General features: G+C 38.5%; 364 protein-coding genes, 4 tRNA genes and 2 pseudogenes (1 of these 370 cut by a window edge). 176 read left to right on the top strand and 194 right to left on the bottom strand.

What is annotated here, in order from left to right:
* The 5 genes from H1R81_RS16665 to H1R81_RS16685 all read left to right on the top strand — a co-directional run.
* Nucleotides 1–244 carry the end of a phage portal protein gene (locus H1R81_RS16665; RefSeq protein ID WP_181841888.1) on the top strand. 1,160 nt of this gene lie to the left of the window's left edge, so the window shows 244 of its 1,404 coding nt (coding positions 1,161–1,404); its start codon lies beyond the left edge, outside the window; its stop codon occupies nt 242–244.
* A 58-nt stretch (nt 245–302) separates the two neighbouring features.
* On the top strand, nt 303–503 hold the full coding sequence (locus H1R81_RS16670; RefSeq protein WP_181841889.1) for a hypothetical protein: 201 nt from the start codon (nt 303–305) through the stop codon (nt 501–503).
* An 83-nt stretch (nt 504–586) separates the two neighbouring features.
* The gene (locus tag H1R81_RS16675; RefSeq protein WP_181841890.1) at nt 587–841 is read left to right on the top strand and encodes a hypothetical protein; all 255 of its coding nucleotides are present in this window, start codon (nt 587–589) and stop codon (nt 839–841) included.
* Between the two features lie 24 nt (nt 842–865).
* Nucleotides 866–1,324, top strand: a complete 459-nt coding sequence (locus H1R81_RS16680; RefSeq protein ID WP_181841891.1) for a hypothetical protein — start codon at nt 866–868, stop codon at nt 1,322–1,324.
* Nucleotides 1,325–1,329: 5 nt separating this feature from the next.
* Nucleotides 1,330–3,102, top strand: a complete 1,773-nt coding sequence (locus tag H1R81_RS16685) for a hypothetical protein (protein WP_181841892.1) — start codon at nt 1,330–1,332, stop codon at nt 3,100–3,102.
* Here the strand turns inward: H1R81_RS16685 and H1R81_RS16690 are convergent.
* The 9 genes from H1R81_RS16690 to H1R81_RS16730 all read right to left on the bottom strand — a co-directional run bounded on the left by H1R81_RS16690 (nt 3,084) and on the right by H1R81_RS16730 (nt 5,763).
* A complete protein-coding gene (locus H1R81_RS16690; RefSeq protein WP_181841893.1) occupies nt 3,084–3,278 on the bottom strand; it encodes a hypothetical protein in 195 nt (64 codons plus the stop codon). The genes H1R81_RS16685 and H1R81_RS16690 overlap by 19 nt on opposite strands.
* A gap of 4 nt (nt 3,279–3,282) precedes the next feature.
* Complete coding sequence (locus tag H1R81_RS16695; RefSeq protein ID WP_181841894.1) at nt 3,283–3,501, bottom strand: DUF6965 family protein; 219 nt, start codon at nt 3,499–3,501, stop codon at nt 3,283–3,285.
* 35 nt (nt 3,502–3,536) lie between these two features.
* Complete coding sequence (locus H1R81_RS16700) at nt 3,537–3,851, bottom strand: hypothetical protein (protein WP_181841895.1); 315 nt, start codon at nt 3,849–3,851, stop codon at nt 3,537–3,539.
* Nucleotides 3,848–4,090 carry a hypothetical protein gene (locus tag H1R81_RS16705; protein ID WP_181841896.1) on the bottom strand — a complete coding sequence of 81 codons (243 nt, stop codon included), beginning with the start codon at nt 4,088–4,090 and terminating at the stop codon, nt 3,848–3,850. The genes H1R81_RS16700 and H1R81_RS16705 overlap by 4 nt, the downstream gene beginning before the upstream one ends.
* 5 nt (nt 4,091–4,095) lie before the next feature.
* Nucleotides 4,096–4,365: a hypothetical protein gene (locus tag H1R81_RS16710; RefSeq protein ID WP_220275243.1), complete on the bottom strand. Its 270-nt coding sequence runs from the start codon at nt 4,363–4,365 to the stop codon at nt 4,096–4,098.
* A gap of 1 nt (nt 4,366) precedes the next feature.
* Nucleotides 4,367–4,837, bottom strand: coding sequence for a hypothetical protein (locus H1R81_RS16715; protein WP_181841897.1), 471 nt, complete (start codon nt 4,835–4,837; stop codon nt 4,367–4,369).
* A 33-nt stretch (nt 4,838–4,870) separates the two neighbouring features.
* Nucleotides 4,871–5,116: a hypothetical protein gene (locus H1R81_RS16720; RefSeq protein WP_181841898.1), complete on the bottom strand. Its 246-nt coding sequence runs from the start codon at nt 5,114–5,116 to the stop codon at nt 4,871–4,873.
* 211 nt (nt 5,117–5,327) lie between these two features.
* Entirely contained in the window at nt 5,328–5,549 is a 222-nt protein-coding gene (locus H1R81_RS16725) for a hypothetical protein (RefSeq protein ID WP_181841899.1), read from the bottom strand.
* A 4-nt stretch (nt 5,550–5,553) separates the two neighbouring features.
* Complete coding sequence (locus tag H1R81_RS16730; protein ID WP_181841900.1) at nt 5,554–5,763, bottom strand: hypothetical protein; 210 nt, start codon at nt 5,761–5,763, stop codon at nt 5,554–5,556.
* A 137-nt stretch (nt 5,764–5,900) separates the two neighbouring features.
* Between H1R81_RS16730 and H1R81_RS16735 the strand changes: the two genes are divergently transcribed.
* From H1R81_RS16735 to H1R81_RS16780, 10 genes are all read left to right on the top strand, one after another.
* Complete coding sequence (locus tag H1R81_RS16735; RefSeq protein ID WP_181841901.1) at nt 5,901–6,593, top strand: hypothetical protein; 693 nt, start codon at nt 5,901–5,903, stop codon at nt 6,591–6,593.
* A 21-nt stretch (nt 6,594–6,614) separates the two neighbouring features.
* Nucleotides 6,615–7,196 carry a hypothetical protein gene (locus H1R81_RS16740; RefSeq protein WP_181841902.1) on the top strand — a complete coding sequence of 194 codons (582 nt, stop codon included), beginning with the start codon at nt 6,615–6,617 and terminating at the stop codon, nt 7,194–7,196.
* Between the two features lie 55 nt (nt 7,197–7,251).
* Nucleotides 7,252–8,334: a major capsid protein gene (locus H1R81_RS16745; protein ID WP_181841903.1), complete on the top strand. Its 1,083-nt coding sequence runs from the start codon at nt 7,252–7,254 to the stop codon at nt 8,332–8,334.
* 1 nt (nt 8,335) lies between these two features.
* Nucleotides 8,336–8,665: a DUF6706 family protein gene (locus tag H1R81_RS16750; RefSeq protein WP_181841904.1), complete on the top strand. Its 330-nt coding sequence runs from the start codon at nt 8,336–8,338 to the stop codon at nt 8,663–8,665.
* Nucleotides 8,665–8,985: a hypothetical protein gene (locus H1R81_RS16755; protein WP_181841905.1), complete on the top strand. Its 321-nt coding sequence runs from the start codon at nt 8,665–8,667 to the stop codon at nt 8,983–8,985. Before H1R81_RS16750 ends, H1R81_RS16755 begins: the two co-directional genes overlap by 1 nt.
* On the top strand, nt 8,985–9,434 hold the full coding sequence (locus tag H1R81_RS16760; RefSeq protein WP_181841906.1) for an HK97 gp10 family phage protein: 450 nt from the start codon (nt 8,985–8,987) through the stop codon (nt 9,432–9,434). The genes H1R81_RS16755 and H1R81_RS16760 overlap by 1 nt, the downstream gene beginning before the upstream one ends.
* The gene (locus H1R81_RS16765) at nt 9,431–9,841 is read left to right on the top strand and encodes a hypothetical protein (RefSeq protein ID WP_181841907.1); all 411 of its coding nucleotides are present in this window, start codon (nt 9,431–9,433) and stop codon (nt 9,839–9,841) included. The genes H1R81_RS16760 and H1R81_RS16765 overlap by 4 nt, the downstream gene beginning before the upstream one ends.
* A gap of 11 nt (nt 9,842–9,852) precedes the next feature.
* Nucleotides 9,853–10,368 carry a hypothetical protein gene (locus H1R81_RS16770; protein WP_181841908.1) on the top strand — a complete coding sequence of 172 codons (516 nt, stop codon included), beginning with the start codon at nt 9,853–9,855 and terminating at the stop codon, nt 10,366–10,368.
* 66 nt (nt 10,369–10,434) lie between these two features.
* Nucleotides 10,435–10,926, top strand: a complete 492-nt coding sequence (locus H1R81_RS16775) for a hypothetical protein (RefSeq protein ID WP_181841909.1) — start codon at nt 10,435–10,437, stop codon at nt 10,924–10,926.
* Between the two features lie 95 nt (nt 10,927–11,021).
* Nucleotides 11,022–11,165, top strand: a complete 144-nt coding sequence (locus H1R81_RS16780; RefSeq protein ID WP_181841910.1) for a hypothetical protein — start codon at nt 11,022–11,024, stop codon at nt 11,163–11,165.
* A 23-nt stretch (nt 11,166–11,188) separates the two neighbouring features.
* Here the strand turns inward: H1R81_RS16780 and H1R81_RS16785 are convergent, their stop codons facing one another.
* The 4 genes from H1R81_RS16785 to H1R81_RS16800 all read right to left on the bottom strand — a co-directional run bounded on the left by H1R81_RS16785 (nt 11,189) and on the right by H1R81_RS16800 (nt 17,371).
* On the bottom strand, nt 11,189–11,575 hold the full coding sequence (locus tag H1R81_RS16785; RefSeq protein ID WP_181841911.1) for a hypothetical protein: 387 nt from the start codon (nt 11,573–11,575) through the stop codon (nt 11,189–11,191).
* 2 nt (nt 11,576–11,577) lie between these two features.
* A complete protein-coding gene (locus tag H1R81_RS16790; RefSeq protein ID WP_181841912.1) occupies nt 11,578–12,000 on the bottom strand; it encodes a hypothetical protein in 423 nt (140 codons plus the stop codon).
* Nucleotides 12,001–12,061: 61 nt separating this feature from the next.
* On the bottom strand, nt 12,062–12,376 hold the full coding sequence (locus H1R81_RS16795; protein WP_181841913.1) for a hypothetical protein: 315 nt from the start codon (nt 12,374–12,376) through the stop codon (nt 12,062–12,064).
* A gap of 303 nt (nt 12,377–12,679) precedes the next feature.
* A complete protein-coding gene (locus tag H1R81_RS16800) occupies nt 12,680–17,371 on the bottom strand; it encodes a tape measure protein (protein WP_181841914.1) in 4,692 nt (1,563 codons plus the stop codon).
* 114 nt (nt 17,372–17,485) lie between these two features.
* On the opposite strand from H1R81_RS16800, the gene H1R81_RS16805 reads away from it, so the two are divergent.
* From H1R81_RS16805 to H1R81_RS16855, 11 genes are all read left to right on the top strand, one after another.
* The gene (locus H1R81_RS16805) at nt 17,486–18,163 is read left to right on the top strand and encodes a hypothetical protein (RefSeq protein WP_181841915.1); all 678 of its coding nucleotides are present in this window, start codon (nt 17,486–17,488) and stop codon (nt 18,161–18,163) included.
* A complete protein-coding gene (locus H1R81_RS16810) occupies nt 18,148–20,142 on the top strand; it encodes a phage tail protein (protein WP_181841916.1) in 1,995 nt (664 codons plus the stop codon). The genes H1R81_RS16805 and H1R81_RS16810 overlap by 16 nt, the downstream gene beginning before the upstream one ends.
* An 11-nt stretch (nt 20,143–20,153) precedes the next feature.
* On the top strand, nt 20,154–21,365 hold the full coding sequence (locus H1R81_RS16815; protein ID WP_181842247.1) for a hypothetical protein: 1,212 nt from the start codon (nt 20,154–20,156) through the stop codon (nt 21,363–21,365).
* Nucleotides 21,365–25,174, top strand: coding sequence for a hypothetical protein (locus tag H1R81_RS16820; RefSeq protein WP_181841917.1), 3,810 nt, complete (start codon nt 21,365–21,367; stop codon nt 25,172–25,174). Before H1R81_RS16815 ends, H1R81_RS16820 begins: the two co-directional genes overlap by 1 nt.
* 30 nt (nt 25,175–25,204) lie before the next feature.
* Nucleotides 25,205–25,519, top strand: a complete 315-nt coding sequence (locus H1R81_RS16825; RefSeq protein WP_181841918.1) for a hypothetical protein — start codon at nt 25,205–25,207, stop codon at nt 25,517–25,519.
* 13 nt (nt 25,520–25,532) lie between these two features.
* Entirely contained in the window at nt 25,533–27,821 is a 2,289-nt protein-coding gene (locus tag H1R81_RS16830; RefSeq protein WP_181841919.1) for a hypothetical protein, read from the top strand.
* Between the two features lie 30 nt (nt 27,822–27,851).
* Complete coding sequence (locus H1R81_RS16835; protein ID WP_181841920.1) at nt 27,852–28,712, top strand: hypothetical protein; 861 nt, start codon at nt 27,852–27,854, stop codon at nt 28,710–28,712.
* A gap of 54 nt (nt 28,713–28,766) precedes the next feature.
* Nucleotides 28,767–28,946, top strand: coding sequence for a hypothetical protein (locus H1R81_RS16840; protein ID WP_181841921.1), 180 nt, complete (start codon nt 28,767–28,769; stop codon nt 28,944–28,946).
* Complete coding sequence (locus tag H1R81_RS16845) at nt 28,922–29,398, top strand: lysozyme (protein WP_181841922.1); 477 nt, start codon at nt 28,922–28,924, stop codon at nt 29,396–29,398. Before H1R81_RS16840 ends, H1R81_RS16845 begins: the two co-directional genes overlap by 25 nt.
* A 90-nt stretch (nt 29,399–29,488) precedes the next feature.
* Nucleotides 29,489–30,022: a phage holin family protein gene (locus tag H1R81_RS16850; RefSeq protein WP_181841923.1), complete on the top strand. Its 534-nt coding sequence runs from the start codon at nt 29,489–29,491 to the stop codon at nt 30,020–30,022.
* A complete protein-coding gene (locus H1R81_RS16855) occupies nt 30,015–30,434 on the top strand; it encodes a hypothetical protein (RefSeq protein ID WP_181841924.1) in 420 nt (139 codons plus the stop codon). The genes H1R81_RS16850 and H1R81_RS16855 overlap by 8 nt, the downstream gene beginning before the upstream one ends.
* A 58-nt stretch (nt 30,435–30,492) precedes the next feature.
* Here the strand turns inward: H1R81_RS16855 and H1R81_RS16860 are convergent, their stop codons facing one another.
* The 5 genes from H1R81_RS16860 to H1R81_RS16880 all read right to left on the bottom strand — a co-directional run bounded on the left by H1R81_RS16860 (nt 30,493) and on the right by H1R81_RS16880 (nt 36,439).
* The gene (locus tag H1R81_RS16860; protein WP_181841925.1) at nt 30,493–31,764 is read right to left on the bottom strand and encodes a Y-family DNA polymerase; all 1,272 of its coding nucleotides are present in this window, start codon (nt 31,762–31,764) and stop codon (nt 30,493–30,495) included.
* Nucleotides 31,765–31,766: 2 nt separating this feature from the next.
* Nucleotides 31,767–32,222, bottom strand: coding sequence for a LexA family transcriptional regulator (locus tag H1R81_RS16865; protein ID WP_181841926.1), 456 nt, complete (start codon nt 32,220–32,222; stop codon nt 31,767–31,769).
* Nucleotides 32,223–32,494: 272 nt separating this feature from the next.
* Nucleotides 32,495–32,568: transfer RNA gene (locus H1R81_RS16870), tRNA-Ala, on the bottom strand.
* Between the two features lie 93 nt (nt 32,569–32,661).
* Entirely contained in the window at nt 32,662–35,787 is a 3,126-nt protein-coding gene (locus tag H1R81_RS16875) for a PD40 domain-containing protein (protein WP_181841927.1), read from the bottom strand.
* A 73-nt stretch (nt 35,788–35,860) separates the two neighbouring features.
* Nucleotides 35,861–36,439, bottom strand: coding sequence for an NlpC/P60 family protein (locus H1R81_RS16880; protein ID WP_310588087.1), 579 nt, complete (start codon nt 36,437–36,439; stop codon nt 35,861–35,863).
* Nucleotides 36,440–36,605: 166 nt separating this feature from the next.
* Between H1R81_RS16880 and msrB the strand changes: the two genes are divergently transcribed.
* The 5 genes from msrB (at nt 36,606) to H1R81_RS16905 (ending at nt 40,599) form a co-directional block, all read left to right on the top strand.
* A complete protein-coding gene (gene msrB / locus H1R81_RS16885) occupies nt 36,606–37,109 on the top strand; it encodes a peptide-methionine (R)-S-oxide reductase MsrB (RefSeq protein ID WP_220275244.1) in 504 nt (167 codons plus the stop codon).
* Nucleotides 37,110–37,393: 284 nt separating this feature from the next.
* On the top strand, nt 37,394–39,052 hold the full coding sequence (recN, locus tag H1R81_RS16890; RefSeq protein WP_181841928.1) for a DNA repair protein RecN: 1,659 nt from the start codon (nt 37,394–37,396) through the stop codon (nt 39,050–39,052).
* Nucleotides 39,053–39,078: 26 nt separating this feature from the next.
* On the top strand, nt 39,079–39,471 hold the full coding sequence (locus tag H1R81_RS16895; protein ID WP_181841929.1) for a hypothetical protein: 393 nt from the start codon (nt 39,079–39,081) through the stop codon (nt 39,469–39,471).
* 69 nt (nt 39,472–39,540) lie between these two features.
* The gene (locus H1R81_RS16900; RefSeq protein WP_181841930.1) at nt 39,541–40,149 is read left to right on the top strand and encodes an SCO family protein; all 609 of its coding nucleotides are present in this window, start codon (nt 39,541–39,543) and stop codon (nt 40,147–40,149) included.
* A gap of 45 nt (nt 40,150–40,194) precedes the next feature.
* Nucleotides 40,195–40,599 (top strand): cytochrome c, encoded by a 405-nt coding sequence (locus H1R81_RS16905; RefSeq protein WP_181841931.1) that lies wholly within the window; start codon nt 40,195–40,197, stop codon nt 40,597–40,599.
* Nucleotides 40,600–40,712: 113 nt separating this feature from the next.
* On the opposite strand, the gene lptC is transcribed toward H1R81_RS16905, so the two are convergent.
* From lptC to H1R81_RS16925, 4 genes are read right to left on the bottom strand one after another with little or no spacing between them, the layout of a single operon-like run.
* Nucleotides 40,713–41,300, bottom strand: coding sequence for an LPS export ABC transporter periplasmic protein LptC (lptC, locus tag H1R81_RS16910; RefSeq protein WP_220275245.1), 588 nt, complete (start codon nt 41,298–41,300; stop codon nt 40,713–40,715).
* A 20-nt stretch (nt 41,301–41,320) separates the two neighbouring features.
* The gene (locus H1R81_RS16915; RefSeq protein WP_181841933.1) at nt 41,321–42,622 is read right to left on the bottom strand and encodes a hypothetical protein; all 1,302 of its coding nucleotides are present in this window, start codon (nt 42,620–42,622) and stop codon (nt 41,321–41,323) included.
* On the bottom strand, nt 42,597–43,424 hold the full coding sequence (locus tag H1R81_RS16920) for a type III pantothenate kinase (protein ID WP_181841934.1): 828 nt from the start codon (nt 43,422–43,424) through the stop codon (nt 42,597–42,599). The genes H1R81_RS16915 and H1R81_RS16920 overlap by 26 nt, the downstream gene beginning before the upstream one ends.
* A gap of 2 nt (nt 43,425–43,426) precedes the next feature.
* Nucleotides 43,427–44,218, bottom strand: a complete 792-nt coding sequence (locus H1R81_RS16925) for a ThiF family adenylyltransferase (protein ID WP_181841935.1) — start codon at nt 44,216–44,218, stop codon at nt 43,427–43,429.
* 236 nt (nt 44,219–44,454) lie between these two features.
* Between H1R81_RS16925 and H1R81_RS16930 the strand changes: the two genes are divergently transcribed.
* The gene (locus H1R81_RS16930; protein ID WP_181841936.1) at nt 44,455–44,664 is read left to right on the top strand and encodes a helix-turn-helix domain-containing protein; all 210 of its coding nucleotides are present in this window, start codon (nt 44,455–44,457) and stop codon (nt 44,662–44,664) included.
* Nucleotides 44,664–45,254 (top strand): MjaI family restriction endonuclease, encoded by a 591-nt coding sequence (locus H1R81_RS16935; protein WP_181841937.1) that lies wholly within the window; start codon nt 44,664–44,666, stop codon nt 45,252–45,254. The genes H1R81_RS16930 and H1R81_RS16935 overlap by 1 nt, the downstream gene beginning before the upstream one ends.
* A 28-nt stretch (nt 45,255–45,282) precedes the next feature.
* On the opposite strand, the gene H1R81_RS16940 is transcribed toward H1R81_RS16935, so the two are convergent.
* Entirely contained in the window at nt 45,283–46,407 is a 1,125-nt protein-coding gene (locus H1R81_RS16940) for a site-specific DNA-methyltransferase (protein WP_220275246.1), read from the bottom strand.
* 256 nt (nt 46,408–46,663) lie between these two features.
* On the opposite strand from H1R81_RS16940, the gene H1R81_RS16945 reads away from it, so the two are divergent.
* Together H1R81_RS16945 and H1R81_RS16950 are read left to right on the top strand one after the other, a co-directional pair.
* Nucleotides 46,664–48,037 carry a DNA/RNA non-specific endonuclease gene (locus H1R81_RS16945; protein WP_181841938.1) on the top strand — a complete coding sequence of 458 codons (1,374 nt, stop codon included), beginning with the start codon at nt 46,664–46,666 and terminating at the stop codon, nt 48,035–48,037.
* A gap of 25 nt (nt 48,038–48,062) precedes the next feature.
* Nucleotides 48,063–49,700, top strand: coding sequence for a CotH kinase family protein (locus H1R81_RS16950; RefSeq protein WP_181841939.1), 1,638 nt, complete (start codon nt 48,063–48,065; stop codon nt 49,698–49,700).
* A 2-nt stretch (nt 49,701–49,702) separates the two neighbouring features.
* Here the strand turns inward: H1R81_RS16950 and H1R81_RS16955 are convergent, their stop codons facing one another.
* Nucleotides 49,703–50,170: a GNAT family N-acetyltransferase gene (locus H1R81_RS16955; RefSeq protein WP_181841940.1), complete on the bottom strand. Its 468-nt coding sequence runs from the start codon at nt 50,168–50,170 to the stop codon at nt 49,703–49,705.
* A 39-nt stretch (nt 50,171–50,209) separates the two neighbouring features.
* Between H1R81_RS16955 and H1R81_RS16960 the strand changes: the two genes are divergently transcribed.
* The 10 genes from H1R81_RS16960 to H1R81_RS17005 all read left to right on the top strand — a co-directional run bounded on the left by H1R81_RS16960 (nt 50,210) and on the right by H1R81_RS17005 (nt 58,430).
* Nucleotides 50,210–50,881, top strand: a complete 672-nt coding sequence (locus H1R81_RS16960) for a TatD family hydrolase (RefSeq protein WP_181841941.1) — start codon at nt 50,210–50,212, stop codon at nt 50,879–50,881.
* A gap of 116 nt (nt 50,882–50,997) precedes the next feature.
* Nucleotides 50,998–51,795, top strand: coding sequence for a HipA family kinase (locus H1R81_RS16965; protein WP_181841942.1), 798 nt, complete (start codon nt 50,998–51,000; stop codon nt 51,793–51,795).
* Nucleotides 51,773–52,156 (top strand): DUF3037 domain-containing protein, encoded by a 384-nt coding sequence (locus H1R81_RS16970; RefSeq protein WP_181841943.1) that lies wholly within the window; start codon nt 51,773–51,775, stop codon nt 52,154–52,156. Before H1R81_RS16965 ends, H1R81_RS16970 begins: the two co-directional genes overlap by 23 nt.
* Before the next feature lie 160 nt (nt 52,157–52,316).
* Nucleotides 52,317–53,690 (top strand): Gfo/Idh/MocA family protein, encoded by a 1,374-nt coding sequence (locus H1R81_RS16975; RefSeq protein ID WP_181841944.1) that lies wholly within the window; start codon nt 52,317–52,319, stop codon nt 53,688–53,690.
* A gap of 96 nt (nt 53,691–53,786) precedes the next feature.
* Nucleotides 53,787–54,014 (top strand): DUF3820 family protein, encoded by a 228-nt coding sequence (locus tag H1R81_RS16980; protein ID WP_181841945.1) that lies wholly within the window; start codon nt 53,787–53,789, stop codon nt 54,012–54,014.
* Between the two features lie 63 nt (nt 54,015–54,077).
* Nucleotides 54,078–54,803, top strand: a complete 726-nt coding sequence (locus tag H1R81_RS16985) for an SDR family oxidoreductase (protein ID WP_181841946.1) — start codon at nt 54,078–54,080, stop codon at nt 54,801–54,803.
* Nucleotides 54,804–54,956: 153 nt separating this feature from the next.
* The gene (locus tag H1R81_RS16990; RefSeq protein WP_181841947.1) at nt 54,957–55,775 is read left to right on the top strand and encodes a hypothetical protein; all 819 of its coding nucleotides are present in this window, start codon (nt 54,957–54,959) and stop codon (nt 55,773–55,775) included.
* 86 nt (nt 55,776–55,861) lie between these two features.
* Nucleotides 55,862–57,004 (top strand): hypothetical protein, encoded by a 1,143-nt coding sequence (locus tag H1R81_RS16995; protein WP_181841948.1) that lies wholly within the window; start codon nt 55,862–55,864, stop codon nt 57,002–57,004.
* Between the two features lie 89 nt (nt 57,005–57,093).
* Nucleotides 57,094–58,233, top strand: a complete 1,140-nt coding sequence (locus H1R81_RS17000; RefSeq protein WP_181841949.1) for a hypothetical protein — start codon at nt 57,094–57,096, stop codon at nt 58,231–58,233.
* Between the two features lie 2 nt (nt 58,234–58,235).
* Complete coding sequence (locus H1R81_RS17005) at nt 58,236–58,430, top strand: hypothetical protein (RefSeq protein WP_181841950.1); 195 nt, start codon at nt 58,236–58,238, stop codon at nt 58,428–58,430.
* Between the two features lie 48 nt (nt 58,431–58,478).
* On the opposite strand, the gene H1R81_RS17010 is transcribed toward H1R81_RS17005, so the two are convergent.
* Together H1R81_RS17010 and H1R81_RS17015 are read right to left on the bottom strand one after the other, a co-directional pair.
* Nucleotides 58,479–58,865: a DUF1398 domain-containing protein gene (locus H1R81_RS17010; RefSeq protein ID WP_181841951.1), complete on the bottom strand. Its 387-nt coding sequence runs from the start codon at nt 58,863–58,865 to the stop codon at nt 58,479–58,481.
* A gap of 2 nt (nt 58,866–58,867) precedes the next feature.
* Nucleotides 58,868–59,863 carry an SMP-30/gluconolactonase/LRE family protein gene (locus H1R81_RS17015; protein WP_181841952.1) on the bottom strand — a complete coding sequence of 332 codons (996 nt, stop codon included), beginning with the start codon at nt 59,861–59,863 and terminating at the stop codon, nt 58,868–58,870.
* Nucleotides 59,864–60,110: 247 nt separating this feature from the next.
* Here H1R81_RS17015 and H1R81_RS17020 point away from each other — a divergent pair, with 247 nt between their 5' ends.
* A complete protein-coding gene (locus H1R81_RS17020) occupies nt 60,111–62,048 on the top strand; it encodes a M1 family metallopeptidase (RefSeq protein ID WP_181841953.1) in 1,938 nt (645 codons plus the stop codon).
* Between the two features lie 180 nt (nt 62,049–62,228).
* Here the strand turns inward: H1R81_RS17020 and H1R81_RS17025 are convergent, their stop codons facing one another.
* Both H1R81_RS17025 and H1R81_RS17030 read right to left on the bottom strand, forming a co-directional pair.
* Nucleotides 62,229–62,651, bottom strand: a complete 423-nt coding sequence (locus H1R81_RS17025; protein WP_181841954.1) for an rRNA adenine methyltransferase — start codon at nt 62,649–62,651, stop codon at nt 62,229–62,231.
* Nucleotides 62,652–62,724: 73 nt separating this feature from the next.
* Nucleotides 62,725–63,291, bottom strand: coding sequence for a Crp/Fnr family transcriptional regulator (locus H1R81_RS17030; RefSeq protein ID WP_181841955.1), 567 nt, complete (start codon nt 63,289–63,291; stop codon nt 62,725–62,727).
* Between the two features lie 193 nt (nt 63,292–63,484).
* Between H1R81_RS17030 and H1R81_RS17035 the strand changes: the two genes are divergently transcribed.
* Nucleotides 63,485–64,591: a hypothetical protein gene (locus H1R81_RS17035; RefSeq protein WP_181841956.1), complete on the top strand. Its 1,107-nt coding sequence runs from the start codon at nt 63,485–63,487 to the stop codon at nt 64,589–64,591.
* Here H1R81_RS17035 and H1R81_RS17040 read toward each other — a convergent pair.
* The 5 genes from H1R81_RS17040 to H1R81_RS17060 all read right to left on the bottom strand — a co-directional run bounded on the left by H1R81_RS17040 (nt 64,578) and on the right by H1R81_RS17060 (nt 74,072).
* Nucleotides 64,578–66,809: an ATP-binding protein gene (locus tag H1R81_RS17040; RefSeq protein ID WP_181841957.1), complete on the bottom strand. Its 2,232-nt coding sequence runs from the start codon at nt 66,807–66,809 to the stop codon at nt 64,578–64,580. The genes H1R81_RS17035 and H1R81_RS17040 overlap by 14 nt on opposite strands.
* 173 nt (nt 66,810–66,982) lie before the next feature.
* Nucleotides 66,983–68,263, bottom strand: a complete 1,281-nt coding sequence (locus H1R81_RS17045; RefSeq protein ID WP_181841958.1) for an amidohydrolase family protein — start codon at nt 68,261–68,263, stop codon at nt 66,983–66,985.
* Nucleotides 68,264–68,348: 85 nt separating this feature from the next.
* On the bottom strand, nt 68,349–68,804 hold the full coding sequence (locus tag H1R81_RS17050; protein ID WP_181841959.1) for a DUF4920 domain-containing protein: 456 nt from the start codon (nt 68,802–68,804) through the stop codon (nt 68,349–68,351).
* Between the two features lie 139 nt (nt 68,805–68,943).
* On the bottom strand, nt 68,944–72,495 hold the full coding sequence (locus tag H1R81_RS17055) for a gliding motility-associated C-terminal domain-containing protein (protein WP_181841960.1): 3,552 nt from the start codon (nt 72,493–72,495) through the stop codon (nt 68,944–68,946).
* Between the two features lie 200 nt (nt 72,496–72,695).
* Nucleotides 72,696–74,072 carry a HAMP domain-containing sensor histidine kinase gene (locus H1R81_RS17060; RefSeq protein WP_181841961.1) on the bottom strand — a complete coding sequence of 459 codons (1,377 nt, stop codon included), beginning with the start codon at nt 74,070–74,072 and terminating at the stop codon, nt 72,696–72,698.
* Nucleotides 74,073–74,151: 79 nt separating this feature from the next.
* Between H1R81_RS17060 and H1R81_RS17065 the strand changes: the two genes are divergently transcribed.
* Nucleotides 74,152–74,985 (top strand): MBL fold metallo-hydrolase, encoded by an 834-nt coding sequence (locus H1R81_RS17065; RefSeq protein ID WP_181841962.1) that lies wholly within the window; start codon nt 74,152–74,154, stop codon nt 74,983–74,985.
* A gap of 62 nt (nt 74,986–75,047) precedes the next feature.
* Nucleotides 75,048–75,812: a patatin-like phospholipase family protein gene (locus tag H1R81_RS17070; protein WP_181841963.1), complete on the top strand. Its 765-nt coding sequence runs from the start codon at nt 75,048–75,050 to the stop codon at nt 75,810–75,812.
* A gap of 27 nt (nt 75,813–75,839) precedes the next feature.
* Here the strand turns inward: H1R81_RS17070 and H1R81_RS17075 are convergent, their stop codons facing one another.
* Nucleotides 75,840–76,835, bottom strand: coding sequence for a helix-turn-helix transcriptional regulator (locus H1R81_RS17075; protein WP_181841964.1), 996 nt, complete (start codon nt 76,833–76,835; stop codon nt 75,840–75,842).
* 72 nt (nt 76,836–76,907) lie between these two features.
* Here H1R81_RS17075 and H1R81_RS17080 point away from each other — a divergent pair, with 72 nt between their 5' ends.
* From H1R81_RS17080 to H1R81_RS17100, 5 genes are all read left to right on the top strand, one after another.
* Entirely contained in the window at nt 76,908–77,567 is a 660-nt protein-coding gene (locus tag H1R81_RS17080; protein ID WP_181841965.1) for a hypothetical protein, read from the top strand.
* Nucleotides 77,568–77,807: 240 nt separating this feature from the next.
* A complete protein-coding gene (locus tag H1R81_RS17085) occupies nt 77,808–79,985 on the top strand; it encodes a tetratricopeptide repeat protein (RefSeq protein WP_181841966.1) in 2,178 nt (725 codons plus the stop codon).
* Nucleotides 79,986–80,254: 269 nt separating this feature from the next.
* On the top strand, nt 80,255–80,404 hold the full coding sequence (locus H1R81_RS17090; RefSeq protein WP_181841967.1) for a hypothetical protein: 150 nt from the start codon (nt 80,255–80,257) through the stop codon (nt 80,402–80,404).
* Nucleotides 80,401–82,122 (top strand): sodium:solute symporter, encoded by a 1,722-nt coding sequence (locus H1R81_RS17095; RefSeq protein WP_181841968.1) that lies wholly within the window; start codon nt 80,401–80,403, stop codon nt 82,120–82,122. Before H1R81_RS17090 ends, H1R81_RS17095 begins: the two co-directional genes overlap by 4 nt.
* Complete coding sequence (locus H1R81_RS17100) at nt 82,077–82,772, top strand: response regulator transcription factor (RefSeq protein ID WP_181841969.1); 696 nt, start codon at nt 82,077–82,079, stop codon at nt 82,770–82,772. The genes H1R81_RS17095 and H1R81_RS17100 overlap by 46 nt, the downstream gene beginning before the upstream one ends.
* Nucleotides 82,773–82,783: 11 nt before the next feature.
* Here the strand turns inward: H1R81_RS17100 and H1R81_RS17105 are convergent, their stop codons facing one another.
* Nucleotides 82,784–83,470 (bottom strand): response regulator transcription factor, encoded by a 687-nt coding sequence (locus H1R81_RS17105; protein ID WP_181841970.1) that lies wholly within the window; start codon nt 83,468–83,470, stop codon nt 82,784–82,786.
* Between the two features lie 170 nt (nt 83,471–83,640).
* A complete protein-coding gene (locus H1R81_RS17110) occupies nt 83,641–85,278 on the bottom strand; it encodes a cell wall metabolism sensor histidine kinase WalK (protein ID WP_181841971.1) in 1,638 nt (545 codons plus the stop codon).
* A 227-nt stretch (nt 85,279–85,505) separates the two neighbouring features.
* Between H1R81_RS17110 and H1R81_RS17115 the strand changes: the two genes are divergently transcribed.
* On the top strand, nt 85,506–86,246 hold the full coding sequence (locus H1R81_RS17115; protein WP_181841972.1) for a GLPGLI family protein: 741 nt from the start codon (nt 85,506–85,508) through the stop codon (nt 86,244–86,246).
* Between the two features lie 123 nt (nt 86,247–86,369).
* Here H1R81_RS17115 and nhaD read toward each other — a convergent pair whose 3' ends face one another.
* On the bottom strand, nt 86,370–87,644 hold the full coding sequence (nhaD, locus tag H1R81_RS17120) for a sodium:proton antiporter NhaD (RefSeq protein WP_181841973.1): 1,275 nt from the start codon (nt 87,642–87,644) through the stop codon (nt 86,370–86,372).
* Nucleotides 87,645–88,013: 369 nt separating this feature from the next.
* Between nhaD and H1R81_RS17125 the strand changes: the two genes are divergently transcribed.
* The 4 genes from H1R81_RS17125 (at nt 88,014) to H1R81_RS17140 (ending at nt 91,433) form a co-directional block, all read left to right on the top strand.
* Entirely contained in the window at nt 88,014–89,393 is a 1,380-nt protein-coding gene (locus tag H1R81_RS17125; RefSeq protein WP_181841974.1) for an HAD-IB family phosphatase, read from the top strand.
* A 221-nt stretch (nt 89,394–89,614) separates the two neighbouring features.
* Entirely contained in the window at nt 89,615–89,965 is a 351-nt protein-coding gene (locus H1R81_RS17130) for an RNA-binding protein (RefSeq protein WP_181841975.1), read from the top strand.
* On the top strand, nt 89,962–91,206 hold the full coding sequence (locus H1R81_RS17135) for a DEAD/DEAH box helicase (protein ID WP_181841976.1): 1,245 nt from the start codon (nt 89,962–89,964) through the stop codon (nt 91,204–91,206). The genes H1R81_RS17130 and H1R81_RS17135 overlap by 4 nt, the downstream gene beginning before the upstream one ends.
* On the top strand, nt 91,203–91,433 hold the full coding sequence (locus H1R81_RS17140; protein WP_181841977.1) for a VF530 family DNA-binding protein: 231 nt from the start codon (nt 91,203–91,205) through the stop codon (nt 91,431–91,433). The genes H1R81_RS17135 and H1R81_RS17140 overlap by 4 nt, the downstream gene beginning before the upstream one ends.
* Nucleotides 91,434–91,491: 58 nt before the next feature.
* Here the strand turns inward: H1R81_RS17140 and H1R81_RS17145 are convergent, their stop codons facing one another.
* From H1R81_RS17145 to tilS, 7 genes are all read right to left on the bottom strand, one after another.
* Nucleotides 91,492–92,340, bottom strand: coding sequence for an alpha/beta hydrolase (locus H1R81_RS17145; protein WP_181841978.1), 849 nt, complete (start codon nt 92,338–92,340; stop codon nt 91,492–91,494).
* A 32-nt stretch (nt 92,341–92,372) separates the two neighbouring features.
* The gene (locus tag H1R81_RS17150; protein WP_181841979.1) at nt 92,373–93,359 is read right to left on the bottom strand and encodes a hypothetical protein; all 987 of its coding nucleotides are present in this window, start codon (nt 93,357–93,359) and stop codon (nt 92,373–92,375) included.
* Between the two features lie 83 nt (nt 93,360–93,442).
* Nucleotides 93,443–94,591 (bottom strand): hypothetical protein, encoded by a 1,149-nt coding sequence (locus tag H1R81_RS17155; protein ID WP_181841980.1) that lies wholly within the window; start codon nt 94,589–94,591, stop codon nt 93,443–93,445.
* A gap of 22 nt (nt 94,592–94,613) precedes the next feature.
* Nucleotides 94,614–95,186 (bottom strand): hypothetical protein, encoded by a 573-nt coding sequence (locus H1R81_RS17160; protein WP_181841981.1) that lies wholly within the window; start codon nt 95,184–95,186, stop codon nt 94,614–94,616.
* Nucleotides 95,176–95,721, bottom strand: a complete 546-nt coding sequence (locus tag H1R81_RS17165) for an RNA polymerase sigma factor (protein ID WP_181841982.1) — start codon at nt 95,719–95,721, stop codon at nt 95,176–95,178. The genes H1R81_RS17160 and H1R81_RS17165 overlap by 11 nt, the downstream gene beginning before the upstream one ends.
* Before the next feature lie 246 nt (nt 95,722–95,967).
* Nucleotides 95,968–98,286 (bottom strand): carboxypeptidase regulatory-like domain-containing protein, encoded by a 2,319-nt coding sequence (locus H1R81_RS17170; protein ID WP_181841983.1) that lies wholly within the window; start codon nt 98,284–98,286, stop codon nt 95,968–95,970.
* A 280-nt stretch (nt 98,287–98,566) separates the two neighbouring features.
* A complete protein-coding gene (tilS, locus tag H1R81_RS17175) occupies nt 98,567–99,901 on the bottom strand; it encodes a tRNA lysidine(34) synthetase TilS (RefSeq protein WP_220275247.1) in 1,335 nt (444 codons plus the stop codon).
* A 55-nt stretch (nt 99,902–99,956) separates the two neighbouring features.
* Here tilS and H1R81_RS17180 point away from each other — a divergent pair, with 55 nt between their 5' ends.
* The 3 genes from H1R81_RS17180 (at nt 99,957) to H1R81_RS17190 (ending at nt 103,500) form a co-directional block, all read left to right on the top strand.
* Nucleotides 99,957–101,600 carry an OstA-like protein gene (locus H1R81_RS17180; RefSeq protein WP_181841985.1) on the top strand — a complete coding sequence of 548 codons (1,644 nt, stop codon included), beginning with the start codon at nt 99,957–99,959 and terminating at the stop codon, nt 101,598–101,600.
* 205 nt (nt 101,601–101,805) lie between these two features.
* Nucleotides 101,806–102,408, top strand: coding sequence for a T9SS type A sorting domain-containing protein (locus H1R81_RS17185; protein WP_181841986.1), 603 nt, complete (start codon nt 101,806–101,808; stop codon nt 102,406–102,408).
* Between the two features lie 114 nt (nt 102,409–102,522).
* Nucleotides 102,523–103,500, top strand: a complete 978-nt coding sequence (locus tag H1R81_RS17190; protein WP_181841987.1) for a glycosyltransferase family 2 protein — start codon at nt 102,523–102,525, stop codon at nt 103,498–103,500.
* A 148-nt stretch (nt 103,501–103,648) separates the two neighbouring features.
* Here the strand turns inward: H1R81_RS17190 and H1R81_RS17195 are convergent, their stop codons facing one another.
* From H1R81_RS17195 to H1R81_RS17220, 6 genes are all read right to left on the bottom strand, one after another.
* Nucleotides 103,649–104,989 carry an MFS transporter gene (locus H1R81_RS17195; protein WP_181841988.1) on the bottom strand — a complete coding sequence of 447 codons (1,341 nt, stop codon included), beginning with the start codon at nt 104,987–104,989 and terminating at the stop codon, nt 103,649–103,651.
* A 77-nt stretch (nt 104,990–105,066) separates the two neighbouring features.
* Nucleotides 105,067–105,663: a DUF4126 domain-containing protein gene (locus H1R81_RS17200; RefSeq protein ID WP_181841989.1), complete on the bottom strand. Its 597-nt coding sequence runs from the start codon at nt 105,661–105,663 to the stop codon at nt 105,067–105,069.
* A gap of 314 nt (nt 105,664–105,977) precedes the next feature.
* Nucleotides 105,978–107,225 (bottom strand): MFS transporter, encoded by a 1,248-nt coding sequence (locus H1R81_RS17205; protein WP_181841990.1) that lies wholly within the window; start codon nt 107,223–107,225, stop codon nt 105,978–105,980.
* A 7-nt stretch (nt 107,226–107,232) separates the two neighbouring features.
* Entirely contained in the window at nt 107,233–107,448 is a 216-nt protein-coding gene (locus tag H1R81_RS17210; protein WP_181841991.1) for a hypothetical protein, read from the bottom strand.
* 55 nt (nt 107,449–107,503) lie between these two features.
* Nucleotides 107,504–108,094 carry a TetR/AcrR family transcriptional regulator gene (locus H1R81_RS17215; protein WP_181841992.1) on the bottom strand — a complete coding sequence of 197 codons (591 nt, stop codon included), beginning with the start codon at nt 108,092–108,094 and terminating at the stop codon, nt 107,504–107,506.
* Between the two features lie 51 nt (nt 108,095–108,145).
* Complete coding sequence (locus H1R81_RS17220; protein WP_181841993.1) at nt 108,146–108,652, bottom strand: YdeI/OmpD-associated family protein; 507 nt, start codon at nt 108,650–108,652, stop codon at nt 108,146–108,148.
* A gap of 256 nt (nt 108,653–108,908) precedes the next feature.
* On the opposite strand from H1R81_RS17220, the gene H1R81_RS17225 reads away from it, so the two are divergent.
* Nucleotides 108,909–110,669, top strand: a complete 1,761-nt coding sequence (locus H1R81_RS17225; protein ID WP_181841994.1) for an ABC transporter ATP-binding protein — start codon at nt 108,909–108,911, stop codon at nt 110,667–110,669.
* Between the two features lie 170 nt (nt 110,670–110,839).
* Here H1R81_RS17225 and H1R81_RS17230 read toward each other — a convergent pair whose 3' ends face one another.
* Nucleotides 110,840–111,031 carry a cold-shock protein gene (locus tag H1R81_RS17230; protein ID WP_116982241.1) on the bottom strand — a complete coding sequence of 64 codons (192 nt, stop codon included), beginning with the start codon at nt 111,029–111,031 and terminating at the stop codon, nt 110,840–110,842.
* Nucleotides 111,032–111,260: 229 nt separating this feature from the next.
* On the opposite strand from H1R81_RS17230, the gene H1R81_RS17235 reads away from it, so the two are divergent.
* The gene (locus H1R81_RS17235) at nt 111,261–114,032 is read left to right on the top strand and encodes an outer membrane beta-barrel protein (RefSeq protein ID WP_181841995.1); all 2,772 of its coding nucleotides are present in this window, start codon (nt 111,261–111,263) and stop codon (nt 114,030–114,032) included.
* A gap of 162 nt (nt 114,033–114,194) precedes the next feature.
* A complete protein-coding gene (locus tag H1R81_RS17240) occupies nt 114,195–115,265 on the top strand; it encodes a M42 family metallopeptidase (RefSeq protein ID WP_181841996.1) in 1,071 nt (356 codons plus the stop codon).
* A 74-nt stretch (nt 115,266–115,339) separates the two neighbouring features.
* Here the strand turns inward: H1R81_RS17240 and H1R81_RS17245 are convergent, their stop codons facing one another.
* The 4 genes from H1R81_RS17245 to H1R81_RS17260 form a co-directional block, all read right to left on the bottom strand.
* Entirely contained in the window at nt 115,340–116,221 is an 882-nt protein-coding gene (locus tag H1R81_RS17245; RefSeq protein ID WP_181841997.1) for an AraC family transcriptional regulator, read from the bottom strand.
* Complete coding sequence (locus H1R81_RS17250) at nt 116,214–116,837, bottom strand: pyridoxamine 5'-phosphate oxidase family protein (protein ID WP_181841998.1); 624 nt, start codon at nt 116,835–116,837, stop codon at nt 116,214–116,216. The genes H1R81_RS17245 and H1R81_RS17250 overlap by 8 nt, the downstream gene beginning before the upstream one ends.
* 12 nt (nt 116,838–116,849) lie before the next feature.
* The gene (locus tag H1R81_RS17255; RefSeq protein ID WP_181841999.1) at nt 116,850–117,353 is read right to left on the bottom strand and encodes a nuclear transport factor 2 family protein; all 504 of its coding nucleotides are present in this window, start codon (nt 117,351–117,353) and stop codon (nt 116,850–116,852) included.
* A 62-nt stretch (nt 117,354–117,415) separates the two neighbouring features.
* Complete coding sequence (locus H1R81_RS17260) at nt 117,416–117,946, bottom strand: carboxymuconolactone decarboxylase family protein (RefSeq protein ID WP_181842000.1); 531 nt, start codon at nt 117,944–117,946, stop codon at nt 117,416–117,418.
* Nucleotides 117,947–118,172: 226 nt separating this feature from the next.
* Between H1R81_RS17260 and H1R81_RS17265 the strand changes: the two genes are divergently transcribed.
* Together H1R81_RS17265 and H1R81_RS17270 are read left to right on the top strand one after the other, a co-directional pair.
* Nucleotides 118,173–119,705 carry a glycosyltransferase family 39 protein gene (locus H1R81_RS17265; RefSeq protein ID WP_181842001.1) on the top strand — a complete coding sequence of 511 codons (1,533 nt, stop codon included), beginning with the start codon at nt 118,173–118,175 and terminating at the stop codon, nt 119,703–119,705.
* A gap of 267 nt (nt 119,706–119,972) precedes the next feature.
* A complete protein-coding gene (locus tag H1R81_RS17270) occupies nt 119,973–120,299 on the top strand; it encodes an iron-sulfur cluster assembly accessory protein (protein ID WP_116982220.1) in 327 nt (108 codons plus the stop codon).
* Nucleotides 120,300–120,385: 86 nt separating this feature from the next.
* On the opposite strand, the gene H1R81_RS17275 is transcribed toward H1R81_RS17270, so the two are convergent.
* From H1R81_RS17275 to H1R81_RS17285, 3 genes are all read right to left on the bottom strand, one after another.
* Nucleotides 120,386–121,621, bottom strand: coding sequence for a pitrilysin family protein (locus H1R81_RS17275; protein WP_181842002.1), 1,236 nt, complete (start codon nt 121,619–121,621; stop codon nt 120,386–120,388).
* A gap of 113 nt (nt 121,622–121,734) precedes the next feature.
* On the bottom strand, nt 121,735–124,515 hold the full coding sequence (locus H1R81_RS17280; RefSeq protein WP_181842003.1) for a CHAT domain-containing protein: 2,781 nt from the start codon (nt 124,513–124,515) through the stop codon (nt 121,735–121,737).
* 39 nt (nt 124,516–124,554) lie between these two features.
* The gene (locus tag H1R81_RS17285; RefSeq protein WP_181842004.1) at nt 124,555–125,700 is read right to left on the bottom strand and encodes a hypothetical protein; all 1,146 of its coding nucleotides are present in this window, start codon (nt 125,698–125,700) and stop codon (nt 124,555–124,557) included.
* Between the two features lie 617 nt (nt 125,701–126,317).
* Here H1R81_RS17285 and H1R81_RS17290 point away from each other — a divergent pair.
* The 3 genes from H1R81_RS17290 to ispF all read left to right on the top strand — a co-directional run bounded on the left by H1R81_RS17290 (nt 126,318) and on the right by ispF (nt 128,275).
* Nucleotides 126,318–126,923 carry an RNA polymerase sigma factor gene (locus tag H1R81_RS17290; RefSeq protein ID WP_181842005.1) on the top strand — a complete coding sequence of 202 codons (606 nt, stop codon included), beginning with the start codon at nt 126,318–126,320 and terminating at the stop codon, nt 126,921–126,923.
* A gap of 13 nt (nt 126,924–126,936) precedes the next feature.
* Nucleotides 126,937–127,566 carry a hypothetical protein gene (locus tag H1R81_RS17295; RefSeq protein WP_181842006.1) on the top strand — a complete coding sequence of 210 codons (630 nt, stop codon included), beginning with the start codon at nt 126,937–126,939 and terminating at the stop codon, nt 127,564–127,566.
* A 229-nt stretch (nt 127,567–127,795) separates the two neighbouring features.
* On the top strand, nt 127,796–128,275 hold the full coding sequence (ispF, locus tag H1R81_RS17300) for a 2-C-methyl-D-erythritol 2,4-cyclodiphosphate synthase (RefSeq protein WP_181842007.1): 480 nt from the start codon (nt 127,796–127,798) through the stop codon (nt 128,273–128,275).
* A gap of 4 nt (nt 128,276–128,279) precedes the next feature.
* Here the strand turns inward: ispF and H1R81_RS17305 are convergent, their stop codons facing one another.
* Nucleotides 128,280–128,921: a vancomycin high temperature exclusion protein gene (locus H1R81_RS17305; protein ID WP_181842008.1), complete on the bottom strand. Its 642-nt coding sequence runs from the start codon at nt 128,919–128,921 to the stop codon at nt 128,280–128,282.
* 928 nt (nt 128,922–129,849) lie between these two features.
* On the opposite strand from H1R81_RS17305, the gene H1R81_RS17310 reads away from it, so the two are divergent.
* Complete coding sequence (locus H1R81_RS17310) at nt 129,850–130,986, top strand: amidohydrolase family protein (protein WP_181842009.1); 1,137 nt, start codon at nt 129,850–129,852, stop codon at nt 130,984–130,986.
* 21 nt (nt 130,987–131,007) lie between these two features.
* Nucleotides 131,008–132,627, top strand: coding sequence for a peptidase dimerization domain-containing protein (locus H1R81_RS17315; protein WP_181842010.1), 1,620 nt, complete (start codon nt 131,008–131,010; stop codon nt 132,625–132,627).
* Nucleotides 132,628–132,678: 51 nt separating this feature from the next.
* Here H1R81_RS17315 and H1R81_RS17320 read toward each other — a convergent pair whose 3' ends face one another.
* The 4 genes from H1R81_RS17320 to H1R81_RS17335 form a co-directional block, all read right to left on the bottom strand.
* Entirely contained in the window at nt 132,679–133,257 is a 579-nt protein-coding gene (locus H1R81_RS17320; RefSeq protein WP_181842011.1) for a hypothetical protein, read from the bottom strand.
* A 204-nt stretch (nt 133,258–133,461) separates the two neighbouring features.
* Entirely contained in the window at nt 133,462–134,208 is a 747-nt protein-coding gene (locus tag H1R81_RS17325; RefSeq protein ID WP_181842012.1) for an NIPSNAP family protein, read from the bottom strand.
* A gap of 102 nt (nt 134,209–134,310) precedes the next feature.
* Nucleotides 134,311–134,580 carry a hypothetical protein gene (locus tag H1R81_RS17330; protein WP_229251155.1) on the bottom strand — a complete coding sequence of 90 codons (270 nt, stop codon included), beginning with the start codon at nt 134,578–134,580 and terminating at the stop codon, nt 134,311–134,313.
* Nucleotides 134,581–134,681: 101 nt separating this feature from the next.
* Nucleotides 134,682–135,272, bottom strand: coding sequence for a hypothetical protein (locus tag H1R81_RS17335; RefSeq protein ID WP_181842014.1), 591 nt, complete (start codon nt 135,270–135,272; stop codon nt 134,682–134,684).
* Nucleotides 135,273–135,538: 266 nt separating this feature from the next.
* Between H1R81_RS17335 and H1R81_RS17340 the strand changes: the two genes are divergently transcribed.
* From H1R81_RS17340 to H1R81_RS17360, 5 genes are all read left to right on the top strand, one after another.
* Nucleotides 135,539–136,723 (top strand): hypothetical protein, encoded by a 1,185-nt coding sequence (locus H1R81_RS17340; protein ID WP_181842015.1) that lies wholly within the window; start codon nt 135,539–135,541, stop codon nt 136,721–136,723.
* Nucleotides 136,724–137,002: 279 nt separating this feature from the next.
* A complete protein-coding gene (locus H1R81_RS17345; protein ID WP_181842016.1) occupies nt 137,003–137,920 on the top strand; it encodes a PfkB family carbohydrate kinase in 918 nt (305 codons plus the stop codon).
* 161 nt (nt 137,921–138,081) lie between these two features.
* Nucleotides 138,082–138,828, top strand: coding sequence for an SDR family oxidoreductase (locus tag H1R81_RS17350; RefSeq protein ID WP_181842017.1), 747 nt, complete (start codon nt 138,082–138,084; stop codon nt 138,826–138,828).
* Nucleotides 138,829–138,891: 63 nt separating this feature from the next.
* A complete protein-coding gene (locus tag H1R81_RS17355) occupies nt 138,892–139,467 on the top strand; it encodes a Crp/Fnr family transcriptional regulator (RefSeq protein WP_181842018.1) in 576 nt (191 codons plus the stop codon).
* 62 nt (nt 139,468–139,529) lie between these two features.
* Nucleotides 139,530–140,276: an SDR family oxidoreductase gene (locus H1R81_RS17360; protein ID WP_181842019.1), complete on the top strand. Its 747-nt coding sequence runs from the start codon at nt 139,530–139,532 to the stop codon at nt 140,274–140,276.
* Nucleotides 140,277–140,285: 9 nt separating this feature from the next.
* Here the strand turns inward: H1R81_RS17360 and H1R81_RS17365 are convergent, their stop codons facing one another.
* Nucleotides 140,286–140,921 carry a viroplasmin family protein gene (locus H1R81_RS17365; RefSeq protein WP_181842020.1) on the bottom strand — a complete coding sequence of 212 codons (636 nt, stop codon included), beginning with the start codon at nt 140,919–140,921 and terminating at the stop codon, nt 140,286–140,288.
* 123 nt (nt 140,922–141,044) lie between these two features.
* Entirely contained in the window at nt 141,045–142,157 is a 1,113-nt protein-coding gene (ald, locus tag H1R81_RS17370; RefSeq protein ID WP_181842021.1) for an alanine dehydrogenase, read from the bottom strand.
* 293 nt (nt 142,158–142,450) lie between these two features.
* On the opposite strand from ald, the gene H1R81_RS17375 reads away from it, so the two are divergent.
* The 6 genes from H1R81_RS17375 (at nt 142,451) to H1R81_RS17400 (ending at nt 148,954) form a co-directional block, all read left to right on the top strand.
* The gene (locus H1R81_RS17375) at nt 142,451–142,906 is read left to right on the top strand and encodes an Lrp/AsnC family transcriptional regulator (protein WP_181842022.1); all 456 of its coding nucleotides are present in this window, start codon (nt 142,451–142,453) and stop codon (nt 142,904–142,906) included.
* 66 nt (nt 142,907–142,972) lie between these two features.
* On the top strand, nt 142,973–143,296 hold the full coding sequence (locus tag H1R81_RS17380; RefSeq protein WP_181842023.1) for a hypothetical protein: 324 nt from the start codon (nt 142,973–142,975) through the stop codon (nt 143,294–143,296).
* Nucleotides 143,297–143,477: 181 nt separating this feature from the next.
* Nucleotides 143,478–144,770, top strand: a complete 1,293-nt coding sequence (gene hemL / locus H1R81_RS17385; protein ID WP_181842024.1) for a glutamate-1-semialdehyde 2,1-aminomutase — start codon at nt 143,478–143,480, stop codon at nt 144,768–144,770.
* Between the two features lie 73 nt (nt 144,771–144,843).
* Complete coding sequence (locus tag H1R81_RS17390; protein WP_181842025.1) at nt 144,844–145,743, top strand: outer membrane protein assembly factor BamD; 900 nt, start codon at nt 144,844–144,846, stop codon at nt 145,741–145,743.
* Nucleotides 145,744–145,835: 92 nt separating this feature from the next.
* The gene (locus H1R81_RS17395) at nt 145,836–146,141 is read left to right on the top strand and encodes a DNA-directed RNA polymerase subunit omega (protein ID WP_181842026.1); all 306 of its coding nucleotides are present in this window, start codon (nt 145,836–145,838) and stop codon (nt 146,139–146,141) included.
* A gap of 365 nt (nt 146,142–146,506) precedes the next feature.
* The gene (locus H1R81_RS17400; RefSeq protein WP_181842027.1) at nt 146,507–148,954 is read left to right on the top strand and encodes a beta-propeller fold lactonase family protein; all 2,448 of its coding nucleotides are present in this window, start codon (nt 146,507–146,509) and stop codon (nt 148,952–148,954) included.
* Nucleotides 148,955–149,055: 101 nt separating this feature from the next.
* Here H1R81_RS17400 and H1R81_RS17405 read toward each other — a convergent pair whose 3' ends face one another.
* On the bottom strand, nt 149,056–151,425 hold the full coding sequence (locus H1R81_RS17405) for a BamA/TamA family outer membrane protein (protein ID WP_181842028.1): 2,370 nt from the start codon (nt 151,423–151,425) through the stop codon (nt 149,056–149,058).
* The gene (locus tag H1R81_RS17410; protein WP_181842029.1) at nt 151,422–156,374 is read right to left on the bottom strand and encodes a translocation/assembly module TamB domain-containing protein; all 4,953 of its coding nucleotides are present in this window, start codon (nt 156,372–156,374) and stop codon (nt 151,422–151,424) included. The genes H1R81_RS17405 and H1R81_RS17410 overlap by 4 nt, the downstream gene beginning before the upstream one ends.
* 133 nt (nt 156,375–156,507) lie before the next feature.
* Between H1R81_RS17410 and coaBC the strand changes: the two genes are divergently transcribed.
* Both coaBC and H1R81_RS17420 read left to right on the top strand, forming a co-directional pair.
* A complete protein-coding gene (gene coaBC, locus H1R81_RS17415; protein ID WP_181842030.1) occupies nt 156,508–157,707 on the top strand; it encodes a bifunctional phosphopantothenoylcysteine decarboxylase/phosphopantothenate--cysteine ligase CoaBC in 1,200 nt (399 codons plus the stop codon).
* Between the two features lie 231 nt (nt 157,708–157,938).
* Nucleotides 157,939–158,844, top strand: a complete 906-nt coding sequence (locus tag H1R81_RS17420) for a DUF4835 family protein (protein ID WP_181842031.1) — start codon at nt 157,939–157,941, stop codon at nt 158,842–158,844.
* Between the two features lie 76 nt (nt 158,845–158,920).
* On the opposite strand, the gene H1R81_RS17425 is transcribed toward H1R81_RS17420, so the two are convergent.
* Both H1R81_RS17425 and H1R81_RS17430 read right to left on the bottom strand, forming a co-directional pair.
* A complete protein-coding gene (locus tag H1R81_RS17425) occupies nt 158,921–159,142 on the bottom strand; it encodes a hypothetical protein (protein WP_181842032.1) in 222 nt (73 codons plus the stop codon).
* Nucleotides 159,143–160,474: 1,332 nt separating this feature from the next.
* Entirely contained in the window at nt 160,475–161,503 is a 1,029-nt protein-coding gene (locus H1R81_RS17430) for an exo-alpha-sialidase (protein ID WP_181842033.1), read from the bottom strand.
* A gap of 236 nt (nt 161,504–161,739) precedes the next feature.
* Between H1R81_RS17430 and H1R81_RS17435 the strand changes: the two genes are divergently transcribed.
* Together H1R81_RS17435 and H1R81_RS17440 are read left to right on the top strand one after the other, a co-directional pair.
* Complete coding sequence (locus H1R81_RS17435) at nt 161,740–163,302, top strand: FMN-binding glutamate synthase family protein (protein ID WP_181842034.1); 1,563 nt, start codon at nt 161,740–161,742, stop codon at nt 163,300–163,302.
* A 139-nt stretch (nt 163,303–163,441) separates the two neighbouring features.
* Nucleotides 163,442–165,184: a DUF885 family protein gene (locus H1R81_RS17440; protein WP_181842035.1), complete on the top strand. Its 1,743-nt coding sequence runs from the start codon at nt 163,442–163,444 to the stop codon at nt 165,182–165,184.
* 82 nt (nt 165,185–165,266) lie between these two features.
* Here the strand turns inward: H1R81_RS17440 and H1R81_RS17445 are convergent, their stop codons facing one another.
* Nucleotides 165,267–166,664 (bottom strand): chloride channel protein, encoded by a 1,398-nt coding sequence (locus H1R81_RS17445; RefSeq protein ID WP_181842036.1) that lies wholly within the window; start codon nt 166,662–166,664, stop codon nt 165,267–165,269.
* Nucleotides 166,665–166,898: 234 nt separating this feature from the next.
* The gene (gene hemF / locus H1R81_RS17450; RefSeq protein ID WP_181842037.1) at nt 166,899–167,795 is read right to left on the bottom strand and encodes an oxygen-dependent coproporphyrinogen oxidase; all 897 of its coding nucleotides are present in this window, start codon (nt 167,793–167,795) and stop codon (nt 166,899–166,901) included.
* A gap of 157 nt (nt 167,796–167,952) precedes the next feature.
* Between hemF and H1R81_RS17455 the strand changes: the two genes are divergently transcribed.
* Nucleotides 167,953–168,720: a 3-hydroxyacyl-CoA dehydrogenase gene (locus H1R81_RS17455; RefSeq protein ID WP_181842038.1), complete on the top strand. Its 768-nt coding sequence runs from the start codon at nt 167,953–167,955 to the stop codon at nt 168,718–168,720.
* Between the two features lie 151 nt (nt 168,721–168,871).
* Entirely contained in the window at nt 168,872–169,918 is a 1,047-nt protein-coding gene (gene hisC / locus H1R81_RS17460; protein ID WP_181842039.1) for a histidinol-phosphate transaminase, read from the top strand.
* Between the two features lie 57 nt (nt 169,919–169,975).
* Here the strand turns inward: hisC and H1R81_RS17465 are convergent, their stop codons facing one another.
* The 3 genes from H1R81_RS17465 to H1R81_RS17475 form a co-directional block, all read right to left on the bottom strand.
* The gene (locus tag H1R81_RS17465; RefSeq protein WP_181842040.1) at nt 169,976–170,671 is read right to left on the bottom strand and encodes a hypothetical protein; all 696 of its coding nucleotides are present in this window, start codon (nt 170,669–170,671) and stop codon (nt 169,976–169,978) included.
* Nucleotides 170,672–170,859: 188 nt separating this feature from the next.
* Nucleotides 170,860–172,737: a peptidase M61 gene (locus H1R81_RS17470; RefSeq protein ID WP_181842041.1), complete on the bottom strand. Its 1,878-nt coding sequence runs from the start codon at nt 172,735–172,737 to the stop codon at nt 170,860–170,862.
* Between the two features lie 162 nt (nt 172,738–172,899).
* Nucleotides 172,900–174,015: a DUF2911 domain-containing protein gene (locus H1R81_RS17475; protein ID WP_181842042.1), complete on the bottom strand. Its 1,116-nt coding sequence runs from the start codon at nt 174,013–174,015 to the stop codon at nt 172,900–172,902.
* 268 nt (nt 174,016–174,283) lie between these two features.
* Here H1R81_RS17475 and H1R81_RS17480 point away from each other — a divergent pair, with 268 nt between their 5' ends.
* Both H1R81_RS17480 and mtgA read left to right on the top strand, forming a co-directional pair.
* The gene (locus H1R81_RS17480; protein ID WP_220275248.1) at nt 174,284–175,168 is read left to right on the top strand and encodes a PhzF family phenazine biosynthesis protein; all 885 of its coding nucleotides are present in this window, start codon (nt 174,284–174,286) and stop codon (nt 175,166–175,168) included.
* A 62-nt stretch (nt 175,169–175,230) separates the two neighbouring features.
* Complete coding sequence (gene mtgA / locus H1R81_RS17485) at nt 175,231–176,013, top strand: monofunctional biosynthetic peptidoglycan transglycosylase (protein ID WP_181842043.1); 783 nt, start codon at nt 175,231–175,233, stop codon at nt 176,011–176,013.
* 8 nt (nt 176,014–176,021) lie between these two features.
* Here mtgA and H1R81_RS17490 read toward each other — a convergent pair whose 3' ends face one another.
* The 3 genes from H1R81_RS17490 to H1R81_RS17500 form a co-directional block, all read right to left on the bottom strand.
* On the bottom strand, nt 176,022–177,221 hold the full coding sequence (locus H1R81_RS17490) for a thioredoxin family protein (protein ID WP_181842044.1): 1,200 nt from the start codon (nt 177,219–177,221) through the stop codon (nt 176,022–176,024).
* A 181-nt stretch (nt 177,222–177,402) separates the two neighbouring features.
* Complete coding sequence (locus tag H1R81_RS17495) at nt 177,403–182,958, bottom strand: ELWxxDGT repeat protein (RefSeq protein ID WP_181842045.1); 5,556 nt, start codon at nt 182,956–182,958, stop codon at nt 177,403–177,405.
* A gap of 377 nt (nt 182,959–183,335) precedes the next feature.
* Nucleotides 183,336–183,863 (bottom strand): DUF2911 domain-containing protein, encoded by a 528-nt coding sequence (locus tag H1R81_RS17500; RefSeq protein WP_229251156.1) that lies wholly within the window; start codon nt 183,861–183,863, stop codon nt 183,336–183,338.
* 143 nt (nt 183,864–184,006) lie between these two features.
* Here H1R81_RS17500 and H1R81_RS17505 point away from each other — a divergent pair, with 143 nt between their 5' ends.
* Nucleotides 184,007–185,320 carry a hypothetical protein gene (locus H1R81_RS17505; RefSeq protein WP_181842046.1) on the top strand — a complete coding sequence of 438 codons (1,314 nt, stop codon included), beginning with the start codon at nt 184,007–184,009 and terminating at the stop codon, nt 185,318–185,320.
* Between the two features lie 72 nt (nt 185,321–185,392).
* Nucleotides 185,393–186,514, top strand: coding sequence for a P1 family peptidase (locus H1R81_RS17510; RefSeq protein ID WP_181842047.1), 1,122 nt, complete (start codon nt 185,393–185,395; stop codon nt 186,512–186,514).
* Between the two features lie 24 nt (nt 186,515–186,538).
* On the opposite strand, the gene H1R81_RS17515 is transcribed toward H1R81_RS17510, so the two are convergent.
* Entirely contained in the window at nt 186,539–186,826 is a 288-nt protein-coding gene (locus H1R81_RS17515) for a hypothetical protein (RefSeq protein ID WP_181842048.1), read from the bottom strand.
* Nucleotides 186,827–187,088: 262 nt separating this feature from the next.
* On the opposite strand from H1R81_RS17515, the gene H1R81_RS17520 reads away from it, so the two are divergent.
* Together H1R81_RS17520 and H1R81_RS17525 are read left to right on the top strand one after the other, a co-directional pair.
* Nucleotides 187,089–188,810: a GMC oxidoreductase gene (locus H1R81_RS17520; protein WP_181842049.1), complete on the top strand. Its 1,722-nt coding sequence runs from the start codon at nt 187,089–187,091 to the stop codon at nt 188,808–188,810.
* A gap of 147 nt (nt 188,811–188,957) precedes the next feature.
* A complete protein-coding gene (locus tag H1R81_RS17525) occupies nt 188,958–189,662 on the top strand; it encodes a hypothetical protein (RefSeq protein WP_181842050.1) in 705 nt (234 codons plus the stop codon).
* 82 nt (nt 189,663–189,744) lie between these two features.
* Here H1R81_RS17525 and H1R81_RS17530 read toward each other — a convergent pair whose 3' ends face one another.
* The 8 genes from H1R81_RS17530 to H1R81_RS17565 form a co-directional block, all read right to left on the bottom strand.
* The gene (locus tag H1R81_RS17530) at nt 189,745–191,283 is read right to left on the bottom strand and encodes a carboxylesterase/lipase family protein (RefSeq protein WP_181842051.1); all 1,539 of its coding nucleotides are present in this window, start codon (nt 191,281–191,283) and stop codon (nt 189,745–189,747) included.
* A gap of 8 nt (nt 191,284–191,291) precedes the next feature.
* Nucleotides 191,292–192,824, bottom strand: a complete 1,533-nt coding sequence (locus H1R81_RS17535; protein ID WP_181842052.1) for a VCBS repeat-containing protein — start codon at nt 192,822–192,824, stop codon at nt 191,292–191,294.
* An 85-nt stretch (nt 192,825–192,909) separates the two neighbouring features.
* A complete protein-coding gene (locus tag H1R81_RS17540) occupies nt 192,910–194,628 on the bottom strand; it encodes a GMC oxidoreductase (protein ID WP_181842053.1) in 1,719 nt (572 codons plus the stop codon).
* A gap of 39 nt (nt 194,629–194,667) precedes the next feature.
* The gene (locus H1R81_RS17545; protein WP_181842054.1) at nt 194,668–195,198 is read right to left on the bottom strand and encodes a gluconate 2-dehydrogenase subunit 3 family protein; all 531 of its coding nucleotides are present in this window, start codon (nt 195,196–195,198) and stop codon (nt 194,668–194,670) included.
* 208 nt (nt 195,199–195,406) lie between these two features.
* Nucleotides 195,407–196,285 (bottom strand): esterase family protein, encoded by an 879-nt coding sequence (locus H1R81_RS17550; protein WP_181842055.1) that lies wholly within the window; start codon nt 196,283–196,285, stop codon nt 195,407–195,409.
* 17 nt (nt 196,286–196,302) lie between these two features.
* Complete coding sequence (locus H1R81_RS17555; RefSeq protein ID WP_181842056.1) at nt 196,303–197,178, bottom strand: esterase family protein; 876 nt, start codon at nt 197,176–197,178, stop codon at nt 196,303–196,305.
* A gap of 208 nt (nt 197,179–197,386) precedes the next feature.
* Entirely contained in the window at nt 197,387–198,265 is an 879-nt protein-coding gene (locus H1R81_RS17560; protein WP_181842057.1) for an alpha/beta hydrolase, read from the bottom strand.
* Between the two features lie 100 nt (nt 198,266–198,365).
* Entirely contained in the window at nt 198,366–200,024 is a 1,659-nt protein-coding gene (locus H1R81_RS17565; protein WP_181842058.1) for a carboxylesterase/lipase family protein, read from the bottom strand.
* A gap of 358 nt (nt 200,025–200,382) precedes the next feature.
* Here H1R81_RS17565 and H1R81_RS17570 point away from each other — a divergent pair, with 358 nt between their 5' ends.
* A complete protein-coding gene (locus H1R81_RS17570) occupies nt 200,383–201,123 on the top strand; it encodes an NrtR DNA-binding winged helix domain-containing protein (protein ID WP_181842059.1) in 741 nt (246 codons plus the stop codon).
* Nucleotides 201,124–201,148: 25 nt separating this feature from the next.
* Here the strand turns inward: H1R81_RS17570 and H1R81_RS17575 are convergent, their stop codons facing one another.
* The 9 genes from H1R81_RS17575 to H1R81_RS17615 form a co-directional block, all read right to left on the bottom strand.
* Nucleotides 201,149–204,754 carry a VCBS repeat-containing protein gene (locus H1R81_RS17575; RefSeq protein ID WP_181842060.1) on the bottom strand — a complete coding sequence of 1,202 codons (3,606 nt, stop codon included), beginning with the start codon at nt 204,752–204,754 and terminating at the stop codon, nt 201,149–201,151.
* Nucleotides 204,755–204,847: 93 nt separating this feature from the next.
* Nucleotides 204,848–206,644 carry a RagB/SusD family nutrient uptake outer membrane protein gene (locus tag H1R81_RS17580; RefSeq protein WP_181842061.1) on the bottom strand — a complete coding sequence of 599 codons (1,797 nt, stop codon included), beginning with the start codon at nt 206,642–206,644 and terminating at the stop codon, nt 204,848–204,850.
* A gap of 47 nt (nt 206,645–206,691) precedes the next feature.
* The gene (locus H1R81_RS17585) at nt 206,692–209,868 is read right to left on the bottom strand and encodes a TonB-dependent receptor (RefSeq protein WP_181842062.1); all 3,177 of its coding nucleotides are present in this window, start codon (nt 209,866–209,868) and stop codon (nt 206,692–206,694) included.
* Nucleotides 209,869–210,581: 713 nt separating this feature from the next.
* Entirely contained in the window at nt 210,582–214,154 is a 3,573-nt protein-coding gene (locus H1R81_RS17590; protein ID WP_181842063.1) for a VCBS repeat-containing protein, read from the bottom strand.
* A gap of 77 nt (nt 214,155–214,231) precedes the next feature.
* The gene (locus H1R81_RS17595) at nt 214,232–215,953 is read right to left on the bottom strand and encodes a RagB/SusD family nutrient uptake outer membrane protein (RefSeq protein WP_181842064.1); all 1,722 of its coding nucleotides are present in this window, start codon (nt 215,951–215,953) and stop codon (nt 214,232–214,234) included.
* 24 nt (nt 215,954–215,977) lie between these two features.
* Nucleotides 215,978–219,238, bottom strand: coding sequence for a TonB-dependent receptor (locus H1R81_RS17600; protein WP_181842065.1), 3,261 nt, complete (start codon nt 219,236–219,238; stop codon nt 215,978–215,980).
* Between the two features lie 791 nt (nt 219,239–220,029).
* Complete coding sequence (locus tag H1R81_RS17605) at nt 220,030–221,259, bottom strand: dipeptidase (RefSeq protein WP_181842066.1); 1,230 nt, start codon at nt 221,257–221,259, stop codon at nt 220,030–220,032.
* 22 nt (nt 221,260–221,281) lie between these two features.
* Nucleotides 221,282–222,388 (bottom strand): glycosyltransferase, encoded by a 1,107-nt coding sequence (locus H1R81_RS17610; RefSeq protein ID WP_181842067.1) that lies wholly within the window; start codon nt 222,386–222,388, stop codon nt 221,282–221,284.
* Nucleotides 222,389–222,460: 72 nt separating this feature from the next.
* The gene (locus H1R81_RS17615; protein ID WP_181842068.1) at nt 222,461–223,462 is read right to left on the bottom strand and encodes a lysylphosphatidylglycerol synthase domain-containing protein; all 1,002 of its coding nucleotides are present in this window, start codon (nt 223,460–223,462) and stop codon (nt 222,461–222,463) included.
* Nucleotides 223,463–223,464: 2 nt separating this feature from the next.
* Here H1R81_RS17615 and ruvC point away from each other — a divergent pair, with 2 nt between their 5' ends.
* A complete protein-coding gene (gene ruvC / locus H1R81_RS17620; RefSeq protein ID WP_181842069.1) occupies nt 223,465–224,025 on the top strand; it encodes a crossover junction endodeoxyribonuclease RuvC in 561 nt (186 codons plus the stop codon).
* 29 nt (nt 224,026–224,054) lie between these two features.
* Here the strand turns inward: ruvC and iolG are convergent, their stop codons facing one another.
* The 4 genes from iolG to H1R81_RS17640 all read right to left on the bottom strand — a co-directional run bounded on the left by iolG (nt 224,055) and on the right by H1R81_RS17640 (nt 228,824).
* Nucleotides 224,055–225,086, bottom strand: coding sequence for an inositol 2-dehydrogenase (gene iolG, locus H1R81_RS17625; RefSeq protein WP_220275249.1), 1,032 nt, complete (start codon nt 225,084–225,086; stop codon nt 224,055–224,057).
* 42 nt (nt 225,087–225,128) lie between these two features.
* Nucleotides 225,129–225,950, bottom strand: a complete 822-nt coding sequence (locus tag H1R81_RS17630; protein ID WP_181842070.1) for a polysaccharide deacetylase family protein — start codon at nt 225,948–225,950, stop codon at nt 225,129–225,131.
* Between the two features lie 47 nt (nt 225,951–225,997).
* The gene (gene hisB, locus H1R81_RS17635) at nt 225,998–227,113 is read right to left on the bottom strand and encodes a bifunctional histidinol-phosphatase/imidazoleglycerol-phosphate dehydratase HisB (RefSeq protein WP_181842071.1); all 1,116 of its coding nucleotides are present in this window, start codon (nt 227,111–227,113) and stop codon (nt 225,998–226,000) included.
* Between the two features lie 754 nt (nt 227,114–227,867).
* Nucleotides 227,868–228,824: an ABC transporter ATP-binding protein gene (locus H1R81_RS17640; protein WP_181842072.1), complete on the bottom strand. Its 957-nt coding sequence runs from the start codon at nt 228,822–228,824 to the stop codon at nt 227,868–227,870.
* 134 nt (nt 228,825–228,958) lie between these two features.
* Between H1R81_RS17640 and H1R81_RS17645 the strand changes: the two genes are divergently transcribed.
* Nucleotides 228,959–229,666, top strand: a complete 708-nt coding sequence (locus H1R81_RS17645; RefSeq protein WP_181842073.1) for an NrtR DNA-binding winged helix domain-containing protein — start codon at nt 228,959–228,961, stop codon at nt 229,664–229,666.
* A gap of 1 nt (nt 229,667) precedes the next feature.
* Here the strand turns inward: H1R81_RS17645 and H1R81_RS17650 are convergent, their stop codons facing one another.
* The 3 genes from H1R81_RS17650 to H1R81_RS17660 all read right to left on the bottom strand — a co-directional run bounded on the left by H1R81_RS17650 (nt 229,668) and on the right by H1R81_RS17660 (nt 233,821).
* Complete coding sequence (locus H1R81_RS17650; protein ID WP_181842074.1) at nt 229,668–231,650, bottom strand: hypothetical protein; 1,983 nt, start codon at nt 231,648–231,650, stop codon at nt 229,668–229,670.
* A 176-nt stretch (nt 231,651–231,826) separates the two neighbouring features.
* Nucleotides 231,827–232,309, bottom strand: a complete 483-nt coding sequence (locus tag H1R81_RS17655; protein WP_181842075.1) for a hypothetical protein — start codon at nt 232,307–232,309, stop codon at nt 231,827–231,829.
* Between the two features lie 108 nt (nt 232,310–232,417).
* Nucleotides 232,418–233,821, bottom strand: a complete 1,404-nt coding sequence (locus H1R81_RS17660) for an AAA family ATPase (RefSeq protein ID WP_181842076.1) — start codon at nt 233,819–233,821, stop codon at nt 232,418–232,420.
* Between the two features lie 140 nt (nt 233,822–233,961).
* Here H1R81_RS17660 and H1R81_RS17665 point away from each other — a divergent pair, with 140 nt between their 5' ends.
* Nucleotides 233,962–234,561 carry a CDP-alcohol phosphatidyltransferase family protein gene (locus H1R81_RS17665; protein WP_181842077.1) on the top strand — a complete coding sequence of 200 codons (600 nt, stop codon included), beginning with the start codon at nt 233,962–233,964 and terminating at the stop codon, nt 234,559–234,561.
* Nucleotides 234,562–234,629: 68 nt separating this feature from the next.
* Here H1R81_RS17665 and H1R81_RS17670 read toward each other — a convergent pair whose 3' ends face one another.
* A complete protein-coding gene (locus H1R81_RS17670; RefSeq protein WP_181842078.1) occupies nt 234,630–235,919 on the bottom strand; it encodes a Gfo/Idh/MocA family protein in 1,290 nt (429 codons plus the stop codon).
* 87 nt (nt 235,920–236,006) lie between these two features.
* Here H1R81_RS17670 and H1R81_RS17675 point away from each other — a divergent pair, with 87 nt between their 5' ends.
* The 6 genes from H1R81_RS17675 (at nt 236,007) to H1R81_RS17700 (ending at nt 240,885) form a co-directional block, all read left to right on the top strand.
* Complete coding sequence (locus H1R81_RS17675; RefSeq protein ID WP_181842079.1) at nt 236,007–237,314, top strand: NCS2 family permease; 1,308 nt, start codon at nt 236,007–236,009, stop codon at nt 237,312–237,314.
* 11 nt (nt 237,315–237,325) lie between these two features.
* Complete coding sequence (locus H1R81_RS17680; protein WP_229251157.1) at nt 237,326–238,330, top strand: 5'-methylthioadenosine/adenosylhomocysteine nucleosidase; 1,005 nt, start codon at nt 237,326–237,328, stop codon at nt 238,328–238,330.
* Between the two features lie 14 nt (nt 238,331–238,344).
* Nucleotides 238,345–239,490 (top strand): MalY/PatB family protein, encoded by a 1,146-nt coding sequence (locus tag H1R81_RS17685; protein WP_181842080.1) that lies wholly within the window; start codon nt 238,345–238,347, stop codon nt 239,488–239,490.
* Nucleotides 239,491–239,560: 70 nt separating this feature from the next.
* Nucleotides 239,561–240,082 (top strand): zeta toxin family protein, encoded by a 522-nt coding sequence (locus tag H1R81_RS17690; RefSeq protein ID WP_229251158.1) that lies wholly within the window; start codon nt 239,561–239,563, stop codon nt 240,080–240,082.
* Nucleotides 240,063–240,260 (top strand): hypothetical protein, encoded by a 198-nt coding sequence (locus tag H1R81_RS17695; protein ID WP_181842081.1) that lies wholly within the window; start codon nt 240,063–240,065, stop codon nt 240,258–240,260. The genes H1R81_RS17690 and H1R81_RS17695 overlap by 20 nt, the downstream gene beginning before the upstream one ends.
* 58 nt (nt 240,261–240,318) lie before the next feature.
* Nucleotides 240,319–240,885: a hypothetical protein gene (locus H1R81_RS17700; protein ID WP_181842082.1), complete on the top strand. Its 567-nt coding sequence runs from the start codon at nt 240,319–240,321 to the stop codon at nt 240,883–240,885.
* Nucleotides 240,886–240,978: 93 nt separating this feature from the next.
* Here H1R81_RS17700 and H1R81_RS17705 read toward each other — a convergent pair whose 3' ends face one another.
* The gene (locus H1R81_RS17705) at nt 240,979–241,674 is read right to left on the bottom strand and encodes a hypothetical protein (protein WP_181842083.1); all 696 of its coding nucleotides are present in this window, start codon (nt 241,672–241,674) and stop codon (nt 240,979–240,981) included.
* An 86-nt stretch (nt 241,675–241,760) separates the two neighbouring features.
* Complete coding sequence (locus H1R81_RS17710) at nt 241,761–242,678, bottom strand: alpha/beta hydrolase (RefSeq protein WP_181842084.1); 918 nt, start codon at nt 242,676–242,678, stop codon at nt 241,761–241,763.
* A gap of 132 nt (nt 242,679–242,810) precedes the next feature.
* On the opposite strand from H1R81_RS17710, the gene H1R81_RS17715 reads away from it, so the two are divergent.
* Nucleotides 242,811–243,389 (top strand): Crp/Fnr family transcriptional regulator, encoded by a 579-nt coding sequence (locus tag H1R81_RS17715; protein WP_181842085.1) that lies wholly within the window; start codon nt 242,811–242,813, stop codon nt 243,387–243,389.
* A gap of 99 nt (nt 243,390–243,488) precedes the next feature.
* Here H1R81_RS17715 and H1R81_RS17720 read toward each other — a convergent pair whose 3' ends face one another.
* Nucleotides 243,489–244,553, bottom strand: coding sequence for a M43 family zinc metalloprotease (locus tag H1R81_RS17720; protein WP_181842086.1), 1,065 nt, complete (start codon nt 244,551–244,553; stop codon nt 243,489–243,491).
* Nucleotides 244,554–244,588: 35 nt separating this feature from the next.
* Nucleotides 244,589–245,749 (bottom strand): hypothetical protein, encoded by a 1,161-nt coding sequence (locus tag H1R81_RS17725; protein WP_181842087.1) that lies wholly within the window; start codon nt 245,747–245,749, stop codon nt 244,589–244,591.
* Nucleotides 245,750–245,965: 216 nt separating this feature from the next.
* On the opposite strand from H1R81_RS17725, the gene H1R81_RS17730 reads away from it, so the two are divergent.
* The 9 genes from H1R81_RS17730 to H1R81_RS17770 all read left to right on the top strand — a co-directional run bounded on the left by H1R81_RS17730 (nt 245,966) and on the right by H1R81_RS17770 (nt 254,035).
* Complete coding sequence (locus tag H1R81_RS17730) at nt 245,966–247,147, top strand: parallel beta-helix domain-containing protein (protein ID WP_181842088.1); 1,182 nt, start codon at nt 245,966–245,968, stop codon at nt 247,145–247,147.
* Between the two features lie 67 nt (nt 247,148–247,214).
* Complete coding sequence (locus H1R81_RS17735) at nt 247,215–248,285, top strand: SO2930 family diheme c-type cytochrome (RefSeq protein ID WP_181842089.1); 1,071 nt, start codon at nt 247,215–247,217, stop codon at nt 248,283–248,285.
* Nucleotides 248,286–248,479: 194 nt separating this feature from the next.
* Nucleotides 248,480–249,973, top strand: a complete 1,494-nt coding sequence (locus H1R81_RS17740) for an SMP-30/gluconolactonase/LRE family protein (RefSeq protein ID WP_181842090.1) — start codon at nt 248,480–248,482, stop codon at nt 249,971–249,973.
* Nucleotides 249,974–249,999: 26 nt separating this feature from the next.
* Nucleotides 250,000–250,353 (top strand): hypothetical protein, encoded by a 354-nt coding sequence (locus H1R81_RS17745; RefSeq protein ID WP_181842091.1) that lies wholly within the window; start codon nt 250,000–250,002, stop codon nt 250,351–250,353.
* 1 nt (nt 250,354) lies between these two features.
* On the top strand, nt 250,355–250,849 hold the full coding sequence (locus H1R81_RS17750; RefSeq protein ID WP_181842092.1) for a hypothetical protein: 495 nt from the start codon (nt 250,355–250,357) through the stop codon (nt 250,847–250,849).
* A 6-nt stretch (nt 250,850–250,855) separates the two neighbouring features.
* The gene (locus tag H1R81_RS17755; RefSeq protein WP_181842093.1) at nt 250,856–251,365 is read left to right on the top strand and encodes a hypothetical protein; all 510 of its coding nucleotides are present in this window, start codon (nt 250,856–250,858) and stop codon (nt 251,363–251,365) included.
* Nucleotides 251,362–252,429, top strand: coding sequence for a sensor histidine kinase (locus H1R81_RS17760; protein WP_181842094.1), 1,068 nt, complete (start codon nt 251,362–251,364; stop codon nt 252,427–252,429). Before H1R81_RS17755 ends, H1R81_RS17760 begins: the two co-directional genes overlap by 4 nt.
* Nucleotides 252,426–253,181 carry a LytTR family DNA-binding domain-containing protein gene (locus tag H1R81_RS17765; RefSeq protein WP_181842095.1) on the top strand — a complete coding sequence of 252 codons (756 nt, stop codon included), beginning with the start codon at nt 252,426–252,428 and terminating at the stop codon, nt 253,179–253,181. The genes H1R81_RS17760 and H1R81_RS17765 overlap by 4 nt, the downstream gene beginning before the upstream one ends.
* A gap of 257 nt (nt 253,182–253,438) precedes the next feature.
* A complete protein-coding gene (locus tag H1R81_RS17770; protein WP_181842096.1) occupies nt 253,439–254,035 on the top strand; it encodes an intradiol ring-cleavage dioxygenase in 597 nt (198 codons plus the stop codon).
* A 41-nt stretch (nt 254,036–254,076) separates the two neighbouring features.
* Here the strand turns inward: H1R81_RS17770 and H1R81_RS17775 are convergent, their stop codons facing one another.
* The 5 genes from H1R81_RS17775 to H1R81_RS17795 all read right to left on the bottom strand — a co-directional run bounded on the left by H1R81_RS17775 (nt 254,077) and on the right by H1R81_RS17795 (nt 260,238).
* Nucleotides 254,077–254,355, bottom strand: a complete 279-nt coding sequence (locus tag H1R81_RS17775) for a SelT/SelW/SelH family protein (RefSeq protein ID WP_181842097.1) — start codon at nt 254,353–254,355, stop codon at nt 254,077–254,079.
* Between the two features lie 45 nt (nt 254,356–254,400).
* Nucleotides 254,401–257,409 (bottom strand): PVC-type heme-binding CxxCH protein, encoded by a 3,009-nt coding sequence (locus H1R81_RS17780; protein WP_181842098.1) that lies wholly within the window; start codon nt 257,407–257,409, stop codon nt 254,401–254,403.
* An 85-nt stretch (nt 257,410–257,494) separates the two neighbouring features.
* Nucleotides 257,495–258,676 carry a C40 family peptidase gene (locus tag H1R81_RS17785; protein ID WP_181842099.1) on the bottom strand — a complete coding sequence of 394 codons (1,182 nt, stop codon included), beginning with the start codon at nt 258,674–258,676 and terminating at the stop codon, nt 257,495–257,497.
* 11 nt (nt 258,677–258,687) lie between these two features.
* Entirely contained in the window at nt 258,688–259,710 is a 1,023-nt protein-coding gene (thiL, locus tag H1R81_RS17790; protein ID WP_181842100.1) for a thiamine-phosphate kinase, read from the bottom strand.
* 90 nt (nt 259,711–259,800) lie between these two features.
* Nucleotides 259,801–260,238, bottom strand: a complete 438-nt coding sequence (locus tag H1R81_RS17795; protein WP_181842101.1) for a hypothetical protein — start codon at nt 260,236–260,238, stop codon at nt 259,801–259,803.
* Between the two features lie 242 nt (nt 260,239–260,480).
* Between H1R81_RS17795 and H1R81_RS17800 the strand changes: the two genes are divergently transcribed.
* Together H1R81_RS17800 and H1R81_RS17805 are read left to right on the top strand one after the other, a co-directional pair.
* Nucleotides 260,481–260,708 (top strand): cytochrome b5 domain-containing protein, encoded by a 228-nt coding sequence (locus H1R81_RS17800; protein ID WP_181842102.1) that lies wholly within the window; start codon nt 260,481–260,483, stop codon nt 260,706–260,708.
* 146 nt (nt 260,709–260,854) lie between these two features.
* Entirely contained in the window at nt 260,855–261,097 is a 243-nt protein-coding gene (locus tag H1R81_RS17805) for a hypothetical protein (protein ID WP_181842103.1), read from the top strand.
* Here the strand turns inward: H1R81_RS17805 and H1R81_RS17810 are convergent.
* Both H1R81_RS17810 and H1R81_RS17815 read right to left on the bottom strand, forming a co-directional pair.
* A complete protein-coding gene (locus tag H1R81_RS17810; protein WP_181842104.1) occupies nt 261,084–261,908 on the bottom strand; it encodes a hypothetical protein in 825 nt (274 codons plus the stop codon). The genes H1R81_RS17805 and H1R81_RS17810 overlap by 14 nt on opposite strands.
* Nucleotides 261,909–262,066: 158 nt before the next feature.
* Entirely contained in the window at nt 262,067–262,873 is an 807-nt protein-coding gene (locus tag H1R81_RS17815; protein ID WP_181842105.1) for an MOSC domain-containing protein, read from the bottom strand.
* Between the two features lie 193 nt (nt 262,874–263,066).
* On the opposite strand from H1R81_RS17815, the gene H1R81_RS27675 reads away from it, so the two are divergent.
* Entirely contained in the window at nt 263,067–265,070 is a 2,004-nt protein-coding gene (locus H1R81_RS27675) for an OmpA family protein (RefSeq protein WP_181842106.1), read from the top strand.
* Nucleotides 265,071–265,227: 157 nt separating this feature from the next.
* On the opposite strand, the gene H1R81_RS17825 is transcribed toward H1R81_RS27675, so the two are convergent.
* A complete protein-coding gene (locus tag H1R81_RS17825) occupies nt 265,228–266,352 on the bottom strand; it encodes a TlpA disulfide reductase family protein (RefSeq protein ID WP_181842107.1) in 1,125 nt (374 codons plus the stop codon).
* A gap of 287 nt (nt 266,353–266,639) precedes the next feature.
* Here H1R81_RS17825 and H1R81_RS17830 point away from each other — a divergent pair, with 287 nt between their 5' ends.
* A complete protein-coding gene (locus H1R81_RS17830; protein ID WP_181842108.1) occupies nt 266,640–267,392 on the top strand; it encodes a DUF5602 domain-containing protein in 753 nt (250 codons plus the stop codon).
* 118 nt (nt 267,393–267,510) lie between these two features.
* Here the strand turns inward: H1R81_RS17830 and H1R81_RS17835 are convergent, their stop codons facing one another.
* The 4 genes from H1R81_RS17835 to H1R81_RS17850 all read right to left on the bottom strand — a co-directional run bounded on the left by H1R81_RS17835 (nt 267,511) and on the right by H1R81_RS17850 (nt 272,902).
* Nucleotides 267,511–268,566, bottom strand: coding sequence for a 3-oxoacyl-ACP synthase III family protein (locus tag H1R81_RS17835; protein ID WP_181842109.1), 1,056 nt, complete (start codon nt 268,564–268,566; stop codon nt 267,511–267,513).
* 214 nt (nt 268,567–268,780) lie between these two features.
* The gene (locus H1R81_RS17840; RefSeq protein WP_181842110.1) at nt 268,781–269,707 is read right to left on the bottom strand and encodes a DUF4349 domain-containing protein; all 927 of its coding nucleotides are present in this window, start codon (nt 269,705–269,707) and stop codon (nt 268,781–268,783) included.
* Nucleotides 269,708–269,809: 102 nt separating this feature from the next.
* Nucleotides 269,810–271,375, bottom strand: a complete 1,566-nt coding sequence (locus tag H1R81_RS17845; RefSeq protein ID WP_181842111.1) for a hypothetical protein — start codon at nt 271,373–271,375, stop codon at nt 269,810–269,812.
* A 66-nt stretch (nt 271,376–271,441) separates the two neighbouring features.
* Nucleotides 271,442–272,902 (bottom strand): TonB-dependent receptor, encoded by a 1,461-nt coding sequence (locus H1R81_RS17850; protein ID WP_181842112.1) that lies wholly within the window; start codon nt 272,900–272,902, stop codon nt 271,442–271,444.
* A gap of 340 nt (nt 272,903–273,242) precedes the next feature.
* Here H1R81_RS17850 and H1R81_RS17855 point away from each other — a divergent pair, with 340 nt between their 5' ends.
* From H1R81_RS17855 to H1R81_RS17885, 7 genes are all read left to right on the top strand, one after another.
* Nucleotides 273,243–273,596, top strand: coding sequence for a hypothetical protein (locus H1R81_RS17855; protein ID WP_181842113.1), 354 nt, complete (start codon nt 273,243–273,245; stop codon nt 273,594–273,596).
* A gap of 127 nt (nt 273,597–273,723) precedes the next feature.
* Nucleotides 273,724–275,016, top strand: a complete 1,293-nt coding sequence (locus H1R81_RS17860) for a TolC family protein (RefSeq protein ID WP_181842114.1) — start codon at nt 273,724–273,726, stop codon at nt 275,014–275,016.
* Nucleotides 275,017–275,050: 34 nt separating this feature from the next.
* Nucleotides 275,051–276,154 carry an efflux RND transporter periplasmic adaptor subunit gene (locus tag H1R81_RS17865; protein WP_181842115.1) on the top strand — a complete coding sequence of 368 codons (1,104 nt, stop codon included), beginning with the start codon at nt 275,051–275,053 and terminating at the stop codon, nt 276,152–276,154.
* Nucleotides 276,155–276,183: 29 nt separating this feature from the next.
* Nucleotides 276,184–277,467, top strand: coding sequence for a carbohydrate porin (locus H1R81_RS17870; protein WP_181842116.1), 1,284 nt, complete (start codon nt 276,184–276,186; stop codon nt 277,465–277,467).
* Nucleotides 277,468–277,614: 147 nt separating this feature from the next.
* Nucleotides 277,615–280,725, top strand: a complete 3,111-nt coding sequence (locus H1R81_RS17875) for an efflux RND transporter permease subunit (RefSeq protein ID WP_181842117.1) — start codon at nt 277,615–277,617, stop codon at nt 280,723–280,725.
* A gap of 199 nt (nt 280,726–280,924) precedes the next feature.
* Nucleotides 280,925–281,830, top strand: a complete 906-nt coding sequence (locus H1R81_RS17880; protein WP_181842118.1) for a M23 family metallopeptidase — start codon at nt 280,925–280,927, stop codon at nt 281,828–281,830.
* A 27-nt stretch (nt 281,831–281,857) separates the two neighbouring features.
* Nucleotides 281,858–282,172, top strand: coding sequence for a hypothetical protein (locus H1R81_RS17885; RefSeq protein ID WP_181842119.1), 315 nt, complete (start codon nt 281,858–281,860; stop codon nt 282,170–282,172).
* Nucleotides 282,173–282,486: 314 nt separating this feature from the next.
* Here H1R81_RS17885 and H1R81_RS17890 read toward each other — a convergent pair whose 3' ends face one another.
* From H1R81_RS17890 to H1R81_RS17900, 3 genes are all read right to left on the bottom strand, one after another.
* Nucleotides 282,487–282,921, bottom strand: coding sequence for an Rrf2 family transcriptional regulator (locus H1R81_RS17890; protein ID WP_181842120.1), 435 nt, complete (start codon nt 282,919–282,921; stop codon nt 282,487–282,489).
* A gap of 165 nt (nt 282,922–283,086) precedes the next feature.
* Complete coding sequence (locus tag H1R81_RS17895) at nt 283,087–285,534, bottom strand: TonB-dependent receptor (protein ID WP_181842121.1); 2,448 nt, start codon at nt 285,532–285,534, stop codon at nt 283,087–283,089.
* 51 nt (nt 285,535–285,585) lie between these two features.
* Nucleotides 285,586–287,112 (bottom strand): M20/M25/M40 family metallo-hydrolase, encoded by a 1,527-nt coding sequence (locus H1R81_RS17900; protein WP_181842122.1) that lies wholly within the window; start codon nt 287,110–287,112, stop codon nt 285,586–285,588.
* A gap of 458 nt (nt 287,113–287,570) precedes the next feature.
* Here H1R81_RS17900 and H1R81_RS17905 point away from each other — a divergent pair, with 458 nt between their 5' ends.
* Entirely contained in the window at nt 287,571–287,930 is a 360-nt protein-coding gene (locus H1R81_RS17905) for an HPF/RaiA family ribosome-associated protein (RefSeq protein ID WP_181842123.1), read from the top strand.
* A 128-nt stretch (nt 287,931–288,058) separates the two neighbouring features.
* On the opposite strand, the gene H1R81_RS17910 is transcribed toward H1R81_RS17905, so the two are convergent.
* Complete coding sequence (locus tag H1R81_RS17910) at nt 288,059–289,540, bottom strand: PQQ-binding-like beta-propeller repeat protein (RefSeq protein ID WP_181842124.1); 1,482 nt, start codon at nt 289,538–289,540, stop codon at nt 288,059–288,061.
* A gap of 366 nt (nt 289,541–289,906) precedes the next feature.
* Between H1R81_RS17910 and H1R81_RS17915 the strand changes: the two genes are divergently transcribed.
* The 3 genes from H1R81_RS17915 to H1R81_RS17925 are packed head-to-tail and all read left to right on the top strand — an operon-like array spanning nt 289,907 to nt 292,798.
* Nucleotides 289,907–291,070: a glycosyltransferase family 87 protein gene (locus H1R81_RS17915; RefSeq protein ID WP_181842125.1), complete on the top strand. Its 1,164-nt coding sequence runs from the start codon at nt 289,907–289,909 to the stop codon at nt 291,068–291,070.
* A complete protein-coding gene (locus H1R81_RS17920) occupies nt 291,052–292,011 on the top strand; it encodes a glycosyltransferase family 2 protein (protein ID WP_181842126.1) in 960 nt (319 codons plus the stop codon). Before H1R81_RS17915 ends, H1R81_RS17920 begins: the two co-directional genes overlap by 19 nt.
* Nucleotides 291,986–292,798 (top strand): polysaccharide deacetylase family protein, encoded by an 813-nt coding sequence (locus H1R81_RS17925; RefSeq protein WP_181842127.1) that lies wholly within the window; start codon nt 291,986–291,988, stop codon nt 292,796–292,798. Before H1R81_RS17920 ends, H1R81_RS17925 begins: the two co-directional genes overlap by 26 nt.
* 7 nt (nt 292,799–292,805) lie before the next feature.
* On the opposite strand, the gene H1R81_RS17930 is transcribed toward H1R81_RS17925, so the two are convergent.
* Nucleotides 292,806–293,327 carry an acyl-CoA thioesterase gene (locus H1R81_RS17930; RefSeq protein WP_181842128.1) on the bottom strand — a complete coding sequence of 174 codons (522 nt, stop codon included), beginning with the start codon at nt 293,325–293,327 and terminating at the stop codon, nt 292,806–292,808.
* Nucleotides 293,328–293,372: 45 nt separating this feature from the next.
* On the bottom strand, nt 293,373–293,969 hold the full coding sequence (locus tag H1R81_RS17935; protein WP_181842129.1) for a methyltransferase: 597 nt from the start codon (nt 293,967–293,969) through the stop codon (nt 293,373–293,375).
* Nucleotides 293,970–294,072: 103 nt separating this feature from the next.
* Between H1R81_RS17935 and H1R81_RS17940 the strand changes: the two genes are divergently transcribed.
* Entirely contained in the window at nt 294,073–294,555 is a 483-nt protein-coding gene (locus H1R81_RS17940; protein WP_181842130.1) for a DinB family protein, read from the top strand.
* Between the two features lie 13 nt (nt 294,556–294,568).
* On the top strand, nt 294,569–295,057 hold the full coding sequence (locus H1R81_RS17945; protein ID WP_181842131.1) for a hypothetical protein: 489 nt from the start codon (nt 294,569–294,571) through the stop codon (nt 295,055–295,057).
* Between the two features lie 50 nt (nt 295,058–295,107).
* Here the strand turns inward: H1R81_RS17945 and H1R81_RS17950 are convergent, their stop codons facing one another.
* A complete protein-coding gene (locus H1R81_RS17950; protein ID WP_181842132.1) occupies nt 295,108–295,998 on the bottom strand; it encodes a nuclear transport factor 2 family protein in 891 nt (296 codons plus the stop codon).
* Nucleotides 295,999–296,021: 23 nt separating this feature from the next.
* The gene (locus H1R81_RS17955) at nt 296,022–296,363 is read right to left on the bottom strand and encodes a DUF6249 domain-containing protein (RefSeq protein ID WP_181842133.1); all 342 of its coding nucleotides are present in this window, start codon (nt 296,361–296,363) and stop codon (nt 296,022–296,024) included.
* Nucleotides 296,364–296,532: 169 nt separating this feature from the next.
* On the opposite strand from H1R81_RS17955, the gene H1R81_RS17960 reads away from it, so the two are divergent.
* From H1R81_RS17960 to H1R81_RS17970, 3 genes are all read left to right on the top strand, one after another.
* Entirely contained in the window at nt 296,533–297,081 is a 549-nt protein-coding gene (locus H1R81_RS17960) for an RNA polymerase sigma factor (protein WP_181842134.1), read from the top strand.
* 12 nt (nt 297,082–297,093) lie between these two features.
* Nucleotides 297,094–297,588, top strand: coding sequence for a hypothetical protein (locus H1R81_RS17965; RefSeq protein ID WP_181842135.1), 495 nt, complete (start codon nt 297,094–297,096; stop codon nt 297,586–297,588).
* A gap of 155 nt (nt 297,589–297,743) precedes the next feature.
* A complete protein-coding gene (locus H1R81_RS17970) occupies nt 297,744–298,547 on the top strand; it encodes an SDR family oxidoreductase (RefSeq protein ID WP_181842136.1) in 804 nt (267 codons plus the stop codon).
* Between the two features lie 55 nt (nt 298,548–298,602).
* Here the strand turns inward: H1R81_RS17970 and H1R81_RS17975 are convergent, their stop codons facing one another.
* The 7 genes from H1R81_RS17975 to H1R81_RS18005 form a co-directional block, all read right to left on the bottom strand.
* Complete coding sequence (locus H1R81_RS17975; RefSeq protein ID WP_181842137.1) at nt 298,603–299,457, bottom strand: pirin family protein; 855 nt, start codon at nt 299,455–299,457, stop codon at nt 298,603–298,605.
* A 31-nt stretch (nt 299,458–299,488) separates the two neighbouring features.
* Complete coding sequence (locus H1R81_RS17980; RefSeq protein ID WP_181842138.1) at nt 299,489–300,061, bottom strand: NADPH-dependent FMN reductase; 573 nt, start codon at nt 300,059–300,061, stop codon at nt 299,489–299,491.
* Nucleotides 300,062–300,081: 20 nt separating this feature from the next.
* Nucleotides 300,082–300,798: a pirin family protein gene (locus tag H1R81_RS17985; protein WP_181842139.1), complete on the bottom strand. Its 717-nt coding sequence runs from the start codon at nt 300,796–300,798 to the stop codon at nt 300,082–300,084.
* Nucleotides 300,799–301,027: 229 nt separating this feature from the next.
* Entirely contained in the window at nt 301,028–301,699 is a 672-nt protein-coding gene (locus tag H1R81_RS17990; protein ID WP_181842140.1) for a DUF2461 domain-containing protein, read from the bottom strand.
* Nucleotides 301,700–301,755: 56 nt separating this feature from the next.
* A complete protein-coding gene (locus tag H1R81_RS17995) occupies nt 301,756–302,739 on the bottom strand; it encodes a 2-hydroxyacid dehydrogenase (RefSeq protein WP_181842141.1) in 984 nt (327 codons plus the stop codon).
* Nucleotides 302,736–303,626 carry a hypothetical protein gene (locus H1R81_RS18000; RefSeq protein WP_181842142.1) on the bottom strand — a complete coding sequence of 297 codons (891 nt, stop codon included), beginning with the start codon at nt 303,624–303,626 and terminating at the stop codon, nt 302,736–302,738. The genes H1R81_RS17995 and H1R81_RS18000 overlap by 4 nt, the downstream gene beginning before the upstream one ends.
* Nucleotides 303,627–303,827: 201 nt before the next feature.
* Entirely contained in the window at nt 303,828–305,096 is a 1,269-nt protein-coding gene (locus H1R81_RS18005; RefSeq protein ID WP_181842143.1) for a hypothetical protein, read from the bottom strand.
* Between the two features lie 157 nt (nt 305,097–305,253).
* On the opposite strand from H1R81_RS18005, the gene H1R81_RS18010 reads away from it, so the two are divergent.
* Nucleotides 305,254–305,832, top strand: coding sequence for a thymidine kinase (locus tag H1R81_RS18010; protein ID WP_181842144.1), 579 nt, complete (start codon nt 305,254–305,256; stop codon nt 305,830–305,832).
* A 55-nt stretch (nt 305,833–305,887) separates the two neighbouring features.
* A tRNA-Arg gene (locus tag H1R81_RS18015) sits at nt 305,888–305,962 on the top strand.
* 111 nt (nt 305,963–306,073) lie between these two features.
* On the opposite strand, the gene H1R81_RS18020 is transcribed toward H1R81_RS18015, so the two are convergent.
* Nucleotides 306,074–306,745 carry a hypothetical protein gene (locus H1R81_RS18020; RefSeq protein WP_181842145.1) on the bottom strand — a complete coding sequence of 224 codons (672 nt, stop codon included), beginning with the start codon at nt 306,743–306,745 and terminating at the stop codon, nt 306,074–306,076.
* Between the two features lie 231 nt (nt 306,746–306,976).
* Here H1R81_RS18020 and H1R81_RS18025 point away from each other — a divergent pair, with 231 nt between their 5' ends.
* The 5 genes from H1R81_RS18025 to H1R81_RS18045 all read left to right on the top strand — a co-directional run bounded on the left by H1R81_RS18025 (nt 306,977) and on the right by H1R81_RS18045 (nt 311,225).
* Entirely contained in the window at nt 306,977–308,395 is a 1,419-nt protein-coding gene (locus tag H1R81_RS18025) for a CotH kinase family protein (RefSeq protein WP_181842146.1), read from the top strand.
* Nucleotides 308,396–308,443: 48 nt separating this feature from the next.
* Nucleotides 308,444–309,181, top strand: a complete 738-nt coding sequence (locus tag H1R81_RS18030; RefSeq protein ID WP_181842147.1) for a polyphosphate polymerase domain-containing protein — start codon at nt 308,444–308,446, stop codon at nt 309,179–309,181.
* Nucleotides 309,182–309,354: 173 nt separating this feature from the next.
* Entirely contained in the window at nt 309,355–310,023 is a 669-nt protein-coding gene (locus H1R81_RS18035) for a DUF4956 domain-containing protein (RefSeq protein ID WP_181842148.1), read from the top strand.
* Entirely contained in the window at nt 309,977–310,723 is a 747-nt protein-coding gene (locus tag H1R81_RS18040; protein WP_181842149.1) for a DUF2490 domain-containing protein, read from the top strand. Before H1R81_RS18035 ends, H1R81_RS18040 begins: the two co-directional genes overlap by 47 nt.
* Complete coding sequence (locus H1R81_RS18045) at nt 310,716–311,225, top strand: DinB family protein (RefSeq protein ID WP_181842150.1); 510 nt, start codon at nt 310,716–310,718, stop codon at nt 311,223–311,225. Before H1R81_RS18040 ends, H1R81_RS18045 begins: the two co-directional genes overlap by 8 nt.
* 30 nt (nt 311,226–311,255) lie before the next feature.
* Here H1R81_RS18045 and H1R81_RS18050 read toward each other — a convergent pair whose 3' ends face one another.
* Together H1R81_RS18050 and H1R81_RS18055 are read right to left on the bottom strand one after the other, a co-directional pair.
* Entirely contained in the window at nt 311,256–311,606 is a 351-nt protein-coding gene (locus tag H1R81_RS18050; protein WP_181842240.1) for a DUF779 domain-containing protein, read from the bottom strand.
* Between the two features lie 137 nt (nt 311,607–311,743).
* Nucleotides 311,744–313,267, bottom strand: coding sequence for an aldehyde dehydrogenase family protein (locus H1R81_RS18055; RefSeq protein ID WP_181842151.1), 1,524 nt, complete (start codon nt 313,265–313,267; stop codon nt 311,744–311,746).
* Between the two features lie 180 nt (nt 313,268–313,447).
* On the opposite strand from H1R81_RS18055, the gene H1R81_RS18060 reads away from it, so the two are divergent.
* A complete protein-coding gene (locus H1R81_RS18060; protein ID WP_181842152.1) occupies nt 313,448–314,359 on the top strand; it encodes an AraC family transcriptional regulator in 912 nt (303 codons plus the stop codon).
* Between the two features lie 54 nt (nt 314,360–314,413).
* On the opposite strand, the gene H1R81_RS18065 is transcribed toward H1R81_RS18060, so the two are convergent.
* The 4 genes from H1R81_RS18065 to H1R81_RS18080 form a co-directional block, all read right to left on the bottom strand.
* A complete protein-coding gene (locus H1R81_RS18065) occupies nt 314,414–315,799 on the bottom strand; it encodes a SulP family inorganic anion transporter (RefSeq protein WP_181842153.1) in 1,386 nt (461 codons plus the stop codon).
* 5 nt (nt 315,800–315,804) lie between these two features.
* The gene (locus H1R81_RS18070; RefSeq protein ID WP_181842154.1) at nt 315,805–316,287 is read right to left on the bottom strand and encodes a universal stress protein; all 483 of its coding nucleotides are present in this window, start codon (nt 316,285–316,287) and stop codon (nt 315,805–315,807) included.
* A gap of 105 nt (nt 316,288–316,392) precedes the next feature.
* On the bottom strand, nt 316,393–317,769 hold the full coding sequence (locus H1R81_RS18075; RefSeq protein ID WP_181842155.1) for an ATP-binding protein: 1,377 nt from the start codon (nt 317,767–317,769) through the stop codon (nt 316,393–316,395).
* Nucleotides 317,766–318,461, bottom strand: a complete 696-nt coding sequence (locus H1R81_RS18080) for a response regulator transcription factor (protein ID WP_181842156.1) — start codon at nt 318,459–318,461, stop codon at nt 317,766–317,768. The genes H1R81_RS18075 and H1R81_RS18080 overlap by 4 nt, the downstream gene beginning before the upstream one ends.
* A gap of 249 nt (nt 318,462–318,710) precedes the next feature.
* On the opposite strand from H1R81_RS18080, the gene H1R81_RS18085 reads away from it, so the two are divergent.
* Nucleotides 318,711–319,490 carry a DUF1566 domain-containing protein gene (locus tag H1R81_RS18085; RefSeq protein ID WP_181842157.1) on the top strand — a complete coding sequence of 260 codons (780 nt, stop codon included), beginning with the start codon at nt 318,711–318,713 and terminating at the stop codon, nt 319,488–319,490.
* 27 nt (nt 319,491–319,517) lie between these two features.
* Nucleotides 319,518–320,366 carry a hypothetical protein gene (locus tag H1R81_RS18090; protein ID WP_181842158.1) on the top strand — a complete coding sequence of 283 codons (849 nt, stop codon included), beginning with the start codon at nt 319,518–319,520 and terminating at the stop codon, nt 320,364–320,366.
* A gap of 72 nt (nt 320,367–320,438) precedes the next feature.
* On the opposite strand, the gene H1R81_RS18095 is transcribed toward H1R81_RS18090, so the two are convergent.
* Entirely contained in the window at nt 320,439–320,831 is a 393-nt protein-coding gene (locus tag H1R81_RS18095) for a hypothetical protein (RefSeq protein WP_181842159.1), read from the bottom strand.
* Nucleotides 320,832–321,045: 214 nt separating this feature from the next.
* Between H1R81_RS18095 and H1R81_RS18100 the strand changes: the two genes are divergently transcribed.
* The 4 genes from H1R81_RS18100 (at nt 321,046) to H1R81_RS18115 (ending at nt 324,051) form a co-directional block, all read left to right on the top strand.
* A complete protein-coding gene (locus tag H1R81_RS18100; RefSeq protein ID WP_181842160.1) occupies nt 321,046–321,237 on the top strand; it encodes a hypothetical protein in 192 nt (63 codons plus the stop codon).
* Between the two features lie 150 nt (nt 321,238–321,387).
* Complete coding sequence (locus H1R81_RS18105) at nt 321,388–322,233, top strand: UDP-2,3-diacylglucosamine diphosphatase (RefSeq protein WP_181842161.1); 846 nt, start codon at nt 321,388–321,390, stop codon at nt 322,231–322,233.
* Nucleotides 322,230–323,420, top strand: coding sequence for a glycosyltransferase family protein (locus tag H1R81_RS18110; protein WP_181842162.1), 1,191 nt, complete (start codon nt 322,230–322,232; stop codon nt 323,418–323,420). Before H1R81_RS18105 ends, H1R81_RS18110 begins: the two co-directional genes overlap by 4 nt.
* Nucleotides 323,421–323,697: 277 nt before the next feature.
* Entirely contained in the window at nt 323,698–324,051 is a 354-nt protein-coding gene (locus tag H1R81_RS18115; RefSeq protein ID WP_181842163.1) for a VOC family protein, read from the top strand.
* 127 nt (nt 324,052–324,178) lie between these two features.
* On the opposite strand, the gene H1R81_RS18120 is transcribed toward H1R81_RS18115, so the two are convergent.
* The 4 genes from H1R81_RS18120 to H1R81_RS18135 form a co-directional block, all read right to left on the bottom strand.
* The gene (locus tag H1R81_RS18120) at nt 324,179–325,246 is read right to left on the bottom strand and encodes an alkaline phosphatase family protein (protein ID WP_181842164.1); all 1,068 of its coding nucleotides are present in this window, start codon (nt 325,244–325,246) and stop codon (nt 324,179–324,181) included.
* A gap of 77 nt (nt 325,247–325,323) precedes the next feature.
* The gene (locus H1R81_RS18125) at nt 325,324–325,890 is read right to left on the bottom strand and encodes a phosphonate degradation HD-domain oxygenase (protein WP_181842165.1); all 567 of its coding nucleotides are present in this window, start codon (nt 325,888–325,890) and stop codon (nt 325,324–325,326) included.
* A gap of 86 nt (nt 325,891–325,976) precedes the next feature.
* On the bottom strand, nt 325,977–327,569 hold the full coding sequence (locus H1R81_RS18130) for a SusD/RagB family nutrient-binding outer membrane lipoprotein (protein ID WP_181842166.1): 1,593 nt from the start codon (nt 327,567–327,569) through the stop codon (nt 325,977–325,979).
* 56 nt (nt 327,570–327,625) lie between these two features.
* Nucleotides 327,626–330,829: a SusC/RagA family TonB-linked outer membrane protein gene (locus H1R81_RS18135; RefSeq protein WP_181842167.1), complete on the bottom strand. Its 3,204-nt coding sequence runs from the start codon at nt 330,827–330,829 to the stop codon at nt 327,626–327,628.
* Nucleotides 330,830–331,584: 755 nt separating this feature from the next.
* Between H1R81_RS18135 and H1R81_RS18140 the strand changes: the two genes are divergently transcribed.
* Nucleotides 331,585–332,409 carry a protein-glutamine glutaminase family protein gene (locus tag H1R81_RS18140; protein ID WP_220275250.1) on the top strand — a complete coding sequence of 275 codons (825 nt, stop codon included), beginning with the start codon at nt 331,585–331,587 and terminating at the stop codon, nt 332,407–332,409.
* 68 nt (nt 332,410–332,477) lie between these two features.
* Here the strand turns inward: H1R81_RS18140 and H1R81_RS18145 are convergent, their stop codons facing one another.
* Nucleotides 332,478–332,993: a YMGG-like glycine zipper-containing protein gene (locus H1R81_RS18145; protein ID WP_181842169.1), complete on the bottom strand. Its 516-nt coding sequence runs from the start codon at nt 332,991–332,993 to the stop codon at nt 332,478–332,480.
* Between the two features lie 472 nt (nt 332,994–333,465).
* Here H1R81_RS18145 and H1R81_RS18150 point away from each other — a divergent pair, with 472 nt between their 5' ends.
* A complete protein-coding gene (locus H1R81_RS18150) occupies nt 333,466–334,206 on the top strand; it encodes an HAD family hydrolase (RefSeq protein ID WP_181842170.1) in 741 nt (246 codons plus the stop codon).
* Complete coding sequence (locus H1R81_RS18155) at nt 334,207–335,349, top strand: TIGR03364 family FAD-dependent oxidoreductase (RefSeq protein ID WP_181842171.1); 1,143 nt, start codon at nt 334,207–334,209, stop codon at nt 335,347–335,349.
* 3 nt (nt 335,350–335,352) lie between these two features.
* On the opposite strand, the gene H1R81_RS18160 is transcribed toward H1R81_RS18155, so the two are convergent.
* Entirely contained in the window at nt 335,353–336,090 is a 738-nt protein-coding gene (locus H1R81_RS18160) for a DUF5020 family protein (protein WP_181842172.1), read from the bottom strand.
* Nucleotides 336,091–336,216: 126 nt separating this feature from the next.
* Here H1R81_RS18160 and H1R81_RS18165 point away from each other — a divergent pair, with 126 nt between their 5' ends.
* Together H1R81_RS18165 and H1R81_RS18170 are read left to right on the top strand one after the other, a co-directional pair.
* Entirely contained in the window at nt 336,217–337,389 is a 1,173-nt protein-coding gene (locus tag H1R81_RS18165) for a hypothetical protein (RefSeq protein ID WP_220275251.1), read from the top strand.
* 181 nt (nt 337,390–337,570) lie between these two features.
* Nucleotides 337,571–338,053: a DUF4494 domain-containing protein gene (locus H1R81_RS18170; protein ID WP_181842174.1), complete on the top strand. Its 483-nt coding sequence runs from the start codon at nt 337,571–337,573 to the stop codon at nt 338,051–338,053.
* Between the two features lie 140 nt (nt 338,054–338,193).
* Here H1R81_RS18170 and H1R81_RS18175 read toward each other — a convergent pair whose 3' ends face one another.
* Complete coding sequence (locus H1R81_RS18175; RefSeq protein WP_181842175.1) at nt 338,194–339,492, bottom strand: DUF5690 family protein; 1,299 nt, start codon at nt 339,490–339,492, stop codon at nt 338,194–338,196.
* Between the two features lie 232 nt (nt 339,493–339,724).
* On the opposite strand from H1R81_RS18175, the gene H1R81_RS18180 reads away from it, so the two are divergent.
* Entirely contained in the window at nt 339,725–340,846 is a 1,122-nt protein-coding gene (locus tag H1R81_RS18180; RefSeq protein ID WP_181842176.1) for an AI-2E family transporter, read from the top strand.
* Between the two features lie 156 nt (nt 340,847–341,002).
* On the opposite strand, the gene H1R81_RS18185 is transcribed toward H1R81_RS18180, so the two are convergent.
* The 3 genes from H1R81_RS18185 to H1R81_RS18195 all read right to left on the bottom strand — a co-directional run bounded on the left by H1R81_RS18185 (nt 341,003) and on the right by H1R81_RS18195 (nt 346,339).
* Nucleotides 341,003–341,557 (bottom strand): hypothetical protein, encoded by a 555-nt coding sequence (locus tag H1R81_RS18185; RefSeq protein ID WP_229251159.1) that lies wholly within the window; start codon nt 341,555–341,557, stop codon nt 341,003–341,005.
* Nucleotides 341,558–341,688: 131 nt separating this feature from the next.
* Nucleotides 341,689–343,449, bottom strand: coding sequence for an Ig-like domain repeat protein (locus H1R81_RS18190; RefSeq protein ID WP_229251160.1), 1,761 nt, complete (start codon nt 343,447–343,449; stop codon nt 341,689–341,691).
* Nucleotides 343,450–343,528: 79 nt separating this feature from the next.
* On the bottom strand, nt 343,529–346,339 hold the full coding sequence (locus tag H1R81_RS18195; protein ID WP_181842177.1) for a TonB-dependent receptor: 2,811 nt from the start codon (nt 346,337–346,339) through the stop codon (nt 343,529–343,531).
* Nucleotides 346,340–346,573: 234 nt separating this feature from the next.
* On the opposite strand from H1R81_RS18195, the gene H1R81_RS18200 reads away from it, so the two are divergent.
* Entirely contained in the window at nt 346,574–347,281 is a 708-nt protein-coding gene (locus tag H1R81_RS18200; RefSeq protein WP_181842178.1) for a thioredoxin domain-containing protein, read from the top strand.
* A 27-nt stretch (nt 347,282–347,308) separates the two neighbouring features.
* On the opposite strand, the gene H1R81_RS18205 is transcribed toward H1R81_RS18200, so the two are convergent.
* The 9 genes and pseudogenes from H1R81_RS18205 to H1R81_RS18250 all read right to left on the bottom strand — a co-directional run bounded on the left by H1R81_RS18205 (nt 347,309) and on the right by H1R81_RS18250 (nt 363,436).
* Nucleotides 347,309–348,304 carry a sterol desaturase family protein gene (locus H1R81_RS18205; protein ID WP_181842179.1) on the bottom strand — a complete coding sequence of 332 codons (996 nt, stop codon included), beginning with the start codon at nt 348,302–348,304 and terminating at the stop codon, nt 347,309–347,311.
* 224 nt (nt 348,305–348,528) lie between these two features.
* Entirely contained in the window at nt 348,529–350,922 is a 2,394-nt protein-coding gene (locus tag H1R81_RS18210; RefSeq protein WP_181842180.1) for a PA14 domain-containing protein, read from the bottom strand.
* Between the two features lie 13 nt (nt 350,923–350,935).
* Nucleotides 350,936–352,453 (bottom strand): DUF1501 domain-containing protein, encoded by a 1,518-nt coding sequence (locus H1R81_RS18215; protein ID WP_181842181.1) that lies wholly within the window; start codon nt 352,451–352,453, stop codon nt 350,936–350,938.
* Between the two features lie 7 nt (nt 352,454–352,460).
* Nucleotides 352,461–354,389, bottom strand: a complete 1,929-nt coding sequence (locus tag H1R81_RS18220; RefSeq protein ID WP_181842182.1) for a DUF1800 family protein — start codon at nt 354,387–354,389, stop codon at nt 352,461–352,463.
* 673 nt (nt 354,390–355,062) lie between these two features.
* The gene (locus H1R81_RS18225) at nt 355,063–357,444 is read right to left on the bottom strand and encodes a PA14 domain-containing protein (protein ID WP_181842183.1); all 2,382 of its coding nucleotides are present in this window, start codon (nt 357,442–357,444) and stop codon (nt 355,063–355,065) included.
* 13 nt (nt 357,445–357,457) lie between these two features.
* Nucleotides 357,458–358,978 carry a DUF1501 domain-containing protein gene (locus H1R81_RS18230; RefSeq protein ID WP_181842184.1) on the bottom strand — a complete coding sequence of 507 codons (1,521 nt, stop codon included), beginning with the start codon at nt 358,976–358,978 and terminating at the stop codon, nt 357,458–357,460.
* A 9-nt stretch (nt 358,979–358,987) separates the two neighbouring features.
* Nucleotides 358,988–360,910, bottom strand: a pseudogene (locus H1R81_RS18235) (DUF1800 family protein).
* A gap of 408 nt (nt 360,911–361,318) precedes the next feature.
* Entirely contained in the window at nt 361,319–362,407 is a 1,089-nt protein-coding gene (locus tag H1R81_RS18245; RefSeq protein WP_181842187.1) for a M48 family metallopeptidase, read from the bottom strand.
* Nucleotides 362,408–362,461: 54 nt separating this feature from the next.
* Nucleotides 362,462–363,436, bottom strand: a complete 975-nt coding sequence (locus H1R81_RS18250) for an SIS domain-containing protein (RefSeq protein ID WP_181842188.1) — start codon at nt 363,434–363,436, stop codon at nt 362,462–362,464.
* Between the two features lie 485 nt (nt 363,437–363,921).
* On the opposite strand from H1R81_RS18250, the pseudogene H1R81_RS27790 reads away from it, so the two are divergent.
* From H1R81_RS27790 to H1R81_RS18260, 3 genes and pseudogenes are all read left to right on the top strand, one after another.
* Nucleotides 363,922–365,241: pseudogene (locus H1R81_RS27790) on the top strand (RecQ family ATP-dependent DNA helicase); the annotation flags it as partial.
* Nucleotides 365,242–365,355: 114 nt separating this feature from the next.
* Complete coding sequence (locus tag H1R81_RS27795) at nt 365,356–366,300, top strand: HRDC domain-containing protein (RefSeq protein ID WP_409013560.1); 945 nt, start codon at nt 365,356–365,358, stop codon at nt 366,298–366,300.
* 291 nt (nt 366,301–366,591) lie between these two features.
* Complete coding sequence (locus H1R81_RS18260) at nt 366,592–366,957, top strand: RNA-binding protein (RefSeq protein WP_181842190.1); 366 nt, start codon at nt 366,592–366,594, stop codon at nt 366,955–366,957.
* 155 nt (nt 366,958–367,112) lie between these two features.
* Here H1R81_RS18260 and H1R81_RS18265 read toward each other — a convergent pair whose 3' ends face one another.
* The 7 genes from H1R81_RS18265 to H1R81_RS18295 form a co-directional block, all read right to left on the bottom strand.
* Nucleotides 367,113–367,745 (bottom strand): DUF1080 domain-containing protein, encoded by a 633-nt coding sequence (locus H1R81_RS18265; protein WP_181842191.1) that lies wholly within the window; start codon nt 367,743–367,745, stop codon nt 367,113–367,115.
* 439 nt (nt 367,746–368,184) lie between these two features.
* A complete protein-coding gene (locus H1R81_RS18270; protein ID WP_181842192.1) occupies nt 368,185–369,564 on the bottom strand; it encodes an L-serine ammonia-lyase in 1,380 nt (459 codons plus the stop codon).
* Between the two features lie 73 nt (nt 369,565–369,637).
* Entirely contained in the window at nt 369,638–370,030 is a 393-nt protein-coding gene (locus H1R81_RS18275; RefSeq protein WP_181842193.1) for a DUF3052 domain-containing protein, read from the bottom strand.
* A 4-nt stretch (nt 370,031–370,034) separates the two neighbouring features.
* The gene (locus H1R81_RS18280) at nt 370,035–370,445 is read right to left on the bottom strand and encodes a VOC family protein (RefSeq protein WP_181842194.1); all 411 of its coding nucleotides are present in this window, start codon (nt 370,443–370,445) and stop codon (nt 370,035–370,037) included.
* Between the two features lie 46 nt (nt 370,446–370,491).
* On the bottom strand, nt 370,492–370,941 hold the full coding sequence (locus tag H1R81_RS18285) for an AraC family transcriptional regulator (RefSeq protein ID WP_181842195.1): 450 nt from the start codon (nt 370,939–370,941) through the stop codon (nt 370,492–370,494).
* An 18-nt stretch (nt 370,942–370,959) separates the two neighbouring features.
* A complete protein-coding gene (locus H1R81_RS18290; protein ID WP_181842196.1) occupies nt 370,960–371,385 on the bottom strand; it encodes a DsrE family protein in 426 nt (141 codons plus the stop codon).
* A 29-nt stretch (nt 371,386–371,414) separates the two neighbouring features.
* Nucleotides 371,415–372,476 (bottom strand): c-type cytochrome, encoded by a 1,062-nt coding sequence (locus H1R81_RS18295; protein ID WP_181842197.1) that lies wholly within the window; start codon nt 372,474–372,476, stop codon nt 371,415–371,417.
* Between the two features lie 66 nt (nt 372,477–372,542).
* On the opposite strand from H1R81_RS18295, the gene H1R81_RS18300 reads away from it, so the two are divergent.
* Entirely contained in the window at nt 372,543–375,008 is a 2,466-nt protein-coding gene (locus tag H1R81_RS18300) for a glycoside hydrolase family 9 protein (RefSeq protein ID WP_181842198.1), read from the top strand.
* A 77-nt stretch (nt 375,009–375,085) separates the two neighbouring features.
* Nucleotides 375,086–375,553 (top strand): redoxin domain-containing protein, encoded by a 468-nt coding sequence (locus tag H1R81_RS18305; RefSeq protein ID WP_181842199.1) that lies wholly within the window; start codon nt 375,086–375,088, stop codon nt 375,551–375,553.
* 53 nt (nt 375,554–375,606) lie between these two features.
* Here H1R81_RS18305 and H1R81_RS18310 read toward each other — a convergent pair whose 3' ends face one another.
* On the bottom strand, nt 375,607–375,969 hold the full coding sequence (locus H1R81_RS18310) for a phage holin family protein (protein WP_310588092.1): 363 nt from the start codon (nt 375,967–375,969) through the stop codon (nt 375,607–375,609).
* 49 nt (nt 375,970–376,018) lie between these two features.
* Nucleotides 376,019–376,639, bottom strand: coding sequence for a bifunctional phosphoribosyl-AMP cyclohydrolase/phosphoribosyl-ATP diphosphatase HisIE (gene hisIE / locus H1R81_RS18315; protein ID WP_181842200.1), 621 nt, complete (start codon nt 376,637–376,639; stop codon nt 376,019–376,021).
* Between the two features lie 267 nt (nt 376,640–376,906).
* Here hisIE and H1R81_RS18320 point away from each other — a divergent pair.
* Nucleotides 376,907–376,979 (top strand) — tRNA-Gly (locus H1R81_RS18320).
* Between the two features lie 56 nt (nt 376,980–377,035).
* Nucleotides 377,036–377,124: transfer RNA gene (locus H1R81_RS18325), tRNA-Leu, on the top strand.
* 297 nt (nt 377,125–377,421) lie between these two features.
* On the opposite strand, the gene H1R81_RS18330 is transcribed toward H1R81_RS18325, so the two are convergent.
* From H1R81_RS18330 to H1R81_RS18345, 4 genes are all read right to left on the bottom strand, one after another.
* The gene (locus H1R81_RS18330; protein ID WP_181842201.1) at nt 377,422–382,245 is read right to left on the bottom strand and encodes a leucine-rich repeat domain-containing protein; all 4,824 of its coding nucleotides are present in this window, start codon (nt 382,243–382,245) and stop codon (nt 377,422–377,424) included.
* Nucleotides 382,242–383,240: a MoxR family ATPase gene (locus tag H1R81_RS18335; protein ID WP_181842202.1), complete on the bottom strand. Its 999-nt coding sequence runs from the start codon at nt 383,238–383,240 to the stop codon at nt 382,242–382,244. The genes H1R81_RS18330 and H1R81_RS18335 overlap by 4 nt, the downstream gene beginning before the upstream one ends.
* Nucleotides 383,241–383,247: 7 nt before the next feature.
* Nucleotides 383,248–385,161 (bottom strand): hypothetical protein, encoded by a 1,914-nt coding sequence (locus tag H1R81_RS18340; RefSeq protein WP_181842203.1) that lies wholly within the window; start codon nt 385,159–385,161, stop codon nt 383,248–383,250.
* A 320-nt stretch (nt 385,162–385,481) separates the two neighbouring features.
* Nucleotides 385,482–388,424 (bottom strand): caspase family protein, encoded by a 2,943-nt coding sequence (locus H1R81_RS18345; RefSeq protein ID WP_181842204.1) that lies wholly within the window; start codon nt 388,422–388,424, stop codon nt 385,482–385,484.
* A gap of 384 nt (nt 388,425–388,808) precedes the next feature.
* Here H1R81_RS18345 and H1R81_RS18350 point away from each other — a divergent pair, with 384 nt between their 5' ends.
* The 3 genes from H1R81_RS18350 to H1R81_RS18360 all read left to right on the top strand — a co-directional run bounded on the left by H1R81_RS18350 (nt 388,809) and on the right by H1R81_RS18360 (nt 395,328).
* Complete coding sequence (locus tag H1R81_RS18350) at nt 388,809–390,401, top strand: hypothetical protein (protein ID WP_181842205.1); 1,593 nt, start codon at nt 388,809–388,811, stop codon at nt 390,399–390,401.
* Between the two features lie 5 nt (nt 390,402–390,406).
* Complete coding sequence (locus H1R81_RS18355; protein WP_181842206.1) at nt 390,407–391,429, top strand: MoxR family ATPase; 1,023 nt, start codon at nt 390,407–390,409, stop codon at nt 391,427–391,429.
* A 62-nt stretch (nt 391,430–391,491) separates the two neighbouring features.
* Nucleotides 391,492–395,328: a WD40 repeat domain-containing protein gene (locus tag H1R81_RS18360; protein ID WP_181842207.1), complete on the top strand. Its 3,837-nt coding sequence runs from the start codon at nt 391,492–391,494 to the stop codon at nt 395,326–395,328.
* 78 nt (nt 395,329–395,406) lie between these two features.
* Here the strand turns inward: H1R81_RS18360 and H1R81_RS18365 are convergent, their stop codons facing one another.
* The 19 genes from H1R81_RS18365 to H1R81_RS18455 form a co-directional block, all read right to left on the bottom strand.
* Nucleotides 395,407–396,948: a class I SAM-dependent DNA methyltransferase gene (locus tag H1R81_RS18365; protein ID WP_181842208.1), complete on the bottom strand. Its 1,542-nt coding sequence runs from the start codon at nt 396,946–396,948 to the stop codon at nt 395,407–395,409.
* Nucleotides 396,949–396,952: 4 nt separating this feature from the next.
* Complete coding sequence (locus H1R81_RS18370; protein WP_181842209.1) at nt 396,953–398,758, bottom strand: DUF262 domain-containing protein; 1,806 nt, start codon at nt 398,756–398,758, stop codon at nt 396,953–396,955.
* 17 nt (nt 398,759–398,775) lie between these two features.
* The gene (locus tag H1R81_RS18375; RefSeq protein WP_181842210.1) at nt 398,776–399,177 is read right to left on the bottom strand and encodes a hypothetical protein; all 402 of its coding nucleotides are present in this window, start codon (nt 399,175–399,177) and stop codon (nt 398,776–398,778) included.
* 195 nt (nt 399,178–399,372) lie between these two features.
* A complete protein-coding gene (locus H1R81_RS18380) occupies nt 399,373–401,337 on the bottom strand; it encodes a restriction endonuclease subunit S (protein ID WP_181842211.1) in 1,965 nt (654 codons plus the stop codon).
* A complete protein-coding gene (locus H1R81_RS18385) occupies nt 401,337–404,114 on the bottom strand; it encodes a DEAD/DEAH box helicase family protein (RefSeq protein WP_181842212.1) in 2,778 nt (925 codons plus the stop codon). Before H1R81_RS18385 ends, H1R81_RS18380 begins: the two co-directional genes overlap by 1 nt.
* Before the next feature lie 279 nt (nt 404,115–404,393).
* Nucleotides 404,394–404,921 carry a hypothetical protein gene (locus H1R81_RS18390; RefSeq protein WP_181842213.1) on the bottom strand — a complete coding sequence of 176 codons (528 nt, stop codon included), beginning with the start codon at nt 404,919–404,921 and terminating at the stop codon, nt 404,394–404,396.
* 304 nt (nt 404,922–405,225) lie between these two features.
* A complete protein-coding gene (locus tag H1R81_RS18395; protein WP_181842214.1) occupies nt 405,226–405,942 on the bottom strand; it encodes a hypothetical protein in 717 nt (238 codons plus the stop codon).
* Complete coding sequence (locus tag H1R81_RS27315; protein ID WP_220275252.1) at nt 405,926–406,138, bottom strand: hypothetical protein; 213 nt, start codon at nt 406,136–406,138, stop codon at nt 405,926–405,928. Before H1R81_RS27315 ends, H1R81_RS18395 begins: the two co-directional genes overlap by 17 nt.
* Before the next feature lie 26 nt (nt 406,139–406,164).
* Nucleotides 406,165–406,590 carry a hypothetical protein gene (locus tag H1R81_RS18400; RefSeq protein ID WP_181842215.1) on the bottom strand — a complete coding sequence of 142 codons (426 nt, stop codon included), beginning with the start codon at nt 406,588–406,590 and terminating at the stop codon, nt 406,165–406,167.
* 11 nt (nt 406,591–406,601) lie between these two features.
* Nucleotides 406,602–407,516 carry a phage/plasmid replication protein gene (locus H1R81_RS18405; RefSeq protein WP_181842216.1) on the bottom strand — a complete coding sequence of 305 codons (915 nt, stop codon included), beginning with the start codon at nt 407,514–407,516 and terminating at the stop codon, nt 406,602–406,604.
* A gap of 112 nt (nt 407,517–407,628) precedes the next feature.
* On the bottom strand, nt 407,629–407,931 hold the full coding sequence (locus H1R81_RS18410; protein ID WP_181842217.1) for a helix-turn-helix domain-containing protein: 303 nt from the start codon (nt 407,929–407,931) through the stop codon (nt 407,629–407,631).
* 100 nt (nt 407,932–408,031) lie between these two features.
* Nucleotides 408,032–409,057 carry a hypothetical protein gene (locus H1R81_RS18415; RefSeq protein WP_181842218.1) on the bottom strand — a complete coding sequence of 342 codons (1,026 nt, stop codon included), beginning with the start codon at nt 409,055–409,057 and terminating at the stop codon, nt 408,032–408,034.
* 36 nt (nt 409,058–409,093) lie between these two features.
* The gene (locus H1R81_RS18420; RefSeq protein ID WP_181842219.1) at nt 409,094–410,185 is read right to left on the bottom strand and encodes a site-specific integrase; all 1,092 of its coding nucleotides are present in this window, start codon (nt 410,183–410,185) and stop codon (nt 409,094–409,096) included.
* 254 nt (nt 410,186–410,439) lie between these two features.
* Nucleotides 410,440–417,861 carry an S-layer family protein gene (locus tag H1R81_RS18425; RefSeq protein ID WP_181842220.1) on the bottom strand — a complete coding sequence of 2,474 codons (7,422 nt, stop codon included), beginning with the start codon at nt 417,859–417,861 and terminating at the stop codon, nt 410,440–410,442.
* A gap of 181 nt (nt 417,862–418,042) precedes the next feature.
* Nucleotides 418,043–418,384 carry a LytTR family DNA-binding domain-containing protein gene (locus tag H1R81_RS18430; protein ID WP_181842221.1) on the bottom strand — a complete coding sequence of 114 codons (342 nt, stop codon included), beginning with the start codon at nt 418,382–418,384 and terminating at the stop codon, nt 418,043–418,045.
* A gap of 209 nt (nt 418,385–418,593) precedes the next feature.
* Nucleotides 418,594–421,314, bottom strand: a complete 2,721-nt coding sequence (locus H1R81_RS18435) for an ATP-binding protein (RefSeq protein ID WP_181842222.1) — start codon at nt 421,312–421,314, stop codon at nt 418,594–418,596.
* A 319-nt stretch (nt 421,315–421,633) separates the two neighbouring features.
* Entirely contained in the window at nt 421,634–423,157 is a 1,524-nt protein-coding gene (locus H1R81_RS27720) for a short chain dehydrogenase (RefSeq protein WP_310588093.1), read from the bottom strand.
* Between the two features lie 78 nt (nt 423,158–423,235).
* A complete protein-coding gene (locus tag H1R81_RS18450) occupies nt 423,236–423,454 on the bottom strand; it encodes a hypothetical protein (protein ID WP_181842223.1) in 219 nt (72 codons plus the stop codon).
* A 91-nt stretch (nt 423,455–423,545) separates the two neighbouring features.
* Nucleotides 423,546–424,409 (bottom strand): AraC family transcriptional regulator, encoded by an 864-nt coding sequence (locus tag H1R81_RS18455; RefSeq protein ID WP_181842224.1) that lies wholly within the window; start codon nt 424,407–424,409, stop codon nt 423,546–423,548.
* A 217-nt stretch (nt 424,410–424,626) separates the two neighbouring features.
* On the opposite strand from H1R81_RS18455, the gene H1R81_RS18460 reads away from it, so the two are divergent.
* The 10 genes from H1R81_RS18460 (at nt 424,627) to H1R81_RS18500 (ending at nt 436,818) form a co-directional block, all read left to right on the top strand.
* Entirely contained in the window at nt 424,627–425,319 is a 693-nt protein-coding gene (locus H1R81_RS18460; protein WP_181842225.1) for a response regulator transcription factor, read from the top strand.
* 88 nt (nt 425,320–425,407) lie between these two features.
* The gene (locus H1R81_RS18465; protein WP_181842226.1) at nt 425,408–426,781 is read left to right on the top strand and encodes a HAMP domain-containing sensor histidine kinase; all 1,374 of its coding nucleotides are present in this window, start codon (nt 425,408–425,410) and stop codon (nt 426,779–426,781) included.
* 111 nt (nt 426,782–426,892) lie between these two features.
* Nucleotides 426,893–428,290 carry a TolC family protein gene (locus H1R81_RS18470; protein ID WP_181842227.1) on the top strand — a complete coding sequence of 466 codons (1,398 nt, stop codon included), beginning with the start codon at nt 426,893–426,895 and terminating at the stop codon, nt 428,288–428,290.
* Between the two features lie 65 nt (nt 428,291–428,355).
* Nucleotides 428,356–431,571: an efflux RND transporter permease subunit gene (locus H1R81_RS18475; protein WP_220275253.1), complete on the top strand. Its 3,216-nt coding sequence runs from the start codon at nt 428,356–428,358 to the stop codon at nt 431,569–431,571.
* Nucleotides 431,555–432,655, top strand: a complete 1,101-nt coding sequence (locus H1R81_RS27320; RefSeq protein ID WP_220275254.1) for an efflux RND transporter periplasmic adaptor subunit — start codon at nt 431,555–431,557, stop codon at nt 432,653–432,655. Before H1R81_RS18475 ends, H1R81_RS27320 begins: the two co-directional genes overlap by 17 nt.
* Before the next feature lie 36 nt (nt 432,656–432,691).
* Entirely contained in the window at nt 432,692–433,132 is a 441-nt protein-coding gene (locus H1R81_RS18480; RefSeq protein WP_181842228.1) for a hypothetical protein, read from the top strand.
* Nucleotides 433,133–433,479: 347 nt separating this feature from the next.
* On the top strand, nt 433,480–434,562 hold the full coding sequence (locus tag H1R81_RS18485) for a sensor histidine kinase (RefSeq protein WP_229251161.1): 1,083 nt from the start codon (nt 433,480–433,482) through the stop codon (nt 434,560–434,562).
* The gene (locus H1R81_RS18490; RefSeq protein ID WP_181842229.1) at nt 434,555–435,250 is read left to right on the top strand and encodes a LytTR family DNA-binding domain-containing protein; all 696 of its coding nucleotides are present in this window, start codon (nt 434,555–434,557) and stop codon (nt 435,248–435,250) included. The genes H1R81_RS18485 and H1R81_RS18490 overlap by 8 nt, the downstream gene beginning before the upstream one ends.
* A 139-nt stretch (nt 435,251–435,389) precedes the next feature.
* On the top strand, nt 435,390–436,061 hold the full coding sequence (locus H1R81_RS18495; RefSeq protein WP_229251162.1) for a porin family protein: 672 nt from the start codon (nt 435,390–435,392) through the stop codon (nt 436,059–436,061).
* Between the two features lie 49 nt (nt 436,062–436,110).
* Complete coding sequence (locus H1R81_RS18500) at nt 436,111–436,818, top strand: DUF4386 domain-containing protein (RefSeq protein ID WP_181842230.1); 708 nt, start codon at nt 436,111–436,113, stop codon at nt 436,816–436,818.
* 293 nt (nt 436,819–437,111) lie between these two features.
* Here H1R81_RS18500 and H1R81_RS27800 read toward each other — a convergent pair.
* The coding region (locus H1R81_RS27800; protein ID WP_409013561.1) for a 3-coathanger stack domain-containing protein at nt 437,112–437,265 on the bottom strand (154 nt) is incomplete at its 5' end.

A 437,265-nucleotide genomic window follows, 5' to 3' on the forward strand; every position in this document is an offset into this window, starting at 1 on the left:
TCCGGGTTCTAAGGCTTTATTGGATAAGCTTGATATTCGTTCAGAGATTACTCCTTTCATGATCAATGATATGGGTTCTGTTATTAAAAACCTGATTGAGGCCAATGGTGGTAAGCCGATTCTATCACAAAGAACTTCTGTTGCCAAGTCTGGTTTGGTGGATGATGTGGATGGAGAGCTTGAGTTGATTCAGCAGGAAGAAGAGGCGGCCAGGTTGATTGAGGATTCAAATCCAACTATTTAGAAATACAATAATCGCGTATTATTATATACAAAATTCTTATGAAATTATATATCTCCAGATGACAATCACTACCAAATACGATTTTCAAGAGTTAGTTTTTCTTAAACATGACCCAGCGCAAGAAATGTGGATGATTACCGCTTTTGAGGCTCGAGCTGATGGCGGTTTAGTGTATAAGCTTTTGCAAGGGGCAAAAGAATCATGGCATTTGGAATGTGAGATTTCGAGGGAGAAAGATGAATTGAAGGCAGTACTTTAAAATATTCACTCAATAGCAATTGTCAATTTAAGGAAGGTGCTGCCTACCGATAAATTTTCAAATGCGTAATTAAACCCAAAAATATGGATAAGTTTAGAACCATTCCAGCAACACTTGAAGCTGTTCAATTTTTAGGCATATACACTTACGATGAAATGATAGAACTATGGGGAGATTCATTTCAAGAAAATTGCAAATTCAATTCCCGGGCAAATGTGATTATCATTAATGATAATAAATTCGCCAGCGTTGGCGATTGGGTAACAAAACATGAAGATGGGAATTATGGTGTGTGCAACACCGATTATTTAAAAAAATGTTGTGAGTTAATTTCTTAATAATTTCAATCAAACCCAAAATTCATGAAACCAATCCACTTTCTAGGGCAAAACACAGTCTACGCCAAAAACCAACCAGAATATCAACCTCTACCGGGATTCAAAGCCGATTCACCACAAGGCGAATTTATCTCGTGTTGGAAGTTGTCGTTTAAAGAACGCTTGATGATTCTGTTTACTGGTAAGTTGTGGGTATCGCTTATGACTTTCAATAAACCTTTAACACCCAGCTTTTTTAGTGTTAAAAAGTCAGATGTTTTGTTAGTAATAAAACTGCCTATCCAATTGAAAATCAAATTCTTCTTTGAATGGTATGGTAGAAAGTACTTTGGAGGTTTTAAAACATATCTGGAGGATCGCGTAGGTGCCTATGTGCTTCAAACTACACCTATCGAAGAAATATGGGTAGGCTATAAAGAAGAAATTCTTTTGAAAGCTATGAATGGTAATGGAATAAAAGTTGAGAGTCCAGAACTATATTAAAACTTATGTCAAAGGACCCGAAAGACGAAATTGCACACAGAAACAGAATCAATAGATTTGAACTAAAAGTACGTCAGCTCTACGAATCTGCCTTGCAAGAGTTTTCGGGTCTTTCTGCTAATTTATCCATCGATCCTAAAAAGATATTCTCTTTCTCAGATTACCCGGCTACTCAAAAACGCCTCAAAGAAATCCTGAAAAGCTATGCAGGAGGCTTGCAATCAACTATCAATAAAGGTACCTCAGAAGCCTGGTATGCTGCATTAGACAAGAAAGATACTAAACTATACCTAAACACACCTAACAGCCTTAGAAGCAAAGAAGCTTTACAGGCTTTTCAGCAACGTGTATCAGGAGGTTTAAAGTTATCAGACAGAGTTTGGCGGATAACTGAACAGTTTCAACAGGAATTTGAATTAGTTATGTCAACGGGGCTGATAGAGGGTAAGTCAGCCGCTGAAATGGCGAGAGCTACCAAGCATCTATTAAAAGAGCCTGATAAAGTTTTTAGAAGGGTTAGGGATAAACATGGCATTCTACAATTATCCAAAAAAGCCAAAGCCTATAATCCGGGGCAGGGTGTGTATCGTTCCTCATACAAAAACGCTGTTCGTCTCAATGCCAATGAAATCAATATCGCTTATCGCACAGCTGATCACCTGCGCTGGAAATCTGACCCTACTGTAGTAGGATTTGAGGTTAAATTATCTAATCGGCATAAAGTGAGGGATATGTGTGATGATTTGAAAGGCAAATATCCTAAAGACTTCAAGTTTGTTGGCTGGCATACTTCATGCTTGTGTTTTAAAGTACCTATTCTGGTGAATGACGATGATTTTGACTTAATTCAACAAGCGACGCTCAACGGGGAAGAATTGCCAAAAGGTTTTAAACCGGCTAATCAGGTGAATGATTTACCAGATGGCTTCAAGGATTGGGTTAAAAACAATACTGAACGTTCCAAGAACTGGAAATCACAGCCTTATTTTATACAGGATAATTTTAAGGGTGGGAAACTGGACGGAGGATTTAAAATAGCTTTACCAAATATAGCTAAAGAAAAACCCGTTTTATTTGAACTTACACAGGATATTATTGACGAGCTAAAAGACAGTAGAAATATTAGATTCTGGGGTAATGGTACTATTGATGAGTACAATAAAATTCTATCTGGTTTTAATTTGAGGGATTTTGATAAAGAGGTAACTGAATTGTTTGGCGGGTATGGAATTGAAATAAAAGATAAATCAATAGAAATGAGAGCAGGTAAGGTCACTATTACTTATGAATCTCCTGCACAAAAAGGACAAGAAAGAGGTTTTGCGCTTCAAAGAACATTTTATTTTGGTAAAGGGCTAAAAACAGTAGACCATAACTATTTTGAACTTCCAGATCATGTGCAAGGAGGTGGTATATCAAAGAAACTTTTCAATATTCTTTATAGAGAATATAATAATACAAATGTTGAAATACTAAAAGTTCATGCAAATATTGACATTGGAGGTTATACTTGGGGAAAATATGGATTTGCTGCAACTGACAAATGGAACCTTAGAGATGTGGTCAATAAAGCAAAAACCTCTTTGTCAGATGCAGACTTAAAAGACTTCGAAAAATGGTATGAGAATTGTGAGCAAAATAATTTTTTTCCTATGAATGAAATTGCTAATCGGTCTTATGGAAAGAATCTATTGCTAGGTACTGACTGGTATGGTTCTATTGATTTGAGGGATAAAACAAGAAGAAGTATATTTGAATCTTATTTGTTTTCTAAATAGCTGTTCTGATGTTTTTCAATTTGCTCCATTGACAGGCCATAAACCCCAATTAGTTCTTTAGGCAACATATTTCTTCTATCGCATTCAGATAATAAGGTCCATACGCGGTTTCTTTCATCAATTTCTTTCGAAACAGTGAATTCAGAGTGTATTTTAGTTGTAAGTTCTTCTTTCATATTTTTATTGATTCTCTAAAATCTCCTTCAACATCAGTAATCTATTCAAATAAGGTTGTTTTATTTTCATATCCTTGTTATTGAGTATCTGGAATTGCGTATTGACAAAGATTTTTGTATTGATTATTTTCTCACCATTATTCAGTTGTATGTTGTTTGGTAATTCTCGGTCTTTGAAAAAGGCTTCTAATTCGGCAATTGTCATAATATTAGTTTTAATCATTTGCAAGTTACCTGATTAGAAGCATTTTTTCTTAATTAATTAATCGTCGGTTTAATCCCTCCACCTTTCAAAGGTACGCCAATAAAGTTCTTTTGGCTTATAAGGCCTTTCAAATAATCGAATGTCAGCGAGGCAATGGCCCGGGCTTGAATTGTTTTCAGCTCTGATATATCGCTTTCTTTCTTTTTGCCGTCTAAAATATCAAGCACAAACTCAAAACCAAATTTCACTGATTCGTTCTCTTTTCTATCGATTAAAGGATGATCCAGCTTTTCGACGATTAGGTCGTAGGTTTCGTCAATTTCTTCCTGTGCCGGTGGGATTGGTTGTTTTCTTTGTTCTTCGCTCATAGTTCATTTTGTAAATTAACTGCCCTTTGAAGTAAATATGCTTTGATAGGATAAAGATTATTTTGTAGAGAATACATAAAATCTGCTCCATTGTGGCAAATTTTGCCTTCTGTATTTACACATACTATTGGAAATCTATTACCATAAGGCTTAAATTTATTTGAGGCATTATTTATCCAATCAAAATAACTTTTAAACTCAAAAACAACCTCTGCATTTAAAGTTAATGTCTCGTTCATGTTTGTCAAGTATCCTTTATAGACTTACGAACTTTGTCAATTTTATCAAAGTGAGGTGGCAATTCTTTTTTGATAGTATTAAAAAGACTCCTTAAACCGTCCTCATGTGGTTTCAAATAGTGTTTACCAAGATTACTGTAAAACCACTTCACAAACGGATCAGCACCGTAAACTGTCATGTTATACAATGCCCTTGCTTCTTCTTCTGTAAGTTTGAATATTACATTCATTTCTACAGAGGAGAAAGAAGCTGCTGTTTTCTTTTCTTCTGCCATATTACAACAATTCAATCATTGCTTTTTGTTCATCTGTTAAAATCCTCCAACCTTGCGCGCCTTTGATTTTGAAAGGCTTAATTGGGCGAACGTTTTCGTAGATGTGACACCAAAGGCCTTCGCGGTATTGAACGTAGGTGTTTGACTCATCTTCATATTGCATTGGTCGGCAGTCTACCAGGTCTCCTATGGCGATGGCATGGCCATTTAAACTACCATCAGGATTTACAGCATCAAACAAACTTGGAACAAGTAATCCACTTATTTCATCTACTTGTTTAACTGAATAAGGCTTTGCCGAGGCACAAATTAAAACCTTACCTCTCACGTTTGTACACCACGTTCGTGTTTCTACTTTTCCGATGAGCATGGCATTAGCATAAGGTTGTTTCCACCAAAGAGCCCGAACCACTTCTTTTGATAAAACGAGTTTATCTTTTTTGTTTGCTATCTCATCTGATTCTGATTGCATCTTTTTGGGTTTTAGTTGGTTCATATTAATAAACTATGTAAAATAAACTGTTAAAAATAAAGCACGAAGTAGATTTGCTTCAGTCAGCTCAAAGTATTTTATATTCCCCATTTTTATACAAATACTGTTTTCTATTTTGAAAAATCCCAAGACAACTACTTTAGTTGATTCTCTACAAGTAATTTTGTAGCGTTCCACTCCATTCAATATAGATAAGAATTCAAGATTGAATTCAGCACCCAAAGCTTTCAATAATACATCATTGATTTCTTTTTTCATTATTTGAAAAAATTTGTAAAACAGCCCAATGAATGGCTATCAGGCTGTTTAGTGTTATTCTCTTCTCTATTCATCTTGCCACTCAGTTGCTCGGCATCAGGATGTGTAGGTTATCCTGTTTTCAGTATGCCTTTCCTTATATAGCCGTTTTAAATGTCTTTACCGACGTAGCTGCAATCAAAAACCTAGCAAAAACGGATAGCTATTTATGTTATTCATCTAAAAAATACTGCATGCTATTTGCCAAAAAAGCAACCTGTTTCCTCGTTAAATACAAAAATATTTCTCCTTTGCCATCGTTGATAGGAATTACAAATGAGTATTTCGATTTTTCATCTACTTCACTCTCCTCAACTTTGAAATCTAATCTATCTACACTCAATTCTTTAGAATTGAGGTTTCCTGAACTGTCAGGATAAATTGTAACTTCCATGCTTTCACTTTTTAAGTTCAATTAAACGGATCCTTACTTTCTTATTCTGATAAGGATTTGACGGGCTGATGTGGCAATCATACAAATGCCCTAAACAGCAACCTATATCCATGCGCGTATGATGGTTGTAGATGCTTTTGAGTTTGTTGTAATACTCTGGATTATCTCCATTTAAAAACTCCACTAAATAGATATTTGTAGGACTGTAACGCATTAGATAAACCCGTGTTAAAAGACTGTTCAACAAAGCTAAATAATTATTTTTATATTCACACAATACATATAATTTAAAATTTTTTATATTTATCTGATAAATACATTTTCATTTAATTTTTCATCTAAAATTACACCATGTCGTTAAAGGCGAAGATTATTCAAGCATTAAAAGCCAAACACAAAAACAAAGGGTTTGGAGAAAAGGCATTCGATGCTGTTGCTACCTTTCTTGATGCAACCGTAACCGAAGAAACTGAAATTGATACCGCCATTGAAGGGGTAGAAGGTCTTTTAACAGGTTTTCAAGGCGATGCAGATGCACGCATCAATACTGCAATTGCAAAAGCCAAAACCGAAAAAGACAAAGAGGAAAAAGGTAAAGGTGGGGATGATACTGAGAAGGTAAAAACACCGCCAAATGAAGATGTACCAGAATGGGCGAAGGGGATGATTGAACTAAATAAAACTTTACTTTCAAAGGTAGAGGCTTTAGAAAAGGGCAAAACCACTGACACCCGAAAAACAGAACTTGAGGCTATTTTGAAAGACACGCCTGAATCATTCAGAAATATGAAACTGAAGGATTTTGGCAGAATGGTTTTTAAAGATGACACTGAATTTGATGCCTACAAAACTGAACTACAAGAAGGGTTGGAAGGTATGAAAGACATGTTTGGAGGTTCTCAAAGTTCGGAAAGTAAAACTCCTAAACCGGTGATGGCTCAAAAGGACAAATCAGGTGTATCAAGTGATACTCAAGCCTATATTGAAGCTCAAAAAGCCGCCAATGAAGGCAAAACACCAGCAATAGGAAAGCAAATTTTTTAACTTAAAATTTAAAACAAGCAAATGCAAAATTTCCGAGAAACGGATGCAGCCGCAGAAAAGGTTGTATTCGCTACCAAAATTGAGGATTTAATCGGAGGTGGTACAGTTGCAGTAGCTGATTTTGTAGACGGTTTTATAGTTCCGGCAGGTTCGGTCGTAGGTAAGGACAATAATGGTCTTTTCCATGTATTGAAAGTTGCAAAACTTACTACAGCAGCCGGAAATACTGATACTACTTATCAGGTAGCAAAAGAACATGGTTTCAAAGTTGGTGATTTTATTGCGGCCTTAACAGGTGCAAAATCCTACGCTATAACTGCAATTGATACAACTAATGCCGACTACGATATTTTAACTGTAGGGACAACTTTAGGGGTAGTAATTAACCAATATGATGGAATATTCCAGGCATCAGCACAAGCTACATCTAACACCTCTGCGTTCAAGTATACTCCTTTTGGGGTTACTGGTTCCAGAATTCAGTTGAATGCAGGTGATAACAACGTAGTAGATATTTGGATAAGAGCATCATTGTTTGCAGTAAATGCTCCTGTTGCTACAACACAGATAAAAGCCGCATTGCCTCAAGTCCTTTGGCTGTAAACCCATTGATTTCATTCATTTATTAAAATGTTCGACTTAAAATTATAACTGTAAAATGATAAAGTCATTAATTGATAAATTAAGTGAAAAGGATATAGAGGCAATCGTAAATGTTTATACATTATCAGAGTTCTATTTCCCTACACTTTTTCCTCTCAAATTCACTCCTACACTTAAATGGGAGTCGTTGGAGGCTGATTTTGGCGCACCTGTTGCGGGTGACGTTGTTTCGTGGGATTCTCGTGCGCCACGTAAAAGAAGAGAAATTGTTTCAAAATTGAACGGAGATATTCCAAAAATCAGTATTGCTCGTGAAAAAACCGAATCTCAGATGAATTATTACAATAATTTAAAGAGATATACGGATAGTGCAGCAAAAACAGAAATCCTTAACTGGATTTGGGAAGATCAGAAGTTCTGTTTTGATGGCGTTAATGCTCGTTTGGAATGGTTGGCTTTAAGAGCTGCATCAACTGGTAAAGTTGTATTGACAAATGCAAACAATGATGGCATCGTTACAGAGTCAAATGTTGATTTCTTAATACCAACTGCCAACAAAAAAGGTGCTACAGTCGCTATTACAATGGATAACGCTGCTACTTCAAAGCCAATCAAAGACATTCGCGCAGTTGTGAAATTAGCAAAAGACGCAGGTAAAAAGCTAAATTACATCTTCACTGACCAAGAGACTATCGATGCTATTCTCGCATCAGCTGAAACTGTATCATTCGTAGCGCCTTACATTGTACAGGCATTGAACCTGAATGCTACATTGAGCCTTGCTCAATTGAATACTGCATTAAAGGCGCAAGGTCTTCCTGTAATCGGTTTGGTTGAAAGCTTTATTCAAATTGAAATCAAAGGAGTGCGTACTCCAGTAAATCCTTGGGAGTCAGGTGTAATGTTGTTCTCTGAAATGCCCGTTTTAGGTAATACAGCTTACTCAAGATTGGCAGATGAGGATGTAGAAAGTTCAGTTGCTTTGAAGTACAAACGCGATCATGTTCTTATCAAACGATATGCTGTTGAGGAACCTTTGACTGAGGTGTGTTTGGCTATGGCTAATGCCTTCCCTGTACTGAACGGAGCCAAATCGAAATGGTTGTTAGACGCGACTCATACAACCTGGACACGTTAAAATGCTCATAGCTGACTACATAAAAAGCAAACTATCCAAGTTTAATATCACCTTAGATGATAATGAACTGGAAGGTTTGCTTTTGAAAAATAGCATCGCGCCTGATGAAGTCTACGAAGCTTCTAATACCCAAAAAGCTGACATAGCCTTGCATAGCTACATTCCTGAACTATTAGCCTTGCCGGATATATCCGAAGGTGGTTTCTCAATCAAATTCGATAGACAGGGAATTTTGGCCTATTACAAGATACTATGCAGCGATTTAGGATTAGAAGATAAAACGATAAGCAAGCAACCGAAAATCCGAAACATGTCAAGAAGACTCTGGTGATGTCAGTTCAATATCCATATACCCTGCAAAAATTAGTTGTTCCTGCCTCTACACAAGATGCACAGGGAAATTTTATTGCTGGAGTATCGGAATGGGTTGATGTAAGCCCTTGCCGGAATGAAGATGGTTCACAAAAAAAGTATCCTAAAGACGATGGTTCATACTTGTCTGCTACGCATCTGATTCAATGCCCGATGGGTGTTTTGGCATTAGCTGCAGGTGAACAAATAAGAGTAATTGAAACAGGTGGATTAGTTCGGTTGAAAGGTGAGGTAGTGTATTGTGACAAAGGCAAGTTTCACACAAGAATATGGGTATAGTGCCAAATTTCTCTCTCGCTGACATCAGAAAGCATCTGGAAAAAGCGCAAAATCGGATTGATAAAGCGGTTATCCAGGTTCTCAGACGATTAGGTGAGCTTTGTGTGGCAGAAGCGCGTGAAAACGGTGGATACACAGACCAGACAGGCAATCTTCGCAGCTCTATCGGGTATGTTATTGTAGTGAATGGAAGAATCGTTGAAAACGTTTTTTCAGAGGCTAACAAAGACGAGGGAGCTAAAGGGGAAAGTACTGGAAGATCTTACGCTGAAACGCTGGCAAAGAACTATTCAGGCGGGTATGTGCTCATTGTAGTGGCGGGTATGAGTTACGCGGCATCAGTAGAATCAAAAAGCAAGAATGTTTTGACCTCGGCAGAGAAGTATGCTGGAAAGAAATTGCCTAAGATGCTTGAGCAATTGAAAAAGAATATCGATAAAATGAAATGAAAACAACGGCTCATCAGGATAACATCTTATATAACTTAATCAATACATCTGCCCTGAAAACACTGGTTTTAGGTGGGTTGTACAAAGGTGAAAGGCCTTTGGATTCAAGAGAAGAAGATATAGTTATTACGAGCATGATGATTGGTGAGGGTACCTTACAAGAAGGCGTTGCGAATGTCAATATCTATATTCCGAAAAGTGTTGCAAATATTGGTGGCAAGAGTCAGACAATCAAAAATACTGCTCGTTGTGAGCAGGTTTTGATTGTCGCGATGGAAGTGCTGAAAGAGTCGTATGGTTCATATTATTCTTTATGGGCCTCAAGGCAACAGGATTTCGATGAGCCGGAAATCAACCAAACCCGGCTTAGTTTTAGAATAGAATTCAGAATTGATAGTTCAACTTAAAAATTAATCAAATGGGAAATTTAATAACCATTGGCCTATCCAAGATTGAAATTGGCGACAAAGCAGTTGATGAAGGTATGGGTACGACTTTAGCCACTGTTGGATACACGGCCGAAGGAAGCTGTACAATTGAAACAACTGATCCTGAAATTCAGGAGTTTTTCGCTGAAGAGGTGGATACAGCAATCCATACCTCTGCAAAGGGAGGAACTACAACCGTTACTTTTCAGTTAGCATCACCAGACCTTGACCAATGTGCGGCTGTGTTTGGAGGGACTGTAACAGGAACAGGAACTGCCAAAACATGGGAATACCCTGATGCAGTTACAGGCTTAGAGAAGTCAATTAAAATAACACCTAAAGAAGGGATTGTATTCAAAATCCCAAGAGGAAAAATGGTCCCTAAATTTACTGGCCAGTTTGGACGTGCAGATACCTTGAAAATTGAAGTATCTATTTCTGTCTTACAGCCTTTAAAATCTGGTGTTAAACCAATGCTGCTATCCTTGGTAGCTGGTGAATCATAAGCCAAACTCTCTTACTATCTAAAATGCCGTAGAAATGCGGCATTTTTTGATTAAACCCAAAATGCTATGAACGAAATTTTTGATGCACTACAAGCCGAAAAGAATGAAGGGGATTTGCTAATTGATAGAGGCTTTTTCTTTGAAGTGCCTAAAAAAAGTGTTTTAAAATGGTTTTCAAAGAAAAAAACACGTCGGTTTGTGATTCAACAGCCCTATGGCGGTGCGCTCGACATGATGAGCCGTATATTCCTGGATATTGAATTTGATGAAAATGCAATCAAAGATAACCCACTCACCGAAACTAAAAGACTTTCAATGCATGGCAAGAAATTAGCTCAGGCAATTGCTATTGCAGTGCTGGAGGATAAATGGAAAATAAAGCTATTCTCTGGCCTATTGACTTCCTATTTTTTCTGGCGAATCAAGCCAAATAATTTATTGACCATCATTATCGGATTAACCCAAATCAGTAATTTATCGGATTTTATCGCCTGTATTCGATTAGCGTCGAGGATAAGGACAACGAGCCCTCGAGTACAGGAAGAACAAGCGGCTTAAATAGCCCTTATGGCTCACGTGGTTCTATATGCGCACATTTTGGCTGGACTTATGAATACCTACTATGGGGTATTAAATGGGGAGTTGTACAGCGTATGATGGCTGATGCCCCGCAATATCATTATGAAAGTGAAGATAAAAGTGGAAAACCTAAAAACTTAAAACAGGCTATTAAATTGACTAATGAAAATGCGGCTGAGATGATGGAGTATTTGAATAAGTTGAATGCAACGCAATAAAATAAAGCCGGTATAATCCGGCTTTAATCTTCGATATTTCTTGTAGAAACTTTAGCGTAATAAAGAATTGCTCTTGTAATTACGTTGCTATAAGTATCTTTTTGTGCTTTCAGTATTTCAATGCATTCTTTGGGTAAGGTTATGGTAATAGGCTCAAAGTCCCTTTTCCGCTGCACGCGTTCTTTTTCTTTGAAGTTCCCTGCCCCTTGTCGGGCACCGCCTAAACCTTTCCCTTTTTCACCCAAAACTCTCAAACAAGCCTTTTGAAAGTTGTTATTATAGACTATCTTAAAGTGTTCGGCAATTTGTTTTGCTGTAAAGTCTCTATCTAAATAAAGGCTTTTAGCGTCTTTCTCATTTGCGATCAGGAAATCGCAAATCTGGGAGTAAGTCAGGGTTTTGAGTAGCATAATCAGACTGTTTCAAGGGATTTGTAAGGGTTTTTATCTTCTGTATAGAGATTGTCTAAGTCAGCTAAACTGGTGGCAGTATGTCTATACTCTTCTAAGTCGTACGATATTTTGTAAATTTGATCAGCCCCGTTTCCTCTAAAAACGTGCTCGGTTTTCCCGCCATCTCTCCATTTTTTCCAGAGCTTTAGGTTTCCTGATTCAGTTACTTTGCATGAATAACCCTTAATTGTCAATCCGTATGAAGATAAGGCGAGTATGATATTCCAAAGGTGTTTTTCAGAAATATCACGCTGTCCTGTCATAGCCTTGGATAGTGTCGTAAAAGGCAAATCAAGTGCCCTTTCAATCGCATTGACTGAAATAAAAGGGTGTGATTTTAAGAAAGTAATTATTTCTTTTGAATATTTTTTGTTAGCTTGCATATTCTTAAAAGTTTTAATCCCCTCGGAGATGTAGCAGCATCAAAGAGGGGATTTTTTGTTTTTATCTTAATAGTTGCGCCAATTCGTCATTTATTTCAGAATAAGCCTCACCCGCAGTTTCAAAAATGCTTTTATCAATCGAGTAATCCAAAATATCAGAACTTTCAATAAAATAGGTTTCTTCCCAGTTCTCATCTTCTACAGCCTGTGCAATTTGTGATGATTGAGCATCAGACGGAGCATCATCTTTATGAAAGAAATACACCGTTTCATTTGGATCTGAACCATCTAAGGTTAAAAGATTCCAGGTACAATCGTTTGAACCTGCTGTAGTTTTTACTACGAATACTTGTGGAGATAATGATAATTTTAACATTTTCTTAAAAGTTTACGTTACCTGCTTCGTTGCTGATAACACTATAAAGGTAAGAAGAATATTCGAATTGCCATAATATTATGGCAATTATTTTTATCAAAACAGAAAGATTCTTTATAAAATCCTATAATTATTGGAAAAGTACAACAAAAAAAGCCTCCTGATGGAGGCTAATATCCTTAATGGTGCGATTGATTGGGGAGGTAAAAAGCTCAAAAGGCTCTTTCTATTTCAATTCCCTATGGTGCGATTGAGGCAATATTACAAAACAAAAGTATTAAAAACAATATTATTTTATATTTCCTATAACCCCCCCGCTCTCAAATCACTTCCACTGTCAATTTTTTTCAATCGGTTATCTATGCTTTCCAGATACTTCAGATAATCAGAATTAACAGCGATTTTTGAAATACCTAATAGAATATTCCTTGAAACATCTAAATTGACTTTTGAAACTTCAAGATGTTGTGCGCCTGTAATACGAAGGGCATTGAACTGTCCTTCCAATACGCCGGCTGTTTCTTCTGACATGCCTTTAATTGCACCAGAGAGACTACTGCCGGAGCCATCTGATTTTTTGAAGATTTCTAAACCAGTGGCTTTTTGTATCTGTTCTTGTACTTTCTGAAATTCTTCAAATCCTGCTTGAAGTTTTGGCAGGCCGTATTTGTTCAGGCGTTCCAAATCATCCAGAATTGACATATCCCCCGTATTTGAATAAGAAGCCTGCACTTCCTGTGCAAACTGATCAATCACTGGTTTAATGAATTGAACTTTGATAGAGTCTGTTACAATGTTTTCAATCACATCTGCAACAGTGTTTCCAAGTGCGTATGCAGCAGTTTCACCGGATTTGAAAGCATTGACTAAAGCATCTGTTAGATTATTACCTATTTCCCCTGTGAGGTCTATGATTGAGTTTTTTAGTTGTTCATTGGCCTCAATCATTTTCTCTTGCCAATCAATTGCATTTTGCAGGAGTTTAGTAGTTTCATCGTCTAAGGCATTCGTAGCAACAAGGCTTTTGGCTAATTCCAGATTTAATTGTTTGGTGCCATCAGGTAATACTTTAATTAGATCTCCATATTTTTCAAGTAAAGGGCTAAGTTTATCTCTTGTTTCTACTCCTTTCAATGCGCCAAACACGCCTGTAAGAGCTCCTTTCAGACCTTCCAAAACATTAATTCCGTAGGTTGTGCCATCTTTCGCTTTACCTCCAGATAAGGTATTTAATGCCTCATCGAGTTTAATTGCTGCGTCAGCCTCTGCGCTTAAAGAATCAGCAATTACAGAACCAATAGGGCCTTTATAAAGCGAGTTCTTTTGTGATTTCAAGCGTATTTCATCGTTCAGAAGTATATTATACGCTGCCTGTTGAGCAATCACCAAATTGTAGTAATCTCTGTTTCTCTGCTTGTTTTGCTGAATTACATTTCCTAAATCATTCAAAAACTCAACCCCTTGTTGAATAACGAGGGAATAGATATTTGCACTGATTTCTTTTTGTGTAGATTTCAGTGCCTTTGTAGCTTTTTCAATTTCTGCTACAGATGATTTTGGATTATTAATTATATTAGATAAGGCTGATTGTTGCTTAGTGAGCTTGCTTAATTTGGAAAGATTTTCCATTTGCTGGGCTGCTACTGCAATTATTTCGCCAAGCTTACCTATTCCTCCAATAATTCCTCTGGTTTCTATTTTGATGCCTGCAAGAATTCTGGAGATATTAGAAAAATAACTTAGGTTATTATCTAATAATTGGTTCTGATAATCCAATAATTGCTGTTGAAAATCTTTATATGTCTCTGTTTGTTCGAGCCCAGATTTTCCAGTTTTCTTGTATTCGTCCTGTAATTCTTGCAAGGCCTTTTTAGTACTCTCTATCCGGCTTTTCAAAACTGTATTATCTCCACCAAGGATAATATTTTGCAATTCCTGATAGCCTTTAGAGTTTTTCAGAATAGCTTGAGCATCTGATTCAGCAAGTTCAGCAAAAGCCTTTTTTTCATCTTGATTGATTTTATCAAGTGCTTCTTTATTGTTTTTGATTCTACCAGCCGAAGTCTCAACCTCTAACTGATCCCTGAGATCTTTATAGTATTTCTCAATAGCAAACCTTTTTGTCTCAAACAAATTTGAATCATTGAAGTACTCCACTAATACCCTTTTTCTTTGCTTCTCTGCCTCCAACCTTTGAGAAACCAAAAACAAAATCTTGTCTGTATCAAAAGGACTGATTTTAGTCTGTTCAGTATTAAAAAATGCGATTTGCTCAGTTAGGGAACCAAGAGATTCAGAAGCGTCAAGAATCTTTTGCTTATACTTTTCAAAACCTCCGTTGATGTTTTCTAATTCCTGTTCAAAACGAACTAACTCCTGATAGTCTGTATCTTCAACAGCTACTCCTACATTGATTTTATTGCGTAAGCCTTCAATCTGATTTTGCAGGTATTCCTGAATAGTGCTACCTGATTTTATGAGTTCGACAAATTGTTTATCAGCGGTTTCTTTGTTTATCTTGACAACCCAAAGGCTGTATAATTCATACTGCTTTTTCTTTTCCTCTAATCCTTGCTCAAAAACCCTGGTATCTTCATTCTTTAACTGAATAAGATTAGCTCGGTCTTTGTCGCTTGCCTTGCCACTGCCTATTTTAGCTTCTAAAGTGCTGATTTGGCTTTTCAGATACGCACTATAACTTTCACCTGATTTCAATAAATCAGCAAGATCCTGATTAGCAACTTGTTGACCTTTTAATTTTACCCATTCAGTATATTGATCATAGAGTTTCCGTTTTTCTTCTAAGGTTTCATCGAAAGTTTTTATTGATATTCTCTTATTGATTTCTTCAATTTTTTTATCAGCTTCCAGTTTTTGAGCTTGCAACTTCGCTAACTGAGGTTCTTTACTTTTGTCGAAAGGATTGATTTTCTCAATCAATTCTTTGGCCTTTTTCTGAATTCTTTCCCAATAAGATAAACTACCAAATGGAGTGATTTCTTCTCTTTTAGGTTTGGTAGTTAGTTTATTGTACAAGGCATCTAAAGCTTTATAATCAGATGATTGTATTTTCAGATCAGATTTTATCTGTTTAATTGCTTTTGCTAAGTCATCGATTTGATTTTCGGTTATGGCAAGACTCTGTAACCCTATCAATCCTTTAACATCTCGGTTTTCAACTGCTTTTGATAGCCCAATAGCAAAATCAAATTTATCTTTTCCTAATTTCCCCCGCAATTCAGCCAGATTATTATCTACCTTGTTGATGTCGGCAATAAGATTTTGAAGGCTCATTTTTCGAAGAATATCTTCTATGAAACCCGCCTCTTTTTTAACCGAAACAAATGGCGGCAAAGTAGATTCTATCCGATTCTTGGTTTCATCTAAATTATTCTTGATGGCTTGATAATGCTTTATTTGATCTTCCAGAGGAGTATTAGCCTTATAAAATAATTCTTTTTGCTCTTTTACTTTTATATTCAGAGTCTCAACTTCAATATTTGCTGCTTGTAGATCTGTGATTGCTTGAGCTAAATCAATAATATTACTATCGTCTGCTGTTTTCTTTAATTCTTCGACTTTAGCTGTTAAATCTTGAACCTTGACTATAGCTTTTCTATATTGGTCTTCAGCTTCTGATACATTTATCTCATCAAGAACTTTATTGAGTTCTTTTTGGGCTTCAATAGCATCTTTCTTTTTATAAGTATCAATATCCATTTCTTTGTATAAAGTTGGATACATCTCTTTTAACTTCTCAAAAGACTCTAATTGTTGAAAGCGCGTAGCTGTTTCACTTCGAATAGCATTTACGAGGTCGTTTGTTGTCTTTGCTAGCTCCTCTTTTTGTTTCTTTGATTGATTTTCTGCTTCTGTGAGATTTCTTTGGGCAACCTCTGCTGCTGATAGATTTTCAGTATAGGTAAACACTGCCACAGCTAAGGCAGTAATAGCAGCAGCTACAATCGCATAAGGATTGGCTTTAGAAACCAGATTAAACCATAATTGAGCATCAGCGGCTGTTCGAATGCTTTTAGCCAGGCTTAACCATGCCGAGATTGTACCAGCAGCAGCAGAGGCCCCTTGAATGACAGAAGTCGCAATAACAGCAGCTTTGTATATGCCATAGGTTGCAATCAAAACCTTCAATATTTTTACCACTTCCTCATAATTGTCAACTACAGACGTAGCTCCTTTAATGATTTCGGCCAAAGTTCCTTCCTGGCTTTTGCCTAAATCATTAAACATCCTATCCAGCGCATCTTTGAAGTTCGATATTAAACCTGTGAGGCTTTTAGACTGCTTTTCTGTCAACCCCTCAAAAATACCGCCTGCGCCTGTCATATTAGCAAATGCTTGCTCAACCTCTTTAAATCCTACTTTACCTGCTTCTACGAAGTTATTTACTTCAGCTGTATTGATTTTCAAGACTTTGGCGAGTTCCTCGTAAATCGGTATGCCTCTACCTGCAAACTGCCTGATGTCTACTGCATAGGCGCGGCCTTGCGTTCTGAGTGTACCGTATAAATAGATTAAATCACCTAAAGGCGCACTTACGCCGGCGGCTATATCTCCTAACCGTTTGATTTCACCTATCACTTTTTCAGCAGATGAACCATAGGCTAATAGCTGCTTGGCTCCTGTGGCAACCTCTGATAAATTGAAAGGGGTTTTACCTGCGAAATCTACTATTTGTCCCATCAAAGCATCGGCTTTCGATTTCGACTTCAGCATGGTAGTAAAGGCTATTTCTAACTGCTGAAATTCGCCTCTGACCGTTACGATTTTAGAAGCGAAAGCTTTGAGCTCATTGGCTGCTAAATAGCCACCAATGACACCGCCAAGCTTTTTATAGATTTTTTCAATTTCATTAGCTTCCTTTTTTGCATGGGTTGTAGTATTTCTTATTGCATTAATTATCCTTTGAGTTCCTGCCTCAAAATCAGTCGTTTTCAGGTAAGCATTAAAATCTAAGGGCCCGCTTCCGTTTGGCATGGCTTTATATGTTTAAGTGAACAATTTTGTTATTACTATATAAATATAAAATTACTATTTTTATATGTATGAGATAAATATATATTATATATTTGTTGAGCAATGAAATGAAAAATGCCCGAAGAGATTTTTACAGAAATATCAGGTACTGAAACCTCAGGTGTGACCTATAAAATTGACAATGTCAGTTTTGCTTCATTGGGTGTTTATGTCATGAAAAGTGTTGGTATGCAGGATATGCCTACAATGAAAGAACCTTTGATAATAGACTGGCCGGACGGGCATGGATTGCAGGTTGACTTAGTTGTGCCTCGGTATAATGCAAGAGAGATAGAATTAGACTGTTTTATCAGGGCGGCTGGCAAATTAGATTTCTTCAATAAGGTTCGTACTTTCCTGCAATCCCTTCAAAAGCCTGAATTATGCAAGTTAGAGTTCTGGATGTCTGATAAGCCAGTGATCTATATGGTATATCTGGCTGATGGTGTGAATATTGAAAAGCAATGGCGGGCAAATGATATGTTTGGCACTTTCACACTTAAGTTGATAGAGCCTTCACCTGTCAAGAGACTGTTGAAACGTACAGGCAGTGTATCTGTTCTGAGTTTCTCCTCTGAAAATCCGATTGATATATACTGGGGCGATGGAACGAAAGACCTTGGCAAGTTTGGAGAGGTGAGTATTACACATAGTTATAGCAGTTCAGGTACTTATTATATTTTAATATGTGGCGTGATTGAGGAGATTGAGGATTTTGAAACTGATGCGAGTTTTGTATGGAGCAAATTCTGATATACAAACCCAATGGAGATTCAGAAGCTATTAATTCTAATAGCCCAATTGGTGGTATCAAAGAAGCCACGCATAGAAAAGTGCTTTTAGGGGAGGATGTCATAACCATGACGGTAGAATCTGCAATAGCCCGGAACTTTGGAATAGGCGATTATATCAAAATATTAGATCTGCCTACCTACAAAATCAATCAGATACCAGTTGTAAGAAAAAATGCAGCAAGGAATTTGGTATATGACCTTGTTTTTGAAGGTTTACAATATGATCTGGGGAGAGTATCCTATAGAAATACTGATATAAGCAGTTTTAATAACTCGTCAGATTTTAGTTTGATCGGGGATATTGAGATGTTTTTGAATGTATTGATTAATAATGCCAATCGGGTATTTGGTGCTGATAAATGGGCATTAGCTACTTTTCCGGAAAATACGGAAACCAAAAATTTACTATTCAATAACGAAAACTGTTTATCTGTCCTTCAAAGGCTTTGTGATGAATATAAATACCAGTTTACCATTACTGAAACCCCTTTACAAAAGCTCTTACACGTCAGAGAAGTAGGTGAAGCACTGGAATATAATTTCATGTATGGACAAGGAAAAGGCCTTTATTCGCTGTCGAGAGAAAACGTAGACAGCAAAAACATTGTAAATACCCTTTGGGCGTATGGTAGCACCAAAAACCTGCCTGCCACCTATAAAGACAATTCTCCAAGGCTAAGATTAGGGTTAGATGAGGATTTGCCAATCCTCGAAGTTACTTCAAGAACGGCATACGGCATTTTTGAAGGGAGTGTCACTTTTGAAGAGGTGTATCCACACCGAACAGGGGTAGTTTCAGCAATCAATACAGAAAACAGATTTGAGTTTGTTGATAGTGCGATGGATTTTGATTTGAATGCTTCCAGTGGAGGAAATACACTTTATCTGATACCCGGAAACGTAGCGAAAATCATTTTTCAGACAGGGAATCTGGCCGGCTATGAATTTGAGATTGAAAAATACGTGCATAGCACAAAAAAGTTCACGCTCAAACAAAACAAAGACCCGAAAGGCATTGATATGCCCTCAGCGACGGAATCGGCCTTCCAGATTGCCACAGGTGATACTTATGTGATAGTGGATATTGTTATGCCTCAGTCATATATCAATGCGGCTGAATCAGAACTGGAGGCAAAGGCACTGGAATATCTGGAAAATAATTCGGTACCAACCGTCAAATACAGCCTTGAGCTTGATGAATTTTTTATCAAAAGTACAGCTGAAACGCTCAATGTATTTGAAGTTGGGGATACTGTCAATATAGAAGATGTTGCACTGAATATCAATTCACGAATCAGGATCATTGAATATACAAGAGATGTGCTCAGGCCATACAAGTACAGTCTTGTTATCAAGGATACACCGCAAAATAATGCTGCCAGACGGTTTATAGTTCAGAATAACTATATCAGAGATTTTATGAAGTTACAGGGTCTTGATGACCCTACCAAGGCCCTGACAAACTGGAGAAGTGATACGCAGATATTATCTGAGATACCGAGGCATTTGAACGAAACAAAGCAACTCCCTATCGGGAGTAAGTCGGAGAAGATAACGTTAGGTAATGGTGATTCAATTACAAGTTTTTTGGGCGGTGTGGAGATGACTAATGTCATTGGTGGCAGGGCAAAAATCGGGACAGATCTATTGCAAAGCAATACAGATTATACTTTCAAATTCCCGGACGCGAATCCAGATGGCATAACCGTGTTAAATGACTGGAATTATATCGTATCAAAGCCAACTTTTTTTTTTCAGCAGGATACACCAGCAAGCACATGGACGATTATTCACGGGATAGGAAAAAAAGTGATCTGCCAGGCATTTAATATTTCAGGAGAACAGGTATTTGGCAAGATTCAACACATCAGCGATAACGAGTTACATATAACATTCAATACTCCAGAAACAGGCTACGCACTGTTGATGGGTATCTAACAAATAAGGCAATGGCAGATATAGATTATCTAAGTAATATCAATCTCAATCAGAATCAGATTATTAATGTGGTTCTTGATACAAGGTCCTCAGCTCCTTCAACTCCTGTAACAGGTCAGGTTTATTACAATACCGTTGATAATGCCTATTATAACTGGAATGGCACTACCTGGATAAATATCGGGGGTGATATTACTGCAGTGACTGCCGGGAACGGGCTTACCGGAGGTGGTACTTCCGGCGCAGTAACGCTTGCTGTTAATGTGGATACTATTACCCTTGAAATCAGTTCTAATGCCGTACGTATCAAAGACGGAGGGGTAACAGCGGCAAAGTTAGCTTCTGATGCGGTTACAACCATCAAAATAACTGACAAGAATGTAACATTTGCGAAGATACAGGATATACCTACCATGACTGTGATCGGTCGTACAGCAGGTGGCTCCGGAGTGCCATCAGCTATATCTATTTTGAACGAGAATGACATGGTTAGTAATAGCTCAACAGGCCTTCCCACGCAGTCGAGTGTAAAAACTTATGTTGATGGTAGAATAGCAAGCATAGGTACTCTTCAAGGGGGTTTCGATGCCAGTGTAGCTACCAATCTTCCTGGTACAGGGTCTACCAAAAAAGGTGATTACTGGTATGTGACGGTGGCAGGAACTGTGCAATCACAGGTTTTCAATGTAGGTGATGTAATTGTGGCTAATCAGGATGCTCCAACAGTTACCACACCCGGCCATTATATATTTCTTGAATCGAACAGAGGCCAGGCAAGTACTTCTGTGTTGGGCTTGACTACCTACGCAACCAATGCCGAAACACAAACAGGCACAGAAACACTAAAAGCGGTCACGCCTGCCGGGTTAGCTTCTCTTACTGCTTCTGAAACACGGGCAGGTTTAGCAGAAATAGCTACGCAGACTGAAACTAATACAGGCACAGATGATGTAAGGTACATCACGCCATTGAAATTCAAAACGTTCTTCGACGCAAAAGCCGGGGCTTATGTTGCGAATATTGGCAATGGTTCTGCTACAGCAATAGCGGTAACTCATAGCCTTGGGACTGTAGATGTGGCGGTAGAAGTTTTCAGGGTTTCTACAGGTGCAACAGTTTTTGTAGATGTTGTTCGTACCTCTACATCAGTCGTAACACTTAATTACAATACAGCACCCTCAACAGGACAGTTCAGGGTTCTTATCAGAAAAGTCGTAGCATAATGGATTTCAGAAGCGACCTAAATATTGATGGAAAACTAACTGTTGCTTCCGTAGCTACGGAGGCGACTTCGTGGGATGCTTTGTTTCGTAGCTCTTCCGGTGATGTTACCAAGCGTGTATTAGATACGATGGCCTTGCAAAGCACAGGAAGCTACTACGACAAAACAGCTTCTGATGCGCGATATTGGACAATGGGCGGCAATGCCCTCAGCAATACAACAAAATTAGGCTCGACGAACAATTACAATATCCAGCTCGTACACAATGATGTTCTGGCTGCTACTATCCGCTCAGAGGGTATTGCTGATATAAAAAAAATAGTTGTTGGGCGTGGGCCTGGTGCTTTTGATACTTTTGAGGCTATTGCCGCCTTCGGCGGTAACGTGATCATTGGCGGTTGGAACTCAACTGCCCAGAACAGCTATGACCTGAACATGATTGCGCATACGACTCAGGATAACCCCAACAATGCTTCAAGAAAAAACCGGATTAAGTTCGGATACTACAGCGGTGCTGATTTTGCGAACCGATACAAGCGTAGTATAGAATACTGGCGTTCGGATGATAGTTTGGTCATTGGCTCTTATAGCACTTTAATTGGAGACCTCGCAACTACAGCGCCTACCGAGCTTAACTCAATATATATTAGTTCCGAAGGGAATATAGGTATTGGCACAGCATCTAATGCGGTTAATTCATTAAGCCTGAGTACCTATATGACTGGGGCGTCGTCTGTTGCCGCATTTCTTAATAATGGTCAGATAAGAACAGGGGTTACCGGAACAGCGACATACTTTCAGACATTAGCTAACACACAGGCGACAAGTTTCAGCCTAAATGCACTTGTTCATTACAGTGTCGGACAAGGCACTTTCGGTGCAGGGAGCACCGTCGTAAATCAATACGGGTTTTTAGTAGACAGTTCTTTAACAGGAGCTACTAATAATTTCGGGTTTCGTGGGAACATTCCTGCCGCCACGGGGCGATGGAATTTGTACATGGTTGGCACTGCTGACAATTACCTTGCCGGGAATCTTGCCATCGGAACTTCTAATACGTTGACAGGATATATCTTGCGCATAACAAAAGGTTTATCAGGTGCCGCAACCTCTTACGGGGTATCTGCGGAGTTGAATGTTCAGACAGGTGTAACAAGCGCCAACATTTTTCTGAGTAGTATAACAACGGCCGGAGATGCTAATGTAACTACGCTCAGACATTTTGCAGCTGCACAAGGTACATTTTCCGGCTCTGTTACGACACAGATTGGCTTTCATGCTTTAGCGTCTCTGACAGGTGCAACCAATAACTACGCATTTTATGGGGATATTTTCTCAGGTTCGGGAAGATGGAATCTTTTCATGAATGGAACGGCTAATAACTATATGGCTGGGGGCTTAGGAATTGGAACAACGGCAATAGGTGGTTATCATCTCAGAATAGGACGGGCGTTTACTGATTCGTTTTCTTATGGCATACGCATAGACGGACAAATTCAATCACCTGTAACAAGTGGTGTCAATTTTTTCAGGAGTGACTTGTCTACACAAGCTGCCGCTTTCAACGTTAACACAGCTATTCATTACTATGCCGTTCAGGGTGCAATCGGTGAAGGTAGCTCAGTGACTAATCAGTTTGGTTTCCGGGTTGATGGTGGTATGGTAGGTGCCACGAATAATTATGCTTTTTATTCCACAATACCCGAATCGGGCAATAGCAATTGGAATTTGTTTTTACCTGGAACCGCTCCTAATTATACAGCTGGCGCTTTTGGCATTGGTGGGACGGGATTTACAGGGGTGAATTTCCGTGTTTCAAGACCTATTAGCGGCTCGAGTACAAGTATTTCAAGCTGGGTGAACGGACAAGTGCAAAATACAGGTGGAACTACAAATGCCTACTACCATAGAACGGATTCCTCTATTGCCGGTGATGTTTCCCTGACAACGCTTTTCCATTATGCAGCACTTCAAGGAACTTTCACGGGGTCAGCAACAAACCAGATGGGTTTTTCTGTCGGGTCTTCACTAACAGGAGCCACTAATAATTACGGTTTTCATTCAAATTTAGCCTCTTCATCCGGAAGATGGAATTTTTATGCTGCGGGGACTGCTGATAACTATTTTGCAGGCAATACAGGTTTTGGGGTTACAAATCCTACCTATAAACTGGATGTTGCCGGAACAGGGCATTTCACGCAGAATGTAACATTTGATGCAAATGCCATTTGTGCCACTGCCCCTACAAGTGCTAATCACCTGACAAATAAGGCGTATGTAGATAGTCTTTCTTTTGTCAAAAGGGGAGATACTGTCAAAACTATTTCGCTGGCAAATATCACCCTTTCAGGAACACAAACAATTAACGGCGTGTCAGTTATAGCAGGGGATCTGGTATTGGTAGCCGGACAATCAACAGCCAGTCAGAATGGAGTATATGTCGTAGCGGCCGGGGGTTGGTCCCGTTCGACTGCCAACGATTCTGATAGCGAGATTAGAGGAGCCTATCACCTGGTTACCCACGGCACCTATGCCAATCAAAGGTATATTAACACTAATCCGACTACCATTACAGTGGGTACAACTGCCATTACCTATGCGCTTGATTTTGGTTCGGAAACTGACCCTATCTGGAATGCTTTCAAGACAGACCAGGATATTACGCCGACGCGAATCGGACAATGGAATACGGCATATACATTTGCCTCTACCTTAACCTCTACGAGTGCACTTACTGAGGGCTCTAACCTGTATTTTACAACCGCGCGTGTTTTAACTACCGCCTTGACAGGTTATTCAGTCGGTTCAAATACTGCGTTAGCTGCTGGCGATACAGTCTTGCAGGCATTTCAGAAAGTACAGGGACAAATAAATAGCCGATTGGTGATAGGCGGAAATACCGCAGGATCAGCAATCACGGTAGGCACAAACGATGCTTTTGACTTTTCTCTTGAAAGAAACAATGTTACTCAGGTCACTTTGAAAAGCACCGGAACAGAGTTTGCAAGTGATGTGAATTTTCTTGGAAAACTTAAAATAGCAGGCAGTACAGGTGTTGACCACCAGTTTCTCAAATATAACGGTAGTTCCAATGAATGGGCTTACCTGAATACAGGAGAATTGCAGGACAAGAACGACATTGTAATGCTTGACACCTATAACGGTGAACGAGGATTTCAGCTATATTCTGATAATACAAAAGCATACGCAAATGCCCTTGTTTTCTCTAATCAGGATGCAGGTATTGCACTTGGATTGCATGGTTATTCTGTAGGAGATTCAGATGTAGTTAAGGAATTTGGAATACAGTTAGATGTTGATGGGTATCTCTACCACAGGAAATTAGATGGCACACGTTCACGTATTGCGACTATTGATATGGTTTCAGGGGGAAATAATGGCTATATTGTTGATGGAGGAACATCATATAATGGACTTACTATGACAATGACAAGTAGTAATACTCAGTACCCAAAACTCTTTTTTAATGACAATAGACCCGGGATATATGGATTTACGAGTGAAGTATATGGAGGATTGCCATACATGGGACCAGGCAGTTCTGGAAATATACACTATGGGTTGAATTTGAACGCTTATGGAGGAGGGCATATCACAATAGGCACTTATGGAGTGGATAATATTGGAGTTCCCGGACAAATAAACCTGTTTGGGAAATTTAAACTAAATGATGCTTATTTCAATTTTCCATCCGGGTCAGGATTAGGGGCATTATCTGGTGCAAGATGTGTACTTAGATTAACCCCTAATGGAAGCGGCCAATACACAATAACACTTGAACAAGAGTAAACAATAACCAAAAAATAAACAAAACATCTTATGGAATTACAGAATTTAGACAAAGAAATGGTCAATTTTCTCACAGAGAAGCCTTTTCCTACTGAAATAGAAGGCACTAATCTAACCTATCGTAGGGCAATTGTTTTAGCTGCGTTAGCTCCGGTTTCTGAAAAAGAAACTGATGAAAAAAAGTTCAATAAATATATGTTGGCCACAAAAATTCAAAAAGAGGAGAAGCCTGACCTATCAACGGTAGAGGTTGCAGAAATTAGAGCAGGTTCTACCGTTCAGTGGCCAGCGGTAGTCCATGGCGCGTTGGTTGAATACTTAGAATCACAAGCCTCTAAAAAATAAAAAATATATTTATATGGCAACTTCCAAGCCCGAATTTCAGAATATCGTACTAAAGGATAGTGGTAATAACTTTTGCGGACTATACAAAAGTAGAATAGTACCCGTAACCGGTAGTGCCGTTACACAATACTACTGGCTACCTACTAATAGTAGTGGTGATATTGCTGATTTTCGGGTAAATATTATGAATGGCACATTTGGCTCTGATTCATCAGCCATTGCAAGCAAGCCGTCAGGATTCAATACCTATACAGATGCCTGGCCAGTTACCAAATACCTGTCTTACATGAACCTATACCCATTCCAGGATATAGGTCAGTTTCAGACAGGGGTAGGGCAGTTTATTTCTGAGGGGGCAAACAATATACTTATTCCAGTACTTTGGTCTGACGTATTTGAATCTTATAGTACGCCCTCAACAAAGAGACAAGACCAGAACCTTAACTCGTCGTATGATAAGCAAAATCAGGCTGTTGATTTCGTAAAGAACAATTACCCTAATGCAAAAATCAGTTTATTAATATGGTTAAAAATGAATGCCGGAAGAATACCCGGTTTCTGGGGAACAGCAAACAATGAAAAAGATTGTTTTGGTAATGATTTGGGGATTGAAGGATATGGAGATGCACATGCTCCCTTATCTGACAAAACAAATGGTTCCGGTCGTAGCATGATGTTAGACTTTTTCACAAAGGCCACCAATTACTATGCGAACAGGTTAGGAGCACAGTTTAATTATGTTATCCCTGCCATCACCCAACAAGCCGAATATGGATTCAATTACGAAAATGGAACAGGATCCAAGTTTAAGGCAATTATTGGTTATTCAAATGTTACCAAAGCTGCTTTCAGGACCTGGTTATTTGATGGGGTCAATAATCCGAATGCTTATGGAAGCCTTGGAGCACTAAATTCTGCCTGGGGTATATCGCATGGTAGCACAGGAGATATTCAGCCGCCAAATACCGGATTAGCACAAGGAACGCAGGATGTGCAGGGATTGAATGCGGTCTTTGCTTCACGCCGAGGTGTAGACTGGTATTTGTTCAGAGAAAGCATGTTATACGATTTTTGCAATGATTGCAAAAGTGCGGTTACATCGGCAAATTCAACCTATAGCACCAATATCAAACTGGTATTGTCTTTCGGTGGTGTTTCGCCCAATGATGAGTTGGTTCCTATGAGGGCCAGTTATGATGTAATCAAGTGGGGGCAGATAAGTAACGGACTAAAAACCGCCTTTGCTTCGGATAATCGTTTCAACGATGTTTCATTGACGCTTGATTTTGTTCAGAATTACCCTAACAAGCTCATGACTGAGTTACATCATATAGATTATGGGTCACTCAATGGATTGAATGTTCCTGTTGTTGAACCTAATATGCTTCAGTCAGGAGAAGATGCAATAGCAAACGGAGTGAAAGACCTGTTATTTATTTCGGCTCCTTTTCAGGGGCAATGGCATGATATGACCTTACGGCTGCTTAAGGCTCTGAAACCTGTTTTTCTGAGAGACAACAGCAATTCAAGAACGGGCATTGTCAACGGATTAGCTAATATCAGCCTAAGCGAATTATTGTACACTGGAAACATCGCAGGAGGTATCAATAAATGGTCTGTTGGTGGGGGACGAAGAGGAAACCGCATTAATATTAATTTTGACAATAGTACTGCCTTTGCCGGAAATGCGGATTATCCTCTTACTTTTCAGTATATGCCTAATCAGATGTACTACCTCAGACAGGAGGATATTAAAAATTCTTACTACGGATTCAGGTCTTCACAAGATGAAAGTAACGGCAAGCCCTATACCGCAAGGCAACAGGATTATAATCTCAATAGAGTGCCTATACTTCTCACAGCGTTCGGCATCACCTATAAAGCCGGCACCAAAACGTATAGTACGATTGAAATAGTAGACCAGTCAGGCGTGAAATGGGTAAAAGTGGTACAGACTTTTGGGGTATATACCTCTGAAAACGGGGTAAACTATTCTAATAACCACCCTGAATACAGGTTCTTGGATAACCCTAATTTGCCTGAGGATTGTCGTTTCTGGTTGCCCAAACCCTCTTCAGGTAATTATTATGACATAACTATAAACGTCTATGGTGCTGCCTGTATGTTTGAGGTATATCACGCAGATGATACCGCACCCGGTGGCATTGCATACAGTTCGACAAGGGTAAATTCAGATGCCGCAGGTAGTTCACGGACTATCAGGGTGTACGGTAGTCAATTAACACAAACAAACGTTAATCAACGGGTATTGAAAATTAACAATAACCGCTGGGACGTATAAAAAACAAACGTTCAACTTAAATAAATAAAAATGAAAAAACTCCTGTTTATAGGGCTATTTGCCCTTACAAGCCTGTTGAGTACTGCTCAGAATCTTGTGCCTAAAACCTTTGCCAAGGCCTATGTGATTTTTCCTGCAAACAATTCTTTTTATACCTGGTATGAAGTTGAAAATGGGACTGTGCTTGTCAATGAAGCGACTATTGCAGAATCTATTACTATCAATGCCAGTTCGCTTAAATTAGTAGGTTTTACAACGCCTCAATTTATTAATCCGAATATCTGGGATTTTGTCAGCAAACCGTCATTGCCTCAAGCCCCTGTAATAGTCAATCCTCAACCTGACAATCAGATAGGCAATGTAAAGCTCAATATACCCGGATATGCTGAGGTATCAGACATTTTCCTATCAGAAGAAATCCTGAAACACAAAGACCCTAACAGGTTGAATATTCAATTAGCTACGCATAGCATCAGCCTTGGTGAAAATATCGGTGAAAAGCGATCAATAGTTAACTACAAAATCACCGACCAGACAGGAAAGGTTTGGGTAGAGGTATTTCAGAAACAACCGACAGTAGAGGGGCGGTTGGGCGGGCTGTTTGGAAATAATCATCCTGATAAACAATACCTACCTCAACTATCAGAGGATTGTAATGTATTTCTGCCTTTAGGCAATATTTATACGATTCAGGTAGAAAACAGAGGCGATTTAGTGGTAGACTTCTGGGTGCATTTCCCCTGGAGTTCGGACGGCACCGAACGAAGGTTGCACCGGGAAGATTTAGGGTCTGGAACTGCCTATTATAGTATTGATACTAATCTGCTTGGATTGCGTGATATGCCAGATTATCAAAGGACCATCAAAATCAACGTCAATGGAAAATTATAAAGAAATAGCTATTTTGGCGTAGTGGTTTTATTTGCTGCTTGCATTGTGCTTTTTGTGTTACTCTACAGATCCATGCAGGATAATGCTACGCTACAGTATCAGAATGCCTGTTTTACGGCTGAATCGGCTCAGGAAAAGACATTTACTGAGATTTATCATGAATTGGAGAAGGTACTTGAGGCTGTCAAAAATCAAAAAATCTGTCAATCATGCAATTATCAGAAAAAGGGTTAGCAGAAATAAAATCATCTGAAGCATTCAAAGCAAGGCCTTATCAGGATAGTGTAGGCATCTGGACAATTGGTTATGGTAGTACCTTTTATCTGGACGGGAAAAGGGTATCAAAATCAGACCCTCCTATCACTGAAAAGCAAGCTGAACTTTTATTGCTTGAGGTATTCAAAAAGAATTATGCAGGGCATATACCCGATGGATTGAATCAGCATCAGTATGATGCTATCGCTTCTCTGATCTATAATATTGGTTCAAGAAATTTCAATCTTTCGACGCTTAAAAAGAAAATACTTCTCAACCCAAATGACCTATCAATAAAAGCCGAATTCCTCAAATGGAATAAAGGTACCAAAAGTGGCAAATTGGTAGTAATAGATGGATTGACTAACCGTAGAAAGAGGGAGGCTGATTTATATTTTATGCCTATAAAAGAAGAAGGGCTATCAAACTGATAGCCCTTACCTTACGTCGATATTGTTAAAAAAAATTTTATATAGGCTTGGCCTATGTTTCAAATGTAAACAAAATAAATAAAAACAACCATGTTAAACTATCAAAATATCAAGTTTGCTTTGATTCAACTTAAACAGCAAATATTCTCTCATCCTGACATGGTTGCTTTTCTTGCTTTGTTATCGAGCATTATCAGCTTTATCATAAAAACCTGGCAATTCAATATCATTCTATTTCTAGGCCTGTTTTTCTTGATAGTAATAGATACATTCACAGGAGTCAGGAGGGCAAAAAAAGCAGGCGCGTATGATTATAGGATAATGAAAGAAAAGACGGTCAACAAGGTATTAGGCTATATTATATTTTTGTTGGCATTAGGTGCATTTACAATAATGCTCTTTGTATTGAATCTGAATAATACAATTATCAATATACCTGATTCTTTACTGAATATACCTCTCATGACTTCCATCCTGTTTTTTGCAGGGGTGGAAATGCTTAGTATTAATGATAATCTGAAAAATGCCTATGGCATTAAAACGCCATCATCTGTGATGGGTAGAGTTGAGAAATTTGTAGATGATCAAGATATTTCAAAATTAACTAATAAAGACAATGTTTAAAAGTATAAAATTCTGGCTATCGCTTTCAGGTATTGCAAGTATAGCTTTTTTTGTGTGGTTTATTGTAGCAACTTTCAAAAAAGCAGCAGAACGTGATGTTTTTGAAGTGCAGTATAAATTATTGAAAATTGACAAACAGAAGCAAAAAGACTCTTTACAATATCATATAAATGCTTTTAGTGATTCGGTTGAAATCTATAAAACACGCCTGACAAAAGCCTTTATTGAAGCAAAAAACAAAAGCGAATTATATAGCTTAAATAATAGCTTAATTCCTTCTGTGCAATCAATAATTAAAGTGATGAGGGATAGTGTGATCGTGATTAATAAGCAACGAGCGAAATTAGAGGCTCAGGTACTTGAATTAGAAAAAGACCTTGAGAGAGCAAAGAAAAAACGAAAGTTTTTATAGTATTTTTTACTTTTTGGGTTACTTGAAATTGGCCGCTCATTGAACGGCCTTTTTTTGTTTAATCATTGTTAATTGTCAGTATTTCACCTAAAACAGTAGTATAGCGAGGAGACTTATATTCTTGTCGTAACTTCCATTCACGGCCAAAACCCATGGCCGCCATTCGGATAGTATCCCGTCCAACTTTTTTATTGTATTCATCCATACGCCTCATGATTTCCCGGTTTTTCTTTCCAACTTCCAAATCAATTTCAAAGAAAAGATTAGTTTGTACAAAGTCTTCTGGCACAATGCCGCTAACCATTACCCCGCATTTTTTGTAATTGAATCCGGGCTTATAGATAATATCTAACACTCGTAAAGCGGCACCAATCAAATCACCTGTATCATTCGTAGCATTTTCTATTTCAATGGTTCGTGAGATATTGTATTGTGGTTCATTACGAAAACGATTTGTATATAAGAAAACATTTAAAAGATTTGCACTGCTTTTTTGCTTTCTGAGCTTTTCTGCACAACGAGCAGCAAAAGTGGATACTGCCTCACTTATAATTACCTTATCTTTCTGTGACTTCCCAAAACTCCGGCTGTTGAGGATAGCTTTTTTAGGTTCTGGTTGTAATTCAAGAGTTAAGCAAGGAAATTCATTCAGCTCCCGAAGTGTACGAAGGCCCTGTATAGTCATTTTCTTTTTCACCCAATTTGGATTCAACAGGGAAAATTGCAGGGCATTAAAAATACTCAATTCAGTAAGTATTTTCGAGTACTGATAACCCACTCCCCAAATATCTTCGACTTTAGTTGCCTGAAGTGCAATTTGAATGTCAACAGGATTATCTAATACACAGACACCTTTTTCTCTTAAATGTTTCTTTACAAAACGATTAGCGATTTTAGCTAATGTTTTTGTTCTGGCTACGCCAATACTTACAGGAATACCTACATATTGCAGAATTGTTTGCCTGATACTATGCACAAACCCTTCCAAATCATGATAAGGCATATCTGACAAATCAACAAAAGCCTCATCAATAGAATATACTTCTATAGCCGGCGCAAGACTTTTGATTACTTCCATTACCCGGTTAGAAATATCTCCGTACAATGCATAGTTGCTTGAAAATACTTTTACACTATATTTTTGGATTGTATCTTCAATTTCATGTGCAACTGCTCCCATCTTAATACCTAATGCCTTGGCTTCCTCTGACCGGGCAATAACACAACCGTCATTATTTGATAGCACAACAACCGGCTCTTTGGCAAGCTTCGGTACAAATAACCTCTCGCAACTGGCGTAGAAATTATTACAATCAATTATGCCGAACATAATCAAGCTTCATTGATTATATATTTAACTACGCCCCAGACAATGAACTGCATTTCAGGCTCTACCTTGATAGGTTTGAAAGCTTCATTTGCAGGCATTAAATACGTTTCACCGTTGATCTTTTGAATGGTTTTAACAGTGAATTCACCATTCACAACAGCGAGGACTATTTTCCCATCCTTGGGTTTTTCGCTTCGGTCTATCACGAGCAAAGCATTGTCCATGATTCCTGCATTAATCATTGACAATCCTTTGACACGAACATAAAATGTTGAAGAAGGTCTATCAACCAAAAACTTATTTAAGTCGATTGCTACTTCAATGTAATCTTCTGCGGGAGAAGGAAACCCTGCTTGTACTGTATGCAGGTACATGGGGATTTTTTGTAAAGGTGTGTGAGGGTCGAAGCGATAAAACTCAAAAGAGTTTTCACTCCTCCTGAAAATAAGGGGATTCATTGGAGTTATAAGTTTAAATGTACAATTGGGATTCTAAAAAATCAGCAAAGTAATATCAAGTAAGTAAGGAAAGGCAAGAATAATGCAAAAGTAAAAGAGTTTAATAATTACTGATATACACAATTTGTTTAGAAGATAGAAATTTAATTTTCGATGAAATTTCACTGAAAATGAATCGTTTATTGCAACTTTTATTGCAAGTACTAGTAGAGAAGAAAGTAAAGTGCATAAAAAAAGCCTAACAACCCATTGACTGTCAGGCTTTTAAGGGGTGGAGAAGATGGGACTCGAACCCACGACCTCTTGACTGCCAGTCAAGCGCTCTAGCCAACTGAGCTACATCCCCGACTGGGTGTCCCCGACTGGGTGTCCCCGAAAAAATGAACCTGAGTTTTCTTAGGGAACGCAAAAATGCAAATTTTTCTCAATACTCCAAACATTACCAGCCCGGAATCATAAAATTAATTCCCGTTACGCCTCTCTGTACTTTACCGTTGTATATCGGAAACGCCAGATAAGGCTCTAATATCAGGTAACCAAGAGCATTGATACGCAAACTCAGACCTGTACTGATAATCGGTTTTAAGGCTAATCTTTGTTTCTCACCATCGCTGAAAATATATTCGTAGGTTTTCCCGGGCGAGCGTGTGTCATCCCAGGCCATACCCATATCAAAAAAGAAATTCAGGTCGGTAGGCACGTAAGCAAAATCAATCAGTGCCAATTTCCTGGGGCCTGTAAAAGGTAGCCTCAATTCAATATTGGTAAGCCCCATTTGTGAGCCTTTTAGCTGCTCTTCGCTTAAAGCAAGGGTAGAGGTCTGATTCCCCAATGACTTACCCCAGAAACCGTGCATATACCACGGATACCCCAGAAACATCGGGTATAATCTGTTATAATCATCTATGTTTTTTGCATTCAGGCGGCCATAATAATACAACCTTGCCGCCACTGTAAACGGCTTCATATATTTATATCTTCTGTAATCGGCAGTAATGGCATTATGGGCAATATCGCCAAAGTATCTTGAAAGCTCAAAGCGATACCGATAGCCGTTCAGCGGGGCGGTAGTACCAAAGGTAGTATTATCACCCACATAGGCCACATATAATTGTTGTAGATTAAAAGGCTTGAATCCTTTTTCGAGCAACTCTGCCTGCGGAATCCTTCGCGGAGTTTCGCTGCCCCGGTAGTAGCTGCCTGCTGCATCGCTTACACCATAATAATCACTATAAATACGACCGCTGTAACTATACCAGTTGGCACTGCCCCCAACCTCTATGCGATTGCTTCTGCTGAGTGGGTAAAAAGCAAAAAGACCCACTTCATTGATAAACAAACGATACAGGTTATAGCTCGACTGTATCAATGAATCAGTAGCCGGAATACCCAGACTTGCTTTTACTTTAGGGTCGGTAATATATTTGTTAGTCAGCTGATAGTCAGAAAAACGATAGGGAATCCGTGATATACTGGCCCCCCATTGCAATGGTTTTTTCTGATTCAGATAGGCAAACTGTCCGCCAAAATCCTGTAACTCTCCATTCAAAGCCAATACACCCGATACCTGATTATTATTGAGCATATCGCTGGCCAGACCTACTATACCTCCACCAAGACCCGTTCCCCAGCGGCTGGTAGACATCCCAACGCCCGAGCTCCCCAGATAATCTAATTTGAATTTCGGATTATACCTGAGCGTTTTCAGTTTATCGGTTTGTATTCTGCCTAAAATATGCTGTTTATTCAGATTAGTCTGCACAATGTTCCGGCCCTCTTTCCACTCTACCGGAGCCAGGGTGGCTGCGGTTTTATCAACTTTATTATCAACCAGCCTGCCTGTCAGTTCACCCTCTTTTACTACATACAGGTTGTATTTACCTCCCTGAAAATAGGAGTACACCAATTGTCCTGTTTTTGAGGCAATACTCACCGCAGGAGAATACATGGTAATACCGCTGATACCTGTAAAATAGTTGGTTAGTTTTTCAATACTGCTTTCTGCAAGCGAATAACGGTACAGGTTTCTGAAACCATCGGCATCTGACACGAAATACACAAAATTTCCGGTAGGGTCTACTAAAGGATTGAGGTTATCTGCCCCCTGAAAGAAGGCAAAGGTTTCAACTTTCGAAGAGCTTAACTCTAATCTTGAAATTGAAAAATCGGCTTTTTCCAAGCGGGCAAAATTATGCGAGCGGTCTGATACAAAGTAAATCCATTTGCCATCAGGCGACCACGCCGGTTGCAGGTCTGAGTTATCATCGTTAGTCAGATTTCTGACAGTCTCATCTTTAAGGTTAAAGGCATATAAATCACTTGTGCCATTCATTAGTCCCGAAACCACAATGGTAGTACCATCAGGCGACCACGCCGGATTAGTAAAAGAATCAACCCCTTTCAGCTCAAAAGTGCGCTTACCACCTGTACCCACATCGATAATAGATAATTTATTACGGCCTTTGCTTTGTATGACTAAAGCTAAACTCCGGCTATCCGGCGACCACGCTCCGGCAGTTTCCAGAAAACTGTAAGAATCAACGTGAGAACCAAAAGAAGTACTTTCAATCTTTCGGACAATTTTACCCGTATGAGCTTCTGCAATAAAAATATCTAATGAAATAACATTTTTTGAAGAAATATAGGCAACAAAATTACCATCCGGACTAATGGCAGGAGATAGATTCATTTCACCAGCATTTTTCACCGAAGCCACTTCTTTCCCGGTCGGAATGGTAGAAGTACCTTGTCGCAAGGGAGTGTACGTATCAACCAAAGCCTTTTTCCATCGGTTAGAAAAACGTTCTATATCCATTTTCAGGTTGCGTTTAAAGGCTGCGTCAATACCATATTTAGCGGTTTCTCTGAATAGTGGGCGAATCATGTCGTCGCCATAAGTGCCGGCTATATAAGCCCAGAAAGCTTGCCCCCAACGATACGGAAAGTATTTGTATTCTTTGGTTACGAGGTCTTTAATGGTCGGTATATCGTCACTCAACACAGCATCACGCATCCACATAGCCGTGTGAGCATCTACTCTCCCCAACGACATATATTCGGCCAGGCCCTCAACCATAAAAAGTGGTAGATTCTGAATATTGGCTAAGGTTGTGGAGTCTCCGGCGGTCATTAACTGATACTGAAACGCGTGTACCAGTTCGTGCCCCAAAACATGATCTGTCTGGCGTTTAGAATACATCACGGGCATCACCACCCTGTTGCGCAACCCTTCTGTTACACCGCCAGTGCCTTCACCTATTTGTCCGCTGATAGCAGTTGTTTCCTGAAAATCGGGGTGATTCTGATAAATAATAAGGGGATTGGGTTTAATAAAAGCGAGCTTGAAAACTTCCTGATGGATTTTATACCAGTGTTCGCTGTTAATAACAATGTCGTTCGGTACGGTATTATCTTTAAAATAGTGGTATAATTCAAAGTGAGGGCTTTGTAAAACTTTAAAACCAAATGATTTGTAACGAGGTTTGTTTTGTCCGAAATATTGCGATTGTGAAAATGATAAGTTACTGATAATCAGACTTATAATTACCAACAAGGTTTTTCTCATACCTGCGACGTAGTGTTATTTTCTTCTTATAACGAAATTTAAGAGAAAATAGCTTAAAAACTACCCCGAAAATTTATTTAGCGAAATCAGGACGACAGGCACTGGCAAATCTGGCCTTCCAGTAGTTGGTCATCATATTATCTTCAATCACCCCCTTACTTGTTGAAGCATGAATAAAAATGACTTCATCTTCACTTCTTACTTCTGTCACAATCCCGGCATGGTTGACCACTTTTCCGTTAACTGAAAAGAAAACCAGATCGCCTGTACGGATATTAGGTATGTCAATCGCAGGAAAAAACTCAGATTGTTGCCACGAAACTCGGGGAAGCTGAATGCCAAATTCTCTGAAAGTATTACATAAAAGACCAGAGCAGTCGATACCTCGCTCGTCATTACCCCCAATACGGTAAGGTACACCTGTGTATGAGCGTGCTACTTTAATCAGATTCCTGACACTCGCTGAAACATACACCTCCGGTTTTCTGGCTTTGGTTTTTACTACCGGGCGTTTTTCGTAGGCAGGTTTAGGCTTGTTTTTAGCCGCTAATTCTTCTGCTTTGCTTTTGGAGCGCAAAACCTCGCAGGCCGAAACGCTCAACAATATACTGAGCAGGTATAAGGTTCTGATTAGTTTTCTTGAGTCAGGCACGTTTGGAAAGCATTTTTTTAATCTAACGTTAAAATTATGCCAAAGTATAAAAATTCAAAACTTTTTATTTAATTTTTCCGTAATTAAAGGTGTGGTCGTTCTACAAATCCATTAACTGTCACACATAGAAAACATATAAATTCAATAAAATCTATTTATAAAAACAATGAAAAATAAAACATTCTGGAAGAGCATCGCTGTAATAGTGTGTGTGCTAATGACCATCCAGACCTATGCACAGAATAAAACCAAAGCAAACGCTAAACCCGATTGCAAGATTGAAACAGTACAAAAATCGGAGGCTGAATGGAAAAAACAACTGAGCCCTGTACAGTTTGCCGTTGCCCGCAAAGCAGGTACCGAAAGAGCTTTTACAGGCGAATACTGGGACAACCACGAAAAAGGAATCTATAAATGTGTATGCTGCGATTTAGACCTTTTCAGTTCAGATACCAAGTTTGAATCCGGTACTGGTTGGCCGAGTTTCTATAAGCCTCTCAATGACTGTAGTGTGGAGAACAAAGTAGATGCCAGCCACGGCATGGTACGCACAGAGGTAGTGTGCAACCGTTGTAAAGCCCATTTAGGACACGTTTTCGACGACGGCCCCAAACCTACAGGCTTACGCTACTGTATGAACTCGGTTTCGTTGAAGTTTGTGAAGAAGTAAAGACCCTTCATTATAAAGTCTGTATTAATAAAAGAAGGTATCAATGTTTTACAAAAAATTTATGTAAAACATTGATACCTTCTTCTTTTTACTCCTAAATTTGCCCAATCAACCTAATGAATTTTTTATAACATTCCGGCGTTGAATTAGTTTGGGATAATACTTTTATAGCCAATAATTCTGGACATATTTTTGTATATAAACAGGTATTTCAATCGTTTTTATAAGCTATTTTAAACGCTTAAATTATTCAATAGCTTAATCACTCAAACAAAGCTTTTTGCATGCTTTCACATCTTCTGATTAAGAATTATGCCCTGATTGAGCACCTCGAACTTTCTCCAGATGCCCAACTGAATATTGTTACAGGCGAAACCGGAGCAGGAAAATCTATCATGCTGGGTGCAATAGGTTTACTGCTGGGGAATCGTGCTGACGTAAAAACACTCTACAATGAAGCCGAGAAATGTATCATTGAAGGCACTTTCTCTATGGAGGGCTTCTATGTAAAAAATATATTTGACGAAGAGGAACTTGACTTCGAAAACCCCTGTATCATCCGTCGCGAAATTGCGCCAAGTGGTAAATCCCGTGCGTTTATTAATGATACTCCTGTTACGCTTGAAACGCTTCGCAAAATCACTTCGCAATTGATGGATATTCACTCGCAACACGACTCTATCCAGTTGGGCTCGAATGAATATCAGTTGACAATTGTAGATACCTATGCGCAATCCTACGACAAACTGGTAGAGTATCAGGATAAATATCGTACCTATAAAAAACTACAGGATGCCTACGAGCAGCTACAGGCCGAATCAGACCAGAACAAGAAAGAATTTGAATACAATAGTTTCCAGTTAGATGAGCTCGTAAAAGCCAAATTAGAAGCCAACGAACAAGAACTATTAGAGCAGGAACTGAATATTCTTGAACACGCCGAAGAAGTAAAGCAACGACTGCGTACGGCTTATACCTACCTGACTGACACCGAGCAATCGGTGCTGTCGGTATTACAAAGTACAGTAGGCAATCTGAATCCTATATCTGGCTATTCTCCTGAATATCAACAATATAAAGACCGTATCCAGTCTTGCCTGCTCGAACTGAAAGATGTAGCCCGTGATATTGAATCGGAAGAAGAGAGTATTGAATTAGATAGCAATCAGATAGAAACGATTCAGACCCGCTTAGATTTACTGTACAAATTGCAACAAAAACATGCCGTAAAATCGAACGGTGAATTGTTGGAGATACAGGCGATTTTAGAAGAGAAAGTAAGCAAGGTACTGAATCTGAGTGAGAATCTGTCCGCAGCCAAAGAGCGTGTAGACAAAGCCTTTGAAACGGCTACCAAATCGGCAGAGGTATTATCAAAAGCCCGTCAGAAAGTTTTACCGGAACTTGAAAGACGTGTAGTTGGTCTTTTGATAGAATTAGGTATGCCAAACGCCACGCTGAAAATCAACCACGATACCGGCAAACTCACCAACGATGGTATTGACCAGATTAACTTCCTTTTCAGTGCCAATAAGGGTATTACACCACGCCAGTTGAAAGACGTAGCTTCGGGTGGAGAGTTCTCTCGTTTAATGTTAGCCATCAAGTATGTTTTAGGCGACAAACGCTCGTTACCTACCATCATTTTCGATGAAATTGATACAGGTATTTCGGGTGAGGTGGCTATAAAAGTAGGTAAAATGATGCGTGAAATGGCACAGAGTTTACAGGTAATAGCCATCACGCATTTACACCAGATAGCAGGCCGTGGCACAAGCCATTTCTTTGTGTATAAAGATAATAGTTCAACCAGAACCGTCAGTAGAATGCGTGAGCTGAAAGCCGATGAACGCATTGTAGAAATAGCCAAAATGATAGGTGGCGAAAACCCTTCAGAAAGCGCTATCCACAGTGCCATAGAGATTTTAGGAGTAAATGTATAAGATTATAAACCAACACACCAATTACAATGAAAGTACTATTGTATGTATCAGTCATCATTTTTGCTATTTCCTGTTCCAATAAGTTTGCTGATGAGGCAATCAGGTTAAAAGAAGAAACATTTAAACTTCATGACGAGATAATGCCAGTAAGTATGGAACTGGAGGATTATCGTGAGAAAGTAATGGCAAAAGCCGAAACAATGGATACAACAGCTAAACAACAGGCCTTAGCCATTTCTAAAGCGCTTGACCAGGCCTATAATGATATGGAAATCTGGATGCCTAAACTGGGCGATGCCGCTGATATGAAAGACAGCCAGGAAAAAGTAGATGCGCTGGTTGAACTGAAAGCAGACGGCGACAAGATTAAGCAAAAAACCCTTGATGCCAAGAACAAAGCAGAAGACTTTTTAAAGTAGAGAAACCAGGGTTTTAACGAAAAACTATCTCCATTCGGGGCAGGATTATCCCGAATGGTTTTTTACTATATGAAGCACTTATTGATTATATTAACTGGTCTGGCAATCATTACTGGTGCCTGCCAGCCTAAAAAACTGCCCATATTGGGCGAGCGTGAATTTATAAACGGCGACTCGGTGTATCATACCATTCCTGATTTTCAATTGGTTGATCAGGACAGCAATCTGGTTACTAATAAAACCTACGAAAACAAAATCTATGTAGCTGATTTTTTCTTTACAACCTGCCCGACAATTTGCCCGATTATGAAGACCCAGATGCTTCGCATCTATGATAAATTCAAGGATAATCCTGAGGTAGGTATTCTCTCGCATACAATTGACCCTCGTCATGATACGGTGGCTGTTCTGAAAGCCTATGCCAGACGCCTGGGTGTTTCAGGTAATTTCTGGCACTTTGTTACAGGAGATAAAAAAACCATCTATGAATTAGGTCAAAAAGAATACATGGTAACCGCAAATGAAGATTCTGCTGCCGCAGGCGGTTATATACATAGCGGTGCCTTCTTATTAGTCGATAAAAAGCGCAGAATACGTGGGCAGTACGATGGCACTAAAGAAGACCAGGTAAGCCGTTTGATGAAAGATATGGAGGTTTTGCTGAAGGAAAAGGAATAGATTTATTAAAAAGATAGAATTTAATTCGGAGAATTGTACAGATTCATGATAAAAAAAATAAAATATATTCCCCTCCTCATCCTCCTCAACTCCTGCCAATCACCAGAAAAGGTAAAACTGGAACAATACTATATAGGCGGAAAAGAAATCTTTGAGCAAAACTGTGCCAACTGCCACCAGAAAGATGGTAAAGGACTACAAAACCTCTATCCGCCCATTGTCGGAAGTGATTATCTAAAAGATAAATCAGCGGTAATTTTAGCCATTAAAAACGGGTTGGCAGGAGAAATAAAAGTAAACGGCAAAACCTATAACCAACCCATGCCAGCCAACAGCCACCTGCAAAGTCTGGACATTGCCGAAGTTGTTACCTATATTTACAGCGAATGGAGCAATGAGCGAAAGATTACAACGGTAGAGGAAGTAGAAAAGATACTGAATAAAAAATAATGAATTACCAAAAGTGGCGTAATGAGCAGTCAATTGTAAAACAACAAGAACTCCCGTTTACCTTATCGAAATAAATATAAAGCCATAGTACCCTATTATTCACAAATTCTCCATTAATTACTCGTAGTATCCACCTCCGCAGCTCCACCTGTTTCTAAGGAATCTATGGCAAAGACACCTTTGGTTTTGCGCATGGTATAATGGGTAAAATCCTGATCTGCTTCCATTCCTATTCCATGAATCTCATCGAATCTGGTCTTGATAATAAAAGGATAATCGGTATAGATTATTTTTCTGGTAGAGCTCCAGTTGAGAAGGTCGGTTGAAAGGCTTTGTTGTTGCAGACGATTAAAGAAGAAGACATTTCCCATTACCTTATACAATCCCTCATTTCTGAAATAACGCCCTGAATCACCCCTGAGGGAAGAGTACTCAACGCCATTTTTATCAAAAAAAGTGACATATACTGTTTTCGGATAAATCTCGTCTTCGTTCTGTAGTTTTATTTGTTTGGCTGTAGTAACCTTGATTGTTGTCTTCCCCGAATCGCTCAGCATAATTGACAGGTTATCGGTTACCATCATCGGGCCATTGTACTTCTGAGGCGCACCTGTTTTCTTTTTGTCCTCGCAGGAGACAAGCAACAGATTGCCAGACACAAACAGGCAGAGAATCAGATTTCTGATACTGATGGTAGCCATACTTTTCATAGCAAAAGCTATTAATCAATTTTAGGTTTAATAAACCAGCGGGTATCAACCAGCGAGAAGCCCAAAGAAACCTTGAAATAGTTTTCTTTCACTAATCCATTACCGGTAACACCTCTTGACCCGACAGATAAACCTAAATCAATATAGCTCAAGTTCCTGAATCCGAGCGGTGTAGAGAGCCCAAAGGAGAAACTCCTGTCCATTACCTGTGTAGAATTTACTAAATAAGGTGTTTTGGTTTGCTGAAAACCCACACGATAGAATACCTGGTCGAAATAAGCCGTTGAGGTAACTTTAGGCAAAAACTCTACCCCCACCGAAATACGGTCGCCGGCTGTCAGATTGCTCTCGGCTCTGCCCAGAAAATTACGGTAGGCAGCCCAATCCTGTTTGCTGTATTCTACTGCAAAAATCCATTTCAACGGACTTTCTATACTGATTCCCAAAGCATATTGCGAGGGCAGCTTCAGGTTACCTGTGGCAATACCTAATGTATCAGGTTTTTTAAGAACCTGCGGGCCGTTTTGTCCTTCTATTAGTGTCGATAAACTGCGCAATTGGCTACCTTTCAGTTTACTTTGTAACTCATAAGTACCTCCCACATTCAGAAACCATTTGCTGCTGAGTTTCTGTTGCCACATAAATCCGGTTTTCAATCCTAAGCCATTGGCATTAATGCGGTCAGTATAGCGCAGGTAATAATCTTCACCATCATTCAGCAATAATCTTGAAGTAGTGTCACGGCTTACACTCCCGAAATAATAATATCCCTCAGCACCAACGTACAAAGATTTGCCAATCAGATGGCCTGTTCCTAATGAAGCTTTTGAAAAACCACCCTGACCCTTATAAATATATTGTACCGAATTTTCTGTACCCTGAATCGGTGAAGTATATCTTGCTTCATATTCTACACTTGAATGTGGTCTTAATCCTACCGACATTGTCCATTTAGGTTTTATCGGAAACGCCATCAGCACATGGCTCAGGTTTACACCAAAATCAGTTTGTGAGTTAGTACCGTCCGAAATAGTTCTGTATTGTCCACGCATTCCTGTACTGAATGCCACAAAACGGGTTTTCACCAACATGGCAGGATTCAGCGTATTAACATAGATACCATTACCGAAAGTTAAGCCCGTTCCGCCCATCGCGTCACTCGGAATTGCACCCGAAGAAGGAATATCGCCAATACCTAAGGCCGAATAAGGCGAATTACCTGTGAGTCTGGATTCTTTTCTTTGAGCGTAAGTATCAGTAAGTACAAGTGTGCAAACGAGAAAAAAATTAAGGAGTAGTAAGTTTTTCAACATTGTATATTAAAATTCGGTTTAGCCCTATCAGGACTAAATTTGGTATCAGTTCAATTTTTGTATCATCAATCGGCGGGTTTTCTGTCAGGCCAATTTCAAATGAGCGCGCAAAGTTCGGCTTTTTTATTTGACTTTCAAAGAAAGAAGCGTCTCCGCCGCATAAGATTACCTGACATTTGCCTAATTTGCTGTAATTTTCTATCATCCCGTTTACTTCGGCAATGATTCCGTTCACAACACCGCTTTGAATGCACGTTATAGTATTCTTCCCGATCAGGTGTGGTATGCCGTCTGCACTCACTAAGGGTAATCTTTTTGTAAACGTATGGAGCGACTCAAATCGTATCCTCATACCAGGGGAAATTATGCCCCCGCAGAACACTCCTTTCCGCTTTTCTCCATCTGTAGGCACATACTTGTTCTCTATCGACACATAGTCATATTTAATGGCTGTACCCATGTCAATAATCAGGCAATTGCACTCAGGATACAGAAAATTTGCCCCTACAGCCGCTGCCACTCGGTCAGACCCCAACGTTTCCGGTGTTTCATAATCTTTCTCAATCGGCAAGGTCGTTGATGGGGTCAGTATCAGTTTATCAAACGTAACCTGCTCAAATATAGCTTCTAATTCCTGCTGATTTTTCGTTACAGACGAAATCAGGGCTTTTTTAACTTTTTTTAACGAAAGAAAATCGTCCAGTGCTTCAATTTCCAGGCCAGTGCTTACTTCTACCAGTTCATCTCCTTCAAAAAGACCTATTTTGGCAAATGTATTTCCGATGTCAACAACTCCGAACATGGCTATTCTTCAGTTTTTTTGATGCCTCCTTTCTTCGACTTCTTCCTGATTTTCTTCGGGCGTTTCACCATCTCAATCGGGTATCCCAACAATTCTCTTATCACGACAGACGCACAAATACCACCAAAGGCTGCAGGTATATACGAAATAGTGCCATAAGCCGAACGCTTGAAATTGCTACCATCTGTCAGTATCAGTGAATCCCGCTTAACGGCCTCAGTAGAGAAAACGGCTTTAATTCCATAATCAACACCCAGTTTCTTGATACGCTTACGTACATACTGCGCAAACAGACACTCGTAGGTATCATACAAATCTGCTACTACAAGCTTGGTCGGGTCTACCTTCCCTCCTGCTCCCATCGAACTCACAATTTTCTGTTTCTGCTCATAGGCCGTCGATAGCAAAGTCAGCTTTGGTGTAATACTATCAATACAATCCATTACATAGTCATACCTCACCGTCAGAATCTCGCGGCATTTTTCTGGTGTCAGAAACTCCTTCACTATATGCAGTTTCAATTCCGGGTTGATCGCCATCAGGCGCTCGGCCATAATATCAGCTTTCGATACTCCATGATTAGTAGCCAGGGCAGGTAATTGTCTGTTCCGGTTGCTTGGGTCAACTACGTCGCCGTCGACGATGGTCATTTCGCCCACACCTGCACGGCAGATAAACTCGGCCGCAAACGAGCCTACACCACCCAATCCAACAATCAAAACGTGGGCATTTTGTAAAGTATCAATTCCTTCTTTTCCGACCAACAATTCGGACCGAGACAACCAGGCAGGCATATTCTTTAAAGTGTAGTAAGTTTAATAAACTTCAAAGGTAAGGAGAAATAGGTGAATAATATATTACGATTTTTCAAATCGGCCTTGATTAAATTGGCCTATTATAGCTCTAATCTCTTTTATATGATTTAGTAAATTGACAAATTTAATAAATCCTGCCTTTGCTAAACGCAAAATAACAGTAAGTGTTACTTATAGTCTTTGACTTATAATCTACATTATTTCACTTTTGTATTATGAATATTAAAGAAAAAGTCGGTAAGCGAATAAAGGAATACAGAGACATAGCGAATATGTCTCAAAAGGATTTGGCCTATACCGCCGATTTGGACCGTAGCTATATTGCAAGCGTTGAAAATGGCCAGAGAAATATCTCAATCGTAAACTTAGAAAAAATAGCTACCTCATTAAACATTTCGCTTAGTGATTTATTTAAAGATTTATAATGAAACTAAAAATACCTAATACAGAAATACAGGAACTCTTGTCGGGAAAGAAATATGAATTTCCAAGATATACTACTCAGTTAATGAATCTGGCTAACCAGAATGCGCAAGGAACAAGAGCCAGGATTGTGGGGCAGATGAGTGATCTGATACAGGAATTTCAAGGAGCGGCATTGTCAGACTGGGAACTATGGTATTTAGAGAAACATCCGGAAGCAATTGATGCGGCAGCAGAAAAAGTTTATACTATGATCACCCTTTTTAAAACTGCCATTGAACAGATTGACCAGGCTTTGGTCAGAGACTGGATAGAAGAACTTGTGATTGTAAAAACATTTTCTGGTTTAAAATATCAGGAAGCTATCCTGAAAAAAATAGCCCTGCAATGTAATACAGTTTATCGTTTAGCGAAACCCGAAGAAGAAAGTAGAGGCATTGATGGCTATATAGGAGAAAAACCTGTGAGCATAAAGCCTATCACTTATAAAACAAAAATGAGTCTGAACGAGGTCATTGATGTACCCATTGTTTTTTATGATAAAAAGAAAAGTGAGATAGTTGTTGAGTTTGACGAAAATGAGTTTTTATAATAAAAAGTCCTAATAAAATTTAAACTAATCAAAACTCTATAGCCGTCTGCGCAGCTTTTTTAGTTGATTTTTTGAAGGATATTTCTTTTTCGGGCCTGATAGGTGAATAACTCACTTCTATCTGATCAGAAGATATATTATTCAGTTGTTCAACAAATAGGAGTTTAATATCTGTTTCCTGCGATGTCATAACTGGCAGGTTCAGATTCGTATTAAAGTGCTTAATCTCTTCCTTTTTAGGGTCAGCATTTCTTTCAGTAATAAATACTTTATGCTGTTCTATTCTGTTCTGAATAAGGTTATTAAAAGCCTGAACAGGGGTTGCTTCTATATTTTCCCGGATGATATTGAGGAATAATGGGTCAATTTCATATCCTATACTATTTCGGTTTGTGGCAATAGCCGCTAAAGTAGTAGTACCCGTTCCTAAAAATGGGTCTAAGACTGTGTCTCCCTTTAATGAATACATATTAATAAGCCTGTAAGGTAATTCAAAAGGATACGCCGCGCTTCTTGTACGAGTTTCGGAGCCATTAATGTTTTGCTTAGTACCTTTTAAATCCCATAAATCTGAAAACCAGATATTCCTTTCTTCCCAGAAAAAAGAGCTTTCCTTTCGTCTTTGTTTATCTGATTCTGTTTTAAATACTCTTTTCCCTCCCTTTCTGAAAATAAGAATCCATTCATGCTCTAATGTTACATACGCACCTGAAGGCAACATACCAGAACCCATAAATTTATTTGGAGCATTGGTTTGTTTCCTCCAAAGGATATTCGGCAGATTAGGCACGCCTAATTGCTGAAATGCAGTGATAATTCTTGAATGATTAGGATAGAGTGCAAACTCTCCATTAATGGTGCGTGTAGCATCGCCGATATTAATACAGGCAAAACCTCCGGGTATTAACACGCGCTCCACTTCTGCCCAGATTTTATCCAACTCCTGATGCATCAGCTCAAATGCCTTTGTTCCATTGCCATTCCTGAGCTCTCCTTCAATAAGAGGATTTTGCTTAGACATAATTTCATCCCACATTTCAATCATAGGATACGGCGGAGATGTAACAACAAGCTCAATAGAGCTATCATTGATTTGTTGCATCTGCTGGGAAGCACCTATAAATATCTGGTGGGTTGTATTCGCTGTATTCATTCTGCAAAGATAAATGAATCTATACTATGGCGCCATTTGAAACCACATATAAATTTGGCAATACTTATTTCTCAATATTCCTCGTTAAACTAATAAAATAAAATTAACTCAAATTCATTTCAGAATTTTACTTAAACAATAATATCACACTCCTTAGTTAATAGAAATTGTGCTCGACTGACACAACATCTTCTTAACATTCCCACAAACCCTACCAATTTTTTCGCTATTTTTGAGAAAAAATGTAAATTTCCTTATGTCTGCGTTTCCCGGAAGATCCATACTACTCCTGTTTATTACTGCTTTTGTCGGTTCATGCCTGCCTGTTAAAACTTCTACTAACACTACTAATACTAACAAAGTAAGCTTTGCCAAAGGCTTTCCGGAAGGTCTGGAAGACATATCAAAAGGTAATTATTCAGCAGCGAATGTAGAGTTATCTGGCGGTGACTGGTATTTTGAAGACGCGCTGATAGGTAGCGGGGCCAATGATACCCGTAACGGCGAAAAAGCCATCAGAATCAGAGAAAAGGGTTTTGTGCGAATGAACTACGATATACAGGGAGTAAGAGAGATAAAAATGGCTTATGCCGCCTATAAAGGTGACGGAGACAGTGAATGGGAACTATATATGTCAAGAAACAGTGGCGCTAACTGGACAAGGCTGGAGAATCGTTTCCAGACAGATGGCAGCAAAATCAGCTTTATGCAGGTAACCATCAACGAGCCCAATAAGGCCCGCTTTGAAATCAGAAAAGTATCAGGAGGGAGCAGTCGATTGAATATTGATGATATTTCGATTATTATCTCCGCCTCTATCCCCACTCCTACTAACAATTCAACCAAACCTACACGTGACGATAATCTGACTTTGGGCAATCCGAGTAATGCTATACCCAAAGACGAGAATAATTATCTGATGATAAAACCCCAATACACGTTGTCTTATAGCAAAGCCCGCAGCTCGGCTAATTGGGTAAGCTGGCATTTAAGCACCGCCTGGAAAGGGGATATACAAAGAACGGATAATTTCAGGCCTGACGATACCCTGCCTTCAGGTTGGTATAAGGTGCAGAATAGCGATTATGTCGGCTCAGGCTTCGATAGAGGACATCTGTGCCCGTCAGACGATAGAGACAGAACCCTTGCCGATAATGAATCCACCTTTATCTTAACCAATATCATCCCGCAAGCCCCCAACAATAATCGTGGTGCATGGGCAGACCTTGAGACCTATTGCCGGAAAATAGCCGAAGCCGGAAATGAATTATATATAATAGCAGGAGTTTATGGAAAGGCAGGAATAGGCTCGAACGGTGGAAAAAGTTTTACGTTGGACAACGGCAAAATGGTAGTACCCGAATACGTGTGGAAAGTGATTGTTATTCTGCCGATTGGCACAGATGATATAAACAGAATCAACGAGCAGACACGTATTATTGCGGTCTATATTCCGAATAAACAAACGATAAAGGAGACCCAATGGGGTGAATACCGATTAAGTGTTGATGATCTGGAAAAAATAACAGGCTATGATTTTTTGTCGAACGTACCAACGGCTATTCAGAAAACGTTAGAAAGTAGAATGGACGATGGCCCCACCATAAAGGTATCTGCCACCCGACAATAATAACACCAGGAAAAATAAACCATCTATGAGAAAATTCTACTTTAACCTGCTTTTACTTTGCTCACATTCAGCTTTTGTATTGGCACAGAATTTCGATTCTTCCAATCTGCCCATTATATTTATTACTACACAAGGCCAGATCTATGACGACCCCAAAGTGAAAGCTAAAATGGAAATCATCTACAACGGCCCTGGTAAAACTAATAACCTGACAGACAAACCCAATCATTATAGTGGCTCTATCGGTATCGAAACCCGTGGTTCGTCGTCACAGATGTTTCCTAAAAAAAGCTATGGATTTGAACTGTGGGACGATAAAAACAATGCCATTGATGCCAGTTTGTTTGGTATGCCCGAAGAATCTGATTGGATACTCTATGCGTCTTATAACGAAAAAAGCCTGATGCACAATGTACTTACCATGAAGCTGGCACGCGAGATGGGCATGTATGCCAGCCGTACCCAATATGTAGAACTATTTATAAACAACCAGTATATGGGGGTATATGTATTTATGGAGAAAATCAAACGGGCAAAAGGTAGAGTAGATATAGCCAAACTAAAAGAAGACGACCTGACAGGCGATGATATTACAGGCGGATATATTTTTAAAGTAGATAAAACTACAGGTACAGGTTTAGGTGGCTGGACCTCGCAATACCAGAATAACCCTCCCGTTACCAATCGTACCTATTACCAGTACGAAGCCCCCAAAAGCATTACACCAGAACAAAAAAAATATATCAGCACCTATGTATCCAATGCCGAGTCTGCGCTAAAGAGCAGTAGTTTCAGAGATAAGGAAAACGGCTACCGGAAGTATTTTGATACACATTCGTTTATTGGTTTGTTTCTGACTAATGAGATTTCAAAAAACGTAGACGGGTATCGGATCAGTACTTTTTTCTATAAAGATAAAGACAGCAAAGGGGGGAAAATAAAGGCCGGTCCACCCTGGGACTACGACATTGCCTATGGCAACGGAAATTATTGCGAAGGCCAATACTATCAGGGGTTTTCTTATAAATTCAATAATGTTTGTCCGAACGATGGTTTTCAGGTGCCATTCTGGTGGGAACGTATGATGGAAGATTCTGCCTTTGTACGTGAATTGGGAGAAGAATACGCCTTTCAACGCAAACGGGGAGCATTTCAGTTAGACAAAATCTATAAGTATATCGATAGCCTGACTACCCAGTTACAGGCTCCGGCTTTCCGTAATTTTCAAAGATGGCCGATTTTAGGAGTTTACGTCTGGCCACAACCAAATCCTATTTCGAGTACGTGGTTTGGTGAGGTTGACGAACTAAAACAATTTGTTGCCAACAGATTGATATGGCTCGATGCGAACATCAAACAGCCAGCCGATTTGAGGATTACTGGAAATGAAGAAAACGGCCCGAATATACTGTCCATGAACGCCTACCCGAATCCGTTTCTGGACAGGATTTACGTAAACATTCATTCGCCCAAATCCGAAAAAGCAAATCTGATTTTGTATGACGCCAATGGCAGGATACTCACCCGGATTCAGGAGACCTTGCAGATAGGCGAAAATCAGGTAATGATTCAGGTACCATCAACTTTGCACCTCAGCAGTATTAACCTGCTGCAATTAGAAGCAAGCGGACATAAAATTGTAAAGAAGATGATACAACAGTAAAGTTAGTTTACCGGATAAATCATATAAGTATGCGGAATACCGTCTTCGATATAATCATTGCCAGTCAGTTCAAAACCTAACGACTGGTAAAATTTTTCGAGATACTTTTGCGCTCCGATTTTTATAGGTGCTTGTCCGAACAGGTCAAGCACTTTTTCTATGGAGTGTTTCATCAGTATCCTTCCCAAACCACCACCTCTGGCTTTCGGTGAAGTTACCACCCTACCGATTGAGGCATAACCTTCATAATACACGTTTTTATCAAAAAGCCTTGTATAAGCCACCAGGTTCTCGTCTTCATCAAATATCATCAAATGTAGTGCAACATTATCTTTGCCATCAGCATCGAGGAAGGGGCAGTTTTGTTCTACAACAAATACCTCCTGTCTTAAGGCAAGAATAGCGTATAATTCTTCAAGACTGAGTTCAGAGAAAGGTACACATTTGATAGTAATTGATAAATCGGGCATATATATTTGTGGCTAATATTAATAATCCGGAAGAAAAAAATGCTGCTCAATTTACATACACATCTTTTGAAAAAACAAGCCAACGAACAGATTATTTTCAACGAGATAATCCCTGACGCAGAAGAAGCCTTAGAGGATTTCGAGCTACAAAACACTGAAAACTGGCTATCAGCAGGCATTCATCCCTGGTATATCAACGAAAAGCTATCCAATTCCCAGCTAAAAAAACTGGCTGCTATTGCTAAAGAACCCACCATAAAATTCATAGGAGAATGCGGCCTTGACAGACTCAAAGGTTCTCCACTATCTGTACAGGAAGAAATTTTCATCAAGCAAATCCGAATAGCAGAAGATGTCAGAAAGCCAGTTATCATCCATTGCGTTCGGTGTTATAACGAGCTGATTTCCATCAAAAAAATAGTGAGACCCCGTGTGCCATCCGTGGTGCATGGCTTCAATACAAAAATTGAAATAGCCCGGCAATTACTCGACAAAGGTTTCTATTTATCTTTAGGCGGAGCATTACTACAAGAAGAATCAAACGCCCTGAAAGTTTTACAGGAAATTCCTCTGGAAAGACTTTTTCTTGAAACTGACGATAAAGACATTTCAATTATGGATATTTATCAAAAAGCGGCGACGGTGAAAGGTTTATCAGTGGAGGAATTGGAAAAAGTGATTTTTGATAATTATTTGGGGTTAAATCTATGACGATTTTTCAAATCGTCCTGTCGACGAATTAGAAAATCGTCAGGTTTGTCAAGAGACGATTTAAAAAATCGTGATACATTTTTCACTACTTTTGCCCATGAGTTAAAAGAAACACAATGAACACAGTCGAAGCGCAATTAAGAACCGTCAATATCACCCGCTATGTTACCCCCCTGCGAGAGGGTGGCTCGTTGCCGGCTATTGCCGAAGCTGACGACGATTTTCTCTATGTAATCAAATTCCGTGGTGCAGGCCAGGGAGTAAAAGCCCTGATTGCTGAACTCATAGGCGGAGAACTCGCCCGTGCCTTAGGCTTACGTATGCCCGAAATGGTCTTTGCCAACCTCGACGAAGCCTTTGGCAGAACCGAACCCGACGAAGAAATACAGGATTTGCTGCAAGCAAGCGTAGGTCTCAATCTGGGTGTGCACTACCTATCAGGTGCAATTACTTTTGACCCCGTGCTTAATGTAGTCGACCCAAAATTAGCTTCACAGATTGTCTGGTTAGACTGTCTGTTAACCAATGTTGACCGTACCGCCCGCAATACCAATATGCTCATGTGGCACAAGGAACTCTGGCTGATAGACCACGGCGCCTCGCTCTATTTCCACCACTCATGGGACAACTGGAAAGAGCAATCGCTCCGCCCGTTTGTGCAGGTAAAAGATCATGTACTACTCCCTTTTGCCACTGAAATAGCAGAGGTAAACGAAGAATACTGCCAGCTAGTCACCTCACAGCTTATACAAAATATTGTAGCCTTAGTACCCGATGAATGGTTAATAGACCCATCATCTGAGGAATCAGCAGAAGAACGACGAGCCGTATATGCGCAATTTTTAGAATCACGGGTATCACACTCCCAGAACTTTGTTAACGAAGCACAGAATGCAAGAAAATTACTTATATGAGTATGCCGTAGTCCGTATTGTACCACTGGTCGAAAGAGAAGAATTCCTCAATGTAGGGGTGATTCTCTATTGCCCTAAAAAAGGCTTTCTGAAAGTCAGGTATCATCTGGACGAAGCACGATTAAAGGCTTTTTCGTGCAGTCTGGAAGTTTCAGAACTGGCTGCATACCTGCACACCTTAGAGCGTATCTGTATGGGTGGTAAAAACGGCGGCCCAATTGGTATGCTACCCATTGCCTCCCGTTTCCGGTGGTTGACGGCTACCCGTAGTACTATTATTCAGACCTCAAAAATCCATCCGGGTTTTTGTATTGAACCGGAAGAAACATTAGACAGATTGTATGAGCAGTTGGTGTTATAATTCTCATTTTTATAGCAAACGTAGAGACAGGGCATTACCCTGTCTCTACCAATTATTATGCATTGTGGGAATAACCAAAACAACAACAGATTTATTTGCATTAAATCCAATCTACCCCTAAATTTATACCCTCACGTATTTAACCCAGCAATCATCCATTATGACACCTTCACGCAGGAAGTTTATCAAAGGGATTGGCGCAGCCTCAGTCCTGATGGCTACTGAATCCTTTGCCAAACCATTCAATATTATTAAAAGCCTCAGAATAAGTCCAAACGACAAAATCCGTATTGCTACCATCGGTCTGGGTATTCAGGGAAATTCTGATACCAAAGCAGCACTACGCAACCCCGAAGCAGAACTGGTAGCTGCGGCCGATTTGTACGATGGCCGTTTGGTAAGAGGCAAAGAAGTATATAACAAAGACCTTTTCACGACACGTGATTTCAGAGAAATATTAAACCGTAAAGACATTGACGCGGTGATTATTGCTACGCCTGACCACTGGCATGACCATATTTCTATTGCGGCTCTGAATGCAGGGAAAGCCGTGTATTGCGAAAAACCAATGGTACAACACATTGATGAAGGCAGAAAAGTAATAGAAACCTGGCAAAAAACAGGTAAAACAATGCAGATTGGGAGCCAGCCTATTAGTGGAGCGGCTTATGCCGAAGCACAAAGACTATTACAGGCAGGCGAAATCGGTGAGTTGAACTTTATTGAAGCAACCTACGACCGTTTCAGTGCTTTAGGTGCCTGGACCTACTCTATTCCACCGGATGCCTCGGCTCAAACCATCGATTGGGACAGATTCTTAGGCGATGCCCCCAAACGTCCGTTTGATGCTACGCGTTTCTTCCGCTGGAGAAATTACCGGGATTATGGCACGGGTGTAGCCGGAGACTTATTTGTGCATCTCATTACAGGTATGCACTATGCAACGGGTGCCATCGGGCCTCACAGAATATTCTCATCGGGCGAACTAAGCTACTGGAAAGACGGCCGCGATGTACCTGATGTAATGGTAACCGTATTAGATTATCCTGAAACAGAAAAACACAAGAAATTTCAGGCGGTATTACGAGTAAACTTCGCCAATGCAGGCGCTATCAAAAACGTAACACGGGTTGTAGGTACCGAAGGAGAAATTCAATGGAGTGCGCAGGGGCTGACACTTACTAAACGTAAATTGCCTAAAGCACCGGGCTATGGTAATGGCGAAAGCTACCCAACGTTTGCAGAAGCTACACAAAAAGAGTTTTTGAAAGAATACGATGCCAAATATTCGGAAGCCGACAGAAAAGCAGAGCCTGTAAAAGAAGTGAAGTTTGACACCCCACAAGGTGACGATGCACATGCCAAACACTTCAAGAATTTCTTTGATAATATGCGTGTCAACAGCCAGAAAACCATCGAAGACCCAATCTTTGGTTTCCGTGCTGCAGCTCCGGCATTGGCTTGTAATCTAAGCTATTTTGATAATAAAATAGTGTATTGGGATCCGATTGAAATGAAAATGAAGAAGAAGTAAACCGCGCAACGTCCGCCCCAACAATGGGGAGAGGGGTTTTCGCTCCCTTCCCCACTGTTGGGGAAGGGCTGGGGATGGGATCTAATTCAAACAAAAATGAACGAAGCAAACTCTGCCATCATCAAAGAACTTGTTACTTTCCGAATGCCTTTCGGCAAATACAAAGACAGGCTCATCTGCGATTTGCCAGAACATTATCTATTATGGTTTCAAAAAGAGGGTTTCCCGGAAGGGAAACTTGGAACTTTGCTGGCTACTATGTACGAAATCAAACTCAATGGGCTTGAATATCTGCTCAAGCCATTGAAAGAAAGAAAAATCTGAAAGCTCTTCCAAACTATCTGCTACTGGCTACTGTTATAGGCTAATAAAACTTATTATACTTGTATGTCTGACAACACAACAATTATCCGGACAGCCCTTGTTACCGGAGGTTCAAAAGGTATTGGCTATGGCGTAGCCGAAGTACTAATCAAAGAAGGAATCAGGGTAGCCATCACGAGCCGTTCGCAGGAAGCTGTCGAGGAAGCAGCCGCTGCACTAAATAAAATCAAAGAAGGATATGCACTGCCAATGGTTTCAGATGTAAGAGATTTTACCTCTCAACAAAAAACAGTTGCTGCCATTATTGAAAAATGGGGAAGACTCGATTACGTAATCGCCAATGCAGGCGTAGGTCATCTGGTGCCTTTTCAGGATATTACATTAGAACAATGGCATAATACCATTGATATTAACCTGACAGGTGTATTCTATACTGCCAAAACAACTTTAGAAGCCCTCAAAGCATCGAAAGGATATTTCATTACCATTGCCAGTCTGGCAGGAGCAAATTTCTTCGATAAAGGAACAGCCTATAATGCCAGCAAATTCGGTCTGGTAGGTTTCACCCAAGCCCTCATGCTGGACCTGCGAAACGAAGGCATAAAAGTTTCTACCATTATGCCTGGTTCTGTGGCTACCTATTTCAACAACCATACACCAACTGAAAAAGACGCCTGGAAAATCCAACCGGAAGACATCGGGCAGATTGTTTCTGATTTAATTAAAATGCCTGCCCGTACTTTGCCAAGTAAGGTAGAGGTAAGGCCATCAATGCCGCCGGGTAAATAATATTTTTTAAGTATGGGTGTAACCAATGCGCCTATACTTAAATCTGTCACTTAAATCTCATTTTGAACGGCTTTTGATACACTTTGGTTGTCTTTTGACTACCGCTATGGCTGCATCTGCTACTATCTTTATCGGAAAAATAATCAAATAACGATGAAGACACCCGCCCGTATTGGTCAATGGTTTTATGGAATTGCAATAGTAGTTTATGGTCTGCAACAATTATGGTATGCCGATTTCCGTACCGTGCAGTTGCCTGCATGGCAATCGTATCTGCCGTTACTGCCTGTCTGGGCATATCTTTTCGGAATCTGTCTGATTGTGGCAGGCGGTGCTATTATATGGGGCAAAAAAGCCAGAGAAGCCTCGTTACTTACAGGCAGTGTTTTTTTGTTTCTGTTTTTGTTTGTGCAGATTCCTTATGAGCTTTTTGGTGACCCCAATAGTAGCCTGCATCTTGGTGTGTGGACAAATGCTTTAAAAGGACTTGCTCTGGCAGGAGGTGCATTTGTGATGGCGGGTTCTTTTGATAAAAGAGATTCAAACCATTCAGCTTTCGCTAAATTTTCAGAAAAGTTTATTCCATTCGGGCCGTTATTCTTTTCAGTCACTATGATTAGCTTTGGCATCGCTCATTTTCTCTATACAGACGGAGTATCTACGCTTGTTCCGCCTTATTTTCCTGACCCTGTTTTCTGGACACGCCTGAGTGGCGTCATATTAATAGCCTCTGGCATGGCAATTACTTTAAAAATTAGACGTGGTGCCATTGCAATGTTATTCAGTATTGCTTTATTTCTATGGGTATTCTTATTGCATCTTCCACGAGCCATTCAAGACCCCCATGCTTCAAGAGCCAACGAGGTATCAAGCTGTTTTGATGCGCTGGCCTTTTGCGGCATTGCCTTTATTATATCGCTCAGAACACTAAAATCTGACTTGTCTGAAATCTTTGAAACTACCACTAACTAATAAATCTATCGTCTTTGCCTGCAATATCACGGCAAACCGTGATTGCTTCCGGTTACATTTCATGAGAAATTTGTAAAAAAATGTCCATGAAAAATTTTAGCTATTTCTGCATCATCTTTGTGCCTTTACTGAGTTCTGCACAATCAACGATGATGCTCCCAAACAGGATTGAATTACCCAAAGTAGCTACTTTAGTTACCTGCACCAGCAATGAAATGGGAAGAATGGTTTATCGCACCAGCGATAACAAAGCCTATTATTGTAATGGCACCGACTGGCAGGAAATGACTGGCGGAGGGTTTACGCTCCCCTATTCGGGCACAGGTGATACCAATTCAAACCTCTTCAGAATTATTAATGAAGGCAATGGCAGAGCTATCTATGCCGAAACCCAGGGCAATGCACTCTCCATAGGGATTCAGGCAGTAGCCTCTCATACAGCACCGGATATTGACAATTTTGCCGTTTTTGCTCAGAATAAAAGTACCAATGCCTTAGGTGCTGGGGTTTTTGGGCGCCACGAAGGCACAGGCATTGGCGTTTATGGGGTTACTCCTAATGCTGGAATCGGTGTAAAAGGTCTGGCCTTTCCGGCAGAAATGGGTGGCACTGGCACTGGTATTGGTGTCTGGGCAGAAAGCACAGCCGGTTATGGGCTTTATGCCAAAAGTAAAAGCTGGTCGGCAGTTAAAGCCGAAAGTGAAACAAGCTTCGGGTTGCATGGATTGAGTAAAGATGATGCCGGTGTTCGTGGACAATCGGTAGATGGCATTGGGGTATATGGGACAAGTTATACAAAGTATGCAGTATATGGCTATAGCTACGGCACCGAAGGATATGGTATTTATGGTTCAGGACTTTATGGAAACGCCGGATATTTTGATGGAAATGTAAAAGTAAAACGGGATGTATTTGTCGGGGAAGACAAAGGTATTATCCAGAATACCAACGGCACACAACTGAAATATTACACAGGCACAGTCGGTTTTGAATATACCCTTACGGCCTTTAGTACATTTATCTCTGACGAAATACCTATTGCTACTTTTTCTTCAAAGCCTGTGGTATATATTGCCGATGTTACAAATCAGTCTGGGTCATATTACAAAGTTATTGTAACGGTCGTAGCGGTAACTAACAACTCTGCCAGGCTCAGGTTTTACAATGCAAGCGATGCCCAGATTACCTTTAGCGGTACCTGGAATTTAGTAGCTATTGGTCCAAAATAGCCTGAAAATTTCGTATTAAAGCAAAATATCACGGCAAACCGTGATTGATTCCGGTTTCTTTTCATGAGAGATTTGTATAAAAAATGTCCATGAAAAAACTATTCACCTTACTTTTCTACATTGTTTGTAGTTTGCCATTAATAGGGCAAAGTATCACTATTTCGCCCACTTCAAATACTGCCATTCTTCATTCAAGCAGTACCATAAATGGTTTTATTTTACCAGCTATGTCAAAATCCCAGCGAGAAGCAATCAGTAACCCGCTGAATGGTCTGCTGGTGTTTCAGAATACTGTCAATGCCAATAGTGATAAGGGATTTTACTGGTATAATACGGCCTACTGGTATCGGTTGGCTGATGAATCGGATCTGGGCTGGAAAATATTCAACGATAATCAGTACAGCAAGGTTTCAGGCAATGTAGGAATCGGAACAACTTTGCCAGATGATAAACTTCATGTACGAACCTCTACAGCCTCGGCAGGAATTACTTTCGATGGTGTGAACCCTACTTTTCAGTTCAGACAAAAAGAGGCTTCAGGTGCTACCTATACCGACAAGGGGTTTATTCAGTTAGCCAGTGATAACCTCAGAATCGGCGTAAACAGTAGCAATTCAGGAGGTAGGTTCATTATCAGAACCCATGGCGCTGACCAGATAGAAGTAGATGGGAGTGGCGGAGGTGGCAGGATGTATTTTAATTATGGTGGTGCTAATGTCGGGTATATTTCGCCGGCTTCTTCGGGCAATTTATACATTGCAACTTCGGGTAATTCTGCCGATTTTGTTGGTCTGAATGGTATTCTGTTTGCTACAAATGGCGGCCGTGTGGGTATTAATACCACTACACCGCAAGAGAAATTAGATGTGCAGGGCAATGTAAGGATATTGGGCAGTATTGCAATGGCCGGAGAAATTACCAAGACCAATGTGGCAGAAGGGAGTTTTCTGCCGCTTTGCTACGGGAAAGTAAGCTTTGGTGGCGACCGTGCCTCAGGTTCAAGTAATTTTACCTCTGAAAATACATCGACGGGGCATTATACTATTTATAATGCGAGTATTCTCTATACCTCTACTATTATCGTAACCCTTAATAGCTCCAATGCCCAGATAGTGGCCTCAGCAGGTTGTTCAGACGGCGAGTGTCATGTGTATCTGAAAGACGGTTTCAGTAATAATAACAGTTTCGCCTTTATAGACCAGCCCTTCTATTTTGTAATTTATAGATAACCATGAAAAAACTAATCCTGCTACTCAGCTTTGCTACTCCATTAGGAAGTTATGCTCAATCCACAACTATTTTGCCCGATGCACTTAGTGTACCCAGAGTTACCTCTCTGGCCACATGTAATTCAATAGAAAAAGGGAAACAGGTACTTAACACTACCGGCAACAAAATGTACCATTGTTATCAGAAAACTATATAAAGTACAGACACCCGGAGTTTTCTGATTGTAGGGCCTGAATAAAACAGCTCAGTCTATTTCATCTGCCAGCAATTCATTGCCTGCTTTGTCATAGTAGGCAATGGTTAGCTGGCTGGTATTGAATGTCCATTTTTCTACTCCACTATCAGCTAACCCCTGTATCATCTGAAAATAATCGGTCTTGCCCTGCGCGTGCAATTCCAAATGTATTTTCAGGGCTTCAAGGTTACTCGTTTCAGCAATAGCAAGTTTTTCATGTATGGCAGAAGAAACCAACAGCTGATTTTCGGCTCCATAATATTCCGAATGCCCGTCAGTAATGAATGAATCATATTTCATGACACCTATCTCATTTAAAGCATGGAGGTACTGAGGCAAGGTAGATTTTTTGCCGAAGTTATTATGGATTTCGTTGATTTGGTCAAGTGTGAACATAGCTAATCTTCAATTTTATACTTTAATAAAACGAGCGATTCTAACTTTCTGGTATCAATTACCTCGTTGGTATGGTCATTAAAATTAGCTAATTGCACATTTTTTATGAAATAGACGGTATCACCCACAATATCAAAAGTGGTCGGTGATTGAAAAGTTGCATCAAAATGAATTAATTCTTTAATGCCCACAATCTTGGTTCCGTCTTCGTTCAGGAAATACCTCATTAATCCTTTTTCTACCATTCCTATCAGGCTATTCCGGTAAAATTTCATACCATCAATACCTGCTGATGCTTTATCTGGCTGATTGAGGATTTTCTTTGTCTGCACATCTACCACTCTGATTCCGTTGACCGATGCCAGATATAGTCTGGTATTATCGTCAGAAATAGCAATGCCGTTAGAATGTCCTACGGCCACTGTGTCTAAATACACTTCTATATTTTTATCGGGTCGTTTGATAAGATAGATTTTATTACTCTCAGAGTCCGTAACAAAAATCTGGTTAGACGCACTCACTGCCAGGTCGTTCAGATACCCGTATGGCGCAATATCTGTTTTATACCGGGCAATTAATTGCCTGGTTTTTGTATTTAATAGCAGCAAAACGGAAGTGTTATTCTGTTTTTGTAAACTATTGCTCAAAGCATATAAAGTATCACCTTTGATGGTCATTCCGAAACCGGATTGGTAATCGTATTGGTTACTTTCAATAAAATCAGTTGCATTGCGGCCGTCTATCTCCGATGTTACAATCTTGTTTTTTCTGAGGCTGCTTAAAAACAACTTACCTGATCGGGCATCAACTGCAATTCCTTCAGGTATGAGGTCTTTTTCAAAAGTCAGATTCACGGTTTGAGAGTCTGATTGTGTGCGGCAACTGATAATTGTCAGGAAAAGGAGTAAAAATAGAAGCAGGTTTTGCATTGGTTGGGATAATTTTGGCTGAAACAGGAAGTAAAGCTCTTTTTCAAAAGTACTTAATAAAATGTGCATGCGCAAATCTGCCTGCTTTAACCATGTACTCCCTATTCCCGTTCATAAATGAGTCTGAAATAGTTATTCAATCATACAAAATTTCTATTTTAAATACGCTCCTTCCTTGCGCAAGCCTATTCAATTTACTAACCTTACAACACCTTCGTTAGATAGGATAGGTATAACACCGCAGGCGAATCACTTTTAACTTGCCACTTTCCTATTATTTTGCTTATTTAGGGTCTCTTAAAACCTCAACAAACTTATGCGAGCCCTATCAGGAGTTCTACTACTTATCTCTTCGGCTGTTTTTGCCCAACAAACTGTTCAGCAACGAACGGCAATCGAAACTACCAGACGTACAATCCGACAAGATGTACCCATGACCAACTCAATCCGTAAGGCTTTTGCGGCAGGTACACGTGATTTTTCCGGTAAACCAGGGCCAAACTACTGGCAGTTGGAAACTGATTATACCATTCAGGCAAGCCTTGACCCATCTACCCAGACTATTACAGGCACTGAAAAAATATTGGTGCATAACAACAGCAATGAAGATTTAAGGAATCTCGTTTTGCGCCTCGATCACAACATTTTCCGCCCGGAAGTACCCCGTGGTTTTTCAACTCCTGCAGAAGCCACCGAGGGTATGGTAGTAACAGGTATCAAAATAGCCGGAGCAGAGATTGACCAAAAAGCCATAAGAGGGCTGAACCGAACTATTGCCACCGTTACCTTGAAAGAACCTATCAAGGCCAGAACAAACGCAGAGGTAGAAATAGCCTGGCATACCAAATTACCGGGTGGGCCAAATGGTGTAGGACACCGTATGACCCAACGTTTTGATGACAGACTTTTTCAGCCTACGCAATGGTTTCCTCGCCTGGCCAAATACGATGACCTGAGAGGTTGGGAAACCAGCCAGTATATGGGGCCCGCAGAGTTCTATAACAATTTCGGCAAATTTGATGTAAGCATCACCGTACCTGGTGGCTGGATAGTAAGTGGTACTGGTGTGCTGCAAAATCCTGAACAGGTTTTAAATGAAACAACCAGAAAACGTTTAACAACTGTTCTGAATAGCAACGATGAAATAACAATCGTAAGCGAAGAAGAAGCAGGCAAAGCGACCGCCCCCGGTGATAAACTTACCTGGCATTTTGTGGCCGATAAAGTAAACGATTTTGCATGGGCTACAGCCGGGAAATTCGTCTGGAAAGCCACACGTGCCACCATTCCGGGCAAGGGGCCGATCCCTGTTTATATGTATTATCTGCCCGAAAGAGCCAGAATGTTTGCAAAGGCAGGAGAAATTACCCGCCATGCGTTAGAGTTTTATTCTGCCCTCTGGACACCCTACCCTTTCCCACAAATGACTTTGCAGGATGGCCCGAGTGCAGGAATGGAGTATCCGATGGTGATAAACTCTAATCAGGGAGCCGCCGACCATGAAACGGGGCATCAATGGTGGCCGATGGTAGTAGGTAATAATGAAACCCGCTATGGCTGGATGGACGAAGGCTTCAACCAGTATATGAATATCCTGTCAGGCGCTGATAGCAAAGGTGTACCTTATAAACTGGATGGCCTCGGCCAAAGCTATGGCAGACAAAGCGGCGATGAGGACGAAGCTCCAATGATGTGGAGTGCCAATGATGCAGGTAGCGGGTATCGGTTCCAGACCTACGGCAAAACTCCTCTGATGCTTTCTATGTTAGGAGGTATTGTAGGTGATGAAGCCGTAATGAAAGCCATGAAAGAATATGCCAGCGTATGGAGCTTCAAACACCCATCCCCCTGGGATTATATGTATTTCATGAATAATGCACTTGGCCAGAATCTTGACTGGTTCTGGTATTACTGGTTATTTACTACTGAATCGGTAAATGGCTCTGTTCAGGAGGTAAAGACTAACAAAGATAAAACCATTGTAACAGTACATCAGGCCGGAGAAATGCCTTCGCCTGTGGTATTGAAAGTTGAGTTCGAGCCGGAAGGTCCGGCTATTAAAACACCGGCCAATGCTAAAATGCTTGATGCCAATACCGCTCTCGTAACCTGGCCTGTTTCGGTCTGGTTTGATGGTAATCGTACCTTTGAAGCTGAAATGAATTTCGGCAAACGAAAAATCAGACAAATCACTTTAGACCCGAATGGCCGATTCCCTGATAAGGACATTAAAGACAACATTTGGCCAAGATAAGATAAACAGCTATATCCACCGTGGCACGGCTACTACTCGTCCGAGATTGGCTGTGCCACGGTTAATGCACTCAGAAATCTCTCTGACTCTACAGGAAAATCCTAAAGTAAAAATATAGGAGCTAAGCCTACCGGCGCATTCTTGGATGAGTATATGCGTGACACCGTAGGCCGTGGTGAGCTATTTGACCCGCTCAATACCATTTAAAATTCCTCCTTTAATCATCTTCCCATAACCATCATCAGGCAATAAATCGGCAAATGAAAGAGCCAGTTGATAATTTTTTCTGGCCTTAGCAAAGTCATTCAGGTCTTCATAGCATTTTCCAATATTTAAATACAAAGATGGATACGTAGCCCTTATCGAATCATCATTGATGTTCAAGGCATGCTGCAAGGCTGTTTCGTCCCATTTCAATTTATCAGCTATGGTTTTCTGATGCCGCGCTACATAATGTGCTGAGGTGAATTTCTCAAAATCATTGGCTGCTTCATCCCATGCTTGCTGAAAAAGTTGTAGCGCCTCTTCTTTTTTTCCTTCTCCCTCCAACATCATGCCTTGTCCGCACATTTGTACGATTTTGTTGTTTTTGTCGAACTGCATTATAATTATTAATTAATGAGCTACAATAGTAATAGGTCTTATACCCCCGAAGCATTGATATACATCAAAAAAACTATTTAGATTTCAATCGGCTCAAGGTTTCCTGCGTTATATCCAGAAATGAAGCCAGAATCCTATTCGAAAGCCTTTGAATATAAATTGGCGTTTCAGCCATTAGCTTATCAAAGCGTTGTTTCGCCGAAAGCGTTACCAGATTTTCTATTTTCTTATTCTGATAGAGATAAGCCATTTCCAGCAGCATTCTATAAAACTCCGCCCAGGCTGGCAATTCGGCTATTAATCCATGAAAATCTTTATGGCTGATGACATATACTACTGAATCTTCTAAGGCATCAACCAGCTCAAGCGAGGGTTGTTGTGAGATAAAACTGGCAATGGAAGTCGCAATAGAACCCTCAAAGGCCACATATCTTGTTTTCTCATGCCCTTGTGTTGTAAGGTAATACGTACGGATGCAGCCGCTATGAACAAAATATAATTCCTTACAAATCTCTCCTTCAGAAAGCAAAAAAGTATTCTTTTTTATAGTTTTTGGCTTAAAATAAGAGGCTATTGAATCGATTTGCTCATCGTTAAGCTTTGTATTGATTCGAAGGTAATTTCTGAGTTTTTCTTTCACGCAATCAGGTATTATGAAATTCTTGCCTTTAAAATTACTATTAATCAAAGTCAGATTTCAGAAACTGTTTGAGTTAATATTGTTTTAATAGATATTCTGGAAATCTGATATAAATCCGATTAAGATAAATATCACGGCAAACCGTGATTGACATTGAAAAAGCAGGATAAGATATTTGCTGAAAAAACCACCCATGAAAACATCTACAAAACTTTACTTATGCTTTGCATTTATCTTGTCAGGAAACATCATATTTGCTCAGACAGCAAAAGTAGTTGATACACCCGATGGAACAGTCATCAGCACGATCGGAGGTAATGAAATTCCACATTCTACTGCCATTCTGGATATCAGAAGTACTAATAAAGGCATTTTATTGCCTCGTATGACAACTGCTAACCGTGATGTTATCAGTGTTCCGACAGCAGGTTTACTAATCTATAATACTTCCACCAATCAGTTCAACTACCACAATGGTTCGTCCTGGCAGGTAGCTTCTTTAGGTAATCAGTGGGGGGTTAATGGGAGTGTGCTGCATCATAGCGGACAAGTGGGTGTGGGTACTTCAACAATGACTAATGCCAATACTTTTCTGACGGTAAGAGGAAATCTGGGAGGTACTAATCTGGAAGGTATGTATATAGATGCCAGCAGCACCACCGGAAAGGCCTTTTATGGTTATTCGGTCAACGACAGTTCAAGAGCTTATCATTATTATGATGGCAGTACCTCAAAATGGAATCTGGCTATGGGAGGTTTAGATAGAATAACAGTTACAAGTAGCGGTTTCGTAGGCATCGGAACAACCTCCCCTACATACAGATTAAGTGTGGGAGGCAGTACTTACATATCTGGCGGTGCTTACATTGCCAGCACCTCATTCATTGGTGATTATTTAGAGGTAGATGGCTCAATTTATGGGTATAACAATCTATCTGTGAGTGGAGTAGCAACAATAAAAGGCGGTAAAGGAGTAGCCTACAATGCCAGTAGTTCTCAAAATCTCAGAATATTCAGATTTACCACAGACTACATTCATGTAGCATTAGCAGCACATGCATCAACTTCTACTACAGTGACATTTGCAGGAGGTTTTACTTCAACACCTTATGTTATGGTTGGAGATATTGATTTGTCAGGCGGAACGGCAGGTGAATTACACCGGGTAATACTGGTATTAAGTGGCTGTTCCTTAAATACTACAAACGGAGATACTACTTGCAATGCAAAATTGATAAACACAGATAATAGCAGTTTAGATTATAGTATCAGATGGAACTGCGTGGCTATCGGCTATTAACCAGCAATTCATTCTGACCCAAAGGCACTAAAATCGTAAACTTAGTGCCTTTGCCCGATTCTGAACCAATAAACAGCTCTCCTCCTATAGCCTCAACGCGACCCTGAATATTTTTCAGTCCAATGCCTTTCTGCTGGTTTTCCTGTATGCCACGTCCGTTATCTATTACTTCCAATAGCAAATCCTTACCTTTCTGAGCCAGATAAATCGTAGCGCCAGTAGCTTTTGAATGCTTGATGATATTCTGCATCAGTTCAAGACAAATGACGTAAATATTCAGATCAATATTTTTATTACGATACGTTAATTCATCAATTACCAAGTCGAAATAAATGCGCTGATTATGATTGATTTTCTGAATCATGCGTTTAAGTGCATTCGCCAGACCTTCTTTTTCCAGTTCTTCGGGCATCAGATTATGTGAGAGAATCCTGACTTCCGAATAAGCATTCTCAGTCATAGATAATATATTGGCATAAATCTGCTGCTCTCTTTCAGACAGGTGTTCGGGGCTGATATTATCTAACGATATATTGATAGCCGTCAGTAAACTACCTAAATTATCGTGCAGGTCTGCGGCCATACGTTTACGCTCAATGGTTTGCCCACGCTGCATGGCTTCCTTGATTTCATCATAAGACTTCTGCAATTCTGCTGTTCTTTCCCTTACCTTTTGCTCCAGTTGTTCGTTCAGCAATTCTGCTTCTTTTTTCCGTTTCTGTATATTCCTGAAGTTCCAGGCCAGAGATAGCAGTAGCAGCCCAAGCAAACCAACACCAACCCACAAGAATTGCTGAGTCTGCTGTTTTCTTTCGGCTTCGGCTGACAAGTTTTCGATACGATTCTGCTGTAAAAGTCTTGTCTTTTCCGATGAGGTTTTCAGTTGTTCTATCTGAAACTTTCTTGCCAGTTCGTCTCTCTCATTCTTTTCATAAAGTGCCAACCTTTCAGCTTCCGCATTACGGCTTTTAAGTAGTAAAATTTCATTTGCCCGCAGCGATGAATCGATAATCGCCTTCTGTAATAATTCCTGTCGCTCAAACTCTGCTTTGGCTCTTTCTGTCTCCAGTTTCTTCTGCAACCCCAACACCTGTGTCAGTTTCCGACGATTACTTATTGAATCGTTCATGATATTGTATCTTTCGTAGGCTGTCAGGGCTAAATCATATTTTTGCAGTTTTTTAGCAGACAGATACTGCACTTCATAATTATCAGCTTCGTGTTTGATAGCCATTGCCGCCTGCGCCAATGACTCTGATCTGGTAGTATATTGCAGAGCTAAAGAATAATCTCCTGATAAATATGCCGCCTTTGCCAGATAAGTATAACAAGCAAAAAGATAAAATCGGCTATTTGTTTCTTCAAAATACCTGACAGCTTTTTTGACATTAGCTATTCCTTCTTCAATTCTATCCAGATGTATAAGGCAACGGCCTATTTCCATCAATGTAACCATTTCAATAGAAGTAGACAGCTTACCCTCATGGATATAATCCAATGCCTTCCGGTAATTTTTCAGTGCTTCGGCAAATTGCTTTTGTTCGGCATAAATCACACCTATATCATCATATTTATACGCATAGCTCAAAGCCCATTTACCGATTTTTTCTTTGGCAATACCCATTTTATAATCATTGGCCTGACAGATACTTATAATATCTAAGGCTTTTTTATGATAAATAAGGGCGTTTTCGTAATCACGCAAGAGCTGATAACTACTGGCAATGCGGGTTAATGAATAAGTAGCCAGTATTAAATCTGCCCCTTTCAGATTCTCGGCTTTTTTATTGGCTTCCAGACTAATATCCAGTGCTTTCTGGTAATCTGTTTTAATGGTGTAAGCAATGCCTATATAATCATAGGCCTTGAAAATCTGGGCATTATACTGAATATGGGTGGCATATTTCAATAATCTTTCCGCATAACGCATCATCGAATCAGGGTTTTTCTGTGCTATCCGGTTATTATAATACATATAGGCCAGTCGCTCTGTGGCCAACACTATTAGGGTATCTTCTGTCCTGTTTCTGGTTTTGTGTTCAAGTGTGTAAAACAACCTTTTAGTAGCCACAAAAATACTATCGGCATTCACGGGTTTACGGGCAAGGTCAGCCGCCTTAAAAGTATCATTCAGATCAGGCAAGCGAACCGATTGGGCAAAGCTATTGGAATAGAGGAGGGTCAGAACTATTGAAAAATAGAAGCTAATATTTTTCATGGCATGCCGTTGTTTGGATGAAAATTCCAATCGAATAGTAAATTTACGTTTTAAAGGGTCGAATTATTCATTCTGCATCAAGTTTTTTGCAAAAAGTTATTAAGCGTTTTCTCTTAAAAAAACAAAACCCCCGGCTTATGACCAGGGGTAAAATAAAATATTTTTCACCTCTGCTACTTCTCCTTATAAATCTTCCCCTCTTTCATTACCAATGCTACATTCATCATCACTTTGGCATCTTTCAACGGGTCACCTTCAACGGCTACAATATCAGCAAGTTTTCCTTTTTCAACAGAGCCTAATTCTGATTTCATACCCAGAATTTCCGCATTCACAATCGTAGCAGATTTAATAGCTTCCATCATCGGCATACCGCCTTCTACCATATATTGAAACTCTTTGGCATTATATCCATGCGGAAACACCCCGGCGTCTGTCCCGAATGCCACTTTCACCCCTGCCTTATAGGCTTTAGCAAAAGTTTCAGCAATTTGTTTGGCTGTTTCAATGGCTTTGGGCACAACTAATGGATGATAATACCCCGGCACTTTTACCGAATCTCCTACCGTTTTTCCGGCAATGATGGTCGGCACATAATACGCTCCATGCTTTTTGAACAGTTCAATAGCTTCATCGTCCATAAAAGTACCATGTTCAATCGTAGTTACTCCGGCTCTGATGGCGCGTTTCATTCCTTCCGCACCATGTGCATGGGCAGCTACATGAAAACCATAATCTTTAGCTGTTGAGACAATCGCCGAGATTTCGTCTTCTGTAAATTGCGGGCCTTTTCCGTTTTTGGCAATACTCAAAACACCCCCGGTTGCGGTTATCTTGATACAATCAGACCCATCTTTATACCGTTGGCGTACTGCCTGACGACCTCCTTCGGGGCTATCAACCACGCCATTTGTCACATAATCAGGTACAGAATAGGTATTGCTGATACCATTGGTAGGGTCACCGTGCCCACCGGTCGTAGCAATCGTGCGACCAGCCGTAAAAATTCTCGGGCCAATTACCAGACCTTTATTAATAGCATTGCGTATTGAAATATTTACGCCGCTACCGCCTAAATCTCTTACAGTTGTAAAGCCCGCCATGAGTGTAGTAGCTGCATATTTCTGCGATTCAAAGGCAACGTCAGCCATATTGCTACTCATACGTTTCAGGTACTGGTCTTTGCTGGTTTCGCTTTCTATATGCACGTGCATATCAATCCAGCCCGGCATTACGGTACGGGTTTTCATATCAACCACTTTATCGGTGGCCTGAGCAGCTGTATAGCCATTCTGTATATCGGCAATACGATTTTTTTCTACCACAATCGTCACCTGCGATTTAGGTGTATTGCTGATACCATCTATCAGTGTACCGCAATGAATAAGAGTGCGTTGTGCAAATGTGGTGGAAGATACCCCCAGTAAGAGGGCTAACAGGTAGCTTTTCTTCATTGATGAGTTTAGTTTAGGTATGGTGTAAATATAAATAAAAAAGCCTCTCTGTTGTGCAGAGAGGCTTAAAATTTTATCAAATCCCTTAGTTCTTCGATACCAGTACTCCATTAGCAACAAAGGTAAGTTCTGTTTTTGGTTCTGTAATTCTGGCAACCTCTTCTTTGCTTTTACCTCCGTCTTCGGCATAGTGGCGAAGCTCATCAACCGAGGTAGTTTTGGTTTTGGCATTGCCTTCAAATACTACTGTTTTTCCGGCTATATCTTTTGGCACAAAGAAACCATAATCCTTAAAAGTAACCCGCATGGTTTCGCCGTTATCTAATTTTACTTTCATCCAGCAGCCTTTTACCTGACATACTGATTCAACCACGCCCGACACCTTGCTTTCAAAAGCGGGCATTTCTTTAGCTTTTTTGCTTAATTCTGTTGCTGGCAATGCTCCGTTAGCTTCTATTTTTTCACCAAAGCTGTCGAATTTCTGACCAAACGAAATGTTTACAGTAATTAAGATAACAAGAATTGAAATAAGTTTTTTCATTGTTGATAGAATTAATTTTGATGATAAAACTGATTACACTTTTTTAGAATAAACAACTGTCAATCACAAGATTTTATCATATGATATTTTTAAAAACAGCAATTTTAGATATTTAGTACAAAGTTAAGTAAAAAATTGATTAATCAATTACTGTTACCCAACCTTTGCAGGTAGAGCCCGACGGCGTACTGAATATATAATAATAAGTACCCGATGGCATACCTTTACCCCAGTCGTTCTGATAATCTTTCGATTCATAAATCAGTTTGCCATAGCGGTTATAAATATCTATGGTCACGTCCTTGAATCCGGTTACAAAGTTATCATTTTTTCCGTCATTATTTGGAGTTATCACATTCGGCACTTTGCCATCATTTTCAGGTACATCAATACTTTTGGTCACTGATAACTCACACCCTATCTTGTTATAAGCCTTAAGTGTAACCTGAAAAGTGCCGCTTTTAGTATAGCGGTAACTCTGGGGTATCAGGCCATTCAGCGTATCGGCATTACCCATACCCCACTTAAACTCAGTTGCATTCTGTGTTTTATTAGTAAAAGTGAGTTCATAAGGTTTTGTACAATCCTGCGTGATGGAGTAATCAAAATCCGGTTGAAATGTATCATCAATTTTCACAGTTACACTTCGGGTTGGTTTACAACCATCGGGGTATTCGCACGTGACAGTATAAGTACTGGTTTTAGTAGGCGTAACTGTAATAGTTGTACCCGGCAAGTCTTGTACCTCTGGCCCAGACCACGTAAATTTGATTCCATACCCGGTAGCTTTCAATTCAACAGTCTGCCCTGCACATATTTCTTTGCCTCCATTAGCCAGAAAATCCGGTTTATTATCTTCTACTTTAATTGTTACTTCTTTATTTACTACACAACCATCTTTTTCAATCGTTACCGTGTATTTAGTGGTACTCTGGGGTTTGGCAATAGGGTTGGCTATTGAAGAATTATCTAAATTAGCCGATGGCGACCACGTGTATTTCTCGCCCCCCTGTGCAGTTAGCTGTACAGGAGAATTAGGACAAACCAGCGTATCGCCGCTGGCTTTGGCGATAAAACCTTTTACCAGGAGTGTCTTGATGGTAGAATCTGTAGTACGACAAGTGATTTTATTAAAAATACGCAGTTTGATAGTATAAGTGCCGGGTTCTGTAAAATTATACCCTATCATATCTTTGGTTCGTGTAATCACGTTTTCATTGATTACCCATTCATAGGTTTTTGCACCTTTACTGAGGTCATAGAAATTAATTTTTGCCGGGGCGCATATTTCTGTTACAGGGCGGTTTGCTTCATTTTTTATTTCAAAATTGGCTCTCAACGCATCAATTTCAAACTTAAAAGCTGCCATATTACAGTTGGTACTCATGTGTTGTGGCTGATACGCATTTTTAATTGGGAAAGTTGCAATATGATCTTCACCACGCGACAGACAAGCGCAGGCGCTATGATAAATATACCCGTGTTTATCGAACCGACAGGTGCCGCCATCTACGTGGTCGCCTACTTCTCCTGTTGGGTCTTTTGGTGCAGCCGAGCCAAAAAAAGTAGCATAAAGCAATGACTTTGCGTTTTTCTCTAAAATCATCAGGTAAAAATTACTACCTGTGGTAGTAGCCTGATAGGCATCGGCAGTGACAGGTAGCCCTGTGGTAGTACTAAAGCGATTCAGGTTTTTAGAGGCCGATGAGTTTACTTTCCCGCCCCAGCCTGCCAGATAAATATTCCCGCAGTCGTTTACCAGAAAGGCCGTTGGTACAATATCAATACGCCCCCTGCCTCTACCTGCACCTACCACTGTAGAAAAGATGGTTTTAGACAGGTTTTTATCCAGACAATGCACAAATTGCCCGCTATTGGCATTGCGATAAACATTATCAGACACCGGGTAGCTGCCTTGTGTAAGCCCGAATATATAGACATTATCGTCGTTATCGATTTCGAGAAAGAAATTGGCATCTGCTTCGTCTGTACCCATATAGGTCATTTGCTCAATGGCACCTGAAGCACTGAATTTGGCAATAAATCCATCTCCACTACCTCCATAAGCCTGCCCGTGTACTCCTGGTGTAGTTGGCAGGTTAGCACTGAATGTCTGCCCGCATACATATACCTTTCCGGCATCATCAACTTTTATTCCATAAGCTCCGTCAAAATTATTGCCCCCCAGGTAAGTGCTCCACAAGAGCTGTGAGCAGGTCGGGTTGAGTTTACAAACCACCGCATCGTAACCTGCGCCTTTGGTAGTCTGGCTTGCATTTACCAGTGGAAAATCGGTCGAGGCCGAAATAGAAGCAAAGTAAATATTATCGTCTTTATCAACTACCACCTCACCCCGAAACTCATCACCATAGTTTTTGATAATCAACGCACGGGTATCGTTAAATCCATCATTGGCTTTACCACCCATATAAGTACTACCTACCAGTCTTCTTCCATCGGCACTCAGTACTGCCACAAAAATATCACTGCCCCGTTCAAACCCTATCCCTGTAAAATTAGGATCTTCGTCGGCCGTCGATATAGACCCATACACACCAAACAGGCTACCACCAGCGTGCTTTTTCTGATAAGAAGCACCCGTAGTCGGAAAATTTCCAGAGGCTGTAGTACCAAAAATCACTAACTCTCCTTTAGAGTTGGCAATCAGGCTATGTGGCACGTCAGAGGCATCTCCACCCAAAAAAGTAGCATATAAGAGTTGAGAACCATCAGTACTGAACTTCATAATTACCACGTCTGTGATGCCATAACCCTTAGGGTTATTCATCCCGTTCGACATACTGCCGGAATCCCCATTAACCTGAAAAGCGCCATTCGTTACCGGAAAATCAGTACCAAAAACCGAACCTCCAGAAAACAGATTGCCGTCTGCATCATAAGTGGCCGTCTGAGCCCAGTTATCTGATTTTGAGCCGGAGTAGGTCGAAAAAACTAATTCGGGGTCGATGGTGAGAGATTGCGATGCATCATATTTCTCAGGAAACTCAAATTGCACTTCATTGTTTCGTAACCTGAATCCCGATTTAACCTCAGCGGTCTTTCCGCCAATTACCTGAAAAGAATAAGGTTCAAACTCTGTTACAGTATTTACAGAGGTTTGGTAGCTGAGTTTTTTATTCTGAATACTCAGTTCATCAAGCCCTGTATATTTCATTCTGATTTTCGACACATCAGCCTTGGGTCGGGCTATATATTCATATTTGAGCGATTGATCGAAACTATATAATCTGAAGTCAATACCGGGGTAAATATCTTTCAGATAAATCTCGTCATAGGCCGAGACTCCCCCCCGCCATTTGCCTGGGTCATTGCCAATAAAATAATTATAAATTGTAGTATTTTTACCTGCGGTTTCTATTACAGGAGTAAGATTAGCATCCTGAAAGGTCATTTCAAACGCATGCCCTTTAATGGGCCCGGGTGCCACTCTTGCGCCTTTATCGTTTGTTATCCCTCCGGCATGCAAAGCGGCCAGAGCTTTGGTATCAAAAAAAACATATTGTATTCCTGTACGCTTGACTAACAGATACCCTCCCGGAAGGTCTGCCTTGAAAAGTACAGAGGTCTCCCACTGCCCCTCATTATGGATAAACTTCACTGATTTGTTCGGGGCGGCTTTTGATTCAGCAATAGCAATAATGAAGAAACAAAAAAAGTAAAAATATCTCATTCCAATCTGTGTTGATAGCGTAGGTTAAAAAGTAGGTCAAAATTTATTTAAGGTAGAAGTACGCTTTTAAAACGCAGCAGATTTTTTTCAGCTAAATTAAATTATATTTTCCATATAACAGCAATAATCCACATTAAAAAATATAATCTTCATTCTACTACCTCCACTCCTTTTCTGTTGAAGTAGAGTAAAGCAAAAAACTACAAATGCGGCAATGTAACCTCAAACACGCTTCCTTTACCCACCTCGCTTTGTACTTCAATCTTTCCCTGATGTATATCAATGATTCTCCGGCACACCGACAAGCCAATTCCATGTCCACGATACCCCGAGGCATTATGAGTGCGGTAAAAAGGCTCAAAAATTTTGCTCAGTTCACTTTCAGGAATCCCGATTCCATTATCTTTTACCGCAACAATACATTGTTTTTCATCAAAACGTATCTTTACTTCTGCCTCGTGTTGCATCGAGTACTTACAGGCATTATCCAATAAATTGGTAAAAACAGTCAACAGCAGGGCTTCATTCCCGTTAACCGTCACCCATTTGTCATCGTCAGGTATATCATCAAAATCTACCGCTATTCTATAATCAGCGTTAAGCCCTAAAATCTCTTCCTGCGCCTTAAACAGTATCTCATCAATACGGGTAGGTTTCAGGGCCATATTGTTCTCCTGATTTTCTGACTTTGCCAGTTGTAGTAGTCCATTGGTCAGTTGTATCAGGCGTTGTGTATCAGTCAGTAGCGACTTAAGTATATTTTTATATTCGTCACCCGTCCGCTCATTTTCCAGAGCAATCTGAATCTCCGATTTAAGGGCAGCTAAAGGGGTTCTTAATTCATGAGAGGCGTTTGATACAAAACTTTTCTGTAGTTCAAAAGAAGTTTCCAGCCGCTCAAGCATTTTATTAAAATTATTGGCGAGCTGTGCTATTTCGTCTTTATTATTGCCTACATTTACTTTTTGTTTCAGGTTGTAGGCGGTAATATTGGTAATCTCCTCATTGATTCCGGCAATGGGTTTAAGCGACTGCCCGGCAAAAATAATTCCTAAAATAATTGTGAGTGTTATACCAATCACAAAGCTCGTAATGAGTGTATCTCGTATATTCTGTAGCTTTTCTCTACCATAAATATCAGTAGCTTCGGCTATTACTACATACGATTTGCCGTTTTCGTCGATATACAGTGAGCCTGTTACCTGATTATCCCAATCGCTTGTTTCAATATATTTCTTTTGCCTGACATCTTTCAGAAAACCCGGATTATATAAAATAGAATCTGCCTCATAGCTGGCATACACCAACTCGTCTTTATCATTAAACATCAACACTTTTTCTACATTCAGTTTTCCTAAAATAGACTTATTGGCATCGCGCAGTTTTTTCTTATCTTTTTCGGTTATTTTTAATTCCTTGAGCAGCTGAGCGGTCAGAATCCCCCTATCATGCAGGCGATTATAGAACTCCTGTTTTCTGAAATTTTCAGAAGTATAATAGACAGCCAACGAGAATATAATCAGAATACAAGCGATTATTATCGTAAATTGTATTGCTATCTTAGTACGTATTTGCATATTTGGGTATGTATTCGGGCATTTAACAGATTCCTGACATTCTTAAAACGAAGTTTTCATCTCAAATTTAATAAAGAATATGCAAATTCATGTAATTGATGCAGGACATTTCAAATTAGATGGTGGAGCCATGTTTGGTGTAGTACCCAAGACCATCTGGCATAAGCAAATACCTGCCGATGAAAATAATTTGTGTAGCTGGAAAATGCGCTGCCTTTTAGTGAATACAGGCCAACAACTGATATTGATTGATAGTGGTATGGGCGATAAACAAGATGCCAGATGGATGGGTTTTTATTACAGGCATGGAGACGGAGACCTGATTGAATCCATTAAAAAAGCAGGATATTCACCAAACGAAATCACCGATGTGCTTTGTACCCATCTGCATTTCGATCATTGCGGCGGAAGTGTGAAATGGAATACAACAAAAGACCGACTGGAACTGACCTTCCCTAATGCCAGATACTGGACACACTCGGCACATTGGGAATCTGCCATAAACCCTAACCCGCGAGAGAAAGCCACTTTTCTGAAAGAGAATATCTTGCCTATGCAGGAAACAGGAGCTTTGCATTTTACAGATAAAGCAGAAAAAACTTTTGGCGACTCAATTGAGTTATTGTATGCTAATGGGCATACCGAAAACATGATTATGCCTAAAATAAAACAAGGAGAAAAAACGTATTTATTTATTGCCGACACTATTCCGTCTCATGCCCATGTACCGATTCCTTATGTGATGGGGTATGACATACGCCCCTTGCAGACCATGAGCGAAAAAGAATACCTGCTTAAACAGGTGGCTGACAATAACTGGACAATTATTTTCGACCATGACCCAGTGCATGATGCCGCACATATCCATCTGACAGAAAAAGGGTATAGAGTAGCCGATATGTTTAATTTGTAGGTATTTTACTGAGCAGAAAAAGTGTAAGCATATTTTATCTTTAATAAAAAAATCATAACTGCATGAAAATAGGATTAGCACTTTCAGGAGGGGGTAGCAGAGGGTTTGCCCATTTGGGAGTTATTAAAGCACTTGATGAAATGGGTCTGAAACCAAGTATGATTACCGGCACAAGTGCCGGCTCTATTGTAGGTGCCATGATTGCCGCCGGCTATTCTCCTGATTATGTTTTTGAAGCCATTGCTTCAGCAGGTATCTTCAGTCACTTAAAATTTGCATTTAATCGGTTCGGCTTGTTCAAGCTCGAAAAGGCCGTAGAATTATTTCTAAAATACATACCTCACAATTCATTTGAGCAACTCAAACTCCCGCTCACAATCTGCGCTACTGACCTTGAAGCTGGAGAAGCAGTATATTTTAATAAAGGTGAACTGGCCATGCCAATTTTAGCCTCATGCTGCCTGCCGGGGATATTTGAACCTATCCGTTTTCAGAATAAAACTTTAATTGATGGCGGAGTAACTGATAACCTGCCTATTGGCCCCTTGGAACAACACTGTGACTTTATCATTGGTGTAAACGTAATGCCAGTCAATAACAATGCGGCCATTAATTCGGTAAAAGATGTATTAATGAAGAGTCTTTTTATAGCCATCCGAAATAATTCGGGAGATAAACTGAAACGCTGTGATATTGGAATTGAACCCCATGAGATTTACCGCTACAATGGACTGAATATGTCTAAGGCAAAAGAAATGTTTCAATTAGGCTATGAAAGCGCTTTGAGGGAATGTGAGGGAAAATTGAATCAATTAGTGAATGAGTGATTTAGTAACTAAATATGTTTAGGATTATCAGATATGAAAATCCCTCAGCAACAAAGTAAGCTGTGCTCTTGATTTCACTTCTGTTTTCTGATAAATTCTATGTGTGTGGTCTTTAATGGTCTGTACCGTAACAAATAATTTGTCTGCAATCTCCTGGTTTGTTTTTCCCTGATAAATATATTGCACGATTTCGGCTTCACGAGCAGTGATACTATACTTTTCTATAAATGCATTGAATGAAAAAACTGAAGGTGTTTTTTCTGCCTCAACTGTCAGTTTTATGGCATAAGTAAAATAAACGGCAAGAGCCGTATGGGTTAGAAAGAATAAAAAGATAAAAATCAGCTCTACAACAGGTGGATTGTGACTCGCAAGAAACAAAAGGATATAGACAAGGCCGGAAAAGAATACTAAAAAAATAAAAGTCTGCTTCTGTTTTTTAGTTAAATAAGTTATTTCTGAAAATATCAGGATACTCACCATTAATAAACTGATACTAATGCCAAAAACCCCATAGATTTGAGGAATATTTGCTAAAACAGCAAAACGGATATAGCTTATATAAAGCATTACTATCAGAAAAACAATTATTAAAGCCGATGCCTGGAGCAGAATCTCCGGTTTTTTCTTTAAAAGGCTCATACTCCACCATACAAGCATTAATTTCCCTGTTATTAGGAATGGCGTACCAAGCACTGTCAGAAAGTTAGTTACTATTCTGTTTTCTTCTGGAGTAGTATTCTGGCTAAAGAAAATCAGAAAGAATACTTTGCTCCACAGGGCATAGAACCCAAAAGTGTAAATAAGCACCAGATAATACTGCAAATACCGGAATGAGGGAATTTTCCCTGATTTGGTATCTCTGAACAATACAAGAATCCCCCCTGTAGTTAAACCTAAACAGAAGATAAAACTCGCCCACACAAAAATCATTCTTAAGTCCATAATCCAATCACTGATATTTCGGATAAAAGTATTCACTATCCTTCTTAGCTTATCAATACTAAAGTAGTGTTTTTTCAAATTCCTACTTAGGTAGCTGTTATAGATTTCATTCCCTGGCTACATTTGAGCATTGATTTAAACAAAACAATTATGGAAAACAATCCTTTGATTCTGCCCGGTGCAGGCACATGCCTGTCGTATGGTTGGGCTAAAATGAAACAATATTTTCTGCCTTTATTGCTGGTTGTGATAGTGGCATCAATTTTTGATCCACCCCTAAAGATTCTGAAAACAGAGGCAGACACGCCAACCACCGAGCGTTTAGTATTAGAAGTATTAGGGCTGGCTTATTTTTTTCTTTTTGTACCTGTCATCAAGTATGGTGCTAATTACCTCTTTGTTCAGGCAGTTTATGACAGAAAAATTGAACTAAAAGATATTTTCACAGGATTCAATAACTACCTCAATATCATATTAGCCAATTTACTGGTGGTTTCTTTAATCGGAATCGGCATAGTCGCCCTGATTATTCCGGGAATTATTATTGCTTGCAGGCTTGCTCTGGTTTCTTATCTGGTTATGGACAAAAACTTGGATCCCATTGCCGCTATTGAAACAAGCTGGAGAAAAACCAACGGTTACTCCTGGGAAATATTCCTGCTGGCTGTTACCTCTGTTTTCATTTTTTTCTTAGGAATCTTAGCGCTGATTGTGGGGATATTCCCCGCCATTATCTGGATAAAAGCCTCGTTTGCCTCTTTGTACAAAGCAATTATGCAGCAAGAAGCAAACACTAATAATAACGAATAATATTGTTTGCCGGCTGCCTGCCTCTGGTTTAATTATATGAGACACTGTACACACTATTCTAAAACATTGTGTGTACAGTATCTGATAATTTCCTCACGAAATCATCAAATAAACACCATCACATCAAATCATTTACTATTTTTGGCATTAAATTGGATAATTTTTTAAGCGGACTATCGTTTAAAAAAGGGATATTGACTTCGGTTGATTCAGACGTATTACCCAAAAATATATTCAGAAGTGCAGAGACTATCCATCATTATAGGGTTTTTAATCGTTACGGCCGGGTGTTCGCAATTCACCAACTCGCCTACCAGTAAGGCCTGGCACAATACGAATGCCTATTTTAACTCCTTGATTATTGCCCGCGAAAACATGAAAGAGGCAGACAAGCAGTTGTTTACTACCCGCGAAGAAAACTACAGTGCATTGATGCCCATTTTATTGCCGATGGACTCCACCAAAGCACAGGAAGTAGCTACAAATCTGAAAGAAGTAATAGAAAAAACCTCTCTTATTGCCGAAAGACACTCCAATTCAAAATACTTAGCAGAAGCCTATATTCTCTTGGGCAAAGCCCGCATGATGAAAGGCGATTTTATCAATGCCATTGAGGTATTCAAATATGTAAATACAACTACTAAAGATGAAACAGGCCGTCATACGGCTTTAATCTGGCTGATGCGCGCCTATACCGAACAAAGAGATTATGAGATGGCGCTGAAAGTATCAGAAGTTATCAGAACGCTCGATCTGAACAAAACCAATACACGTGATTTCTACCTGACTAAAGCCTATCTGCACCAACGAACAGGAGAATTTGCTACTTCGGCCGCTATTGCAGAAGAAGCGCTCAAACTGATGTCGAAAAATGAACAGACAGCCCGCGTACATTATGCAGTAGGACAGATGTACGACATCATCAATCAATCGGCAAAGGCATTGCCCCATTATCTGGCTGTTCCTAAGAATCGCCCTAATTACGACATGGAGTTTTATGCACACCTGAATGCCCTGCTCGATGAAGCCGTGGTGCGAAGAGGCAGCACCGCAGGCGTTCAGGAGAATTTTAAGAAGATGCTGACCGACCGCAAAAATACCGATCTGAAAGACAAGATTTTCTATACAATGGGGAATTTAGAAGCCAGAAAAGAGAATTACCCCAAAGCCATTGAGTATTACAATGCCTCTTTAAGAAATTCAACCGGTAATAGTGCACAGAATGCCTATACCTACCTTGAACTGGCCGAGATACATTACAATAAATTATTGAAATATGACCTGGCAAGTCTCTATTATGACAGCACCATTACAGCACTGCCTAAAAACTCGCCGGATTATGAGCGTATTTCAAGAAGAGCCTCATCTTTGAGCGACTTCGTTACTTACCAGCGTGTACTGACCTTGGAAGATAGTTTGCAGCACCTCGCGGCTATGAATCCGGCAGCTTTGGAGAAAACTTTGGAGACAGTAATCCAACAAAAAGAGGAAGAAGCACAAAAAGCAAAAGAGGCAGCCGAACTGGCGGCAAAGAAAAACAACAATGTAGCCGTCGACAGGCTTTCAGACAAAGATGAAACCTTTAAAAGATGGGCACTCTACGATCCCGTTGTGATAGCCAAAAACAAAAGCGATTTCCAGCAGATATGGGGCACAAGACCTTTAGATGATAACTGGCGCAGAAAAGACAAGGAGGCGGGCTCAATTAGCTTTAAAGTTGAGCGTGGCGTAGTAGGCAGCGAACCTGCCCAGGCCAATGCACCTACCCGTCAGGAGGCCGAACAGCAAAAAGCTGACGCCGCCGCCAAAGAAATGGAAGCTAAGAAAAAAGAACTCTATACCCGGATTCCGACAACCCCTGAAAAACTGGTAGCCTCGCAACGTAAGCAGGAGGAAGCGTATTACCAGTTAGGTAAAATATACAAATTCCAGTTTAACGAACCTCAGAACGCCATTGCTACATTCAGGACTCTCCTCGCAAAGTTTCCTCAAACAGTCCATGAAGCAGAAGCTTTGTATTTGTTGGCACTCATGTCTGAAAATCAGGAAACAAATCCTTACCGTGCCACATTACTCAGTAAGCATCCGGCATCGACCTACGCAAGGCAACTATTAAGAGGGAATGCAAGCATCACGAGCGACACCGAATCAAAAGCACACGTAGTTTATACACAGGCATTTAATTTGTATAGTAACGATAGTTATCAGTCGGCTTTAAAAATGGCAGAAGACGGGCTGATAACCTATACTGGCACCAGTATCGAAGATAAATTTGCTATGTTGCGTATAATATTATTAGCTAAAACCGGACAAAGAGACGTTTACCAACAGGCACTCAATGAATTTATCCAGGGCTACCCCTCAAGTAACCTTATGCCCAAAGCCAAAGAATTAATGGCTGTTTTGGATAAGAAATAAAGGTTTATAAAATAATTTGTTGCTGAATGCTCGACATACCTGGTCTCTCAAAGAGTCTACTAATATTGAAGATTCGTCGATTGACATTAAAAAATATCTATTGAAATAGTGAATATTGGCAGAAATATATCCCTCGGAACTGCCAGATAATAATCTCAGAGAATTCCTTGTGTAAACCAGATGGCAAGTATTTAAGTAGTAAATTCTTAATATTCAACCATTAATTATTTACTCATTCACTAAATAAACAACATCTATAACCTATAATTATGACAAAGCCTAAAAAAACTACTCCTATTGAAGAGGATAGTGAGCAATCTCCTATTCTTGGCACCTGGCGAAACGTTTATATACTGGTTGCCGGAGCTCTGCTTGTTACAATTATCCTTTTCTACCTTTTTACCCTCTATTTTGCATGAGCAACCTCGACTGGACTCTTCTTACAGTTACACTCCTGATCATCATTGTATATGGTGTCTATAAAAGCCATCGGGATAAAGACATTGACGGCTATCTCTTAGGCAACCAATCGTTGCCCTGGTATCACGTGGGGCTGTCGGTAATGGCCACACAGGCCAGTGCCATAACCTTTTTATCAACTACCGGGCAGGGCTTTGATGATGGAATGCGCTTTGTGCAGTTCTACTTCGGGCTACCATTAGCCATGATAGTGCTCTGTATTACCTTTATCCCGATATTTCATCGACTCAAAGTATATACCGCTTACGAATACCTCGAACACCGTTTCGATGGCAAAGTGCGTATCTTTACAGCTTTCCTGTTTTTATTACAGCGCAGCCTCTCAACAGGTATTTCTATTTATGCGCCCTCTATCATACTCTCAACCATTTTCGGCTGGGACATTTTCTGGACAAACATCATTATGGGGGGCCTTGTACTGACTTATACAGTAATAGGCGGCACAAAGGCTATCTCTTATACCCATGTGCAACAAATGGTAGTAATTACAGTGGCCATGTTCCTGGCAGGGGTAATTGTACTACAGATGCTCCCCGAAAACATTGGTCTGGTAAAAGCCCTGAAGATTGCAGGTAAAGCCGGTCATATGAATCTGGTAAATTTTGAATTTAATCCTAAAGACCGTTATAATATATGGTCGGGGCTTATTGGTGGTTTCTTTTTACAGCTCTCCTATTTTGGTACTGACCAGTCGCAGGTCGGGCGTTATCTCACCGGAGAATCTACCAATCAAAGCCGGTTAGGTTTGGTCATGAATGGTCTGCTTAAAGTACCCATGCAGTTTTCTATCCTGTTGGTAGGGGTTTTGGTATTTGTGTTTTATCAATACAATACCTCTCCGGTTTTCTTTAATAAAGTAGAGGTCGATAAACTGCGTAGTAGCCAGTATGCCCCGCAGTTACAGGTATTAGAGAGAGAGCATGAAGCCATCTCCCAAAAAAAGCAACAATTATTAAGCAATATAGGCGATGCAGAGAATGGGCAATTGCAAGCCTATAAATCTTCTCTGAAAGAGTCCGACTCTCTCAGCAAAAATGTAAAATCGCAGGTTGTAGATTTAATCAAGAAAAATAACCCGGGAGCTACCACCAACGACAGAGATTTTGTCTTTCTGCGTTTTGTCCTGGATTATCTTCCTCATGGATTAATCGGCCTCTTGATAGCCGTCATTTTTGCTGCCTCTATGGGGTCAATTGCTTCAGCTTACAATTCTTTGGCTGCTACAACCGTTGTAGATGTGTACAGGAAGTACGCCAGAAAAACACCAACCGAAAAGTCAGAGTTGAATGCCTCAAAAGTTTCGACAGTTATCTGGGGTATTTTTTGTATATTTGTTGCACAATATGCAAGCGAACTGGGCAATATGATTGAGGTTGTCAATGTATTAGGCTCTTTGTTCTATGGCATCATTTTAGGCGTTTTTCTGGTAGCATTCTATTTCAAAAATATTGGCGGCACTGCTACTTTCTGGGCAGCAATTATCAGCCAGGGTATTATCTTAGGAATCGGGATTCCGCAGTTAATATTAAAAACAGAATGGATTGCCTACCTTTGGTTTAACCCCATTGGCTGTGCATTGGTCATTGGTATAGCGTTGATGATTCAAAACTTATGGAAAAAAAGCGGATACTCATCGTCGAAGACGACCAACGTTTAGCTGAAAACATCAGCAAAGGTCTGGCTGAGAAAGATTTCGATACCTCTGTTGCTTTTGACGGACAGATAGGGCTCCGACTGGCGCTGGGGGGCAAGTTCGACCTCGTAATTTTAGATGTCAACCTCCCTGTCATGAATGGCTATGAAGTTTGCGCCAGAATCCGTGAGAAAGACAGCCAGATACCTGTTATCATGCTGACTGCCCTCGGCGAAACCGACGACAAAATATTAGGCTTTGAAAAAGGTGCTGACGACTATATCGTCAAACCCTTTGAGTACCGTGAGCTACTGGCACGTGTGAATGTGTTTCTGAAAAGAGCTTATGCCGAAAATGAGCCGAATGCCTCAAGTCTGCTGCGAATTGCCGATCTGGAAATAAATCTTGAAAGCAAAACGGCTTCCCGCCAGGGTACTAAAATTGAATTGACTCCCAAAGAATTTTCTCTGTTGGAATACCTCATCAGAAACAAGGGAAAAGTAGTTTCAAAAGCTGAAATAGCCGAGAAAATATGGGAGGGCAACAATGCCGAAAACAGCCTGAATGTAATTGAGGTTTATATTAATTTTCTGCGTAAGAAGATAGACAAAGACTTTGAACCCAAGCTGATTCATACCAAAACAGGTATGGGTTATGTACTGAAAGACGATTAATCAGTTAGTAACTAAGCCATTGGTGTAGTAAAATGATACCCCACCCCTTTAATTGTCATCAACTCAAGGGTTTCATCTTCCTTCAGATAATCACGCAGCTTGGTGATGTACACATCCAGATTCCGCGAATTAAAGAACGAATCATCTCCCCATATTTTCATTAGTATTTCTTTGCGATTTACTGTATAGTTTCTGTTCTCTGTAAAAATCTTCAATAGTTCAGTTTCTCTGTGCGAGAGTTTCCGGCAATGCTCATTCAGTCTCAACTCATACTTCTGAGGCAAAAACTCATACTTTCCCAAAGCAATGCTTCCTGTGGGGGTTATACCCTTGCTGTTAGACAATAACAATAAATTATTGATTCTGACTATCAGTTCTTCCATACTGAACGGCTTACGGATATAGTCGTTTCCGCCAGACTGAAAACCTTTCAGCACGTCATCAGTCTGAGTTTTGGCAGTCAGAAAAATAATGGGCAAAGCAGGCTTTATCTGTCTGATTTCATTCCCTAAAGTATAGCCGTCTTTGTTGGGCAGCATTACATCAAACACACAAATGTCCGGCTTAAATTGTTCAAATGCTTTCAATACCAGATTACCGTCAGTTACCATATTTACCTCAAAATTCCGACTTTCGAGGCTTTCCTTGACTATTTTGCCCAAAAAAGGCTCATCTTCTACATATAATATTTTTGTCATTTTATTCAAATTTCCATTCGTCGAGACGTAATAGATTACGTATCCAGTGGTCTGTAAATAGGAGAAATCCATATACGATGAACAGAATTTTCTCTCAATTAAAATGTATCGGTCAGGACAGTCCCTCGAGACCTAACGCCTTAAGTCTCTGCCAGTTTCGTAAATTTCAATTAACTCAACAATGGCAACTTCATTATAAACGTACTCCCCTCACCTATTTTACTATTTACTTCTATAGTGCCATTGTGGCGTTCAATTACATTTTTCACATAACTCAGGCCTAAACCATAGCCTTTAATGTTATGTACATTTCCGGTAGGTACTCTGAAAAACTTATCAAATATCTTAGGCAGAAACTCTTCCGAAATCCCCATGCCGTTGTCTTCAATACTTAGTTGCAGGCTCTCCTCGTTTTCCTGCAATACCACATTTATCTGTGGGTCTTTGCTATATTTCAAAGCATTTTCTAAAAGGTTATACACAACATTTGTGAGGTGAATAGAGTCGCCGATAATAGTAAAGGTTTTACCCAGTAAATCAAAGTTTACATGAGCCTGGCATTTTTCAAATTGTAGCTTCATAGTAGCCAGTACACTTTCTACCAAACTTCTGAAATTCACATTATCGGTATTCAGCACCAATTCTTTCTGTTCAAAAACACTCATTTTCAGTACCTTATCTACCAGTATAGAAAGGCGGTTCAATTCATTTTTCGATATCTCAAGATACTCCTTCGTCTGAACCGGATTCTGTAAAACATTAAAATTACTCAGGGCTTCAATAGCCACACTTACAGTAGAGATAGGCGTTTTAAGCTCGTGAGTAATATTACTTACAAAATCATTTTTAAGGGCAGTCAGGCGCCTTTGTTGCAGAAGATTTCTGTAAATCAACAAGAATGACAGGCTGGTAATGGCTATCAGAAAAATAGAGAAGAGTATCTGCGGAACAATTTTTCTGACAAGAAACCAGTCGGCATCGGCAAAACTGGCCTGATACATAATGCCATCAAACGGCACTTGTGCCCGTAGCCTGGCCGATGTATCTACCCTCGAGGTCTTTGTTACGGCCACCTCAAACGGAACCGTAATTTGCTGTTTCAACAATTTTGCCTGATACTTCTGTTTAATTTCCCGGGGGTTCAGTGTGTCAGCAACCAGGTTTATGACAATATTCTGAGGTTCTTCCTTTTCTTTTTTTGAGCTTTTGAAATACAGATGATCGAATTCTTTTTTCTCTCCTTTAACCGCCGGATCGAAATTCATATCTGACACTAACATAATTTGTCTTGGGCGTTTAGGCAAGCCATCATCATGTATTGTGGTATCAGCTTTTAGCTGTATCCTGATATTACTGCGATTAGAGTCTATTCTTATCGATTGAATCATTTTTGCCAGCATATCTTTACCCGTTGTATCAACAAAGCTGAATTTATTGCTGGCATAAATAGTCGTGACTTTTCCTTTGAGCGAATCATGTGGCATCGGAACAGGCGGGAATCGCCTTGTAATAAACAACCCTCTCATTGTCGATACGCTTACAGAAGTATCTATTTTTTTTACAGGCTTTTTCGCTTTAACCGTTCCTGTTTTCTTACCAGCCTTAAACGAAGAATCCACTTTGCGTTTAATGATAGAATCCTGCATGGATGAAACAGTTTTCTCAAAATTATTGGTAATATCTTTCTGAAGATTTTTTTTCTGCTCTATAAAATTTTGCCTGAGCCAGAAAACATTAAATAGCGTCAGTACCAATAGACTCATGCCTATCAATACATAATGGGTCCGGTTTTTTAATCCTGTTGTCAAAGTTTTTAACCTGATAAATCTTTAAGTCAAGGGCTTGGGTGCCGTCTTACTATTCCGTCGTACACCCGCAAGTTGGTATCCAATAATGGCCGCTCACTCAAAATTAAACGACATTTTTGGTTTCCCTGCTATTTTTTAACCTTAATTAACATTATTTCCATAATGATTAACCTCCTCGCTACGGGCAGAACTCTACTTTTGCTGGAAACATTTCAAACCAGCATCCGATGAAAAAGTTATTTTTATTTATCGCTTTAGTTATCAGCCAGTTAGCAATAGCACAAGTTCAGGAAGGCATAATAGAATATGAGTTCAAAGTAAATATGCACAAAGGCCTGGGCAAAGACCAGGAAAACATGAAAAGCATGATTCCTGAGTTCAGAACGAGTAAAAACCGCTTGTATTTTACCCCTACCGAATCATTTTATACCAATATTGAAGAAGACCCCGAAGATGTGAATACTACTGCCGGTGGAGCCAATGTTCAGATGCGTTTCACACGTCCGCAATTAGATTTATATCGTAATTTTGAGACATCAAAGTTTGTTACTCTCACCGACTTTGCCGGCAAGAAATTCCGTATTGAAGATTCGCTGACAACCAACCCTTGGAAATTTGTTGACGAAACCAGAAAAATAGCAGGTTATGATTGCAAAAAGGCTACTTTTTATAATGAAGATGCCAAACAGGAAGTAGTTGCTTGGTACACCGAAGCCTTGATCAGCCCAGCCGGACCCCAGAATTTCTACGGCTTACCAGGTTTAATTCTTCAGGCAGACCTGAACGATGGCACAACCATGATTACAGCCTCTAAAATAGAATTGAAGAAACTCACCAATGAAATAAAGGTGCCTTCTGGCGGAAAAAAAGTATCTGCCAAAGAATTTAAGAAAATTCGCGACGACTACATGAAAGAAATGGGAATACAAGGTGGTTCAGGACCAAGAATTATGATTCGGACAAACTAACAAGAAAAGTTTTTTCTCATGGGCTAAATCTGCTCTAAGGGGCTGTCTCTAAAGTAAACCAAGTAAATTACTTTTGAGACAGCCTTTTTATAGTCCTGCTCCAGAAGAAGTGAGGTTTGATTCTCAGGTGTGCAACAACAATTGTTGCCCGATAAAAACAAATATACCTGCTATAAAGCCCATAAGAGCCAGCCAGCTGATGCGCTTCAGATACCACATAAAATCTATGTTTTCGATACCCATTACTGCTACCCCGGCCGCCGAGCCGATAATGATCGTGCTACCGCCTGTTCCCGTAGTAAGTGCCAGAAACTCCCAGAAACGATGATCCTGAGGAAAAGTATTGAAATCATACATACCCTGCGCTGCCGCTACTAAGGGTACGTTATCTACTATAGCCGACAACAAGCCTAACGTTGTACCTATCAGATAATCGTTTTTGAGATTATTATCTAAAAAAGCGGCAAAGGTTTTCAGCATTCCAAACGATTCTAAAGCCGCTACGGCCAACAAAATACCCAGAAAAAACAAAATACTGGGCGTATCTATTTTCTGTAAAGCTGTAGCCACACTCAGCTTCTTTTTCTCATGATACTGCTTATCGGCATGAATCCAGGTTGTAATAACCCAGATAACACTTAATGCTAACAGCATACCCATAAATGGCGGCATATGTGTAGTGGTTTTAAAAACAGGCACAAAAACCAATAAACCAACCCCTATCAGCAGAATAAAATTGCTTTCTTTAGAAGGCTTATCTCTTTTATCCGATGGTTTTTGGATTTTCTTCCCCTTAAATTTTTTGGTGAGTATCAGAAGCGGAACACCACATACAGCCAGACTCGCCAGAAATGTTTTTGCCATAATATTGAGTGCCGTAAGCTGCCCCCCGATCCAGAGCATGGTGGTGGTTACATCGCCCAGCGGCGACCACGCCCCCCCCGCATTCGCAGCAATTACAATCATGCCGGCAAACCAGAGCTTGTCTTCTTTATCATTAAGGATTCTGGCACAAAGAGAGGTCATGACAATAGAAGTAGTCAGGTTATCTAATAAGGCAGAAATAAAAAAAGTAAGAACAGAAACAATTACTAATAAAGTACCTTTATCTGTCGTTTTTATTTTTTGCGTGATAATCTCAAAACCATTATGTGAGTCTATCATTTCAACGATAGTCATTGCCCCCAGTAAAAAAAACAGAATAGAGGCTATATCGCCCAAATGGTGCATCAGTTGTTCGGTGGCTTCATCAGGAGTATGTGCCTCAAAGAAATAAATTAACCAGCATAATACCCCTGTCATCAGAGCTGACGCAGCTTTATTAACGCCCAGTGGATGTTCAAAAGCAATAGCAAGATACCCTAATACGAAAAAAAATACCAATAATATAGCAAGCATAAAAGTCTTTGGAAAATGTAGAACAATTTAAGGAATGTAGAGAGCCGAAACCTGAAAGGAGGTGGCATTAATTTGACGGCAAATTTACAGAAAATGCCAAAGATTTCTTTAATATCCTGTTGCTATTAAGGAAAAATTAATTTTTTTTATTTAACCCATAAAAATTCACCTCCTGAAAAAATGTACAATTCCTTTATTATCAATGTCATATCGTTAAACAACTCTGCCCGTAACTTAGTTCTAAGCAATACAGGAAACAGAGGTTCTGCGCAGATAGTAAGAACCACACCGGAACTAAGCAACACTTTTCAGACGTTGTTTTTTTAATCAGTAGTATAAAATTGTTCAATCTAAAACCCGCAAAAAGCTATGATTTCAGTTATTATACCTACCTTGAATGAAGAAGAAACCATTGCAAGCGTTGTTGATTTTGCCAGAAATCAGCCCCATGTAACAGAGGTACTTGTGGTTGACGATAAGTCGCAGGATAAAACCGTTTCAAATGCCCATAAGCATGGAGCCAATGTAATAACCAGCACTAAATTGGGCAAAGGAGCCTCCATGCGCGACGGGATACAAATTGCAAAGAATGACATTCTTGTTTTCTTAGACGGAGACATAAACCCTTATCCGCATCACACCATTAAATTACTGACAGAACCTATTCTGCAAGGCGAAGTAGACTTCACGAAATCATCATTTAACCGCAACGCGGGCCGGGTAACCGAATTGGTAGCCAAACCTTTATTAAGTATATTTTTTCCTGATCTGCTTTCTTTCAGCCAGCCACTGAGTGGTATGATAGCCGGACGTAAAGATTTATTAAACCAGATTGACTTCCGTGACGATTACGGGGTAGACATCGGCATTCTGATAGATATGCACCTGATGAATGCCCGTATGAAAGAAGTAGCTATCGGCTATCTTGAGAACAAAAGCAAACCCTGGCAGGCATTAGGAAAAATGAGTAAAGAAGTAGCCCAGACCATTATTTCTAAGGCGGCATCAAACAATAGTTCCAACTTTAATTTTGAAGAATTAGGTACGATTACCGAGATACGTTCACAAATGGAGGTTTCCTTGGAAAGCCAGTTCAAAAAACTCAAGAAAATGATTGTTTTTGATATGGACAATACCTTACTGCTGGGCAGATTTATTGACGTTTGTGCTGAAAGGTTTCATTTCAAAAAAGAATTGATGGAGATACGCTTGCTTGAGCACGACCCCGTTATTATTACCAAAAGAGTAGCCAATCTGCTTAAAGGAAGAAGTTACGGAGAGTTGATTCAGCTTCTGGATACAATCGAGATAGTACCTGAAACAAAAATGATTATTCAGGAATTAAAAGAGAGAGGCTACATCATAGGCATTATCTCTGATAGTTATGACTTCGTAACCAACCATATCAAAAATAAACTGGGCATGGATTTCTCGCTCGGCAACGAGTTGGAGTTCTCTAAAGGTGTAGCCACAGGAGAGGTAAAAATCCCTTCATACCTGTTCAATAATCCCAGGAGTGTCAATAGATTAGCTATTTGCAAAACCAATGCACTTACGGCCATTTTAGAAAGATACAATATACAGAAACAGAATTGTATTGCCATTGGCGACAGCATGAACGACCTCTGGATGATTAAAGAAGCAGGCTTAGGTATAGCCTTCTGCTCAAAAGACGACCTCGTAAATCACCACGCTGATATTATTATTTCAGAACCATCGTTTAAAAAACTGCTCGAGGTGGCGTTGTGAAATAATTGGTGGCGCGAACGTCAGGCTCGCGGTTGGTTTTTAAAAGAGAAATTTAATTTTCTTTTTAGAGATACTTCATGAACTGTAATAAAGCCTTTTTTCTTTATATAATTACTAAAATCGCCTCTACTAACCACCAACGGGACGTTTGCGCCATAAAAGCACCCCAACATTTCACATAAAATTCGTACTTTTGTGACTCAATCAGACCAAACAAGGCAATGGATATTTTTGTGGGGAGCATTCCTTTCAAATTAAAAGAAAAAGATTTAAGAGCCTTATTCGAGAAATACGGTGAGGTAACCTCCGTAAAAATAGTAAAAGATAAGGTAACACGGCAAAACAAAGGTTTTGGCTTTGTAGATATGCCCGACGAAGATGCCGTGCGTAACGCCATACTCGACCTGAACGGCACCGAACTGATGGGCCGTACGATAGAGGTGGGTATTTCAGAAAAGAAAGAAGACCCCAAACCTAAACTCAGCACAAATTTTAGAATTAATCATTTAGGAAAACCTTCGGGAAATTTCAGAGGCATTGGAAAAGGCTATGATAAACGCAAAAAGAAATGAAATTTGACGACTACCGGATTGCACCCGAAATCAAACAGAATTTAGAAAGATTAGGCTTTAAAAGGCCAACAGATATTCAGTATAAATCTATCACCCCTATTCTGCGTGGCGAAGATGTATTGGCTATTGCCCAGACAGGCACTGGTAAAACCGCCGCCTTTGCCATTCCGGTGCTACACCTGATTAATGATACTAAAAAGAGTTCAAGGGCAGATGCCATTCGCTGTGTGGTGATGGTCCCAACACGCGAACTCGCCATTCAGATAACAGAGGTTTTTCAGAAATTAGGACAAGGCACAAAAGTAAAGACCTTTTCACTCTTCGGAGGAGTAGAACAAGACCCTCAGATTCTGAAATTAGAACAAGGCATTGATGTGCTGGTATCTACTCCCGGCCGGATGTTCGATTTAGTCAGCCAGGGGCATCTGAAACTTAACCATGTAGAAATTCTGATATTAGACGAAGCCGACCATATGCTTGATCTGGGCTTTATTAAAGATATTCAGGATTTAATCAGGTTTCTTCCACGCAAACGCCAGACATTGTTTTTCTCGGCCACTATCAACGAAACTATCAAGAAATTAGCCTATTCTCTGGTACATAATGCTATCAGAATCCAGATTTCACCCAACGATAAAGTTGCCCGCAATATCCAGCACGCCGTGATATATGTAGAAATGGACGACAAACGCTTTTTTCTGGAAAGATTGGTAAACGAACACCCCGATAGCAAAATTCTGGTTTTTGTGCGTACCAAAGTACGCGCCGAGCGCGTAAAAGCAGCTATGGATCGTGTAGGTATAACCGCCGAAACCCTGCACGGCGACAAAGAACAACAAGACCGGCTACAGGTATTGAACCGGTTCAGAAAAGCGGAAGTCAAGCTATTAATTGCAACAGATGTAAGTGCCAGGGGCATTGATATTGCCAATGTAGACTACGTTGTCAACTACGATTTACCCGATGTGCCCGAAAACTACGTACACCGCGTTGGCCGCACTGGTAGGGGTACTCAAAAAGGCAATGCTATTTCGTTTTGCAGCACCGAAGAAAAACCGGTTTTAGCCGAGATAGAGGCATTCCTGACCAAGCCTGTTCAGGTAATGGAGCTTGATAAAATGGAGTATGCTGCCACTATCGACTTCTCTAAAGATACAACCAGCTCCGATTTAAAAGCTTTACTGAAAGAAGCCGAACAATTTGAAGAAATGAAACGAAAGAAAAGCAAAGGCAAAAAATGAGTCAGCAACAACCCAATAACCCGCTGCATGGCAAAACCCTCGAAATGATTCTCAATGAACTGGTGGCTTATCATGGCTGGGAACAGATGGAGTACCATGTCCGTATCAATTGTTTTGCGAATAATCCGAGCATTAAATCAAGCCTTACTTTTCTGCGCAGAACCCCCTGGGCCCGAAAAAAAGTTGAGGATCTGTACATCAGGATGCTCCATGACCTGAAAGATTGACTCCAGATATATAACGCAACTATAAATATAATTGTCACGCTTATCAGGCAAGTATTATCTAATCAGTTTTATAAAACGCATGCAAGGCTCTGCTAAAGGTTATCATCGCTACATCCATGTGCTCTAAATCATTATAAACCGTGTAGTGCATATTCAGCCCATCTACCCTTGAAAGCTCATCAGCCATTTTTTTTGCGGGATTAATATTCCACTTCGGGTCTTCCAAACCTCCCACAGTCATATATACGTTCAACGGATTTCCCGTTTTTCTGTTTTGAAGTTTTTCAGATAATTGACTCAGATAAAAATTATTGTACCATAACGAAGGGCTTGCAGAGGCGATATTCCTAAAAGTAGTCTGGTTGTTTTCGGCCTGATTCAATAAAGCATATAGACTGAAATAGCCCCCAAACGAATGTCCCATCAATGAACGGTTGCTTGTATCTGTACGGAAACCGGCATCAATATGTGGTATGAGCTGGCTGACAACGAAATTATTGAAGTTTTTACCACCACCTACGGCTTTCATTTCGTCAGACGGAATAGAAGCCGGATACAGGTAGTCACGTTCACGCAAAGAATCCATAGCAGTAAAAGATTTATAACCTATACCCACCAGAATTACTGGTGGTAATAAGCCTGCAATTGTGTATTGTTTTACCACCTCTGCCAGCATCGGAAAATAGAAATTAGCATCTACTATATAAACCGTCGGATACTTCCTCTCTGGTTTTTCATTATACTGGTCCGGCAACTGAACCTTGATATAAAAAGAGTCTTTGACTGCTTCTGAATAGAGTTTTATTTCTTTATCAAGCCTTTGAATGGGTTCAGTATTTTTTGTACTTACCGAAGCACAGGCAGCTGCAATCATGGCAATTAATACTATAAAAAATAATTTTTGCATAAGTCTGCTTATTAAAAGTTATGATCAGGTAATTATCTTTTATTGACAATAATTATTTTTCCGTTTACCCACGGCTTACCGTCCAGATAAAAGTTCATTCCTGTTTGAGACTGAATATCAACCAGACTATTTCTGATTTCAATTGAACGCAAGCCGATATTTTTTCTCAATTCATTAACCTTGGGTAATTCCTGTTCTGTAAGGGTATTCAGATAACCATAAGCAGCTTGCTGACGGTTAGATTTCACTACTACATACCAGTCTTCTATAATTGCATAATCATCAGGCGCCATTTCTCCTCTTTGTATCGCTGCCAATAACCGTGGTTTCAGAGTCGGATATAGCGTATCTCTTCTTGCATATTCACTTGAAATAGAGTTATGATGCACAAGAATTGTAGACATCCATAGCGTATTACCGATGAGTTTTTCACCAGGGTATCCGTACTCCTCTAAGATTTCATTCAGCCTTTTTATCTGCTTTTCATTATTAGGCTTAAACTTTTTTATGGCATAACGTTCTTTTGCCTTTTGCCCGATTCTTAGATAATACGGCAAGTCAAGCCACTGGTCTCTTTTAAGCATTTCATGAACCTCAGCTCTTAGTTTCAGGTTAATCCGGTTTTTATATCTGCTTCTGAGTGAGCCATATTCAGATTTTATCATTTCCCATCCTTTCATTTTTTGCAAGGGTCTAAGAAATTCATTTTTTCTGATATTTTTTAATGTCCAGCCAACTGAAATCCCTCTCCTCATTAAGTCAAATGCTTTGGTTTCATCTTGTATCAAAAAAGCCAGTTGTGCAGCCACTTTATAATCTCTTAAAAAAATATACTCATAAGAGTCAAAGACTTTCTCAAATGCCACAAGTGCCTCAGTATATTTTCCATTGATTATAAGCTTTTCAGCCTTTATAATATCCTGATGATACTTCAGGTAGTCTGGCTGCTTCTGGGCTGCTAACCCGAATCCAACACAAAAGTTAATTATTATAGTAACAATAAGTCTTATCCTGTTCATGATTGGTATTGTTTCAGCCGATGTCATCAATACAGTTTATATGCGTTTTTAATAGTTTGTTTAATTTGATTAAATAAGGCAAATTAAAAACCTACTGCAACACGCAAACCAACGGGCGATTGCTTGCTGAAAAGATTAATTTCGGGCTGAAGTTTAAGCCAGGGAGTAACCTGATACCAGGCAAAAAGCTTGAGCGATTTTTCGGCATACCCCGCAAATACACCTGCCTTTAGCTCTACTTCAGTGCTCTTTATTCCTTTTTTCTTAATAAATGTCATTCCGATATAGGGCATATATTTAGTACTGAATTTAAAAGTATTATCAATTTTGCGCTCATGCGGAAAATACGCCTGTACACCAAAGGCAAAACCTTTTTTCAGGTAATTATCAGACATTAAACTAACCGTAAGACTGGTAGAGGGCATAAGCTTGTCCTGATAAGTACCCATACCAATATCGGCGTTTATCATCAGGTAGTCTAAGAGCGGTCCACCAACCACCGAAGACTTAATTTTCTGATTCATCACATCATTTTCTACCTTCACCATTTTCCAGGCCGCCGCACTTTTCCGCTCGTTTCTTGCTCTTTCAACCGCCTCAATAATGGTCCGGTTAATGTTTACTTCTAAAATATCCTGAATATCTTCAAGACTATTCAGGACAAACGTAAACTGCTGATGCGGATAAGTTCTGAATACACGATTATGCGATTTTACTAATTCTGAAGTAGGCATATCCTGATAATTAACCAATACAAGGGTATCCTGTAACAATTGTACCGATTGCACCTCCCGGTCTTGCGCTATCCGAAGTACTTCTTTCTGTGAATAATAAACAATGTCAATGAGAGGGCTACCACTTACGTACCGGTTTTTACCAAAATAAGTAATTTTTTTATTGGCATCTTTTCTGAAACTGTCTTTTACTAAAGAGTAATCTGCCCAGAAATCTCTGAGCAGGGAGTCGGCATTAATTTTCAAATCGAAATCACTGCCATAAAAATCTATTAACAGCTGGTTTTTACTTCCGAAATCAATAGTTATTTTATTTGTGTTTTTTAGTACTTCCTCGCGATTAAATACATCGGCCCTTTTGCCGAAATTACTCAACAGAATCGGTGGACGAATACCCTCCAATACATTCATGGTATCGTATTTGGCTCTGGTCTGGCATATAGTTCCCCCGGCAATGCCCGTTAGGAGCATTGATAAAATAATGATGGTTCTTAACATAATAGTATGGTTTTAAATGCTGCTAATGCTGATTCCTTGCAGCGAATCTGATTTTAAATTTAGGTTGTGGCACTGGTGATTTTTCGGTATTTGAAATTTGGTTGACATGAATAGTCCTGAATTGCGGTTTCGTTTCGGCCATAACAGACTTAAACTGAATAGAATCCTGTTTTATAACAGGGACTTGCATCGGAATAATATTAACCTTGACAGCCAATTGCTCAACCTCAATTTTCAGTTCCTTTGTTGGCTGAACCTCCACCTTTCTCTTAGACTTATACATTTTCATTTTTGGTTTTTCAGCTATTACTACAGGCACAGGATTCACTTCTTTCTTATCGGGTGTAATCTCCTTTCTGTTAATCGTAACAGGAATTACTGGTTTTGCTCTAAAGGTCGAAATCCCCCACAATATCAATCCAACTATGCAAGCAGCAGCAGCCACCCATTGCCACCAGCTTTTCCGATGAGATTTATCAAGATTCTTTTGTAATGCACCCCAGAATAATTGCTCATCAAAAGTTGAATTTTCGGGCAGAGAATCTTCTATATTTTCTATCTTTCTGCGGAAGAAATCATCTGATTTATGTTCCATAATTATATCCTAATTTCGTCAGTTCTGCTTGTAAAATCAATCGGGCTTTAAACAACTGGGTCTTCGAGGTATTTTCGCTGATACGCAATTGAGCCGCTATTTCTTTATGACTGAAGCCCTCAATGGCATACAAATTAAACACAGTTCTGTAACCATCAGGCAACTTTAAAACCAGTTGATAAATCACTTCTTCATCAAATGTTTCATAGGCCGAAAAATCACTGATTGGCTCCTGGTCTGTTATTTCTTCCATCAGCACCCAGTCCATTTTTCTTTGCCTGATAAACATCAGGCATTCATTTACCATCAGTTTTTTCAGATAAGGCTCCAGTGTATTTTCACCCCGGTATTCAATTTTAGCAACCGAATTAAAAAATTTCAGAAACCCATTCATCAATAACTCCTGTGCATCGGCTTCAAATTTTACATAGCGTAGACACAGCCTGAACATTCGTTTCACAAAACGGTCGTAGACACGTTTCTGTACAAACGGATTCTGTTTCTGTAGCTCCTGAATGAGTTGAAGTTCTTGCATTCGTAACAATGATTATCGCTTTCAATAGTATATATGCAGAAATTTGATGGGAAGTTGTCTGAAGGGCAGGATTTTTTTGTAAGTAATATTCTAATGATGCGAATGACCGCGAATAAATTCACCAAATGTGAGTAATAGTCATACATACCAAATAAAAAAGCATTGCCTGAGACAGACAATGCTTTCTGATTCATAAACCCTAACCCTAAACTATGAAAAAAACTACTCTTTCATTTTCATTTCTGATTATCGGCTGCTGACTGCTACCGATAAGATTTTAAACTCTGTCCTGCGGTTAGCCTGATGCTGTGCCTCTGAACAGTTTACTCCATTCTCACAATTATTCAGCAATTCGCTCTCCCCATACCCTTTTGCTTCAATTCTTGCAATTTCTATGCCACGTGTAACAAGGTAATCTACTACGGCTCTCGCCCGGTTTTCAGAGAGTTTCATATTAAAAGTGTCGCTCGAACGGCTATCCGTATGTGACCTGATTTCAATACGCATTTCAGGATATTTTTTTAATAACGGCACCAGCTTCGCTTCTAATTCTTTGGCGGCATCCGGCCGGATAAAGAACTGCCCATAGTTATAATAAATATTCTCTAACCTGAAAATATCACCTTCACTGACCAGCCCTAAATTCTGTTCTACAGTTTTGGGGCCTTTTCTGGTAGGCTTTACTTTACCCAGGTTTTCGGTATTTACCGCATATTTATCTTTAATAGCAGTTACGCTGTAATCTCCCTCTTTTTTAGGCTGGAACTCGTATTTCCCATCAACACCCGTTACTACAGACTCTATTGAGCCGTCTTTTTCGTTTTCTAAAGTAACCGTAGCTCCTTCAATAGGTATCCTGGTTACTTCGGCCACAATAGTTCCCTTAATAATCGGAGGCGGAGTTTTAGCCTTTTGCAGATACATTGTAATAGATGTTCTGTTTTTCAGCGAAGTAGCAAACGTGCCATAGGTTATACTGTTGGGTTCATACCCTTCTTTCTTGGCTTTAAACTCAAAATCTGTTCCTGCTTCGAGGCAAATCGATACTTTCCCGTCAGGGCCAGTAACCAGTAACTCTTTATTTAATCCATCTTTCAATAAGCGTACGTCAACGCTTTCAATCGGCTTTTTGGTATCATTATCATAAACCAGTACATTCAACTGGCGGCAGCCATGCGCAAACGAGTACAGGTTATCATCGTTATAGCCTCGTTTCCGGTTCGAACTGAAATAGCCCCGACTCCGTCCTGCATCAGTAATAAGCCCGAAATCATCTTTTGATGAGTTGATGGGTGCACCTAAGTTTTTTACCTCACTCATTGCAATCCCCTCTCTCAGTTCAACATAAAAAATATCTAAGCCGCCTAAACCTTCGTGTCCGTCAGAGGCAAAATACATATCCCCATTTTCATCAATAAACGGAAACATCTCATTGCCTTCAGTATTGATTTCTCTACCTAAATTCACAGGCGAGCTCCATTGCCCGTCACGGTATTCACTTACATAAATATCTGTTCCGCCAAATCCACCGGGCATATCAGATACAAAATAGAGCTTGGTATCATCAGGCGATAATGCCGGATGCCCACATGAATATTCGTTACTATTAAAAGGTAAATCAACAATATTACCCCAACCTCTGTTGGTCTCTGAGGCCATATACAATTTCAGTTTGGTAATACCATCTGAGCCAACGCGGTTTTTGCCTTTACTGCGGTTATTACTCGTAAAAATGATTTTCTTATAATCTTTAAAAAACGTAGCCGGCCCTTCATGATATTTTGAATTGAGTGTCTTGCTGAATTGCTCAACTTTGGTCAGCGGCTTTTCTTCTTTCTCATCATCTTCTGCTTTGTCAAGTGTTCCTAATACATTGTTTGAAGTAGAAATTGCTCCCACTCCGGCTTTTTTCATAGCTATGTTGTCTTTTCTCAACTGTGTCGTATCAGGAAAAACAAATAGGTCAAGAAAAGGGGTCTGGTTTTGCATAAACACCCGTTTGATAATACCGCCCTCTTCACGGGCCGATACAAAAACCAAAGCATTTTTGTAAAACATCGGGCTGAAATCAGATTGACGTGAGTTGAGTGCGTAGAGGTAATCTATTTTGTAAGTAGAAGAATCCTCAAAAAAACGACTATTGTCCATATAAGCCACCGTAAACTTGCGCCCGCGCATATCGGCGGTTTGTTCCTGCCCATATTTACTATACATTTTCTGAGACTCTTTGTATTTACCATTATTGGCAAGTGCCTGGGCATAATACAGGTAGATTTCGCTTTCTACATCGTTGCCGTACGCTTCTAATAGTTCGGCATAGGTAAGTTCAGCATTGCGTGAATCCTGTACTTTTCGATAGCTATACGCTAATTTGGTTAAGGCTTCTTTTACTTCGGGGGTTCCTCTTTTGGCTGCTCTCAGATAATCTTCATAATTACGAATAGCCTCGATATAACTGATGTTATCGAAGCTGCGGTTCGCAATTTTTAGTTTATTACTTTGAGCAAAAGTATGTTGGACTATTAGGAAAGCAAATGCCAACAGCCCAATTCTGATTTTTATCATGGACTTGACTTTTATTAAACGGGTTAAATTTTATAACTTTTTGGGTTACAATTTTAACCTTGTCAAAAGCCGTGCCAAAAGGAAGTTAGAGGTAGGAGATTGTTTGTTGAGGATGGAGCAAATAATTAGTTGGAAGCGATTAAAAAATTATTCAGGCAAAATTACAGCCCTGTGTTTCGCCCAATGAATTGGTCAGACCACCGATGCGGTGGCTGGAATACTTTTGTTGTGATAGACGGCAAGGGTAGGCCGTTTTATTCACTGACACGAGAAGTGTTAGCTATAAAACCTGCACCCTCAACACCTCCTTCGTCTGCTCGCCAACCTTAAACCGATCATCAGTCCGCTGCCCGATAATCCAGACAATATCACCACCAGAACACAGCAAAAAGATACTTTTCTTCAGATGCAAAGGTACTTTTGTATCAACTAAAAAATTACTGATTTTCTTTTTGCCTTTCATACCCAAAGGAATAAACCAGTCGCCCTCATGCCAGGGACGGATACTTAGGGGATATTTGAGTCTGTCAGCATCTACCCACAGAATATTGGGGTTTCTTTCGGTAGTCAGATAGGCTTGCCAGTCTTCAATCGAACTTTGATTTATTTGCAGAAAAAGGTCATGATATTCAATATTCTGGATACCTTCTTCAATCAATACCTCTTCATAAGTCTTTTCTTCTTTAGGCGTAATAATCAGGTGTTCACGGTCTTTGATGAGCGTATGGGAAGCAGAATGAAAAGTTTTACCGGAGGTTTTATTCAGCGATTGATGAATTTCTTTAGACTGAAAATAGTTAAACCCAAATTCCTTAAGAGTTTCCTCCAAAAAATATGTTGCCGATTGCCATTGTTTTATGGCGTCAATATTCAGAAATAATACGCCGTTTTCTTCTCTACAAATAGCTTTTTTAAACTCACTCAGATTCCCCTTAAAACCGTTTTCAATGGCTTGTAGGCGTTCAATATTTCGGGCAAAAGTATGCTCTAAATTAGGATTAATTTTTTTGAGTAAAGGCACTACCTCATTGCGCAGTAAATTCCGCTGATAATCATTTGATGCATTACTGCTATCTTCCCGCCAATGCAATTGCTTCTCTGCCACATAATTTTCAATGTCGGTTCTTGAAGCAAAAAGCAGAGGTCTGACCAAATGGCCCTTCTTAGCCAGAATCCCTCTTAACCCTGAAATCCCCGTGCCTTTGGTGAGGTTCAGTAGAATAGTTTCAATGCTGTCGTTCAGGTGATGAGCCGTAGCAATATATTGGTAGTTTAACTCTTGCCTGACCTGCTCAAACCATTCATAGCGTAGCTGTCGGGCAGCCATTTCGATAGAGAGTTTATGAGTTCTGGCGTAGTCTTTCGTTCTGAAGGTAGCAGCACGGAACGGTATCCCGTGGCGCTCACATAGCCGCTGTACAAACACGGCATCGTTGTCTGAATCCTCACCTCTTAACTGAAAATTACAATGAACCACTGTAAAATTAAACTTCGCCTCCCTGAACAGGTCAAATAATACAACAGAGTCTTTGCCTCCGCTCACTGCCAATACGATTTTATCGTTGGGCGTAAACAGACATTGTTCGTTAATATATGTTAAGAAAGGCTGAAGCATAAACGCAATTACGTACTTTTGCAAACAAAATTAGAATATTGCTCACAAGATGTTGATGATTGACCTGAAAAATATAAAAATAGTAAGCTCACCCAGCTCCAGTAGACTTTTGTTAATGGTGCTGACAGGCTTGCTATGCTCGTTTATATCTTATGCACAGAAACCACTCAATCCTCCCGTACCCACCACTCCCAAAACCCGGATTAACCTCTTACATGCCGATAGCATCGTTGGAAATAATCAGCAACAGGCAGCATCGAGGCAGTTCATTGGTAATGTGGCTTTTCAGCATAAAGGGGCAGTACTCTACTGTAATACAGCAACCCAGTACGAACTAAGCAATACCATTGAAGCATTTGGCAATATCCGGATTGAACAAGGAGATACACTGACCGTAACAGGCGACACTCTCTATTATGATGGCAACACAAGATTTGCCCGTGTATTAGGGAAAAAAGTAACCTTAACTGATTCAAAGGTAACGCTTACCACACGGGTAATAGAATATGATATGGCACGCAACAGAGCTTACTATCCGGTTCGTGGAGTAATTGTGCAGGATTCGAGCACCCTGAAAAGTGAGAAAGGATACTATAACACACGTTCAAAGATTTTTAATTATAAAGAAAACGTCGAGATTATCAATCCTAAATATACCATCACAACTGATAGTTTACAATACAATGCCCGAACAAAAATGGCTTTGTTTAAGGCTCCGACACTTATTAAAAGTAAAGATGGAGATATAATAGCCAATAGCGGCAGTACCTATAATACCGAAACCCAGCTATCGAACTTTAAGGGTCGATCCAGAATAATCAATGAAAACTATACACTGACTGGAGATACGCTGACCTTCGACCAGAAGACCGAATCAGGCGTAGCAAAGGGGAATGTAGAGCTGATTTCAAAGAAAGACAAGGTAATTCTGACCGGAAACCGGGCTATCCGTAACGGGCAAACAGGTTTTACCAAAATAATGGGCAATGCCATTATGAGAAATGGCTCCGAAAAAGATACACTTTATATGCGGGCAGATACCCTGTATGCCTATGAAATGATGGACGATAGTACTATCACCAGAAGCAAAAAAGATACGGTAAAACGTGAGAAAAAGATGGAAAAACTGATCGCTCAAGGCAATGTACAGATTTACAGAATAGATTTGCAGAGCAAAAGTGATTCGTTGCTCTATGACCTGAAAGACTCTGTAATACATTTTTATACAAAACCTGTATTATGGAATCCTAAAAACCAATCTGAAGCCGATACAATTCACGTATATATGAAAAACGGTAAGGTAAACCGGATGTACCTCATCAATCAGGGATTTGTAATAGCCAAAGATACTTCATCAAACTATAATCAGGTAAAAGGGCGGAAAATCGAAGCACTGTTTAATGAAGAAACCCGCCTTGAGCAGGTGATTGTAGAAGGTAACGGCGAAAGTATTTATTATGCTTTAGACGACCGCAATAAACTAATTGGCGTAAATCATGTCGAATGTAGCAGAATGAATATCCGGTTCAAAGAAAACCAGGTAAAGCGTATAGCTTTTATTGGCAAGCCCGATTCCAGGCTTGTTCCACCTAAAGAACTGACTAACAGTGCAAACCGTTTAGATGGCTTTAGCTGGCGCGAAAAAGAAAAACCTACAAAAGAAGATGTTCTTGGTGTGAAATTTGCTGTAAAACAATAGACTGGCACACTTTTTTAGTGTTATACAGTATTAAAAGTGGATTAAAAATTAGTTCTAACGATAAAATTTATAACTTATTGCAACCATTTAATCATAATTAGCGTCCTTATATAAAAAATTAATTTGGTTTTTATTGCTTGTAATATATATTTGTACAATCCCTACAAATCACATAACGAATCTTATAAAAGTTTTGAGTTAAAATATGGTGAAAAATTTACGAAAATATATATTGGTGTTGATTGGAATGGCTCTACTATCAAACGTGGCCTTGGCGCAAGTCGAGAAAGGCAAGTCACGCCTTGATATTGGTAAAAAACCAGCAACCAAAGCCCCGGCTCAGAAATTGAGCTATGTGGGTAAACCAATGCCCAAAGAAGTAAAGTTAGACAAGCCCACTGTGGTAAATCAATACTTTAGAAACGCACTTCTGAATGGTTCTTCAAAACCAGCGGTTGTAAAAACAACTAACACAGAAACACTTACTGCCAGCACAGATAGAAATGTAGGTAACAGTAGCGAACCTGATAAACTATTTTCAAACGATAAAATTACCGTTTCAAATATTTATCCTAATCCTGCCAACGATTTCGCCACAATTGACTATTCTATTACAGGTAACATAAACGACGCAAGTATGTCTTTTTATAACCTCTTAGGTAATGAAGTAGGCAGTTTTGAATTAGATAAAAGTGACCGTAAGCTTAAAGTTCAGACAACCAACTGGGACTCCGGTGTGTATTTGTATCAGTTAGTTATAGACGGCAAAAAAGTAGTAACCAAAAAATTATTAGTAAGACATAACTAAGCATTTGAGAAAGATATACTATCAGGGAAGCGACGGCTCGCTTCCCCTTTTTTTTGGAAAAACGAACAGAATATGGCTTTTTTGCAGAAAGAATCACTTCCCTGATATTACCTTATGTTAAAATATTCAGTTATCACACCTGTCTATAACCGTCCTGATGAAGTAAGAGAGTTACTGGAAAGTCTCACAAAGCAGACTTACAAAAACTTTGAGGTAATTATTGTAGAAGATGGCTCTACACGCAGTTGTGAAGACGTTTGCAGAAGTTTCGAAAATCATCTGGATCTCAAATATTTCTACAAGCCCAACTCAGGGCAGGGGTTTTCCCGTAATTATGGTTTCGAAAGAGCATCAGGCGATTATTTTGTCCAATTAGACTCTGATGCTATTATTCCCGAAAGATATTTTGCAATTGTCGATCATGAGCTATCTACCCATTGGTTAGACGCCTACGGTGGCCCCGATGCCGCCCATGAGAGTTTTACTGATACTCAGAAAGCCATTAATTATGCTATGACATCAGTATTCACAACAGGCGGTATCAGAGGAAAGAAAAACAATGCCGGAGGACAGTTTCACCCACGTAGTTTCAATTTCGGTATCTCCAGAAAAGTATGGGAAGTAACCAAAGGCTATACCATGACCCGCATGGCAGAAGACATTGAATTTAGTATTCGTATTATTGATAAGGGTTTTAAAGTTGGTTTGATAGAGGAAGCCTTCATCTACCACAAAAGACGCACAGACTTCCGGCAGTTTTATAAACAATTACATTTCTTTGGTCGTGGGCGTATCAATCTTTCCAGAATGCTCCCGTCTGAACTGAAACTGGTGCACTTCTTCCCGATGCTGTTTACATTAGCTTGCCTTTCAGTTCCTGTGCAATATCTGCTGAGTTTTGTCAGCCCTTTTTTTCATGGCACTCTTATGCTCTCACTTATTATTACAGCCCTGTATATACTCCTGATATTCATAGATTCCACCATCAGGAACAAAAGCCTGAAAGTAGGTTTTCTAAGCATCATCGCCTGTTTCATTCAGCTATTCGCCTATGGCATAGGCTTTATGCAGGAGAAATTTAAAAGTGTTTAACTACAATACCATTTTGCCACAATGTACACTAATTGCACTATGTTACACAATTTTAATGATTTCTATTACAATATATAATGGTGCTACATTGTGTACATTTTGGCAATTTCATTAAAATAATAACTTTTACCACAATAATATTAACCCCTTATGAAAATCTCCCTTTAGGGGCGGCTGTTAGGTGTTTCTTCAGATAATCCACACTCCTCACAAATGGTTTCAACCCCACAAACAACAATGCAGCCGAAACCAAACAGCCTGTAAATTGCGTAATAAAGATCGAATACTGAATTTTAAGCGGGTCATGAAAAACAATATCATTTAACAACCCTACCGATAAAGGCCCTAAGCCAAGACCGATGATATTTACCACAAACAGGAAAAAAGCCGAAAAAATAGCCCGCATATTATTAGGAGCCACCTCCTGAATTGCGGCCGTTGCCGAACCATAAGGGAAAGCCGCAAAAAAGCAGAATAATGAAATAAAAATCAATCCGATATTCGGGTCAGACATTACCAGACCAATAGTGCAGAATACCGCTATTGCCATTCCGATAAAACCTGCTTTCATCTTGGCATTTACTACCCCTTTTTTAGAAAGATAGTCGGCATATCTACCCCCTGAAAGCACACCTAAAGTAGCAAAAACTGTAATGATTAAGCCAAAAACCACCCCGGCTTTTTGTGCTTCCCAGCCATGCACACGATTCAGGTAGGTAGGCACCCAATAGATACCTGCATAAGAAGCCAGCGACATAAACGAAATGCCAAAACTCAGACTTAAAAAAGTAGTTTTATTCGCTTTAAAATAAGAGATTATCTCAGCAACAGTAGCTTTTGCGGTTGATTCTATATCACTATCCAGTTCTTTGCGCTTAGGCTCTTTGATGGTTTGAAGCAGCAATACAATTAAGATACCCGGTAAGCCGATATAAAAGAAAATTACCTGCCATGAGAAAATTTCTCCAAAAAATGGTATCTGAATATTCTCTTTCCCAATCATTGAGCTGATAGCAGCTCCTATCAGAATAGAAAGCCCTGACCCCAGATAAACGCCCAGATTATAAATACTCATAGCTGTTGCCAGTTTCCGTTTCGGAAAATAGTCTGAGATAACCGAATAGGCAGCAGGAGAGAGCGCAGCTTCACCTATCCCCACACCTACACGTGCAAAAAACAATGCCCAGAAACTTCCGGCCAAACCACATAGAACTGTCATTAAACTCCAGATAGCAATGCCCCAGCCAATAATTTTCTTGCGGTTCATTCTATCAGCCATAAGACCGATAGGTATCCCTAAAAGGGTATAAAACAGTGCAAAACTCAACCCCATCAACAAGCCCATCTGGGTATCAGAAATACCAAATGATGCTTTGATAGGTTTCACAAGGAGTGCTAAAATTTGTCGGTCAATAAATGAGGAGATATAAGCCAGTAAGAGTATGCCTAATACATACCAGGCATAACGAAGCGAGGACTGTTCTTTCATAGAGTTATCACCCGACAACAATCGGGCTTGCTTAGGTATAGGGGTCTTTGATCGAGCAGTAAGTTAGTATTTTTTATTTAAAAATTGGTATTATTCTCATAAGTAATTTTACTTTTCTTTCTCTGAAAACGCTTAACGATTTTCCTGAGTAAAAACACAAATAACAATACGCACAGAATGGCAATAAAAACCGGAATCCAGAGTGTCAATGCAGAGAAAATAATGGAAATAAAGTTTTCGATAGTAGCTACTATAGAATTGCCAAACCCACCCGTAAACTTGGTAGAGGCTAATCGCAATAATCCGGTACCAGCCTGAATGGTTCCGGCCATGCCGCCCCCGGCTACTATACCAAGCGTCCATTTCAATTCAGGAGAATCAATTTTAAGAAAAGAGGTTGTCAGGATAGTACCCGCCACAACCGAAGCCGGCATCGCAATAGTATCCAACAAATTATCAACCACAGGAATATAATAGGCAAGGATTTCGGCTATGGTAGCCGCACCTAAGATATAAGTTGCAGCCGGACTACCCAGCCACTCAAAGCCTTGAGAAAAATCAAGTACCCCGAATCGTGTAGCTAAATTACCTATCAGCATCGGCACAAAAATACGAAAGCCCGAACAGGCACTTAAAGCAATACCCACACAAAGGCTGATAAGTAATTCTTGCATAAATTGAACGGATAATGATTGTTCAATTTATGCAAAAAAAAATGCACATTGGATTAATCCATTGAATAAATTCGTCAGACCTTCACTATAATGGCTAAAGGATCAAGAGATACCATTGCGTCGACACATAGAAGATTTTGGCTTAAGCCAAGTAAGATTAAGTCATAGTAATCCTCCAGCTAAAGCTGGGGGCAATTAAAAATCAATAGCCCCCATTTTTAAATGGGGGTAAACAAAACAAATGTCCTAATTGGCTTTAGCCAAAACTTGGGTCCAAATCATTCGATTCTACACTGTAATGAGAAAGTCATTTACTACGCCGTCTCAGATACCTGCTTTTTTGGCCCTAATTTATGCTTCACAATCACATTTACCCGATACACCAGCCATATACACAAAAGGATAATCACAATTGAAATAACACCCAATGTCGGATAATGCTCTAACGGACTATAACGGTCTTTTTGCACAATAATAAGCCCTGCCACAATAGAAGCAATACCTCCTGCAATTTGTTGTAAGGATGAATTAATACTCATAAAACCTCCTCTATCCTGCATTTCTGGTATGGCAGTCATCAAAGAAGTTGCTGGAATCATTCTTGACATGATACCTGCAAACAGCAATACGTTCAGGATCAATATAATCCAGATGGGCATAGGTGTCATATTAGTATAAACGGCCGTCATGATTACTGCCCATATTGAACCGAAGGCAAATACCTTAAATTTATCAAACTTATCGCTCAACCGACCTACTATTGGCATGATAACTATCGATGAAAGACCCGTAACCATAAATACCATCGGCAATTGCTCTTGCGTAATCTTGAGATTGTTGATAGCAAAAGCACTCCCAAAAGGCATCATCAGAAATCCCCCTACCGACAATAAGGCCGTTCCGGCAAAGGCTACCTGATAGTTTCTGGTGGCTAATACATGGCGGAAATGCTCAAAAACATTTCTTTCGGTTTTTAATTCTAAATGTTTAGTGACAGGTTTTAGTCCTTGCATAACCGCCAGAGCAATGATAATGCTCAGCCCTACAATCATAATAAAAGGTGCATGCCAACCCCAGATATTGGCCAGATACAACCCTATCGGAATACCTAATACCTGGCTGGCAGCAAAACCCATTTGTAAGGTACCCATTACCCGCCCTCTTTGTTGAATCGGGAAAATATCAGTAACAATTGCCATACCAATTGAACCGATTACGCCACCAAATAATCCTGTAATGACGCGTGCAGCTACCAGAAGCTCATAGGTCGGTGCTAACCCACAAAATAGCGTACCCATAATAAACCCGACATAAAAAAACAATAAAAGTTTTTTGCGGTCATATTTATCAGCAAAGCCTGCCGCCAGTAAGCCCGAAATACCCGCACTGAAAGCATAGCTCGATACAGCAACGCCAAATTGTTTGGGAGTAATATCCAATGATTTCATCAGAATATCTCCCAAAGGCGACATCACCATAAAGTCTAAAACCACTGTAAATTGAGTAACAGCAAGCAGCGCAATCACTAACTTCTGATACCCTGTAAAAGATGTTTTTTCCATTCTATATTTAATCGTTTAATTCTTCACATTCAAACCCCGATTTCTTCACCACCCCTATGAGTTCATCAATACAGATTCCTGCCACAGAGGCACGAAGCACCCCATCGCAATCCTGATAATCGACCGACCATGTGATGATTTGCGGAATCCCATCGAGCTGTAAGGCAAGCTCTTCCTTCATGGTAAGGCTACGCACGTTGGTTTTCAGAATAAATAACTCCATAAACAATAGCTTTTTCGTAAAAATCAGGTTCGTAAAACAATGTGTAGGTAGTTGTCTATATTTTCAGAGCTTTCATCACCACAGCAAATGTCTCCCACATAATTTCCTCTGAAAATCTGAAGGGCTCTCCTGCCAGGCTAATTCCTTCCGTATGAAACCGGATCAGATTATATAAAGGAGCATAAGCTACCGACCAGAAAACCTCACGAGTCATAGGTAGAATCTCTTTATTGGCTATGGCATTGTGTACAAACCTCCCTAATGAATCTATAAATCCTTTATCTAATGTATCAAAAACACGTGTCCGCAATGGCGAATGTTTTAATTGCTCCAGAAGTGCCGCTTTTACCGGGTTTTCTAACCAGTAGTCTGCCCTGTTGCGCCATTGCACCCTCATACCTTCCTCAAAACTCATAGCAGGGTCAAAGTCTTTCAGAAGCGTTGTTGTTAATCGTGTAGCCTCTTCTAACCCCAACTGAACTATTAAATCTTCTTTATCTTTGTAATAAATGTAAAGAGTGGCAGGCGAAACCCTTGCTTCTCTGGCTAATTTCTGCATACTAAAACCATCAAGACCCTCTCTTACAATCATCTCAATGGCCTTTTCTTTTACAAGCAGTTCTTTATGTTCGTCTCTGTATCTCATAAGCAGACACAAATATAAATGAATGTTCGTTCATTTATTGTTAAAAAATGATTAAATTTTATTTTTGAAGTGTCTGATCATCATTCCATAGTCCATATCATGAGCCAGACCCCAAACCGCCTGATGTATCCGCTTGGTCCTGGTTTCAATAGTTTTGGCATTTTCAATCCAGTTGGAGAAATATCTCTGATGGCCAAGCGACAACGAATTAAATTTCTCTAAAGCCTTAGGTTCATCTTCAAGGCATACGAGCAAGTCTTCTGATAATCTGAATTCATTGGTATCCAGTTCTAACGATACCTCAATCATTGCCCCTTCATTCTTTTTAATACCTTTCCGCATTCCGGCATTAACCGGAATGATAAAATCCCCCTCGCCCATCGGTAATAAAGCTACCTGTTCAATCAGATGCGAATCAAGTTTACCCCTTACCCTATAAGACGTCCGGGTATCAGGTTTAATCTGGTTGGCGATATTGGCAGGAACAACAATATACGTCCAGCCGGTTTTTTCGCCTTGTTTTTCAAATCTGTGTATGATAGTCTTAAAAGTAATCATTGTTCTGAACGATTATTTATCTTTATGAGTTTAAAATTAGGAGATTGGCGGAGAATATTTTAACAATAATAGGGGAATTAATTTAGTTTAATTTAAAAAAATCATTCTATCCATAGAGACGTATTGCAATACCTCTCCATTAGTATGTCTAATCTGATAAATGTTATTAGTGAAGGCTAAAACGATAGAAGATTTGTCTTATATTCATAGATCCTTGGTAACGTAGTGCAATACGTCTATAGCAAAACCAAATTGAATGAGCGAACAAAATCCTTCCGGTAAAATTTTCGATTGGGCAGTACTGAAAAGGTTGTTTCAGTTTATACGCCCATATCAGTTTCGTTTTTATACACTTGTATTTGTCATTTTAATCGGAGCAACCCTGGCACCTGCTATTCCGTTACTCATTAAGCAGACCATTGATGGCCCGGTTTCGTCAGGAGACTATTCAGGACTGGCCCGAATGATGTTAATCATGGTTGGTGTACTGGTATTACAGTCGCTTATCCAGTTTGTGAATACTTTTCTGGCTGGTTGGCTGGGGCAGAATATCATTCGTGATATCCGTATCCAACTGTATCAGAAAATTATTCATTTACGCCTGAAATTCTTTGACGATACCCCTATCGGCCGATTGGTGACCCGGACGATTTCGGATATTGAAACTTTAGCCGATGTATTCAGCGAGGGAATTGCCGCTATTGCCGGAGATATTCTGCAATTGGTACTGATTATTACGGTCATGTTTATTACTGACTGGAAACTCTCTTTGATAAGCCTGAGTACTGTACCCCTTATGCTCATCAGTACCTATATTTTCAAAGAAAAGGTTAAGAAATCTTTTAATATTGTTCGTAATGCGGTAGCTAACCTGAACTCCTTTGTACAGGAGCACATTACAGGTATGAGCCTTGTACAGATTTTTAACTCTGAAAAAATTGAGTACAAAAGATTTGTTGATATTAATAAGGAGCATCGGGATGCCAACATTAAGTCTATCATGTATTATTCAGTTTACTATCCGGTGGCAGAGGTCATTGCCGCTTTAGGTACGGGCCTGGTGGTATGGTTTGGTGCAAAACAGATGTTGAATAGTGAGGTGAGTTATGGTACGGTTACGGCCTTTATCATGTTTATCAATATCTTCTTTCGCCCAATCAGAATGCTGGCAGATAGAATGAATACCCTGCAAATGGGGATTGTGAGCACCGACCGTATCATTAAACTATTAGATAGCGACGAATACACCGCCAATGATGGCAGATACACCACCCACCTGAAAGGTGAAGTGGAATTTAAAGAGGTATGGTTTGCTTATAATCAGGAAAACTATGTGCTGAAAGATATTTCATTCAAAGTCAATCAGGGCGAAACCGTCGCTTTTGTAGGAGCAACCGGAGCCGGAAAATCATCTATCATTAATCTCTTATCAAGGTTTTACGAGATAAATAAGGGCGAAATTGACATAGATGGTATAGATATAAAACAATATGATTTAAAACACCTGCGTGAGCAGATTGGCGTTGTGCTGCAAGATGTATTCCTGTTTTCGGATACTATCGAAAACAATATTACTTTAGGAGATACCTCTATTTCAAGAGAAAATATCATTGAGGCAGCCAAATTGGTTGGTGTACATGATTTTATTATGCAGCTACCGAATGGTTATGACTATAATGTACAAGAGCGCGGCGCAACTCTTTCGGTTGGCCAGCGCCAGTTGATTTCGTTTGTGCGGGCTATGGTGCAAGACCCCAAGATTATTATCCTCGATGAAGCCACCTCATCTGTCGATACCGAAACAGAAGAACTCATTCAGAATGCCATCAGCCTATTAATGAAAGGCCGCACAGCCATTGTGATTGCCCACCGCCTGAGCACCATTCAGAAAGCCCACAAGATTATTGTCTTAGACAAAGGCCAGATTATGGAAGAAGGCAACCATGAAGAACTATTGGAAAAAGACGGCTTCTATGCCAATTTGTACCGGATGCAGTATAAGGAAGCGTTGGTGTAGGGAGTTGAGTGATTATATGATAAATTGTGAGTTAGCAGATAATTTTATTGTGGCAATTCCAGAAGATTTAAACAGCCAGGCATTACCAAACTCTTATAAATGGCACAAAAATCAAAAAAGCTCCCAATCGATTTGAGAGCTTTTTTTGATAATTATATATATCGATATAATTATGCCAATTTCACGTTCACGGCGTTCAGACCTCTTTTTCCTTCCTGGATTTCGAAAGTAACTTCGTCATCCTGACGGATTTGATCCTTTAATTCTGAAACATGGACGAAAACCTCTTGGTTTGTTCCATTAACTTTAACAAAACCATAACCTTTGGTTTCGTTGAAAAACTTAACAATTCCTGTAGACATTTGAAAAAATTTGTATTTTGTACTTAAAGTACAAAGGTGCGATTATTAATTGACAAAACCTAACGTATAACTAAATTATTCTTAAAAATAGATAATTCTACCTATTTTTTGTACAATATTTCTACTCAAAATTGAACTATTAACCTTAATTAACATTATTTCAATCTCTCTTAACCTATGTTGAGGAATGTGGTTTCTACTTTTGTTCCGACAAAAAATCAAACCACTTATGAGAAAGCTTTTCATTCTTCTTTTGTTTTCACTACCTGCTTTTGCACAAAAAATCACCATCAAAGGAATTGTTACTGACTCCGCGGCAACTCCCTTACAATATGCAACCGTACTGTTATTAAACCCTAAAGATTCATCATTAGTAAACTTCGGACGCACCAATGATAAAGGCACTTTTGAATTGAAAAACCTTAATCCGACCAACTATCTGTTCAAGATTACTTATGTAGGGCATCAGCCTTTTTATAAACTGATTGTACCCGACGGTGCTACCGGAATAGATTTAGGCACAATCAAGCTACAAGCCATCAGTAAAGAACTGGCCGAGGTAATTGTAAAAGGCGAAAAAGCTCCCGTGAGCATCAAAGGAGATACAGTAGAGTTTAATGCAGGGTCGTTCAGAGTAAAACCCAATGGCGTAGTAGAAGACCTGCTAAAGAAATTACCAGGCGTAGAAGTAGATAAAGACGGAACCGTGAAAGCGCAGGGAGAAACCGTAAGGCGCATTACGGTTGACGGCAAAGAGTTCTTTGGCAGAGACCCCAAAATGGCAACCAAAAACCTGCCCGCCGATGCTATTGATAAAGTGCAGGTCTACGACAAACGCTCTGACCAGGCCGACTTTACAGGCATTGACGACGGACAACGTGAAAAGAATATCAACCTCAAACTGAAAGAAGACCGCAAGAAAGGAGCTTTTGGAAATATTACCGCAGGCGCAGGGCTTGATGAACGCTATGCTGGCAGGTTGAATATTAACCGATTCAATAAAGATAAGCAATTCTCGGTGTTGGCCATGGGTAATAACGTGAATCAACAGGGTTTTTCGATTGATGATTATATGAATTTTTCGGGTGGTCTGATGCGCATGATGGGCGGCGGACAGGTTCGTCTGCAATTCAGCTCTGATAATGACGGAGGTCTGCCATTAAATTTTGGTAATCGCCAGAACGGTTTTGTCAGGAACTGGGCAGGAGGACTTAACTTTAATAATCCTATCAGCAAAAAGACCGAGATAAACGGTAGTTATATGTTTAATAATATCAATCAGGTAATTGACAAAAGTGTAAACCGCCTGAATTTCCTGCCAAACGGCGATAACTATACTGCCCTGCAGAAAACCTCACAGAATACCCTGAATGATAACCACAGGCTCAATTTCACCCTCGACCAGAAGATTGATTCGATGAACTCGCTGAAATGGTCATCTTATATCAATTATAACCATACTAAAGCCAATACACTCAGTAATAGCCAGTCGTTGAACAGCCGCAATATATTAGAAAATGAGGGGAATCGTAATTATGGCGGTAGTAGCGAAGGGCTAAGTGTCAATAGTAACCTACTGTTCCGTCATCGATTCCATAAAAAAGGCAGAACTCTTTCAACCAACCTTAGTTTTCAGATCAATAATACCGATAGCAATGGAGATTTAGCTGCACTGAATAACTATTATACAGACGGGAATCTGACCCGAACCGACAACATCAGGCAGAAAAGCACCCAGAAGTCTGACCGCATAAACTATGGCTTGAATGCCTCTTATACCGAACCATTGGGCAAACGCAAGTATCTGGAAATAAACTATGCCTTGCAGAAAAACGATTATTTGTCTGATGCTTTGGTAAATGATATTAAAGACGGCGTGCCGGTTTATAACAACCAGCTGAGTAATAAGTTTGAGAGTAGTTTTCTCTATAATCGCCTCGGAGCGAATTTCAGATTGGTGCAGAAGAAATACAATTTCTCAACAGGCGTGAGTTTCCAGCATGCCAATCTGAGAGGAAAATTATTGCTGCTGGACACTGATATTTCAAGGACATTCCAGAATGTATTGCCCAATATGCACTTCAACTATGATTTTCAGCAAAGCCAGCATTTGAGATTTGATTATGAAACCAATTTCCAGGAACCAAACATCACACAGTTAGCCCCTATTACTGATAACCGTGACCCGCTGAATATTTATGTGGGGAATCCGAACCTGAAACCGGAATATATTCATCGCCTTGGCTTGAACTATAACTCTTTTAACCAGTTAAACTTCACTAATTTCTTTGCAGCAGCAAATTTAATCTATACTACCAACAAGATTAACAATGCGCAGGAAATAAGCCCGACCTTTGTGCAGACCTCTCAGCCTATCAACGTAAAAGATGATTACCTGTTAAGTGGAAATCTGAACTATGGATTCAGAATCAGACCAATTAAACTGAGAGTCGATTTAGGTGAACGTTTATCGGCAAACAGGGGGATTAATTTTGTAAACAAGCAGGAAAACCGCACCAGGGGCCTGCAAGCCTCTACAAGCCTGAGATTGAGTTATCAGAAAGAAAACTTTGATGCCTCAGTTGAGGGACGTATCATCTATAATCAGACGCACTACTCGGTAAACAAACAGATGAACCAGGAATATTTCAATAATGTATTCTCTACTGATTTAAACTGGACCATCACCAGGAATCTGGTCTTTGCTACTGATTTCGACTATAATGTATATTCAGGCCTTTCCGGAGGTTACAACCAGAAGATACCATTATGGGCAATGTCTGTTTCAACATTCTTTCTGAAAAACAGACGAGGGGAGTTAAAACTATCTGTAAATGACCTGTTGAACCGTAATACAGGCATCACTCGCACAGCACAACTAAACTTTGTGCAAGACGAACGCATTACCACTTTGGGTAGATATTTTCTGTTAAGTTTCACTTATGCACTCAAAGGCATTAATCCGGCACAGAGAGGCGGCGTTAGAATTATTACAAGATAATCAGGTTAAATAAAGGTATTGATAAAACCGATTGTTACTATTTCATATGGTTATCCACAAAAATGACCCATACAATTCAGTCAGTTAAATCAATGTTCAGAAGAAATCATCGACTAATTTCCCTACCTTTGCACAAATTTTTCACCAAAGGGTAAGAGAATTATGGTAGAACCAAATATTGAATTTCTTTACAAGTATTTAAACAATGCTTCTCCTACTGGTTTTGAAGCATCAGGACAACAAATATGGCTCGATTACATAAAGCCATATATTGACACACAACTGGTTGATGTTTATGGTACAGCTGTTGGGGTTATTAATCCAGGTCAACCTTATAAAGTAGTAATTGAAGGGCACTCCGACGAGATTTCGTGGTTTGTGAACTATATTACAGAAGACGGTTACATCTATGTGCGTCGCAATGGTGGTTCCGACCATCAGATTGCCCCCTCTAAAAGAGTGAATATCCACACGCGCAAAGGTATCGTAAAAGGAATTTTTGGCTGGCCTGCCATTCATGTACGTGAATCTGCTACCGAAGAGAGACCAACCCTAAAAAATATCTTTATTGATGTGGGTGCAGCCAAAAAAGCAGAAGTAGAAGAAATGGGTATCCATGTAGGTTGTGTGATTACCTTTGAAGACAGCCTGATGGAACTGAACAATAAATTCTATGTAGGGCGTGCTTTAGACAACCGTATGGGTGGATATATTATTGCAGAAGTAGCCCGTAAACTGAAAGAAAATAATATACAGTTGCCATATACGCTTTATATTGTCAATTCGGTGCAGGAAGAAATCGGGTTGCGTGGAGCTGAAATGATTTCGAGAAGACTGAAACCCGATGTAGCTATCTGTTGTGATGTTACTCACGATACACAATCGCCGATGTATAATAAAAAACTGGATGGAGATATCGCTTGTGGCAGAGGCCCGGTATTGACTTATGGCCCGGCGGTGCAAAACAATCTGTTGAACTTTATGATTGATGTAGCAGCAGAAAAATCTATTCCTTTCCAGAGAGCCGCTGCGAGCCGCTCAACCGGTACAGATACAGATGCATTTGCCTACTCGGCAGAGGGTGTGGCTTCAGCGTTAATCTCATTACCGCAGAAATACATGCATACAACAGTAGAAATGTGCCACAAAGAAGACATTCAGGCTTGTATTGATTTATATTACGAAATTCTGCTCAAATTAGAAGCCGGACAGGATTTCAGCTATATCAAGTAAGAATTAAAATTAAACAACAAAGCCGCTATTTACCTAAATGGCGGCTTTGTTGTTTTTATAAAGATTAATAGATGCTACGCCGCGCCTCTCGCAAAGCCCACAGTTTCACGATACATTTGTGGCGATACATCCGCATTATTCTTAAAAAAACGGCTGAAATAGTATTCATCGTCATAGCCCAAATCGTGTGCAATTTCTTTCACAGACTTATTAGTCAAATACAGTTCCCGCTTTGCCTCAATCACAATTCTTTCAGAAATCAAATCGGTTATCGTTTTATTAAAATGTGTCTTTGTGATTTTCGCAAGGGCTTTTGGGGTAATACTCAGCATATCGGCATAGTCACTTGCCGAATGCTTTGTTTTAAAATGCTGTTCAATATAGTCTTTCAGATTCTGTAAAATAAAGGGTTCTTTTTTATCGGCAAAATCTTGTTGGGCTTTTGGTTGTTGAGCTACTTTCAGCCTTGAAGCCGTTATCAGAAAAATCTTCAGATAAGACACCAACTGCTCATATTGCGCCAGAGCAACCGTCTGCAACTCTGCCTTCATTTGTGTCAGAATCAATTCAAAAGTTTGTCTGGCCGTTTCATCCACTTTTACAAATGGCGGATTATAAATATTATTAAACAAAACGCCATTGCAGGCAACTTCTTGCTGGTGCCTGAAAATACAGAAGAAATCAGGATGGAAATTCAGAACTATCCCTTCTATTTCTTCTTTTTGTGTTATCATAAAAGGCTGATAAGGTGTAAAGCAAAAAACAGTATCTTTCTCAAATTCATATTCCGAAAAATCTACCTTTGCTGTACCATTTCCTTCTTTTACCCAGATAACCGAAAAATAGTTATGCCGTTCAATATGGTCGAAATAGCTGTTTCCGGTAAAAGAAAAGAGTTTAAAAGCAAGATTTCCGTTGATAGGGTCAACCAATGTAAAAGTGTCCTGATTAAGCATTATTTATATTTATCTGTGCTTTGAGTTGTTCAATTTCTGCTTCTAACTGAGCAATGTATTCAAGTTGTGGCTTTATTACTGCCTCTACTTCTCCGGCTGTGTATCTGGGTGTAATATGTTGCGGACAATTCCAATCGAAAGACACCACATGAAAAACAATCATCCGTTCTGCTCTGAACTTATAGTCTTTCAGGTCAAGGCTTTCATAGAGTTCTTCGTTCCCATCCAATTCTACCACTTCTGCCCTGGCAAAAATCTTCAATCTGATTTTGTGTGCATAATCCATCAAAAATAGTGAAACATTCTGATTAGTCTCAAAATTCCCAACCGACACATATTGTTTATTCCCTCCGAAATCAATAAACCCTAAACGCTTCTCATCTAATACTTTCAGAAAGCCCTTCGGCCCGCCTCTGTGCTGAATATAAGGAAAACCGCTTTCGGTGATACTGGCCATATAGAAACTATCTCTCTGCGCTATAAAAGACGCCTCATAGGTGTTTATACCCTCTTTTTTATTCTCACGTTCCTGCCTTGCATAAGCAGCTCTGCTCCCTGCTTCCTCCTGTAAGGCTTTGGCGGCTTCGCCAAAAGCGATTTTCCCGTAGTAACTCATAATTCAATCAGTTTATAGATTTTCCTGTGCCAGCACAGCCTCCCAAAGTGTATCTCCACATTCATCCGGTAAAACGATAGCATCTTCTTCTGCTTTTTCTCTGAACTTCCTCTCAGCCTCTTCAATTGGCAAATCATTTATACTGGCAAAACGTCTGGCCATTAGCCCGTTTTCGTCAAATTCCCACAATTCGTTGCCATAACTTCTATACCATTGTCCGTTGTGGTCGTGCCATTCATATTCAAACCTCACAGCCATGCGGTTTTCCCTGAATCCCCACAATTCTTTCTTCAACGTATAATCCAGTTCCCTCTCCCATTTCTTTTTCAGAAACGTCTTTACTTCTTCTCTCCCATTAATAAAATCTGTGCGGTTGCGCCATTCTGTATCAATCGTATAAGCCAACGACACTTTTTCAGGGTCTCTGGTATTCCAGGCATCTTCCGCCATCTGCACTTTCCGGGTAGCCGTTTCTAAAGTAAATGGTGGCAGCGGGTATCTTTTTTCTGTTTCCATTGTAGTATTTGTTTAATAGCAGGCCAATAAAGACTCGCCTCATCAGCCTGTCATATATCTTATCATAAAGCCGGAGCAACCGGAAAATCAACAGGTATCTGAGTCAGATTATGGGTATAATTCATTGCTGTTTTATCTGATATGAGCAAAATCAAATCTATCAGATTCTCATTGGTATAACCTTGTTCATAGAACCCACTTACCAGTTCTTCATTTGCCTTTCCTTTGCTTCTGGTAATATCGGCTGCCAGTTTCACAAGCGCATTCAGTTTTGGATTTTCGCTTTTTCCTCTTCTCAAATCTAAGATCTGTTCATCAGTAAAGCCATTCATTTTACCTATTGTGGTATGCGCGCTCAAACAGTAGATACATTCATTAACCTGACTTACTATCAGATTAACGGCCTCTTTTTCTCTGTTACTCAACGATGTTTTGGCATTCTGATAAGCAAGAAACTTGGCAAGTCCATTGGTTGAATACGCCATTGTTGCATATAGATTCGGAACAAAGCCTAATGATTTTTTAAGGTTATCAAAAATTTCCTGATTGGTTGTGGTTACTTCTTCTCTGGTTGGTACTGCGAAAGTTTTCATCTTTTTCTTTGATTTAAATTAATAGTTCGTTTTGATGATGCAAAGGTATAGCGGCCCTCATTGCTTTAAAATGGATGATTTCCGCAATGAGATGGACGATTTTCTCTGACAGAGCAAAAGCCTTACTTTCAATCACTAAAAGAACCATTCATCATAAACTTTCCTGTACATTTCCTTCTGACAGTATAATATTGTATTTTCACAGGTACGATTCAAAACCTCCACTATGCAAGTTAAGCACCTTAAATGGCTGATACTCTCATTGGCTCTGCTCAAAATAGCCTTTCATTTGTATTTTTATGATATGCTTGAACCCCACCGCGACGAGCTGCTCTATTTCTCTTTAGGCACGCACCCGGCCGGTGGCTATGCTTCTGTTCCGCCCATGATAGGCATACTGGCGTTTTTATTAATGAAAACCATCGGATTTTCAGCGTTTGCTATTAAAATTCTACCTGCCATAATTGGGGGTGTAATGGTCTGGCTTACAGCAAAAATAACCGAAGAATTGGGTGGCAAATGGTTTGCTCAATTGTTGGCAGCATCGGGCATTTTTATAGCACCTGTTTTTGTCCGTCCTTTTTATCTGTATCAACCGGTAGGTTTCGATATTTTCTTCTGGACACTACTATTCTTTTTTACAATCCGCTTTCTGAATACCCGAAACAACAATTATCTGCTCTATTTAGGCATTGCCGCAGGCTTTGCCATACTTAACAAGCATCTGGTGGTATTGCAATTAGGGTCGTTGGTGATTGCCTTCCTGTTAAGTTCCGAGCGTAAAGTGCTTGCGCAAAAATCTTTCTGGTTTGCCACTGGGCTTTGTATCATTATTGCCTCGCCTAATATAATCTGGCAATTAAGCCACGGGCTTTCGGGTGTCAGGCATTTTAATGCACTAAATAAATACCAGTTGGTCTATCTGAGCCGGATTAATTTTCTGAAAGAACAGCTACTCATGCCTGGTAGCTATATGCTAATCACCTGCGCCGGAGTGCTTGCCTTATTGTTCGCTCAGAAACTGAGCAAATACTCACTTTTAGGCATTACTATCCTACTCATAATCACGGTTTTATTTATAGTTAAAGGTAAAGGATATTACACAGCCGGGGTGTTTCCTCTATCTTTGGCAGCAGGGGCTGTCTGGTGGGAAGATCTTCTGAAACAATGGTATTTCAGAGTGGCATTAATGGGTGTTCTACTCACCTTATCTATCTTTTTACTTCCGATTGGTGTACCAGTATATAAGCCTGAAAAATTAGCCGCCCATTTCAAAAACTTCTCAGAAAAATATGGAATGGACGGGATGCTACGCCACGAAGACGGTAAAATTCATTCTCTACCTCAGGACTATGCCGATATGATAGGTTGGGAAGAATTAGCCAGAATCACGGCTACAGCTTATAATCAGGTGCCTGATAAAAGCCATGTTTTGATTTATGCCGAAAACTACGGGCAAGCCTCAGCTATCAATATTTTAGGCAAAAAATATGGTTTGCCCGAACCCGTCAGCTTTTCGGATAACTATTATTACTGGGCACCACGTAAAATCCCTGCCACAACCGATACTTTCATTTATATAAATGACGAACTGGGCGACGATATCCATAAGCTATTTGCTGATGTACAGTTAGCAGGTAAAATCAGCGACCCGTTAGCACGCGAATATGGCACACAGGTATATCTTTGTCGTAATCCCCGAACTAATTTCAGTGAGTTCTGGTACAAGCGTGTAGCAGGGTTAGAAAGTCCGTTTTAAGGGAATTGAGTGATTTAGTGCATGAGCAATTGAGCGATTATTTAATGTCAAATGCTATTAGACTGATTAAAACGATTTCTATAGAATCAAAGGAAATGAAAACAAATGATTGAGATAAGAAAATAAATTTAATCAATCGCTCAATCACTCATTCACTCAAAAAAACTGCAAAATTATACGACCCATTTACATAATTGACTTTTTAAGAAACTTTTCATAGCAGAAAGTCGTTTTTATATCAGCATACAAATAATATAATTAAAGGTCATGGTTACAGTAACAGAAATAGCAAAAAATAAAATCATTGAATTAAGAGAAAAAGATGGCTTAACAGGTGAGCATGGTGTACGCGTAGCTGTAGAAGGTGGTGGTTGCTCGGGCTTGATGTATGATTTGAAATTTGACTTTGAAACCCGGCCAAACGACCATATTTTTGAAGATAACGGAATCAAGGTATTTGTAGATAAGAAAAGCCTTCTGTACCTGATTGGTACTGAATTAGACTTTTCGGATGGCCTGAACGGAAAAGGATTTCAGTTCAAAAATCCGAATGCTACCCGTACCTGCGGTTGCGGAGAAAGTTTTGCAGTCTGATATTCTTAAAATAAATGTAAAGAGCCACGCTTCGTTAATAAAGCGTGGCTCTTTTATTTTCAGGTCTTGTGCGCTACAAAAGACCATCAATTAGCCCGATAATACATCGTTGAGCTATTCTCTTTTCTTAAGATATGTTTTGCCATTATCTGTAACGATTCGGGCGTTACGGCAGCAATCTTTTCTGCATCCTGATTACACCATTCGGCATTGCCGGCATTAGCGGCAAAGGCCAGGTTCATCGCTCTGTTCAGCAATTCAACTTCTGCAAAGGCCAAAGTAGATTCGCTCTGATTTTTCACCTTTTGCAGTTCTGTTTCTTCTACTTTGTCATTCACCAGTTCAGCAATAATCTCTTCAATAGCAGCATCAGCTTCTTCCAGAGCCACACCTTCATTCAGATTCCCCTGTACCATCAGCAAGCCCGGGTCAAGCGAGGCAGTAATATAGGCCGAAATATTATTAAACAACTGCTTCTCTTTTACCAGCCTCGTATAGAGCCTTGAAGATTTCCCTCTGCCCAGCAAATCGCTCAGTAAATCGGCATTATAAAATTCAGGGTCAAAACGCCCCGGCATATGATAAGCTTTGTAAATACCATTCAATGGCACTTTCGCTGAAGTCTCCATAAATTTAGCTTCAGTCTGTATAGTTTCCTGTGGCAGATTTCGCACATATTTTTCTCCTGCCGGAATCGGCTCAAACCATTTCTCGCACAAATATTTTACTTGTGCAACGGTTACATCGCCCGCCACTACCAGTATGGCATTATTAGGCAGATAATATTTAAAGAAAAACCCCTTTACATCATCCATCGTAGCTTCTTCAATATGGCTGATCTCCTTGCCGATAGTTGCCCACTGATACGGGTGTTTATCATAGACCAACGGACGGAGTTTCAACCATACATCGCCATAGGGCTGGTTCAGATAACGTTGTTTAAACTCCTCAATTACCACTTTTCGCTGTACTTCCAGCACTTTATCATCAAAAGAAAGGCTCATCATCCGGTCAGATTCAAGCCAGAATGCCGTTTCGATATTTTTGGCTGGAAGCGTAATATAATAATTGGTAATATCCGGCGAGGTAAAGGCATTGTTTTCGCCGCCTACTTTCTGGAGGGGTTCATCATAAGAAGGAATATTTTTTGAGCCCCCGAACATCAGGTGTTCAAAAAGATGAGCAAAGCCCGTTTTCTTTTCGTCTTCGTCTCTCGAACCTACATTGTATAATATATTCACTGCCGCCATGGGCGTTGTATGGTCTTCATGCACATAAACCTCCAGGCCATTTTGTAACGTAAAATGCTCGTAGCTAATCATCAGGTTGTGATTTGTTTTAGTCTATCCTTAACGCACGATTAAGCATATTCTGATATAACACCAATCACAAATGTAAGGTTTCGATGGGAAGTCCAAAAATGTAAGTGATAATTTTATCTCGAAAGATTAGAGAAAAAAGTGGCAATTTTGGCTCTGAACAGATACATACATACCATTAGCACCGAAAACAATCCCAACCAGAGATAAATGATATTGAAAGATGATATCGGAATGACCGAAGATTTACCAATCAGTACAAAGTTTGACCAATAGAAAGGATGGTCTGATTCGGTCTGAATCAAATCTATTTTCGATAAGCGGATGGCTTCGTCAGTAGGATAGCCTTTTTTCAGATAATAGTAAAATTTCTCCGATAATTTGGCAATGCTTTCGTCGTGTGCGTTCCAGAGTGTGGTAATAACAGACGGGCAGCCTGCGAACTGAAAGGCTCTCGCAAGGCTGATAATGCCTTCGCCTTTTCTTATTTGCCCTTTACCAGTTTCACAGGCACTCAATACTACCAACTGTGTATTCTCCAAAGACAAATTATATAACTCTGGCGTGTATAACTTAAAATCTTTTCCTTCGGGGTATAAAGCAATAAACGATTTCAAAGGTTCGGCATCATTTACCTGCGCGTGGGTAGCAAAATGAATAATGCCTTTGTTGCGGTAGGTTTCCTGAAAATTCAGTTTTGTCGCTTTACTATCCTGAAAAATCTGACCATTAATTTCCCCCATTTCATTGATAGACGCAGGTAAGGTTTTAAAGCCCTTATCTCTGAAAATACCTGACTGTTTGCCATTACTAAATGGCGCATAGGCAATTATATCACTTTGCGGCTTTGAAATATTATAATCGAAATGCAAGGAGGCAGAGTTTGCATAAGAAATCGTGTAATCAAACAAGAGATAATCAGATTCTCCTTTTTTCTCCAGAATCTCATATGGTAAGAAACCTAAAATATCATGGCGGGCAATAATCAGCTTTTCTGATTTCTTTAACATCCCTTCAATCGGTGCCAATAAAACATTATAGGTTCTTTTGGCCAGATCGTGGCCCTTATAAGCATCAATACTGGGTGGTGTATTTACTTTAGCATATAGCTCAAGTACAAGATTGTGTATATCCGAAGCCCTCTCTTTCTTGACAATATTATAAGACTCTTTATCGACAATCAGATAATACAAAACATTTTCGCCTAAGAAATAACTGATAAAAGCCGATTTTTTATCGATTTTCTGCTGCGTTTCTTTCAGAGAAATCAGATAATTATCATACTTGAGTTTATAATAATTTTTTGATTCCTGTTCAATCTTTTTAGTCAGGTGGCTCAGTTGTATCTTGGCATCTGATAAATCAGAAAGTGTCTTTTCATTGCCAGCTTCCAGCAGTCTGATTTGTAGCTTAACAATCCTTTGGCGCAAAGTAGCCTCCTGATCTAACAAGTTTTCGTCTAATACTTTGGGGCGTATCTTCTGCTCTTTTACTGCATCCCATAAAGTAGCCGATTTACTGGCCTCTAACGTATAAAAAAACTTCTCTGCCCAGGTTTGCGATTGCGTGGCTTTCCACTGCTCAAATATTTTAGATAACGCCTTTTCGTAGACAGGATACACCTTTTCGCTGTAAAACAGCTTTGATTCAGGCATATCAAAAGTTTTGCGTAGATGTGTAGCAAATTTAATAGCTGTAATATAAGTATCAGCCGATAAGCCCGGATCTGACCCTGACAATAAATCTGCTTTCTGATTCAAAGCAATAAATAACTCCTGCGGTGCATTTACAGCCTCAAAAGTAGGGTTAGAATGTACATTTAATTGTGTATAAGAGGTATCGGCCGCAATCATAGCTTTCTGGCTATGGATGAGAGCCTCTTTAAAATTACCTTTTTTCTCATAAATCTCACTTAACCCATTTTCAATTTTAGCCACCTGAATTCCTTGAAAATGATGGAAAGCACTCACAAAATCTTTCAATGCACTTTTGTAGGTGCTTTCAGCCTTTGCCAGGTTATTTAACTGCATGTATGATTCAGCCCTGTTTGTCTGAATATTTATCCAAAGCCGGGGTTGTTGCTCTTTTGGTTTCCGGTAGTACTTTTCTGCCTCTGCAAGTGCTTTTATTGCATCAGCAGGCTGTTTCATCTGATTATAACAACGGCCAATAGACAAATAAATAATGGCCGTTCTATCATCACTTTCAGCCAATGGCAATGCTTCTTTCAGTAAACCCAAAGCATTTTCATATTGCTTCTTTTCTCTGTAATACTTAGCCATATTGCTCAAAACCGCATACTGATTCAACGTAACTTTCTCTTGCTTGGCAATTTGTCTGGCTTGCTGGAAATAATAAAAGCTTTGTTCAGTATCGCCCAGGTCATCAATCAGGCGCCCATAATTACTCAAAAAAGTAATAATAAATGCAGGTAATTTTTTCTGAAGGCTTTTGTGCTGTAACAAAAAATCATAGCCTTTTTTGAAATGCTTTTCAGCTAAATTGAGCTTGCTAGGCATTCGTCGATAATACTCCGATACCTCTGCGTTCAGTTTAAAGAAATACAAATCCTTTAGCTCACCGTCAACATATTTTAGTGCTGCTAAACCCTCTTCGAGAACTTTTGCTGCATGATCATAATCTTCGTTTGGAACGTAGACATCTACTGCCGAGATCAGGAATAGTTTGAAGTAATTTTCGTAATCTTTCTGAATCAGAAGCTGTTTCTGAAGACTTTTATACCTCAATAAGGCTTGTTCAGGAGTAATCGTCTGGTTGTTCAGCTTCATATACACCTCATCAATTACCCGTTGAACCTGCGATGCTGTGCCTTTCGACTGCGCCCACACATTCAACACGCATACAGCAAAAACAGATATAAGAAGACTTTTTCTCATATTAAAACATTAGCTTTATGACTAAATACCCTTAAATCCTTAATAGAAGCCATCTTCAGTACCGGCAGTTGGTGGTGGTACTTCTTTTCTTGGTGGCGGATCCCCTGCTAACCTTAATTTAGGAGTCGTTGTTGAGAAATTCAACGCAGCAGGCATATCAGTATTCATGGTATCATAATAATAGTTATTCAGATAGTCGGAGCGGTTACGGATATTTCCGTTGGCATCAAAGTATCGTTCAATACTTGTTCTGCTCGGGCGATGTGTGAAAATTCTCATGCGAAAACTCGGAAGTGTATTAGACTTAGCTATGAAATAAATAATTCCATAATTACTCTGAGGCTTATTTTCACCTCTCGGAAAAGTCAGGACCCCATCGTTTATTGCAAACCAGGGCGAATTACTGATGATATTATACGCCTGTGGACTTATACCCATTTTTGTGTATAAATTAACAGAGGTATTAGCTGTAATTAACTTATCAAAAAAGGTTATAAAAGGAGAATATTTTTCAGTAAACACCTTATTCCTGAACTTATAGGCTCTCATACCAAAAATACTGCCTTCTCTTCGCTCAAAGCTACCTGCTTCTCTTACGGTATAAACAAGATTAGTAGTATCTGCATTGGTAACCACATCAACGGGCTGGCTATACGTATAAGGATTTACCCATTGACACCTGTTAATAATATTCAATAAATCGTATTGTGAAAGAATCTGCAATTGCCACGGAAGCGTGCTTTCAAACACAATCACATCCTGATTATCCATCAAAAACCCATTAGGCTGGGTACCGCTATTGCTCAGAACAGGTTTTACATTACCAATACCGTTATCGCTTATCTTAAAAGCACCAATATTATTGGCTGTATAGACAGTATTGATACCAACCTTTGAGCTACCAAGCGTAAAAGATTCAACAGTTGCTAACTGAACACTCGAATATACTTGCTCGCTACAGCCGATGCAAGTCCACGTAGTGCCATTAAAAACTCTGACCACATTAAAGGTCTGGTCAAATACCATCATCCCTACCTTCGGAGAAGCGATTGAGGTTAATTCTTCATTTTTCAGTACAGGCAGTTGAATGTTTGCAGTCTGGCCGGCTGTTATGGTTGTTGACTGTGAGAAAGCGCCAGTTGTTAAAATCAATAGTAAGAGTAAAGGAAGGAAAATATTTTTCATTACAACGTCATTGATTAAGTATAGTATAGACTTTGGCAAAAATTTACGTAACCTAACAAATATCTCCAATTTTTGTTGCAAGAAAAACTTTGTTGACATTTTTTTTACATATAACTTTGAACAAAGTCAATATCCCCCTATTTTTTATTCAAAAATGAGGGGGAATCTTGAGCTAATTAACCCTAACCCTAGTAAAATTTTGGGTGAGGGGTTTGTTTTATGGCTATAGAGTTAAAATTGTGTGTATTAATATCTTCCAGGTAGTCTTTTGTAACCACAAAGCAGATATTTTTTTTTATTTGGTTATCATGGCTTTCAAAAAAAAAGAAAAATATCGTCTTTGTGTAGATTTAGTTAGCAACAAACTCTGTCCATTAATATCAACCAGCATAGGTTTTGTAACCTTGATTTTTCTTTTTTTTTATTTTTTTTTTTTGTTACCGAAATAGTGGGTTGTTTTGCATAATTTTTGCATGATAATTGATTCATATTTAATCCGTTAAAAAGCAATAATTTTAGATTACCCTTGAGTGATTTCCTTACTAAAAATCCCCTTTTAAAAAAAAATCTTTAAAAAGGTTACATAAGAGGGGGCTATTGATATTAATAACCGTAATATGATCCTTGGCCTATCCAAACATCCGTCAGATGAATCGATTGTAGAGGGGATTCTGGCAGGTGGACGTAAAGAACATGAGGCGTTAGTAGCTTTGTATAAGAAATTTCATGTTTCTTTGGAAAGGTTCATTATCCATCGAAGCACAGGGAGAGATTACGCCAAACAACCAGAGGATATTATTTGGGAGTCTATTGAAGCATTTGTTGTGAATGTAAAAAAAGGTACTTTTACCCTCAAGGATGCCACATTAGAAACTTACCTGAAAAGTATTTGTAAAAACTTATGGTTTAGATATATTTCACAAGAGGCTTCTCGAGAGGAGCGTCAGAATCGCTATATGGCAGAATGGGATAAACTGGAAGACGATGTAAGCGATATGCTCATAGAAAAAGAAAATTGGGAACATTATATCAGCTTGGTTAATAAATTAGGGAAAAATTGTAGGCAAATTCTGGATATGAGACTCATAGAAGGCTTATCAATGCAGGAAATATCACAAAAACTCATTGCCAATGGCACTTTTGAAAACGACCAGACTGTAAGAAATGCCAAAAGTAAATGCCTCAAAAAAATAATGGATTTGATCACCTCTAATCATCAATAAATTACATAACACTATGGATGATATTCTGCAAAATCAGATTGAAGACTATGTGGCGGGACTAATGCCAGAAAACACTAAACTGGAATTTGAAAGACAACTTAAAAATGACCTATATCTACAACAACAAGTAGAAGACCTTAAACGTGTAAGAGAAGCTGTATTGCGCGCCAAAGTACGTGCCAATGTGGCTAACGCTCGTATATATATTCATAAACCCAAAAGAGGATTAACCTATGTATTAGGCTCGTTTAGTGCAGCAGCGGCCATAGTACTTTTCCTCCTGTCAACCTCAATTACATTTTCACCTAAGAAATTCAACTATCGGGGCGATGGCATTGCTCTAAGCTCGGAAACTCAAATACGAGCCAATGATTACGAAAAAGCCACTCGTCTGGTTGAAGAAGGTGAAAACCCGACAGAGGCCATTAAGATTTTAGAACGCCTGAAAGCCGACGAAAATGTAAGTAAAAACTATCAGAATGAAGCTAAATGGATGCTCGTGGTGGCTTATCTTGAAACCGGAGAGGCAAAAAAAGCTGAAAAAATATTTGATGAAGTAAAATGGGAAGATACAGGCAGACCTTTTTCTACCTGGGAAATCACCAAGATTCACTGGCAGATTTTCTGGGGAAAAATATTCTGACAGTACTCATAAGTTTTTATTATAATTTTGTTTCCACTCAAAAGCAATAACCAAAACTGCTACTTTTAAACCCTGCTTACGGTAAGTATATACGATAGGAGCCTGTCCCCTGCTTATATCCCACGGCTGAACTGTTTTGGATTCTTATAAACTGCAATTCCTTATTCTCACTAAAATTATGTAGTTTTACCCCACATTTAATAATTAAAGGTAAAACAACGGGCTAACCATGAATATCAAAGTCGGGCAAGGGTATGATGTACACCAATTAGGCGAGGGTTATGATTTGTGGCTGGGAGGTGTCAGAATTCCTCACACAGTAGGTTCAGTGGGTCATTCGGATGCCGATGTACTCTTGCACGCAATGTGTGATGCACTTCTTGGTGCCGCTGCCATGGGCGACATTGGCAAACATTTCAAAAACACAGACCCTCGCTGGAAAGGCATCGATAGCAAAATCCTGTTGAAGATTGTAGTAGAAATGCTCGAAAAAGAAGGGTATAAAATCGGCAATATAGATTCAACCGTTTGCCTGCAGGAACCTAAAATCGGTAAGTATATTCCAGACATGATCAAGGCCATTGCCGAAGTAACCAAATTGCCAGAAAACTGTATCTCTATCAAAGCTACAACTACCGAAGAAATGGGCTTTGTGGGTAGAAAAGAAGGTCTGGAGGCTCACGCCATTGCATTGATTTATAAAAATTAATGTATCAGTCAGGCAATACTATTTTCTTACCCAAAAACCTGGGTTTGGTAGCAATCAGATAATCAACAAATACTTTTACTCTGGCCAGTTTTTCTCTCAGATAAAAGCCTTCTCCGCCCGGTCTGTCTTTGGCATTAAAGCCATTGGCTACGATTCCCTCCTTAGAAGCCAGATAAAGGGCACGTTCATTGTGGAATAACTGTGAGATAACCGTGACTGAATCCTGCCCGAAAACTTCTTTCAGCCGCACCATCGAATCAAAGGTTCTGAATCCCGCATAATCTAAATAAAGATGGGTAGAGTCAATACCATTCTTTATTAAGTCCTCACGCATCATTTCGGGCTCGTTATATTCTGGTCGCCCATTATCGCCACTGATAATCAGGTATTTTATTTTACCTGCCTTCATTAAATCTGTAGCTGCCTTTATTCTATTAGTAAAATAAGGGTTATCAAAACCTCGCCTTTTGGTATATTTGGCTGTGCCTAAAAGCAATCCTACCTTTCTATACGGAATATCGTCAATATTTGAATAAATCTTTCCTCTGGCATTATCTTTAATAATTGCATCGCAAACAAAAATTGTTGCTATTGATAAAATAAACAATGCCAGTATAGACCATATAATAAGTTTTTTCTTTTTCATAATTTCCAAATAATACACCATTAAATAAGCCTGTAAAAATAAGAATATTGCTAATATAAAGTATATCCAAGATGTCAATTAGAATATATTTCATGAAATAGATCAAAAAATCAGACTTTTCTCCACAATAATTATGGTTTTTCCACAGTACAAGCAATTCTTCTCGCGTAGTACCTTTGCCGGGCTAAAAAATGAAAAGAAATGACATACTTAAACAAAAATACCTTAGTTGTTGAAACCGCTGGTTCGGATTCAATGTCGCAAACACACCCCCATTGATTTGACAAAAAACAAGCAATCAATAGTATCAGATCTATTAATATATGTGTTCAGAATTATTTCTTTTGACTGTAGACAACGATGTTCGGATTATATCCAGCAAAAATTTTCAAACAAGTTCAGTTACTACATTCCTGTCCTTAACAGTACGATTCTATACAAAATCACCCGAAACCCTTTGAAAATCTGATATAAAGACAGAAATTTAGGAAACGCGCCGCTATAGATTAAAATCCAAATAATAGTAAAATTCTGGCTTAGGAAAAGAATATGACAAATGTAAGTGGCAGAGTTATAACTGACTACATACCAGTTATTCAATCGGTATCAGAAAAGGTAGTCCATAAGATGAATACCTTTTTACACAAGGAGTATGTAAAAGTACCACCTATAAAAAGGGGCCAAAAAGGTTACCAATAAACTTAAAAAGGTTACCAATATGGTGGGAACCTTTTCTGGTAATTAAATAAAAAAGTTAAACAAGTTTATATTTTGATTAATAGTCTATAAAACTAATAGGTTGGAAAGTTTTTATTGAACTTTCCCATCAATTTACAGCGTCTTGTCTTGAAAGATTCCATTCTTCTGTCAGAATTTTATCTTTTTCATTATATTGCATAAAACATTTATAAACTCCCTGAGATAATTAATGAAAAAGTTTACATTAGCCATCGCTATTTTATTCACTGCCGGCCAATTACACGCTCAACAAATAAAAATCGGCGACAACGCCGGAGCCGTCACCTTTGAAGAATACGAGCCAAAATCAACCCTTGTTGTGCCCGGAAAGGTGATTACACGCGCCAAATTCCCATTTATTGACATTCATAACCATCAATGGGAGATGAACAGCAAAGAAGACCTCAATAAGCTTATTACAGAAATGGATAAAATGAATATGGGTCTTATGGTAAATTTAAGTGGGCGGGGTTTTAATCAGGATGAAGCCAGAAGTACCGCAGGCTTAGTAAAGCAGATCGAAAGTGTGAAAAACTACTATCCTACTCGTTTCGCTGTTTTTACCAATATTGATTTTTCTAAAATCAATGAACCTGACTGGACAGCCAAAGCTGTAAAAACACTGGAAGACGATGTAAAACTTCGTGGTGCAAAGGGATTGAAAATTTATAAAAGTTTAGGGTTTAGTGTAAAAGACAATGGTAAATTAGTGCCTGTTGATGACCCGCGCATCGACCCTGTCTGGAAAAAAGCAGGAGAACTGGGGATTCCGGTGTTGATTCATACCGCAGACCCCTCTTCTTTCTGGGATCCATTAAATGCTCAGAACGAGCGTTGGCTGGAGTTGAAAACACATCCGGGCCGTAAACGTGATGCATCGAAAGAATATAGTTGGGAGCAACTAATTGAACAACAACACAATGTTTTCAGAAAAAACCCTAAAACGATTTTTATCAACGCTCACATGGGTTGGTATCCCAACAATCTGGCAAAATTAGATAGCCTGATGGATGAATTCCCGAATATGTATGCCGAAATCGGAGCAGTTATTGCCGAGATAGGTCGTCAGCCACGTACAGCCAGGAAATTTTTCGAAAAACGTCAGGACAGAATTCTGTTTGGCAAAGACTCATGGGTACCAGATGAATATCAGACCTATTTCCGTGTATTAGAATCAGAAGATGAATATTTCCCCTACCACAAAAAGTATCATGCTTATTGGCGGATGTATGGTTTGGGACTTCCAGACGAAGTGTTGAAGAAAGTGTATTACAAGAACGCCCTGAAAATTGTACCGGGTCTCGACAAGAGCCAGTTTCCAAAGTAAACCTAAACTAAACATAGTAACATGAAGAAACACTTCATCTTCGCTCTTACATTCCTTTTGAGCAGTGGCATCGCTTTTTCTCAGAAAAAGAAAAAAGAAACTGCTCCCCCACCCGACAAACTTGAATTGCTGAAACAAGAAGTCATCAAAAAAATTGACGACCGCCAGAAGTTTACGCAGGAGGTCAACGACCAGATTTTCAGTTTCGGTGAATTAGGTTTTCAGGAATTTGAAACCACCAAGTACCTTACCAATCTATTAGAAAAAAACGGGTTTACTATTGAAAGAGGTGTAGCCGGAATGCCCACCGCCTGGATAGCCCGTTGGGGTTCGGGTAAACCTGTAATCGCCATTGGTTCTGATGTTGACTGTATTCCGAAAGCTTCTCAAAAACCAGGTGTTGCCTACAAAGATCCGATTGTAGATGGAGCACCCGGACATGGCGAAGGCCACAATTCAGGGCAGGCATTAAATATCACAGCTATGCTTGCACTGAAAGAGATTATGGAACGTGAAAAAATATCAGGCACGCTTATGCTATGGCCGGGTATTGCCGAAGAGCAGGTAGGAGCCAAAGCCATCTATGTGCGTGATGGCTATTTTAAAGAGGTTGATGCCTGTATTTTTACCCATGTTGGCGATAACCTCGGGGTTTCGTGGGGAGACGCCGGAAACACAGGATTAGTATCAGTAAAATTTCACTTTGAGGGAGCAGCCGCTCATGCCGCTGGGGCACCCTGGCGTGGCAGAAGTGCCTTAGATGCTGTGGAGTTGATGAACATTGCCTGGAACTATAAGCGTGAACATTTAGAAACTACTCAACGCTCTCATTACGTAATTTCAGACGGTGGCGACCAACCAAATGTGGTGCCTTCAAAAGCCACAGTATGGTATTATTTCCGTGAGCGCACTTACCCGAAAATCAGGAATCTATTTGAGAATGGTTTGAAAATGGCACAGGGGGCTTCTATTATGACTGACACCAGGTTTACCTACGAAATATTAGGCAGTGCCTGGCCCGGACATTTTAACAAACCTATAGCCGAAACCATGTTTTATAATATCAGGCGCATAGGATTGCCGCAATGGTCAGAAGAAGATCAGCTCTTAGCCAAAGCCAGCCAGAAAGAATTGCAAGCTCCCAAAGCAGAGGGTTTAGCTGTTAAATTAGATACAATGGCTGAGCCGGTTTATTCTCCAAACATTATCCGTCAGGGAGGGTCTGACGATATTGCTGATATTTCATGGTCTTTACCTACTGTGGTTCTGCGCTATCCTTCCAATATGCCTGGTATGCCCGGGCACCATTGGGCCAACGCTATTACAATGGCCACACCAATTGCACACAAAGGCTGCACGGCCGGAGCAAAAGTAGAGGCATTAACGGTCCTCGATATGCTCTTCAAGCCAGAAATCATTCAGAAAGCCTGGGAGTATTATAATAAAGAGCAAACGAAAGAAATTAAATATACACCTCTGATTTCTAAAGATGATAAACCGGCTATCCAGTTAAATAAGGAAATCATGGAGAAATTCCGCCCTGAAATGAGCAAATATTATTATGACCCAACCAAATACAAAACGTATCTGGAGCAATTGGGTATTAAATATCCGACTGTTAGAGAAGAAGCGAAGAAATAATGTTTTACTTGTCGAATGCCGTTTTTTTTTAATCGGCATTCGACAATCTTTTTATTTCTTATTCTCAATCCTCACAAACACTCCTCCATAAAAAAATCCGGTTGGTTTGTCATTTGCGCCATATTGCACAGATTTTAATTCGTATTCATTTTCCGAAATCCATATGTAAGAATATCTCCTGTAGGTTCCTGCGGCTTCGTCGGCAAAAGCTATTTTCAGGAAGACGTCTCCGTTTTCATTAATAGTTCCTTTACCTACCCCCGCTCTGGCTGTTCCGAAACTTGATAGATGATCTACCTCTTTTTTTACCGGATTATATGACCAGAAAATATGGCCGTGTGGCAGTGCACCATCAATAACAGCAATCAGGCTATTATCTGTATTAATAGCCGTACAAACCGTATGATGATTCAGAATTTTTATATACTCATCTTTCCCACCCCAGTTCTGAGACCAGTTATTATCCTTTAGGGTCCATTCACCAATAAATTTTCGAAAGGGGTTTTTAGAGTTCTCAGCACTGATTTCCTTATTAGTATGAAAAGTTATGGTGCTATTCTGCGAGTAACAGTTAAGGCAGGCAATGCTTACCAGAAGCAAGAACGTTAATCGGGTAGAGGTATGCTTCATTGTTTTTGCTGATTTAATTAAGTAGATTTTCACCAATACATAAACGTTCGTAATACCCTTTTAGCATTCTGTTAAAACCGGAAACGGACCTTTTATCACAAAACATTGAGTGCAAACCCTTCTGGATGTATCTCATAAAACAAAAAAGTGTGCAATAGTAAATCATGCACACTTTTTAACAGAAGTCTTGCTACTTTATAAAATCTACTTAATGGTAGAGAAATCAGTAGGAGTCATATACATTGACTCTACCTTTTCCGTTAGCTTACCATTTTTCTCCGACTCATCGCGGGCTTTTACCCATTTCATATCTTTTCTGAATGCATCAAAGGAAGCCTTACCTGCTTCTTCACTTTTATGGGCCAGAATATACACCAATTTAGGCTGAGAACCATCTTTCTCAATGGTTGTCCAGTAAACCACGTTCGTCATACCATGTTTTTTGAAAAGTTTCAGAGTATGGTTTCTGAAACGTGCTAATAAATCGTTTAGCTTATCAGGTGCAGCTGTATAAGTTCTTAATTCGAAAACTCTTTCCGGATTTTTCTTTTGTTCTTTCACCGCCGGAGAGAAATCGGTTGTATTCATAAATATTGATGTTACTTTAGCTACAATTTTGCCGTTTTTCTCCGATTCTGCAGCTACTGTTTTCCATTCAGGATCTGCACCAAAAGCTTTCCATGAAACATCTCTGGCCTCTTTACTTGGGTAAGACAATACATAATAAAGAGCATTATCTTTATTATCAACAGGTACCCAGTACCCTACGTTAGTCATACCATGACGCTCGAAAATCTTAGTAGTATGGTTACGGAAACGGGTTAATAAATCGGGTAATTTACCCGGATGGCAATAGTAGATACGCATTTCATAATAACGCGTATCAGTATTTTTTGCAAAGGCAATCTGGCTGATTAGTAGAGCCATAAACAGGGAGAATAATGTTTTCATAGATGAGGTTGATTAGACTACAAAGGTATTTCATTACATAGATAATCCATTCATTTACATGCTATATTTTTACTCTCATTCGTCCAATTATAGATGAATCCTTTACTTTCTCAACTGATATACGTCCTGTTCTGCCAATACTTCTTCAACTAATTCTTCTATAATTTTATCAAGCCCTTCGTACCAATCGAGATGAGGTGAGCTCTTATCACATCCTCCGGCGTGAGGTACGCACTGTGTGTATTCATGTTGAAAGTGGCAGGAAGGACACCGCCCAATAGATTCAAAGGTATTCCAGATATGGCCACAATGGCATTGCCAGTATTCGCCTCCATCAGGCTCCCATGAGCATTTAGGACAACGGATTTTCATGTTAATTACAGTTTTTTTATGCAATATACCAGTTTTTTCATAAAAAAAGCCACCCATAATAATCAATAAGGGTGACTTTTACTCTATAGCTTAATCTTGATTCAAGTAGCTTCCTTTACCAGATCAACGATTCTCCCTAAAGTTTTTTTAATAGCAGATGCCGCAACTTTAGCACTCCCGTCTTCATCATCTAATTTCTTTACCGGTTCTGAAACTGCCTCTAAAAAATCACCTAACTTTTCTTTTTGTTTAGATTCTAAAACCGCTTTACCGGATTGCAATAAGCTAATACTCTCAGTGAGTGCCTCAGCATTACCTATCAATCCTTCTTTTCCTTCACTTAACAAATTATTAATCTGATTTGCTCCAACCAACAACCGTATAGAATTAATCACTTTACTTAAAATCTCTGTTTTTAATGTACCAGCAGTAGCCAATGGGATAAGATTTTTCAATGCTCCTGCCTGCCCTAACAACTTTTCTTTAAAATCATTTCCTCTCGTGTTGGCTTCACCTTCCAATGCAAAACTTCCTGATTTCATCACTGATGCTAATTCTGTGGTTTCTCCACTTTCTGAGAGCTTTATAGCCTTCTCTAACAAACTTTCTAACGTTACTTTTTGTGCGAATGAGTGATGGCTAAAGCCCAGCAAAACTAAGGTAACAAAACTAATTAATACGTGTCTTTTCATTCTTTACTTTTTAAATTAAATAACTATACTTGTTAATATTTAGACGCAAATTTCTAAAAAAAGGTGCTTTGCAATTAATTAATAATTTCTTAAAGCTGACTAAATGACTTTTTTTACATACGATTAGTTGTATTAAAAAGATGAACCCTAACAAAAAATTTATTAAACGGCAGGGAAAAATTACCCCAACGAATTTATTTTTTGTTTTAATCGTATCTATAATATTGCATTAACTTTGTATCAATAAAAGATATGAAAGACCCACTATGCAGATTGTTGAAGTTGGTAATAACCGGAAACTTCAGAAAGAATTTTTAGTATTTCCGGTAAGACTTTACAGGGGAAATCCCTATTGGATTCGCCCCCTTGATAATGATATTGAGAAGATTTTCGACCCTGAAAAGAACCCCCTTCTGAAAAAAGATAATTGTATCAGATGGCTGGCAATTGACGAAAATGGGCGTACCATTGCCCGGGTTGCTGCGTTTGTTAATCCGAATACCGTAATTCACAGCAACGATCAACCCACTGGCGGCATGGGCTTTTTTGAGTGTATCAATGACCAAAAAGTAGCCTTTGCCATGTTTGACCAATGCAAAACGTGGCTAAAAACCAAAGGAATGGAAGCGATGGATGGCCCCATAAATTTTGGTGAACGCGATAACTGGTGGGGATTATTGGTGGAGCCGTACGACGCTGAGCCTACGTGGTCAATGTTATACCATCATGCTTATTACCGAAAATTCTTTGAAGACTACGGTTTTCAAGATTATTTTCAGCAATATACTTTTTTGCTGCCTCTTGAAGAAAAAGAAGCCCGAAAGGTAGTACGCCCTGCTCTTTTTGAAATTGCTGATCGGATTTATAATTCCCCTGGCTATGATTTCCGGCATATTGATAAGAAATATTTGTCGAAATTTGCGCAGGATTTTCGTACTATCTACAACAAAGCCTGGGCTAAAAATATGGCAGCAGGTGAAATGACTGCTGAGCGTGCCGAAGCCATTATGCAGATGATGAAACCTATACTGGAAGAAGAACTGATGTGGTTTGGGTATCATCGTAACGAACCCATTGCGTTTTCAATCATGATTCCTGAACTGAATCAGATTATCAAATATCTGAATGGCAGGCTGAATTGGATTGGTAAACTAAAATGGTTGTATCATACATTCATGAAAACCAATCATAAAGCCCGGGGTGTTATTTTTGGGGTAATTCCAGAGTATCAGGGACGAGGTATAGAATCGGCTATTACATTGGCGTTTTCAAGGGCTTGCTGGCGACCCAACTACCAATATAAAACCATAGAATTGAACTGGATTGCTGATTTTAACCCCAAAATGCTCAAGGTAACGCAACTATTAGGCGCAAAGAAATTCAAAACTTATATTACTTATCGTTATTTATTTGACCGCACAAAGGTGTTTAAGAGACATCCTGTTATTTGATTGAGCGAATCATTTTGTCTGAACTATGATTTAGCTGATTTTTGTATAACGAATCCCTTAATCTTAATTTACCATACTTCAATTAAACTGAATTAAATGATGAAGTAAAATAAGAAACTGTTATCATATAAAATCATTAAATCATGTAAATCAGAACTCAGGCCATTTTAATCAACATTTTTATTAATTTTGCACCGTTTTTGCTTCAAAACAGTAGCAGTTTCATATTTTTCATTCTAAACAACAAATTACCCATTACTATATTGGGACTCAGCATTTATGTCTTTACTCACAGTTGGTTCGGTGGCATTCGATAAAATTGAAACACCTTTCGGAAAAACAGATAAAATTATTGGCGGAGCCGCTACTTTTATTACCCTTACGGCCTCTTATTTTGTTAAAGAAAATAACCTTGTAGCCGTAGTGGGGGAGGATTTCCCGCAGGGCATGATTGATGTGCTTGAATCTCATGGAGTAAATACAGAAGGACTGGAAATTGTACAGGGTGGGAAAACATTTTTCTGGTCGGGCCTCTATCATAATGATATGAATTCGCGCGATAGTCTGGAAACACAATTAAATGTGATGGGTGAGTTTGATCCTAAAATCCCGGAATCGTATCAGGGCTGTCAATATCTGATGTTGGGCAATACCTCACCTGAAATCCAGATGCTTGTATTAACCCGATTACATAACAGACCTAAGTTTGTAATGGTAGACACCATGAACCTATGGATCAATATTGCAAACGGTGATTTGAAAGAATTACTGAAGCAAGTAGATTGTTTAACCATCAATGATGAAGAAGCACGTATGCTTTCGGGCGACTACTCACTCCGCAGAGCGGCTAAGACTATTATGGCTATGGGTCCGAAAACCCTAATTATCAAGAAAGGCGAACATGGAGCACTGTTGTTTCAGGATGATAACATTTTCTTCTGCCCCGCGCTGCCTTTAGAAGAGGTATTTGATCCAACCGGAGCAGGGGATACTTTTGCTGGTGGTTTTATTGCATATCTGGCACAAACTGATGATTTAAGTTTTGAAAACATGAAACGTGCCATAATATATGGCTCGGCAATGGCTTCTTTTTGTGTAGAAAAATTTGGTTCAGAAAGAATTCAGAATCTTACGACAGAGGAGATCAATGACCGTATCAATGAATTTAAAAAACTGGCAAGTTTCAATCTTCAATGAGATAATTAACATATTATTTATTCAGAAATCAGGTCTTTACGACCTGATTTCTGTTTTATAGAGATTTCAATTAAAAATACAATTACATTTCCCCATATAATTCTACCATCAATCCGCTGATTTTATTATTTTGCTATCTATAATAACCATCAACAAACCACATGAACAAAATAATTTTAATTACAGGTGGCAGCGACGGAATTGGCGCCGTAACTGCCCAATTAGCAGCTAAGGAAGGGTACAGCGTTTGTATCAACTATCATCAAAATCATATTGCCGCTAATCGGATAGTAGAAAAAATCAACGATGAAGGGGGATCTGCCTACGCTTTTCAGGCAGATATTTCAGTCGAATCAGAAGTGATTGATATGTTTACTTCTATTGATAATCAGATTGGCCGTATTACTGCTTTGGTTAATAATGCAGGTATCATCGAATCGCAACAAAAATTAGTTGATATGTCGGGTGAACGTCTGCAAAAAATATTTGCTATAAATGTAATAGGCAGTTTTCTATGTGCCAGAGAGGCTATTAAGCGTATGTCAGTCAGGTTTCAGGGTAATGGGGGAAGCATTGTTAATATCTCGTCTATGGCTTCCCGTTTAGGCGCACCCTTTGAATACATTGATTATGCTGCTACCAAAGGAGCAATTGATTCGATGACTGTCGGTTTATCGAAAGAAGTGGCAGAAGACCAGATCAGGGTAAATGTGATTCGTCCGGGCACAATTATTACTGATATTCATAGCAAAGCCGGCGAACCAGGTCGGGTAGATCGGGTAAAAGAATTTATACCTATGAAACGTGGTGGTCAGCCTGATGAAGTAGCCAAAGCTATCTTATGGCTATTATCAGACGAAGCCTCTTATATAACAGGTGCTACATTAGATGTTTCAGGTGGGAGGTGAATATTTTAAATATTGTTGTAAAACATGAATTCACACTTGTACATTATAGCAAAACGTATTTAAATGGATAACCAATTTATCTTATTTATCAAGCGTATAATAGACCTTCCGGAAGTTGAGGGAGTAAAGGTTTTGAAATTAATCAAACCTGTAAGAATCGCTAAAGGTGAGTATTATATCAGAGAAGGGCAAGTACCTAAAAAATTCGCCTTTGTTGAAAAGGGGCTTTTCAGGTACTTATATATCAATTATAAAGGAACTGAATTTACCAAGAACTTTATACTGGAAAATAATTTTATTTCAGCCTACTCTGCCATGATTAGCCAACAGCCTTCCCGTATGTTTATCGAGGCTTTAGAAGATAGTTATGTTTACGAGATCAGTTATACCGATTGGCTCGACCTTAAAAAAGGGCATGAATGCTGGAATCGGTTTTTGCTGGCAATAGTAGAAAAGGCATTTTCTATCAAAGAAATCCGTGAGCGGGACTTATTATTACTCGAAGCTCAGGAACGCTACGATATTTTTAAAAAAGAATTTCCAACACTCGAAAACCGTATTAAACAACACATGATAGCTTCATATTTAGGCATATCCCCAATTTCTTTAAGCAGAATCAGAAGTAAACTGATGCATTAACATAAGTTAATGTTTTTTGTTGCAGTATCTGTTTGTTTTGTGCCATTAACCAAACAAAAAAGATGCTTACAAACAACACCATACTCATTACAGGAGGAAGCTCCGGTGTGGGGCTTGAATTAGCCAAAAGACTGGCAGAAAAAAACAATTCAGTTTTAATATGCGGTCGCTCGAAAGAAAAGTTAGAAGAAGCCAAAAGGCAACTCCCTGAAGTTCAGGTATTTCGCTGCGATATTTCGTCAGAAAGAGAATGTATTCTATTAATTGAGTGGGTAGAAACTAATTATCCCGAATGTAATATTCTTATCAACAATGCTGCTATTGTAAGCAACACCGAATTTTTAAAAGACGATAAAGCCATAGAAAAAGCGAATAACGAATTTCAGACCAATATCTTGGCTCCCATCCGGTTGAGTAAATTGTTTTTGCCTTTACTATTAAATAATCCTGATGCACAAATCATCAATATTTCTACTGGATTGGTCTATGCACCACGGGCGGTTTATCCTTTTTATAATGCTACCAAAGCAGCTCTGCACTCTTTTACTCAAACGCTCAGATTACAATTAATAAATCAGCCAATCAAAATCATCGAAGTATTATTACCGGTTGTTGATACCCCCTGGCACAAGGGCAATCCACCTAAAATTGCAATTCCGGCTGAAAAGGCAGTTGCAGAAGTATTGAAGGAACTGGAGAAAAAGAATAGTCTCGAAATCAGAATTGGAGGAGTGAAAATCCTTTATTGGTTATCAAGGATTGCACCTGGATTTGCGATAAGAAAGATTAATTCATTAGGAGATAAATAAGACTATTAATTACTTACGCCCAAAATCCGCAGGGTTCTCACCCCAATAATCTGTTTCCCATTTTAATACTTTGTTGGGATAAGTATTGGCTTGCAGCCATTTTTCGGCTCTCTCCAAAAGGTTAAAAATCTCTTCGTTACCGTCGGCTTCTGCCAGTTTAGTATTGGCTTTTTTGTTGCGTACCCAACTGATGGCCGTTCGGGAGTCTGAATAGATTGGCAGGGTAGAATTATTCTTTTTCAGATAGGCTAAGGCGTGTACAATTGCTAAAAACTCACCGATATTGTTGGTAGCTTTCCGGAAAGGCCCTTTATGAAAAATCCGGTCTTTGGTTTTCAGATAAAATCCCTGGTATTCCATGTCTTTTTTTACCGAGTTCCAGGCTGCATCTACCACAATTGACTCTAACAAAGGCGGCGGAAAAGCAGATTTAGGAATCTTGGTCTGCTTTTGTGTATTACTTTGGGTTTGTGTAAATTTCCAGTAATTTTCTTTCAATGCTGCTTCGGCCTCCTTCTTGCTGTCAAAAGACTTATATTTCGCTCCCGGAACACCCTCCACCTGTTTTTTACATTCATCCCATGAGTCGTAAACACCTGCTTTCCGGCCTTCCCATACAGTATAAAATTTCGGTTTCTTTTCCATGCTGCAAAAGTGCAAAAAAAAGTCGCGGTCTCCTAAGGGAGAGAAAGATTTAGAGGATAGGTGACAAAAAAACCTCTTCCTTTTAAAGAAGAGGTTATCTATAATTCTGGTAATTCGCGTTTGTTACAAAACAGAGTTTACACTTTCAAAAGCTAAGTTCCAAGCATCTGCTACCCCTTTATACACTACTTTGCCATCTACTACGTTCAAGCCTTTTTTCAATTCCTCATTGTCGGCACAGGCTTTTTTCCAGCCTTTATTTGCTAACTGAATAGCATACGGTAAAGTAGCATTAGTTAAAGCCAGAGTTGAAGTATAAGGCACGGCCCCTGGCATATTGGCAACGCAATAATGCACCACATCGTCAATGATAAACGTTGGATTTTCGTGCGTAGTTGGTGTACAGGTTTCAATACAACCACCCTGGTCAACAGCTACGTCAACTACCACTGTACCAGGACGCATGGTTTTAAGCATATCTCTCGTAATGAGGTGAGGGGCTTTAGCTCCAGGAATCAACACTGCACCCACAATCAGATCAGCTTCTGTGATAGCCTCACGGATATTATATTCGTTCGACATTATCGTTACCACGTTTTGAGGCATAATATCCGACAAATACCTTAGACGTGGCAGGCTTACGTCCATAATCACAACCCTTGCTCCTAAACCTGCAGCCATTTTAGCGGCTTGCGTACCTACAATTCCACCACCTAATACTAATACTTTTGCAGGAGGTACACCCGGTACTCCACCCAACAAAATACCTTTTCCTTTCAATGGTTTCTCCAGATACTTTGCTCCTTCCTGAATAGCCATACGTCCGGCTACTTCCGACATCGGCACCAATAAAGGCAAGCTACGGTCAGCTTTTTCTACAGTTTCGTAAGCCAGACACACCGCACCTTGTTTAATCATGGCATGAGTTAGTTCCTCTGATGAGGCAAAGTGGAAATAAGTAAATAATAGCTGGTCTTTTTTTATAAGGTTGTACTCAGACGCAATCGGCTCTTTTACTTTCACAATCATCTCGGCAATGCCATATACCTCTTCTATCGTTGGCAACAAAGCCGCACCTGCTTTGGTATATTCTTCGTCTTTAAAACCACTGCCCTCTCCGGCTGTTGACTGTACGTAAACTGTATGTCCGTATTTTTTGAATTCAGCTACCCCTGCAGGTGTAAGGGCCACTCTATTTTCGTTGTTTTTGATTTCCTTGGGTACTCCGATAATCATTCTCTCTGAAAGGTTTGTTGATGAAGCGTTTCAATACAGTTAAGTATTTGTAGACTTACCGATTGAATTGGTTTATAGTTTATTGATGAAGTATAATTGCACAACAAAATTAATACATGAAGAAAATATTTTTTCTATCCTTAAGAAAATAAGAAATTGTTTGTTTGAATCAATATATTTGCAAAAATTATTTCTTTCATATACAATATTTTTAATGTTCGGAAGAAAATTTTTCTGCCTACACTTCTCACATTTATAAGGATTCACGGCTTAATGCTCTAAACTGTATAAAAATGATAGACGAAACTGACAGAAAAATCTTGCGCCTTTTACAAGTTAACGCGCATTTTACATTCAAAGAAATTGCCCACCGGATTAATCTTTCGCTGACACCAGTTCATGACCGCATCAAGCGAATGGAGCAGGAAGGTATCATTGAAAAGTATGTTTCGATTCTGAATAAAAGGAAATTAGGGAAGAACCTGACAGTGTATTGTCAGGTAACGCTTATCAAGCAAACGCATGATACCTCCGAAGACTTCAATCAGTCGATTTTAGACCTGCCGGAGGTTATCAGTTGTGATTTCGTATCCGGTAGTTTCGATTATCTGTTGAAAATAGTCGTACCTGATATGGAGAGTTATCACCTCTTCCATCAGCAAAAACTTTCAGTTCTGCCCAGTGTCTCCTTGATTCATAGTTTTTTTGTGATGTCAGAGGTGAAGAGTACTACGGTTTTGCCGATTTAGATGTTGTTATCATCTTTTGTTGAATTTGATATACTAAAGAAAATACCGGAAAACATAATAATTAGTATGAAAAAAGAGAAAATTAACAAAACTCTTCAATCAGTTGTTAAAAATTTGGCAATAGGAAATTTTAATTTAGTTTTTGAAAGCGATAAAAATCAAAGGTTAAATATTGTTGAAATTGAAACGGTAATAAAAGAATATGGTGGTACTATTACATTTCCTCCTGCTCATGCCTTTAACAATTACGTTGGTTATAGTCGAGAAAATGAAAAGGAAAATTTCATTGAATTTAATCTTTGGTTCGATGATGTAGAGAGCGATTTAACTTTAAGTATTACAATTTATGAAACAGAAGAGTATAGTATAGAAGATATTCGAGTTTTATAAAATATTAATGTCCGGGCAGAGTCTCCTATGTGCACAGGTAAGGATTCAAGAGTACCTTTAGCTCAAACGGTTCTACCAAATCTGAAAGTGTTTTTCTAAACACAACCTCCCCAACATTCCCATTGCATTCTACCCATTTCTTCACGAACTTTGCAGCCTGAATAAAAAATACGACATTCTAATGATACATACGACCAGTGAAGCTCTTTTTGCTAAGGCCAAAAACTTTATTCCGGGTGGGGTAAACTCTCCGGTGAGAGCGTTTAAATCGGTAGGTGGTCATCCTATCTTTATTAAAAAAGCAAAAGGCGCCTATATTTACGACGAAGACGACAACCAATATATTGAGCTCATCAATTCATGGGGACCTATGATTTTAGGGCATGCCTACGAGCCAGTAGAAGAAGCCGTAAGAGCCGCTATCCAGAACTCTTTCTCATTCGGCGCACCAACCCGTAGAGAAGTAGAAATGGCCGAACTGATTATCGACATGGTGCCCTCTATCGAAAAAGTAAGAATGGTAAACTCTGGTACAGAGGCTACAATGGCAGCTATCCGGGTTGCGCGAGGCTTCACAGGTCGTGATAAGATTATCAAATTCGAAGGCTGCTACCACGGACATGGTGACTCCTTTCTGATTGCCGCAGGTAGTGGGGCTGTTACGATGGGTGTACCGGATAGTCCTGGCGTAACAAAAGGAGTAGCGAATGATACGCTTACTGCCCCTTTTAATAATCTGGCTGCAGTACAACAACTCGTAGATGCCAACAAAAACCAGATTGCTGCTTTGATATTAGAGCCTGTGGTAGGTAATATGGGTACCGTATTACCGCAAGAAGGCTTTCTTGAAAGTCTGCGCGAATTATGTACCAAAGAAGGAATTGTACTGATTTTCGATGAGGTAATGACAGGTTTCCGCCTATCAAGAGGAGGAGCACAGGAACGTTTCAATATCATGCCTGATTTAACCACACTTGGTAAAATCATAGGCGGCGGTATGCCTGTAGGTGCTTATGGCGGGCGCAAGGAAATCATGGATTGTGTGTCTCCGCAAGGTCCTGTTTATCAGGCAGGTACTTTGTCTGGTAATCCTATAGCGATGGCAGCAGGTTGTACTATGCTGACCTATCTTAATGAACACCCTGAAGTATATACGCAACTGGAAAACACCGGAGCCAAACTTGTCGGTGGCATCAGAGAGACATTTAATAAACTTCAACTAAACTATCAGATTAACCATATCGGCTCAATGTATAGTTTATTCTTCTCCGATACTCCAGTGGTTGATTTTGAAACAGCCAAAACCTCTGATATCCCGAGATTTGGCAGGTATTTCCATGCCATGCTGGAGCGTGGAATCTACCTTGCTCCATCTCAATATGAAGCCCTGTTCTTATCGACCGCTCTTACCGATGAACATATTCAGGCCATATTGCAGGCGAATGAAGAGAGTTTGAGAGAAATAATGTCTTAAAAAATCTTAATAAAGAATAATTATGCAAAATTTTTCGTTCTGAAAGCATATATTTTTTATTATCTTTGCACCCATGTTTTTGAAAAGACCATATACCGCCCTTTTATTTGTCGTTATTGTATTATCTTCAGCTTGTTCGGCCAAGTTTGCCAAATTGCAGAAAAAAGGTACAACCGAAGAAAAATATGTTGCGGCTAACGAATACTACAAAAAGGGAGATTATTACAAAGCTGGTCTACTTTTTGAGGAGATTATACCGTTATTGAAGGGAGATTCTTTGGCGGAGAATGCACAGTTTTATAATGCTTATGCACAGTATCAGCAAAAGCAGTATAGTATGAGTTCTTATTTATTTAAGAGTTTTTATGCTACTTATGCCAATAGCCCCCTGGCTGAAGAGGCATTTTACATGTATGCTTACTCAATGTATAAGGATTCGCCGAATTATAACCTCGACCAGACTAATACACTGACGGCCATTGATGCTTTGCAGACATTCATTAATAGTTTCCCTGAAAGTAAGTATGCCGAGAAATGTAATGAACATCTGATTGATTTAAGACATAGATTAGAAGAAAAAGCCTACGAAAAGGCAAAGCTCTATTATAAAACCAGTGGTGTAACCATTGCCAATTTTAAAGCGGCAGTAGTAGCCATTGATAATTTCCAGAAAGATTTCCCTGATTCGCCTTACAATGAAGAACTAGCTTATCTGAAAGTTCAGTCTCAGTATGATCTTGCAATGGTTAGTTTTGAGAACAAACAGAAAGAACGTTTCTTGGATGTATTGAAATTCTATGAAGAATTTGTTGATGCCTATCCGAATAGCAAATACATTAAGCAGGGCCAGAAAGCCTATGATGGTGCTACTAAAGCCATAGAGCGTATTGCTAAACAAGAACAGGAATTAAAAGAACTAAAAGCAAAACAAGCAGCCGAAGCCCAGAAGGCTGATACTGCAAACAAAGGATAAGTGAAAAGTCTGTAGCCTCTGATCAGACTTGCTTATCTGCTATCATTACATATAAACACAATACCCCTACAAGAGGACGGGGTTTTTATATTATGGCAGTAAATCCTTCAATAGTAACAAGAGACGTAGATAAACTTGCCGCTAAAACAGGCAATGTGTACGAGTCTGTATTTATTGTTTCGCAACGTGCGAAACAAGTGGCTGTTAAGACCAAAGAAGAACTGACGCAGAAACTGGCAGAATTTGCTTCGAATATTGACAATTTGGAAGAAATTTTTGAAAACCGTGAGCAAATAGAAATCTCACGTTTCTATGAGCGCCAGCCAAAGCCAACGTCTATCGCATTAGATGAATTCACAGAAGATAAAGTGGAATACCGTTGGAAAGACGAAGAATAACTGGTCGTTAGCCTATATAAAAGCGTTGCATTCTTATTGAGTGCAACGCTTTTTTTTGATTTACCTGAAATCTATTGCCATACATAATTCGGCTTCTGAAACCGCAATTAGATTTTATATCAATTTATCTCCTTCAAAACCTTAAGTATTAATGCTTTGGCAAATATTAGTTAATGTTTTCTTAACATCAGAAGAGTAGATTTGCTGAAAAATTATAAATTAGGGTTTTAAGTAGACCCATCTAATTTCATGAATTATTAGGCATAATCTTCAAAGTTTAGTCTTTAATATTATATTCAACCCAAAAAGAGTTTAGGCATTTAATTTCTAAGGCTCTGTCACTTGTTCTAACAAACTTTAAACACATGAAAAATATAGCCATAATTATTGTAATTTTGAGCCTCGTTACTGGCTGTAAAAACCAGAAAACAAACGGCAATTTAAAAAGCTCTTCAGTAAAAAAACTGGGTGTAAACAGAGTAAAACTAACCAATGGATGGGCATTAACTCCAATTGGCAAAAACCTCAAACTACAGGATTTACCGCTGAACTTAGTGATTTCTCCTACAAAAAAATATCTGGCAGTTACAAATAACGGACAAAGTACCCAAAGCATTACTCTTATTGATGCCAGAACTGAGACAATATTAGACGATGAACCAATCGAAAAATCATGGTTAGGTTTAGCCTTTAGCCCTGATGAAAATTACCTATACGCTTCTGCCGGTAATGACAATAAAATCAATATTTATAAAATTGAAAACGACCAGTTGCAAAAAGATGGTGAAATTATTCTGGATAAGCCCTGGCCTGTCAAGGTTTCTCCTGCAGGGCTTTGCGCAACTGAAAAGCATATATTTGTAGTAACAAAAGAGAATAATACCCTTTACCAGCTTGATATTGCTTCTAAAAGCATTCTCAAAAAAGTACCTCTTGCGGCAGAAGCCTATACATGTGTACTCTCGCCAGATAAAGATCTGCTTTATATATCGCTCTGGGGTGGAGCAAAAATCCTGATTTACGACATTGATACAGCAAAAATCGTTGATGAAATTGCGGTTGATAAAAACCCTAACGACATAGTTCTTACCAAAGATGGGCGGTACTTATATGTTTCGCATGGCAATGACAATACGGTTTCTATTATTGATACCAAACAAAAACAACGAATAGAAACACTTTCCAGTGCATTATATCCCGACTCACCCATAGGCTCAACCCCTAATGGTGTTACATTGAGTGAAGATGAAGAATACCTTTTTATTGCGAATGCAGATAATAACTGTCTGGCTGTATTTGAGGTAGAAGAAAAAGGTAAAAGCCGATCCTTAGGTTTTATTCCTACAGGTTGGTATCCGACTTCTGTCAAAACTATCGGTAAGAAAATCTACGTAACCAACGGAAAAGGGCTTTCTTCCTCCCCGAATCCTAAAGGACCTAATCCTGTAAGTTCCAAAAGCCCTCAGTTCAAGGGAGCAAACCCTGAGGCTGTCAGAGGAACACAATACATAGGCGGGCTATTTAAAGGAACATTATCTATTTTTGATTTTCCCGACGAAAAAACATTAGCTGATTATTCAATGATAGTTTATGAAAACACCCCTTATTCCAAAACAAGAGAAATAGAGAGTGAGGGTCAGAAAGGTAATCCGATACCGACAAAATTAGGTCAGAAATCACCTATCAGGTATGTTTTTTATGTCATTAAAGAAAACCGTACTTATGATCAGGTTTTAGGTGATGTAAAAAACGGGAACGGTGATACAACCTTATGTCTGTTTCCTGAGAGAATCACCCCGAATCAGCACGCATTAGTGAAAGAGTTTGTTTTGCTGGATAATTTTTACGTGGACGCCGAAGTAAGTGCTGACGGCCATAACTGGTCAACGGCGGCGTATGCCAACGACTACGTAGAAAAAACCTGGGTAACAAGCTACGGCGGACGGGGTGGCACTTACGACTATGAAGGAAGCAGAGAAATTGCTTATCCTAAAAATGGCTTTATTTGGGATTTTGCTCATCGTAAAGGCATAAGTTTCAGGTCTTATGGAGAATTTGCCGAGCAACGTGCAAAATTGCCGAATCTGAAAGAAAACTGTAGTGTAAAGTTCCCTTCTTATAATCTTTCTATAAAAGATATTACACGTGTTGAGGCCTGGAAAGCCGATTTCGATTCATTATTAGCAATCAATAAGGTACCCAGGTTAAACATTGTTCGTCTCGGAAACGACCATACAGCAGGAGCAAGAATAGGAATGCCCACTACTGAAGCCATGGTAGCTGATAATGACCTTGCGGTTGGACAACTGGTCGAGCATATTTCTAAATCAGGTATCTGGGAGCAGTCAGTCATATTTATTCTCGAAGATGACGCCCAGAATGGTTCAGATCATGTAGATGCGCACCGCTCCACTGCCTATGTTGCAGGCGGATTTGTTAAACGTGGATATGTAGACCATACCATGTACTCAACTTCAAGCATGTTACGGACAATGGAATTGATTTTAGGAATTCCTCCGATGAGCCAGTATGATGCCGCAGCTACTCCAATGTGGCGGTGTTTCAGTAAAACCCCTGATTATAAACCATTCACAGCTCTTAAAAATACTATTAATTTAGATGAACGAAATGTAGCAGTCAACAGAAACTCTATTAAGTCAGCTGAATTTGACCTATCTAAACCAGATTTGATTAATGATCTCGAATTCAGCCAGATTGTCTGGCAGTCAATAAAAGGCCTGAATAGCCAGATGCCAGCTCCAAAAAGAAGTGCTTTTTTAGTACTGAAAGAAGAAGATGATGATGATGATTAAAATAAATCTGTCGTTAATATAAGTTATTATAAAAAAGCGTTGAACTGATCAACGCTTTTTTATATTTGCATAACTCTTACACAGATGTGAGAATCCTTGATTTAAAACGGATAATCTACAGCAATATTCAGAATCAGGTTCTCTTGTCGCCATGCTTTTTTAGAGAGAGCGATATCTTTAAATACCCATCGTTCACCTTGTGGCAACCACGGTTTTCTGAATGGTGTAGCTAAATCAAACCTCAACTTGATATAGCTGAAATCTAATCGAAGACCAATACCACCACCTACGGCTAACTGCTTATAAAAATCTTTGCCGAATTGTGAGCCAGAATCATAAAATGAGGTAGCAGGATTATACTTTTTTAGCCATACGTTCCCTGCATCAACAAACAAAGCCAGATTAATGTAGTCGGTTGCTTTATATCTTAGCTCTGTATTTCCTTCTAATTTTATATCTCCAAATGAACGGAAGCCGAAAATAGAAACAGTCAGCGAATCAGCATAGTAACTTCCTGGTCCTAAAGACCGTGCCCTGAACGCCCTCATACTATTGCTTCCCCCAACAAAATACTGCTTTATCTGCGGCAATTCATTAGAATTACCATATGGAATACCATAACCTATTACCAATCTATTAGCTAAACGAAGACTTGGCGATAAATCATAATAATATCTTACTTCTCCATCAAGGCGGACATACTGATCATAAGCAATACCAAAAAGGGTTTTGGGTGAGGTTTCGTCAGAGCCCTTTTTTGCAAATAAACTTGCCATATTTCCAGACACATCAACCCCACCGGATAGAAAAAGAAAATGCCGTTTATTATTCCTTTGTTGAGGGGTAAAAGTAATATTATATTGCCCACCCAATATCAACCTGTTTCTGAGTACCTCTATATAACGGACAATATCGTTCGGATTACTACTATTAAAAATTAAATCTACAAATTCCTCACTGATGTTTTTAGGTTTTACCACATTGGCATAAAATGGGGTTAATGTATGAATTACCCTTGGATTAGGTCTCCACTCATACCCCCATGAGCCTTCAATAGAAGTAAGTACATATTGTGTATAAGCATAGGTGGTACTATCATCATTATAAGCTACACCTCTTTGCTGCAACCAACTGTAGGTGAGATTAAGATTTGTTTTAGGCAATGCCTGATTACGGGCAGGATTGACCTTATAAAAAGGTATCACAAATCTTGGAAAAGATAAATCAACTGTAGCCTTGTACCTGCGGAAATTATTCAGATTATAATTTTTTCTTCCACTTACCTGAATATCAGTTCCTACGTTTGCCCCGATCTGAAGCATCTCTGCTCCTCCGAACATATTTCTGTTCGACCAGTTTACTCCCAACTGAAACCCCAATAAACCATTAGACTTAGAAGCACCTGAAATTTCTGAACGAAGTGCTTTCTTTTTAAGCGGAGTCATATCATAATGCACATCTATCAGCGCAGAGTCTGACCGTGGAACTAATTCAAATCGATTTCTGACAAATTTAAAGTTGCGCAGGTTAATCAGCCTCGATAAAGAGGCATCATGGACAGTACTACTATAAATCATGCCCGAACGGAAACCTATAGCATCATTAAACACCCTTGGCTTGTAAGAACGACTCAGGTCTGAAATCTTCATAAATTCGCCTTGTTCATAATTCCTGATGGTAGTATCAGTTGCATCGGTGTTCACATATATATCATTAATATAATATTGTTTAATCGAAGTCTGATTTACATTGGGCTTTAAATCTACATACAGGTTCACTTTATTATTATTCAGGTTAGTATCAGCCTTGATAATCAGATAATCTGGGCGAAAAAAGTAGAATCCTCTACGCTTCAAGAACTGGTCTATACGCTCACGTTCGAGCTTGATTACCTCGAAGCGATAAGGGTTATTTTCCTGTAATAGACTTCTTCTTTCAGAAAGTCTGAAATTCTCCTGAAAAATACTGCTATCCTTGATCATAAACTGAACCTGATTAATCGTATAGCGTGGTTTAAGATAGGCGGTATAAACTCCTTTGGCTTTTTTTCCTTTAATTATTAACTCTCCTGTAGCCGTAGAGCGAAAGTATCCTTCGTTTTCAAGCGTATTGGCTATAATAGCCGAACTGGTAGTAACCGCTCTCTTATTCGCCAAAACTGGTGGTTCGCCAAATCGTTTTCTGAAAAAACTTTTGAAACCCTTTTCCTTTTTAGGTTCACCAAAAAGATAATAGAATGACACTTTATATGGCCAGCCAAAAATAGTGCTATTAGGCTTCGGGCGTATAATTTCTTCAATCTGTTCTTCCAATGCCTTTGTCTCAACCTTATTTACTTTTACTGTTGAATCGGTCTTTATTTTTATGTCTGCTCCCGTGTACAAGCTTTCTCCGGCTGGTATATGCTTCGTAACCGAACAGCTCCATAAGCCTATCATGCTCAATAGTAGTATGTATTTAGCTGTTCTCATTTTTTCTTGCTGAATAACTCCTTAAATGTTTCGTAATTTAAAGTAACGGCAAAACTCACCCCTGTTTCCTGTACGTATCCATCCAGAATAAAGAATTCGTTCTTACGATACGCTCTGAAAAGATAGCGACCATCTTTTGTCAGATTATAATTTAAGGCAATATTGTCAAAAATCTCTGTAGAGCTTTTTTGAATACCTGTAGTGTTTTCAATCTGGAAATTACGACCTACTGATACCGTTAAACGGTCGTTCAAAAACGCTTTACTTAATCCAACATTCAAATCCGTTCTTACTCCAGTACCCCCTGTCTGCGCGGCTGAGAAATCTGAATTAAGGTTAAAGTCCAGTTTCACTCCTTTAATTAAATCACCCGCCAGTACATTCAACTGGTCGGTTAATAGTTTACTTACACTTTGGCGTGCGATAGCCTCAGCGCCAGCACCTGAAAAGAAATCTGATGATTGCTGCCCAGAAAAGCGATTCAATATCAATAAGGAGAACACCTCTTTATTCATAGCTACCGGGTCGTTTTCAAAGGTTTTGAATAACCCTTTCTCTTCAACGAAATTTTTCACATCGCTTGAGGCCCGAGTTTCATCTAATACAATACCAAAGCTAATATCAGGGCTTGATAAATTGCCTTGCATTTTCAGTAACACTTTAACCGGAACCTTGCCATAATATCTGGCTCTGGCCTCATCACTTAAAGAAGTTAATTCAGTATTCAGTGAGTAGGCAGCCGTAATATCTATCTGGGCTTTCATTGGGTCACCTGTCCATAACAATGTACTCCCTTTCTCTATAGTAAACTGTCTTTTCAGTACTTCGAATGTCAAATCATATTGACCGGAGGTAAGCTCATATAAACCAAAAATATAGAATTCCCCACTTGGTGTAATACCTGTGTTTAACTGCGCATTGCCTTTTATTTTCAGGTTATCGCCGTTTACCTCATCTATTATTATGGTTAATTGAGACTTGTCATCCACCTCAATATTCAATGCCATTTCAGAGGCTATATCACTATAATTAGTTACTAAAGCTGTGCTATCCTTCGCAAGAGAATCTGCAGCCGGATTCTTCATATTGATAAACTCAACAATGCCATCAGTTTCAGTTTCTCCAATAGAATCATCAGGTAATAGCACAGTAATGTCGCTGCCTTCTTTCAGTTTTACACTCCCATCAATCGAAGGCTTTGCCCCTACTCCGGTCACATTCAGATCAGCATCGATGAAGCCCTTGCCATAGAAGAAATCATTGTCTTTTCTACTTCCATTCAGCACCATAAAGTTGCGGGCATCAACATCTAATTTATAACTAAAATCAGGGATATTCTGAATATTAAGATTCCCATTTACCGTCAGTTTCTGCCCCAGTGTATCGGTAACAACAAAGTTGTTAAACTTTATGTCACTATTATTAAAGGCAAGAGTCTGATTATTAAAAACATATTTCGCCCCTAACTGAGTCAGGCTTAGAGAAACATCATCCAGCTTGATTTGTCCGTTGATTAGCGGTTTATTAGGTTCGCCTTTCAATGTCAGGTTTCCGGTCAGGTTTCCTTTGGCATTTTTTAGTTGCCCGAAGCTGAACGCCTGTACGGTTTCAGCACCCAGTCTTTTGATATCCACATTAAAATCAAGTGTGCCTTTAGGTTTCAGAATATAATTACCAGTTAGCTGAATATCATTTTTATTGCTGGAAATTGAGGCTTTTGTGGCGATCCTATCAGCGGTTTCATTGTTTGCATTTACAGCCACATTTCCAATAGGTATCTGAGTAAGTGTAAAATTGTTAATCATTAAATCACCGGTAAAAGCAGGGTTAGCCGTCATATAATTAGACAGTTTAAAATCACCATTGAGTTTTCCGCCTGCCAGTGTTGAGTCAAGTGTGGCTATAGTTACAAATGGCTTAATATCAAGACTATCAACCTCAACTGTAATAGGAGAGTTTGGCTCGTTTGTGGTACTATTTACTAAAAGCTTTTGTTGATCTTGTTCTAACAAAAATTGTTTCACCAATAAACCTTGTTTGCCATATTCGATATAGCCTGTTGAGTCAGAACGCCATTCTTTATAATCTATCAGTGTTCCCTGATTACTGAGATTAATACGATACTTGTCTTCAACAGACTGTAATCGGGTATGAAAAGCAAAGCGATCTTTATTCAGAGAGTCTTTCAGAGCTATATTAGTCGTAAGTGTATTATCCGCTATTTCTCCATTCAGTGAGGTACGTTTAATACTGAAATCAGAGACATTAATCTCGCTTATTGCTCCGTTATAATTAACTTTATTACCTAAAGCATAGAGTTTCAGATTAGCATTACGTACAGTAGAAGAGTCGTACTCTACTAAAGGTACAATTACAGATGCCTGTAAGGTTGTATCTTTCCGGTTGTCAATTTCTGCCACCAGCGTTACAGTACCGAGTTTGGTAAGTTCGGGAACAAAGCTCTGAATAACTGGGTGTTGATTTACCTGGGCATCAATGTGTATATTATATGTTTCGGCCACTGGAGTAAAAGGCATATCAGGAACCTTGAAGTACTTATTCACTTCAGTAAGTACCATATCAAGCAGGCGGGTATAATCAAAATTTCCGTCAACCTCTGCATTAGCTACCGGAGATTTCAAGATTATATGATGCCCATCCGGTGCATTCTGAATAGTTAAATTGGTGGTATCTAACGGAATTACCTTACCCATTGTTTCAATCACCGCTTGGTTAATTGATACTGTGCCGATTGGGTTTTTAGGATCAGTTGATGCCATATTTAACTTTATGTGACCTTTTACTTTCAAATCTTCAGCATATAAATTCAACTTTCTCAAGTCAAGATTATTGATAGATACATTTCCTTCTACAGCAGGAAACTCTTTCGATAAATCAGCCTTGGCTATCAATTTAAAATCAGCATTTGGGTCATCTAAATTCGCATTAATATTCGCTATCTGGTTATGAATATCTCCTTTCAATATCAGGTCATTATACTCATAACCCTTTAGAACTGCCTTTTTAGCAGTTCCATCAATGGTTGCATTCATGGTTTTAGGATCAATACCAGTGCCTTTGGCATTCACTTCTAAAGTCAGCTTACCTATATTTTCGGACTGTTTAATCAGTTTGCCTGCATCAAAATCTTCTAAAGTTAACTTACCGTCATACGCCTGATTGTTACCTGTTACAAAGTTTTTCAGGTTGCCTGTAAAAGTAGCTACCCCTAAATCAGAATTCAATGAAGCATCTGCATTCAAATCGTTTGCCTTGCCTGTCAGCTTACCTCTGATAGTTATCTTTTCAGGTAATTCAATTGATTCAGGTATTACATCTTTGCCCGCCAGTTTTATGATGTCTTCTTTGGTAGTAGACACCTCTTCTATATCTACATTGAAGCCCATTTTATTCGCATCCGGCAAGCCCGTTATATTCCCTTTGGCAATTACTCGTGTAGCTCCGAATCCAGTGATAGATAGCTTCGGAATAGTCAAATTATTGACCCTTCCTGTAACAATTCCGTCAGCCATTATTATATCATTCTGGTTTTCTTTAAAAGTTGGGTTATTTGCTAAATCAGGCACCAAAATCAGCAGGTCCTTCATAGCTAACTGGCTTCGTTTCAGATTCACTTTAATCCGCACACTGCCTAAATTATTACTTAAATCAGCAATGGTATCATATTGCATTACCATCTCATCACGAACCACAGTTTGGGGAGTTTTGAGGAAAAAATTCCTCAATCCAATTTCTTTACTGCTATACGTAAAATTAGTTGTAAGGTTTTGCAGGTTTAATCCGCTTTGCTCGGTAAATGTGGTTTTTGCCAATTGACCTGAAATATTATCCTGGCTGTAAACAAAATTGTTTAATACCACTTCAAGATTTGCTATATCCAGATGTCCATAATCAAGACCTTTCAACTGACGTGGTGCGTATTTATCGTCATATTTGACCCTTACTTTGTTTACTTCAATATTGCCAATTATTGCTGCCCACCCAGGGCCGTTGTCAGTGTTATTTTCCTCTGGTTTTTTTGCTGGTTCCTTCTTAGGTTTGTTAGCCATTTCGACAAAGGCTTCAGTATTTTCTAACGCTACTTTTTTAAAGATGACCTTTTGCCCACTCAGATAAATTTTGTCTCCTTCCAGTGTTAATTTCCCTAATTTCACCCCGTTTCTCATACCATCTTCTTCACTCTCTAATAGCCAGTCAAAATTGGCTAAAGTAACCGTTCCTACATTTAAATCAAGTGTATCAGCGGCGGCAACTTCTGGGTTTAAAGTATCTCGTTGAATTACCGTGCTGGGTTTAACAGATTTGAATAATCTTAGCCTGGCAGAACCCCCATTGGCATTTACGTTAGCAAAATGATATTGTGATTTATTGATATTAAACTCCTTAAATTCAGTAGATAAGTCCTTAAGATACAAATCAGCATCGGTACCGATAATAGCATCTTTATACGTAACTTTTACATTATTGAGTTTTACATGTTTCAGACTGATGTCGAAAGGGTCAGATGAAGAAGTAGTATCCACTTCTTTCGACATAAAGGCTTCAAGAATATAATTGAAGTTAAAAACAGTATCCGGTAGTGTACGATTAATATTTACTCTTATCCCTTCTAATTCTATCTGATTGAGTTTTACCTTATTGCTTAGCAAACCCACCATATCTAAATCAATATGTAAACGCTTACCTGCCAGAAGTGTATCTTTTTTAAGGTCTGGTATAAATACTCCTTCTAATGTAATCCAATCGGGAATGCGAAAACGTACTTTTTGAATGGAAACAGGTGTGCCTAATTTTTTGCGAAGATAAGAAACTGCTTGTTTGGTTAGGAAGTCTTGTCCTGTTGGAGACTGCACGAAGACAATTATTAACCCCACCAGCGCCAAGATTCCAACAATAAACCATAAAAAAATGCGTGTAAGTCGTTTCATCAAAATCTATTTGGGCTTCCTGTTGCTAAAACTATATACTTTTAACGAAAATATCAAAGACTTAATCTGATGTTTCCTATTTTTGTTGTGTAATATTAAAGATTAATAAAAAATCATACCAAAGTAAAATACCTTGAGTTTAAAAGATAAAAAAATCCTGCTGGGTGTAAGCGGAAGTATTGCTGCTTACAAGGCCGCTTTGCTGGTGCGCTTGTTAGTAAAAGAGGAAGCACAGGTAAAAGTAATACTGACAGACTCAGCCAAAGAATTTATCACACCTCTTACACTGGCTACCCTCTCCAAAAATCCTGTTCTATCTTCATTCACCAAAAATGAAATAGGTCAGTGGAATAACCATGTGGAATTAGGTCTATGGGCAGATGCAATGATTATTGCCCCGGCCTCTGCACACACCATTGCCAAATGCGCTAATGGCATTACTGATAACCTATTAGTAGCTACATATCTATCGGCTAAATGCCCGGTCTTTTTTGCTCCGGCAATGGATCTGGATATGTATAAACATCCAAGTACGCTTAACAATTTGGATAAATTAGTGTCGTATGGCAACCATATTATCGAAGCGGGTTACGGAGAGTTAGCAAGTGGATTGGTTGGGGAAGGCCGATTGGCTGAGCCTGAACACATAATACATGAACTGCAACGCAATTTTCTAAAAAACCCTGCTTTGCATGGCAAAAAGGTATTGGTAACTGCCGGTCCAACCCAAGAACCCATCGACCCTGTACGCTTTATCAGTAATCACTCATCAGGCAAAATGGGATTTGCTATTGCCGAAGCCTTTAACATGGCTGGTGCCGAAGTAATCATTGTGAGTGGGCCGGTTTCGATTCAGGCACCGATTGGCATAAAAGTTGAAAAAGTTTTTTCGGCTCAGCAAATGTATGAAGTCGTAGAAAAGCAGTTTGCAGGAAGCGATATTGTGATTCTTGCCGCTGCCGTAGCCGACTACACTCCAAGCCACGTAGCCAATAAGAAAATCAAGAAAAAAGAAGAGGTTTTTAATATTGAACTAACTAAGACTGTCGACATAGCGGCTACTTTGGGCAAACATAAAAAAGCCAATCAGCTGATAGTAGGCTTTGCATTAGAGACCGATAATGAACTGGATAATGCCAAAGGAAAACTGGAAAGGAAAAATTTTGATCTGATCGTACTCAATTCTTTACAAGATAAGGGCGCAGGTTTTCGTTATGATACCAATAAAATCAAAATCCTTGACAGAGATGGTAATATATACGATTTTGATTTGAAGTCAAAACAGGAAGTGGCCGGTGATATTCTGAATATGGTGGTCAGTAAGATATTGTAAATATTTGGTTATTATTCTGTATAAACGCATATGGTGTGTCTCCGAGGATTACCTAATTCAGCAATTATTGTTAGATATAAAAAAACAATAAATGATTTTTCCAGAATTCATAGGCCTCTGTTGACACATAAGATGAGTTTCGAAGACGAATAATTATTTTTTAAATCTTAATCCATTGAAGAAAAATTTCAGAACAAAACTTTTAAAAATGCATAGTGATTAAAACCAGATATGAAAAAAATACTTATATTAATATTGTTTGTCAGTTGCTCAGTAGTAAGTCATGCGCAAGAACTTGATTGTAAAGTAACTATAATCTCTGACCAGATAAATGCACAACAGGCTGCTGAAAAACAGGTGTTTGTAGATATGCAGCTTGCTATCCGTGACTTTATGAATAACAAACGCTGGACAAACGATATTTACTCGCAAGAAGAGCGTATTAAATGTAACCTCATCATTACATTTACGAAATCTCCAAAGCAGAATATTTTTCAGGGGAATGCCCAGTTTCAGGTAATCAGACCTGTGTATAATACTACTTATGAAACCTTGCTGTTACAATATGTTGACAGAAACTTCAATATTTCATTTTTGCCTGAAGACCGTCAGATGAATTTCAATGAGCAGACGTTTACTAATAATCTTACCTCAATTTTAGGTTTTTATTCATTAATTGCATTAACACTCGATTACGATAGTTTTTCAAAAGCGGGTGGAAGTCAATATCTAACTCGTGCATATAATGTAGCGAATATGGCCTTTAGTGCCGGACAAGCGGGCTGGGAGCAGACCGGAGACGTGAGAAACCGCTATTGGTTGATCGAAAACCTACAGAATCAACAATTAATGCCCTTCCGCGAGGGTTTTTATACCTACCATCGTTTAGCTTTAGATAATTTCACAAACGACCCAGGTAATGGGCGCAGGCAAATACTTGAGTTTATGAACTCAATTAAAACACTGCAACAGTCAAGAACAAATTCAGTCTTAATGAATAGTTTTTTAGATGCAAAAGGACAAGAACTGGTAAACGTTTTTTCGGAAGCAACAAAGGATGAAAAACAAAAGGCATTTCAGGTGCTTTCTTCAATTGACCCATCAAAAACAGAGCTCTACCGAAAATTAGTAAAATAGGTAAAAATAAAACTGTGTTTTATCCTATTTTGGTACAGTCTTTGATTCAAGAATCAGTAGTTTAGCACGCTTTTCATTACAGGCTAAAGTCAGCCTGCCATGCGACACACTTTTCAAAAAGTGTCGAACTTGTGTCCATTATCGTCAGATATTCATTTGACTGATAAGTGGTTGAAAGGTTATTGCGTTTAATAAAAATTTTTGCGTAATCTTCCTTCTCTTTTTGGGCAATTAAGTTGTTAATTTCAGTTAGAACTTCCTCAATAGTATTCAAAGTATTCTTTGTAGATGTTTTCATCTTATGTTGGGTTTATGAAGTTTATGTCACGTAAAAAAGTACAAATTAGTTCTTTAAAAATGGTCTCACACGTCAACAAATTTCATACCATTTTTTTTGAATTTTTCTTTTGATACCGTTCGATAAGTTTTTAATTTGTTTTAAAGGTTTTGACAATTTGAAAACAGATTTTTTTTCTTTTCTCAGAAAATTATCAAAAGGTAGCAAAAGTTTGTCTTTATGATTAAGCGGCATAAAATCAGCAAAAAACACAGCAATTTTAAGCTTATTTTCAGGCACCTTTAAACAAAAATAAATACAAATCACCTTATTTACAAGGTTTTGGTATGATTATTTCTTGGATAATTATGGGACATCGTAATGGTCACTCCAACCCTCCCGTGAATGAGCATTTTTGCTCTCCTATTAATGCGTAAAGATGCTCATTGTAGGGAGGTGTTGGAAGTGATTAAAAAACTAAGGGGACAGTTCGTAAGTTTTGTTTCTTTAATAATGGGTTCTAATGTTAGCGAAATATTTCTTTCGGATAATATTAGAAAAATACAATTTCATTTTTCAAATGATTTATATAATTCAATATATAATAAGAATATTCACTCAATAGCAATTGTCAGTAAAAGTGGAGTCGACTTTCAACTCCACTTTTCTTTTTAATTACTTCTTACTCTTTGGGTTACTCAACGTGCTTTACTCAATCCTACTTACTCAATTTGTAATTAAACTACAGCAGTTTGTTCTTAGTGTTAAATTCTCTCAATAGCAATTGTCTTTCTATTCAACCTCAACTTAAAAAAAATTTATAGTAAACAGCAGTTTGTACGCTTCTCTAATTTTCTTTCAATAGCAATTGTCAACTTCTCTCTCTTATAAATTTACAGCGATATTATAGAATACTTTTTAGGGTTATTTTAATAGCAATGATACTTTCTGGTATTTTTTGCCGTTTGGCATTCACTCAATAACAATTGTTTACTAAACTTTTGCACTCTAATAGCTTAACCATTCAAATCCGGTTTTATGTTGTTTCGGTTTGTTGATACAAATTTATACCCTACTTAAAGACTGATTTGACCTTTTTCGATGAACTGCACGAAATGACACCTTTTCGGAAACATTATTTGGATAATTGGTAGCAATAAAGAGGTAAATGGCAGTATATTTTAGACAAGTGGCAGAATTTTTAGTTTTTTGGTAGAAATAGAAGTATAAACAGGAAGATTTATTCCTACTCCAGCCCCCCTCACGGGCTGCTTCTCTAAAGTGTAGGCAATACAATAGAAAGCCCCTCTCCTATTGCCAAGAAGAGGGGCGGGTATTGGGTTATATCAATCTCTACTTCACATCCAACACAACATATTTTATTTTCTTACGGTTGTTAGTATAAGTTATATGTACTAACCCATCAGAGGCCTGAATGATGGCAGGATAACTGAACTCACCTTTAGTTTCATCTTCTAATACAGCTATGTCTTCCCATTTGACCCCATCGGTCGAAACCGCCACATTTAGTTTCTGACGCCCATTAGACCATTGTTTACCCCGTGTTAATGGATTATAGACAATTACCTGTTTCCCGTTTTTTAAAGAAACCGCATCAGTACCTGAGTTCGGATTCAACAAGCTTGTAGGTTTTAGTGGTCCCCAGGTTTTCCCGCCGTCGTTAGACCATGTTTCTACTACATGATTTTGTTTGCTACGACATAGTAATTGCATACGACCATCGGCATACTGCAGGATACTCGGCTGAATCACGCCAAAGGTATCGTTCTCTATCGGAATCATTTCCCAGTTTTTGGCGTTCTTATCCGATTTCTCCAGATGAATATGCCAGATATTCCCTTTTACACTTTCAGTACTGGTCGGGTACAGGATATCTCCGTTTGTCAGTTGCACAGGTTTATTTTTAATTGGGCCCAACATACCCTCCGGCAATTTTTCAGCCTTCGACCACGTTAACCCATCATCAGTAGAGGTTTTCATTTCGCCCCACCATTCTCTTGGGTTTTTACCTACCTTATAAAAAAGGAAAAGTTTACCCTCTTTTGTTTTAAACAACACCGGATTCCAGGTCGGGTAACGTAAGTCCTGATCAATAATTCCGTCGGCAATTTTTTCAGGTGTCGACCACCTGCCATTTTCGAGTCTCGACTGCCAGATACATACATCAGGATTCGACTCACGTGTGCCACCAAACCAGGCCGCCAGCATTTTATCTTTAGATAACTCTACAATCGTAGAGGCGTGACACTCAGGGAAAGGCGCAACTTCATAAATATCTTCTTTTTTCAGAACAGTACTCTGTGAAAAACTATTTTTTACGTATAATAAACAAAATAGAATCAATAGGTGTTGAAGTTTCATTGGATACAATAGTTTTGAGTGAATAGTTGTAAGTTAGGAAGGTTTACGTATAACACATTCATGTAAACACCTGACGTTTAATAAATAAATGGTAATTATTTGCCAAATATCATTGATTAATACGAATTTAATGCAATATATTACTACTCATCTGGCAAAAACTTATACATTCACTCTTTCTATTTTAATATTCAGGCTAAACAATACTTTAAATTCAACACTACAAACCTTAACTTATGGAAGCCCTTTTCTCATTTTTAAGCAATATCCCTTGGTGGGCATATCTGCTATTAATACTCGTTTTAATAGCAGTAAGAGACATTCTACAGAAAAAACATACCATTGTTCATAATTTCCCCCTTGTTGGGCATTTACGTTATTTCATTGAAAGTATTGGTCCTGAATTCCGACAGTATATAGTAGCTAATAATCGGGAAGAACTTCCATTTAACCGTCGGCAACGTTCCTGGATTTATGCCTCTTCTAAAAAAGAAAATAACTTTCAGGGCTTCGGCACCGATCAGGATATTCATAGCGCGGGCTATAACTTTATAAAACCTGCTCTATTGCCTTTTAAACTCCCATCAGGACACCCGAACATCGCAAACCCCTATATCTGCCCGTCAGCTAAAGTTATTGGCGAATACCACAAGCGTAAACACCCATATCTACCTAAATCGGTCATTAACATATCGGGTATGAGCTTTGGTTCGTTATCAGCTCCGGCCATAGAGGCTTTAAATATCGGGGCTCATAAATTTGGTGCTTATCATAACACAGGCGAAGGAGGTGTATCATCTTATCATAAAAAAGGGGCTGACGTGGTAGTAAACATCGGAACAGCCTATTTTGGTGTAAGAGACGACGATGGCAACTTTGTGATGGAAAAACTGGTAAACCTCTGTAAGAATAATCCCTGTGTAAAAATGATTGAACTGAAACTCTCACAAGGGGCTAAACCAGGCAAGGGTGGAGTACTGCCAGCTTCTAAAGTAACACCCGAATTAGCCGAGATCCGACACGTACCTTTGGGCAAGGATGTTATTTCCCCAGCCAGCCATAGTGCTTTCTCTAATGTGCCTGAAATGGTCGATTTCATTGAAGCGATGGCAGCTGCCACCGGACTACCCGTAGGGCTTAAATCTGCCGTTGGTAAACTGGAGATGTGGGAAGAACTAGCCGATCTGATGAAAAAAACCGGAAAAGGCCCTGATTTTATCAATATTGATGGTGGTGAAGGCGGCACAGGGGCAGCCCCTCCAAGTTTTGCCGACCACGTTTCTTTACCTTTTGTTTATGCGTTTTCATCAGTTTACCGGATTTTCCAGAAAAGAGACCTAACCGAAAAAATCACCTTCATAGGTGCCGGAAAATTAGGTTTGCCCGACACAGCTATCATGGCCTTTGCAATGGGAGTAGATGTAATAAATGTAGCCCGCGAAGCGATGCTTTCGATTGGTTGTATTCAGGCACAGGTTTGCCACAACAATACCTGCCCTACCGGAGTAGCCACTCAAAACAAATGGTTACAGGCAGGCTTAGACCCTACTCTGAAAAGTGAAAGAGTCTGCAATTACCTGAAAACTATTACCAAAGAGATATTGGAGATATGCCACGCCTGCGGCTATGAACACCCAAGCCAGTTTATGATGGACGACGTAGACGTGGCTATGGGCGACAATAACCGCACGCAATCACTACGCACAACCTACCAGTATCAGAAAACGCCCATAAAATTTGTAGGTTTTCAGAAATTATTGGATAGCCCGTATTTGGGGGGTAAGGGGTCTAATTATTAGGGAGAATGGCTTTTTTGAAGACGGATATATTTTCATATATCCTAAACTTTGAAAAAGCTCATATTTGCTAAAGTCTTCTTCACAGCTCCCATTTTTTCCTTATCTTAGGCTTCTGAAAACTACCTCAACAAACGACTCCATGAAAAAATATTTTTTTATTATCAGTATATGCCTCATTGCTTCATCGGCTTTCTCACAAAATAAGATAGAAAATGTTACAATCATTTCTGTGCTTGATGAAATACATGAATTCAACAGACAGGAATCTGCGGCGGATTCAATTTACCCCTTCGGTAGAAACCGTGAAGAAGATTTCTCTCGCAAATACCAGTTCTATAAAAAGGAATCTGACAAGCTGAATGGTGTTTCTGAGAAAAGCTTGGGTTTCAATGACCAGATAAATATGGCTCTCTTAAAATATATAGTCAACGATGAGTTAATTTCTTACGAATACAAAGAGTACCTGAACCCGATTTTGTCTGATGCGGGATTTCATACAGGCTTACCGGGTATGGGTTCGCGTACTTATTCCACCAAAAAAGAGATAGAACGTTATCTTAATTCATTGAGAGGTATCTCTTTGTTTGTAGATGAAAATCTGGAATTAATGCGGAAGGGACTATCTTTAGGTATTTCGCAACCCAGCATAGCATTAAACGGCTATGAGGCTACTTATAATAGCCAGATTGTAGACAATTATGAGCAATCAGCGTTTTGGCAACCTTTTAAAGAAAAACCTGCTGCTATTACAGAAGCCGACTGGAAACAATTGAAGGCAGAAGGCAAAAAGCAGATTGAACAAAGTGTGATTCCAAGTTACCGTAAAATCCGTGATTTTTTTGAGAAAGAATATCACCCAAAAACCCGGGCAACTTTAGGGGCATCGCACTTTCCGAATGGAAAGAAATACTATGCAGAGAAAGTAAAGCATTATACCACTACCAATATGACTCCTGACGAGGTCTATGATACGGGTATGAAAGAGGTAAAGCGTATCAGAAAAGAAATGCAACAAATATTAGATGATGTAAAATTTAAGGGATCTTTCAAAGATTTCATTAATTACCTGAGGAACGACCCCAAATTTTACCCAACCACAGGCGAACAATTATTGAAGGAAGCTTCCTTTATTGCCAAAAAGATCGATGGTAAGCTCCCGCTGCTGTTCGGCAAATTGCCTCGCCAGCCTTATGGAGTTGTGCAAGTACCAGACTACCTCGCCCCGACTTATACAGCAGGGCGATACAGCGGTGCGAACATCAAATCTAAAAACTCTGGGAATTACTGGGTAAACCTTTACAACCTGCCGAGCCGTACACTCTATACGCTTGAAGCATTGACTTTACACGAAGCTGTCCCGGGGCATCATTTACAAATTGCTTTGACACAGGAATTAGAAAACCTGCCAGAGTTCAGACGTAACCTATATGTAAATGCTTATGGCGAAGGTTGGGGTCTTTATGGTGAATACCTCGGCTATGAATTAGGGCTTTATAAAGACCCTTACAGCTTGTTTGGTCGCCTCACTTATGAAATGTGGCGTGCTTGCCGATTAGTGATTGATGTGGGTATTCATGATAGAGACTGGACAAGAGACCAGGCAGTGAATTTCTTAGCAGATAACACCGCCCTTTCACTTCATGAAGTAAATACCGAAATCAACCGCTATATCTCGTGGCCAGGGCAAGCCTTAGCCTATAAAATCGGTGAAATAACTATTAAAACACAACGACAAAAAGCGCAAGAACGCTTAGGCCCCAAGTTTGATGTAAGGTCTTTTCACGACCTGGTACTCTCGCAAGGAACAGTAACGATGTCCATTTTAGAGAAGATGGTAGATAAATATATTGATGAAGAGCTGAACAAAAAACCGAAGGAATAAATTTGTCTGACACCTCTCTTTTTATATGAAAAAGGGCGAATCATTCCACACACTTTTTCTGAAGAGATAGGTAGGTAGTCAATCATTTTTCTTCACTTTCAAGTTCTTTTAAATACTGATCTTTCATCTGGTCATAGAAAGAATGTTTGCTGACCATCGACGAAACAAGATTGGCAATAAGCCCGGCAATCATCAGATAAAAGATAATGCTTTCAGCAGTAGTCATTTCTAATACAAGGATAGCAGAAGTAAAAGGGCTACGGGTAACCCCTGTAAGAAAACCTACCATCCCACACAAAATAATCAGATTGGCATTAGAATCTATCAACTGAAACCAGTCTGCTACTGCTGACCCGATACTTGCTCCGGCACTCAGAGCCGGAGCAAACACCCCTCCTGCTCCTCCATTCGTAAAGGAGATAATGGGGCCAAAGAATCTTAAAAGCGGCACATACCATTCTACATATTTATTATTTGTCAGTAATACAGTCTGCATTAGTTCTTTACCTGTTCCGAAAGTTTCCTCATTAATCAAAATACCAGATGCTGCAATCAGCAGGCCTCCGACAATACAATAAATAATTCTTCTGGTATTTGTATGCAAAACACTTTTACGCTTAAGAACATATAAAATAATACGGGTCATGGTAGACCCTAAATACCCTGAAAGTCCGCCGGAAACAACTGCCGGAAAAATAATCCACCAGGAAAGATGGCTGACAGTCGGAAATCCTAAATACAAATAAGGTCCCAGGATATTCAGAGCAGTAAGGCCGGCAATAATTACTCCGGTCAATAAGGCCGATTTGAAATAGCTGAAATGGGTTTTGGTTAGCTCTTCAATAGCAAATACGATTCCACCCAAAGGTGTATTAAAAGCGGCAGCAAGCCCCGAGGCTGCCCCAGTAATGAGCATGTTTTTCTTAGATATTTTCGGATACCATTCCGGCAACCAATCATTAATCTTTTTAAAGATTGAACCTGCTATCTGAATTGTTGGACCTTCTCTACCCACTACACCTCCACCAAAAACCATAATCAGACTTGAGATAATCTTAATTAACAATACCCTGATACTCAATAATTGATTAACCAGATGATACTTCTTCGGATTAGCTAATTCTATACTGGCACTTACCTGCGGGATTCCGCTCCCTCTTGAAAAAGGCGCGTATTTACTCACCAGCCACCATGACACAATAAAGCATATAGGAGTAACAGCAAAAAACAACCATTTATTTAGTTGAAAAAGGTAGATAGTTCCCTCTTCGGCTATCAGAAAGAGTTTAGCATAAATAACAGCCACTATCCCGGTTAGCAAAGCTCCCAGCCAGAAAGGTATGGCATTAAGAAGATTCTGCTGAAGTCTGGCATTGGTGATTGAATCAAACCTGTCTTTCAGAAAAACTCTGACAGGCCCTGCTACCTTCTGAATAAACCTGATGGTTTTCAGATTTGCCTTGATAAGTTTATATTTCATAGCTGCTAATTGTTGTGATTCAGTACCCCTTGTAGGCGTGTTACACTAATAATCGTCCGAAAATGAGCCGGACGTCTCATGGGCGGCATACACTCGCGCACTCATTAATTTCCTGCTTCAATATTATTTGATTATATGCTTTAGGATGCTGATCCCATAATTAATCGACAATCCTCAACTATGCTTACCACAGTCTTTTATAAGCGGGGATAGACATTACCTGCCAGTGGCGGGCTATACCCACTCAATCCCCTTTTTCAACAGACCCAGAGTCTTTTCTTCTGGACTACCTGCTTCGGGCCGGTAACCATATTCCCAGTTGGCAACCGGAGGTAAACTCATAAGTATCGACTCCGTCCGCCCATTAGTTTCCAGACCGAATTTTGTACCACGGTCCCATACCAGATTAAACTCCACATATCGGCCGCGACGTAGCATCTGCCAGTTAGATTCAGCTTCTCCATATGGCAAATGGTTATTTTTCGCCATTAAATGCGTATAAATTGGAGCAAAGCTTTCACCTACTGATTTTACAAAGGTAAACAAATCTTCTTTAGGTATCTCTTCATTTGGTTTCAGATAATCAAAGAATATACCGCCTATGCCACGGGTTTCGTTTCTGTGCGGGATAAAAAAGTAATTATCTGCCCACTCTTTATATTTCGGATAATAGGCTGGTGAGTGCTTATCACAAGCAGCTTTTAGTTGCTGATGAAACCAGCAGGCATCTTCTTCAACTACATAATGCGGTGTCAGGTCAATACCCCCACCAAACCAGCAAATACCATTCGCCATTTCAAAGTAGCGTACATTCATATGGATAATTGGCACCATCGGACTTACTGGATGCTGCACAATAGAAACCCCGGTTGCAAAATAATTAGTTTTCTCAGTAATTTTCAGTTGTTTTTGTAGAGCATCGGATACTTCACCGGAAACAGCCGAGAAGTTCACACCTCCTTTGGCAATAATATTTCCGTCGGTTATTACACGGGTACGCCCGCCACCACCACTATGATGTTGCCATAAATCTTCACGGAATTTCCCTTTACCATCTGTATTTTCTATGGCCTGACAGATACTATTTTGGAGAGTCCTGAAGTATTCAGCAATATTTTCTTTGGATAACATAAGATTCTTTTCAAATTTTGTGGCAAATTTAGCTCTCTCTCAAGAGCTATCAATAATAATTTTTATTTTTATCGGATAAGGAAAGATATATTGAGGCATTTTTTAATCGCTCAATCACAAAATCACCGGGTCTTATAGGCTCAATCTCGAAATATATATGCAATTAAAAGGAGTAACTGCCATAATTACAGGAGGAGCTTCAGGCTTAGGAGAAGCCGTAGTAAGAAGATTCGTGAAAGCGGGGGCAAATGCCATTATTGTGGATTTGAATGAGGAGAAAGGCAAAACCTTAGCCATTGAATTGGGGCGCAAAGCAAAATTCGTCAAATGTGATGTTTCTACTGAGAAAGATGCACAAAAAGTAATGAGTCAGGCAATGACCCGATTCAAGGCTATTCATATTCTTGTGAATTGTGCCGGAATTGCCCCACCTGCCCGCACAGTTGGTAAAGAAGGCCCTCATTCACTGGCCCATTTTCAGAAAGTCATCAACGTCAATCTGGTAGGTTCTTTTAACATGATTCGCCTCGCGGCTTTTGAGATGTCGAACAATACGCCTAATGAAGACGGAGAAAGAGGGGTAATTATCAATACTGCTTCGGTAGCAGCCTACGATGGACAAATCGGACAAGCGGCTTACTCTGCATCAAAAGGTGGTATTGTAGCCATGACTTTACCCATTGCCCGTGATTTATCAAGAAATGGTATAAGAGTCATGACCATTGCCCCAGGTATTTTTAAGACACCTCTAATGGCTTCATTACCAGACGAAGCCCAATTATCATTGGGTCAGCAGGTACCATTCCCCTCACGTTTAGGTCGCCCTGATGAATATGCACAACTGGCACAAAGCATAGTAGAGAATGCCATGCTCAATGGTGAAGTAATCCGCTTGGATGGAGCTATTCGGATGGCTCCGAAGTAAATATCCTGCACTCTGATTTACCTGATTTGATCATTATATTAATTATTCAATTGATGTACATCATATTTAATTAAAGATCTTTATTTTCAAATCATGTTTTTCAGAAGTTCATTATTAGAATCATTAAATCAAAGTTCAAGACTTTATTCTCATGTTCTCTTTACAAAATATTATTCGTCCTCATATCCTTACTCTAACACCATATGCCTCGGCGCGTGATGAATATACCGGAAAAGAGGGTATTTTTTTAGATGCTAATGAAAATCCATTCGGGGCAGTTATTGCTGGCAAATACAACCGCTATCCAGATCCGTATCAAGCTGAAATCAAAGAGAAATTAGCAGTTATCAAAGGTGTCCGCCCGGGTCAGATTTTTCTGGGTAATGGATCTGATGAAGCTATTGACTTACTGATTCGTGCCACCTGTGAACCCAAAGAAGACAATATCATCACAATGCCGCCAACCTATGGTATGTATAAGGTATGTGCAGATATTCAAAATACCCCGGTTATACAGGTATCACTCACCCCAGATTTCCAGATACAAGTAGATAAAGTTTTAGCGGCAGTCAATGAGCATACTAAACTTATCTGGATTTGTTCGCCAAATAACCCTTCGGGAAATTTAGCCAATCGGGAATCAGTAATTACAATTTTAGATAATTTCAAAACAGGTTTGGTGATTGTTGACGAAGCCTATATAGATTTCACAGAAGCCGAGTCATTCACGAAATTATTAGATGCTTACCCGAACCTGGTAGTATTACAGACTTTCTCGAAAGCATGGGGATTAGCAGCACTGCGTTTCGGAATGGCCTTTGGGTCTGAGGATTTAATCAGGATACTGAATAAAATCAAATATCCGTATAATCTTAACGCCGTTACACAAGCCTTGATTTTAGAAGCATTGGATAATGAGGAAAAGAAGAACAGCTATGTAGAGGAAATTCTGAAAGCCCGTACCAATCTGATTAGTCTTTTAAATGATTTATCTGTAGTGAAGCATATTTATCCAACAGATTCCAATCAGTTACTCGTAAAATTTGATGATGCAAAAGGTGTTTTCAAATATCTGATTGATAGAAAAATCATTACCAGAGACCGTTCTAATGTTCAATTATGTGAAGGTTGCATCCGTATTTCTATTGGTACAGATGCAGAAAATGATAGTTTGATTGAAGCATTGAAGACTTATTGATACCAGTTCGTAGAGGCGCATTACATACGCCTCTACGAAAAAACAATGTATTATTTTCTACATTGGCTCCTTATTATTATTATTCATCTTAAACTCACTGGTAGACGGATAAATGCTAATCCAATACTCTTTAGTTTCTCCGCTTAATACTTTAGTGTCAATCTGGTCTTTGCCGTTATTCGCTATAAGTCCAAAAATCAAATCCTGTTTTACCGGTACAGTAGAAATATTTTTATACACCAGCCTATACTCACCATAACCAATTTTTTTGGTAAACTCAGGCAGGTGGTTATTCGTATTAAAACTATTGCCATATACAGGATGTAAACCACTGATAGTATTTTTACAATAGCAAACCAACTGTCCTGATTTAGTATAAAGCCAGTATTCGCAGTAACTGTTAGCCACACCTTTATCGACACCTATGTAAGTAACAGGCATCATGACAACACTATGCGAAGGAAAATCGAAATTAATATCAGGAGATGTTACCGCATAGAAATTAAATATATGCACGCCCGAATCGCCATTCATTACAGGAGTATTCTTCATCACAGAAGTAGTAAGGGTATCAGGCCGAATTACTAATCCATCTTCATTTTCAACAGGAGGTTTCAAAGAAGGTTTACTACCTGTTCTCACTGCTTGCTGGTCGTTGAACGATTCAAATGGCACAGGAACAACATTGGTACACGCTACAGCAGTTATTCCGATAAGGGAATAAATAAGGCTTTTTCTAACTCTTTTATTCACAATCTTGGGGGTGTAAAGGCAAAATTCAAAAAAAGATTAACGGTATATCACAATTTTAATTTTATATGCCCTTTTAGTTTCTTTATATAATCCAAGCATTCAGTCAGATTCTTATAAAACAGTCAAGGGTGTAAAATCGCTTTTACACCCTTGACTGTTACTCTTATAAAAAGGTTGGATTACCCGAATTATTTTTCTGTGCTCAACCAGTCTTTTCTTAATTTCAGTTGTGCTGTGGTTGGGTTATCAACCAGTTTCAATACGTTTTTCTCGGTTACATCAACTACCATTGCAGGCGACGACAACTTGATAATTTCTTCTTTGCCTTCGCTGTTCTTACGTGCCACTTCCATAGTTACGATATCTCCTTCTTTGGTATTATTGTTATATTCATCTAAGATATGTTGCGCTTTCTGAATATCAAAGGCCTGGCCATTCAATGATACGATTTCGTCGTTCAACTGATAGCCCATTTTCTTACCAAATTCATTAACTTTGCTTATGTTACCAATCTTGATACGTTTGGTTTGAGCATTGAATCCTAAACTGATCCCTCCCAGACTGATTTTCTTGATAGTTGCCTCTGGCAGATATTCAATGCCTACTAATTGTAAGGTTTCACTTAATGGCAATGCTTCAGGGCCATCTACATATTTTGCAAAGAAATCACCGATTTGAGGGTAAGTCAAAGAAGTAATTTTATCGAACAATTCATTGTCTTTAAATGATTGCGTTTTACCATAAGTTTTAGCCAGGTCACGCATCAGGGTTTGAGTACCATATTTGCCGTCTGACAACTGGCGTAGTTTAATATCTAAACATAAACCTATTAAAGCGCCTTTATTGTACACATTCATGTATTGGTTTTTGTATTTATCCAATACGCCAAGACTCATTTCAGTAAATGGCACTTTGTCGTTCATCATCTTCATGGTCGTCATTTTCTGACGTAACATATCCAGATACTGCGGCATCTCAATCAGACCATATTTAATCTGCATGTGTCCGGCGGCATATTCAGTCAACCCCTCATACAACCACAAGTGTTTCGACATCTTTGGTTTATTATAATCAAAATCACCGATTTCTTCAGAATGGATACTCAAAGGCGTTACAATATGAAAAAACTCATGCGATGCCACGTCTTTCACCGTTTGTGAAAGCTCCTGAGAAGTACCTTCTGGTAAATAATAGAACGATGAATAAGAGTGCTCCAAAGCACCATAGCTCATCAGATTCGGATTATCAGACAACACAATCAGGAAGGCATATTTCTGAATCGGCAATTTACCACCTAAATATTCCTTCTGAGCATTCAACAGAGAGTTGATGTTAGCCGCAATCTCTTTAGAATTAGCCTCTTTGTTAGGCGAGAATACCGATACAAGGATATCTGCACCACCGATTTTCAATACTGTTGTATCAGGTTGTGTATAAAGAATAGGTGCATCAGATAAATCCATATAATTGGCTGCCTCAAATACATCTTTAGTGGCTGTAGTAGAAGCAAAGTTCATAGAAGTAGCTCCATAGAAACCCGTTGGTTTAGTAAACGAAATCTGGTACGGTACCTTTTTCATACCCTCGAAATACCCGAAAAAGCAGAAAGTATTTACAGCAAATTTCTTATTGGCATCAATATCGCTTCCGGCAGGTTCAAAGATTTTCTCTCCCTTAATTTCAGGTGAATCCCAGGTATCATCTACTTTATAGGTGATTTTGCTAAGACTTTGCGCATTTTTGATAGTCCAGCTATTTACATCAGGTTTTTCGACAGATAACACCTCTCCATTTGCGTTATAGGCTTTAAAGTCTGATACAAAACGACCAAAATCATAATTGGCATAAGTACCTGGTACAATTTTTGGCAAAAAATAAGTTATTTCATCAGAACTGATTTTCGGCGCAATTAAAGTAACCTCTAATTTGTCGTTTTCTACTTTGGTTAAATCGACAGAAAATTGATAGAGGTTATCTTTTTGTGTGGCAGAGCTACTCACAGATGCTTTTCTGGTACAAGCCGTCATTACAGCCATAGTCAGAAGCATATAAGCTATTCTTTTCATAGATATTTAATTATAGTTTGTTAAAATAAAACTCACTTGGTTCTAAAAACGTGCAAAGTTACCAATTCGTATGAGACTATAAAATAGACCGAGAAATCAATAAGCTGATAATGACGGTAAATTCATTAGCCATGAGTCAAAAACAAGATTCATCTTTTAACCTCAGTTAACATCTTTCCCCTCTTCCAGTTTTTTAATCATTGCCTCTACACTGTTTTTATTCAAATCGTCAGGGGCTTGTGCTAAAGCTGCTCTTAAATATTCTAAGGCTTTTTTGTAATCGCCATTGGCGGAGTATCCTCTTCCTAAACCTACATTGGTAGTAAACACATTTGGGTTTTTGTCATAATTGGTTTTAAAAACTTTCAGAGCTTCTTGTGGCTGTTTCATACCTATCAACCGACGACCGTACTGATGTAACTCTATCATGCTACCCATAGGCACGGCTTCGTCCATTATGGCCTTGGCTTCTGCCATTCTATTTAGTCTGGCCAATACCGCCGCCTTGGTGCTTAGTGTCTGAAAATTCTTTTGTCCTACAAAACGAGCCGTTATAGCCTCGTCGGCCCAGGCAAGTGCCTGTTCTAACTCTATATTATTCTGCAAACAAAAATTGGCCGCCTGAACAAAGGATTCCCACTTAAAGCCGGGCTTGGTATGCAATTCGTTTCTGAAAGACGCCAGTTGAATTTTGTTTACATCAGCATCTACCTTAAATGGTATCATTCGTTTTTCCCACAACAGGGCAATAGTAGCCGAATTATCGGTCTGATTCATAAACTCATATTTCAGCCACTCTACACTTTTTTCTAAAGGCTCGCTTTTTACATTTACACGCAGAGCATCTTGTACAGGGTCATAGTAAAAACTTCCCCAAGAATTATTAGCCTTTGAGAAAATCAGGATATTATCTGTTTCTCCTAAAATAATATGAAACCCATACGTGCCAGCCGCTAAGTCTTTTCCCTCTATTTTTACATTGTTCGAGAAACTGATCGTAGTATTTTCATTAGCTCCTGCCCGCCAAGGAGCAGCCTTGCTTGTGCCAAAACCTAAATCAACAAGACCATAATGAGCTACCGGCGTTCCCCAGATTTTTCCTTCTCGGCCCTTTACTCCCGGACGCCCATAAGTAATAGTGATATTTACTAACCCTATTTGCTCAGATACTGTAGCTTTTTTATTACCTCCGTCTGGAGCAGAAGTCAGATCGCCCTGTGCATAAGTCATCAGGCCTGCCGATAGCAAGGCAAAAGCAAGTAAAACTGTCTTTGTCATGATTTTGAGATTGTTGATTAAATAATAGTTATGATACAGTATTATGATATACCCTATTCGAAGCTTTTAAGAAGCATGGCAAATAACTAAAAAAAAATATGTTTGCTATCACCCATTTTTGGGGATATTTCGTTGTTATTACATAAGAACACCTTTTCTACCTCTTCAAATACCTCTTTCAGCTTGTCTTCGTGGCTAAACATCTATGTACAAAATTGTATAATAGTAATAGAAAACTTTATTTTTGCGAATCTTAACTCATACAATCATGGTATTAGATTTTTCAATTGTCGACGTATTCGCCGAGCAAAAATATCAAGGTAATCAATTAGCTGTTTTTCATAATGCAAATGGATTGTCAGATGAACAAATGCTCAGGATTGCCCGCGAAATCGGTTTTCAGGAATCAACTTTTGTAATATCTGATAAGGGTGATGAAGGTGCATATGATGTGAGAATTTTTACACCTGAATACGAAGTACCTTTTGCCGGACATCCGACTCTTGGAACAGCATTCGTGCTGAAGAAAGAGTCTGATACCGAAATAACCCTGAATCTGAAAGCGGGTAGAGTACCCGTAACTTTAACTGAAGAAACCCTCTGGCTTGAAATAAGCAATCCGACTTTCGGAGAAACCTTTACAACAACCATAGCTGCGCTATTAGGTTTATATCCGGAAGATATTGACGAAACCTTACCAGTACAATTAGTTTCAACCGGGCTACCCTATCTGATTATTCCAGTAAAAACCCTGAGAGCCGTTCAGGAAATCCATCTCGAAGATATAACTGTGAAAGAATGGCTGACAGAGCATAAACTTTACAAAACCAATTCGCCAGATGGGCTGACAGTTGCTTTTTTTGTATTTACAGACGAGACTCATGCACACGCCAATCATTTACATGCGCGTATGTTCTGTCTGGAAAACGATAAAATTGTAGAAGATGCTGCTACAGGAAGCGCTAACTCTTGCTTATTGGCTTATCTGCTTAAATACGAACTACCGATGATACACAAATTAGTAGAGCAGGGATACGAAATAAAACGCCCGTCATTAATCAATATCAAAGGGGAGTTGAATCAGGAAGGAAAATATAAACTACAGGTAGGTGGTAAAGTTCAACTCGTCGCACAGGGCAAATGGTTTGTGTAGAAGCAAAAATTTACGATTTTTGTACTACCGACCTGAACACTTAACAATTTAACCTAAGCCCGATGGCAAAAAATACATTCCGAAGCAAAACACCTCCACCTGCCAAAGCATCAGCCGCCTCATCCAAATCCAGACTATCCTCAGTTTGGGTCAGGCTCAAGCGCACGCTCTTCAGGTTTATCATATTTTTCTTTACCTCTACTATCAGTGCTGTTATCCTCTTCAAATTCGTACCTGTACCTTTTACAGCAACCATGCTTTCAAGGAAGATTGAAGCCATTGCTGACGGAAAAGACAGCGAGATTTATTATGAATGGAAATCGTACGACAAAATATCAAAAGAAGCGCCTCTGGCTATAGTAGCCGCCGAAGACCAGCTTTTTCCAGAGCATTATGGATTTGACTTTAAATCGATGGGTAATGCTTTTCAGCGCAATATGAAAGGAAAGAAAATCCGGGGTGCCAGTACCATTTCACAACAGGTAGCTAAAAATGTATTTCTATGGCAAACCCGAAGCTATATCAGAAAAGCCATTGAAGTATATTTTACAGCACTTATAGAATTGATATGGGGTAAACAACGTATTCTGGAAGTATATCTGAACGTAGCTGAAATGGGTAGTATGACATTTGGTGTAGAAGAAGCCTCTAAACGCTATTTCGGAAAATCAGCCAAAGACCTTACCCGCGATCAGGCTGCCCGTATAGCGGCAGTATTACCAAGCCCTATTAAATGGTCTATTGCTAAGCCGGGGCCTTATGTGGTTCGTCGCACCGGACAAATCGCCCGCCAGATGCGAGCATTGGGTGGCCCGGCGTATTTGAGTGGGTTGAGGAAGTTTTAAAAATATTATTATCTCAACTCCGCCTCTAAATCATTAATTTTCTTCAAATCCAATTTGCCTATTGTAGCATATTTTCTGGCCTCAACTAAATCTTTTTTGGCAGCAGGTATATTGCCTTTCCGTTGTTGTACACGGGCAGACTGGTAATAAGATTCTGTCAGCTGATTATTATCTTTCAGAAGTGCACGTCCCTGCATAATATACTTTTCAGCTTGCAGCACGTAAGTTTTATCAGTAGTGATGTCAAGAACAAAAGACCCGATAAAGGTGAGCGCAGCGCCATTAGTGGCTAATTTTCTGGCAAAATTATCAATGACCCCTATCGCCTGGTCGGTGTGACCTTCTCTTACCAATGCTTTAGCTTCAAATTGCCACGTAGCACCTTCGGCATATTGCCCAAAGCCCACCTTGTTCATGTATTCCTTAACCTTATTAATTTTAGCCGAAGGATAGGACTGTCCTCTCAAACTATACAAAGAGCTCTGGATTATCACACCAAAGATATTCTGCTCGCCTCTTGGGTGCCCTCCGGCTGTTTCATAGTTTTTGGCTTCCTCCACATGGTTGAGCCAATATTGGGCAAAACCATTATCAATATCTTCCACTACTTTTTTGGTAATCGCCCAGCTAATCGGGCTATTCAGGTCTTCTTTAGGAAATACATCATACACAGCTTTGGCAACTGCCAGGTTGGTAGCCGTATCTTTTACTACACGGCTGTAATAAGCATAACTGATTAAGAAATTCAAATCTTTTTCTCCGGCTTCGTAGCGCTTTTTATAACTTGATGCTCTTTTATCAGGATCGAGTGCTATCTTTCCTATGGCAATTACCCCGTCTTCCTTGGGTTCGCCTGCCTCTGTCTGATGCACTAAATTCTTATCCGGGTCGAAAAACAGAAACAATGGAAAGTTTGGCAAATGAATATTCTTACTATTCAGAAACTTTACCTGATCTGCTTTCTCTCCATTGAGTTTATAATTAATAAAATTTTTGTTATAAAACTCCCCTACTTTCGCCGATTTTAGTATAGGCTCAAAACTCATACAGATTGGGCAAGTAGGTAGATAACATTCGACATATACCAGTTTGTTTTCAGCTTTTGCTTTCTTGAATGCAGTGTCAATATCTGTTTCCCAGACAATGCTCTGAGCAAAACTCAATTGTGCAAACAGCGCACAGGCAAACAATACATATATTTTCTTCATAATAAGGCTTTAATCAAGCAACAAAGTAAAGAAGAAAACTGATTGGCACAAAATCATTAACATTTCCTTAAGTTTTTTTTGCATAGAGCAAGGAACAAATGATTAAACACTGAAGTTTTCCTTGAAGTAATCTTTATCTAAAACTTTCCTGAAGTCCTCTGCCACTCACTGCCCCATTGCTCTAATTACATCCCTTAATCTCTGCCTTAAACACACTTCTTGAATCAGCCACAAAGCCCGGTTTCAGTAAAATTGATTTGCCTGCCTCAAATGTCACCACAGGCGCTGGTGTAAAATCAGGGTCACCGATTTTCTTATTCGATTCTATGGTATCAACAGCTTTTACCAGTTCAGTACCTGTGCTGATATTAGCACTCACTGCCACAGCTGAGGTCGTTACAGTTACATCAACTGAGGCAAAACCACCTGCACTACATTGTGCCAGATAAGTAGTACTTGCGGCAGGACTAACCGTGATAGAAGTGCCAGTTCTTGTACTTACTCCATCTAACCAGGTGATGTTTCCACTACAACCTCCTGCAGTCAGCATAACCGATGAATTAGGGCATATCACTGGTTTTTCAGGGGTAACGGTAATAATGTTTTTACTACCACAATTTGTGCCTGCTGTTATTGTAATACTCTTTTCAGCACCTTTACAACCAGCGTTCGACTCACACCACCCTTTGTATGTACCCGGTTCGGTTACAGCTCTTGTACTTTTAACATATCCACTTGGTACATCTCCATTAGATGGTGTTGAGTTACTCCAGTAAAAAATATCTGATACACTTGTACATTGGGCTGTAAGTACAACTGTATTACCCCTACAGATGGTGGCATTATCGGTTGTAATGACAGGTTGTTCTGGCACCCGATTTACGCTCACAGTAAATACAAGAGATGAATCACTATTGCAACCGTCATAAGCCGCAATGACTCGGTATGAAGTAGTAACAGCTGGTGAAACATTAGTAGAAAGACCTGTTGCCCCATCTGACCAATAAAAGATAGCTGCCGGATTGTTAGTCAGACCAGAAGTCGATAATATTACACTTTCACCTTTGCAAAGAGTGTTTCTACCTGATATAATAGGCGTTGCTGGTTTTGGTTTAACAATGACATCATCAGTAATCACTCTTTCACTATTGCATATACCATTAATACAGGCTACATAGTACCTGATATTCGATACCGGAGCGTGATTGAAGTAGTTACCTGTTCCGATACTGGTTGTTCCAGTAGCTGAGTTATACCATTTAACGGTACCTATCGGACAAGTAGCCGACAAGGTAATTTCCTCTCCTTTACAGATTTCTGTATCACTAACTGACACACCAACAGGATTAGTCGGTTGCTCGGTTACTACTACTTCAGCAGTAGCAACACTTTCACTAAAGCAAGTTCCATTTGAACAAGTAGCATGATAAACCGTACTTACATTCGGTTTATAGGTAAAGGCCGTATCAGGGTCCATACTTGTTTTATACCAGTGTAGAGTTCCTACCAGACATGAGCCCGACAAAGTAATTGTTTCACCATTGCAGATAGCTGTTTTACTGACAGCCACACCTGTTGGATTACTAACTTGTTGATAAACTACTATCTCGTTTAAAGCGACTCTTGAACTTTTGCAATTGCCATTCTCACAGGCAACATAATAGGTTGTCGTAGTGGTCGGTCGACCAATAAAATACTCTCCGGTTCCCAGGGCTGTTCCTCCGGTTGCTGAATTATACCAGGTTATAGTGCCTTTAGCACAGGAAGCATTTAAATAAACACCAGTACCCTCGCAAAGCTGGGTTCCCCCCTGAAACAAGTCGGTTGGAATAGTTGGTTGCTCGGTTACAAATACTGGCTCAGTAGGTAAATAGCTGCTTATACAAGGCCCATTCATACAATAGGCATAATAAACACTGTTTTCGGTAGGTGTGCGGTTAGGCACAAGGTCATATTGTTCCACTCCTACGGCTGTATAGGCTCTTATCCATTTTACCTCTCCTACAGAACAAGTGGCCGATAAAGTAACACTATCACCGCTGCAAATAGCTGTTTTACTGACTGTTACTCCGGTAGGGTCTAATGGTCTCACATAAAACACAATTTCTTCCATAGCTACTCTTTCACTGCTACAATAAGTGGTTTTGCAGGCAGCATAATAAGTAATGGTTTTGGTTATGGCAGCGTAAACAGTTGCTCCCTCATAAGCAGGTGTTGTAGCAGTAGCAGAATCATACCATTTAAGTGTTCCGGTAGCACAAGAACCGCTTAAACCTATAGACATTTCACCACAAGCCTTTGTATCCCATTGGGAAAGATTAGTTGGTTTGCCTGGCGTTGGTCTTACTGTTACTTCTCCTGTGGCTACTCTCTCACTTTTGCAATTAATATTCTCGCATGCGGCATAATAAGTGGTATTCACAGTTGGGTTATGGTCAAAATGTTCACCTGTTCCCAGAGCAGTTGTAGCAGTAGCTGAATCATACCAGATTACCTCACCTATAGCGCAATCAGCACCCAGATAAACAGGTTCACCACTACAAATCACAGAATTATAAGCTGTCACATTCAGTGGATTAGTTGGTTGCTTAGTCACCACAACCATATCGGTATTGGCCATTTCACTCTTGCAATCACCATTAATACATACAGCATAATAAGTGTAGGTATCTGTTGGTGTAAGACTCAGACTGTTGCCTGTGCCAATGCTTGTATCGGCTATGGAATCATTATACCAGGTAATTGTTCCAATATCACAGGTAGCGGTCAGGGTAATGCTTGTTCCACTACAAATAGCTGTCTTATCTACTGAAACCCCTGTTGGCTTGGAAGGCGTAGCAGTTACCACAACTTGTTGAGTAATTACCCTGCCGCTCTCACAAATACCGTTTATACACATAGCATAATACTTAGTGTTGGTCATTGGAGCTTGAGTAATAATTGACCCCGTTTCAAGAAATATATCTTCGTCCTGTCCTATTTTATACCAGGCAACCTCTCCTATCGAACAATAAGCTGATAAAGTAATATTCGTGCCACTACAAATAGCAGTCTCACTTACCGAAACGTCCGTAGGGTCAACCGGTTGCTCTGTTACGGTTACTGTACCTGCCGATATTCTTTCGCTCTTGCAATCGCCGTTTTCACAAGCTACATAATAAGACTTCGTGATACCCGGTACTTCCCCCCAATTACCTGTAGCTACACTTGTCTGGTCATATTCGCCTTTATACCAGGTGGCAGTACCATAGTCGCAACTGGCAGAGAATCCGACATAATTGTTAGAACATACATTAGTCTGGTCAATCGAAACACTCGTCGGATTGCCTGGCTGATCGGTTACTACTACATCTCCTACCCAAACCCTGTCGGTTTTACAATCACCGTTTTCACACGCTACATAATAAGAAGTGTCATAAGGAGGAGATACTTGCAGGCCTGATCCGGTAGCAATAGCACTTCCACCACTTAATAGTGTGTACCATTTTACGCTTCCTATCGGGCAGGTAGCCGTTAATTCAACGTTTGTCCCACTGCAAATACTGGTCTTATCTATTGAGACATCCTCTGGTGTCGTTGGCGTTGTAGTAACTACTAATTCGCTGGTAGCTATTCTGTTCGTGCTATTAAGGCCATATTCACAAGCAACATAATAAGTTGTGGTGACAGTCGGGGAAAGAACCAACACCGAACTTGTACCAATACTACTACCGCCAGAAGCACTTTTATACCAGTTTAAAGCTCCCTGGGCACAGTTGGCTGATAACGTAATATCTGTTCCACTACAAATTGCCGTGTCACTTACTGAAACATCTGATGGGTCAGTTAATGTCAGGGTTCTGATAATATATCCGCCCATACCGGTAGTTTCAAAACTCACTTCCCAGCGTTTGGCGGTGCTATTCCAGACTATATCGGCATCATCAGGATTAATCTCAGTCATAGCACCAGGATAAGTAATCGGCCAACCTGTGTCATTAGAACTGGTGCCTCCATGTTTTTCGATGCGTATGCTTCTGATACCCTTTATATCGCTACTGTCTACAGGTAGTTTAAGTGCATTTGCCGTGTAATCATAGCTATTGTACTCATTAAAATCGCTCTGAGTATAATAGAGCGTTACTTTAGCTGTAGCATTATCTGGGTCGGTTTCTGGATACAATTCATATTGACGGCGCACATAATTTCCGTCAAGCGGTGGATACAACCATTCTTTTACAGAGATATTACCACTCACAGGTGCATCTCCCGATGCCTCAATTGTAGTAATTAGTTCGTTAAAAACATTGCAATAACACGTAGTATTTGATGGACTCTGTACCTGGCTGCCAAATGTTGATGATTTTTCAAGAGTATTGATTGTGGAATTAGCAGGTGTACAAGTGCCTAGGCTCCATAGTGTTGAATTATATATGTTACTATTCACTGAAGCACTGGCTTTAAAATACAATTTCCCATTAACATCAGTCATATATTCTATGCCCATATAATCACTACCAGGGGCTATACTTTTTAAAAGCACTGTGCCTTCTGATGTCCCGTTACTTTTCCATAGCTGAATGGGTTCTTCACTATTGCTGGCCGTAAAATAAACTATTCCGTTAGCCACTGCTAAATAATAGATAGCACCACCCTCATACCCCCCCATAATCTCTTTTAGCATCACGGTTCCTTCTGGAGTACCATCACTTTTCCATAATTCTCTGCCGTGTTCTCCATCATCTGCCCCAAAATATAAAGTACCATCCACGTTTACAAACATCATAGCATTAGAATCGGCAAAGCCCATATAAATATCCTTTACGATTTTAGTCCCCGATTCTGTACCATCACTTCGCCACAATTCACGGCCATAGGTATCAGTATAAGCTGAAAAGTATAAAATATCCCCAACAGCAACCATACTGTTTATGATAGACCCTTCTACACCTGTATTAATATCCTTCACCATTTCTGTTCCTGCTGTAGTACCATCACTTTTCCATAGTTCGCCTCCATGCACAGTATCGTCTATTATAAGAAATAAACTACCGTTCACATTAGTCAGGCTCTGCATAATGGCATATGGAGAGTCAACTTGCTTCACTATCTCTGTTCCCTCTTCAGTGCCATCGCTTTTCCATAATGCCCAGAAATTATTGTGTGAAGTAGTAAAATACAAAGTACCATTAATATTGGTTAAATTATTAATAAAAGCGTTTCCTGAACCCGGATTTAAGTCCTTCACTAAACTGGTGCCCCCAGTTGTGCCATCGCTTTTCCATAATTCAGTACCATATTCATCAGTTGTACTCGAAAAGAATATTGTTCCATTAACATGGGTCATTGTATTAGCAAATGAAACTGTAGAATTCACCATTACTGTACCCTGTTCGGTACCATCACTTTTCCATAATCTGTAAATATAATTGGCATCTTTGGCAGCAAAGTACAAGGTTCCGTTTACATTCAATAACTGGATTATGTCAGAACTTGCACTTCCGGGTTTAATATCCTTTACCATAAAAGTTCCGGCTTTTGTACCATCACTTCTCCATAGCTCCTCACCATGCTCGTTATTGGTATCGTAGGCAGTAAAATAGAGAATATCATTTACTGCTGTAAGATTATTAACAGAAGCACTACCGTCTTTAAAAATATCCTTCACGATATAAGGTACTTGTGCAGAGCCTGGCTTTGCCAGACACAAAAATAAAACTAAAAAAAGCAGTTGTTTAAAAGTAAAAATCTGTTTCATCAGAAGGCTTACGTTACTAGTTAATGAGGTGGATGATTCCCTTGTGGCAGTAAAATTATATACCTCATACAGTTCACGCCAACACTATACGTGAACCAAAACCCAATTGTCCATATTTTGTCCATGCCGAAAAGGGTGTTTTTGGGTGTAGTGCAGGGGGTAAGGGGCAAGAGTATGGAGAATAGCTATTGCAGTCCTATTAACAGTGACCTGAGAACCCATCAATTGAGAAGTAGAATATATAAACACAAAGTAAAAGTCCCCCTTTAGGGCGATCCGTCGTACAGTTAGGAGGAGTTCTCAAAATAAATACCCACCAGCGGCAGGTATTTATCAGACCTACGATGAATTTTATGATAATAGCTTTTTTATTAATATTATTTTACAGAAAATGCTACTTCGGCGTTTTCCCAGGCTAAACTCACTGAATTTTTGTTGACAGCATACATCAGCTTTTCATTAAAGGATTTCGACTTCTTAGGCTTCACCATTACACGAAGCGCATCTTGTGCAGCATCATATTTAAAAGCTCCCCATTGATTCGGCACTTTGTTGAAAATAATTGTCCATTCATCAGCATTTGGAATCGCAAAGAAACCGTATTTCCCTGCAAGGAGTGTCTTGCCCTCAATGCTTACATCTTTCGAAAACTCAATAGTTGTAGCTTCGTTGGCACCTGCACGCCACACCTCGCCATAAGGCACTAATTTACCCCATACTTCACGTCCTTTTATTGAAGGCTGCCCATAATTAACTGTTACACTCTTACCATTAATTTTACCAGTTGTTGTAGCCGGAGGAGAAGGTCTTTTCGATTTATCTTCCTGTGCGGAAACAGTAAACGAAAGAAAAGATAAAGCGAAAAAAATCGCCATTAGACCCATTTTTTTTGTGTTCTTTTGCATAGCTTTGTTAGATGTTTTTGAATTAAAAATTTGTGTTATCGAATTGATGAAGCAAAACTAAGCATGACCACCTGTTCAAGTTTAGTCATGAACTTTCCAAATTCATTCAAGTTCATTCATCTATACAACTCATTTATCAACAAGTGATTATTGAATCGGAAGACATATTATTAGCACATTGCAAAAAACTGATTGAAGAAAAATTGGGATGGGGAAACAGTGAGCAATGGACAAATCAGGATTTTGAAGAGCTTTCTCAAAGAATTTTTGAGATAACAGCTATTACCCTTAGCCCTACTACTCTGAAACGAATCTGGGGAAAAGTAAAATATGATTCTGCACCAACCATCACTACACTTAATACGTTGGCTCAGTTTATAGGCTTTGAACACTGGAGAGCTTTCCGTCAAAATCATTTCCAAAAAAATAACGATGCCAATCCTGCCATAGCTCCGGTTCATATCAATGATGAAGAAATCAAATCAAAAACCATCAAGCGGCCTTATCTTTTTTCGTTTATTTTACCGTTGCTTTTGGTTCTTGGGACAGTAAGCTGGTATTTTCTCTCAAAAGACCAACCCACCCAAGAGCTTATCAATCCTGCTTATTATTCATTCAGTAGCAAGAAAGTAGTATCTGTTGGAGTGCCTAATTCGGTCATATTTGATTATGATGCCTTGAAAGCCCCATATGATTCTGTCTATATTCAACAAGATTGGGACCCATCCAAACGGGTCAAGGTTTCTAAAAATCAGCGGCAGCATACTTCTGTTTATTATTACCCGGGTTCGTTTCAGGCAAAACTGGTGGTGGGTAATGAGGTGGTACAAGAGCATAATCTGTTCATCCAAACCGATGGCTGGTTGCCTATGATTAGCCAAAAACCTGTTCCCGTCTATTTCAAGCAGCAAGAAGCCATCAATAACGGCAAACTTGGCCTGTCAGTAGAACAAATACAGACCCAGAATATCTCTCTGAAACCTACTGCTCCTGTGGTAGAATACGCCAATCTGAAAGACTTCGGAGATATAAAAACTGATAATTTTATTCTGGAGACCTCTGTAAAGAATACTTATCGTGAAGGAGCTTCAGTTTGTCAATATACCGAAATAGGCTTGCTTTGCGAGGGGACAGCCATCATGATTCGCTTGTCTGCCAAAGGCTGTATTTCAGAAAATAACCTTTATTTTATCGACCACAATATCTCAGGGAAAGAACACGATCTCTCAAAATTCGGAACCGATTTCAAGGATTTTGTAAAAGTCCGCTGTGAGTCTGTCAACGGGAAGGTAAAAGTCTTTATTGATAATCAGTTGGCTTATGAGTTTCCCTACCGAAGCCCTATCAGTAAAATCATGGGAATCACCTACCGTTTTCATGGTGCCGGATTGGTAGATAATGTAAAAATAACTAAAGGTAATGGGAAGATTGTATTTGAGGATAATTTCTCAAGGTAAAATAAAATGCAGTTTTCTATCTGATTCTGGAATCCATTGACAACCAACCCATATCATCAATAAAAATTATACATGAAATTCCTTCTTCTCTGTTTTACATTTCTCAGCATCATAGCACATGCACAAAATAAACGCCCACGTGAATTAGGTATTAAAATTGGCGTGATGAAAACCGGACAAAACAATGCCATAACAGATGTTGGAGGCGTAAAGGTTGGCCAAATGAGCCTGATAGAAGGAGAAAAAATTCGAACAGGTGTAACCGCCATTATTCCGCATGAAGGCAATCTTTTTCAGGATAAGGTACCTGGGGCTATTTTTATTGCCAATGGCTTTGGCAAGCTGGCGGGTATCAGTCAGGTTCAAGAATTAGGAAATATTGAAACTCCAATTATTCTGACCAATACGCTCTCAGTACCTACAGCGGCTGATGCTGTGATTGATTATACCTTAGCGCAAAAAGGCAACGAAAAAGTGCGCTCGGTGAATCCGGTAGTAGGAGAAACCAACGATAGTTATCTGAATGATATTACAGGCCGTCATGTAAAGAAAGAAGATGTACTAAGAGCCATAGAAATAGCTATACCCGGCAAAGTGGAAGAGGGTAATGTGGGGGCAGGCACAGGTACAATCTGCTTTGCCTGGAAAGGCGGCATTGGCACAGCATCAAGGGTATTACCTTCAAAATCGGGTGGATATACGGTAGGGGTATTGGTACAAACCAATTTTGGTGGAGTGTTGCAAGTGAACGGTGTACCTGTGGGCGAAGAACTGAAACAGTATTTTATGAACGACCAGTTGAATGACCCTGCTGATGGCTCTTGTATGATAGTAGTAGCAACTGATGCACCATTGACCTCTCGCAATTTAGAAAGATTGGCTAAAAGAGCCATTTTCGGGTTAGCAAAAACCGGCGGTATTGCTTCCAATGGAAGTGGTGATTATGTCATAGCTTTTTCAACAGCTAAACAACTGCGTGTACCGCATAGCAACCCTACCAAGTTTTATGATGCAACCGAGCTTCGCAATGATGATGTTTCGCCCTTATTTCTGGCCGTTATAGAGGCTACCGAAGAGGCCATCATCAATTCTTTATTTGCTGCCGAAACCACTAAAGGAGCTAACGGAGTAATTCAGGCATTGCCTGTCGATAAGGTTCTGGAATTAAGTAAGAAGTATAATAAATTGAAATAGTATCTCGTCTGTGCCGTGCAGATATTACTTCTTCTCCACATCTCTGGCAATAACCCGATAGATATTATTGATATGAATCGTATCACCTTTAATACTTATCTGATCGCCTACTTCCAAACGCTTGTAATTTGCACCCATATTCGGAATCGAAAAAATGGCTTCAAAGACCTTTCCTTTGCTATCTTTAATCGTAGCCACATAGCCATCTTTTCCGTTTTCAATGCCCTGAATTACACCTGTAAATGAATCAGATTTAGCGCATGAAGATACTACTATTACCAAAGCAATCCATAAAATTCCGATTTTGTTCATCTAATTCTGTTTGTAGTGTTTGTCATACAACGCCATCAATTTGAAATTAGTTTATCACAATATGGCATAGTTAAGAAATTTACTTTCTGGCTCTCACACTTGTTTTACACTTTATTAACCCGATAAACCAAACCTTTCTTTATTGCCTAAATAATTCACCTGCTTTTGATAACGAGTACTTACTGCGTCATGTACCACATTTTAATTGTCAGCTATCTTAATTTTATCTAACTTTAAACCTGATTCTATTTTAACCTATACGATGAATTTTCAAGGAAAAACAAAAGAAAACATTCAATACGATGCGATTGTGGTAGGCTCGGGTATTTCGGGCGGCTGGTCAGCCAAAGAACTCTGCGAAAAAGGGCTAAAAGTATTATTGCTGGAGCGCGGTCGCATGATTGAACATGTGACAGATTATGTTACCGCAAATAAAAATCCTTGGGATTTTCCGCACCATGATTTGCAGATGCCCGATGATTTACTGAAAAAATATCCTATACAGAACCGCACAGGATTTGCCATTATGGAATCGACCCACCATCATTTTGTAAATGATCTGGAGAACCCATATGTGGAAGAAAAACCTTTCGACTGGATACGTGGCTATCATGTCGGAGGCCGTTCGCTGATGTGGGGTCGGTATTCATTCCGCTTTTCTGACCTTGATTTTGAGGCCAACGCCAGAGAAGGTATTGCTACTGACTGGCCAATCCGTTATAAAGATTTAGCTCCCTGGTATGATTACGTAGAGACATTTGCAGGTATCGCCGGAAACCGTGACGGTCTCCCTCATTTACCCGATGGGCAATTTCAGCCTGCTATGCCTGATAATTGTATCGAATCGCATTTCAGAAATACAGTTAATAGTAATTTCGAAGACAGAAAGGTAATTTCTGCCCGTGCAGCACATTTAACTGCCCCTACAGAAGAGCAATTAGCTTTGGGCCGTGCCAGTTGCCAGTATCGTAATCGTTGTATGAGGGGTTGCCCTTTCGGAGCTTATTTTAGTACACAATCAGCTACTTTGCCTGCTGCCCGCCGAACAGGCAACCTGACTCTCAGACCTCATTCAATTGTTAATTCCATTATCTATGATGAGAAAACGGGTAAAGCCTCGGGTGTAAGAGTAATTGACGAGCAGAGCAACGAATGGCTGGAGTTTTCGGCAAAAATCATTTTTCTGAATGCATCTGCATTAGGCTCTACGTTTATTCTGATGAACTCCACTTCTGACCGTTTCCCGAATGGAATGGACGATAGCGGACAATTAGGACACAACCTGATGGATCATCATTTTCATGTGGGAGCAACAGCTGATTATCAGCAAGAGTTAGATAAGATATATTATGGCCGGCATCCGGCAGGTTTATATGTACCTCGATTCCGCAACTTACCTGGTCAGAAAAAACAGACTTTTAATCGCGGCTATGGCTTTGAAGTATATACCTGGCGAGATGGCTGGCAACACTCAATAGACATGGATGGCATGGGAGCCGAATTTAAAGAAAAAGTAGCCACTACTTATGGCGACTGGAAAATGATATTAGATGCCTTTGGCGAGTGTATGCCTTATTATGACAATAAAGTAACGCTTACCAATAAGAAAAAAGACAAATGGGGGCAGCCTGTATTGAAAATGGACGTACATTACCGAGAAAACGAAGCTCTGATGCGAAAAGATGCCAAAGAACAGGCTGTTGCCATGATGGAAAAAGCCGGTTTCTCTAATATTGAAGCCTATGACAGACAAGCACATCCCGGTCTGAGTATCCACGAAATGGGAACTGCTCGTATGGGGACTGATGCAAAAAACTCAGTCTTTAATAAATTTAATCAACACCATATTGTGAAGAATGTTTTCTGTACCGATGGCGCCTGTATGACTTCATCGCCCTGTCAGAATCCTTCTCTTACCTATATGGCTCTTTCTGCCCGTGCTGCTGATTACGCTGTGGCAGAGTTGAAAAGAGGAAATCTGTAAACAAACTAAGAATGTAAAACCGAGAAATGTAAACTTCAAAAAGTTTTTTGTATTCTTCTTTTAATCTTTTCCGGTTTTATATTTTTGTCTATATTTCTTTTACCAACGCAAAAACTATTATTTTATAATTAACCCTGAATGCTTCTTATGAAAAAAATCGTCCTGTTTTGCTGTTTATTAGGCACTTCTAATGCTTTTGCTCAATCATTTATTCCTGCCTTTGACCGTTTTTCCGGCAAAGAAATCGCCTACATTAATTTAGAAGATGGTACTAAAGTAGAAGGTACTATTGATAATATTGACCGCAAAAAAGGTCTGATAGAAGAAATAGTTATTCAGCCCACCGGAGAAAAGAAAAAACGCAAGATTAAAGCTGAAGACATTAAAACTATGTACTTGCCAGCCAGCGGGTACAACAAATTTGTCAATTCTACCGAACAGGCATTTAATGCCCAGAAATGGAAAGACAATAATGTAAATATGGAAATCATCAACAAGGGGTATGCTTATTTTGAGAAATCAACCGTTGGTATCAAAAAAGACGTTGAAACCTTATTAATGCAAATGGTGAATCCTTCGTTCAGCCAGAAAATCAAGGTTTACCATGACCCTCGTGCACAGGAAAGCATGCGTTTTGGCGTGGCAGGTATCACAATGGCTGGTGGCGATGATAAATCATATTATGTAAAAGTAGGTGATGCTGCCGCAGTAAAAATAAAAAAGACCGATTATGATAAAGCCTATCTGGGTCTATATAAAGATTGTCCTGAATTGTTGAAGAAAATCAAAGACGACCATCGTTGGGTAAAATTCGACGAGCATCTATGGGCTTATACTACTGAGTGTAATTAAAACACAACAAGCATTAAACAGAAAAATGTAAGCCTGAAAATATAAAATTTAAAAGTTCACATTTTTCTGTTTATGAAGGCTTTTACTTCTGGCTCGCCTGATAGTTATCCCAGAATTCAAACTGTGCTTTGAAAGGCAGCCTTTCTGTGACAGGTGTATCGCCAAATATCATGGCTTGTGGATTTCTGGCATTAAATGCTTTCCATTCGGGTAAACCTTTGCCATTGGGATTGCCAGTTTTAGCGAAGTTCACCCAGTATGACGACATCTGGTCTTCCAGTTTTCGGTCAGCTTCTGTAAAAGGCCTATCCCAGTTTCTTAGTGTATGTAAAGCATAGCCAAACTCTGCTGAGTGGAATGCTCCAAAATCAGGCTTGTCAGAATGTTGAGGTGGTACGTGCTTGAAAAAGTACAGATACGATTTCTTCTTCCCTTTAGAGGCTTGCAATTTTGCCCATGTATAATTCTGCCAGGCAAAAAGGGTGTGTCCACCAACTTCTATTTGAGATTCTTTGGCTTCTGCATCAGTATTGGCAGGATATGCTTTCAGAAAATCATTGGCCATAGTGCCATATTTCTTCTCGGCATCTGCTTTAAATTCTGCAGCTGTCAGAGTTTTAGGAGAGGGAAATCTATCACCTGCATTCCAGCCTGTTAGCAAAGGTACATCGTTTTGTTTATCGTTAGAGAAAATGCTGTACATATCCCCTACAATTACATAATTATCTAATACCGGACTGGTAATTCCACCTCCTGCTTTCAATATCTCTTCTGACGATTTGGCTCTTAAATCTGCAATTGAATTAGCCTGCAATTTCTTTGCAAAAGCTACACCTGTTTGCTCAGCATCAGCTACAGATTTCATTCGAAGAGAAATGCCGAACATACCACCACTCTCTGCAATGGCTCTATGAAATAATCCTTTCGCTAAAGGCGATGCCATTAATACATTCACACTAAATGCCCCTGCTGATTGCCCTGAAAGTGTTACATTATTCGGGTTTCCGCCAAAGGCTGCTATATTTTTCTTCACCCATTCAAAGGCAGCAATCTGGTCGAGGAAGGCAAAGTTTCCTACCCCTTTTCCATTGGTTTCTTTGGTTAAATCAGGATGTGCCAGAAAACCGAAAACACCCACACGATAGTTTATCGTTACAAACACTACACCTTTTTTAGCTAAATCCTCTCCGTCATATAAAGGCACTGACCCTGAGCCACTTGAAAAACCTCCGCCATGAATCCACACAATCACAGGTCTTTTTTCATTGGCTGATTTAGCTGCAGTCCATACATTCAGATATAAACAATCTTCACTTAATAGTTCAGGTGGAGCCAGAAACTCTGTTGTGTACATCATAAACGGCGCTGGTTTCGGTTGCATGGCACTGGCCGAAAAAGTATCACATTTCCGTACACCCTGCCAGTTGGCAACAGGTTGCGGGGCTCTCCATCTTAAGTCACCTATCGGGGGAGCGGCAAACGGAATTCCTTTAAAAACATTTACTCCATTGCTATAAATACCTGACACAATTCCATTTTTTATAGCCACTGTTTCAAAAGGCACTTTTGATTGTGCCTTAGCAAAAAAAACTATTAAATATAGAAACAGAATTTTCTTCATAGTTTATATCAAGGTTTGATTGTACGATTTCTTAATAATAAAAAAGCAGTATCTTTCCGGGCTATATCCTGACTATACTGTTTGCTCCAGTCAAGGCTTCCGATAATCAGGTCGTCATCGCCATCTCCGTCAATATCTCCTGCAGCCATTGTCAACCACTTACCAGCATTTACCTCTTTTATGGTATAGGGCCTGAAGCTTAATTTCCCCTGACCTTCCAGATAGACAAATCCTTCTTGTGGCTGGTTTTTCTTATCAGCGAAATACGAAATGGTCGCAATATCTATGTCGCCATCTCTATCAAAATCTCTGGCAATGGCTTTATAGCAACCATTAATCGGAAAGAAAAACGCCTGTTTGAATTGATTCTTACCATTGTTCAGATAAGCATAAACCCCATGATAATTTTTCAGCACATGCCTTGTCAAATCAGCATTATCTCCATTGACATACAGAATATCTTTATAACCATCTTTATTCAAATCTATCATTTCAAAATAACATGAACCATAAACAGACGGAAAGCGTAAAATCTCCTTCGTATCAAATTCGCCGTTACCTTTATTCATAAACAGAAAGATTCCTTCCTGAGCCTGGGCAAATAGTACCCAGATATCAGGTAAGCCATCCTTGTTTTCATCAGTGATATAGGCTTTAATAGCCCCAGGTAATTCCCTGATTACTTTTTTAACATAGCCCTTATTTTGCAGATTTTTATACCAGGCCAACACTCCGTTTTTATTCCCAAAACTACAAATCAATTGGTCTTTATAACCATCATTATCTAAATCAACCGCTATGCTTTGCACAGGTCTTTGCAGGCTATCTATCAATGCTTTACTTTGAACAGTGGCATTAAAATCTAATAACTTGCCTTTCCTGAAATCATTCGGATGCATAAGGCCAATACTTGTCATAAATCCACTCCTTACCCCTGCCTTTTTCAAATCCTCGCTAAAATCAATATCTACAATAGTAGCTTTAAGTTTTCTTGATGAAACAGGTTTCAGGTTTTTGTCAAATACACTGAGCGAACTGTCAAAATAACTGGCTTCATAAATCTGTTGATTCCCCTCATCAATTTTCAGATAAGAGACAGCCGGAAAGCCATTCTTCTGTACCTGACTGGCTGAAACATCAAATAAACCAGTAATTTCTTTAATAGGTGGACGGTTCTGCCGGGCGATTTTCTCCGGCGCTTTTTCGGTGTAGTAGGCTACAATCTTATTCCAATCATCAATACTCATAGCTGATTTACTAACCCAATAGGTTGAATCCCCTCGTTTTTCCTGTTGAATATCTGGATACACCATATCTCCATTGATCTGAAAACCCAATTGCAAGGCCATATCGGGTAATACATTATTCGTCCATGAAGATTTATCTAATAATTCGGGCTCAGGAAATAGGTGGCAGGAGGCACAATGTACTTTGGCTAATTCTTCGCCTGTCTGCTGATCAGATTCTTGTATGTATCGGCAGCTGTTAATGAATAATAAACTAAAGAAGGAAAAGGAGCTTATTATCCGAAAGAATTTCATTGTATAAGGTAGGAGTAATTGATAAAATTAACCTCTCCGAAGAGGTGCCGGAGAGGTTACGGAGTTTATAGAAACGTCTGAATAATCATATATTCTTCTTCTTCATCTCATTCACAGCAAAATCAGCTGCACGGGCAGTAAGCGCCATGTATGTCAACGATGGGTTTACGCAAGACGCCGAAACCATAGAAGCACCATCAGTTACAAATACGTTTGGCACGCCCCAAACCTGGTTATGTCCATTCAATACTGAAGTTTTAGGATCACGACCCATACGGGCAGTACCCATTTCGTGAATCGCCATACCTAAGTAAGAACCGTTGTCGTAGGCACGGACATTTTTCACTCCTGCGGTTTCCAGCATTTCTTTGGCATCGTTCATCATATCAATACGCATTTTTTTCTCATTTTCTTTGAACTCTGCATCGAAAACCACCAATGGCATACCCCATTTATCTTTTTCGGTGGTATGTAAATACATGCGATTTTCATGATATGGCAATGTTTCACCAAACCCACTCAGACCCATCGTCCATAAACCTGGTTTGGTTACTTCATTTTTGTAGTCAGCACCGAAGCTTAGTTCTGCCACATTACGTTGCCATCCCTGACGACCCGAACCTGCGCCACCCTGATAACCGAAACCACGTAGGTAATCGCGTTTATCATTACCGATGTTACGGTAGCGAGGTACATAGATACCATTTGCACGGCGGCCATAAGTATATTTATCCAGATCGCCATCCCATACACCTGATGCACCTATCTTGAAGTGGTGATCCATCAGATTATGTCCTAATTCACCTGAATCATTACCAAAACCATTAGGAAAACGGTTTGATTTTGAGTTTAATAAGATAGCTGTTGAACCTAAAGCACTACCACAAACAAAGATAACTTTGGCAAAGTATTCAGTTTGTTGAAGTGTAACAGCATCGGTTACTTTTACGCCTGTTGCACGTTTTTTGTTTTCATCATAGGTTATTTCAGTTACTACTGAATCTGGACGCAAAGTTAAACGGCCCGTTTTAGCTGCTGGAGGAAGCGTACAGGATTGTGTACTGAAATACGCACCGAATGGACAGCCCAACGAACATTTGTTACGATACTGACAAGACGCACGACCTACGCCCAACTGCGCCTTAGCTGCCTCAGATAGGTTAGCCACACGGCCAATAGTCATGTGGCGGCCCGGGAAGTTTTTCTCTATGCGTTTACGTACTTCTTTCTCAACGGCATACATTTCCATTGGAGGCAAGAACTCACTATCTGGCAATTGAGGCAGGTTTAGTTTCTCGCCTGAAATACCTACGAATTTCTCTACGTAAGAATACCAGGGAGCTATATCTTTATAACGGATAGGCCAGTCAACTGCGATACCGTCTTTTAAGTTTGCTTCAAAATCTATATCACTTAAACGATACGACTGACGTCCCCACATGATTGATTTACCGCCCACAATACCCGGACGGAACCAGTCGAATCTTTTATCTTCTTTATACATCGAATCTGAATCGTTCATCCAGTATTTCTCTGTCATTTCATTGTACGGATAATCACGCGATAATTTCGGATGCGATTCTTTTTGTTCTACTGTCAGACGTCCGTTATATTGCATCTGCCAAGGGTCTTTCATGGCATTTTCGTATCCTGTTACGTGCTCGAGTTGCTTGCCTTTTTCAAGCATAATCACACGCATACCTTTTTCGGTTAATTCTTTAGCTGCCCAACCTCCGGTTACACCCGAGCCAATAATGATGGCATCGTAGGTCTGAGCTTTTATTGCATCTATATTTAAGTTCATTTTTGTCTGTAAATTTTAATCTGTGAATAGGTTAAGAAATTAGATAGCCCAGGCTTTTTGTCCTGGTTTATATGGTGCAGAACCATCGAATCTACCCGGAATTGGCAGATACTCCAATGCCTGTGTAGCACCTATTTCAGAAGTAAAATAACCTACGGTTGTGAGTTCTTTCATTCTCAGGAAGAAAGCCTTATCAGTTGACATGGTTTGTTTTACCATTTCAATTTTGTCGGCTGGGCTCAAGCTGGTAAAGTCTTTGCCAAATCTGGTTTTGCTATCGGCATCCAGTTTTGCCAGACCTGCATAGAATTTATCCTGGTCTTCTTTCACATAGCAATCACGCATTACTCTCACGATAAATTTCTCTGCTCCGGCGGCTTTTGCGCCCGGTGTATCAGTTGTTGGAATAATCACGTCGGCTACTTCGGCAATCAAAGCCTCTTGTCCGGCGGTAGTCTTTACGCTTTCGCCTGTATTCAATACTTGCCCCATTACCCCGGCAATGACCGGTGGAGACAACACCCCTCCAACTAACAGGGAAAGTCTCTGAACAGCTTCTCTACGATTCATTCTTGATAAGGTTAATAAAATGGATAATGTTTTTTAAAATTTATTTAGTGATTGGGTGAATGAGTGATTTAGTGATTAATTGTGAATGGTGAATTACGAATTAGTGAATATTTAAAAATAGACCTCGCAATTATTCGCTAATTCGCTATTCGTCATTTACGATTAAAAATAATCACTCATTCACTAAATCACACAATCACTCAATGGATTATCTATGAAAACTATCTCCCACAAATTTCAATACTTCCGGCAGTGCCGTGCGCCAGTATGTCCAGGTGTGGCCGCCATCTCTTACTCTGAATTCGTGCGGTATTTTCTTATCTATCATCATGGCGTGTAAGGCCATATTACCTTTAATCAGAAAATCATCATCGCCACAATCGATATAAAATTTTACTTTTTTTATTTCTTCGGCATTGCCTGTCTCTACAATCTTGATTGGCGCATTTTTATAATAATGGTCTGTCAGGCGTTCTTTTCCTTTCAGGTTTTTACCATACAGGTCTCCGAAAACATAATCATAACGTGCCTGGTCCTGGTTTCCTGTTACTACTTCTTCATCTGTCCAGATGGCCGCACTTAAAGGTGCTGCAGCTGTAAACATATCCGGGTGCTTTGTTGCGTAAAGGAGCGTTCCAAGTCCTCCCATTGACAGACCTGCCACAGCCCTGAATTCTTTCTTAGAACGAATACGGTAGGTTGTTTCGATATAGGGAATGAACTCTTTAATGAAAAAATCTTCAAATTTTGTTTTGCCATCGAAGGTATTCATATACCAGGTTACACCCGCATCTGGCATCACAATAATCATTGGTGGAGCTTCGCCACTGTTTATTACTCTATCAGCAATCTCAGGGGCTTGTCCGAACTGTGTCCAGCCTGTTTCATTGTCGGTATAACCATGCAACAAGTATAAAACAGGATATAAACGGTTGTTTTTTTCATAGTCGGCCGGGAGATAGATATTATACTTCACTTCCTTGCCTAAAGTACTACTTTTGAGTGTCAGGCTTTCTTTCACAATGCCTTGTTGTGCAAAGCTCAGCGTTGAAACCAGTAGCAGAAATAATACGCTTATTTTTTTCATTCGGGTGCTTTAAGGATTTATTTTTGATGGAAACTTTCACTTACAAATTTCAGAACTTCCGGCAGAGCTGTTCGCCAGTATGTCCAGGTATGACCTCCCTGACGTATACGGAACTCATGCGGGATTTTCTTGTCTATCATCAGGGCGTGTAAGGCCATATTACCTTTAATCAGAAAATCATCATCGCCGCAATCGATGTAGTATCTTACCTTTTTAATCTCGTCCGGGTTAGCCGTTTCAATAATTTTCAGGATAGAGTTTTTGTAGTAATGCTCGTTCAGGCGGGCATTGCCAACCAAATCCTTACCATACCGTTGGGCATAAGAAGTAGCCCATTGGGCATCTGGCAAAGCCAGTACTTCTTCGTCTGTCCGAACACCTGCGCTCAATGGTGCTGAAGCAGCAAATAAATCCGGGTGCTTTGTTGACATGATAAGCGTACCATATCCACCCATCGAAAGCCCTGCAATAGCTCTGTAACGTTTCTGGGCACGAACACGATAGTTTTTTTCGATATATGGGATAAACTCTTTGATGAAGAAATCTTCATAAGGCACTTTGCCATCATAGCTATTTACGTAGCCACTTACGCCACCATCGGGCATGGCAATAATCATAGGCGCAATTTCGCCATCCTGTATCAATTTATCAGCTATACCATTAGCTTCGCCGAATTGTATCCAGCCGGTTTCATTATCGCCAAAGCCATGTAATAAATAGAGAATAGGATAAGAACGATTGGAAGTGGTGTAGTCGGCAGGAAGGTAAATATTATATTTAACATCCTTACCCATAAGGGAACTTTTGATAGTAAGACTTTCTTTTACAATACCTTGCTGAGCGAACGTAGTAAAAGTTATCAATAAAAACAGCACATATAAAATGCGTTTCATTGCCAATGTAGAGGTTAAAGGTGAATAAGTAGTAAATATACAATCATAAAGTCTTTATATCCAAATTTAAAGACTGTCTGTAGTTATATTCTAAAATATTATTTTGTGTTAATAGATAATTTGCTGAGTGCCTAAGCGTGCCACCTCTTTTCTCGGACGAGTAGAGAGATGACACACAGGACTTCTATTTCAGGGTTCGGGCTAATCTCTATTTTTTTAGTAATCCTTCTACCTCCAGCCACTCACCAAAACGCTCTATCCATTTTTCGGTCGGAAGATTCGTTTTTCTCATACCAAATCCATGTCCTCCTTTTACATAAGCATGCAACTCAACAGGTTTTTTGGCTGCCAACCAATCGTTATATAGCTGAATACTATGTGGTGCTAAACCCAGTTGGTCGTCGCTGGCTACTACAATAAAAGCAGGGGGGGCATCTTTCGGTGCAGGTGTTTTTGGAAATGCGCCTGTGTAGGCATAAACGGGTGCAATAAAATCAGGGCGGGTTTCAGCAGTGTACTGATAGGTTACACCCATCGTTACTGTGCCCCCAGCCGAAAAGCCCATAAAGCCTATTTTATCAGGCTTTATTTTATACTCTGCGGCATGGGTGCGCACATATTTCATGGCTTCAAGTCCATCATTTACGGCTAAGGGAATGACCTCGGCATTTTGTTTGTCCATTTCGGGCTTACCCATTTTTGCCATTAGTTCTTTTACAGGGTCTTCGGTCAATGAATGTACCAGGCGGTATTTAAGTACAAAACAGGTTACCCCTTTGTTATTCAGCCATTTTGCGACATCTATCCCCTCGCTATCAATAGACAGCGTGTGGAAAGCTCCTCCCGGAGCAATTACTACGGCGGTTCCGTTGGCAATGGCAGGGTCGGGCAAATAGGCGGTGAGTGTTGGTGTGGTTACATTATACACTACCCTTGTGTTGAACATATTTTTGTTGTTTTCTGCTTCATTCCAGGTCCAGTTTTCCGAACCGGGCGCTTTGCTGGCATATAAGGGAATCACATTTTGAGCCAAGGCCATTCCCAGAGTAGCCAGCACCAAGCAGCCTGTTAATAGTACGTTTTTCATAATAATAGGTCGGTTGTTTTTATGTTTTGGCAGAGACGTACGGTTCGCCGCGCAAGGCACATCTCTACCAAAAACAATTTAAAAAATCATAGGTTAACTATTAAACAATCGCCTTCCGTGCGTCGCGGTCAGGGTCATTTTTCATCATAGGTATATCATCCAGAATCATTGTTTCACCGTTGGCAGTTGTATAAGGTGCCCAGTTTGGCAAGCCTCCACCATTAGGGTTGCCAGTACGTGCAAAGTTCAGAAACGACTTTGCCATTTTCTCTGACAACCGGCGCGGTCTTGCGCCACCCCCTGTATGTGTCAGCATCAGGTCGGTATTATAGAACCAGAAACAAATATCGTCGCAATGGAAGGCCCTCATTCTACCATCGAATAACGGAGGTTGCCAGCCGAACCAAGCCACATATACGGGTGCTTTCTGTTTGGTTTTGGCATCAGCGGCAGCTATGGCATTTTTGCGGTTACTCATAATCATCGACCAGATTTCAATGGGTTTCTTATTAGGGAATACCTTGGCATAGGCGTCAGTTATTTCGCCCGATTTTTCGCCGAATCTTGGTTTTATCTTTTCCTTCACCTCATCTAATGAAACTTTTTCAAGTGACGCATTAGTTCTGCTTGGGGACATTTCATTGAAAGTAGTGCTGATAATGAGAGGAATATCAGAAGAGAAATGGTTGGTTTCAGAAAAGAATGGCTTATCGCTCAGGAACTTGCCATCTGCTACCGGAGCGTATCCGCCGCGTTGCAGGTTCATTCTTTTAGCTTCATCTGCTACGGCAGCTACCGCTTTGTTGGCAATATCAATGTATTGTCGCCACGGAATCTGCTGTAATTTATCAATTTCATTTGGCCCTAAGCCTGCTTCTTTTAAAACAGCCGCACCCAATTTTTCAGAATATTCTTTTGGCACACCTGCAAGTGAAGTGCCACTTAAGGCAACTGCTTTGTGAAATAACCCTTTGGCCGATGGCATAGCCATGAGGGTAGTTACTTTAGCTCCCCCACCCGACTGACCGATAATGGTTACATTATTGGCATCGCCACCAAAATTGGCAATATTATCTTTTACCCATTCCAGAGCTGCTACAATATCCAACATACCTACATTGCCCGATGCTGCAAATTTTTCACCGCCCACACCCGCCAGATTTGTAAAGCCCAAAGTACCCAGACGATGATTCAAGGAGCAATACACAACATCACCCAAACGACTGATATTTTCGCCACTATATCCATCCTGCTCAATACCGTTTCCGTTTACAAATCCACCACCGTGTAGCCATACAATTACAGGTCTTTTTTTATTATCTATCGCCGGAGTCCAGACATTAACTCTCAAACAATCTTCACTCACATCGTCATAATTCCAGTGATCGACAAATGAAGAATATTGGTCGGCATACCGCCTTTCCATGATTTGCGGTGCGCTGTTACCCCACCATACCGTTGGTTTTACGTCTGTCCAGGGTTGAGGTTTCTGTGGTGGCATAAAACGGTTCGCCCCTCCGGTATCAGCACCATACGGAATCCCCAGAAAAGTATTGATTCCTCTCAGGATATATCCCCGCACTTTCCCGTAGTTTGTGTTAGCTACAGCAATATTATCGCCTACAAACAGTATCTGCTCATCTTCTTTCTCTTTACCAAAATCATGGGCATTGGCTGTGAAAGGTACTACGCTACCCATACCTACACCAGCAGCACCAAGGCCAAGTGTATGAATAAAGTTACGTCTGTTAGATTTCATAAAATATAGTTAAAAGGTTTGAAAGATATGTGAGTGATTGCGTAAATACATGATTAATGGCTGATTTCAATTAACTAATCTGTAAGAACCGTATCTAAATTAATAAAGGAATAAAATTTACTTTTTCATGAATCGACCTAATGTCTGAATTAGCCTATCTATCGCTTTTTTGTAGCGATTCTTTAAATTTCAAATGAAAGAACTTGAAATTATTATAACTATTTCAATATTCTTTTATATCAATCAATGTCATTGTATCAATTTGTGACAATAATACAAACATTCTTGGTATATTACAAATTTTTCTTTATTTTTGTACAAACCTAATTTTATATAAATCTTTCTTTAACCTTATCTTATGACTGAAAATCCCGACTTGAGAGAGTATTGGGAGGCAAGTTCTATGTTGCTTCCCAGTATTTCAATTGATTGTGCTATTTTCGGATTTCATGATAATCAATTGAAAATACTTTTACTCAAGTATAAAAACACTGATTTTTTTGCTCTACCGGGAGGATTTATCAACCAAGATGAAAATTTAGAAGACGCTGCAGCAAGAATTTTAGAAGAACGTACAAGGCTCAAAGATATTTATCTCGAACAGTTCTATGTGTTCGGCGACAAGAGCAGACGCTTTGATAAAATACATCACCAACTTATGAGTGGTAGTGGTTTAAAATTAAAAGAAGGTCATTTTTTGCTAAACCGGTTTATATCGGTAGGTTATTATGCTTTGATCGACTTCTCGAAAGCAACCCCGGTGCCTGATATTCTTTCAGACTCTTGCCAATGGTATGATCTGGAAACAGTTCCTTCTCTTATTTTCGACCATGATGCTATTCTGAATAAAGCCTTACGTACACTGAGGTCAAATATCGATGAAAAGCTGATAGGATTGAATCTTTTGCCGGAAACCTTTACAATGAATGAATTTCAGAATTTATACGAAACCATTTTAGGAGAAAAAATTGCCCGTTCTAACTTTCAAAGAAAAGTTCTGGGAATGCATATACTTAAGCGATTGGATAAAAAAATAACAGGTGGCGCACACAAAGCGCCTTACTTATATAGCTTTGATAATAAAGGAGTCGGTAAATGATACTATACCGACTCCCTTGGGTAGTCTAAGGTTTTACATAACTCTTTTTCCCTTTTATATCCATAATTTCGATACTATTAACATTGTTCGGAACAAAAAGACTGTGCGATGACTGAGATAAAAATGATGAGCCAAAACCAAACTCTGCCTTTCTGCTTTTGCCATTGTTTAACTTCAGAATAGCACTTGTCTCATTAGGAGCAAGATTAATAATGGTTCCATTCTTCTGGTAAGAAAAAAATCTTAAATCTCCTCTGTTTTGTGAAGTTACTATAGTTATTCTCCCCTTTGCATTTTTTATGAGTACCAGACTTTTAGCATCACCCATTACGCAATAACCACTTGCTTCGGGCAAAATTGAAGTAAAATTCCCTTTTCCATCTCCTTTCAATAATAACCCATTAAGCGCATCGTGGCGGCCAACTAATAGTTCTGTACCGTAATCATTTCCGGTCATCAGAACATCTAAGTTTCCGTCCTGATCAAAATCCTCAACAACCATTCCGTAGATTGGTGCAAACTGAGCTTGTATAGGTAGTTCTTTCATTTCAAATTGTCCATTGCCTTTATTCTCTATATAACTGCTTTTCATCCAGTTAGCCTTTAACACCAGAGCGTCTTTCAACTCTTCCGGTTTTAGAATTTTATCTATTGTCGCTTCTGAGAATTTTGCATAGTTCTGAAAACGCTGACGTGTCTGAATAAACTGTTTCGCCAGGTCATCACGGGTATTAAATGGAAATTCTTTCAGTTTTCCCTCATCATCAGGGAAATACACCGTAGGAATTGCATCATAAAAGCCATCATTATTAAAATCTTTGGCATAAATACCTATAGGCTGGGTATCACTTGCTTGCAACAATGTGTTCATACCCAGATTCCCTGCTATATAGTCTATATCTCCGTCATTATCAAAATCGCCCGATGTAATACTCGTCCACCAGCCTACTTTACTTGCTAATGCTCCACTTTCCGGCATAAGCTCAAGTTTACCCTTGTTATTCTTTAAAATCGTAACAGGCATCCACTCACCTGTTACAATCAAATCCTGCCAGCCATCATTGTCATAATCGCTCCAGAGAGCATCACATACCAACCCGATATTTTGAAGCTTCGGAGCTATCTGAGCAGTAGCATCCGTAAATCTGATCTGACCATTAGCGCTATCATTTCTAAGAATATAGCTTGATACAGGTTTAGGATAAGCATTGGGTTCTACACGCCCACCAATAAACAAATCCAAATCACCATCATGGTCATAGTCTGCCGCTTTTACGCATGAACCACTTTTCAGAAAAGAAGGTATCGCCTGCTCATTTAAAGTAAAATGCCCTTTACCATCATTCACATAAAACTTATCCTGCAAAGCTGGTGAACCCACATTAAATTCACTACTACCACCTACAATATAAAGGTCTAAATCTTTGTCATTATCGGCATCAAATAGCAAAACACCCATATCTTCGCCTATCTTTTTATAACCATCCTCGCCTGGTAAAAGGTCATGAACGCTGAATTTCCCCTCTTTATTCTGAATCAAAAACTTACCTTTTCTAAATTTGGCTCCTCCAATAAAAATATCTTCCAGACCATCTCCATTCACATCACCAACCGCTAAGGCGGGGCCATACTGAGACATTTTATGAGGCAAGAGCTTCTGTACATTAAAATCGATATAGTCTTCTTCTTCATGTACATAAGGCACTTTCAGTTGGTCGCTTATATCCGTAAAAAGCGTTGAGGGCTTAGGCTCTTCAATAGTATCTTGTGTGGTGGCATCGCTTTCTTTTAAACTCAATACCTGATTGGATTTTATATTCTTTAATAGCTGGGTTTTTCCGCTTTGCCAGATTACTTTCAACTGGTCTATTTTCTGAACTCTACCTAACCCGAAATGTGCCACAGGCTCAACTGACGAGATATATCCACGATAAGGTGTATGCTCATAAACTTGCTTCTGACCATTATTGTACTGAATCTCTACAATTGCACCCAGCCCCATAATATTGGGCAGATTACCGTTAAATTTGACCCTTAGATAGTTGCTTTCCTGGGGTTTGAGCTGTATTGAGTTGTTGCGATAAACAGAGGCCGAATCGTTTATATTATTAACTATGTAGTCCAGGTCGCCATCATTATCCAGGTCAGCATAGGCAGCACCGTTAGAGAACGAAGGTTCGGCCATACCCCATTTTTCAGTTACATCTTCGAACTGAAAATTACCTTTGTTATGAAACGCAAAGTTTTTGATTTTTACAGACGGAATAAAATCTAATAAATAAGTAGCCGACGCTAAGCTATTTACCTCTTGTCTATAAGCCATAAAATCCTGATCAGTAATATCTTTCGGAAACCCATTGGTTATAATAATATCCCGCATACCGTCATTGTCAAAGTCAACTACCATCGGAGCCCAGCTCCAATCGGTTTGTGCCACACCTGCTACCAGACCGATTTCGCTGAAAATAGGCTTGCCTGTTAATGGATTTTTACCTTGATTAATTTGTAAGGTATTACGCGGATACTGATACGTATAGTTAAATCTGTCGTTGTTCTGGAATGTCTGATAGTTATTAGCCATTGTCATCATTTTTTTCCGTTTGTTGGTAAACGGCATCATATCTACCGCAATAATATCTACAAGACCATCATTATTTATATCAGACACTTCATTTCCCATTGCCGAGTATGAGGTATGCTTGAAATAATCTTTGGCTTGCTCAGCAAAACCTGTATGTTTACCATTACTATGCTGATTAATATAGAGTAAATCATTAGTCAGGAAGTCGTTGGTTACATAAATATCTTTCCAACCATCCTGATTAATATCCGTGATATTTACACCTAATCCGAACCCTTCAATCAGGATTCCTTCTTCTTTTGATACATTAGTGAAGTAGGGATGCTTTTTAGTTTCATCCCAATCGTTGCGGTAGAGTCTGTGTGTCCGTTTAGAAGTACCATCTTTTAAAGTTTGCCGATACATATTCGGAATATTAATATCTTCCATCTCATTAACAAGAACATAGAGGTCTAAATCTCCATCATTATCATAATCAAAAAAAGCTGCATTGGTGGTATGCGTGGTATCTGCAATGCCATAGTCTGCTGCCATTTCCCTGAACGACGGAATACCATTCGACCCAACGCCCTGATTCACATATAATAGATTAGCCCTTTGGCCTGCTACTTTTTTTACAGAGGCGGATATATAAATATCTAAAAGATTATCATTATTAATATCTACAACAGCTACGCCATTACACCATCTACCCTCTCCACTTACATGGGCTTCTGCCGTAACATCTTTAAATTTCAGTTCATCATTCTGATCAGTTCCCTCATTCAGATACAGTTTGTTCGATACCTGATTTCCGGTAAAATACACATCTACCTTGTTGTCATTATTAAAATCGCCCATAGCTACGCCACCACCATTATAAACATATTCAAACGCCACAATATTCATCGTATCATTTTCAGTAATCCGATTAGAAAACTGAATACCGGTTTCTTCAGGATATAATTTGGTAAATACTGTTTCTGTTTTCTTGCTACAGGAAAAAAGTGCAGGAATTAGTAAGAGAAGCAAGAGCTTCTGAAATGAGTAGGAAAAAAAAATAGGCTTCATTCTTAAAATCAGGTAATGTTCTAAAAAAACAGAGATGGTAAAACTACCATCTCTGTAAAATTAACTTTTTTTTCTAAAACAATAACTCAAAAATTATTTATAAGCCGGATCCTGATCTAAAGTAGCTTTACCATCTTTTTCAGAGCGATCTATGGCTTCCTGTGGAATCGGATAGAATTCGTTTTTACCTTTTACGAATTTTGCCCCTTTCATATACACACGTTTATTTCCTTCTATTTCGGCATATTTGTTCAATACATCAGAAGCTATACCCCATCTGGCAAGATCAAAGAAACGATGGCCTTCCATACCAAACTCCAGACGATTTTCAAAGCGTACAGCTTTGCGGGCAACCTCTTTGCTTGTCCATGGAGCTGTATAGTTTTTAATGTTATAGTTAGCAGCCGGAACCGGATTTCCCTGTGCATCAAATACAAGAGTATATGCATCACGTGTAGCACCTTGTATTGCTTTTTGCACAAAACCTGCCGGATTTGCCGCACGAGAACGGATCATGTTTACCAACTCTCTTGCCTTTTCAAGGCTTCCGATTTCAACCTCACATTCAGCCAGCCAAAGCAAAATCATATCATAACGCATAATACGATAGTTATTGCTGGTTAAGTTACCCCAACCGTTTACACCTGTAAATGCTTTAGAAGGGATATGTTTTCTTGGAGAATACGGCCCTGCATACGTCTGGTCACGGATAAAGTCTACATTATGAATTTTGTAGTCGATAAACAAGATACCACGACGGCCCACCGTATGGTCTAAGCGAGGATCCAGCATTCCATCATAGGGTGTGAAAGGATCTTCCAGTTTTAAGCCCTGATCGTTTTTCACATCAGAATCGTTAAAAGTATCCAGTAAAGGCAAGCCGTTCGCATCTGTTTTGAAAGCGTTCACAAGGTTTTGTGATGGCTGGTAAAAACCACAGCACCCCCAAGGAGAAGCATATGGATGCGCTAATCCTACACCTTGGTTAGCTGCGTCACCGGTTGCACTTGAAGAAGCAAATTGCACTTCAAAGATTGACTCAGCATTGTTACGGGTGCTGGCATCAAAGTTATCATGATAAAGATCAACTAAACGGTACTTACCACTATTGATGATTTCTTCCAGAATAGCTTTAGCTGCTGTCAGTTTAGCTGCATTAGCTGCTCCTGTGTTTACATCAAATCCCTGATACATCAATGCTTTAGCCTGAAAAGCCTTTGCAGCCCACTTGGTTGGGCGGCCCACCTGTGCCTGTGTAGCAGGTAATACTGAAGCTGCTTCTGAGAAGTCTTTTTCAATTTTAGCCCATGCATTCGCATCAACCGGGATTTTGGTACTTTCCAGATCATCTAAATTAAAAGTAGCATCATCAATGTATGGAATATTCTTCCACATCTTTTTAGCTTCAAAATGGAAAAAAGCTCTCAGGAATTTAGCTTCAGCCAAAATCTGTGCCCTTCTTGCTTCAGTTATATCTTTTACATCTTTCAATGTATTGATAACGTCATTCGTACGAGCTACACCCTTAAATAAACCTCTCCACTTATTTTTGATATGGTTATTAGTTGGCTGAAAATCCCATCTTTCCAGAAAGGACTCTTCCGGCTGGTCACCTGCATCAGTTCCTTTATAGGCATCGTCAGAAGGAATTCCACCAAAAACCCAATTATGAATATCATTCATCCAGGGGTCTTGTCCGTCCAGACCGGTTCCGTCAATCATCGCATAGGCACCTAATAATACCCCTTCTACACCTTTAGCAGTTTTCAGAGAAGTGGGGCTATATTGGGCTTGTGGCTCACGGGTCAGGAACTCATCACTACAACCAATGGCAAATCCAACGGTGAGTCCTGCGGCCAAAAATACTTTAACAATATTGTTACTTTTCATATTTTGAATCGTATTTGTTTAATTTTATTAATTCGTTGGTCCTGGTATTAAAAACCAAGATTTACCCCTAAAATAAATGTTCTTGATACTGGCATATATCCACCATCAAAGCCCAAAGTATTGTCAGTTCCTGTCTGAATTTCAGGGTTAAGACCAGTGTACTTTGTAAACGTAGCTAAGTTTTGTACTTGTAAATAAATCTGTGCATGATCCAAAGCCGTTTTACTTGCTAATTTCGCTGGCAGATTGTAAGTCAACTGAACATTTTTGATTCTGAAATATGACCCATCTTCTATAAAATAGCTTGATGGACGGCTGGATACCTGGTCGTTAGCATCCATAATAGGTACAGTACCTGAAGTATGAGTTGGCTGCCACGCATCATACAAAGCACGTTTCGAACGGTTACCCTGGAAAGTATTGAAATCCGAGAAATAACGTGTATAGTTAAATACATCGTTACCTTGTGTACCATTAGCAAAGATAGTTAAATCAAATGCCTTGTAACCGAAGTTCAGGTTTAAACCATATACAAAATCAGGGTGCGGGTTGCCGATAATAGTGCGGTCTGCATCTGTAATTTTACCGTCGCCGTTGATATCAGCAATTTTGAATTTACCAGGTTTGTTATAGTCTTCGTATTTAGGCCAGGCATCAGCTTCTGATTGAGACTGGAAAATACCTACTACCTGATAACCATAGAATGATGAAATCGGTAAGCCAGCTTGTGTTAGAGTAACCGCAGGTACACGAGATCCGTATCCGAAATAACGTGTATTAGGGCTGGCATCTAATCTATCTACATTGTTTTTATAAGTAGATAAGTTTGCAGCAATGCTATAACGGAAATTGTTGATATTGCTCTTATAGTTAATACCTACATCAAGACCTTTATTGGTCATCTGACCTACGTTGAAGGCTGGTGCATTGGCATCACCCACAGTAAAGGTTAATGGTGTTGTAAACAACATATCAGATGTTACACGTTTCCAGAAATCAATTTCAAAACCTAATTTACCTTTAAATAACGATGCATCTATACCAAAGTTAGTTGATGTAGTGGCCTCCCATTTAGCATTAGGATTACCAAATGCCTGTGTATCATAACCAATAGTTGGTGTACCCTGGCTACCATCAATCGGATAACCAGCATGGTAAATATCCGAACGATAAGTAGTATAAGCGTTGTAGTTACCAATCTTCTGGTTACCGGTTTTACCCCATCCAAAACGCAATTTCAGATCGCTTACAAATGGCAGGTTAGTAGAGATAAATTTCTCTTCAGATAAACGCCAGCCCAAGCTAAACGCAGGGAAAAGAGCATTACGGGAAGCAGACAGGAAGCGAGAAGAAGCGTCATTTCTAACGATAGCCTGTACAAGGTATTTATCGTTATAGGCATAGTTGAACTTACCAAATTCAGAGAATAAGGTATAGTCATTTCCTACTCTACCATAGTTACCAACTCTGGTTGGGTCTCCTAAGTCTAAGTAGCTGATAATTGGTAAAGTCTCGAAAGCATAACCGTTACGGGTTGCTCCAAAGTACTCACCAAACTGTTTGATAGCCTCAGTTCCAATATAGGCATCCACTTTATGAACATTGTTGAAAACCTTACTGAACGATAATGTATTTTGCCAAACCCATTGGTAGTCATAGCTGGTATTTGATTCTGAACCATTATTGAAGCTACCTTCAATATATTCAGGATTAGCACGACCAATGTACTTGCCGTTTTCAGTAGTGATGTCTATACCTAAACTGGTTTTGAAGGTAAGAAACGGGAGAATATCGTATTCTCCGTAAATATTACCAAAACCTCTCAAACGGTATCTTCTGTTATCCGCCTGGCGTGCAAGAGTTGCATAAGGATTTGAGTTATTACCTAAGTTCGCTCCACGTGAACCAGCAAAGAAGCCATTGATGTCATAGATTGGTAACAATGGGTGGTGTTTGTAAGAACCAGAAACAGCATTTTGTTCGTCGTTATTACCAAACCCGCCTTTGCGGTTATCGAATGATACTGTGAAATTTTCGCCTACTCTCAATTTTTTGTTGATGGCTGAAAACTCAGTGTTCGAACGTAAGGTATAACGGTCATAGCCAATAAATTTAACTACACCATCTTGTGAAAAATAACCTACAGATAACGCATAACGGCTGTTTTCTGAACCACCACTTGCTGTTAACTGATAGTTTTGAATAGGTGCTGAATGTGTAACCTCTCCCCACCAGTAGGTATCAGCCGACTTGGTAATCGGATAAATATTATCAGGTGTCAATGAATATAAAGCAGGGTTTGTATTGGCTGCTCCTTCTTTACCTGCACTTGGGAATACATAGTCTGGAATAGAAACCTCGCCGTTAGATCCAAAAGTGTACTGACCGTGTGATGGCGTTTTCCCTGCATACTTATCTGCTAAATACAGGTATTCACCTAATTCTTTGGCATTTAATGACTGTACGTCTTCCGAAACCTTTTGAACGCCATAATAGGCTGAAAAGCTGATCTTAGCAGGACCGATTTTCCCTTTTCTTGTGGTGATGATTACCACACCATTCGCCGCGCGAGAACCATAAATAGAAGAAGCCGAAGCATCTTTCAGAATCTGGATGGTTTCAATGTCATTGGGGTTAAGGTTTCCCTGATTCTCAGTAGGAACACCATCAATAATGAATAGAGGGTCGTTGTTACCGATAGTACCAAAACCACGGATACGAACCGTTGCATTACCACCTGGAGTAGCATCATTCACAATGCTTAGACCCGAGGCCCGTCCTTGCAATTGTTGTGCAAAGGTAGTAGCAGGCACTGATTGCAAATCTTTCGCATTCACGGTTGTTACAGCTCCGGTAATATCTCTCTTTGACTGAGTACCGTATCCGGTTACAACCACTTCATCAAGGGCTGCTTCATCTGACTCTAAAATTACATTCAAAGTAGATTGATTACCAACAGCAATTTCTTGGTTTTTATAACCAATTGAGCTCACTACCAAAATGCCTCCTGAGTTTGGAACACTTATTTTGTAATTTCCTTCGGCATCAGTGATTGTTCCGGTGGTTGTTCCTTTTAAGGAAATACTGGCACCAGGAATAGCCTCACCTTTTGGATCACTAACTTTACCACTAACAGATTTTTGTGCAAATGCAACAATGGACATTAGCCATAGTATGCCACAAATCAGAGTACCCCTTATAGGTACAAAGTAGTTTTCTTTCATACGCTTTGTTTTATTTGGTTAAAAAAAATAAATTATGAATTGTAAAATATCAGCCAGCACTTATGAGAACCGGAAAGTACATCACTGACAGGAAAAGAAATTAATCTTTCATACGCTTTAAAAAATCATATAACAGCAAAACATGGGTACAATTATTTACGCGTTCTGGTTAAATCAGAGCAAAGTATGGGCAACTCAAAACAACAGGAAAATACCTTTCATACGCTTTTTATAGTATCAGTTCAAAATTAGGTTATATAATATTCAGAATAAATAGGGTATTCTGAGGTAAGATGTGGAGATTTATTATGATGCAGTAGAATTATCAAAGGAAATTTCTCTCATAGGCTTTTTTAGTATTAGTTAGAAATAGGTTAATTAATTGTTGAAGTATATCTCTTTTTTATGATGCTAAAAATAGCAAAACCAGACATATTTCATAGGTTTTAGTACATTTTTAAAGCTAATGCAACAAAATTTCGACTTTTTAACTTTAGTCGACACAAATTATAGCTATTCTTTAATTTTTCCAAATTTTTCTATTTATTTTCTAAATTTTAATCTCCATTTAACTTTTTTTAGTATTAAGGCTTATGTTTTTAATTTTTCTTAAAAAAATATATTTGTAAAGCCCTGAAACACCACTATACGTACATAAAAAAGAAGTGTCTTGCAAACACTTCTTTTTTATGTAAAACAAAATAGTTTATTTATTATGGTTTTACTTGTCGTTTCTTACCAATACTACTTATAATTTCAATACTTTCTACATTTACAGGCACTATAATAACGCGCGAAGATTGTGAAAAAAATGAAGTACCAAAACCGATTTCTTCTTTACGATTCTTTCCTCCTCTAAGTTTAAACAAAACTGTGGTTTCATCAGGTGCTAAAGCAACCTGCTTCACCTGATTATTATAAGAGAAGAATTTCAACTCGCTTCTGTTCTGTGAAGCCACCAATAACATTTCTCCTTTTGCATTAATTAGCCTCACTAAACTTTTAGCATCTCCACAAACACAATACCCGCTACTTTCGGGCAAAACTGAGGTAAAATTACCTTTGCCATCTCCTTTTAATAATAACCCATTCATGGCATCATGGCGGCCTATAGACACTTCTGTTCCATAATCGTTCCCTGCAATCAATACATCAAGGTTGCCATCCTGGTCAAAATCCTCCGTTATCATGCCAAAAACCGGTGCAAACTGTGCCTGCACAGGCAACTCTCTTATATCAAATATGCCATTGCCCTTGTTTTCAAGATAACTGCTTTTCATCCAGTTAGCCTTTAATACCAACGCATCATTCATTTCTTCCGGCTTTAGTATTTCATTAATAGTTGCCTCCGAAAACTTGGCATAATTCTGAAAACGCTGGCGTGTCTGAATAAACTGTTTGGCTAAATCATCACGGGTATTAAATGGAAACTCTTTCCTGTTACCTTCCTTATCAGGAAAATAAACTGTTGGAATAGCATCAAAGAAACCATCGTTATTAAAATCTTTTGCATATAAACTCACCGGTTGCCCATCATTTGACTGCATCAGTGTATTTAGCCCATGATTCCCCGCTATATAGTCGGTGTCGCCATCATTATCAAAATCACCTGCGACAATACTGGTCCACCAGCCAGATTTTCCGCTCAATGCCCCTGTCTGAATAACAGGTTCTAACTTACCTTTATTGTTTTTCAGAATTGTAACTGGCATCCATTCACCCACCATGATCAGATCCTGCCAGCCGTCATTGTCATAATCGCTCCAGAGCGCATCACAAATCAGGCCGATATTCTGTAATTTCGGAGCTACTTGTGCTGTAATATCGGTAAATTTTACCTGCTCTTTCGAAGAATCATTTCTAAGAATATAGCTTGAAACCGGCAAAGGATATTTATTTGGTTCTACCCTACCACCCACAAACAAATCTAAATCTCCGTCATGGTCGAAATCAGCAGCTTTAATGCACGACCCACTTTTTAGGAATTGAGGAATTGCTTGTTGGCTTAACTGAAAATGCCCTTTGCCATCATTCAGATAAAATCTATCCTGCAAAGATGCCGAGCCCGGATTAAATTCATAACTACCACTGACAATGTATAAATCTAAGTCTCCGTCATTTTCAGCATCAAATAACAATACACCCATGTCTTCAGTAGTTTTAGCGGGTCCGTCTTCTCCCTGCAATAAATCCTGCACATTGAATTTGCCTTCTTTGTTCTGCACTAAAAACTTACCCTTATGTTGATTCGCCCCTCCTACAAACATATCTTCAAGACCATCGCCATTTACATCGCCTACGGCAATAGCAGGGCCAAATTGTGAAAGTTTATGCGGCAGTAATTTCTGTACATTAAAGTCGATAAAGTCTGTTTCCTCATGCTTATAAGGCACATTGAGTTGAGTAGTAATATCAGTAAACAATGCTGCTACTGTTGGCTTAGCAGCATTTAATGTAGATGGCTGCATAGTGGCATCGGTTTCCTTAAAAGTAATTACCTGATTAGCCTTTAAGTCTTTCAATATTTGCGACTTCCCGCTTTGCCATACTATTTTCACCTGGTCAACTTTTTGTATTTTGCCCAGACCGAAATGCGCAACCGGTTCTACAGATGATAAATAACCTCTGAATGGCGTATGTTCATATACCTGCTTTTGCCCGTTGCCATATTGAATTTCAAGCCACGCTCCGATACCCATCATATTATTGCCTGTCCCTTGCAGCTGAATACGCAGATAATTACTTTCCTGTGGTTTCAGTTGAATCGAATTATTACGATAAACCGAGGCGGAATCATTAATATTATTAACTATATAATCAAGGTCTCCATCATTATCCAAATCGGCATAAGCCGCTCCATTTGATGTAGTAAGATCTGTGATTCCCCATTTATCAGTTACATCATCAAACTGAAAGTTTCCCTTATTGTGGTAGGCGTAATTTTTAAGCTTTATAACAGGTACATAAGCTACCAGCATTTGTTTAGACATAAGACTATATACCTCGTTTCGATACGCCAAAAAATCCTGATCGTTAATATCTCTCGGAAAACCATTAGTAATAATAATATCTCGTAGACCATCATTATCAAAATCGGTTACTAAAGGTGCCCAACTCCAGTCGGTTTGTGCTATACCAGCCAGTAATCCTACTTCACTAAACATAGGTTGGCCTGTAGCGGGATTTTTACCCTGATTCACCTGCAGTGTATTTCTTGCATATTGATAAGTATAATTGTATTTATCGTTATTCTGATACGTAATATAACTGTTGGCTGGAGTCATCATTTTTTTACGATTATTAGTAGCGGGCATCATGTCCAATGCTATCAGATCCACCATTCCATCGTTGTTAATGTCAGCAACATCATTCCCCATTGCCGAATAAGACGTATGCCTGAAGTATTTTTCAGCCTGATCGGTAAATGTTCCGTCATGATTGTTGATATACAGCAAATCATTAGTCAGGAAGTCATTCGTAATATAAATATCCTTCCACCCATCCCGATTAATATCCGTAATGTTGATACCCAAGCCATAGCCTTCATCAAAAATTTTCGCTTGCTTAGTTACGTCAGTAAAAACCGGATGATTCTTTATCTTATCAAAATCGTTTCTATACAAACGGTCATTACGCTTAGATGAGCCGTCTGCTATCTTTTCGTGATATTGATTCGGGAAACGTGTATCATCCATTTCGTTTATCAATACATATAAATCCAAATCACCATCATTATCATAATCAAAAAAAGCAGCATTGGTAGTATGTGTTGTATCAGCAATACCATAGTCTGCTGCCATTTCCTTAAACAACGGAATACCATTCTTTCCAATACCCTGATTCACATATAATAAATTAGCCCTCTGCCCTGCTACTTTTTTTGCTGTAGCGCACACATACATATCTAATAGACCATCATTATTGATATCTATTACAGCCACTCCCGATGCCCAACGTCCTGCTCCATCTACTCCTGCCTCTTGCGTAACATCCTCAAACTTCATATCGCCCTTGTTAAGATACAATTTGTTTGGGGTAGTATTACCCGTGAAATAGACATCAACCAGCTTATCATTATTAAAGTCACCCATCGCGACACCACCGCCATTATAAACATATTCAAATGTAAGGATATTCAGTGTATCGTTTTCATTGATTCTATTAGAAAACCTTATGCCTGTCTGGTCAACAGGTAGTGAAGTAAAAACTTTTTTTTCGTCTTCCTGACAGGCTACTAAAACCGAAGCCGTAATAAGTAAAGTAAAATAAACAAAATACTTTTTCATACTTTGGTAATTAGGGATATAAAAAAGAGATGGCATTTAGCCATCTCTTTTGGTAAAATATTACGCAAACCGAGATATTAATATCCAGGATTTTGTTTCAATATATCTGCTCCAACAAGGTCAATCTGGCCTTGTGGTAAAGGGAACAAGGCTTTGTTGGCTGTATAAGTAGCACCACCAAAAGCACCTGGCAATAACACTTGGTCATATTTCAGGTAACGGTTAATTGCTTCAACATCTTCGCCCCAACGAACCAAATCATAGAACCGGTATCCTTCCATACCAAGCTCCATTCTTCTTTCAAAACGAACAGCTGCTCTTGCATATTCTTTCGTAGGGAAAGATTGATACAATCCGATCTTGTAGTTAGCAGCCGGCTTGCCATCAAGCATAACAAAATCAGCAGCATTGGTAGCTCTACCTCTTACCATATTTGTATATTCAAGGGCTTTTGCTAACGAACCAACCTCTACTTCAGCCTCTGCGGCCATTAATAAAACATCTGCAAATCTTATGATCGTTACGTTATAAGCATTGTAGGTCTGGTGTCCCCAACCACCTGTCTCTGTCAGACCGGCAGCTTTTTCTGCTTTAGTAAATACATACTTTTTAGGAGAGTACGGGCCACCATTTGGCTGGTTACGAATCATACTGAAACCTGTGTGAGGACCCCAATCAAGATAAGGAATACCTCTACGACCGATTGAATGGTCTAAGCGAGGGTCTAACGGACCAGCGTCTAATGTAAAAGGCTGATCAGATTTAATACCCATATCAGTTTTAACAGCATTTGCAGGACTATTATAAGAATTATCCAACAATGGTAAACCATTCGCATCAGTACGGAAAGAGTTTACAAACTCAAATGATGGCTGGAAGAATCCACAACAAGTACCTGGATCAACACCTTGGATAAAATTCAATTGAAGGTCACCATTGGCGTTATTTCCACTACCCGATTTTACAGTTGCCTGAACAGCAAAAACTGATTCTGAGTTATTGTCATTAGCAACTCTGTAAAGGTCAGAGTATTTAGGCAATAGTGCATATTTTTTACCACCAGTTGTTTTACCATTAGCAATAATCAGGTCAAATAGTGCTTTTGCTTCTGCATATTTCTTTTGGTACAAATAAGTCTTTGCTAAGTATGTGGCTGCTGCCCATTTGTTAGCACGACCCACAGAAGTTAAAGTTTCCGGTAAGGCATCATAAGCCGCTTTAAAGTCAGCCTCAATTTTTGGCCATAAATCCACATCATTTTTCACTTTCTCAATTCCGTTGGCCACACCTATGTTCTCATCTACATAAGGAACCATATTGAAGTTTCTTTTCAACTGAAAATAGAAGTGTCCTCTGATGAAACGTGCTTCAGCAGTCATTCTGGCTTTATCAGCATCTTTAACACTTGGCTGAGCTTCTTTCAATAAGGCCAAAACTGAATTTGCTCTGGCAACTCCATCAAAATAACTTGCATAAACGTTTCCGGCTACCGCATCAGTAGAAACATACTCATACCTTTGAATCGGAATCATTTCGGTACCATCACCAGGGTCAGTTCCTTTATTGGCATCTCCGCCTCTGATACTACCAATAAGCCAGTTTGATGGACCAGAGTGCGTTTGGCTCAATGCACTTAACTGAGCATAAGCTGCAATCAAAGAACCTTCTAAACCAGCCGTACTGGTTAATTGTTCTTTAGCAAGAGAGCCTGTTGGGGGAACTTCCAAAAAGCTATCCTTACAAGCATACATTCCCGCAAATAGAACGCAGCTGGAAATCAATATTTTTATTTTTTTCATTGTCTTAATTTAATTTAACTTAGATTAGAATCCAACATTTAAACCAAAAGTTACCTGACGAGTCATTGGGAAGTTACCCAAATCTACACCAAAGTTGGTATCAGCAGCACCAGCTACCTGAGGGTCCAGACCACCATATTTAGTGATTGTGAATAAGTTATTAACCGCAGCATTTACACGAAGTCTGCTTAATTTCATTTTGTTGGCAATAGCCGTTGGGAAATTGTAAGCAAACGATAGGTTCTGGAATCTTAGATACGAACCATCTTCAACGTAGAAGCTACTTGATTGAGAACCAGTACTGAAACCATCATTTTGTTCAAAACGTGGAATGTTAGTATCTCTGTTTTCAGGAGACCAAGAATCTTTCACACGCTCAGAGATAGCAGACCCAGCAAATAATGGATAAAAATCTGTAAATCTTTTAGAGATGTTAAAGATTTTGTTACCAAGTGAAGTATAGAAATAAGAAAGTACCTCAAAATTCTTGTAAGTAATTCTGAAATTCAAACCACCTGTAAATTTAGCAACCGGGCTGCCTAAATAGGTACGGTCGTCTGCTGTAATAGCACCATCACCATTCAAATCAGCATAGCGGAAACGGCCAAGACCTGCACCTGTTTGAGTTGGTATTGCGGCACCAGGAGTAGCTGTTGTTTTCAAAGCCTGATCTACTTCTTCCTGAGTCTGGAATAAACCTGTAACTTTGTATCCATAGAAAGAAGACAATGAATAACCCAATTGGTTACGGATAGGGTTTACACCTCTGAAACCAGGATTAACATCTAACAAGTATTTAAGGCCACCACCAATCTTAGTGATTTCATTATCAAGGAAGCTACCAGTAACATCAAATTCGTATCCTACTTCGCTACCCCATTTACCTCTTGTTATTACCTGAATATCAATACCTTTGTTTACCATAGTACCTACGTTAACTGAAGGGGCAGTAGCTGCACCAACTGTTTGTGTAATTGGTAAAGTGTACAATAGGTCTTTAGTATCTTTTTGCCATAAGTCAAAGATGATGTCTAATTTACCTTTCAGGAATGAACCATCAAAACCAATATTTTTGGTTACACTGGTTTCCCATTTAGCATTAGGGTTACCAATTCTTGATTGTCTGAATCCACCTACGATTCCGGCGTTTGTACCATTGATGTCATAACCCGAAGTTCCAACATTTTGCTCATACAAATTAAACTGATTTACAGGCGAAACGTTGTTTGAGTTACCCATAGTACCATATCCCCCTCTGATCTTCAGATCAGTTACCCAGGCAAGACCTTTCATAAACGACTCGTCAGAAAGTCTCCAGGCAGCCGAAACCGCAGGGAATACCCCGTATCTGTTGTTTGAACCAAATCGAGAAGAACCATCACGTCTGATAACTCCGGTAAGAATGTATTTATCTTTAAAGCTGTAGATAGCTCTACCAAAGTATGAGTTAAACGTAATACCATTTTCTTTGTTACTGGTAGCAGGGTTTTTGATATCCAGGGTAGTAATGGTAATGTAGTTAGGGTCACCAGAGAATGGCGCACGACCGTCAGCTCTAAGGTCTTTACCGAATCCGGTATTTAGGGCTTCTTGTCCGGCCAATAATTCTATGTTATGAACACCAAATTTCTTTTTGTAAGTAGCCGTATTCGTGAAAGTCCAGCCTAATCTGAAACCGCCACTTTCGTTATAAGACCATACTACACCTTTGTTTTCAAGAGTTTCATAAATCGGACGACCATATCCCCAACCATAGAAGTTGTTGAAAGTTCCACCAATAGAAGAACGGAATGTCAGGTCTTTAATTGGATCAATCTCAATATAGAAGTTACCAGATGCTAAAGCATTATAGTTTTTGTTCAGTTTTCCTGCTTGCTGATTAGCAACCGGGTTTGAACCCTGACCAAAACCAAGCGCAGTTGTACCGGCCCATCCACCAAATTCATCACGAACAGGTATGATAGTCGGAGATCTGAAAGCACCAAGAATATCATTTTCATCCTGTGATGACTGTAGACCATTATTACCACCCTGACGACCTAAGATCTGAAGGAAAGTAAGCTGGATATTCTCGCCGATTCTCACATTTTTGAAAAGGTCAAACTCGCTGTTTACACGCATGGCATAACGTTTTGCTCTTTGACTTGGTAAAATACCTTGTTGATCCTGCATAGATAAACCAACAAAGAAACGCGAGGCATCACCACCACCTTCAAAACCTAATGAATGTCTTGTGATTGTACCGGTTTGAGTCAATTCTTTATACCAGTCTGTACCTGCTTTATTAGCTTTGATTACCTGATAATAATCACCAATGGTTGGCCCGGTAATGTTGTATTTAGCTCTTTCGGCTTCTAAATCAATCGTACCAACCACTCCACTTCTATTACCTACTTTAAGATAATCAGGAATGATAGGAGTTGCTCCCGTACCATATTGAGGGTGAGACAATGGTGCACCTGAATTTCTAAGGGCAGTCCAGGTCCAGTCTGCCTGATCTTGTGGGTTCATCATTTTCTGACCTTTACCCGGATCAGTAAAACCAAATACGCCATCATAAGTAACATTCAGCTTTTTAGCATTTTTCTTACCTTTTTTGGTAGTATAAATAATTACACCATTGGCAGCTCTTGCTCCATAGATAGAAGCTGCAGAAGCATCTTTCAACACAGTAGTGGACTCAATATCTTCAGGGTTAATATAGTTTACATCACCTACTGGCAAACCATCCACAATCACTAAAGGCTGGTTACCACCAAATGCACCAAAACCACGCACACGAATCTGGCTACCAGAACCCGGCTGACTTGTTGTTACAACTGTTAAACCAGCTACTCTACCTTGTAACTGTTGTTCAACACTTGCTGAAGGAACCGTTGTAAGGTCTTTTGTTTTTACAGTTGAAATAGCACCGGTTGACTCACGTCTTTTATCAACCGTATAACCTGTTACAACTACCTCTTCAAGACTTGCAGCATCATCTTCAAGTGTAACATTCACAGTGCTTTGATTGCCTACTGCAATCTCTACAGTTTTGTAACCAATTGAACTGATTACCAATGTACCACCTGAATTCGGAACATTAATTTTGTAGTTACCTTCTGCGTCTGAGATTGTACCTGTAGTAGTTCCTTTCACAGAAACACTGGCTCCCGGAACGCCCTCTCCTTTTGAATCACTTACTTTACCACTGACAGATTTTTGTGCAAACGCTACAATAGACATCATCCAAAGTAGTCCACAAATCAGAGCACCCCGTATGGGCACAAAGTAGTTTTGTTTCATAGTTTTGTTTTAGTTAAAAAAAAAAGTAAAAAATAAATTGTAATTAAAGTTTTTATACTATATCAAGAAATTCTTGCTTTATCTTAATAAGTGTATTTGGCACAATTATAAAAACACACTTCAAATTTTCCAAATTTTTCACGTTATTTTTATAAATTAAAATATCCACGATAAACTCATATTCTATTTGAGCCAAATAAAATTTCGCCAGAATAAAAAAAACTTATTTTGTGAAAAATCTACTACTAATTATGAAGCTGTGGAAAATAGAAAGTTCGGAATTAAGATGTTTCTGTTAAAATTAGGTTATGGTACATCTGTATCCTACTATTTTTTTCTTTAAAATATACTATCCCTGAAAAGGGTAACGAAATTCAAATTTATATCTCTGCTGTGGGAATTTTAAAATGTGAATTAATTGTTCGATGAAGTAAGCCAGGCTATGCAAAAGCTAATAAATTAGGTTAATTGTCGCGGTTCTATCATTAAAATCACGTAAGGGAAATAATAGTTAGTTTGATTAAGCTAATATTGTATCAATTGGATACAATATTAAACACTTTGAATAATCCTTCCAAATTTTTCTTAGTATTTTTATATATTAACTAATCTGAAGTTTATTTTATTATAAACATTATTAAAAATGTTATAATCTGACAAAGATATAAATTTTACATCATAAAAGTCAATTTATACTTTTTTTTTAATCGAAAAATATCAGATTATAATACTTTAAGCTAAAATTGTACCGTAGAGAGAGAATTTTCTCAGTTTTTGCCTTATAATACCGTTTAATCAGTACCAGTACTCAATTCTCTGGCTACTTTTTCAGCAGCAGCTAAGACACGCATCGTATTTTCACCCCATATTTTACGTATATCCTTCTCAGAATAACCCCGACGTAAAAGCTCAATCGTTACATTCTTTATTTTACTTACGTCTTCACAACCTACTACGTCGCTTCCTCCGTCCATATCCATTCCAATTCCTACGTGATCAATCCCTGCTATCTGCACTACGTGGTCTATATGGTCAACCACTGTTTTCACACTGGGTACTTCACCCGGAAATTTATATTTTAATTGACGTAATTCCGCATTAATCCGCTGTTTATCTTCTGGCGTGGCATCGGCTTTCATAGCCTGCATTCTGAGTGTCCTGATAGATACTTCTATTTCCTTCGATGGTTTCTTTAAAAAGTCAGAAACAAAATTGATCTGAATGACCCCACCTTTCGATGCCAATAACTTTATCATATCATCAGTCATATTCCTTTTCACATCGCTCAGAGCGCGGCAGGAAGAATGAGAGGCAAACACCGGAGCCTTGCTCAAACGCATAACATCATAAAATGATGAATCGGATATATGAGATACATCAACTATGATACCTAATTTGTTCATCTCCGCTATACACTGTTCTCCTAATTTACTTACCCCACCAAATTCGCCACCTTCCGGATCACCTGACGAATCGCACAGATCATTGTTAAAAGAATGTGAAAGCGTAATATAACGCAATCCTAAATCATAATACAATTTCAGATTCGACAAATCGTGCCCCACTGGCCAGCCATTTTCCATACCTATAAATACCCCTATTTTCCCTTTTTTATGCACAGTAAACCCTGCTTTGGCCGTAGTAACCAGTTCGGCCACATCAGCGTATTTCTTTACAGCATCATGTATAGTCTGAAAAATCTTCAGTGCTTTTTCTTTGGCCTCAGCCTCTCCTTCCGGTGTGCGCTTCCCCTGAGCTAAATATACCGCAAAAAACATGGCATCCATGCCACCTTCTTTCATTCGAGGAAAATCTATCTGTGTGCCATCTTCTGCATAATTGTGCTTTTTACCAATATCAAAACCCTTCATTTCCATCATATTAATCGGCACATCAGCGTGAGTATCTACCGTATAGGCACTTGCATGAATCTTATCAGCTTTTTTAAGAAGGCGTTGTTCTTTTTTACTTTGTGCAAAAACCATTGCAGGTAAAAAGAGGAGCAGAAGTAATTGTTTCATTTAGTTTAGTGATGGTTGGTGTTTATCGGAGCTTGCGCCCTTTCCAGATATATTCATTTTTTCCCTGTGTAACCAATCCAAAAAAAGTTACATACAGAGGATACATAAGTTGTACAAAAGGAATGAGCCAAATTAAGTTTTTTTTGCCCAAAAAACTAAGAACGAAGATTAAAAATAGCAGCTCTGCCGAAAATTTAAGCAAAAAGATAATCAATAGCTGTGTTAAATCAAGTTGTCGAAACCCAAAGCTGACTGCCGTAACAATAAGCGAAAAGTTGGCCAAGAAAATAAATACGGCTAAGACCGTCGTAAAAAAACTATCATAATACTTCCACTTACTCGCCCATCTTTTACGCTGATAATAAAATGATTTCAGCGAATCGTGCGCCTGAGTTTCCACAATTACTGCCTGACTTTTCAGAAAATGCACTTTATCAGGAAACCGGGTCGCAATTTTGTGCATCAGAAATTCATCATCGCCTGAGGCTAAGTTTTCATTCCCTGAAAACCCACCTACTTCATAAAATACCGATTTCAGATAAGCCAGATTAGCTCCGTTACACATATTAGGTTTTTTCATTATTACGGAACAAGCTCCGGATCCAATCAGGCTACTGAATTCAACAGTCTGTATCTGCTGCCAGAGGCTTTTTAACCAGTTCTTAGCATCATTTATAAAAGTAACAGGTGCGCTAATGAGATAAGCATCTTTCTCGGTCTGAAAATTGGCGATAGTTTCAAGCCATTCTTCTCCTACTCTGCAATCTCCGTCTGTGGTAACAATCAATTCTCCCCGGGCTAACTGAATGGAAGATTCAATAGCTCTTTTCTTTGGAGAAACGTTGCGTTCATCGGGCAAAATCGTATTAATCACAAGTTCTATGGACACAACCTTTTGAAAATTTTTGACGAGCGCCAACGTTTCATCTGTCGAATCATCATCTGCTACAATCACCTCAAACCGGTCTTTCGGATAGCTTTGTCTCGCTAAATCTTTTAATAGATTAATGATGTTTTCAGCTTCATTCCTTACTGGAATTATTACTGATATATTTAGTAAAGATTGCTTGTCAGTCTGCCTCCGGTAAGTCTGGTTAGTAAGCCACACAAAAGTTAACCCTATATTCATCAGGAAGTAAACAGAAACTATTGATATAAGAATAATAGTAAGCAATAGGATTTGAAAATTAGTAAAGGTTAATCATTTGGTAGAAGTCTTCAGGTTTCTGGTTGAAAGCCGCAAAGTTAAGATAAACATACTGCCGATTATAACAGGCACCAATACATTAATCAGCCAGATAGTAAAAGTAGCAGTAGTGATAAGTGAGAGCCTGACACCAAAATATCCGAAGTAATAAACAGATGTAATGGCCCGCATACTCAAATCCCCTAAAAAGTTAAACGCTGCTCCCAGTGTTTTAGTCAGAAATACTATACCTACACCCACCAATAATACAACCATTGGCAAATCAATCTGAAACAATTGCAACACTAATAAGAATTGAATACTAAAAACAGCATACCTACTTGCAGCTATCAGAAATATATATCTGATTTCAGACAAGCTGTAATCCTTTAATATAGTCAGGTATTGATTAATGGAATTAAAGTACTTATTGCTGCTATTAAATAAATTCAGTTTCTGTAAATTAAAAGCTATCCAGAGGCCAGTCAGCAAAAGTACGAAGAGCAATTCAACTATACTTATATGTAAAATGAAGGGTTCAGGTTTTGCCACCCAAAGAAAATAACCATAGCTGATAGCTCCAAACAATAAGGACACATATAACTGCATGCCATTTCCTAATAAAATTGCCCCAATACTTGCCGTACGGTTCCGGGTTTTAAGCATCAGTATTTTTCCGGCATAATCTCCGATCATCATCGGAGTAAAATTAGCTAAAGCTAACCCGGCTAATACTCCCTGATAAGCTTCCCGAAAACTAATTTTTTCTATTTTTGCGGCGAGCCTTTGCCACTTCCATGCTTCAAAAGCCCAATTCACAGGAATCAACAGTAGTATTATCCACATACTCAGGCTCATGGGCATCTTTCGAAAATATGTAAACACCTCTTCAATGCCTTCTCCTTTTTCTTTCAGCAGAATATATACCGCATACAAAACACCAGCAAAAAGGATATTTTTTAATAGCCTGAATCCTTGCTTTGCCGTAAAGTCTGAGATTTTTGAGTTAATTTGCATGTATGAATAAAGAGAAAATCATTTTGGGTGTCGACCCCGGTACGAGAATCATGGGCTATGGCATTATTTCTGTTGATGGAAATGCCCTTACCCTGATTCAATATGGTGTATTAAGACTCGACAAATATAGTACACATGAGTTGAAACTAAAGAAGATTTACGAAAGAATGACACAACTCATTGAAGAGTATCTACCTGATGAAATGGCAATTGAAGCACCATTCTATGGGGTAAATGTGCAATCAATGTTAAAATTAGGCCGTGCCCAAGGCGTAGCGATTGCTGCCGCTCTTAACCGTGATGTGCCTATTGTAGAATACCTTCCAAAAACAGTAAAACAATCGGTAACGGGTAATGGAAATGCGAGCAAAGAGCAGGTAGCTTATATGCTTGAACACCTGCTAAAAATGAAATTAGACGCTCAGTTTAATGACGCAACCGATGCCGTTGGTGTAGCTGTATGCCATTATATGCACGGCAAAACCAAAGCTTTGACAGGGAACGCCTCAAAGAAAAAAGGCTGGAGTGCTTTTGTGAGTGAGAACCCTGATAGGCTAAAGTAATTTTAGTAACTAATTATATTGTCTAAGCCTTATTTCATTTCCGCAATCTTCACAGGTCTTTGCTCATCCATTGATTTTTTTGCTGCGTATGCCAATAGGGTTGCCATAATAATATCCTCATTCTTTATTGGCACAGGTGTTTTATTCAACAATGCGCCAATGAATGCCTCCATTTCTTTACAGTAAGAATCTATGTATCGTTGCGTAAATGAATTGAGCGGAAGGGCCTGGTGAATACCATTTTCATTATATAATACATTCCGGTTAGCAAGATTATTTTCAACCTGTATCATTCCCTTATCACCAAATATTTCCAGACGCTGGTCATAACCAAATACGGCTTTCCGGCTATTGTCCAATACGGCATAGGTTCCGTCAGCAAAAGTTAAGGTTGTGAGTGCCGTATCAACATCTCCTACTTTGGCCATTTCTTCATCAAAGAACACCAGCCCCTTGGCATATACTTCTACTACCTCTTTATCCATCATATATCTTGCCATATCAAAATCATGAATGGTAAAATCCATGAACATCCCGCCGGATGTTTTCACAAATTCAATGGAAGGCAGAGAGGGGTCACGATTCGTTATTTTTACTATTTGCGGGTTGCCGATTTTACCCTCGCTCACAGCTTTTCTTGCCTCCATAAAATCCCGGTCAAAGCGGCGGTTAAAGCCTATCATCAGTGGTACACCCAAATTTTCTGCCTTTTGAAGCAAGGTCTTTGTAATTTCCAGTGAAAGATCCAATGGTTTTTCACAGAATACTGACTTGTCATTATCGATGCATTGTTCTACTAATGCTGCGTGCGTACTGGTGGGAGTAGCAATAATAATGGCATCTACATCAGGCGAGGTGATAAGCTCTATGACATCTTTTACAAAAAGTAAATCTCCATATTCTTTTCTAAATTGTTCTTCAGGATATACAGGGTCTGCGACTGCTACTACATTAGCATGAGTAATGGCTTGCATAAGGTTTTTCAGATGTATCTTACCCATGCGACCTAATCCGATTACTCCTACATTTATTTTATTAGTCAGTCGGTTCGGCTTATCCATTATTGAGAAATATTTATACCATGTTGTTTTTAAGGTGTTAACCTATTCTGTTAAGCCCAATCTTTTCCGTTCTGATTTCACATAATGCGCTATTTCGCCAACAGGAGCAATCCAAATACCATTTGCAGGGTCTTTAGCATAGGCACAAAGTTTGCTGAGCATGGTTAATCGGGTTGTCTGAGCCCCCGACACATCGGTCTCATGCCCAGCCAGCACTAACCATTGACCGTTTGTTTTAGCTGCTTCAATAATCGGGAGAATCTGCTCAAAGTCTTTTCCATCCATTTCTACGCCTGTGAGTTGGGCCATATCACAATAGGCTGGATCAACAGGGGCTTCGTCGAGCCATCCTCTGCCTGAGGCAAAGAGTTCTGCAATAACCGGCACAAAACTCCGGGTATTTTTGCCTCGTCCGACAAACGTTTGTCCACATGGATAAGCATAAGATTCAGGTTTTACACCTAATAGTGCTTCAATCTGTTTATTAGCTTCTAATAACTCTGTACGCATTTGAGCTATGGAATAATTTTCAAGTGCGTTCTTTCTGGACCAGACAAAATTACCGCTACAGGAGTGATTCATAGAATGGTTTCCTATTTCATGCCCTTTGGCAACTACCTTTTTCCAACCTTCCAATTGCCCATTCACTGCTGAGGGCATCACATAAAATGTACCCCTTACCTCATATTGGTCTAATAGTGGGGCACCTTTTGAAGGCTGGCTACCCCGTCCGTCATCAAAGGTAAGGCTGATTGCCATACGAGCGCCTTCGGGCCATTTGAATGATTGGTTTTGCGCATGACAGGTTATTACTGTCAACAAAAACGGAAGGATTTTCAGGTATGCAGAAAAGCTTACTTTCATTTGATGTTTGTTATATCTTTTATGCTTAACAATTTAACTAAACTGTGCTATAGTACTCCTTTGGTACTTGGCAAACTGTCCAGTTCTTTCAAGTCGCGTTTTACAGCCATTTTGATAGATTTGGCGAAAGCTTTAAAAATGGCTTCAATTTTATGGTGTTCGTTCTGGCCCTCACACTTAATGTTCAGGTTACATTTAGAAGTATCAGAGAATGATTTGAAGAAGTGGTAGAACATTTCTGTTGGCATCTCCCCTACTTTCTCACGTTTAAATTCAGCATCCCATACAATCCAGGGGCGACCTGAAAAATCAATGGCTACCTGTGCCAAAGCATCGTCCATAGGTAATAAGAAACCATAGCGTGAAATTCCTTTTTTATCGCCTAAAGCTTTCAAGTAAGCTTCTCCTAAGGCCAACGCTGTATCTTCAATGGTATGATGTTCGTCGATATGTAAATCTCCTTTGACGTGGATAGTCAGATCTGCGCCGGAGTGTTTGGCAAGCTGGTCGAGCATGTGGTCATAGAAACCAAGCCCTGTATGTATATCCGATTTTCCCTTGCCGTCAAGATTCAGTTCTATATTGATTTGTGTTTCTTTCGTATTACGTTCTATGGTAGCTGTTCGTGGTGGCAGTTTCAGAAACTCATAAATACTATCCCAGTCGGTAGTTACTAATTTAGTCACTTGCTCATGTTCAATATTCAGGATAGGGTTTTCGCCGATAAAAATGGCCTTTGCTCCCAAATTTACTGCCAACTGTATATCAGTTGTTCTGTCGCCAATGACATATGAATTGGCTAAATCATACTCTCCATTCAGGTATTCAGTCAGCAAACCTGTGCCCGGCTTGCGGGTGGGCAGATTCTCATGCGGAAAACTACGGTCGATATGAACGGCGGCAAAGTGTATATTCTCGTTTTCAAGCCCCTGCATCATTTTGTTATGCGCAGGCCAGAAAGTATCTTCCGGAAAAGAATCAGTGCCTAAACCATCCTGATTGGTAACCATTACCAGTTTATAATCAGTTTCTTCGGCTATTTTACGAAGGCTCGAAAGGGTTTTAGGAAGGAAGAATAATTTTTCGAGAGAATCTATCTGAAAATCTGTCTTTGGCTCATCAATAATAGTACCGTCGCGGTCGATAAAAAGAATTTTCTGCATTGCTTTTTGAATAGTGTTTTTTTACAACAAATTTAGGGAGTAAATTCTGAAAAGTATTGACATTTCAAAATTTACCAATAGAACTTGTTCAACTTTTGTAATAATGCTATCGTGTACTCCACGAATCTCAATTGTTGCTACCGTCCTCATTCAAAAAGGTTCCCACCATATTGGTAACCTTTTCAGACCATACCGGTAACCTTTTTCCATGTTGTTTTTAAGAATTTACATACTGAATCTACCTGCAATAAGTATAGATAACCGGTCTTTTAGAGGGATTTCCTGACACCTTATTCTCTTTCAGAAAAGTTCCTGCCACTTTGGTAACCTTTTATGGTTTGTCCATTTTACTAATTGCTCAGTGAATAATTATCCAATACCTGGCGTCACTGACTGAGCTTCCCCTAAATTTCTGACACAGGATTGAGTTTTCAAAGCGTATGCGGAGTTTTTTGGCAGAATCAAACTATTGGGGAAGTAATTTATAATTTTGTTGTCTTGCCCTTACATGAGTTTGAATATATTGATTTTGCGAGCGGATAGTTTTGGTGGTCTGGTCTTGTCAGAACAGCTTCAAAGAATTTTCCTGAACCCTCTGTGTTAACTATAGTTTCGACAGGTTATACTTTTTTGCTTAATAGTTTATTGTAGTCTTTGTTTGACTATACTATCAATGCTTTGAGGAGTGCTTTTGTAGTGCTTTGTACAGTGCTTTGTCAAAATCTGATAAAGCACTGAACTCAATGAAAAACCATCAATAACGAATATCAATACCAATCTCCTCTCCCAATTTCAATGCTTCAAAACTGAACATTTTCAGCTCCTGAGCTCCAATTCTGATCAGCACTTCATAATAACTACCCAGAAATTTAAGGGATTGAATTTCAGCCTTTATCTCTGACGATGGGGAAACAAAGATCTGTTCTGGCCTGATAAATACAATAGAGGTATCCAAGAATCCAATAGTTGTTAACCATTCTTTACTTACTATATTAACCTCTCCTGTAATTTCGGCTACATATTGATTTAACGGATTCTGATACACCTTTTGCGGGGCATCCATTTGCAGCATTTTGCCTTTGCGCATAATAGCCAGATGATCTGCCATACCATAGGCATCGCTTACATCGTGAGTTACAAAAATACAGCTTACTTCTTCGGCTTTAATCAGTTTTAGTATTTCTGCTTTCAGTTTGCGTTTATTAACGGCATCCAGATGGCTGAAAGGTTCGTCCAATAACAAGAGTCTGGGCTGCTCGGCGATGGCTTTTACTATTACAGCCCTTTGTTGCTCGCCCCCTGATACTTCACGTGGCAAGTGAGTATGTACCTTATCTAACCCGCTTAGTTTTAATAATTTATCGACCCTTTTATTCCGATAGGTTTCTTCATAATACCGAAGCTCATAAGCGATGTTTTCACGGATAGAGATATTCGGAAAAAGTCCGTAATCCTGTCTGACTAATTTAATATCGGGGTGGCCGGCAATAAGTTTTTCAGAAGGGGGAGTAATACGTTTATTCTCCAGAAGGAGGGTTCCTTCATCTGGTTCCTGAAAGGCCCCTATTAAGTGTAATAATGTAGTTTTTCCTGAACCGCTTTCGCCCAGAATCGCCAGAATCTCTCCTTTCTCTAAGGTAAATGAAATATGATTAACCGCTTTTTTATCTCCGAAAGATTTGAGCAGATTTTGAATTCTGAGCAATGACATTTGTTTTTCTTGCAAAATTAGGGCTTTTTTATAGAAATTCTGCTTTTTTGTTGTGCATGGTCGATCACTTTCCTAATATTGTTAATTAATAATTAACCTAATATTAGAAAATACCTGCAAGCTCAATAGATGAGATGTTAGAACTTTATAAGCAACAAACCAAGTGCCTGGTAGCACTCGACTCGATTATTTTCGGGTTCGATGGTGAAGAATTAAAATTATTATTAGTTAAACGAGGCGTACAGACCGACCGTGATACGTGGTCATTGATGGGAGGATGGCTTAAACCATCCGAAAGCCTTGACCAGGCTGCTGACCGAATTTTATTTGAACTAACCAACCTGACAGGGGTATTTTTAGAACAATTAGGTGCTTTTGGCGACCCTGCCAGAGACCCTGTAGAAAGAACTGTAGCGGTAGCCTATTATGCGTTAGTGAATGTAAAAGATTATGAAACGAAGATTTCGGATACCTACCATGCCCATTGGTTTTCGATGCACGATTTACCTGAATTACTCTTTGACCATGCTGATATGATAAAAATGGCGATTGAACGCCTGCGGTACAAAGCGGCCTTTCATCCGATTGGCTTTGAACTCATGCCTGAAACCTTCACGATTCCGCAGATACAGAACCTGTATGAGGCGATTTATGGGAGTAATTTTGATAAACGTAATTTCAGCAGGAAAATCCTCTCTACGGGACTTCTTATCAAATTAAAAGAGAAGCAAAAAGGATTTTCTAAAAAAGGCGCGTTTCTTTATAAATTAGATACCGAAAAATATCAGACACATTCAGATTCATTTCTGAACTTTGTGCCTAATCCTGACGGTATGTTGTAGGTTATCTGACATTTACCAAGACTTTAATTTTACCGGCAGTTCCCTCAAAATCCTGCAAAGCTTTACCTAAAATCTGGCCGAAACCCAGCTTTGCCGGGTCAGCTTTCATGGCATACCCTGTTTTTGATGAGGTTACCAGCAAATCACCTCTTTTTATTTTTCCGCCTTCGTCGCATACTTTGGTCGGAATCACTCCTACCACACCCATTGGTACTTGTTTGCCCAAATCATGGCTGATATCGTCTTCACGAAGCAAGACTCCAGGTTTGGTGGCATATACTCCAGCTACTAAAGTTGAATAAGGCTGGCTCGATTTTTCAACAGTCCTGTCAGTGTTTTCTGAAATTACCAGTACATCCCCCGGTTCATATTCGATTTTTTCTCCTTCTACTTCAAAGGCTTCTGCTAAATCGGCACCGCCATTCTGTGTACCGCCATTAAAAAAACCAATACCCTGATAATTAATACGAGCTACATTAAAGTTCCCCTGGTCTTTAAAAACGGCTATATCTCCTAATCCATTGGTTGTTCGTGCTATTAAAGCAGCTCCGTTGCTTGAATTACTGACTGCATATAGCGCCGGACTTGTGCCGAGCTGATTGTCTACTTCAAAATAGCCTGCCCCTCCTGTTCCCATTGTTCTGGCATAGAGGGCACTGCTATTATTACTTAAATTACTTATATAATACTCGCCAGCTTTGCCAGTACCATTGGTGGTTACATAAATACCAGAGCTGCTATTACTTGTGTTCGTAATCTGAAAATGCCCTGCTTTACCTGTGCCTGTGGTCTGGCTTTCAACACCCATACCGGTACCATTTGTTTTTGCCAAAACAGTTGTGGCAGTATTGCTATTATTATTAATCTCAAAATAACCCGCCCGATTTGTACCAGTATTATATGCTTCAATGGTATTGGCTGCATTATTGCCAGAAGCATAGATAGTAGCCGCTGTACTTTGAAAATTGGTTGACTGAAAATACCCGGCATTCCCAAATCCATTTGTCAGGCTACGTAAAGCAGGAACTGAGTTTGACTGAAAGTTAACTTCAAAATAACCTGCGCTTCCCGGGCCAGCGCTTAAGCCTTTTATGGCACTCCCTACTCCATAAACAAGTGATTCAACCGAGTTTCCAGAACCAAAGGTATAGGCATATACTGCCTGGCTTGCATTATTGTTATTAGATATACTAAACTCTGCGGCTCTGCCCGTACCATTAGCCTGTGAGCGTATTACACTTCCAAATCCATTAGAAACGGCCAATAATGCATGATTGGTACTACCACTATTATTTATCTGAAAATACCCTCCTCTGCCGCTTCCTGTTGTAATACCATCAATGGCATTTCCTTTCCCATTCGTAAAAGCGGCCAGTGTAGTAGAATCATTATTCGCATTATTTGTCACGAAATACCCTACTCTTCCTCTGCCTGTATGAGTGGCGTAGACAGCACTTGCTGTATTGCCACCTGAGTTGATTTCAAATCGTCCGGCACCACCTGTACCCGTAGTTATACCATTGATAGCAAAGCCTTTACCCATAGTTGTTACATTGAGGGCATGAAAAGTGGCATTTGAGTTATTTTGTTGAAAATAAGCAGCACTACCCAAGCCAATAGTTGTAGAAGACAACACGGCATTAGTATTCACGCTATTTTCGGTAGAGAAGCCTGCGGTAACGCCTCTACCGAAATTTCTGCTTTGAAGAGCATATCCCAAGCCTTCGGTATAACTATAAAGCGCCGGTGAAACATTATTACTATTAGCGATTGAAAACCATCCTGCCGGACCTAACGTTTTAGTATAAACCCCAATCGTGGGCGCTGGATTTGATGGATTTGTGGATAAAAAATAGCCTGTATAACCATTGGCTTTATCGCTTATAAAGGAAGCATTATCAGGTAAAACTGTGACTGCCGAAGATTGAGCAAAAGAATAAAGACCCGATGACAAGCATAAGAAAAGTAAAGTGCAGGTTCTCATAAAATTAATATCAGGATTTGTGGACGCAAAAGTTTGCAATGACACACACAAAACCAAAGGTTTATGAGAAAGGCTATCTGAAAATTTACTGGGCGGTTTTAACAAAAGAGCGGTTAATATAAACTATCAACCGCTCTTCAATTTCTTAAATAATTGGCTGTTCGCTCAACAATACGTTAAGCTGCTTCTGAGGCTCTTCTTCTGTAAACGAAATTCACAAATACACTTAGCAAAACGAGCAAGCCCATTTTTTCATTATCATTCACATTGGCTGTAACAGTACCCTCGTCTGTCCAGAAATGCCGGGTTTGTTCAAAGTCTACTACTTCTCTGTTTGTATCATCAAGGCCCCACTTTGTGCTCCAGAAGTTTTTGGCTTTCATGGTAAACTTCTCACCGTTTATCAGGGTGATTTCTGCCTTTGATTTCCAGACTGAAAATATTACTTCGCCTATCAATTGCTGATTATCTTCTCTATAAATATCATAGTTACTGCTCCAGAAATTCTTCTTTTTAAATGCGTATTTCTTTTGCTTAAACTCCCCTTCAACACCCGTTTTAAAGGTGTCGAACTGTACATAGCCCACTTCTGCATCTCTCTCTAAAATATTAATCCTATTATTGAGTGCTTTTTTAAAATAGTTGAACGTGCTTCTCATCTTATTTTCATTTACTATGCAAATATAAAATTTTCAGAATACTATTATTCAACATTTATAGAGGTGGATATACGATTGGATAACAGGCTTTTTTTAAGGATAAGCCAATTATTCCATTACCGGAATATCTTCTTCTTTTATGAGACTGATATCTGCTTTTTCGATACCTTCTTTTACTAAACGGCTGGCTTGTTTCTCATAGGTTTTTTCAAAGATATTACGTGCGAGACGTCCATTACCAAACGATGAATCCCGGTCTTCGTAGAGTTTTTTGAAAAGTTTGTAAACCTTTTTTTTGGCGGCTTCTTCTACTTTTAACTGCACTTTACTGGCCTGTATGAGGTAGATTTCCAGAATCTCTTCGGGTGTATAATCTTTAAAGCCGATATACTTGTTAAATCTTGAATACAAGCCCGGATTAGAGTTAATAAATTCGGTCATTTTCTCTTCATAACCTGCCACAATCACCACAAAATCGTCGCGGTGGTCTTCCATATATTTCACTATGGTATTCACCGCTTCCGGGCCATAGGTATCATCAGTATTTAAGGCGTATGCTTCATCAATAAACAAAATACCACCTTTAGATTTCTTGCAAACCTCACGGGTTTTTAATGAGGTTTGCCCGGTGTATCCTGCCACTAAACCACTTCGGTCAGTTTCGTATAAATGTCCTTTGCTGAGCACGCCCAAAGCCTTGAAGATTTTGGCTAACAAGCGCGCAATGGTAGTTTTACCCGTCCCGGGATTCCCATGAAAAACCATGTGTAACGAACGCTCTGGTACTTTAATGCCCTTTTCCTGTCTGACTTTTTCAATTTTCAGGACATTGACCAGACTGCTTACTTCATCTTTTACATTCTGCAAGCCTATCAGAGCATTCAGTTCTGCTAATAACTCGTCTAACGTTTGCTCAGGTACAGCAGGTATCTGCTTGATTGGCTCGGTAACACTGTTTTTTTCTGACTGATTGACTTTGACATCCGGGTTAATCATCTTTGTAATCCCATCTAACCCTTTCAGTAATACATGAAACGGGTTACTGCCATATTCCGGCTGATTTTGCTCAGAATACTGCTCTTGCCCAGCCTCTGCGTTTTTTGAGTAAATATCCCGCTCCCGATAAATCTGAGGTTCTTTACCTGCCAGTCTATCATTTACCACTTTATAAAAAGCGGCAATATATTCTTCTATGGTATTATCTACTTTTACTTTTCGTTCGGCTGTACCAAAAACTACCGAATCCGGTGTCGGACAACGCACCGTTACGGTTTTATCATAGGGAAATTCAACTACCTCTACATCGCCATACTGGTCGCTATCAACTAATAATATGCGTTTGGTAGTAGCCAGAAGCAATACATGGCGGTTGTTCCAGTAGCCATGCACTGAGGCATCAATGTATTCTTCTTCCTGAATAATGCTTGGCAGGGCTTTGAATTCATTCCGAAGCATCAGCAAAGCGAATGGGTTTAAATCAATCTGTCTTTTAATTTGTCCGTAAGTTGGCATTTCGATTAGCTAATTTTTGAATAAATTAAGTCGATATTTTGCTACAATGCAAACTGATATATGATGAGGTGTTGGAATGAGGGTAATATCGTTTATATTTGTCTGATGAGTGACTAATATTTAAAACCTATTGTGACTCGATGAACTATATTCCAACTATTCTCCTCTATAGTAGACTGGTGTTTACTTTAGTGATTATTCTGCTATCATTCGTTCATGTGCCTTATAGCAATATCATTGTTCTTTCATTAATGCATCTGGGCGTTATTTCGGATATTTTTGATGGAATTATTGCCAGAAAACTGAATATATCCACTCAGGATTTCCGGGTACAGGATACCCTTTTTGACCTTAGTTTTTATCTGTCAATCGTCTATTTCATTTATCAATTCAAGCCGGATGTCATAGCTGATAATATTATCTTGATTAGTGGGATATTAACCCTGGAAGCATCCATGTATCTGATTAGCCTGATTCGTTTTCAGAAATTACCTTCTCCACATGATATTGGTTCAAAATTCTGGGCGCTTTATCTGCTGGTAGAGTTTTCGTTACTATTACTGAAGCAATCGGGCATTCATTTTACAATTGCGCTGAGTATAGGGCTTTTAGTACACTTCAATAGAGTTCTTATTTACATTCTACTTAAGAAGTGGGATCATGATATACCTACGGCTTATCATGCTGTTTTATTGAGGAAAGGACTGCCTATTAAGCGATTTAAGTTATTTAATGGTTGAGAGATGACATAAAAAAAGTGGATTTGCTGTTTTGAGACGAGCAAATCCACTTTTTTATATACAATTTATCACGCCTTCGGATACACCCACCCCTTTCTATACTGGCGGCTAAGGTATTTATTAGCGGTTGGGTCAAGAAAAACTTCTTTTTCTCTATCCCACTCAAGGCTTTTGCCTGATTTCAGAGCAGCCATCCCCAATAAGCTCATATTAGTAGCTTTATGGCCTTTCAGAATATCAGCCAACGGTAATTGTTTAGATTTGATAGACTTTAATAAATCAGCAAAAACCAGATCAATATTCTGTAAATCGGGTAAATTCAAGACAGGGTCCTGATGAATAACCTCTTTCTTCTGGTCTCTCGGGAAAAATGTCCAGCCTTTTGTCCAACCCATGTGGAATGTCCCTTCAGTACCGTGAAAATATACCCCTACTTCTTCGGTTTTTGAAGTGGGTCTTCCGTTTAGTGTACTATGCTCCCAGGTACAGGTAAAATCTTCAAATTCATATACTACAATCTGACTTTCGGGGGAGTTATTATTGTTAGTATTAAACTTGCTACTGGCAATAGAAAATACCTTTTTAGGCGCAATTTCGTCTGTCCACCATAGAATCTGGTCAAACCAGTGCGGCCCCCAATCGCCTACCATCCCATTGGCAAACTCTAAATGGTTACGCCAGTTTCTTGGGTGAATGGTTCGGTTATAAGGCACTAATGGACCCGGACCACACCACATATTCCAGTCTATTTCTGCCGGAGTGGGTTCATCTTCTACCTTTTTACCCTGTCCGAAATTATAGGTTACAAAGGCGCGCACTTCTTTGATTTTACCTACTTTACCCGACTTTAAGAACTCTTGCCCACTCACATTATGTGGGGAATAGCGACGATGAAAACCTGTAATACAGATTTTCTGCGTATCACGGGCAGTTTTTACTATGGCTTTACCCTCGTTGATGGTATGCCCGATTGGCTTTTCTAAATATACGTGTGCGCCAGACTTCATGGCATCAATAGCAATGAGTGCATGCCAGTGGTCAGGTGTAGCATTGATTACGATTTCAGGTTTTTCTTTTTGGAGTAGTTCGTGGTAATTTTTATAAATCTTCGGTTGGTCGTTTGTCAGTTTGTTTATTTCTCCCAGACATTGTTTGATTTGTCGGTCGTCCACATCACAGACAGCCACAATCTGACATTCGCCTGATCTGATGGCTTCTCTTACAATGTTTGTACCCCACCAGCCTGCGCCAATCAGGGCAGTTTTATATTTAGCTTGTGTGGCATAGGTGATAAACGGACGGGAAACTAAAGCCCCTGTAGCTAAGGCAGAAGTACGAATAAAATCTTTACGATTCATGATTTAAAATAAGTGTTTTGAATAGATTTTCAGAAAATTAAGTTTTATCCATTTATCTTGCAAAACAATTTGTAAAAGATTCCCTATATGCTACCTAAACCTGTACTAAAAACCGAAATCCTTGCGGGTGTCTCTACTTTTTTAGCTACGATGTATATCATTGTGGTGAACCCCGCTATTCTGAGCCAATCGGGGATGTCGTTCAATGGCGTACTTACGGCTACTGTTCTGCTTTCCTTTTTTTGTAGCCTTATGATGGGCATCTATGCCAAAAACCCGATTGTAGTAGCACCCGGCATGGGCATGAATGCCTTCTTTACTTTTACAGCCGTAAAAGGCATGGGCATTTCATGGCAGGTGGCATTAGGGGTGGTTTTCTGGGCTGGTATTTTGTTTTTATTGCTCTCTATCTTCAATATCCGCTCACAGATTGTCAAGGCTATTCCTAAGCCTTTGCGCTATGCGATTTCAGCAGGAATCGGGCTTTTTATTACGCTTATCGGTTTTGCTAATGCCAAATTTATTGTGGGCAATCCGGCAACGATTATCGGTATCACAAGCCTGCACGATCCAATTGTCATTACTTTTCTGGTGGGTCTGGCTATCACCATGATTTTATTAGTGAAACGGATTCAGGGAGGTATCATCATTGGTATTTTATTAACTACTCTGTTAGCTATTCCTATTGGCAGATACTGGGGCGATGCCTCTGCTGTCAATTTCGGTCAGAAAACCTTAGTTACCTGGCAAGGCATATTTTCAGCGCCTGACTTTAGTTTGCTGTTTCAGTTAGACATTATCAATTCACTGAAAATAAGCCTGATACCCGTTATTTTTGCCTTTGTATTTACCGATTTATTTGACAGCCTTTCTACTTTCGTAGGGGTAGCCGAAGCGGCTAATCTCTATGATAAAGACGGCGAGCCACGCCATATCAAAGAGTCATTATTGACTGATGCAGTAGCTACAACAATGGCTGGTTTATTGGGAACCAGTCCCGGTACGGCTTATATTGAATCAGCAGTAGGGATTAGTCAGGGAGGAAGAACTGGTGTAACTGCCATCACAGCCGGAATACTGTTTTTGCCTTTTATGTTTTTGTCGCCCTTATTGAGTATCATTCCTGCCATTGCTACTGCTCCGGCTCTGATAATAGTGGGAGTATTAATGATAAAACCTATTACCAAAATCAATTGGGATAAGCTGGACGATGCCGTTCCGGCTTTTCTGGCTATGGTGCTGATTCCTTTTACTTATTCTATCACCCAAGGCATTATCTGGGGTTTTCTGGCCTGGACTATCATCAAAATTGCCACCAATCAATCAAAAGAAGTTTCATGGATGCTTATCGTAATTGATATTTTTGCGCTCTGGGCTTTATATTTAGGACATTAAAATCTTCATCAATGAAACATATATATACTCTTTGGATGAAATTACAATATATCATCCCTACGGGATACAGATATTCAGAAAATGTTATTCCTACTACAGATATATCGTCCCTAATGGGACTAAAAATATCCCATAGGGATAGTATATCGGTAGACGAAATGGCTTATTTCAATTCAAAGTCCCGTAGGGACGATATATTATTGCCTTTAAATCTATTTCACTCAATTCGTATATTTTTATTATGCTTTCTATTCAGTAGTTTAACCCCGACATTTGCTCAACGCATTGCGATTTTAGGTGCTATGCCTGAAGAAATTCAGTTGCTGGAATCGGAAATGAGCCATATCAATACCAAAACTGTCCTGGGGTTTCAGTTCAAAACAGGCAAGTTGAATGGTAAAAAAATAGTATTAACCGAAACTGGCATCGGGAAAGTAAATGCTGCTGTAGTAACAACACTGATTATTAAAGAATTTCATCCGGCATCAGTGATTTTTACAGGCATTGCCGGGGGCATTAGTGAAGAACTGAAACAAGGCGATATTGTGATTGGTAATAAGCTGACTTACCACGATTATGGTATGCTAACCAATGAGGGTTTAAGTACCAATGCTACCCGGAATCCCATTACCAAACAGTTGAATCCGCTTTATTTTGCTTCTGATTCACTTTTGGTTTTGCAAGCCCTGAGTGTTGCTAAAGAGGTAACGCTGCAAAAAATGTCGGCAGAAGCTTCTCAACCGAACATAAGTGCCGGAACTATTGTTACAGGAGATACCTTTGTTACTTCAAGTACGGCAGTGGGGCACTTTGAAAAAACATTGCAGGCCAGCGCCACAGAAATGGAAGGAGCGGCGGTGGCTCAGGTTTGTTTTCAGCAGCATATTCCGTTTCTGATTATCAGAAGCATCAGCGATAAGGCTAATGAAAAAGCATCGGTAGATTTTCAGACGTTTAAAAAAATTGCCTCTGATAATTCGGCCACTTTAGTAAAAGAAATACTTAAAAAACTTTAGATAATTACTATTACATGATTTACGATTTTGATGAAGTGATTGACCGCACACAAACGGATAGTGTGAAATGGAAAAGATATGCAGGCAAAGATATTATTCCGCTGTGGGTGGCAGATATGGATTTTAAAGCTTCTCCCGCCATATTGGATGCCTTAGACAAAGTAACCAAAGAAGGGATTATAGGCTACTGGCAAACCCCAGACGAACTGATTGAGGTAACTCTGAAACGCCTCGAAGAACGCCACAACTGGAAAGTACCTAAAGAATGGCTGGTATGGCTACCGGGCATGGTTCCGGGGCTTACGCTCACTTGTATGTGTGTAGGCAATGACGACGACGAAGTAATAACTACTGTGCCGGTTTACGGGCCATTTATAAAAGCCCCGATTGCTGCTAAAAAGAAACTGGTAAAAGTACCAATGAAAGAAGAAAATAATCGTTGGACACTGGATTTTGAGGCAATCAAGGCAGCCATTACTCCTCGCACAAGGATATTTATGTTGTGCAATCCTTATAATCCGGCTGGTACAGTTTTTACGAGAGAGGAGTTACAGACGCTGGTGGATATTTGCATAGCTCACAATATTGTGATTTGTGCCGATGAAATCCATTGCGATTTGATTCTGGATGAAACCAAAAAGCATATTTCTATCGCTACCCTGAGCCCGGAGGCTGAAAAGCTTACGGTAACCTTATTGGCCCCAAGCAAGACTTTTAATATAGCAGGTTTAGGGTGTTCGTTTGCCGTTATTCCTGATGCTGAATTGCGAGCCAAATATGCCAGTTTGCGTTATATATTGGAGCCAATGGTTTCGGCGTATGGCTATTATGCAGCTCTGGCGGCTTATAAAGATAGTGAAGAATGGCACCAACAATTGTTGGCATATCTGCGCAAAAACCATGAGTACATTCTGAAAGAGATGAATGGTTTCAAAGGTTTTAAGATGTTGCCATTAGAGGCTACTTATCTGGCATGGATAGATGTGCGTGAAACAGGTATCGAAAATCTGGCAGAGAAACTTGAAGAGGCAGGTGTGGGGATTTCGGAAGGAGAAATGTTCTTTGATGGCAAAGGTTTTATTCGTCTGAATTTTGGTACGCAAATGAGTAATTTAGTGGAAGCGGTTAGAAGAATGAAGACTGTAGTGGAATTGAAGTAGGAATTATGCCACAACTCTATATCATAGCTGGTTGCAATGGTGCGGCAAAACAACTGCCTCTTATGCAACTTTGCCGGAGATACTCAACTGTCGAGAGTTTGTAAATGCGGATAATATTGCAGCAGGGCTCTCGCCTTTCAATCCTGAAAACGTGGCTATTGAAGCTGGGAGAATCATGCTGCAACATATTCATACCTTAATGACAGAGGAAATTACTTTTGCTCTTGAAACAACACTAGCGACCAAAAGTTATGTTTCTTTAATAAAAAAGGCAAAATTGCAAGGTTATGAAATTACTTTAGCTTTTTTCTGGCTTGCTTCACCAAAAGTAGCGCAAGAAAGAGTTTTACTGAGAGTAGAAAGTGGTGGTCATAATATACCCCCAGAAACAATACAAAGAAGATATTTTAGAGGCATACAAAATCTTTTTAAACTATATTTACCAGTAGTAGACAGAGCAATAATTATTGATAATTCTAATGATTTTCCTGAAATAATTGATAGGAAAGAAAGAAATGATTTTTTGGATATTATTGATGATGATATTTGGAAAGCACTAAACAGTCAAAAAGATGAAATCGACGGAATTTAGTGAGCAGTTCATGTATGGACTAAATCTCGCAATTAAGAGACTTATAGAAAAAAAAGCTCTCTTAAATGAGTCTCTTGTTATTAGTGACAAGGATGGGAATATTCAAAAAATTCCTGCAAAAGAGCTACTAAAAAAGCATCAAAGTAATAACACATTAAATGCTGATCAATCGTTATAAAGGTTGATTTTCCAACTAAAGAAGAAAATACTTCTATTTTAGTAAAACACAACTCCACATGCACGAAATTGAACCCTTTTATAACTGGCAGAGATATTATTCTGCCGAAGAAGATGAGCGATCGCCATTCTATGGCCGCACGTACGGGATAGAATATGAAGATACCATTTACGGCTATTACATTGACCCAAACTGGGATAGCATAGAATCTGAAACCTTATATTGTAAACTTCTGATGGCCGATTATGACCTCCGCTACGCGGTTATTGAGCTATTCGGCGAATGGAATGATACCCTGCATAATGATGTGATGTGGCTGAAACGGAACGTAATAGACCACTTAACCAGAGAAGGCATTAATCAATACATTCTGATAGGAGAAAATCTCTTTCAGTTTCATGGAGGTGAAGAGGATTATTATGAGGAATGGTTTGAAGATGTAGAAGACGGTTGGATAGCGGCTGTAAATTTCCCCAATTTCATTTTAGAAGAATTCAAGCGATACCATATTGATTCTTATATCAATTCAGGTGGCACGCTACAGATGATTGACAACTGGCGGACCATGAAACCTCATTTATTTTATGAGGTAGTGAAGGGGTTGATTATGAGACGGTTGGGGTGATTATGTGTACATTAATCTATAAATGATTAATCTAAGTCAAAATTTTACAATTTCGGGCATAGATTAATCATTTTGTATTAGAAAGTTATCTTTTTATCTCAAAGCAAAAATCATTGGATTAAGAGTATCTGTTTTTTTGAAAATAGCATTATACCAATACTCCTCTGCTCTAACATCTCCAAGGCTTAATGGTTTATTATAAACAAATCTTCCAATAATAAAGATATTTTCATTGTCAACTAACAATTCATTCTCAAGTATATTACTTTCAGAACTATGTATCCAAAAGCTTTCTCCATTTGCACTACCTTTCCAGTAAATACTTTTTGATAAGAGACATAGCATTACTTCAGTTTGATCAAAAAGTTTAAAGAATATAGGAAAATCCTCGCTACCAACTATAAGTTTTTCTCTTGGCACTATTTTAGTTTCGTCAATTCGAGCAGAATTAGTATTATTTCTTAAAACAGTGTTAGTTCCTCTATATTGAAGAATAACCTTACCCTTTATACTCGATTCTTTTTGTATTTCTAATGAGTGAAAATTAGGTGAGTTATTAAAGCAAACCATTACTCCATTAATTTCTTTTTGAATAAAATTAAAGTTGTTAATTAGAAACCTTACAATTTCATTCGTTGTAGGAATATCATCACTATTATTTTTAAATCCAAAGGAACGAAAATAGTGTTTATTTGCCCGTGCCCAATCCTTTGGTGTTGTAATAATTTCTTCTCCATTAACGAAGTATTTTAATACATGCTTCATATATTTTTGTCTTTTTTGAGCCATTATAGTAATATTTAAGGTTTTTTATCTAAGAATAATTAAGAAAAAAAGCCTTGTCAAGTACATTTTAATATTTTTCTCAAAAATTATCACTTCATCAACTTCCTATCTTTCAACCAATCTTCCAAACGGAATGCCCAGGTTTCTACAGGGCCTCTGTTTTGTTTTTTTAAGCCATAGCCATGACCGCCTTTTTCGTAGATGTGCATTTCTACAGGTACTTTGTTTTTCTTACAGGCTAAGAAATACGCAATGCTATTTTCTGGTTGAACCCAGTCATCAGTTGTGCTTACCAGGAATGTAGGTGGGGTATCCTTCGTTACCTGTTTGTCATTTGAATACAATTCTATTTTATCAACCGGAGGATTTTTGCCAATCAGATTATCTCTTGAGCCTAAATGCCCGATTCTATCATTAAATGATATTACCGGATAAATCAATAAAGAGAAATCAGGTCTTACACTAACTGATGGGTCAGTTATTTCTCCTACCTGAGTATTGAAATGGGTTGAAGCCGTAGAAGCTAAGTGTCCACCGGCCGAAAAGCCCATGATACCTATTTTATCAGGCGCAACTCCATATTTTGCCGCATTTTTGCGTATCAGTCTGATGGCCTGCTGGGCATCCTGTAAAGGTCTGATTTCGTCGTTATCAAACAAATCTTCCTGTGGCAAACGATACTTTAATACAAAGGCTGTCATGCCATGTGCATTAAACCATTTAGCAATGTCATGTCCCTCATGGTCGATAGCCAGAATGCTGTAGCCACCACCGGGGCATATAATTACTGTGGCATCAGAGGTTTTTTTCTTTGCCGGATACACAATCAAAGCAGGTTGGGTTACATCTCTCACACGTGTAATACCATCGGTAGTTTTAGCATCTTCCGGTACTTGCTTTCCAGTCGATCCCGGTGCAGTGCCTGTATAAAGCAGAATAGTTTCGTTTTGGGCAAAAAGATCAGACATAAGTGTCATGGCGAATAGCATTAAAAACAATTTTTTCATTGAGCGATTTTTTGATAGGGTGAATATTGGAGCAGGTTTTCACCGGCTCATGGATGGTTATTTTACAAAGTTGAAAAAAAATATTGTTTCTGACACTTTTCTACTAATATTGTATAGCTATTTCTTTTTCTTATGCTTCCTGCCTTAGAAAACTATCTCCAGTTTATTCAGCAAATCCATCCGCTTTCTCAAGAAAGTATCGAAGCACTTGTACCTTTTTTAGTACCAAAAAATTTTGCCCGAAAAGATTTTTTAGTGCATCAGGGTAACGTTTCTGATGAATTACATTTTATTGTTTCGGGCTGTGTACGTGAATACTTTGAAGATGCCAATGCTAATGAAATCAATACATGGTTCGGTTTCGAAAATGCCATAGCTGTTTCTACATATAGTTTTTTCTCGCAGAAACCCAGCTTAACCAATATTCAGGCATTAGAAGACACCGAAACGATTGTTATTAAACATGAAGACCTGCAAAAACTCTTCAATCAGTTTCATGAAATCGAAAGATTGGGGCGGCTGTTGGCAGAACAATACCTGGTGCAGATTGAAGAAATAAAAATCATTCTGCAAACCCTATCGGCCAGACAACGGTATGAATACCTGCTCCAGAACAAACCTGAATTTATCAAGCGCATTCCTCTCAAATATCTGGCTTCTTTCTTAGGCATCAAACTCGAAACATTGAGCCGGGTAAGAGGGCAGAAATAAAAAATAGCAGACCTGCCGAAGCTAATCTGCTATTAACAACTACCCTCTAACCTATTTCAGAAACTGTTTGAGTTAATCTTGTTATGCTCAAACAGTTTCTTAATCGCAATACGTATTGGACTTTATTCTTACTCTACCCGATGTGGGGCTAAAATGTGTTCCCTCTTTAAGCGTTACTTTTTTGGCCTGTATATGCATCACGGCCGCTCCCGTTACAGAATAGGGGTCATTGGTATAATTACTTAAAATCAAATGATCCCGAGCGGTCTGATGCCACTCTCCTGTATTATAAAGGACCGCTGAATTAGAACCTGTAGGCCGGTAGACAATATCATGTGCCGTGATACTCTGAAGTCCGGCATTAACAGCAATCATTGCCCTCATACGTGCCCCTTGTCCGGCAGTAAAGGCGTTTCTGCAAATAAAATTCCCATATCCCATCATATTCGATGTCATTGGTGCGTAAGCTACCCCACAGGCATCTGTATTACCTCCGATATAATTACATGAGCCATTCACCCCGCCATCATCATCGGCAGGTGTATCGCACAGCAAATCCCCATCATTCTCGCAATCATAACAAGCATTGCCACTATTTCTGGTTACGTTTTCTGCACCAAAATACGTTTCGAAAGTATGATACAAACCGAGGCAGTGTCCGGCTTCGTGCCCCATTGTGGCAATATTGTAGGCTTGCCCATCAAGGCTCAGATAAGTATTAGGAATTGCATAGGCATTGCCGTTACCATCCATAGCTCTATGAATAAAAATATTAAGACAGCCAGAGATTAAATAGGGGGCTAACTCGCCTTCTTCGGTTTCTGTATCCTGGGTGTTCAGATCAGTATTGTTTACCTGTCTTATGTTAATCAGCATCATGCAGATATTGTGTGGTTTCATCCTGTCTACCATATACTGAAAATTAGTCATAATATTAGCGTCGTTATCTGCCCTGAGTGTACCATCATTATTGGCAAAAACCGTAATATAAACCCGTACACAATAAGGCGTATTAATAGCCGATATAGTATTAAGGCTATCTTTCTGCTTTTGTGTGAATTTTACTGCGGGTTTTGTAATTCTTGTTTTACATTCAACTTTCTGGGCAAAAATATCTGTATGAAAGAACGCTATTAAACAACCGATGCAGAGTATCTTTTTCATGTTCATAATGTTTTAAAATGGAAGAATAAGTCAGCTTATTTTTTTTCGTCCAGTCTTTTCTTCAAAGCATCAATCTCTTTCTGCTGCTGGATACTATAAAGCGTTAACTCTTCAATTTTCTGCATCATTTTTGTCATTAATTCAGCTACATGAGCTCCCTTTTCCTGCACAGTTCTGGCCGAAGGCACATCAGGCAAATGTTTATTCTCTTTTATAAAAGATTCTACTTCGCTCAAAGATTTTAGTTCAAAGCCCTCATCAAAAACATAATCTGCCCAGCCGGTTTCTACAATTACCTCATTGGCACGTATCACTCCCAAAACATCTAATTTATTATCAGGTGTTGTAGTACCTATTCCTACTCTGCCTCCACCCTGCGCTAAAATAACATTCAGGTTAGTATTATTATTCAGGTAAAGTCCGGTTTCTAAGGCATCTATTTCATTACCATCTATAAGCATATTCTGTGTGCCGCTTGTAATTCTTAAAGCACTTGTAGTACCAGTATTTTCATCACCTAATACGTGTAGCCGGGCTGAGGGGCTAAATGTACCCACGCCTACATCTCCGCTACCTCTTACTGTAAATTTGGTAGAACCGTTATATTCTAATCTCCAATAATTAATTGAGGCTGTTGCGCTCTCCAAATCACTTTGGGCAGTCCAGTAGTTAGCATTCGTATTGGTTGACCAGTTTATTCTTGACCATGACCCTGTGGTATGTATGCGCAAATGCGGGTCAGAATCAGAGCCATCATGCACAATATGTAGCTTGCCTGTCGGAGAAATAGTGCCAATCCCGATTTTCCCATTATGAGCTATTGACATACGAGTAGATAGTAAAGTATTTCCATTTTCAGTGGTAGCAAATTCTATCTTGGTTCCGTTGGCTGTTGTAGTCCAGGTTTCTGCAGACATGAGCCTGATCTGGCTTCTGGTAGGGCTGATTACCGAACTATTGTGTCCTTTACCATCCAAGCTGAGTAAATAAGAACCGTTGACAGTTGTTGAAGGAGCCGCTAAAGTACCTCCATGCCTGATACCCACAATATTGGGTGGGTTCGTACCTTGCAAAACAATATTATCCGTCGAGCTTGACTGTTTGCTGTTGATATTATTAGGTGTAAGGGTCACACTTTGTGCCATAGAAATTTTATAAGAAGCAACAATAAATAATAGGAGGAGAAGTTTTTTCATGATAAAAGGTTGTTTAAAATTCAATAATGCTACAAGTTTATAATCAGTAATCTAAAAAAAATTAAACCATTTATTAAATGGTAAAAGTTTTTACTAAATGGCTGGTTATGTGCTTATAGTCTGTGTATGTATTATAAATAATTTGACATTTATCAAATACTTATCTCAATAAAAAAACCCTATTTTGAACTCGGTTTACCTAATTCTGAAAAAATCATGAGAAAAATCACCTTTTTGCTAAGTTCCCTGTTAATCGCTACCGTCGGTTTTGCACAAAAAGACATCCAGAAAAGTTACCAGACCCAGTTTATCATGGCTGAAAACGGCTCAACTATTCAGTTAGATGAAGGCTCTTTTACTTTCACAGGAAGCCTCTCTATGGAAGGCAAAAAGAATGTAACTATCAAAGGAAAAGGCAAAGACAAAACTATTCTGTCGTTCAAAGGACAAACCGATGGTGCTGAAGGAATAAGGGTTTCTAATGCCGAAAATATTATTATAGAAGACCTGACAGTACAGGATAGTAAAGGCGATGCCGTAAAAACTATGAATGTAAAGGGTATTACATTCAGAAATGTAAAAACTGAATGGACAGGCGCCCCAAAGAAAGAAAATGGCTCTTATGGCTTGTACCCTGTGCAATGCGAAAAAGTATTGATTGAGGGCTGTGAGGCCATTGGTGCTTCTGATGCAGGAATCTACGTGGGCCAGTCGAAAGATATTATTGTCCGTAAATCACGTGCCTATCATAACGTGGCCGGAATTGAAATTGAGAATTCACTGAATGCCGATGTCTATGAAAACGAAGCAACAGAAAATACAGGCGGTATTCTTGTATTTGATCTGCCAGATCTGATTCTGAAAAAAGGCGGCTATACGCGTGTCTACAAAAACAATATTCACCATAACAATCTGCCTAACTTTGCTCCCAAAGGCAATATTGTTGGCAAAGTACCTGATGGCACAGGGGTATTGATTTTAGCAGCTAACAACGTAGAGATATTTGATAATCAGATTATTAATAATAAGTCTGTCAGTACAGGTATTATTTCTTATTTCACTACTGAAAATCCTATCAAAGACCCGACCTATTATCCTTACCCTGTAGCAATTAATATTCATGATAACGTCTATGAGCGTGAACACGTGAAAGCAACCGGAAAAGGTCGTTTCGGGCAAATGTATAAGTTTAAACTACGGTTTGGCAAGAATGTCCCGCATATTCAATGGGATGGTATTGCAGACGAAAAGAATTCTGGTAAAGTTTTGTGTATCAAAAACAATAAGAATGTATCATTTGCCAATTTGGATGTAGAACATAATTTCAAGAATGTTTCGCGTGATGCTACCGTCCATGATTGTAGCCTGGAAAGTCTTAAAATGGCAAAAATTGATTAATCTTAATAGGGAGTAATGCAGGGACGCCCAGTTGGGGAAGCCCAGTGCGTAACCTTTTTACTATACAATGCAAAGATTTTTATCAGTAATAATAGCCCTGAGCATTTTCGGTTTGTCTTCCTTTAATCAGCAGTATTTGCCACAGGAAAACAAGACAATAATGCCCAAGGGGAAACTTTCGGAATATGCCTTTTTTGATGGGAATATATCCGAACAAAAGCCTGCAAAAGGTATAATGCCTTTCTCGCTCAATACACCCTTATTCAGCGATTATGCAGAGAAGCTCCGCTTTGTAAAACTACCCGAAGGTACCAAAGCTATCTATAACGACAAAGAGGTATTAGATTTTCCGGTAGGTACAACACTTATCAAAACCTTTTACTTTCCGAACGATTTCAGAAATACAGAAAAAGGCAGGAGAATCATAGAAACCCGTCTGTTAATGCACGAAACCGATGGTTGGAAAGCTCTGGTATATGTATGGAATGATGAACAGACAGATGCTTATCTGGAAGTAGCAGGCGATACAAAAGAGGTAAGCTATATTGACCTGAACGGCAAAAAGAAAAAACACCCTTACGGTATCCCGAATCTGAACCAGTGCAAGGGTTGTCATAACAGAAACGAACAGATGTCGCCTATTGGCCCATCAGCCCGACAACTGAACGGTACTTACCACGTATGGGGACTACCCGAAGGCATAGAGAATCAGCTGACAGCCTGGCAAAAAACAGGAATCCTGCAAAATTTACCAGCTATTGAACAAGTGCCTAAAGCCCCTATCTGGAATAAACCCGAAACAGGAAGCATTGAAGAAAGAGCACGAATCTGGTTAGATATTAATTGTGCCCATTGCCATCGTTTAGGTGGCCCGGCCCAGACCTCAGGTTTGAATCTGAGTATCCATGAGGCAGACCCATTGGCTATGGGTATTCTTAAAACTCCGGTAGCGGCGGGTCGTGGTTCAGGCAATCGTAAATTTGATATTGTGCCGGGCAAGCCTGATGAGTCAATCTTACTCTACCGCATTGAATCAACCGACCCCGGTGAAATGATGCCCGAAGTAGGGAGAAAAACTATTCATAAAGAAAGTATCGAACTCCTGAAAGAATGGATTAAACAACTAAAAAAGCCTTAGGAGAGCCAGGGTTTATCTTAATGGTTTAAGCCACAAACCGTAGAGACGTAATGCCATACGTCTCTACCCAATCAGATAATTCCTGAAGAACCTTACTTCCCACACCTCACCACATCATTCCATCGCCTTGTCATAATCTTATTTAGTAGTTTTTATATCCGATATAGATTTGTTCATCAAAATCAATAGGGATTATGAAAAAGCTATTATTTATCATCATTTGTCTGCTGACATGCTTTATTGCTTATACTCATCCGGGCATAGGCATTGTTACCAATACGAAGGGCGAGATTTTTTACAGCGATTTATCTCGTGTCTGGAAGGTTTCTGCCGATGGCAAAACCAAAACAATTGTAGTTCCCAAGGTACATACTCACGAACTCTACATGGATAAACAGGATAATCTTTATGGAGAACATCTATGGTATGAAGGTGAAGCCATTGACAAATGGGGACATTTTGTATGGAAATATGACAGCGAAGGCAAATTCATTAAAGTAAAACCCGATACTGAAGGCTTTCTGAGCAATTACAGTTTCACTCGTGACGCACAAGGCAATATGTATTGGATAGAGCGTGGAAAAAAAGAAAGTATCCTGATGAAACGTGACGTAGCAGGAAAAGTATCTATCTTACAAACCCTCAAAACGACTGATGTGAGATGGCAGTATTGTCAGGAAGACGGCACTTTCTTTTATGTAGACGATAACGATCTCTTTAAAATAAAAGATGGCAAAGTAAGTACTGTTTCCTTGAATTTAGATGAGGTAAGAGCGCGTAAAATAAGATTTACCCCCAACCATAGCATTTTTGGTATGTGGACAGACAATGCTGAGAACGTTTATGTAGCTGTATATGAAAACCGAGAAATCCGTAAGATTCAGACCAATGGAAAAGTCTCTGTTGCCTATACTGCTCCAGTAGGCTGGCATCCGACTGGTGGCCTCTTCGATAAAGATGGTAACCTTTGGGTTTTAGAAAACAATTCTGCCAATCAGGTGAGAGTAGTGAAGGTAAATCGTGGTGATTTAGCCAAAGTAGCTTCTGAAAAATCTGATATAAACTTTATGATTTTCAATCTCTTCTGCTTATTGGTTGGCGGTAGTTTACTCTTTTTTCTCATCAGAAAATTCCCGATTATGAAATCATTCCGGCTTATGCTGCAAACTACTTTTTTGATTTGTTTTGTTTCATTCAATTCTCTGGCACAAAACTCTGGCCTTGCCGTTGGCGAAGATGCCCCTGCCTTTGACCCTTATCATGTATCAGGCAAGGACAAAGGAACAAAAACCTGTCCGATGTGTAAATATGGTGCTAAAACCGATGGCCTTATGGTATGGATAAACGACGATTTGCAGAATTACGAAAAGCTATTGAGCTTTTTAGAAGGACAATACCTCACCAAAAACGCCAACAATTGGAAAACTTTTATTGTTTTCATGAATCCCAACCATAAAAAGGAAAGTTTACTGAAACGGCAATTAAGTGATTATACCAGAAAATTAGATCTGAAAAATGTGGCCTTTACTTTTATCAATTCTCCTACTGATACTGAGACCGCTGGAGTTTATGAGATTAACCCTAAAGTTAAAAACACCATTTTTGCTTACAAAAAACGGGTTATTACAAAAAAATTCGTCAATTTCGATACGGGGAATGAGAATTTCAGTGCATTAGTAAATTTTTAATTATTCAACCATAACTGTGTAAAGCAATGAAAAATCAACGATTGCCCTTATTAATCAGCGCATTTAACTTATTGCTGATTCTGTTTATTGCCGCTAAGCCCAGTCAGGAAAATTTCGACAAAATCAGAGTAAAAGAATTTGAACTGGTCGATAAAGCAGGTATTAAACGAGCCTCTCTCAAAACTGAAAATGATGGCTCAGTAATTATGCGAATGATAGACAAAACAGGAACCATCAGAATAAAATTGGGTGCAGACGAAAACGGTTCTGGTTTGGTAATGCTCAACAACTCAACAGAAGTAGGATTTCATGCAGTAGCTAAAAAAGAGAAAACTACCCTTGTATTAGCAGATAAAGACGGCAAAAAAAGAGAATACTAATATGAAAAAAAGCATAAAACATCTCATCATCAGTAGCTTTTGTTTTCTATCAGCTACCATCAGCCTCTCCGCACAGGATGCTAAGCCCTTTGCCACGTATGTAGGCACAAGCCCATGTGGCAACATTCTTAAACCCTTTTTAGGAGTTGCCAATGAGCCGGATTGTGATTTTACCAAATGGACTCTGACGCTCTACCAACCAAAGGCCAACAGGCCTGCCATGGTAAAACTGGTCTATCGATATGGTGTAAGCAAACCTAATACAAGCGGTTTTATGGACGAAAAAAGAGCAGAGTTTGAAGGCCACTGGACTATCCAGAAAGGCACTAAAACAAAACCCAATGCAACGGTTTATCAGGTAACGGTGCACGGTATAGATAAAAATCTACTTTTTGTTAAATTGAGCGATAATTCTATTCATATGCTGGATAGTCAACGAGGGTTGATGATAGGAAATGCCGGCCATAGTTATACCTTTAGCAAAGCAAAACTCTGATTGACTATGAAATATATTATGCTGATATTTATAGGTATTTTAACCGGATTTGAGGTTAATGCTCAAACAAAAGGTGTAGAAAACGAACCTTACCTTACTACTTCATCAAAACCTATTTCTACAGGTAAAGATGTCTATGGTATTTTTGAGGGCAGATGCGCCTGTCAGGAATTAGCGGCAGTATTAAAGAAAGAAATTTCATCAGATTGCTTTAAAACCAAATGGGGGCTTACGCTTTTTCAGAATCCTGATACGCAAGCCCCGAGTACGTATGTTTTAGAGGGTTCATTTTACAGACAAGCCATCCGTAAAGGCAACTGGTATAATATAAAAGGTACAAAGTCAGACCCTGATGACATCGTTTTTGCATTAGAAGCCGACAACCAACAAACAATCTATTTATTGAAAGGAGACGATAATGTATTGTTTTTCTTGGATAATGATAAAAATATTCTGACAGGCAACGAGCTTTTTAACTATACCCTCAACAGGGTTCAGAAGAAACCAGTAGAATGAAAATCAAGCAACTGAAATACTACCTGATTCCTGCATTCTGGCTTATCGTTACCCTCTTGATGATCGGACAAGACCTACTGTTCAGTGCTTTAAAAGGGAATCTGGTGGTATGGACAGATACGCTGATTTTCAAAATCAAGTGGTTGCTATATATTCCTATTACTTTTATTGTATTCTGGTTAGGAGAAAAACTACCTTTGCAGCCTCCTCACCTTATAAAAAACCTATTCTTAAACCTGTTTATTTCTTTAGCAGTCAGTTTTCTGGCTGTGATAGTTTATTCAGTACTTGTTACCTGGTTCTGGAATCTGTTTATCGGGCAAACCCAATTCCCGGTAATTTTAAAAAGGAATTTAGCAGTTTCACTTTTCAATGAGTTTGTCAATTACTGGATTATACTGGCGGCTCATAAAGCCTATACCATCTTCCGGCAGTTTCAACAATCAGAGGTCGATAAAGCCAATCTTGAGAAGCAATTATCTGATGCTAAATTAGGTTTTCTGAAAATGCAGTTACAGCCGCATTTTCTGTTCAATACGCATCATAACATCATCGGCTTAATGCAAAAAGGTGATACTGAAAAAGCCACCAAGATGTTGATGAAATTAAGCGACTTGCTGCGCCTGAGCCTTAGAGAAAACAATGCCGATTTGGTGCCCCTTAAAAACGAAGTACATTTATTGACTTTGTATTTAGATATTCTGAAAGTGCGCTTTGAAGAGCGTCTGGATTATCAGATACTCATCAACAACGAATTACAAAAAGCCTTTGTGCCACCTATGCTCCTGCAACCTTTGGTAGAAAATGCCGTAAAGTATGGTATCGAGCCTTTTGCCAAACAAGGTAAATTAGAAATTTCAGCTCAAAACGGACAGGATAAGCTTAAGCTATCAGTGAAAGATAATGGGATAGAAACGTTTCAGCATTTCAATTTTGGGATTGGACTGATGAATACGCAGGAACGTTTGAAAAATCTTTTTGGAGAGGAGGCGACACTTGATATTGCAAGCAATACACCTGATAATGGCATTACGGTTACCATCATTTTACCTCTTTTGAAATGACCTACAAAGTTCTGATAGCCGACGATGAATCAATAGCCAGAGACATTCTGCAAAAACAATTGCAGGAGTATCCGCAGATTGAAGTAGTGGCTGTTTGCAAAAATGGTAAAGAGGCTTTTGATTCTATTGAAAAGCATCAACCTGATTTGGTTTTCTTAGATATTCAGATGCCGGAACTAAACGGCATTGACCTGGCCAAAAGCCTGAATACTGAAAAACTACCGGTCATTATTTTTGTGACCGCTTTTGATAACTATGCCCTGCAAGCCTTTGAAGCCAATGCTATTGATTATCTGCTGAAACCTTTTGATAAAGAGCGTTTCGACAAGACGTTTCAGAAAGCATTGAAGCAATTGCAATTAACGAATAAAGAAGATTTAACGAACGTTTTTGATAAATACAGCCAGTTTTTTCAACAATTTTCGCAACCTGCTTATCCTGAAATTGTTACGGTAAAAGATGGTGGACGTATCCAATTACTAAAAACCGCTGATCTGATGTATATTGAAGCTGAGGGGAATTATATATCCTTGCAGACCGAAAAATCGAAGCACTTGCTCTATGAAACATTGACGAGTTTTGAGCAGAAACTCAATCCCAAGACTTTTGTTCGTATTCACCGCTCTACTATTGTTAATATTAATTTTATTAAAGAAATACAATCTCATTTCAACGGAGATTATTCAGTATTACTGAAAAACACCAAAGTCCTGCGTATGAGCCGGAATTATAAGGAGAATCTGATTCATTGAATTATTCCTGTCTTGAACTTTGATTTCACTGATTAAATCAAATGACAATCAATTATTGGAGTCATTATTAAATCACAATAATCAGGTAAATCAGTTAAAACGGTCCGCCGTCGCGGCAAAGTTCAAGACGAAATTTTACTAAAAAATCTGTATGTAATACTTGAAATAAGGGTAGATGATAGAGTTTAAGGCTTTATCATTCGGTTAGTTTTTTGTTTAATCTTTATTTCAATTGTTCATTTTTAAACATTTACCACATGAAAAAGTTAGTTCTATTGCTTCTATTACCCTTAGGGCTTTCTGCCCAGAAACAAGTAGGCGGCTCCTGTGAATGCTGCGAAGCTATTTATCAGCGCATGCCCGCAACCCTCTCATGGGAAACCCGGATTTCAGATAAAGACGAAGAAGGAGAACCTATGGAGATTACAGGCATTATCTATCAGAAAGACGGGAAAACCCCTGCCCCAAATGTGATTCTGTATGTGTATCATACCGATGCCAAAGGCAATTATTCGAGAGGTACAGGCGATGCCTGTGCCAAACGTCATGGGAAACTCCGTGGCTGGATGCAAACTGATCATATGGGCCGATACAAGTTTGTCAGTATCAGACCTGCCTCCTACCCCAATGCTACTATTCCGGCACATATTCACCCAACTATTAAAGAGCCAAACAAAAATGAATACTATATTGATGAATATCGCTTTGAGGGAGATAGATTTTTAACTAAAGAAGAAATTGCCAGAGACGAAAATCGTGGGGGTAGCGGCCTCATTAAACTTATCAAAAATGATAAAGGCATCTGGATTGGGAAGCGAGACATTATTCTTGGGAAGAATATTCCGAATTATTAAAAAAATTTGTGGCGCGAACTTCCGGTTCGCGCCACAAATTATCATTTCCTGTCACTATGCCCCAGAGATTTTTCAGGTGCAATAAGGTCTCTCACAAGTTGTTTCAATTCTTTGATTTCAGGGAAATGTCCTTCACGCTTACGGTCAAATATGACCTCCTCATTCAACAATACCTGAAACCTCCCGGCTATTTCGCTGGGGCGCAGGCTAACTTCTCCTAACTCCTCTTCAAAGGTTGTCAGTAATTCCTGCGCCATCCATGCCGAGCGCATCAGCCAATGACATTTGGGGCAATATTCTAAAGTAATTTTTGGTTTCATAGTATTCTACCATGCCACTTGTCATACTGTGGCATGGGTAGGCTTTTATTTCTTCAATGTCGACAAATATTCAACTAAATCTACAAATTCCTGTTTCTGTAATGGAAATTTAGGCATTAATGATTCTTTTAATGCTTCCTGCGAGGCTATTTCTGAACGCTTGTAAGTAGTAGGAGTAGCCGTACCGAGGGCTTTGACAGTAATTTCATTTTCGGTTTTTGTCAGAATCATACAATCTACTTCTGTACCATTTTTCAATTTTACCTTAAAGCCTTCAAAGCCAAAACTAATCCCCTGGCTTGGGTTCATGATAGCCGTATATAAAGCCTCTTTTGATAGTTTGCTCCCGATTTCTGACAACGCCGGGCCGAAATTCACCCCTTCACCTTTACCTAAATGGCAGGTTGCACAATACATTTTAAATACCTCATGCCCTTTATTGGCATCGCCTGTCAGTTTTATCAAATCGCTCACACTCCCCACAGACTTATCGACATCTGCGCCAAACATCTTCATGGCTTCTGTGCGAATATCACCATGCCATGTGCCTAACAACAATTTTTTAGCAATAGGCATTACTTCTTCCGGCACTTTTTTCGCCTTTACCAGTTCCCACAAAATCTCCTCGCTATTCCAGCCATTCATTGCTTGCATAGCCCTTTCGCGTACTGGCAGACTCAGGCTTTTATTATTGAATAAACTTATCAGATAATCAGTTACAGGCTTATCATCAACACTGCCATACATATTAATTGCTTTTAATACTACCTGTTCGTCTTTGTTTCTGGTGAGTTTCTGAAATTCTCCGATACCATTAATTCTTATTTGTGTTCTGGCAGCTTCACCTCCGTAAATACTGTCGGTCATTGCCATATTCACCAATCGTGGCGACTGGTCTTTTAACTGATAACGCTTTACAAGATCAAGGTAATCTGCCGGATTCTGGATACCCTCCAGTACTTTTGGTAACAGGCTGGCATATAACGGGTCTTTTTTTGCACTTTCGATATCCAGGTGTTTAAACACTAAAGTCTTAATATCAGCAGGTGCATTTCCACCGTCCAGCATACTAAACAATACCTTGGTTTTATCAGGGCTTGTCTGGAAATCAAAAGCACGGAAATACCGTAGCTTGTCGCTACCGGTTGCAGTTTTAGATAATTCTGCCAGACGAAAAACATTATCAGTTGAACGGCTTCTCCAGACTATATCTTTCGAGCTATTATCTACTTTCCATTTATCGCCTATGCGGGCTATATACTTAGCAAAAAAAGAATCCCATTGATTATCAGCAGCAATACCTAAAGTCTCCAGATACCAGCGGTCTTTCCCATCATACTGTGTCGCCAAGGTTGTCCAGATATCAGCCGCTTCCGGGCTTGTATTATGGCGAAGTGCTAAAAGAACTTCTCTCCGGATTTGTGGAGAAGGGTCTTCTGATAATTTCTTCAATAGCGCAATATCTGCCATTTTCAACTCACGAGCCAGGCGGATACCTGTTATCCTGATGTCTTCGTCTTTGTCAGCCAGGGCCGCATCAATGTATTTTTTCTCTTCACCTTTGATATTCCCTAACAGCCAAAGGGCTCTTGCCCGCATTCGAGAGTTATCTGATTCCCACAAGTCAACTAAAGCATCTTCGGCTTTTTTCTGCCAGCCGTTGAGTTTTGTCCATGCCAGATAACGTACTGCTAAATTCGGATTCTGCAAGGCTTTTACACAGCCCTCTGGTGTTTCAAAATCAAAGGTTGGCACTGAATAATCTTCACCTCTTGGTGCAATTCTATAAATACGACCACGTAAACTATCACCCATTGCGTGGCCACCTACACCCGGGTCATACCAATCAGCTACGAAAACAGAACCATCTGGTGCCATTGCGACATCTGACGGGCGAAACCATTGGTCTCTCTTTGAGCCATCAAGAATATTGTTAATGGTAGCTTTAAATCCTGCACCGTCTTTTTCTGCGGCATAAGAGCGCACAATATTAGGGCCTGCATCGCAGTGAATCACCTGATTGCGGTATTTTTCAGGCAATAGATCGCCTTCATATACGATCATACCTGTAGGCGAACCGGCACCAGTTTGCAGAAGGTTAGGCATTACCCCCGGGTCGTTCAGATGCCAATGGCGTAGTGGTATTTCGCTTTCCCAGTTGGTGCGACGTTCCTGCCAGCTTGCACCTGTCATTTCATCTTTAAATCCATAGTTACCGAAATCTACCACGTAGTTAATCCGTACACCCTTGTTCCCGTCATCGTCGTTATCCGACTGCCACATTCTACCATATGAATCAACGGCTACTTCATAGTTATTTCTGAAATTCTGTCCTAAAATCTCAACATCTGAGCCATCAGGGTTGCATCTGAAAACCTTTCCTTGTCTGTATGCGGAGAATGGTCTTCCTAAATCATCTTTCAGTTCAACACCATTTTTATCATGCAAGGTTTGTACTTCATTACCTGCATTGAAATACAATTTTCCGTCGGGCCCGAAGCTGAAAGCATGAATTGCATGGTCATGCTGATTTCCGGTCAGATTCGTAAACAGCAAATCTTTTTTGTCTGCTTTATCGTCACCGTTCTCGTCGGTAAATACAAAGACATTAGGGCTACATGAAACAATCACCTTATTGCCCAAAACCGAAATACCCAAAGCAGAGTTAATCTCTTCGCCCTGGTAAAACACGGTGGTTTTATCTGCTTTCCCATCTTTATCTGTATCTTCCAATATCAGAATCCTGTCTCCTTTCTTGTTATAGGGGTTCTGCGGATTCAGTTTATTACGGTAATTATACCCCTCACAAATCCAGACTCTTCCCTTGGCATCAATATCCATATTGGTAGGGTTCATCATCATTGGTTCAGAAGCAAACAAGGTTACCTCCAAATCAGGATCGGCTAATTGTACACCATCAAGGGCATGTTCAACCTTACGTTTGTCTTCGTCTGTCAGTTTCGCATACTCCTCATCAGGCAGCGTTGCAGGAGCTTGTTTACAGGCACTTGCCAGCAATAAAACGGAGAGAGAAAAAATGATTGATTTTTTCATTGTAAATGATTGTCGTTATAGGCTTTGAATAGATAGGCTAAAATTATAGAATAAGTGTTGATTCGACAAATAAAATATTCACTACTCAGTTTTTCAGCGAAACCACTCCTTTTTCTACACCTAAGCCCAGTATATGTTTCGCTCTCAGATAACGGTTGGCATTACCGGCATCATAATTTGCACTTGTGGCATCAAAACTACTGACTCTTACCATTCCTGACGAATGAATAAACTCATTATTACCCAGCCACATACCTACATGTACCACTCTTTCGGGTTTCTCGGGGGTAGCTTTTTCACCAAAGAACAATAAATCGCCTACTTTCAGGTTTTCAAAGGCTACATCTTCACCAACAAAAGCCTGCTGAGAGGCATCTCTTGGCAACAGAATACCATTGGTCTGGTACACCATACGCATATAACCACTACAATCAACCCCTTTCCACGAAGTACCACCCCATAAGTATGGCAAGCCAATCATACGGAAAGCCGTTTTTGTCAGAGCTTCTGGACTTGGTGTGGTCATTTGCTTCCAATCCTGGTATGAAATAGCCTCTCTTTTGGGGATAAATCCTTTTCTGGCATCCGGATATGCTACTTCATAGAAATCGGTTAAAGTATCTTTTACCACAAATAAATCGCCCCAGGTAAGGTCAGAAACTGTTTGTGTGTTTTCGTCAGCACTGGTATAAGCAAAACCAAATGGCCTGGCAAACATAAGTTTCATCTGACTCTGATAAGTATCAATTTCGGCTTTAAGTTTGCGTTTAATTGTACTTCCGTCTACCCAGCCTATATAATGGTCAGGGGTTTGTACCAGATACCAGTTCCGATCTTTTTCCAGTACTTTCAGGCTTGTGCCCAACAATGCCTGCGTGGCCAACTCAGCCGATTCTCTGGGCATACTACGAATATTGGCTACCGATACATTTACCAGAGCAAAGATTTTGCCTTCTAATTCTTCTTCATCTGGCAGCACTCTGATTTCTTCGGGTATCGCGTAGCCACTGGTATGCAAACGATTTAATAATTCTTTTTTGGCTAACGGAAGATTGGTTTTACCAACTAATAGATTGCTGTCTAATGCTATCTGAAAAACAGTTGTCCGTTTATCAGGTGCATATTTTTTCTTCACCTGCTCAATAATTGCCTGAACAGTAGGGTGAGTGGCAGGTATCTGATTTATCTGGGCAAAAAGCGTGTTGCTGAGACCAATCAATACAAATAATACATAAAGTTTAGTGCGCGTGTTTAGGGGATAATACATTGGGTATATAACTATTGTAAATGATTCCAGCCTTGGGCTTTAATGCCTGCCTTTGCTCCACTTTTCAATACAAGTTCTAAGTCCTTGTCTTCTGTCATATAACCGATAGGCGTAATGTCTGACAGGTTTTTTATCTTATCAAAATCAGTCTGTTTTACAGTAAACAATAGCTGATAATCTTCTCCGCCATTCAATGCGGCAGTGATAGGACTTATATTAAATTCAGAAGCTGTAAGCATCGTAATGTCTTCAATTGGCAGTTTATCTTCAAAAATCAAGGCACCTACCCCTGACTGGGTACTCAAATGAATAATTTCAGAAGCCAAACCGTCAGAAATATCAATCATAGAAGTTGGTACCACCCCTGCTTCTGCTAACTCATGCACAATATCGGCTCTTGCTTCCGGTTTTAGCTGCTTGCCTACCAGAAAAGATTTTTCTTCCAGATCAGGCTGCATATTCGGGTTAGCTATATATTCCTGCTTCTCTCTTTCCAGAATCTGCAAACCAAAATACGCCGCACCTAAATCTCCTGTTACGCAGAGTATATCATTAGCTTTAGCACCATTTCTATAGGCAATTTTGTCTTTATCTACTACACCTGTTGCAGTGATTGAGATTACCAGGCCTGATCTTGAAGCAGAGGTGTCTCCACCTATCAAGTCTACCTTATAATCTTCACAAGCAAATTTAATTCCTTCATAAATTTCATCAACGGCTTCTACTGATATTCTGTTGCTTAAGCCAATACTTACCGTAATCTGCTTTGCAATGCCATTCATTGCGGCAATATCAGATATATTTACCGCTACAGCTTTGTACCCCAGATGACGAAGCGGGGTATAAGAAAGGTCAAAATGAATCCCTTCTAACAACATATCTGTCGATACCAACAAATATTGATTGCCTATATCAATCACCGCGGCATCATCACCAATACCCGTGATAGTCTCAGGATTTCTTGTGGTAAATTTTGATTTTATCCTGTCAATTAAGCCAAACTCTCCTAAGGTGTTCAGTTCTGTTCTTTCCATACAACTTCTCAGCTAATTTCTGTTTTTCTGCAAAGATACATAAAAAAAGGTGGACTTTTCAGCCCACCTCTGTCTCAATGCCCTGTTACCTTATTGAATAGTTAAGGTATATATATTTGTAGTACCACCTGTTTTCTGACTTGGCGTAGTACGGGTCAATATCAATTGTGTATCGGTAATTGAATCAATGTTGAACTCAATTGTTCCACCAGTACCTGTTGGGGCCGGGCTCAGGTTTTTCAGAACTAATTTTGTATCTCCAACTAATTCGTACTGGCCAGAAAAGGTATTACCATCAAATTCTACCAATGTAGCTGATGGGGCAGTTAATAATCTTAACTGAAAACTTGAATAACCCGGTTTAGTATTACTTGCCGCTCCTTTGGTATATACAATTGCACTACCCTCTTTTACAGTATTGGCAATCCAGTTCTTTTTAATTTTTTCCGACACAGGCACAACTTTATCTTTTCCGCAAGAAAAGATAAAAAAACTACAAGCAAACAATAGAATGGCAACCTTTTTCATAGAATGTTATTTTTTGAATATGTTCGTTCAAGCTTTTTTAGCAACATCATCGCTGTATATTCTCAATACCCGACAAATATGGCTTAAATATAAACTAAAAAAAAATTTCTCTGATAATATTGACGTAATTTTTGAGTAATAGGTTGTAATAATAAAATAGCAAATTATGATTTGAAACGAATTAATGTTTATTTTCATTGCCTGCATTCATAAATCTTTACGACCTTTGCAAAAAAATCCAATTGAAAGAATACACCCGAAATCAGCTGGCACTGCGCAACGGGCAGGACAAGGAAGAAATCTGGATAGCCTATCAGTCGATTATCTATGATGTAACGCATTCGAGATTATGGCGGAACGGCAAACACTATGAACACTGGGCGGGACAGGATCTGACTGACGAGCTAAAAGATGCCCCGCACACTGTCAGTGTACTTGAAAGGTTTAAAGTTATTGGGAGATTGATTTAGGAATTGTCTCTGTCCTGAACTGTGATTGAGTTGACTTAATGATTTCGCTGAGAAATTAAATCAAATAATCATTGCTCATCCATGCAATTGCAAATCATAGCCATCGGGTAAATCCGTTTAATCGAAGTTCAAGAAATTTTTCACTTATGAAACTCATCGAATCAATCATACTTTTTGCAAGCCTTGCATTTTTAATCATGTTTGTCGATCAGGCACTTTATAAGAAAGTACCTTTAAGCGACAGTTATTTTTTCCTGATGTTTTCATTGGCAGGTTTCTTATTTTATACGTATCGCAGGGGTTTAAGAAAAATCAAGGAAAAAAAGGAAGCCGAGGCCAGGAAAGAAGAAAAGCCGAAAAAGATTGAGCAACGTCTCAAGAAAAAATAAGCAAACCCGGTAGCCAGAATACCAGCTCGCCAATCCAGCGATAGCGTTCGTTTGGTAACAGTGCTTTAGAAAGGAGCATGATTGCTAAAGTGGTACAGGCCATTAGTAATTCTATCAGGAATACTTTCTTCATATAGCCTTCAATACTTGTTAACAGCGTAAAACCAACAAACACGGTAATCGCTATTACGATTATCAGGGTTTGTTTTTTGCCCATTTTCAGGGCAAAATTTCTTATGCCTTCTTTTTCCTGCATTTCATACCAAGAAAAAACCAAAATACTCTGGTGAACCAGCAGAATAAAATTAAAAGCAGATAGATACTGCCAGAAACCCATATCTCTACCAACAAACGAACTTCCGAAAACAGGCGCACTATACAACAATGCCGTAGCAATCTCTTTATAATAATGATAGGCTGAAGCAGAAGCCCGCTTTTGAAGAACATGAAAATAAACAAGCAGAAAAACTGAAAAGACAATACCAAAAATAATTACAGGTTCGGGCAGAAAAAAAACTAAAAAAATACCTAAGACTGATAACACAATAATAACTACCTGCAAATAATACTGGTTATCGAAATGGAACTGATGCCGTGCATCTTGTGGCTCTGATTTAATATTATCCAGAAGCCTGTCGAAAATATAAATAATCCAGGTACATATTGCTAAAACTATCAATACTAATCCATCAGGTTGGCTCTGCCCATCAGGCATTTTCCAAAACATCCAGCTACTCAATATTGCTCCAGCCACTACATCGAGGCTTAGGTAGTGGAGGGTCAGGAGGATGGTAGTAGTTTTGCTTTTCATAGAAGAATTAGGTCTTGAACTATGATTTACCCGATTTTATGATTTCACAGATAATCATTTTAAGGAATAAATAAATCAACATCTCATATAAAATCAGTGTAATCAAAACAATCAGATAAAACGGTCCGCCGTCGCGGCAAAGTTCAAGACAGAAACTACTAAACCTCCAACACAATCTCATCCCCAATCTTAATTTCACCCTTTTCTACTACCAAGAGGTTTTGCCCGAACAAGATTTTATTACCATTGCTTCTGTATTGAGCCAATGTTTTTAAAGGCTCTTTACCTTTTTCAGCAGTATCAGGATTAATGGTTGTCAGTACACAACGGGCACAAAGTTTTACACCTGCCAGTTTAGCTTCGCCTACCTGAAAATACCGGAAGCTATCCTCATCATGGGCTTCTCCACCTGAAAAAACCAGATTCGGGCGAAAGCGTCTCATTTCTATTTTTTCGTCCAGTTTCTCATTCAGAAAGTCCAGACTTGCCTGCCCGATGATTAATATAGGATAGCCGTCAGAAAAACTTGTATGTTCTTTACGGGTAATTGAATACTTGGGGTCTGTTGGCCGGATAGACTCATCAGGTTGATAGAAAAGATGTGTTTCTTTCCCTAAAACTTCTGTAAACCAGGCATCGGCTAAATCACTGACTCTTACACCTCTCACCACATCGTCCCAGATAGTAATCATATGGTTATCGTCTGTCTGGGGGTCGAATGGTACTTTTAACGGATCAATATCTTTTGTGCGATGAGATATTTTCAGTCCATCACATTCTATGGCTACATCAATCAGGGTCATCTGCTGGTTTTCCCTTTGGGTCATAAACCTATCCTGCCCGTCAGCCAGTACCCACCGGCGGTCATATTGCAGCCCTCTGTCTTCTACCTGCGCCGAGTGAAGCGAAATTCCACCTAAAGATTTAATAGGGTAAATGTTAATTTCAGTAATAATTATTGCCATATTTACTTATATTTTTTCGGACACAACATTTCTCATCTAAAATCGTTTGAGTTATTAGGTCAAACACATAAATTGGAGGGAAATTCAAGGCGTTGTTGCATGCCTCTGTTTAGTGTCGGTGATTGAACAATAACATTATAGCTACAACCTATAAAAATTGTGGGCGTGTGTGATGGCCCTACCCATTTATACAATGAAAAAAATACTTTCTCTCTTTACATTTCTGCTCCTTTCAAGTGGTGTTTTTGCGCAACTCCAACTATACAAACGTGGGCTGGCAAGTTTCGATAAAGGTCAGTACGATTTAGCCATTAAAGACCTGGCAAAGGTAAATAATATTGCTGAAAGTGAAAAAGCGAATCTGAATTACAAAATAGCAGAAGCCTATCGCTTATCAAACCGCTGGGTGGAGGCTATCCCGTATTATGAAAAAGCCTTTGAAGCGAAATTATTAATACCGGAAGCGCATTTCCATTATGCGTTTGCCCTGAAAGCAGCCGAGAAATACGATATGGCTTTAAGAGAACTTCAACAGTTTATCGACTCTAAAAGTACCATTAAAGCCTATAACGAAAAAGCCTACCGCGAAGTAAACACGCTAAAAATTATTGGCGAGCTAAAAAAGAAACAAACCGACATTACTTTCAAAAACCTATCGCAACTTAATACATCAGGCGCAGAGTTTTCTCCGGCGATCCTTGGTGATGAGTTAGTTTTTACTGCTTCACGCAAAGCTAAAACCTATTCAAATGGTTTGCCGTATGTAGGATTATACAAGGCAAGATTAGCCCGCACTATGGCTGAAATAGGTAAACCTGAGAAATTCAGTGCCGCTATTTTTGATGAAGAACGTAACGAGGGGACACCTACGTTTTCGCCAGACGGCAAAACCATGATTTATGCCAGAGGTAATACCGGTAAGAGAAAAGACTTGTCGCCTGATATGGATTTATATATATCCCGTTATGTAGATGGCAGCGGCTGGACGGAACCCCGCTATGTTAGTGCTTCGGATTCGGCCAGTTGGGATGGTTCTCCGGCTTTTTCGCGTGATGGTAAAACCATTTATTTTGCTTCTAATCGTCCGGGAGGTTTAGGTGGTATTGACCTGTATCGGGTAAACATGGACGCATCAGGTCGTTTCGGGAATCCGGTGAATTTAGGTAAAGAAGTCAATACCGCAGGTGATGAAATGTTTCCGTATGTATCAGAAGACGGAAGACTATTCTTTGCGTCTGACGGGCATCCGGGTCTTGGTAAATTAGACCTTTTTATAGCTGTTCGGTCAGCCGGAAAAATCACGGTTGAGAATATGGGTGCACCCTATAACTCAAATATGGACGATTTCGGACTGGTGATGAGTAAAAAAGGGGATATTTTCTTTTCATCGAACAGAGCCGGAGGGACGGGCGATGACGATATTTATTATTATGAAGCACCACAAAAAACCGAAATTGCAGAAAACAAACCGATGATTCCGATTGCAACGCCTGATAGCCTGAGTAAACCAACTGAAATTAAAACGGTGAGGTATTATCTGGCAGGAACGGTTTATACTAAAAATGCAAATAACGAAAATATACCATTGGATTCGGTAAGAATAAAAATCCTGACAACTGGTCAGGAGGAACCGATGACAGAGATTGTTACCCGGAAAGACGGTAAGTTTGGCCCGATTAATTTACAGGAAGATGGTGATTATATAATTTTAGGTAGCAAAAAGAATTATCTGGCCAAACGTGAAGACTTCTCTATGAATGGTCGGGCTATACCGCAAGCCCTGCTTACCAAAGCAATTACTGATACTACGTTTTATACCAGTCTGAATCTTGAAGAAATTGCTCTGGAAAAAACTTTCAGGGTAGAGAATATCTATTATGATCTGGATAAGTGGGACATCAGACCTGATGCGGCTATCGAATTAGATAAATTAGTGCAGGTATTGGTTGATAACCCCACTATTAAAATTGAGTTAGGCTCACATACCGACTCCCGGGCAACAGAGATATATAACCAACGTCTGTCTCAAAGACGTGCCGAGTCTGCCGTGAACTATATTGTTTCTAAAGGTATTGATAAAGCCCGTATTACTGCAAAAGGCTATGGCGAAAGTGAACTATTGATTAAGAATGCCAGAACCGAAGACGAACATCAGACTAACCGTCGTACTGAGTTCAAGATTATTGAAGTAGAATAATAATAAACCCATCCATAAATTAACAGCCCTGGAATTTTTTCTGGGCTGTTGTTGTTTTCATATATCTATACATCTGAACTATTCTCAAATCAGAAGATTTGATACTATCCACACCGATTTGGTAGTTTATCGTTAACGGAATTGCTATAGATAAGGATTATATTCCTTCAAGAATATTCTTCAATTTCTCCAGATTATCATCTTTACTTGCCTTTGCGCTGTAGATAATTTTCCCTTCTTTATCAATCAAGAAAGTTTGAGGGATATAGGTTATTTTCCAGAATATTCCCAACGTTTCTTCACTGTCACGAATATGAATCATATCCAGATTATGCTCTATAATAAAGTTTTTCCAGTCATCTTCATCAATATCACTTGAGATGAGGATGGTTACTAAACCTTTATTCTTATATTTATCAGCGATTGTTTGTATTACAGGTAATTTTTGTATGCAAGGTTTACAATCAGTAGCCCAGAAATCAATCAAGACATAGTGATTTTTAAAGTTGCTGAGGTCTACTATTCTCCCGTTCAATGCCTTTTGAGATATGGCTGGAGCAATACTTCCTTCATCTAATTCTAAGTCTGCAATGGTTTCGGCTATTCTTTTACCATAGACAGACTTTCTGAACTTTTCATCAAAATTGCTTACATAAAAATCTCTCAGTTCTTTCTCTGTAAAATCAGCATTCCACATTCCGATTTTTTTATAGAACATTTCCTGATAATAGAAACTATCGCTATGAGTTTTAACTAAATTCTGTTCTATTCTCTGTATTAGTATTGCTTTGTCATTATAGATTTTTCTTAATGATTCATCTGTTGCTAAGGTCGGGTTTTGTCTGATAGCAGCCATTTCATTTACTTCTTTTCTAATAGCATTTTTATGGTTTTTCTGACCAATATCATCTAATATACCATTCAATAGCAATTTGTATTTTAGATTATCCTTCCGGTTTGGATTCTTAAAAAAATCAATACGACCTGACTCCGAACTGATATAAAAATCTTCATTATTATCAAATATTTCTTCTTTATAAAGACCCACGATAGTTATTCGTAAATAAGACGTGTACGATTCTGTCTCAATCATTTCTTCGTTTGATGCATCATTTTTTGATAGAACAACCCGCTGGAAAGCAAGACCATTATCATACATAATACTGAGGTTCTTTTTATTGACCCCTGGATGGGAAACCAGTTTTACCTGTACTTTTTTAGATTGGGCAAAGGTATTTGCACACACAGTAATCAGTACACAAAGAAAAGTAATGAGTCGCATTTGTTTAGTCAGGAAAAGCAAAGCCAGTAGAGGCCACAGCGTGTTGTTAATTATTAAAACTTTTTTTACAAAAATAGTTTTTTCCATAAAGAACCTTATCAATCCCAATATTTTAATTTTATAAACAGCCCAAACTCCTATCGTTCGATAAGAATGTCAAAAATGAGTTAAAGATCGTTATATTTGAGCTAAGGTTTACCTTAAAAATTTCATCAATTTTGTGTTATCCCGTCGTCTGCCTGTTACCCTTTACAAATTATTTTCCGATCAACTAAAATATTTCAAGTATGAAACACCTGTTTACTTTAACGCTGGTAACGTTAGTTTTGCTTATGGGCTGCGAGAAAAACGAAGAAGACCCGGGCAATCCGACCTACAAGGGTACTGAACAGACTTTAGGAAATGGCAAAGTCTATTCCTGGGTTACTTTTGCCGCCGATAATAACCCTCTGTCCATTGGTATCACGCTCACCAAAGGCGCACTCGACAACATTCCTCACACAGGTGTAGCCTTAGTCTTAGCCTTACCATCTCAGGCGGTTGGCAAAACACCTTTTAGCCACATCATGATTGATTACCTGCATACAGGTCATGAACCTCCAGGCACGTATGATGTAGCACATTTTGATATGCACTTTTACATTCAGTCACAGGCTGAGCGTGAGGCTATTCCGGCTTATCCGGTGGCACCTGCCAAGTTTGACAATCTGCCCCCTGCTGGCTATATACCTAACGGTTATATACGCCTTCCGGCAGGTGTACCTGCGATGGGTGTTCACTGGGCCGACCCGAAATCACCCGAACTGGCAGGAACAGGCAAGTTTACCGAGACATTGATTTATGGCTCCTATGATGGAAAAATGACTTTTATTGAGCCGATGATTGCACATGAGTTTCTGAAGGGTAGCCCGAATGTAAATAAGCTTCTGCCGTTACCGACCAAGTTTGAGAAGGCTGGGTATTACCCAATGAATTATAGTATCAGGAAGGTAGGAGATGATATTCAGGTAAGCCTGGATGCTATGATGTTGATGCAATAAAATTCTAAAATGACTTTTGTAAATTGTCTGAACTTTGATTTACCTGATTTTTATGATTAATATGATTAAAAACCTTTCAGCTTTATTTTCAGCTAAATCAAAGTTCAAGACAAAATTCCTACCACCGAATCAGCGCCGAGCCCCAGGTAAAGCCACTGCCAAAGGCAGCGAGACATATCAGGTCTCCGTCCTTTACTTTGCCTGCTTCCCAAGCTTCGCATAGGGCAATTGGAATTGAGGCGGCTGTGGTATTGCCGTATTTCATGATATTATTAAACACTTTCTCGTCGGGTAGTCTTAAAGTCTTTTGCACAAACTGGGCTATACGTAAATTAGCCTGATGCGGTACAAGCATATCAATGTCAGCGGGCATTAAACCTACTTTATTCAGTGCTTCCATGATTACCTCAGGGAACTTAGTTACGGCGGTCTTGAACACCAGTTGCCCATTCATATTCGGGTAATAGGTTTTGTTCTCAATCAGGTTTTCGTACACAAAAATCTCTCCGTACAAAGCATCAGGGAAACCAAATTGCTCTTTGCCTAAATGCTTTCCGCCATGACTACCCGGACTAATCAGAGCCAGCTCTTCGGCATAAGTACCATCCGAATGTAAATGGGTTGTCAGGATGCCTTTGCCCTCTTCGGTAGTTGGTTGTAGCACTACTGCGCCTGCGCCATCGCCAAAAAGAACGGCTACGTTACGCCCGCGCGTAGTGAAATCAAGCCCCATTGAGTGCATTTCAGAGCCAACTACCAATATGTTTTTATACATACCGGTTTTGATAAACTGGTCGGCTACCGAAAGTGAATAGATAAAGCCCGAACATTGATTTCTTATATCAATAGCCCCCATTTCTTTTTGGGTAATGCCTAACTCACGTTGTAACAAAACACCACAACCCGGGAAATAATAATCGGGGCTTAGGGTAGCAAAAACAATAAAATCTATTTCTTCCGGTTTGATACCTGCTCTTTCGCACGCGATTCTGGCCGCATTCGCTGCCATTGTGGTGGGAGTCTCTTCGTGTTTCTTGCCGTATCTTCTTTCTTTAATGCCCGAACGCTCCTGTATCCACTCGTCAGAAGTATCCATCACCTTCATTAAATCTGCATTCGTAACTACCTGCTCAGGTACATAAAAACCTATCCCTGCTATTTTTGAATTGACCATATTTGTTGCTGTTTGAATCCAGCCACGAAGTTACAAGAAATTCGCTTGAATGTGCAAGAGAATCTTGGAATAGTGATTATTGGCTATTAAACGGACTTCCTAACGAGTAAATAGTGAACCATAGTGTTACTTTGGCAATTTTATATAAAACTCTAATTTACTACAATCTACACTAATTGGCACAATGTTTCACAATATCAAGTACTGTAACCTGTCAGCCTTTAACCGTATTTCGTACTTTCTTTCTATACTGCCAATAGAAATAACCCACTCCACCCAACAACAAAAACACCCAAAGCCTCAACAGTATTACAATCAGGTTTTCTAAAAATAACCAACCGATTTTCACAGAATCCCAGATGCGTACGAAGATATTAGGTCTGTAATTCTCTATTTTCTCGCGGTTTTCGACCATTACTTTATGCAGGAATGTAGCCTGATAGAGTTTAATAGTAATAGTGCTGAAATCAACCTGATCTTGCAGACTAAGATTCTGGACTTTATGATTATCGGCTACTGTCTGGTGATCTAATAATTTTTCCTCTGCTTCAACAGCCGTACCAATATTGCCTTTTCTGTTCTGATGTACACTTTGGCTGCGCTCTACAAATTTCTCCTGCCGTTTATTGGCTAAATCATTTGATAACATTTGCAGGCTTACATCATCGGCCTTAATCGTCCGGTGGTCTATATAGAGCATCATCGTGTTTAGCTCTTTCAATACACTTAGTAAATGCTGATCAGGTACTCTGATGTTAATGGCATTTTCGATATTTACCGAACTCACCTCTACTAATGAATCCTGACTTATCGCTATCGTCTTCTTCTCCAATACATTTGATTGCAGATGAGAATAAGTGACAAAACCACCATACCTGGTTGTCAGGTCTTCTATCTGTTCAGAAGATTTTCTTGCGTCTTTTACTTTAAATTGCAGGTCGGCAGTGCGGACAAATTTTCGTTGAGGTTGTTGAATAACAGGTTTCTTAGGTTTAGTGGGTTCTTCTGCCATAGTAGAATCTAAGGCTGCGTACTGTTCTGTTGAATTAAGAGATTTAGATTCATAGTTGCCTGAACAAGCCATGAAGAAGTAGCCCATTGCTCCGAATAGCACTACATTGGATAAAAAATAAAATCGCATAGGTTCTTAAGGTTTTGATTATACCTTAAAAACGTATGCGATCAGCTATAATTATGCTTTCTTTAAGAAAATTTTAAGAAATACTTAAGAATAATTTAAGAATCAATATGGAGTGGGCTGTTCCGGGTTAAAATCCTTAAAAGTTTTCTTGATATTGGTATCTGTAGGCTTGTTTTTAGGTTCCCAGGCAGCATCTAAATCCAGCACTACCAGACCTTTCAGATTCATGGCATTCATAAAATCATCGACCTTTCTGATAAAATCCTGCCCACGGCGAGACGATTTCAGAGAAAAATCTCTGGCAAAAATATCTCCCTTGGTCTGTATCTCGTTCTTTTTCTCAATGATATAATTCAAGCGGTCTATCAGGTCTTTCATTGATTTACCAATTACCTCTGTTGCTTCTAAAGTACCGATAGTCAGTACGGTAGTTCCTCCAAGCGTTGATACGAGTCTTTGCTGATCTGGCTTCTCCTTAGGAATTAAAAAAGACGATAAGCTTGTAGTAGCCCCTAACGAAGCATTCAGAATAGAGCGGTTCTTTTTACCTTTTTTTGCCTGAGAATAAAGTTTTTTCAACTCTGATTCTTTTTCTTTCATCTGCTCCATCAATTCCCAGCCTCTCAGCAAGGTACCCCTATACAGATTATATAATTTCTGGTCTGTTTCGGCTTCATTAATAGCGTTTTTCACAACAAACCTGATGGTTTTCACATCTCTCTTTTTGGTCTTATCCAACACAAAGAAATCTACTGTAAAAGCTACTGTATCTAATGGATCTCTTACAAAATCATAGCTGGGCTTAAATATAAATTCATACTGGTTAGGTGTATTTTTCACCAGCATATCTCTCGTAATCTGCTGATTATCTGTCAGAAAATCAAATACCTGTATATCGTCATCACCATTCGGGTCAGACAAATAAAAGCGTAAGCTAACCGTCTGGTTTTCTTTCAGTACAAAATTACTCTCTCTTGGTACTACCACAATTTCAGGTGATAAATCTATCTGTGTGGCTTCCACTTTCAACCGGCCTTTTACATGTGTTTTAGATGGCTGGTCTTCAACATAAAACTCAATATAGATAGGCTGATTCTTTATCTGTTTGAATTGTGTGAGCGATGGTGTCCAGGAAACCTCTCCCTGCGACGACATCTTCATGCCTTCCGGCAAAGTCTCCATCGACGGCACCACCACAATCGGGTCATTGTCTTCGTCAAATACAAAATAACGATCTATCTTATAGATATTGGTTGTATTATACTGTACATAGAAAGGTTTCAGATCTTTTACTACAGGCGCACGATTGACATGCTGAACCCTGAATTCAACTTTTGAAGAAATAACTTCATTGATTGAATCACATTTAGCCTCAAAAATAACTTGCTGATACTTAAATCCGGCCAGGCGGTCAACGAAGTCAAAAGAGGGTGTCCAGGTAAATTTACCCAACGAATCGAGCTTCATTCCATCTACTTCTCCCTGCTCTATTGAAAACCGGTATTTTTCACAGTTTTTACCTTCTACTTTCAATCCAAACGAGACCGGCAGGCCCTCTTTCAGTTGGGTCCAGTCAGTACCGTTAGGTAAAACAATTCTTGGTGAGTCTTGTGCGAATACTTGTTGAAAGAACACTAATAAACTAAAAATCAGTATGTTAGTTCTCATTTTAATCATACAGTAAATAATTTAAAATTGGTAAATAAAGTAATAATCAACTTTTCCAGTTACCAATTACTTCTCTTCTGTAGCCATATCCTGTTTGCTCAAACCCGGTACAACCACACAAGGGAAGCCAAACAAACAACGGTCTTTTATCATTTTTATTACTTCGTCAGGTACGTTTTCTTCCCAGCCTTCCTCACCTTGTTTGATGAGTTCAAGGGTTTTATCCGTATTAACGGTAAGGTTTTTTTCATTGTAATGATGTATATCTTCAATCTTGTTGTTGGCAATCAGATACCTGTACAGATCAAGCAGATGCATGGGAGGCATAAAGCGCATACTGTTCATGATATTGTTGTTCTGATAGGTCGGATACACAAATAATTTCAGATTTCTGCTAAACAAGGTGGCAAACGACTCCAGAATCCCTCCGGGCAAATCCGTATAGTGCTTTTCTTCAAAAATGTATTCCAGATTCGGATAACCGATAATCAGACCCATTTTCAGTTTGGTGATTTTTGACAGATAGGCGACTAATTTATAATATTCCTGATAATTTGAAATCATCACCATTTGCCCCAGCGAACACAGAATATCGACCCTGTCTAAAAAGTCTTTTTCATCAATCTCTGCCTCGTTCTGTTTCAACCCCTGTAAAGTAATTTCAGAGAGTACCACCACTTTATCCTTTTCAACGTCAGGTTCGCGCATAAACTGCTTGCGGCCGGTTTCGAGCATATCAAGATGCACGTTTACCAAGGGGCGGAATCTTCCTCTCAGCACTAAGGCGTGTTTTCTGAAAAGCACTTCTGATGGTTGTAAATTCTTGCCATCGGCACCAAAAAGGGCAATATCCGAAAAACCATAACTCACCAGACGAAGACTCATCAACCGATTATCGACGTGCTTGAAGTCTGGCCCTTCAAAACGAATCATGTCAATCTGTATCCGGTCTTTTGTCAGGTCGTCCATCAACGACAGCAACAAAGTCTCGGGGTCTTTATGGTAGAAATAACACCCATACATCAGATTCACGCCAAGTGTTCCTAAAGCCTGATGCTGCAAAACGTTATCATTATCCAACATTTTTACGTGGATAATAATATCGTTATAATCGCCTTTGGGTGTTAGCTGGAACCTCACTCCCATCCACCCGTGTGCATCATTGGTTTTATGATAATTCAATGCTGCAACCGTATCCGAAAATGCAAAAAACGTAGAAGTTTCTCCCCTCTTTTCCCCTAATCGTTCAATCAGTAGCCCATATTCATGATCAAGCATACTCATCAAGCGGGGTTCACACACATACCGCCCGTTTTCCATTACCCCATAAATGGCGTCAGAGAAAGTCATGTCATAGGCCGACATCGTTTTGGCAATCGTATTCGATGCTCCACCTGCCTTAAAAAAATTAGCTGCCACATCCTGACCTGCACCAATTTCGGCAAAACACCCATAAATCTGCTTGTTCAGATTAATCCGTAATGCCTTTTGCTTGGTACCCAGATTTTTCTCATAAATGGTTTCCATTGTTGATGCGTTTTTACTCATAATTATCCTTTCACTCCTTATAACAATCCTCCCTGCAAAGGTAAACTCCTATTTGTACTTTTCCAAGTATATAACATAAAAGCAAGCAAGTTTAGTGCCGAACGAATAGGACAATATCAATGAGTTTTTGCACTAAAAAATAACTTTTAATAAAATCTTAAGGAACAATTGACAGGTTAAGTGTTCGGTATGCCCTAATTTTGTAACTTGAAGTTCGACATAGATTATGGTATTAAAACAATCTTTGCCAGTTTCATCCGTTCAGGCTATAAAACCTTTTTGGGCTATTATAATAAAGTACTACCTATTGTTATAAACGATGTTGGCGCGGTTAATATATATTATACTGTTTTTAAGTCTGAGTGGGCTACTCTTTTCTAAAGAACGGAGAAGAGCCTCTCATTTGCTTACTAACGTTAATGGCATACGTACAACCGCCAGTAAAGGAGACAACACACCACCAAGTGCCGATGATATAGTAACTAAAGATTTCCGTACCAACTATTACTTTGTACGGGTTCAGAACGACAAACCGGACGATTTAGCCCATGCTGGTATTTATTCATGTTCGCTCTTAAAAAACAATGCTTTATCAGGTTTATTCGTTCAAAAAACATTAAACTTTTTTAAAAGCCGGTCTATCTATCTACTTAATTGTATCTGGCTTATCTGATACCTCTTTTCTGCTTATTTTTCTAATTCCGTTCAAGTCTGATTCACTCAGGTGCATTTTCATTTGCTATACTACCTGAGGTCGTAACGCTGTGTTTTCTATCGTATTTATATTATCTACTATTACCGTGAAAAGGATACAAAAAATTGTTTTTCTCTGGCTTTTCTGTGCCCAGGCTTTTGCCTCCATAGACTCTGTAAAAGTAAATCTGAAAGATTTAGAAGAGATATTCTTACAAAAAAATGCCTTATTGATGGCATACCGGTTCGATATTGAAGCCAATCGCGCCACGATCATACAAGCCAGGCTATGGGACAACCCCACCCTGACGTATGAGCAAATGCTCTACAATAATAGTACGAGAAGTATTCTGCCAATATTAGGGTTAAATGATGCCAAAGGCTCTCCTACCACCCAGCAGGCCGTGCAATTGCAACAGTTGTTTTATCTGGCCGGGAAACGCACCAAACGTGTTGCTCTTGCCGAAACAAGCACACAAATAGCAGAAGATGCCTACTATGATGCACTAAGAGGCCTGAAGTATGAACTGCACAATAATTTCTATGACCTCTATTACTTGCAGAGTGTTGTAAAAATCTATGATGAAGAAATCGGCTCGCTTGTAAAAACCCTCGCAGGGATGAATACACTGCTTGAAAAAGGAATTATTCCTATCAAAGACATTACCCGTATCAGAGCTTTACAGTTTTCGCTTGAAACCGAACGTAAAGATTTGAAGGTGCAGATGTTGGAGCGTCAGGTTAATTTAAGAATCATTACAGGTACTCGCAACGAAGTATTCTTTATGCCACAAGCAGATAAAAATGCGATCGATGCCCTTAGCATTCAGCATCTTACCTTAGATAAACTGATAATGACGGCACTCGAAAACCGACCAGATTTAAGATTGCGACAATCGTCTCTCAAACTCGAACAACAGAATCTGATTTATCAGAAAGCTCTTAAAGTACCAGATTTCCAAGCAGGGCTTACGTACGACCGTGCGGGAAGCAGTGTACCCAACTACTTTGCCGCTACTTTTCAGATAGGTCTGCCGGTGTTTAACAAAAACCAGGGGAATATAAAAGCGGCTGAATACCGGATTCAATCTGCGCAAAAACAGATCATAAGTCAGGAAGACCGTGTGATAGGCGACATACAATTGGCCTATAGAAAAGCCCTTGAAGCCGACCAGCTCTATAAGGGTTACGACAAAGCCTTTATGATTGATTTCGACAAACTGTTTGATAATGTAAAAGCCAGTTTTGAGAAACAGATTATATCGATGCTCGATTTTATTGATTTTTATGAATCATATAAAAGTAGTGCCGTACAGATGAGCCGGCTACAGAACGACCGTATCAATGCCATTGAAGAAATCAATTTTATGGCAGGTAAAGAACTAATCAGTTTACCATAGTGCAAAAACGAATTTAAGACCAAATTAAATTTTCATGAAAAATATAAAAGCGATCATTCATTTATTGAGCTTGTTGACTATCATTACACTGATTTTCCAGAGTTGCAGAAGTGATAAAAAACAAGAAGAACCCGCCAAAGAGGCGTTCATGCTCACCGACACCATGCTGGCAAAGTTAGGCTTTGATGAAGTAACGACTAAAGTATTGTTATCAGAAGTAAAACTAAGTGGAAAAGTAACCGCTAATGAAGACAAAGTAGCCAAGGTATTCCCACGTGTAGATGGCAATATTGAAAAACTCAATGTGCAATTAGGCGACTATGTAAAGCAAGGACAAGTATTGGCTATTATCCGTAGCCGTCAGGTAGCCGAAATGGATAATCAGTTGAGTATGGCGCTATCAAACCTTCAGATAGCCCGTAAGAACTTAGGTGTAGAAGAAGAGCTTTTCAAGTCAGGTCTTGAACCCGAAAGAAACGTGGTAAATGCCAGGCAGGAAGTACAGAAGGCCGAGTCAGAGCTGAAGCGCGTCAACGAAACCATGAAGATATATGATATAGGCAAAGAAGCCACTTATCAGATTAAATCACCGATTTCGGGTTTTCTGATTGAAAAAAACGCAGTACAAGGTATGGATTTTAATATCGAAAACATCGATAATTTCTTTACTATCTCTGATTTGAGTGATATATGGGTATTGGCCGATGTTTATGAAACCGACATCAACAAGGTAAAAGTAGGTTATCAATGTGACATTACGACATTAGCCGACCCCGACAGGAAAATCAAAGGCAAAATAGATAAAATCTTCAATGTACTCGACCCCGAAAGCCGGGTAATGAAAGTGCGTATCAGGCTACCAAATCCTGACTATACACTTAAACCGCAGATGTTTGCCATTGTAAGGGTATATCATGAAGAACCACAATCTATGTTAGCGATTCCGGCCAAGGCTGTCATTTTCGATAAGAGTAAGCAATGGGTGATGGTTTTTAAAGACCGCAAACATATAGAAACACGGCAGGTAAATATTTTTAAAACCGTAGGAGACTATGCTTACATAGCCTCTGGTCTGAATGCCGGTGAGAAAATCATCTCTAATCAGCAATTGCTGGTATATGATGCCCTGAACGACTAACTAACCTGATTATACCAAAAAACAAAGAAATGAAAAAGGTTTTAACGCTCACTCTCCTGTTATTAAGCTACAAAGGTTTTGCACAAAAACGTGTCAATCAACGGTTTAACTTCCATTTTCAACAAACAGTTGTGACACAATACCAGCCTGGCGTAAAAGCGTCTTATTCTGGCACTAATAGCTTTTCTGTGAAGGCAGAAGCACAAACCTCTGTTACCTCTACATTTTTTGTGGGTGTAAGATTAGGAAAAAACACCGAATTTTACTTCAACCCCGAGCTGGCAGGTGGTAGTGGTCTGAGCCGGGCAACAGGGATTGCGGGTTTCCCGAACGGAGAAACTTTCAGAGTGGGTAATCCGAAACCGACAGTTTATGTAGGTAGGGCTTATATCAGACAGTACATTCCTTTAAGCAAAGAAACCGGGCCGGTAGAAGATACTCCAAACCAGTTGAGAGGGCTACACTCTGCCAGATACCTATCGGTTGTTTTAGGTAAATTCTCTTTAGCTGATTTCTTTGATGGAAACACTTATAGCCATGACCCCCGCACCCAGTTTCTGAACTGGTCGCTGATGAGCAATGGCGCCTATGACTACGCCGCTAACGTAAGGGGTTATACACAAGGCATCATGCTCGAATACGTAAACCCATCTTACAGTGTCCGCTACGCAGCGGCACAGGTGCCGCAAGAGGCTAACGGAGCGAAACTGGATAAGCATCTTGGCAAGGCACTTTCGCATCAGGTAGAAATCGAAAAACCTTTTGGTAATTCTAAAATCAGGTTGTCAGGCTTTTTCAACAGAGCGAATATGGGCAATTATGCACTGGCCGCCCGTATGCAAAACCCCGACATTACAGCTACCCGACAATACAGCCGGGCAAAAGCAGGTCTCGGAGCAAATTTTGAGCAGAAATTCTCTGATGATTTAGGGCTGTTTGCCCGATACAGTTTCAACGATGGCCGCAATGAAACCTGGGCTTTTACCGAAATTGACCGCTCGACAAGCGTCGGTATCGTGCTAAATGGCACAAAATGGCATCGTGAAGAAGATACCATTGGCATGGCCTTGGTAGCCAATGGCATTTCTAAAGATCACAGGGCTTATCTGAATGCCGGAGGCATCGGCTTTATGGTAGGAGATGGTAAACTGAACTATCGCACCGAAGACATAGTGGAGGTTTACTATCGCTATTATTTACACGAAGATCATTTCTGGATATCGCCCGATTATCAGTTCATTATGCACCCTGCGTATAATAAGGACCGTGGTCCTGCCAACGTTTTCGGGGCAAGAGTGCACGTAGAGTTCTGATTTCGGGTATCTGCTTACCCCAATCCTTCTTCTGAAAGGTCAAATCTCAATTATCGGAGATAGAAAAAGCTTCTTTAATTAAATACCCCTCTATACATATGAGGGTTGGGGAAGGATTCTTAATCATAAAATATTTGCAAATTTCTCATGAACAAATTCATAAAAAATATCATAGCGTTTTCTTTAAAGAACCGCTTTTTTACCTTCTTTTTTGTAGGGGTGCTATCCATTGCCGGATTAGTGAGCTACTTCAATACCCCTATAGAAGCCTTTCCCGATGTAACTAATACACAAATAATTATTGTAACCGAATGGAATGGCCGAAGTGCTGAAGAAATAGAACGTTTTGTTACGATTCCGATTGAGGTAGCAATGAACTCCGTACAAAAAAAAACCAATGTACGGAGCATCACGATGTTTGGGTTATCTGTCATGAAAATCATCTTTGAAGATGACATAGATGATTTTTTTGCCCGGCAACAGGTTAATAACCAGCTCAGGACTGTCAGCCTGCCCGAAGGTGTAGAACCCGACGTACAACCCCCTTATGGCCCTACCGGAGAAATTTTCCGCTATACATTACAGAGTAAAAACCGCGACTCTAAAGATTTACTGACAATTCAGAACTGGGTCATTGACCGTCAGTTAAGGGCAGTGCCGGGTGTAGCCGACCTGGTTGCGTTCGGTGGTCGTGAGAAAATTTACGAGATTATGGTAAATCCGCTCCTGCTGCATAAATATGATATTACGCCCTTAGAGGTCTATAATGCCGTTAGCAAAAGCAACGTAAATGTTGGTGGCGATGTCATAGAAAAAAATGGGCAGGCTTATGTGGTCAGAGGCTTAGGTCTATTAACTAAAGAAGAAGACATAGAGAATATTATTATTGAAAACATCAATGGCACTCCTATTTATGTAAAGAATGTAGCACAGATAACTGAATCGAATTTCCCTCGGGTAGGACAGGTAGGCTTAAACAACAATGACGACGTAGTAGAAGGGATTGTAGTAATGCGAAAAGGCGAAAACCCAAGTGAGGTATTGGCAAGAGTAAAAGATAAAATAGATGAATTGAATAACAAAATTCTGCCCTCAGACGTAAAAATGGTTACTTTCTACGATCGTGATAATCTGATGAAATTCTGTACAGAAACTGTTTTGCACAATCTGGCAGAGGGAATTATTCTGGTAACGGTGATTGTTTTGCTATTCATGGCCGACTGGCGAACCACCGTTATAGTATCAATCATCATTCCACTGGCCCTGCTCTTTGCCTTTTTCTGTCTGCGGCTCAAAGGTATGTCAGCCAATCTGCTTTCGATGGGAGCCGTTGATTTCGGAATTATTATTGACGGAGCTGTCGTAATGGTTGAGGGAATATTTGTCGCACTCGACCATCTCTCTCATAAAGCAGGCATGGAGAAGTTCAACAAACTTTCCAAATTAGGTCTGATTAAAAAGACAGGAGCCGAAATGGGGAAAGCCGTTTTCTTTTCAAAACTGATTATCATTACTGCACTGATGCCAATTTTCAGCTTCCAGAAAGTAGAAGGAAAGATGTTCAGTCCGCTGGCCTGGACATTAGGTTTTGCTTTGTTAGGAGCTTTGATATTTACCCTTACACTGGTGCCTGTGTTATGTTCAATTCTGCTGAATAAAAACGTAAAAGAAAAAAACAATCCGATTGTCCGCTTCTTCGATAAGGGCATTACCACATGGTTTAACCGGACTTATGCCCATAAACGATTAAGTGTATTGATTGCCTTTATTTTTATGGGCGTTACCTTTGCCTCTACTATTTTATTAGGAACTGAATTTTTGCCGCAACTAAATGAAGGAGCATTATGGGTAGAAGCCAAAATGCCTATGAGTATGTCGCTGAACGAAACCGTAAAAATGGTGCATACCTTGCGGGCAAAATTAGGGCAGTATCCCGAGGTAAACGGGGTACTCTCACAAACAGGCCGCTCGAATGATGGTACTGACCCCTCTGGTTTTTATTATGTGCAAATGCAGGTAAACCTCAGGCCTAAAAAAGAGTGGACACGGAAAATCAGTACCGACGGACTGATTGAAGAAATGGATAAAGAGTTAAAACAGTTTCAGGGGGTAAATTATAACTACTCGCAACCCATCATCGACAACGTGGCAGAGGCTGTAGCCGGTATGAATGCTTCTAATGCAGTAAAGATTTTTGGTAGTAATTTAGATGATCTGAACAAATATGCCGATGAGGTATTAGAAGCAATCAAAGATGTGCCGGGCATTAAAGACATCGGTATTTTGCGCAATGTCGGTCAGCCAGAAATGCGGGTCAATCTGAATCTGCGGCGTATGGCTTTTTATGGTGTACAAACCAGCGATGCCCAGGCAGTAATTGAGATGGCAATTGGCGGAAAAACGGCCTCAATCATGTATGAAGGCGAGCGAAAATTTGACATCAGAATCAGATACCTGCAGGAATACCGTAAAGATGAAGATGATTTGAGCAACCTTCTGGTACCAACAACCAGAGGCACCAAAGTACCTCTCAAAGAAATAGCCACTATTGAAACCGTAACTGGCCCCGCCTTTGTTTATCGTGATCAAAACAAAAGATTTATCGGCGTAAAGTTCTCTGTTCGTGAACGCGATTTAGGCAGTACCATTGCCGAAGCTCAGGCTCAGGTAGCACAAAAAGTAAAGTTAGGCAGAGACACCAGCATAGAATGGACAGGAGAGTTTGAAAATCAGGTACGTGCAAGCCAACGCTTAGGCCAGGTAGTGCCGTTATGTCTGGCGGCTATTTTCGTAATTCTTTTTATTATGTTCGGCAACGCCAAGGATGCAGGCTTAGTACTGGTCAATGTACCCTTTGCCTTGATTGGGGGTATTCTGGCATTGCATACAACCGGCACTATTTTTGGGATTTCGGCAGGGGTAGGGTTTATAGCTCTGTTTGGTATCTGTGTCCAGAACGGCGTAATTCTGATTTCGGTTTTCAATAAAAATCTCGCCTTGCGAATGTCGCTCGATGAAGCCATTCGGGAGGGAGTCAAGTCAAGGATACGCCCTGTTGTAATGACAGCCCTGATGGCGGCTATTGGTTTATTACCCGCAGCCATTTCAACAGGTATCGGCTCCGAAACCCAGAAACCATTGGCGATTGTGGTTATCGGTGGTTTAATTTCAGCTACGATTCTTACGTTACTGATTTTCCCGATTATTTATCGCTTTTTCTATCGCCACAATGTGCATACGTTGAGAGATCTGGAATAATTGATAATACTTTCTGCAAAAACCGGATAGGCTGCTATCCGGTTTTTGGTAAGCTCACGGTTGTATTATACGAATCTCACCTGTTAACCCAACAAAGCCATTTGATAAATTCAACGCAATAATTCCGATAAAAATGGCGTAATTTGTAGTAAAATGTTGATCCCATTTCCACATACAGGCTATTTAATAATTGAAAAGTATGATTAATATTCTTGCCTTTTGCTTAAACCTTCTGATTTTTCAGAAGGATACTTCCGGCATTACCTACGAAGACTACCAGCGTGCGATTAATGATTATAAACCCCTATTAGTTGATATAAGAGCGTATAAAACTACCCCCGAAGAGGCTCGTAGCCGATTTCAGCAGATTATGCATACAATGAAAGAGGCACACCCCACAGTCTCTTATGATTCTTCTGAAGTTAGTCTCTTTTTTCCATTAATGGGTTTTGATTACAGAGCGGTTGGCGGGAGAAATGGCAGCGGTTTCAGAGCAGAAGGCTATGATTTATTCGACCAGAATGCCAAAGGCAGCCATCCAGCGCACGATATTTTTATTAAAGACAAAAATCAGGATTGTAAAGATGACCGAACCGGAGATTATGTGAGCATTCTATCTGTTAGTGACGGGATTGTAATAGGTACTGAAAATAACTGGCAACCCGGAAGCGAATACAGAGGTGGCAATTATATCTGGGTTTATGATACCACCACAGGTGGACTCTGGTACTATGCGCATCAGAAAGAAATCTATGTTAAAACAGGCGATGTGGTAAAAGCCGGGCAAAAAATCTCAATCATTGGTCGTACCGGATACAATGCTGCCATGAAGCGTTCTGATACGCATTTGCACCTGACTTACCTGAGGATCGACGAAGAAGGAAACCCCTTCCCTGTGAATACTTACGGCTGGTTAAAAAACGCCGTTACCCTGCTTGACCCAAGAATTGCCGCAGATTTGAAACCGTTAGCCTTACACATCAATTTCAGGCTTCTGAAAATAAAGCCTAAGACCTTACCTACACTTTCGTTTAAGGCCCCAGCCACAAAAACTGAACCACAGCCAATAGAAGAAAAGAAGAGAAAAAGGCGCTCGAGGGCGTAAAATGAAAAATAGTTTTAATTTACATTAATGGAAGATTTTGAAATAAACTATGAAATAGCCAATGCAAAGGCATATCTTGAAAAGGGTCAATCGCCTGTACAGATACGAAGGATATTAATTGATAATGGCATTGAAAAAGAAATGGCTTCCAGAATTTCGAAAAAAGCGTATATCAGATTTTTAAAAAGCAGCGCCCGAATTAAAATAATCAGAGGAAGTGTATGGCTTGTAGCCGGGTTGCTAACCTCAATATTCCTTTTTCAATATGCCGACAAACTATCTTATTTGGTAATACTCGGGTCAATCTGGGGACTATTTCAGGTAATATCTGGAATTTCCTGAATAAAGAGTGCTACGGAATTGGCGGATAAAATATTTATATAAACCTCCACATTGGTACAATTCCGGAAGTTCGTTCCATCGTTTTTTATTACCCCAAAGTGACGTATCACAAAATCAGCGTCTAAAACATACGTGTGATGATGCATTAAATTGCACAATGAACAAACATCAGAAAAAGAGAGGGTCGTTCCTCTCTTTTTTCTCTGAATATATTTCCTCGCTATTAAATCCACAGGAGTTATTAAAACACCATAGCCACATAAGCAAAAATGGCCCTCTTTCCGAGGGCCATTTTATATTTTTCTGTTAATTCATTAAACCGCCATTACTGGTGTTTCTTCTATCAGATCTCTCAGGGTGGTGTGCTCATAAACTGCCAGATTTGCATCTCTTACTTTTTCCATAATCGGTCTGATCCGGCAGGTTACCTCATCTGCGCAATCATCGCATTTACCATAAAAGTGGAGCGATACGCACAGCATCGGAGCGATAGGCCCATCTACAATCCTGACAATCTTCGCAATTGTTACCTGCTCAGGCGGGAGTCTCAGCTGATAGCCTCCTCCTTTACCTTTCTGGCTATGTAATATTCCGTTATTACGCAGTTCGAGCAATATGGCTTCCAGAAATTTCTTGGGAATATTTTCTTTTTCGGCTATCTCAGCAATAAGAACAGGTTGCTTTGATTCATACCTTTCCGAAAGTAATTTCAAAGCCTTTAGTGCATATTTTGCTTTTTTAGAAATCATTTATTAGTATGCTGACGTGAGTTTTATCTGATTCATTTTCGGCACATATATACCTATATTCTTAGATGAATCAAACAAAAGTAAAATTTTTTCTTGGTTTTGCAATAAATCTCCTGTATGGTGCTTATTAAAATCACCTAAGACTTATTTCTATAGCTAATTTAGTTATTTTTTTACTAAATAACTACTTTTAGCTCTTACGGGCATCCCTACCAGCGCCATTCCTTCCAACCTTATATCAACTGTAGTTTCAGCATCGGTATTGAAAAAAGAAAGCATTGCTTTACCATTGGCTTTTGTTTTTACAGTTGGTGCCCAATGGATAGTTGATCTGTAATCAGGTCTTGTATTTGCCGTGAAGTCTTCTATATTCGCTTCGGCATAATTTGGTGAATAAAATTCTCTGGCTACTGCATAACCATATATATCACTTACATCTATACCCTGTGGTGGTCCGCCATCATGGCTCGGGCTGCCTCTTTTGGTAAGTACTGAGATTACCCCATTCCCCCCTCTTGACCCGTAAATAGCTGCATCGGCTCCTTTTAGCACGTCTATTTTGTCTACATCAAACACCGGGATACTCAGTAAGGTCATTTTATCTACCATCATACCATCTAATAAATAGGTTGGTTCTGTCGAACCCATTATAGAACTAATTCCTCTGATAATCACAGTCGGATCACTTGCGCTACCCAATACCTGTACCCCAGGCACCCGCCCTCTTAATAAATCAATCACATTGCCCGAAACCTGCATATCAGGAGTTATTTTCAATGAATTGGTTGCATGAGAATATAACACTCTGTCCTCTCTTTCTTTCGCCCTTTTGGCTTTTATGGTTACCTCCTGCAACATTCTTTCTCTACGTTCTTTCAACAATTTTTCTATGGCTAAATCATCCGCCGTTCTTTTCAGATAATCGGCTAAATCGTTTTCATCAAAGGTAATAGGGTTAAATGGCAGAAGATTCCTCTGTAATTTAGGCGGCATTGGTCTGTTTATGAAAATCTTGGTATTGCGGTTCATTTTACCTACTACTGCCTGCACCAGAATTTTACCTGTACCCGTAAAATCAAGGTTCTCTAAAGCAAATCTCCCTTCAACATCTGCTTCGCCGGTTCCAAACTGGCGGTCGTCTTCTCCTAACCATAGCATAAAAGTAATATTCACAGGTTTTTCGAATAATTTCCCGTTTGGTCTTGTAATTTCTCCAGAAATACCGATGCCTCGCTCTAAAGCAAAAACAGGCTCTGGCAAAGTTGGTTTCAGAATATCCTCCCATTTAAAACGCCTCCAGCCTTGTGTCAGCAATAGAATATCCATATGTCTGCGTACTTCCGGCTTGTTTTGCAAGAAATAATAATCAGGTTGTTCAATCTTGCCTTTAACATCTGAACTTAATAACAGATACGTCAGGATATTTTCTTCATGCGGTGGCATTAATACCTGCTTGCTATCTGACACCACTACCGAGAAATTACCCTCTACAGGTTGACCGTCCATATCTTTGGCCTCAATTGCCAGTTTTACTTCTTCCTTAGGCTTGTAAGTGCTTTTATCAGGCGTGATGCTGATATTGATATAATCTTCTTTATAGATATATACCAGTCGCTCACAACGAGGCCGGCCTGTTTCATCAAAAGCTGTAAATTGCGCCACTCCCTCCGGGAATTTATCTTTAGGAATCTTCACCGACATGGCTTTGTTATGCGCCGGAGTTCGGGCTACATAGCAGATTCTGCCCTGCGATTGCCCCACTACTACTATATCGCCACTACCTTTGGGTTTATTGTAGTTATGCCCCACATACAAGCGTATCAGGTTTTTATCAGCTACTCCTTCAACCCCCATAATAAAGCCCTCTTTTTCGATGGCAGGAAACGGCACTTCTTTCTCAAAAATGTTGCGATATTTAATTTTTGCAGCATAGGTTTCACCGGGTACAGCCTTAAAATTGAAAACACCCATACCCAGATGCTCACTCCCGAATACCATAACCGTATCTTCTTTAGCTGTTACAATTACCCCGGTTATATCTATTCCGTTTCCTACTTTGTCGGTAGCTTTAAAGGCGATCTTATTGTCCATACCTTCTACAATCTGCCCTCCTTCCGGGAAGAACTGAAAGTCAATTTCCTGCGCACTGAATTTCACAGGCACAATCTGTTCGTCGATTTTATGCACTTTAAACTCTTTGCTGAACATCAGACTTTCGTCAAAATTACGCATCCAGTTAGTATAGGCCCGCAGGCGATAATAGCCTGAATGAAGACTGTCAGATAATTCAAAATCAGCGGTAGCCATCCCTCCTTCCAGTTTCAATATTTTTTTGGTAACCACCCTGCCCAACTGATTGTCAATCAGTTCTACATTGAGCGGGATACTTGCAGTATCGAGTAGGTTTGTTGCTGCTTCTATCAGATACGCCTTCACCCAGATGGTTTCTCCGGCAGTATAATAAGGTTTATCCAGATGCAGATAAGCCTTTTCTTGTGGATATGCCCCCGCATATTTGTTAAATTGATTCACAATACTATCAGCCAGCCCCTCAGGAAAAGTAAAGGCAAACAGCAAAGCAGCAACAGCAAAGATTGACAGTAATTTTTTCATAATTAAAGTGTTGAATGTGTGTATAATATAACTTTTTTAGTACGCTGATTATTACATTTTCATCAAGGCAACATAGGTCTCTATCCCATTCCAGATATTCTGAATCCTTATGTTTTCATTCTCCGCATGCTGATTATTGTCATGGTTGGCAATGGGAACGGTAATTGTTGGAGTGCCTAGATACTTTTCAAACAAAAATAAGGGTAAACTTCCACCTAAACTTGGCATCAGCACAATTTCTTCTTTAACGGTCGACTGTATGGCTTTTATCACATCTCTGGCAATGGGCAAATCCATTTTGGTTCGTTGGGCATTGTAGCCTTTACCTACCTGTACACGGGCAATCATTGGGTACTTCATACGCTCTTCGTCAGTGATACTTTCATTTCGGGTCACATAATATCCCTGTGCCTGGATATGGTCTATCACTTTCTGAACCTGTTTCTGTACATCATTACCCAAAACCAATCGTAGGTCTAAAGCGGCAGTAGCCGAAGTTGGAATCACATTGGCTGCCATTTTACCCACATTGGCACTGGAGATACCATTAATATTGAGTGAGGGAAGATTAATTAGTTCAACCAGAGATTTCCCACCTCCATCGGGTTTCATAAAGCCTAATTCGTTTCGCATTTGCTCATCGACCGACGGTACGTTGGCTATGGCCTGTTTTTCTGTTTCTGTAAAAGGCACTACATCGTCATAAAATCCTTTAATCAGTACCTGTCCCTCATTATCTTTCATAGATGCTAATAATTTAACCAACATCATAGCCGGATTCGGAGCCCAGTTGCCATAGTGCCCGCTATGCAAAGGTCTTCTGGAAGCATATACTTTTACTTCCATATTTACATCTCCTCTCACACCAAATACAACCTGTTTACGCCCCGACTGATGCACAGGGCCATCACAGATAATCCAGAGGTCTGAGCGAAGTTTATCAGCGTGTTTCTCTAATATTTCGGCCAGATGCGTAGACCCTGCTTCTTCTTCACCCTCAAAGAAAAATTTGATATTTACCGATGGCTGAATATCGAGTTTCTTTAATACCTGATAAGCCGACAAAATAGCAAAAACCCCTGCTTTGTCATCAGAGGCACTCCTACCATAAATACGCCATTCAGGGTCAATGGCTTCGTTGGCTTTGGGTACAGGTATAATTTTTCCGCCTTTTTCTAAAGATGCATCAAGAAATACCGATTTGAATGGTTCAATTCCTTCTGCCCATTGATTCGGGTTTACAGGCTGCCCATCGTAATGAGCATAAAATATTACTGTTCTGGTGGCGTTGGGTACTTTCACTTCGCCATATACTGCCGGAGGCACCCCGTGGGTCTTAGCTTCTAAAAGTTCAGTCTTTATGCCCCTCGCCTCCATCATTTTTACAATATACGCAGCCGTTTGTTGAATACCCACGGTATCATAGACTATATTCGGAATAGATAACAAACCCATAAACTCAGATAAGAAAACGTGTTCATGGGCCTGCCGGTATTTCCTGACCTGTTCGGTAAGTGAGTTCTGCGCAAAAATGAGGGTCTGAAATAGCAATAAGGGCAGGATAAGGCAGCGTTTCATGAAATTTCGTTTATATATAACAAAAATATGAAATTGGTTTAGAATTTGCTTAAGAATCCATGAAATCTGAATATATATTCTTCATTACCGGGTTTATATTTGTTTTTACAGATTCAATCTCAATAAAAATATATAATTTATTGAATATCAATCACTTACAAGTAAATTAAAATGGTAAACTCACAGAAAACGCAGAACTATTATTCGTTTCACTGGTCTTATTAAATACCCGAAGTATATAAAAAATATCAATACTTTGAATTTCGACAACTTATATACCCGTCCGATAAATTTCTTTAAATTCTTCTTGACTGGTATTGTTTTTTTTCATAGGTTAGTTCTAAGAAAGTTCTTTGAAAAACCAGATTGATAGATTTAGCTTTGGCAAAAACCAAGGCAATATTTGAATCTATGAATTTGAACAGTTAATATATTTTTTAACTTTAAATTAGTGAGTTATGAAGATTCATGTGAATGCAGTCCACTTTGATGCTGACCCAAGACTGGTTGGTTTCATTCAAAACAAGTTAAATAAAGTAGAAACCTTTTACGACCGTGTAACAAGCGCTGAAGTGTTTTTGAAATTAGGAAAAGGTGAAAAAAGTAAAGTTCAAAAAAAATTCGTTGAAGTTAAATTAATTGTTCCGGGCCAGACAATCTTTGTAGAACAAAAAGGAGATACTTTTGAGGAGGCAACAGATTTATTGATTGAAGTGCTGAAGTCCCAGGTTAAGAAATTTAAAGACAAGAAAAATATAGTTGAACATAAAAAACCTGAATTAGTAGAAACAGAAGAATTGGTAGAAGATGAATATTAATCAGGTTATCAGATAAGTAAAGCGGCAGTTTCGTAAGAGGCTGCTGCTTTTTTTGTTACCTACCTTGAAATAAGTTTGGGTATCCTGGTTAAAATCAAGGCAGTTAGTCAGAAAATTACCTATCGGATTTATTTCAGTTTAAACACCCCTTTCAATGTAACACCATAGATAGCACCATCGCTATCAATTGTCCAGCTTGGTGTAATGGCGTTTGGATTTTCAATATCCCATTGATTATTGGTACCCAAACCCAGATAGTATTCAGGTATGTTTGTTGTCCAGAGTAAAGTACCTGTTTTGCCATCAAACCCCTGAAATTTGTTTTCCTTCCAGGTATTATCGTTGTTTAATATGCGTTCACCCACATAAAACACACCACCGGAAGATGCCATCAGTTGCGCCTTTTGATCTATATGACGACTCCATTCAACACTGCCATCAGCGAGGTTAAAACCCACCAGGCTATGTTCTTTGCCATTTTTTATCTCGGTTACTAAAATATTGCAGGCAACCACACGATTAAATATTTCAGTAACCGGATTTGACGCACTGGTTTTAGTTGTCCATAAAATTCGGCCTGTATTAATATCCAGAGCACGTAATGCACTTGTGTATTGTAGACCATTGTTCTCGGCTCTTATTCTGATAATTACTTTGCCATCAGCCACAATCGGGATGCCATCGTCTGAACGATAAACTGTATTACCTCTTCTTGCCATATCCGGCTGATCAATGTGCCGCCAGAGAGTCTTACCTGTTTTTAAATCAATAGCATGCAATTGGCGGGTGGGTGGGTCTTTCTGTTCTTTACTTCTTGCTGTTTGAAACAAAATTCCTCCTGATATGGCAGGTGCGCTAAAAGTAGGTGTATAGAATGGATTGAGCTTGTCTGGCATAGCGAGGCGGAAATCTTTGTTTTGCCATAAAATATTGCTCATATCTGTACTAAGGGCACTAATATAACTATTCCCTTCACTTGTATTCTGATTGAGTACAGTAAATACTCCGCCCCTGCCCCTTATAGTTCCTCTTTTTGCAGGAGTAAGTGTACGAACAATCCGGCCTGATTTTACGTCAATTACATAGTGGTCGGTGGGCAGCCCATCTTCACGAGGATAGATAAGCAGCACTTCCCCGGATGCTAATTCAAAAAAATTCACATACCCCATAGACCCTTTACGATTGCCTGTATTACAGATATTATCTATGCGCCAAACGGTTTTACCAGTATTTTTATCTATTGCCGATAGTCCTGCATTACCATCGTTGTTGCAACTTCCGGTTAGTATCAGGTTACCCACTATAAAAGGTGGCCAGACACCCCACCAGCCAGGGTTAATTTCCCATTGTTTTTGCGGAGCAGCCAATATAGGCAGCGCACGAAAAGCCCGACTGTTGCAGCTTGTTCCATAAGGTGAACTCATTTTAGACCCATCATCACATACTACACATGGAGAGGTATTTCGTAGTCGGGCAATAGCTACCTCACGTGCCGCAGGTGAATCATCGGGTAACTGTGCTTTCAATGTTATTTGCGACAAAATACCCGATAACAGGAAAGTAAAAAACAGGCCCCGAAAAGTATAAAATTTTTTTTTGAATCCTTTCATCTGTATTGACTTCTATTGACAACACTAATCAGCTACTATTATAAATAATAGCTTACTCATTACACAAATATTGCAAAAAATGTTAAAACAGGTACCTATAAAGATCAATTTTAATCAGCCTGTCTTGGTAATTCGTTATTTCTTTTATCTATTCACAGAATACATTTTTCTAAATCACTTTCAATTCTTTATAACCTTTTGTTCTGTTTTGGACAAAGCACCTGCGAGACTATAAAGTGAATACAGGCCACCCGAAAACTTAAAATTTCATCAAACCAATTAATAAAAATTTAATCCATGAAATTTCTTATTCCGACAGAATCTATTCATTATCTTGCATAGGATTTTGGTTTATTCCTATTATTTATGAGAAGAAAAAAAGACATTCCACGTCTTGTGTGGTTTATCTTGCCCGCAGTTGTGGGATTAATTCATTATTTTCGACCTTCGTACAACAATTACTCCATTTACAAGGGTGTATTCTATCATCTTATTGCCCAAACCAATCTCTATAGTCTTTACCCAAACGAGTATTTCGATAGCAACCATTACGGCCCGTTTTTCGGCCTGATTGTAATGCCTTTTGCAGCCTTGCCCGACTACATCGGTTTAGTATTATGGACAACCTTTCATGCCTTTGTTCTTTACAAAGCATTTAAAACCCTTCCACTAAAAGATGCCAACCTCTGGATAGTACTCATGATCTGTATTGTTGACCTGAATACCTCTTCGCATAACGTACAGGTAAATCCGAGCATCGGCGCATTGATTATTCTCTCCTGGTATTTTGTAAAAGAAGAAAAAGACTTCTGGGCACCGTTATTTGTTATGATAGGTACTTTTGTGAAACTCTACGGCATTGTAGGTCTGGTTTTCTGGCTCTTTTCAAAACATAAATTCAAATATATTTATTCATCGGCATTCTGGGCGATAATATTGTTTGTATTGCCCATGCTAATCAGTTCTCCGACATTTGTATTGCAATCTTATGCAGACTGGTATCATAGTCTGATTGAGAAAAACCTTTCTAATCAGACCGGAAGCCAGGGCATTGGCAGCTACCAGGATGTGTCTATGATGGGCTTGTTCAGACGTGTAGGTGGACTAAACCTTTCTAACGCAACGTTTATTATCCCGGGTCTTGTTTTACAACTGGCGCCTTTACTAAGGAATAACTATTATAACAATATCATTTTCCAGCTACGATACCTGGCTACTCTCCTGATTTTCGTAGTAATCTTTTCTTCTTCTTCCGAATCCTCTACGTATATAGTAGCCGTTTCGGGGGTTGCTATCTGGTTTATTACACAAGATTATCCCATTAAGCGTTGGGTATGGGCATTGTTTGGTGCAGTACTCATATTTACCTCGCTTTCAGCCTCTGACCTTTTTCCATCTCATATACGGCACCTGTTCATCATCTATTCTATCAAGGCATTTCCTTGTTGTATTTTATGGTTTGGGTGCATTTACCAATTACTAACCGACAAACACTCCCTAACCGACAAAAAATGGATATTTCAAGATTAAAAATCTGTATTCTGTCAGCTGCCTATAACGAAAACGAAAATATCCTCGTTTTCTATAATACTGTAAAAAATGTCATAGACAAGCTGCCCTATTCTTTTGAGTTCTGCTTCGTAAACGATGGTAGTACTGACGGTACGCTACGCGTTATCCGAAATCTGGCCAGAGAAGACCATATGGTAAAATACCTGTCTTTTTCAAGAAATTTCGGTCAACAAGTAGCATTGAAAGCAGGTATCGATTCGATTGATGCTGATGCTATTATTATGATGGATAGTGACCTGCAACATCCTCCTTCGATGATACCGGTACTGATTGAAACATGGCTACAGAAGCGTGTCAACATCGTGAATACGCTTCGGGAAGAAGACCGGGATTTATCCTGGTTTAAAAAGCAATCAAGCCAATGGTTCTATAAAATCATCAACAACCTGAGTAACCTGTCGTTAGAACCCGGACAGGCAGATTTTCGGCTGATAGACAGACAGGTAGCACAAACCCTGAAAAACTCAAAAGAACAGGATGTTTTTCTGCGCGGAATGATTCAATGGATCGGGTTTAAACAAATCAATTTACCTTACAAACCACATAAACGTTTTTCGGGTGAAAGTAAATATACCCTTTCGAAGATGATAAAACTGGCATTGGCAGGTATTACTTCTTTCAGCGTAAAACCGCTTCATGGGGCTATTTATGCAGGGCTTCTGATTGCCCTTTCTTCTTTTTTCTATCTACCTTATGTACTTTACAGTTATTTTAGCGGCGATGCCGTTGATGGCTGGAGCTCGGTAATCATCACTATTGCCTTTTTTGGTGGACTCAATTTATTTATTTTAGGAATCATAGGGTTGTATATCGGCAAAATACTTATTCAGAATAAAGAACGCCCGCTATACATTGTTCAGGAACATAATATTTATGAAAACAGCTATTCTCAGTTTTGATGTAGAAGAATTTGATATGCCTTTTGAATACGGCGGTAAGCCCTCCATGGAAGAGCAGATTGCTACCTCAGTCACTGGTTTGAAGAGTGTACTTTCAATATTGGAAAAATACGAAGCAACGGCAACTTTTTATTGTACAGGAGTTTTTGCCCTGTCTCAAAGAGATAGAATCAGGGCAGTCAGCCAGATACATGAGGTTGCCTCACACAATTATTACCATTCGAGCCACATGACAGAAGACTTACAAGCCTCTAAACAGGTTTTAGAAGATATTACCCAAAAAGATGTAAGAGGCTTCAGAATGCCTCGCATGGCACCAGTTTCAGACGCAGATTTGTTGGCCGCAGGTTATATTTATAACGCCTCTTACAATCCTACTTACCTGCCTGGCAGATATGATTACAGGCATATTCCGAGATCTGTCTTTCAGCAGAACGGACTCATTCATGTACCGGCCTCTGTTTCACCTAAATGGCGGTTACCCTTATTCTGGATAGCTTTTCATAATTATCCGCTATCTTATTTTTTTTATTTATGCAAAAAAGTAGCCGAAGCAGACGGCTACCTCCATTTGTATTTCCACCCCTGGGAATTTACCGATTATACTGATTTGCCTAACGGGGCAAAGTATCCTTTTTATTTACATAGAAATAATGGGCACAAAATGCAGGAGAGGTTCAATTTATTGATGGCATTTCTACAACGTGAAGGTTTTGTGTTCAGAACCACTTCCTGGTTGATAGAGCAACCTTATCTGTTTCCTGAACGAGCATTAAAAAACGCATAGGCTTAGCCTATGCGTCGAGTTTAAATATCTCTTTCAGTTCCTGTGCTTCTTCGGGCTTCATTCTTCCTGCCAATACCAGTCTTAACTGTCGGCGGCGCAAAGCTCCGGCATATAACTCTTTTTCTTCGGCTGTTTCAGGTTCAACCGCAGGCACTTCAATTGGTCGGCCTGTCTGGTCAACAGCTACGAAAGTCATAAAAGCCTTGTTGGTGTAAATTTTTGTTCCTGCCGGAATATTCTCGGCCCAAACATCAATACCTACTTCAAGAGAGGAATTGAATGCTCTGGTTACTTTGGCCTGTAAGGTAATAACCGACCCTAAAGGGATGGCTTCTTTGAAAGAAACATTATCAACCGAGGCGGTCACAACAATACGATTACAGTGTTTCTGGGCAGCAATAGCTCCTGCTATGTCTAACAATCTCATCAGGTTTCCCCCCATCAGATTCCCCAATGTATTGGTATCATTCGGAAAAACCATCTCGGTCATTACTGTAAGTGATTCTTGTGCTTTTCTGGTTTTTGGCATAAAATTATGATTCGGATATGTTTGTTGATTAATATACGCTGATAATTACCATTTCGGGTCGAGCCGGATAAACAATTCGTTTCCTGCACGGGGCGGAATAGAGTTGGTGCATCGCTCAAAAATAACAGGTCGGAAATAGGGTTTAAACATCGTCAGATACTCTTCTTTCGAGCCGCCAAACGGTGGGCCGCCATCAAACGGGAAATCAAAAATAACCCCTACTAACTTACCTCCAGGTTTTAACAGATTATACATTTGTTCTACATACCTTGGCCTTAAAGATGGGTCAAGAGCTGATAAAAAAGTTTGTTCAATAATCAGATCGTATTGCCCCTGATGAAAGAAGAAATCCTGATGAATTACGTGACAGGTGCCATTTTCGATGTAAAATTGTAAATTTTCCTGCAAACGTTCTACTAAAACCGCCGAAATATCAATCAGGGTAATATCTGTAAAGCCATGCCGGAGCAGATATTCGGCTTCGTAGGAATTCCCACAACCCGGAATCAGGATAGAAACAGACTTATCTTCTAATTGGTCGAAATACTCTTTCAATGGTGTAGATATATATCCGATATCCCACCCCGTCTGTCCGCTTTCATAGCGTTGGCTCCAGTAATCATCATTCAACAAAGTGCTCATCTGCTTTTTATTTTTTAGATTATGAACCGTAAATTGCAGGTAAATGTTAGCACATCACACCATCAATCAGCAAATTTAATTCCGATACAAATATATTTATAAAATGAAAGCTATTGCCGATTACCTACGCCAGACTATATATGAGGTCTTACCAGCCCTACAAGCTATTTCAGATGAAGATGCCAGCATTAAACCTCTACCTCAGAAATGGTCGAAAAAAGAGATTTTAGGACACCTTATTGACTCTGCTACGAACAACCACCATAAGTTTGTGAGAACAATGGCACAACCACATATGGAGTTTGTTGGCTATGCACAGGATTTCTGGGTAGCCGGGCAATATTATAATAGTAGAAATTGGGAGGAAATTGTTACTTTCTGGCATGTCTATAATTTACATCTTGCTCACATCATTGAATCGGTGAATCCGGCATATCTGCAAAATACGATAAGCATTAGCGGAAGCAAGCCTTTTACTCTGGCATTTATTATGGAAGATTATGTAGAACATATGAAACACCATTTACGGGTGATTCTGCCCGAAGCCAACATTACAAGCAAGTTCCAGAATGTATATAACGCTTAACTCAATCGTATTTATGAACACGCAACTAAATAAAGAAGTACTCATTAAGGCCAGAGAACTAAAAAGCGAAGAAGACTTTAAGGTATTTGAAGATATAGCCAACCTTGCAAGCCAAGGATTTTTAACGATTGAAGATTTTGACACTTTATGCAATGGTTTCTTTGATGATACCGAGGATTTTGATTTTTTGTCAGAAGGGCTAACCGAGTGTCTCAATCAAATCATGGGAGATTATCCTGTAGAGATTTTTGCAGAGAAATTAGTAAATGCTGTTGAAATATTTAATCCTCATGCGCTATTGAGTTATGGTTTTATTCTATCTCAATGGTTTATTGACGAAGAAAAGAGGAATCTTCTATGTAGATATATCAACACTAAAAATGAGGATATAAAAGAACTATGCAGAAAAGTACTGACTGAGCAAATGAAATTTTATAACAATTATGATGGGCTTGGCTATATGGCAGGTAGTGCAAATAAGGTATTGCAGGGCATAAAATAAGTCAGTAACTATAGCATGGATACGAAGCCATGCTATAGTTAACCCCAGTCTCAATGATCATAACTTGCCACTCTGGTAATTTTCCAGACCCCATTTTTCTTTTGCCAGATGTGCAGAAATTTAAAGGTTCCGCAATCATCCTGTCCGTTTTCCTTATGACAAAAGGTATGTGCTGCTACCTGCATAGCACCATAATCTTTCACAGGATACACCTCCATACTTCCTTCTACCAGTTCCCGATGAAGCCCATTATTATTCCCAAAGATGATTTTGAATGACTCTATATTTTGTGCATAATTGGTAAGCCCACCCTTATCATGATAAAACTCAAGGCTTTCGTCAAAAATATTTTTGATAGTCACGCTATCGCGATTATTAAAAGCATTGAATAATACACTATCCATATGGGCAATTTCATTGTAGAGCGTATTCCCTTCTGTTCTTGAAGCAAACTTTGTATTTACCAGAAAATCCAGTTCCTGTGTCATTTTCCATTCGCCTTTCTGCTTTTGCCAAACTCGTGAGAATTTCGATTCTTCTACCAGTTTATCCTGCATATAAAAGCGTTGCACGCCATTCTGGAGTGTTTTTTCTTCATTCACGTGAATTACCTGCAAACTGCCTTTTACTATCTGTCTTTTCAGCTTTATGCCTTTATCACAGAAATTCTTTTGTAAACTGGTTTTAAAATCTGTAAATGACTCGCTACTGGTTTCTCCAAAATAACCCTTATCCTGATAGAACATAAAGTCTTTGCTTAGTATTTTATCTATTTTATTCAAATCGCAATCAAATATAGCTTTGAACAGAAGACTATCTTTTTGAGCTAATTCATTGAAAATAGTCTGTGATTTGGTATTTGACTGTGCCTGCAACTTTGCTAAAGGCACGAAAAGATTGAGTAGGCAGATACCTGCCAGTAAGATATTTTGCTTTTTCATTGTATAATTTTGTCTGTTAAAATTTAATCTTTGATCTTTCTGTCAATCAGGAAGTGAGCCATTAAACTAAGACCACCGAACAGGAATATCATAGATAAGAAGGATACTAACTTATCTAAACCAAACTTATTATAAAGAATGTTTCCTACCAGAATCCCTAAAGCAATTCCTACGAAGAACATTCCGAATTTCAGCGTCTGAATCTGCAAGCGACTTCTTGAGTTAAAAAGCTTTGAAGCATCTGTACCGCGTTCTATCATCAACATCCGTTCGCGGTTCCGGGCGGTGAGATAAACATAGACTATCCCGAAGATACCAGCAAAGGAAGCCACCGAAACAATCATATCTCTTAATATTTCATCCATTTTTTCTTAATTTTAGATAGTTATTGAACCAATACTCATAAGACAAGAGCGATGAAACGTTGGTTACAGAATTTTGCAAAAATAAATTCTGTAAAAAAGAACAGGTATTATGTAACCGCTTACAGCAAATTCTTGTCTCATTTAATAATAAAGACTACAGGTAGCATTAATGTATTCAGAAGAACAAGCCTATATAGAACGAGTAAAAAAGGGAGATTCGGCTTCTTATACATTTCTTGTGAATAAATACAAGAACATGGCTTTTACGGTAGCCTTGAAAATTGTGAACAACAGAGAGGATGCAGAAGACATCATTCAGGAGAGTTTTCTGAGAGCCTATCAGCAGATTCATACGTTTGAAAACAAATCAAAGTTCTCAACATGGCTTTATACCATTGTCTATAGGGCTGCACTGAACAAATTACCCAAAAACAAGACAGAGTTTTTAGCTATTAATGACAATTCATACGAAAACGATATAGCTGATGAAACAAGCACACCACCAGAATCGTTGACTATTAAAGAAACCCAGCAATATGTAAAAGGGGCTATTCAACGATTACCTCAAGGAGAAGCACTGTTGATTACTTTGTATTATCTGAATGAAAATTCGCTGAAAGAAATTGAAGAAATAACCGGACTGGCCATGAACAATATTAAAATCAGGTTGTTTCGGGCAAGAAAGAAATTAGAACAGGAATTACGTTTTTTGTTATAAATATCGGATAAGATGGCACAAGGCAACGAAAAAAAACTACGGAAACTGATTCAGTCGGTTGAGTTAGACCAACCCAAAGCCGATTTTACTGAATTGATTATGAAAGAAATTCAGTTGCAGGAATCTCTTGTAATAAACACCGTTTTACAATCTGTCTTGGCACAGCATATTATCGAAACGCCCTCTATTGATTTTACGCAAAAAGTAATGACAGGTATAGAACACCTGGATAAAAAAACAGTTTACAAGCCTATTATCGGCAAAAAAGTCTGGTATGGTATAGGCGTAGCAGCTACTCTGCTTGTGGCCATAGTCAGTCTTTTCAGTAAATCATCACAAACGGTCAACAAACCTCTTACATTTGCTAATAATATTAATCAGCTTACCAGTCAACTCATTTTGCGGATTAATGGAATGCCCACCTTGATATTGGCTTGCTTGTTTGGTGTAAGTGCCTTATTAGTACTTGATTACTTTATTTTGGGCAGGAAGAAATACCAGGTGTAATTTTTTGTAATAGATAACTATATCTTTCTCCTCTCTATGTAGGCATTATTCCCCTTCTTTGTTGACTTCTTCCCCCACTAAATGGCTTTTTGTATAAATTATCCAATGGTGTTGTTTTTGTGCCTTACTCGATCAAATCATTTAATAAAACAGTTATGGCTAAGAAAAAAAAATATGTATTGATTACAGGAGGTACAAGCGGTATAGGCTATGAATTGGCCCGTCTATTAGCAAAAGATGGTCATAACCTGCTCATTGTTGCCCGCAGTCAGGAAGAACTTGATAGAGTTGCACATGAACTAACCTCAGCCTATAAGATTGATGTTATGACATTTGCCAAAGATTTATTTAAGAAAAAAGCTGCGTTTGAGGTATATGACTTTGTAAAATCATCAGGTTTGCAGATTGATATATTAGTAAACGACGCCGGACAAGGGCAATATGGTGAATTTATAAATACAGATATTGAACGGGAGATGGATATTATTCAGTTGAATATCAGCAGCCTGGTAGTACTTACAAAGCTGTTTCTGATAGAGATGATAGAGCGTAAGAGCGGTAAAATTCTTAACCTTGCCTCGGTTGCCAGCAAAGTACCGGGGCCTTTTCAGGCAGTGTATCATGGCACCAAAGCCTTTGTTCACTCATTTACAGAAGCCATACGCGCCGAAGTAAAAGATAGTGGTGTGGTGATTACCTCATTATTGCCTGGAGCCACCGTAACCGACTTTTTCAGAAAAGCTGATATGCTACACTCTAAAACTGTACAAGAAGGAAATTTAGCTGACCCGGCAGATGTAGCCATGGACGGATACAATGCCTTAATGAATGGCGATGACATGGTGGTATCTGGCTTAAATAATAAATTACAAGTAGCAATGAGCAATATTACGCCTGATGAAATAGTGGCTGAAAGAGTTTACAAACAGCAAGGACCGAAAGAGGGAGTGCTGAAGTAAAATTAAGGGTGGTGTGATAATACCACCCTTATCATTATAAATCAGTCACGAAAGTTCAATCCTCCAATACACCCATCAACCCCATTTCATAATCTTCAATTGCCTGTTTCAATTCGGCTGGGTAATTCATCACAAAAGGCCCATAGGTAGAAAGCGGCTCCTGAATAGGTTCGCCTGCCAGAAATAACAATTTACCCTTAGTAATGGCTTCAAAATCTATCCCCTCACCCTCATGATCAAATGTGACCATATTCAGTTTTTCTATTGTGGTTTTGTTGGTTTTAATTTCTCCGTCAAGCACATAAACCAAAGTATTATAAGAATTGGGTAACTCAAAGAAAGTCTTAGCTCCTGCTTCAAAATTTACCATCATCGCCAATATCGGCGAAAAAGTAGAAGCTGTACCGGTCTGCCCTTTATAATTTCCTGCAACTAACTGTATTTCTATCCCTTCTTCCTTGATAACAGGCATGGTTTCTTTCGTCAGATGTTGATACTTAGGCTCGGTCATCTTATGGATACGAGGCAGATTTACCCACAATTGTATCAACTCAAAATTTCCCCCCTCCTGCATAAACTCAGCCGAAGGCCCCTCTGAGTGGATAATGCCTTTACCTGAAGTCATCCATTGCACATCTCCTGCATTCAAAAAACCCTCATTTCCTAAAGAATCCTTATGATGAATTTTACCCTGAAATAAAAAGGTGACAGGCTCAAATCCCCTATGAGGGTGCGGGCTTAAACGTGGTTTACTGGCATCGGGACTATGGTAAGTCGGCCCTGCATGGTGTAACAAAATAAACGGGCTCACCTGTCTGATATTAGTAGCAGGCAAAGGTTGTTTTACTCGCATTGGCCCCATTTGGTGCTCATTAGCAAAACTGATATGCTGAATAGTACGAGCTTTCATTGTTTTAGTTTGAATACGTCCTTACGCGTTATTAAAGTGGTTGTAATACCTGCTTTTCCTGCTTAACTGCAATTTTATTTACCAGCCAGATATACTCATTGGTAAATAGCTCAATAGCTTTAAAGAAAGCAGGGTCTGTTAAATTTCCTTCGGCATCAAACTTCTTGTCTACTGCCGGAACAATCAGCATATGAGGCGATACAATCCCAAACAAAGCAGCAACTAAGCTAATCATTTGCTGACTTGCTCTCATTCCACCCATTGCTCCCGGCGAAGCTGTTACAATACCAAATGGCTTATGCAATTGTTTCGGGAAATGGTCTAACAGATTTTTCATTGCAGGCGAATAGCTACCATTATATTCGGGTGTTACCAGAATAAAAGCATCTGCCAAAAACATACGTTCACCTAATTCTTTCCACTGAGCCGGAACGGCGTCTACCGAAGTCCATACTCTTTGAACAAAAGGCAATTCGTATTCTCTCACATCAATTATGCCTACTTCAGCATCTGTAATTTCGCTTAAATGCTTTTGTAGATAAGTGGCTACTCTTACCGAAAGGCTTTCTTGCCTTGGGCTTCCTGAAATGATCTCAATTTTCATTTTTCTCTGGTTTAAATTTCTTAAAATGACATCGGAACATCTATTAAGAGAATCTCCGAGTTTGTGTTGGCTTTCATAAGAATTTCATTAGTTTCGCTGATACCTAAAGCATCTCTACGACTTAGCAACTGTCCGTTTATTTCAGCTTCTCCTTCAATCATAAAGGCATATACGCCATTGTTTGCGAGTTTGGGGGCATAGCTTAATTCTTTACCCTGTTCAATGTCAGTTATGGAAAACCATGCATCCTGATTCATACCTAATCCACCATCTTGCGAACCAAGGGGTGAAACCAACGTCTGAAATTGATTTTTTCTTCCTTCAACCTGAAAAGCTCGCTGGTCGTAGCGTGGCTGAATATCCCTCAGCTTCGGAAACACCCAGATTTGCAAAAGTTTCAAAGCTCTATCGATATTCTTGTTTCTTTCAGAATGGTAAATTCCTGTACCAGCCGACATCACTTGTACTTCTCCATTACTGATTGCCCCTTTATTACCCATATTATCGGCATGTTCCAAATCACCGGACAGCGGAATAGTAACTATTTCCATATTATCGTGTGGGTGCATACCAAAGCCTCTGCCACCGATTATCATATCATCGTTCAGTACTCTTAATGCCCCAAAATGCACTTTATCAGGGTTCTGAAATCCTGCAAAACTGAAAGAATGCCAGGCATCTAACCACCCATGATTGGCATGACCTCTTTCGTCAGCTTTATAATATATTGTTTTCATTTTTATACATTTACATTTAATGTATATACATATATATAAGTGAAATAGTTCAATATCATTGAATGATTATTGTCTGAACTTTGATTTAGCTGATTGAATGATTACTCTGATGCCACACTATAACCATTTTCATTTAAAATACTCTTAAATAATTGATTCTTAAAAATCATATTAATCAAATAATCAGGTAAATCAAAATTCAGATAATAATCAATCCCTCACTAAATTCTTACCCCCTTATCGCCCTATTCAAAAATTGCACATAAGGGTGCATAGCTTCAAAACCTGCTAAAATCTCGTCGACAAAACCTTGGTCAAGTACTTTAGCAACAGGAAAAGACTGAGAAACGGTAAAACTTTTTAGTTTAAGTAGTTCGATGGCTGGATTATTTTCGTCATATCCTTTTGGAGGTCGGATGGTTGCGGCTTCGCGGTCAAGGCCGTTCGGGAAGTATTTTCTGAAAGGGGCGGCATTGATAATTGCCTTGAATTCTTCGTAGTTATAATCAATTTCGTCACGTATTTTCTTTAGGTCATTATTTTCGGGCATCCATACACCCCCGGCAAAAAAACATTCGCTGGCATCAATGTGGAAGTAGTAACCCGCGCCTTGTGCTTTTTTACCTCCGGCATTAAACCATGCACCAAAATTAGTTTTATAAGGCGATTTATCTTTCGAAAACCTCACATCACGGTTTATCCGAAAGATACAATCTTTTACTTGCAGATTAGTTTCTTCTATAGCCTTATCAAATTTTCCAATACCATTAATGAGCTGAGTTACTACTTCACCAAAATTCTGTTTGGCGGTTTCGTAGGTTTTGCGATTGGCATCAAACCAGGGCTTGTTGTTATTATCCTTTAACTCCCCTAAAAATTGAAGTGTCTGTGCATGAATCATAGCTGTAATTAAGAGTTTATCTAAAAAATCAATTAGCCCTTACTAAAAGTTCCCGACTACTTTACTTCATTTATCAACATAATCTTATCAGCAAAATCGCTGATATTTTTTAAGGTTGTAATAGCAATTTGGGTGAGTGCCTCTTCTGTTAAGAATCCTTGATGCGACGTTATCAGAACATTCGGGAAAGTCATTAAGCGAGCGAGAGTATCGTCTTGCAGAATCTGTTCTGATAAATCATTAAAAAAGATATTTTCTTCCTGTTCGTACACGTCGATACCTAAATAACCCAATGTTTTGTTCTTCAAGGCTTCTATTACCGCCTGAGTATCTATCAACGCTCCCCTACTGGTATTAATCAACATCACACCTTTTTTCACTTTCGCCAATGCTTCTGCATTAATCAGATGTCGGGTATTTTCCGTCAATGGGCAATGTAATGAAAGGATATCTGACTGTACCAGTAGTTCTTCAAAACTCATATAATTGACACCATTTGTGGTTAAATGCTCATCAGGATACACATCATAGGCCAAGACTTTGCACCCAAGACCCATCATGATGTTAGCAAATACACCACCTATCTTACCTGTTCCTACTACTCCAACTGTTTTATGATAAAGGTCAAAACCTGTCAGTTTTTCCAGTGAAAAATTTCCTTCGCGCACCCGGTTATAAGCTTTATGAGTTTTGCGGTTCAGGGTCATAATTAAAGCCAAAGCGTGTTCAGCCACAGCATAGGGAGAATAGGCAGGTACACGCACGATTTTAATGTTGGCGTTTCTGGCAGCAATTAAATCTACATTATTAAATCCTGCGCATCTAAGCGCAATGAGTTGAACTCCGGATTTTTGCAGAGAGCCAATTACCTGAGTATTCAGGTTATCATTTACAAATACACAAACCACTTCAGCTCCTTCTGCCAAGCGAACAGATTGTTCATTTAAAGCGACCTCATAAAAACTTATCTGATGAGTTTGATTATGTTTTTCGAACGATTCTCTGTCATATGGCTTTGTACTGAAAAATGTGATTTTCATAATGATTTCTGTGGTGTTTTTACTAATTGATAAGCCAAGGTCAGATGATGTGAAAAGCCTAATACCGAATGACTGCTGGCGGCGTAATCAAAAATAAACTGCTTAGCCTGAAAACCAATTCCAAAGTGGGCATTATTTAACTTAGAGGTGATACCAGTACGTAGATAAAATTTTTTTACTATCTCATACTCCAGACCTACCTTAAATAAAGTGGGTAAGACTAAATCTTTTTCTGCTTCACCTGTTAATAGCAACTGTCTGGCAGGTTGATACGAAAACCCTAAACGAAGCACCGTAGGTACATGTTGAGAAACAAAAAGCCTGGCAGTAGTAAGGTTATAAGCACTGAAACCAAAATGTAGTGCAGAACTCAGCTTTGCCATCACCCCAAACTCAGTTAAAAGGGTATGTTTTGAAGCATATCCCTCAATAGCCGCTTGCAGGTAAGAAACTTTTATTCCTAAAGAAACCCTATTGGAGCTTCTGGCTAATGCCAGCCCCAATTTCTGTTCATGGTAGAGTTTATCGCCAAACCTTTCTATCGTAAGCCCTATATTCGCAATTTTATGGTTGAAATTACCCCCCAAAGAAAAAGTATTAAGCCCGGCTATGGTGTAGCGGTTGTGGTATGAAGTACTGATGTAATTATCGGTAATAAAACCTAATCCGGCAGGATTATTAAAAACAGATTGCTTGTCGGCAATTGCTGCTGTGGCATTGCCTAAGCCCCAGCTTCTGGCTCCTATCGGGAATGGCTCACCAGAAGCCCGGCTATAATCAGCAGAAAAAACAGCAACACAATAAAAAGTTATCAGGCTCGCTTTCTGAAAAAATAAAACCCTGTATTTTGCTTCTTTTTTAGCCAATGCATTTGATTTTTGAAGCAAAATACGGGGTTGTCGAGAAAAAGGCAAATATTAGAAACTGTTTGAGTTAATCTTATTGAACTAAAGAAGTTGCTTTTTGACCAATACTGCAGTGAAAAATCCTCATTTAGCTCTGCTAAACTCCGGTTTTTACACCTTATTCTGGCACAAAAGTTATCCTTTTTTATTTTCAAAATTTAACTCAAACAGTTTCTTAGAATATCAATTAAATCTGCGTTTTACAATTTCAATAAATTCTTCTGCTTCTGCGCCTGTAATATCCCAAAGATAACGGGGCACATACTTTTTCAGAATCAGTTCTTTGGCTTCTCCAAAGTCTTTACACAATTCAATTTCATCGAGTGCATGAGAGAAAGCCTGTATATTACCTCCAAACAGATTATTGGTAAACAAGAATCGTTGATTCAACGAAATAGCACTATTAATTCCCTCAATTCGGTTATTCTGATGGTGGTCAAGTATAGTTCTGTTTGCTTTGGTTTGGTCGTTCAGACTTTTTTGCTCACTTGCCAGTCTTTCATTGAGGCGCATTTCTTCTATCTCTTTGGCAGGAGATTTATCATATGATGATTCGTTTACTTTGTTTGTTACCGAATTAAGTTTTTGTTCAAATATCGGTGCAGGTCTTTCAATCACTACCTCTCTTACAGGTTCAGGTTTAGGCGGCTCTACATACTTCGGAGGCTCAACATAAGCGTTATATTCCTGTATTTTTGGTTCAGGAATCATTACCGGAGGGGGTATTACTGCCGGTGGAGGCGTGTATGATTTTTCTTCTGCTATAGGCTTACTGAGTTCTAAATCAAAAAAAGAAGCAGAAGCCGGATTACCGATTACTTCTGAAACCGAAACAGCCTTAGAAGGCACCAGTTCGTCAGGGATAGCCACTTTCTGTGCAAAAAGTGACAGATATTTTTCTGGACTTTCGGCAGTAATAGGCATTTCATCAATCCAGGTCATTGCCTGATTAGCAAATACAAATTCTTTACCGTTAAGTTTTTCAACCAAACCCGGAATAACCTGTTTATTAATCTGAATATATTTGGTAAGCGGAGCTGCGTTTTCCTGAGTAAATCTGAAATTAGGCAGGTCACGCATCAATTCCTTATAAAAAGTCTGAGGTTCTAATATCAATACCAGGGTCTCTCCTACTGAATCGACTAATAATGGCTCAAATTGTTCACGTTTTACAGAAATAAATTGTGATACTATATTCATAAAATTCTTTAATGCTTGCTGTACTTCTGGCGCAGTAAAATCAAAATATGGGCTTCTTAAACGCTGTGTATCGCCCTGCCATTTTTCAAATAAAGCCCTGATAGTCAACAGATTTACCTGTTGAACATTACATAAAGAAAGGATTTGCTTGCCCGAAATAGTATTGTTCTGGGCAAAAAATTCATCACACACGCGGGCTGCATAAGCCTTGCTGTACCGTTCGACGGCGGACAAATTCAATTTGTTCGACATTCCTAAATTTGTTTGTTTTGTAATTTAAATAGCTAATGGTTTATAACTCGAAGCTAATGTTAGCCAGTCATGTGGAGGAATCATTTCTGCTAACTGACAGTAAATTTACTACAACTTTTTTGCCAGTTTTACATAGAACGAAAAAATTACAAAAATAATGTTTATTGAACCAAAAAGAGGTAGAGGACAAGGGCATAAGACAGGTTGGGTAGAGGTAATTTGCGGCTCAATGTTTTCGGGTAAGACGGAAGAATTAATTCGTCGGCTGAACCGTGCTAAAATTGCCCAACAGAAAGTAGAGATATTCAAGCCTGCAATGGATGTTCGTTACCATGAAAACGACATTGTATCGCATAATCAGACGGCTATTCGTTCTACACCTGTTAATGCATCAGAAGAGATTTTACTGATGTGCAGCGACTGTGAGGTAGTGGGGATTGATGAGGCTCAATTCTTTGATGAGGGCATTGTAGAGGTGGTTAATAAACTGGCTGAGCAAGGGAAAAGAGTAATAGCAGCAGGTCTGGATATGGACTCAAGGGGTATCCCTTTTGGCCCGATGCCCAAACTTATGGCTATTGCAGAATATGTTACCAAAGTACACGCCATTTGTGTGGTGTGTGGTGATATTGCGCATTACTCCTATCGTAAAACTGCCGATGGCCCGCAAGTACTCCTTGGCGAGTCTGATAACTACGAAGCCCGTTGTCGCCGTTGTTATCATTTGAATCCATAGTAGTATTTAAGAAAGATTTTTGTAATTTTGCGTTTCTGAAATACTGATAGTATCAGTTCCCGTAGTTCAATGGATAGAATGTCAGATTCCGGTTCTGATGATGGGGGTTCGAATCCCTTCGGGAACACCAATAAATAATTTTCTTTTCCTAAATTCAATTTAAGGTTTTTCAGTGCCATTAGCCGCCCAGGCACCTCCTTCCCAAATTTTCTTTATCTTTATTTTATTCAATAGAATTACGTTATTCCTCCATCAATCGCCGAATCGCCACTAAATGCGCAAATAATACAACAGGCACGATACAGGCAGGTAACCAGTTGAAGGGAAAATACAAAACTGCTATATTGGGTTGATCAAATGCCAATTGCTGGAAAGAGAAGGGAGCCGATAAAATGGCGGTAGAGACTATATTTACTAAAAGCACCAGGCATATAAAATTCCACATTAACATAATACCTGTTCCTATATACTCTTTCTTGAAAAGGTAATAGACAACCGGGGCTGTGATGCCCGAAAAAATATCGAAATTCTGCCCTTCAAAAGTCATGATTTCCGGCACTCCTTTGTATAAAAACAACCAGAATAAAACCAGTTCTACGGGAATCCTGACAATGTGCAGGAGGGTTAATGTTTTAATATCTAAATTATCTATAAAACTGCGACCTGTTTTTGTGGCAAATAAACCGATAATTAATAATAAAGGGGGGGCAATGGCTAAAATAAATCTTGGTGGCATCGTCTCAATATTGGTATAAAAGCCGCTTAGCCCTATCAGGGCCTGTAAAGCAAGCCAGATTGTGGCTATAACAAGAATTCTTGTTATGTATTTTTTTGAGGCCCTTACTAAAAAATATACACTCAGAAAAGTGCTGAGACCCATTACTAAAGCTATATAAAAAGGCAGGTGTTCCATTAATTATAGTATTTAAATTTAAACGAAGGAGCGCTCATGTATAAATAAATTCCTGGCGTTTGGTCAGTTTTCAGGCATTGCCTCTATTTTTTAGTACCCTGCATCTACCCAATTAAAAAACTTACTACCTGCAAGTTAATCAACATTCTCAAAAACGCTATTGAGATTTTACAAGCAACCTGCTTTAATCTTTTTGCGTCTATCCCGACAAACACCCTTTTTAACACCATTATGAAGAAACTGCGATTCGTATTGCCCACGGTCATTTTTTTACTTTGGGTTGCGGCCTGTAAGCCCAGAGAAGAAGAAGTGCCCCCCTCTGCCACTACAAATCCCGACTGGACAGCCGAATCGCATGGCAAGGATGTGTCGCCCAATTATGCAGTCGTTTTTCCGCAAGAAGCTGTTAACAGTTTAGAAATTACATTTAGAAAAACACAATGGGATAGTATCAGAACTGATATGAAATCTAAGCTCGGAAACGACTTTGGCGCAGGAGGAGGAGGGGCTGGCGGAGGAGGAATGGGCGGTAATGGCGGAGGTCCTGCCGGTGGTGGTGCTATTTCTTTCGGAACCGCAGAGCCTGCCTATTTTGCCGTTACGATGAAATTCAATGAGAAAACCTGGACAAATGTGGGTTTTCGGCTGAAAGGTAATTCAAGTTTATCCTCAATCTGGCGGTCGGGAATCTATAAACTCCCATTCAGATTAAATATGGACGAATTTGAAGATAGGTTTCCAGCCATTAAAAACCAACGCTTTTATGGTTTTCAGGAATTATCGATGTCACCTGGCTTTGGAGATAATTCTTTGATACGAGAAAAAGTTGCTGCCGACATCTTCCGTGAAGCGGGTGTACCAGCCGCTAAAACTTCTTTCTACAAAGTGTATATTGATTTTGGCGAGGGAAAGAAATACTGTGGTATTTATACAATGGTTGAGGTAATTGATGATACAATGATTAAAGAACAGTTTACCGACGACCCAGAAGCGAAAGGCAATATTTACAAACCAGAATCTAACCTGCAATCATTTTTACAAAGCCAGTTTGAGAAGAAAAATAACAAGACCGAAGCAGATTATAGCGATGTACAGGCTTTTGTTTCAGCACTTAATGCAACTAATCGCACCTCAGATGCATCTCTCTGGCGAGCCAATTTAGAAAAGACTTTCAATGTTGACCACTACCTGAAATATCTGGCCGTCAATAATACGATTGTCAATTGGGACGTATATGGAGCAATGGCACATAATTATTACCTCTATAATTCACCGACAAAAAAACTGATCTGGATTCCCTGGGATCATAATGAAGCCATGAAAATGAGCGGAAGAAACGTTGTCTCTTTAGCGATGACAGAAGTTGCCAGAATATGGCCATTGCTGAGATATGTAGCAGATGATGCCGTTTATTATGCCAAATACAAGCAATATGTAGCAGAATTCAGTAATAATGTATTTACAGTTGCCAAGATGGGTACGCTATTTGAAAAATATCATAATATGATAGCTCCGTATGTAAACGGAAGTGAAGTTGAACAAAAACCTTATTCAAACCTGACAAATACAGCGGCCTTTACAAGCGAGTTAGCAAATCTAAAAACACATGTAAGTACACGCACCCAAGCTGTAGCCACATTTTTAAAATAACAAATTATTTCGTAGTTTAACAGGCTCTTTAAAGCTATTACCCCCGATATGATTGATTTACAAACATTTGAAAGTATCTCTTTAGCCGATATTGAGGCGGTGAAGTTACTCAACAGGGTAGATAGCAAGTATATCTTTCATAAAAACGTATTGGCTGGTATCCTGGCCGAAATCAAGCCATATTATTATATTCTTGAAATTAATCAGAAACGTTCTCATAGCTACGAATCTTTGTATTTTGATACCGATGACTATGAATTGTATTATCAGCATCATAATGGGAAACCTAACCGGCTCAAAGTTCGCTATCGGCGGTATTCGGATACAGGGCTGGTATTTTTTGAAGTAAAAAAGAAAATCAGTAATAGCCGCACGGTTAAATACAGAGAAGAGCGAATTAATCTGAATAAAGAACTCCTGAGTGCCGATTATCAACTCTTTAAAAGTTTCTTGCAGGAACCCGAACGCCTACACGACCAACTCTGGATTTATTTCGACCGCATTACTCTGGTCAGAAAGGATTTTACCGAACGCCTGACTTTAGACCTTAATTTAGTATTTCAGAAAGGAGAATTACGAAAGGCTAATCAAGGGTTGATTGTAGCCGAAATCAAGCAGGATAAAGGCTCTGTATTTAGTCCAATTGTACAAAGTTTCAAAAAAAGACATATTGCACAGGCAAGTTTCAGTAAATATTCAATCGGTATAGCTACTTTAGAAAACGTCAAGCGCAATTCATTCAAACCCGTGTTGCGGAAGTTAGATAAGATTTTGTCTGAACTTTGATTTAGCTGATTAATCTAATTTCGCCGACTTATTTTAATGAATATTAAGCTGTAATATCAAATCACCTATGTCAACTTCCTCATATTCAATTAGAATCCATTCTTGAAATCATATCAATCATATAAATCAAAGTTCGGGACTATACTGATCACTCAATCACTAAATAAACTTTCATGGAAGAACTCGAAGGCACATCGCATGCCATTAACCAATTTTTAGGAGATAGTTTAGCAATAGAATTTGGCGTCAGGTTTCTCCTGAATATGCTTGTGATTCTGATTCTTGTACGTGGTATTTATTATAATCGCTACAAGAATAAAGACTTCGTTTTTACTTTCTTTTTATTCAATGTTGTCAATTTTCTGATTTGCTTCCTTCTCAGCACTACCAAACTGAAAATGGGTTTTGCCTTTGGGCTTTTTGCTATATTCTCTATCATCCGTTACCGTACGGTCACGGTACCAGTGCGCGAAATGGGTTATTTTTTTGTCTGTGTGGCTATTGGCATTATCAATGCACTCACGCCACTAAGTATGACACATTATGAGTTAATCATGGCAGATATATTATTGGTGGCACTCACATTTGGATTAGAACATGGATTGAACCTCAAACATGAGAATTTCAGAGAGATACGCTACGAAAAGGTAGAATTAGTAACACCGGAACGCCGCGAAGAAATGATAGAAGATTTAAGAAAGAGAGTTGGATTACCCATTCATAGAGTTGAAATACTGAATGTTGATTTTCTGAGAGACGTAGCACGTATTCATGCCTTTTATTATTCTGACGAAAATGAAAACAAAAGTGCAGCTTACGGAGGAAGCGACAGCGATGATTAATAAATTGTTTGTTTTTATTATCATAAACCTGCTAACAATAAACGTATTTGCGCAAAAATCAACACAGGATTTTCAGTCGTGGTATGATGCAGAATTGAAACTGAATCTGAAAAAAGGTTGGGAACTAAGCGGACAATACAGAGTACGTTTTAATGAGAATTCTTCTCACTATAAAGGTTCATATTTCTTTCTTCAGGGAGAAAAGAAGCTCAACAAATACTTCAAGGTATTAGGCAATTATCGTTTGGCTTTAGTAAATGGCAATAATTATCATCGTTTCCTGCTTGGTGCAAATGCGCAGTTTAAAGCAAATGATTTTACTTTTTTTATCCGCCCGATGGTTCAGACGCAACAGAAATACTTTGTTGGTGACGATGAAAACAGAGGCGGAGCAAATAGCTATCTTCGTTTAAGGACTGGGGTTAAATATCAAATCAGCAAACGTTGGGATACTTATGTATATGCCGTGCCTTTTCTACCCTTCAAAGAAGGGAAACTAACTGAAATAGCCTTCTTGCAAAACAATGCAGGTATTTCTTACGAATACAAGAAAAACAAATCTGTAACTTTGTATTATAGCTGGCAACCGGAAGTTAATAAAAAACACCCAGATACGATTAATGTATTAGGATTGAGTTTTGACTTTGAGGTAAAGCCTAATAAAAAAAGTAAGAAAGAAAAAAAGTCGACAAATGGCTGATGCTCCGAAATTAGAAGTATGGCTCCGCAGGCCACTACCAGATATTCCTGCCTTATTGCAACCCATTGCCCATGCCTTATTGCAGGTTCAGGAAGAAGTACACGCCCTAATGGCTGATTTCCCTGAAAATCTTTTATGGGAACGCCCTGCCAATATAGCCTCTCCTGCTTTTCATTTACAACACCTCACAGGCGTTTTAGACCGATTATTCACCTATGCGCGTGGCGAAGCATTAAGCATTGCACAATTAAATGCTTTAGTTTCAGAAGGAAAACTGAACAAATCAGTTACAGTACAAGGGCTTTTATCGGCCTTTGACAGGCAAATTGAGCAGTCGATTTCGGCCTTAGCAAAGACCAACGAAAAAATATTAACAGATGCCAGAGAAGTGGGCAGAGCAAAACTCCCTTCAACCGTCATCGGACTCTTAACCCACTCCGCTGAACATACAACGAGGCATGTAGGACAGCTATTAGTTACAATTAAAATATTGAGGCAATAAAAAGTAATTTAATTACCGATTAAATCAATTTTACTCAGGGTATTCTATCTGTGTCAGCAACCTGGATTTGATTACAAACCGAACACCCAGAGGAATTTCTAAAGAAAAGCTTGCTCCTCTACCCTTGACTACATCTAAAGTGAGGTGTGTGTGCTTCCAGTACTCAAACTGGTCTTTTGACATATAAAACGGGCACCCGGCTATATAACCAAGTAAGACGTCATTATCATCAATATACATTTCTCCTTTCTGAAAACACATTGGTGCCGAGCCATCGCAACAACCACCGCTCTGATGGAATATCAGGTTACCGTAGTCTTTTTTTAGCTTTTCAACCAACTGGGTTGCTGCCGGGCTTATGCCGACTCGTTGTTGCTTCATGATACGGGTGTTTTGCCTCACTCCGATGGCAACGTCCGGACGTTCCTCTTTCAAAAGGGAGGTTCTTAAAATTCTCTCTCCTGTTTCAAAGAGTAAAAGATTCAGAGCGAACGCTGCCACGGGGTGAGGAGTTCTCATTAAAAGAATCCTAACTTATTTTTATCATAAGAAATCAGCATATTTTTGGTTTGTCGATAATGACCCAACATCATTTTATGAGTTTCGCGGCCAATACCCGATTTCTTGTAGCCACCAAATGGCGCATGTGCCGGATACGCATGATAGCAGTTTACCCATACTCTCCCTGCTTTAATTGCTCTTGCTACCTTATAGGCCTGATGAGTGTCGCGTGTCCATACACCTGCCCCTAATCCATACAGCGTATCATTGGCAATGGCTAATGCTTCGGCTTCATCTTTAAAGGTAGTTACACAAACTACCGGCCCGAAGATTTCTTCCTGAAAAATGCGCATTTTGTTGTTGCCTTTAAATATCGTTGGCTGAATGTAATAGCCACCTTCGAGGCCTTCATTATAAGCAGCATCTCCGCCTGTCAGCACCTCTGCTCCTTCTTCTTTCCCTATTTCGATATAATTCAGGATTTTCTCGTACTGGTCGTTCGAAGCCTGTGCGCCCATCATAGTTGCAGGGTCAAGCGGATGACCTAATTTAATAGCTTTGGTGCGTTCTATGACTCTTTCTATGAAGGCGTCATAGATACTTTCCTCAACCAATATTCTTGACGGACAAGTACATACTTCACCCTGATTCAGCGCAAACATGGCGGCACCTTCAAGGCATTTATCAAAAAACTCATCGTCGGCATCCATAATACTTTTGAAAAATATATTCGGAGATTTGCCTCCCAACTCTAAGGTAACCGGAATAATATTTTTAGAAGCATATTGCATAATCAACTGCCCAGTAGTTGTTTCGCCGGTAAAAGCAATTTTATTAATGCGCGGACTTGAGGCCAACGGCTTGCCTGCTTCAATACCAAAGCCATTCACTACATTCAATACACCTGCAGGTAAAATATCGTGTATTAACTCCATCAATATCAGAATACCTACGGGTGTTTGTTCAGCAGGTTTCAGTACGATACAATTTCCTGCCGCTAAAGCCGGTGCTACCTTCCATGCCGCCATTAACAAGGGGAAATTCCAAGGGATAATCTGCCCAACTACACCCAATGGCTCCAGAATATTCATTGAAACAGTATTTGAATCTAATTCGCTTACCGAGCCTTCTTCTGCTCTGATAACTCCGGCGAAGTACCTGAAATGGTCAATAGCCAAAGGTAAATCAGCTGCCATTGTTTCTCTGACAGGCTTGCCATTATCCCAGGTTTCAGCTTTTGCCAGCGTTTCCAGGTTCTTTTCCATCATATCAGCAATCTTTAATAAGATATTACTTCTTTCGGTAGCTGATGTATTATTCCAGTAAGGTGCGGCTGCCCAGGCAGCATCTAATGCCTTCTCAATATCTTCTTCGGTTGACCTTGCTACCGAAGTAAAAACTTTACCGTCAACCGGAGAAATATTGTCAAAATACTCTCCTCTCACAGGTGGTACCCATTTGCCACCAATGAAATTTTCATATTGAGTTTTAAATTTCGGAGCGGCAATATACACCCTCTCCTGTTCAAGTAATTCTGCCATAGTTTTGGTCTTTTAATAGTATAAGAGATAAATTCTGTGCAAAACTATCTTGACAAATTCATATTCTTTTTACCTTTTCTCTCAAAAAGATGAACAATACTCCAAATATGATGCAATGCATTTTTTTACAATTATTAATATTATATATTTGAATAGTTATATTTTAACTGATTATAAGTGATGGAATTAACAGAATCATTTTTGAAGAGCCGGAGAATAGAAACACTGGTAGAGAACAGGTCTACATTTACCTTAAATCACACTGAACTCAGTATCTTTGAGACACATCAGCAGGCAGAAGACGTCTATCTTAAATTTTCTGACCCTGTTTTGGCAAGTATGCTAACGGGTAAAAAAGTGATGCACCTGAACCAGCACATGGATTTTGATTTTTTACCTGGCGAGTCGGTTATATTACCTTCTGATGAAGTAATGTGTATTGATTTCCCGGTAGCTACCATCAAGAACCCAACCAAATGCCTGGCTATGGTATTTGAGCAGGATAGATTAGATAAAATCATTCATAGTCTCAACGAATTAAAACCCAAAATAGATAATCAGGAATGGAAATTTACAAACAGTAATTTTCACTTCACGAACGATGTGGCTATCCATCATATTCTGCAGCGCCTGATTTTCATCTTTACCGAGCAGCACCCCTCAAAAGATATTTTTGCCGATCTGATGATTCAGGAGCTAATAATCAGAATCGTTCAGACAGAAACCAGGACTTTTTACTCGAAAAATGCACATAAGCTGGCCTCAAATAATCGTATTGCACATGTAGTCAATTATATCAGAGAAAACATACGTGAGCAGATTCAGGTTGAGCAATTGTGTAAAATTGCCTGCATGAGCGAATCTAATTTTTATCGTGTATTTAAAGAAGAATTAGGCATTTCGCCTATTGAATTTATTATTGAGGAGCGAATAAAATTAGCTTCGAGCCTGCTCAAGAATCCGGAGTTCCGTATCAAAGATGTTTATTTTGAAAGCGGTTTCAATAGCTTGTCTTATTTTAACCGTATGTTCAAGAAAAAATACAAGGTATCACCCAGCGAATACAAACACCAGGCTGCTACAATTGATTAAAATAAAAAATGAGCCATTGGTTTCCCAATGGCCCTCATAAAAGTGTGCTTCATTTTATAATATACTCTTAACCCTTCTTTTGAAAACAGCCTTTACTACAAAATAGATAATCAAGGCTGATAATACTCCTGTCAGGAAATCAGTTACAGGTACCATTACGGCCGTATAAACTAACATGGCAAACTCGAATTTACCTAAGTGCTTTACCTCTCTGATTTCGGCTGGCTTAATCATATTACTGGCAACCCATATCAGAATACCCCCAATGCAAGCCATAGGAATCAACTCTAAATATTGAGCTAAATAATAAGCCATCACTAATTTCAATACAGCCTTGAAATATCCTGCCAATGGCGTAGTAGCTCCTGCTTTAATACTGGTGGCCGTTCTGGCCAAAGCACCTGTACACGGAAAGCCCTGCACCAGTGGTGTAATTATCTGCACCAGACCCTGCCCGAAAAACTCTTTGTCAGGATTAAACGGTGTTCTGGTATTTTTAGCTAATCTATCGGCCATCGATGAGCAAAGAATACTTTCTACTCCCGACACAAATACAATTGCCCCTACAAAATAAAAGATATCGATTATTACCTGGGTGGTTATGTCGGGCATAGTTGGGGCGGTAAAGACGAAGAAATTATTAGGGATTGAGCCATAAATATCTTTTACCAGAATAATTCCTTTGTCAGACAAAACGGTGGCCGAAAGCAAGGTAGAAACTCCTAATGCGATAATCGGACCCGGAATAAAAATAGAAATGCGTAGTAGTCCTTTGGCAAGAGCAAAAGTTAATACCCCCAGAAAAATCGACCAGATATTGATTTTATCAAGATTCTGAAAAGCACTTTGAAGATTATGTATAATTCCTCCCTTTATTTCTTCGTCCTGCCCCAGCAAATCTTTAAAGGATTCTATCCCTAATACATCTTCCAAATTGGTAAGGGCAATCGCTACTGCAATACCTACAGTAAAGCCTACAATAATAGAGTTAGGCACTAATCTGGCAAACCGCCCAAAGCCATAAGTTCCCATGATAATAAGCACTATTCCTGCTATGATTGAGACAAAAACGAGAAAACCATGAGCTGCTTCAAATGTGCCGCCACTGGCAGGGCCATATTTAGTAAATAATGCAGCAATAACCGGAATAAAAGCCGCTGTAGGCCCATAAACCTGATATTTTGAACCGCCAAATGTACGCCCGATTACGCAGGCTAATGCTCCGGCAATAATCCCGTTTTCAGGCCTCATACCCATAGCCATAGCAAAACCCATCGCCATCGGGATGGCTGTCATAGCTACAATCAGGCCTGCGCTAAAATCTTTGTAGGTAACTTTTGCCCAGTTATCTTTGTTAATGTCTTCCCATCGGGAATCAAAAAAAGTAAAAAACAATTTTATCCTTCCTAAAGGAGTGGTAGGAAAAGAATTTTTGCTCATAGTATTTAACGGTTAAATAGAAATTCGAGGTGGTCTTTCTCTGAAGCAACTGTATTATCCTGAGGCCAGTCTACTTCCTGATAATCAATAAAAGTCTGTCTGATTATACTTACCAGATCAAAAGCCTTTTTTGGCATTTTCAGGCGATACGTTTGCGGAATATAAATTTCATCAATCTGTTGATTTTCAATAAAGCGTCTTAATCCTCTTCTACTTCTGTTATGAAAAAGTTTAATGCTCAGGTCTGTAATCTGATATTCAAATCTGTTCCTCAATACCTCTAACGCATTTCTGAATTCGGGGGTGATTTTACTGGCTATCTTACTTTCAGGTCTGTAAAAAAGTAATTCTGAAATCGAATCTTCGAGATATTCGGCGTAGATAAGCACAACACGGTGAGGGCTACCGGAACTTCTTTCAAGTGCGTATTTCAAGGTATTAAGAGAGGCTACACGAAAGTCAATAGGAATTAATATAGTTTTAGACATACCTGCTGTATTTGATTAACAGGTGCAAAGTTTTGCAGACAACATTAGTCTCGTCTAAGAGCCGAATTAGAATATGATAAGAGAGATTAGAATCAGATTAGAAAATCATTTATTAATCTTTGCTAAAGGGAAATTGATTTGCACACTTGTTCCCTGACTGGCTTTAGAAGTAACTAAAAGCGTGCCGTTATGCAGTCTGATAATATTACGGGCCAGAGGCAAGCCAATGCCGTACCCCTCAAACAAACGAGTATTTGAAGCACGGAAGAATGGGTCATAAATAAACGGAAGTTCACTTTCAGGAATGCCTATCCCCTGGTCTTTTATGAAAAGTAGTACCTGATCCTGACTGGCACCTATATGAACCGCTACAGGCTTATTATGAGAATATTTACAGGCATTATTCAATATATTAGCCAAAGCTAAGTGCAACAATTGTTTGTTACCATTGATTTTTAGTTTTCTGGGGTCTTCCGGCAAAAGACTCAAGTCTACCAAAATTTTGTTGTCAGGGTTTAATCGGTCTATTAAACGTTTTACTTCCCATATCAACTCATCAGTTCTTACTACTTCAAACACTATTTTCTTACCCTTATAGCCTGTTTGTGCGAGGAAAAGCAACGATTTGGTTATCTGGTTGAGCCTTTCGGCTTGTGCCAGCACATTATGCAATACTTTCTGATACTCTTCTGGTTTCCGTTCCTTTATGAGTGCCACATCGGCTTCGCCCATAATTGCGGTAAGGGGTGTTGCCAGTTCATGCGAAGCATTGCTGATAAAATTTTTCTGGGTTTCAAAAGCAGTTTCTATTCTATTCAACAAATCATTGAAAGTACTTGCCAGTTCACTGATTTCATTATTATTTTCTGATTCTTTCAGTCTTAAATGTATATTTTCGGTACTTATCTGTTTTACTTTGTCTATCATTTCCTTGATAGGGTCGAAGAAATGTTTTGAAAAGTAGATGGAGAGATACACCGTTACTACAACCGTGAATAGTAAACCCCACAGCAGTATGTTCCGTAAAAAAGTTAAATGGTGTGAGACAAAACGGTTATTAGCTGATACTATACTCAGGTAGGTAGCGTTGTTATGCTGAAGTTTAATCCCGCCATAAAATATACTGCCTTCCTGATGCCTTGCTTTGCCCTCTTTCATTATGGCTTCAAGCAAAGACAATGGCACCTCATAATTAATGGCCTGCTGCTCTAATGATACATCAGGTCTGATTCTGATAATATATTCTTTCTCTGCTTCTAATCTTTCGAGGTGTTGCTCCCTTACTTTTTTAAAAGTCTCTGCATTGGCACTATCAATTTTCAGGTTATATTTAGCACCAATGGCTGCACGGGTTTCCAGCCGTTTGTAGAAATCTACATAAGAGTACTCGTTCAGGAAAAAATAAATCCCAATACCAAATAGTAGCAATAAAACTATATTAAATATCACTAAAGAGACCGCTATTTTGGTTTGTGTTTTCATGCTTCTTTCAAGACATACCCCATGCCAATAACCGTATGGATTAATTTCTGTTTATGTTCTGAATCTAATTTCTTGCGTAAATAATTAATATATACATCAACTACATTTGTACCTAAATCAAAATTAATATCCCAGGCACTTTCCAGTAAGTCCATTCTTGATAACACTCTACCCCTGTTTTTCATTAAAGTCAAAAGCAGCCGGTATTCAGTAGCAGTCAACGAAATGGCTATTCCACCTCTTTCAACAGTTTTTGCATTATCATTGATTTTCAGGTCTGCCATTGAATAAATATGTTGCAGAGATTCGCCCGGTATCTCATTTTTGATAACCGACCTGCGCAATAATGCTTTAATCCGGGCACTCAGTTCAATAAACTTAAAGGGTTTTACCAGATAATCATCGGCACCGGTGTTTAAACCTAAAGCAATATTCTCAGAAGTACCCAAAGCAGTCAGAAACAGAATGGGGGTCTGTATATCATTGGCTCTTAGTTCTTTACATACTTCCAGGCCATTTTTATCAGGCAACATAATATCCAGAATAATCAGGTCAAATTCGTTAGCCAAGGCCATATTGATACCTGTAGAGCCATCTAAAGAAACCGAAACAGCATAGTTTTCTTCAGACAACCCACTTCTGATAAAGCTAACCACGCTGATTTCATCTTCTACGAGAAGTATTTTTTTCATACAATGTTGTATCGTGCAGGTGGGGTAATTTCATATTAATTGTGTATATATCAGCAAAGATAATAAATAAACAATTGAGGCTCTATCAGCTTTTCATAAGGCTGATATTTAATGATTTCATCAAGGCTTACCACTTCATAAAAAAATATGTTGTATCAGCACCGTATTACACCGGTAATTGAGTGCTTTTACTTATTTTTGATAAATTAAAAAGTAATCTATAATATATCACCATTACGTACATTGACCATGAAAAAACATCTGTATGCTATTTTATGGGTTATCTGTGTTGCTATGGGTTTTTATCTCCCTTCTCATGCACAAAGTGTAACCATCGACCCCAGTAATCTAACTGCCGGAAATGCCATTGAAGCTACCTCTACCAAAAAGGGGATTCTTATGCCCCGCATGACTGAAGCACAAAGAAATGCTATCAGTAGCCCGGTAGCTGGTATTCAGATTTATTGTACCAACTGCTCTGGCGGAGCAGGAGCTTATACTTATAATGGTGCCGTTTGGGTACCTATGTTTAATACCGCCGGTATTACTTATAGTATAGGGCAAAGTGCACAAGGAGGGAAAATATTTTATGTAGATGACACCGGACAACACGGCCTTGTAGTGGCTACAGCCGACTATAACGCCAGCCAGCAGGTTAAATGGATAGCCGCCAGTAATATAAATACCAATGCAGTCAGATCAGGTATTTTTGGCGGTGAGTATAATACCCAACGGATTAATGAGGTACAAGGAAATGGGATTTCTGCTGCTTTGGCCGCTGCCAGGTTCGATGGGGGCAACTACGGAGACTGGTATTTACCCTCAAAATTAGAACTCCTTCTGATGTACCAGCAAAGAGCAAATATTGGTATGGGTGCTGTAACCAATACTTATTGGAGTTCTACAGAGGTAGCTGCCGAATATGGTAATGTTTCAGAAACAGCCTGGTTTCTCAACTTCAATACAGGCGGCCAGAGTTCTGGTGCAAAAAGTTCACTTTATAGAGTAAGACCTATCCGACGATTCTAAAATTAAAATATCTAAATGACATTTCTCATGAAAAAAATATACATTTTATTTATTGCTGCCTTCGTTTCTGTTTCAATTGAGCAACAGACTTTTGCCCAGGCTACCCGCACGTGGGTTTCAGGTGTAGGAGATGATGTCAACCCCTGTAGCCGAACAGCTCCTTGCAAAACCTTTGCCGGAGCTATTTCCAAAACTGCGGTGGGTGGAGAAATCTCTGTATTAGACCCTGCTGGCTATGGAGCGGTTACTATTACAAAATCTATAACACTCAATGGCGATGGAACTTTAGCGAGTATTTTATCATCTGGAGCTAACGGTATAATCATTAATGGGGCTGGCATCAGTGTAACCATTAGAAATATATCTATCAATGGTGGTGGAACAGGGGTAAATGGAATCAGAATCCTCAATGCCGCACAGGTTCATGTTGAAAACTGTACAATTAGTGGTATTAAGGAAGATGGTAGTGGTATTGTAGCTGAAAATACTGCAACAGGCGGTATAATTGCTATTAAAAATACAACTATCACAGGGCCAATCAACACCATGCACGGAATAAACATCAGATGCAATACTGCCACTGCCACTGATAGTGTGGTAGCATTTATTGATAATGTACATATACAAGGGGTATCAACAGCTATAATAGTTAAAGATAAGGCGCGGGTAAATGTAGTTAATTCGTATATCTCTAATAATACCATAGCAATCTCGCCCGAGAATGCTACTTCGATTACACGTCTTTCAAATAATAGTATTATTAATAATAACACTGGTATTGCCGCCGGGCCCGGGAAAGTAATTTCGTTTGGCAATAATCAGATGATTGGCAATGCTGTCAGTGCCCCGCCTGCAACAGTTGTCTCTTCTCAATAATTGGTATATCTTAACACAAAGGAGGCCTTTAGATAAAAGGTCTCCTTTGTGTTTTCTATTATATATAGTAAGCTACTGCTTAGATTTTTTCAACAGATAGGTACGCAATTGACTGATACTCTTAATAGCTGCCTTCTTGTTGTCTTTCGATAAAAAATCATAAATATTCTTAATCTGTGCTCTGGCTTCCTGTTCTGAACTCAGATTGGCAACAGCTATTTCTAACTGATAAAGCAACCCATTTATCTGTACCACATCTGCATCCATTAATATCGCCGCTCTTAACTGGCTGGCATTCTTTTCAAATTCAACACTATTTTCATACTCGGTAGCTTTCTCTATCGGATAGTTACGTCTTTCCAACCCTTCTTCAGGAATACCATTAAAAGCATAGTAACAAATGATTAGCATAAAAACGAGAACGGATAAGAAATTCTGAAAGTATGTCTGTCGCAGAATAAGCATTGTTTTATAGAAATAGAAATTTTACACAAAAAAGCCGCTTTCAGATTAAATAGAGTTTATCTAAATATTAAGAAAAGATAAAATCTGGAAGTCATAATCTGTTTGTGCTCAATAATTTACCATTAGAAAGTAAGCACTTTGCAGTTTCTTAATATTACCGCAATAGTAAGTTTAAATCTTAACCCGACCTTTGTGGCGTCAAAATGAAAGAATTATGAAGAAAATACCCTATCAATTGAATCAGTTTCACTGGAAATACACCATCAGAATTACTGATGGTTTTAGTGAAGAACGCATTTATGACGATTCGGACGACGAATTTTACGAGGAAGTATTCGAAGGCGATGATTTTGATGAATATTATGAAGATGAAATCGCAATAAAAGAGATGAGACTCGTAGCTTAAAAACGGTTCATACGTATATTATTATAGTTTGTTTAGGTTAATTGATTGAAGATTAGCAGAGGAATTTTTCTTCTGCTTTATTTTTTTTCTTTACATTTTCGTAATATCCTCTTAATCAACAATTTACAATCGTTTTAGAAATTTGTAAATATGAACAAGGGAAAACATTTTCGGACAATAGTGCTTTCGGATCTTCACTTAGGAACAAGTGGCTGCAAAGCAAAAGAGGTAACTGAATTTCTTAAACAATACCGCTGTGAACGCCTCATTCTTAACGGAGATATAATTGATGGCTGGCAATTAAAGAAATACGGAAACTGGAAAAAGAAACATACCGCCTTTTTTAGAGTAGTGCTAAAAATGATGGATAAACATGATACCAAAGTGATTTATCTACGTGGGAATCATGACGATTTTCTTGACCAGATACTTCCCTTGGTAATCGGTAAGCAATTTCAGATACGTAGAGATTATATACTGAAATCGGGCGATAAGCGATTTTACGTAACTCATGGTGATGTTTTCGACAGTATTACTACAAATATGAAGTGGCTCGCACACTTAGGAGACTTAGGCTATACTTTTCTGCTTTGGTTGAACAAAAATTATAATAAATATCGCGAGTGGAGAGGCCTGTCTTATTACTCTCTTTCGCAGCAGGTAAAACAAGCTGTAAAACTGGCTGTAAACTATGTAACAGATTTTGAAGAGAAATTAGCCGAATTGGCTAAAGCCAAAAACTGTGATGGCATTATATGCGGGCATATTCATCAGCCGGCAATCAGAAATATTGATGGTATTTTATATCTCAATTCAGGAGACTGGGTAGAAACTATGTCGGCATTGGTAGAAGATTTTGATGGCAACTGGAGTCTGGTATATTACTCATTAACTGACTGCAAAACCGAGGAAGACCCTGAGGAAGATATTGATTTGGGTGAGGATCTCAATAAAGAAGAAAGATTTGTTTTACCAAGAATAGCAGCAACTCTATGAGGTTTTTGTTAATTGTACAAGGAGAAGGACGCGGGCATCTGACCCAGGCCATTGCACTGACCGAAATATTGGAAAACAATGGTCATACAGTTGCAGGTGCCTTAATAGGAACTGCCAATGGCAGAGATATACCTGCCTTCTTTCATGAGAACTTCAAAAGTCCAGTCATTCCGTTTTCAAGCCCTTATCTTGCCTATAATCAGAAAACAAAGGCACTCGATGTACCCAAAACTATTTGCAATACTCTTCTAAACCTGCGAGCTTACAGGCATAGTCTTAGAAAAATTCAATTTCAGACTAAAAAACTGAAACCTGATGTAATCATTAATTTTTATGACGTTTTAGGTGGCCTCCATCAATTCTTATTTCGTCCTAAAATACCGATGATTTGTATTGCGCACCAATATTTATTGCTTCATCCCAATTTTCACCACCCGAAAAATCATTGGTTAGATCAACAATTGGTCAACACCAATACACGGATTACCGCCTTAGGGGCTGCTAAAAAACTCGCCCTTTCTTTTACACCATTCGACGACGATAAAAACCAGAAAATATTTCCTATTCCTCCTTTGCTTCGGTCAGATCTGTCGCGTTTAAGTACCAGCAGCCACAATTATCTGCTTGCTTATGTAACTCAACATTCATTAGCAGAGCAGATAATAAAGTGGCACGATACAAACCCCCATACAGAGGTACACTGTTTCTGGGATAATCCGGATTATGACGATACTTTCCACTATTCACCTAACTTGCATTTTCATAAAATTAACGGCAGAAAATTTCTGGAAATGATGCAGAATTGCCGTGGATTAGTAACTACTGCGGGTTTTGAGTCTGTATGTGAAGCCATGTATTTAGGTAAACCGGTGCTAATGATTCCTGTGCCTAAACACTACGAGCAAGCCTGTAATGCTATTGATGCCCGAAGAGCCGGAGCCGGAATAACAGCAAACAACTTTGATTTAACAGCCTTTATTGATTATCTGCCTGCACATAAAGACATAAGCCATAATTTCAGGGCATGGCATAGTCGTAGCAATTTTATCTTTATGAGAGAAATCGAAGACCTGTTTAATACTCCTAAACGCCAAACAATATGGCAGACTATCCGTCAAAGAGAGCTAATACCCCAGTTTGTTAAACGCTTCGCATTAGCACTTGTATCTCCTTTAACAAGAAATTAAATCATAAATTAACGTATGTGGTGACACCAATAGAAGATTTGTTGATACAACCATAGTCATGAAAACGATATATTGAAAAACGAGCAGAGGCTCGTTTTTTTTATTGAGTGATGATTTTGTCTGAACTTGGATTTACCTGATTTGGATGATTAATATGATTTTGCGATGATTATTCTCAGTTGACAATTTTAAAATAAGTCAGTGAAATTATTATAATCAGATAAATCAAAGTTCAAGACATAATTCACTAAATTTATACTATCAAACTACAAAATTTATGGTAACGACTAAACTTGCCCAGCCTGTTGCTGAGCTACCTGTTGAAGATGTTGAAAAAGCACAGGCTTACTATGTAGAGGTATTAGGTTTTTATATAGCCTGGTTAGATGACAGTAAGTGGATAGGCTCAGTACAGAGAGACGATATAGCCATTTTTTTTAGAAAAACTGAAACTCCTTTTACACCAAATATTCACTGGGTTTTTGCAGAAGATATAGATGCCAGTTATAAAGAATTAATGAACAAAGGAGCAGATATAATTGATCATATTGAAAACAAGCCCTGGAATCAACGTCAGTTTACGATCAGAGACCTGAACGGGCATCTTTTTTATGTGCATCATGCTATTTGAGATTATTGTCTTGAACTGTGATTTAGCTGATTAACCTGATTTCGTTGATTATTTTGATTCAAAATAAATATGATTTAAAATCGGTAAAATCATAAAATCAGCTAAATCACAGTTCAAGACAGTCTCCCTATTTCATCACCGTAGTTACTTCTTTACCTATCTCCCTTCCGTTCTGAAAATCAAAACCTAAGAATTTAGCCGCTGTTTTTGCTATCTGATTCTGAAATAGCTGCCCTTCTGTCTTGATCTCGCCCAGAGCCGGAGTATCAGGGCCGATAACTGCAAACCATATCTGGTAGCAGTCAGACACTTTTTGTCCGTGGCTCGTCCACTGCGATTTATTTTTATCTCCCCTACCATGATCAGTTGTAATAATAAACGTTGTTTTATCTTTATACTTCGGGTTGCTCTGGCAATAATTCCATAAATCTCCTATAAATTTATCTACTGTATTGGCTGCAAATAAATACTCATCATATTTAGCTTCATGTGCAAATTCATCAGTTTCATCAAACGACAGGAAGAACACTTTCGGGTTGTTTTTCTTAATATATTCTTTCGCTAAATAATAGGTAACAAAATCGTGGCGGTCGCTTGCTAAACTTGGATAATTTGTCTGAATCTCATTCAGTATAGCCTCTTTATCAGTCGTTTTACCTTCTACTAATTCTTTGCCTGAATTAACCGGAATCCCACTGCGTGGCTCATTAATAATATACGGGAAACAATCCCAGGTAGAATAGGCTGCTACTTTCCCTTTCAAGCCTTTCTGCTGATTCAGAAATTCTAATACTGTAATATTTTCATTCAGCTTCTTATCATTAGAATTTACCTTATCATCGGCGTATCCAGTCAGTATTTCGTTATACCCAGGATACGAAAACCAGTAGGGATTTAAAACGTTTACTTTATTATTATGCCAGCGGTTTCCATATAACTGTCCTTGTTTGGCAATAGTATTCCAGAAAAAAGGCAATAGTTTTTCTCTTTTTTCTTCTGCCGACTCACCACCAAACGTCTTTTTCAGACGATCTTCGTTTCTCACAAAATCTTTTTTGTTCAGTAATTCGGGATCCATACCACCAAAGACTTCCTGCCAACGAAAACCATCAGTTGTAATAATAAATACATTCTCGGTTTTGTGTTGTGCGAATGTATCAATAGCCAATAAGAGTAATACGAGTATTTTCTTCATAGTAGATAGATGTTTTTAAATACATTGGGAGGAACTAACAAAGTAAATCTATTCTGTAAAAACTGAAAAATTATTATTTAATTCTGCTGTAAATAATTCTCACAGATTTTCAGAAAATGGTCTAAATCTGGTAGTGGTTGGTGTTCTGCTTTGGCGGCTTCGTCCCATCTGCGCATTCTGATAATAATATCGAAATACGGATTCTTTTCAAACATCTCTGCCTCTGCCTGTTCCATTTTCCCACCCTGAAAAATTAGAGTTTGCCTGCTGGCTTCTGAAAGGTTATTATAATAAGCAGGATTGGCATAACATAAATAACGCTTGGCATTCACGTGGTTTTCTACTAAAACCGCTATTTTTTCAGAAAAACCCCTATCTCTCAGCCAATCGGCAGCTACACCTTCATGGTCTTTTCTGCCATAGCTTTCCATTAATTCTTCTTCTGAGGCAGCAGGCAAAAGATGCCCGATGTCGTGCAGAAAAGCCGCTATCTGCACCTGCTCGTCAAAGCCGGATTTCTCTGCCAGAATTGCCGACTGAGCGGCGTGTTCAAACTGACTTACAGGTTCGCCATAATATTGTTCGCCGCCTTGTGAGAGAAATATAACACGAATCTCATCAATAACTTTGCTAATATCTGCCATGTGTATAATGAGTTAATAAAACCTGAATTAAAAAATAGCGGAACACTGCTCCGCTACTTTCAACTCTTACCTATGATGTACAAAAACTACTTCATTATCCAGACGCTATCATTAATATCGTCTTTACCGGCATACTGGCTGCCGATAGCTTCATTATAATTTTTGGAATTGGTAGTACGTTCAGAAACCGGATATTGCCAACGAAGAGCAATACGGCCCGAATTACCATTACCTACACCTGTTTCAAATTTAGGAAAGCCCGTACGTCTCCAGTTAAAATAGGCTTCCATGCCCGAATTCATAAAGAATGCCGCATATTTCTGGCTGATAATCTGTTGCAACCCTTTGGTGGTTTTACCATCATATTTTACCATATCCTGCGCATAATATGTATCAAAATTAAAGTTAACCGTATAGTTAGCTAAATCAGCTGCATCTCTGCCTCCTGTTTTTGAATAGGTCATCGTATTGCTGCCATTTACGATTCCATAGAAACTCATTGACGCCTGAATACCTTTTTTATACCATGTTTCAGTATCACCTGTTGCCCAACCTCTATGAATAGCTTCAGCAATGTTGAAACACATTTCAGGATAACCCACAATAAACGTGTTTTCAGCGGTATAATTACGATAATAACGATAACGATTCTGGAACGAATATACACCCGGAGCAAACCCTGCACCGTTGGTTCTACCTGCCTTTTCGCTCATATCAGCCAGATCTTCTGCCGAACTTGCCCCTACAAATGACGAGTAATCAGATGGCAATTTACCTGCTTTCAATGCTGCACCGGCCGGTTCGCAAGTAACCATTACGCGTGGGTCTTTCAAATCCGACAACAAACCAACATAAGTTTTGGCCATGTTCTGGCGTGTCGCATCAAACCCAAAGTTATCAGGATTCGACGGATATTTGTTAAACTGATTGTATTTAAACTCTAAATTATCGGCTAAACCCTCAAATAAAGGATATTTGGTTGGGTTACCAATTATTTCCGCAAAACGTGTTTTTACATTCAGGTCGCCTTCTGCTTCTTTTTTGCTCAACGAAATCAATACTCTCAGTTTGAAAGCATTAACTGCTTTCTGCCATTTACGAAGGTCGCCCCCAAAATAAAAATCTCCCTGTACTGTCTGCCCCTGTGTAATCAAAACAGCAAGATTATCATTGGCTTCCTCCAGCCATTTCAGAATCTGAACATACACAGCTTTTTGGTTATCATATTTAGGGGTAATGTTTTCGATACCTTTTAATGCTTCAGATACAGGTATATCTCCTACACGTTTGGTCATTTCATCAATGAAATAGGCACGGAAAAACTTGCCAAGCGCAGAATAACCATTCACATCAGCCAAACCAGCACGTTTCGCTTCTTCCTCCATTTTTACTACGTTTTTAAGTGTATTATAATGGTTTGGAGTCGACGACCACGTATATTCATTAGTAGCATAATAGTTATAGTTAGAGCAGTAGAACTGGTTCCAACGCATCTCTGCACTAAACGGGCGACCTGTATTATTGGCAAGGTCAGACTCAACCCCTTGCAAAACCAGCGAAGCTGGCACATTTACCGGGCGGTTCGGGTCTTTTTCAAGGTCTTCAAACGATCTTTCGCAACTGCTAAGGGTAACAGCTAAAACTGCAAAAGCCCCTGCGAATAATTGATTTATCTTCATTTTTAAATATTTTTATCTTGATGATGTTGAAATAAGCTTAGTGAACAATAACTGGATTAAAAAGTAAAGTTCAGGTTGATACCATATCTTCTGGTTGACGGTGTTTGCAGACCTGACCCCGCATCATTGATATACTGGTTTAAATCAATGTCTTTTTTCTCGGCAAAATACAACAGGTTTCTACCTACCAATGATACTGATGCGTTTCTTACAATTCCACCAAACCATCTTTCAGGCAATGAATATCCTACAACAACCTCACGTAACATGGCAAAAGAACGATTCATCAGGTTTCCGTCATCTGTATTATAATAACGGCTCACATAGTCTTGTACAAACTGTTTGGTATCATTGGCTTTGTATTGTAACTCTGCGTAGTTGGTAATTTTACCATTTGCGTCAAACTGAATAGGTACCCCATTTGATACCTGTACTCCTTCACCGATATAGGCTTTTACACCTAAATAATCTTGCTCACGTGCTACACCCATTACACCTTCTGTAGTACCGATATGACGGCCACCACGGTAAGTCTGACGCTGGATATAGTTAGATATTACCCCACCAATACGGCCATCGAACTGGAAGCTGAAGCTCAGGTTTTTGTAGTTGAATTTGTTGTTAATGCCAAATACAAACTTTGGATTGATATAACCTAAGAACTGTGCTACAGGTGTTGTAATCGGGCGGCCAGAGGCATCATTGATAATCTGTCCGTCTGGTGTTCTTGCAAAGGCAGATCCATAGAATTTATCCAGACGATCGCCTACTTTAAAGAATGTATTCAGGCTCTCAACACCCGGATAAATCTCTGTTAATCTCTCCTGGAAAGTCGAGTAGTTTACTACTACATCCCAGTTAAATCCATCAGGATTTTTGATTGGTGAACCTGTCAGAGCAACTTCCCAACCTTTTTTCTGTGTTTTGATACCATTTACCAAGGCTGCTGTATAGCCAGTTGTTGATGAAATAGGTAAAGAGAAGATTCTTGGGCCTTCGTTCGATATAAAATAAGTTACATCTAAACCAATCCGGTTTTGCAGTACTCTGAAATCAAGGCCGACTTCAGTCTGAGAAGTTGAACTTGGGTTCAACCCCGGGTTGTTCAAAGTACCTGTAAAGTAGGCCGATGGTTGATTGTTATAGGCAAATGGCGTAGAATAAACCGCTGAGTTGCTATAGGCCGGGCCATCATAAGGAGAATAATACTGGTCTCCATAACCCAATGGGTTACCATCACCCAAACTTGGTGTTGTACCAATAGTCGAGCGCGTTAACCCATCTTTTACGTTGGCATATGAACCTCTCAGTTTAAAGAATGAGATAACCGATGGCAGGTTGATATAATCAGATATAACTGTTGAGGCCGATACTGATGGATAGAAGAATGTATTATTACCTGTTGGCAAAGTTGATAATTTATCAACACGACCGGTTGTTCCGATAGTAATGAAGTTTTTGATAGTAAAGTCAGCAGAGTAATAGGCTGAATTTACACGCATGGCCGAATTAAAGTTAGCTGTGCGAACAGGATTAGCCGAGTTGCTGAAATTATATAAGCCAGGCACATTCAGATAATCAGTCGAACCGAATTGTGAACTATACTCAAAAGTACGGATATTACCCCCTGCCCAGATTTTTGCATTCAGACCTCTTACAACATCTTTATCAAATTTAATTAATATGTCGGTATTGTTTTCAAACAGGTTACGACGGTCTTCACGGTAATCACCCCGACGCTCATCACGGCCATAGGCACCTGCAGAATAAGGCATTTTTTCGTTACGGAACAAATTCCAGGTAGTAATCTGCGAACGAAGTGTCGCCTCTAAATAATCTGTAAATTTATAAGTCAAAGCCGCCTGTCCGATAATATCGGTTTTCTGATGACCTCTCAACCATTCATAACTCATGAAATACGGGTTATTGTAGCGTTGGTACTCAGCATATATCTGTTGAATACCTTCTTTACCTGGTTGCCAGTAGTTACGCATATCGTCCACGTCCCAGTCGGCACCTGCCCAAAGTGTCATGTTATAGATAATTGAGTTAGGGCCATAGTTAATATCCGGGATATTTGGTGTGTACTGTCTGTTATATTGCAGGTTCGAGGTAAACGAAAGTTTATCCGAGAATTTATAATCAGCAGCTACATTGAAATTCGAGATATTCAATTTGGTATTGGGTACAATACCACGTTGCGAAATTTGAGAAGTAGAGAAGCGCAAATTATATTTTTCGCCAGAAGCTGAAACCGCGATATTGTTGGTAGAAAGAATACCAGCCTGTAAGAAACGCTCTAAGTTATCTTTACCACGAGCTACCCAAGGCGTACCTTGTCTTACACCAGTAACAGGGTCAACCGGGCTATCGTATTGAGGAATCAACTGGCCTTCAAATTTAGGTCCCCAGCCACCATCGTAGTCACCGTCATTCAATCCACCACCTTTACCATCTACGAATGCATAACGACCGTGGTCGCCAGGGCCATACATATCCTGTACTTTGGGAATTGCATAAAAGCCTTTATCCATCATTGTTGAAGAGTTAACTTCAATTGAGAATCCACGTTTATCTTTCGAACCACGTTTGGTAGTAATCAGAATCGCACCGTTTTTACCACGGAACCCATAAAGTGCCGAAGCAGAAGCTCCCTTTAAAACCGAATAGGTCTCAATATCATCAGGGCTGATATTCCAGGTATCAGAGTTAATAGGCACACCATCAACCACATATAATATCTCTGTATTACCACGTAACGAAATATTTGGTTTACGCAATAACTCTGGCTGTGCCCCAATCGTCAAGCCAGCTACTTTACCGGCCAATGCATTGATCGCATTGGGCTCACGTGCTTTCACTGTTGAAGCACCGTCAATTGACTGGATAGCTACCCCGATACGACGGATGTCTTTTTTGATACCAAGCGCTGTAACCACTACCTCATTCAGGGTTTTCGTATCTTCATTTAAGGTAACATTAACGGTTGTCTGGTTACCCACCGTGCGCTCTTCTGTTATAAACCCTATGGCAGAAAACACAAGAACAGTGTTTGAGTTTACATTGCTTAATCTGAAATTTCCGCTGGCATCAGAGTTAGTTCCCTGATTAGTGCCTTTTACCAACACGCTTACACCGGGGATACCTTCGCCATTGGCAGAAGATACCTTCCCGTTTACTGAGGTCTGCGCGTAAGTCGCCTCACTAATAAACAGACCCATCAGAAAAACTACCACACATAATAGGAATTGTTTTTTCATATACTTTGTTTTTGTTTGATTTTGAAAGAGTTAAGTCGTTCTTGAATTTTATAATTTACCAGCATGATTTTCAGGATGCAAAAGTACGTTTATAACATTCTGTGAATGTTAAGGCGTAATTAAGCTATTGTTAAGTAAATGCCTGAAACCGCCCTTTTTTTGAGCTTTTTTGTGCATAAACATGAAAAAACAGGCATTTTTTAAGAATTGAGTAATTTTACTTATGCAAAAGGTAGTACTATGATAACACCACTAAGAAGCAAAGTCATGTTGAGCCAATACTGGTATTAAAAGTAATATTTGGCTTGGTTTCCTGAGTCTGAAGAAAAGTTTAAAGGTGTGTTTGGTTATACTCTTTTATTGATACGTTTCAATAAACCTGATAGCCAATGAATGAGCTATCCTGATGATTTTCTTTTTTACAGGTATTGATGTTCATAATAATAGGCCACGTGCTTTTAAGTATATCTGATAAAAATTTTAATAACCTAAAAACAAGGTGTGTTTCTCTCATAAAGTAAAGTGGGTGTTTACCTCTGAAGACACAAATAACAAAAAAGAGTTATATGCTATTAAACGCAAAATTCAATAGCTTTTTATAAATCTGCTGTTTGTTTTTACTCTATTTTATTCTTTTCTAATCTTCGGTTATTTCCCTTATTTCGCTTCCTGCAAAACAACAAGTTGCCCGTAACTTCTGCGTTACAATTCCTTTACCAAATCATAATATTTCAATAGGCTTTTAACTCGTAGTTTTGAAACCTAATCAACACTCAAAAATGCTGAATGTATCTGAATCAAAAGCTTTTATTCAACCCTCAATAGATGGCTTATTTACTGAAATCAAATATTATCTTTATCCATCTTACCGATATCTGCAGGGTAACTGTCACTGCAACGCTCACCTGAGTTCTCTCTTACTGAAAAAACGAGAGATTCCGCATAAAAAAATCTGGGTTTTTGCTCCTTGCCGCTATTCAGAGTCTTCAAATGAAGTATTCCGGATACAAGACCCAAACCATATTGCTCCTCGTGGCTACATTCGTTGGGGCTACCATGTAGCCCCTTTGATTCAGATTGGTGCTCAGGAGTTGATTTTCGATTTCAATTTTTCAGAATACGCTCCTTTAAGTCGTGAAGAATGGCTGGCTCACCTCAATACCCAAGCCTACCGGTGTATTGTTGAAGCACCCGAAAATTTCTTGTTTTATTCTTCTCCATCACTTAAAAAACCCGGTAAAAGCTTATTTAATGGGGATTTTTATTCGGTTGAAGGTGATTGTTTAGAAAATAAATGGCTCGAAAAAGGATTAGCAGTCAACGAAACAGCACTGCTTATGCACGAAGAAGTAATCAAAAGAGCGCTTAAGAATCATGCGGGTGCATCACTTATCAATGACTACAAATTTCTGATTGGCAGTATCAATAATTTTGAATGTGTTTTCAGAGACAGGAGTTTTAATAAACGAATGACCCCCGAATTTCAGGAAAAGCATTACGATTTAATCCATTATTATCGTGGTATTTTTGAGGATAATGTAGAGAAATGGTCTAAGTTAATTAAAGAAATAACAGAATAGCACATAAAAAATCATGGCATGAATTGCTTCATGCCATGAAATCATTAATCTATATAATCGGTTGTGAATTAATAATAAATCTGGGGTTGCGTTTGCTTTTTCTTTTTCTGTTTATCAACAATCACCCCTGTTACAGCACCTGCTGCCGCACCCACACCTGCACCAATCAAGGCTCCTTTACCCTTTTTATCTTTAGCAATAGCCACTCCTGTCAGTGCACCTACACCAGCTCCGATCAGTGCACCTTTCACAGTATTATTCATTTTCTTTTTAGCTGTGGCTGTAGGCCCATAAGATACTGGCGTATAACCGGTATTTGCATAACCACCATCTTTATATATTACGGTCTCTTTGGTTTTGGTTGCTGAACTGGCTTTATTAGCCTCTGCTAATGCTAACTCTTTTTCCTGTATCAGATTCATCGAGTCAATAGTTGCTTGTTTCATCCGCTCGATTTCAACTACTCTGTTTACCGAGTCAATTGCAGCTTGTCTGGCTGCCTGTATTTTTTCGTTTGTGTTTTCTCTGCTATTACACCCCATTGTAGCTGCTACAAGTGAGGCGACAATTAGTACATTTTTCATAATTGTATCGTGTTATTTGTGGTTTATTGACAATAGCACGTTTTAAAAGTTTAAAATTTCGTTAATCAGCCAAAATCAATCAGCTATCATACATATAAAAAAATTGAGTCCGCTACTCATGAAAAAACTCAGTCACAATTAAAAAATCATAATAAACCACTCATAATCAATCATTTACATGAAAAATAAATTCATTTTTCAACAAGAATTCCTAAAGAGGAAAATGAATTTTTGAGTCGTTTACGGGGAAAATATTCCCCAAAATCAAAATTCTCTCTTTAAAAATGTCTGAGAAACACTTCTATGAAATAAAAGATTAGGAAGACGTACTTCTTAAGAATGTAGATATAAAAAAAGTATTTTTTTAAGTGTGAGATTAACAGTTTATGAGGCATTCATACTTAGGGCTTAACAAAAACATAATATGTTTTATACAGGGCGTTGATTTATTTTTGTCAAAAAACAGCAACTTATGCACCCAATCAGATTAGTTGTTTTCGATATGGCCGGAACTACCGTTCAGGATAAAAAGGAAGTCGAGACCTGTTTTGCCAAAGCTTGCGAGTATGTAGGTCTAAATGTTTCTGAAGAACGCATTCTGGCCTTACAGGGATACTCAAAAGTAGAGGTTTTCAAAATGCTTTGGGAAGAAAAAACAGGTAAAGATCACCCTGAATATCATGAAAACGTGATTTATTCTTATGACTATTTCCGTTTGATTCTGGAAGACCATTACCGTAAAAACGAGGTTCTGCCTACCGAAGGCTGTTTAGAGATTTTTGATTTTCTGCGTAAGAATAATATTAAGATAGCCTTAACAACAGGTTTCTACAGGATTGTTACCAATATTATATTAGAAAAATTAGGCTGGCTTGATGGCCTGGAATACAACTATGTGAATACTTCGGGCAGGTCAGTCATTGATGTTTCTATTGCCAGTGATGAAGTACCTAAAGGCCGACCAGAACCATATATGATTCAGAAAGCTATGAAACTGATGGGTATTTCTGACCCTTATGAGGTTATTAACATAGGCGACACCCCATCTGATTTAAAATCGGGTGTAAGGGCAGGGTGCCGGCTCTCTTTAGGTGTTATCAACGGTACACATACCCGCCAGCAATTAACTATTCTACGCAATGATGGATTATTAGATTCCTTAAGAGATTTAAAAGACATTATTATTAACTTAGGTGTTCTTAGTGAAGCATAAATGAAAAACTTTGATATTATTATAATTGGCAGCGGAATTATGGGGGCTTTTCATGCCTATCACGCTGCTAAAAAAGGTAAGAAAGTATTAATTATTGAGAAAGATAATTTCCCGGTCAGTTCTACCGTCCGTAATTTCGGACAGGCGGTTCCTTCAGGTTCAGCCGGAAAATGGTTTGATTTTGGTCACAGAAGCCTTGAAATCTACAAAGGAATCCAGCAGCAATTTGATATATCGGTCAGAAAAAATGGAACAATTTACTTTGCCTCTGACGAAACCGAATGGCAATTGGCTAATGAATTGTACGATATACATCAAGGTTTTGGCTATGATTGTATGCTACTCTCAAAGAGGCAATGTATGGATTTATATCCAGAGCTAAAAGAAGATTACGTGCGTGGGGCTATTTACTATCCAAACGAGGTAAGTGTAGAGCCAAACTTACTGATCTACAAAATACTCCAGTTTTTACAGGAACAATTGCAAGTTACTTATCTGACCAATACCAGCGTCATTGATTGTACCGAGGCATCAGGTTTTGTTACACTTACTACAAGCGGTAAAGAACAGTACACTGCCGATAAAGCCATTATTTGTAGTGGATATGTATTTAACCTGCTTTTTCCGGAAGTATATGCACAAAGCGGCATGATTGTAAGCAAATTGCAGATGCTTCAGACTGTACCAATGACGAATGTCTCAATCAAAGGAAATATCCTTACCGGACTTTCTATCCGTCGGTATGAGTCTTTTGAGCAATGCCCATCTTTTAAAAGTATCTCTACCCCCGATCATTACTCTGAGCTAAAAAAATGGGGTATCCATATCCTGTTCAAACAAGCTATTGATGGTTCTATTATCATAGGTGATTCACACGAGTATGCCCCTGTTGGCCATACTGACGAATTGGGCTTCGATACCAAAAATTATATCAACGACTTAATGCTGAAAGAAGCCGAACGCATTATGCGTTTTCCTTTAAGGAAGATTGCCCGGTCATGGGCAGGTTTTTATGCTCAACACCCAGACGAGATATTCGAGCATGACATCAGTCAGAATATACACATCCGTACTGGCATTGGCGGTAAAGGTATGACCACCAGTGCCGGGTATGCCGAGCATGTGATTAATGGATTGTTATAAATCTTAAAACTTATACCTTGTCCCAACTGTGGGATAAGCCTGAATGATATTTCTATCGGTCAACAGATGATAATATAAACTCACTCTTGAGCCAACTGCAAAACCTTTTTTAATATTAAACCAGATTTGCGGGTCGCCAAAAAGGGCAAATTTCTTTCCTGTTTGTCCTTTGGTATAGTCAATGCCCTGATTGCGGTTTTCTGTCCATGCAACGATGCTACCTTCTGCAAAGATTTTATAGTTCAGCCAACCTCTGCCAAAATAAAAAGTAAATTGAGGGTCATGGCTGCCTTTTGGAAAGGCATTGTAGCGATAAAGTACAGCAGTACTTATCCATGCTCCTTTCCATTGAAAGGGGTAAGCGACTCCCATACCAAAAGAATTTCTTATATAATACCCAAATGATGGATCTGCGATACCCAGGCCGCCACTATAATTAAGAGATAGATATACTTTAGGTTTCCAGAACCGTAAAGATTGAGAGATTTGCAGAAATGCCTGATTGGTATTGTTTTTCTCTCCATCCAGAAAGGTTTGTACTTTAAATAAAAACGAGCCTGTACCAACAGTATCTATCTCTTTAAAGTACTGAAAGCTAATCATAGGAAAATTCCTTTGATTCAGCTTTGGGTCAACCGTGTGCCTGAAATCATAATGAACTTGCAGGTCTTGTGATCTCAATAATAATGGTATTAGAAAAATGCTAAGAAAAATCAGGCTTGTTTTCATGCGTGAGTTCATTTGAATCTTTAATTTTGTTTTTTAATGAGTCAAATCTCACCCGAAAAAAAAAATTGCTTCGTAATTCAAGCATAAACCTTCCGTAAACGTTAATTACGCATACCATCAATCCTACGTATGAGCACAATGGACGAAAAAGCTTTTTTCAGATTATTCTATGAAGCCCACGAAAAATGCTTCTGGAAAGATTTAACGACTCCTCTTTCGGAGACGGAAAGCAAGCATTTTTCGAACGAGATTTTAGAACGTACAGGCCTGATAGTAGGTTGGAAGAGTATAAAAAATTATTCAATTCATTTACTCAATCCTAATATCAAGAAACAAGAGAATCCAAGTATTGCAACTTTAGATACACTTGCCCGATATATAAGCAATGCCTCTAAAACTGATGAAGCTACCCGTAAAAAGAATGAGGCGCATTTCAGGTACTGGTATAATTACCGCGATACTTTTGCTAAAGCCCACAGCACCAGGAGAAAAAGAAATAAACCCGCATTTGTATTTAAATTTAAGCTCTGGGATATAATTGCCATCATAGTTTTATTGACAACAATAACAGTTTATATCTACAGGAATACCATTCAATCAACTGACTTTGTTGATAATTTCACCTCGGTGAGTCTGGACTCATTGACACAAAGAGGCTGGATGCTAAAAAATGAAGATCCAATCTATTGGGAGAAGCGCGATGAGAAAGCAGGACATCTGACACTCTATACATTAGATGGTGATAATTATATAGACACCGCTGGCAGAATAGGTATCAAAAATCTCTTATTGAAAGAAATAAAGTCTTCCTGCTTTTCATCAGAAATACACCTTACTAATTTTATACCTAAGGAAAACTGGCAGCAAGTCGGTATCTTATTAATGGAGGATACCACTTTTAGCAGCAAGAGTGTCCGGCTTTCGCTTTCATTCAATAATTTTTTCGGAGGGTTAATCAAACCGGGTGAAATTCTGTTGCAAGCCATCAGTGCTACTGATGGCAATCATAGTAAACCCGAAGAAATAGCGCATTCTGTTATTTTTAATATGGATTCTTCACAATCGGTTATTGTTACCCAAAACCTGAAGAAGTCTGCCTTACGCATTGAAAAACAAAATCACACCTATCGGTTCTTATATGCTTCAGGAGAGAATGACCTATTTGCTTTTAAAGAAATCATAAGCAGAGATATCCTGATCGAGCCTAAATATATTGGTATATTTGCTTTGAAGGGTTTTAGGCCAGATACCCCTGCCATTCCGGCGTATATTGATTTCGTCAGCCTGAAGGCACAGTCTTGCAAGGATTAAACCAGATTTTAATTTAATTGCTTCGTATATACCTTTAGTTTAAATTAGCCTCTGTATTTTTGCGGTATGAGTATGTTTAAAATTATGATTCGACCTGCAAAGGCATCTTTTTTGGTTAGAAAAACAAATTTTAAATATACTCTAATAATTGTTTTCCATTCATTAATAATCCATTTACACTATGTCAGCTTGGTATCAAGGAAAAATTCGCTATCAGAAAGTAGACGAGAAAGACAAAACCATTAAAATCACAGAAGTTTATTTAGTAGATGCTGTATCTTATACCGACGCAGAGGCCAGAATTTACTCAACTGTTGCTTCTAATACCCCCGACTTCCATTTATTCGGGCTTTCACGCATGAAACTACAGGAAGTATATTTTGTAGAAGATGGCGCCGAAACCTGGTTTAAAGTAAAAGTAAACTTTATGAGTTTTGACGAGAAGTCACAGAAAGAGAAGCGTACCCCTTTTAATATGCTTATCAATGCCGAAAACCCATTAGAAGCTTATCAGCTTATTTCTGAAAGATTAGGCACAGTAGAAGACTATCAGATTACAGACATTAATATTACGAATATCCTGGAGGTAATCCCTTATGAAGAAGTAGATGAGAAACTGAAACACGGCAATTTCAGGCCATTGGCAGAGGTGGGGGTGAATTAAGAATTATCTGAACTTTGATTTAACTTATTGAATGATTAATATGATATTCTTATAGCCCTGTAAGGTACGCATTCAATCTGAGAATACTGCCTGTGGTTTCAGTGAGATCATAACCAAAAGTTAAATCAAAGTTCATATAATTAATCGCTCAATACTGACTTCGGAGACAATTTCCACCATATCCTTCCTTTTAAATGCTTATTCGTAAAATAAATCAGTTGTATGATCAATAATATAAGGCAAACGCCTGAAATAATATAGCCAAAGTTTATCAGTACATTCAGAAAAGAAATCTGCTTCAGAAAAAACTCACGGTATATCAGAAGCGATACACTACCTAAATACCCGATCGAGTCACAGATATAAACCAGAAAACCCACATTACCTTTTACTCGGAAAAGAGCTATCAAACGCTCAAATACAACTGTTTGTATTAATAAATAAGGCAGAAATAACCCAATTCCTAAACTTAACATCCACAGTTTTGCCGGGATTATCTGTTGCTGAAAAGCCCAGGTACTACCTCCGCAAGCCGCTACAGCCATGAGCATCATCGCCGTGAAAGTAAGATAGGAATAAAAATTATTACGTATAAAAGCTATCAGGGCGATGAGGCTTACTACTATTAAACCAATAGTTGTTTCTATCTCCGAAAAAATAATTTTACTAAAATCAGGATCAATTTCGCGCCATACTTCCACAGCAAAATTATCTCTGAAATCGCGCACGGTAGCCATTAAAAGATACATACCTACAAAGCAGAACAACCCAAGCCCAAATTCTTTAATAATCTTTCTTTTATCGTCTTTAGTCATGGCTGTTCTTTGGTTTCTTAAAAGAGTATCTTCGTGATTAGGCGGTGGTATCTGTGCCAGCATCCATACAAAAAACAGGAAAAAAGGCAAAAAAATCAGCCCGATAACATACGGCAAATGAAATTCGTTTATCTGATACGTTTCTTGTAGATAAAGATAAATAGTCTTTAATACACCCGATGTCATTACCAGATTCAGGCTTAATCCTAAAGATAAAAACTCAGTTAGTTTACGTCCTTCCAGAAAACTGAAAATAACTCCCCACACCATACCCAAAGGCAGGCCATTCAGAAACAGTAAACCAAAATTATATGGAAAAGGTACAAAGCCAAAGGCTAAAAGAGCAACTTCTGCAAAAGTAATCAAACCTATTATCAACAATATCCGGCTTTTAGGTTTTAATTCGGCTATTACTTTTATACCAATAATTTTGGAGAGCATATAGCCAAATACCTGAGAGATAATCAAAATGCTCTTGTATCCCATACCCCACAACTCATAATTCTCGTATAACCCTGTTGTAAAAGGCTTGCGGAAAGCATACATACAGAAATACGTACCAAAAGCCGCAATAATACACCAGACTATTAACAATACTTCAGACTTCGCAAGGATTCTCTTCACAGGTTGCCTTTATTAATTGAACTTGTAAGTTCGGCACCCCATATAAACTCAGTGTTAAGCCAGTATTAAATAACAAATCCGAAGCTGTGGAATTAATTCTACAATCTATATACGTATCCTTCCACAGAAAAACTCCCTTTCTACGTATAAGCATATAAAACCTACTGGCTAAGGTTTTTAGAAAGATACATTAAGTACTAATAAATGCAAATACCTATTAATACATAAAATTATGAATCCTACATCTTCTAAATTACCTGTATATCTCCAGTTTTCGCAGATTACAATGGGTCTGCTGGCATTTTTCTATATATTATATATCGGGCAAGGCATTATCATTCCATTCCTGTTGGCAACTATTGTAGCTATTCTGCTGAACCCGATAGTTAATTTTCTGATGAGTAAAAATGTCAATAAAATATTAGCTATTGTTCTGGCTATTCTGACGGCAGCTATTATAATTGGTGGAGTGATGTTTTTTATTGGCTCGCAACTGGTTATGTTCAGTGATTCTGCCCCTCAGTTTAAACAAAAGTTTGACGAATTTGCTCAAAATGCAATCAACTGGATTTCACAGACCTTCAATCAAAGTAAACCGAAAATTCAGCAAGCCATAGAAAATATCAAATCTCAAGGCATGAAAAACGGCACAGCTGTAATTACTACCACCTTGGGTGCCATGAGCAATATATTTACCTTATTTGTTCTGATGCCTGTGTATATTTTCCTGATTCTTTTTTATAAACCATTGCTACTGGAGTTCGTTGCTTTGCTTTTTCATGGCGACAAGAAAAAAATAGCAGAAGAAGTATTGTTTGAAACCAAAACTCTGATCCAGAGTTATCTAATAGGTCTACTTATCGAAGCTGTCATTGTTGCAACTCTTATTTCAGCGGGCTTGTTAATTATGGGTATTCAATACGCAATCCTGATGGGGATTATCGCTGCTCTATTGAATCTGATTCCTTATATTGGCAATATGATAGCAATGGTTTTTCCTATTACTATGGCATTAACAACCAAAGAACCAAGCTATGTGATTTGGGTAATTGCCTTGTTTTCAGTGGTGCAGTTTGTAGATAATAATTTGATTGTACCGAATATTGTAGCAAGCAAAGTAAAGGTAAATGCCCTTGTTTCAATAATAGTTGTACTTATCGGAGGGGCATTATGGGGCATAGCCGGGATGTTCCTCTCTATACCATTAACTGCTATTCTGAAAGTGATTTTTGATAGAATAGACGATCTGAAACCATTAGGCTTCCTGATAGGTGATAACCAACCCAGAGTAGGCAAAGTGGCATTTAATTTCAAGGGGTTAGAGAAACGGGCGAAGAAGAAGGAAGGAAAGTGATTAAATTTAAACATCTGCTTACTACTGAATAATTAGGCAAAAAGAAAAAGTCAGAAGCAAGGCTTCTGACTTTTCTGATTTAACACCAATATGAATCTGCTGATTCAATTCTCAACCAAAGGGCTGATAGTCTTTTAGTGGTTAAACTAATATCTTTTATTGTATGGATTCATGTGTAGGTGCTACCCATTCGTTCAGTTTTTTATCATAAATCAGGTTGGCATCAGGCCACTCTACATAATGTTTCATAGGTAGATACTTATCTAAGTTTCCGTTTCTGATAAACTCAGTAAACAAAAATCTGCCTCGTTCTTTCACTAATTTCTCTTCTAAATGCGGTGTATTCACTATTTCTTCAAAATCTGTCGGCCTCAGGTTTTTGCCTAATTTATATCGCCCAACCACTCCTCTTCTATATGGCAAATTGCCTACGGGACGAATCACAAAAAAATAATGCGTACTATCGGGTGCGATGTAATAATTCTGAATACTGAATTTTGGTAGAACAGCAAGGTAAAACTTCCGGAACTGTGGTTGAAATTTTGTTTCGTTGCTTGATTGCGGAGCTTTACGATAAATATAAGTTATAATATTTGTCAGTAAAGTATCTTGTTGTGTTTTATCAAAATAGGTATTCACATTATACTTGTCTTTCGTACACGATAGAGCAATCAGACAAATACTTATACTTGCTAAAAAAAACTTCTTCATATTGGTGTTGAGAAAAAACAAAACTATCATAAAACTCCACTTCTTAAATTCTTCTCCCCCAGTTGGAGGAGAAGAATTTCGACTCAAATCCTGCTATCGGGAAGAGTCAAGGAAGAGGTTTATGAGAAAAATTATTTAATATACACTACTGAACTCGGGTTGAATTCTGTCCAGGTTGCAGTCCAGTCTGTGTCTTTAAATGCCCCTACATAATCGGTAGCGGTAAAGAAGGCTGGCAAAGTAACAGCCGAAGTACCTTTCGTTAAAGCATCTGCAGCAGTACCAGTGATTGTAAACGTTGGGCGGCCAGTACCAAATACTGAGGTATTGATACCAGAGGTTGTCCATGAAGCCAGAGTTTTATTACCGGCAAGACCTGCAAACCAGGCTGATGGTTTTTGTGTACCAATCATCAAATCAGCCGGAGGAGTTGCCGTATTAACATCACGTACGGGGAATCCTTGTGGCTGAGTAGCAGCACCTTGTCCCCAACCGTTGTTACCCCAACCAGTTACACCAGCCAAAATCACGTTGTTCAATACCAATTGACCTGCAACAGCATTTGCCGCTGTAGTACTGCCATCAATATAAATACCATTCGGATAACCCGTTACAAATGTATTATATACCTTGATTTTGTTGTTACGACGTAAGTGCATACCATTCTGGAACAAAGTACTGATGAATGTTTCCTGGCTTTGTTTAGCGCCAATCAATGAAACGTTGGCAAGAGTCGGTGAAGTGAAAGGTTCAGCAGAAGTTCCCTGGCCATCGTTATCAACTTCAAAACCGTTTGAACCTGACTGATCGGCATTTGTAGCCCCACGAAGACCAACTGCAAACTGAATGAAACCTCTATAACCATTATCCATATCAAAGTCATCATCAAGACCTCTGTACGCAACCAGGTATTTAGCATTTACAGTACCACCAAACCACTCATAAGAATCATCGCCACCATAAGATGCCTGTAAGTTTTCTAATACTGTACCGCTACCTACTGAACCAAAAGTGAAAGAGTTAATTTCCTGATTAGGATTGATAGGTACACCAGCATATTCAACACGTACATATTTCAAGCTACCAGAATTATCAGCGTCTTCAGTACCACCATGCCAGCCTTTGTAGCTACCCTCCAGTTGGGCAGAACCACCAGGCAGGTTATTTTGGGCTTTACCACAAATTACAAGACCGCCCCAGTCACCTGCTTCACGCTCGCCTACACCACGTTCTGATGTAAACACGATTGGTTCAGCGGCTGTACCGTTAGCGATAATTTTACTACCGCGCTGAATAATCAAAGTTCCCTTAGTAGCACGCTCACCAATGATAACCGTACCAGGCTCAATGGTTAAAGTACCTGTAGCCACACCGGCAGCCGTTGTAGCAGTGGTATCGCCACCTACACGTACAAAACCTGAAATTTTATAGATTTTGTTTTTAGTCCAGGTAATATTTCCTGTTAACAAGCCCTTAACTGTTACTATTTCCTTAGGAGGAACGGCTGTTGTTTTAACAACAAAAGTAGCAGGTGTTGATTGCTGACCTTTGCTATCAGTTGCAATGATAGTAAAGTTAACTGAAGTACCAGCAGCCAGATTTTCAATAGTATATTCTTTTGTATAGTTATCTGATGTTTCAGTACCAGCATAGGTTTTTGTATCAAACGCAGCTCCGTTTTTCAAAACTGTCAAGGTTTTTAACCCAGCCGGAGCACTAATAGAAGCCGTAACATTAACTTTAGCACCCGGCACACCTGACGCTTCTGTACCTGCCGATACACTTGGTGCTGGGAACACTTCTTCATCTTCTTTACAGGCATTTAGTACAAACACAGCCGAAACTGCCATTGTACAAGCTGCAAATAATCGAGAGAATTTAGAAAATTGCATAATTTTTGGGGTTTATAATGTAAACTCAGTGAATGTTTAATTGCTTAATTAATAATATTGTTGATTAGTCTAATCCGAATTATTTGCCACTTAAAGTGTAGCTCACACCTATCGAGAATAATCTGCCCGGTTTGTACTGTTGTATAATCTCATCTTTCTTACGGTCAAATTTGCCATCCTGGTTACCATCTTGTAAAATCAGAGCCGCCTGATTGAAAATATCATTCACTCCACCCTTAATTACAAATCTACTACCTACACCTTTTGAGAAAGTAAGATCCAGTACATTTCTTGGCATTTCATATAAGTCAGGATAACCTACAAAACCTACTGCAAAGATTCTTTTACCAATTACATTGTAAAGAACATTCACCTGAAAGTCGCTATCCTGATCGTTGTAGTTGATACCTGTATTCACAATGTATGGTGATTGCCCCTGTAACGGACGATTGTCTGATTGGCCTACCGAGCCATCTCTTAGCTTCACTTTACTTACCAATATGGTAGTATTAAACAATACGCTTACTCTTTCCAGGAATTTTGATGAAGAAATACTTGCCAGACCTTTCTTGATTTCTAATTCTATACCTGTACTTCTGGCACTTTTTGCATTGTTGTAGATAAAAGTTTTGGCTCCTAATGAACCGCTTCCTGCCTCAACTTCAATTTCAATGGGATTTCTGAAATCTTTATGAAAAGCTGCAAAACTGATAACCTCAGATGGTGTCGGATAAAACTCCCAACGGGCATCAAAATTATTTACAGTTGAGATTTTCAGACCAGTATATCCTTCATATACTACGTTGAAATCGAAATCATAAAAAGAGAAAGGTGCTAATTCTCTGAACTCCGGGCGGTTGATTGTTTGTCCGTAGGCGGCTCTTACCAACATTTTTTCAGAGAAATTATAAGAAAGATTAGCTGATGGAAGCACACTCATCACCGGATTTTTCACAGATACTTTTGCGCCACCGATAAAGGCACTTTGCAAGCTTTGTGTATTATCTTCGACACGAACTCCACCAATGATATTCAGTTTCTTTGTAAGAGGAATATTAGCGTTGGCGTAATAAGCTAATAGTTTATTACCTGCTGTATAAGAATCATTAGGGTTAGTCTGTTCGTCAATTCTGATCCCGTTGGTATTATTAATATTATTGAAGATAACATTGATTGGCGCAGTGAAAAGCTCCCCATTGAAGTTTGACCCGCGTACATATCCTAAGTTTCTGCCATCAAATGTACGGTCTTTTTTCTCATAGAATACCCCGGCTTTCAGTTCCATATCTCTATCTTTCTCTTTAGAAAGCGTAATTTTCTGAGTCAGGTTAACTGCTCCTGTGTATCCATTCTCTTTCATTTTTGAGAACCATCTTCCTAAAAAGAAAGCCTGCGCAGTACCTACCGGAATATATACTGATTCTGTACCACTGGTTTGATCAACATCAGAACGATAACGTCTGTAATCTGGTTGGTCACGATATGAATTATTATAGCCAATCACCCAGTCGATGGTGGTTTTACCTTTGGCTACCGTATGCTTACCAGTTAGTTGTCCGGTATAAATACCACGATATACCTGATTAAATGAGTGGTTGTCAGGATTATAGTTGGCTTCAATAGCCCGGCCAGTACGACGGGTATAATTTGAATTGCTTAACTGGTTGAATAAGTTTTTAAATTCAATTGAGTTATTTTCGTTCAAACGAAATGCCCAGTTATGCATCACTCCAACGCGGATATTACGGCTGTATTGCTGGTCGTTGAAATTATAAATCGGCGACTGTGTATTATTGATATTTGCGTTGAAATCATTACGATTAATCACAAAATTGGTACGGGTGTCAGAGTAGTTTACAGCTGTTACATTACCAATTTTTACATTGCCGGCATTAAATCTGTAATTACCTGTTATCCCAATTCTCTGGTCAGGAGTCGCTGTTGAATTATTAGCTATCCATTCGTTTTTTAATGATTTACCGGCAGTTTCTAATGCAGCAGGGTTATTTGAAATCTGACTGATATTTACCGGAAAATACTTAGGTAAATCGTAGTATCCGTTATTAAAGCCCGTCCAGTAGTTTTTGCCTTGATTTGGCTGATAGAAATCTCCGAAAGTAGTATTACTACGGTAAGAAGTACTGTAATCAATTACCAAAGAGTTTCTATCCGGGATATTCTTCGTGAAGATTTTTACCAACCCTCCTGCAAATTCACCTGGTAATTCAGCCGATGGGCTTTTATAAATTAACATTCTGTCAATTTGTGAGCTTGGAATAATATCAAATGAAAACGATTTTACGTCAGTTTCCATACTGGGTGTAAAAGCATTATGCAACATTACATTGTTATAGCGTTGGTTCAAACCTCTGATATTGATAAACCTGTCACCTACTATCGTAATTCCTGGTACACGTTTTACTACCTGTGCGGCATCGCGGTCAAGCGTTTTGGCAATCTGTTGTGCCGAAATACCATTTACCACCATTTGTGCTGCTTTTATTTCTGAAATCACCGATACTTCAGTATTTGTTAATCGGCTGGCGGTAACTTTTACTTCTTGTAAAACTGCTCCTTCTTCTTCAAGGGCCGTATTAATTTCTGTTACATTATCAGCTATAACTGAAACATCAGCAATTACTTTATCTTTATAAGAAACATAAGTAATCATTACTTTTACTTTACCTGCCGGAACTTTGCCGATAGAAAAGAAACCGTTAATATCGGTTACTGTACCTAAAGCACTCCCCTCAATTTTAACAGTAGCACCAATTAAATCTTCATTGGTTTTGGCATCTTTGATTGTTCCGCGAATGGTACCCGTCTGGGCAAAAGTGATAATTGAAGCAAATAGCAAAAAGAGCGTTGTAGAAATTTTTATCTTGTTCATATTGGTTTTCCGTGTATAATTTTCACGGTGCAAAACTACTGCGCCAATATTAAGTGAATGTTAAGTCAATATTATGCGTTAATTATGTTTGGTTTTAGCTGAACGGAACAAACTCCCACCTAAAAAACGTTTACTTAAAAGCTTTAATCTTTATTGCTAATGGCTATGTAACAATAATCACATACAGATTAAAACAGATAGTCTATATTTGCATTTCTAATACTACAACAAACAATGAGAAAATACATTTTTAACAGCCTGATAGCCCTTGTTTTATCTGCAACAGCCTGCTCGCAAGGGCAAAGCCAGTCAACCACTCTTGCAGCTAATGCATTTTCAGAGAAAATAAAAGCTCTTTCGAATGAAACCGTTCTGGATGTACGAACCCCTGAGGAATATAGTAAAGGACACCTGGCAAATGCTAAAAATATTAATTGGAAAGACAACGACTTCACGAATAGTGTAGAGCAATTAGACAAATCTAAACCTGTATTTGTTTATTGCCTGAGTGGTATGCGTAGTGCTGCCGCAGCTAAAAAAATGCGTGACATGGGTTTTAAGGAAGTATATGAATTAGACGGAGGAATGATGAAATGGCGAGCAGCTAACCTGCCTGAAACTACTGATAGTACAGCCAAAACGGCTGGTATGACCCAGGAGCAGTACAGCCAACTAATTAATTCTGATAAGCTGGTATTAATAGATTTCTATGCCGATTGGTGCGAGCCTTGCAAAAGAATGGAGCCATATCTGAAAGAAATAGCAGCAGATATGAAAGACAAAGTAAAGGTAGTACGCATAAATGCAGACGATAACGCTGACTTATGCAAAGCATTAGGAGTAGATGCGCTGCCTGTGTTGCATCTCTACAAAAACAAAGCCCTTGCGTGGTCAAATGTAGGGTTTGTTGAGAAGGTGGATGTGGTGAAACAATTACAATAAATACATCATTGAGATCAACGAGGCTTGTTAAGCCTCGTTTTTTAATGTCTTTATGAAATTACTCCTTAATGTTCTGGCTCTTAAATCCTCTCCATCAGGGTTCCATCCCGGGGGCATAAAAATATAAAGCAATTTATTCTTTAAGCCCGAAGCATTTTTAATATCCTGCCATAATTCGCCAAATTCTCCAAAATAGACATCTACTATTTTTCCTGAATCTACCTCTCTTGTAATCCCATATTCTACAGGAACACTCTCTTCTTCTTCTTGATAAGTGCGAAACAATCTGTCCCAGATATTAATCATAGAGCAGAAATTGGTATCCATATATAAAAAATTACGCCCATGATGTACACGATGGTGAGAAGGGGTCAGAATAATCTTTTCTAAAAACCCTAATCTCGCATTTTTCAATGAGTTTTCACTGATATGTGCAAATGCCCCCCAGATGCTATCAATAATCATGATAGCAAACAGCATAACCGGGTTCATTCCCAATAAAGTACAAAAAGTAGCCGTAAATATTTCAGTGTAGATATTTTCTACATAGGAGGTGTTCAGGGTAATTGAGGCATTCAGGCTTTCGGGTGCATGATGCACTGAATGAAAGCACCATAATAATCTAATTTTATGCGATAGATAGTGCCGGATAAATGTGTTTAGTTCATAGACAAGGTAGCCATACACAAACCAGTACCATTTTAGTGAAATATGAAAGAGAGCATACTTGCTAAAAATTCTGATGCAGAGAAGAATAACAGAGACCCCGATTAAGCGTGATAAAACACGATTAATAAGAATAATCATGAACGGAATCCGATAAGTGTCTTTATTAAAACGTCGGGAAATAAGTAACCAAACTATTTCAATAATGATTAATAAAGGAGCAATAGGAGAAAGAAAACTCAAAAAACCTTCTAATGTTAATAATACCTCATAATGCCCCGAATGGATGATACTTAATAGTCCACCAATTCTAAAGAAATCAATGATTTCATTCAGAACCTTACTCAAAATCTCCATAAAATTCAATTATAGCCTTGGTAGTGCCTGATTTATACGCTTTTTAAACCACTATATTTTTAGAGAAATCAATTTTACTAAAAACAGATATATAAAAAAAATACAAAAAACAGGATGCTAAGGTATAGGTATTTTAGGGCTTAACAGTAAGGCCATTAATTAAAAAGTGATTAAAGTTGCCTTTAATCACCTTTATTCAGACCCAAATAAATAATGCAAATACCCTATTTTGTAAGGTCTAATTGTTCTCGTAAAATTTTCCCGGCATAGTACAGTTCTATCCAGTATAACCCTTTAGGCAGCTTATTGGTAGGTAATAATTTAACCTGAGTACCCAAGTTTTCAAAGTAGTGGTCAATGATAGTTACAATTGTATTTTCATTTTTATCCTTTAGTTTCAGTTTTACATAACCTGGCTTGTTAATCCTGAAAACAATCTTTTTCAGTTTGCCGATATCTGTACTATCCGTTTGAAATCCTGTTACTGATTTATCATCAGTTGCATTGGTAACCCTTTCTTTGTTATTATTGGCGTAAGCCTGTTGGATACAATTCCCAATATCTGCTTTGAACACGGCATTCGCATTTACCTCAAACCCCGGAAGCAAAACAATGCTGTTACCTGCGGTAAACGAAATATCTTTGGTAGTGGGAACAAGACTTTGTGCCGATATACCTTTAACGGCCTTGAAATCTCCATTACTCAAAGGAGAACGATCTAATCTGATAGTGTCGCTTGCGCAATTGATATTAATACCTTTACAATTACAACTATTATCAAACTTATCATACTGTGTCAGCGGATCGCCATCATCACAGGCAGTACCTTCCGAATCACATAAAGAAGCATTAAACGTGACTTTGCTAAAGCCGGAGCAAGTAGCATCACCCCAGTTATTAATAGCCGAAATAAGAACATACCGGGCTTTTACCTCATTAAAATTAGGGCCCGTAAAACCAGAATAATCTGCATTTCCTGGTGCCTGAGCCCATGTATAAGTTCCACCTAATTGCTGCCACGTGGTGCCATCAACTGAATAATCGACATAAACGTTTTTAAATCCTTTAGTGGTTTCTCCTGTTACATTATAATTCCATACTCTACTATCTCTGAATTTGTACCTATTAGTAAAATCGTACATAATCCAGTTTTTATTGGCTGCCCGTGACGGATTAGGGTTTGGCTGATTAGCCCCACAAGAAACCCAGGCAACTTCTGATAAAGTAGTTACATTATCAGTCGGACTACAAGAATCATAGACCTTATATCTTGCCGATTCATCATCACAATCTGGTCCTGAGCATGGCGTTCCTACACATGCACAATTGGCATTGATTTTATCATCATTTGTAAACGGATTATCATCATTACAAGGTGTGCCTTGTGCAATACAAGATACCTCACATTTATAATCGAAGAGATAAAAAGCCGGTACCCTTTTCCAGACCCTGCTTTCATAGAATGGTGTTTTCCAGTATAGATTAAAATGATCTCGCCAGGTATTTTCCTTATGCCTGAATTCAAAATAGTAATATTTGCCTTTTTCAAGATATGAAGGCCCTATTGTCTGAAAAACCGAATTGGTATGATCTGTTTCATCTACACCATACATTACAAGTGCCTGACGGGCCTGTTTGTTTTCAAGAGAATCATTACTACTCAGAAAAAAGAAAGTTTGTCCATCACCAGTCAGATTAAATTCGTAATTACCGCTGACTGGAACAGTTAAAAACCCTTGAACCAGAGTCCCGTAATTATCGGTCGCATACAAAGGAGTTGTAGGCAATGGACCATAAGCCCCCTTTAACTTCTCTCTTCGATCTGGCGACAATGGAAATTTCGGAGCATTAATCAAGTCATTTTCTACATAGGTACCCACAATATTATCATAATAATATGCTTCTATCAGTCCTCTGTCGCCTACACAAGCATTGGCAGTCGGGGCAACACCCACACAATTACAAAATCCATCTTGCTGGTCGTTAGTAGTTGTCGCATTTCCATCATTACAAGGAGTTCCTCTTTCAGGACACACTTGTCCGCAGGCATATTGATAAATATAATTAAAATCAACTATCACCCATGGAGCATCAGGGGTAGAAGCTTTTTTCCATGACAAAGTCAAATGATCTCCACCACCCCCTTCAAAATTATATAATTCAAAATAATAATATTGCCCGCCAACTAATTGAATACTCGCAGAAGTTTGTCCGGGTTCTTTATCATGTTGGTCTTCGCCAGTATATGAAGTTACTTCTGCTCTTTTTACTTTGTTGGCAGGAAGATGATTGGTACTCAGATAAAAAAAACCTTTATCATCACTTGTGAGGTTGAAAATGTAATTAGCCGTCTGGGGAACTTTAATAAACCCTCTAATCATGCCTGCATAATAATCAGTATAATTGACAGGGCCTTTCAAAGACCCCAATATTTCAGAACCATCAGGTTTACTCGGAAAATTTTCTAAAACCGATAAATCATTCATATCGGGGTAACTATTAAAATTTGCCCAATAACTCCACTTGACTTGCCCGGCAGGCCCTATACAATTTTGTGCCTTAACAATTACTGAACAGGCTGACGAAATAAATAATAGTATATATAAAGTTCTTTTCATTTCCTGTTTTTTCTTAATAAACTAAGCATGATTGTGGTTTATCCTCAGTCGAAATAGTAGTTCCGTTAAAATTCATGAAGCCTATCGGGTAATTTCCCGGTGTATAGCTATAAAAATTACCAAGATTAGGTAATACATAACATAAGTCAGTGGGACTAACACCGTACCATAATGCCATTTCTGCATACAATTCATCGGTAGAAACAGCCGGAATGAAGTTACCTCTGAAAGAGATGTTCTGCGGGCTGGCATTCAGATCCATTTTAGGAAAAGCCCCATAAATCTTTCCTCCTTTCACACTTCCACCAATTACCATTGAATTACCTCCCCACGCATGATCAGAACCTAAACCATTGGAAGTTACTGTACGGGCAAAATCTGAAATCGTGAAGGCCGTTACATTCTCTGCTATGCCCAATTCAACAGTAGCATCATAAAAAGCTTTCAAAGCATCACTTACCACTGGTAATCTTTGATTTAAGCCATTAGCCAAGCCATCGTGCATATCCCATCCACCATATGTTACAAAAAAAATCTGTCTTTTTGCTCCAAGATTAGCTCGCACACTTATTACTTTCGCAATAGCTGCCAGGTCATTTCCTAAACTTGTATTAGGAAATTGGGTAGCAATGCTTGGTACTCTTTTAAGTGCTTCCTTGAATATTTCAAAAGATGCCATAGCACTTCTCGCAGTACCTGCGTAGGTCTCCTGTAGTAAATTAGCGTAGGTTTGCCCAACCAGGCTATCAATAGCCGAATTTCTTATGTCATTAATCAAGCCGGAATCACTCCACCACGAGGGCAAAATATCAAGACCGACATTATTAGGATTTACGTTATTACTTATTGAATATTCACTGATATTTTCACCAGTCTGAAAAATATTCTTTCCACCTAAAGAGATATTCATCGAAATCTGGTTGTTTACGTTTCCCGCATTCAACAAATCAGCTATCCGGCCACCTACTCCTAATGCATTACGGCTTTGCGGCACTGATGTTTGCCATTGCATAATCTGATCAGAATGAGAATAAATGCCTTCAGGGATTTTTTTCAGCCCATTCTCAAATTCAGTAGCATTCATTATTGGCTCAACCAGGGTACCAATATTTGCCATAAATGCTAATTTCCCAGCGTTGAATAAATCACGCATTCCAGTCATAGCCGGGTGAATCCCAAAAGCTCCATAATTACAAGGCAAACCTCTGAAACTTGTACATTGAGGGTTATTTAAAGCTAAAAGTGAGGCATTTGTTATGGCAAGGTCTGATCTTGTCGACGCATATTCATTATATCCGTTATCTCCACCAACCGTTGTTCCTCTTGGTATCAAAACATTATAAGAATCTATACCTCCTGCTAATAGTACACACACTAAAGCTTTATAATCTTCCGAAACAGATGGCTTAGAAGATAAATTTTTATGGCTCATAGCGCCATTTACAGCACCCAGACTTGTCAATGTACTAAGCAAGGTTGTAGTCCCCATAGCAGCACACCCCGATTGTTTTAAGAAATCACGTCTATTCATTTCTATTTTACTTATTAATGAGGTAATCTGGGGACGACATAATCAGGTACACAGCAATACGTACTCTTCTCAGAGCATCGTCATTATCGGGCACACCATTGCTTAAGCTAAGCGGTATATTTAACAGTGCCTTTTTTATAATAGCAAGATTCTTCTCAGATACTCTTCCGTGAGTTAAAATAAGGTTGTATTTATCCAATAATTGCGTAAGTCTATCATTTCTGGTTAAAGGATAATCTGCCGTAAAATTAAATCTGGGTTCTTGTTCGGGCTTATATGTCTCATTACCAAAATATCCGTAGTATTCTATTGGGTCATCATTGATAAGCCAACTATTGAGTGCATTCATATAACCTGTCAGTGTCTGAGAGTTTAATGTCTGAAACTCAGGGCCATACTTACCCATACCTTTTAATGCACCATCTGGCTTATAATCGGGAGAGAAAAAATTAAATACACTTGGCGAATACATTGGTATTTGCCCGGTTTTCTCATATGCTCTTCTCATCGAATTCCGATATACATTGGTAGAAGATTTTAGATTCAATCCTTTAACCAGATTCATATATCTTAAAAATGGTTCCTTTAACCCTCCTGCAAATTGTGTGTTACCATTATTACAGCAATCTCTGGCTTCCGGATCAGTCAAAATAGCTTTAATGACCGCTTTCAGGTCTCCTCTTACACCGCTCCCGTTATTATTAAATATGGTTGCCACACGCTGAATATAAGCTGGGCTTGGGTTTGAAGTAACTAATCGCTGAACCAGACGTCTTGAAATAAAAGGACCGACATTAGGATGATTAAATATTATATCTAAAGCATCTTTAATATCCAATTCACCTTGTGATACTGATCTTGCTGGAATAGTACTGCCTAAGAATGTTTTCGCACCAACTTCGTGCGCATTTACAATTCTCCAATTATTTGGATTCGTCACCCACCATCTTATATAAACATCACTTGAGTCTATTGCATAAAACTTTAGTTTTTTTGTATAACTCCAATAATCCTTGCTTCTTTCACCAATATATCTACTATCACCCCATGATAACCCTGTAAACACCTTTGCCAGATTGGCTATATCATTATTATTATAAGTTGGAATCGACTTTCCGTTACCATCTTTCTTTTCAGTTCCATCTAAATTCAGTTGAAACAATCCTATCGAAAACAATTGCATTAATTCTCTTGCGTAATTCTCATCAGGAAAGGTCTGCTTACCATTATTGAAATCAGTTGCATGGTTGTTCATAAAGGTCAGATAAACCGCCATTGAAGGATGATAAGTGATTTTCTCTATTAAAGTACGATAGTTGGTGAAAGAGTTTTCCAGCAAAACGTCATAATAACTTGCCAGTGCATATGGATTACCATCAAATGCTGAGATCCGAGAGGTAACAAATATTTCGCTGAGGCCTAAAGCAACCCTCCAGCGCAAAATATCAGTAGCAGTCATACTTCCCTGAAACCATGAAATATCAAAATGCCAATCGCTCAGGAATACATTAGTCAGCTCTTTTGAAGGCTCAGTTCGTTTTAGTGAATCGACAATAGACTGATGAAGATTCTGCAGATAGGTAGTAATATTGAAGGAGTTAGGCGTGGCTAATTGCTGGTCAACCCACTTCTCAACACCAAGGGTTGCTACATTCTCAATCTCGTCATAAGTTGTACCCAAAGTAGCTTGAGAAAGTAATCGGGCAGCCGAATTTTTATTGGGAAGATAGCCTGAACTCATAAGCGTCCTGATCCCAGTCTGGTTAGCGATACCAGAAGCAGAAACTTTAACATTCGGAGCGTTCCCTTTGCCAAATGTTACTATTTCTTGGGCATTGGCAAATAAAGTTATGCCTAAGAAGCCACTTAATAAAACGATAGTTAATACCTGACGGATTCCGAAAAGCCTCTGAACTGCAAACAAAGGAAAGCTCATTTCAAATTAATAGAAATTAAAGTAAATAATTCTAAATATAGTAACGGTATAATTTATAAAGTAGCAGCAAACATCAACATACAAAAAACATTCTGCGAAATATAAAAGGGCGTAATAATCCCAATTATATTATTTTGTACTTTTGGTGATTTGTCTAAATTAAGGTTGAGTTTATTCTATTAAGGATTAGTAGTTAAATCTACTTTTAAAAAACTTAAAAGCAATCTATTCTGATAATTCAGATAGACATAAGATTAATATAATGCAGGATTAGGTAGTATTTTATCGGTTGTTACCACAAATTTATACAATTTACAATTAAGCCAAGATTAAAATTTAAAAATATTTACCAATTGGTTATCAGGAACGGAAAAGCTTATCTTTTAAGGAGGCATACTGCTCTAGAAAGTGCAAATTCATAATTTATTTACAAATATTTTCTTCTGAAAGACCCTAACTCTCTTTTAGGGTTTTGTTTCTAAAATCATAAATTCCTCCCGTGCTGACACCCTATTTGCTTTTCACTGAATGCATTGATAATCATTTGAATGATCTTCCCTTAATATCAAAAATTGAAAGGAGAAATGAACTCAGACATTTATCAGAAAACCCTAATGATTTTATCCATTATTTTTGCAGGTTTTTAATTATATCTATAACGATTATCAAACAACTAATCTTTCACTTCTAACTGTTCTTTCAATATTTTTCCGTCATAATCTAATTCTATCCAATATAAACCTTTTGGCAATTTATTTGTAGGCAATAATTTGATTTGTGTACCAAGGTTTTCATAGTAATTGTCTATGATAGTTACTATGGTATTTTCACTCTTATCTTTTAATTTGAGTTTCACATATCCCGGCTTATTAATTCTGAAAACAATCTGCTTCAGTTTATTTATTTCAGTACTGTCTGTTGAAAACTCAGTTACCGATTCGTCATCAGTAGCATTAGTTAATTTCTCATTATTAACAAAGGCTTGCTGCACACAATTAGCAATATCAGCTTTAAATACCGCATTGTTCTTTACTTCAAAACCAGGTAGTAAAACAATACTATTTCCCGCTGTGAACGAAATATCCTTTGTAGTTGGCACAAGACTTTCTGCGGCAATGGCTTTAATGGCCTTATAATCACCATCACTCAAAGGAGAGCGATCTAATTTAATAGTGTCGCTGGCACAATTAATGTTTACACCTCTACAATTGCAACTATTATCAAACTTATCATTAATAGTAAGCGGGTCTCCATCATCACAGATAGTACCTTCACTATCGCAAAGTGAGGCGTTGAAAGTTATTTTACTAAATCCAGAACAAGTAGCGTCTCCCCAATTATTAATAGCCGAAATAAGAATATATTTGGCTCTAATGTCATTAAAATTTGGTCCAATGAAACCAGCATAATCTGCATTACCAGGTGCCTGAGGCCATGTGTAGGTGCCTCCTAACTGTTGCCAGGTAGTACCATCTATTGAATAATCAACATATACACTTTTAAAACCTTTATTTGTTTCTCCTGTTACATTATAATTCCACACTCTGGTATCCTGAAATTTATAAGCGTTATTGAATTCATACCTAATCCAGTTTTTATTATTAGTCCGTGCCGGATTAGGATTAGGCTTAAGAGTGCCACAAGAGAGCCAGGCAGCTTCTGATAAAGTAGTTAGATTATCTGTTGGGCTACAAGAATCATACACCTTATATCTGGCAGATTCATCGTCACAATCAGGACCGGAGCAAGGTGTTCCTACGCACTCGCAGTTAACTATTTTATCATCATTCGTAAAAGGATTCCCGTCATTACAGGCAGTTCCGGCAGGAATACAAGAGACTTCACACTTATAATCATATAAATAAAAAGCCGGTACCCTTTTCCATTCCTTATCTTCATGAAACGGAGTTTTCCAGTACAGGTTAAAGTGGTCTCTCCAGGTATTTTCTTTATGCCTGAACTCAAAATAATAGTACTTATTTTTCTCCATGAAAAATGGTGCTATTGTTTGAGAAACATTATTGGTATGATCAGTTTCATCTGTCTGGTAAACACTTGCCTGATGAGCCGTTTTATTATCGATATTATCATCACTACTTAAGTAAAATAGCACATTCCCATCACCAGTTATATTAAACTCATAATTACCTGAGACTGGTACTGTTAAATAGCCCTGTACGAGGGTTCCATAATTATCTGCAGAATAAGTTGGGGTAGCCGGTAAAGGGCCATAGGCTCCCGGAAGTTTTTCTTTTCGATCTGGCGATAAGGGAAATTTTGGGGCATTAACCAGATCATTGAATACATAATTACCCACTATATTATCATAATAATACGCTTCAGTAAGTCCCTTTTCACCTATACAGGTATTAGCCGTAGCAGGAGTACCTACACAATTACAGAATCCATCCTGCTGATCGTTGGTCGTTGCCGAATTACCATCATTACAAGGTGTTCCTCTTTCAGGGCATACTTGTCCGCAGGTATATTCATAAATATAATTGAAATCTACTATAGCCCAGGGAGCCGCAGGAGTAGAAGCTTTTTTCCATGATAAAGTCAAGTGGTCATTACCTGTCCAATCGAAATTATACATCTCAAAATAATAATACTGTCCTCCTACCAATTGTATACTTACTGAAGTCTGAGCAGGGTCTTTATCATGCTGATCTAAGGTAGTAGAAACTACCACTTCTGCTCTTTTCACCTTATTTGCTGGTAGTTGATTAGTACTTAAATAAAAAACGGCTTTGTCGTCGGCAGTCAGATTAAAAATATAGTTATCAGTCTGAGGTACTTTAATAAAGCCTCTGATCATACCTGCGTAGAAATCGCTATAATTGATTGGTGCTCTTAAAGAGTTGATTATCTGAGTGCCTTCAGGTCTGCTCGGAAAGTTTTCTAAGGCCCATACATCGGTTACATCCGGAAACAAAGGAAAATTTCCCCAATACCCCCATTTAACCTGTCCTGCCGGGCCGATACAACTCTGGGCTTTAATATCCGCTATCGGGATAAGTAAAAACAATAAAAATATTCTATAGATTTTTTTCATGTACTATATCATCTCAATATGTCAGGCATGATTGAGGTTTATTATCGGTTGAAATAGTAGTACCATTAAAATTCATAAATCCTATCGGATAATTACCAGGTGTATAACTGTAAAAATTATCGATATTAGGCAGAACATAACATAAATCGGCAGGACTTACACCATACCATAGAGCCATTTCGGCATATAGTTCATCAGTAGATACAGCAGGGATAAAGTTTCCTCTAAACGAAATAGTCTGCGTATTGTCTGTAAGATTCATCCTCGGGAAAGCCCCATAAATCTTACCTCCTTTCACACTTCCACCTATCACCATAGAGTTTCCCCCCCAGCCATGGTCTGAACCTAAGCCATTAGAAGTAACTGTACGACCAAAATCTGAAATGGTAAATGTTGTTATTTTATCAGCAAGGCCCATTTCTACAGTAGAATCATAGAATGCTTTCAGGGCATTATTTACTACCGGTAAGCGTTGGTTTAAGCCTCCGGCAAGGTTATCGTGCATATCCCAGCCACCATAGTTTACAAAGAAAATCTGTCTTTTAGCCCCAAGGTAGCTCCTTACACTAATAACTTTTGCCACAGCGGCCAGATCTGCCCCCAAGCTTGTAGTTGGAAACTGGGTAGTCATGGCTGGTACTTTTTTAATAGCCTCTTTAAAGAAGGTATACGCATCAATCGCACTTCTGGCCGAGCCCGCAAAGGTTTGTTGAAGTAAATTAGCGTATGTTTGCCCAACTAAACTATCAATTGCTGCATTTCTCAAATCTGTCATCAAGCCTGAGCTACTCCACCAGGCAGGTAATGTTTCCAGCCCTACTGTACTTGGGCTAACATTATTACCGATAGAATATTCAGTAACACTTTCTCCGGTCTGAAAGATATTTTTACCTCCTAAAGAGATATTCATGGAGACTTGTGAATTCGAATTACCAGAGTTCAACAAATCTGCAATTCTACCGCCCACGCCCAACGCACGTCTACTTTGCGGAACCGAGGTCTGCCACTGCATGATCTGATCAGAATGAGAATAGATACCATCAGGAATCTTCTTTAAACCACTCTTAAATTCTGATAAATTCATAATCGGCTCCACTAAGGTACCCACATTAGCCATAAATGCCAGTTTACCTGTATTGAACAAGTCTCTCATACTAGGCATCAGAGGGTGAATACCAAAGGCACCATAATTGCAAGGCAAATTTCTGAAACCTGTACACTGAGGGTTAGTCAATGGTAAAAGCGAGCCGTTAGTTAAAGCAAGGTCTCCTCTTGTATTTGCATATTCATTATAGCCGTTATCACCACCATCATTTGTTCCTGTAGGAACCAACAGATTATAAGAATCAAGTCCACCTGAGAATAACACACATACTAATGCTTTATAGTCTTCAGCAGCAGCGGCCTCTTTTGAAGGAAAGTTTTTATGCCCAAGAGCTCCATTTACCGCTCCTAAACTGGTTAGTGTGCTCAGTAGGGTTGTTGTTCCCATAGCGGCACAACCAGACTGTTTTATGAAATCGCGTCTATTCATTTTAGTATTTTACTTATTAATAAGATAATCTGGAGTTACCATAATTAAGTAAATTGCCAGACGAACTCTTCTCGAAGCATCGTCAGCGTTCGGAACTCCATTAGTTACGCTAATAGGCATTTGAAGTAAAGCCCCTTTGATGATATCAAGCGTTTTTTGAGAAAGCCTACCATGAGCCAGAATCAGGTTATATTTATCTAATAGCTGTGGCAACCTGTCGTTTCTCGTCAATGGATAGTCGGCTGTTAAAATAAATCCGGGCTCTTGTTGTGGCTTATAAGTTTCTCCGCTAAAATAGGTAGTGTACTCTATCACATCATCTACAATAATCCAGCTATTCAATGCATTCAGATAGCCCGTTAAAGTCTGAGAATTTAAAGTCTGAAATTCAGGACCATACTTACCTGTACCTTTCATTGCGCCATCAGGCATATAATCAGGCGCAAAGAAGTTAAACACACTAGGCGAATACATAGGAATTTGTCCCATTTTATCATAAGCCCTTCTCATAACATTACGGAACACACCGCCTGAGGCAGTTAAATTAAGGCCTTTTACTAAATTCGTATATCTGATAAATGGCTCTTTAAATGCTCCGGCAAACTGTGTATCGCCATTGTTACAGCAGTCTCTGGCTTCGGGGTCCAGCAAGACTGCCCTAACCACTGCCTTCAGGTCTCCCCTGACCCCACTTCCATTATTATTAAATACAGTTGCTACCCGTTGTATATAAGCAGGACTAGGATTTGATGTAACCAATCGTTGAATCAGGCGGCGGCCTATAAACGGCCCTACGTTCGGGTGATTGTATAAAATATCCAGCGCATCTTTAATATCTAATTCTCCTTGCTGAACAGAGCGGGTGGGAATGGTACTTCCTAAGAATGTTTTAGGCCCAACTTCATGACCATTTACAATGACCCAAGAACTAGGAGGAAGCCAATCTCTAAGATAGGCATCACTTGAGTCAATCGGATAAAATTTAAGTTTTTTTGTATAACTCCAATAGTCTTTAACAAAATCTCCTAAATACTTGCTATCACCCCATGATAAGCCCGTGAAGACTTTAGCCAGATTGGCAATATCATCATTGTTATATGTGGGGATAGATTTTCCGGCACCATCCTTCTTTTCTGTACCGTCTAAATTCAACTGAAACAAGCCTATCGAAAATAACTGCATTATTTCTCTGGCGTAATTTTCATCAGGAAATGTCTGCTTTTCTACATTGGTGGCACGATTATTCATATAGGTGAGATAAACTGCCATTGATGGATGGTATGTTATTTTTTCTATAAGTGTCCGGTAGTTAGTAAATGAATTTTCTAGTAAAACATCATAATAACTAGACAAAGCTTATGGGTTATTATCAAAAGCAGAAACACGAGAGGTAACAAAAATCTCGCTTAGCCCTAAAGCGACTCTCCAACGTAACAAATCCGGAACTGTCATATTACCCTGAAACCATGCGACATCAAAAAAATAATCTCCAACAGAAGTATTGGCCAATGTTTTAGATGGATTAGTTCGTTTCAATGAATCAGCTAAAGCCTCATGCAAACTTTGTATATAATTATTAATGCTAAAAGAATTAGGCATGGCCAGTTGTTGGTCAACCCATTGTTCAATTCCATTTGTGGCTACATTTTCAATGTCGGCGTAGGTTGTGCCTAAAGTTGCTTGGGAAAGTAATCTGGCAGCAGCGTTTTTATTGGGTAAATAGCCTGAACTCATGAGGGTTTTAATGCCCGTTTGGTTACTGGCATTGGATGAAGAGGTTACTGTAACGTTTGTGGTTTTTCCTTTTCCAAAAGTTACATTCTGCTGTGCTATTGAAAAAGTATTTACTCCACAAAAAATGATCAAAAGAACAAGCGTTATTCCTTGACAAATTTTAAATCGCCTTTGAAACACAAATAGAGGTAAGCTCATTTCAAATTATTAGAAATTAAATTAAACCATTGAAATTATAATAATAACAATTTTAGAAGGTAGTAGCATACACCAATGTACAAAAAACAAACGGCTATAATTTATAATAAGGACATAATTATCCTGATTATATTATTTCGTAACTTTTGGTGATTTTTATTAAGTTTAGATGTTGAGTCTATTATAAAAATTAGTAGTGCTGTTCGCTAAAAAAAACTTATAATGTAATCTGTATCAACAATTTAACAGATTCGGGACAATTTTAAGTAATACTTTAGGTCGTTTTATTTGTTATTAACACAAATATATCGAAAATGTTATGTATTAGGGTTTAAATTTTCCAAAATTTTACTGAGTGGAAACTGTAGAATTACTTTAAGCAAAATTTGTTCCTTTGAAACAATTTTTCTAATATTTATTATCTGTTAGACTTTGTATGCGTTTCCAAATGTCATCAAGTCCTTTATTATTAGCTGCTATTTTATTTTCAATATTTTCTTTAATATACCTTATTCTCTCTTCTGTCATTGGGTGAGAGTTCAGATAAGACCACGTTTGTTTATCACTTTGTTTTTTTTCCTCATTCTCCAATCGTTTCATCAGATAAAGCATTCCTTCAGGATGAATTCGATTATGGTACATTATTTGTAGACCTTTTATATCTGCTTGTTTCTCCATAGACCTTGAAAAATCAAGTTGATGTATATTATCAACCTGATTGACTAGTAGATTGCTTATTGAACCAGTATCTCCGAAAATTACTGAAATAAGTAAAGAACCTGTGAGACCTCTTAATAGTCCTTTTAATGAATGTCTTTCTTTTATATGTGTAACTTCATGCGACAACAACGCAGCTAATTCTTCTGAAGATTTAATCTTTTCTATAATGCCACTGAAAACTACCACATTTCCACCTGGTAGGGCAAAAGCATTCACCTCTTTATTATTAGCTACTGTAAATTTCAAAGGGTACTTGGTTTCGAAGTCTATTTTTCTGGCAAAATCATTCAATAATTTTGTCTTTTCTGTATCAATTTCAGTGTTACTGATAAAACTTTCATAAAGTTTATCACCTAAAGTTATTTCTGTTGATACCGGAATTTTTCCTGAAATATAAGAGGCGAGATTTGGTAATAAAACGAAGTAGATTATCGCTCCAATTGCTAAAAAAACAGAAATTCCAATCAAAGTCACTTTTATAAGGGCATTATATTCTCTTGCCACAACACCAAAACTATTGTCTGGCTTAGGTAAATATCCCTGTAAATTTTGTGATAAAGAGCCCTCGTTATGGTACTCTAAATACTGATGAGGAAACGCGCCATACTTCAGCATGGTTTTGTCTTTACCTGAAAATTCGGCATATTGAATTTCTGAAATAACCCAGATTACTTTTTTCTCATCATAATAAATGCTCAATGAATTACCAAACACCTCAACCTGCGCTCGATTCGGTTTACTGGCCTGGCCATCATAATAGATTGCAGAATGTTGCATAAAAGTTTGTGCTAAAGGAGGTGTTTGAAAGTTAAGCAATCTATCAGCATTTTCTTAGAGTAGACCCTCTTTTAATAAATCATGTAAATGGACAAAACCCATTAATTTATTTTCTTCTACAACTACCAATTGTGTGATATTCTTTTCCTGCATGAAAGATAACGCTGTTACGGCATAATCGTCTGGTGAAATGGTTTTAGGAGTAACTGTCATAATATCTTTTGCGGTCAGAGTCGAAAAATCTGTTTGTTTATTCAACATTCTTCGCAAGTCACCGTCAGTAATAATACCAAGCAGTTCATTCTGCTCGTTTGTTACAGCTGTTGCTCCCAATAATTTTGAGGTCATTTCCAATATAACTGTATGTATATCTGCTTCGGATGCTACTTTTGGCAGAGCATTATTTGGGTACACATCACTTACTTTCAGATACATTTTCTTACCTAAACTTCCACCAGGGTGATATTTTGCAAAGTCTCTATCTGTAAAACCTCTCATTTCTAATAAACAAATAGCTAATGCATCACCCAATGCCAAAGCCGCTGTGGTAGAAGTGGTAGGTGCCAGGTTGAGGGGGCAGGCTTCTCTCTCCACATGAGCATTCAGAATAAAGTCAGTATGAATAGCCAGATAAGATTTTTCGTTGCTCACCATTGCAATCATCTGGTTTCCATGCATTTTTAGCAAGGGGACTAAGACCTTGATTTCGGGGGTATCACCACTCTTTGATATACACAATACTATGTCTTCTTTCTGTATCATCCCTAAATCTCCATGTATTGCATCTGCTGCGTGCATAAAGAGTGCAGGTGTACCTGTAGAGTTCATAGTAGCAACAATTTTCTGCCCAATAATTGCACTTTTCCCGATACCAGTTACTACAAGTCTGCCTTTGCAAGCTAAAATCGCCTCTACACACAATTCAAACTGTTCGTTAATATAACTTTTCAAAGAAAGAATTGCTTCGGCTTCATCTTGCAAAACTTTTTTCGCTACGCTTTGTATTTTTTTTTCTAACTTCGTCTTCACTTTTCTTGACAGGATATTTTTGCACAAAAATAGTGTTTGTTTACCAAGCCTCAAAAGAATAGTGAGCGAAGGGTACTATAAAAACCATTGTATAAAAAAACCGATTGACAACAAAACAATTTTCTAAAACACTGAATGTATCTGTTAAAAAAAAACCGCATTAAAAATTTGTAAAACTCAAGTAAAAAAATAGTATCTTAGCAAAGGCTTAAGTAATTACCTTAAATTAATTGAAACTTTTGTGTATCTATCAGTCAGGCAAAAACTGTTTCTGACTTTATAAATATCAGAATTATCCGGCTGTTGTTCATGCGATTATCTCAACCAACTATTTTTAATCTATCGACACAGCAATATTACTACAGTAAAGTATTATTATAAGTTAATTTGGTGATAGCTTCATCAAAGAAGTCAACATGAAATTGCTCAGATACTGACCTATTTTTTAAAATATTGTAAATTTTCCGTACAGCAATTTTGCGTTTATGGTAGAACCAGTAATTCAACAATCATTAAAAGAAAAACTCAAAGAAATTTTTGGTTTTGATGCTTTTCGTGGCGAGCAGGAAGTGATTATTCATAACATTGTGTCAGGAAAAAACACTTTTGTTATTATGCCCACAGGAGCCGGGAAATCGCTTTGCTATCAGTTACCGGCTATGGTACTTGACGGCACAGCCATTGTTATTTCTCCGCTTATTGCCTTGATGAAAAATCAGGTTGACCAGATGACCGCCTTTGGCATTAACGCTCAGTTTTTAAATTCGACTTTGAATAAGGCTGAAATGACCAAAGTGAAGAACGATGTGTTAAGTGGAGAGTGTCGCCTATTGTATATTGCGCCTGAATCTCTTACCAAAGAAGATAATCTATCGTTTTTACAGAAAGCCAATCTCTCTTTCGTAGCTGTCGATGAAGCCCACTGTATTTCAGAGTGGGGTCATGACTTCAGACCTGAATACCGTCGTATCAGAGGTATTATTGATGACATCAGCTCAAACTTACCTGTTATTGCGCTTACAGCTACCGCTACCCCAAAAGTGCAACAGGATATTAAGAAAAATCTGAATATGGATGAAGCGATGATTTTCAAATCGTCATTCAACCGAAAGAATTTATATTATGAGATTCGTCCTAAAATAGATTCTAAAAAACAACTGATCCGCTATATTCTCAACAATAAAGGTAAATCAGGTATTGTTTACTGTCTGAGTCGTAAAAAAGTTGAGGAGATTGCGAATCTATTGAGCGTAAACGGTATTAAAGCCTTGCATTATCATGCCGGTTTAGATGCTGATACCCGGATGAAAAACCAGGACGCTTTCCTGAATGAAGAAGCTGATGTAATTGTTGCAACGATTGCATTCGGAATGGGAATTGACAAACCGGATGTTCGCTTTGTGATTCACTACGATGCCCCGAAATCGCTTGAAGGTTATTATCAGGAAACCGGAAGGGCAGGGCGTGATGGTCTGGAGGGTAATTGCCTGATGTTCTACAGTTTCGACGATATACTGAAATTAGAGAAGTTCAATAAAGATAAAACCGTTACGGAAAGAGATAACGCTAAAGCCTTATTGATGGAAATGGTAGCCTACTCTAATTTAGGGATCTGCCGTCGTCGTCAATTATTAAGTTATTTTGGTGAGTATGCTGAAAAAGATTGTGGTTTCTGTGATAACTGCCTGAAACCTACCAAGAAATTCAAGATAGAAGACGAAGCCGTTCTGGCATTAAAGGCGATCTTGCAGGTAGGTGAAAGATTTGATATTCAGCATATTGCAGATGTACTAACGGCTAATACTGCAAATGCTTATATTCGTAGCTATGAACATGATAAATTAGAAGTGTATGGCAGAGGTAAAAGTATGTTTGTTGAAGCAGAGGACGATGATGAAGAGGACGATGACGAAGAGGAATTGGATATTGTAAGCGACGATGAGTCTGATGATGATGAAGATGATGCACCAGTAGCAACCAAAAGCCCATCACACTCACCAAAGAAAACTGAAAAACCTAAAAAGGCTGACAATAAAAAGACTCCAAACGATTATTGGGTCTCAATTCTACGCCAGATGATGGTGTTAGGTTATATTGAGAAAGATATTGAAAACGCTTACGGAGTTGTAAAAGTGTCTGAAAAAGGTAAAAACTTTATTCAGGACTCTTATCCGATTACGATTGCCGAAGATCATAACTACGAAAACACTGAAAGTAGCGACGATGATGATGTACCAATGAATAGCGGCCCATCAGGTGGTGGCGGGGCTTTCGACTCGGCATTATTCGAATTACTGAAAGCACTCCGTAAAAAAATTGCCAAAGAAAAGAATGTTCCGCCTTACGTAGTTTTCCAGGATCCTTCTTTAGAAGAGATGGCAACTACTTATCCAACCACTTCTCAAGATCTGGCGCAGATCAATGGTGTAGGTTTAGGCAAAGTACAGAAGTTTGGTAAGCCTTTTCTGGAGTTGATTTCCAAATATGTTGAAGAAAACGAAATTGAAACAACTCAGGATTTAGTAGTAAAATCAGCCATTAATAAGTCAAAAATCAAGATCTACATTATTCAGCAAATCGACCGTAAGATTGATTTAGATGAAATTGCTGAATCAAAAGATTTAACAATGGCTGAATTAATTGAAGAAATTGAACATATCTGTTATTCGGGTACTCGACTCAATCTTGATTATTATATCAATCAGGTGGTTGATGATGAACATCAGGAAGAAATTTATGATTATTTCATGAGTGCTGAAACCGATAATATACGTGCTGCTCAAAAGATTTTTGACGGCGATGAATATCCTGAAGAAGAATTACGATTAATGCGTATTAAATTTTTATCTGAAATGGCAAATTAATTTATTATATTTGAGATAAGAACGCTTAGACGATACCGTAAGAACGATATATACAACAAAATCATAAAAAGTGTGAAAAGCATAACATTATGCTTCACACTTTTTTGTTTTTATAGATTCAAAAAACAAAAATTGGCAAATAATAGATCAATAAGGTGTATTTATGACATAAAATCATGCGTGAATGCATAATTTTTTATTATTTAACATCAAAAAAATCATTATTAATAGTTATTCAATAAAATAAATATACTTTTGTATAAATTTATCAATCAAATCATACAAGTTATCATGAACATTTTTGTTGGAAGTCTACCATTTAGAATTGAGGAAAGTGAATTAAAGCAATATTTTGAAGAATATGGTGAAGTTAGTTCTGTAAAAATTATTATCGACAAAGTTACAGGAAGAAGCAAAGGTTTTGCATTTGTAGAAATGCCAGACGATGCTGCCGCTCTGAAAGCTATCGCTCAATTGAATGGCGCAGACATCGGTGGCCGCACAGCCGTGGTAAATCAAGCAGAAGAAAGAAGAGAAAGACCATCAGGTGGTGGCGGTGGCTTCAACCGTGGCGGTGGAGATTTCAACCGTGGCGGCGGTGGCGGTTATAACCGTGGCGGTGACCGTGGCGGCAATGGCGGCGGACGCAGATATTAATATTCTTCAAAATACTATCATATATTTTAAGGAAACTGAGCTTCCATTTAATGGTGTGCTTGGTTTCCTTTTTTTATCTCTCATGATATGATAAGTCATATAAAAAGCCTCTAACTGTTTAGCAAGAGGCTTCTATACTTTATATAATAATACAATCAAGGTAAAGGTTTTACCATTATATCTTTGAAATATACTTTGCTTTTAGGGTCATGACCCTGCAACGCAAAAGTACCACTGCTGATTCGTCGCCCTTTTCTATTTTCCGGTAAATCAGCAGGCTCGTCGTATTCAACGGCAACCTTATCATTTACTTTAATTGTTACATGTTTATCTTTCACAATTATAGTTTCGGTGTACCATACATTATCCTTTACTAAAGTATCTTTTACATCCTTAATACCATATAAACTTCCGGTACGTCTCCAATCTGTGTGCGAATTGTTTACCTGTACCTCATACCCTTTATCAGGCCAGCTCCCTTGTTGGTACTCAGTATGAAAATACATACCTGAGTTTGAACCCGGGGTAGTCATTACTTGAGCCTTAAACTCAAAGTTCTTAAAATCATGATTGTTGACTGGTCCTACATAAAATAAGTGTGCTACCGGGCCATTAACGGCAATACTACCATTTTCGATACTAAAAGTACTGGCATTGTCGCCGACTTTCCAGCCATCAAACGATTTACCATCAAAGAGCGAGTACCAACCATCTTTTGATTTTTTTTGTGCAAAGCTGGTATTGGTTAGTAAAAATAAGGCAAATGCATAATAACAAATTCGTTTCATAAGGTATTTTGTTAGTTTATAAAGGCGAGTGCCGCCGAGTTGAATAATTCCAACAATTTTACGAAACTAATTTTAAATCTTCATTTTAAATAAACATTAATTATCAAAACAGGCTTTCAGATGATTTTTCAGACTTACCAATACTTACATAATTTTGCTGCCATATAGGATATGGTACTAATGCAACACCATTTAATGTCTTTACGATACAAAAGCCAGGCCATTAAATACTTCAACAGTATAAATCATGCTTTTTATTGTGGCAAAACTATGTAATAGCAGAAATTATACCTGCCTCTGTAAAATCATCTGAAGGTATCCTCTACGCCCACTCGAAAGTATGTTTAGGCTTCATGACGAAGCCATACAAATGCTTTTATAAAACAAAAGAAGAACCAAGTGATTCTCCCCTTATATGGCAAAGTATTTATCTTACGGTTTAGCACTCTGTAGCACTCAATGCGAGTCCTGCCTGAGAAGTCTCCTTGTATTTTTTAGACATATCTTTTCCAGTTGCCCGCATGACCTTAATTACACTATCCAAAGAGATTTTCTGATAGCCGGTGTTGCCCGAAGAAGCTAATAGATAAGCATTGTAAGCTTTAATAGCTCCCATAGCATTGCGCTCGATACACGGTATCTGTACATAGCCGCCTATGGGGTCACAGGTCATACCTAAATGATGCTCAATGGCTATTTCGGCGGCAGCTTCAACAGTTTCAATCGAACGTCCGGCACAATAAGCCAACATAGCGGCAGCCATGGCAGAGGCAGAGCCTATCTCTCCCATACAACCCATTTCAGCACCCGATATACTTGCGTTGTGTTTAATAAGAAAACCAACGGCAGCCGCGGCCAACATCCCCTCTCTCAGTTTTTGTTTATCATAATGATAATGATTCCGCAACAGATAAGTAATACCCGGAATCACACCGGAAGCTCCGGAAGTAGGGGCAGTTACTACAATATTTCCTGCGGCGTTTTCTTCAGAAGCTGCCATACAGTAGGCATTCAGAAACACCATGAAGCTATCGGTCGCTGAAGCATGGCTCTTGGCTTGTTCATATAAAACAGGGGCTTTTCTTCTTAACTTAATGCTACCGGGTAAAACCCCCTTATGCCTTAAGCCTCTTTTAACAGCCTTGTGCATGGTCTCTAAAATATCATCAATCTTCTGATATATCTCTTTACGTGTCAATCCTGTTAAAGCCATTTCATTGGCTATCATCAGGTCGGTTAAAGAAAGTTTATTTTTTGCTAACTGTTCAATTAACTCATCCATCGTTGAAAATGGGAAAGCAGGCACTTTATTGGCAGCCGCCCTTATATCTTCTTCTCCTTTACGCTGAATAAACCCCCCTCCTACTGAATAATATTCTTCTTCTGATATTATTAATCCATTACATATTAACTTAAACACCAGAGTATTAGGGTGCGGAGAATCATAACGGCTTCTCTCAAAAATAATGCTCTTCGCTGTCAGGGTGATAGGTTTAGCCTGAATAGAAATTGGATAAGTATCGTCGGTATTTTTCAATAAAGCTGTAAAAGCTGTTGGCTCGCAGGTATCAGGTAACCAACCCAACAGACCTGCCATTACAGCCCTGTCGGTTCCATGCCCTTTTCCTGTAGCACTTAAAGAGCCATATAAATGTATTTTTATCTGAAGAGGTTCTGTCAATAATGATTCGGGCAAAGCTTTTGCCCGCTGTAGAAAATCAAAAGCGGCCTTCATAGGCCCGATAGTATGCGAACTTGACGGACCCGGCCCAATTTTGAATAAATCAAAAACGGAAGTCGTAATAGGTTCTTTAAGCATTGTCGTAGATGAAGTTAATTCTTTCACGAATTAATACCATTTCAGACAAATCACCAACATTCGGCCTAATCTTTTATTTTCCAATCATTTCAGTCGGACGCCCCCGCAAGGCACTCCAGGTATCATCAATAGCAATTTGCGTAACTGCCTGAACACCTGCCAGTTCAAGGGCTACCCAGACCGTTTCTCTTTTTATATTACTTTTGATTTTCCCTGTTCCTTTCGGATAACATGCCCAGAACAGGCAATCGTATTTGCCAGCATCTTTTACCTCGGCACAAAGTCTTTCGAGTTCATCCTGGCTGGTGGCAAATACCTGTACAAAATCGTACTTTTTACCTGCTTCTGCTGTGGTATCGTGCGCTATATCTTTTAGTATAGCTGTGTATTCAGCAGGGGCATTAACTACGAGTAAAGCCCCCTTATCATTCAATCTTAGTTTCTTAAAAATAGCGGTTGCGTCCATAGTTTTATTGTTTTTGACCTAAGCTAAACCAATTACCCGAATCATCTTTAAACAAGGCCTCAATACCATAAAACTCTTCTTTAGGCACTTTGGTAAACTCCACACCTTTAGCTTTCAGTTCTTCATAAGTAGCATAAATATCATTGCACTGAAATACCCCAAAGCCAAAAGTACCCCTCTTTACTAAATTACGCATCTGCTCGGCTGATTCGTCATCGAACATCATACCTGAAACAATGGGCATAAGTGTAATTTCAATATCGGGTTGTTCGGGTGGTGTTACTGTCAGCCAACGCATTCCAGGCCCCATCGGAGCATCTGTAGCTACCTGAAAACCTAATTTGTTTACATAAAAATCGTAGGCACTGTCCTGATTCAAGACATAGACACTTACATGCGAGATTTTTGAAATCATTTTCTTGTCTGTTTAAATGGTTATCAAGACAAACTTCGATAATCTTTCATGAAACCACTTCTTCAAAATTGCTATTTTGCTTCCAGCCTTTGGCCTCTGCAAAACAACCGGGGATATATCTCAAAGGCTTTGCTAAAATCTCTGCCTGTCGCATTAATTGTTCTTGCTGATAGACTGATGGTGTTTTACCTACACTTCGCTTAAACAAACCCGTAAAAGAACTAATACTATCAAAACCAACCCCGTAACAAACCTCTGCCACAGGTATAGCAGTTTTCAGTAATCCTTTAGCTTTCTCGATTCTCACATAAGTAAGATATTGATGTGGTGTTTTGCCATAAGTATTCCTGAAAAGCCTGATAAAGTGAAATTTTGAAAAAAACGCTTCATCGGCAATATCATTCAAATCAATGTTATCGGGATAATGCTTATCGATAAATAGCTTCGCCTGTACAATTCTTCGGTAGAGATATACTTTTGGGTATTGGGCTTGCATAGAGGTAGGTTGAATTTATTAATGCCCCGCTTTCTGATAACTCCACCCTTCCTCCTGTTTCAGCACAGTTTCGGCAATAGCTGAGGGCACAAAAGAAGCTGTGGGCAACATATCAGCTTCTGTTAATTTATAGCGTTTCATGGTATTACGGCAAACGGCAAAAACTACCCCGTCTTTCTGAAGTTTTTCTATTTGAACAGCAAAAGGAGAAGTATCTTTTTTAATGGCAGCAACCGCAGGCCCATGTATCAGCACTTCTACTTTAGTATCGGGCATTTCACGCCACAAATTCCTGATCTGGCGTAATACTGTCGCCTGATCGGTTGTATCGGCACTATTAAGGTCAATTAATAGCTTATGTGTTTTGCCCTGTGCATAACTGTTTGAGAAAGTCATTAGCATCATTCCGCATGCTATGGCAAAAATCTGAATAAAGGTTTTCATTGTATTATATCTGGTTTAATTTGTTTTATTCACTTTCCTTTATTGTACCATTCCTTTATAGGCTTAAATGGGCCGTATTTATGCTGTTGTTCACTGAATGAATCGGTATATGGGCCAAATGGGTGGTCTATCGGCTTTTTGGCTATATCCGGCCAGTCAGTGCTTAAATCTTTTGCCGGGCGAGGCATTGAGTTTACGAATGCAGCTACATCCCAGGCTTCTTCATCACTTAATTTCGGTTTCTCGTAGGTGGTACCTAATGGCATATTGTATTTGACGTATCCGGCAAACATGGATATTCTGAATAATCCTGACCCTGTATTATAACTATGATCGCCCCAAAGCGGCGGATAAGTATAAGTCTTGCCATCTGCCGCTATAACACCTTGTCCGTCAGTCTGATGGCACGACTGACAGTTTTTCTCATAAACTGTGCGGCCTTTTATAGGATTTGCTGCTCTTGCCAGATATTTCACTTTAAAAATGCCCGTCCCTTTTGGCGTTATTTTTTTCGGCACATCCGCCCCTAACCATTTAATATAAGCATTTATCGATTGCATTTCATAGCTTGTTGAATCTAATGCTTTGCCATTCAGGCTACGTTCCAGACAATCATTCACCCGCTTTATAATACTTTCTTTAGTACCTGACCTCGCCCGAAATCTCGGATAGGTAGAGTAGACTGCAAAATAATTATTTCCCCACGGTTGTGTGCCTGCCTGCAAATGGCAATTCTGGCAATTCAGACCATTCGACATCTGCCTGATGCTACCATTCGGCCCTAAATACCTGGCTGTATGCGCTATCAGTTCTCTACCATACAGAATCTTTTCTTTTTCTTCTTTGGCCAGTCTATCCATTCGCCAATCGGAGGGAGCCGTCCAGAGATTTACAAAATTTGTATCAATTTTAATAAATTTCTTCTCAATTGCAGATAAATTTGAAGCCGATTCCGGAAGATGGAAAAACTCTTTCATCAGCATACCCAAAATGATAAAACCCACTATTGAAACGATAGCAGCAATCCACCTGATACTAACAAGGATTGACGTGATAGTTTTCTCGAGAGGCTTTTGCTCAAAAGGAGACATTACAACAGGGGTTATTTTCTTTATGCAAAGTACACATTTTCCTTTAATCCTAACTATCACCCAATAATGAAATTTCTGAAAATACTTCTCTTTACAATTTTTATCCCTTGTGCCAGTTTTGCACAGCAATTTGTCAGAGTCAATCAATTAGGTTATCTGCCAAACAGTATAAAAGTAGCAGTGCTGTTATCAAGAGACAATACGTCTGTTCATTCTTTTGAAATCAGAGATGCCCTGACAGATAAGACTGTTTTTACTTCTAACAAAGTCCGCTCACAAGGCCCATTTGGCAATTTTACAGCTTCTTACAGATTGGATTTTTCAGCTTTCCAGAAAAAGGGAGCCTATTACATTTATTTACCCAGAACCAAATCGGTAAAATTCAGAATAGCCAATGATGTATATGCAGGAACAGCCGATTTTTTATTGAAATATATGCGCCAGCAAAGATGTGGCTATAACCCTTTTCTGAAAGACTCCTGCCATACTCAGGACGGATTCATTGTTTATCATCCTGACCCTAAGAAAGACTCCACATATATTAATGTAGTGGGTGGCTGGCACGATGCCTCTGATTATCTGCAATATACCACCACTACGGCTAATGCCATTTATCAGATGCTTTTGGCTTATCAGCATAACCCTGTTGCTTTTAAAGACGCTTATAACGCCGCCGGACAACCAGGTGCTAATGGCATACCAGATATTTTAGACGAAGTAAAATGGGGTATTGACTGGTTGCTACGAATGAATCCGGCTTATGGAGAAATGTATAACCAGATAGCCGACGACAGAGACCATTCAGGTTTGCGCCTGCCAACACAAGATGTAGCCAATTATGGCAATGGAAAAATGCGCCCTGTTTATTTTTGTACCGGCAAACCACAAGGGGCTTTTCAGTACAAAAGCCGGGCGACAGGTATTGCTTCTACTGCCGGAAAATATGCTTCAACCTTTGCGCTTGGCTCAAAAATTCTGCAAAAGTTCTACCCTGATTATGCTAAAGCCCTGAAAACCAAAGCTATTGAAGCCTATGATTGGGGTAAGAAGAATCCAGGTGCCTGCCAGACAGCCCCATGTAAAGCTCCATATTTTTATGAGGAAGACAACTGGACAGACGACATGGAATTAGCAGGAGCAGAATTAGCAAAACTAACAGCCGACAAGACCTATCTGAAAGATGCCATCAGTTTTAGTAAGGAGGAAACCATTACCCCATGGATGATTAATGATACCGCCAGACATTACCAATGGTATCCGTTTATGAATGCCGGGCATTATCAGATTGCCAGTCAGACTACTGATAAGCAACCCTATATAAACTATTATGCAAAAGGCTTAGGTGCTATACAAGAGAGAGCCAAAAAGAACCCATTTATGAATGGTATTCCGTTTATCTGGTGTTCTAACAATCTGGTATCTGCTACGCTTACACAACTCTGCCTCTACCGTCAAATGGGTGGAAAGGGTTTTGAGGAAATGGAAGCTGCGCTGAGAGATTGGTTATTTGGCTGTAACCCCTGGGGCACAGCCATGATAGTAGGATTACCGAGAATTGGTGATTCTCCGGAAGACCCTCATTCATCATTCACTATCAAATACAACTATCCGATTGATGGTGGTTTGGTAGATGGGCCAGTGAGAAATTCTATTTTCTCAGGTTTAAAATATGTGGCACTCCGCTTTCCTGATGAATATGCTGATTTCCAGTCAGCAATGGCGGTTTATCATGATGATTTCGGAGATTACTCCACCAACGAACCAACAATGGATGGTACCGCTTCTCTGACGTATTATTTGTCAACTTTAGAAACATCGATTCCGGCCCCTGTTAATATTCAAAATTTAACCCTTACTAAAGGTGCAATTACCCGTTTCAATTCACAGCAAAAGGTAATCCGTCTGGCTTTTACTGGGCATGATTTTTACGAAGGCGGGCAAACTGTCAGAAATGCATTAAAGAAAAACGCTGTAAAAGCCTCCTTTTTCTTCACAGGAGACTTTTATAGAAATTCTGAAACCCAATCGCTCATTAAAAACCTCCAAGCCGACGGGCATTATTTAGGCGGGCATTCAAACAAACACCTTCTTTATAATGACTGGACAAAACGAGATTCAATGTTAATAAGCAGGGAAGAATTTGAAAACGACCTGAAAGCCAATTATGAAGTAATGGAAGAATTTGGCATCAGTAAAGAAAAAGCTCTCTACTTTATGCCACCCTATGAGTGGTATAATGAAACAATTGCCGAATGGACAAAAGCCTCTGGTTTGCAACTTATCAACTTTACTGGCGGCACAGGTTCTAACAGAGATTATACTTACCCGGAATTGGGGGCAAGATATGCCGATAACCAGACTATCATGAACGATATTCTGAAATATGAAGCCAATGCCAAAGATAATCTTAGTGGCTTTGTACTGCTCCTGCACTTAGGCACTGACCCACGACGAAAAGAGAAGTTTTATAATAAATTAGATGAGTTGATTAAGGTTCTGAAAAAGAAAGGCTATAAATTTAAGCGTTTGTAAGTTTAGAGTTATTAAGAAACTGTTTCAATACATTATATGTTTTGCACTTATTATATTTTATTTAAACACCTTTGATTATGTCGTTAAAAGTAGGAGACCAGGCACCAGATTTCAAATTATACAGCAGTGATAAACAGGAAGTAAACCTTTCTGATTATCGTGGTAAAAATGTAGTAGTCTTATTTTTTCCATTGGCTTTTACAAGCGTTTGTACAGCCGAGCTTTGCCAGATGCGAGACGACATAGCTACCTATTCAAGACTCAATTCTGATGTATTGGGTATCTCGGTAGATTCACTTTACACGTTAGCCAGATTCAAGGAAGAACAAAAACTACCTTTTCCTTTACTGTCAGATTTCAACAAGGAGGCTTCATTAGCTTTTGATTCTTATTACGAAAACTTTGCTTTTGGAATGCATGGGGTCTCTAAACGTTCGGCTTTTGTGATTGATAAAGAAGGAATTATTCGTTATGCAGAGGTTTTGCCTAAAGCAAGCGAAGTGCCGGATTTTGTAGCAATTAAAAACACCTTAGAAAGTTTATAAATTATATTTTACATTATCCCCCTCTTGCCAGAACAAGAGGGGGATTCTATTTTTTAATCCTGAAACCCACTCACAATTCCATTTACAATCGAAAGTATAAATCCAAAAATTAAAGGTTGTAAAAAGCCATCTATAGTGAAGCCCGGCACTAAATAGGCACAGATATAAACCACAAATACGTTTACAACCAAATAGAAAAACCCTAAAGTAAGAATAGTAATGGGTATTGAGATTAATTGCAGGATTGGTTTAACAACAGTATTAAGAATACTCATTACAAAAGCTACAATTACTGCGGTTGTAAAAGTATCAACATGAATTTTACTTAAAATGGCAGGCATAAAATATACTGCGGCACCGCAGCATATCAAACGGATAATATAACTGAGCATAGGTAAGAGGTCCTCCTTCCCCACAGGAGATCAGGTTTAGAGTTAATACTAACATTCCCTCCCGGGGTGGCCACTAAGGGCGAGGGGTATGCCTTTTTATTAAAACATCGAGTACTTCGTCAAACTCGTAGTTTTTCTGTTCTAAAAGTACTAAATAATGATAAAATAAATCAGCAGCCTCACCTAAAAATAATTCCTTGTTATCATCTTTAGCTTCTATTACTAATTCTACCGCTTCCTCTCCTACTTTCTGTGCTACTTTATTAATACCTTTTCTGAATAAATGGCTTGTGTAAGACTCATCTGTAGGGTTTTGTTTTCTGCCTTTAATAACCTCACGCAAATGATTTACAAATAAAATTTTTCTATAATCAGCACTGTTTACCTCATTAAAACAGGTATCAGCTCCGGTATGGCAGGTTGGGCCATCAGGCGAAGCATGAATCAGGATAGTATCACCATCACAATCAATCAGTATTTCTTTTACGTGCAAAAAATTATCAGATGTCTCTCCCTTTGTCCAGAGTCTCTGTTTGCTTCTGCTAAAAAAAGTTACGATATTTTCCTTTTTGGTTTTTTCGTAGGCTTCTGCATTCATATAGCCCAGCATTAACACCTTTCCTGTCTGATAATCCTGTATAATGGCAGGTACGAGCCCGTCAGGAGATTTATTAAAATCAATTTTCTTATCCATTCATCCATAATTTTCCACAAAAGTACAGATGTTCAAAAACTATTACCTATAAAAACCTGAAAATTTGTAGATATAACATGAGCTATTGTTCCGGTTTGCGGAATTCGCAAAAATTTCTTCAAAAAATATCACTTTTAAAGAATCTTATAATCAAGCGTTTATACTTAAGCACAAAAAAAATATTGATTTTTTTTCACCAGGCTCTTGACATATATAAAAACTCCTGCTACCTTTGCAGTCCCATTCAACACCAAATGGATGTAACAAGCGGAAGTAGCTCAGTTGGTAGAGCGTAACCTTGCCAAGGTTAAGGTCGCGAGTTCGAGACTCGTCTTCCGCTCGGAAAGTTCAGCACCCTTTACAAGGTGCTTTTTTTTTCAAAAAAACACACCATCCGCCGGGGTGGTGGAACTGGTAGACACGCAGGACTTAAAATCCTGTGAGCCGAAACGCTCGTACGGGTTCGATTCCCGTCCCCGGTACCAGTTATGCAAAAAACAGCATAACAAAAGTAAAACAAAAAGAGTATAAGAAGCTGATTATTAGCAACTTATACTCTTTTTTGTTTCTGTTAGGTAGCTTTTGTTTAGCTCTTCTTTATTTTAAAATAGTCCCCATTTAGTCCCTATAAAAATAATAAAATTATTGTAGTACATGTAGATATTAATTTATTTCTTATCCAATAGCCCAACTAAAGCGTTCTAATTGGAAAAAGTATGGCTATAATTCAAAAATGTTTTTAGAGGTTTCCATTTCACTCATATATACTTCTTAGGATAAAATTAAAATAAACTACCGACATCTTCGGGTTCATTAGATTCATTTCTTTTCACAACAGAATTAAAAAGAATATTAACTGTATTACCTAACTTTCTAAGCAATCTATCTATTTCTTTTGATTCAAGATTAGATAAATCGATAGTATCTCTTTCTCTTAATGCAAATGGATAGATTTCCTTAGTTTTATCTGTGAAAGTTACTAATATGTACTTATTTGGATTTTCATCAATATCATTAAGAATCAAACTATATTCAAATCCAACACTACTCTTGAAATCATTGGTTTTTAATGCATATCCTTCTGAAAGAATAACAATTACTTTATTACTTTCTTTAATGCTTTTTATCATCATTTCAGTAAAGCTCGTATCGGTTTCATTATCATTCAAATTTTTATCAAAAGTCGCATTAAAACCTCGGCTTCGTAAAGCATTGACTAATTGGTGAACTTTGTTATAATGTGGCTGGTCAACATTGCCATCCTTATCATTCGTAGCATATGTAACGAATACTTTTATTTCGGTATCTAATGATTCTTTATTAAGAGTTTTTATTTTAATTTCATCTTTCTCTTCAATATTTTCTAAGCCGACTGAATATAATAATTGAAAAATAGACAGCTTAGTATCACTTTTATAGCAAGTCACATTTACTCTACCTTCGTTTATTAAATCAATTAATTCTTCATATTCAAAAACAGTTGGTTTTTCAAGGATTTGGCATTTTTTACAATAGCATGGAACTCTTAATTGAGGAACCACTCCCCTATACTCTTTAATAATATTGGACATTGAATTCATGATTAACAACATTAGTCCTCTTGCATCATTTCCTGTAGCTTTAATAAGAATTTTTTTCTTGTGCGCCTCTTCTACTATCTGAGCATAACTATTATTCTGCTTTAATATAACGGCATTACTCCACACACTTTCATCTGATACAATTTGGTTACTAAGATCAGCACTTAATTGGTTAACAATGCCTCGTAGCATAAAATCAAAATGATATTCTAATCTTAAATATTTTTCATGGATTGGCCAATGTTTATCTTCAGGAATAGGTTGTAACCGAGCAGGAAGAAGGTAGTTATTTTTTTGATGTTGTTTGGGAAATGCTATTTTAAAAATCTGCAACATTACTTTCAGTTCACTTAATCTTGCTAAATGGGATTCTCCCGCCCAGATTCTATAAAAATCATTTTGAGATATTATGCCGTTATGTTCCTGAATTATCGTATCATCAATGATCTTGTAAACAGCATTCATTGCCCATTCAGGTTTAAGAATAACAAAATTTCTAAGAAGGTCTTTATTATAATACCACAAGATAATGCCAATATTATGAAGAAAAAGTCCTAAATCCTCTACGTCTAATGGTCTTCTAAAACCTTGGCTATCTGTCTGTTTGCATAACTCTGAAAACTTCTCAAAGGAAATATAATCCTCAGTTTTTGATTTTTCAATTAACTTTTCGCGTACTTTTACCCAAGACCTAGGTACAGCTTTCCCTATATGTGGTAATTCTGTTATCTGATGTTGAATGAATCCTTTTAAATTTCTTAACCCCCAATTATTAGGTGAGGAGAGATCTATTTTATATAGAGGTTTCAGATTATACTCTGGAACTCCATAAAAAGTTTTGATATCTGTCCATTCTTTCTGATTCCCATTGTCACAGGTTTGTACTAATATAATGGGGCTGTTTCCAGCAAACTGATAAATAGTAGGTATCCAGTATTCAAAATTATGTGTAGGAAAACGTGTAGAGGCAACTAGAATATAGACAGAGTTCTCAGTTAAAAAAAACCTATGAACTGGATAATAAACATCTTGTCCTCCAAAATCCCATATGTGCGTTGTATAGGTCCTCTCATCAGCATCTTTAAATTGCCAATCATATAATTTAATACCTCTTGTTCTATCATTTCCAGCTGGTAGTTCAGAATTCTCATTTAAAATTCTTCTTTGCAAAGAAGTCTTGCCAGAGCCTCCATCACCTACTAAGGTCAATTTGGCTTCAAAAATAAAATCATATCCTTCTTGATCTATTCTTTCAAAATATCTTAAAATAGCTTCTCTTCCTATCTCAATTATCTCTTTTGGAGGGTTAATTACTGGATTATCATACAATGAAATTTCATTGCCTTTATATTTCTTTAGGCTCACTTTCAAGCCATTTTTTATTATGGGTAATAAAGGTCTAATATCTTGAATTTGATTAGAGCTAAGATCTAAAGAATGTAGTTGAGTGAGGTATTGGGAAAAACTAATATTCTGTATTAAATTAGAACTAATTTCTAAGATTTGTAAATGAGTCAGACTTTGCAAAAAGCTAATATCTCGAATTTGGTTGGAGTTAAGGTATAAAGAATGTAATTGAGTTAGATTCTGCAAAAAACTAATATCTTGAATTTTATTATAGCTAAGATTTAAAGTCTGTAATTGAGTAAGGTTCTGCAAAAAACTAATATCTTGAATTTTATTATAGCTAAGATTTAAAGTCTGTAATTGAGTAAGGTTCTGCAAAAAGCTAATATCTCGAATTTGATTTGAGCTTAGGTCCAAAGATTCTAGTTGAGTTAGATTTTTTAAAAAACTATAATCATCAATTTGATTATTGCTTAAGTTTAAACCTTGCAAATATTTTAACTCTTCTAATAAATGATAATCAACTCGTTTATTATTGCTAAAATCTAATATTTTTGATTGACTGTTATCTATTGAAGATTCAATCTCATTTATTGTATTATTCTCTTCACTATTTAAATTATTACTAATTAACTGATTTTGAATTTCCATAGGCAAATTTACTTGAAAACCTTCTTGTGACGAAGTTAATTGCAAATGAGGGGCTAAATCTTTAAAAATGACTTTAGTTTTGGTTATAGAATCATGGTTTTCAATTAATTTTTCTCCTTCATATAAAGCAGAAAGCACCTTAATTTGAGGGTGAATTTCATTTGTTTTGATAATATCTCTATATTTTGTACTACTTAATAAATATTCAATCTGAGATGAGGCCTCTGATTTATATTTTAAATTAGTATCTTTTGAAGCTTTTAAAAGTTGATTTATTTTCTTGGTTAATTCTGATGGAACTAAGGTAAGAATCTGATAATTTATAGTCTCTGCAGCTAATAAAGCAGGGGTAGAAATTTTATATTTTCTTTCTTCTACATATTTTTCCATAAATTTTGCAAGTCTCATTTCTCTTTTTTTACCCCATACGATTTCATCATTATTCTTACTTCTTAGATACTCTAAAAGTAATTCACGGATAAGTGGGTATATTTCATATAAATCATGGCTAAGCTGACGCACTAATGATGAATGCAACACTTCATCAACTACCGATAATGGAATAGGGAATAGAGTTTCATTCTCATCTACCTGAAAATTTAACCAGATTTGATGCATTAAATCAACGTTTAGAGCTACCGGAAAGGAGGCATGGCAAATTATCCACCAATGTGCCTCAGAAGGACATATCTCCCAGAAAGCCTCTAAACGCATTTTATTTAAATCATCTATTAAATTATAGTTTTTAATATTATTTAAAGCCCAGTTGACATCATAAATAATATCTTTTGATTCATAGTTAGAAAAGTTTATATTTTCTTCAAAAGTTAAGGTTGGCAACTTAAAGGAATAGCGTTGAAAATCTGTATCGTTTGGATAAATCATGTTCACGAAATACGAAATATAACGGGCAGACGTTTCTTCTATATTTCTTACTGGGTTAATCCATAATAGACGTGGAGTAGTAGACCGGATAACTTTACAGATTTCATAAAATAATTTTATTTGTTTAAAATCTAACTCACGCTTTGCTGCTCCTCCATCACTAAAGAAAATTACTAATGAGTTTTTATTCCATCTTACTTTTTTTGCCACATCACTCCAAAAAATAGAATCAGTCTGTGCCGGTGTAGTAAATACTCGAAAATTTTCCTTATTTAAACTACTTAATGGAATATCACGAAAAAAATATCTATCAAAAATAGAAGTATGTGATTGAATAAGGGAATATTGTGGAGTATTAGTAACTATACGAATTATAGTATCTTCCCAACTAGAAAATGGTGTCATTGAATTGGAGTGGTCTGACAACCATATAATATGTTGGTTTAAGTTTTTTTTACTATCGTATTTTAAGCGATAAATAAATCCAGTTTCAAAAAGTTGTTTGGTAATATCCTGTATATCTAATTCATTAGTAGGCTTTCGTTTAAATTGTGTGGCTACTTTTCTCAAAATTTGAGTAGTTTTTCTAATATTAAATGGTAGAGCTTTGGCTTCCCAGAATTTAAATGTAGCTTTCTCATTTATAGCTCTTACGGCTTTATCTTCTATTTTTATACCATAATTACTATCCTTTATTAAAAGATCTACCGCTGGCCATTCTTCTTGCAGGGTGCTAAAGGATGATTCTGAATTTGAATTAGATTCTTCTGAATTAAACTCATCTTTATTATCAGAGGCTCTTTCTTTATTATTGACTTGCTCTGAATTTTTATTAATATCATTAATATCTGAACTAATGGTAGACATTTTTGCTTCAAAAGGAGGTTTTTGTTCATTTTCAAAAATAAAGTCTCCCAGCTCTGAAAAAAAAATATCAAATATATAGTCAAATTTGTCTTGATGTTGATTACGGGTAAGCCATAGCGTTTTACATAAATATTTTAACTGCTCTTTAGAAGTAATATCTGACTTAAAAAAACAAATTAAAAAAGCCTCATATTGACTATAATCTAATTCTAGTCCGAGTTTTGTTCTTAAGGAATAGAAGAAATCTAAAAAAATAGGTTGGAAGCTTACTTTCATAACTCTAGTTTACTAAAGCGTGAAAAATCTTCTAAATTTTTTAATAATATTTCCGGATATGGTATCTCTTTTTTTAGTAGTATTTCTTTAATATCAGAACCACTTAACCAAAAATAATGTATAATACGAACCCAATCTAAAAGCTCGCTAGTATCTGGCTTTTTTATCGCATTATTTGCTTTCATTTCATTAACAAGTGAAATAAAGCGAGAGACAATATCTTTTATTACTTCATCAGACAGAAGTTCACCTTGTTTAGAATTTTCTGAAAAACTTGCAATGTGAGCTTTGACAATTTCCATTCTCCTTGAAATACGAATATTTTCTTTACTATTGTCTAAATCATCACTTTCATCTAAATCAATATAATGAAATACACAGCGCCTTAAAAAAGCGTTAGGCAACTCTTTTTCATCGTTGCTCGTAATAATAACAATAGGTGAGTTTTTTGCTTTCTCTTCATGGGGTAATTCCCCTTTTTTATTAAGCTCTTTAATAAAGAAACGTTTTTGATCTAGTTCCAATAATAAATCATTAGGAAAGTCAATATCGGCTTTATCAATTTCATCAATTAATAGAATAGCTTGTTTTTGACTTTGAAAAGCTTTGGCCATTGGACCATAAACAACATATTCTTCTTTCTCAGGCAGTTGCTCATTACTTTTGTTTTGCGAATCACGCAAATTAGCAAGGTAGTCATAAGTATATAATCCTTCAGTGGCTTTTGTTGTAGATTTCACATACCATTCAAAGAAATATTTTCTATACTCTTTACCATATAGTTCGAAAGCTATTGCTTGTGCTAATCTTGTTTTTCCAGATCCTGGTTCTCCTCTTATTAGCAATGGTCGATTAAGTAAACGAGCGTACTCAACTGCTTTTTTCAAGCTTTCACTTGGTAAATAGGGAGGGATTTTTACAGATAGTTCTTCGCCATTTTCATCATAGTCAGGCTGTGCTTTTAGAAGAGCTTTTCCAGCATAAAGTTTTTCCATAAAATTATTAGTCAAATAATTGTTTAAGGTTTAAAGGGGGAATATTTAATTGCTTGCATATAGCTTGCACGACAGGTGTAATATAGTTAGGAAGATCTAAATCTATTCTATTAACATTTACATCTTCTGGAGTTGTTGTTGTCTCTGCCCAAAGTATAATTTCTTCTTTTTCCACTTGTTTTATAGGATCATTTCTTAAAAAAAATAAACTATTATTAGTATTTAATTTCTCAAATAGAGAAACATTATCATAAGCATTATTGATAGCTATTATAAATATTTTATTACCTTGAGACGCTAATGTTTTTTTTTCTAATTCTTCAGCAAACTGGAATATTGCTTTGGCATGTATTTCTGCTTTACTTCTTCCTGTAGACTCTATAAATAAATCTTCAAAAAGAATTAATAAATTATAACTGTTATTTAGTTTGAAAAAATTGCTATAAAATTCACCTTCAAATTTTAGTTCTTCAGCTAAATATTTAATTATATCTTCATAAGTTTGAATTTGGTAATGCTTTAATGAAAGTTTAATTTCTTGTGCTACGATATTTCTTCTTCTAAGAATTTCTTTATAGGATTTTACTAGGATGTTTTGACCACAATATTTCGTCCCTTCAATATAAGTAAAGATTAATCTTTTATCATTTTGTAAGGCTAATTCTAAATATTCCTTTTGAGTTTTAAAATTGAAATTTCTAATTATTTGACTTACTTTATTGGAAGGTTCTTCAATAAATTCCTTATACATTTGTCCAAACATTATTTTTTTTATATCATCACTTATCCCTGCGATTTCAGTAAAGCTACTTTTCCAGTCTCCAAAGGGAATAGTTAATTCAGGGATTATACCTTCCTCTTTTAAATATTCTATAGAGTCTTTAGGATCTTTAATTGACACAAAAATTATAGATTTGCTTTTAATATCCTTTTTATCTATTTTCAAAGAATCCCAAAAAGTAATAAATTCATTATTTTTAATTAGAATAATCAGAATATCAGCAGCTTTAATTTCAATTTTAACGTCAGTGAGATCCAGATTTTCTTTATAAAAATATTTATTTTCTTCTTCAGCAGTATACGTACCATTTACAGTTACTTTTTTTTTTGTTATTTTAGATACTAATTTATCTTTAAATAATTTATATTCATTTATCGCACATTTATCGTAAATAAAGTATAATCCAGGAACTGTCGAGCCTTCTTGCTTAGCCGTTGATATTGGTAAATTTTTTAATTTCCACCAATAAATATCATCTAAAATCGTCTCTTCTCCCTCTTTGACAAAAAGTTGCCAACGATCATTCTCATCTTTAGTTTGGATCTTAAGGCTACTACGCCAGATAATTGGTTGAATAGAAGTCTCACTTAATATTTTTTGTTTTGCGATAAGTCCATTTATAGCATGTTCAAAAGCTGACTTTATTGTATAGCTTCTATCAGAAAGAGCTTGATAAAATATATTAGCAAATTCTTTAGCGATCCCATCAGCTATTTTCCCTTTGGTTGCAATGACTATTTTTATATTATTTTCAAAGAGTAAATTAACTTGATCAAAGGTTGAACATCCATTTAAAAAAACCAATTTCAAGTTTTGAGCTTCTGCCAAAAGACCTGCTACTCCTTTAGCATATAAAGGTCCGTTTTCAAAAAACAATTGCTTGTCACCAGCATGACCACTAAAATGAAAAATAATAATTCTATGCTTGTAATCTTTAATATCGTTCATAATATCCTCTCCCTTTACACTGGGGCGTGACGGAAAATCCACATTTAAATACTTATCATGGTTATCATGAATTTTACATTGTTCCCAAGCTTTTCCGATAGCTGTATGTTCATCTAATAAATGTGTTAAATAATTATCATGTTCACTTTGAGAAAAGTAAGATAACATGACTGGAGTATGTATTAAACGCATTGAAAATTAATATTTTATAATGGTTTAGCAGAAAGTCACTTTTGCAAAATTCTATTATCTAGGTTAAGATTAGAAAGATGAAAACCATAAAAAATTGATTCCTTCTTTAGGCTATTTATTCGATTTTATTATGGCTCAAAATTTCTAACTCTAATATTGAATTTAAATTGTTATACTTTTATAGAAAACAATCAATATGGACATTTAACAATAACATGAATATATATAAAATTATTGACAGGAAATTTACTTTATCTAAATTAAGAATTTAAAAACTTTAATTCTTTGTAATTAATTGCTTTTTTGAGAACATTATGCAGTTAATAATACTTCTTCTTAATTGCAATCTTTTCTATTTCTTCAATGAATTTATTACCTATTAACTCAAATCCTATATTTGTAGGATGAATTTCATCACTCCAATTATTACGTCCAACTAAATTGCGAGTATCAATTAATGTCACATTGTCTTGAAAATTATTTTTGCTAATAAGGCTTTTAATTTTTTCTGCAAATTGATCTAAAATATATGATATTAGCTTTTCTCGTTCTGTTTGAGGAATAATTTTTTTCTCAATCATAAATTTCCCACTCCAACTTGTCTTTTTCTTATTCCCTGAAATAGTAGTGTCTAAAGGGATAATATAATCGTAACAATGTACAAAAATGTGTAAATCTTTATATTGACTTATTAGTTCAGAGAACATTTCTACATACAAACGTTCTAGTTTTTCTAGTTGGTTAAAGAATTTCTGAGTCAAGTAACGTTTAGGAGAATCATCATCTCGGTCAGGCTCATCTTTTAAAAAAAATTGAAATTCTTTTCCTAACACGTCATTCCCACCTCCACTTACTAAGAAGATTTTAGACCCTTCGTCACCAATTGCTTTTACATATTCTCGTTTCTTTAAATAGTTTTCAAGTGTATCTCCTGCCTCAGCCAAGCTTAACACCGCATAGCGTTTGTAAAGCTGATCAACAATATCTTGTAACTGAATGGGGTATTGAAACCATGAGTCACCTTCGGCTACAACTCTTAGGCGAGATGGATCCTGCTTAAGTTTTTCATATCGATTTTTACGTATTGCGGTTTCGTACTTATTACCTAAGAAAATCTTAATATCATCATATAAGCCTTTCTCGTCTTCAGGTATAATCAGACCTTTTTTTAATTCCCAGATAGTTGGTTGGCCAAATTTATCTAGTTTTATTTCATAATATAATCTTGAAGCAAAGTAAACTGTCTCTTCATATTGAAGTAATTTATTCAGCAGGCCTGCTGAAATTCTATTATAAGTCGGATTAATAAATTCCAAGTTTAAAGTCTGAGTGATCCAACTTGAAGACTCTATAGCCTTATTAATTTTAAGGCCTCGAAAATTCTTAGTTGTGAGTTCTTCTATATCATCACTTGTAAATGGTTTAGGTAATTCGTCTAAAGTTAAAGCCTCTGCTTCAAACAAGGATGTACTTATGATGAACTTTAAAGTTTCAATCGTTTTAGGCCAATTGTATTCTTTTTCTACATTACCTAATTCTAATTCAATATTTTCACTACCATTAATGCTTAAAGAAATTGATTTTCCTGCCTCTAATAGTTGAACTCTTTGAGGTAATAAATCAAGAAAGCACTGAAATTCTTTAGTTAAATAAAGCGCACAAAAATACAAGTCCTTATGAGTTGTATTAGTAATTTCAATTTTTATTGTACCACTCCAATCATTGCCTTTTTTTTCATATGCTATAGAAGCAAAGTCATTATTGATTGGAAAAATAATAGTATTTTCTGAAGTTTGAGTTATTTTAATTTCAAGTGGGTTATCAAAGGAGTCTTTGCCTCTATTTGTATTCTGAAGATTTTTAATAAAGTGCCAACGTGAAATATGCTGAATTGTTCCTATTATATTATCGTAGTTACTTTGACCTATATACGGGATAGGGCGTATTAGTGGACGATATGGATCTTTAGGTAGAGTAATAAACACTTCTCCACTACGAACATGAAACGTATAATCTACCACTTCAATTTTACCACTATCCTTTTCATTATTCTCAATACCTTTAACTTCTCTAAATGAAAAGCTACCACATGCCGTTGCAGTCAGCTCATTAAAAAGTTTGCTTGCTTCTTCAAGAGTAGCATCATGGTTCTTAAACTCAAGCTTCAATTCTTGAGTCAATAACCCTAAAACCTCTGCTTTATAAACCTTATCACTTTCAAGCCCTTCTGCATCAATAAGCGTGAAATCTATAAAAATGCCATTTTCACGAATTTTAGCCTTAAATATTTTAGTAGGGTCTTCAACATTTACTATATTGACTCCAGAGGTAACATTTAGACCATGAATAGCTCCTACATTAAGTTGCCAGCCATTCTTGTTATTTTTTGTCACTTCAGCTAACATTTTTTTAGAATCAATAGAAATATTTAAAAAGCCATAATCGAGTATCTTGGAGGCATTAATAGGAATATAAACTCTAGGAGTCTGTTCAAAACTCGCTCTCATATACTGTCTTAATCTACTTCTTAAAACATTGTAAGAAATATTCCCTCCACAACCTTTAAGTACTTTAATTAATGTCTTAGTGAAAACACCTTCTCCTGCAATTTCTATGGCAGTCTGATTAGATTCACAAGCAGCAAGTTGTACATGAACTCCTTGAGGTATATTCGAGGTAGGTTCTTTAATAGAATTACTAAATAAAAACTCACTCCATTGTCTTTGGGGAAAAGGACCACCATTTTTATCGTAAACAATTTTCTTAATAACACTCTTAAAGCTTGCTTCTACCAAAGCACCATTACGAGTATTATCTCCAGAATGACAGCAATCAAAAATTGTTACAATATGAGCATGGGTTCTTTCATAGAGTTCTGCTATTAAAAAACGAAGTTCTTTATCTGCAAGCAGAAAGTCCGATACCTTATTTGTCTCATCATAACAAACTAAGCATTCTAAAAGACCATCAGTCTCCTCTTTCCAAATGCTATCTGCTCTCTCCTGTGTACCATGACCTGAATAATAAAAGAGAATAGTATCATTTTCTTTTGCCTCACTTAAGTAATTTTCGAATCCATTAATAATCTCTTTTCGTGTAGCCTGGTTATTAATAAGTTTCTGAATTGTTACATTAAAATTTTTATTTAGGTATAAATAGTTCTCTATTTCATCAATATCGTTAACACATCCATGCAGGTTATTAATATTTTTATACTTATCAATACCTATAAGTAGAGCAAATACATTTTTTTGAGTTGCCATGTTAAGAGTATGTTTGTAATAATTTTAATTTAACATAGGAGTTTGCTTTCTTAAATATTTTCTGTAATCAACATATGAAGGTAATTATACAAAATTCGGTAATATCAATAATTGGATAATCGCTAGTAAGTATTTTCAATACTCTAATCTATTAGGGATAATTCTATTAAAAGCATTATCTTTTAGACTAAATCATTATAAATAATACATTTTACCTGACCTAAAATTACCGAATAATAATAAAATTTTCTATTTATCGGTACAATTTATATTTTTATAAAAAAACTAACAACATGAATGCGTCAATAAAGTTCATTCTAATATAGTGTAAGTTAAAATTCATCAATTTATCTTTTAGATTAACATAAAACGTCATTTTATTACATGGGACTTTCCAAAATTATAGCTTATTTCGCAAATAGTAATGACCCTAAAGACCCGTATTTGTGTGCATTAAAAGAAGAACTTGAAGCTATTAGAGAAATAATAGAAGAGGTTAGAAGAAATACTAACATAAATATAGAGTTTTTACCTAGGCAAGATCCTCAAATCTCTAGGATAGGTAAAGATATTAGAGATTATTTAAATGAAATTAGAATATTTCATTTTAGTGGGCATTCTGAAGTTATGGAGCTAAAACTAAAGGATGGGTCCCCAGATTTTGATGGGCTTACCAGTCTGTTAAAAGAGTCTAAAAATCTAAAAATGGTATTTTTAAATAGCTGTTCTTCATTTAACTTAATTGAATCACTTTTTAAAAAAAATATTAAAGTGGTTTTAGCAACTAAATCCAAAATACAGGATAGAGTTGCTAAGAAGTTTGCTGTCGAATTTTACAAATTTTTATTTAAACCTGAATCAACTATAAGAAGTGCTTTTGAACATGCAATAAATGTATTGAAGACTGAAAGGTTTATTCCGAATAACATTAGAAATGAACCAAAAATCATTTTACGAGGACTGGTTATTGAAAGGGATGAAGATGATAAAGACAAATGGGAGCTATACATTAATGGAGACGAAGGTGAAAAAATAATTGATGACCCAAATTGGTATTACGTATTTAAAGAAAAATCAAGCGTGATTATTGATAAAGATTTAAAGTATACATGTGGTAGAGAAGAATATATTCCTCATTTCGATAACTTTAATAAGAGAAATAAAGAAAAAGCAAAACATTTTTTTACAATTACTTCTGAAGAAGATTCTCCAGAAGGTCTTACTCACAAAATTGTTTATGAAAGGTTTACTCGTGATATAGATGATAAAAGTTATCTTTATTTAGCAAATCCAAACTCAAAACAAAAGTACATTGAGCTTAATTCACCTCTTTTTCTTAGTAATGAGAATATAATTGCATATGAGGTTTACAAGAAAGTCATAACGCCGCAAGAAAATTTACTAAACGACGGTGATTTTGAAGAATATATTAATGCCATAGTACAAAGTGTAGAAAAACAAAGAGGTGATTCTTGTTATTGTTTCTTCCATATTAAAATGAATGAAACTTTATTTGAAGAAAAGCGTTTCGAAAAGCTAAAGGTTTTTATTGATAAATTTAATAAAATACTTAGAAACAAGGAAAATTCAATCAAGTTCTATTTTTTTTGGAATATTTCACTAAGGCCGTTTTCTAAAAAAATATCAAACATTTTTGGGATTTTCAGAAAAAAAACTTTGGCTAAGCATTTTATTAAAGAATTTAATGAATGTGATGATATATATTTTTTTAGTATGAAAAATTTAGAGTTTACCAAAAGTTGGGTTATAAATATCAATTACGAATATATTGCTCCCCCAAATATATTGGACTACAGAAAGTGGATAATTAGCTTAAAAACCAGTTCCAATAATCCTATAAAAGTAGAGGAATTAAGTGAGAAACATATTGGTAAAAATATAAATAAAATTATTCATAATGGTGTAATTGAGTTACAATCAAAGTTAGAAAATATTATTTTTGAGCTAAATAAATAGATAAAATGTTTAATAAATATGAACGTGAATTTAGGAGAGAAGATTTTGAAGATTTACTTAATATAAGTAAGCCTATTCCTAATCCTACAAATTATATTATTGAGTCGGGATTGTATAATGCCGTCAAAGTAGCTATTATGCTTAAAATGCCACTTTTATTATCGGGTAAGCCTGGCACTGGAAAAACTCGTTTAGCTGAAAAATTAGCGGCAGATTTTTCCAGTCAATTTCCTGAAAGCTATTTACCTTTTCCATTGATTTTCAATACCAAAACAAATTCTGCAAGCAGTGATTTATTCTATATTTATGATGCCTTAGGGCACTTTCATGCTTCTCACTTTCAGACTAAAGGAAAGGAGTCTAAAGATTATATACTGTTACAAGCGCTTGGACAGGCCATTTTTTTAAGCAATGTCCAACTGCTTAAAGATATTAGATATGACTCAATGAAAATTGGAGAAATTCAACAAAATATACTGGATAAAAATATTAAAGAAAAAAAATCAATTGGTTCAGTAGTTCTAATTGATGAGGTGGATAAAGCTCCGCGTGATTTTGTTAATGATTTACTAAACGAATTAGATCGATTAGAATTTTATGTAAAAGAAGATGAAAACAGAAAATATAACATCGGAGATAAGAATATTCTAATATTAATAACTAGTAATTCTGAAAAGAATCTTCCTGAAGCTTTTTTAAGAAGATGTATTTTTTATCATATTGAAGAGCCTTCTGAATATATTCTAAGAAAAATAGTAGTTGAACAAGTTTTCAATGGAATTCCAAATAATACTATAGATACATATATTGATGAGTTTGAACGCATGAAAAAAAATGAAGGAGAAACGTTAAAAAAGGAGCCGAGTACTGCTGAATTGGTTAATTGGCTAAGATATTTAAAAGACTACATTGAAAAGGGAGTTGAAATACAAAATTTAAAATGGGAGGCTACAAGTATCTTTAATGCCAGCCTTTCAGCTTTGTTCAAACACTCAGAAGATCAAAAAAAATTCTACGTTTCTAGATAGATAGCTCAATGATGGACTTTCTACATCCTATTGATGTGCTTGATAGCATATTCGACAAGTTAATGAAGGAACTTGAAAAAAATGGATATATTATTACATCACAGCAATACATAAATGCCTTAAATCTAATAAGTTATCTTAAAAAGAAACCAGAGAATTATACTGAAAAAGATATTCAGCAGCTTTTATGTCCAATATTTGCGAATAGTAAAGAGAAGCAAAAACAATTTTATAAAATATATGAATTAATAAAAAATAGCGAAGTAAAATGTAAGCGGCGTATAGATCCTGAACCTCTTAAAACATACAAGGTAAAAGGTAGTTATCAATTATTATTGGGCCTTATACTTTTAACAATAGTGATATTGACAATAGTAATTCAAACTAATAATAGATTAAATTATGACAATGCTTTGATTATCGCGAACTCGATAGATAAAGAGCACTGGAATATGCAGGAATTTTTTCTTGATAGTTCCACACGAGCTAAACCCTCTATCAATATAAAATGGTTATTTGGAAATGAAGATATAACAATTATAAAGAAAAAAGACAACATTTCTATTGACTCCAATTTAATTAATGATGATTATAAATTTCTAAATGATAAAAATACAAGTTTTACAAGTCATGATACATTAATTTGTTCTTATCCACTTATTGACAGTAGTTATATAGTAAAAGCAGTAATTAATGACGATACTATAATTAGAAATATTAATATTATTAATCCTAATATTAAGAAAAGTAGCTCTGAGACTTTTAAACCTCAGCCAATTTCATTAAAATTACTTCGTCCTAATTCTATTTCAACTTATCATATAGAATACTGGAAATTATGTATATTATTTTTTATAAAAATAATACTCTTGACTACAATTCTTTTCTTTATAGCTCAGGTTTGGGTAATCTTATTAAAGAGGTTTAAAAGAAGAAACAAGCATTTTTTTAATTTAGTCCCCCCTTATTCTCTTAAATTTTATCCTCAAGAAAGTGGTATAGTAGCAAGCGAAAGTTTAGAGCTTTGGGCTGAGCAATTAAATCAGTTAGACGGAGGTTATAAGCAAGAGTTAAATATAAAAAAATCAATAGTTTCTACTATAAAAACTGGAGGTTTTTCTACTTTAATATTTAAAGATGTAGATATAAAACAGAAATATTTGATACTTATTGATAATAGCTCAATTTATGATCAACAAATACTTCTGTATGCTTACATGGTTCAAATTTTAGAAGAACGCGGTGTTGAAATGGAAATTTTATTTTTCCACGCCGATCCTCGTTTTTGTTGGAGTGAAAAACACGGAAGTGGAATACAAATAGAAAAAATACAACGGGTTTACAATAGTTATAACTTAGTACTTATTACTGATGGTACTCAATTAATTGATTATAAAAAAGGTGAAGTAAAGAAGTGGTTTAAACATTTTTTTTTAGAATGGGAGAATAGATGTATTTTAACACCTAAAGATGTAGACGATTGGAATAAAGTAGAAAGAATTCTTTCTACTTTATTTATTATTTTACCAGCTACACCTAAAGGACAACTATTATTAAGAGATTATTTATTAAAAAATCTAGAAGAGCCAATTTCATTTGACTTACAAAAAAAAGAATTTCTAAAAGTTTTATCAAAAAAACATAGATTGTCTAATAAAAAAAGTGATGAATTAACAATAGAAGAAATAGAAAATTATTTAAAAGAATCACTAACAGGAAAAGATATTTCCTCCGTCGAAAAGGAGGCTTTAATCCAATGGGCATGTGCTATCATTTTATATCCTGAACCCCATTGGGCTTTAACTTTAGATATTGGTAAGACTATTGAAAGATACTATAGGATAAAATATTTAGTAACATCAAATAATTTAGTTAAAATATCTTCTTTACCTTGGACAAAAGAACAAAAAATATCAGACGAATTAATAAAAAGGCTTCATGATAGATTAGATAAAAATCTTGAGTCTGAAATACGTATAAGTATTCTAGAATTAATAAAAAATGCTATTCCTAAGGATGAAAATGGTAAGGTTATCGAAAATAGTTATGCATATATAGAAGCAAGAATACAGCAGGGTTTACAGTGGTTACAATTGCATCCTAAAAATGAATCTTTTCAATTAGAAAGGCAAAATGTTTTTAAAGATTTAAAAAATTACTTTTATAATAATTTTTTAACTAATAAAGAATTATTAAAAGAATTTAATAATAAAAATAATTTTCCAAATATTGGACTTATTAAATCATATGTTTTTAGTGCTTTATTATTATTTTTCTCATCAACCTCTTATTGGAATGAAAAGAAAAACTTTGCTCCAGACTTATTTTCAAAACCACTTCATACGGAACTTCAATCACAAGATAGCCTAGCAATTTATAATAATTTGGCAGTTCAAACTTGGCAGCATAGCAGATATGGTTCTCATGGAACATATGACAGTTGCCTTTTCTATTTAACCAAATCATTAGAAATCAAAACTACTAAGGAGGCTATTTATAATTTACATGCTTTGCAATACAATTATGCTCTATTTTCTGCTAATAATATATTTTTACCACCTTCAAATAGAATTCAAACAATATTAGATTCGTCAAAAAAACGTTTTGAAACTATTATGATGCCATTTTTTATAACAAATAAAAAATGGATCCCCAATAGTGTAGTAATTTCAGACTATTTGTCAAAATTAAGACACCCTTTAGTTACTATTGATTCAATTAAGAAAAATATATTAAAAGAATATAGTAATATATCTAAAAAAATAATCAGTGAAAATAATTCTTTAATTGATAGTTCAATTAATAAAGCACGAAGCAAGTATGATTCTCTTCTATCAAAATATAAAAATAATATATCAATTTTACAGTTACCTCCATCTGAATTAGAAGCTTTCTATTCTTCACTTGATTCTATTGAGGCACAGAAAATTTTATTATATTTTGGAGGAACACAGTACTATTCTAGCACAGATTCATTGAATTTAAATATTCGAACATTACCAACGCATAACTCAAATGTATCAGCTTCATTAAATCAGAAAATAATAACTTTATTTGGACGTGCTTACAATGTTTCAAGTTTAGCCTTTTCTCCTAATGGTAAATATATAGCTTCAGCAGGTCAAAATCGATTAATTGAAATTTGGGATTGGAAAAATGAGCGAATTACTAATAAAATTTCTATGTCTTTTGCTGACACAAAATCTATACTAATAAAGTTTTCACATGATAGTAGATATCTTTTAGTAGTTAGTGGAAATAGAATAGAAATATTTAATTCAATATATGGTGACCTTGTTTTTGAAAAAGAAGAACTCTACTCGATTAATAGTTCTGATTTCAGTTATGATGATCAGTATATAGCATATGTAGGAAAGAATGGTTCTGTTGTAATATGGGATTGGCAACGCAATGAAGCTTTTGAAGAGCTTAAAGGAGAAGAATTTAATATTATCAAATTTTCTCCTGATGGAAAATATATTATTGGCGCTAATAATTATAATGTTTTTATCTGGGATTGGAAGAAAAAAGTATTAGTAAGCAATTTAAAAGGGAATATTAATAAAAATATAAGTTTTACAAATGATGGCAAATATATTGCCATCTTTGATGGAGTTAATATTAATTTATGGGATTTACAAACTGGAAGGCGTTTAAGTTATTTCCCATTAGATATTAAAAACAGCACCATTGTGATATTTTCTCTTGATGGAAATTTTATTGCGATAAAAAGCATCAATAAAATTGATATTTGGGACTGGAAATATGGCAAACTTTTAACTTCTATAAATAATACGTATGAATATAATAATGAAATTGTTTTTTCACCAGATGGAAGATATATTGCAATCGGAAGTAAAGAGGGGATCATTTATATACATGCTTGGCAAACCTATTGAACCACCAAAGTTTAATTTACAGTCTCCTTGTTGGGTGAAATTAAAATATCTATTAATGTCCCCCAACGAGTTATAATATCAAAGCAACTCCCTATTCACTACCCCCAAAGCAACCATAACCCTCCTGAAACTTTCCAAACCTGCCTCTAAGTTTTCTATGATTTCTCCGGCTATTACATCTGGGTCTGTTAAATCGTCGAGATCTGCTAATGATTTGTCTTTAAGCCAGGTAATATCTAAACTTGTTTTATCTCTAGCTATTACCTCTTCATAGCTGAATTTACGCCAACGGCCTTCTGGATTAGTGTCAGGATGATAGGTCTCTTTCCTGATATGCCTATTAGTTGGATTATAACATGCTATAAAGTCTTTTAAGTCGTCTATTTTAAGCGGATTTTTCTTGAGCGTATGATGAATATTGGTTCTATAATCATATACCCATATTTCTTTCGTCCAGGGTTCTTTACTGGCTGGTTTATTATCAAAGAAGACAACATTTGCTTTTACTCCATGCGCATAGAATATACCTGTGGGTAATCTCAGAATGGTATGGAAGTCAGTAGTTTCAAGCAATTTTTTTCTTACCGTTTCACCTGCACCTCCTTCAAAAAGAACATTATCCGGTAATACTACTGCTGCCAATCCGGTTGTTTTTAGCATCGAGCGGATATGCTGCACAAAGTTCAACTGTTTGTTGCTGGTAGTCGCCCAGAAATCCTGACGGTTATAGGTTAAATCATCCTTTTCCTGTTCACCTTCTTCATTGGTAAATGTCTGGCTGCTCTTTTTGCCAAATGGCGGATTGGCCAGTACATAGTCATAGGTGTCGGGTGAGGCTGCAATTAATGCATCCGCAGGAGAAATAAAGTTTTCGCTTTCTATATCGCCGATATTATGCAGAAACAGATTCATTAATGCTGTTCTACGGGTAGCAGCTACAATTTCGTTTCCAAAGAAAGTTGAGTTTTTCAGAAATCCCTTTTTCTCTTTGTCTAATTCAGCATGAGCCACTATATAATCATAAGCCGCTAAGAAAAAGCCACCTGTACCACAGGCTGGGTCAGCAATGGTTCGCATAGATTGAGGACGGATACATTCTACCATTGCCCTGATGAGCGGCCTTGGCGTAAAGTATTGGCCTGCTCCACCTTTTATATCCTGCGCATTCTTTTCCAAAAGCCCCTCATAAATATCTCCCTTTACATCTGCTCCCATTATCAGCCATTTCTCTTTGTTAATCATGTCTATGATTCGGGCGAGCATGGCAGGGTCTTGTATTTTATTCTGGCTTTTGGTAAAAATCTGTCCCATCATTCCTTTTTCGGTAGACAACGACCTTAGCAATGAAGCATAAAAAGACTCCAGTATAGCTCCTTTTTTATCGACAAGATTTTCCCAAGAGCAGGTTTCAGCTTCTTCTATCTCTTCATTTTTTTCATCTTTTAGCTTTGGGAATTGAAAGGCTCTATTATAAGGTGGCTTACTGTATTCGTCAGCCATTTTCAGAAACAACAAATAAGTCAATTGTTCTAAATAATCTCCATATCCTACGCCTACATCTCTTAAAGGGTCACAAAAACTCCATACTTTACTTACTATACTGGATGTGCTCTGACTCATAAAATTATTTATTAATTATATCGCTAGTGATGGCTTCAATAATAGTTTTTTGTCTTTCATTTAAAAATTCTTCAAAATCTGCTTTAGTAAATGGTTCTCGTAAAAGAATATCTGCTGCTGTTCTGCTAATAAGATGAGAGGCTAAAGTTGAATATACTTCTTCCTCTCTACTACTGTTTCTATCAAGCATTTCTTGTAAATAAATATTAGGCATTCTATCACGAATAACATGTCTATTTGTTGCCGGAGTTAAAAGTGTCCTATTTAAAACACTATTTATTACTCCACCAACCTCGTCTCTGAATTTAGATAGAGGGACAATATGATGATCGTCTAAATTATCATATTCTGGTAGCTCAAACGTATGCCAATCCCTTGCTCCGTTTATTACCATCAAGTTAAAGATAGCATTATAAATTGCCGAGCCTTTAGGATTACTATGAATTAAATCTATTGCTTGATAGCTATTTTTAAACTCTTCTATTAAATCTGGCACTGCATTATCATCTAAAAACCAACGTTTAAGGTCTTGAAAATCTTTAGCAGAATTAGATTCGACCGAACTTGAATATCTATTTGTAAAGATTGATGCCCAATACCATCTCTTTATTTTACTCTTAATATCAAGTCTATTTTCATAAAATTGTTCATTAGAATGCTCCTTTATAGCTGCGTAGGCAGATAGGATAGACGGGTAAGGCACTAAAGAAGAATGAATTGCACCTAGATCTCTTGGGTTTTGTAATGTTTGAATAGCTTTTTCAATAGCTTTTACTGACTTATCCCATTTACTAACGAAATCTTCACTACTATTTACCAATACTATTTGCTCTTTACTACCATCTTCTTTCTTTATTACCTTTTGCGCTTCAGGTACTAAATAATATAAGTATTTTGAACTACAATAAGCCTGTTCTAAAATTGACATAACCTGAAGCACGTAAATCTTCATTTTTTTCGGGTCAGTAAATCTTATCTTACTTTCGGCTTCCTGCCACATTCTTTTCAGATAAACATCCTTGGGTCTAAGAATAGCATTTAATAAATCAAAAATATCTAAGGATACTCCCTTTGAATTGATTTGGGTGAAAATATCACAAACCTTAGATACATCAATATCTCTGTCTAACTCTATATAACTTATGTAATACTGGTTAAACAGACTTTCAATAACGTCTTTAAATTTTCTGGCATTTGAAATATATCTGTCAAACTTATTTGTATCAAAGGCAATCTGTTCAACAGTATAATTATCCTTTTGATTTTGCCAATAATCTCTGTATTCTTTAATCCAATCTGATGTACCCCAAGACCCCTCTTTCATCACTCCTAAGGGGAATATGTGAGATTCAAACTGTAGATTTTTGTCAGCTAGTAAACTTGCATTTTTTCTAGTAAGAGAATCATACCAGATAGCTTTCTCATAGTTCTCATCAAGTAAAGCATTTATGTTAAGAAAATAAACTATTGGTTTTGCTCTTCTGGGAAAAGGAAAATCAGGTTGAAAAAAGGCATAATAAATAGCCGTAAGACGTTGCTGCCCATCAAGAACAATATGTTGAGGGTCTGTTCTTTCAGTAAATCCATAAATAGGCTTGCAATCTAACATTTGATAATTTTCTCTACTGCCTTTCCAAAGCAGTAAAGTACCGACATAATAATCCATAAATATGGATTTTATCAAGTCAAGCACATCCCAAGGCTCCCATTCAAAATCTCTTTGAAAATCAGGTATTACAAATCTTCCTTTCTTTAGGTCTTCAATTAAACTACCTAAATGGATTCTATCAGCCTTTTCAACATTCTTCATTATGCAACAGCAATTGTTTAAAGTTCCTTTTTCATTATTTCTCTTAATGACTCTCCAATAGCTCTACCAACAGGGATAAATTCTTCTTCACTAAAGAAATTAGTTTTGGCATTGTTGCACCAATAGCAACACCAAACTAAATTATTCAGATTATCAAATGGTAGATTAGTATCTTTTCTTCCTAATTCTAATCGGTTTCCTCTTTTACCTCCACGGGTAGCATATGGTCTTAATTTAGTCAGCTTTTGACTTTCCTCATTAGTAGTTCTACAATAATTACATCCTTTTTCAAATATCTCTTTATTGAACCATCTCTTAAAATCAGAAAATTGAATAACCTTAAAACCTTCTATAATTTCACCCTTTACAAGTTTTTCCTTTTTAGAATCGTAAATTTTTTTTAACTCTTTTTCGCTCATATATGTAATATTATTTGTCTTCTCAATTTATAACTCATTAGTTACTGTTAATTACCTCCCCTCAAAAGCCTTTTTTAAAATACTCTGCTTTAAAGTTTGGGCATAAGCAGGTTTTGACTAATTGCTTCTTCTAACTTATTATAGGTGCCTTAATTTTCCAGAATACCTTTAAATGATTATTAAATAGAGTTTAACTCATAAATCACCTTTACTACTACCCTTTTTAAAAGTTTTCTTCTTATCAGGTTTAGTTTTCTCACTTTTCAAAACCATTTTACCTCTTCCTTCTGGCATATAATTATGTGTTTTCATCCATTGTAATGCATTAAAAAATCTGTCTCTTTCAATAGTTAATTTTCTAGCAGACCAATTTTCTCTTGATTCAAAGACTATTTCTTCATCCGTTGGTAATTTACCTTCAAGCAATAAGTTATTCCAGCCTGCAAAAAGCGTGGCAACAATTTCTGCCTGTTCCATTGTAAAAGGCAAGAACGTTGTTATCAGTTTATTTATATCCGCCAATTCTTCTTTAGATATATTGGCCTCAACCTTATTGATAATATTTCCTGCACCGGGTTTTAAGTAATAAGTATGACCTATGTCTAAATTTTTAACCCCAAACCAGTTAGCCATATTAGCTCTGTGTTCTACTTTTTTTAGATGATTATAATCATCAGGGCCAGCAGCATCTTTTACAGGAGTTCTCCCAAGAGAAATACCTAATTTATATTCAACTAAATGCGCTATTTTTTCTCCTTTCACATGATTCAATTTAGTACGATGTAGAGGATTTTTTTCATGTGCATCTATTACCATGGCAATTATACCTGCATGCAAATCTATCGGCTTAATCTCACCACTTACGTTAGGGATACTTATTGGAACAGGTTGTATTATGTTGCTTTCAATTTCCTGATTTGCCAATAATTTACCTTCAAAAGCCCTCTTTAAAATACTCTGTTTTAAAGTGTCGGCTTGGAGTAGGCTTTGACTGATTGTTTCTTCTAATTTATCACAAACTGTTAGTTTGTTTTCTAATTCTGATACAATTTGTTCCTGCTCTATAAAAAGAGGTAGTGCTATATCAAAATCTCTTAATGATTTAAGAGCTACTGTTTTTTGAGCAGTTCCAGTAGCCATTTCTGTCGCTTGCTTAAAAATTTGTGGAGACTGTAAAAAGTAGTACAGCCATTTTTGTAGAATTCCATCTTTGACACGAATCAGACCAATGTGTCTTTGAAAGCAAAATTTCTTTTCATAATCAATTAATACAGGTATACCAAATGACCCTGTTACCGTATATAAAATGTCTCCCTTTTGAGGCTTTCTATTATCTTTTATCGCATAATAGTAATCCTCCGTCATAAACATTGTATTGCTAAAATCAATCGTATTATTTTTAATATTTGAAATTGTAATAAATGGAATCCCTGAATCTGACTTTGGTGGAGGTAAATGGTCACCGTCAGAAATAGAAGTACAAATTTTATTTAATTTCACCCTCTTCCACCCCTCTGGCAATTCGCCTTCTTTTACATCTTTATTAGTTAGTTTACCTTCAAAAGCCCATTTTAAAAGACTTTGCCGATATATTTTTAATTGCGTTTGTGCTGTTAGAAGTTGCTGTTTACCATTTTCTAAATCACTTAATAACTCTTCTATTTTTGCTACTATTGCTTGTTGTTCGAAAATTGGAGGAATAGGGATGGTAAGTTCAGAAAAAGCCTTTAATGAAATTTCTTTAAAAGTTGTACCACTAGCTACTTTCTCTGCATCTTGCTTTGCGGATTTAAGAAAGAAATACAAAAAATCACTTAAGATAGATTTATTTGGAATTATACTCTTGAAACCTTGATTTGTACATACGTCATTTAAAGCAATTACTACATATCCGATGGGTGCCCTTGATGAAAATAATACCGCACCTTTTGGAAGTAGTTTAGCAGAAGAATTTTTAAGACCTGATTCAGAAATAGATTTTCTTCCTCGTGCAATATATTTAGACTCATACCCAGATAAATCAGCAGGAGAAATCCAAGAGATTTCTCCATTCCAATACTCAGAAATATTAGTTGAGGGGGTTCCTCCTGAAACTACTTTACCTATATCTCCCAATTTCTTCACTTCCCAATGCTCAGGTATTTTATTTATATCTATCATTATGCCGCTAGTGCTTCGTTTAGTTCGTTGATAATTACTTGATAATCATTTTTAAATAATTGATAAAACTTGCCTAAACCGCCATTCCGGTTAAATGGGTCGAGGTCAAAATCATCCTGTTCGATATGAAAACTATTGGCTATATAGTCTTTTATCATGCGTAGCCATTGCATTTGTTCTTCGTTAAACTTGGTGGCTCCTGCCTGTTTTTTAAATACCCATTCCTGAAAATTCCTGTCAACCGTTTTATCATAGGCTGTCAGGGTCTCATCTATCCCACTCAGTTTTCTAACGAGAGCTACAATGGCTGTTAATTCGTTTTTAGGTGAGCCATTTGTTTTTTCTAAAGCGGCATAAGCATTCCAGACACCGATAGGTGCCAATATTGGCTTCTCTGTCTGTAATTTCTCCAATACCTCCTTAATCATTGTATAGGTCAGCTCCCTTCTCCGGTAAGGCTGGTTATAAAAAATCTGCAAAGCTACCAATTCATCTTTATTTTCGAGCATCCACTCTTCAAAGTTTCTGACAAGCGCGCTGGCTTTATCCTGCGTATCCTGATGCCAGCCTGCATTTAAAACTTCATCAATATTTGTTGCATCTATTTTCTGCTCCAGCGCTTTTCTTACATTTTCAATAAATCCATTCAACTCACCAGTAAAAACTCTGGCTGCCTGATTTTGCAAATGCGCAATCCTATTACTGATTTCTTGTTCTATATTATTGGGTGCCTGGCCTTGCATTTCTTTTTTTACCTGGTTTTCTATCGCCTCCAACGAATCCGGATTAATGGCATCAAGCAAACGGTGAATTACATCGGTAATAGCTATGCCTCCCGCTTTTTCTTTAAATTTTTCCCGGTCTCTGTCAGTTATCTGTCTGTTCAGTCTTGCCAACCTTCCGGCCAGTGTAGAAAATAGCTCTTCATCTCTTGCCCCAATACCTACAGCGCTCAGTAAATCTTTTAATGCTACCGATGGTTTTTTCTCTAATGGCTGGCTATCTGTTTTAAGGCTATGGCTAACCCCGATGGCATCCACAATCACAAAATGGTCTTTGGCATATTTAGCACTTGGCGAAACCTGAATTAGTCTGTCATAATCAAGCGTTCTGGTGCCTCTGCCTTTCATCTGTTCATAGTAATTCCTGCTCTTTACATCTCTCATAAACAGCAGGCATTCTAAGGGTTTTACGTCGGTACCTGTGGCTATCATGTCAACCGTTACAGCAATACGAGGGTGATATGAGCCTCTGAAATCAGCCAGTTCCTTTTGTGGGTTTTCGGCATTATAGGTTATCTTCCTGCAAAATTTATTCTCTTCGTTAAACTCTTCACGCACTATTCGGATTATATCGTCTGCGTGGCTGTCGTTTTTGGCAAAAATTAAAGTTTTTGGTACTTCAAATTCATTTTCTCGATTATATCTGTCCGGAAACATCTCCGGCAGATGCTCCCGGAATGTTTTGATGATAGTGCGTATCTGGCTCGGATTCACTATGTCTTTATCCAGTTGCTTTGCAGCGTATTGTTCGTCGATATCCTGTAATTCCCATCTTCTTTTACGGGTCAGCCGCTCTCTATGCTCAATATCTTCCCCCTGCCAGATAGTAGCTCCCTGTTGGGTAATTTTTGTATTGATAAGAAAAATATTAAAGCCCACATTTACCCCATCGGCAACAGCTTTTTCATGGTTATATTCGCTGACAACATTCTGATTGAAATACCCGATAGTTCTGTTATCTGGTGTAGCGGTTAAACCTACTTCAAAGGCATCGAAATATTCTAATACCTGCTTCCAGAGATTATAGATACTTCTATGGCATTCGTCTATGACAATGAAATCAAAAAACTCAATCGGTAATTTGGCATCGTAGGCAATGGGTGGAATATTTATGGCTAAAGCATTATTTCTTTCGTTCGGATTCTCCTGCTCAAATGCTTCATCTAAGTCTGTTCCCTTCAATATCGCGTAAAGTCTTTGGATAGTACTGATACAAACCTGACTATCGGTTGCCACATAGCTTGACTTCAATCGTTGTACATTATACAACTCTGTAAACTTCCGGTTATCGTCGTTTGGCAGGTAAGACATAAATTCCTGCTCAGCCTGCTCTCCTAAGTTTTTGGTATCAACCAGAAATAAAATGCGTTTAGCCTTGGCATATTTTAATAAGCGATAGATGAAAGTAATAGCTGTAAAAGTCTTACCAGAGCCAGTAGCCATCTGAATCAGTGCTTTGGGCCTGTTTTGTCTGAAAGATGTTTCGAGGTTATTAATGGCAGTTATCTGGCAATCTCTTAATCTGTCTGTCGGAAGTTGAGGCAAATCCAGAAGTCTGGTTCTTAAAGCTTTACCTGTTCTTCTCCATTCACTCAATGTTTCCGGACGGTGAAAACTGAACACTTCTCTAGCTCTTGGTTTGGGGTCGGTATAATCGGTAAAAAGGGTTATTTCTCCGGTGCTTAGATACACATAGGAGAGAGGGTCGTTTTTAAGATATTTCAGTTTGGCTCTGGCGTAATCTTCACTTTGAATCTCATGCACATTCAATCTATGTCCTTCTTCTTCTCTTTTGGCCTCTATGATTCCGCAGGGTTTACCATCTACAAACAGCAAATAGTCTGCAGGGCCAACATCGGTCTGATATTCTTTGATAGCTACGCCTGGTCCGGCAGATAGATTGGCTTCTTTTATATGCTGAATAATCCAGCCACAGTTTACAAGGGCGGCATCAATAGTATCTCTGGCGATTTGCTCCGGATTCTGATTTGCCATTTTTGAGGGTTAGAATGTAGGTAAGGAATAGGAATGGCAATATAAAAATAAAAAGGAAGGATAAGAAAGAAACTTATTAAAAGGCACTAATTTCCGCTATTTATATAGAAAATGACATTAGTACCTTTTGAAATTTAAAGTCGGTCTTAAATTTTTGTCGGGACTGTAAATTAAATTGTGTCTAGAATAGAGCTAAAAAGCTAGTTCTATCCTAGATACAATTTGATTTATAATCTCAGAAATTATTAATCCATTTCTTGAATAAATTTTATATTCCTTTCACTTTATCATCTCTGCAATCATTCCCTCAAACTTACCAGTAGATTTTGCATCTAAATAAAGAGTTCTTGAAGAAGTATATTGAGAGGGAGGGAAATAGCGGCTTGCAGTTAAGTTAGTTATATTAATATTTATAACAGTTTTATTATTTTCTGGCTTTACTCTTACATTCCAGCTACCTGTTATTTTTTCTGGAATCATTGTTTCTCCTAACCCATTCATTAATGTACTGCAAACTACCCAGGCGTTCGGTTTTTGAAGTTTTCCACCTGTTGTTTCAAAAGTATAAGATTTTAGAAAAGAATAATCATCAGTTACTATTAATCCACTTGACTTATCAATTATCTTAATTGTAATTCCAGAAGTGGCAAAAATATCTATCACTTTTGACCAAACATCTTCAACTGATTTTTCAGAATATACCGTGAAAGGTTTCTCTAAATAAGATCCTTTTATAGGTATACTTTTAGGCCCAGTGCAAGAAAATAAAGCATAAGATAGAAAAAGGAGAGTAAGCATTTTTTTCATTTTGTAATTGATTTATAATTAAACATTAGATTTTTACCACCCATATTGCAAATAAAAAAAGCGTGAAACGCTGCCACTACTTGCATCCTGAGGGGGTCGAATCCCTGTTACACAAAGTAGAGAACAGCGTCCACGCATACGGTGGACGCTTGGCTCAACTACCCCTGTGTAACTTGAATTTTCGACCTTTCAGGATACAGGTTTGTTTCGCTAAACGCTAAAAACTAATATGTCTTTTATTACTACTTTTACTCTATAGCTTCAAATTTTATAATACTGGCACAAAAATAAAATTTCTTTTAATTTAAGATACAAAATTATTTCTAAACTGGCTATAATAATCTTTATCTATTTCTATTTCATGATAAAAAATATTGCTCCTTGCAATTTGAGCACGTTTATTACAATCTTCAGCAATATCTTTTAAAAAATTATTATATACTTCAATATCAAATTCCATTTCTGATAGATACTCTTCAATAGCATTTATCGCAGATTTTACTTTTATTAGTGACTTAATAGCCTCTTCTCTCCAACTTTTCCTTTTAGTAACTATTTCCATATCGTTAGTGTACTCTATATCAAAAAAACCATCCTCGCTTTGTATTAAATTACTAAAAGCAAGAGAAGTATTTATGCTTTCACATTTATACTTTTCTACTTTGAGTTGAGTTATCAGTTCATAATATAGTAGATTTATAGCCTCTAGCAGTTGGAGGTGGTCTTGATGTATCGCACGTAATAAAGGAAGTGATGCAGCTAGAGCTACAAATTCTAAATGCACGATACCTAATTTACCTATTGCGATAATAGAAGCATCATATGCATTACAGTATTTACGGAATAAAATGATTTCATCTTTTTTTTTGAAACTATTGCGAAGGCGTTGTTGCTCTGCCTGTGTTAAAAAACCTTTTGCTCCTGTTTTTTTATCAAGTGACTCGATAAATAAATTTTCGAAATATAACAAGGCTCTTTGTTTAGCAGAACCTTTTGTTAAAATGTTATTTATATTCTTCATTTTTATGTAAGATTGATTCTATCGTTTCAAGTTTTTTCTGTAAATCTGTTATCTGGATAGCCTTTAGGATAGAGTTTAATAAAAATGATTCTTTATATGCTACTGAGTGAGTTATTTCTCCCTTTTTATACTGTATATATATTTTCAGTAGTAATTGCTTTATATCGCTTGCTTTAAGAGAATTTATTTCATTCATGGTTCAAAATCAGTTCAAAAATGGTTTTATTCTTCTTTCTTAGAAAGCACTGAAATAAACTTCTCTAAATCCCGCCTTTCTGCCTTATTTTCTTGAATTTCATTCTCAGTACTAAATTTTGGCTCTAAATATTCATCTTTCAGCAAAGCATGATATTTCGGTAAAAGTTCTAGAAGTTTTTCAGTTGAGATATTGGCAAAATTTCTTGTCGCTAATTCCTCTTTTATTCCAATTAAAGTTTCTCCAAATAACTGTAGACGATTTTCTTGGAGGAGAAAATATTTTTCGTAGAGTGCTTCAAGTTCTAATGCCTTGCAATTTGAAATCTCTTCAGCAAGCTCTTTATTCCATTCAATAAGTGTCCCTTTTGCTTTGTTTAGCTTTTTAGCAATGGTATTAAAAGAATAGCCCTCTGCTCTCAATTTGATAAACTTATGCTTTATTGAATCCATTTTTACTGCGCTTAATAATAATATTCCAACTGTTTTTCGATTTTGCTATCTAATTCTGCTACCAGTTCACTTGGCTCTACCATATCTTTCATATTCTTAATTTTCGCCTTAAAACGATAAAATTCTCTGTCACTTTTAAAATTATTTTTCCAAAGTTCTGTCATACTTAAAATTGCATCCTGTCCTTGCATTTCTATTAAACTTGATAGCAGGTAATCATTGGCATTTTTGCTTGTCATATCATTACTTTTAGGTTTTAAAAGATTAATTTTCTTAATTTGTACATACTCTCTTTGCCATCTTTTAATAATCTCAATGTAAAATTTTTCATCATAAAGATTTTTAGCTAATAACTCGGCTCTATTGAATTGTTTTGGTAACTTCTTTGTAAACCTTAATTCATATCTTAAAACATTCTTATTATGCCAGAAAAAAGGTATTGGATTACCATTAATCTTTACCTCTTCTATTTTATTATAGAACAATTTCGTTCTTAATCCATTTTGGTAATATACACTTTTAGGTTGTTCCAATCTTTTGAAATAATTACTTTGTCCTAGATGATTATAGTAATTCTCTACTTTATTATTCATAAAGAAATTTTGAGCAATGTCTATCCTACAAACCTTAGAATCTTTTATAGGTAAAAGCAAAATATCTGATAATTGTGCTATTGCTTCTTTACTATCTTGCCTTGTTAATGTTTGAAAGTTGTCTTTTAAATATGATTTGCATATACTGCCTCCTAGATATAATCCTTTTTGCTTTAACATCATATCCATCCCTAAAATCTGCCCATGAACTGATTTCTCCCCAGTTTCTAAATCAATTTTTACTTTTGGAGAAATTAATTTATCAGTTATTTGATTGATATAGCCACTATCGAGACCATTTAATGGTAGCCATAACTTTATAGTATCATACATTTGTCTTAGTGTCAATTTTTGACAGTAATTCCATGTTACTATATAGGACTTATACTTTTGTCCTTAATCAAATAATAATCTGAAAGTTGTCGAAACTTTAGATATGACACAATCATTTGTTTCTTCCTCCTAAAGCATCTTTTTCAAGTTGTTTTTGGGTCTTAATTGGATTTTGTAAAAGCCATTTATCAATTTCCACTTTCTCAAAGTAAAGTGTTTTTCCATTAGGGCTATAATGAGGGACGGCTCTGCTAGAGGTTAATTTATAACCCCAAGATTTAGAGAAACCACAATATTTACAAAAATCCTCGAATGTGAACACTGTCTTTTGGGATAAAAGTCCTTGTTCGATACGGTCTAAACGTTCATTTGTTTGCTGAAAATATTCAGCAATTTGAATTTGATTTTCTGCCATTTTTTTAATGAGTGAATTATTAATAAATGGCTTTGCAAAGCCTTTGAAGTAATTACTCTGCAAACATAGATAGATGAAGAAAATAAAGGAATAGACAAGATTAGACACTTCCTATACTGTCTAATATATTATGAAATTGTCTATTTGTAGATTTATGAATATCTAGCTCTTTCGCTATATTATAAGATTTTCTAAGATTTCCGCTTTTAATATTAAGAAATATTACTTCAGCTTTTTTCCATTTATTTTTGTGCTTAAAAATCCCAATAAATAATGACAAGTTAGTGATTCCTTTGTTCCAATCAAGTTGCTTAAAATCATCAGACAATAAATTACCATCAAAAGCATTTATAAAATGTTTATCTGACGTGTTTTTGGGTAAAAAATCACTCTCAATCAATTTATTTAATAATTCCTTTAGTTGTTTATTGGTATAATTCAAATTAAAGCCTGATTGTTCGTTATGATTAATAGTTTTAGTATTTGGGACTACTTTGCTATCATTTTCTCTATCGGGAAAAAGTCTATTTAAGCATTCTTTACAAAATCGAATCCATACCTCTCCCCTTAGATAAGAGCTGCTTTTAGCCCTTTGATACTCCTTTTCTAATCCCTCGTCAAAACTTTTATGAACAGAATAAAATTGTTTCTTAAAATTAGGGACTCCTAAAATCTTTTCATTTATATACCTTTTGAAAGCATTTTTTGATTTTTCTGGATTACTAAATTGATTTATTATATCTAAATAACTAGTTTCATGTTTTTGTTTATCTTTTTCAATTAAGGCTCTAACCGAATCTTCTGATATAAATTCAAGTTGTTTCTTAAATAAATTGAAATTACTAATGAATGCTTTTAGAAGTCCATAAAATGTTGTGGTTTCGTCATCAACATTATATTCAAGTGCAACTAAAAGGTTTACTCTGTTTTGTCCGAAATAATCGTGATTAATCTTAATTATTAATTCAAAAATCCAATTATATTCTATAGGAAATTCATCATCTTTTTGCCCACACCATTTCATAAAATCAGATTTAATTTGGTTATAAAAGTCTTGCCGTTTGTTTTCTTTAAACTCGTACATAGTTATTGGTAATCCTTCGTCCTTATCTTCTTGTGCATTCATGGTTAACTAAATTATTATTAGAAATTGATAAATTCATTAAAAGAGAGGTATTGAATCAACAGCTTTCTTTTTCATTTCATCAGCAATCCTAACATACTTTATTGTATGTTTTAATGAAGTATGACCCATAAGTTTACCAATAGTAGCTATATCATTTTTGTAGAAGGCTAAGAGAGTGCCGAACGTATGTCTTGCACAATGGAATGTAATATGTTTCTCTATCCCTGCTCGTTTTGCCCAATATTCAAGAGTTTTAACTGTAGCATTATGACTTGGCAGTTTGAAAGCTAATTCATTATCCTGCTGTCTTTCAGATAAGAATTGTCTAGCATTTTCATTTAATGGGATTTCAACAATCTTTTTTGTTTTGGCCTGAATTATTTCAATTTTATCAGTTTTGATATTCTGCCATTTTAAGGCTTTAATATCAACAAAACGAAGCCCAGTATTACAAGCTAATAGAAAAGCGTTCCTGACGTCTGTATTGCCGCAATTGGCTCCTATTAACAATTTAATTTCTTCTACTGTTAATGTATCCTTTTCAGTCGAATCTTCTTTCTTTGTATTTCTTATTTTATGTGCTGGATTCAGTTTAAATAATTGCTGTTTACTATCTTCATCGCTGGAAGCTTCTAAGAATTTTTTAAATCTTGCAAAATAACTGGAAGGGCTTTCGCCATTTAGGCGACTCTCAAGGAAAGTTTTAAATTCAAGGCAAAGTTTTTTATCAACTTCCTTGGCTGTAAGGTCTTTAGGAGCAAACTCTTGGAATAGCTTATAAACTGCTTGCATTACACGTTTATCAGCTTGTTTATATTTATCTAAATAGTCTTTGAAATGGTCTAAGAAATTTTGATTCTTTATCTTCTTTTGCTCTAATACTTCATCTATCTCTCCACTAAATACCTGCAATTCTCTTTTCTTTCTTATTATCTCAGCCTCTGCCAAAATATCCTTATTATTCTGACGCTCCAGAACTCCTTTTGGATTTTTGAGAATAGATAGACCTAAGTATTCTTTTTTCCTTTTTCCGTTACCTTCATACCAATCTAAAAATAGAGATAAAGTATTTGTTGAAGTAGGCTTAGTTCTTAAATTGACCTTTTGGATTTTTGATATATTTGCCATTGATAAACCTTTGTTTGGTTTTTGTTTTCATTTAACAAATATACTACATAATATTTAAAAATAGTCCCTAATTAGTCCCCATTTTTCCCAAATAGTATTTTATTATTATACAAACAATTAGTAATCAATATATTACAATTTTATATTAAGTTCCCGTCCCCGGTACCAGTTATGCAAAAAACAGCATAACAAAAGTAAAATAAAAAGAGTATAAGAAGCTGATTATTAGCAACTTATACTCTTTTTTGTTTTTATCAATTACCGCAACCTTCAATTTCAGCCTTAAATACAGCTCCAATCTCAACTACAAAACCAGGATTCAACTCTATGGCTTTTCCTGCCCGATAACTTACATTTGCCGCTGATATAATTTTATGTGTGGCTGTAATTTTTTGTGATACCTTCTCTGTAATAATTCCACCAATGATATCAGTCATAAAACTTTTAACTGATGGTATGATAGTCAAAACAGTATTCAACGGATTTCCTGCTAACACCTGATTAGTTGATACCACTCTGATTAAATATCCACTGCCCCCCGCCATATTCTGAGGAATCTGACAAATAATATTGCCTGCTGTAGGACTTCTACCTATGGTTATCGGGTTAACAAAGCTGCCGTTTAAATCGGATAGCTGCACCTCAAACTCATTCCCGGATGCAAAACTTCCTGTCGTGCTAAAATTTACTTCCACATCTCCTCCCGCACAAAGATTTGCATTACTCAAAGTGGGAGCACTAATTGTTGCTATATTTCCCACAACTGTAAAGGTAGTGACTACCGGGCCATAAACCGTACCTCCTGTCCGGTTGTCTTCCAGATAACCTGTCACAGTAAAATTATAAGTTCCCGCTACAAGCTCTCGTCCCTTGAAACTACTGCCTAAATTATCAAATACTGCAAATGGCTCAACATTCTGTAGAATCGTCCAGTTAAGGTTAGGACCTGTGATGGTTAAATCAACACTTCCTATCGGAATACTCTGGCAGATAGGAACTGCCATAATCGAGACGAGGTCAGGACTATATTGAATAGTCATTCCGTCTTGCAATGAAAACAGATACTGATAAGGATTTCCAGCTTTTACATAGTGCAAATCAACAATTTGAGTACACGAATCTGTTCCATTGATTATCACCTGAGTGGTCGCCGTTGCTGTGCATCCGTTATGGGTAACTGTGACGGTATAGATACCTGCATTAACTGCCAGGGCATTGGCGATAGTAGAGTTTGCTATATTACTGGCAAAGTTATTCGGCCCTGACCATCTATAAGAACCTCCTCCGGCAGCATTGAGTTGTATTGTCTGACCAATTGTATAAGGCCCCGTATTGGATGCTGTAGCAGTCAGGCTGTTAGTAGCAGTTACCAGTGTAGTAGCTGTCGCTGTACAACCACCACTGCCTGTTACAGTGACTGTATATATGCCAGGTGAGGTAATATTCACACTCGCTGTTGTTCCTAAACCATTCGACCATTGATAAGTGTCGCCTCCCGATGCCGTTCTTATTACACTTGTGGTGGTACAGGTCAGGTTATCAGAGCCAAAAATGCTTGCCGTTGGATTGTTGGTAATAGTTACATTGGTCGTTGCGGTAGCAGAAGCACAACCGCCATTGGCTGCAATCGTATAGGTAACTGTATATATCCCTGCTGTACTGGTATTTGGTGTGATTTGCCCGGATGAGGCATTGATCGTTAAACCTGATGGTGCAGAAGAAAATATCCCACCTGATGAACCCGTCAAAGTTACATTGGATGTGCCTGCTGATTTGCAGTAAGGTGTCCCTGCATAACTGATTGTAGCACTTGGGCTATTGCTAATCGTTATACTCGTTGTTGCGGTAGCGGAAGCACATCCTCCATTGGCGGCAATCGTATAAGTAACCGTATATGTGCCTGCGGTACTACTGCTCGTGGTTATTTGCCCTGATGAACTGTTGAGGGTTAATCCCACAGGTGCAGAAGTAAATGTGCCACCAGATGAACCTGACCTCGTTACATTGGCGACTCCGACTGATTGGCAGTAAGGTGTCCCTGCATAACTAATCGTCGCATCTGGATTGTTGGTTATTGTTACATTTACAGTTGCGGTAGCAGAACTGCACCCATCAGTAGCTGCAATCGTGTAAGTAACTGTATAAGTTCCTACCGAACTACTGCCCGGAGTAATCTGCCCTGATAGAGCATTGATGGTTAAACCTGATGGTGCAGAAGTAAATGTGCCGCCAGAAGAACCTGTCCTCGTTACATTGGCGACTCCGGCTGATTGGCAATAAGGATTGCCTGCATAACTGATTCCCGCACTTAGCGTATTGCTAATGGTTACGTTTGTTGTTGCTGTAGCAGAAGCACATCCGCCGTGGGCTGCAAGGGTATAGGTAACCATATATGTGCCTGCGGTGCTACTACTTGGAGTTATCCTTCCTGATGAACTGTTGATTGCTAAGCCGAAAGGTGTAGAGCTAAATGTTCCCCCTGTTGTACCTGTTAAGTTTACATTAACTGCAGTTATTGACCTACAAAAAGGTGTACCTGTGTAACTAATACTTGCACCTGGCGTATTAGTAATGGTTACACTTGTTGTTGCTGTAACTGATGCACAACCCTCACTCGCCGCAATGGTATAAGTAACTGTATAAATGCCTGCATTGCTACTGCCCGGTGTGATTTGCCCAGTTGAACCGTTGAGGATTAACCCTGATGGTGCAGAGCTAAATGTACCACCGGAAGAACCCGTTACGGTTACATTGGATGGTCCTGCTGATTTACAATAAGGCGTACCTGTATAGCTGATCGTAGCACCTGGGTTAGTAGTAATCGTTACACGGGTCGTTGCGGTAGCAGAAGCACAACCTCCACTGGCTGCCATCGAATAGGTAACGGTATATGTTCCGGCAGCACTACTGCCCGGGGTGATTTGGCCTGATGAAGCATTGATGATCAGTCCCACAGGAGCAGAGCTAAATATTCCTCCTGATGTACCTGTTAAAGTCACATTGGATGCACCTGTTGACTGACAATAAGGTGTGCCTGAATAGCTGATATTCGCTGCCGGGTTGTTGGTAATGGTTACACTTGTGGTGGCAGAAGCCGAGGTGCAGCCACTGCCTGCGGCAACCCTGTAAATAACTGAATAAGTGCCTGCTGAACCACTGCCCGGCGTAATCTGCCCCGTAGAACTATTGATAGCTAATCCTGCAGGCGAAGAGGTGAATACACCTCCCGGCCTCCCGGTTAAAGTAACATCTACCGCACTTGTTGAATTACAAAAAGGAGTACCAGAATAGCTGATAGTTGCTCCAGAACAGTTCAGATAAGTAAACGGAATAATAAATGCACATCCCCCCGGATTTGGAGTTATTTTAGCATAAAGCGTTTGTGAACCGATTCCTACATTTCCATTGGGTGTAAAGGTATTTGGCGCGATAAATGTCCCTGCTGAGGTTATTGCATTAGCATCGGTAAAAATACCATTAACTGTACCATTAAAAGTGCCGCCATACGTAAAAATAAGGGTTGTTGTATTATTAACAATAATTGATGAGTTGGTATTATTGTTGAAAGTGGCACCATTAATTAATGAGCGGTATTTTAATACCCCATTATTGTTAAACGTTCCGGTTACGTGTAAATCCAGACCAATTTCCATATAACCACTGTTCGTTATTACTGAACTGGTGTTATTATAAAAATCCTTTGTTGTTTTAAAAGTAGCACAGGCATAATTATTCAATCTTGTAACCGAATTATAAACTTCCACCTGCCCCATCATACTAATCAAGCCATAGTTATTTAATTGTCCACCTAACATCTGAATACTATAGACATTTCCGAAACCACTAATTGTTGCCCCTGATTCGTTATTTAATGTCCCTAAAATCCTGATGCCATTATACGCATTTACGTTTAGCGTTCCACCTGATTTATTATTAAAAATACCGTCTACATTCAACGCCATGTTATCAGGGGAGGTAAGCGAAATAGTCCCGTAATTATTCAGGGTAGCATTAACCAAAACATTAATAGCCCGAAATAAATTGTGGTCACCATTGAGATTACTCACATTTAAGGTACCGTAATTTGTTAAAGTACTCGCCCCGAAAATATCAAAGGCATCTTCGTTAGTTGATACAATTGTTAGTTCAGCCCCACTATTGATGATGAAATCTGTTCCAAGCGTGGTTTCTATAAAGATGCTTTTTGCCCGGGCAGTTCCAGAAACAATAACCGTGTCCCGAACATGACTATTAATTATTACCGGATTAGTAGCAGTAGGAACTCCGGTAGGTGACCAGTTGCAGGCATTTGACCAATCTTTGCTAACCACTCCAGTCCAGGTCATAGTTTCGGTGGCGGTGGCAATCCTGTCAACAGTTACTGCAATGGTAGCAACCCTGCTGCTTTCACAGCCAGGATTCTTACAACTCGCATAATAGGTTGTAGTAATGGTTGGATTCTGGGTGAGTGGTGAGCCCGTGCCAATGCTTACTCCACCAGTTATCTGATTATACCACGTAATAGTTCCCGTAGCACAAGTGGCTGAAAGACTTACAGACCCGCCCGAACAAATGATTAATCTATTGGCTGATACACCTGTCGGGTTTGGTAAGGCCGGTGGGTTTACGATAACCGGATTACCAGAATAAGTAGCTAAACAGGTTGGATTGGCCTTGTATCGAACCCTGATGGTATAATTTCCGGCTGAAAGGTTTGAAAATGTGGGTGAGTCCTGCCAGCTGGTATTATCTATGCTATATTCATAATTACCCGTACCCGTTGCTGTGATAGTAATGATACCTCCCGTAGAACAGGTGGATTCCGTAACTGCAACATTAGTAATGACAGGAGCTTCGCAGACATTGTTAAGTACTGCCAATTCATCCAAGCCATTATCACTTCTATGGCCGAAAAATAGTTTTCCGTCATACCTGGCCAATCCGAATTTACTACGTACCACCCCCCCAACACCTATTGCATCATACCCGTCCGGGTTTTTTATTAACTGAACTGACGAGCCATCATACATTCCTAATCTCCACTTTGAATTACGGAAACTCCCATTGTCATACTTTACTGCATTAAAGTAAAGTTTGTTGTTAAAAATAAACATTGCAGGGTTACCCGTATATACCAAAAAATCTGAAGGAATAGTTAATACCTGAAGACTGGTTCCATCAAATTCTGCCAGATACCCTATTGCATCCCTTGAAACATATCTATATATGAGCATCAGTTTATTATTAAAAGTAATCTTAATGCCCCCCCAATACATATTTACAGGGGAAGTCGGATTAGGAATAATTGTCAGGTTGGCTCCATCAAATTTTACCAGAACACCTCTTGCATCCACGCTGTTTTCATAACGCAGGTATAAATTATTATCGTATATAATCTGAGACCCTACATAACGATAACCAGAGTTATTTATCATTGTAAAAACAGCCCCATCAAATTGTGCCAGGGAAGTAACACCTACAGTTTCATACCTCAAACAGAGCTTATTTTTATATACGATAAAATTTCCTATCACTCCTCCATTCAAATCAGCAGTCGGGTTTTCAATCAGGGTAAAGTTTGCTCCATCATATTTCATTAATTGAGTTTTTGAGGGTGTACTGTCTCTTCTGAATTTCATATACAGATTCCCCTGAAATTCTATAAAATCTTCCCCGGTTATATCGGTGGCTTCAGGATACTCTGCAATTGTGATAGTTGTTCCATCATATTTTGCTATTCCTGCCGGGACTGCACCCCGGTATTTACAGGTAATGTACAATACTCCCTGATATACCCCCAGTACTTCATTAAGACTATACCCTGCCGGAACAGCGATGGGTTCTACAGTATTATCGGGTTTTATTTTACCTATAGTACTAATACCATCAGTATTAGCCAGAAACATATAAGCGTTATTGGCATATTCAAAAGTTGCTACTGGATAAAAGATATAATTATCCGGTAAAACCACCGGTATAAATGCACCATTATATTTCACCATTTGCACACCATCATTATTCAAATATGCTAAATGGAGATAATTATTGACGGCAAAGGGGGTGATTGAACTCTCGAACTCGCTAAAGCCGGGCGGTGTAGGTATAGGGCTTATCTCTGTACTATGTTCATAAGCAAATACCCTTAATGGATTCTCCTTATAATCAAATGCACAATTCAGGCTATCTGTCATTCTGAACCGGACAGAATAATTTCCTGCAGCCACCCCGGAAAAATTTGTTAAACTTTGCCAGTTTGACCCACCATTAATACTATATTCAAATGATTTTTTAAAGTAATTAACCCACAAATCAATAGTACCAGTTGATACTGACTGAGTCGGATGATCTGTGACTCTAGCTTCACCAAATAAATGCAAAGGCACGATTTTTGCACCATCCGAATTTAATTCATTTATTCCATCACTCAGTTTACAGCGATACTCCGTACTCCATAAACCAGAGATATTAGAAATCACCAGGCTATTGCTTGTTACGCCACCAAATAAGCCACCTTCGGATAAATCTTCATAATAACCAAAAGTAGAATTATACTTCTGCCATTGATAGGTAGTAGCCCCGGTAGCTGAGATGGTAAAAGTAGCACTACCTACACTTTCGCTACAGAATAGAGCGTCTTTTGGTTGGTTATTAATAGTAAGTGGTGGAACAAAAATAGAATTATCATAAGTAAACGGAGCAATATAAGTGCAGGCATCCAGAGTAATTTGGGCATAAAGGGTCTGAACGCCCGTTGGCAAACCCGAAGCCGTAAAGGTATTAGTGCCTTGTGTATAGGTTCCGGCAGAGGTGGTAGCCAGACTATCGGTAAAGATACCATTTACAATAGCAGAATTGCCGGAAGCGAAATTGAATATCGGGCTGCCCGTTGAACTGTTCAGCACACGGGTTTCATTATCTGTAAAAGTACCCGAACCATCTATTCTGACAATCCCGTTATTTGTAAAACTATTAGCATTATTATTCAGATTATTGGGCATTACCAGTAATCCATCATTGACAAAAGTCCCTCCGTTATTATATAAATCTCCGGTATTAAGATAAATCCTGCCACAGGGGTAATTATGAATACCATCTGTGTATTTTTCTATCTGGCCAACCAGGTCCATTCTTCCGTAATTCTTTACCATCTCTTTACCCGTATCGTTGCCATATAAAAACAGAGATGCCGATGTACCTGATAATCGCACAGTCCCGTTATTTGTCAATACAGCCTCCTCACTTATCGATAAAGCGTTGTTTCCGGCTGTTGTAACTGATAGCACACCACCTGAATTTACGAGAATGGTGGCAGTTCCGCCGAAAGCAAAACCAATATCCTGACTGCTTACAATTAACTTACCATTAATAGTAATGCTGGTGGCATTATTTAATGCTACTGTAGTACTGGCAACCGTATTGATAACATTCAATGTACCGTTGATGACAAGACTGCCATTATTGGAAAGATTTAATTCTTTTATGCTGACCTCTGTATTAATAACAGGCATATTTAATACGCTTGAAATAATAACCGCATCATTTACCCCAGGTACACCTGCAGGAACCCAGTTAGAGGGTTCTGTCCAGTCAGTATTGGTATCCCCTGTCCAGTTTTTGTACTGCGCAAAGAGAATATTAGATACGAAGCATAAAAGCAGAATATATAGTTTTTTCATGGTAGGACATTTTGGGTGTTCAAAATCTTTAAGTAGGTTTCAATTCAATAGTTTTTTCAGGTATGCGGGATAAAAGCGGAGGGAATTTTCAAAAGCTTATCTTTTGCATCCTCCCCCCAACTTTTCTTTCTACCATGAAAGCTCTTTAGCAAGGCTGTTTTGGCTCTATCAGCAGGCAGGTTCATCTGGGGTTTTCCTGACTGAAAACCCTGTAATATCTCTTAAACTTTTTGGTGCGGCGTCTTGATAACGAAACCACTTCTTCGTTCTGCATTTCTATCTGCAAATCCTCCGTATTAAATAGTTTCAGGTGTTCAAGATTAATCACAATAGAACGATTGGGTCTGAAGAATGCCAGGTGCTTTACCCTTCTGGCAAGTTCGCCAAGATTAGTGGCTACAATAAAAGAAGTGCCGTTCTGCAGATAGACATTGGTATAATTACTATCTGCTTTCAGCATAACGATTTGCTCAGGTGGAAGTTCTTTCCGACCACCGAGGTGAATAGTATTGAGTTTTTCCATGGTAGAATAAACTTTGATTTTAGGCTCATCAAAGTTATTCCGGCAAGTGCGAAGGCTGTTAACGCTGTTGTTCCAATCTTTAACGCTGATGTTTCAGCAATGATTTTTTTTGTGAAGATTCTATACTCCCTTAACACTCATGTTCCAATCATTAACACTCATGTTTCAAGAGAGACCGTAAACATCTGATAATCAAGTATTTGCACTTTTCAAACAAATTCTGACGGAGAAACACCAAATTTCTCCTGAAATATTTTGGAAAAATAAGACAGATTCTCAACACCTACCTGCAAGGCAACCTCTGAAACAAACCCTGCCCGATTGGTCAGAAGTGTTTTTGCCCGCTCAAGGCGATAGTTTCTGATAAATTCAGTTGTCGACTGGTTGGTCAGAGCTTTTAGCTTGCGATGCATAGAGGTACGGCTCATGGCCATTGCCTCACAGAATCGCTCAACATCAAAACTACTATCACCCATATTTTTTTCTATTACCCGCTGGGCTTTCTCTATAAATTTATCCTCGGGTGTCTCAACTGCCTCCGGTATTACAACTGGCATCTGATTATATCTGGTGCGTAGCTTTTCTCTTAGTCTGATCAGGTTGGCAATTCTTACCTGAAGCTCATCTGTATTAAAAGGTTTCGACAGATATTCATCTGCACCAATGGTCAGCCCTTCGAGTTTATCTGTCTGTGTAGCTTTAGCCGTCAGAATCACAATCGGAATATGACTTGTACGCTCGTCAGATTTAAGCGTTCTACAAACATCAAACCCATTTTTACGGGGCATCATCAAATCAGATATAATAAGATCAGGAATCAGCTCAAATGCCTTTTTGATACCTTCCTCTCCATCGCGAGCCTCAATAATCCGGTAATCGACCGACAAAAGGCTATTCATATACTGGCGTAAGTCTGGGTTATCTTCTATCACAAGCACTAATAAGCCTTCTTTCTTTTCAGAAGCCTCCACATAGCTGTAAGTATCTGTCTCAAAATCTTCTACTTTATTTTTCACTTCCACAGCTCCTTCTTTCCGGTTTGCTTTCCACACATTGCCTATCGGTAACAAAACCCTGAATACTGACCCCTTACTGACCTCACTACTGACGGAAATAGTACCTTTCAATAGTTCTACCATTTCTTTTACCAGGGCCAGACCAATACCGGTGCCTTCATAATTTCGCTGCAAAGTATTATCTCCCTGATAAAACCGGTCAAAAATTTTATCTAATCTCTCAGCCTCAATACCTTGTCCGTTATCTTCTATGATTAAATCAGCGAAGGTTTCGGTATAGTTTATTTTTACGCTTACTCTTCCGTTTTCAGGCGTAAATTTGATCGCGTTTGACACCAGATTCGTTACAATTTTCTCTGTCTTATCGGCATCAAATAAGGTAAAAAAGCTCTGATGGCTTTGCTGAAAGGAAAAAATAATCCTTTTGTTCTGGGCAAATGATTCAAAATTTGCCATGAGTTGCCGCATAAATAAGGCAAGGTCGGCGTGCTGTACTTCTACCACTATCTGTCCTGCATCAAGTTTTGATAAATCAAGCAGTTGATTAATCAATATTTGCAGACGTTTGACATTTCGTTGCATAGCCGGAATCAGGCTCTCTTGAGGATATTTTTTACGGAAATTGTCAAGTGGTGCCGTCAATAATGTAAGAGGTGTGCGGAACTCATGAGAGATATTAGTAAAAAACTGTGTTTTCAACTGATTGATTTCCTCGAGTTTATCGGTTTGTTCCTGTTTCAGTATCAGTTGTTTCTCCGCCTTTGATTTCCCTTGTTCGTAATCCAGAATGATCCTCCCTACAAAGAAAATAAACACAATCATTTCTATCATTACTACCAGTAAAGAAAAGGAGGTAATCCAACCAAAATTAATAAAACCGAGAAGTCGCAGTTGTAGGAATATATATCCTATAAAAGACAAAAGAAACGGTGCTGCGTATAGATAATTAAATTTTTGTTTTTTTATGAGAGCCCATACAAAAAGCCATACAATAAAGACTTCACATAATACCAGATTCCAGACAATAGCCTTCAAGCCCCAGGCACTATAATCAACAATTAATAAACCCGACAATCCAATGGCAAGAACTACAAAAATATGGAGTACATAATCAACCCATTTTTTTCGGACTGACAAGATACTTTTAGTAACAAGTACATAACTGACGGGCAATAAATGATAAGGCAAAGCATTGATGATAACTACGCTTAATGGATCTTTCGTAAATAATTTCCCCAGAGTTTCATCAATTCCCCATATAGTAGCTGAAATCAGAAATGTATGTAAAGTAAAATACCTGAAAGTGCTGTTTTTAACAATAAAAAACGCTAAGATGGTTATATAGAGTGTTTTTAGAAAAAGCATGCCATCAAAAAACCATGTAAACCGGTCTTCCGACTTATCCATTGCGGTAAAAATATCTGCCTGAGTTAATTTCAATTGCGCATAAAATCCCCTGCGGCTATTTATTTTTATATAGATAGTCTGGGCCTCTGTCGCTTTTAATGCTATTAATGCAGTTGGCTGAGCCGTAGAATAATCGCGTGCTTCATAAGAAATCAGGCTTCCTCCTCTCCTGACTTCATATTTGTTATCACCTGTTGGCAAATAGAATTTTATTTGCTCTACAATAGGATTTGTCCACTCCAAAACCCATTGAGAGTGTTTGGCTGCCTCTACCGTAAATTTAATCCAGTAGGTTTTATCTGTAAAACCTAAAATAATATCATTTTTTGTATAAGGTCTGAATGGTTTTGACTTAATCCTGTCAATAGTTTCAGTGCTATCCTCTGATTCATACAACAGGATTTTTGAGGTGATATTGTTGGGTTGCGTATTAATCTCCGGCTTTATGATTTGTGCAAAAACAAACACAGGAAACAAACACAGGAATATGATGACTGGATATTTCATCAGGATATTAAGCTTTATATAGTTCTGGGCATCTATAAAACAGCAGATTAGCTAAGCTAATAATGGAAGTTAGTTGGCATGTAAGGTTAAAATTACTATGTATTTCAGAAAGTTGCAATATAAACTATATAATCAGTAAAATTATGTTTTTCATAAAAACCCAACCACAAAGTTCAGACAGATAGAATTTATTACTTGCTTTCTTGCTGAAATCTTTCACCCATAACATACAATTCACTTTTTAATATCTCTATACCAGAATTTTGTGAGAGCCATTACCCACAATGAATAATGGCTCAGTTGAAAATGTGTTCTTACCCTAATAAGGCTTGATTATCTGCCCTGTATTTGCCCCGAAAACACTCTTGCGAAATCCATATTCCAGTTGTTGCATAGTAACCGGAATATCTCCGGGGAAATATGGAAAATACTGTGGCGAATTTTCTATAACCGTCGGGCTTACGGCATTAATCCGAATCCCATTACCTAATTCAATCGCAGCAGCTCTCACAAAGGCATCAACTGCACCGTTGGCGGCAGAGGCGTTGGCAAAGTTTAATTGGGGCTCATATGTTAATGCTCCGGAAATGAGCGTAAATGACCCTTTAGGTTTTATATAGTGCTGGCCTATCAATACTAAATTAATTTGCCCCATCATCTTACCTTCAACCCCTTTTCTGAATTCCTTCTCAGTAAGCGTTTTCCATGGACCGACATAAGTAGGGCCTGCTGTTGAGATTAAAGCATCGAATGTCCCAACTTGCTTAAAGAAATACTTAATAGATTCTGTAGATGTTATATCTACCTGAATGTCGCCGCCATGGCTGGCTGCTTTTATCACCTCATGTTCTTTTTCAAAGACACCTGCCAGGTGAGTACCCATAGTGCCTGTTGCACCTACAATAATTATTTTCATTTTACTTTTTTTTAAGGATAAAAAACTATCTTCTATTAATTCTTTGTTGACCATCATTCCGGTTATAGTACCTGCCGCCACTGCATTAGCTACCGTACGCATACGTGACGAGTTATCGCCACAGGCAAAAACCCCCGGAATAGTAGTTTTGTATGAATTATCAACCTGGATATACCCTTCTGTGGTTAATTTACATCCTAATAGCTCAGGGATCCCGCAATGTTGCATAAAAGGAGTGCGCGTATATAGGGCTTTAACTGGTGCCTTTCTACCATTTTTAAGAATTATGCTATGCACATAACCATTACTATGGTCCAGTTGCAGAAGCTCTTCTTCTATTATTTTTATCTTATGGTCTTTCAGTTTTAATATTTGTGCATCTGTTAATGTCGATTTTCCATTAGTATATAGCGTAAGGTCATTAGTCCAGTTGGCTATCAAAGAACTGAACTCAAAGCCATAATCACCATTACCTAAAATTCCGGTTTTTTGCCCCTTTACTTCGTAGCCGTGGCAATAGGGGCAATGCAGCACAGAGATACCCCAGCAATCAGCAAGTCCTGGAATATCGGGTAAAATATCTTTAATGCCTGTAGCAAAAACCAACTTTTTTGAAGTAAATATCTCATTTGCCTTGGTTAATAATTTAAAACCTGTTCTGGTCTTACTAATGGTTACTGCCATACCACTCATCAGACGTACTGTCGGATACTTCTCAACCTGCTGTCTGGCTATGGTAGAAATCTCTTGTGGCGGCATCCCATCTTGTGTCATGAAGTTGTGAGAATAAGGAGTCTGTTTGTTACAAGGGTTGCCACTATCAATAATCAGGACTTTGCGAAGTGCCCTTCCGAGAGCCATCCCAGCGGCTAACCCTGCAAAGCTTCCCCCTACTATTATTACATCGAATTGCGTATGTGTTTGCATCGGATTATTTCTTAAATAGACTGATAAACGAAAATAGCATTGACTGAAAACATATAGCGTTTTCTTTGCCTGTACTATTCATTTATCCTTTGTAGAAATCTGATTAATAATTGAATCGATAACAGGAATACCAACAAATACCACCCAGGGTACAAGAGCAATGGTGAGAATAAATGTTCTCAGATATAAGGGCAAAAGAGAAAGTTGCTCACCGAATAGAAAAAGAAATAAGGTAATAGAAGGATATATGACAATCCAGATTTTAAAAGCAGCGATTAATTTGAATTTTGATTTCATGATTCAGAAAGTATTTTGATAATTATTTTTTTGACAAAATTACTTTCTGAAACAGATTGGCTGATAGGACAAAAATGGAGTTGAATAGCACTTATCGGAAGTTCTTTCTGAACAAATCAGGCGAGTATCCTGTATGCTTTTTAAAAAACCTGATAAAGTAGGAAATATCTTCATAGCCCAAGATATCAGCTATGTCTTTTACCTGATTTGACGTGCCCAACAGATACCTTTTAGCTTCTAAAACAATTTGTTTGTTTATTACCTCAGAAGCGGCGTTTCCAGCAATTGCTTTTGTAATAGCATTCAGCTGGTAGATTGAAAGGTTCAGCATATCGGCATACTGGGAAACCTGCTTGTGCGTACTTATATGTAACTCTAATTGCTCCAGAAAATCCTCGTATCTCTCCTGTGCATACGAATGTTTATTTCCAGGCTCCCCGGTAATACTTCTACTTTGCCGTATAAACTCTACAAAGAATATATCCAGATTCGCTTTGATAACGGCTATATATCCTTCCTGCTTATGAATAAACTCATTAAACATACAATCAAGGATATTCAATAGTTTCTGAAACCTGTTTTCCTCAAATTCACAATAGTTTTTATTCCCGGCTCTAACCAGCCGTTGATTTGTTACGGTATCTTTGGGATAATAAAAAGAAGAATCAAATTCTAACAGAAAACCCTGACAGCCTGATTTTAACTGAAGTTGATGCACCTGGCCCGGACGTAAAATAAAAATAGAATGATTATGTACTATATAAGACACGAAATCTATTTCATGAATGCCCTCTCCTTTTTGTAAGGCAAGAATAAAAAAGAAATCATGTCTATGCAGGTCATGGACTAAATCTTTCCCGTCAAGCACTTCCTGTATATCCCGTATTTTAAACCTGCCCTCAGAAACGGGTTCGGTTTGAGTTGCAGAAATATGTCTTACAGGAATTGTTTTCATTTTTAATAATTGCTGGCTTCAATAGCTAAAATTATGAATTTTCTGAATACAATACAGAAATAATCTGCTGAAATCCGGCCAGCTATTACTTGCCCCGTTTTTTAAATTACAATTACTTTGTTCAATATTTTAAGGTAAATTTAATACAGGTTTAATGGCTTTCTAAGTTAATTAAGAAAATCTTGCAGGTATAAATAAAAGACTATCCTTACTACCATTGGAAAAAAAGAATATACTCGTCATAGAAGATGATCGTCGGATTTCGGACAATCTGGTAAAAGGATTATCTAAAAAAGGCTTTGAAACAGACGTAGCCTTCGACGGACACGCTGGCTTAAGAAAATCTATTTCTCTTCCATTTGATTTAATTATTCTTGACATTAATTTACCTCTTATGAATGGCTTTGATGTATGCTATGCTATCAGAGGTCATAAGCCAGCTTTGCCCATACTCATGCTGACAGCCATGGGTGAAGTAGACGATAAAGTAGAAGGTTTAGACAATGGCGCTGATGATTATATTGTAAAACCCTTTGATTTCAGAGAACTCTTTGCCCGGATCAATGCGCTATTAAGGCGTACTTCTCAAGCACCCATACAAGTAATAAAAGAGGTATTAAGAGTAGCTGACCTTGAAATTCATTTAGATAAAAAAATCGCTGTGCGTTCGGGCAAAATGATTGATCTGACAGCCCGCGAATTTGCCTTATTAGAATATTTAGCCAGAAATCAGGGGCGGGTACTATCGAAAATGGATATAGCTGAAAATGTATGGGATTTGAATTTTGACTCAAGTACCAATATTATTGAGGTCTATATCAATTATCTTCGTAAAAAAATTGATAAGGATTTTGAACCTAAATTGATTCATACCAAATCTGGATTAGGGTATGTTCTAAGAGAGGAGTGAGTAGTTTAATTAGAAATATTGAACAAAGTCTGAATTTTTATTAATCGCTCTTTTCCCGATAACACATTTACTCAATGAATTTATATGCATGAAAATCAGATATAAAATTGTCTTTCAGTTTTCTTTGATTGTGGCACTTAACCTCCTCATTTTTTCCGGCTTTATTTATTATAGAGAAGAGCAGAAACGCCAGGAAACTTTCAGAGGACGCCTGAGTAAAAGGGCTATTACTACTGCCAGACTATTATTTGATGTAAAGGGCTTTTCGCCCGAACTCCTACGGATCATGGACAAAACCTCAGTGAACCGGCTGGATGGTGAAGAAGTTTACATTTTCAATACAAAAGATCAGCTGGTTTTCTCTAATGCCGAAACCGTACCGAAAGATATTGATGTAGCTCTTCTTGACAGAATAAAAATGCAGAATGTAGTAGAGTTCAAAGTTAATGACCGTGAAAACCTCGGCCTTTTATTTGACGGCAAATACGACAACTTTATAGTGATAGAATCAGGAATAGATGTTGATGGAGAAAATAACCTCAGAAGCCTGCGCCAGACCTTATTGATAAGCTTTTTACTAATCATATTAGTAGTAATTATCAGCGGAATGTTCTTGGCCGGCCAGGCTTTGCAGCCTATTAAAACTATCAACTATCAGATAGGCCAGATCACAGCTCAAAACTTAAGAAAAAGGGTAGACAAAGGCAAAAACAAAGATGAAATAGCTGAACTGGCGCATAATTTCAATCAGATGCTCAACAGGCTCGAGTTAGGCTTTGAACAACAACGCAGCTTTGTGTCGCATGCTTCACATGAGTTACGTACGCCATTGGCAGCTATTAAATCAGAAGTACAATTAGGATTAGATGAAAAACTCAGCTCAGTTGAATATGAAAAAATTCTACAGAATATCCTTGAGGATACAGATAAACTTATTTCACTATCCAATAGTCTGCTTCAGATGGCCCGGCCGATTGACAATTTTAACCTCTCAAAAATCGAAAGTATCCGTATAGAGGAATTAATCCTTTCGCTTAAAAATGAACTTCAACATAGCAAACCAGAAGCTATTATCAGAGCCAATTTTGTGAATATCCCACCCGATGAACACTTAACCATTATAAAAGGTAATGAGTCTCTATTAAAAAACGCATTCCTGAACCTGTTAGATAATGCCATAAAATACAGCAATCACCAGCCTGTAGATGTATTGATTGATTTTGATGAAAAAGACTGTATAGTTCAGATTGTTGATAAAGGCATCGGGATTCCGAAAGAAGACCTCCAAAATATCTTTGAACCCTTTTACCGTGGCGAAAATGCCTTTGAATTACAAGGATTCGGAGTTGGCTTATCAATATGCCAGAAAATCATAGACCTTCATAGTGGCCGTATAGCTGTGAAAAGCGAGCCTATGCAAGGTTCTGTCTTTACTATTTCTTTACCCCATCTATCAATTTAAGAAATTTTTAATTTCGTACTAAGGAGTTTCTAAGGATAGGCATAGACTTTTGTTCAGTGCATATAATAAACTATGTACGTAGTCTATCACACCTGCCTTAATTATCCTTAAATGAAGAAGAAGTATTTGTTTGTGAGTTGCCTGCTGATCCATAATTTAGCCTTTAGCCAGCAGGTAGTACCAACACCACACAAAATAAGTTTGTCAGAAGCCGTCGAATCTGCAATCAGGAATTACCCCTCTATCAAAGCCAAGAGAGTAGAAAAAAATGTAGCAGAGTTTGCACTAAAAGCTGCCCGGACAGAAGGTATGCCAGATGTGCTTGCCCAACATCAGTATCAGTTTGCCACAAATAATAGTATTGCTGGAGCGACCTTCCCTTTACAAAATCCACTTCCATCTGTTTCAGGAGGTATCCGTACAGAAAACATCTATCAACCTGTTTGGGGTAGCTTTACCAGTCTGCAGGTAAACTGGCAGGCTTTTACATTCGGTAAGATTAAAGCCAATATTGATGTAGCACAGAAAGCAGTTGCACGTCAGCAGTTTGACTACGAAAATGAGCTGTTTCAGCAACAGGTCAAGGTAATAGATGCCTATCTGGCACTATTGGTTTTCCAGAAAACTGTCAGAATACAAGAAATAAACCTGCAAAGAGCCACTACTTTTCGTGATGCAACAAATGCCAAAGTAATTTCAGGTTTACGCGCGGGTATCGATAGTTCATTTGCCAGTGCAGAGGTATCAAAGGCAAAACTCTTACTTTTACAAAGTCAGCAGAATGAGCGAACCCAGCGCATTCGTTTAGGACAACTTATGGGTACGCCTACTGGCAACATAATAGCCGACTCCATGCAATTTTACCAGAGACTACCAATACTTCACAAAGTTTATCCTGATATAACCCAGAATCCGGTTCTCAAAGTCCTCAACTCTCAGATTGACTTTATCAGATCCAATGCGGTTGCTATTAAAAAATCTTATTATCCCAGTATCCTACTCAATGCCTCTATGTGGGGCAGAGGCTCAGGAGTTAATAATGCTCCTGACACGTACAGTTCTAATATTCTTAATGGAATTGGTTATAAGGTAGGAAATTATCTTCTGGGTATAGGGGTAAGCTGGAATCTGACTCGCATTTACAGAATCCGCCATCAGGCTTCAGCCGAACTACAAAGAGCCGAACAACTGCATTATTTATTACAGGAAGAAGAGTTAAGACTGAGTAGCCAGAGCGAAAACGCCGATATTCAGATTGAACTCGCTATGCAACAGGCACTCGAAGCTCCCGTACAGACAACAGCAGCTCTTGGGGCATATCAGCAAGCTACTGCCCGATACCAGTCAGGTCTGGCTACATTACCCGAAGTATCACAGGCGTTCCTTTTACTCAACCGGGCAGAAGTCGACCAGTCAATAGCCATAAATAATGTCTGGAGAACCCTCCTGATGAAAGCGGCTTCAGTAGGTAATCTATCAATATTCCTTAGTCAGGTCGCGGCTAAATAAGCTAAACAATCAGATAATCCAGTTTTAACCTATCCTGCCCGGCAGAATAACAAATAATCCTTGATATGGTACGGCTCGCTTTAAAAAGACCCATTACAATAATAGTGCTATTTACCGGATTGCTCCTGTTTGGTATCATGGCTATCCGAACAATCCCGATTGATATTTTCCCACAATTAAATCTGCCCACCATCTATGTTATGGAGTCATACGGAGGGATGTCCCCCCAGCAAATGGAAGGTTTCTTTGCAACCCGTATGCAAGACCAGTTTCTATACGTAAATGGAGTTAAAAGCATTGAAAGTAAAAATATACAGGGGTTAACCTTTATTAAGCTTACCTTTTATGAAGGAACTGATATGGCAGAGGCATCGGCACAGGTAGCATTACAGGTAAATCGCGCAGCAAAATTTTTCCCTCCGGGGGCTTTACCGCCACAGGTAGTTCGTTTTGATGCCTCGTCTATGCCAGTCGGTCAATTGGTATTTGATAGCAAGACTAAATCGCTTAAGGAAATGTACGATTTGGCCTCTACTTATATCCGCCCCATGTTTGCTACAGTACCAGGGCTAACAGCCCCACACGCGCTGGGTGCAAATTCAAGGTCTGTAGTAGTTAACGTCGACCCCGAGAAATTAAGAAGATACAATGTCTCTCCCGATCAGGTTGTTGAAGCTATTGCTAAAAACAACGCAATGACTCCCTCAGGCAATCTTCGCGTCAATGATCTAATGTATGTAACTACTGTAAACTCACTTGAAGAGAAGGTACAGCATTTTGCAGATATTCCGCTTACTACAAATGGATCGGCTACTGTATTTATACATGATGTTGCCACAGTATCAGATGCGGCAGACGTTACTGTAGACTATGCTCTGGTAAATGGCAAACGCTCTATCTACATTCCAATCGTAAAAACTGCCGATGCCTCTACCTGGGCAGTAGTACAAGGGCTAAGAAATAAACTACCCGAAATGAGGGCACTATTGCCTGACGATGTAAGCATAAGCTATGAGTTTGACCAATCGGTGTTTGTGATTAATGCCGTAAAAAGTTTAATGACAGAGGGTATTCTCGGAGCTGTACTTACAGGGCTCATGGTTCTTCTGTTTTTAAAAGACTGGCGTAGTAGTCTGGTGGTTATTATTACCATTCCTATTTCTATTCTGATCGGCTTATTATTCTTAAAAATGGCTGGGCAGACCGTCAATATCATGACTCTCAGTGGTTTGGCATTGGCAATTGGGGTATTGGTTGACCAGGCAACCGTAACGATCGAGAATATCCACCAGCATCTCGAGATGGGTAAGACCAAGAAGCAAGCCATACTTGATGCCTGCGAAGAAATCTCTTTCCCGCTGCTGTTGATACTGCTTTGTATTTTAGCTGTTTTTGCCCCCTCGTTTGTTATGACAGGTGTACCCAAAGGTATGTTTTTACCGCTTTCTTTGTCGATAGGTTTCTCTATGATTGTCTCTTTTGTTGCAGCGCAGACGCTTGTACCTGTTATTTCAAACTGGTTACTGAAAGAAGAAATGTTCCAGTACCATCATTCAAAATTTCATGCACATGCAGGTCTGGCTTTAGATTCAGGCGAAATTGAGGAAATAGACGAACATACAGCGCAGGATATAAAACATGGAGATGAAAACTCGTTTTTTCAGCAGGTAAAAGTAAGGCTGGCAAATCTTTTAGAAAGATGGATGCGGAGCAGAAAATTAATCGTGAGCCTTTATCTGTTACTCACTTTGGCAGCCTCTGGCCTCTGTTTCTATTATATCGGAAAAGACCTTTTGCCTAAAACCAACAACGGTCAGGTGCAACTACGTATAAAAGAGCCTGAAGGCACAAGACTTGAAAAAACCGAAAGAGACGTAAAAGGCATACTGGCTATTATGGATTCCACCATCAAAGGTAAAGTAGAAATATCTTCGGTTTATGTCGGGATTATCCCAAGCAGCTATGGTTCAAGTAACCTGTATGTATTTAACAGTGGTACACACGAAGCCATTATGCAGGCAAATATGGGCGAACATTTTAAGGGTAATCTTGATGAATTAAAGGATGCGCTTCGGGCCAATATCAAAAAAGCCTACCCTAAGATCCGTATCTCTTTTGAGCCTATCGAACTAACCGAAAAGATAATGGCTCAGGGAGCAGCTACTCCGATAGAGGTAAGAGTAATGGGCAAGAATTTTGAAGATATAAAATCTTACTCTCACCGATTGGTAGATAGCCTCAGACAGGTTAGTTATCTGCGCGATGTACAGATTGCACAACCATTAAAATTTCCTGTTATTAAAATCAATATTGACCGGTTCAGGCTGGCCCAGATGGGGCTTAATCTGCAAGAGGTTGCCAGAAGTATTACCGATGCTACCTCTTCAAGTCGCTTTACCGAAAAAGTGCAATGGCTCGACCAGAGAGTTTCTTATACCTATCAGGTACAGGTGCAGGTACCCGAATATCTGATGAACTCTATGGAGCAACTACAGTCTATATCGTTGGTAAAAGGGAAAACCCGCCCTATACTTTCAGACGTTGCCCAGATGTCGATTGATACGCTCCCGGGCCAATACGACCGGACAGGCCCAAGAAGATTCCTGACGGTAAGTGCCAATATTTACAAAAAGGATTTAGGAGAGGCCTCCAGCACCGTAAAAAAAGCCATAGATAAATTAGGCACACCACCTAAAGGCATGGTAGTAGAAATGAAAGGGATGGCATCGTTGCTCACCGAAACCCTCGATTCGCTTCAGACAGGCTTAACTGTAGCCATTATTGTGGTGCTACTGTTGTTGGCGGCCAACTATCAGTCTTTTGGGGTAGCCTTTTCAGTCTTATCTACAGTTCCGGCTGTATTATTAGGCTCTTTACTCTTATTGATGGCTACTGGCGCTACCCTCAACTTGCAATCTTATATGGGTATCATTATGAGTATCGGGGTATCAGTCGCTAATGCCATTCTGATTGTCACTAACGCAGAATCGCTTAGAATCACCTATAAAAATCCGTTCAAGGCTGCCACAACTGCCGCAAGTGTCCGTTTCAGGCCTATCCTGATGACAAGCCTTGCCATGATTGCCGGAATGATACCAATGGCAAGTGGCCTTGGTGAAGCCGGAGAACAATCAGCCCCTTTAGGAAGAGCTGTTATCGGAGGGCTCATATTCTCAACTTTCGCCTCACTCCTTATTGTACCTTTAGTCTATGGCTGGATTCAACAAAAAGCATCTTTTAAATCAGTTTCCTTATTACCCGAAAATGAAAACACTATCTGATACCTATATGAAATACTGCCTTATGCTATTACTGGCAGGTGCGTCATTAAGTGCCTGCACAGAAAACAGAGCCAAAGAAAAGAAAGTAGAAGCACCAAAATCTCAGACACCCAGCTACCAGTTAGCCACCGTTGAAAGCGGTGGCGTACCCACTACCTTAAAGTTACCCGCACAACTAAACGCGTATCAGGAGGTCAGCCTTTTTCCGAAAGTGAACGGTTATGTAAAAAATGTACTGGTCGATCTCGGTTCACATGTAACTAAGGGTAGTTTATTAATGGAATTAGAAGCTCCTGAGTTAGAGCAGGCAGCTCTGTTGGCAAAAGAAAAGTTTGCTAAAGCCAATGCAGATTTTTCAATTGATAAAGAACACTATCAACGCCTGCTTGAAGCCTCAAAAACCAAAGGAGCTGTTTCTCCTATGGACTTATCAAGTATCAAAGCCAAAATGAATGCCGATACAGCTTTAGTAAATGCCGAAAAAGCTAATTGGGATATGCAAAAAGCTATGCTTGGCTATCTGAAAGTAACTGCTCCCTTTAGTGGTGTAATTACCGAACGTAATATCCATCCCGGTGCTTTGGTAAGTTCAATAGCTAAAGATAAGCCCATGTTAGAACTGAAACAGATTGAGCATCTTCGCCTGCAGGTAGATGTACCCGAACAGCTTGCGGTTAATCTGCATGAGCATGATACCCTTTCTTTTTATGTCAGTGCTCTGCAAGGAAAAAGGCTTAAAGGGAAAATTAGCAGAAAATCAAGAAGTATCAATACACAATACAGAAGCGAAAGAATAGAAGTTGATGTACCAAATAATACGGGTGTATTGTCATCTGGTATGTACGCCGATGTATTGATTTATTCGAAAGGCAACAAAAATGCCCTGATCGTACCTAAGTCAGCAGTAGTTACTTCTACTGAACGCAAGTATGTTTTAGTTTCTGATAATGGGTCTATCCGAAAAATAGATGTTAGTACCGGAAACCAGACACTTGATAAAGTAGAAGTGTATGGCGATTTGCAAATAGGTAATAAAGTAATAGTAAGTGCTACTGATGAAATAAAAGAAACGACCAACGAATAATCCGACTTTAACAGAGCGTTCCGGTAAAGAATTGCCATGAGGAGACTATTAATGATTATGTGGCTATGGGTGGGCTGTGCTGCCTGTAATAAGGCAGAAATGGTAAAACCTTATTCTTATCTGAGTATAAAGTTTGTTGACGACGAAGAATATGTTTTGATGGAGCGGGTAGAAGGCACCTGGCAACCCGAACAAAAACAAGTAAGCCTGAATGCTTTTGGCTATAAAAATGAGAGATTAACCATCTACCTGCCCGATCTGATACAGACGGGCAGGTACCCTAACCTGACCATCAAAAATATTTTTTATACCAACGGTGCCGATTTTATTCCTTTCAGAGTAGATAGTGGTTTTCTGGAAATAACTCAACTGGATGCCTCTAAAGTAGGAGGTACTTTCAATGTAACACTTGAAAACGAATATAATGGCATCGAATATCGGACTATCACAGGAGATTTTGTCATCAACAACTATTAAAAACCTTTTCTAATATAATTGACTCTAATCTGAAGCTACTCCCAATTGCTCGATAATATGACCTATAAAGCCTGCACAGCAATTGCCATAAACATTATCATCTTCTTCCATCTAATCTGTGAATGGCTATTTGTCTGTTTTAAGCCCTGTCTTTTGCTTCTATTGTTATTTCAGTCCATTAAAAATGTATTTTTAATAGAAGTTCTTTCTTCTTTTCAGCCTGTTATTCATATTAAGTATCGGGTTGCCTTTTATCTTCCCGGTTTTGCAGATTCACTTTAACAGTTTGCAGATTTTTTTTGTGATAACTTGAAAGAGATTGTTCTTTTAATCAGTAATTTTAAATCATGAAAAAGTCATTTGTGATTTTGTTACACATCGGGGTTTGGCTCATTTATTTCTTAATGGTGGGTATTGTCCTCGTGGTTTATTCCAAAACTGATGTGAATGCCGTTGATCATACGGCTCGAATTATGAATGCATTTCAAAATATCCTCCTGTTTGCGTTTATCCCTTCAGCAGTGTCTTTTTACCTGTATTATTTCATTTTGTTTCCTCAATATATCCAGCAAAAAAAATATGTAACGGCTCTGCTTGCAGGTTTGGCAGTATCCTTTATTACATCAGTGCTGGGGTATATACTACATCGTTATTTCATAGAAACCGGACAAGTGATAGATATGGATGAAGGGGGTAGACACGGTAGGTCAACAGCCCTGAGAACAATTATAGTAATGACTGTGATCGGAACAATTTGTGGTGTAGTTGGGTGGATATTAAGAGGCTTTATTGACTGGTTCAATGAAATAAAACTCAAAGAAGCCCTAAAGGAAAAAAATCATGCAATGGAAATGGCTCTCGTAAAATTGCAGCTTGACCCGCATTTACTATTTAACACCATCAATAATATTGACTCCTTAATAATAACAGATGCCACGGCAGCCTCTGAATACCTCAATAAGTTATCAGACATTATGAGATTTATTCTGTATGAAACCAAGACTGATAAAATTTTATTAGCTAAAGAAATTGAATACATACAAAAATATATAGACTTACAGAAAATACGCACTGCCAACGAAAACTATGTCCAGCTCACCATAAACGGGCAGGCTGGTCATAAGTTTATTGCTCCGATGGTCTTTATCCCATTTATTGAAAATGCTTTTAAACATGCTACTAATAAGAAAATGATTAATGCAATTACTATTCAGGTTTTCATTCATGAGCAGACAATACAATTGATATGTGAAAACAAGATTGATATTAAACAAAAAACTAAATATGCTGTTGGGGGCAATTCTGTTGGGGGGCTTGGCAACGAATTGATTGAAAAAAGGCTTCAATTGATTTATAACGATCGACATACGCTCGAAATACAAAAAACTGAAGATTTATACCATGTTAACCTAACCATTCCTTATGAATAAACTTACCTGTATCATCATTGAAGATGAGCCTCTGGCTCTTGATAAAACCAGGGCCTTTATTCAGAAAATCCCTTTCTTAAACCTGACCGCTACTTTCGACAACGCACTGGCAGGGCTTGATTTTTTAAATAATAATAAGGTTGATTTACTTTTTCTCGACATCAATATGGACGAGTTATCAGGTATTGAATTGCTGGAAAGCTCTACAATTACCAGTCAGGTAATTATCACAACAGCCTATCAGGAATATGCTCTTAAAGGCTATGAACTACGAATAACAGATTATCTGTTAAAACCCTTTACATTCAACAGGTTTTTGCAGGCAGTCAATAATGCCAGGGAGAATCTGAGCCATCGGACAGAAGAAAAAAAGCCTGAGTTTATTTTTGTAAAAACAGAAAACCGTCTTGAAAAAATTATGATTAACGACATCCTCTATATCGAAGGTATGAGAGATTATATGCGTATTCATACTTTGCATAAGAAAATTATGACCTTGCAGGGGTTCAGTGAACTGGAACAACTATTACCCTCTAACCTGATATGCAGGGTGCATAAATCATATATGGTAGCTATTAATAAAATAGAATCTGTAGAAAGAAGCCGTATAAAAATTGCAAACCAATTGATTCCGGTTTCTGAAACGTACAAAGACTCATTTCTGCAACTCATCAACGCTAAGGCGTAAAACTCTTCTTAATTTGGCAGATTAAAATCAAGATTTGGCAGACATCCCCACAGCCTTTGCATAGTCAAATTGCCCCCCTTTTTGTTGTCCTGTACCTTTGCTTCATCAAATTATTTATAAACAATAAACACAAATAATCATGAAGAAGATAGTACAAGCATCAATGCTTATAAGCATCATTTTCTTATCAGCACTTACCTTTGGACAGGCTCAGGAAGCCACCCGTATCAAACAAAAAACAGCCAATACCTATATTGATATTATGGTGAATATGGCAAGCACTAACCTTAATTATGGGGCATCGAATACTGCATTATCAGACTATAAAAAATCTGCTAAAGGCATACAGGCAGGAGTATCTGTTCAGAAAGGTATCACACCTGCATTTTCTTTGGTAACAGAACTCTACTTTATGCGTAAAGGTGGCAAACTAACTGCAAGTAACCCTTTTACCTCGGCCGAATCTAACTTACGCCTTAATACCTTAGAATTGCCTGTACTGGCTCGTGTGCATATAGGTAAAGTATTATATCTAAATGCAGGCCCCTCTGTTGCTTACAATATGAGTGGTAAAAACACCATTGGTGAGGTTACGAACAAAATTGCCTTTGGCAATTCAGCAAACGGTTTTAAACGCTTTGAAGCAGGTGTTCAGGTTGGTGGAGGTCTCTCGTTTCCACTCAAACAAAAAAGAATTGCATTGGATGTGAGATATAATTATGGTTTAACCAATATTTCCTACAATAAAGAAATGTTCAACAGGGGGTTGATGATCAGTGTCAATTTTTCTAAAGCATTGAATAAAAAATAGTTGGTAAAAGCAAAAATCTATTCATTGAATCAGTTTTACTAAAAAGAAAATGAACATAACAGCTATTGGGCATTCATCAGAATATAAGCTGGTGAATGCCCGGCGCAAGACATCACTTTGGGCAGGTATATTCTATATATTAACCTTTGTTTCTATCCCGACTCTTACCCTTTATAGTCATATCCATGAGCCGGATTATATATTGGGAACAAGCAATGATAACGAAGTAATTGTAGGAGGAATTTTAGAAATAGTAGTGGCACTTTGTGGTATCGTTACGGCAGTTGCCTTATACCCGGTTCTTAAAAAACAAAACAAAAGCCTTGCTTTGGGTCTTGTAGCCTCTCGTATATTAGAAGCCAGTACTATGTTTGCAGGTGTGGCATTTCTATTGACAGTTGTAACTCTGCATCAGAAAGGAACAGGAGCAGATGCCTTACCAGTTAGTCAGGCATTTGTTACTTTATACGACCGTATTTTTCTGTTAGGACAAGGGTTTATTCCTGCTATAAACGACTTGCTTCTGGGAATTATGCTCTATCAATCTCGTTTAGTTCCGCGTTACCTTTCATTAATAGGAATCGTAGGTGGCTTACCACTCCTGATAGGTTATTTTGCCATACTATTTGGTTTTATAGATCGGGTATCTCCATTAGCAGGTTTATCCGCCGTTCTTGTAGCATTATTTGAGTTTTCAATAGGGATTTATCTTATTATAAAAGGATTTAAATCATCATCTTTATTGGCAGAAAATTAATCATATTTTATAAACCTGATTCAAATGAAAAGAGGTAATTATCTTTATTACTTTTCAAGATAATCGGCATACAAGACCATACTTATTCGAGCAAACTATGATTGAGGTCTGAATCGTAAAATTCCAAAAAATGAATCAATTGAAGGATACTAATCAAAACTAAATAGCTACCTCCTTAAGCCATTTCCGGGCTATTCTCGCATTGCAATTAATTCCTGTATAATTCACGCATGGTCAGAAAAACCTCCAACCATGCGTGCTTTTAACTTTCATTTTAAGGCTATTTTTTGTAACTAATTACTACACCCCTCAATTTCAGCCTTAAATACACCTCCACTCTCTACCACAAATCCGGGTGTAAGCACAATACTATTTCCTGCCTGATAACTCACATTACCCGTAGCTGTCACCTTGTTACTGGCATTAATAACACTACTCGCTTTCCGC

The organism is Emticicia sp. BO119 (assembly GCF_013912375.1).
Classification (GTDB): Bacteria; Bacteroidota; Bacteroidia; order Cytophagales; family Spirosomataceae; genus Emticicia.

Coding starts and splice junctions, on each gene's coding strand:
- H1R81_RS16670 (WP_181841889.1), top strand. CDS start 303: ATGACAATCACTACCAAATACGATTTTCAAGAGTTAGTTTTTCTTAAA.
- H1R81_RS16675 (WP_181841890.1), top strand. CDS start 587: ATGGATAAGTTTAGAACCATTCCAGCAACACTTGAAGCTGTTCAATTT.
- H1R81_RS16680 (WP_181841891.1), top strand. CDS start 866: ATGAAACCAATCCACTTTCTAGGGCAAAACACAGTCTACGCCAAAAAC.
- H1R81_RS16685 (WP_181841892.1), top strand. CDS start 1,330: ATGTCAAAGGACCCGAAAGACGAAATTGCACACAGAAACAGAATCAAT.
- H1R81_RS16690 (WP_181841893.1), bottom strand. CDS start 3,278: ATGAAAGAAGAACTTACAACTAAAATACACTCTGAATTCACTGTTTCG.
- H1R81_RS16695 (WP_181841894.1), bottom strand. CDS start 3,501: ATGATTAAAACTAATATTATGACAATTGCCGAATTAGAAGCCTTTTTC.
- H1R81_RS16700 (WP_181841895.1), bottom strand. CDS start 3,851: ATGAGCGAAGAACAAAGAAAACAACCAATCCCACCGGCACAGGAAGAA.
- H1R81_RS16705 (WP_181841896.1), bottom strand. CDS start 4,090: ATGAACGAGACATTAACTTTAAATGCAGAGGTTGTTTTTGAGTTTAAA.
- H1R81_RS16710 (WP_220275243.1), bottom strand. CDS start 4,365: ATGGCAGAAGAAAAGAAAACAGCAGCTTCTTTCTCCTCTGTAGAAATG.
- H1R81_RS16715 (WP_181841897.1), bottom strand. CDS start 4,837: ATGCAATCAGAATCAGATGAGATAGCAAACAAAAAAGATAAACTCGTT.
- H1R81_RS16720 (WP_181841898.1), bottom strand. CDS start 5,116: ATGAAAAAAGAAATCAATGATGTATTATTGAAAGCTTTGGGTGCTGAA.
- H1R81_RS16725 (WP_181841899.1), bottom strand. CDS start 5,549: ATGGAAGTTACAATTTATCCTGACAGTTCAGGAAACCTCAATTCTAAA.
- H1R81_RS16730 (WP_181841900.1), bottom strand. CDS start 5,763: ATGCGTTACAGTCCTACAAATATCTATTTAGTGGAGTTTTTAAATGGA.
- H1R81_RS16735 (WP_181841901.1), top strand. CDS start 5,901: ATGTCGTTAAAGGCGAAGATTATTCAAGCATTAAAAGCCAAACACAAA.
- H1R81_RS16740 (WP_181841902.1), top strand. CDS start 6,615: ATGCAAAATTTCCGAGAAACGGATGCAGCCGCAGAAAAGGTTGTATTC.
- H1R81_RS16745 (WP_181841903.1), top strand. CDS start 7,252: ATGATAAAGTCATTAATTGATAAATTAAGTGAAAAGGATATAGAGGCA.
- H1R81_RS16750 (WP_181841904.1), top strand. CDS start 8,336: ATGCTCATAGCTGACTACATAAAAAGCAAACTATCCAAGTTTAATATC.
- H1R81_RS16755 (WP_181841905.1), top strand. CDS start 8,665: ATGTCAGTTCAATATCCATATACCCTGCAAAAATTAGTTGTTCCTGCC.
- H1R81_RS16765 (WP_181841907.1), top strand. CDS start 9,431: ATGAAAACAACGGCTCATCAGGATAACATCTTATATAACTTAATCAAT.
- H1R81_RS16770 (WP_181841908.1), top strand. CDS start 9,853: ATGGGAAATTTAATAACCATTGGCCTATCCAAGATTGAAATTGGCGAC.
- H1R81_RS16775 (WP_181841909.1), top strand. CDS start 10,435: ATGAACGAAATTTTTGATGCACTACAAGCCGAAAAGAATGAAGGGGAT.
- H1R81_RS16780 (WP_181841910.1), top strand. CDS start 11,022: ATGATGGCTGATGCCCCGCAATATCATTATGAAAGTGAAGATAAAAGT.
- H1R81_RS16785 (WP_181841911.1), bottom strand. CDS start 11,575: ATGCTACTCAAAACCCTGACTTACTCCCAGATTTGCGATTTCCTGATC.
- H1R81_RS16790 (WP_181841912.1), bottom strand. CDS start 12,000: ATGCAAGCTAACAAAAAATATTCAAAAGAAATAATTACTTTCTTAAAA.
- H1R81_RS16795 (WP_181841913.1), bottom strand. CDS start 12,376: ATGTTAAAATTATCATTATCTCCACAAGTATTCGTAGTAAAAACTACA.
- H1R81_RS16800 (WP_181841914.1), bottom strand. CDS start 17,371: ATGCCAAACGGAAGCGGGCCCTTAGATTTTAATGCTTACCTGAAAACG.
- H1R81_RS16805 (WP_181841915.1), top strand. CDS start 17,486: ATGCCCGAAGAGATTTTTACAGAAATATCAGGTACTGAAACCTCAGGT.
- H1R81_RS16810 (WP_181841916.1), top strand. CDS start 18,148: ATGGAGCAAATTCTGATATACAAACCCAATGGAGATTCAGAAGCTATT.
- H1R81_RS16815 (WP_181842247.1), top strand. CDS start 20,154: ATGGCAGATATAGATTATCTAAGTAATATCAATCTCAATCAGAATCAG.
- H1R81_RS16820 (WP_181841917.1), top strand. CDS start 21,365: ATGGATTTCAGAAGCGACCTAAATATTGATGGAAAACTAACTGTTGCT.
- H1R81_RS16825 (WP_181841918.1), top strand. CDS start 25,205: ATGGAATTACAGAATTTAGACAAAGAAATGGTCAATTTTCTCACAGAG.
- H1R81_RS16830 (WP_181841919.1), top strand. CDS start 25,533: ATGGCAACTTCCAAGCCCGAATTTCAGAATATCGTACTAAAGGATAGT.
- H1R81_RS16835 (WP_181841920.1), top strand. CDS start 27,852: ATGAAAAAACTCCTGTTTATAGGGCTATTTGCCCTTACAAGCCTGTTG.
- H1R81_RS16845 (WP_181841922.1), top strand. CDS start 28,922: ATGCAATTATCAGAAAAAGGGTTAGCAGAAATAAAATCATCTGAAGCA.
- H1R81_RS16850 (WP_181841923.1), top strand. CDS start 29,489: ATGTTAAACTATCAAAATATCAAGTTTGCTTTGATTCAACTTAAACAG.
- H1R81_RS16855 (WP_181841924.1), top strand. CDS start 30,015: ATGTTTAAAAGTATAAAATTCTGGCTATCGCTTTCAGGTATTGCAAGT.
- H1R81_RS16860 (WP_181841925.1), bottom strand. CDS start 31,764: ATGTTCGGCATAATTGATTGTAATAATTTCTACGCCAGTTGCGAGAGG.
- H1R81_RS16865 (WP_181841926.1), bottom strand. CDS start 32,222: ATGAATCCCCTTATTTTCAGGAGGAGTGAAAACTCTTTTGAGTTTTAT.
- H1R81_RS16875 (WP_181841927.1), bottom strand. CDS start 35,787: ATGAGAAAAACCTTGTTGGTAATTATAAGTCTGATTATCAGTAACTTA.
- msrB (WP_220275244.1), top strand. CDS start 36,606: ATGAAAAATAAAACATTCTGGAAGAGCATCGCTGTAATAGTGTGTGTG.
- recN (WP_181841928.1), top strand. CDS start 37,394: ATGCTTTCACATCTTCTGATTAAGAATTATGCCCTGATTGAGCACCTC.
- H1R81_RS16895 (WP_181841929.1), top strand. CDS start 39,079: ATGAAAGTACTATTGTATGTATCAGTCATCATTTTTGCTATTTCCTGT.
- H1R81_RS16900 (WP_181841930.1), top strand. CDS start 39,541: ATGAAGCACTTATTGATTATATTAACTGGTCTGGCAATCATTACTGGT.
- H1R81_RS16905 (WP_181841931.1), top strand. CDS start 40,195: ATGATAAAAAAAATAAAATATATTCCCCTCCTCATCCTCCTCAACTCC.
- lptC (WP_220275245.1), bottom strand. CDS start 41,300: ATGGCTACCATCAGTATCAGAAATCTGATTCTCTGCCTGTTTGTGTCT.
- H1R81_RS16915 (WP_181841933.1), bottom strand. CDS start 42,622: ATGTTGAAAAACTTACTACTCCTTAATTTTTTTCTCGTTTGCACACTT.
- H1R81_RS16920 (WP_181841934.1), bottom strand. CDS start 43,424: ATGTTCGGAGTTGTTGACATCGGAAATACATTTGCCAAAATAGGTCTT.
- H1R81_RS16925 (WP_181841935.1), bottom strand. CDS start 44,218: ATGCCTGCCTGGTTGTCTCGGTCCGAATTGTTGGTCGGAAAAGAAGGA.
- H1R81_RS16930 (WP_181841936.1), top strand. CDS start 44,455: ATGAATATTAAAGAAAAAGTCGGTAAGCGAATAAAGGAATACAGAGAC.
- H1R81_RS16935 (WP_181841937.1), top strand. CDS start 44,664: ATGAAACTAAAAATACCTAATACAGAAATACAGGAACTCTTGTCGGGA.
- H1R81_RS16940 (WP_220275246.1), bottom strand. CDS start 46,407: ATGAATACAGCGAATACAACCCACCAGATATTTATAGGTGCTTCCCAG.
- H1R81_RS16945 (WP_181841938.1), top strand. CDS start 46,664: ATGTCTGCGTTTCCCGGAAGATCCATACTACTCCTGTTTATTACTGCT.
- H1R81_RS16950 (WP_181841939.1), top strand. CDS start 48,063: ATGAGAAAATTCTACTTTAACCTGCTTTTACTTTGCTCACATTCAGCT.
- H1R81_RS16955 (WP_181841940.1), bottom strand. CDS start 50,170: ATGCCCGATTTATCAATTACTATCAAATGTGTACCTTTCTCTGAACTC.
- H1R81_RS16960 (WP_181841941.1), top strand. CDS start 50,210: ATGCTGCTCAATTTACATACACATCTTTTGAAAAAACAAGCCAACGAA.
- H1R81_RS16965 (WP_181841942.1), top strand. CDS start 50,998: ATGAACACAGTCGAAGCGCAATTAAGAACCGTCAATATCACCCGCTAT.
- H1R81_RS16970 (WP_181841943.1), top strand. CDS start 51,773: ATGCAAGAAAATTACTTATATGAGTATGCCGTAGTCCGTATTGTACCA.
- H1R81_RS16975 (WP_181841944.1), top strand. CDS start 52,317: ATGACACCTTCACGCAGGAAGTTTATCAAAGGGATTGGCGCAGCCTCA.
- H1R81_RS16980 (WP_181841945.1), top strand. CDS start 53,787: ATGAACGAAGCAAACTCTGCCATCATCAAAGAACTTGTTACTTTCCGA.
- H1R81_RS16985 (WP_181841946.1), top strand. CDS start 54,078: ATGTCTGACAACACAACAATTATCCGGACAGCCCTTGTTACCGGAGGT.
- H1R81_RS16990 (WP_181841947.1), top strand. CDS start 54,957: ATGAAGACACCCGCCCGTATTGGTCAATGGTTTTATGGAATTGCAATA.
- H1R81_RS16995 (WP_181841948.1), top strand. CDS start 55,862: ATGAAAAATTTTAGCTATTTCTGCATCATCTTTGTGCCTTTACTGAGT.
- H1R81_RS17000 (WP_181841949.1), top strand. CDS start 57,094: ATGAAAAAACTATTCACCTTACTTTTCTACATTGTTTGTAGTTTGCCA.
- H1R81_RS17005 (WP_181841950.1), top strand. CDS start 58,236: ATGAAAAAACTAATCCTGCTACTCAGCTTTGCTACTCCATTAGGAAGT.
- H1R81_RS17010 (WP_181841951.1), bottom strand. CDS start 58,865: ATGTTCACACTTGACCAAATCAACGAAATCCATAATAACTTCGGCAAA.
- H1R81_RS17015 (WP_181841952.1), bottom strand. CDS start 59,863: ATGCACATTTTATTAAGTACTTTTGAAAAAGAGCTTTACTTCCTGTTT.
- H1R81_RS17020 (WP_181841953.1), top strand. CDS start 60,111: ATGCGAGCCCTATCAGGAGTTCTACTACTTATCTCTTCGGCTGTTTTT.
- H1R81_RS17025 (WP_181841954.1), bottom strand. CDS start 62,651: ATGCAGTTCGACAAAAACAACAAAATCGTACAAATGTGCGGACAAGGC.
- H1R81_RS17035 (WP_181841956.1), top strand. CDS start 63,485: ATGAAAACATCTACAAAACTTTACTTATGCTTTGCATTTATCTTGTCA.
- H1R81_RS17040 (WP_181841957.1), bottom strand. CDS start 66,809: ATGAAAAATATTAGCTTCTATTTTTCAATAGTTCTGACCCTCCTCTAT.
- H1R81_RS17045 (WP_181841958.1), bottom strand. CDS start 68,263: ATGAAGAAAAGCTACCTGTTAGCCCTCTTACTGGGGGTATCTTCCACC.
- H1R81_RS17050 (WP_181841959.1), bottom strand. CDS start 68,804: ATGAAAAAACTTATTTCAATTCTTGTTATCTTAATTACTGTAAACATT.
- H1R81_RS17055 (WP_181841960.1), bottom strand. CDS start 72,495: ATGAGATATTTTTACTTTTTTTGTTTCTTCATTATTGCTATTGCTGAA.
- H1R81_RS17060 (WP_181841961.1), bottom strand. CDS start 74,072: ATGCAAATACGTACTAAGATAGCAATACAATTTACGATAATAATCGCT.
- H1R81_RS17065 (WP_181841962.1), top strand. CDS start 74,152: ATGCAAATTCATGTAATTGATGCAGGACATTTCAAATTAGATGGTGGA.
- H1R81_RS17070 (WP_181841963.1), top strand. CDS start 75,048: ATGAAAATAGGATTAGCACTTTCAGGAGGGGGTAGCAGAGGGTTTGCC.
- H1R81_RS17080 (WP_181841965.1), top strand. CDS start 76,908: ATGGAAAACAATCCTTTGATTCTGCCCGGTGCAGGCACATGCCTGTCG.
- H1R81_RS17090 (WP_181841967.1), top strand. CDS start 80,255: ATGACAAAGCCTAAAAAAACTACTCCTATTGAAGAGGATAGTGAGCAA.
- H1R81_RS17095 (WP_181841968.1), top strand. CDS start 80,401: ATGAGCAACCTCGACTGGACTCTTCTTACAGTTACACTCCTGATCATC.
- H1R81_RS17100 (WP_181841969.1), top strand. CDS start 82,077: ATGGAAAAAAAGCGGATACTCATCGTCGAAGACGACCAACGTTTAGCT.
- H1R81_RS17105 (WP_181841970.1), bottom strand. CDS start 83,470: ATGACAAAAATATTATATGTAGAAGATGAGCCTTTTTTGGGCAAAATA.
- H1R81_RS17115 (WP_181841972.1), top strand. CDS start 85,506: ATGAAAAAGTTATTTTTATTTATCGCTTTAGTTATCAGCCAGTTAGCA.
- nhaD (WP_181841973.1), bottom strand. CDS start 87,644: ATGCTTGCTATATTATTGGTATTTTTTTTCGTATTAGGGTATCTTGCT.
- H1R81_RS17125 (WP_181841974.1), top strand. CDS start 88,014: ATGATTTCAGTTATTATACCTACCTTGAATGAAGAAGAAACCATTGCA.
- H1R81_RS17130 (WP_181841975.1), top strand. CDS start 89,615: ATGGATATTTTTGTGGGGAGCATTCCTTTCAAATTAAAAGAAAAAGAT.
- H1R81_RS17135 (WP_181841976.1), top strand. CDS start 89,962: ATGAAATTTGACGACTACCGGATTGCACCCGAAATCAAACAGAATTTA.
- H1R81_RS17140 (WP_181841977.1), top strand. CDS start 91,203: ATGAGTCAGCAACAACCCAATAACCCGCTGCATGGCAAAACCCTCGAA.
- H1R81_RS17145 (WP_181841978.1), bottom strand. CDS start 92,340: ATGCAAAAATTATTTTTTATAGTATTAATTGCCATGATTGCAGCTGCC.
- H1R81_RS17150 (WP_181841979.1), bottom strand. CDS start 93,359: ATGAACAGGATAAGACTTATTGTTACTATAATAATTAACTTTTGTGTT.
- H1R81_RS17155 (WP_181841980.1), bottom strand. CDS start 94,591: ATGTTAAGAACCATCATTATTTTATCAATGCTCCTAACGGGCATTGCC.
- H1R81_RS17160 (WP_181841981.1), bottom strand. CDS start 95,186: ATGGAACATAAATCAGATGATTTCTTCCGCAGAAAGATAGAAAATATA.
- H1R81_RS17165 (WP_181841982.1), bottom strand. CDS start 95,721: ATGCAAGAACTTCAACTCATTCAGGAGCTACAGAAACAGAATCCGTTT.
- H1R81_RS17170 (WP_181841983.1), bottom strand. CDS start 98,286: ATGATAAAAATCAGAATTGGGCTGTTGGCATTTGCTTTCCTAATAGTC.
- tilS (WP_220275247.1), bottom strand. CDS start 99,901: ATGCTTCAGCCTTTCTTAACATATATTAACGAACAATGTCTGTTTACG.
- H1R81_RS17180 (WP_181841985.1), top strand. CDS start 99,957: ATGATTGACCTGAAAAATATAAAAATAGTAAGCTCACCCAGCTCCAGT.
- H1R81_RS17185 (WP_181841986.1), top strand. CDS start 101,806: ATGGTGAAAAATTTACGAAAATATATATTGGTGTTGATTGGAATGGCT.
- H1R81_RS17190 (WP_181841987.1), top strand. CDS start 102,523: ATGTTAAAATATTCAGTTATCACACCTGTCTATAACCGTCCTGATGAA.
- H1R81_RS17195 (WP_181841988.1), bottom strand. CDS start 104,989: ATGAAAGAACAGTCCTCGCTTCGTTATGCCTGGTATGTATTAGGCATA.
- H1R81_RS17200 (WP_181841989.1), bottom strand. CDS start 105,663: ATGCAAGAATTACTTATCAGCCTTTGTGTGGGTATTGCTTTAAGTGCC.
- H1R81_RS17205 (WP_181841990.1), bottom strand. CDS start 107,225: ATGGAAAAAACATCTTTTACAGGGTATCAGAAGTTAGTGATTGCGCTG.
- H1R81_RS17210 (WP_181841991.1), bottom strand. CDS start 107,448: ATGGAGTTATTTATTCTGAAAACCAACGTGCGTAGCCTTACCATGAAG.
- H1R81_RS17215 (WP_181841992.1), bottom strand. CDS start 108,094: ATGAGATACAGAGACGAACATAAAGAACTGCTTGTAAAAGAAAAGGCC.
- H1R81_RS17220 (WP_181841993.1), bottom strand. CDS start 108,652: ATGATTACTTTTAAGACTATCATACACAGATTTGAAAAACAAGGCGAA.
- H1R81_RS17225 (WP_181841994.1), top strand. CDS start 108,909: ATGAGCGAACAAAATCCTTCCGGTAAAATTTTCGATTGGGCAGTACTG.
- H1R81_RS17230 (WP_116982241.1), bottom strand. CDS start 111,031: ATGTCTACAGGAATTGTTAAGTTTTTCAACGAAACCAAAGGTTATGGT.
- H1R81_RS17235 (WP_181841995.1), top strand. CDS start 111,261: ATGAGAAAGCTTTTCATTCTTCTTTTGTTTTCACTACCTGCTTTTGCA.
- H1R81_RS17240 (WP_181841996.1), top strand. CDS start 114,195: ATGGTAGAACCAAATATTGAATTTCTTTACAAGTATTTAAACAATGCT.
- H1R81_RS17245 (WP_181841997.1), bottom strand. CDS start 116,221: ATGCTTAATCAGGACACTTTTACATTGGTTGACCCTATCAACGGAAAT.
- H1R81_RS17250 (WP_181841998.1), bottom strand. CDS start 116,837: ATGAGTTACTACGGGAAAATCGCTTTTGGCGAAGCCGCCAAAGCCTTA.
- H1R81_RS17255 (WP_181841999.1), bottom strand. CDS start 117,353: ATGGAAACAGAAAAAAGATACCCGCTGCCACCATTTACTTTAGAAACG.
- H1R81_RS17260 (WP_181842000.1), bottom strand. CDS start 117,946: ATGAAAACTTTCGCAGTACCAACCAGAGAAGAAGTAACCACAACCAAT.
- H1R81_RS17265 (WP_181842001.1), top strand. CDS start 118,173: ATGCAAGTTAAGCACCTTAAATGGCTGATACTCTCATTGGCTCTGCTC.
- H1R81_RS17270 (WP_116982220.1), top strand. CDS start 119,973: ATGGTTACAGTAACAGAAATAGCAAAAAATAAAATCATTGAATTAAGA.
- H1R81_RS17275 (WP_181842002.1), bottom strand. CDS start 121,621: ATGATTAGCTACGAGCATTTTACGTTACAAAATGGCCTGGAGGTTTAT.
- H1R81_RS17280 (WP_181842003.1), bottom strand. CDS start 124,515: ATGAGAAAAAGTCTTCTTATATCTGTTTTTGCTGTATGCGTGTTGAAT.
- H1R81_RS17285 (WP_181842004.1), bottom strand. CDS start 125,700: ATGAAAAATATTTTCCTTCCTTTACTCTTACTATTGATTTTAACAACT.
- H1R81_RS17290 (WP_181842005.1), top strand. CDS start 126,318: ATGATCCTTGGCCTATCCAAACATCCGTCAGATGAATCGATTGTAGAG.
- H1R81_RS17295 (WP_181842006.1), top strand. CDS start 126,937: ATGGATGATATTCTGCAAAATCAGATTGAAGACTATGTGGCGGGACTA.
- ispF (WP_181842007.1), top strand. CDS start 127,796: ATGAATATCAAAGTCGGGCAAGGGTATGATGTACACCAATTAGGCGAG.
- H1R81_RS17305 (WP_181842008.1), bottom strand. CDS start 128,921: ATGAAAAAGAAAAAACTTATTATATGGTCTATACTGGCATTGTTTATT.
- H1R81_RS17310 (WP_181842009.1), top strand. CDS start 129,850: ATGAAAAAGTTTACATTAGCCATCGCTATTTTATTCACTGCCGGCCAA.
- H1R81_RS17315 (WP_181842010.1), top strand. CDS start 131,008: ATGAAGAAACACTTCATCTTCGCTCTTACATTCCTTTTGAGCAGTGGC.
- H1R81_RS17320 (WP_181842011.1), bottom strand. CDS start 133,257: ATGAAGCATACCTCTACCCGATTAACGTTCTTGCTTCTGGTAAGCATT.
- H1R81_RS17325 (WP_181842012.1), bottom strand. CDS start 134,208: ATGAAAACATTATTCTCCCTGTTTATGGCTCTACTAATCAGCCAGATT.
- H1R81_RS17330 (WP_229251155.1), bottom strand. CDS start 134,580: ATGAAAATCCGTTGTCCTAAATGCTCATGGGAGCCTGATGGAGGCGAA.
- H1R81_RS17335 (WP_181842014.1), bottom strand. CDS start 135,272: ATGAAAAGACACGTATTAATTAGTTTTGTTACCTTAGTTTTGCTGGGC.
- H1R81_RS17340 (WP_181842015.1), top strand. CDS start 135,539: ATGCAGATTGTTGAAGTTGGTAATAACCGGAAACTTCAGAAAGAATTT.
- H1R81_RS17345 (WP_181842016.1), top strand. CDS start 137,003: ATGTCTTTACTCACAGTTGGTTCGGTGGCATTCGATAAAATTGAAACA.
- H1R81_RS17350 (WP_181842017.1), top strand. CDS start 138,082: ATGAACAAAATAATTTTAATTACAGGTGGCAGCGACGGAATTGGCGCC.
- H1R81_RS17355 (WP_181842018.1), top strand. CDS start 138,892: ATGGATAACCAATTTATCTTATTTATCAAGCGTATAATAGACCTTCCG.
- H1R81_RS17360 (WP_181842019.1), top strand. CDS start 139,530: ATGCTTACAAACAACACCATACTCATTACAGGAGGAAGCTCCGGTGTG.
- H1R81_RS17365 (WP_181842020.1), bottom strand. CDS start 140,921: ATGGAAAAGAAACCGAAATTTTATACTGTATGGGAAGGCCGGAAAGCA.
- ald (WP_181842021.1), bottom strand. CDS start 142,157: ATGATTATCGGAGTACCCAAGGAAATCAAAAACAACGAAAATAGAGTG.
- H1R81_RS17375 (WP_181842022.1), top strand. CDS start 142,451: ATGATAGACGAAACTGACAGAAAAATCTTGCGCCTTTTACAAGTTAAC.
- H1R81_RS17380 (WP_181842023.1), top strand. CDS start 142,973: ATGAAAAAAGAGAAAATTAACAAAACTCTTCAATCAGTTGTTAAAAAT.
- hemL (WP_181842024.1), top strand. CDS start 143,478: ATGATACATACGACCAGTGAAGCTCTTTTTGCTAAGGCCAAAAACTTT.
- H1R81_RS17390 (WP_181842025.1), top strand. CDS start 144,844: ATGTTTTTGAAAAGACCATATACCGCCCTTTTATTTGTCGTTATTGTA.
- H1R81_RS17395 (WP_181842026.1), top strand. CDS start 145,836: ATGGCAGTAAATCCTTCAATAGTAACAAGAGACGTAGATAAACTTGCC.
- H1R81_RS17400 (WP_181842027.1), top strand. CDS start 146,507: ATGAAAAATATAGCCATAATTATTGTAATTTTGAGCCTCGTTACTGGC.
- H1R81_RS17405 (WP_181842028.1), bottom strand. CDS start 151,425: ATGAGAACAGCTAAATACATACTACTATTGAGCATGATAGGCTTATGG.
- H1R81_RS17410 (WP_181842029.1), bottom strand. CDS start 156,374: ATGAAACGACTTACACGCATTTTTTTATGGTTTATTGTTGGAATCTTG.
- H1R81_RS17420 (WP_181842031.1), top strand. CDS start 157,939: ATGAAAAAAATACTTATATTAATATTGTTTGTCAGTTGCTCAGTAGTA.
- H1R81_RS17425 (WP_181842032.1), bottom strand. CDS start 159,142: ATGAAAACATCTACAAAGAATACTTTGAATACTATTGAGGAAGTTCTA.
- H1R81_RS17430 (WP_181842033.1), bottom strand. CDS start 161,503: ATGAAACTTCAACACCTATTGATTCTATTTTGTTTATTATACGTAAAA.
- H1R81_RS17435 (WP_181842034.1), top strand. CDS start 161,740: ATGGAAGCCCTTTTCTCATTTTTAAGCAATATCCCTTGGTGGGCATAT.
- H1R81_RS17440 (WP_181842035.1), top strand. CDS start 163,442: ATGAAAAAATATTTTTTTATTATCAGTATATGCCTCATTGCTTCATCG.
- H1R81_RS17445 (WP_181842036.1), bottom strand. CDS start 166,664: ATGAAATATAAACTTATCAAGGCAAATCTGAAAACCATCAGGTTTATT.
- hemF (WP_181842037.1), bottom strand. CDS start 167,795: ATGTTATCCAAAGAAAATATTGCTGAATACTTCAGGACTCTCCAAAAT.
- H1R81_RS17455 (WP_181842038.1), top strand. CDS start 167,953: ATGCAATTAAAAGGAGTAACTGCCATAATTACAGGAGGAGCTTCAGGC.
- hisC (WP_181842039.1), top strand. CDS start 168,872: ATGTTCTCTTTACAAAATATTATTCGTCCTCATATCCTTACTCTAACA.
- H1R81_RS17470 (WP_181842041.1), bottom strand. CDS start 172,737: ATGAAAAGAATAGCTTATATGCTTCTGACTATGGCTGTAATGACGGCT.
- H1R81_RS17475 (WP_181842042.1), bottom strand. CDS start 174,015: ATGACAAAGACAGTTTTACTTGCTTTTGCCTTGCTATCGGCAGGCCTG.
- H1R81_RS17480 (WP_220275248.1), top strand. CDS start 174,284: ATGGTATTAGATTTTTCAATTGTCGACGTATTCGCCGAGCAAAAATAT.
- mtgA (WP_181842043.1), top strand. CDS start 175,231: ATGGCAAAAAATACATTCCGAAGCAAAACACCTCCACCTGCCAAAGCA.
- H1R81_RS17490 (WP_181842044.1), bottom strand. CDS start 177,221: ATGAAGAAAATATATGTATTGTTTGCCTGTGCGCTGTTTGCACAATTG.
- H1R81_RS17495 (WP_181842045.1), bottom strand. CDS start 182,958: ATGAAACAGATTTTTACTTTTAAACAACTGCTTTTTTTAGTTTTATTT.
- H1R81_RS17500 (WP_229251156.1), bottom strand. CDS start 183,863: ATGCAAAAGAACACAAAAAAAATGGGTCTAATGGCGATTTTTTTCGCT.
- H1R81_RS17510 (WP_181842047.1), top strand. CDS start 185,393: ATGAAATTCCTTCTTCTCTGTTTTACATTTCTCAGCATCATAGCACAT.
- H1R81_RS17515 (WP_181842048.1), bottom strand. CDS start 186,826: ATGAACAAAATCGGAATTTTATGGATTGCTTTGGTAATAGTAGTATCT.
- H1R81_RS17520 (WP_181842049.1), top strand. CDS start 187,089: ATGAATTTTCAAGGAAAAACAAAAGAAAACATTCAATACGATGCGATT.
- H1R81_RS17525 (WP_181842050.1), top strand. CDS start 188,958: ATGAAAAAAATCGTCCTGTTTTGCTGTTTATTAGGCACTTCTAATGCT.
- H1R81_RS17530 (WP_181842051.1), bottom strand. CDS start 191,283: ATGAAGAAAATTCTGTTTCTATATTTAATAGTTTTTTTTGCTAAGGCA.
- H1R81_RS17535 (WP_181842052.1), bottom strand. CDS start 192,824: ATGAAATTCTTTCGGATAATAAGCTCCTTTTCCTTCTTTAGTTTATTA.
- H1R81_RS17540 (WP_181842053.1), bottom strand. CDS start 194,628: ATGAACTTAAATATAGATGCAATAAAAGCTCAGACCTACGATGCCATC.
- H1R81_RS17545 (WP_181842054.1), bottom strand. CDS start 195,198: ATGAATCGTAGAGAAGCTGTTCAGAGACTTTCCCTGTTAGTTGGAGGG.
- H1R81_RS17550 (WP_181842055.1), bottom strand. CDS start 196,285: ATGAAAAAAATAAGCGTATTATTTCTGCTACTGGTTTCAACGCTGAGC.
- H1R81_RS17555 (WP_181842056.1), bottom strand. CDS start 197,178: ATGAAACGCATTTTATATGTGCTGTTTTTATTGATAACTTTTACTACG.
- H1R81_RS17560 (WP_181842057.1), bottom strand. CDS start 198,265: ATGAAAAACGTACTATTAACAGGCTGCTTGGTGCTGGCTACTCTGGGA.
- H1R81_RS17565 (WP_181842058.1), bottom strand. CDS start 200,024: ATGAAATCTAACAGACGTAACTTTATTCATACACTTGGCCTTGGTGCT.
- H1R81_RS17570 (WP_181842059.1), top strand. CDS start 200,383: ATGACTGAAAATCCCGACTTGAGAGAGTATTGGGAGGCAAGTTCTATG.
- H1R81_RS17575 (WP_181842060.1), bottom strand. CDS start 204,754: ATGAAGCCTATTTTTTTTTCCTACTCATTTCAGAAGCTCTTGCTTCTC.
- H1R81_RS17580 (WP_181842061.1), bottom strand. CDS start 206,644: ATGAAAAGTAACAATATTGTTAAAGTATTTTTGGCCGCAGGACTCACC.
- H1R81_RS17585 (WP_181842062.1), bottom strand. CDS start 209,868: ATGAAAGAAAACTACTTTGTACCTATAAGGGGTACTCTGATTTGTGGC.
- H1R81_RS17590 (WP_181842063.1), bottom strand. CDS start 214,154: ATGAAAAAGTATTTTGTTTATTTTACTTTACTTATTACGGCTTCGGTT.
- H1R81_RS17595 (WP_181842064.1), bottom strand. CDS start 215,953: ATGAAAAAAATAAAAATATTGATTTCCAGCTGCGTTCTATTTGCGGGA.
- H1R81_RS17600 (WP_181842065.1), bottom strand. CDS start 219,238: ATGAAACAAAACTACTTTGTGCCCATACGGGGTGCTCTGATTTGTGGA.
- H1R81_RS17605 (WP_181842066.1), bottom strand. CDS start 221,259: ATGAAACAATTACTTCTGCTCCTCTTTTTACCTGCAATGGTTTTTGCA.
- H1R81_RS17610 (WP_181842067.1), bottom strand. CDS start 222,388: ATGAATATAGGGTTAACTTTTGTGTGGCTTACTAACCAGACTTACCGG.
- H1R81_RS17615 (WP_181842068.1), bottom strand. CDS start 223,462: ATGCAAATTAACTCAAAAATCTCAGACTTTACGGCAAAGCAAGGATTC.
- ruvC (WP_181842069.1), top strand. CDS start 223,465: ATGAATAAAGAGAAAATCATTTTGGGTGTCGACCCCGGTACGAGAATC.
- iolG (WP_220275249.1), bottom strand. CDS start 225,086: ATGGATAAGCCGAACCGACTGACTAATAAAATAAATGTAGGAGTAATC.
- H1R81_RS17630 (WP_181842070.1), bottom strand. CDS start 225,950: ATGAAAGTAAGCTTTTCTGCATACCTGAAAATCCTTCCGTTTTTGTTG.
- hisB (WP_181842071.1), bottom strand. CDS start 227,113: ATGCAGAAAATTCTTTTTATCGACCGCGACGGTACTATTATTGATGAG.
- H1R81_RS17640 (WP_181842072.1), bottom strand. CDS start 228,824: ATGTCATTGCTCAGAATTCAAAATCTGCTCAAATCTTTCGGAGATAAA.
- H1R81_RS17645 (WP_181842073.1), top strand. CDS start 228,959: ATGTTAGAACTTTATAAGCAACAAACCAAGTGCCTGGTAGCACTCGAC.
- H1R81_RS17650 (WP_181842074.1), bottom strand. CDS start 231,650: ATGAGAACCTGCACTTTACTTTTCTTATGCTTGTCATCGGGTCTTTAT.
- H1R81_RS17655 (WP_181842075.1), bottom strand. CDS start 232,309: ATGAGAAGCACGTTCAACTATTTTAAAAAAGCACTCAATAATAGGATT.
- H1R81_RS17660 (WP_181842076.1), bottom strand. CDS start 233,821: ATGCCAACTTACGGACAAATTAAAAGACAGATTGATTTAAACCCATTC.
- H1R81_RS17665 (WP_181842077.1), top strand. CDS start 233,962: ATGAACTATATTCCAACTATTCTCCTCTATAGTAGACTGGTGTTTACT.
- H1R81_RS17670 (WP_181842078.1), bottom strand. CDS start 235,919: ATGAATCGTAAAGATTTTATTCGTACTTCTGCCTTAGCTACAGGGGCT.
- H1R81_RS17675 (WP_181842079.1), top strand. CDS start 236,007: ATGCTACCTAAACCTGTACTAAAAACCGAAATCCTTGCGGGTGTCTCT.
- H1R81_RS17680 (WP_229251157.1), top strand. CDS start 237,326: ATGAAACATATATATACTCTTTGGATGAAATTACAATATATCATCCCT.
- H1R81_RS17685 (WP_181842080.1), top strand. CDS start 238,345: ATGATTTACGATTTTGATGAAGTGATTGACCGCACACAAACGGATAGT.
- H1R81_RS17695 (WP_181842081.1), top strand. CDS start 240,063: ATGAAATCGACGGAATTTAGTGAGCAGTTCATGTATGGACTAAATCTC.
- H1R81_RS17700 (WP_181842082.1), top strand. CDS start 240,319: ATGCACGAAATTGAACCCTTTTATAACTGGCAGAGATATTATTCTGCC.
- H1R81_RS17705 (WP_181842083.1), bottom strand. CDS start 241,674: ATGGCTCAAAAAAGACAAAAATATATGAAGCATGTATTAAAATACTTC.
- H1R81_RS17710 (WP_181842084.1), bottom strand. CDS start 242,678: ATGAAAAAATTGTTTTTAATGCTATTCGCCATGACACTTATGTCTGAT.
- H1R81_RS17715 (WP_181842085.1), top strand. CDS start 242,811: ATGCTTCCTGCCTTAGAAAACTATCTCCAGTTTATTCAGCAAATCCAT.
- H1R81_RS17720 (WP_181842086.1), bottom strand. CDS start 244,553: ATGAAAAAGATACTCTGCATCGGTTGTTTAATAGCGTTCTTTCATACA.
- H1R81_RS17725 (WP_181842087.1), bottom strand. CDS start 245,749: ATGAAAAAACTTCTCCTCCTATTATTTATTGTTGCTTCTTATAAAATT.
- H1R81_RS17730 (WP_181842088.1), top strand. CDS start 245,966: ATGAGAAAAATCACCTTTTTGCTAAGTTCCCTGTTAATCGCTACCGTC.
- H1R81_RS17735 (WP_181842089.1), top strand. CDS start 247,215: ATGCAAAGATTTTTATCAGTAATAATAGCCCTGAGCATTTTCGGTTTG.
- H1R81_RS17740 (WP_181842090.1), top strand. CDS start 248,480: ATGAAAAAGCTATTATTTATCATCATTTGTCTGCTGACATGCTTTATT.
- H1R81_RS17745 (WP_181842091.1), top strand. CDS start 250,000: ATGAAAAATCAACGATTGCCCTTATTAATCAGCGCATTTAACTTATTG.
- H1R81_RS17750 (WP_181842092.1), top strand. CDS start 250,355: ATGAAAAAAAGCATAAAACATCTCATCATCAGTAGCTTTTGTTTTCTA.
- H1R81_RS17755 (WP_181842093.1), top strand. CDS start 250,856: ATGAAATATATTATGCTGATATTTATAGGTATTTTAACCGGATTTGAG.
- H1R81_RS17760 (WP_181842094.1), top strand. CDS start 251,362: ATGAAAATCAAGCAACTGAAATACTACCTGATTCCTGCATTCTGGCTT.
- H1R81_RS17765 (WP_181842095.1), top strand. CDS start 252,426: ATGACCTACAAAGTTCTGATAGCCGACGATGAATCAATAGCCAGAGAC.
- H1R81_RS17770 (WP_181842096.1), top strand. CDS start 253,439: ATGAAAAAGTTAGTTCTATTGCTTCTATTACCCTTAGGGCTTTCTGCC.
- H1R81_RS17775 (WP_181842097.1), bottom strand. CDS start 254,355: ATGAAACCAAAAATTACTTTAGAATATTGCCCCAAATGTCATTGGCTG.
- H1R81_RS17780 (WP_181842098.1), bottom strand. CDS start 257,409: ATGAAAAAATCAATCATTTTTTCTCTCTCCGTTTTATTGCTGGCAAGT.
- H1R81_RS17785 (WP_181842099.1), bottom strand. CDS start 258,676: ATGTATTATCCCCTAAACACGCGCACTAAACTTTATGTATTATTTGTA.
- thiL (WP_181842100.1), bottom strand. CDS start 259,710: ATGGAAAGAACAGAACTGAACACCTTAGGAGAGTTTGGCTTAATTGAC.
- H1R81_RS17795 (WP_181842101.1), bottom strand. CDS start 260,238: ATGAAAAAGGTTGCCATTCTATTGTTTGCTTGTAGTTTTTTTATCTTT.
- H1R81_RS17805 (WP_181842103.1), top strand. CDS start 260,855: ATGAAACTCATCGAATCAATCATACTTTTTGCAAGCCTTGCATTTTTA.
- H1R81_RS17810 (WP_181842104.1), bottom strand. CDS start 261,908: ATGAAAAGCAAAACTACTACCATCCTCCTGACCCTCCACTACCTAAGC.
- H1R81_RS17815 (WP_181842105.1), bottom strand. CDS start 262,873: ATGGCAATAATTATTACTGAAATTAACATTTACCCTATTAAATCTTTA.
- H1R81_RS27675 (WP_181842106.1), top strand. CDS start 263,067: ATGAAAAAAATACTTTCTCTCTTTACATTTCTGCTCCTTTCAAGTGGT.
- H1R81_RS17825 (WP_181842107.1), bottom strand. CDS start 266,352: ATGCGACTCATTACTTTTCTTTGTGTACTGATTACTGTGTGTGCAAAT.
- H1R81_RS17830 (WP_181842108.1), top strand. CDS start 266,640: ATGAAACACCTGTTTACTTTAACGCTGGTAACGTTAGTTTTGCTTATG.
- H1R81_RS17835 (WP_181842109.1), bottom strand. CDS start 268,566: ATGGTCAATTCAAAAATAGCAGGGATAGGTTTTTATGTACCTGAGCAG.
- H1R81_RS17840 (WP_181842110.1), bottom strand. CDS start 269,707: ATGCGATTTTATTTTTTATCCAATGTAGTGCTATTCGGAGCAATGGGC.
- H1R81_RS17845 (WP_181842111.1), bottom strand. CDS start 271,375: ATGAGAACTAACATACTGATTTTTAGTTTATTAGTGTTCTTTCAACAA.
- H1R81_RS17850 (WP_181842112.1), bottom strand. CDS start 272,902: ATGGAAACCATTTATGAGAAAAATCTGGGTACCAAGCAAAAGGCATTA.
- H1R81_RS17855 (WP_181842113.1), top strand. CDS start 273,243: ATGTTGGCGCGGTTAATATATATTATACTGTTTTTAAGTCTGAGTGGG.
- H1R81_RS17865 (WP_181842115.1), top strand. CDS start 275,051: ATGAAAAATATAAAAGCGATCATTCATTTATTGAGCTTGTTGACTATC.
- H1R81_RS17870 (WP_181842116.1), top strand. CDS start 276,184: ATGAAAAAGGTTTTAACGCTCACTCTCCTGTTATTAAGCTACAAAGGT.
- H1R81_RS17875 (WP_181842117.1), top strand. CDS start 277,615: ATGAACAAATTCATAAAAAATATCATAGCGTTTTCTTTAAAGAACCGC.
- H1R81_RS17880 (WP_181842118.1), top strand. CDS start 280,925: ATGATTAATATTCTTGCCTTTTGCTTAAACCTTCTGATTTTTCAGAAG.
- H1R81_RS17885 (WP_181842119.1), top strand. CDS start 281,858: ATGGAAGATTTTGAAATAAACTATGAAATAGCCAATGCAAAGGCATAT.
- H1R81_RS17890 (WP_181842120.1), bottom strand. CDS start 282,921: ATGATTTCTAAAAAAGCAAAATATGCACTAAAGGCTTTGAAATTACTT.
- H1R81_RS17895 (WP_181842121.1), bottom strand. CDS start 285,534: ATGAAAAAATTACTGTCAATCTTTGCTGTTGCTGCTTTGCTGTTTGCC.
- H1R81_RS17900 (WP_181842122.1), bottom strand. CDS start 287,112: ATGAAACGCTGCCTTATCCTGCCCTTATTGCTATTTCAGACCCTCATT.
- H1R81_RS17905 (WP_181842123.1), top strand. CDS start 287,571: ATGAAGATTCATGTGAATGCAGTCCACTTTGATGCTGACCCAAGACTG.
- H1R81_RS17910 (WP_181842124.1), bottom strand. CDS start 289,540: ATGAAAGGATTCAAAAAAAAATTTTATACTTTTCGGGGCCTGTTTTTT.
- H1R81_RS17915 (WP_181842125.1), top strand. CDS start 289,907: ATGAGAAGAAAAAAAGACATTCCACGTCTTGTGTGGTTTATCTTGCCC.
- H1R81_RS17920 (WP_181842126.1), top strand. CDS start 291,052: ATGGATATTTCAAGATTAAAAATCTGTATTCTGTCAGCTGCCTATAAC.
- H1R81_RS17925 (WP_181842127.1), top strand. CDS start 291,986: ATGAAAACAGCTATTCTCAGTTTTGATGTAGAAGAATTTGATATGCCT.
- H1R81_RS17930 (WP_181842128.1), bottom strand. CDS start 293,327: ATGCCAAAAACCAGAAAAGCACAAGAATCACTTACAGTAATGACCGAG.
- H1R81_RS17935 (WP_181842129.1), bottom strand. CDS start 293,969: ATGAGCACTTTGTTGAATGATGATTACTGGAGCCAACGCTATGAAAGC.
- H1R81_RS17940 (WP_181842130.1), top strand. CDS start 294,073: ATGAAAGCTATTGCCGATTACCTACGCCAGACTATATATGAGGTCTTA.
- H1R81_RS17945 (WP_181842131.1), top strand. CDS start 294,569: ATGAACACGCAACTAAATAAAGAAGTACTCATTAAGGCCAGAGAACTA.
- H1R81_RS17950 (WP_181842132.1), bottom strand. CDS start 295,998: ATGAAAAAGCAAAATATCTTACTGGCAGGTATCTGCCTACTCAATCTT.
- H1R81_RS17955 (WP_181842133.1), bottom strand. CDS start 296,363: ATGGATGAAATATTAAGAGATATGATTGTTTCGGTGGCTTCCTTTGCT.
- H1R81_RS17960 (WP_181842134.1), top strand. CDS start 296,533: ATGTATTCAGAAGAACAAGCCTATATAGAACGAGTAAAAAAGGGAGAT.
- H1R81_RS17965 (WP_181842135.1), top strand. CDS start 297,094: ATGGCACAAGGCAACGAAAAAAAACTACGGAAACTGATTCAGTCGGTT.
- H1R81_RS17970 (WP_181842136.1), top strand. CDS start 297,744: ATGGCTAAGAAAAAAAAATATGTATTGATTACAGGAGGTACAAGCGGT.
- H1R81_RS17975 (WP_181842137.1), bottom strand. CDS start 299,457: ATGAAAGCTCGTACTATTCAGCATATCAGTTTTGCTAATGAGCACCAA.
- H1R81_RS17980 (WP_181842138.1), bottom strand. CDS start 300,061: ATGAAAATTGAGATCATTTCAGGAAGCCCAAGGCAAGAAAGCCTTTCG.
- H1R81_RS17985 (WP_181842139.1), bottom strand. CDS start 300,798: ATGAAAACAATATATTATAAAGCTGACGAAAGAGGTCATGCCAATCAT.
- H1R81_RS17990 (WP_181842140.1), bottom strand. CDS start 301,699: ATGATTCATGCACAGACACTTCAATTTTTAGGGGAGTTAAAGGATAAT.
- H1R81_RS17995 (WP_181842141.1), bottom strand. CDS start 302,739: ATGAAAATCACATTTTTCAGTACAAAGCCATATGACAGAGAATCGTTC.
- H1R81_RS18005 (WP_181842143.1), bottom strand. CDS start 305,096: ATGTCGAACAAATTGAATTTGTCCGCCGTCGAACGGTACAGCAAGGCT.
- H1R81_RS18010 (WP_181842144.1), top strand. CDS start 305,254: ATGTTTATTGAACCAAAAAGAGGTAGAGGACAAGGGCATAAGACAGGT.
- H1R81_RS18020 (WP_181842145.1), bottom strand. CDS start 306,745: ATGGAACACCTGCCTTTTTATATAGCTTTAGTAATGGGTCTCAGCACT.
- H1R81_RS18025 (WP_181842146.1), top strand. CDS start 306,977: ATGAAGAAACTGCGATTCGTATTGCCCACGGTCATTTTTTTACTTTGG.
- H1R81_RS18030 (WP_181842147.1), top strand. CDS start 308,444: ATGATTGATTTACAAACATTTGAAAGTATCTCTTTAGCCGATATTGAG.
- H1R81_RS18035 (WP_181842148.1), top strand. CDS start 309,355: ATGGAAGAACTCGAAGGCACATCGCATGCCATTAACCAATTTTTAGGA.
- H1R81_RS18040 (WP_181842149.1), top strand. CDS start 309,977: ATGAAAACAAAAGTGCAGCTTACGGAGGAAGCGACAGCGATGATTAAT.
- H1R81_RS18045 (WP_181842150.1), top strand. CDS start 310,716: ATGGCTGATGCTCCGAAATTAGAAGTATGGCTCCGCAGGCCACTACCA.
- H1R81_RS18050 (WP_181842240.1), bottom strand. CDS start 311,606: ATGAAGCAACAACGAGTCGGCATAAGCCCGGCAGCAACCCAGTTGGTT.
- H1R81_RS18055 (WP_181842151.1), bottom strand. CDS start 313,267: ATGGCAGAATTACTTGAACAGGAGAGGGTGTATATTGCCGCTCCGAAA.
- H1R81_RS18060 (WP_181842152.1), top strand. CDS start 313,448: ATGGAATTAACAGAATCATTTTTGAAGAGCCGGAGAATAGAAACACTG.
- H1R81_RS18065 (WP_181842153.1), bottom strand. CDS start 315,799: ATGAGCAAAAATTCTTTTCCTACCACTCCTTTAGGAAGGATAAAATTG.
- H1R81_RS18070 (WP_181842154.1), bottom strand. CDS start 316,287: ATGTCTAAAACTATATTAATTCCTATTGACTTTCGTGTAGCCTCTCTT.
- H1R81_RS18075 (WP_181842155.1), bottom strand. CDS start 317,769: ATGAAAACACAAACCAAAATAGCGGTCTCTTTAGTGATATTTAATATA.
- H1R81_RS18080 (WP_181842156.1), bottom strand. CDS start 318,461: ATGAAAAAAATACTTCTCGTAGAAGATGAAATCAGCGTGGTTAGCTTT.
- H1R81_RS18085 (WP_181842157.1), top strand. CDS start 318,711: ATGAAAAAACATCTGTATGCTATTTTATGGGTTATCTGTGTTGCTATG.
- H1R81_RS18090 (WP_181842158.1), top strand. CDS start 319,518: ATGAAAAAAATATACATTTTATTTATTGCTGCCTTCGTTTCTGTTTCA.
- H1R81_RS18095 (WP_181842159.1), bottom strand. CDS start 320,831: ATGCTTATTCTGCGACAGACATACTTTCAGAATTTCTTATCCGTTCTC.
- H1R81_RS18100 (WP_181842160.1), top strand. CDS start 321,046: ATGAAGAAAATACCCTATCAATTGAATCAGTTTCACTGGAAATACACC.
- H1R81_RS18105 (WP_181842161.1), top strand. CDS start 321,388: ATGAACAAGGGAAAACATTTTCGGACAATAGTGCTTTCGGATCTTCAC.
- H1R81_RS18110 (WP_181842162.1), top strand. CDS start 322,230: ATGAGGTTTTTGTTAATTGTACAAGGAGAAGGACGCGGGCATCTGACC.
- H1R81_RS18115 (WP_181842163.1), top strand. CDS start 323,698: ATGGTAACGACTAAACTTGCCCAGCCTGTTGCTGAGCTACCTGTTGAA.
- H1R81_RS18120 (WP_181842164.1), bottom strand. CDS start 325,246: ATGAAGAAAATACTCGTATTACTCTTATTGGCTATTGATACATTCGCA.
- H1R81_RS18125 (WP_181842165.1), bottom strand. CDS start 325,890: ATGGCAGATATTAGCAAAGTTATTGATGAGATTCGTGTTATATTTCTC.
- H1R81_RS18130 (WP_181842166.1), bottom strand. CDS start 327,569: ATGAAGATAAATCAATTATTCGCAGGGGCTTTTGCAGTTTTAGCTGTT.
- H1R81_RS18135 (WP_181842167.1), bottom strand. CDS start 330,829: ATGAAAAAACAATTCCTATTATGTGTGGTAGTTTTTCTGATGGGTCTG.
- H1R81_RS18145 (WP_181842169.1), bottom strand. CDS start 332,993: ATGAAAAATGTACTAATTGTCGCCTCACTTGTAGCAGCTACAATGGGG.
- H1R81_RS18150 (WP_181842170.1), top strand. CDS start 333,466: ATGCACCCAATCAGATTAGTTGTTTTCGATATGGCCGGAACTACCGTT.
- H1R81_RS18155 (WP_181842171.1), top strand. CDS start 334,207: ATGAAAAACTTTGATATTATTATAATTGGCAGCGGAATTATGGGGGCT.
- H1R81_RS18160 (WP_181842172.1), bottom strand. CDS start 336,090: ATGAACTCACGCATGAAAACAAGCCTGATTTTTCTTAGCATTTTTCTA.
- H1R81_RS18165 (WP_220275251.1), top strand. CDS start 336,217: ATGGACGAAAAAGCTTTTTTCAGATTATTCTATGAAGCCCACGAAAAA.
- H1R81_RS18170 (WP_181842174.1), top strand. CDS start 337,571: ATGTCAGCTTGGTATCAAGGAAAAATTCGCTATCAGAAAGTAGACGAG.
- H1R81_RS18180 (WP_181842176.1), top strand. CDS start 339,725: ATGAATCCTACATCTTCTAAATTACCTGTATATCTCCAGTTTTCGCAG.
- H1R81_RS18185 (WP_229251159.1), bottom strand. CDS start 341,557: ATGAAGAAGTTTTTTTTAGCAAGTATAAGTATTTGTCTGATTGCTCTA.
- H1R81_RS18190 (WP_229251160.1), bottom strand. CDS start 343,449: ATGCAATTTTCTAAATTCTCTCGATTATTTGCAGCTTGTACAATGGCA.
- H1R81_RS18195 (WP_181842177.1), bottom strand. CDS start 346,339: ATGAACAAGATAAAAATTTCTACAACGCTCTTTTTGCTATTTGCTTCA.
- H1R81_RS18200 (WP_181842178.1), top strand. CDS start 346,574: ATGAGAAAATACATTTTTAACAGCCTGATAGCCCTTGTTTTATCTGCA.
- H1R81_RS18205 (WP_181842179.1), bottom strand. CDS start 348,304: ATGGAGATTTTGAGTAAGGTTCTGAATGAAATCATTGATTTCTTTAGA.
- H1R81_RS18210 (WP_181842180.1), bottom strand. CDS start 350,922: ATGAAAAGAACTTTATATATACTATTATTTATTTCGTCAGCCTGTTCA.
- H1R81_RS18215 (WP_181842181.1), bottom strand. CDS start 352,453: ATGAATAGACGTGATTTCTTAAAACAATCGGGGTGTGCTGCTATGGGG.
- H1R81_RS18220 (WP_181842182.1), bottom strand. CDS start 354,389: ATGAGCTTTCCTTTGTTTGCAGTTCAGAGGCTTTTCGGAATCCGTCAG.
- H1R81_RS18225 (WP_181842183.1), bottom strand. CDS start 357,444: ATGAAAAAAATCTATAGAATATTTTTATTGTTTTTACTTATCCCGATA.
- H1R81_RS18230 (WP_181842184.1), bottom strand. CDS start 358,978: ATGAATAGACGCGATTTCATAAAACAGTCTGGTTGTGCCGCTATGGGA.
- H1R81_RS18245 (WP_181842187.1), bottom strand. CDS start 362,407: ATGCAACATTCTGCAATCTATTATGATGGCCAGGCCAGTAAACCGAAT.
- H1R81_RS18260 (WP_181842190.1), top strand. CDS start 366,592: ATGAACATTTTTGTTGGAAGTCTACCATTTAGAATTGAGGAAAGTGAA.
- H1R81_RS18265 (WP_181842191.1), bottom strand. CDS start 367,745: ATGAAACGAATTTGTTATTATGCATTTGCCTTATTTTTACTAACCAAT.
- H1R81_RS18270 (WP_181842192.1), bottom strand. CDS start 369,564: ATGCTTAAAGAACCTATTACGACTTCCGTTTTTGATTTATTCAAAATT.
- H1R81_RS18275 (WP_181842193.1), bottom strand. CDS start 370,030: ATGGACGCAACCGCTATTTTTAAGAAACTAAGATTGAATGATAAGGGG.
- H1R81_RS18280 (WP_181842194.1), bottom strand. CDS start 370,445: ATGATTTCAAAAATCTCGCATGTAAGTGTCTATGTCTTGAATCAGGAC.
- H1R81_RS18285 (WP_181842195.1), bottom strand. CDS start 370,941: ATGCAAGCCCAATACCCAAAAGTATATCTCTACCGAAGAATTGTACAG.
- H1R81_RS18290 (WP_181842196.1), bottom strand. CDS start 371,385: ATGAAAACCTTTATTCAGATTTTTGCCATAGCATGCGGAATGATGCTA.
- H1R81_RS18295 (WP_181842197.1), bottom strand. CDS start 372,476: ATGTCTCCTTTTGAGCAAAAGCCTCTCGAGAAAACTATCACGTCAATC.
- H1R81_RS18300 (WP_181842198.1), top strand. CDS start 372,543: ATGAAATTTCTGAAAATACTTCTCTTTACAATTTTTATCCCTTGTGCC.
- H1R81_RS18305 (WP_181842199.1), top strand. CDS start 375,086: ATGTCGTTAAAAGTAGGAGACCAGGCACCAGATTTCAAATTATACAGC.
- hisIE (WP_181842200.1), bottom strand. CDS start 376,639: ATGGATAAGAAAATTGATTTTAATAAATCTCCTGACGGGCTCGTACCT.
- H1R81_RS18330 (WP_181842201.1), bottom strand. CDS start 382,245: ATGAAAGTAAGCTTCCAACCTATTTTTTTAGATTTCTTCTATTCCTTA.
- H1R81_RS18335 (WP_181842202.1), bottom strand. CDS start 383,240: ATGGAAAAACTTTATGCTGGAAAAGCTCTTCTAAAAGCACAGCCTGAC.
- H1R81_RS18340 (WP_181842203.1), bottom strand. CDS start 385,161: ATGCGTTTAATACATACTCCAGTCATGTTATCTTACTTTTCTCAAAGT.
- H1R81_RS18345 (WP_181842204.1), bottom strand. CDS start 388,424: ATGGCAACTCAAAAAAATGTATTTGCTCTACTTATAGGTATTGATAAG.
- H1R81_RS18350 (WP_181842205.1), top strand. CDS start 388,809: ATGGGACTTTCCAAAATTATAGCTTATTTCGCAAATAGTAATGACCCT.
- H1R81_RS18355 (WP_181842206.1), top strand. CDS start 390,407: ATGTTTAATAAATATGAACGTGAATTTAGGAGAGAAGATTTTGAAGAT.
- H1R81_RS18360 (WP_181842207.1), top strand. CDS start 391,492: ATGAAGGAACTTGAAAAAAATGGATATATTATTACATCACAGCAATAC.
- H1R81_RS18365 (WP_181842208.1), bottom strand. CDS start 396,948: ATGAGTCAGAGCACATCCAGTATAGTAAGTAAAGTATGGAGTTTTTGT.
- H1R81_RS18370 (WP_181842209.1), bottom strand. CDS start 398,758: ATGAAGAATGTTGAAAAGGCTGATAGAATCCATTTAGGTAGTTTAATT.
- H1R81_RS18375 (WP_181842210.1), bottom strand. CDS start 399,177: ATGAGCGAAAAAGAGTTAAAAAAAATTTACGATTCTAAAAAGGAAAAA.
- H1R81_RS18380 (WP_181842211.1), bottom strand. CDS start 401,337: ATGATAGATATAAATAAAATACCTGAGCATTGGGAAGTGAAGAAATTG.
- H1R81_RS18385 (WP_181842212.1), bottom strand. CDS start 404,114: ATGGCAAATCAGAATCCGGAGCAAATCGCCAGAGATACTATTGATGCC.
- H1R81_RS18390 (WP_181842213.1), bottom strand. CDS start 404,921: ATGAAAAAAATGCTTACTCTCCTTTTTCTATCTTATGCTTTATTTTCT.
- H1R81_RS18395 (WP_181842214.1), bottom strand. CDS start 405,942: ATGAAGAATATAAATAACATTTTAACAAAAGGTTCTGCTAAACAAAGA.
- H1R81_RS27315 (WP_220275252.1), bottom strand. CDS start 406,138: ATGAATGAAATAAATTCTCTTAAAGCAAGCGATATAAAGCAATTACTA.
- H1R81_RS18400 (WP_181842215.1), bottom strand. CDS start 406,590: ATGGATTCAATAAAGCATAAGTTTATCAAATTGAGAGCAGAGGGCTAT.
- H1R81_RS18405 (WP_181842216.1), bottom strand. CDS start 407,516: ATGTATGATACTATAAAGTTATGGCTACCATTAAATGGTCTCGATAGT.
- H1R81_RS18410 (WP_181842217.1), bottom strand. CDS start 407,931: ATGGCAGAAAATCAAATTCAAATTGCTGAATATTTTCAGCAAACAAAT.
- H1R81_RS18415 (WP_181842218.1), bottom strand. CDS start 409,057: ATGAATGCACAAGAAGATAAGGACGAAGGATTACCAATAACTATGTAC.
- H1R81_RS18420 (WP_181842219.1), bottom strand. CDS start 410,185: ATGGCAAATATATCAAAAATCCAAAAGGTCAATTTAAGAACTAAGCCT.
- H1R81_RS18425 (WP_181842220.1), bottom strand. CDS start 417,861: ATGAAAAAACTATATATTCTGCTTTTATGCTTCGTATCTAATATTCTC.
- H1R81_RS18430 (WP_181842221.1), bottom strand. CDS start 418,384: ATGGAAAAACTCAATACTATTCACCTCGGTGGTCGGAAAGAACTTCCA.
- H1R81_RS18435 (WP_181842222.1), bottom strand. CDS start 421,314: ATGAAATATCCAGTCATCATATTCCTGTGTTTGTTTCCTGTGTTTGTT.
- H1R81_RS27720 (WP_310588093.1), bottom strand. CDS start 423,157: ATGCAAACACATACGCAATTCGATGTAATAATAGTAGGGGGAAGCTTT.
- H1R81_RS18450 (WP_181842223.1), bottom strand. CDS start 423,454: ATGAAATCAAAATTCAAATTAATCGCTGCTTTTAAAATCTGGATTGTC.
- H1R81_RS18455 (WP_181842224.1), bottom strand. CDS start 424,409: ATGAAAACAATTCCTGTAAGACATATTTCTGCAACTCAAACCGAACCC.
- H1R81_RS18465 (WP_181842226.1), top strand. CDS start 425,408: ATGAAAATCAGATATAAAATTGTCTTTCAGTTTTCTTTGATTGTGGCA.
- H1R81_RS18470 (WP_181842227.1), top strand. CDS start 426,893: ATGAAGAAGAAGTATTTGTTTGTGAGTTGCCTGCTGATCCATAATTTA.
- H1R81_RS18475 (WP_220275253.1), top strand. CDS start 428,356: ATGGTACGGCTCGCTTTAAAAAGACCCATTACAATAATAGTGCTATTT.
- H1R81_RS27320 (WP_220275254.1), top strand. CDS start 431,555: ATGAAAACACTATCTGATACCTATATGAAATACTGCCTTATGCTATTA.
- H1R81_RS18480 (WP_181842228.1), top strand. CDS start 432,692: ATGAGGAGACTATTAATGATTATGTGGCTATGGGTGGGCTGTGCTGCC.
- H1R81_RS18485 (WP_229251161.1), top strand. CDS start 433,480: ATGAAAAAGTCATTTGTGATTTTGTTACACATCGGGGTTTGGCTCATT.
- H1R81_RS18490 (WP_181842229.1), top strand. CDS start 434,555: ATGAATAAACTTACCTGTATCATCATTGAAGATGAGCCTCTGGCTCTT.
- H1R81_RS18495 (WP_229251162.1), top strand. CDS start 435,390: ATGAAGAAGATAGTACAAGCATCAATGCTTATAAGCATCATTTTCTTA.
- H1R81_RS18500 (WP_181842230.1), top strand. CDS start 436,111: ATGAACATAACAGCTATTGGGCATTCATCAGAATATAAGCTGGTGAAT.